This window comes from Kitasatospora sp. NPDC090091 (genome assembly GCF_044747365.1).
Classification (GTDB): domain Bacteria; phylum Actinomycetota; class Actinomycetes; order Streptomycetales; family Streptomycetaceae; genus Kitasatospora.
Window position 1 is genome coordinate 1 of record NZ_JBIVDY010000008.1, and the last position, 352,760, is coordinate 352,760.

302 protein-coding genes, 4 tRNA genes, 2 pseudogenes and 2 riboswitches are annotated in these 352,760 nt (G+C 73.7%); of the genes and pseudogenes, 207 read left to right on the forward strand and 101 right to left on the reverse strand.

The features are described 5' to 3' along the window. Nucleotides 1-139: 139 nt before the first annotated feature. From mshD to pstB, 8 genes are all read left to right on the forward strand, one after another. Nucleotides 140-1,144, forward strand: a complete 1,005-nt coding sequence (gene mshD / locus ACIPSC_RS15520) for a mycothiol synthase (RefSeq protein WP_400826118.1) — start codon at nucleotides 140-142, stop codon at nucleotides 1,142-1,144. A gap of 390 nt (nucleotides 1,145-1,534) precedes the next feature. After that, nucleotides 1,535-3,712, forward strand: coding sequence for an RNA degradosome polyphosphate kinase (locus tag ACIPSC_RS15525; RefSeq protein ID WP_400826119.1), 2,178 nt, complete (start codon nucleotides 1,535-1,537; stop codon nucleotides 3,710-3,712). A 160-nt stretch (nucleotides 3,713-3,872) separates the two neighbouring features. Beyond that, nucleotides 3,873-4,961: a CHAD domain-containing protein gene (locus ACIPSC_RS15530; RefSeq protein WP_400826121.1), complete on the forward strand. Its 1,089-nt coding sequence runs from the start codon at nucleotides 3,873-3,875 to the stop codon at nucleotides 4,959-4,961. A 97-nt stretch (nucleotides 4,962-5,058) separates the two neighbouring features. Then, nucleotides 5,059-5,484 (forward strand): NUDIX hydrolase, encoded by a 426-nt coding sequence (locus tag ACIPSC_RS15535; protein ID WP_400826433.1) that lies wholly within the window; start codon nucleotides 5,059-5,061, stop codon nucleotides 5,482-5,484. A gap of 389 nt (nucleotides 5,485-5,873) precedes the next feature. Next, on the forward strand, nucleotides 5,874-7,013 hold the full coding sequence (pstS, locus tag ACIPSC_RS15540; RefSeq protein ID WP_400826122.1) for a phosphate ABC transporter substrate-binding protein PstS: 1,140 nt from the start codon (nucleotides 5,874-5,876) through the stop codon (nucleotides 7,011-7,013). A 147-nt stretch (nucleotides 7,014-7,160) separates the two neighbouring features. Beyond that, complete coding sequence (gene pstC / locus ACIPSC_RS15545; RefSeq protein WP_400826123.1) at nucleotides 7,161-8,141, forward strand: phosphate ABC transporter permease subunit PstC; 981 nt, start codon at nucleotides 7,161-7,163, stop codon at nucleotides 8,139-8,141. After that, entirely contained in the window at nucleotides 8,138-9,214 is a 1,077-nt protein-coding gene (gene pstA, locus ACIPSC_RS15550; protein ID WP_400826124.1) for a phosphate ABC transporter permease PstA, read from the forward strand. The genes pstC and pstA overlap by 4 nt, the downstream gene beginning before the upstream one ends. 42 nt (nucleotides 9,215-9,256) lie before the next feature. Next, on the forward strand, nucleotides 9,257-10,033 hold the full coding sequence (gene pstB / locus ACIPSC_RS15555; RefSeq protein WP_400826125.1) for a phosphate ABC transporter ATP-binding protein PstB: 777 nt from the start codon (nucleotides 9,257-9,259) through the stop codon (nucleotides 10,031-10,033). Between the two features lie 331 nt (nucleotides 10,034-10,364). Here the strand turns inward: pstB and ACIPSC_RS15560 are convergent, their stop codons facing one another. Beyond that, complete coding sequence (locus ACIPSC_RS15560) at nucleotides 10,365-11,360, reverse strand: anion permease (RefSeq protein WP_400826127.1); 996 nt, start codon at nucleotides 11,358-11,360, stop codon at nucleotides 10,365-10,367. A 5-nt stretch (nucleotides 11,361-11,365) separates the two neighbouring features. After that, nucleotides 11,366-11,986, reverse strand: coding sequence for a DUF47 family protein (locus tag ACIPSC_RS15565; protein WP_313765029.1), 621 nt, complete (start codon nucleotides 11,984-11,986; stop codon nucleotides 11,366-11,368). 305 nt (nucleotides 11,987-12,291) lie between these two features. Between ACIPSC_RS15565 and ACIPSC_RS15570 the strand changes: the two genes are divergently transcribed. Beyond that, complete coding sequence (locus ACIPSC_RS15570) at nucleotides 12,292-12,651, forward strand: metal-sensitive transcriptional regulator (protein ID WP_238861108.1); 360 nt, start codon at nucleotides 12,292-12,294, stop codon at nucleotides 12,649-12,651. 3 nt (nucleotides 12,652-12,654) lie between these two features. Here the strand turns inward: ACIPSC_RS15570 and ACIPSC_RS15575 are convergent, their stop codons facing one another. Both ACIPSC_RS15575 and ACIPSC_RS15580 read right to left on the reverse strand, forming a co-directional pair. Then, nucleotides 12,655-12,852: a hypothetical protein gene (locus tag ACIPSC_RS15575; protein ID WP_313765031.1), complete on the reverse strand. Its 198-nt coding sequence runs from the start codon at nucleotides 12,850-12,852 to the stop codon at nucleotides 12,655-12,657. 172 nt (nucleotides 12,853-13,024) lie between these two features. Beyond that, nucleotides 13,025-13,927: a hypothetical protein gene (locus ACIPSC_RS15580; protein WP_400826128.1), complete on the reverse strand. Its 903-nt coding sequence runs from the start codon at nucleotides 13,925-13,927 to the stop codon at nucleotides 13,025-13,027. Nucleotides 13,928-14,090: 163 nt separating this feature from the next. Here ACIPSC_RS15580 and ACIPSC_RS15585 point away from each other — a divergent pair, with 163 nt between their 5' ends. Beyond that, the gene (locus ACIPSC_RS15585) at nucleotides 14,091-14,279 is read left to right on the forward strand and encodes a hypothetical protein (protein WP_400826129.1); all 189 of its coding nucleotides are present in this window, start codon (nucleotides 14,091-14,093) and stop codon (nucleotides 14,277-14,279) included. Between the two features lie 72 nt (nucleotides 14,280-14,351). Here ACIPSC_RS15585 and ACIPSC_RS15590 read toward each other — a convergent pair whose 3' ends face one another. Both ACIPSC_RS15590 and ACIPSC_RS15595 read right to left on the reverse strand, forming a co-directional pair. After that, nucleotides 14,352-15,065 carry a phosphatase PAP2 family protein gene (locus ACIPSC_RS15590; RefSeq protein WP_400826130.1) on the reverse strand — a complete coding sequence of 238 codons (714 nt, stop codon included), beginning with the start codon at nucleotides 15,063-15,065 and terminating at the stop codon, nucleotides 14,352-14,354. A gap of 193 nt (nucleotides 15,066-15,258) precedes the next feature. Further along, entirely contained in the window at nucleotides 15,259-16,452 is a 1,194-nt protein-coding gene (locus tag ACIPSC_RS15595) for an NlpC/P60 family protein (protein WP_400826435.1), read from the reverse strand. A 248-nt stretch (nucleotides 16,453-16,700) separates the two neighbouring features. On the opposite strand from ACIPSC_RS15595, the gene ACIPSC_RS15600 reads away from it, so the two are divergent. The 6 genes from ACIPSC_RS15600 (at nucleotide 16,701) to ACIPSC_RS15625 (ending at nucleotide 24,253) form a co-directional block, all read left to right on the forward strand. Next, nucleotides 16,701-17,051: a hypothetical protein gene (locus ACIPSC_RS15600; RefSeq protein ID WP_238861116.1), complete on the forward strand. Its 351-nt coding sequence runs from the start codon at nucleotides 16,701-16,703 to the stop codon at nucleotides 17,049-17,051. Nucleotides 17,052-17,187: 136 nt separating this feature from the next. Continuing rightward, complete coding sequence (locus tag ACIPSC_RS15605) at nucleotides 17,188-18,009, forward strand: hypothetical protein (protein ID WP_400826131.1); 822 nt, start codon at nucleotides 17,188-17,190, stop codon at nucleotides 18,007-18,009. Next, a complete protein-coding gene (locus ACIPSC_RS15610) occupies nucleotides 17,999-19,270 on the forward strand; it encodes a hypothetical protein (protein WP_400826132.1) in 1,272 nt (423 codons plus the stop codon). The genes ACIPSC_RS15605 and ACIPSC_RS15610 overlap by 11 nt, the downstream gene beginning before the upstream one ends. A gap of 7 nt (nucleotides 19,271-19,277) precedes the next feature. After that, entirely contained in the window at nucleotides 19,278-20,852 is a 1,575-nt protein-coding gene (locus ACIPSC_RS15615) for an SCO6880 family protein (protein ID WP_400826133.1), read from the forward strand. A gap of 18 nt (nucleotides 20,853-20,870) precedes the next feature. Beyond that, nucleotides 20,871-22,220 carry an ATP-binding protein gene (locus tag ACIPSC_RS15620; protein WP_400826134.1) on the forward strand — a complete coding sequence of 450 codons (1,350 nt, stop codon included), beginning with the start codon at nucleotides 20,871-20,873 and terminating at the stop codon, nucleotides 22,218-22,220. Between the two features lie 239 nt (nucleotides 22,221-22,459). Further along, entirely contained in the window at nucleotides 22,460-24,253 is a 1,794-nt protein-coding gene (locus ACIPSC_RS15625) for a bifunctional metallophosphatase/5'-nucleotidase (RefSeq protein WP_400826135.1), read from the forward strand. 71 nt (nucleotides 24,254-24,324) lie between these two features. Here the strand turns inward: ACIPSC_RS15625 and ACIPSC_RS15630 are convergent, their stop codons facing one another. From ACIPSC_RS15630 to ACIPSC_RS15650, 5 genes are all read right to left on the reverse strand, one after another. Then, nucleotides 24,325-25,821 (reverse strand): sensor histidine kinase, encoded by a 1,497-nt coding sequence (locus ACIPSC_RS15630; RefSeq protein ID WP_400826137.1) that lies wholly within the window; start codon nucleotides 25,819-25,821, stop codon nucleotides 24,325-24,327. Beyond that, nucleotides 25,818-26,591 carry a response regulator transcription factor gene (locus ACIPSC_RS15635; protein WP_400826139.1) on the reverse strand — a complete coding sequence of 258 codons (774 nt, stop codon included), beginning with the start codon at nucleotides 26,589-26,591 and terminating at the stop codon, nucleotides 25,818-25,820. Before ACIPSC_RS15635 ends, ACIPSC_RS15630 begins: the two co-directional genes overlap by 4 nt. Before the next feature lie 110 nt (nucleotides 26,592-26,701). Then, complete coding sequence (locus ACIPSC_RS15640; protein WP_400826140.1) at nucleotides 26,702-27,913, reverse strand: S1C family serine protease; 1,212 nt, start codon at nucleotides 27,911-27,913, stop codon at nucleotides 26,702-26,704. A gap of 89 nt (nucleotides 27,914-28,002) precedes the next feature. Next, complete coding sequence (locus tag ACIPSC_RS15645; RefSeq protein ID WP_238861132.1) at nucleotides 28,003-29,055, reverse strand: LacI family DNA-binding transcriptional regulator; 1,053 nt, start codon at nucleotides 29,053-29,055, stop codon at nucleotides 28,003-28,005. 123 nt (nucleotides 29,056-29,178) lie between these two features. Then, nucleotides 29,179-29,922: a winged-helix domain-containing protein gene (locus ACIPSC_RS15650; RefSeq protein WP_400826141.1), complete on the reverse strand. Its 744-nt coding sequence runs from the start codon at nucleotides 29,920-29,922 to the stop codon at nucleotides 29,179-29,181. Between the two features lie 678 nt (nucleotides 29,923-30,600). On the opposite strand from ACIPSC_RS15650, the gene ACIPSC_RS15655 reads away from it, so the two are divergent. The 7 genes from ACIPSC_RS15655 (at nucleotide 30,601) to ACIPSC_RS15685 (ending at nucleotide 35,353) form a co-directional block, all read left to right on the forward strand. Continuing rightward, the gene (locus tag ACIPSC_RS15655; protein ID WP_238861137.1) at nucleotides 30,601-30,894 is read left to right on the forward strand and encodes a MoaD/ThiS family protein; all 294 of its coding nucleotides are present in this window, start codon (nucleotides 30,601-30,603) and stop codon (nucleotides 30,892-30,894) included. Between the two features lie 5 nt (nucleotides 30,895-30,899). Further along, the gene (locus ACIPSC_RS15660; protein WP_400826143.1) at nucleotides 30,900-32,297 is read left to right on the forward strand and encodes a hypothetical protein; all 1,398 of its coding nucleotides are present in this window, start codon (nucleotides 30,900-30,902) and stop codon (nucleotides 32,295-32,297) included. Between the two features lie 217 nt (nucleotides 32,298-32,514). Beyond that, the gene (locus ACIPSC_RS15665) at nucleotides 32,515-33,231 is read left to right on the forward strand and encodes a DUF2993 domain-containing protein (RefSeq protein WP_400826145.1); all 717 of its coding nucleotides are present in this window, start codon (nucleotides 32,515-32,517) and stop codon (nucleotides 33,229-33,231) included. 269 nt (nucleotides 33,232-33,500) lie between these two features. Then, nucleotides 33,501-33,581 (forward strand): Ms5788A family Cys-rich leader peptide, encoded by an 81-nt coding sequence (locus tag ACIPSC_RS15670; RefSeq protein ID WP_350517234.1) that lies wholly within the window; start codon nucleotides 33,501-33,503, stop codon nucleotides 33,579-33,581. Nucleotides 33,582-33,838: 257 nt separating this feature from the next. After that, complete coding sequence (locus ACIPSC_RS15675) at nucleotides 33,839-34,672, forward strand: sulfurtransferase (protein ID WP_400826146.1); 834 nt, start codon at nucleotides 33,839-33,841, stop codon at nucleotides 34,670-34,672. A gap of 40 nt (nucleotides 34,673-34,712) precedes the next feature. Then, nucleotides 34,713-35,003, forward strand: coding sequence for a DUF1416 domain-containing protein (locus tag ACIPSC_RS15680; RefSeq protein WP_093861460.1), 291 nt, complete (start codon nucleotides 34,713-34,715; stop codon nucleotides 35,001-35,003). Between the two features lie 74 nt (nucleotides 35,004-35,077). Next, nucleotides 35,078-35,353: a DUF3099 domain-containing protein gene (locus tag ACIPSC_RS15685; RefSeq protein WP_400826147.1), complete on the forward strand. Its 276-nt coding sequence runs from the start codon at nucleotides 35,078-35,080 to the stop codon at nucleotides 35,351-35,353. A 60-nt stretch (nucleotides 35,354-35,413) separates the two neighbouring features. Here the strand turns inward: ACIPSC_RS15685 and ACIPSC_RS15690 are convergent, their stop codons facing one another. After that, on the reverse strand, nucleotides 35,414-35,782 hold the full coding sequence (locus ACIPSC_RS15690; RefSeq protein WP_313765048.1) for a DsrE family protein: 369 nt from the start codon (nucleotides 35,780-35,782) through the stop codon (nucleotides 35,414-35,416). 289 nt (nucleotides 35,783-36,071) lie between these two features. On the opposite strand from ACIPSC_RS15690, the gene ACIPSC_RS15695 reads away from it, so the two are divergent. From ACIPSC_RS15695 to ACIPSC_RS15705, 3 genes are all read left to right on the forward strand, one after another. Continuing rightward, nucleotides 36,072-36,674 (forward strand): FABP family protein, encoded by a 603-nt coding sequence (locus ACIPSC_RS15695; RefSeq protein ID WP_313765049.1) that lies wholly within the window; start codon nucleotides 36,072-36,074, stop codon nucleotides 36,672-36,674. Nucleotides 36,675-36,778: 104 nt separating this feature from the next. Continuing rightward, nucleotides 36,779-37,243: a Fur family transcriptional regulator gene (locus ACIPSC_RS15700; RefSeq protein WP_400826148.1), complete on the forward strand. Its 465-nt coding sequence runs from the start codon at nucleotides 36,779-36,781 to the stop codon at nucleotides 37,241-37,243. A 10-nt stretch (nucleotides 37,244-37,253) separates the two neighbouring features. Continuing rightward, on the forward strand, nucleotides 37,254-38,216 hold the full coding sequence (locus ACIPSC_RS15705; protein ID WP_400826149.1) for a YgfZ/GcvT domain-containing protein: 963 nt from the start codon (nucleotides 37,254-37,256) through the stop codon (nucleotides 38,214-38,216). Between the two features lie 47 nt (nucleotides 38,217-38,263). Here the strand turns inward: ACIPSC_RS15705 and dtd are convergent, their stop codons facing one another. Continuing rightward, the gene (dtd, locus tag ACIPSC_RS15710) at nucleotides 38,264-38,704 is read right to left on the reverse strand and encodes a D-aminoacyl-tRNA deacylase (protein WP_400826150.1); all 441 of its coding nucleotides are present in this window, start codon (nucleotides 38,702-38,704) and stop codon (nucleotides 38,264-38,266) included. 570 nt (nucleotides 38,705-39,274) lie between these two features. Here dtd and ACIPSC_RS15715 point away from each other — a divergent pair. The 3 genes from ACIPSC_RS15715 to ACIPSC_RS15725 all read left to right on the forward strand — a co-directional run bounded on the left by ACIPSC_RS15715 (nucleotide 39,275) and on the right by ACIPSC_RS15725 (nucleotide 41,316). Further along, nucleotides 39,275-39,976 carry an ABC transporter substrate-binding protein gene (locus tag ACIPSC_RS15715; RefSeq protein ID WP_400826151.1) on the forward strand — a complete coding sequence of 234 codons (702 nt, stop codon included), beginning with the start codon at nucleotides 39,275-39,277 and terminating at the stop codon, nucleotides 39,974-39,976. Between the two features lie 75 nt (nucleotides 39,977-40,051). After that, nucleotides 40,052-41,011, forward strand: a complete 960-nt coding sequence (locus tag ACIPSC_RS15720) for an asparaginase (RefSeq protein ID WP_400826152.1) — start codon at nucleotides 40,052-40,054, stop codon at nucleotides 41,009-41,011. Nucleotides 41,012-41,100: 89 nt separating this feature from the next. Then, a complete protein-coding gene (locus ACIPSC_RS15725; RefSeq protein ID WP_400826153.1) occupies nucleotides 41,101-41,316 on the forward strand; it encodes a dodecin in 216 nt (71 codons plus the stop codon). A gap of 40 nt (nucleotides 41,317-41,356) precedes the next feature. Here ACIPSC_RS15725 and ACIPSC_RS15730 read toward each other — a convergent pair whose 3' ends face one another. The 3 genes from ACIPSC_RS15730 to ACIPSC_RS15740 are packed head-to-tail and all read right to left on the reverse strand — an operon-like array spanning nucleotide 41,357 to nucleotide 44,255. Next, nucleotides 41,357-42,175: a heme ABC transporter ATP-binding protein gene (locus ACIPSC_RS15730; protein ID WP_400826155.1), complete on the reverse strand. Its 819-nt coding sequence runs from the start codon at nucleotides 42,173-42,175 to the stop codon at nucleotides 41,357-41,359. After that, nucleotides 42,172-43,242, reverse strand: a complete 1,071-nt coding sequence (locus ACIPSC_RS15735) for a FecCD family ABC transporter permease (RefSeq protein WP_400826157.1) — start codon at nucleotides 43,240-43,242, stop codon at nucleotides 42,172-42,174. The genes ACIPSC_RS15730 and ACIPSC_RS15735 overlap by 4 nt, the downstream gene beginning before the upstream one ends. Continuing rightward, nucleotides 43,239-44,255, reverse strand: a complete 1,017-nt coding sequence (locus tag ACIPSC_RS15740; protein ID WP_400826159.1) for a hemin ABC transporter substrate-binding protein — start codon at nucleotides 44,253-44,255, stop codon at nucleotides 43,239-43,241. Before ACIPSC_RS15740 ends, ACIPSC_RS15735 begins: the two co-directional genes overlap by 4 nt. A 173-nt stretch (nucleotides 44,256-44,428) precedes the next feature. On the opposite strand from ACIPSC_RS15740, the gene ACIPSC_RS15745 reads away from it, so the two are divergent. Then, nucleotides 44,429-45,994: an HtaA domain-containing protein gene (locus ACIPSC_RS15745; RefSeq protein WP_400826160.1), complete on the forward strand. Its 1,566-nt coding sequence runs from the start codon at nucleotides 44,429-44,431 to the stop codon at nucleotides 45,992-45,994. 40 nt (nucleotides 45,995-46,034) lie between these two features. Next, the gene (locus tag ACIPSC_RS15750; RefSeq protein ID WP_400826162.1) at nucleotides 46,035-47,732 is read left to right on the forward strand and encodes an HtaA domain-containing protein; all 1,698 of its coding nucleotides are present in this window, start codon (nucleotides 46,035-46,037) and stop codon (nucleotides 47,730-47,732) included. A gap of 101 nt (nucleotides 47,733-47,833) precedes the next feature. On the opposite strand, the gene ACIPSC_RS15755 is transcribed toward ACIPSC_RS15750, so the two are convergent. Further along, the gene (locus tag ACIPSC_RS15755) at nucleotides 47,834-48,505 is read right to left on the reverse strand and encodes a heme oxygenase (biliverdin-producing) (RefSeq protein ID WP_400826163.1); all 672 of its coding nucleotides are present in this window, start codon (nucleotides 48,503-48,505) and stop codon (nucleotides 47,834-47,836) included. Nucleotides 48,506-48,703: 198 nt separating this feature from the next. Next, nucleotides 48,704-49,195, reverse strand: coding sequence for an inorganic diphosphatase (locus ACIPSC_RS15760; RefSeq protein ID WP_030244505.1), 492 nt, complete (start codon nucleotides 49,193-49,195; stop codon nucleotides 48,704-48,706). 76 nt (nucleotides 49,196-49,271) lie between these two features. Here ACIPSC_RS15760 and dacB point away from each other — a divergent pair, with 76 nt between their 5' ends. From dacB to folE, 6 genes are all read left to right on the forward strand, one after another. Continuing rightward, nucleotides 49,272-50,900: a D-alanyl-D-alanine carboxypeptidase/D-alanyl-D-alanine-endopeptidase gene (dacB, locus tag ACIPSC_RS15765; RefSeq protein ID WP_400826164.1), complete on the forward strand. Its 1,629-nt coding sequence runs from the start codon at nucleotides 49,272-49,274 to the stop codon at nucleotides 50,898-50,900. A 138-nt stretch (nucleotides 50,901-51,038) separates the two neighbouring features. Next, a complete protein-coding gene (locus ACIPSC_RS15770; RefSeq protein WP_400826165.1) occupies nucleotides 51,039-52,220 on the forward strand; it encodes a zinc-dependent metalloprotease in 1,182 nt (393 codons plus the stop codon). A 335-nt stretch (nucleotides 52,221-52,555) separates the two neighbouring features. Continuing rightward, the gene (gene tilS, locus ACIPSC_RS15775; RefSeq protein ID WP_400826167.1) at nucleotides 52,556-53,683 is read left to right on the forward strand and encodes a tRNA lysidine(34) synthetase TilS; all 1,128 of its coding nucleotides are present in this window, start codon (nucleotides 52,556-52,558) and stop codon (nucleotides 53,681-53,683) included. Between the two features lie 69 nt (nucleotides 53,684-53,752). Beyond that, on the forward strand, nucleotides 53,753-54,307 hold the full coding sequence (hpt, locus tag ACIPSC_RS15780) for a hypoxanthine phosphoribosyltransferase (RefSeq protein WP_030059589.1): 555 nt from the start codon (nucleotides 53,753-53,755) through the stop codon (nucleotides 54,305-54,307). A gap of 237 nt (nucleotides 54,308-54,544) precedes the next feature. Further along, complete coding sequence (gene ftsH / locus ACIPSC_RS15785; protein WP_400826168.1) at nucleotides 54,545-56,602, forward strand: ATP-dependent zinc metalloprotease FtsH; 2,058 nt, start codon at nucleotides 54,545-54,547, stop codon at nucleotides 56,600-56,602. 111 nt (nucleotides 56,603-56,713) lie between these two features. After that, nucleotides 56,714-57,319 (forward strand): GTP cyclohydrolase I FolE, encoded by a 606-nt coding sequence (gene folE, locus ACIPSC_RS15790; RefSeq protein WP_218204572.1) that lies wholly within the window; start codon nucleotides 56,714-56,716, stop codon nucleotides 57,317-57,319. A 116-nt stretch (nucleotides 57,320-57,435) separates the two neighbouring features. Here folE and ACIPSC_RS15795 read toward each other — a convergent pair whose 3' ends face one another. Both ACIPSC_RS15795 and ACIPSC_RS15800 read right to left on the reverse strand, forming a co-directional pair. Beyond that, nucleotides 57,436-58,224 (reverse strand): ferritin-like domain-containing protein, encoded by a 789-nt coding sequence (locus ACIPSC_RS15795; protein ID WP_400826170.1) that lies wholly within the window; start codon nucleotides 58,222-58,224, stop codon nucleotides 57,436-57,438. A 134-nt stretch (nucleotides 58,225-58,358) separates the two neighbouring features. Beyond that, complete coding sequence (locus ACIPSC_RS15800; protein WP_400826172.1) at nucleotides 58,359-59,519, reverse strand: alpha/beta hydrolase; 1,161 nt, start codon at nucleotides 59,517-59,519, stop codon at nucleotides 58,359-58,361. Between the two features lie 374 nt (nucleotides 59,520-59,893). Between ACIPSC_RS15800 and ACIPSC_RS15805 the strand changes: the two genes are divergently transcribed. From ACIPSC_RS15805 to ACIPSC_RS15835, 7 genes are all read left to right on the forward strand, one after another. Next, nucleotides 59,894-61,729: a phosphatidylglycerol lysyltransferase domain-containing protein gene (locus ACIPSC_RS15805; protein ID WP_400826173.1), complete on the forward strand. Its 1,836-nt coding sequence runs from the start codon at nucleotides 59,894-59,896 to the stop codon at nucleotides 61,727-61,729. Between the two features lie 92 nt (nucleotides 61,730-61,821). Continuing rightward, nucleotides 61,822-62,688 (forward strand): dihydropteroate synthase, encoded by an 867-nt coding sequence (gene folP, locus ACIPSC_RS15810; protein ID WP_400826174.1) that lies wholly within the window; start codon nucleotides 61,822-61,824, stop codon nucleotides 62,686-62,688. A 66-nt stretch (nucleotides 62,689-62,754) separates the two neighbouring features. Further along, the gene (locus tag ACIPSC_RS15815; protein WP_400826176.1) at nucleotides 62,755-63,237 is read left to right on the forward strand and encodes a nuclear transport factor 2 family protein; all 483 of its coding nucleotides are present in this window, start codon (nucleotides 62,755-62,757) and stop codon (nucleotides 63,235-63,237) included. Between the two features lie 245 nt (nucleotides 63,238-63,482). After that, on the forward strand, nucleotides 63,483-63,842 hold the full coding sequence (folB, locus tag ACIPSC_RS15820; RefSeq protein WP_313767910.1) for a dihydroneopterin aldolase: 360 nt from the start codon (nucleotides 63,483-63,485) through the stop codon (nucleotides 63,840-63,842). Between the two features lie 60 nt (nucleotides 63,843-63,902). After that, nucleotides 63,903-64,502, forward strand: a complete 600-nt coding sequence (gene folK / locus ACIPSC_RS15825; protein WP_400826177.1) for a 2-amino-4-hydroxy-6-hydroxymethyldihydropteridine diphosphokinase — start codon at nucleotides 63,903-63,905, stop codon at nucleotides 64,500-64,502. Between the two features lie 255 nt (nucleotides 64,503-64,757). Beyond that, on the forward strand, nucleotides 64,758-65,246 hold the full coding sequence (locus ACIPSC_RS15830; RefSeq protein WP_400826179.1) for a DUF3180 domain-containing protein: 489 nt from the start codon (nucleotides 64,758-64,760) through the stop codon (nucleotides 65,244-65,246). Nucleotides 65,247-65,417: 171 nt separating this feature from the next. Further along, nucleotides 65,418-66,611 carry a hypothetical protein gene (locus tag ACIPSC_RS15835; protein WP_400826180.1) on the forward strand — a complete coding sequence of 398 codons (1,194 nt, stop codon included), beginning with the start codon at nucleotides 65,418-65,420 and terminating at the stop codon, nucleotides 66,609-66,611. A gap of 157 nt (nucleotides 66,612-66,768) precedes the next feature. Here ACIPSC_RS15835 and ACIPSC_RS15840 read toward each other — a convergent pair whose 3' ends face one another. Further along, nucleotides 66,769-67,344, reverse strand: a complete 576-nt coding sequence (locus ACIPSC_RS15840; protein WP_313765070.1) for a TerD family protein — start codon at nucleotides 67,342-67,344, stop codon at nucleotides 66,769-66,771. A 124-nt stretch (nucleotides 67,345-67,468) separates the two neighbouring features. After that, nucleotides 67,469-67,957, reverse strand: coding sequence for a hypothetical protein (locus tag ACIPSC_RS15845; RefSeq protein WP_400826182.1), 489 nt, complete (start codon nucleotides 67,955-67,957; stop codon nucleotides 67,469-67,471). A 90-nt stretch (nucleotides 67,958-68,047) separates the two neighbouring features. Here ACIPSC_RS15845 and arfB point away from each other — a divergent pair, with 90 nt between their 5' ends. Continuing rightward, a complete protein-coding gene (arfB, locus tag ACIPSC_RS15850) occupies nucleotides 68,048-68,479 on the forward strand; it encodes an alternative ribosome rescue aminoacyl-tRNA hydrolase ArfB (RefSeq protein WP_400826184.1) in 432 nt (143 codons plus the stop codon). Between the two features lie 59 nt (nucleotides 68,480-68,538). Here the strand turns inward: arfB and ACIPSC_RS15855 are convergent, their stop codons facing one another. Then, nucleotides 68,539-69,075, reverse strand: coding sequence for a flavin reductase family protein (locus ACIPSC_RS15855; RefSeq protein ID WP_313765072.1), 537 nt, complete (start codon nucleotides 69,073-69,075; stop codon nucleotides 68,539-68,541). A 359-nt stretch (nucleotides 69,076-69,434) separates the two neighbouring features. Between ACIPSC_RS15855 and ACIPSC_RS15860 the strand changes: the two genes are divergently transcribed. Together ACIPSC_RS15860 and ACIPSC_RS15865 are read left to right on the forward strand one after the other, a co-directional pair. Beyond that, a complete protein-coding gene (locus tag ACIPSC_RS15860; protein WP_400826185.1) occupies nucleotides 69,435-71,225 on the forward strand; it encodes a diguanylate cyclase domain-containing protein in 1,791 nt (596 codons plus the stop codon). A 142-nt stretch (nucleotides 71,226-71,367) separates the two neighbouring features. After that, nucleotides 71,368-72,345: a hypothetical protein gene (locus ACIPSC_RS15865; RefSeq protein ID WP_400826186.1), complete on the forward strand. Its 978-nt coding sequence runs from the start codon at nucleotides 71,368-71,370 to the stop codon at nucleotides 72,343-72,345. A gap of 71 nt (nucleotides 72,346-72,416) precedes the next feature. On the opposite strand, the gene nagA is transcribed toward ACIPSC_RS15865, so the two are convergent. Then, a complete protein-coding gene (nagA, locus tag ACIPSC_RS15870) occupies nucleotides 72,417-73,589 on the reverse strand; it encodes an N-acetylglucosamine-6-phosphate deacetylase (protein ID WP_400826188.1) in 1,173 nt (390 codons plus the stop codon). Beyond that, entirely contained in the window at nucleotides 73,586-74,533 is a 948-nt protein-coding gene (locus tag ACIPSC_RS15875; protein WP_400826189.1) for an ROK family protein, read from the reverse strand. Before ACIPSC_RS15875 ends, nagA begins: the two co-directional genes overlap by 4 nt. A 313-nt stretch (nucleotides 74,534-74,846) precedes the next feature. Between ACIPSC_RS15875 and ACIPSC_RS15880 the strand changes: the two genes are divergently transcribed. Further along, on the forward strand, nucleotides 74,847-76,121 hold the full coding sequence (locus tag ACIPSC_RS15880) for an extracellular solute-binding protein (protein WP_400826191.1): 1,275 nt from the start codon (nucleotides 74,847-74,849) through the stop codon (nucleotides 76,119-76,121). Between the two features lie 149 nt (nucleotides 76,122-76,270). Here the strand turns inward: ACIPSC_RS15880 and ACIPSC_RS15885 are convergent, their stop codons facing one another. After that, nucleotides 76,271-76,624: a cupin domain-containing protein gene (locus tag ACIPSC_RS15885; RefSeq protein ID WP_313765076.1), complete on the reverse strand. Its 354-nt coding sequence runs from the start codon at nucleotides 76,622-76,624 to the stop codon at nucleotides 76,271-76,273. A 93-nt stretch (nucleotides 76,625-76,717) separates the two neighbouring features. Between ACIPSC_RS15885 and ACIPSC_RS15890 the strand changes: the two genes are divergently transcribed. Together ACIPSC_RS15890 and otsB are read left to right on the forward strand one after the other, a co-directional pair. Next, nucleotides 76,718-76,963, forward strand: a complete 246-nt coding sequence (locus ACIPSC_RS15890; RefSeq protein WP_380235766.1) for a DUF3263 domain-containing protein — start codon at nucleotides 76,718-76,720, stop codon at nucleotides 76,961-76,963. Between the two features lie 38 nt (nucleotides 76,964-77,001). Continuing rightward, nucleotides 77,002-77,844: a trehalose-phosphatase gene (otsB, locus tag ACIPSC_RS15895; RefSeq protein ID WP_400826193.1), complete on the forward strand. Its 843-nt coding sequence runs from the start codon at nucleotides 77,002-77,004 to the stop codon at nucleotides 77,842-77,844. 73 nt (nucleotides 77,845-77,917) lie between these two features. Here the strand turns inward: otsB and ACIPSC_RS15900 are convergent, their stop codons facing one another. After that, nucleotides 77,918-79,387 carry a trehalose-6-phosphate synthase gene (locus tag ACIPSC_RS15900; protein WP_400826194.1) on the reverse strand — a complete coding sequence of 490 codons (1,470 nt, stop codon included), beginning with the start codon at nucleotides 79,385-79,387 and terminating at the stop codon, nucleotides 77,918-77,920. Between the two features lie 38 nt (nucleotides 79,388-79,425). Further along, nucleotides 79,426-80,466 carry a glucosyl-3-phosphoglycerate synthase gene (locus ACIPSC_RS15905; RefSeq protein WP_400826195.1) on the reverse strand — a complete coding sequence of 347 codons (1,041 nt, stop codon included), beginning with the start codon at nucleotides 80,464-80,466 and terminating at the stop codon, nucleotides 79,426-79,428. 218 nt (nucleotides 80,467-80,684) lie between these two features. After that, a riboswitch (SAM riboswitch) is annotated at nucleotides 80,685-80,819 on the forward strand. A gap of 17 nt (nucleotides 80,820-80,836) precedes the next feature. Here ACIPSC_RS15905 and thrC point away from each other — a divergent pair. The 5 genes from thrC (at nucleotide 80,837) to ACIPSC_RS15930 (ending at nucleotide 85,650) form a co-directional block, all read left to right on the forward strand. Further along, complete coding sequence (thrC, locus tag ACIPSC_RS15910) at nucleotides 80,837-82,120, forward strand: threonine synthase (protein ID WP_400826196.1); 1,284 nt, start codon at nucleotides 80,837-80,839, stop codon at nucleotides 82,118-82,120. Between the two features lie 27 nt (nucleotides 82,121-82,147). Beyond that, nucleotides 82,148-82,426: a ubiquitin-like small modifier protein 1 gene (locus tag ACIPSC_RS15915; protein WP_238861216.1), complete on the forward strand. Its 279-nt coding sequence runs from the start codon at nucleotides 82,148-82,150 to the stop codon at nucleotides 82,424-82,426. Between the two features lie 559 nt (nucleotides 82,427-82,985). Then, nucleotides 82,986-83,189, forward strand: coding sequence for a cold-shock protein (locus ACIPSC_RS15920; RefSeq protein WP_030289665.1), 204 nt, complete (start codon nucleotides 82,986-82,988; stop codon nucleotides 83,187-83,189). 390 nt (nucleotides 83,190-83,579) lie between these two features. Beyond that, nucleotides 83,580-85,202 carry a chaperonin GroEL gene (gene groL / locus ACIPSC_RS15925; RefSeq protein ID WP_270144962.1) on the forward strand — a complete coding sequence of 541 codons (1,623 nt, stop codon included), beginning with the start codon at nucleotides 83,580-83,582 and terminating at the stop codon, nucleotides 85,200-85,202. An 88-nt stretch (nucleotides 85,203-85,290) separates the two neighbouring features. Further along, nucleotides 85,291-85,650 carry a hypothetical protein gene (locus ACIPSC_RS15930; protein WP_400826197.1) on the forward strand — a complete coding sequence of 120 codons (360 nt, stop codon included), beginning with the start codon at nucleotides 85,291-85,293 and terminating at the stop codon, nucleotides 85,648-85,650. Between the two features lie 119 nt (nucleotides 85,651-85,769). Here the strand turns inward: ACIPSC_RS15930 and ACIPSC_RS15935 are convergent, their stop codons facing one another. Then, nucleotides 85,770-86,402 (reverse strand): hypothetical protein, encoded by a 633-nt coding sequence (locus ACIPSC_RS15935; RefSeq protein WP_400826198.1) that lies wholly within the window; start codon nucleotides 86,400-86,402, stop codon nucleotides 85,770-85,772. Nucleotides 86,403-86,484: 82 nt separating this feature from the next. Here ACIPSC_RS15935 and ACIPSC_RS15940 point away from each other — a divergent pair, with 82 nt between their 5' ends. The 3 genes from ACIPSC_RS15940 (at nucleotide 86,485) to ACIPSC_RS15950 (ending at nucleotide 88,533) form a co-directional block, all read left to right on the forward strand. Then, the gene (locus ACIPSC_RS15940; protein ID WP_400826199.1) at nucleotides 86,485-86,844 is read left to right on the forward strand and encodes a PadR family transcriptional regulator; all 360 of its coding nucleotides are present in this window, start codon (nucleotides 86,485-86,487) and stop codon (nucleotides 86,842-86,844) included. After that, nucleotides 86,841-87,785, forward strand: coding sequence for a hypothetical protein (locus tag ACIPSC_RS15945; protein WP_400826201.1), 945 nt, complete (start codon nucleotides 86,841-86,843; stop codon nucleotides 87,783-87,785). Before ACIPSC_RS15940 ends, ACIPSC_RS15945 begins: the two co-directional genes overlap by 4 nt. A gap of 61 nt (nucleotides 87,786-87,846) precedes the next feature. After that, nucleotides 87,847-88,533, forward strand: a complete 687-nt coding sequence (locus ACIPSC_RS15950) for a copper homeostasis protein CutC (RefSeq protein WP_400826202.1) — start codon at nucleotides 87,847-87,849, stop codon at nucleotides 88,531-88,533. A gap of 110 nt (nucleotides 88,534-88,643) precedes the next feature. Here ACIPSC_RS15950 and ACIPSC_RS15955 read toward each other — a convergent pair whose 3' ends face one another. Continuing rightward, nucleotides 88,644-90,617: a HelD family protein gene (locus tag ACIPSC_RS15955; RefSeq protein ID WP_400826437.1), complete on the reverse strand. Its 1,974-nt coding sequence runs from the start codon at nucleotides 90,615-90,617 to the stop codon at nucleotides 88,644-88,646. Nucleotides 90,618-90,993: 376 nt separating this feature from the next. On the opposite strand from ACIPSC_RS15955, the gene ACIPSC_RS15960 reads away from it, so the two are divergent. From ACIPSC_RS15960 to ACIPSC_RS15970, 3 genes are all read left to right on the forward strand, one after another. Next, the gene (locus tag ACIPSC_RS15960; RefSeq protein ID WP_400826203.1) at nucleotides 90,994-91,188 is read left to right on the forward strand and encodes a hypothetical protein; all 195 of its coding nucleotides are present in this window, start codon (nucleotides 90,994-90,996) and stop codon (nucleotides 91,186-91,188) included. A gap of 96 nt (nucleotides 91,189-91,284) precedes the next feature. Beyond that, on the forward strand, nucleotides 91,285-92,649 hold the full coding sequence (locus ACIPSC_RS15965) for an ATP/GTP-binding protein (RefSeq protein ID WP_400826204.1): 1,365 nt from the start codon (nucleotides 91,285-91,287) through the stop codon (nucleotides 92,647-92,649). Beyond that, nucleotides 92,597-93,223, forward strand: a complete 627-nt coding sequence (locus tag ACIPSC_RS15970; protein WP_400826205.1) for an RloB family protein — start codon at nucleotides 92,597-92,599, stop codon at nucleotides 93,221-93,223. The genes ACIPSC_RS15965 and ACIPSC_RS15970 overlap by 53 nt, the downstream gene beginning before the upstream one ends. 3 nt (nucleotides 93,224-93,226) lie before the next feature. Here ACIPSC_RS15970 and ACIPSC_RS15975 read toward each other — a convergent pair whose 3' ends face one another. Further along, on the reverse strand, nucleotides 93,227-94,864 hold the full coding sequence (locus ACIPSC_RS15975) for a DNA repair helicase XPB (RefSeq protein ID WP_400826206.1): 1,638 nt from the start codon (nucleotides 94,862-94,864) through the stop codon (nucleotides 93,227-93,229). Between the two features lie 82 nt (nucleotides 94,865-94,946). Continuing rightward, nucleotides 94,947-95,351: a hypothetical protein gene (locus tag ACIPSC_RS15980; protein WP_400826207.1), complete on the reverse strand. Its 405-nt coding sequence runs from the start codon at nucleotides 95,349-95,351 to the stop codon at nucleotides 94,947-94,949. A gap of 203 nt (nucleotides 95,352-95,554) precedes the next feature. Between ACIPSC_RS15980 and ACIPSC_RS15985 the strand changes: the two genes are divergently transcribed. Next, nucleotides 95,555-95,806 carry a hypothetical protein gene (locus ACIPSC_RS15985; protein WP_400826209.1) on the forward strand — a complete coding sequence of 84 codons (252 nt, stop codon included), beginning with the start codon at nucleotides 95,555-95,557 and terminating at the stop codon, nucleotides 95,804-95,806. Between the two features lie 55 nt (nucleotides 95,807-95,861). On the opposite strand, the gene ACIPSC_RS15990 is transcribed toward ACIPSC_RS15985, so the two are convergent. Continuing rightward, on the reverse strand, nucleotides 95,862-98,486 hold the full coding sequence (locus tag ACIPSC_RS15990) for a helicase-associated domain-containing protein (RefSeq protein ID WP_400826211.1): 2,625 nt from the start codon (nucleotides 98,484-98,486) through the stop codon (nucleotides 95,862-95,864). A 114-nt stretch (nucleotides 98,487-98,600) separates the two neighbouring features. On the opposite strand from ACIPSC_RS15990, the gene ACIPSC_RS15995 reads away from it, so the two are divergent. Continuing rightward, nucleotides 98,601-99,617 carry a hypothetical protein gene (locus tag ACIPSC_RS15995; RefSeq protein ID WP_400826212.1) on the forward strand — a complete coding sequence of 339 codons (1,017 nt, stop codon included), beginning with the start codon at nucleotides 98,601-98,603 and terminating at the stop codon, nucleotides 99,615-99,617. Between the two features lie 97 nt (nucleotides 99,618-99,714). Here the strand turns inward: ACIPSC_RS15995 and ACIPSC_RS16000 are convergent, their stop codons facing one another. Continuing rightward, nucleotides 99,715-100,386, reverse strand: a complete 672-nt coding sequence (locus ACIPSC_RS16000; protein WP_400826213.1) for an NAD(P)-dependent oxidoreductase — start codon at nucleotides 100,384-100,386, stop codon at nucleotides 99,715-99,717. Between the two features lie 63 nt (nucleotides 100,387-100,449). Between ACIPSC_RS16000 and ACIPSC_RS16005 the strand changes: the two genes are divergently transcribed. Both ACIPSC_RS16005 and ACIPSC_RS16010 read left to right on the forward strand, forming a co-directional pair. Next, on the forward strand, nucleotides 100,450-101,214 hold the full coding sequence (locus ACIPSC_RS16005) for an SDR family NAD(P)-dependent oxidoreductase (RefSeq protein WP_400826215.1): 765 nt from the start codon (nucleotides 100,450-100,452) through the stop codon (nucleotides 101,212-101,214). A 124-nt stretch (nucleotides 101,215-101,338) separates the two neighbouring features. After that, complete coding sequence (locus ACIPSC_RS16010) at nucleotides 101,339-101,938, forward strand: TetR/AcrR family transcriptional regulator (RefSeq protein ID WP_400826216.1); 600 nt, start codon at nucleotides 101,339-101,341, stop codon at nucleotides 101,936-101,938. Between the two features lie 99 nt (nucleotides 101,939-102,037). Here ACIPSC_RS16010 and ACIPSC_RS16015 read toward each other — a convergent pair whose 3' ends face one another. Further along, nucleotides 102,038-103,021 (reverse strand): ABC transporter substrate-binding protein, encoded by a 984-nt coding sequence (locus ACIPSC_RS16015; protein ID WP_400826218.1) that lies wholly within the window; start codon nucleotides 103,019-103,021, stop codon nucleotides 102,038-102,040. A gap of 228 nt (nucleotides 103,022-103,249) precedes the next feature. Between ACIPSC_RS16015 and ACIPSC_RS16020 the strand changes: the two genes are divergently transcribed. Next, nucleotides 103,250-103,888 (forward strand): HAD family hydrolase, encoded by a 639-nt coding sequence (locus tag ACIPSC_RS16020; RefSeq protein ID WP_400826219.1) that lies wholly within the window; start codon nucleotides 103,250-103,252, stop codon nucleotides 103,886-103,888. An 82-nt stretch (nucleotides 103,889-103,970) separates the two neighbouring features. Here ACIPSC_RS16020 and ACIPSC_RS16025 read toward each other — a convergent pair whose 3' ends face one another. After that, complete coding sequence (locus ACIPSC_RS16025) at nucleotides 103,971-104,207, reverse strand: hypothetical protein (RefSeq protein ID WP_400826221.1); 237 nt, start codon at nucleotides 104,205-104,207, stop codon at nucleotides 103,971-103,973. Between the two features lie 456 nt (nucleotides 104,208-104,663). On the opposite strand from ACIPSC_RS16025, the gene ACIPSC_RS16030 reads away from it, so the two are divergent. Next, nucleotides 104,664-105,047: a cold-shock protein gene (locus tag ACIPSC_RS16030; RefSeq protein ID WP_305067969.1), complete on the forward strand. Its 384-nt coding sequence runs from the start codon at nucleotides 104,664-104,666 to the stop codon at nucleotides 105,045-105,047. 138 nt (nucleotides 105,048-105,185) lie between these two features. Here ACIPSC_RS16030 and ACIPSC_RS16035 read toward each other — a convergent pair whose 3' ends face one another. The 4 genes from ACIPSC_RS16035 to ACIPSC_RS16050 all read right to left on the reverse strand — a co-directional run bounded on the left by ACIPSC_RS16035 (nucleotide 105,186) and on the right by ACIPSC_RS16050 (nucleotide 108,784). Beyond that, nucleotides 105,186-106,046 carry a 1,4-dihydroxy-6-naphthoate synthase gene (locus ACIPSC_RS16035; protein ID WP_400826223.1) on the reverse strand — a complete coding sequence of 287 codons (861 nt, stop codon included), beginning with the start codon at nucleotides 106,044-106,046 and terminating at the stop codon, nucleotides 105,186-105,188. Further along, a complete protein-coding gene (locus ACIPSC_RS16040) occupies nucleotides 106,039-106,803 on the reverse strand; it encodes a futalosine hydrolase (protein ID WP_400826225.1) in 765 nt (254 codons plus the stop codon). Before ACIPSC_RS16040 ends, ACIPSC_RS16035 begins: the two co-directional genes overlap by 8 nt. Nucleotides 106,804-106,814: 11 nt before the next feature. Further along, the gene (locus tag ACIPSC_RS16045) at nucleotides 106,815-107,345 is read right to left on the reverse strand and encodes a hypothetical protein (RefSeq protein WP_400826227.1); all 531 of its coding nucleotides are present in this window, start codon (nucleotides 107,343-107,345) and stop codon (nucleotides 106,815-106,817) included. Between the two features lie 71 nt (nucleotides 107,346-107,416). Beyond that, nucleotides 107,417-108,784 carry an MFS transporter gene (locus tag ACIPSC_RS16050; RefSeq protein ID WP_400826438.1) on the reverse strand — a complete coding sequence of 456 codons (1,368 nt, stop codon included), beginning with the start codon at nucleotides 108,782-108,784 and terminating at the stop codon, nucleotides 107,417-107,419. Between the two features lie 652 nt (nucleotides 108,785-109,436). On the opposite strand from ACIPSC_RS16050, the gene ACIPSC_RS16055 reads away from it, so the two are divergent. After that, on the forward strand, nucleotides 109,437-110,318 hold the full coding sequence (locus ACIPSC_RS16055) for a DUF3027 domain-containing protein (RefSeq protein ID WP_400826440.1): 882 nt from the start codon (nucleotides 109,437-109,439) through the stop codon (nucleotides 110,316-110,318). Between the two features lie 226 nt (nucleotides 110,319-110,544). Next, the gene (locus tag ACIPSC_RS16060) at nucleotides 110,545-113,856 is read left to right on the forward strand and encodes a sacsin N-terminal ATP-binding-like domain-containing protein (RefSeq protein ID WP_400826228.1); all 3,312 of its coding nucleotides are present in this window, start codon (nucleotides 110,545-110,547) and stop codon (nucleotides 113,854-113,856) included. Nucleotides 113,857-113,937: 81 nt separating this feature from the next. Here ACIPSC_RS16060 and ACIPSC_RS16065 read toward each other — a convergent pair whose 3' ends face one another. After that, complete coding sequence (locus ACIPSC_RS16065) at nucleotides 113,938-116,421, reverse strand: HAD-IC family P-type ATPase (RefSeq protein WP_400826230.1); 2,484 nt, start codon at nucleotides 116,419-116,421, stop codon at nucleotides 113,938-113,940. A 52-nt stretch (nucleotides 116,422-116,473) separates the two neighbouring features. Then, a complete protein-coding gene (locus ACIPSC_RS16070) occupies nucleotides 116,474-116,797 on the reverse strand; it encodes a DUF2530 domain-containing protein (protein WP_400826232.1) in 324 nt (107 codons plus the stop codon). A 246-nt stretch (nucleotides 116,798-117,043) separates the two neighbouring features. Between ACIPSC_RS16070 and ACIPSC_RS16075 the strand changes: the two genes are divergently transcribed. Further along, nucleotides 117,044-118,504: an NCS2 family permease gene (locus ACIPSC_RS16075; protein ID WP_400826233.1), complete on the forward strand. Its 1,461-nt coding sequence runs from the start codon at nucleotides 117,044-117,046 to the stop codon at nucleotides 118,502-118,504. Between the two features lie 76 nt (nucleotides 118,505-118,580). Here ACIPSC_RS16075 and ACIPSC_RS16080 read toward each other — a convergent pair whose 3' ends face one another. Continuing rightward, on the reverse strand, nucleotides 118,581-119,048 hold the full coding sequence (locus tag ACIPSC_RS16080; protein WP_400826234.1) for a VOC family protein: 468 nt from the start codon (nucleotides 119,046-119,048) through the stop codon (nucleotides 118,581-118,583). 131 nt (nucleotides 119,049-119,179) lie between these two features. Here ACIPSC_RS16080 and ACIPSC_RS16085 point away from each other — a divergent pair, with 131 nt between their 5' ends. Further along, complete coding sequence (locus ACIPSC_RS16085; protein WP_400826236.1) at nucleotides 119,180-120,103, forward strand: DUF4231 domain-containing protein; 924 nt, start codon at nucleotides 119,180-119,182, stop codon at nucleotides 120,101-120,103. Between the two features lie 256 nt (nucleotides 120,104-120,359). Then, nucleotides 120,360-122,072, forward strand: coding sequence for a hydrogenase maturation protein (locus ACIPSC_RS16090; RefSeq protein ID WP_400826237.1), 1,713 nt, complete (start codon nucleotides 120,360-120,362; stop codon nucleotides 122,070-122,072). Nucleotides 122,073-122,163: 91 nt separating this feature from the next. On the opposite strand, the gene ACIPSC_RS16095 is transcribed toward ACIPSC_RS16090, so the two are convergent. After that, nucleotides 122,164-122,946: an MHYT domain-containing protein gene (locus ACIPSC_RS16095; RefSeq protein WP_400826238.1), complete on the reverse strand. Its 783-nt coding sequence runs from the start codon at nucleotides 122,944-122,946 to the stop codon at nucleotides 122,164-122,166. Nucleotides 122,947-123,257: 311 nt separating this feature from the next. After that, nucleotides 123,258-123,662, reverse strand: a complete 405-nt coding sequence (locus tag ACIPSC_RS16100; protein ID WP_400826240.1) for a VOC family protein — start codon at nucleotides 123,660-123,662, stop codon at nucleotides 123,258-123,260. A 292-nt stretch (nucleotides 123,663-123,954) separates the two neighbouring features. Between ACIPSC_RS16100 and ACIPSC_RS16105 the strand changes: the two genes are divergently transcribed. The 7 genes from ACIPSC_RS16105 (at nucleotide 123,955) to ACIPSC_RS16135 (ending at nucleotide 131,257) form a co-directional block, all read left to right on the forward strand. Further along, complete coding sequence (locus ACIPSC_RS16105; protein ID WP_400826241.1) at nucleotides 123,955-124,677, forward strand: WXG100 family type VII secretion target; 723 nt, start codon at nucleotides 123,955-123,957, stop codon at nucleotides 124,675-124,677. Continuing rightward, nucleotides 124,674-125,666 carry a nucleic acid/nucleotide deaminase domain-containing protein gene (locus ACIPSC_RS16110; RefSeq protein WP_400826242.1) on the forward strand — a complete coding sequence of 331 codons (993 nt, stop codon included), beginning with the start codon at nucleotides 124,674-124,676 and terminating at the stop codon, nucleotides 125,664-125,666. The genes ACIPSC_RS16105 and ACIPSC_RS16110 overlap by 4 nt, the downstream gene beginning before the upstream one ends. Nucleotides 125,667-125,717: 51 nt before the next feature. Then, nucleotides 125,718-126,248, forward strand: coding sequence for an SUKH-4 family immunity protein (locus ACIPSC_RS16115; RefSeq protein ID WP_400826244.1), 531 nt, complete (start codon nucleotides 125,718-125,720; stop codon nucleotides 126,246-126,248). Between the two features lie 28 nt (nucleotides 126,249-126,276). Then, on the forward strand, nucleotides 126,277-127,125 hold the full coding sequence (locus ACIPSC_RS16120; protein ID WP_400826245.1) for a nucleic acid/nucleotide deaminase domain-containing protein: 849 nt from the start codon (nucleotides 126,277-126,279) through the stop codon (nucleotides 127,123-127,125). A gap of 96 nt (nucleotides 127,126-127,221) precedes the next feature. Beyond that, nucleotides 127,222-129,015, forward strand: coding sequence for a hypothetical protein (locus tag ACIPSC_RS16125; protein ID WP_400826247.1), 1,794 nt, complete (start codon nucleotides 127,222-127,224; stop codon nucleotides 129,013-129,015). A 119-nt stretch (nucleotides 129,016-129,134) separates the two neighbouring features. After that, nucleotides 129,135-129,569, forward strand: coding sequence for a MarR family transcriptional regulator (locus ACIPSC_RS16130; protein WP_313765121.1), 435 nt, complete (start codon nucleotides 129,135-129,137; stop codon nucleotides 129,567-129,569). Nucleotides 129,570-129,691: 122 nt separating this feature from the next. Continuing rightward, on the forward strand, nucleotides 129,692-131,257 hold the full coding sequence (locus ACIPSC_RS16135; RefSeq protein WP_400826249.1) for an MFS transporter: 1,566 nt from the start codon (nucleotides 129,692-129,694) through the stop codon (nucleotides 131,255-131,257). Nucleotides 131,258-131,305: 48 nt separating this feature from the next. On the opposite strand, the gene ACIPSC_RS16140 is transcribed toward ACIPSC_RS16135, so the two are convergent. Beyond that, entirely contained in the window at nucleotides 131,306-131,824 is a 519-nt protein-coding gene (locus tag ACIPSC_RS16140) for a GNAT family N-acetyltransferase (protein WP_400826250.1), read from the reverse strand. 74 nt (nucleotides 131,825-131,898) lie between these two features. Here ACIPSC_RS16140 and thpR point away from each other — a divergent pair, with 74 nt between their 5' ends. Next, a complete protein-coding gene (gene thpR / locus ACIPSC_RS16145; protein WP_400826251.1) occupies nucleotides 131,899-132,486 on the forward strand; it encodes an RNA 2',3'-cyclic phosphodiesterase in 588 nt (195 codons plus the stop codon). A gap of 41 nt (nucleotides 132,487-132,527) precedes the next feature. On the opposite strand, the gene ACIPSC_RS16150 is transcribed toward thpR, so the two are convergent. After that, nucleotides 132,528-133,208, reverse strand: coding sequence for a TetR/AcrR family transcriptional regulator (locus tag ACIPSC_RS16150; RefSeq protein WP_400826253.1), 681 nt, complete (start codon nucleotides 133,206-133,208; stop codon nucleotides 132,528-132,530). Between the two features lie 82 nt (nucleotides 133,209-133,290). Between ACIPSC_RS16150 and ACIPSC_RS16155 the strand changes: the two genes are divergently transcribed. Then, nucleotides 133,291-134,058, forward strand: a complete 768-nt coding sequence (locus tag ACIPSC_RS16155; RefSeq protein WP_400826254.1) for an SDR family oxidoreductase — start codon at nucleotides 133,291-133,293, stop codon at nucleotides 134,056-134,058. Between the two features lie 258 nt (nucleotides 134,059-134,316). Here ACIPSC_RS16155 and serC read toward each other — a convergent pair whose 3' ends face one another. Both serC and ACIPSC_RS16165 read right to left on the reverse strand, forming a co-directional pair. Then, nucleotides 134,317-135,435, reverse strand: a complete 1,119-nt coding sequence (gene serC / locus ACIPSC_RS16160; RefSeq protein ID WP_400826255.1) for a phosphoserine transaminase — start codon at nucleotides 135,433-135,435, stop codon at nucleotides 134,317-134,319. 135 nt (nucleotides 135,436-135,570) lie between these two features. After that, nucleotides 135,571-136,671 (reverse strand): citrate synthase 2, encoded by a 1,101-nt coding sequence (locus ACIPSC_RS16165; RefSeq protein ID WP_238861305.1) that lies wholly within the window; start codon nucleotides 136,669-136,671, stop codon nucleotides 135,571-135,573. 414 nt (nucleotides 136,672-137,085) lie between these two features. Between ACIPSC_RS16165 and pdxH the strand changes: the two genes are divergently transcribed. The 10 genes from pdxH (at nucleotide 137,086) to ACIPSC_RS16215 (ending at nucleotide 154,016) form a co-directional block, all read left to right on the forward strand. Beyond that, nucleotides 137,086-137,718 carry a pyridoxamine 5'-phosphate oxidase gene (gene pdxH / locus ACIPSC_RS16170; RefSeq protein WP_400826441.1) on the forward strand — a complete coding sequence of 211 codons (633 nt, stop codon included), beginning with the start codon at nucleotides 137,086-137,088 and terminating at the stop codon, nucleotides 137,716-137,718. 248 nt (nucleotides 137,719-137,966) lie between these two features. Beyond that, entirely contained in the window at nucleotides 137,967-138,149 is a 183-nt protein-coding gene (locus ACIPSC_RS16175) for a hypothetical protein (protein ID WP_400826257.1), read from the forward strand. Nucleotides 138,150-138,249: 100 nt separating this feature from the next. Then, a complete protein-coding gene (locus tag ACIPSC_RS16180) occupies nucleotides 138,250-139,626 on the forward strand; it encodes a TIR-like protein FxsC (protein WP_400826258.1) in 1,377 nt (458 codons plus the stop codon). Continuing rightward, nucleotides 139,623-143,663: an FxSxx-COOH system tetratricopeptide repeat protein gene (fxsT, locus tag ACIPSC_RS16185; RefSeq protein ID WP_400826259.1), complete on the forward strand. Its 4,041-nt coding sequence runs from the start codon at nucleotides 139,623-139,625 to the stop codon at nucleotides 143,661-143,663. Before ACIPSC_RS16180 ends, fxsT (ACIPSC_RS16185) begins: the two co-directional genes overlap by 4 nt. 237 nt (nucleotides 143,664-143,900) lie before the next feature. Then, entirely contained in the window at nucleotides 143,901-144,083 is a 183-nt protein-coding gene (locus ACIPSC_RS16190; RefSeq protein ID WP_400826260.1) for a hypothetical protein, read from the forward strand. Between the two features lie 41 nt (nucleotides 144,084-144,124). After that, nucleotides 144,125-146,572 carry an FxsB family cyclophane-forming radical SAM/SPASM peptide maturase gene (locus ACIPSC_RS16195; RefSeq protein WP_400826261.1) on the forward strand — a complete coding sequence of 816 codons (2,448 nt, stop codon included), beginning with the start codon at nucleotides 144,125-144,127 and terminating at the stop codon, nucleotides 146,570-146,572. Between the two features lie 88 nt (nucleotides 146,573-146,660). Next, nucleotides 146,661-147,506 (forward strand): aminoglycoside N(3)-acetyltransferase, encoded by an 846-nt coding sequence (locus tag ACIPSC_RS16200; protein ID WP_400826263.1) that lies wholly within the window; start codon nucleotides 146,661-146,663, stop codon nucleotides 147,504-147,506. 147 nt (nucleotides 147,507-147,653) lie between these two features. Then, nucleotides 147,654-149,015, forward strand: a complete 1,362-nt coding sequence (locus tag ACIPSC_RS16205; RefSeq protein ID WP_400826264.1) for a TIR-like protein FxsC — start codon at nucleotides 147,654-147,656, stop codon at nucleotides 149,013-149,015. Next, nucleotides 149,012-153,004 carry an FxSxx-COOH system tetratricopeptide repeat protein gene (fxsT, locus tag ACIPSC_RS16210; protein ID WP_400826266.1) on the forward strand — a complete coding sequence of 1,331 codons (3,993 nt, stop codon included), beginning with the start codon at nucleotides 149,012-149,014 and terminating at the stop codon, nucleotides 153,002-153,004. Before ACIPSC_RS16205 ends, fxsT (ACIPSC_RS16210) begins: the two co-directional genes overlap by 4 nt. 46 nt (nucleotides 153,005-153,050) lie before the next feature. Beyond that, entirely contained in the window at nucleotides 153,051-154,016 is a 966-nt protein-coding gene (locus ACIPSC_RS16215) for a 2-hydroxyacid dehydrogenase (RefSeq protein WP_400826267.1), read from the forward strand. A gap of 28 nt (nucleotides 154,017-154,044) precedes the next feature. Here the strand turns inward: ACIPSC_RS16215 and ACIPSC_RS16220 are convergent, their stop codons facing one another. The 3 genes from ACIPSC_RS16220 to ACIPSC_RS16230 all read right to left on the reverse strand — a co-directional run bounded on the left by ACIPSC_RS16220 (nucleotide 154,045) and on the right by ACIPSC_RS16230 (nucleotide 157,006). Further along, nucleotides 154,045-154,899: an alpha/beta fold hydrolase gene (locus ACIPSC_RS16220; protein WP_400826443.1), complete on the reverse strand. Its 855-nt coding sequence runs from the start codon at nucleotides 154,897-154,899 to the stop codon at nucleotides 154,045-154,047. 73 nt (nucleotides 154,900-154,972) lie between these two features. Further along, nucleotides 154,973-155,890, reverse strand: a complete 918-nt coding sequence (locus ACIPSC_RS16225) for a DUF4231 domain-containing protein (protein ID WP_400826269.1) — start codon at nucleotides 155,888-155,890, stop codon at nucleotides 154,973-154,975. A 351-nt stretch (nucleotides 155,891-156,241) separates the two neighbouring features. Then, entirely contained in the window at nucleotides 156,242-157,006 is a 765-nt protein-coding gene (locus ACIPSC_RS16230; RefSeq protein WP_400826270.1) for a sugar isomerase domain-containing protein, read from the reverse strand. A 221-nt stretch (nucleotides 157,007-157,227) separates the two neighbouring features. Between ACIPSC_RS16230 and ACIPSC_RS16235 the strand changes: the two genes are divergently transcribed. Then, complete coding sequence (locus ACIPSC_RS16235) at nucleotides 157,228-157,920, forward strand: metal-dependent transcriptional regulator (RefSeq protein ID WP_238951247.1); 693 nt, start codon at nucleotides 157,228-157,230, stop codon at nucleotides 157,918-157,920. Between the two features lie 595 nt (nucleotides 157,921-158,515). Here the strand turns inward: ACIPSC_RS16235 and ACIPSC_RS16240 are convergent. Further along, a complete protein-coding gene (locus ACIPSC_RS16240; RefSeq protein WP_400826444.1) occupies nucleotides 158,516-159,211 on the reverse strand; it encodes a bifunctional DNA primase/polymerase in 696 nt (231 codons plus the stop codon). A gap of 324 nt (nucleotides 159,212-159,535) precedes the next feature. On the opposite strand from ACIPSC_RS16240, the gene ACIPSC_RS16245 reads away from it, so the two are divergent. Next, nucleotides 159,536-160,912 carry a transcriptional regulator gene (locus ACIPSC_RS16245; RefSeq protein ID WP_395294760.1) on the forward strand — a complete coding sequence of 459 codons (1,377 nt, stop codon included), beginning with the start codon at nucleotides 159,536-159,538 and terminating at the stop codon, nucleotides 160,910-160,912. A gap of 199 nt (nucleotides 160,913-161,111) precedes the next feature. Beyond that, nucleotides 161,112-162,287, forward strand: a complete 1,176-nt coding sequence (locus ACIPSC_RS16250; RefSeq protein WP_400826272.1) for a hypothetical protein — start codon at nucleotides 161,112-161,114, stop codon at nucleotides 162,285-162,287. A 101-nt stretch (nucleotides 162,288-162,388) separates the two neighbouring features. Here ACIPSC_RS16250 and ACIPSC_RS16255 read toward each other — a convergent pair whose 3' ends face one another. Then, a complete protein-coding gene (locus ACIPSC_RS16255) occupies nucleotides 162,389-163,690 on the reverse strand; it encodes an ABC transporter substrate-binding protein (protein ID WP_400826274.1) in 1,302 nt (433 codons plus the stop codon). Between the two features lie 172 nt (nucleotides 163,691-163,862). On the opposite strand from ACIPSC_RS16255, the gene ACIPSC_RS16260 reads away from it, so the two are divergent. Further along, entirely contained in the window at nucleotides 163,863-164,378 is a 516-nt protein-coding gene (locus tag ACIPSC_RS16260) for a hypothetical protein (RefSeq protein ID WP_400826275.1), read from the forward strand. A 154-nt stretch (nucleotides 164,379-164,532) separates the two neighbouring features. Beyond that, nucleotides 164,533-165,399 carry a formyltetrahydrofolate deformylase gene (purU, locus tag ACIPSC_RS16265; RefSeq protein WP_400826276.1) on the forward strand — a complete coding sequence of 289 codons (867 nt, stop codon included), beginning with the start codon at nucleotides 164,533-164,535 and terminating at the stop codon, nucleotides 165,397-165,399. A gap of 73 nt (nucleotides 165,400-165,472) precedes the next feature. On the opposite strand, the gene ACIPSC_RS16270 is transcribed toward purU, so the two are convergent. Beyond that, on the reverse strand, nucleotides 165,473-166,669 hold the full coding sequence (locus tag ACIPSC_RS16270) for a zf-HC2 domain-containing protein (RefSeq protein WP_400826277.1): 1,197 nt from the start codon (nucleotides 166,667-166,669) through the stop codon (nucleotides 165,473-165,475). Further along, nucleotides 166,666-167,421: a sigma-70 family RNA polymerase sigma factor gene (locus tag ACIPSC_RS16275; protein WP_400826445.1), complete on the reverse strand. Its 756-nt coding sequence runs from the start codon at nucleotides 167,419-167,421 to the stop codon at nucleotides 166,666-166,668. Before ACIPSC_RS16275 ends, ACIPSC_RS16270 begins: the two co-directional genes overlap by 4 nt. Nucleotides 167,422-167,974: 553 nt before the next feature. Here ACIPSC_RS16275 and ACIPSC_RS16280 point away from each other — a divergent pair. Next, the gene (locus ACIPSC_RS16280) at nucleotides 167,975-168,490 is read left to right on the forward strand and encodes an ATP-binding protein (RefSeq protein WP_400826278.1); all 516 of its coding nucleotides are present in this window, start codon (nucleotides 167,975-167,977) and stop codon (nucleotides 168,488-168,490) included. A 500-nt stretch (nucleotides 168,491-168,990) separates the two neighbouring features. Here ACIPSC_RS16280 and ACIPSC_RS16285 read toward each other — a convergent pair whose 3' ends face one another. After that, on the reverse strand, nucleotides 168,991-169,968 hold the full coding sequence (locus ACIPSC_RS16285) for a GlxA family transcriptional regulator (protein WP_400826279.1): 978 nt from the start codon (nucleotides 169,966-169,968) through the stop codon (nucleotides 168,991-168,993). A gap of 127 nt (nucleotides 169,969-170,095) precedes the next feature. Between ACIPSC_RS16285 and ACIPSC_RS16290 the strand changes: the two genes are divergently transcribed. From ACIPSC_RS16290 to ACIPSC_RS16305, 4 genes are all read left to right on the forward strand, one after another. After that, complete coding sequence (locus tag ACIPSC_RS16290; RefSeq protein ID WP_400826280.1) at nucleotides 170,096-171,442, forward strand: MFS transporter; 1,347 nt, start codon at nucleotides 170,096-170,098, stop codon at nucleotides 171,440-171,442. 85 nt (nucleotides 171,443-171,527) lie between these two features. Continuing rightward, entirely contained in the window at nucleotides 171,528-172,055 is a 528-nt protein-coding gene (locus ACIPSC_RS16295) for a GNAT family N-acetyltransferase (protein WP_400826281.1), read from the forward strand. 173 nt (nucleotides 172,056-172,228) lie between these two features. Next, the gene (locus ACIPSC_RS16300) at nucleotides 172,229-172,570 is read left to right on the forward strand and encodes a DUF4229 domain-containing protein (RefSeq protein WP_400826282.1); all 342 of its coding nucleotides are present in this window, start codon (nucleotides 172,229-172,231) and stop codon (nucleotides 172,568-172,570) included. A gap of 14 nt (nucleotides 172,571-172,584) precedes the next feature. After that, complete coding sequence (locus ACIPSC_RS16305; protein ID WP_400826283.1) at nucleotides 172,585-173,802, forward strand: substrate-binding domain-containing protein; 1,218 nt, start codon at nucleotides 172,585-172,587, stop codon at nucleotides 173,800-173,802. Between the two features lie 160 nt (nucleotides 173,803-173,962). Here ACIPSC_RS16305 and ACIPSC_RS16310 read toward each other — a convergent pair whose 3' ends face one another. Further along, entirely contained in the window at nucleotides 173,963-175,231 is a 1,269-nt protein-coding gene (locus tag ACIPSC_RS16310) for an MFS transporter (protein WP_400826284.1), read from the reverse strand. A 430-nt stretch (nucleotides 175,232-175,661) separates the two neighbouring features. Here ACIPSC_RS16310 and ACIPSC_RS16315 point away from each other — a divergent pair, with 430 nt between their 5' ends. Both ACIPSC_RS16315 and ACIPSC_RS16320 read left to right on the forward strand, forming a co-directional pair. After that, a complete protein-coding gene (locus tag ACIPSC_RS16315) occupies nucleotides 175,662-177,008 on the forward strand; it encodes a dicarboxylate/amino acid:cation symporter (RefSeq protein ID WP_400826285.1) in 1,347 nt (448 codons plus the stop codon). A 372-nt stretch (nucleotides 177,009-177,380) separates the two neighbouring features. Continuing rightward, nucleotides 177,381-180,383: a glycoside hydrolase family 3 C-terminal domain-containing protein gene (locus ACIPSC_RS16320; protein WP_400826286.1), complete on the forward strand. Its 3,003-nt coding sequence runs from the start codon at nucleotides 177,381-177,383 to the stop codon at nucleotides 180,381-180,383. 220 nt (nucleotides 180,384-180,603) lie between these two features. On the opposite strand, the gene ACIPSC_RS16325 is transcribed toward ACIPSC_RS16320, so the two are convergent. Further along, nucleotides 180,604-180,807 (reverse strand): cold-shock protein, encoded by a 204-nt coding sequence (locus ACIPSC_RS16325; protein WP_238951231.1) that lies wholly within the window; start codon nucleotides 180,805-180,807, stop codon nucleotides 180,604-180,606. A 346-nt stretch (nucleotides 180,808-181,153) separates the two neighbouring features. Between ACIPSC_RS16325 and ACIPSC_RS16330 the strand changes: the two genes are divergently transcribed. The 7 genes from ACIPSC_RS16330 (at nucleotide 181,154) to ACIPSC_RS16360 (ending at nucleotide 189,608) form a co-directional block, all read left to right on the forward strand. After that, entirely contained in the window at nucleotides 181,154-182,101 is a 948-nt protein-coding gene (locus ACIPSC_RS16330) for a menaquinone biosynthetic enzyme MqnA/MqnD family protein (RefSeq protein ID WP_400826287.1), read from the forward strand. A gap of 226 nt (nucleotides 182,102-182,327) precedes the next feature. Further along, complete coding sequence (locus ACIPSC_RS16335; RefSeq protein WP_400826288.1) at nucleotides 182,328-184,172, forward strand: serine/threonine-protein kinase; 1,845 nt, start codon at nucleotides 182,328-182,330, stop codon at nucleotides 184,170-184,172. Between the two features lie 107 nt (nucleotides 184,173-184,279). Then, a complete protein-coding gene (gene mqnC, locus ACIPSC_RS16340) occupies nucleotides 184,280-185,503 on the forward strand; it encodes a cyclic dehypoxanthinyl futalosine synthase (protein ID WP_400826289.1) in 1,224 nt (407 codons plus the stop codon). Between the two features lie 14 nt (nucleotides 185,504-185,517). Further along, nucleotides 185,518-186,264: an imidazolonepropionase-like domain-containing protein gene (locus ACIPSC_RS16345; RefSeq protein WP_400826290.1), complete on the forward strand. Its 747-nt coding sequence runs from the start codon at nucleotides 185,518-185,520 to the stop codon at nucleotides 186,262-186,264. A 255-nt stretch (nucleotides 186,265-186,519) separates the two neighbouring features. Next, entirely contained in the window at nucleotides 186,520-187,107 is a 588-nt protein-coding gene (locus tag ACIPSC_RS16350) for a hypothetical protein (protein ID WP_400826291.1), read from the forward strand. Nucleotides 187,108-187,357: 250 nt separating this feature from the next. After that, nucleotides 187,358-188,053: a demethylmenaquinone methyltransferase gene (locus ACIPSC_RS16355; protein WP_400826292.1), complete on the forward strand. Its 696-nt coding sequence runs from the start codon at nucleotides 187,358-187,360 to the stop codon at nucleotides 188,051-188,053. 265 nt (nucleotides 188,054-188,318) lie between these two features. Further along, the gene (locus ACIPSC_RS16360) at nucleotides 188,319-189,608 is read left to right on the forward strand and encodes a geranylgeranyl reductase family protein (protein WP_400826446.1); all 1,290 of its coding nucleotides are present in this window, start codon (nucleotides 188,319-188,321) and stop codon (nucleotides 189,606-189,608) included. Nucleotides 189,609-189,649: 41 nt separating this feature from the next. On the opposite strand, the gene ACIPSC_RS16365 is transcribed toward ACIPSC_RS16360, so the two are convergent. From ACIPSC_RS16365 to ACIPSC_RS16375, 3 genes are all read right to left on the reverse strand, one after another. Further along, on the reverse strand, nucleotides 189,650-190,111 hold the full coding sequence (locus tag ACIPSC_RS16365; protein ID WP_400826294.1) for a MazG-like family protein: 462 nt from the start codon (nucleotides 190,109-190,111) through the stop codon (nucleotides 189,650-189,652). A 61-nt stretch (nucleotides 190,112-190,172) separates the two neighbouring features. After that, the gene (locus ACIPSC_RS16370) at nucleotides 190,173-190,892 is read right to left on the reverse strand and encodes a peptidylprolyl isomerase (protein WP_400826295.1); all 720 of its coding nucleotides are present in this window, start codon (nucleotides 190,890-190,892) and stop codon (nucleotides 190,173-190,175) included. Nucleotides 190,893-191,103: 211 nt separating this feature from the next. After that, nucleotides 191,104-191,721: a TetR/AcrR family transcriptional regulator gene (locus ACIPSC_RS16375; RefSeq protein ID WP_400826296.1), complete on the reverse strand. Its 618-nt coding sequence runs from the start codon at nucleotides 191,719-191,721 to the stop codon at nucleotides 191,104-191,106. A 111-nt stretch (nucleotides 191,722-191,832) separates the two neighbouring features. On the opposite strand from ACIPSC_RS16375, the gene ACIPSC_RS16380 reads away from it, so the two are divergent. Both ACIPSC_RS16380 and ACIPSC_RS16385 read left to right on the forward strand, forming a co-directional pair. Continuing rightward, the gene (locus ACIPSC_RS16380) at nucleotides 191,833-192,498 is read left to right on the forward strand and encodes a CatB-related O-acetyltransferase (protein WP_400826297.1); all 666 of its coding nucleotides are present in this window, start codon (nucleotides 191,833-191,835) and stop codon (nucleotides 192,496-192,498) included. Between the two features lie 210 nt (nucleotides 192,499-192,708). Beyond that, nucleotides 192,709-193,659, forward strand: a complete 951-nt coding sequence (locus ACIPSC_RS16385; RefSeq protein ID WP_400826298.1) for a DMT family transporter — start codon at nucleotides 192,709-192,711, stop codon at nucleotides 193,657-193,659. A 25-nt stretch (nucleotides 193,660-193,684) separates the two neighbouring features. On the opposite strand, the gene ACIPSC_RS16390 is transcribed toward ACIPSC_RS16385, so the two are convergent. After that, the gene (locus ACIPSC_RS16390) at nucleotides 193,685-194,290 is read right to left on the reverse strand and encodes a hypothetical protein (RefSeq protein ID WP_400826299.1); all 606 of its coding nucleotides are present in this window, start codon (nucleotides 194,288-194,290) and stop codon (nucleotides 193,685-193,687) included. Between the two features lie 190 nt (nucleotides 194,291-194,480). Here ACIPSC_RS16390 and ACIPSC_RS16395 point away from each other — a divergent pair, with 190 nt between their 5' ends. The 20 genes and pseudogenes from ACIPSC_RS16395 (at nucleotide 194,481) to ACIPSC_RS16490 (ending at nucleotide 218,920) form a co-directional block, all read left to right on the forward strand. Beyond that, complete coding sequence (locus tag ACIPSC_RS16395; protein WP_400826301.1) at nucleotides 194,481-195,557, forward strand: sensor histidine kinase; 1,077 nt, start codon at nucleotides 194,481-194,483, stop codon at nucleotides 195,555-195,557. Between the two features lie 17 nt (nucleotides 195,558-195,574). After that, nucleotides 195,575-196,318 carry a response regulator gene (locus tag ACIPSC_RS16400; protein ID WP_400826448.1) on the forward strand — a complete coding sequence of 248 codons (744 nt, stop codon included), beginning with the start codon at nucleotides 195,575-195,577 and terminating at the stop codon, nucleotides 196,316-196,318. A gap of 434 nt (nucleotides 196,319-196,752) precedes the next feature. Next, the gene (locus tag ACIPSC_RS16405) at nucleotides 196,753-197,112 is read left to right on the forward strand and encodes an NADH-quinone oxidoreductase subunit A (protein ID WP_014137597.1); all 360 of its coding nucleotides are present in this window, start codon (nucleotides 196,753-196,755) and stop codon (nucleotides 197,110-197,112) included. A 111-nt stretch (nucleotides 197,113-197,223) separates the two neighbouring features. Beyond that, entirely contained in the window at nucleotides 197,224-197,778 is a 555-nt protein-coding gene (locus tag ACIPSC_RS16410; protein ID WP_238951215.1) for an NADH-quinone oxidoreductase subunit B family protein, read from the forward strand. Continuing rightward, nucleotides 197,775-198,488 (forward strand): NADH-quinone oxidoreductase subunit C, encoded by a 714-nt coding sequence (locus tag ACIPSC_RS16415; protein ID WP_400826304.1) that lies wholly within the window; start codon nucleotides 197,775-197,777, stop codon nucleotides 198,486-198,488. Before ACIPSC_RS16410 ends, ACIPSC_RS16415 begins: the two co-directional genes overlap by 4 nt. Then, nucleotides 198,488-199,834 carry an NADH-quinone oxidoreductase subunit D gene (locus tag ACIPSC_RS16420; RefSeq protein ID WP_400826305.1) on the forward strand — a complete coding sequence of 449 codons (1,347 nt, stop codon included), beginning with the start codon at nucleotides 198,488-198,490 and terminating at the stop codon, nucleotides 199,832-199,834. The genes ACIPSC_RS16415 and ACIPSC_RS16420 overlap by 1 nt, the downstream gene beginning before the upstream one ends. A gap of 17 nt (nucleotides 199,835-199,851) precedes the next feature. After that, the gene (gene nuoE / locus ACIPSC_RS16425; RefSeq protein WP_400826449.1) at nucleotides 199,852-200,607 is read left to right on the forward strand and encodes an NADH-quinone oxidoreductase subunit NuoE; all 756 of its coding nucleotides are present in this window, start codon (nucleotides 199,852-199,854) and stop codon (nucleotides 200,605-200,607) included. Further along, nucleotides 200,607-201,968, forward strand: a complete 1,362-nt coding sequence (nuoF, locus tag ACIPSC_RS16430; RefSeq protein WP_400826306.1) for an NADH-quinone oxidoreductase subunit NuoF — start codon at nucleotides 200,607-200,609, stop codon at nucleotides 201,966-201,968. Before nuoE ends, nuoF begins: the two co-directional genes overlap by 1 nt. Further along, nucleotides 201,965-204,415 (forward strand): annotated as a pseudogene (locus tag ACIPSC_RS16435) (NADH-quinone oxidoreductase subunit G); the annotation flags it as partial. The gene nuoF and the pseudogene ACIPSC_RS16435, both read left to right, overlap by 4 nt. 266 nt (nucleotides 204,416-204,681) lie before the next feature. Then, nucleotides 204,682-206,010: an NADH-quinone oxidoreductase subunit NuoH gene (nuoH, locus tag ACIPSC_RS16440; protein WP_400826307.1), complete on the forward strand. Its 1,329-nt coding sequence runs from the start codon at nucleotides 204,682-204,684 to the stop codon at nucleotides 206,008-206,010. 5 nt (nucleotides 206,011-206,015) lie between these two features. After that, nucleotides 206,016-206,627, forward strand: coding sequence for an NADH-quinone oxidoreductase subunit NuoI (gene nuoI, locus ACIPSC_RS16445; RefSeq protein ID WP_380235576.1), 612 nt, complete (start codon nucleotides 206,016-206,018; stop codon nucleotides 206,625-206,627). After that, nucleotides 206,624-207,577 (forward strand): NADH-quinone oxidoreductase subunit J, encoded by a 954-nt coding sequence (locus ACIPSC_RS16450; protein ID WP_400826309.1) that lies wholly within the window; start codon nucleotides 206,624-206,626, stop codon nucleotides 207,575-207,577. Before nuoI ends, ACIPSC_RS16450 begins: the two co-directional genes overlap by 4 nt. Further along, nucleotides 207,574-207,873 (forward strand): NADH-quinone oxidoreductase subunit NuoK, encoded by a 300-nt coding sequence (gene nuoK / locus ACIPSC_RS16455; protein ID WP_209412994.1) that lies wholly within the window; start codon nucleotides 207,574-207,576, stop codon nucleotides 207,871-207,873. Before ACIPSC_RS16450 ends, nuoK begins: the two co-directional genes overlap by 4 nt. Before the next feature lie 14 nt (nucleotides 207,874-207,887). Then, complete coding sequence (gene nuoL, locus ACIPSC_RS16460) at nucleotides 207,888-209,801, forward strand: NADH-quinone oxidoreductase subunit L (RefSeq protein ID WP_400826312.1); 1,914 nt, start codon at nucleotides 207,888-207,890, stop codon at nucleotides 209,799-209,801. A gap of 34 nt (nucleotides 209,802-209,835) precedes the next feature. Next, nucleotides 209,836-211,473, forward strand: coding sequence for an NADH-quinone oxidoreductase subunit M (locus ACIPSC_RS16465; protein WP_400826313.1), 1,638 nt, complete (start codon nucleotides 209,836-209,838; stop codon nucleotides 211,471-211,473). Beyond that, complete coding sequence (nuoN, locus tag ACIPSC_RS16470) at nucleotides 211,470-213,107, forward strand: NADH-quinone oxidoreductase subunit NuoN (protein WP_400826314.1); 1,638 nt, start codon at nucleotides 211,470-211,472, stop codon at nucleotides 213,105-213,107. Before ACIPSC_RS16465 ends, nuoN begins: the two co-directional genes overlap by 4 nt. 323 nt (nucleotides 213,108-213,430) lie before the next feature. Then, on the forward strand, nucleotides 213,431-214,441 hold the full coding sequence (locus ACIPSC_RS16475) for a polyprenyl synthetase family protein (RefSeq protein ID WP_313765172.1): 1,011 nt from the start codon (nucleotides 213,431-213,433) through the stop codon (nucleotides 214,439-214,441). Between the two features lie 266 nt (nucleotides 214,442-214,707). Further along, nucleotides 214,708-215,370 (forward strand): response regulator transcription factor, encoded by a 663-nt coding sequence (locus tag ACIPSC_RS16480; protein WP_313765173.1) that lies wholly within the window; start codon nucleotides 214,708-214,710, stop codon nucleotides 215,368-215,370. 410 nt (nucleotides 215,371-215,780) lie between these two features. Beyond that, nucleotides 215,781-217,868 carry a 2-oxoacid:acceptor oxidoreductase subunit alpha gene (locus tag ACIPSC_RS16485; protein WP_400826316.1) on the forward strand — a complete coding sequence of 696 codons (2,088 nt, stop codon included), beginning with the start codon at nucleotides 215,781-215,783 and terminating at the stop codon, nucleotides 217,866-217,868. Continuing rightward, entirely contained in the window at nucleotides 217,865-218,920 is a 1,056-nt protein-coding gene (locus tag ACIPSC_RS16490; protein WP_400826317.1) for a 2-oxoacid:ferredoxin oxidoreductase subunit beta, read from the forward strand. The genes ACIPSC_RS16485 and ACIPSC_RS16490 overlap by 4 nt, the downstream gene beginning before the upstream one ends. Before the next feature lie 127 nt (nucleotides 218,921-219,047). Here ACIPSC_RS16490 and ACIPSC_RS16495 read toward each other — a convergent pair whose 3' ends face one another. From ACIPSC_RS16495 to ACIPSC_RS16505, 3 genes are all read right to left on the reverse strand, one after another. Next, on the reverse strand, nucleotides 219,048-219,434 hold the full coding sequence (locus ACIPSC_RS16495; RefSeq protein ID WP_400826318.1) for a VOC family protein: 387 nt from the start codon (nucleotides 219,432-219,434) through the stop codon (nucleotides 219,048-219,050). Nucleotides 219,435-219,617: 183 nt separating this feature from the next. Further along, on the reverse strand, nucleotides 219,618-220,343 hold the full coding sequence (locus ACIPSC_RS16500; RefSeq protein WP_400826319.1) for a hypothetical protein: 726 nt from the start codon (nucleotides 220,341-220,343) through the stop codon (nucleotides 219,618-219,620). 284 nt (nucleotides 220,344-220,627) lie between these two features. Beyond that, nucleotides 220,628-220,852, reverse strand: coding sequence for a DUF6011 domain-containing protein (locus ACIPSC_RS16505; RefSeq protein ID WP_238949833.1), 225 nt, complete (start codon nucleotides 220,850-220,852; stop codon nucleotides 220,628-220,630). A gap of 51 nt (nucleotides 220,853-220,903) precedes the next feature. Between ACIPSC_RS16505 and ACIPSC_RS16510 the strand changes: the two genes are divergently transcribed. Beyond that, entirely contained in the window at nucleotides 220,904-221,680 is a 777-nt protein-coding gene (locus ACIPSC_RS16510) for a TetR/AcrR family transcriptional regulator (protein WP_400826321.1), read from the forward strand. A 436-nt stretch (nucleotides 221,681-222,116) separates the two neighbouring features. On the opposite strand, the gene ACIPSC_RS16515 is transcribed toward ACIPSC_RS16510, so the two are convergent. Further along, a complete protein-coding gene (locus ACIPSC_RS16515; RefSeq protein WP_400826450.1) occupies nucleotides 222,117-222,506 on the reverse strand; it encodes a winged helix-turn-helix transcriptional regulator in 390 nt (129 codons plus the stop codon). 121 nt (nucleotides 222,507-222,627) lie between these two features. On the opposite strand from ACIPSC_RS16515, the gene ACIPSC_RS16520 reads away from it, so the two are divergent. Together ACIPSC_RS16520 and rarD are read left to right on the forward strand one after the other, a co-directional pair. Next, entirely contained in the window at nucleotides 222,628-223,491 is an 864-nt protein-coding gene (locus ACIPSC_RS16520) for an SDR family oxidoreductase (protein WP_400826452.1), read from the forward strand. Nucleotides 223,492-223,606: 115 nt separating this feature from the next. After that, nucleotides 223,607-224,641 carry an EamA family transporter RarD gene (gene rarD / locus ACIPSC_RS16525; RefSeq protein ID WP_400826322.1) on the forward strand — a complete coding sequence of 345 codons (1,035 nt, stop codon included), beginning with the start codon at nucleotides 223,607-223,609 and terminating at the stop codon, nucleotides 224,639-224,641. A 109-nt stretch (nucleotides 224,642-224,750) separates the two neighbouring features. Here rarD and ACIPSC_RS16530 read toward each other — a convergent pair whose 3' ends face one another. From ACIPSC_RS16530 to ACIPSC_RS16540, 3 genes are all read right to left on the reverse strand, one after another. Next, nucleotides 224,751-225,701, reverse strand: a complete 951-nt coding sequence (locus tag ACIPSC_RS16530; RefSeq protein WP_400826324.1) for an ABC transporter permease — start codon at nucleotides 225,699-225,701, stop codon at nucleotides 224,751-224,753. Beyond that, complete coding sequence (locus ACIPSC_RS16535; RefSeq protein ID WP_400826325.1) at nucleotides 225,688-226,620, reverse strand: ABC transporter ATP-binding protein; 933 nt, start codon at nucleotides 226,618-226,620, stop codon at nucleotides 225,688-225,690. The genes ACIPSC_RS16530 and ACIPSC_RS16535 overlap by 14 nt, the downstream gene beginning before the upstream one ends. Before the next feature lie 123 nt (nucleotides 226,621-226,743). Then, nucleotides 226,744-227,994: an outer membrane lipoprotein carrier protein LolA gene (locus ACIPSC_RS16540; RefSeq protein WP_400826326.1), complete on the reverse strand. Its 1,251-nt coding sequence runs from the start codon at nucleotides 227,992-227,994 to the stop codon at nucleotides 226,744-226,746. 183 nt (nucleotides 227,995-228,177) lie between these two features. Between ACIPSC_RS16540 and ACIPSC_RS16545 the strand changes: the two genes are divergently transcribed. After that, nucleotides 228,178-230,751: a bifunctional FO biosynthesis protein CofGH gene (locus tag ACIPSC_RS16545; protein ID WP_400826327.1), complete on the forward strand. Its 2,574-nt coding sequence runs from the start codon at nucleotides 228,178-228,180 to the stop codon at nucleotides 230,749-230,751. 118 nt (nucleotides 230,752-230,869) lie between these two features. On the opposite strand, the gene ACIPSC_RS16550 is transcribed toward ACIPSC_RS16545, so the two are convergent. Next, nucleotides 230,870-231,982, reverse strand: a complete 1,113-nt coding sequence (locus ACIPSC_RS16550; RefSeq protein ID WP_400826329.1) for a tyrosine-protein phosphatase — start codon at nucleotides 231,980-231,982, stop codon at nucleotides 230,870-230,872. 188 nt (nucleotides 231,983-232,170) lie between these two features. Here ACIPSC_RS16550 and ACIPSC_RS16555 point away from each other — a divergent pair, with 188 nt between their 5' ends. After that, nucleotides 232,171-233,286: an ADP-ribosylglycohydrolase family protein gene (locus tag ACIPSC_RS16555; protein ID WP_400826331.1), complete on the forward strand. Its 1,116-nt coding sequence runs from the start codon at nucleotides 232,171-232,173 to the stop codon at nucleotides 233,284-233,286. Nucleotides 233,287-233,466: 180 nt separating this feature from the next. Here ACIPSC_RS16555 and ACIPSC_RS16560 read toward each other — a convergent pair whose 3' ends face one another. The 3 genes from ACIPSC_RS16560 to ACIPSC_RS16570 form a co-directional block, all read right to left on the reverse strand. After that, nucleotides 233,467-233,676, reverse strand: coding sequence for a DUF397 domain-containing protein (locus ACIPSC_RS16560; RefSeq protein WP_395294693.1), 210 nt, complete (start codon nucleotides 233,674-233,676; stop codon nucleotides 233,467-233,469). Continuing rightward, nucleotides 233,673-234,536, reverse strand: a complete 864-nt coding sequence (locus ACIPSC_RS16565; protein ID WP_313765188.1) for a helix-turn-helix transcriptional regulator — start codon at nucleotides 234,534-234,536, stop codon at nucleotides 233,673-233,675. The genes ACIPSC_RS16560 and ACIPSC_RS16565 overlap by 4 nt, the downstream gene beginning before the upstream one ends. 799 nt (nucleotides 234,537-235,335) lie before the next feature. Beyond that, on the reverse strand, nucleotides 235,336-236,085 hold the full coding sequence (locus ACIPSC_RS16570) for a GPP34 family phosphoprotein (protein WP_400826332.1): 750 nt from the start codon (nucleotides 236,083-236,085) through the stop codon (nucleotides 235,336-235,338). A 297-nt stretch (nucleotides 236,086-236,382) separates the two neighbouring features. Here ACIPSC_RS16570 and ACIPSC_RS16575 point away from each other — a divergent pair, with 297 nt between their 5' ends. Next, nucleotides 236,383-238,731: a D-alanyl-D-alanine carboxypeptidase gene (locus tag ACIPSC_RS16575; protein WP_400826333.1), complete on the forward strand. Its 2,349-nt coding sequence runs from the start codon at nucleotides 236,383-236,385 to the stop codon at nucleotides 238,729-238,731. 141 nt (nucleotides 238,732-238,872) lie between these two features. Here ACIPSC_RS16575 and ACIPSC_RS16580 read toward each other — a convergent pair whose 3' ends face one another. Together ACIPSC_RS16580 and ACIPSC_RS16585 are read right to left on the reverse strand one after the other, a co-directional pair. After that, nucleotides 238,873-239,769 carry a YhjD/YihY/BrkB family envelope integrity protein gene (locus ACIPSC_RS16580; protein WP_400826334.1) on the reverse strand — a complete coding sequence of 299 codons (897 nt, stop codon included), beginning with the start codon at nucleotides 239,767-239,769 and terminating at the stop codon, nucleotides 238,873-238,875. A gap of 278 nt (nucleotides 239,770-240,047) precedes the next feature. Next, nucleotides 240,048-241,583 carry a glycosyltransferase family 39 protein gene (locus tag ACIPSC_RS16585; protein ID WP_400826335.1) on the reverse strand — a complete coding sequence of 512 codons (1,536 nt, stop codon included), beginning with the start codon at nucleotides 241,581-241,583 and terminating at the stop codon, nucleotides 240,048-240,050. Nucleotides 241,584-241,925: 342 nt separating this feature from the next. Here ACIPSC_RS16585 and ACIPSC_RS16590 point away from each other — a divergent pair. Next, nucleotides 241,926-241,998 (forward strand) — tRNA-Arg (locus tag ACIPSC_RS16590). Between the two features lie 101 nt (nucleotides 241,999-242,099). Here the strand turns inward: ACIPSC_RS16590 and ACIPSC_RS16595 are convergent. After that, nucleotides 242,100-242,921, reverse strand: a complete 822-nt coding sequence (locus tag ACIPSC_RS16595; protein WP_400826336.1) for a phosphatase PAP2 family protein — start codon at nucleotides 242,919-242,921, stop codon at nucleotides 242,100-242,102. Nucleotides 242,922-243,347: 426 nt separating this feature from the next. Between ACIPSC_RS16595 and ACIPSC_RS16600 the strand changes: the two genes are divergently transcribed. Together ACIPSC_RS16600 and ACIPSC_RS16605 are read left to right on the forward strand one after the other, a co-directional pair. Continuing rightward, on the forward strand, nucleotides 243,348-244,319 hold the full coding sequence (locus tag ACIPSC_RS16600) for a sigma-70 family RNA polymerase sigma factor (protein WP_400826337.1): 972 nt from the start codon (nucleotides 243,348-243,350) through the stop codon (nucleotides 244,317-244,319). Between the two features lie 246 nt (nucleotides 244,320-244,565). Further along, nucleotides 244,566-244,796: a hypothetical protein gene (locus ACIPSC_RS16605; protein WP_400826338.1), complete on the forward strand. Its 231-nt coding sequence runs from the start codon at nucleotides 244,566-244,568 to the stop codon at nucleotides 244,794-244,796. Nucleotides 244,797-244,866: 70 nt separating this feature from the next. Here the strand turns inward: ACIPSC_RS16605 and mscL are convergent, their stop codons facing one another. From mscL to ACIPSC_RS16625, 4 genes are all read right to left on the reverse strand, one after another. After that, entirely contained in the window at nucleotides 244,867-245,286 is a 420-nt protein-coding gene (mscL, locus tag ACIPSC_RS16610) for a large conductance mechanosensitive channel protein MscL (RefSeq protein ID WP_400826339.1), read from the reverse strand. Nucleotides 245,287-245,959: 673 nt separating this feature from the next. After that, entirely contained in the window at nucleotides 245,960-246,265 is a 306-nt protein-coding gene (locus ACIPSC_RS16615; protein ID WP_400826340.1) for an FmdB family zinc ribbon protein, read from the reverse strand. Between the two features lie 170 nt (nucleotides 246,266-246,435). Next, nucleotides 246,436-247,695: an MFS transporter gene (locus ACIPSC_RS16620; RefSeq protein WP_400826453.1), complete on the reverse strand. Its 1,260-nt coding sequence runs from the start codon at nucleotides 247,693-247,695 to the stop codon at nucleotides 246,436-246,438. 430 nt (nucleotides 247,696-248,125) lie between these two features. Next, a complete protein-coding gene (locus ACIPSC_RS16625) occupies nucleotides 248,126-249,616 on the reverse strand; it encodes a potassium/proton antiporter (protein WP_400826341.1) in 1,491 nt (496 codons plus the stop codon). A 320-nt stretch (nucleotides 249,617-249,936) separates the two neighbouring features. Between ACIPSC_RS16625 and ACIPSC_RS16630 the strand changes: the two genes are divergently transcribed. Next, complete coding sequence (locus tag ACIPSC_RS16630; RefSeq protein ID WP_400826342.1) at nucleotides 249,937-252,654, forward strand: penicillin acylase family protein; 2,718 nt, start codon at nucleotides 249,937-249,939, stop codon at nucleotides 252,652-252,654. 74 nt (nucleotides 252,655-252,728) lie between these two features. Here ACIPSC_RS16630 and ACIPSC_RS16635 read toward each other — a convergent pair whose 3' ends face one another. Then, nucleotides 252,729-253,304 carry a 5-formyltetrahydrofolate cyclo-ligase gene (locus ACIPSC_RS16635; RefSeq protein ID WP_400826343.1) on the reverse strand — a complete coding sequence of 192 codons (576 nt, stop codon included), beginning with the start codon at nucleotides 253,302-253,304 and terminating at the stop codon, nucleotides 252,729-252,731. 60 nt (nucleotides 253,305-253,364) lie between these two features. Here ACIPSC_RS16635 and ACIPSC_RS16640 point away from each other — a divergent pair, with 60 nt between their 5' ends. The 8 genes from ACIPSC_RS16640 (at nucleotide 253,365) to ACIPSC_RS16675 (ending at nucleotide 259,797) form a co-directional block, all read left to right on the forward strand. Further along, on the forward strand, nucleotides 253,365-254,273 hold the full coding sequence (locus ACIPSC_RS16640; protein WP_400826344.1) for a GGDEF domain-containing protein: 909 nt from the start codon (nucleotides 253,365-253,367) through the stop codon (nucleotides 254,271-254,273). Between the two features lie 13 nt (nucleotides 254,274-254,286). After that, nucleotides 254,287-255,207 (forward strand): UTP--glucose-1-phosphate uridylyltransferase GalU, encoded by a 921-nt coding sequence (gene galU, locus ACIPSC_RS16645; protein ID WP_238949767.1) that lies wholly within the window; start codon nucleotides 254,287-254,289, stop codon nucleotides 255,205-255,207. Between the two features lie 116 nt (nucleotides 255,208-255,323). Then, entirely contained in the window at nucleotides 255,324-256,589 is a 1,266-nt protein-coding gene (gene glp / locus ACIPSC_RS16650; RefSeq protein WP_400826454.1) for a gephyrin-like molybdotransferase Glp, read from the forward strand. A gap of 170 nt (nucleotides 256,590-256,759) precedes the next feature. Continuing rightward, the gene (gene moaC / locus ACIPSC_RS16655) at nucleotides 256,760-257,200 is read left to right on the forward strand and encodes a cyclic pyranopterin monophosphate synthase MoaC (protein WP_400826455.1); all 441 of its coding nucleotides are present in this window, start codon (nucleotides 256,760-256,762) and stop codon (nucleotides 257,198-257,200) included. Nucleotides 257,201-257,246: 46 nt separating this feature from the next. After that, nucleotides 257,247-257,750, forward strand: coding sequence for a molybdenum cofactor biosynthesis protein B (locus ACIPSC_RS16660; RefSeq protein WP_400826346.1), 504 nt, complete (start codon nucleotides 257,247-257,249; stop codon nucleotides 257,748-257,750). Continuing rightward, nucleotides 257,747-258,373, forward strand: a complete 627-nt coding sequence (locus ACIPSC_RS16665) for a GNAT family N-acetyltransferase (RefSeq protein ID WP_400826456.1) — start codon at nucleotides 257,747-257,749, stop codon at nucleotides 258,371-258,373. The genes ACIPSC_RS16660 and ACIPSC_RS16665 overlap by 4 nt, the downstream gene beginning before the upstream one ends. Before the next feature lie 150 nt (nucleotides 258,374-258,523). After that, nucleotides 258,524-259,630 carry a gephyrin-like molybdotransferase receptor GlpR gene (gene glpR / locus ACIPSC_RS16670; protein WP_400826347.1) on the forward strand — a complete coding sequence of 369 codons (1,107 nt, stop codon included), beginning with the start codon at nucleotides 258,524-258,526 and terminating at the stop codon, nucleotides 259,628-259,630. A gap of 93 nt (nucleotides 259,631-259,723) precedes the next feature. Next, nucleotides 259,724-259,797 (forward strand) — tRNA-Ala (locus tag ACIPSC_RS16675). A gap of 121 nt (nucleotides 259,798-259,918) precedes the next feature. On the opposite strand, the gene ACIPSC_RS16680 is transcribed toward ACIPSC_RS16675, so the two are convergent. From ACIPSC_RS16680 to ACIPSC_RS16690, 3 genes are all read right to left on the reverse strand, one after another. Beyond that, on the reverse strand, nucleotides 259,919-260,374 hold the full coding sequence (locus ACIPSC_RS16680; RefSeq protein ID WP_400826348.1) for a universal stress protein: 456 nt from the start codon (nucleotides 260,372-260,374) through the stop codon (nucleotides 259,919-259,921). A gap of 107 nt (nucleotides 260,375-260,481) precedes the next feature. Beyond that, a complete protein-coding gene (locus tag ACIPSC_RS16685; RefSeq protein ID WP_400826349.1) occupies nucleotides 260,482-261,354 on the reverse strand; it encodes a peptidase in 873 nt (290 codons plus the stop codon). Between the two features lie 2 nt (nucleotides 261,355-261,356). After that, nucleotides 261,357-262,679 carry a VWA domain-containing protein gene (locus ACIPSC_RS16690; RefSeq protein ID WP_400826350.1) on the reverse strand — a complete coding sequence of 441 codons (1,323 nt, stop codon included), beginning with the start codon at nucleotides 262,677-262,679 and terminating at the stop codon, nucleotides 261,357-261,359. A gap of 414 nt (nucleotides 262,680-263,093) precedes the next feature. On the opposite strand from ACIPSC_RS16690, the gene ACIPSC_RS16695 reads away from it, so the two are divergent. The 4 genes from ACIPSC_RS16695 to ACIPSC_RS16710 all read left to right on the forward strand — a co-directional run bounded on the left by ACIPSC_RS16695 (nucleotide 263,094) and on the right by ACIPSC_RS16710 (nucleotide 269,310). Continuing rightward, the gene (locus ACIPSC_RS16695) at nucleotides 263,094-264,422 is read left to right on the forward strand and encodes an FtsW/RodA/SpoVE family cell cycle protein (RefSeq protein ID WP_400826351.1); all 1,329 of its coding nucleotides are present in this window, start codon (nucleotides 263,094-263,096) and stop codon (nucleotides 264,420-264,422) included. Next, complete coding sequence (locus tag ACIPSC_RS16700) at nucleotides 264,422-266,020, forward strand: penicillin-binding transpeptidase domain-containing protein (RefSeq protein WP_400826353.1); 1,599 nt, start codon at nucleotides 264,422-264,424, stop codon at nucleotides 266,018-266,020. The genes ACIPSC_RS16695 and ACIPSC_RS16700 overlap by 1 nt, the downstream gene beginning before the upstream one ends. Nucleotides 266,021-266,266: 246 nt before the next feature. Then, nucleotides 266,267-267,766: an amino acid permease gene (locus tag ACIPSC_RS16705; protein ID WP_400826354.1), complete on the forward strand. Its 1,500-nt coding sequence runs from the start codon at nucleotides 266,267-266,269 to the stop codon at nucleotides 267,764-267,766. Between the two features lie 320 nt (nucleotides 267,767-268,086). Further along, nucleotides 268,087-269,310, forward strand: coding sequence for a glycosyltransferase 87 family protein (locus tag ACIPSC_RS16710; RefSeq protein WP_400826356.1), 1,224 nt, complete (start codon nucleotides 268,087-268,089; stop codon nucleotides 269,308-269,310). Nucleotides 269,311-269,332: 22 nt separating this feature from the next. On the opposite strand, the gene ACIPSC_RS16715 is transcribed toward ACIPSC_RS16710, so the two are convergent. Together ACIPSC_RS16715 and ACIPSC_RS16720 are read right to left on the reverse strand one after the other, a co-directional pair. Then, nucleotides 269,333-271,102, reverse strand: coding sequence for a penicillin-binding transpeptidase domain-containing protein (locus ACIPSC_RS16715; protein ID WP_400826357.1), 1,770 nt, complete (start codon nucleotides 271,100-271,102; stop codon nucleotides 269,333-269,335). A 171-nt stretch (nucleotides 271,103-271,273) separates the two neighbouring features. Further along, the gene (locus ACIPSC_RS16720) at nucleotides 271,274-273,097 is read right to left on the reverse strand and encodes a phospholipid carrier-dependent glycosyltransferase (RefSeq protein WP_400826359.1); all 1,824 of its coding nucleotides are present in this window, start codon (nucleotides 273,095-273,097) and stop codon (nucleotides 271,274-271,276) included. Nucleotides 273,098-273,224: 127 nt separating this feature from the next. Between ACIPSC_RS16720 and rsmI the strand changes: the two genes are divergently transcribed. The 11 genes from rsmI (at nucleotide 273,225) to ACIPSC_RS16775 (ending at nucleotide 287,035) form a co-directional block, all read left to right on the forward strand. Beyond that, the gene (rsmI, locus tag ACIPSC_RS16725; protein ID WP_400826360.1) at nucleotides 273,225-274,094 is read left to right on the forward strand and encodes a 16S rRNA (cytidine(1402)-2'-O)-methyltransferase; all 870 of its coding nucleotides are present in this window, start codon (nucleotides 273,225-273,227) and stop codon (nucleotides 274,092-274,094) included. A 235-nt stretch (nucleotides 274,095-274,329) separates the two neighbouring features. After that, on the forward strand, nucleotides 274,330-274,767 hold the full coding sequence (locus tag ACIPSC_RS16730) for a hypothetical protein (RefSeq protein ID WP_400826362.1): 438 nt from the start codon (nucleotides 274,330-274,332) through the stop codon (nucleotides 274,765-274,767). Nucleotides 274,768-274,882: 115 nt separating this feature from the next. Further along, nucleotides 274,883-276,505: a methionine--tRNA ligase gene (gene metG / locus ACIPSC_RS16735; protein ID WP_400826363.1), complete on the forward strand. Its 1,623-nt coding sequence runs from the start codon at nucleotides 274,883-274,885 to the stop codon at nucleotides 276,503-276,505. Continuing rightward, entirely contained in the window at nucleotides 276,505-277,386 is an 882-nt protein-coding gene (locus ACIPSC_RS16740; protein ID WP_400826364.1) for a TatD family hydrolase, read from the forward strand. Before metG ends, ACIPSC_RS16740 begins: the two co-directional genes overlap by 1 nt. Before the next feature lie 103 nt (nucleotides 277,387-277,489). After that, on the forward strand, nucleotides 277,490-278,398 hold the full coding sequence (gene rsmA / locus ACIPSC_RS16745; protein WP_400826365.1) for a 16S rRNA (adenine(1518)-N(6)/adenine(1519)-N(6))-dimethyltransferase RsmA: 909 nt from the start codon (nucleotides 277,490-277,492) through the stop codon (nucleotides 278,396-278,398). Further along, complete coding sequence (locus ACIPSC_RS16750; RefSeq protein WP_400826367.1) at nucleotides 278,395-279,318, forward strand: 4-(cytidine 5'-diphospho)-2-C-methyl-D-erythritol kinase; 924 nt, start codon at nucleotides 278,395-278,397, stop codon at nucleotides 279,316-279,318. Before rsmA ends, ACIPSC_RS16750 begins: the two co-directional genes overlap by 4 nt. Nucleotides 279,319-279,464: 146 nt before the next feature. After that, the gene (locus ACIPSC_RS16755) at nucleotides 279,465-281,285 is read left to right on the forward strand and encodes an ABC-F family ATP-binding cassette domain-containing protein (RefSeq protein ID WP_400826368.1); all 1,821 of its coding nucleotides are present in this window, start codon (nucleotides 279,465-279,467) and stop codon (nucleotides 281,283-281,285) included. A 356-nt stretch (nucleotides 281,286-281,641) separates the two neighbouring features. Next, the gene (locus ACIPSC_RS16760) at nucleotides 281,642-282,217 is read left to right on the forward strand and encodes a hypothetical protein (RefSeq protein WP_400826369.1); all 576 of its coding nucleotides are present in this window, start codon (nucleotides 281,642-281,644) and stop codon (nucleotides 282,215-282,217) included. Nucleotides 282,218-282,260: 43 nt separating this feature from the next. Further along, nucleotides 282,261-283,889 (forward strand): WXG100 family type VII secretion target, encoded by a 1,629-nt coding sequence (locus tag ACIPSC_RS16765; RefSeq protein WP_400826370.1) that lies wholly within the window; start codon nucleotides 282,261-282,263, stop codon nucleotides 283,887-283,889. 239 nt (nucleotides 283,890-284,128) lie between these two features. Further along, a complete protein-coding gene (locus tag ACIPSC_RS16770) occupies nucleotides 284,129-285,466 on the forward strand; it encodes a S8 family serine peptidase (protein WP_400826371.1) in 1,338 nt (445 codons plus the stop codon). A gap of 183 nt (nucleotides 285,467-285,649) precedes the next feature. Then, nucleotides 285,650-287,035, forward strand: coding sequence for an MFS transporter (locus ACIPSC_RS16775; RefSeq protein WP_400826372.1), 1,386 nt, complete (start codon nucleotides 285,650-285,652; stop codon nucleotides 287,033-287,035). A gap of 13 nt (nucleotides 287,036-287,048) precedes the next feature. On the opposite strand, the gene ACIPSC_RS16780 is transcribed toward ACIPSC_RS16775, so the two are convergent. After that, nucleotides 287,049-287,645, reverse strand: coding sequence for a flavodoxin family protein (locus ACIPSC_RS16780; protein WP_400826373.1), 597 nt, complete (start codon nucleotides 287,643-287,645; stop codon nucleotides 287,049-287,051). 184 nt (nucleotides 287,646-287,829) lie between these two features. On the opposite strand from ACIPSC_RS16780, the gene ACIPSC_RS16785 reads away from it, so the two are divergent. The 4 genes from ACIPSC_RS16785 (at nucleotide 287,830) to galE (ending at nucleotide 290,414) form a co-directional block, all read left to right on the forward strand. After that, nucleotides 287,830-288,240 carry a winged helix-turn-helix transcriptional regulator gene (locus ACIPSC_RS16785; protein WP_400826374.1) on the forward strand — a complete coding sequence of 137 codons (411 nt, stop codon included), beginning with the start codon at nucleotides 287,830-287,832 and terminating at the stop codon, nucleotides 288,238-288,240. A gap of 119 nt (nucleotides 288,241-288,359) precedes the next feature. After that, nucleotides 288,360-288,432: transfer RNA gene (locus ACIPSC_RS16790), tRNA-Thr, on the forward strand. A gap of 157 nt (nucleotides 288,433-288,589) precedes the next feature. Further along, on the forward strand, nucleotides 288,590-289,258 hold the full coding sequence (locus ACIPSC_RS16795) for a LuxR C-terminal-related transcriptional regulator (RefSeq protein ID WP_400826375.1): 669 nt from the start codon (nucleotides 288,590-288,592) through the stop codon (nucleotides 289,256-289,258). A gap of 193 nt (nucleotides 289,259-289,451) precedes the next feature. Next, entirely contained in the window at nucleotides 289,452-290,414 is a 963-nt protein-coding gene (gene galE, locus ACIPSC_RS16800) for a UDP-glucose 4-epimerase GalE (protein WP_400826376.1), read from the forward strand. 122 nt (nucleotides 290,415-290,536) lie between these two features. Here galE and ACIPSC_RS16805 read toward each other — a convergent pair whose 3' ends face one another. Continuing rightward, entirely contained in the window at nucleotides 290,537-291,196 is a 660-nt protein-coding gene (locus tag ACIPSC_RS16805; RefSeq protein WP_400826378.1) for a TetR/AcrR family transcriptional regulator, read from the reverse strand. Nucleotides 291,197-291,261: 65 nt separating this feature from the next. On the opposite strand from ACIPSC_RS16805, the gene ACIPSC_RS16810 reads away from it, so the two are divergent. The 4 genes from ACIPSC_RS16810 (at nucleotide 291,262) to ACIPSC_RS16825 (ending at nucleotide 296,289) form a co-directional block, all read left to right on the forward strand. Beyond that, nucleotides 291,262-291,894 carry an NADPH-dependent FMN reductase gene (locus ACIPSC_RS16810; RefSeq protein ID WP_400826457.1) on the forward strand — a complete coding sequence of 211 codons (633 nt, stop codon included), beginning with the start codon at nucleotides 291,262-291,264 and terminating at the stop codon, nucleotides 291,892-291,894. Between the two features lie 80 nt (nucleotides 291,895-291,974). Further along, complete coding sequence (locus tag ACIPSC_RS16815; RefSeq protein ID WP_400826379.1) at nucleotides 291,975-293,495, forward strand: DHA2 family efflux MFS transporter permease subunit; 1,521 nt, start codon at nucleotides 291,975-291,977, stop codon at nucleotides 293,493-293,495. Nucleotides 293,496-293,682: 187 nt separating this feature from the next. After that, a complete protein-coding gene (locus ACIPSC_RS16820) occupies nucleotides 293,683-294,642 on the forward strand; it encodes a LuxR C-terminal-related transcriptional regulator (RefSeq protein WP_400826380.1) in 960 nt (319 codons plus the stop codon). 60 nt (nucleotides 294,643-294,702) lie between these two features. Further along, complete coding sequence (locus ACIPSC_RS16825) at nucleotides 294,703-296,289, forward strand: polysaccharide biosynthesis protein (RefSeq protein ID WP_400826381.1); 1,587 nt, start codon at nucleotides 294,703-294,705, stop codon at nucleotides 296,287-296,289. A gap of 96 nt (nucleotides 296,290-296,385) precedes the next feature. Here the strand turns inward: ACIPSC_RS16825 and ACIPSC_RS16830 are convergent, their stop codons facing one another. After that, a complete protein-coding gene (locus ACIPSC_RS16830) occupies nucleotides 296,386-296,883 on the reverse strand; it encodes a MarR family transcriptional regulator (protein ID WP_313765262.1) in 498 nt (165 codons plus the stop codon). Nucleotides 296,884-296,994: 111 nt separating this feature from the next. Here ACIPSC_RS16830 and ACIPSC_RS16835 point away from each other — a divergent pair, with 111 nt between their 5' ends. Beyond that, entirely contained in the window at nucleotides 296,995-297,786 is a 792-nt protein-coding gene (locus ACIPSC_RS16835; RefSeq protein ID WP_400826382.1) for a methyltransferase domain-containing protein, read from the forward strand. Between the two features lie 18 nt (nucleotides 297,787-297,804). Here ACIPSC_RS16835 and ACIPSC_RS16840 read toward each other — a convergent pair whose 3' ends face one another. Together ACIPSC_RS16840 and ACIPSC_RS16845 are read right to left on the reverse strand one after the other, a co-directional pair. Then, the gene (locus ACIPSC_RS16840) at nucleotides 297,805-298,407 is read right to left on the reverse strand and encodes a TetR/AcrR family transcriptional regulator (protein WP_313765264.1); all 603 of its coding nucleotides are present in this window, start codon (nucleotides 298,405-298,407) and stop codon (nucleotides 297,805-297,807) included. Between the two features lie 173 nt (nucleotides 298,408-298,580). Further along, complete coding sequence (locus ACIPSC_RS16845; RefSeq protein ID WP_400826383.1) at nucleotides 298,581-299,552, reverse strand: acyl-CoA desaturase; 972 nt, start codon at nucleotides 299,550-299,552, stop codon at nucleotides 298,581-298,583. 176 nt (nucleotides 299,553-299,728) lie between these two features. Between ACIPSC_RS16845 and ACIPSC_RS16850 the strand changes: the two genes are divergently transcribed. The 10 genes and pseudogenes from ACIPSC_RS16850 to ACIPSC_RS16895 all read left to right on the forward strand — a co-directional run bounded on the left by ACIPSC_RS16850 (nucleotide 299,729) and on the right by ACIPSC_RS16895 (nucleotide 307,645). Next, nucleotides 299,729-300,400, forward strand: coding sequence for a hypothetical protein (locus ACIPSC_RS16850; protein WP_400826384.1), 672 nt, complete (start codon nucleotides 299,729-299,731; stop codon nucleotides 300,398-300,400). 23 nt (nucleotides 300,401-300,423) lie between these two features. After that, nucleotides 300,424-300,498: transfer RNA gene (locus tag ACIPSC_RS16855), tRNA-Gln, on the forward strand. Between the two features lie 130 nt (nucleotides 300,499-300,628). Next, nucleotides 300,629-302,086: a bifunctional UDP-N-acetylglucosamine diphosphorylase/glucosamine-1-phosphate N-acetyltransferase GlmU gene (gene glmU / locus ACIPSC_RS16860; protein ID WP_400826385.1), complete on the forward strand. Its 1,458-nt coding sequence runs from the start codon at nucleotides 300,629-300,631 to the stop codon at nucleotides 302,084-302,086. A 202-nt stretch (nucleotides 302,087-302,288) separates the two neighbouring features. Continuing rightward, the gene (locus ACIPSC_RS16865) at nucleotides 302,289-303,266 is read left to right on the forward strand and encodes a ribose-phosphate diphosphokinase (RefSeq protein ID WP_400826387.1); all 978 of its coding nucleotides are present in this window, start codon (nucleotides 302,289-302,291) and stop codon (nucleotides 303,264-303,266) included. A 279-nt stretch (nucleotides 303,267-303,545) separates the two neighbouring features. Beyond that, complete coding sequence (locus ACIPSC_RS16870) at nucleotides 303,546-304,136, forward strand: 50S ribosomal protein L25/general stress protein Ctc (RefSeq protein WP_395294632.1); 591 nt, start codon at nucleotides 303,546-303,548, stop codon at nucleotides 304,134-304,136. Between the two features lie 106 nt (nucleotides 304,137-304,242). After that, nucleotides 304,243-304,824 carry an aminoacyl-tRNA hydrolase gene (gene pth, locus ACIPSC_RS16875; RefSeq protein WP_400826389.1) on the forward strand — a complete coding sequence of 194 codons (582 nt, stop codon included), beginning with the start codon at nucleotides 304,243-304,245 and terminating at the stop codon, nucleotides 304,822-304,824. 49 nt (nucleotides 304,825-304,873) lie between these two features. Further along, a pseudogene (locus ACIPSC_RS16880) lies at nucleotides 304,874-305,383 on the forward strand (ABC transporter ATP-binding protein); the annotation flags it as partial. A gap of 120 nt (nucleotides 305,384-305,503) precedes the next feature. Next, the gene (locus ACIPSC_RS16885; protein ID WP_400826391.1) at nucleotides 305,504-305,848 is read left to right on the forward strand and encodes a hypothetical protein; all 345 of its coding nucleotides are present in this window, start codon (nucleotides 305,504-305,506) and stop codon (nucleotides 305,846-305,848) included. Nucleotides 305,849-305,949: 101 nt separating this feature from the next. Further along, complete coding sequence (locus ACIPSC_RS16890; protein WP_400826392.1) at nucleotides 305,950-306,477, forward strand: SigE family RNA polymerase sigma factor; 528 nt, start codon at nucleotides 305,950-305,952, stop codon at nucleotides 306,475-306,477. Beyond that, the gene (locus ACIPSC_RS16895) at nucleotides 306,464-307,645 is read left to right on the forward strand and encodes a hypothetical protein (protein ID WP_400826393.1); all 1,182 of its coding nucleotides are present in this window, start codon (nucleotides 306,464-306,466) and stop codon (nucleotides 307,643-307,645) included. Before ACIPSC_RS16890 ends, ACIPSC_RS16895 begins: the two co-directional genes overlap by 14 nt. Before the next feature lie 67 nt (nucleotides 307,646-307,712). Here ACIPSC_RS16895 and ppc read toward each other — a convergent pair whose 3' ends face one another. Next, a complete protein-coding gene (gene ppc, locus ACIPSC_RS16900) occupies nucleotides 307,713-310,532 on the reverse strand; it encodes a phosphoenolpyruvate carboxylase (RefSeq protein WP_400826395.1) in 2,820 nt (939 codons plus the stop codon). 262 nt (nucleotides 310,533-310,794) lie between these two features. Between ppc and ACIPSC_RS16905 the strand changes: the two genes are divergently transcribed. Further along, nucleotides 310,795-312,063: a sensor histidine kinase gene (locus ACIPSC_RS16905; RefSeq protein WP_400826396.1), complete on the forward strand. Its 1,269-nt coding sequence runs from the start codon at nucleotides 310,795-310,797 to the stop codon at nucleotides 312,061-312,063. A gap of 40 nt (nucleotides 312,064-312,103) precedes the next feature. On the opposite strand, the gene ACIPSC_RS16910 is transcribed toward ACIPSC_RS16905, so the two are convergent. Both ACIPSC_RS16910 and ACIPSC_RS16915 read right to left on the reverse strand, forming a co-directional pair. Continuing rightward, nucleotides 312,104-312,652, reverse strand: coding sequence for an SUKH-3 domain-containing protein (locus tag ACIPSC_RS16910; RefSeq protein ID WP_400826459.1), 549 nt, complete (start codon nucleotides 312,650-312,652; stop codon nucleotides 312,104-312,106). Nucleotides 312,653-312,726: 74 nt separating this feature from the next. Then, nucleotides 312,727-313,188, reverse strand: coding sequence for a YwqJ-related putative deaminase (locus ACIPSC_RS16915; protein WP_400826397.1), 462 nt, complete (start codon nucleotides 313,186-313,188; stop codon nucleotides 312,727-312,729). Between the two features lie 371 nt (nucleotides 313,189-313,559). Between ACIPSC_RS16915 and ACIPSC_RS16920 the strand changes: the two genes are divergently transcribed. The 7 genes from ACIPSC_RS16920 to ACIPSC_RS16950 all read left to right on the forward strand — a co-directional run bounded on the left by ACIPSC_RS16920 (nucleotide 313,560) and on the right by ACIPSC_RS16950 (nucleotide 323,658). Continuing rightward, nucleotides 313,560-314,723 carry a Gfo/Idh/MocA family protein gene (locus tag ACIPSC_RS16920; RefSeq protein ID WP_400826398.1) on the forward strand — a complete coding sequence of 388 codons (1,164 nt, stop codon included), beginning with the start codon at nucleotides 313,560-313,562 and terminating at the stop codon, nucleotides 314,721-314,723. Further along, nucleotides 314,720-315,700: an NAD-dependent epimerase/dehydratase family protein gene (locus ACIPSC_RS16925; protein WP_400826399.1), complete on the forward strand. Its 981-nt coding sequence runs from the start codon at nucleotides 314,720-314,722 to the stop codon at nucleotides 315,698-315,700. Before ACIPSC_RS16920 ends, ACIPSC_RS16925 begins: the two co-directional genes overlap by 4 nt. A 35-nt stretch (nucleotides 315,701-315,735) precedes the next feature. Next, nucleotides 315,736-316,896, forward strand: coding sequence for a DegT/DnrJ/EryC1/StrS family aminotransferase (locus tag ACIPSC_RS16930; RefSeq protein ID WP_400826400.1), 1,161 nt, complete (start codon nucleotides 315,736-315,738; stop codon nucleotides 316,894-316,896). A gap of 12 nt (nucleotides 316,897-316,908) precedes the next feature. Continuing rightward, nucleotides 316,909-318,021: a DegT/DnrJ/EryC1/StrS family aminotransferase gene (locus tag ACIPSC_RS16935; protein ID WP_400826401.1), complete on the forward strand. Its 1,113-nt coding sequence runs from the start codon at nucleotides 316,909-316,911 to the stop codon at nucleotides 318,019-318,021. A gap of 110 nt (nucleotides 318,022-318,131) precedes the next feature. After that, nucleotides 318,132-319,133 (forward strand): SMI1/KNR4 family protein, encoded by a 1,002-nt coding sequence (locus ACIPSC_RS16940; RefSeq protein WP_400826402.1) that lies wholly within the window; start codon nucleotides 318,132-318,134, stop codon nucleotides 319,131-319,133. 99 nt (nucleotides 319,134-319,232) lie between these two features. After that, the gene (locus ACIPSC_RS16945) at nucleotides 319,233-322,016 is read left to right on the forward strand and encodes an SUKH-4 family immunity protein (RefSeq protein WP_400826404.1); all 2,784 of its coding nucleotides are present in this window, start codon (nucleotides 319,233-319,235) and stop codon (nucleotides 322,014-322,016) included. A gap of 268 nt (nucleotides 322,017-322,284) precedes the next feature. Continuing rightward, entirely contained in the window at nucleotides 322,285-323,658 is a 1,374-nt protein-coding gene (locus ACIPSC_RS16950) for a hypothetical protein (protein ID WP_400826405.1), read from the forward strand. Between the two features lie 30 nt (nucleotides 323,659-323,688). Here the strand turns inward: ACIPSC_RS16950 and ACIPSC_RS16955 are convergent, their stop codons facing one another. Further along, complete coding sequence (locus tag ACIPSC_RS16955; protein WP_400826406.1) at nucleotides 323,689-324,315, reverse strand: hypothetical protein; 627 nt, start codon at nucleotides 324,313-324,315, stop codon at nucleotides 323,689-323,691. 488 nt (nucleotides 324,316-324,803) lie between these two features. Here ACIPSC_RS16955 and ACIPSC_RS16960 point away from each other — a divergent pair, with 488 nt between their 5' ends. After that, nucleotides 324,804-325,148, forward strand: coding sequence for a beta/gamma crystallin domain-containing protein (locus ACIPSC_RS16960; RefSeq protein WP_400826407.1), 345 nt, complete (start codon nucleotides 324,804-324,806; stop codon nucleotides 325,146-325,148). A 63-nt stretch (nucleotides 325,149-325,211) separates the two neighbouring features. Here the strand turns inward: ACIPSC_RS16960 and ACIPSC_RS16965 are convergent, their stop codons facing one another. Continuing rightward, entirely contained in the window at nucleotides 325,212-326,525 is a 1,314-nt protein-coding gene (locus ACIPSC_RS16965) for a nucleotide sugar dehydrogenase (RefSeq protein ID WP_400826409.1), read from the reverse strand. 760 nt (nucleotides 326,526-327,285) lie between these two features. On the opposite strand from ACIPSC_RS16965, the gene mfd reads away from it, so the two are divergent. Beyond that, nucleotides 327,286-330,918, forward strand: coding sequence for a transcription-repair coupling factor (gene mfd, locus ACIPSC_RS16970; RefSeq protein ID WP_400826410.1), 3,633 nt, complete (start codon nucleotides 327,286-327,288; stop codon nucleotides 330,916-330,918). Nucleotides 330,919-331,095: 177 nt separating this feature from the next. On the opposite strand, the gene ACIPSC_RS16975 is transcribed toward mfd, so the two are convergent. Beyond that, nucleotides 331,096-331,731 carry a DUF4352 domain-containing protein gene (locus ACIPSC_RS16975; protein WP_400826412.1) on the reverse strand — a complete coding sequence of 212 codons (636 nt, stop codon included), beginning with the start codon at nucleotides 331,729-331,731 and terminating at the stop codon, nucleotides 331,096-331,098. Between the two features lie 249 nt (nucleotides 331,732-331,980). Here ACIPSC_RS16975 and ACIPSC_RS16980 point away from each other — a divergent pair, with 249 nt between their 5' ends. The 3 genes from ACIPSC_RS16980 to ACIPSC_RS16990 all read left to right on the forward strand — a co-directional run bounded on the left by ACIPSC_RS16980 (nucleotide 331,981) and on the right by ACIPSC_RS16990 (nucleotide 337,036). Then, entirely contained in the window at nucleotides 331,981-334,263 is a 2,283-nt protein-coding gene (locus ACIPSC_RS16980; protein WP_400826413.1) for an N-6 DNA methylase, read from the forward strand. 287 nt (nucleotides 334,264-334,550) lie between these two features. Continuing rightward, nucleotides 334,551-335,321 (forward strand): hypothetical protein, encoded by a 771-nt coding sequence (locus ACIPSC_RS16985; protein ID WP_400826415.1) that lies wholly within the window; start codon nucleotides 334,551-334,553, stop codon nucleotides 335,319-335,321. Then, nucleotides 335,318-337,036 carry a protein kinase gene (locus ACIPSC_RS16990; protein ID WP_400826416.1) on the forward strand — a complete coding sequence of 573 codons (1,719 nt, stop codon included), beginning with the start codon at nucleotides 335,318-335,320 and terminating at the stop codon, nucleotides 337,034-337,036. Before ACIPSC_RS16985 ends, ACIPSC_RS16990 begins: the two co-directional genes overlap by 4 nt. A 6-nt stretch (nucleotides 337,037-337,042) precedes the next feature. Here the strand turns inward: ACIPSC_RS16990 and ACIPSC_RS16995 are convergent, their stop codons facing one another. Beyond that, complete coding sequence (locus ACIPSC_RS16995) at nucleotides 337,043-338,125, reverse strand: alpha/beta fold hydrolase (RefSeq protein WP_400826418.1); 1,083 nt, start codon at nucleotides 338,123-338,125, stop codon at nucleotides 337,043-337,045. Nucleotides 338,126-338,246: 121 nt separating this feature from the next. Here ACIPSC_RS16995 and ACIPSC_RS17000 point away from each other — a divergent pair, with 121 nt between their 5' ends. The 3 genes from ACIPSC_RS17000 (at nucleotide 338,247) to ACIPSC_RS17010 (ending at nucleotide 340,883) form a co-directional block, all read left to right on the forward strand. Next, nucleotides 338,247-338,981 (forward strand): TetR/AcrR family transcriptional regulator, encoded by a 735-nt coding sequence (locus ACIPSC_RS17000; protein WP_400826420.1) that lies wholly within the window; start codon nucleotides 338,247-338,249, stop codon nucleotides 338,979-338,981. A 151-nt stretch (nucleotides 338,982-339,132) separates the two neighbouring features. Next, nucleotides 339,133-339,744 (forward strand): hypothetical protein, encoded by a 612-nt coding sequence (locus ACIPSC_RS17005; RefSeq protein ID WP_400826422.1) that lies wholly within the window; start codon nucleotides 339,133-339,135, stop codon nucleotides 339,742-339,744. A 119-nt stretch (nucleotides 339,745-339,863) separates the two neighbouring features. Then, nucleotides 339,864-340,883, forward strand: a complete 1,020-nt coding sequence (locus ACIPSC_RS17010; RefSeq protein ID WP_400826424.1) for a MazG family protein — start codon at nucleotides 339,864-339,866, stop codon at nucleotides 340,881-340,883. Nucleotides 340,884-340,938: 55 nt separating this feature from the next. Here ACIPSC_RS17010 and ACIPSC_RS17015 read toward each other — a convergent pair whose 3' ends face one another. Beyond that, a complete protein-coding gene (locus ACIPSC_RS17015) occupies nucleotides 340,939-341,364 on the reverse strand; it encodes an SDR family NAD(P)-dependent oxidoreductase (protein WP_313765297.1) in 426 nt (141 codons plus the stop codon). Nucleotides 341,365-341,523: 159 nt separating this feature from the next. On the opposite strand from ACIPSC_RS17015, the gene ACIPSC_RS17020 reads away from it, so the two are divergent. The 7 genes from ACIPSC_RS17020 (at nucleotide 341,524) to ACIPSC_RS17050 (ending at nucleotide 349,844) form a co-directional block, all read left to right on the forward strand. Then, complete coding sequence (locus tag ACIPSC_RS17020) at nucleotides 341,524-342,789, forward strand: cytochrome P450 (RefSeq protein WP_400826425.1); 1,266 nt, start codon at nucleotides 341,524-341,526, stop codon at nucleotides 342,787-342,789. Between the two features lie 272 nt (nucleotides 342,790-343,061). Continuing rightward, a riboswitch (cyclic di-AMP (ydaO/yuaA leader) is annotated at nucleotides 343,062-343,231 on the forward strand. Nucleotides 343,232-343,236: 5 nt separating this feature from the next. Further along, on the forward strand, nucleotides 343,237-344,181 hold the full coding sequence (locus ACIPSC_RS17025; protein WP_400826426.1) for a transglycosylase family protein: 945 nt from the start codon (nucleotides 343,237-343,239) through the stop codon (nucleotides 344,179-344,181). Between the two features lie 260 nt (nucleotides 344,182-344,441). Then, entirely contained in the window at nucleotides 344,442-345,731 is a 1,290-nt protein-coding gene (gene eno / locus ACIPSC_RS17030) for a phosphopyruvate hydratase (protein WP_238949651.1), read from the forward strand. Between the two features lie 154 nt (nucleotides 345,732-345,885). Then, a complete protein-coding gene (locus tag ACIPSC_RS17035; RefSeq protein ID WP_400826427.1) occupies nucleotides 345,886-346,350 on the forward strand; it encodes a septum formation initiator family protein in 465 nt (154 codons plus the stop codon). Continuing rightward, complete coding sequence (locus ACIPSC_RS17040) at nucleotides 346,340-346,993, forward strand: DUF501 domain-containing protein (RefSeq protein WP_400826429.1); 654 nt, start codon at nucleotides 346,340-346,342, stop codon at nucleotides 346,991-346,993. Before ACIPSC_RS17035 ends, ACIPSC_RS17040 begins: the two co-directional genes overlap by 11 nt. A 2-nt stretch (nucleotides 346,994-346,995) precedes the next feature. Next, nucleotides 346,996-347,931, forward strand: coding sequence for an exopolyphosphatase (locus tag ACIPSC_RS17045; RefSeq protein ID WP_400826460.1), 936 nt, complete (start codon nucleotides 346,996-346,998; stop codon nucleotides 347,929-347,931). A gap of 539 nt (nucleotides 347,932-348,470) precedes the next feature. Next, nucleotides 348,471-349,844, forward strand: coding sequence for an NAD(P)/FAD-dependent oxidoreductase (locus tag ACIPSC_RS17050; RefSeq protein ID WP_400826430.1), 1,374 nt, complete (start codon nucleotides 348,471-348,473; stop codon nucleotides 349,842-349,844). A 319-nt stretch (nucleotides 349,845-350,163) separates the two neighbouring features. Here ACIPSC_RS17050 and ACIPSC_RS17055 read toward each other — a convergent pair whose 3' ends face one another. Continuing rightward, nucleotides 350,164-352,722 carry an ABC transporter permease gene (locus ACIPSC_RS17055; protein ID WP_400826431.1) on the reverse strand — a complete coding sequence of 853 codons (2,559 nt, stop codon included), beginning with the start codon at nucleotides 352,720-352,722 and terminating at the stop codon, nucleotides 350,164-350,166. Nucleotides 352,723-352,760: the final 38 nt, after the last annotated feature.

Genomic DNA, 352,760 nt, shown 5'->3' on the forward strand with positions numbered 1-352,760 from the left:
GCTAAGCCTCACAGCGCCGATGGTACTGCAGGGGGGACCCTGTGGGAGAGTAGGACGCCGCCGAACAATCATTCCGAAGAACCCCCGATCCATTCCGGATCGGGGGTTCTTTGCGTTTCCGTTGACGTATCGTCAGGACATGGACGAACAGCAGGAGCAGCGGTTCTACAACGGCACGCCGGCGACCGACGAGGGGGCCGTGATCGCGCACGAGGTGCTGCGGCCCGAGCAGCGTGACGGTGCGCTGCTCGTGCTGGCCGACGCCCAGGAGGCGGACGGCCGGGCGGCGGTCTCCGAGCAGGGGCGGCTCAGGCTGCGTTCGGCCGAGGACGGCCGGCCCGGGGTGGTCCACTTCGTGCAGGGCCGTCGGGCCGACGTCGGATACGGCCAGCTGGAGGTGCCGCAGGGCGCCACGGCGGGGAACCCCGCCGCCGAGCTGGTGGTGGCCCCGGGGGCACGCGGCCGCGGCCACGGCCGGGCCCTGGTCGATGCGGTGCTGGCCGAGGCGCACCGGGCCGGCCGCGACCACGTCGACTTCTGGGTGCACGGCGGTCACCCGGCGGCCCGGCACCTGGCCGAGCAGTACGGCGCCGAGCTGGTCCGCGAACTGCGGCAGATGCGGCGGACCGGACCGCAGACCGACGAGGTCTCCCTGCCGGACGGCGTCGAGCTGCGGACCTTCCGGCCCGGTGAGGACGACGCCGAGTGGCTGCGGCTGAACGCGCTGGCCTTTGCCCACCACCCCGAGCAGGGCGCCTGGACCGAGCGGGACCTCGCCGAGCGGCTGGCCGAGCCGTGGTTCGACCCGGCGGGCTTCTTCCTCGCCATCCGCAGCGACAAGGTGGTCGGCTTCCACTGGACGAAGGTGCATCCGGCGACCAGCACCGAGCCGGCCCTCGGCGAGGTGTACGTCGTCGGTGTGGACCCGGCGGAGCAGGGCAGCGGCCTCGGCCGTTCGCTCACCGCGGCGGGCCTGCGTCACCTGACCGGCGGCGGCCCGGGCGAGCGCGGCCTGGCGACCGTACTTCTGTACGTCGACGCCGACAATGCGGCCGCCGTGCGGGTATATGAACGACTGGGGTTCGCCATCCACGAGGTGGACCTCATGTACCGCGCCGCCTACCGAGGCGGTCGGGAGGTCTGACCGGGCCACGAGCCGGGCCACGGCGGAGGCCGAGTCGGAGCCTCTGCCACGGTCCGGGCCGAAGCCCGGGAGACACCGGGCGGAAGCGCGTGGCCATACGCGTGGCCATAGCGGAGGAACGGGTCCGGGGCAATTGGTGGGTCGTACCGCCCCCGACCCCGACCGACTCAGCTTTCCTCCTGGCCATGCGGTGTTTACCGTGGATTCAATTGCTGCCGCGAAGATCACAGGATGAAGTCCGTAGTGTCTCGCTCGTGCAGCGTCGGCCGACACTCACCGGCCGGTGCTGTAGCGACCGCGCCGGGTGGGTGGGCGCTGGTACCGGGCGAGGGCGACGGCCCGTTGAGTCTTTCGCGACCGGACGCCGTCCTGCTGGAGGAGCTGGAGCCCATGAGCATCCCCCGCCCCGTCCCTGCCCCGCTGTCCCCGCCGGCCCGGATGTCGAGTGCGCTGGGGATACCGCCGGAGCTGCCGGCCGCCGACGACAAGGACTTCGAGGAGCTGCCCCAGGGCCGCTTCCTGGACCGCGAGCGCAGCTGGCTCGCCTTCAACGAGCGCGTCCTGGAGCTGGCCGAGGACTCGTCCATCCCGCTGCTGGAGCGGGCCAAGTTCCTGGCGATCTTCGCCAGCAACCTGGACGAGTTCTTCATGGTCCGGGTGGCCGGCCTGAAGCGCCGGATCGCCACCGGCGTGGCCCAGCGCAGTGCCTCCGGCCTGCAGCCGCGCGAGGTGCTCGACCTGATCTGGACCAGGTCCCGTGAGCTGATGGCGCGGCACGCCGCCGCCTTCCAGCAGGAGGTCCTGCCGGACCTCGCCGCCGAGGGCATCGAGGTGGCCCGCTGGGCCGAGCTGGCGGAGAAGGAGCAGGCCCGCCTGCACACGCTCTTCCGGCAGAAGATCTTCCCGGTGCTCACCCCGCTCGCGGTGGACCCGGCCCACCCGTTCCCCTACATATCAGGACTCTCCCTCAACCTCGCCGTCGTCGTGCGCAACCCGGTGTCCGGGCACAAGCACTTCGCCCGCGTGAAGGTCCCGCAGTCCCTCGCGCGCTTCCTGGAGGCCTCCCCGCAGCGGTACGTGCCGCTGGAGGACGTCATGGGTGCGCACCTGGAGGAGCTGTTCCCGGGGATGGAGGTGCTCGCCCACCACGCCTTCCGGGTCACCCGCAACGAGGACCTGGAGGTCGAGGAGGACGACACCGAGAACATCCTCAAGGCGCTGGAGAAGGAGCTGATGCGGCGGCGCTTCGGCCCGCCGGTCCGGCTGGAGGTCGAGGAGTCGATCGACCCCTACATCCTGGACCTGCTGGTGCGGGAGCTGAACATCACCGAGGCGGAGGTCTTCCCGCTGCCCGGTCCGCTCGACCTGACCGGTCTGTTCGGCATCGCCGACCTGGACCGGCCGGAGCTGAAGTACCCGAAGTTCGTCGCGGGTACGGCCCGCGGCCTGACCGACGTCGAGTCGGCCTCGCAGCCGGACATCTTCGCCGCGATGCGCGAGCGGGACGTGCTGCTGCACCACCCGTACGACAGCTTCTCCACCTCGGTGCAGGCCTTCCTGGAGCAGGCCGCGGCCGACCCGGACGTGCTGGCGATCAAGCAGACGCTGTACCGGACCTCCGGTGACTCGCCGATCGTGGACGCGCTGATCGACGCGGCGGAGTCCGGCAAGCAGGTGCTCGTCCTGGTCGAGATCAAGGCGCGCTTCGACGAGCAGGCGAACATCAAGTGGGCCCGCAAGCTGGAGGAGGCCGGCTGCCACGTCGTCTACGGCCTGGTGGGCCTGAAGACGCACTGCAAGCTGTCGCTGGTGGTGCGCCAGGAGGGCGACACGCTGCGCCGCTACTCGCACGTGGGCACCGGCAACTACCACCCGAAGACGGCCCGGCTCTACGAGGACCTCGGCCTGCTGACCTCGGACCCGCAGGTCGGGGCGGACCTCTCGGACCTCTTCAACCGGCTCTCCGGCTACTCGCGCCGCGAGTCCTACCGCCGCCTGCTGACCGCCCCGCGCGGCCTGCGGGACGGGCTGATCTCGCGGATCCACAACGAGATCGCCCACCACAAGGACGGCCGCCCGGCCTTCGTGAAGCTCAAGGTCAACTCCATCGTCGACGAGGCGGTCATCGACGCGCTCTACCGGGCCTCCCAGGCCGGGGTGCCGGTGGACGTCTGGGTGCGCGGGATCTGCGCGATCCGGCCGGGCGTGCCGGGGCTGAGCGAGAACGTCCGGGTCCGCAGCATCCTCGGGCGGTTCCTGGAGCACTCTCGGATCTTCGTGTTCGGCAACAACGGTGATCCGGAGGTCTGGATCGGCAGCGCCGACATGATGCACCGGAACCTGGACCGCCGGATCGAGGCGCTGCTGCGGATCACCGACCCGGCGCACCGGGCGGAGCTGTCCGGGCTGATCGACCTCGGGGTGTCGGACGAGACCGAGTCCTGGCACCTGGGCCCGGACGGCACCTGGACCCGCCACGCCCAGGACACCGAGGGCAAGCCGCTGCGGCACGTTCAGGACCTGCTCATCGACTCGCGCCAGCGCCGCCGGGCCGCCGCCGCCCGGTGACCGTGCGTCGCCGCCACGACGCACGGACGCGACCCACCGACGTGAGCCACTGATGCCGACGCGAGCCACCGATGCGAGCCGCTGAGCGGTCGGGACCCGCCACAGCGGTCGGCCACCAGCCCCGGGGGACGGCCCCGGGGGAACGGGGATCTACCTAGCCATGACCGATGCGCCGATGACGGCCCAGGCGGCCTCCACCGCGACCGCCGGGGACATCCTCTCCAGCCATCTCACCGCCCAGGCCGGCGCGTTCCTCCGCGCCCTGCCGACGGCGGTGGGCGAGGTCGGCGCGAGACCGGGCACGGCGGCCGCGCCGTCCGGCGGGACGGCCGACCTGCTGCGGGCGGTGCGGCGGATCGGCGGGCTGCTGCACACCTTCGGTGCGACCTTCGAGCAGTCCTGGGCGCAGGAGTCGCGAACCGAGCTGCGCTGGCTGCTGAACCTGCTGGCGCTGGAGCCGGGCTACGTCCGCCGGTCGGCCCGGCTGCTGGGGGCGCTGGACGCGCTCACGGGCACGGAGGCGGACGGGCCGGGGATGCTGGCCGGGCACGCCGGGGCGCCGAAGGCGCGGGCGCTGCTCGACCGCCAGCTGACCCTGGCCCGGACCAGGGCGCACTCGACCGTCCTCCAGGAGCTCCGCTCCGCCCGGCTGCACGCGCTGGCGGACCGGATGACGCTGCTGGTGGCGGAGGCGCCGCTGCTGGACGCGGCGGCCGGCCGGGCCGGGGCGGTGCTGGTGCCGCAGGCCGCGGCGGCGTTCACCGCGCTGACCGCCAGCACCCAGCAGCTGCCGCTGCAGCGCGCCGCCACCCCGTACGGAGGGGAGGGGCTGCGCCGGCTCGGCTCGGTGCCGGCGGCCCGGGGCGCGGTGGACGCGGACACGGCGCTGGCGGCGGACGACGCCCCGTGGCACCGGGTGCGGATCCTGGTGAAGCGGGCCCGGTACGCGCTGGAGGTGTGCAGCCGGCCGGCCGTCGAGCTGGACGAGCTGGACGAGGTGCTGGCGCGGCACCAGGACGCCTCGGACGCGGCGGTCACCGCGGCCACCGCGGCGCGGACGCCCAGGATCACACCCGCGACCGCGTACGTGCTCGGGGTGGTGCATGCTGATCAACGACTGGAGGTGGAGGCGGCCCGGTACGCCTTCGGCCGCCAGTGGCCCGAGCTCCCGCCAGGCCTGGACGGCTGGCTGGAGATCCCCCCTGCCGAGGGCGGCTGGGGGTACACCCCCGCACCCCGGATGGCATGAGTTGCGCAACCGCCTGAGCACCGAGCAGGCCGAGGGTCCCGCCCGGACCCGTTCCACCGCGCCGGGGGCGACCCCGGGCCCCGCCGGTCGGGCGCCGGTGATCCTGGCGGCGGGTGCGGTGCTCTGGCTGCCGGGGCGGCCGAAGAAGAGCGGTCGGCTGGGGCGGCCGCGGATCGCGGTGATCCACCGCCCCAAGTACGACGACTGGAGCCTGCCGAAGGGCAAGCTCGACCCGGGGGAGGGCGTGGTCGAGGCGGCGCTTCGCGAGGTGTGGGAGGAGACCGGCTTCTCCTGCGTGCTGGGGGCGGAGCTGCCGACCCAGCACTACCTGGCGCAGGGGCGGCCGAAGGAGGTCCGGTACTGGGCGGCGGTGCCGGGGGCGGGGGCGTTCCGGCCGAGCCGGGAGGTGGACCGGCTGGAGTGGCTGCCGGCCGGCAAGGCCCGGGCCCGGCTGACGCACGAGCGGGACCGGGTACTGGTGGACGCGCTGCTGGAGCTGCTGGGCGCCCGCCCGCTGCGGTAGCGCCGTCCGCCGGAGCGCTACGGGCCGTGTGCGCCCGCCCGGCGCGACGGGTGCCGCGTCCCGGTGCGTCGCGTGCGGTCGGACCCGGGCGGCCGCTGCCGCGGGACCGGAGTGGCCGGTGGGTCGGGCGAGGTCAGGCCTGTGGAGGAACCATGGAAGTGATCTCCCCGCGCTCTTGCCGTGACGCAACCGTTACTACCTGACGTAGTTTCCTGCCATCCGTTCGAGGTTCACTCTCCGTTCACTTCGGACCGGCTGACGTGTCACTTGCCCGGCCTAACTTCGGCTACACCGGAGGGCCGAACGGGCCCCGGACCACAGCAAAACCCGCGCTCCGCCGTGCTCGCACGGCCCGCGTGCCGGGCAATGCCACAGAAAGGGACACCCCTGTGAAGCTCCAGCGGAACGGCCGCTCCAAGGCCCTCGCCATCGGTGCCATGGCGCTCGTCAGCTCGCTGTCGCTCGCCGCCTGCGGTTCGGACGAGAACAACAACAACACCGCCTCCGGCAGTGGCAGCGGCTCGGCCGCCCCGGCCGCCGCGATCAACTGTGGCAGCAAGCCCAGCGCGCTGGTCGCCGCGGGTTCCACCGCCCAGGGCAACGCGATCGACGTCTGGAAGACCAACTTCGGCGCGGCCTGCTCCGGCGCGACCATCAACTACGGTGGTGGCGGCTCCGGCGCCGGTGTCCAGCAGTTCACCCAGGGCAAGGTCCAGTTCGCCGGCTCCGACTCGGCGCTGAAGCCGGCCGAGGTCGACGCCACCAAGGCGGTCTGCACCGGCGGCCAGGGCGTCAACCTGCCGCTCGTCGCGGGTCTGATCTCGATCGTCTTCAACGTCGAGGGCGTCGACAACCTGGTCCTGGACGGCCCGACCACCGCCAAGATCTTCGACTCGCAGATCACCAAGTGGAACGACCCGGCGATCGTCGCCCTGAACCCGGGCGCCAAGCTGCCGGACGCCGACATCCAGGCCTTCCACCGCTCGGACGACTCCGGCACCACCGACAACCTGACCAAGTACTTCGCCAAGACCTCCGGTGGCGCCTGGTCCTACCCGGCCAGCAAGACCTGGGCGGGCAAGGGCGGCCAGTCGGCCAACGGCTCCGCCGGCGTCTCGGCCCAGGTGAAGCAGGTCAAGAACTCGATCAGCTACGCCGAGCTGTCGTTCGCCCAGACCAACAACCTGAAGAGCGCCGCGATCGCCACCGGTGCCGCCAAGCCGGTCGAGGCCACCGCCGCGAACGCCGCCAACACCTTCGCCAAGGCCAAGATCGCCGGCACCGGCAGCGACCTGGCGCTGACCCTCGACTACGCGACCAAGGACGAGGGCTCGTACCCGATCGTCCTGGTCACCTACGAGGTCGTCTGCGACAAGGGCAACAAGGCCGACACCCTCGACACCCTGAAGGCGTTCCTGACCTACGGCGCGAGCGACGCCGGTCAGAAGGCCATCGGTGAGAAGGGCTACGTCCCGCTGCCGAAGGAGCTGACGGACAAGGTCAACGCCGTCATCCCGACGCTGGCCTGATCCACGTAGTACCTCCGGTGGAGCGGCCCCGTGAACGAGGGGGGCCGGGGCCGCCCCACCGGACAGCACACACCATGCAACACGTCCGGGGCACCGCCGCCAGGGTGCCGCCCCCTCGGGGCAGCACCACCAGACCGGAGTAGACCAATGACTTCATCCACCCCTGCCCCCCCGCGAGGCAGGGAACGCCGCAAGCGCGACAGCCGCGTCGGCGACAAGATCTTCATGAACCTGTCCCGCGGGTCGGGCATCCTGCTGCTGGTCGTCATGGCCGCCATCGCAGGCTTCCTGACCTGGCGCTCGGGCATCGCCCTGAGCAAGAACGAGGGCAACTTCCTCACCACCTTCGAGTGGACGCCGGACGCCCCGAAGCCGGTCTTCGGCATCGCCGTCCTCGCCTTCGGCACCATCGTCAGCGCGCTGATCGCGATGGCGATCGCCGTTCCGGTGGCCATCGGCATCGCGCTGTTCATCTCGCACTACGCGCCGCGCCGGATCGCCCAGCCGTTCGCCTACCTGGTGGACCTGCTCGCGGCCGTCCCCAGCATCATCTACGGCCTCTGGGGCGCGCTCTTCCTGGTCCCGCACCTGGACGGGCTGACCAGCTGGATGGACGAGTACCTCGGCTGGACGTACATCTTCGACCAGTCCCGGGCCGGCACCACCCCGCGCACCCTGTTCACCGTCGGCATCCTGCTGGCGATCATGATCCTGCCGATCATCACCGCGGTCTCCCGTGAGGTCTTCCGGCAGGTGCCACGGATGCACGAGGAGGCGGCGCTCGCGCTCGGCGCGACCCGCTGGGAGATGATCCGCACCGCGGTGCTGCCGTTCGGCCGCCCCGGCATCATCTCCGCCTCGATGCTCGGCCTCGGCCGTGCGCTCGGCGAGACCATCGCGGTCGCGGTGGTGCTCTCGTCCAACAATGTCTTCTCGCTGCACCTGCTCGACCCGGGCGGCGGCACCTTCGCGCAGAACATCGCGCTGAAGTTCAGCGAGGCCCAGCCCTTCGGCCGGGACGCGCTGATGGCCTCCGGCCTCGTCCTGTTCGTGATCACCCTGCTGGTGAACGGTGCTGCGCGGCTGATCGTCGCCCGCCGCAAGGAGTACTCGGGGGCCAACGCATGAGCGCGGCGACCACTACCGTTCCCGCGGACGCGCGCCCCGCGGGGCGCCCGCTGACCGCGAACCGACTGCCCAAGTGGGCTCCGGCGGCGGTGACCGTCGGCTCGATCGCCCTCGGCTGCGCCATCGGCGCGGCCGGCGGCCTGGAGAGCCACATCCAGTGGGGCCTGATCTCCGCCGTCCTCTTCCTGGCGATCAGCTACCTGCTCGCGGCCCGGGTCGAGGGCCGCCGCCAGGCCAAGGACCGCCTCGCCACCTCGATGGTCTGGGTCGCCTTCATCCTGGCGGTCATCCCGCTGCTCGCGCTGACGGTCTACACGGTCCAGCAGGGCGCCGAGGTGGTGAACGGGAACTTCCTGAGCCACTCCATGAAGGGCGTTCTCCAGTCAGGCCCCGGCGGCGGCATCTACCACGCGCTGATCGGCACCCTGGAGCAGGTGCTGCTGGCCTCCGCGATCGCCGCCCCGATCGGTCTGCTGACCGCCGTCTACCTGGTCGAGTACGGCCGCGGCCGGCTCGCCAAGGCCGTCACCTTCTTCGTCGACGTCATGACGGGTGTCCCGTCGATCGTCGCCGGTCTGTTCATCCTCTCCCTCTGGAACCTCGCGCTCGGCTTCAACTACTCCGGCTTCTCGGGCGCCCTCGCGCTGGCGATCCTGATGCTGCCGGTGGTGGTCCGCTCCACCGAGGAGATGCTGAAGCTCGTCCCGAACGAGCTGCGCGAGGCGTCGTACGCGCTCGGCGTGCCGAAGTGGAAGACCATCCTGCGGATCGTCCTCCCCACCGCCATCGGCGGCATCACCACCGGTGTGATGCTCGCGGTCGCCCGCATCACGGGTGAGACGGCTCCGGTGATGATGCTGGTCTTCGGTGCCGACTACATCAACAACAACCCGTTCGACGGACCGCAGCAGTCGCTGCCGATGTACATCTGGCAGCAGTACGCAATGGTCAACAACGACTACGGCTACGCCCGTGCCTGGGGTGCCGCGCTGGTGCTGATCGCCTTCGTGATGGGGCTGAACCTCATCGCCCGGGGCATCGCACGCTGGCGCTCGCCCAAGGCCGGACACTGACCGGCCGACTGACGTACGAGTACTGAGAGAAGACGAAGGATCATGGCCAAGCGCATCGACGTCAGCGGACTGTCGGCCTTCTACGGCAACACCAAGGCCATCGAGGACATCTCGATGAGCATCGAACCCCGCTCCGTGACGGCCTTCATCGGCCCCTCCGGCTGCGGCAAGTCCACCTTCCTGCGGACCCTCAACCGCATGCACGAGGTGATCCCCGGCGCCCGCGTCGAGGGCAAGGTCCTTCTGGACGACGAGAACCTGTATGCCTCGAACGTCGACCCGGTGGCCGTCCGCCGCTCGGTCGGCATGGTCTTCCAGCGCCCGAACCCGTTCCCGACCATGTCGATCTACGACAACGTGGTCGCCGGGCTGAAGCTCGCGGGTGTGCGCAAGAAGTCCGTCCTGGACGGCGTGGTGGAGAAGTCCCTCAAGGGCGCCAACCTCTGGAACGAGGTCAAGGACCGGCTGAGCAAGCCGGGCGCCGGCCTCTCCGGCGGTCAGCAGCAGCGCCTCTGCATCGCCCGCGCCATCGCGGTCGAGCCGCAGGTCCTGCTGATGGACGAGCCCTGCTCCGCCCTCGACCCGATCTCCACCCTCGCCATCGAGGACCTGATCGGCGAGCTGAAGGAGCAGTTCACGATCGTCATCGTGACGCACAACATGCAGCAGGCGGCCCGCGTCAGCGACCGCACCGCCTTCTTCAACCTGGCCGGCGTCGGCCAGCCGGGCAAGCTGATCGAGCTGGACGACACCCAGCGGATCTTCTCCAACCCGTCGGTCCAGGCCACCGAGGACTACATCTCCGGCCGCTTCGGCTGAGCCATCCCGGCTGAGGAGCACTCCTCGCGCCACAGACTGCTTCGCGGTGCTGCATGGCGGTGCCGCCGCGAAGTATGAAGAAGGGCCCGCCCCCGAGATGTGGGGGCGGGCCCTGTTCTTTCCCCGGCGTCCGTCGGCCCTTCGGCCGTCCGCCCGCGGGGGCGTTCCGTTCCCGGGACGTCGTTCCAGCTCCGGGACGTCGTTCCAGCTCCGGGACGTCGTTCCGCCTCCGGGACGTCGTTCCATCTCCGGGAGGCCGTTCCGTCTCCGGGGCGCCGGGCACTCCGGGCCGTGCTCCAGGGCGTGGCCCCGGCGCACGGCGCCCGGGGGCTCAGCCCCAGAAGAGGTGGACGAACCAGTAGATCAGCGCTGCGACGAGGGCGGCCGCCGGCATCGTGATGAACCAGCCGAGCACGATGTTCTTGGCGACGCCCCAGCGGACCGCGCGGATCCGCTTGGTGGCCCCGACACCCATGATCGCCGAGGTGATCACGTGGGTGGTGGAGATGGGCGCCTTGTAGACGAACGAGGTGATGTACATGACGATCGACGCGGTGGTCTCGGCGGCGAAGCCCTGCGGCGGGTCCAGCTCGATGATCTTCCGGCCGAGCGTCCGCATGATCCGCCAGCCGCCCGCGTAGGTGCCCAGCGAGAGCATCGTCGCGCAGGAGATCTTCACCCAGACCGGGATGTCGTAGGTGGCCTGGTTGCCGGAGATCACCAGGGCCATCACCACGATGCCCATGGTCTTCTGGGCGTCCTGCAGGCCGTGCGCGAGCGCCATGGCGGCGGCCGAGGCGGTCTGGGCGACGCGGAAGTTGCGCTTGGCGCGGTGCGGGTTGGCCCGCCGGAATATCCAGAGGATCGCCAGCATCACCAGGTAGCCGCCGACCAGGCCGACCACCGGGGAGACGATCATCGGGATGATGATCTTGTCGATGACCCCGCTCCAGATCACCTCGGTGCCGCCGGCCAGCGCCGCACCCACCATGCCGCCGAAGAGGGCGTGCGAGGAGGAGGACGGCAGGCCGAAGTACCAGGTGACCAGGTTCCAGGCGATCGCGCCGATCAGCGCGGCGAAGAGGATCGCCATGCCCTGGTTGCCGCTGGGGGTCTCGATGATGCCGCTGGAGACGGTGTGCGCCACGCCGCTGCCGAGGAAGGCGCCGGCCAGGTTCATCACCGCGGCCATCGCGAGCGCGGCCTTCGGGGTCAGTGCCCGGGTGGAGACCGAGGTGGCGATGGCGTTCGCGGAGTCGTGGAAGCCGTTGGTATAGGTGAAGAAGAACGCAACGCCGATGACGACGATGAGTGCTGCCGTGTCCACGGGGGTCAGGACTCCTTGACGGCGATGGTCTCCACCGTGTTGGCGACGTGCTCGAACGCGTCCGCCGCCTCCTCAAGGACGTCCACGACCTGCTTGAGCTTGAGCACCTCGATGGCGTCGTACTGGCCGGAGAACAGGTGGGCGAGCAGCTTGCGGTGGATCTGGTCCGCCTGGTTCTCCAGTCGGTTGACCTCGATCCAGTACTCGGTGAGGTTCGACATGCTGCGCAGGTTGGGCATCGCCTCGGCGGTGAGCTCGGCGGCGCGCGCCAGCACCTCGATCTGCTGCTCGATGCCCTTCGGCAGGGTCTGGATGTCGTAGAGGACGACCAGGTCGACGGCCTCCTCCATGAAGTCCATGATGTCGTCCAGCGACGAGGCGAGGCTGTAGATGTCCTCGCGGTCGAAGGGCGTGATGAAGGAGGAGTTCAGCTGGTGGAAGACGGCATGGGTGGTGTCGTCCCCGGCGTGCTCGGCGGCGCGCATGCGCTCGACGATCTCCGCGCGGGTCGACACGTCTGATCCCAGCAGTTCCAGCAGGAGCTTCGATCCGACGACGAGGTTCTCCGCGGCTGCGGCGAACATGTCGTAGAAGCTCGTCTCCTTCGGGGTCAGGCTAAAACGCACGGAAATCTCCGATGTGCGGGGTTCGGACTGAACGATGCTAGGTGCAACCGAGCACGATCACGCAAACGGGGTGGTGGGGGAGGAGCCGGAACCTCCCCTTCCGGTTGGCCGCCGCAGCGGTGGATCCGGCCCGCACTTCCCTGTGCAGACGCGAGCCCCCAGTCTGACGGAACCTCGTCCCGATTGCCCCCGTCCTGCGAACGGAAGCCCGGGTGTCAGCCCTTACGGGGGAACACCACGAGGGGTCCGCGTGTTGGACACTGGAGGTCGACGCAGCCACCAGGCACTGATACGAAGGCGGGCCGATGACCACGACGGAAGCGCGCACCGAGCCGGACCACACGCCCGGGGCCGAGCCGCACGCCCACCACGGCGGGCACGGCCAGCACGGCTACAGCGCCCAGAAGGACGCCCACCTGAAGCGGCTGCGCCGGATCGAGGGCCAGATCCGCGGCCTCCAGCGGATGGTCGACGAGGACGTCTACTGCATCGACGTGCTGACCCAGGTCTCGGCCGGCACCAAGGCGCTGCAGTCCTTCGCGCTCTCGCTGTTGGAGGAGCACCTGCGGCACTGCGTCGCCGCGGCCGCCGAGGAGGGCGGCGCCGAGCTGGACGCCAAGGTGGCGGAGGCCACCGCCGCGATCGGCCGGCTGCTGCGCAGCTGACCCTCAGCTCCCCGGTTCCGACGGCCCGTCGGCGGACGCCCCGCCGTCGGGCCGGTCCAGCAGCACCTCGTCGATCCGCTCGGTCGGCAGCCGGTCGCCGGTGCTGGCCGTGGCGGCGATCATCAGCTCGCCGGCCAGGTCGATCTCGTCGAGGGCCGCGTCGTCGTGGCCGCCGCTGCGGCCGCCCGTGGACGACACCACCTGCACCACCCCTTCAGTGCCTCGCCAGCCCGGGCGGCAGCCACCCGCCCTCCAGCCTAGGCACTTCGGAGCCCGCCCACATGGCACGGACGGGCCATCTCGGGGCCGCCGAAACGGGTGGGCCGGGCGATCCCGGGTGACCCACCGGCGCCGGCGGCGCCCCTGCGTCCGGTTACTTCGGGCTCTCCGTGGGCTTCATCGCGTAGATGTCGGCAGCGGCGGGCTCGGCCGCCTCCACCGGCTTGCCGAAGTCGGCCAGCGAGGTCGTCGACACCACCTTCACCTGGTCCTTCGCCTCCTTCGAGCCGGGCGCGCCGGCGAAGGTGTAGACCTCGACCACCTTGTGCAGCCGCCCCTGCTCGTCCAGCCAGACGTCGTACGGGACGTCCCGGACGGTGAAGGTCTGCGCCCCCATCCGCAGGCCGTCCCCGCCGCGGCCGCCGGTCGCCTCGGCGGCCTTGGCGAGGTCCAGGGTGCCCCGGTAGTGCTTCAGCGGCACACCGCCGACCGTCTCGATGCCGACCAGCTCGGCCTTCTGAGCCCCGCGCAGCGCGCCCGCGGCGGAGGCCGGGTCGGTGGCGCCGCTGCTCACCAGGTTGCCGTCCGGCAGCTGGCGCACGTCCAGCTTGACCCACTTGCCCTCGGGCACCTTGGCGCCGCTGTTCTGCAGGTAGACGGTGCCGGGCAGGACCACTTCGACGATCTTCCCGGTGGTCGCCGCACCGGGCGGCACGGCCACCTCCAGCCGCCCGATCCGCTTCACGTAGTCGTACCCGCCGGTGCCGGTGAAGACGGCCTTCTTCTCGGCGGACTCGGTGACCAGCTCGGTGGCCGCGTGTGCGGAGCCGGTCCGGCCGGTGATGTCGGCGGCGCTGCGAACGGCCGTCAGCGGGTCCGCCGAGAGCTGGTCGGGGGCGGCCGGCTTCCGGTCGGCCGAGCCGGCGGAACCCGTGGCGCCGCCCGAGCAGCCGGCCAGCCCGGCCAGGGCGGCGGCGAGTACGACGGCTCCGGCCGCCGAGCGCAGCTGGGGCAGCGGGCGGCCCGGCCGCCGGCCGCCGCGCTGCTCGTCGGTCACATTCATCCTCGCCACAACCCCCTCGGGCCCGACTGCTCCGCCGACCACCACCGGGTGGGCAGAGCTCTTTCCGGGCAAACGAGTTGGGGTGCCGGGAGTTACGCGGTACCCGGCGCGCACCGGGCGTCGCGCGCCGGGTCCGGAGCGCGTTACGGTGAGGTACGTGCACAGTGAGCTGCCGGCGGGGCCCGGCACCACCCCGATGCCCGAGCACCGTGTCGCGATCAGCGAACGCGGTTCCTTCTGCTACGCGAGCTGCGTCTGCGGTTGGTTCTCACCGGCCCGCCGCTCCCGGGACCTGACCAGACGCGAGGCCGCCGACCACCTGGCCGAGAGCGGCGGCCCGGCGTAGCGGCCGCTCCCCGAACCCCTTGGTACCGGGCCCCCTGCGAAGCTGCCGGGGGCCCGGGCCGGCCACGGCGGTTCAGGCCGCGAGGTCGGACTCCGGCGGCTGCTCGTCGGCCCGGACGGCGCCGCGGGCGCCGCCGCGCTTGCGTCCGCCGCGCGGTCGCGGTCCGCCCTGGGGGGCCCGGATCAGCGGGGCGACGGCGGTGCGGCTCAGCGCGTGACAGAGCGGCACCAGCACGGCCATCGCGATCGGCGCCAGCAGCAGCACGACCGCGGTGGCGAGCGCGAAGCCGCCGATCACGTCGGTGGGGTAGTGGACGCCCATGTACATCCGGCAGAAGCCCTGCAGCAGGGCGAGGCCGCCGGCGATCCAGCCGAGCTTCCGGTTGACCAGGAACAGCCCCACCGCGATGCCCATCGACATGGTCGAGTGGTCGCTGACGAAGGAGTGCGTGCCCGCCTTGCCCTCGACCAGGACGTCCAGCCCGGTGTGGTCGACGAAGGGGCGCGGGCGGTCGACGATGGCGGCGATCGGCAGGTTGGCCAGCTCGGCGATGGCGGTCGCCAGCGGGGCCCAGAGCAGCCCGGCGACGGCCACCGGGGCGTCCGGCCGGCGTCTCGCCTGCAGCCAGCCGACCAGGCCCAGCAGGGCAAGGCCGATCAGGATGCCGTACTCGCCGATCCAGGAGACCAGGTGGTCCAGCCACTCCGGGGAGCGCTTGGCCAGGCCGTTGACGGCGTAGAGCAGGCCGAGGTCGGGGTTGGTCGTGTCGGCAAGCGGCGTCGACACGCCGCACCTCCTTCTGGTCCGCTGCACTGGTCGTTCCGGCCGTGGTCCGCTCTGCCCCGCCCGGATCAGGGGGGTGACGGCGGACCACCGGACACAACGTCATAACCGGGGCACAGCGTTCCACGGAAACTGGGGGTTATGGAAACTTGACTCAGCGTCCACAGTGCACTCACACCCGGGGGTCCGGGACGGGTCAGCTCTTTGCGCTGTTTTGACCTGGACCTGTCGGGGTGGGGCGGGCCGCCGCGGAGCCGGCGGGCCGGGACGCCGTGGATGAGGGGTCGGGGGCGGTCAGGGCGGCCGGGGCCGGTGTGGCCGGGGCGGGCGCGGCGGGGGCCGCGGGTGCGGGATCGCCGGGGCGGCTCGGCGCGGTGATGCTGCCGTCCGCGTTGCGGCCCGGCAGCGCCTGCGCGCCGTCCGTGGTGACCCGGGTGGCGCCGATGTACTCCTTGGTGTCGATCTTGTCGTAGCGGATCACCGCGCCGGTGTGCGGGGCGTCGATCATGTAGCCGCCGCCGACGTAGATGCCGACGTGGTGGATGCTGCGCGGGTCGCTCAGGTCGGTCGCCCAGAACACCAGGTCCCCCGGGCGCAGCTGGTCCCGCGACGGGTGCGGACCGGCGTACCACTGGTCGTTGGCCACCCGGGGGAGCGTGATGCCCACGCTGGCGTACGCGGCCTGGGTGAGCCCCGAGCAGTCGAACCGCCCGTTCTGCGAGGGCAGCCCCTCGCCGCCCCACAGGTACGGCGTGCCGAGCTTGGTCTGCGCGAAGTAGATGGCGCCGGCGGACTGCTGGGAGACCTCCACCGGCGCGGTCGGCGCGGTGAAACTGCGGGCCATGGCCTGGATGTTGCGCACGTAGCCCTGCGTCTCCCGGTACGGCGGGATCCCGTTGTACTTCGTCACCGCGTACGGGCCGGCGTTGTACGCGGCCAGGACGTTGGCCTGCCGGTCGCCCGGCACACCGGCGACGTCCTTGGCGAGCGCGCAGTCGAACGTCGCCGCCGAGGCGATGGCGTCGAACGGGTCCCAGACGTCCTTCCGGCCGTCATTGTTGCCGTCGGTGCCGTATGTCGCCCAGGTCGCCGGCATGAACTGCGCCATTCCCTGTGCGCCCACGCCGGATCGGGCGCCCGGGTCGAAACCGCTTTCCTGGTACAGCTGCGCCGCGAGCATCGGCGGGGAGATCTCCGGACAGAGCGAGCCCCACTGCTCGATCGGCCCCTGGTAGGCCGCCGGAACGGTTCCACGGGAGAGTCCGGCGCGATTGGCCGACTGCTGCGGCGTACCGCTGGCCGCATACGTCCCGACCGTCACCAGGCCGACGAAGCCGATCGCGACAACTCCCGCAGCGGCGGCGGCCGTACCGGCCTTCCGGAGTACCATCAGCACCATCCCGACGAATCGTCAGTCGAAGTGTCCCGGAAGGCGTTGCTCACCGCAATCATCAGAGATACAAAGAGTGAGCGCTATCCTTCGTACGGTGGACATCCTCGCGTACGTGTCCGATGCCTCACGACCAATCCGCGAGAAGTAGCCAAGTCGACATCAGATCTGGCCAAGAATAGGTTCGGACCCTTCGCGCGGACGGGGTCTGGGCCCTTGAATTTGCCTGATCGGGCGGTGAGATGGAAATGAACCTGAGCAGCGTGGACAGCATCGCGATCGGCCACCTGGCCGAGGAGCCTCCTAAGAAGCCGAATATCGACACCATCATCGGCGGGATCGCCCCGGACTGGGGCCCGTTCGCGAGCCTCGGCTCCGAGGCCCGGGTGATGGTCGAGGTCGTCATGGCCGTGGCCATCCTGGCCTGCCTCGGCATCGCCGTCTGGGGCGCGGCCAAGCAGCGCATCGGCGCCACCGCGATGCGCGACAGCTTCGGCGCCGAGCAGGGCAAGGGGCTGATCATCGCCGGACTGACCGGCGTGTTCATCATTGGATCACTCGGCACTCTGTTCACCATTGTCTACGGCATGGCGATCTGACGATCGGACAGCCCTGACGTCCCCGTGAGGACGCGGCCGACCCCGTCGGGAATCCATCCACCACCCGCCCTCCGCCCCCGTCCACGGGCGGAGGGGCCCCGGAGCCGCCCCGGCTCCCCGCACCAGGAGGGCCGCCGTGCCGTTGTCCGACGACCAGCCGCACACCCGTACGCGGCTGCCGGTCGGTGAACAGCCCTCCTCCCAGCCGAACGGCCGTCAGTCGCGCCCGCTGCGCACCCTGGTGACCGTCCTCGTGGTCGTCACGCTGCTGGTCGTCGCGATCTCCATCGCCAACCGCGGCAAGCCCGACCCGGCCCCCGCCGGCCGCTCCGCCGACGGCGCGGCCGCCACCCCCACCGCCCCCTCCGGCGCCGGCCCCGCCCCCAGCGGCGACCAGCCCGTCGCCACCACCGCCAACGGCATCGCCGCCGGCTTCCCGCACACCGAGCAGGGCGCGCAGTCGGCCGCTGCCAACTACGCGGTGGCCATCGGCTCCGCCGAGATGTTCCGCACCGACAGCCGCCACACCATCATCGCCACCATCGCCGACCCGTCCGCCGCCCAGTCCCTCCAGACCCGCCTGGACCAGGGTTTCGGCGGCGACACCGCCACCCGCTACGGCCTCGACGCCCAGGGCCGCGCGCCCAAGGGCCTCACCTTCGTCAGCCGGACCGTCCCGGTGGGCGCCAAAGCGGTCGGCTACGGCGACAGCGAGACCAAGGTCGAGGTCTGGTGCACCGGCCTCACCGGCCTCGCGGGCGAGCGCTCCGTCCAGCCAGTCACGGCGAACTGGTACACGCTCACCCTGACCCTCCGCTGGACGGGCAGCGACTGGAAGCTCACCGACTACGCAAGCCGGCAGGGCCCAGCCCCGATGCCGGGCGACCAACAGGCCGCCACCGCCGACGAGATCACCGGCGCCGTCCAGCAGTTCGGAGGATTCCGCTATGCGCGGTGAGGGTCCAGCCATCTGGAAGACGGCCCGCGTCGGTGGTGTTGCCGGGGCATTGCTCGTGTTCCAGGCCGTCGTTCTGGTGTCGGCCTCCGATGCGGCGGCCGAGCCCAGCCCCAGCCCCAGTGCGTCGCCCACCGGCAACGACTGTGATGTCCTGCCCCTGCCCGGGAGCGGCGTCTACTGCGCCTCGAAGCCCGGAGGCGGATCCGTTCCCGGCGGTGGCACCGTCGGGAGTGTCACCGATCCGTTGGGGTCGTTGGCGAAGGGGTGTGCGCAGGCGGCGTCGTGGGTGGTGCGGAACCTGTCGGGGGCGATCGACGGGACGACGCAGGTGGACTTCACCAATGCGTCGTTCCTGCAGCAGTACGCGGTGGTGTTCGCCGCGTCGACGATCATCACGTTGGTGCTCTGGCTGCTGGCGGTGACGAAGCGGGCCGTGCGCGGGGCGCCGCTGACGACGGCGATCTCGGAGGCGATCGGCTTCCTCTGGCTGACCGTGGTGGCCTCGGCGTTCACGCCGCTGATCCTGTACACCGTGGTGAGCGCGACGGACGGGCTGACCAAGGCGGTCGCGGTGGGGACGAAGTCGGACACCGGGACGTACCTGGGAGGGTTCGCGGACACGTTGGAGAAGGGCAGCATGGGCGGTGGCCCGCTGATCCTGATCATCGTGTCGCTGGTGGCCGTGCTGGCCGCGGCGGTGCTCTGGATCGAGCTGCTGATCCGGGCGGCGATGCTGTACGTGGGGGCGCTGCTGGGGACCGCGGTGTACGCGGGGCTGGTGGACAAGCAGCTGTGGAAGCACGTGCGCCGCTGGGCGGGGGTGATGCTGGCGGTGGACCTGGCGAAGCCGATCATCGTGATCATCCTCGGGCTGGCCGGCGCGGTGGCGACCGGCGCCGGGGCGAGCGACGACTTCGCCCGGGTGCTGTCGGGCCTGGCGATCCTGTTCCTGTCGATCTTCGCGAGCGCCGCCGTCTACCGCTTCGTGCCGGGCTTCGGCGACGAGATCATGAGCATGCGGCACGCCCGGGCGAGCGCGGTCTCCGCCGGATCGGCGATGATCAACGGCACCGCGAACCTCGTGAAGCAGGGCATCAGCACGCACGGCGACCGCGGCCCGCAGGGCGTCGGCGGCGGGAGCCCGGGCGCCGGCGGCGGCTCGGTCGCGCCGGGCATCGCGGCCCACGCCACGCGTGCCCCCGCCCCGCCGCCGCAGGCTTCGGTTCCGATCCGCGACAGCAATCCAGCGAAGGGAGGGTGACGGGTAAGTGAGCAGCGAACCGCTCGGCCAGTACGGTGCCCAGTACGCCCAGCCGTACGTGCACCAGCGCCGCACCTACCTGATCGGCAAGGCCCGCCCGAACGCGCCGATCGGGCGCAACCGGGAGTCCGGCGAGATCGTCCTGATCATCTTCGGGGCCTTCCTCGGCATGGTCTGGGGCCTGATGATGCCGATCCTGCCGCTGCGCATCGCCGGCCTGGTCGGCCTGCCCGCGCTGGCCATCGCGGCGGTCTACGTGCCGTACCGGCGGCGGACGTTCTACAAGTGGGTGGAGATCAACCGCACCTACCGCCGGACGGTCCGCAGCGGCCGGGCGGTGTGGCGGTCGGACGCGATGGACGCCGGCACCCGGCTGGACGGGCGCGAGGTCGAGGTCGGGCCGCCGCCCGGGGTCGGGCGGCTGCGCTGGCTGGCGGCGCCGTTCGGGCCGGACGAGGTTGGGGTGCTGATGCACCTGGAGCGGCGGACGGTCACGGCAGCGATCGAGATCGAGGGCCCGGGCGTCGGGCTGCGTGACTCGGAGGACCAGGAGGCGCTGGTCGACCGGTTCGGCACGCTGCTGAAGCACGTCGCCAACGGGGACGGCTTCGTGACCCGGCTGCAGATCCTGGCCCGGACGCTGCCCGCAGACCCGGACGCGCACGCCAAGGACGTGGAGCGGCGCGGCGACGTGGACTCGCCGCGCTGGCTGCAGGACTCGTACGACCAGCTGCAGTCGATGGTGTCGACCTCGTCCGAGCAGCACCGGGCGTACCTGGTGGCCTGCATGCACTACACCCGCGACCTGGCGGCCGAGGCGCACGCGATGGGGCGGACGGCCACCGGCCGGCGGGCCCGGGACGACGAGGGCCTGGCCGCGGTGATGGCGCGCGAGCTGACGGACATCTGCGCGCGGCTGGCGGAGGCGGACATCCGGGTGCGCCAGCCGCTCGGCCAGGCGCGGCTCTCCTCGCTGCTGCACTCGATGTACGACCCGGACCACCCGATCGACCACATCCAGGCGATGTCCCGGCGCAACGCCTGGCCGGCCGAGCTGGACGCGACCCACCCGCAGTTCCTGCAGGCGAAGACCCGTGAGTCGGTGACCCGCGAACCCTGGTGCCACGCCACCGCCTGGATCAAGGAGTGGCCGCTGACCCCGGTCGGCGTCAACTTCCTGGCGCCGCTGCTGGTGCACACCCCGGACGTGATCCGCACGGTCGCGGTGACGATGGACCTGGAGCCGACCGACGTCGCGATCGAGCGGATGCTGACCGAGAAGACCAACGACGAGGCGGAGGCCAGCCGCGCGGCCAAGATGAACCGCACGGTCGACCCGCGCGACCTGGCCCACACCGGCCGGGTCGACCAGCGCGGCGACGACCTCGCCTCCGGCGCGGCCGGGGTCAACCTGGTCGGCTACATCACGGTCTCCTCGCGCAACCCCGACGCGCTGGCCCGCGACAAGCGGACCATCCGCGCCTCGGCGGGCAAGAGCTACCTCAAGCTCGAATGGTGCGACCGCGAGCACCATCGCGCGTTCGTCAACACCCTGCCGTTCGCCACCGGCATCCGCCGCTGATCCTCCTGGAGGCCCCGCATGGCGCTCGGCAACCTCACCGACGCGTTCACCAGCCTGATGTTCGGCAAGGTGGAGACCACCCGGCTGCCGGTGCGCACCTCCACCGGCCAGGCGCAGGCGGTCTACCTGCCCACCGCCGCACCGGGGCTGGGCGACTCGGGTGTGATCATCGGGCGTGAGGTGTACAGCGGCAAGGGGTACGTGTACGACCCGTTCCAGCTGTACGGGCAGCAGCTCCCGGCCCCGCACTGGCTGGTGCTGGGCGAGTCCGGCAACGGCAAGTCGGCGCTGGAGAAGACCTACGTCCTGCGCCAACTGCGCTTCCGCGACCGGCAGGTGGTGGTGCTGGACGCCCAGGGCGAGGACGGCGTCGGCGAGTGGAACCTGATCGCCGACGCACTGGGCATAAAGTCGATCCGGCTCGACCCGATGGCGGCCCGGGACGGCGGGGTGAAGCTCAACCCGCTGGACCCGGCGATCACCCAGACCGGCCAGCTGTCGCTGCTGCGCACCATCATCGAGGTGGCGATGGGGCGTGGCCTGGAGGAGCGGGCCGGCTTCGCGCTCAAGGCGGCGCACGCCCACGTGGTGGCGACGGTGACGGACCGCCAGCCGGTGTTGGACGACATCATCGACACGCTGCGCAACCCCGAGCTGTCCTCGGTGGAGTCGCTCGGCGTCGCGGTGGACGAGGTGCAGTCCTGGGGCCTTGACGTGGCGCTTGTGCTGGACCGGCTGGTCGACGGCGACCTGCGCGGCATGTTCGACGGGCCGACCACGGACGGCATCGACCTGGACGCGCCGCTGATCGTCTTCGACCTCTCGCACATCGACCGCAACTCCATCGCGATGCCGATCCTGATGGCGATCGTCGGCGTCTGGCTGGAGCACACCTGGATCAGGCCGGACCGGAGGAAGCGGATCTTCCTGGTCGAGGAGGCCTGGCACATCATCAACAGCCCTTTCGTGGCCCAGCTCTTCCAGCGGCTGCTGAAGTTCGGCCGCCGGCTCGGGCTCTCCTTCGTCGCCGTGGTGCACCACCTGTCGGACGTGGTGGACGGTGCGGCGGCCAAGGAGGCGTCGGCGATCCTGAAGATGGCCTCCACCCGGACCATCTACATGCAGAAGGCCGAGGAGGCGAGAGCCACCGGCCGGGTGCTCGGTCTGCCGCGCTGGGCGGTGGAGATCATTCCCACACTTTCGCCGGGCATCGCGGTCTGGGACGTGAACGGCAACGTCCAGGTGGTGAAGCACATCATCACCGAGACCGAGCGGCCATTGGTCTACACCGACCGGGCGATGACGGAGGACGCGGTGGCCGAGCGGGCCCGCGCAGAACGGCAGTTGGCGGCCGAGCCGGGCGTCTGACGCCGTCACGTCCCGCTCGCCGGGCTGGTCCGGCCCGGTCCTCCGGCGGTCGGCGGGGGCCGGTCCCCGGGCGGTCCCGGTGGTGTCGGACGACGACGATTCGTCAGTAGGTAACCCGGTCGTTACGTTCGGGGTCCTGACAGCTACGCGCGTTGACTCTAGGCTGCACTCGCGCAATTCATGGCCGACGCCCGGACCTTCCCACAACTGGGCGCTCTTCGAGGTGCAGGGGACCCTTCATGCTCACCGCCAGATCCCGACGTACGGCGCTCGCCGTCGTCGCCTCCGCCGGTCTGCTCGGCGCGGTGGTCGTACCGACCGCCGCCCAGGCCGCGGACGCCAAGCGAAACAAGACCGTCAACCTCCAGCTGCTGGCGATCAACGATTTCCACGGCAACCTGGAGCCCCCGGCCGGCTCGTCCGGCACCATCAAGGAGATCGACCCGGCGACCGGTCAGGTCGTCTCGACCCCGGCCGGCGGCATCGAGTACCTGGCCACCGCGCTGCGCCAGGCCCGGATCCCGGCCGACGACTCGATCACCGTCGCGGCCGGCGACATCGTCGGTGCCTCGCCGCTGACCTCGGCCCTCTTCCACGACGAGCCCACCATCGAGGCGATGGACAAGCTCGGCCTGGACGTCACCGCGGTCGGCAACCACGAGTTCGACGAGGGCGCCAAGGAGCTGATCCGGCTCCAGGAGGGCGGCTGCCACCCGGTCGACGGCTGCTACGAGGAGGGGCGCAAGTTCAAGGGCGCCAACTTCAACTACCTGGCCGCCAACGTCACCAACGAGAAGACCGGCAAGCCGATCCTGGCCCCGTACTGGGTGACCAAGTCGCAGGGCGTGAAGGTCGGCTTCATCGGCGCCACCCTGGAGGGCACGCCGAACATCGTGACCGCCGAGGGCGTCAAGGGCCTGAAGTTCGGCAACGAGGTCGCCACGATCAACAAGTACGCCGCGGAGCTGAAGAAGCAGGGCGTCAACTCGATCGTCGCGCTGATCCACGAGGGCGGCTACCCGGCCGGCAGCACGTACAACTACGACTGCGGCACGGCCGGCCAGGGCATCTCCGGCCCGATCGTCGACATCGCCAAGAACCTGGACCCGGCGATCGGCGCCATCGTCACCGGCCACACCCACAACGCGTACGCCTGCACCATCCCGGACCCGCAGGGCGTGCCGCGCTCGGTGACCAGTGCCGCCTCCTTCGGCCGGCTCTTCACCGAGATCAACCTGAAGCTCGACAAGACCACCGGCGCCATCGTCCGCCCGTCGGTCAAGGCCGAGAACCACGTCGTGCGCCGCACGGTCGAGAAGGCCCCGGACATGACGGAGCTGATCGCGCACTACTCCAAGCTGGCCGCCCCGATCGCCAACCGCCCGATCGGCTACATCGGTTCGGACCTCAACGGCCGCGGCAGCAGCGACCTGGAGAAGCCGCTCGGTGACGTGATCGCCGACGCTCAGCTGGAGGGCCTCGCCCCGGCCGACAAGGGCGGCGCGCAGATCGCCTTCATGAACCCGGGCGGCATCCGCTCGGACCTGGTGTACAAGGCGAGCGGCGCCGAGGGCGACGGCGTGGTGACCTACGGCGAGGCGTTCACCGTCCAGCCGTTCACCAACATGATGCAGGTCAAGACGCTGACCGGTGCCCAGCTGGTCCAGGTGCTGCAGCAGCAGGTCAGCGGTGGCAACGACGCCGCGCCGAAGATCCTCCAGGTGTCCAAGAGCCTGAGCTACACCCTGGACATGCGCAAGACCGGTGCCGACCGCGTGCTGGTGGACTCCGTCCGCCTCAACGGCGCTCCGATCGACCCGGCCGGCAAGTACCGGGTCGCGGCCAACGAGTTCCTGGCCGGCGGCGGCGACGGCTTCCCGGCCTTCGCGGCCGGCACCGACAAGCTGGTCGGCGCCTCGGACCTGGACGTCTTCACGGCCTACCTCGGTGCCCACAGCTCGGCGGCCTCGCCGCTGCAGGCCCCGGCGCAGGACCGGATCAAGGTCATCGGCCCGGGCAGCGACATCGACTGACCGTGTGCCGGACATGAGGCGGGCGGGGCGCTGTCGGGGCGCCCCGCCCGTCCGCCTTTTCCGGCCCCCGCTCAGTCGGGGGCCGGGCCGCCGGGCAGCCGGACGGTGGCGAGCGCACCCGGGCCGCCGTCCGCGGCCGGGCCGAGCGAGACCTCGCCGCCGGCCTCCCGGACGCTCTGCGCGACGATCGACAGGCCGAGGCCGGAGCCCGGGAGCTGACGCGACGACGGGGAGCGCCAGAACCGGTCGAAGACGTACTGCAGCTCGTCCGGCGGGATGCCGGGGCCGTGGTCCCGCACCGTCAGCACCCCCTGGTCGAGCCGGACGTCGATGGTGCCGCCGGGCGGGCTGTACTTCACCGCGTTGTCCAGCAGGTTGATCACCGCCCGTTCCAGCGCGGCGGCGTCCCCGTGCACGTACCAGGGCCCGACGGCGGTCTCGAAGACCAGCCCCGGACCGCGCAGCTTCGCCCGGGCGACCGCGCGGTCGGCGATCTCGTGCAGGGCGACGACGGCCAGGGTGCGGGCCGGCCTGGGGGAGTCCGGCCGGGAGAGCTGCAGCAGGTCGCCGATCAGGCCGGTGAGCTCCTGCATCTGCGCCTTCATGTTGCCGAGCAGCTTGGTCCGGGTGGCCGGGGGCAGCGGGCGGCCGGTGTCGTCGCTGCGGATCAGCAGGTCGACGTTGGTGCGCAGGGAGGTGAGCGGGGTGCGCAGCTCGTGCCCGGCGTCGGCGATCAGCCGGGTCTGCCGGTCGCGGGAGTTGGCCAGCGCGGTGGACATGGAGTTGAACGAGGTGGCGAGCCGGGCGATCTCGTCGCTGCCCTGCACCGGGATGGTGGCGCCGACCTCCTCGGTGCGGGCGATGTGCTCGACCACGTCGGTGAGCTGGTCGACGGGCTTGAGTGCCGAGCGGGCCACGAACCGTCCCGCTATCCCCGCGAGGACGATGCCGCCGAGCGCCACACCGCCGAGGATGAGGGCGAGCTTCTGGAGGGCGTTCTCCACCGGCTCGGTGGGCGTGGCCACCATCACCAGGACGGGCGGCCCGGTGGGCGAGTTGGCGTGCGTCCAGAAGACCCGGACCATGGCGGACGCGCCGTTGGTGTAGTGGCCGCTGCGGAACACCGAGTGGTTCGGCGGGAGCTGGAAGACCTTGGCGTCGTCGGCCTCGATCACGACCGCCCTGGTGGTGCCGGGCGGCAGGCAGACCCCGGGCGGGTCGGTCACCACGAACTGGGTGTCCCGGACGGCGGAGCCGGACTGCTCCGGCCCCAGGGTTTCGCGCTGGGCCTGCTTCAGGGCGTCGTCCAGGGTGGCCGGACAGACCGGGGGGAGCCGCACCCGCTGCAACTGGGTGTTGGCCAGGTCGTTGCGCACCTGGCCGTAGAGCTGCTTCTCCACGAGGAACCAGCAGGCCAGCGCCGACAGCGCGATCGCCACCGCGACCGCCGCCGCCGTGAGGAAGGTGAGCCGGCTGCGCAGCGAGCGGGCGCGGTACCAGGAGAGGAGGCGCCGGCGGCGGGGCACGGTGGGCGGGACCAGCGGGGGCGGGGGGACGGCGTCGCTCACGCGGGGGTGCCGGGAGCCGGGCGGAGGGCGTAGCCGACGCCGCGTACGGTCTGGATGAGCCGGGGCATGCCGCCCTGCTCGGTCTTGCGGCGCAGGTACATCACGTACACGTCCAGGGAGTTGGAGGAGGGCTCGAAGTCGAAGCCCCAGACCGCCTTGAGGATCTGTTCGCGGGTGAGGACCTGGCGCGGGTGAGAGAGGAACATCTCCAGCAGCATGAACTCGGTGCGGGTCAGCTCGACCGGCCGCCCGGCGCGGGTGACCTCGCGGGTGGCGGTGTTCATCCGCAGGTCGCCGAAGGCCAGCACCTCGGTGTCGTCCTCGGCGGCCGCGGCGCGGGCGGCGGCCTCGGTGGCGAGGGCGTTGCGCCGCAGCAGGGCGCGGACCCGGGCGAGCAGTTCGTCCAGCTCGAAGGGCTTGGCGAGGTAGTCGTCCGCGCCGACGTCCAGGCCGGTGACCCGGTCGCCGACGGCGTCGCGCGCGGTGAGCATCAGCACCGGGACGGTGTCGCCGCGCGAACGCATCCGGCGGACGGCGGTGAGGCCGTCCATCCGGGGCATCATGATGTCCAGCAGGACGAGGTCGGGCTTGTCGCGTTCGACGGCCTCCAGGGCCTCGTAGCCGTCGGTGGCGGTGGCGACCTCGTAGCCCTCGAAGGCGAGGCTGCTCTCCAGGGCGTCCCGGAGGGCGGGTTCGTCGTCGACCACGAGGAGCCGGGCAGTGGGCTGCCCGGACTCGGAGGGGGTGCGGTCGTCGGCGGACGGGGTCATGGGCGGGTGCCCTTTCTCGTCGTCGGTGGGCCTGCTGGGGGTGTGCCGGGCCGCTGGAGGCGCCCGGCGCTGGGACCTGCTCGGAGCAATTGTCCCGTCCGAGACAGGATCTAGAGGTTCTGGCCGGACTGCAGCTGCGGGAGCACCTGCTTGATGTCGTTGATCGGGATGGCGAAGCCGAGGCCGACGCTGCCGGCGCCGCTGCCGCCGGCCGTGGCACCCACGCCGCTCGGCGAGTACATGGCCGAGTTGATGCCGATGACCTGCCCGTTCGCGTTGATCAGCGGGCCGCCGGAGTTGCCGGGGTTGAGTGCGGCGTCGGTCTGGAAGGCCTTGTAGGTGGTGGTCTCGCCGCCGCTCTGCGGGGTGCTGCCGCGCAGGCCGGGCAGGTTGGGGAAGCCGAAGCCGCCGTTGCCGCTGGTGGTGCCCTCGTCGACCTGGACGGTGACGTCGCGGTTCTCGGCGCTGATGATGCCCGAGGTGACGGTGCCGGTCAGGCCCTCCGGGTTGCCGATGGCGACGACCGGGTCGCCGACCGAGACGGCGCTGGAGTCGCCGAGGGTGGCGGGGGTGAGGTTCTTGGCGCCGCTCGCGGTGATCACGGCGACGTCGAGGCCCTTGTCGGCGCCGGTGACGGTGGCCCGGGCGGTGGAGCCGTCCTTGAAGGTGACGGTGGTCTGGCCGCCGTCGGCCGCGCCGGCGACGACGTGGTAGTTGGTGAGGATCCGGCCGTCCTTGTCGAGCACGACCCCGGTGCCGGTGGCCGTGCCGTTCGCGGTCTTCACGGTGATCTGGACGACGCTGGGCGAGACGGCGGAGGCGATGGCCGCCACGTCGGCGCTGCCGTCCGAGCGGGCCGCGACCGGGCTGGCGATGGTGCCGGTGCGGCTGCCGGAATTGTGCTGCTCGGCGGCGACCACGCCGCCGGTGACCCCGCCGAGGACGGCGGCGACCGCGGCGACGGCGGTGACCAGCGCGACCCGGCCGCGCAGGAAGCCCCGCCGGGCCCGGCCGCCGTGGCCGCTCTCGCCGCCGTGGGCGGCCGGGCCGCCCGCCTCGGGCGGTGTCGGCGGCGCGGGCGGCATGGCGGGCGGCGGGGGCGGCGGACCGGCCGGCGTGCTGCCGGCGGCCGGGTACCCGGCGGTGGTGCTGCCGAGGACCGTCCCGGGGACGACCCGGTCCCCCGCACCGCCGTGGCCCTGGCCGTCCTGGACGCCGTGGCCGGCGTAGCCGCCCTCGTACCCATGGCTGTACCCGTACGGGTGGCCCCCGTCGTACTGCTCGCCGTGCGTGCTGCGGTGCTGGTGCTGGTGATCGCTCATGCCGACCAACGTCCGCCCGCCGGATGAGAATCCGGTGAGAGTCCGCTCAGAAGGGCCCGAGAAGCCCGTTGACTTCTCATAAAGCCTGGTCAGGCCGGGGTCGGGACCCCGTCCGGGTGGCAGCCGCAGGAACGGCGCACGACCAGGCGGGACGGGAACTTCCGCACCCGCTCGGTGTCCGAACCGGGCACCATCAGCGAGTCGTCCAGCACCAGGTCCACCGCGGCCCGCGCCATCGCGTCGCGGTCGGAGGCGACGGTGGTCAGCGGCGGGTCGGCGAGGGCGGCCTCGGGCACGTCGTCGAAGCCGGCCACCGCGAGGTCCTCCGGTACCCGCAGACCGACCTCGCGGGCCGCCCGCAGGACGCCGATCGCCTGGTCGTCGGTGGAGCAGAAGATCGCCGACGGGCGGTCCGCCGAGCGCAGCACGCCGAGCGCGACCTCGTAGGCGCCGTAGCGGTGGAACGGCGCGTCGATCAGGTGCGGCTCGGTGGGCAGGCCGTGCGCGTCCATGGCGCGCTGCCAGCCCTCGACGTGGTCGATGACGGGGTCGCCGGGGGCGGGGGAGTCGACCGGGCCGCCGAAGCAGGCCACGTACGGGTGCCCGTGCTCCTCCAGCAGGTGGCGGACGACGGCCTCGGCGCCGCCCACGTCGTCGGTGACCACCGCGACGTCGTCGATCGCCTCGGGCCGGCGGTGCAGCAGCACCACCTTGGCCCCCTCCATGGCGGCGAACTCCTCGGCGGCCCGCTGCGAGGGGCCCTGGCTGACCAGGATCAGGCCGGAGACCCGCATGCCGAGGAAGGCACGGACGTAGTGCACCTCGCGGTCGTCCACGTAGTCGGAGTTGCCGATCAGCACGAGCTTGCCGCGCTCGGAGGCGGCCCGTTCGACGGCGTGCGCCATCTCGGCGAAGAACGGCTGACGGGCGTCGGGGACGACCATGCCGATGAGGTTGGTGCGACGGGAGGCCATCGCCTGGGCGACGCTGTTCGGCCGGTAGCCGAGCTGCTCGATCGCCGCGAGCACCTTCTCCTTGGTGGCGGGCGCGACCGGGCGCGGCCCGTTGTTGATGACGTAGCTGACGACCGCGGTCGAGGTACCAGCCAGTCGGGCTACATCGTCGCGCGTCACTTTGGCCACGGGGGGAGTCTACGCGTGTGGCGTCCGCCGGGGCAGTGGGAGCTCGGCCCGCCGCCGGAATCCCCCTGGACAGCCCGGGGCGAATCCGGACAGGCCGGGCGGGCACGCCCGCCCGGCCTGCGGTCAGGCCTCCGCCGGGGCGGAGGCGCGCTGGGCGAGCTCGGCGCGCTCGCCCTTCTCGCCCTTCTCGCCCTTGTCCGGGACGACGAAGCGGTAGCCGACGTTGCGCACCGTGCCGATCAGCCCCTCGTGCTCGACGCCGAGCTTGGCGCGCAGCCGCCGGACGTGGACGTCGACCGTCCGGGTGCCGCCGAAGTAGTCGTAGCCCCAGACCTCCTGCAGCAGCTGCGCCCGGGTGAAGACCCGGCCGGGGTGCTGGGCGAGGTACTTGAGGAGCTCGAACTCCTTGAAGGTGAGGTCGAGCACCCGGCCCTTGAGCTTGGCGGAGTAGGTGGCCTCGTCGACCGAGAGGTCGCCGTTGCGGATCTCCATCGGGCTGTCGTCGACGGACTCCTGCAGCCGCCGTCCGAGGGCGAGCCGGAGCCGGGCCTCGACCTCGGCGGGGCCGGCGGTGTCCAGCAGGACGTCGTCGATGCCCCATTCGGCGGTGACGGCCGCCAGGCCGCCCTCGGTGACCACCAGGATCAGCGGGCAGCCGATCCCGGTCGAGCGCAGCAGCTGGCAGAGGCTGCGGATCTGCGGCAGGTCGCGCCGGCCGTCGACCAGGATGACGTCGGCGCTGGGGGTGTCGACCAGGGCCGATCCCTCGGCCGGGGCCACCCGGACGTTGTGCAGCAGCAGGCCAAGGGCCGGCAGGACCTCCGCGGAGGGCTGCAGTGCGTTGGTGAGGAGGAGCAGAGAACTCATACCCGGTAGTCCCCTTTCCGGGTCGTCGCGGTCGCGTTGCGGCTGCCGCCACAGCCGAATGGCGCTCGTGCTGAGGTGAGGGGGAGAGAGGACGCCTGGTCTCCTCCGGAGGATTCGCCGGCGTGCACGGCGGGACGGCTCGCACACCGGGGGTCCCGCAACCCCCGTGGCACCGTTCCTGCCCTGCTCATCCCGCGAACCTTCCGGTCTGTCCGGTACCGGGCGGCGGCCCGGCGCCCGGGTGTCCGAACACCCCGGCCGGGCCCGGGCACGTCGTTGTGCCGCGAATGGCGGGGCGGTTCCTGCGGTGCGCCGGGGGTGGGCCGACGAATCGCAAGAACGTCCGTACTGGCGTCCTGAAAGCACAAAAGGATCCGGGGGCGACTCTGCCCGGATCCCTCAGAGCACGAGAATAGCCGACCGGCTCCCGCGCCGGGAGGGTCCTTGAGCGGCGCATCGGGCGAACCGGGCGCATCCGGGGTGAGCCTGGCCACAGCCTCGGCCGGTCCGCGGGCGGCCTGCGGGCCGGGGCGATTGCCGGTCGCGGTGACGGACACGCCATCATGGGACGCACATCGGCGGCACCGCGCGCATACCCCTTTCGGGTGGTGTCCGGCCGCTCCGATGGCGGCCCGACCGGGCACCGGTCGCGGGCGAGGACGACGAGAAGGGGTTGCCATGGGCGCGACCACGGAGCCGGCGGAGGCCGCCCGGGTGAGCGGGACGATCCGCTACTGGGCGGCGGCGAAGTCGGAGGCCGGGCTGGCCGAGGAGCCGTACGAGGCGGCGACCCTGGCGGAGGCGCTGGCCGGGGCCAAGGAGCGGCACGCGGACCGGCCGAAGCTCGTCCGGCTGCTCGGACACTGCTCGTACCTGGTGGACGGCTCGCCGGTCGGCGGCCGTGACCACGCGACCGTGGCCCTCACCGAGGGCGGGACGGTCGAGGTCCTCCCGCCGTTCGCGGGAGGGTGAGCGGCGTGACGGATCCGAACCAGGTGCACGGCGCCCAGGGCGGCTGGCCGCAGCCGCAGTACCCGCAGGCCCGGCCCCCGTACCCGCAGGCGCCTGGGCAGCCCGGGCAGCCGCAGTTCCCGCAGGCCCCGGCGCCGCAGGCCCCGCCGCAGCAGCCGTACGACGCCCAGCAGCCGTATCCGGCGCAGGAGGCGTACGGCCCGTACGACCCGCAGCAGGCGTACGTGCCGGAGCCGGAGGCACTGCAGGGGCACGCGGCGCAGCCGTACGCCCCCGGGCAGGGCTACGCGCCGGACCCGTACGGGGCGCCGGCCGACGCTCCGGGCCACGGGCTCCCGGGCCACGGTGCGCAGCCGTACGGCGGTCCGGCGTACGGACAGCCGCCCCTTCCGCCGGTCGACGACGCCGCGGCGACCACGCTGCTGCCGCCGGTCCCCGCGATGAACGACGCCGCGGCGACCACGCTGCTGCCGCCGGTCGCGGCGTCGGGCCCGCTGCCCGGCGCCGCCCCGGTGCCCACCCCCGGCCAGGCCCCGGCCCAGGTCTTCGACCCGCCGACCATGACGCTCAAGCGCCCGGCGCCCCCGGCCGGCCACCGGCCGCAGGCCCCCGCCGGGCCGTACCCGGCCGTGCCGCCGCCCGGCGCCGTCCCGGTGCAGCCCGGCCCGCCGGCCGCGCCCGCACCGGCGGCCCGGACCGGCTCGCCGATCATCGACCCGGGCCTGCAGCCGGCCCTGATCACCGCGGGCGCCGCCGCACTGCTCGCCGGCGGTGCCGCGCTCGGGCAGGTCGGGCTCGCGCTGGCCCTGGCGCCGCTCCAGGCACTGACGGCGGCCGGCTGGTTCCGCCTGAACGGCATGTGGCCGGCCCGTCAGGGCATCGCGCTCGCCGCGCTGGCCGGCCTGACCGCCGACGCGGCGGTGCTGCTGGCTGACGCGAACGGCGGCGCGGCGGCCGTGGTCGGCACCCTCGGCGGGTTCTTCCTGCTGGTGATGGTGCTGCAGACGTTCCGGCCGGCGGACCCGAAGGAGCGGTTCTACGCGCTGACCGTGCTCGGCTCGGCCACGGTGGTGACGGTGCTCTGCACCGCGCTGCTGCTGGCCGACTGGGTGCCGGCGGCGGTCGGCGCGGTCGCGCTGGCCACCGTGCTGGCCGCGGCGCCGCTGCCCGGCCCGAAGCTGCTGGGGCCGGTGCTCGGCCTGGTCGCGGCGGTGGTGTTCGGTCTGGCCGTGGGCGCGCCGCCGGCGCTCGGCGCCCTCGCGGGCCTCGGTGCGCTGGTCGGCCGCCGGGTGGCCGGGTACGACTTCCCGTCCCGCTTCGTGCACATGACGGCGGGCGTGGCGCTGCCGCTGGCGGTGGCCGCGCCGCTGGTCTGGATCGCGACCCGCCTGCTGGCCGGCTGACCCCGGCGCCGCACCGGGCTCCGGCCCGGCCGGCCCCGCCCACGGCGCCGCACCCTTACGACGTCCCGCCCCGGAACCATGCTCCGGGGCGGGACGTCGTACGGTCGTGCGGAAGCGGCCGTACCGGATGGCCGCGACCGGGCGGGGACGACGACCGCAGGACAGCACGGCAGGAAGACACCGGCAGGACGACGACAGGCGACGACGGGGGAGAGCGATGCGCGGTTGGCTGAAAGCGACGATCGTCGTGGGGGTGCTCTGCGGTCTGCTGACGGGCGCCGACCGGATCGCCGTCGGCGTGGCCGAGGACGAGGCCGCCGACCAGCTGCTGAAGAGCGGCCGGATGAGCAAGCGCCCCGACGTGTCGATCGAGGGTTTCCCGTTCCTCACCCAGGCCCTGTCGATGAAGCTGGACGACGTCCGGATCTCGGCGGACGGGCTGACCGTGGGCGACGGCAGCCGCCAGGTGGCCCTGCACTCCTTCAAAGCCGAGCTGTCCGGGGTCGAGGTGAGCGGCAGCATGACGAGCGCCACCGTGGACCACGGCAGCGGCACCGGCCTGGTCACGTACGCGGACCTGTCCCAGCTGATGCCGCCGGCGTCCCAGCTGGTGCCGAGCGCGGGCAAGCTCCCGATCGGCGGCAACACCCGGTTGAGCCTCTCCTACGGCGGCCCGGGCAAGATCAAGGCCTCGATGGGCCCGCTCCCGGTGGGAGAGGGCGTGCTGCACAGCCAGGGCAACACCGTCACGGTGGACGGCTTCAAGCTCAGCGGGGTGGCCGGGATGCTGGCGGGCCTGTCCAACCAGCAGATCGATCCGGTCAGCTTCACGCTCTCCGCGCTGCCGGCCGGACTCAACCTGGCCGGAGTGTCGCCGCAGGAGGACGGCCTCCGGCTGAGCTTCGAGGGCAAGGACGTCAAGCTCATCGGCTGACCATGGCCCCGACCACGCCGCCGCCCGGCCCCCGGGCCCCCTGACCCCGTCCCCGGCCCCCGTCCCTCCCTACCGTTCCGCTCCGCGAGACGCGCTGTCCAGCGCCGGCCGCGGAGCGGTGTCGTTCCCGCCCCCGCACGGGCCTCCGGGCGGCCCCCGGCCGGTGCCCGCCGCCCCGCGAATGGCCAAATCCCATCATGCGAATGTTTTGGTCTCGCTATTCGATACGCTGATGACAGCGGGCGCCCGGTGTCCCTAGCATCGTCGGCATGAAGCGACAGACGGACCTCACGAAGCGGCGGGCGGTAGACCTGTGCCGCGTGGCCGCCTGTCTGTGTCGAATGCGCTAACTCGGCGTAGTGGCAGGGCAGTTGCCGCCCGCCGCCGATTTCCCCGGTGACCAGGGCCGGCGCTCCGCCCGCCCGTCCCCGCCGTACCCCGCAGAGCACCGCCCGGCCGTACCGCGCACCCTCCGTCGTCCCAGTATTCGGACAGGGATTCGGACCGGCCGCCACCGGGCGATCCGCACGACCTCCTCGGCCCCGGCCGGGGGACCCCCCGTAGCAGCACCACCTTCCGCCAACCGCCCCCGGATGGAGACACCACCATGAGCCGCAGCGACGTCCTGGTCGACGCCGACTGGGTCCAGGCCCACCTGGACGACCCGAAGGTCGTCATCGTCGAGGTCGACGAGGACACCTCCGCCTACGAGAAGAACCACATCCGCAACGCCGTCCGGATCGACTGGAAGAAGGACCTCCAGGACCCGGTGCGCCGCGACTTCATCGACCAGGCCGGCTTCGAGGCGCTGCTCAGCGCCAAGGGCATCGCCAACGACGACACCGTCGTGCTCTACGGCGGCAACAACAACTGGTTCGCCTCGTACGCCTACTGGTACTTCAAGCTGTACGGCCACGGCGACGTCCGCCTGCTGGACGGCGGCCGCAAGAAGTGGGAGCTCGACTCCCGCGACCTGGTCTCCGAGGTGCCGCAGCGCGCCGCGACCGAGTACAAGGCGCAGGCCGCCGACTCCTCGATCCGCGCCTTCCGCGACGACGTGGTCGCCGCCATCGGCACCCTGAACCTGGTCGACGTCCGCTCGCCCGACGAGTTCTCCGGCAAGCTGCTCGCCCCGGCCCACCTCCCGCAGGAGCAGTCGCAGCGCCCCGGCCACGTGCCGAGCGCCCGGAACATCCCGTGGGCCAAGAACGCCAACGACGACGGCACCTTCAAGAGCGACGACGAGCTCAAGGCGCTGTACGAGGCCGAGGGCATCGACCTGGCGAAGGACACCATCGCCTACTGCCGCATCGGCGAGCGCTCCGCGCTCACCTGGTTCGTGCTGCACGAGCTGCTCGGCCAGGAGAACGTGAAGAACTACGACGGCTCGTGGACCGAGTACGGCAGCCTCGTCGGCGTGCCGATCGAGCTCGGCAACTGAGCCACCGGCTCCACGCGTAAGTCAGAAGGGAAGACAAGACATGTGCGGTGCGAAGGCCGGCGGCCCGGACCTGGCAGGAGTTGACGTGGCGAACGAGACGATCATCCAGGGTTCCGTGACCCGAGACGGCGAGCCGGTCAACGGCTACGTCCGGCTGCTCGACGAGGGCGGCGAGTTCACGGCCGAGGTGCCCACCTCGGCGACCGGACAGTTCCGGTTCTTCGCCCGCCCGGGCAAGTGGACCCTGCGCGCGCTGGTCCCGGGCCAGACCGTGGACCGCCAGGTGGTCGCCTCCCAGGGCAACCTGACCGAGGTCGCGATCGCGGTCTGACGACCGCCGGTCCGACCGCGGACACGCACTGAGGGCCCCTGCCGAGCAGGGGCCCTCAGGCATACCGTGGAGGGGTGCAGGCACGCCGGCGACACCGCTACTACTTCGCCATGATGGGCGTCTGCCTCGGGCTGTTCGTCCTGGCCTGGGGCGTGGTGCGGTTCTGGTCCGTGCCGGCCGCGATCGGCATGTGCCTGGTCGCGATGGTCATCCCGCCTGCCGCCGCGGTCTTCGCCAACCGGCGCGACCCGGAGGACGACTGGTGGAACGACCCGCGCTGGGAGGACCCGAAGTGGGACGACCCCGGCCACGACCGGAACCGCCCCGACCACGAACCGCCCGACCGGTGACGCCCGCCCGGGCGGACCTGCACCGGCGCAGCACCCGCAGTACCGGCAGCGCCCGCAGTGCTAGTAGACGAGCGCCTGTACGCCGTCGGCCATGATCTCGCTGACGAAGACCTGCGCGCCCGCGATCCGGACGCCCTCGACGGTGTCCTTCTCCTCGATCCCGCGCCGGGCGGCGCACTGGGTGCAGAGCGTGATGCCGCCGCCGCCCGCCAGGATCGACTCGATCAGGTCCGGCAGCGGCGCCGCGTGCGGCAGCTCGAACTCCGCCGCGCGGCCCGGGAGGGCGAACCAGGAGGACTCCCCGGTCAGCCAGAGCGAGACCTCGACCCCGCTGGCCGCGGCGACCGCCGCCACCGTGAAGGCCTGGGAGCACCGCTCCGGCGCGTCGGCCCCGGCCGTGACCTTGACTACGAGCTTCTTCGACGACATGACGTCACCTTAGCCACGAATGCCCGCCGGAACCGCGACGTGGTGGGGCTCACCGCGACCCGCCGACACCCGGCGGATAGAGTGAGCGCCAGCAAAATCCACCACACTGTCGCCGCCTGGGAGCCCCCCGTGTCCGGTCTGGAAATGTTCTTCGACGGTCTGCTGGCCCTCATGGCCGTGCTGATCACCTGGTTCGCCATCTTCTCCGTGATGAAGCTGTACCAGGGCCAGCGCTGACCCGCTGCCGTACGGTTGAAGCAGTCCCACACCGACGACAGCGACCAGGAACATGATCGAGATCCCCTCTGACCTCCACAAGGACGTCGTCCCGCTCGCCTTCCTCCTCGGCACCTGGGAGGGCGCGGGCGTCTACGCCCCGCTGCCCGGCGAGGAGGGCCTTGGCGCGGAGAAGTGCAACTTCGGCCAGGAGGTCGTCTTCCGGCACGACGGTCGCCCCTTCCTCGAGTTCCGCTCCCGCACCTGGGTGCTGAACGAGGAGGGCGAGAAGGTCCGCCCGCTGGAGAACGAGCACGCCTTCTGGCGCATCACCAGCAACGCCCACGGCACCAGCGGCGCCCGGGGGATCGAGATTTCCTCCGTCCGCGACGACGGCACCGTCGAGGTCTGGTACGGCGAGCTGGCCGACGGCAAGCCGCAGGTCGAGGTCGCCACCGACGCCGTGGCCCGGATCGAGGGCTCGGCGCCGTACTCCGGCGGCAAGCGCCTGTACGGCTTCGTCAACGAGGAGCTGCTCTGGGTCGGCGAGAAGTCGGCGCCCGAGGTGGAGCTGCGCCCGTACATGTCCGCGCAGCTGAAGAAGGTGCTCAGCCCGGCGCAGCTGATCAAGGACATCAACGACCTGCCGGACGACGGCATCGCGTTCTTCCGCTGAGCCGGCTCCGCACGGAGCCCGCGAAGCGTGCAGGAGGTAGGGACCGGCCGTCGGCCGGTCCCTACACTTGCCTCAGGACCCCCGACCTTGGCAGGGACAGCACCGTGGCGGACACCGGCACCACCGACTGGCAGCTCTCCAGCGACTGGAAGGCGGACCTGCGCGAGCGCGGCTACCGCCTCACGCCCCAGCGCCAGCTCGTCCTGGAGGCGGTCGACGTGCTCGACCACGCGACCCCGGACGACATCCTCGGCCACGTCCGCAAGACCGCCAGCGGCATCAACATCTCCACCGTGTACCGGACGCTGGAGCTGCTGGAGGAGCTCGGCCTGGTCTCGCACGCCCACCTCGGCCACGGCGCCCCGACGTACCACCTGGCCGGCCGCCACCACCACCTGCACCTGGTCTGCCGGGACTGCGAGAAGGTCACCGAGACCGGCACCGAGATCGCCCGCCCGCTGATCGACAGCCTGCGCGAACAGCACGGCTTCGACACCGACCTGAAGCATTTCGCCATCTTCGGCCGCTGTGCCGACTGCACCGCCAAGCGCGCGGAGGGCGGGTCGTAAGCTGGCCGGTATGAAGAGCCCGCTGCTTGCGCTGCCCGGTGCCGTCCCCGCCGAGGGAACCGACGAGGGCGTGGCCGCCCACTACGGCGACATCTTCCGTGAGCAGCGCAACCTCGCGCAGGGCGCGGGCTTCGTGGACCTCTCGCACCGCGGCGTCGTCACCGTCACCGGTGCGGACCGGCTGAGCTGGCTGCACCTGCTGCTCACCCAGCACGTCAGCGCACTGCCGCCGCAGCAGGCCACCGAGGCGCTGGTGCTCTCCCCGAACGGGCACGTCGAGCACGCGCTCTACCTCGTCGACGACGGCACCACCACCTGGGCGCACGTCGAGCCGGGCACCGAGCAGGCGCTGGTCGGCTACCTGGAGAGCATGAAGTTCTTCTACCGGGTCGAGGTCGCGGACGCGACCGCCGACTACGCGGTGGTGCACCTGCCGGCCGGCTCCACCGCCCCGGCGGACGGTGCGGCGGCGGTGCGCGAGCTGCCGTACGGGCGGGACTTCTTCCTGCCGCGCGCCGGGCTGGAGGAGCTGACCGCGGGCTACGGCCCGGCGGCGGGGATCTGGGCGTACGAGGCGCTGCGGATCGAGGGCCACCGGCCGCGGCTGGGCTTCGAGACCGACCACCGGACCATTCCGCACGAGGTGGACTGGCTGGCGACCGCCGTCCACCTGCAGAAGGGCTGCTACCGGGGCCAGGAGACGGTCGCCCGGGTGCACAACCTGGGCCGCCCGCCGCGCCGGCTGGTCTTCCTGCACCTGGACGGCACCGAGGAGGTGCTGCCTCCGCACGGGACGGAGGTGCGGCTCGCCTCGGACCCGGACGGCCGGTCGCTGGGCTTCGTGACGTCCTCGGCGCGCCACCACGAGCTGGGGCCGATCGCGCTGGCGATCGTCAAGCGGAACGTGCCGGTGGACGCGGTGCTGCTGGCCGGGACGGTGCCGGGGACGCAGGACGTGATCGTCCCGCAGTGAGCCCGGCCCCGGAGCCGCGGCGCCCCGACGCCGCGGCCCGCGAGGCCTCAGACCTCGACGAGCACGGTGAACGGCCCGTCGTTCACCAGGGCGACCTGCATGTCCGCGCCGAACCGGCCGGTCTCCACCTTGGCCCCGAGCGCGCGCAGCTGGGCGACGACCTCGTCGACCAGCGGCTCGGCGACCGGGCCGGGGGCGGCGGCGTTCCAGGTGGGGCGGCGGCCCTTGCGGGCATCGCCGTAGAGCGTGAACTGGCTGATCACCAGCAGCGGCGCGGCCAGGTCGGAGCAGGACTGCTCGACGCCGTTCTCGTCGGCCTCCAGCAGCCGCAGGGTCCAGAGCTTGCGGGCCAGCTGGGCCGCCTTGGCGGGGGTGTCGTCGTGTGTGACGCCGACCAGGACGCAGAGCCCGGGCCCCTCGATCGCGCCGACGGTCTCGCCGGCCACCGTCACCCGGGCCTCGGCCACTCGCTGCACCACTGCTCGCATGCGGCCATTGTGCCGGAGCCGGACGACCCGCCGTACGGCCCCCCGGCCTGCTGCCGCCCGGCCCTGCGGCGGTTCCGCGCGGGCTTCACGCGGCCGCCTGCCCCCGCTCCCGAGTGCCTCCGGTGGGGGCGCGTGACGGTGTGGCGCGCGCCGGACGGTGTGCGCCCGCGCTCGGTCTGGTGCTGGTTCCGCCGCGGAATGCCCCGGTCATATCAGCCACCCCCGTTCGCCAGGGGGCCGTTCGGGTGCACGGGCGGTGCACGGGCGACGGGCGGGGTGGCACCCTGGGGCCGTACCAGGGGTCCGGGGCGTCAAGGTCCGCCGCGCCGGGCCCGGTTCGGCCGGGCGGCCGAACCGGTGGATCGGGTGTTCGGGCGGTGTCGCCCCGGCGGGTGGCACCGGCCGGGGGCGGGAACCACCGGGGGCGCCCGGGGCGTGCCATCGGACGACCCGTCCATCGACGGGCGGCCGCGCCGGGCGTGCGACGGCCGCCCGGGAACGGGCCGGACCGGCGGCAGGCGACGGGGTGCCGCGAGCGGGCGGGATCGGACGACGGCAGGTGGTTGGTTGATGGACGCGAGCAGCGCGGCACAGGACCGGTACGGTCGGGCGCCCGGGGGCGCGGAGCCGGCGGGCCCCGCCGGCCCGGTCCGGCCGGGAGGCGTCCCCGGCCCGCCCGCCGCCCGGGCACCGGCCGACCGGACGCCGGAGGGCTCGGCGGACCGGACGGCGGACGGCCCGGCGGCGGAGCCCGACCTGGAGGGGCTCGGCCTGGACCAGCTGCGGACCCTGCGCCGGGAGACCCTGGAGCAGGAGGCCGACCTCTCCTACCTGCGGCGCCTGCTGCACGGGCGGATGGACATCCTCAGGGCCGAGCTGGACCGCCGTCCCGGCGCCTCGGTCCCGGTGCCGGCGGGGGCCGAGGGCGCCCCGGCCGGGGCCCTGCTGGACCGGCTGCCGGCCATCCTCACCGACGCCCCCTCCACCGTGCGGCGCTCCGCCCGGCACGTCACCCTGGGGCCGCCGCGCGGCCTGCAGTCGCAGGTGGAGGCGGACACGCTGATGGGCGACGTCCAGCTGGCCGACCTGGCCGCGCACCCGGCGGAGGAGCTGCTGGCGGCGCTGGACCGGCTCCGGGCGCACGAGCGCGAGGTGTCCGGCCGGCGGCAGCTGCTGCTGCGGACGGCGGACGGCTGCAGTGCGGAGATCACCCGCAGGTACCGTGATGGGGAAGCACGGGTCGACGACCTGCTCGCAGGCGGCCCGCTCTGACCGGGTGAGGCACCCTGGGGGCGGGGGCGGGCCCGGCTCGCCCCCGGTTCACCCTCACCCCGGAAGGCCTCCGCCATGACCGACTCCGCAGCCCTGTCCGTCCTCGCCGAGGTCATACGGTCGGGCTTCACCGAGGGCCGGCACCACGGTTCGCTGGTGCTGCTTGCCGCCGACGGCTCGGTGGAGTTCGCGCTCGGCTCGCCGGACGCGCCGGTCTTCCCGCGGTCGTGCGCGAAGCCGTTCCAGGCGGTGGCCACGCTGCGGGCGGGGCTGGAGATCGAGGGCGAGCTGTTGGCGCTGGCGGCCTCCAGCCACTCTGCGGAAACGTTCCACCAGGACGGCGTCCGGCGGATCCTGGCCGCCGCCGGGCTGGACGAGTCCGCCTTGCAGACCCCGGCGGACCTCCCGCTGGACGAGACCGAGGCCGAGCGGCACCTGCGCTCCGGCGGCGAGCGCGCGCCGATCCTGATGGACTGCTCCGGCAAGCACGCCGGCTGGCTGGCCGCCTGCGTCGCCAACGGCTGGCCCACCGACAGCTACCTGGACCCTGCCCACCCGGTCCAGCAGCTGGCGGGCGAGGCGCTGCAGGAGGCCACCGGCGAGCCGGTCGCGCACGCCGGGGTGGACGGCTGCGGCGCGCCGCTGCTGGCCGTCACGCTGACCGGCCTGGCCCGCGGCTACCGCGCCCTGCTGTTGGCCGAGGAGGGCACCCCGCAGCGCCGGGTCGCGGACGCGATGCGGGCGCACCCCGAGTACGTGGCCGGCACCCGCCGGGCCGACACCTGGCTGATGCGGGCGGTGCCGGGCGCGCTCTCCAAGATGGGCGCCGAGGCGGTGCAGGTGGTGGCGCTGCCGGACGGCCGGGCGCTCGCCTTCAAGATCGACGACGGCGCCGAGCGGGCCCGCGGGCCGGTCCTGGCGGCCGCGCTGCGCCGGCTGGGAGTGACGGCGGCGGACGGCACGCTGGAGCGGATCGGCGCCGCGCCGCTGCTCGGCGGCGGGGTGCCGGTGGGCGAGGTCCGCGCCGCCTTCTGAGCCGCCCTGGCCGGCTGCCCCCGGCGTGCGGACCGCCCGGACGCGGTGCACGGTGGACCGGGGGCCGTCGCACAGCTGAGGGAGTGGTCATGAGCGAGCACGTCTACCGGGTGACCGAGATCGTCGGGTCCTCGACCGAGTCCATCGACGCGGCCATCCGCAACGGGGTCGAGCGGGCGTCCCGGACGCTGCGCAACCTCGACTGGTTCGAGGTGACGCAGGTCCGGGGCCACCTCGCGGACGGCCGGATCCAGCACTACCAGGTCGGCCTGAAGATCGGCTTCCGGCTGGACGACGAGGCCTGACCCGCCGCCGCCCGCATCGCCGCGACGGCGGACGACAGCGCTACCCGCGCTCCGGCAGCACCAGCGGGACGCCGGTGCGCGGGTGCGGCAGCACCTCCACCGGGTGGCCGTACACCTCGCTCAGCAGCGGCGCCCGCAACACCTCGGCCACCGGCCCGTCCGCGACGGTGGCGCCGGCCGCCATGAGCACCACCCGGTCCGCGTAGGCGGCCGCCAGCGAGAGGTCGTGCAGCACCACCACCACGGCGTCGCCGGCGGCGGCGCGCGCCCGGGCGACCCGCAGCACCAGCTCCTGGTGGCGCAGGTCGAGGGCGGCGGTGGGCTCGTCCAGGAGCAGCAGCGGGGCCCGCTGGGCCAGCACCCGGGCGAGCGCGACCCGGGCCCGTTCGCCGCCGGAGAGCGCGGTGAACGGGCGGCCGGCGAAGGCGGCGGACTCGGTGGCGGCCATCGCCTCGGCGACCACCGCGCCGTCCTCGGCGGCGGCCGGGGTGCCGGCCCAGGGGGCGCGGCCCATCCGGACCACCTCGCCCGCCAGGAACGGGAAGGACAGCTCCGCGGACTGCGGCAGCAGCGCCCGGTGCAGGGCGAGCTCGGCGGCCCCGTAGCCGGCCGGCGGGCGGCCGTGCAGCCGGACCTCGCCGGCGGTCGGCGGGACGTCGCCGGCCAGGACGGAGAGCAGGGTGGACTTCCCGGCGCCGTTCGGCCCGAGCAGCGCCAGAACCTCGCCGGCCCGGACCCGCACCGAGGCGCCGGCCAGCGGCTCGCGTCCGCCGACGGCCAGCCGGACCGCCTCGGCGGTGAGCAGTTCGGCCCCCGGCAGCGGCCGTTCGGGCACCTCGCGGCGGGTGCGCATCCTCATGCCCAGCCTCCCTGCTTGGTCCTGGTGCGGCGCAGCAGCCAGAAGAAGAACGGGCTGCCGATCAGGGCGGTGAGCACCCCGAGCGGGAGTTCGGCGGGTTGGGCGAGGGTCCGGGCGGCGAGGTCGCCGGCGACCAGGACGAGCGCCCCGCCGAGGGTCGAGGCGGGCAGCAGGAAGCGGTGGCCGGGGCCGGCGGCCATCCGCAGCAGGTGCGGGACGACCAGCCCGACGAAGCCGATGATGCCGCTGACCGCGACGGCTGCGGCGGTGAGCAGCGCGACGACGGTGATCAGCACCAGCCGCATCCGCTCGACGTCCACGCCGAGGTGGCGGGCCGGGCGCTCGCCGAGGGCCAGCAGGTCCAGCCGACGGGCGTAGAGCGGGGCGGCCGCGAGCCCGGCGGCGGCGAACGGCAGGACGGCGAGCACCTTGCCCCAGGTGGCCTGGGCGAGCGAGCCGAGCTGCCAGAAGGTGACCTGGCTGATCGCGGCGGAGTCGGCGGTGAACAGGAAGATGCCGATCAGCGCGCCGCAGAAGGCGTTGACGGCGACCCCGGTGAGGATCAGCGTCACCACCTCGGTGCGGCCGCCGGCGCGGGACATCGCGTAGACCGCGAAGACCGTCAGCAGGCCGGTGGCGAAGGCGGAGACGGTCACCGTCCAGCTGCCGAGGGCGTCCAGGCCGAGCACGATGCAGCCGACGGCGCCGACCGCGCCGCCGGAGGAGACGCCGATCACGGCGGGTTCGGCCAGCGGGTTGCCGAACACGCCCTGCATCAGCGCGCCCGCACAGCCGAGCGAGCCGCCGACCAGCAGGGCCAGCACCACCCGGGGCAGCCGGACGTTCCAGAGCACGGATTCGGGGACGCGGTCCAGGGCGTGCCCGCCGAGGCCGAGCCGGTGGGCGCCGGAGGCGAGGATGTCGCCGAGCGGGATGCGGTAGGCGCCGAGGCCGGCCGCGAGTAGGGCGCAGAGCAGCAGGGCGGCCGCCAGCCCGGCGGTGAGCAGCGCGGTGCGGCTGCGGACGGCGGGCAGCGGGCGGCCCTTCTGCCGGACGGCGGTGCTCACCGGGCGGCCGCCGGGTGGAGCTGCCCGGCGATCTCGCGTAGGACCTGCGGGGTGCGCGGGCCGTAGCTGAGCAGTCGGCCGTCCGGCACGGAGACGATCCGCCGGTCGAGACCGGCCGGGGTCTGTGCGACGCCGGGCAGCTTGAGCAGGCCGTCGACGCCGCCGACCGACTCCAGGCCCTTGCTCATCACCAGGATCGCGTCGGGGGCGGCCTTGACCAGGGCCTCGCTGGTGAGCGGGGTGAAGTCGCCGGTGAGCCCGGCGGCGGTGCCGGCATCCTCGCCGCCGACCGCCTCGATCAGTGAGCCGGCGCCGGACTCCGGGCCGCCGAGCAGGTAGACGGAGGCGCTGCCGCGCAGGTAGAGGAAGGCGACCTTGGGGCGGTCTCCGGGAGCGGTGACGGCGGCCTTCGCCTCGGCGATCCGCTGCTCGGTGCGCTCCTTCAACCGCCGGCCGGCGTCCGGGACTCCGAGCGCCGCGGCGACGGTGTCGATCCGGGGGCCGACGTCGGCGAGCCGCTTGGCGTCGTCCAGGACGAGCAGCGGGACGCCGGCCGCGCGGATCTGGGCGACGGCCTCGGCCGGGCCGGTGGAGCGGTCGGCGAGGACGACGGTGGGGCGCAGCGAGAGCACGCCCTCGGCGGAGACGTCGTGGGCCTGGGTGATCACGGGCAGGGCGGCGGCCTGCTGGAAGGTGGTGGAGACGTCCCGGGCGACCACCTTGGGGCCGAGGCCGAGGCTGAACACGATCTCGGCGAGGCTGCCGTTGAGCGGGACGATCCGCTCGGCGCTGGCCACGGTGACCTGGCGGCCGTCGGCGGAGGCCGTGGTGGCCGGCAGGTGCGGGGCCGGCTCGCCGGGCAGCGGCTCGACGGTGTCGGGGGCCTTCGCGGTGCCGGCTCCCGCGGCCACGCCGGCGGGGCCGGCGGCCGGTCCGCAGGCGGTCGGTGTGAGCAGCAGGCCGAGGGCGAGCAGGAGGAGCGCGGGCCCGCGGGCCACCCGGTCTCGGATCATTCGGCTGCTCAACACTCTTCCCTTCGGCGGGAGTTGTCGCCGCCCGGCGGGCCGGTGGCGCGTACGGGCGACGGGACTCTTGACTCATATATTAGGTTAGCCTTACCTGAGTTTCGCAAGGGGGTCGGCGTCGCACCGGCCCCTTCCCCTGTCGCGCCGAGGAGTGATCCGCCGTGCCTCTGCCCAGACGGTTCCGTCGCCTGGCCGCCACCCTGGTGGCCGCCCTCGCCGCCCTGCTGACGGCGGCGCTGCCGCCGGCCGGGGCGGTGGCGGCGGAGGGCCGGGTCGCCGGCGGGCGGCTGGACTGGGGGATCCGGCAGTCCTTCCTCGCGTACGTCACCGGCCCCGTCGCCAAGGGCGGTTGGAGCCTGAGCGGCGGCGCCGCGACGGTCGGCGGGAACACCTTCCGGTTCCACTCGGCCGACGGCGCCTACGACCCGGCGACCGGCGCGCTGACCGCCGGGTTCTCCGGCGGGGTCCGGTTCACCGGGCACCGGGAGAACGGGGCCGACGCCCTCGACCTGAGCATCGCCCGGCTCACCTTCCGGGCCGCCCCGGGCGGGGCGGCCGGGCTGTATGCGGACGTCAGCAGCAAGTCGCGGGAGACCGGCCTGGTCGCCCGCACGAGCCAGGCCAAGCTGGCCGACCTCTCGCTGGCCGGTGTCGACCTGCGGGGCGCCACGGGGGCGCTGACGCTCACCGGGGTGCCCGCCACCCTGACCGACGCCGGGGCCCGGGCCTTCGGCGGCTTCTACCCGGCCGGCACGGCCCTGGACCCGGTCGGCCTCTCCGTCAACCTCCCGGCCGCGCCGCCGAGTCCGCGCCCGGCCGGCACCGCCTCGGGGCCGGCCGCCGAGCCGGCCGCCACCGCTCCTCCCGCCACCTCCTCCGCCTCCCCCTCCGCTGCGCCGGTGCCCGATCCGACCGCCGCCCCCGGCGCCCCCGAACGGACGGCCTTCTCGGCCGGCGCGCTCGACTGGGGCGTGCGCAGGACCTTCCGCGACTACGTCACCGGCGCCGTAGCCCAAGGCCGTTGGGAGCTCGGCGGCGGTGCGGCGGACGGCGGCGCGTTCTTCCGCTGGACCCCGGCCGAGGGCCGCTACGAGCCCGCCACCGGCGCGCTCACCGCCGCCTTCACCGGTACCGTCCGCTTCACCGGCATGCGCACGGGCGACGCCTACGGACTCGACCTCACCCTGGCCCGTCCGGCGGTGGAGGTCGCCGACGGCCGGGGCCGGCTGCTCGCCGACGTCTCCGGCCGTACGCCGGACGGCAGCACCCAGCAGCTGACCCGTGTCGAGCTGGCCGTCTTCGACGCGGCCGGCCTGAAGCCCGAGGGCGCTCTGCTCAAGGCCGCCGAGCTGCCGCTGAGGCTCACCGAGGCGGGCTCCAGGGCCTTTTGCGGGCTCTACCCGCCGGGCACCGAGATGGACCCGCTGAGCTTCGCCGTCGCCCTCGGACCGGGCGCCGCGCTCCCCCCGCTGCCCGACCTCGGCAGCGCCCCGCCCGCCGCGCCGAGCCCGACCGCCACGGCGGTGCCCACGGCGACGCCCGCAGCCGCTGCCTCCTCCCCGGACGGCCTCCCCGCCGCGGCGGTGGCCGGCGCCGTGCTGGCGGCCGCCCTGGCCGCGGCCGGCGGCGGCGTGCTCGCCCGCCGCCGGCGGCTCCGGGCCGCCCCGGCCGACCGGGGCGCCGCCGCGGCCGACCCCTCCGACGCCACCCCCGCCGATCCGGCCTGACGTCGGCCCTTCCCCCCGCTCACCGAAACGGAGTACTGCCATGTCCCGCAGCACCGCCCTGCCCGCAGGCCGCCGCAGCCGCACCCGGCCGGCCGTCCTCGCGGCCGCCACCGCGGCCGTCACCGCCGGCCTCGGTCTGACCGCCTTCGGCGCCCCCGCACTGGCGTTCGGCGCGGGCGGGCCCGGCAGTGTCGACTACGCCACCGGTGCGCTGGACTGGGGGGTCAAGGCCAGCTTCCGCAGCTACGTCACCGGGCCGGTCGGCCAGGGCGCGGTGGAGCTCAGCGGCGGCGCGACCGCCAACGCCGACGGCAGCTACCACTTCGCGCTGGCGAACGCGCGCTACGACCTGACCACCCACGCCCTCACCGCCGCGTTCACCGGGGGCGTCCGGTTCACCGCCCACCACGGCGCGCTGGACGTGGCGCTGAGCGACCTGAAGCTCACCACCTCGGGCACGACCGGCACGCTCACCGCCGACACCGCCTCCAAGGAGTCGGTCGGCGCCGCCGAGACCACCCGGCGGGACGACGTACCGCTGGTGACGTTCGCCGTCGGGCGGGACACCACGACGGGCGTGCCGACCGCGGCCAAGCTCACCGAGCAGGGGGTGAAGGCCTTCGCGGGCTTCTACCCGGCGGGTACGGAGATGGATCCGCTGGCGCTGCTGCTGCAGCAGCGCCCGGCCGAACCGTCGCCGACCGCCCCGGCCACGGGCTCGCCGTCGGCGAGCGCGTCCGCGAGCACGTCCGCCGGCGCGTCGACGTCCGCGACCGCGAGCCCGACTGCGTCGCAGTCCCCGAGCGCCACCGCCTCGCCGACGGCGACCGCCACGTCCACCGCCACGGGTTCGCCGTCCGCGAGCCCGACCGCGTCCCCGACCGGGACGCAGTCCCCGGGCGCCACCGGCTCGCCGTCCGCGTCCACGCCCCCGCCGGCCGCCGGCACGCCCGCCCCGACCGGGACCGGACGGCTCGCCGTCGTGAACGGCACCCTCGACTGGTCGGTGAAGGAGAGCTTCCGCAGCTACCTGGCGAAGCCGATGACCGGCGGCAAGGTGGAGTTCGGCGGCGGCGCGGCCGACTACCGCTTCGGCGGCGCCGCCGGCAGCTACGACACCGTCAACCACGCGGTGGCGGCCGGCTTCGGCGGCTCGGTCCGCTTCCTCGGCCACCCCGAGGCCGGCGGCGGGTACCAGCTGGACACCACGCTCTCCAAGCTCGGCCTGACCGTCGACCGGGACGGCGCCTACCTGACCGCCGACGTCCGCGCCAAGTCGCGCGACGGCAAGCCCGACGTCGCGCTGACTACGGCCAGGATCGCGAAGCTGGACCTCTCCCGGGCGAACCCGGCCCCGGTCGGCGGCGTGGTGACGCTCTCCGGCGTCCCGGCCACCCTGACGGCCGAGGGGGTGCCCGTGTTCGGCAGCTACCCGGCGGGTGAGGCGCTCGACCCGGTCACCGTCTCGCTGGCCTTCGACCGCGGCGCCGAGCTGCCGGCCGCCCCCGCGGGCGGCTCCGCGGCCGGCGGCGCCGTCAGGACCGGAACCGGTACGGGCACCGGTGTGGTCGCCGGCGCCTCGCTGACCACCGGCGGCAGCGCCGGCCTCGGCGGCGGCGTGCTGGCCTCGACCGGCTCGTCCACCCCGGTGGTGCCGCTGGCCGCGACGGCGGCCGGGCTGCTGCTGGCCGGCGGCGGCGCCACGGTGCTGGTCCGCCGCCGGAGCCCGCAGTCCTGACCCGGCAGCGGAACGGGCCGGGCCCCGGCGAGCAACCGCTCGCCGGGGCCCGGCCCTTGGAGGAATCGTTTCTGCACTCGGCAAGATCGGCCGGACAGGGCCTATGCGCTCAGCGGGTAGCGCGCTTCCAGGGCGCGGAAGACCGCGCCGTTGAGGGCGAAGGCGCGCTTGCACTCCTCGACCACCCGGCGGCGTCCGACCTCGTCGAGGGCGACGCCGGCCGCGTCCAGCTTGGCCCGGTACTCGCGCTTGAGGGCGGCCGGGTTGGCGACCTCCTCGAAGACGTAGAACCGGACGCCGTCGCCCTTGCGCTCGAAGCCCCAGGTCCGCTCCGCGATCCCGCGGACGATCTGGCCGCCCGAGAGGTCGCCCAGGTAGCGGGTGTAGTGGTGCGCCACGTATCCGGCGGGCCACTCGGCCGCCAGCTCCGCCACCCGGTCCGCGTAGGCGGAGGTGGCCGGCAGCGGCGACAGCCCGGTGCGCCAGTCGGGCCCGCGCAGGTGCGCCAGGTCGCGCTCGATGGCGGCCGTGCGCAGCAGTGCCCGGTCGATGAACGGCCCGGCCACCGGGTGCCCGGCGAGCGCGTCGGCCTGCTCCTCCAGGGCGCGGTAGACGTACCAGAGCTGGCCCGTGAGGTCGGCGTAGGCGTCGATCCCGAGCTGCCCGCCGAGCAGGCGGCTCATGAACGGCGACTGCTCCGCGGCCGCGTGCTCCTCGCTGCTGGCGGTGCGGAGCACGGTCGAGAACGGGACGGCTTGCTCGGGCGCGGGCATGCGGCCTCCAGGGATCGAATCGGCCTCGAATTATGGTTAGCCTAACCTAAGTCGGCTGGATGCCGACAGGGTGTCGGCAAACCGGCCCGGCCCCGGGAACGGCGAAGGCCGGGGCCGCGGACTGCTCCGCGAACCCCGGCCTCCGACTGCCTCGACCTACCTCGAACGGCCCTGGGCGAACGAGATCGGCACGACGGCTCAGTGACCGCCCTGCTCCGCCAGGCGCTTGATCGACGCGGTGACCTCGGCCTCGGCCTCGGCGCGGCCGACCCAGTTGGCACCCTCGACGGACTTGCCGGGCTCCAGGTCCTTGTAGACCTCGAAGAAGTGCTGGATCTCCAGGCGGTCGAACTCCGACACGTGGTGGATGTCCCGCAGGTGCTCCCAGCGCGGGTCGGTCGCCGGGACGCAGAGCAGCTTGTCGTCGCCGCCAGCCTCGTCCGTCATCTGGAACATGCCGATCGCGCGGCACTTGATCAGGCAGCCGGGGAAGGTCGGCTCGTCCAGGATGACCAGCGCGTCCAGCGGGTCGCCGTCCTCGCCGAGCGTGCCCTCGACGTAGCCGTAGTCGGCCGGGTAGCGAGTCGAGGTGAAGAGCATCCGGTCGAGCCGCAGACGGCCGGTCTCGTGGTCGACCTCGTACTTGTTACGAGAGCCCTTCGGGATTTCGATAAGGACGTCGAACTCCAACGGTTCCTCCAAGGTAGGGACTGACAGAATCCAAGTGTCTCCTACGGGAGTGAGTGCTCAGGAAAGGGGCCGGTCGGTGGGTGCAGGGGTCGGGGCGGGTCGCCGCCGCAGGGGGACGGCCGCGGGGCTGTTCGGGGTGGCGTTGCTGGTCGCCGGTACGGTCCTGACCTCGGGTGGTGGCGCGTACGCGCAGCCCTCGCCGTCGCCCGGCGGGCACAGCGCCGGCCACGACGAGGACGACGACCGGGACGGCAAGCCCGGCGACAACAACGACAACAAGGGGGGCAACGGCAAGGGCAAGGGGCGCACGGGCGCGACCGAGACGCCCCGCCCGACCGGGACGCCCTCCGCCACCCGGGCCCCCTCGGCCGGTTCCTCCGCCCCGGCCTCCTCCGCGGCCTCCCCGGGCGCCGCGCGCCCGGCGCCCGGCGCCGGGGCCGTCCTGGCGCTGGCCGAGGCCGGCCCGGGCGCGGGCCTGCCGACCGCCAAGGGGCTCCAGCAGGCGCTCGCCGCCGCGCTGGGCGACAAGAACCTCGGCACCGTCAGCTTCGCCGTCGCCGACGCCGCCGGCGGCCAACCTCTCTACGGCTCGGGCGAGAACACCCCGGCGACGCCCGCCTCCACCACCAAGCTGGCGACCTCGATCGCCGCGCTCTCGCTGATCCCGGCCGACACCCGGCTGACCACCCGGGTCGTCAAGGGCGCGGGTCCCGGCGAGATCACCCTGGTGGGTGGCGGTGACCCGACCCTCACCACGCTGCCCGCCGACCAGGTGCAGATCGGCGGCCTGCCCGCCGACGCCGACACCGCCCCCGCCTCGCTGGACGCGCTCGCCCGGCAGACCGCGGCGGCGCTCAAGGCCGCCGGCACCACCGCGGTGAAGCTCGACTACGACCTCTCGCTCTACTCCGGGAACCCCCAGCACAAGAACCACGACGCGGAGAACATCGCGCTGGTCACCCCGCTGATGGTGGACGAGGGCAGGGTCGACCCGAAGAGCCGGGAGGACGCCCCGCCCCGCGTCGCCGACCCGGCCGGGCAGGCCGCCGAGGCCTTCGCCGCGCTGCTGAAGGCCCAGGGCATCACCGTCGAGGGCAAGGCCAAGCCCGCCGCCGCCCCGGCGGCGGCCACCGCGCCCGTCCTCGGCCGGGTGGACTCGCCGACCGTCGCCCGGCTGGTCGAGCGGCTGCTGACCACCTCGGACAACACCCTCGCCGAGGCGATCGCCCGTCAGGCCGCGCTCGCCGCCCACCAGCCGGCCAGCTTCGAGGGCGCGGCCACCGCCGTCACCCAGGAGCTCGCCAAGCTCGGCGTGCCGATGACCGGCGTGCTGCTCAACGACGGCAGCGGGCTGCACCCGGGCAACGCGATCCCGCCGGCCGTCCTGGTCCGCCTGCTGGCGCTGGCCGCCTCCGAGCAGCACCCGGCGCTGCGCCCGGTGCTCACCGGCCTGCCGATCGCCGGGTTCACCGGCACCCTCGGCAAGCGGTACGGCTCGGGCTCGGGCGCGGTCGACGCGGCCGGCCTGGTCCGGGCCAAGACCGGCAGCCTCAACGGCGTCAACACCCTGGCCGGCACGGTGGTGGACAGCGAGGGCCGGCTGCTGGTGTTCGCCGTGATGACGAAGACCACCGCCCCCGCCGACACCGCCCGCGCCGCCATGGACCGCGTGGTGGCCCGGATCGCCGCCTGCGGCTGCCACTGACGGCACTGACGGCTTGTCGCGCCGTCAGTGCCCCGCCGGCCCGCGCAGCGGCCTTCGGAGGCCCCGGGCCCGGCCCGGTTCGCGGGCCGTTGTCACGGGTGGCTCCCCTCGATGGGTCCGAGCACGTACGGTGAGGGCATGACGAGCGCGAGCGGTGGTGCCGACATGGTCGACTGGAATCTCGCAGTCGCGACCGCGACCAGGCTGGTGCGGCCGGGGCCGGAGGTGAGCCGCGCCGAAGCGGCGGCGGTGGTCGCGGAGCTGCGCCGGCACGCCCTGGAGGCCGAGGAGCACGTCCGGGAGTTCACCGGCATGCGCTCCAGCAGCCTCGCCGAGGCCGCGGCGACCCCGGTCCTGATCGTGGACCGCCCCGGCTGGGTGCGGGCCAACGTGGCGGGGTTCCGCACCGTAGTCCAGCCGCTGGTGGAGAAGCTGCAGGCCCGCCGGGCCAACAGCGCCACCGCCGGCGTCCTGGGCGCGGTGGGGGAGAAGGCCACCGGCATCGAGGTGGGTGCGCTGCTGGCCTTCCTGTCCACCAAGGTGCTCGGCCAGTACGAGACCTTCGCCCCGGCCGAGCCCTCGCTGGAGGCGCCGGACAGCCCGGCCGCGCTCTTCGACAAGCCCCGGCTCGGCCCCGAGGGGCCCGGCCCCGGCCGGCTGCTGCTGGTGGCGCCGAACATCGTGCACGTCGAGCGCGAGCTGGACGTCGACCCGGCCGACTTCCGGCTCTGGGTCTGCCTGCACGAGGAGACCCACCGCACCCAGTTCACCGCGGTGCCCTGGCTGCGCGACCACATCCAGTCCGAGGTGCAGTCCTTCCTCGCCGAGACGGACGTCGACCCGGGCGCCCTGCTGGACCGGCTGCGGGACGCGGCCGGCTCGCTCGGCGGCGGCCTGCCCGGCGTCGGCGGCCGCGGTGAGTCCGGGCAGGCCTCGACCGGCCTGCTGGAGATCGTCCAGTCGCCCGCCCAGCGCGAGATCCTGGGCCGGCTGACGGCCGTGATGTCGCTGCTGGAGGGCCATGCGGACGTGGTGATGGACGGCGTCGGCCCGGCGGTGGTGCCGAGCGTGGCGGAGATCCGGGAGAAGTTCCAGCAGCGCCGGGACCGCGGCGCCAACCGGCTCGACCTGGTGCTGCGCCGGCTGCTCGGCATGGACGCCAAGCTCCGCCAGTACCAGGACGGCGCGGTCTTCGTCCGCGGGGTGGTGGAGCGGGTCGGCATGGAGGGCTTCAACCGGGTCTGGACGTCGCCGAACACGCTGCCGACCAAGGAGGAGATCCACGACCCCGCCGCCTGGGTCGCCCGCGTGGGCAGGTGACCCGCTCGGGCGGGGAGCTCCGCCCGCCCGGGGCGGGGTGATCCGCCCGCTCGGATCCGGGTGACCCGCCCGGCCGGGTCGGGTCCTGCCCGTCCACCGGTCGGCAGCGGTCAATCCCGTTCGTACGAGTGGTCCAGTCGTGCAGATGGCGGGTGAAGATACGTTTCTCCATTCACCCGAACGTGGGACGGTGGTCGTACCGGTGGCGCGGGTGGCGTAGCGGGTGCCTCCTTTCTGCCACCATCTGTGAGCGCCCGGTAACACGGTGCTCACAGATGCGCGGTCCCCGCCGCGCCCACCGCCGTCCCGTCCCCTCCGCCAAGGAGCCGTCCGCCGTGGGCCCACACCCCGCAGTCGCCGCGATACGCCTGGCCGTACGCCGCACGCTCACCGACCTCGCCGCCGAGGCCGGCACCACCTTCACCGCGCCCGTGCGCGAGCCCCGCGAGCGCCCGAGCGGGGCACCGCTGGTCGGCGCCGCCGCCGGCACCACCCTGATCGGCAACGCCCACCGCCACCCCTCCGGGCTCCCGCGCACCCCGGCCGCACCCGGCTCGCCGCTGGTCCTGGTCGCCGTCAGCGGCGGTGCGGACTCCATGGCGCTGGCCATCGCGGCCGCCTTCGAGGCCCCCAAGATCGGCCTGCGGATCGGCGCCGTCACCGTCGACCACGGGCTCCAGGACGGCTCCGCGGACCGCGCCGCCCAGGTGGCCGAGCGGCTCCGCTCGCTCGGGCTCGACCCGGTCGAGGCGATCCCGGTCCGGGTCGGCCGGGCGGGCGGTCCCGAGGCCGCCGCGCGGGACGCCCGCTACGCGGCGCTTGACGAGGCCGCCGAGCGCCACGGTGCGCTCGCCGTGCTGCTCGGCCACACCCGGGACGACCAGGCCGAGACGGTGCTGCTGGGCCTGGCCCGCGGCTCCGGTGCCCGCTCGCTGGCCGGCATGCCGGCCCAGAAGGGCCGCTACCGGCGTCCTCTGCTGGAGCTGGACCGGGCCGCCACCCGGCAGGCCTGCTCCGCCCAGGCGATCCCGGTCTGGGACGACCCGCACAACTGCGACCCGGCCTACACCCGCTCCCGGGTGCGCCACGAGGTGCTGCCGGTGCTGGAGAAGCACCTCGGCGGCGGCGTCGTGGAGGCGCTGGCCCGCACCGCCCGGCTGTTCCGCGACGACGCCGACGCGCTGGACCAGTGGGCCTCGCTCGCCGAGCGCGACCTCCGGACGGGCGAAGGCACCCTGGACGCCGTGAAACTCGCCGAACTGCCCCCCGCGGTGCGCCGCCGGGTGCTGCGCCGGGCCGCGCTGCGGGCGGGCTGTCCGGCCGGGGACCTCTTCGCGCGCCACCTCGAAACGATCGACCTGCTGGTCACCGGATGGCGCGGCCAGGGGCCGCTGCACCTACCCGGGGGCGTCGAAGCCACCCGCAGGTGTGGCACGCTGGTCTTTCGGCGGCAGGGCGACTGACGGGCAGGCATGCCCGGGGGCGTCGGCCGCCGGCCATCCAGACCCCGAACGTTTGAGGACGTATCCCCGGTGGACCAGAACGACATGGGCGCTGACCTCGCGAAGGTGCTCATCAGCAAGGACGAGATCGACGCCAAGCTCCTGGAGCTGGCCGAGCGCATCGACCGGGACTACGCAGGCAAGGACCTGCTGATCGTCGGCGTCCTCAAGGGGGCCGTGATGGTCATGGCCGACCTCGCCCGTGCCCTGCACTCGCAGGTGACCATGGACTGGATGGCCGTCTCGTCGTACGGGATGGGCACCAAGTCCTCCGGTGTCGTCCGGATCCTCAAGGACCTGGACACCGACATCGCCGGCCGTGACGTCCTGATCGTCGAGGACATCATCGACTCCGGCCTGACGCTCTCCTGGCTGCTCGGCAACCTGGGCTCGCGCGGACCGGCCTCGCTGGAGGTCTGCACCCTGCTGCGCAAGCCGGACGCGGCCAAGGTCGAGATCGACGTCAAGTACGTCGGGTTCGACATCCCCAACGAGTTCGTGGTCGGCTACGGCCTCGACTACGCGGAGAAGCTTCGCAACCTCCCCTTCATCGGGACCCTCGCGCCGCACGTCTACGGCGGCTGAGGCACGGTCCGCGAGCCCCGTTCGGGCTACGGGCGGGAACAGTACGCCGTTCCCGCCCGTTGCATCGGGGGGAAATGGAAACACGTCGTGCCGCTGTGCTCCCGCCACTGGCGGGCTGGACTGCGGTACGGTCCAATAAACCGCTCTTCACATGAGCACAGACCGGATGCGCCGGTGGCCAAAGCCCCGCGGCGCCGTTGAGTGGCAGGAGGGACGGGGCGGCAACGCCCCGCATGGATGGACGTCAAGCGATACTTCCGTGCGCCGATCATGTGGATCGTGCTGGCCGTCCTCGCCGTCATCGTGCTGATGCAGGTCGTTTCGGACTCGAACGGCTACAAGACGGTGGACACCGGGCAGGTCGTCGCGGCGATCGACGCCAAGCAGGTCAAGTCGGCGCAGATCACCACTGGTGACTCGAACACGATCAAGATCCAGCTGAAGGACGGCGCCAAGCTGTCCGACGCCGGTACGGGCAAGACCCCGTCCGGCAGTAAGTTCCAGGCCTCGTACATCGGCGACCAGGGTGTCGGGATCGCCGACAAGCTGCAGGCGCAGATCAACGACAACGACCAGAACACGCTTCCCGAGGGCTACACCATCAGCCCCGAGAAGCAGAGCACCTTCGTCAGCCTGCTGCTGTCGATGCTGCCCATCGTGATCATCGTCCTGGTCTTCCTGTTCCTGATGAACCAGATGCAGGGCGGCGGCTCGCGCGTCATGCAGTTCGGCAAGTCCAAGGCCAAGCTGCTCACCAAGGACACCCCGAAGACCACCTTCGCGGACGTCGCCGGTGCGGACGAGGCGGTCGAGGAGCTCCACGAGATCAAGGAGTTCCTCCAGGAGCCGGCGAAGTTCCAGGCCGTCGGCGCCAAGATCCCCAAGGGCGTGCTGCTCTACGGCCCGCCCGGTACCGGCAAGACCCTGCTGGCGCGCGCCGTCGCGGGCGAGGCCGGGGTGCCGTTCTACTCGATCTCCGGCTCGGACTTCGTCGAGATGTTCGTCGGTGTCGGCGCCAGCCGCGTCCGCGACCTCTTCGAGCAGGCCAAGGCGAACGCCCCGGCGATCGTCTTCGTCGACGAGATCGACGCCGTCGGCCGGCACCGCGGTGCGGGCCTCGGCGGTGGCCACGACGAGCGTGAGCAGACCCTCAACCAGCTGCTGGTCGAGATGGACGGCTTCGACGTCAAGGGCGGCGTGATCCTGATCGCCGCGACCAACCGCCCCGACATCCTGGACCCGGCGCTGCTGCGCCCGGGCCGCTTCGACCGTCAGATCGCGGTCGAGCGCCCCGACCTCCAGGGCCGGCTGGACATCCTCAAGGTGCACCAGAAGGGCAAGCCGATCGCGCCGGACGTCGACCTCTCGGCCGTCGCCAAGCGCACCCCGGGCTTCACCGGTGCGGACCTGTCGAACGTCCTCAACGAGGCCGCTCTGCTGACCGCCCGCTCGGACAAGAAGCTGATCGACAACGGCATCCTGGACGAGGCGATCGACCGCGTCGTGGCCGGTCCGCAGAAGCGCACGCGGATCATGTCCGACAAGGAGAAGAAGATCACCGCGTACCACGAGGGCGGCCACGCCCTGGTGGCGGCGGCGTGCCCGAACAGCGACCCGGTGCACAAGATCACCATCCTGTCCCGCGGCCGGGCCCTCGGCTACACCATGGTGCTGCCGGACGAGGACAAGTACTCCACCACCCGCAACGAGATGCTCGACCAGCTGGCCTACATGCTGGGCGGCCGCGCTGCGGAGGAGCTGGTCTTCCACGACCCGACCACGGGCGCCTCGAACGACATCGAGAAGGCCACCGCCACCGCGCGGGCCATGGTCACCCAGTACGGCATGACCGAGCGCCTGGGTGCGATCAAGTTCGGCAGCGACAACTCGGAGCCCTTCCTGGGCCGCGAGATGGGCCACCAGCGCGACTACTCGGAAGAGGTCGCCGGGCTGGTCGACGAAGAGGTCAAGAAGCTCATCGAGAACGCGCACAACGAGGCCTGGGAGATCCTGGTCGAGAACCGTGACGTGCTCGACAACCTGGTCCTGGAGCTCCTGGAGAAGGAGACCCTCAACAAGGAGCAGATCGCCGAGATCTTCGCCCCGATCGTCAAGCGCCCGGCCCGGCCGGCCTGGACGGGTTCCGCCCGCCGGACGCCGTCCACCCGCCCGCCGGTCCAGTCGCCGAAGGAGCTGGCGCTGACCAACGGCGCCTCGACCGCCGCCACCGACGCCGCCCAGGTCGACGTGGTGAAGCTCCCGCCGCTCCCGACGGAGCCGCCCACGGAGGGCTGACCGGCCCGCCGTACGGAACGGAATGGATGCCGCGTCACCGGGGTTTGTACCCTGGAGGCGCGGCATCCGTGCTGTTCAGCCCACGTAGTCCCACGAGTAAGCGAGGCCCGCATGATCGACCCGGTGACGCTCGACGGTCCGCCCGCCGTCGGGATCTTCGACCAGAAGCGGGCCGAGAACGCCATCCGCGAGCTGCTGCTCGCCGTGGGGGAGGACCCGGACCGCGAGGGCCTGCTGGAGACGCCCGCCCGGGTCGCGCGGGCGTACAAGGAGATATTCGCGGGCCTCTGGCAGGAGCCGGAGGACGTCCTCACCACCACCTTCGACCTCGGTCACGACGAGATGGTGCTGGTCAAGGACATCGAGCTGACGTCCGTCTGCGAGCACCACCTGGTGCCCTTCCGCGGTGTCGCGCACGTCGGCTACATCCCGTCCACCAGCGGGAAGATCACCGGCCTGTCCAAGCTGGCCCGGCTGGTCGACGTCTACGCCCGGCGCCCGCAGGTCCAGGAGCGGCTGACCAGCCAGGTCGCGGACGCGCTGATGCGGATCCTGGAGCCGCGCGGGGCGATCGTCGTGGTCGAGTGCGAGCACATGTGCATGTCGATGCGGGGCATCCGCAAGCCGGGCGCCAAGACCATCACGTCCTGCGTGCGCGGCCAGCTGCGCGACCCGGCCACCCGGGCCGAGGCGATGAGCCTCATCATCGGGCGCTGAGGCGCTGAGGCGCTGAGGCGCTGAGGCGCTGGGGCGCTGGGGCGCCCGGGCTTCGGGGCCGCCGGGGCCCTGCCGGACGGGGCGCCGGGCGGCTGCGCTGCTCGGCGCCCGGCCGCTCAGAGCAGCTCGCGCTCGGCGTGCGGCGGGGCCGGGGTGCCCAGGGCGTTGCGGCGTTCGGGCATCCGCAGCTTCACCATCCGCCGCCAGCCGAAGGCCCGGTCGTACAGGTAGAGCGCGTGGACGCCGACCGTGACCACCGTCAGCTGCCAGCGCGGCCACCGGAGGATCCGGGCCATCCGGGAGGTCACCGCGAGGCCGACGTCCCGGTGGGTGCGGATCTCGCCGCGGGCGCTGGTCTCCAGGATGTGCCGGATGTACGGGCCGTGGCCCTCGGCGGTGAAGCGGAGCAGCTCCTCGTGGCAGTAGGCGAGGTGGTTGTCCTCGTCGGCGGAGATCATCCGCATCGCCCGGCCGAGGTCCGGGTTGTCGCCGTAGACCTTGACCAGCTGGCGCATCTGCTCGGCCGCGCGCTGCTCGGTGACCCGGCTGTGCGCCAGATAGGTGATGATCTCGCGCTCGGTCAGCGGCACCTCGCTGTTGAGCCGTTCGTGGGAGAGGCCGACGCCCTGGCGCTCCAGCAGCATGCAGTAGTCGGCCTCGGCGGGGACCGCCACCTTGGGCAGGGCGCGCTTGTGGAGCAGCTGGGTGAAGATCCGGCCGTGCTTGCGCTCGTCGGCGCCGTGCCGGGCGATCTTGGGGGCGAGCACCGGGTCCCGGGTGAGCGCGGTGATCCGCTCGTTCTCCCAGCCGCCCTGGTCCTCGCCGCCGGCCGCGATGCTGCAGAACAGCTGGTAGGCCTCGTCGTTCCGGTAGATCTCGTCGAAGAGCGATCGAGTGCTGAGCATGGGGCCTCCTGCTCGGTCCGGGGCGGTGCGGCCGTTCGGCCGCGGCCGCGATACGTTCCCCCCGGTGTGCCGGCGGCCCGCCGACCGGCCGGTAATCACCCGCCCGGCGGCCCGGCCGGCCGTCGCGCCGCCGCTCAGTTCCAGGTGAGCCGGGCGCTCATCCACTCCAGGGCGGCGGGCAGCTCTCGCACCCAGCTGTCGAAATTGTGGCCCCCGTCGTCCAGGTACAGCGACTCGACCTTGAACTGCGGGTTGGTCGCGGCCACCTTCTCGGCGAGGTCGACGAACTTCACCGTGTCGGGGTAGTCGGTCTCCTTGCGGGTGCTGATCACCATCAGCGAGAGGTTCGGCGCCGGGAGGTTCTGCAGCCGCCAGGAGAGGTCGCTCTGGTCGGCCAGCGCCCGGTCGCCGCCGAAGAGGCTGTCGCCGGTGAACTGGTCCTCGACCACCTTGAAGTCGCCGTGCATGCCCGTCCCGTTGCCGAAGACGTCGGGGAAGCGCATCGCCAGCCGCAGGGCGCAGCTGCCGCCGGTGGAGTAGCCGAGCACGCCCCAGGAGGAGGCGGAGCGGCTGGTCCGGTAGGTCGCGCGCAGCGCGTCGGGGACGTCCTTGGCGAACCAGGTCTCGGTGCGCGGCCCGCCTGGGACGTCCACGCACTCGGTGTTGCGCGGCGAGACGACGGCCGGGCGGGCCATCACGATGATCGAGGGCGTCAGCTTCCCGGCCTTGCGAAGCTCCCAGGCGGTCTGCGGCAGGGCCAGCTCCTTCACCAGGTGCTGGGTGGTGCCGGGGTAGCCGGAGAGGGCCAGCAACACGGGGAAGCGGACCATGGAGAGCTTCGGGTCGAAGTACTCCGGGGGCAGGTAGACGAACATCTGGTCGGAGAGGCCGGTCTCCTTCCCGGTGACCCGGACCGATTCGATCTTGCCGACCTCCTCCGGGGGGCCCTTCGGCAGGTCGGTGATGGTCTCCAGGCCGCCCTCGTCGGTCGGCTGGATCGGCGCGTCGGAGACCGGGGTGCCGCCGTGGTGGTTCTCGTTGCTGGTGAGGGCCAGCTTGGCGCCGCCGGGGCTGAACAGGTCGTCCCAAGAGGTGTAGAAGCCGAAGGAGTTGTTGACCGACAGCGCGAGCACGGCCAGCACCGAGACCTGGGTCACCGTCAGGAGTCCGATCCGGCCGAGCACCGGTAGGGGGCGTTGGCGGGCCAGCCGCGGCCAGAGCCAGAGCGTCGCGAGCAGGGCCGCCGCCCCGAGTGCGAGCAGCGAGTTCACCAGCGCGTCGCTGGTCAGTTCCATGCCGTCGGCCTTCCGGTGGGACACTGTCGGTGCAGGCTTCATCGTCTGGCGGTCCGTCAGCCGCGGCCATCGCGGCTAGGCTGTCCGGGCGCCGGGGCGGGGCGGGAGGGCGGGGAGGAGTCGGCGCAACCGGCGCCCTAGAATGCGGCGTCCACCGTACGTACCGCGTACGCAGGGGCTCGTCGCGCCACGCGGCACGGGGCTTCGGCTCCCACCCACGGCTCAATCGCAGCGCCCACCCGGGGCCGGTTTACCGACCGTTTCCCGTTCCTTGGTGTGCGCATTGCTCGATGAAGGAAAAGGCATGAAGGTCCCTCACAACTCCTCCCCCGGAGTGGCAGGACTGCGCACCGCAGCCTCTACGCTGAGCTTCCATGAGCGTTCCCGTGTCCGTTGAGCCGAGCCCCGAGCAGCCGCCGCGCCGCCGGGGCCTGCAGACGCTTCGTACCCAAGCGGCCGCCGTACCGAGGGCCTGGCTCCCCGGCGCGGTCGGTTACGCCTGCCTGCTGATCGGTCTGGTGGACATCGCCAGCGCGGTGTTCCCCAAGCTCCGGCACACCAAGGTGCACGACTTCGCCGGGCAGCTGCCCGGCGGCACCACCACCCTGGCCGCGGCCGGGACGCTGATGGTCGGCCTGCTGCTGGTGCTGCTCGCCCACGCCCTGCGCCGCCGCAAGCGGCGCGCATGGCGGGCGGTCTGCGTGCTGCTGCCGGTCGGCGTGGCACTGCACGTCCTGCGCTGGCACCAGATCGGCCCGGCGGTCGTCTCGCTGGTGCTCTTCGTCGTGATGCTCGTGCACCGGCGCGAGTTCTACGCCAAGGCCGACCCGCGCACCCGCTGGCGGGCGCTCGTCAACCTGGTCGTGATGGGCACCGTCAGCCTGCTGCTCGGCCTGCTGGTCGTCTCCACCCGGACCAAGTACGAGCTCGGCGACCCAGGCCTGCTGCACCGGCTGGAGCATGTCGGGTACGGGTTGTTCGGCTTCGAAGGACCGCTCGGCTACACCTCGGACCGGGTCTCCGACCTGGTCGCCTACCTGCTCGGCGGGATGGGCCTGATCACCGCGCTCACCACCGCCTACCTGGCGCTGCGCCCGGAGAAGCCCAAGCCGGAGCTGACCGCCGAGGACGAGGAGAAGGTCCGCGGCCTGCTCGACCGCCACGGCGAGCGGGACTCGCTCGGCTACTTCGCGCTGCGCCGCGACAAGAGCGTGCTGTTCTCCCCCTCCGGCAAGGCGGCGATCTCCTACCGCGTGGTCTCCGGCGTGATGCTGGCCTCCGGCGACCCGGTCGGGGACGTCGAGGCCTGGCCCGGTGCGATCAAGACCTTCATGGCCGAGGCCCGTGAGCACGCCTGGGTGCCGGCCGTGATGGGCTGCAGCGAGGTCGGCGGCGAGGTCTGGACCCGCGAGGCGGGCCTGGACGCGCTGGAGCTGGGCGACGAGGCGATCGTCGACACGGAGAGCTTCTCGCTCTCCGGCCGGGCGATGCGCAACGTCCGCCAGATGGTCAAGCGGATCGAGCGCAACGGCTACTCCTGCCAGGTGCGCCGGGTCTCCGATCTGACCCTGGAGGAGAAGTACCGGATCGCCGACGCGGCCGCCCGCTGGCGCGGCACCGACACCGAGCGCGGCTTCTCGATGGCGCTGGGCCGCTTCGGCGACCCGCTGGACGACGCCTGCGTCGTGGTCACCGCCCACAAGGCGCCGGAGGAGGGCGAGGAGGGCGACGACCTGAAGGCCGTGCTGCACTTCGTCCCCTGGGGGCCGGACGGCATCTCGCTGGAGCTGATGCGCCGCGACCGCGCCGCCGACCCGGGCCTGAACGAGCTGCTGATCGTGGCCGCGCTGCAGGCGGTGCCGGAGATGGGCATCCGCCGGGTGTCGCTCAACTTCGCGATGTTCCGCTCCGCGCTGGCGCGCGGCGAGCGGATCGGCGCGGGCCCGGTGCTGCGCGCCTGGCGCGGGCTCCTGGTCTTCCTCTCGCGCTGGTTCCAGATCGAGTCGCTCTACAAGTTCAACGCCAAGTTCCAGCCGCAGTGGGAGCCGCGCTTCCTGGTCTTCCCGAACACCCGGGACCTGCCCCGGATCGGCTTCGCCGCGATGCAGGCCGAGGCCTTCATCACGCTCGGCATGCCGCGCTTCGGCCGCAAGCCGCAGCGCGAGGGCCTGATGCCGGCCCCGCGCCCGGAGGTCACCGAGGCCGCCTGACCGGCGCGCCGCCACGGCCGCGCGCCGCTCGACCACGCACCGGACCCCGGTCGGAACTCCTCCGACCGGGGTCCGGTTCGATAATGGGGTTTATGAGCGATTCGCTGTCCTTCTCCCTGCCGGCCGGGCTGCCGCGGCTCGACCGCTGCGCCGTGATGGGCGTCGTCAACGTGACCCCCGACTCCTTCTCGGACGGCGGGATGTGGCACGACCCCGCCCGCGCCATCGCGCACGGCCTGGCGCTGCGGGCCCGCGGCGCGGACCTGGTGGACGTCGGCGGCGAGTCCACCCGCCCCGGCTCGGCGCGGGTGCCCGAGGAGGAGGAGCTGGGCCGGGTGCTCCCGGTGGTCCGCGAGCTCGCCGACGCCGGGGTGGTGGTCTCCGTCGACACCATGCGCGCCTCGGTCGCCGAACAGGCGGTGGCGGCAGGCGCCCGGATCGTCAACGACGTCTCGGGCGGGCTGGCCGACCCGGCGATGGCCCGGGTGGTGGCCGAGACCGGCGTCCCCTTCGTGGTGATGCACTGGCGCGGGCAGTCCGCCGACATGGACCGGCTGGCCGTCTACGACGACGTGGTCGCCGACGTGGTCGCCGAGCTCACCGCCCGGACGGACGCCCTGCTGGCGGCCGGCGTCAAGGAGGAGCAGCTGATCCTGGACCCGGGCCTGGGCTTCGCCAAGACCCCCGCGCACAACTGGGCCCTGCTCGGCCGGCTGGACGCGATCACCGGGCTCGGCCGTCCCGTCCTCGTCGCCGCATCGCGCAAGCGGTTCCTGGGTACGCTGCTCGCCGACCCGGAAACCGGGGAGCTGCGTCCGGCGCGGGAGCGCGACGACGCGACCGCCGCGGTGTCGGTGCTGTCGGCACAGGCGGGGGCCTGGGCGGTGCGGGTGCACGACGTGTCGGGCACGGCGGACGCCGTGCGGGTGGTCGCGGCCTGGCAGCGCGCGGCCCGGTAGGGACCCTCCGGCCCGACGGCGGGCACGGAGGGCGAGACGGGAGGGTCTGTGGCAGGTGACGGCAGGTTGAGCGGAGAGACCGCGGGACAGCGGGCCCGGGAGGCGGACGTGGAGGCCGTCCTGGAGGCCAACCGGGCGCTCTACGAGGCGCTCGAAAACGGCGATCTGGAGGCGGTCGAGGACGCCTGGCTGGGGGCCGCCGAGGCCGACGACAAGGGCGGCGTGGTGTGCGTGCACCCCGGCTGGCCGGTGCTGCGCGGACGGGCACAGGTGACCCGCTCGTACATGCTGATCATGGCGAACACCGAGTACATCCAGTTCATCCTGACCGACGTCGAGGCCGAGGTTCACGGTGATGTGGCTCTTGTCACGTGCACCGAGAACATCCTTTCGGGTGGTGAGGCGGAGGAGGAGGGCGAGCTCGGTCCGCTGGTCGGCGGAAAGGTCGTCTCGACCAATCTCTTCCGCCGGACGCCGGCCGGCTGGAAGCTCTGGTCCCACCACGGGTCACCGGTGCTGACCAGCGGCGACGAGGACGACGAGGACTGATCCGGGAGCCGTCGGGAAATGGGCTCCCGACGGTCGCCCGGGAATTTCCGGACGGTCACCGAACGTTCACGTCAATCGCCATTTCGGTGCGCGTGGCGACGGTTCGTGCCGGGTAGGACGGTCAGGCGTTGTCCGCGCTCGCAGGTAGATTCGAAACGGAGTGGCGGGCGCGACGCCCGCCTTCGACCTGCCTGCCCGCCTCGACCGGGGCAGGGCCCGTCCGACTGGGAGCAGTGATTCGTTTGCTGGACCGCGTCACCCTGCGGGGTCTGCGTGCCCGGGGCCACCACGGCGTCTTCGAGCGTGAGCGCGTCGAGGGCCAGACCTTCGTGGTGGACCTCGTGCTGTACCTGGACACCCGCCCCGCCGCGTCCGGCGACGACCTCACCCGCACGGCGCACTACGGCATCGTGGCCGAGGAGGTCACCGCGATCATCGCCGGCGAGCCGGTGGACCTGATCGAGACCCTGGCGCAGCGCATCGCCGACCAGTGCCTGAAGCACGCGGCGGTGGAGGAGGTCGAGGTGACCGTGCACAAGCCGGACGCCCCGATCACCGTGCCGTTCGACGACGTGACCGTGACCATCCACCGGGGCCGCGCATGACCGCTGCCGTGCGCCCCGTTCCCGCCGTCAAGCCCGCCTTTCTGCTGTAGAGGACGCCCGATGAGCACCAGCGACCCGACCGCCTCGCCGAGCACGTTCGACCTGGAGCGCCGGGTGGACTCGGCCGACACCACGCTGCACGGCCAGCGCTGCGCGGTGATCGCCCTCGGCTCCAACCTCGGCAACCGCCTGGACACCCTCCAGGGCGCCGTGGACGCCCTGGCCGACACCCCCGGGCTCCGGATCAAGGCCGTCTCCGCCGTGTACGAGACCGAGGCCGTAGGCGGCCCGGACGAGCAGCCCAACTACTACAACGCGGTGGTGGTGCTGCGCACCTCGCTGCCGCCGCACGACCTGCTGGAGCGCGGCAACGCGATCGAGGACGCCTTCGGCCGCGTCCGCACCGTCCGCTGGGGCCCGCGCACCCTGGACGTCGACATCCTCGCCTACGAGGGCGTCACCAGCGACGACCCGCAGCTGCTGCTGCCGCACCCGCGCTCGCACGAGCGGGCGTTCGTGCTCGCCCCCTGGCTGGACGCCCAGCCGGAGGCCGAGCTGCCCGGCCACGGCGGGGTCGGCGCGCTGCTGGACGCGCTCGGCGGCGCGGACGCCCAGGGCGTCCGCCGGCGCGACGACATCCGGCTGACGCTGCCGGAGTAGGACCGCACGGCCGGGGCCCGCCCGGGGTGACCGGAGCCCGGGAGCGGTGCGGGCCCGGGAACTCGGGCGGGGGCCCGGCCGTACGAGTAGGTGTCCGGCCCGCACGAGGGTGCCCGTCGGGGCCGGCCCGGTACGGTGGCCTGGCGCCGTCGTACCCAGCCCCCGCCCGCCGCCGGACCGGGGCGCCTCCCGCCCGCCGGGCCGGGGAGCGGGCCCCGGCCGCCCGACTCTGGTACCCGGAAGGACCACGTCCGAGTGAAGCTGCTTCGCCTCCGCCTGCTGGTCGGCATCACCGCCGCGACGACGGCGCTGTCCTGGGCCGGCGCCAAGTTGTGGGCCTCCCTGGACACGCTGCCCGCCGTTCCCGGCGCGGCGCCGGTGGTGCTGGCGGCGGTGGCGGTGATCCTGCTCGCCACGGCGATCTCGCTGCGCTCCCGGCTGAAGGCGGCGCGCGAGCGGCAGCCCGGCGCCAAGCGGGTCGACCCGATCGGTGCGGCCCGCGCGGTGGTGCTGGGGCAGGCGAGCGCGCTGGTCGCGGCGGTGGTCACCGGCATCTACGCCGGGGCGGGGATCTACCTGCTCGGCGAGCTCGACGTGCCGGCCCGCAAGGACCAGGCCGTCACGGCCGGCTTCGCGGTGCTGGCCGGTGCCGCGGTGATCGCGGCGGCGCTCTGGCTGCAGCACGTCTGCAAGCTGCCGGAGGACCACGACGACCCGAGCGGGCCGGCGGCCACGCACCGGTAGGTCCTGTCCCGTCGCTCCGTGCGCCCGGCAGGATCGGCCGGACAGGGCCCGGCGGGGCCGGCCGTGATCACGGGTAAGGGCCCGGACACGTGCGGTACGGCTTCTGCGGTGTCAAGGGCCAAAGCCGACCCTGGGCTGACACGGCCCCAATTCGCACGCTAGTTTCTTGGCATGTCTCGCGGACGCCACCGTCATTCCTCCTTCCTCGGCCGGGTCCTTCCCCCCACTGCGGCCGGCGTGCTCATCGTCGCCGCGGTGGCCGCGCTGCTGTTCAGTCAGGACACCATCCTGGTCCGCTCGATGGGCGTCGCGGCGGTGCTCGCCGCGCTCGGGATCGCGGTGCTGCTGCGCCAGCGCGACCGGGCCGCCCGGGCGGCCGCCGAGGTCTCCGTCGCCCAGCGGCTGCGGGCCGAGGAGCGCTTCGAGGAGCAGCTCGCCGAGGCCGAGTACGCGGCGGAGGTGGCCGAGGAGCGGGCCACCCGTTTCGGGCGCCGGCTGACGGCGGAGAAGTCGCGGCTGGCGAAGGCCGAGACGGAGATCGCCCGGCTGCTGCGCGAGCGTGCCGTGATGGTCGCCGAGCAGGCGCTCAAGGAGGCCGAGGCGGCCCAGCGGGCGCTCGCGGCGAGCCGCCCCAAGTACCCGGCGAGCCCGGCCGCGTTCGTGCGTGCCGCGTCCGTGCTGCGGCAGTTGGAGCGGCGTGCGGCGGCGGCGCAGGAGCGGCGCGAGCGCGCGGCCGGGGCGGAGCTCGCCCTGCGGGCCCGCACGGCGCCCGTTCCGGCGGCCGCGCCGGCTTCCGTGGCAGTGCCCGCGCCGGTGCCCGCGCCCGTCGTTCCTGCCGCCCCGGTGGCCCTCGCCCCCGCGGCCCCGGCCCCGGCCGCCGCTCCGGCCCCGATGGCTCCGGCCCCTGCGGCCCCCGCGGTGCCCGTGCCGGCGGCGGCCAAGCCCGCGGTGGCGGCCCCCGCGGCCCCGGTCCGGCCGGCGCTGACGGCGACGGTCGGTCAGCTGGGCGGCCCGCCGGCCGTGCCCGTGGCGTCCGTCGAGCGGCAGCGGCCGCGTCCGGCCCAGCCCGGGGCCGGCCGCAACTTCAGCTTCTTCGGGCGCACCTCCGGCGCGGCGGCCCGGCCCGCGGCCCCGGCGCCGGCCGTCGGCAGCGTCGCCGAGCTCGGCGAGCGCGCCGACCTGGCGGACGTGGTCGGGGACGAGGCGGTCGCGGCGCAGCACCGGGCGAAGGGCGGGGACCGGGACGGGGCACCGGCCGGGGCCCCGGACCGGGCGGCGGAGGAGACCGCCCCGGAGGTGGTCGACCTGACGCCGGACGACGAGACCGAGCTGATCCAGCTCCCGGAGCTGCGCGCCTCGCGCTGACCCCTCACCGCTGATCCGTCACCGCAGCCCTCGGCGCGGGGAGCCGCCCGGCTCCCCGCGCCGAGGTGCGTTCCGGGCGGCCGGGAACGACGAAGCGCCCGGCCCCTGACGGAGTGGGGCCGGGCGCTTCACGCGGCGCAGCCGCGTCAGAGCCGTGTCAGAGCTGGACGCCGAAGTCCTGGGCGATGCCCGCGAGGCCGGAGGCGTAGCCCTGGCCGACGGCGCGGAACTTCCACTCGGCGCCGTTGCGGTAGAGCTCGCCGAAGATCATGGCGGTCTCGGTGGCGGCGTCCTCGGAGAGGTCGTAGCGGGCGATCTCGGCGCCGCCGGCCGCGTTGATCACGCGGATGTAGGCGTTGCGGACCTGGCCGAAGTTCTGCGACCGGGCCACGGCGTCGTAGATCGAGACCGGGAAGGTGATCTTGACGGCCTCGGCCGGCAGGCCGGCCAGGTTGACGTTGATCGCCTCGTCGTCGCCGGCACCCTCGCCGGTGCGGTTGTCACCGGTGTGGACGACCGTGTTGTCCGGGGTGCTGGTGTTGTTGAAGAAGACGAAGTGGCCGTTGGACAGCACCTTGCCGTCCGCGTTCAGCACGATCGCGCTGGCGTCGAGGTCGAACTCGGCACCGGTCGTGGTGCGGACGTCCCAGCCGAGGCCGACGGTGACCGAGGACAGGCCGGGGGCCTCCTTGGTCAGCGAGACGTTGCCACCCTTGGAGAGGCTCACTGGCATGGTGTGTGCTGTCCCTTCGTTGCTTGTGCCCGGGATAACGCGGGAGAGCGTGGGCTTGGTTCCACGCTCCCCGCCAGATTCTCGGGGTCGCGGCCGGATCGGGCAACGACCGGTCGACGGCGGGTCAGATTCTCCGGAATCGGCCCTGCAGCGACCAGACGTTGGGATTGTCGGCCAGATCGGGGTGCATGTCGAAGAGGTCGGCCAGGGTGTCCTGCAGGAAGTCGCGGGCCTCGCGCCGCAGGTCGCTGTGGCGGACCACGACCGGCTCCTCGTCCGGCAGCCAGGTGGCGCTGACCTCGACCCAGTTGAACCGGCGGGCGAACCGCAGCAGCTCGGTGTTCTGGGTGAAGTCGAGGTCGGCGGTCTGCACCCGGGCGGAGCGGTTGCCGTCCGGATCCCGGTCGAGCTGCTCGGCGATGTCGCACAGCGCCCAGGCGAAGTCGAGGACCGGCACCCATCCCCAGGCCGTGGACACCTCGGCGCCGTCGGATTCCAGGTAGACGTCGCCGCAGAAGAGGTCGTACCGCAGCGACTGGACCGAGGCGGTCCGGTAGTCCGTCTGCGGGGGGTCCGGGAAGCGGTTGGAGAGGGAGTAGCCGAGGTCGATCACACAGGCCATTGTCGGGGCTGCGGGCGCCGGGGATGAACGCCGGGGATAAACCGGGTGACCGGCGCCACCGGGGCACGGGATGATGGACGCATGCCCGAGCCCATCCGCGTACGGGGGTCGGTGGTCGTCCCCGACGCCGAGCTCGTCTGGCGCTTCTCCCGATCCTCCGGCCCCGGTGGCCAGCACGTCAACACCTCCGACACCCAGGTCGAGCTGCGCTACGACCTGGCGGCCTCCGAGGCGCTGCCCGAGGTGTGGAAGCAGCGCGCCCTGGAGCGGCTGGCCGGGCGCCTGGTCGACGGCCGGGTGCTGGTGGTGCGCGCCTCCGAGCACCGCTCGCAGTGGCGCAACCGCGAGGTCGCCGCGGCCCGGCTGGCGTCGCTGCTGGGCGAGGCCACCGCGCCGCCGCCGAAGGCCCGCCGGGCGACGAAGCCCAGCCGCGGCATGGTCGAGCGGCGGCTGTCCAACAAGCGGCACCGCTCCGAGCTCAAGCAGGGGCGGCGGTCGCCGCGCGGCGACTAGGTCCTGTCCGGCAAGATCGGCCGGACAGGACCTAGCCGCCGTCCGCACCGGCCGGCTGCTCAGCCGAGCTGCCGGTAGCCGCCGCGGAAGTAGAGGAGCGGGCGGCCGCCCGGGTCGGGCACCACGGCCTCCAGGACGCGGCCCAGCAGCAGGGTGTGGTCACCGGCGGGTATCCGCTGCTCGGTGCGGCACTCGACGGTGGCGAGCGCGCCGTCGATCAGCGGCGCCCCGCTGAACGGGCCGCGGTGGTGCGGCGCGTCGGCGAACAGCAGCCGGTCGCTGAGCCGGCCCTTCATGGCGAACCGCGAGCCGAGCGCCTTCTGCTCCTCGGAGAGCAGCGAGACCGCCCAGGTCTCGGCGCGGGAGAGCACCTCGTCCATCCGGGAGTCCTCGCGGACCGAGATCAGCACCAGCGGCGGCTCCAGCGACACCGACAGGAACGACGTCGCGGTCATGCCGACGTCCTCGCCGTCGTCCGGGTCGTGGACGGTCACCAGGCTCACGCCCGAAGCGAGCTGGGAGAGTGCCGCCCGGAACTCATCGGGCGTGGCTTGGGTGGCAGCTTCCGGCTGCGGGGACGAGTACACGTACCGCACGGTAGTCGGCGCCGGCCGTGAACGGCATCGGGCCGTGGTCGTAGGACCAGCGGCGCAGAAGTTACGGTTCCCGGCCGCGCTCACCCCCAGGAGTGAAGGCAGGGGGCCTGCCGGCCGTCCGGCGGCTTCAGTGCGTGACCAATGCGGCCGACCACCGGAAATGTTCCGATAAAGCCTAATGTCCCGCTCTGGGGCAGATGAGCTGAATAAAGGCGCATAAGTCTCGTGTGATTTAAGTCACAAGTGGCGGCCTATTGCTGACCGAGCGTGCCGAACGCTGTGCTCCCTGTGATTCAGTTCTTCTGGCAATCGGACGATAACCATTCAAGAACTATCCGAAGCAGCCGGGGAGCCCCCGCATGGAAGCCGAGTCGGAGCCCTACGTCCGTCTCGCGACCCTCCGCACCTTGCACCGGGTCGTGGCGGACCTCAACGCTGCCCGCAGCCTGGCGGGCACGCTGCAGGCCGTCGTCGAGGGTGCGGTGCACGGGCTCGGTTTCGACGCCGCCGCGGTGAGCCTGGTCCGGCCGGACGGCGACCTGGTGGTGGCGGCCGTCTGGGAGCTGGAGGAGAGCGCCATGGGCGGCCCCTCCGTACTGCTCGGGCAGGTCGGCTCGCGCGAGTCCTGGGACCGGCTGCTCGGTGTCAGCGACCACTGGGGCACGCTCCGCTTCCTCCCCTACGACCGCGGCTGGGCCGTGGCCAGCGACATCCCGCGCTGGATCGGCGACGGTCCGATGCCGGTCTACGCCAACGACTGGCACCCCGCCGACGGCCTGCTCGCCCCGATGTACAGCGCCGGCGGCGACCTGCTCGGCGTCCTCTCGGTGGACCGCCCGCGCAGTGGCAAACGGCCCGGGGCGTGGACCCGCGAGGCGCTGGAGATGTTCTCGCTGCAGGCCTCGATCGCGATCGGCAACGCCCGGCTGCGGGCCGAGATGCAGCGCGCGCTGGCCCGCCTGGAGAAGGAGCAGCAGGCGCTGCGGGCCAGCGAGGAGAGCTTCCGCCAGGCCTTCGAGTACGCGCCCAGCGGGATGGCCATCACCGAACTGCACGGCGCCGGGCGCGGCCAGCTGACCAGGGTGAACGACGCGCTCTGCCGGCTGCTCGGCCGCCCGCGGGCGGTGCTGCGCCAGCAGAGCTTCGCCGACCTCGTCCACCCCGACGACCGGGCCCTGCTGGAGCGCACCAGCGCCGAGAGCGGCCGGGCCGAACTGCGCCTGTCCCGGCGCGACGGCGGCTACCAGTGGGTCTGTCTGCGCAACTCGATCGTCGCCGACGCGGCGGAGGGGCCGAGCTTCCTGCTCACCCACGTCGAGGACATCGAGGACCGCAAGCGGCACGAGCTCCAGCTCGCCCACCGGGCCAGCCACGACGCGCTGACCGGCCTCCCGAACAGCGCCGAGCTGAAGGCCCGGCTGGCCCGGCGGCTCTGCCCCGAGCCGCAGACCGCGGGCGCCGTCGCCGGGCCCGGCGACGGGGCGTACCCGCAGCCGTACGGCGGTTACCCGGCCGACCTCTACGGCGGGTTCGACGGCCCGGACGGCGCGGAGCTTCGCGCCGAGCCGGTGCACCACTACGGCGCCGAGGGCTACCCGCTGCCGGCCGCGCCCGACGCCCCGCTCGGCTACGGCGAGCACGTGCACGCGGTGGTCCCGGCCGACCACGCCGCCGGCGGCGACGTCTGGTCCGGTCCCTTCCGCTCGGGCGGGGCCGCGCCGGCGGACAAGGGCCTCGCCGTCATTTTTTGTGACCTGGACGGGTTCAAGTCGATCAACGACCGGTTCGGCCACAACGCCGGCGACGCCGTCCTGGTCGAGGTGGCCCGCCGGCTCAGCCAGGCCGTCCGGGACGGCGACACGGTGGCCCGGCTCGGCGGCGACGAGTTCGTGGTGCTGGCCGACGGCATCGGGCGGGAGGAGGCCAAGGACCTCGCCCACCGGCTGCGCAACGCGATCATCCCGCCGATGCGGATCGACGGCCGGGCGATGCGGGTCGGCGTCAGCCTCGGCATCGGCTGGGCGGGCTGCGGGATGAGCATCGAAGAGGTGCTGCACACGGCCGACGAGCGGATGTACGACGAGAAGCGGGCGCGGGGCGGCGCGGTGCGCGGAGCGCGCGGCGAACGCTCGCACCGGCGGGCCGGATAGCGGCGCGCCCGGACAAAGCTACCGGCGAGTTGTCAAGGGTTCTTTTCGGAGGACCCGAGGTGGCAGGTAGGGTGCCCGGGTACGAGCGACACCAGGAGCGCCGCCGGCACGGCTGCCAGGCGGCGCGACCGCGATGGGGGAGTTGACCACCGTGACGACCGCCGGCAGCAACGGAGTGCCCGAGGGCCCGGAGGGCGGTGCCCCGCAGGACGACGACCCCTTCGGCTACCTCTACCGTCCGGCCGACGGCAGCGCCGCGCAGTCGGCCGAGCCGCAGCAGGGCGTGCCGCGCACGCCGTACAGCCGCCCGATGGAGGTCGGTCGGGCGCAGTACGGGCAGCACCCCTACCCGCAGCAACGCCAGCAGCCGTACCCGCCGCAGCAGCCGGGCCACCCGCAGGGCCGCCCGTACCCGCCGCAGGCCGAGTTCGGCGGTGCGCCCGCCCAGCAGGCCCGGTACGCCGAGCACTCCCGGCCGCAGCCGGGGGAGGAGCGCCCGAGCAGCGGCCGGAGCAAGGGTGCGGTGATCGGCGCGGTGGCGGTGGTCGCGGCCATCGCGATCGGCGCCGGCATCGCGCTGTCCACCGGGGACCCGGACGGCGGCGAGAAGAGCGCCAAGAGCGCCACCCAGACCGCCGCGCCGCCGGCCCCGAGCAGCACGACCGGCGGCACCCCGGCGGCCTCCGGCTCCGCCTCGCCGTCGTCGGGCGCCTCCGGGGCGTCCGCCCTGGGCGCGGTCGACGCGGCGCAGCTGCAGGGCCAGAACGCGCCCACCGGGAACACCGTCAAGGGCGCCAAGTCGGCGGACGGCGGCTACCTGACGCTCCAGCCGGGCGGCTCGGTCAGCTGGACCGGCGAGGTGGCCGCGGCCGGCACCTACAAGTTCACCGTGCACTTCAACAACCCGGGCGGCGACGTCAAGGCCGCGGCGAGCGTGAACGGCAAGGACTGGCCGAGCGGGCTGTCCTTCCGGAACTACTCGCCGGGCAAGGAGCCCGCCTCGTCCTGGTACACGACGTACATAACGCCGGCGCTGCAGGCGGGGGCGAACACCATCACGATCTCCGGCCCGGCGGGCGGGACGATCCTGATCGACCAGGTGGTGCTGGAGGCGGCCTGATCCGCCCCGCACCGGGCGACGGCCGCCCGGTCCCCACACGAGGGGACCGGGCGGCCGTCGCCGTCGGTGCGTCAGGCCGCGACCGGGGCGAACGCGTCGCCGCCGACGACCCACTCGCCGCGGCGCATCACGGCCACCAGGTCGTAGCCCGCGGAGTCGAGCACGACCAGGTCGGCCTGCTTGCCGGGCTCCAGCGCGCCGACCCGGTCGGCGAGGCCGAGCAGCCGCGCCGGGGTGGCGGAGAGCGATTCGACGGCCTGCCCGAGGGTGAGCCCGTTGACGGTGACGGACCGCTTGAAGGCCACGTCCAGGGTGAGCGTGGAGCCGGCGATCGCGCCGCCCTCGACCAGCCGGGCGACGCCGTCCTTGACCTCGACCTGGAGCGGGCCGAGCGGGTAGAGCCCGTCGCCCATCCCCGCCGCCCCCATCGCGTCCGTGATCAGCGCGACCCGCGCCGCCCCCGCCGTCCCGTACGCCAGATCCAGCACCGACGGATGCAGGTGCACCCCGTCGTTGATCAGCTCCACCGTGACCCGCTCGTCCTCCAGCAGCGCCACGATCGGACCCGGCGCCCGGTGCGCGATCCCCGGCATCGCGTTGAACAGGTGCGTCGCCACCGTCGCCCCCGCCTCCACCGCCTCCAGCGTCCGCCCGTAGTCCGCGTCGGTGTGCCCCACCGCCGCCACCACCCCCAGCTCCGCCAGCATCCGCACCGACTCCAGCCCACCCGGCAGCTCCGGCGCCAGCGTCACCATCCGCGCCTGCCCCCGCGCCGCGTCCACCAGCTTGCGCACCAGCGCCGGATCCGGATCCCGCAACAGGTCCGGACGGTGCGCACCGCACCGGTTGTGCGAGATGAACGGCCCCTCGAAGTGGATCCCGGCCAGCACGCCGTCCTCCACCAGCTCCGACAGCACCGCCGCCTGCCGCGCCACCTCGTCGATCTCCCCGGTCACCGTCGAGGCCATCGTCGTCGTCGTGCCGTGCTCCAGGTGCGTGCGCGCCACCCGCAACGCCTCCTCCGCGACCCCCGACGCGTACGACGCACCACCACCGCCGTGCACGTGCAGGTCCACGAACCCCGGCACCACCGTGAACCCCGACAGATCGAGGTCCCCCGGCGCCACCGGGCCGCCGACACCGGCCACCACCGCGCCCTCCACCACCAGACGGCCGTCCTCGACCACCCCGGACGGCAGGACCAACCGGGCGCCGGACAGTGCAGTACGGTCCGCGACAGTCACGCGGCCACCTCCATCGAGAGCAGGTCCCAGGCGAGCAGTCCGGCGCCCAGGGATGCGGCGGTGTCTTTGAGCATGGCGGGTACGACCTCGGGGGGCATCTGGAAGGTCAGCCGCTCGGCGACGGCCGCGCGCAGGGGGGTGAAGAGGGTGTCGCCGGCCTCGGCGAGGCCGCCGCCGACGATCACGGTGGACGGGTCGAGCAGGCTCTGGGCGAGCACGATCCCGTCCGCGAGGGCGTCCACCGCGTGCTGCCAGACCGCGACCGCGCGGGCGTCCCCGGCGTCCACCGCGACGGCGCAGGATGCCGCGTCGGCGTCGGGGTCCCCGCTGGCACCGGCCCAGGCGCGGGAGACGGCGGAGGCGGAGGCGAGGGTCTCCAGGCAGCCGCGGGCGCCGCAGCCGCAGGGCGGCCCGCCCGGGCGGACCACGACGTGGCCGATCTCGCCGCCGTACCCGTGGGCGCCGGCCTCGATCCGGCCGTCGATGCCGATGGCGCCGGCGATGCCGGTGCCGAGGGCGATGAACAGGAAGCGGCCGACACCGTGCCCGGCCCCGAGCCGGCCCTCGGCCAGGCCGCCCGAGCGCACGTCGTGGCCGAGGGCGACCGGCATCGCGGCGCCGCCCGGCCCGGCCAGGCGCGTGCCCAGCAGCTCGCGCAGCGGGAGGTCCCGCCAGCCGAGATTGGCCGAGAAGACCGCGATGCCGTTCTTCTCGTCGATCGTCCCCGGGACGGCGACCCCCGCCGCCAGCGGCGCGACGCCGAAGCGGCTGCGGCCCTCGTCCGCCAGGTCGGCGGCGAAGTCGAGGATGGCGGCGACGACGGCTTCCGTGCCGTGCTCCCGCCCGGTCGGTCGGCGTGCTTCGAACAGCACGGAGCCGTCCTGGGCGAGCAGCGCGGCCTTCATGCCGGTGCCGCCTACATCGAGTGCGATGACGTGCTTCACGGAGGACAGTTTCCCTTGGCCAGGTCGGAGAGGTCTAGTCCAGTTGTCGGATTGGTCTGGTCCAACTGGGGTGAGCTTTGTCGCAGATCCATGTGGTGTGCGGCACTTTGCGTGCGCCCCGCACGGTCGGGTTCGCCCCGGTTCGGAGCCGGGTCGTTGCGCATCGCGCAACGACCCCCGCACTTCGATAACTACCCGTCGGGTAACGCCCGGAGGTCTGGACCACTGTGCCGGAGGTTTGGCAGGGTGGCGGCCTCCCCGCCGGATTTCCCCCCGTCCGGCCGGTTTCCTCCCCCCGAAGGCGGTACCCGCGTTGAACAGGCGTGCCCAGGCTCCCACCCGGCTGCTCGGCACCGCGCTGGCCGGAGCGCTGCTGCTCACCGGCTGCGGCGGCCAGGGCGACCGGACGGTCACCCTCAAGCTGGTGGCGGCCGACTACGGCGAGGACGCGGCCACCGGCTCCAAGCTCTACTGGCAGGACGTGGCCCGCCGCTTCGAGACCGCCAACCCGGGCATCAAGGTCGACGTAGAGGTGGTCGGCTGGACGGACATCGGCAAGCGGGTCGCCGACCTGGTGGGCAGCGGCAGGTCGCCCGACCTGGTGCAGACCGGCGGCTTCGCCGACCAGGCCGCGGCGGACCGGCTCTACCCCGTCGCCGACGTGCTCTCGCTGGACACCCAGGCCAACATGCTGGAGTCGTTCAGCCACGCCGGGCAGGTGCTCGGCACGCAGTACGGCATCCCGTTCGTCTCCTCCTCACGGGTGCTCTTCTACAACAAGGCGATCTTCCAGAAGGCCGGCATCACCCAGCCGCCGGCCACCTGGAACGAGCTGCGGCAGGCCGCCGAGAAGATCCGGGCCAAGGTGCCCGGGGTCGTGCCGTACGGGCTGCCGCTGGGGCCCGAGGAGGCGCCGGCCGAGTCGATGCTGTGGACGCTGAGCGGCGGCGGGAGCCTCTCCGACGACGTCGGCAACTACACCATCGACAGTGCCCAGAACCAGGCCACCTTCGGATGGCTGCGGACCAACCTGGTCGAGACGAAGCTGACGTACCCCGAGCCGGGCACGATGAACCGCACCCCGGTTTTCACCGACTTCGCGGCCGGCAAGGTGGCGATGCTGAACGGGCACCCGACGCTGCTGCGGATGGCCGCCAAGGCCAAGGTCGACTACGGCACGGCGCCGATCCCGCGGAAGGACGGCCTGGCGAAGACCGCCGGCCTCGGCGTGGCGGACTGGATGATGGCGTTCAAGGCCAACGGGCACAAGAACGAGATCCGCAGGTTCCTCTCCTTCGTCTACGCCAAGGAGAACCAGCTCAAGTTCGACGAGGCCTACAACCTTCTCCCGGTCACCCAGGACGCCTTCGCCGAGATGACCGCGGGCGGCGGCCGGCACGAGGACCTGAAGCAGTTCGCGGCCGGGCTGGCCAACGCCAGCTTCTACCCGTTCGGGGACCCGGCGTGGGCCGAGGTCAGCAACCGCATCAAGACGGGGATCGGCGCGGCCGTGACCGGCGACCCCAAGCAGGTGCTGGAGGGACTGCAGGAGGCCGCGGTGAAGGAAGCGGCCCGGGTCCGCAAGTGAGAACCCGGGCTGCTACTCGCCCGCTCGCCTCCCGGGCCGCTCCGGACCCGGTGCCGACGCTCCTCGCTCCAGCGCTCCAGCGCTCCTGCGTCGCTCGTCGCTCGTCGCTTTCGACACCGGCGCGGCCCTTCGGCTCGGGGCGGGGGGAGTCAGAGGCTGATCGCGTAGGCCTTGCGGAGCGTCTCGTGGACCGTCCAGGTGGTGCGGTCCCCGGCGCGCAGGACGCCGCAGTCGCCCGGGCCGACGTGGAGCGTCGGGCCGTCCTCGATCTCGATGGTGGCCCGGCCGCTCAGCACCACGAACATCTCGTCGGCCTCCACGTCGGTGACCACGCCCGGGGTGATCTGCCAGATCCCGCGGAGCTGGCGGCCGTCGGCGGACTCGGAGAGCACGCGGCCGGAGACCTCGGGGGTGCCGGAGACGATCTGGGCCGGGTCGAGCGGGTCGGGTTCGAGCTCGGCGGCGGGGATGTGCAGGGCGAAGCTGGGCGTCGTGGCGGTCATGGGGTCGACGCTATCCGGGGACGCCCCCGGCCGCGGGGCGCAGAGTGTGTCGGGTCCGCGGGGCAGAATGACACTCCGTAGTGGTGGGCGGAGGTGTGGCTCGTGGCCGGCACGGGTGGACTCGGTGAGCGTGACTTGGCGGTACTGGAGCTCGAAGGCCGCCAGTGGCGGACGGCCGGAGCGAAGGAGCGGGCCATCCGGGAGGAGCTGGGTCTCTCCAGCACCCGGTACTACCAGCTGCTGAACGCACTGCTGGACCGGCCGGAGGCGCTGGCGCACGCTCCGGTCCTGGTGAACCGGCTGCGCCGGATCCGGGACGCCCGCCGGGCCGCCCGGTAGCGGGAGTCCGGCCGGGGCCGCGTGGGTAGGGTCCGGGCATGGGCCTTGAGCAGAGTGTGCCGCCGACCACGGATGCCGGGCGCGCGGGCCTGGCGGAGATCCTCCGGGCGCCGCGGGACGCGGTGGTCGCACTGGACTTCGACGGGACGCTGGCGCCGATCGTGGCCGACCCCGCGTCCGCACGGGCGCATCCGGACGCGGCCGGGGCGCTGGCCGCCCTGGCACCGCGGGTCGGGTCGATCGTGGTGGTGACCGGCCGGCCGGCCGCGCTGGCGGTGGAGTACGGCGGCCTGGACGCCCTCACCGGCGTGGTGGTGCTCGGCCACTACGGCGCCGAGCGCTGGGAGGCGGGGGAGCTGACCTCGCCGCCGGCGCACCCGGGGGTGGAGCGGGCACGGGCCGAGCTGGCCGGGGTGCTGGCGGAGTCAGGGGCGCCGGCCGGGACGTGGGTCGAGGACAAGGGGCGGTCGCTGGCGGTGCACACCCGGCGCACAGAGGCACCCGAGGAGACGCTGGCGCTGCTGCGTGCGCCGGTCGGGGCGCTGGCCGAGGCCCACGGGCTGGTGGTGGAGCCGGGACGGCTGGTGCTGGAGCTGCGTCCGCCGGGGGTCGACAAGGGGGCCGCGCTGACCGGCTACCTGCGCGAGCGCGGGGCGCGCTCGGTGCTGTACGCGGGGGACGACCTGGGCGACCTGGCGGCCTTCGACGCGGTGGAGCGGCTGCGCGGCGAGGGCGTCGCGGGGCTGCTGGTCTGCAGCGGCACGGTGGGCGACGCGCCGGTGAAGGAGCTCGCCGACCGGGCCGACCTGGTGGTGGCGGGCCCGGCCGGCGTGGTCGAGCTGCTGACGGCGCTCGGGGCGGTCCTCGGGGCCCAGGCCTGACTTGTGAATCAGGCCGGGGCCGCGCCACAGGTCAGGCCCTGATGCTGAGCGCCGCTCCGCCCCGGGCGGGCGGTCAGCGCAGCGCGTCCAGCTGGTCGAGGAACCACTGCTGCGGCGGCAGCGCGGTGGCCGCGGCGGCGAGCCGCTTGGTGCGGTCGGCGCGCTCGTCGGCGGCCATGGTGAGCCCGGCGTGCAGCGCGTCCGCGGTGGCGATCACGTCGTAGGGGTTGACGCTCAGCGCGTCCTCGCCGAGCTCGGCGTGGGCGCCGGCCTCGCGCGAGAGGACGAGCGCGCAGCCCCGATCGGAGACCACCGGCACCTCCTTGGCGACCAGGTTCATGCCGTCGCGGATCGGGTTGACCAGGGCGACGTCGGCCAGCCGGTAGGCGGCGAGCGACCGCGGGAAGTCGTCGTTGACGTGCAGGATCAGTGGCTGCCAGGAGTCCGTGCCGAACTCGGCGTTGATCTCCGCGGCCAGCTCCCGGACCCGCGCGGTGTAGTCGCGGTACTCGGCGAGGTCGGTCCGCGAGGGGTAGGCGAAGGCGATGTGGACGACGCGGTCGTGCCACTCCGGGCGGGTGCGGAGCAGGTGCCGGTAGGCCTGGAAGCCGCGGACGATGTTCTTGCTCAGCTCGGTGCGGTCGACCCGGACGACGGTGCGGCGGTCGCCGACGGCCTCGCGCAGCGCGGCGAGCCGCTCCTCGACGTCCGGGCGGTGGGCGCGCTCGCGCAGGAAGTCGGCGTCGGCCCCGAGGCCGTGGACGCCGAGGCGGGTGGTGCGGCCCGCGTGGGTGACGGTGAGGGCCTCCCGGTCGACCTCGGCGCCGAGCACGGCGGCGCAGCACTCGGCGAAGGCGAGTGCCCAGCGGCGGGTCAGGAAGCCGGCCCGGTCGGCGCCGAGGATGCCGGTGAGCACGGCCTCGGCGACGTCGTCGGGCAGCAGCCGGAAGTACTCGGGCGGGGCCCACGGGGTGTGCGAGAAGTGGCCGATCCGCAGGTCCGGCCGGGCGGCGCGGAGCAGCGCGGGGGCCAGCGAGAGGTGGTAGTCCTGCACCAGGACGGCCGCTCCGGGGGCGGCCTCGGCCGCCAGCGCCTCGGCGAAGGCGGCGTTGTAGGCGGTGTACGCCTGCCACTCGGTGCGGAAGCCGGCGTCGAAGGCGGGGGCCGTGGGGGTGGCGTACAGCAGGTGGTGGACGAACCAGAGGGTCGAGTTGGCCACGCCGTTGTAGGCGCGGGCGAAGGTCTCCGGGTCTATGTCCAGCATCCGGACGGCCTGCCCGCCGACATCGTGGCCGGCCCGGTCGAGGCGGCCGTCCGGGGCCTCCCGGGCGGCCCGGCGGTCCGCGTCGCCGAGGGCCGCGCAGACCCAGACGGCGTCGGGGTCGCCGATCGCGGAGAGCCCGGAGACCAGGCCCCCGCCGCCCCGGCGGAGGGCCAGCGTGCCGTCCTCCGCCGTGCTGAACGACACCGGTCCCCGGTTGGATGCCACCAGGACCGGGGCGGTGCCGGTCGAATTCGAACGCTCGGTCGTGAGATCGCCCATGATGGGTAGGTTGCCGGGGGCCCGGGGCCGCAAACCCCTCAGCGGGCCGGGTGGCGGCCCGCGTACTCGGGGACGGTGTGCATCGGGGGCCGCTCCAGGGCCGTCACCGGGTGGGTGTGCGCGGTGAACTCCCTGGTCTCCGGATCGCGGGTGAACTGGGTGAGCAGCGGGTGCACCAGATCGGCGGAGGCCTTGAGCCGGTGCGTCCGGTCCAGCCGTTCGAGTGCCGTGCGGTAGATGGTGGCGGCCATCCGGCCGAGGGCCTGGCCGTCCTGGTGGCGGTGGTGGCGCACCCCGACGTCCACCTGGGCCAGCGCGTCCAGGCCGACGGTCTCCAGTGCGTCGACCAGCAGGCCCAGCTCGACGCCGTAGCCGGTGGGGAAGGGCAGGCGTTCGAGCAGCGAGCGGCGGGCCGCGTACTCGCCGCCGAGCGGCTGGACGAAACCGGCGAGTTCCGGCCAGTGCAGGTTCAGCAGGGGGCGGGCGACCAGTTCGGTGACCCGGCCGCCGCCGGACGGGACCACCGCGGCGTCCCCCGCGGCGGAGTCGCTCGGCGTCACTTCGAGCGGCCGGTCGTACATGGCCTTGACCAGCTGGATGCCGGGGTCGGTGAGCAGCGGTCCGACGATGCCGGAGACGAAGGCCGGGTCGAACTCGCGCAGGTCCGCGTCGATGAAGCAGACGATCTCGCCGCGGGTGACCAGCAGCGAGCGCCAGAGCACCTCGCCCTTGCCGGGGGCGGCGGGCAGCCGGGGGAGGATCTCGTCCCGGTGGACCACCCGGGCGCCCGCGGCGGCGGCCACGGCGGCGGTGCCGTCGGCGGAGCCGGAGTCGACCACGACGAGCTCGTCGACCAGCGGCAGGCGCTCCATCAGCTCCCGGCGGACCGTGCGGACGATGTCGCCGACCGTGGCCTCCTCGTCCAGCGCGGGCAGGACGACGCTGACGCTGCCCGCACGGCCGGCGGCCCGCTTGGCCTCCAGCAGGGTGCGCACCGGACGGTCGGCCGCGCTCCACGAGCGCCGGCGCAGCCAGGACGCCGCCTGCGGGACGAGCTCGGGTGTCGGGTCGGCGGGCACGGGTCTCTCCTCGGCGGGGTTCGGGTGGAGCGGGTCGGTTGGAGCGGTCGGGTGGGGCGGATCAGGTGGAACAGCTGGGTGGAACGGTCGGGTGGAACGGGCCATCTCGCGTGGCGGACGGTCCCGTTCAAGCTTCACGCCTTCGGATACAGTCTTCGTACAGCGGTCGGACCTTCGCACGCCGGGGTCGCCGCTGAGCAGGACCAACAACTTCACAGAGCTCATCCAGAGGGACTGAGGGAACGGCCCGTTGACGTCCCGGCAACCTTCTCGCGCGGCTGTCGTTACAGGCCCCGGCGGGACAGGTGCCAATTCCGGCCTGTGGCGCAACCGCGCCGCGGGGAAGATGAGGAGAGAGGCCTCCGCCACCATGGCTATCGACACTGCCGCACCCGTCAGCACCGTTGACCTCGGCCCCGCCGCCGCGCTGTCCTGTCGCGAGTGCGGCACCCGGTTCCCGCTCGGCCCCAGCTTCGCCTGCCTGGAGTGCTTCGGGCCGCTGGAGATCGCGTACGACTTCGGGAGCGAGGGCGCCGAGGCGCTGCGGAAGCGGATCGAGTCCGGCCCGGCCTCGATCTGGCGCTACGCCCCGCTGCTGCCGGTGCCGGCCGACGTCGCCGGCAAGCCGAACCTGAACCCTGGCTGGACCCCGCTGGTCAAGGCGGACAACCTGGGCCGCGAGCTCGGCTTCACGGCGCAGCTGCACATCAAGGACGACTCCGGCAACCCGACCCACTCGTTCAAGGACCGCGTGGTCGCCTGCGCGATCGAGGCGGCGCGGGCGTTCGGCTTCACCACGCTCTCCTGCTCCTCGACCGGCAACCTGGCCGGCGCGGTGGGCGCCGCGGCCGCCCGGGCGGGCTTCAAGTCCTGCGTGTTCATCCCGCACGACCTGGAGCAGGGCAAGGTCGTCATGGCCGGTGTGTACGGCGGCGAACTGGTCGGCATCGAGGGCAACTACGACGACGTGAACCGCTTCTGCTCGGAGCTGATCGGCGACCCGGCCGGCGAGGGCTGGGGCTTCGTCAACGTCAACCTGCGCCCGTACTACGGCGAGGGCTCCAAGACGCTGGCGTACGAGATCTGCGAGCAGCTGGGCTGGCGCCTGCCGGAGCAGATCGTCATCCCGATCGCCTCGGGCTCCCAGCTGACGAAGATCGACAAGGGGCTGCGCGAGCTGGTGAAGCTCGGCCTGGTCGAGGACCGGCCGTACAAGATCTTCGGCGCCCAGGCCGAGGGCTGCTCGCCGGTGTCGGCGGCGTTCAAGGCCGGCCACGACGTGATCCGCCCGGTCAAGCCGGACACCATCGCCAAGTCGCTGGCGATCGGCAACCCGGCCGACGGCCCGTACGTGCTGGACATCGCCCGGCGCACCGGCGGTGCGGTCGAGGACGTGACGGACGCCGAGGTGGTGGCCGCGATCAAGCTGCTGGCCCGCACCGAGGGCATCTTCGCCGAGACGGCCGGCGGCGTCACCGTCGGCGTGCTGAAGAAGCTGGTCGAGACCGGACAGCTGGACCCGGCCAAGGAGACCGTCGCGATCAACACCGGCGACGGCCTGAAGACGCTGGACGCCGTCTCCGACGCCGGGATGACCGCCGTCATCCGCCCGACGCTGGCCTCGTTCCGCGACGCCGGCCTCGCCTCCGCCTGACCCACCCCCAGCTAGGAGAAGCCCCCCATGAGCGCCAACGTCCGCATCCCGACCATCCTGCGCACCTACACCGGCGGCGCCGCCGAGGTGAGCGCCGAGGGCGCCACCCTGGGCGACGTCATCGCCGACCTGGACCGGAACCACGCCGGGATCGCCGCGCGCATTCTGGACGACACCGGCAAGCTGCGCCGTTTCGTCAACGTCTACGTCAACGACGACGACGTTCGGTTCGCGGAGGGTCTGGCCACCGAGATCAAGGACGGCGCGAGCGTCTCGATCATTCCGGCGGTGGCCGGCGGCTGCTGAGCCGTCCGACTGCCGAGTCGGCCGCCCCGGGACGGAATTCCGACCCGGGGTGGCCGGTCGTATTTTGGCGGGAATATTTGCACTCCCAGTCGGAGTAGAGTGTGGCTCGACCGGGAACGGGGCTCCCCTCCCCCTCGTACCGGTGGTCGAATCCGTCCGCGCCCGCACCGCCGTTCCCCGTCCGGCCGCCGAGACCGCCGGCCGCTCCACGGCCGTGAAACATGTCAGGCCGATGTCAGAATTCTTGAGGGGATTTGGGTAATCCGTCCGCTATGTCCGGCGTGAATTGCGGCGTTCCTTCCGATTCCGTCGGATCTGCCCCTTGGCGGGCCCGGTGAATTCCCGGCGATTGGGCCTGTTGCAGAGGGCGTCGATCCGGATACATTCAGCCGCGGTCGACGCAATCGCCCGTACACCGGACGCCGTCCGGTGGTCTCGGCGGGGATTGCGGCGTGCACGGCTGTGCCCAGGGGGGGTTCCCCGGGCCGGCCTCAACCAGACCCGCACCCGCAGACCCGCGGGCGCGTGAAGGGCCAGCACAGCACTAGGGGAGTTCGGAATGGCTCAGGGCACCGTCAAGTGGTTCAACGCGGAGAAGGGTTACGGCTTCATCGCGGTCGACGGTGGTGCGGACGTCTTCGTCCACTACAGCGCGATCCAGATGGACGGCTACCGCACCCTTGAGGAGGGCCAGCGGGTCGAGTTCGAGATCTCTCAGGGGCAGAAGGGCCCGCAGGCGGACATGGTCCGCGCGGCGGTCTGACCTTTCCGACACCCAGGAGTTCGGCTCGGCCCATCGGCTGGTGCACCTCTTGCTTCGCGGCGGGCCCGCACGACACGCGTCGTGCGGGCCCGCCGCCGTGTGCGGGGCGCGGCGCGGGCCCGGCCGCGGGGCCCGGTGAGGCCCGGCCACGGGGCCCGGTGAGGCCCGGCGCGGGGGTGCGGCGCGGCTCGCGGGTTGGCGATTGGGCTTGCACTCGCCTACCCGGAGTGCTAATCATTGGCGTTAGCACTCACAGCGTGAGAGTGACAGCGGACCGGGTCGGTGAGGCCCCCGGGAGCGGTAGGGGAAAGGACCCCCGCACACCAGGGCCGTCCGTCGCGGGCACCCCTTGGTCCGAGCAGTCGACCGTGTCCCGGAGGACCACTTCTGATGGCCAAGATCATCGCCTTTGATGAGGAAGCTCGCCGCGGCCTTGAGCGTGGCATGAACCAGCTCGCCGACGCAGTGAAGGTCACGCTCGGCCCCAAGGGCCGCAACGTCGTGCTGGAGAAGAAGTGGGGCGCCCCCACGATCACCAACGACGGTGTCTCCATCGCCAAGGAGATCGAGCTCGAGGACCCCTACGAGAAGATCGGCGCGGAGCTCGTCAAGGAGGTCGCCAAGAAGACCGACGACGTCGCGGGTGACGGCACCACCACCGCCACCGTGCTGGCCCAGGCGCTCGTCCGCGAGGGTCTGCGCAACGTCGCCGCCGGCGCCAACCCGATGGCCCTGAAGCGCGGTATCGAGAAGGCCGTCGCCGCCGTCTCCGACCAGCTGCTGGCCCAGGCCAAGGACGTGGAGACCAAGGAGCAGATCGCCTCCACCGCCTCCATCTCGGCCGCCGACACCCAGATCGGCGAGCTCATCGCCGAGGCCATGGACAAGGTCGGCAAGGAAGGCGTCATCACCGTCGAGGAGAGCAACACCTTCGGTCTGGAGCTGGAGCTCACCGAGGGCATGCGCTTCGACAAGGGCTACATCTCGGCCTACTTCGCCACCGACCTGGAGCGGATGGAGGCGACGTTCGAGGACCCGTACATCCTCATCGCCAACTCCAAGATCGGCTCGGTCAAGGACCTGCTCCCGCTGCTGGAGAAGGTCATGCAGAGCGGCAAGCCGCTCGTCATCATCGCCGAGGACGTCGAGGGCGAGGCCCTGTCGACCCTGGTCGTGAACAAGATCCGCGGCACCTTCAAGTCCGTCGCCGTCAAGGCCCCGGGCTTCGGCGACCGCCGCAAGGCCATGCTCGGCGACATCGCCATCCTCACCGGTGGCACCGTGATCTCCGAGGAGGTCGGCCTCAAGCTGGAGAACGCCGGCATCGACCTGCTGGGCACCGCCCGCAAGGTGGTCATCACCAAGGACGAGACCACCATCGTCGACGGTGGCGGCGACAGCGAGCAGGTCGCGGGCCGCGTGAACCAGATCCGCGCCGAGATCGAGAACAGCGACTCGGACTACGACCGCGAGAAGCTCCAGGAGCGCCTCGCCAAGCTGGCCGGCGGCGTGGCCGTCATCAAGGCCGGCGCGGCCACCGAGGTGGAGCTCAAGGAGCGCAAGCACCGCATCGAGGACGCCGTCCGCAACGCCAAGGCCGCCGTCGAGGAGGGCATCGTCGCCGGTGGCGGCGTCGCCCTGCTGCAGGCCGGTGTCGCCTTCGACAAGCTGGAGCTGGACGGCGACGAGGCCACCGGTGCCAACATCGTCAAGGTCGCGCTGGAGGCCCCGATCAAGCAGATCGCGACCAACGCCGGCCTTGAGGGCGGCGTCGTGGTGGAGAAGGTGCGTAACCTCCCCGCCGGTCACGGCCTGAACGCGGCCACCAACGAGTACGTCGACCTGGTCGCCGAGGGCATCATCGACCCGGCCAAGGTCACCCGCTCCGCGCTGCAGAACGCCGCCTCCATCGCGGCGCTGTTCCTCACCACCGAGGCCGTCATCGCCGACAAGCCGGAGAAGGCCGCTGCGGCCGCCGGCGGCGGCATGCCGGGCGGTGACATGGACTTCTGATCCCTCGCCGGATCGGTCAAGTCTTCGATCGCACGGGCGGTTCCCCTCGGGGAGCCGCCCGTGCGGCGTTCTCTGGGAGAATGGACGGATGGCTTCCGCAGATGACATCGAGACCGCGCTGCACAGCGCGCGGGCACTGATCCTGGCCGACCTGACCGCCCGGGACGTGGCGGACGCCGCCGTGGTGTCGCTGGTCGAGAAGGCGGTGACGCACCGGCGCTGGTGGCTGGAGCAGTGGCCGGACGGCACCGAGTACGTGCTCGGGCTGGTCGCCCAGGACGTCCAGGACGCGCTGCTGGAGGCGTACGGCCGCTGGCCGCTCTGCACCGCGTGCGCGGCGGACGGGGATCCGCACGCGCTCAGCGTGGAGCCCGAGCTGGGGCCGGACCCGCACTGGGTCTGCGGCAAGGAGGGCGCGGTGGTGGCGCCCGTCGGGCAGCTCGCCTGAGGGCGCGCCTGCCCGGGCCCGAAGGCGTGAGGCCGGTACGCCCGGGCCCGTCCGCGTGAGGTCACCCGCGGGGCCCGTCCGCATGAGGCCGGTACGCCCGGGGCCGTCCGCGTGAGGCGCTAACCCTCCAGCGTGGCGAGCTCGGTGGCGAGATTGGCCCGGGCCCGGGCGTCGAACCGCTCGTGCGCCGCAGGGGTGCGGTAGAGCTCAGGGAGCGCCAGCAGCTGCCGCAGGACCGCGGCCCGGCCGGCCCGGAAGTCCGGCTCCGGGACGAAGGCGTACTCCTCCCGCACGGCCGCCGCGTAGCCGGCGTACGCCTCCGGGGCGCCGCCGAGGACGGCGAGGTCCGCGTCGCAGAGCACCTCCCCGTCACGGTCGCCCGGCTCGGGCCGGTGGGTGACGGTGAGCCGGACCAGCCGGACCACCTCGGCCACCCGCTCCGGCGACAGGCCCGCCTCGGTGAGGGCCCGGGCGGCGAGGGCGGCGCTGCGCTCCTCGTTCTCGGAGCGGTCCGGCCGGTAGACGGCGTCGTGGAACCAGGCGGCCAGCCGGACGGTGTCCGGCTCCGCGGCGTGCGCGGCCAGCGCGTCCACGTGATCGAGCACCGCCCGCAGGTGGCCGGTGGTGTGGTAGCGCCGCTGCGGCTCGGCCCAGCGGCGCAGCAGCTCGCGGCCGTAGGGCTCCGGGTCGGCGCTCGCGCCGCAACGGCGGAGCAGGGCGGTCCAGTCGGCGAGCAGGTCTCGGTCGGGCATGGGGGCCATTCTGCTGGGTGCGGAAGGATGATCTGACGTTTCCTCTGGACTGTATATGTCGGCGACCGGTATATGTAGTCCCATGACAGAACGAGCCATGCAGGAGCCGACGCTGCTCCTGCTCACCGCGCTGGCCGATGCGCCCAGACACGGCTACGCGCTCATCCAGGAGGTCGCCGCGATCTCCGACGGCCGGGTGAAGATGCGCACCGGTACGCTCTACGGCGCCCTGGACCGGCTGCTCCAGCAGGGCCTGATCGAGGTCGCCGCCGAGGAGGTCGTCGACGGCCGTGCCCGCCGCACCTACGCGCTCACCGATGGTGGGCGGGAGGTGCTGGCCGCCGAGGCCGAGCGGCTGCGCGCCGTCGCCGAGGAGGCGCAGCGCCGACTCTCCGTCTCCGTTTCCGTTGTCCGTCCGAGGGTCAGGGGGGCCTTCGCATGACCGATTTCACCCTGAAGGCCGCCCTGCGGCTCTATCCGGCCCGCTACCGCCGGGAACGGGCCGACGAGATCGCCGCCGTCTTCGCCGACACCACGGCGGGTGCCGGCCGGCTGGCCACCGCGCGGGAGGCCTTCGACCTCGCGGCGTACGGCCTGCGCCTGCGCACCCGGCTGACCTCCAGCTCGCCGGGTGGGCGGCTGGCGGCGCTGACGGCGCCGCTCGCCGCCGGCGCCTCGGCCGGGATGGCGGCCACCTTCCAGCTCGCGGAGCACTCCTGGTTCGACCTCGAACTCCCGCGCGAGGCCAGGGACGTGCCGTTCTTCCTGGCCCTGGCGGCGATCACCGTGCTGCCGCTGCTCGGGGCGGTCGCGGCCCTGTTCGGGCGGTGGTCCGCCGCGCGGCTGCTGGCCGGAGGGACGGCGCTCGCGGTGCTGGCGCACCTGGCCATGGAAGCGGCGTCCGTGCCGTGGGGGTCCAGGGTGTGGGTGGTCTTCTACGTCTTCGCCTTCGACGGCGCCTTCCTGCTCTGGAGCCTGGTGCAACTCGCCGCGCCCCGGGATGCCCTGCCGTCGCCCACCTGGCGGGAGCGGGGCCTGGTGCTGGTGTCGGTGGCGGCGTCCCCGGTCGCGATCCACGCGTTCGACGCCTACTCGTCCTGGAGCAGCATCGATCGGTTCTGGCGGGTCATGATGGTCGGCGTGCCGCTGTTCATGGCGCTGGCCGTCCTGCGCCGCTGGTACGTGGTCGCGGTGCCCGGGCTCGCCATGCTGTCCTGGACGTTCAGCGTCAACGTCTACCCGATCTGGCAGCAGTCGGGCGGGATGACCAGGCTGGTGCCGGAGACCGTGCTGGCGGTGGCCGCGATGGTCGGGCTGCTCATGCTGCGCCGGCCGACCGGTGGGGCGGCTCCGGGCGACGGGGACCGGAAGCTCGTGGCGTGAACCCGGCGGACCGGTGGGGCCGGGTGTCGCCGCCGGGTGCGGGGTGTGACAGTCTACCGATATGTCTAGACCAATTTTCGAAGTCATCGCGCTGACGCCCCAGGACGCCCAGGCCGCCGAGTCGGGCGGCGCCGACCGGCTCGAACTGGTCACGGACATGGCCGCCGACGGGCTCACCCCGTCCGTCGAGGACTTCGCCGGGATCCGCGCCGCGGTGGAGCTCCCGCTCCGCGTCATGCTCCGCCTGCGGGACGGCTTCACCCCGGGCGACCTGGACGGGCTCTGTGCCCGCGCCGACGCCCTGCGGGCCGAGGGCGCCGACGAGTTCGTCTTCGGCTTCCTCGACGCCGACGGCAGCGTCGACCTGGCCGCCACCGCGGCCGTCGCCGAGGCGGTGGCCGGCTGCCGGTGGACCTTCCACCGGGCGCTCGACCACAGCGCCGACCGGGCCGCCGTCCGCGCCGCGGTCGGCGCGCTGCCCGGCCTCGACACCTTCCTCACCTCCGGCGCGGCCGGCGGGGTGGACGCCGGCCGGGACGTCCTGCGGGCCGAGCTGGCGCGGGCCGGCGAGCCCGGGTACGGCCAGCGCATCCTGATCGGCGGCGGGTTGCGGGCCGGGCACGTGCCGGGCCTGCGGGCGGCGGGGTTCGACGCCTTCCACGTCGGTGGCGCGGTGCGCCCCGACGGGTGGCGGTCGCCGGTGGACGCCGGCAGGGTCGCCGAGTGGCGGTCGCTGATCGATGGCTGAGCGTGGCAGCGCCGACGGCTGAGCGATCGGCGGCCGGCAGCTCGGCGGGAAGGGGACCGGCGGATGCCGGTCCCCTTCGCGCGTCCGGCGCCGAAGCCGCGCGTCCGGTGTCAGGCCAGCTGCGCGGGCAGCGGCTCGGCGTGCAGCACCGCGAGCCCGGAGACCGCCCGGGTGAGCGCCACGTACAGCCGGCGCAGCCCGGTCCGCTCGTCCGGCTCGCCGGCGACCACCGCGGCCGGCTCGTCCAGCACCACGTAGTCGTACTCCAGACCCTTGGCCAGCGAGGCCGGGACGAGGGTCAGCCGGGCCTCGGTGCTGGTCTCGGTGCCGGGGGCGAGGTACGGCAGGCCGGCCGCGGCCAGCGCCTCGGCCAGCACCGGGATGCGGGCGTCGGCGGCGATCAGACCGGTCGAGCCCTCGCGCTCCAGCGCCCGGTGGCAGGCCTCGACCACCGCCTTCTCCAGCCCGTCCGCCGGGACCGGGGTGACGCTCAGCGAGCCGGGCGCCTCGCGGACCGAGCTCGCCGGGGCGAGGCCGGGGGCGATCGCCGGCAGCAGCCGGGACGCGTAGGCGATGACCTCCTCCGGGACGCGGAAGCCCTTGGTCAGCTCCTCGACGTGGGCGGCCGGCTTGCCGAGGTGGAGCAGGGCGTCCGGCCAACTCGCGGTCGCCCACGGGGTGGTGCCCTGGGCGAGGTCGCCGAGGACGGTCGCCGAGCCGGTGGTGCAGCGGCGGCCGACCGCGCGGTACTGCATGGGGGAGAGGTCCTGCGCCTCGTCCAGCACCACGTGGCCGAGCGAGGGCGTGCGCTGCACCAGGTCGGTCGCCTCGTCGACGAGGACGGCGTCGGCCTGGGTCCAGCGGGCGGTCTTCACCGAGCGGCCGGGCTTCGGCCAGAGCACCAGGGCCTGCTCCTCGGGGGTGAGGACGCCCTCCGCGCACGCGGCCAGGAACTCCGGGTCGGAGAGCAGCCGCAGCACCAGCTTGGCCGGCTCGACCAGCGGCCAGCACTCCTTGACCACCGCCTTGACCGCGGCGTTGCGGGCCACCGCGTCCTGCACCCGGTCGTCCGGGGCCTCGCCGCCCTGCTCCATCTTCAGCAGCACGGCGTGCGCGATCCGCTGCGGCAGGGCGTCCCGGGCCGCCCCGTAGCGGATCTCGCGCCCCTTCAACTCCTCGATGATCTCGACCAGTTCGTAGGCCGGTACGCGCCAGCGCCGGGAGCCGCGGATCACCACGCAGGGCTCGGTGGGCAGCCGGATGCCGGACCGGACCGCCCGGCGCAGCACCGCGGCCATCCGGGCGTCGCCCTTCAGCCGGGCCGCCTCGGCGGTGTCCTCGCCCCTCACCTCGACGTGCGCGACCAGCTGCTGCACGGTGGCCTGGGCCACGTCCAGCTCGCCGAGGGCGGGCAGCACCTGCTCGATGTAGGAGAGGAAGGCGTTGTTCGGGCCGATCACCAGCGTGCCGGTGCGGGCCAGACGCTCGCGGTGCGCGTACAGCAGGTACGCCACACGGTGCAGGCCGACGGCGGTCTTCCCGGTGCCCGGGGCGCCCTGGACGCAGACCGTGCCGCCGATGTCGGCGCGGACGATCTCGTCCTGTTCGGGCTGGATGGTGGCGACGATGTCGCGCATCGGGCCGACGCGGGGCTTCTCGATCTCGGCGGCGAGCAGTGCGGAGGCGGTGTCCGACTCCGCGGGGTCGGTGAGGTGCTCGTCCTCGTACGCGGTGAGCTCGCCGCCGGTGTAGCCGAAGCGGCGGCGGCGCTCGACGTCCATCGGCTCGGTCCGGCTGGCGCGGTAGAACGGCTGGGAGACCGGCGCGCGCCAGTCGATCACCATCGGGTCGCCGTCGGCGTCGTGGACGTGCCGGCGCCCGATGTAGAAGCTCTCGCCGCCGGAGCCCTCGGAGATCTCCTCGCTGATCGCGTGCAGGTAGTCGAGGCGGCCGAAGAACAGTGGGGTGTGCGAGAGGTCGGCCAGGGCAGCGATCCGGGCCTCGATCTGGTTCTGCAGGACGAGGGCGGTGACCCAGGTGCCGGTCACGTCGCGGATGTCGAGCGACTGCACGTCCTCGCGCATGGCGCGCAGCGCGGCCCGGGAGGCGGCGAGGTGGTCGCGCTCGCGCTGGAGGGGGTCGGTGGTGGGGGTGGCGGGCACAGCGAACCTTCCCGGCTGCGCCGGAAGCGGGCGCAGCGGATCGTAGGAGCTCACGGTGGATACAGCCGACCGGTTGCCGAGCGGTCGGCGCCTCCCCCGGCTGCCTGCGCGACTCAGCAGGTACCACGGTTCGGGAGGGGGCAGGCGAACGATCTTAGACCCGCGCGCCTCGGGGTTCCAGCCGGTTCCGGCCCCGTGGGGCCTCAGGGGTGCCGTACACCCGCAGGACGACCTTCGTCCTGCCGGATACGGCCTTTTGGGCGATGTGCCCGGCGCGTCCGGAACCTACCGTTGAAGTATGAGCACCGTACACGTCACGGCGCCGAGAGTGCCGAACCAGAAGTCCACCCCCGACAGCCCCGCCGGCGCCACGGCGGCGGCCGGCCACGGCCGCCGCCACAGCCCGCTGAAGACCGCCGTCCGCAACCTCGGCATCGCCCTCGACACCGCCGCGCGCGTGGTGCTCCTCGGACGCGACGGCGTCAGGTACTGAGAAGCATGCAATCAAAAGCTGGATCTCGCGAAACTTTGCGGATTTCAGCGGTTTGATTTGGGTAGTCTTCCCATCGGTAGATGAGGAGGACCGGCCATGCTGATGCGATTCCGGGTCGCCAACCACGCGTCCCTCCTGGCAGAGCAGGAGCTGAGTCTCGTCGCGACCGACGAGCACGAGGACATCGCGGTGACCGAGGTTGCCTCGGCCGGCGTCCAGGTGTTGCCGGCCCTGGCGATCCTGGGAGCCAACGCCTCGGGCAAGTCCAACGTGTTGAAGGCGCTCGCGTACATGCGCCACGCCGTGCTCGAGTCGCACGCCCGCTGGCTGCCGGACGGCGGAACATCACGGACACCCTTCTTGCTGGCCGCTGCCGGGCGGGCCGCACCGTCCGCGTTCGCGGTGGACATCGCGCTGGACGGTGTGCACTACGAGTACGGATTCGAGGTGGACGACCGGCAGGTGCGCGAGGAGTGGCTCAGGAGCTTCCCCGAAGGGCGGCCCCGGCGCCTCTTCGAACGATCGGTGGCGGAGGACGGGAGCTCGCACTACGAGTACGGGCCCAGTTTCCGCGGGCGCAAGCGGCTGATCGAGGACGTGGTGCGACCCAACAGCCTCTACCTGTCGGCCGGTGCGGGGAACAACCATGAGGTCCTGCGCCGTATCCACCGGTGGTTCCACCGGGGGCTCAGGGTTGCCCTGGACGCGAATTTCGCGGCCAGGATCCAGGAGACCCGCCGGCTGTGGGACGAGTCCGACCTGCACCGGGACAGGCTCCGAGGGCTCTTGCAGTTCGCGGACCTGGGCATCACCGACCTGTCGATCACCGAGGAGGAATGGGACGACGAACGCGCGCGCCAGGTGAGGTCGGCGATGCGGGTCCTGGTCCCGGAGATCCCGGAGGACGAGGCGATCGAGGTCAAGCCGGCGCCCCGGATCGGATTCGTCCACATGGCGGAGGGCAGCCCGGTGACGCTGGACCTCGCCGATGAATCGAACGGCACCCGTACGTGGGCAGGTCTCCTCGGCCCGGTGATCGGGGCGTTGCAGGACGGGTCGCTGCTGGTGGTGGACGAACTCGACGCACGCCTGCACCCGCATCTCGCGGCGAGGCTCGTGGCGCTGTTCCAGGACCCGGAGCGGAACACCAGCGGTGCGCAGCTGCTCTTCAACACCCACGATGCCACGCTCCTGGCCCCGCAGAGCGAGGCGAACCTGCACCGGGACCAGGTGTATCTGGCGGCGAAGAACCCCCGGACGGGAGCCACCGAGCTCACGGCCCTGGTCGACTTCAAGGTCAGGGACGGCGTCGAGAATCTGGAGAAGCGATACCTCGCAGGCCGCTACGGTGCGCTACCGTTCTTCGACGAAGAGCTTCTGGTGGGGATCGGGGCGAAGCGTGGGGTCGATGAGGCGGGGCAAGCCGCTCGGCACGAAGAAGCAGAACGCGAATACGCGTGAGCAGGAGCGGCGCTTCCTCGTCTACTGCGAGGGCGAGGTCACCGAGAAGATCTACCTCCGGGGCTTGGTCAGGGACCTTCGGGACAAGCCGATCTCGCTGAAGATCGGGAACAGTCACGGTGAACCGTGGTCGCTGGTGAGTTCCGCGGTAGCGCACGCGGCACGCGCGGACGAGCTGTTCGACGAAGTGTGGTGCGTGCTTGACGTCGAGGCCCCTCAGCAGGCGCCGTCCCTCGACCGCGCGTTGAGGCTGGCCCGGGCGAACGACGTCAAGTGCGCGCTCTCCTCGCCGTGCTTCGAGGTCTGGCTCCTCCTGCACTTCGATCGGGGCCGGTCGTACGTGGCGAGCCACCAGGCGGCCAAGGAGCTCGAGAAGGTCCTCAAGGGGTACGACCCGAAGGGCAAGGCATTCGACTTCGACGATGTCCGGGGTCACACCGAGAAGGCGCGCAGGGCAGCACTCGATCTGCACGACCGGCATGAGCAGCCGGGAAGGCAGATCGAGTGCTGGTGCGTCAGTAACCCGTGCACCTCGATGGGCAGTCTGCTGGACGCCCTCGACTACAGGCCCTGATCGCTACAGGACGTCGTCCGCGTCGATGATGCGGTAGGCGTAGCCCTGCTCGGCCAGGAAGCGCTGCCGGTGGGCGGCGAAGTCCTGGTCGACGGTGTCGCGGGCCACCACCGAGTAGAAGTGGGCGGCGTGGCCGTCCGCCTTGGGGCGCAGGACACGCCCGAGGCGCTGGGCCTCCTCCTGGCGGGAGCCGAAGGTCCCGGAGACCTGGATGGCGACGGTGGCCTCCGGCAGGTCGATCGAGAAGTTGGCCACCTTGGAGACCACCAGGACGCTGATCTCCTTGTTGCGGAAGGCGTCGAACAGCTTTTCGCGCTGGGTGTTGCTGGTCTCGCCCTTGATCACCGGGGCGTTCAGGGCCTCGCCGAGCTCGTCCAGCTGGTCGATGTACTGGCCGATGATCAGCGTCTGGTCGTTCTCGTGCTTCTTGACCAGCGCCTCGACCACCCGCCGCTTGGTGGCGGTGGTCGCGCAGAAGCGGTAGCGCTCCTCGGGCTCGGCGGTCGCGTAGGCGAGCCGCTCGGAGTCGGTCAGGGTGACCCGGACCTCGCAGCAGTCGGCCGGCGCGATGTAGCCCTGGGCCTCGATCTCCTTCCACGGGGCGTCGAAGCGCTTGGGGCCGATGAGCGAGAAGACGTCGCCCTCGCGGCCGTCCTCGCGGACCAGGGTGGCGGTCAGCCCGAGCCGGCGGCGGGCCTGCAGGTCTGCGGTGAACTTGAAGACCGGCGCGGGCAGCAGGTGCACCTCGTCGTAGACCACCAGGCCCCAGTTCCGGGCGTCGAACAGCTCCAGGTGGGCGTAGACGCCCTTCCGCTTGGTCGTCATCACCTGGTAGGTGGCGATGGTGACCGGGCGGATCTCCTTCCGGGTGCCGCTGTACTCGCCGATCTCGTCCTCGGTGAGCGAGGTGCGCTTGACCAGCTCGTGCTTCCACTGCCGGGCCGAGACGGTGTTGGTGACCAGGATCAGCGTGGTCGACTTGGCCTCGGCCATCGCGGCGGCGCCGACCAGCGTCTTGCCGGCGCCGCAGGGCAGCACCACGACGCCGGAGCCGCCGTGCCAGAAGCCCTCGACGGCCTGGGCCTGGTACGGGCGGAGCTGCCAGCCGTCCTGCTCCAGGTGGATGGGGTGCGCCTCGCCGTCCACGTAGCCGGCGAAGTCCTCGGCGGGCCAGCCGAGTTTGAGCAGCACCTGCTTGATCTGGCCGCGCTCGGACGGGTGGACCACCACGGTGTCCGGATCCACCCGCGCGCCGACCAGCGGGGCGATCTTCTTGGAACGCAGCACCTCCTCCAGCACCGGGCGGTCGGTGGTGCTCAGCACCAGGCCGTGGGTGGGGTGCTTGGCGAGCTGCAGGCGTCCGTAGCGGCCCATGGTGTCGGCCACGTCGACCAGCAGCGCGTGCGGGACGGGGTAGCGGGAGTAGGTGACCAGGGCGTCGACCACCTGCTCGGCGTCGTGGCCCGCGGCGCGCGCGTTCCAGAGCCCCAGCGGGGTGACCCGGTAGGTGTGCACGTGCTCCGGCGCGCGCTCCAGCTCGGCGAACGGCGCGATGGCGCGGCGGCAGTCGGCGGCCTTGGGGTGGTCGATCTCCAGGAGGAGAGTTTTGTCGCTCTGGACGATGAGCGGTCCGTCGTTCACGCGGGGAAGCCCTCCACTGGCTGACAGGTCTGTCGGGACTCAGACCCTCCAGTGTCTCGCATCCGCCGCTCGGGCGGGCGGGCTACTTCCACTCGTAGAACTTGCCGGTGGACTTCCCGTCCGGGCTGACCTCGTACTCGAACAGCCCGACGACGTCGTTGAGCCGCTCGAACTGCGGTGAGGCGCTGGAGAAGAACAGCGAGCCGCGCCAGCTGGTGCCGCCGCCCTCGGTGAAGTGGCCGATGCCGACGCCCTGCCAGCTGAGGGTGCCGCCGTCGGCGGACATGTCGACGCCCTGGCCCTCGCCGCGGAGCGTGCCGTCGGGGCGCAGTTCGGACTCGTAGGTGCCGAAGCCGTTGACCGCGGTGCCGTAGTAGCTGCCGGTGCCCGCGAAGGAGACCTCGACCAGCACGTGGCCGTCGCCGGCGGCGATGACGCGCCGGCCGGTGTCCTGGCCCTGGAATTCGCCGATGAGATCGCCGAGCATGATGACTCCTTTCGGGGATCCCCCCTTCCGGACTACGCCGGGTGCGACCCGTCGTCAAGGGCGGCCCTCCCTCGTGGAGAAGGGCCGGCGCGGCGGTCACCGCACGTGGTGGCGGCCGGGCGGCCACGGCCGGTGACGCGGCGGTTGGCGTGGCCGGTGACCGCAGCCGGTGACCGCCGGGCCGGTCGGTCGTTGAGCCGGGCATGAACAAGCCGAAGCGCGCCCTCACCGCCCTCGCCCTCGTCGGTACGGCCTTCGCCGCGACCGCCGCCTCCGCCGGCTCCGCCCACGCCCTCGCGGGCATCGGCGAGGGCCCGGGCGGGCTGATGGCGGCCCCCGCCTTCCTGCTCGCCGACCTGGCCGGCGCTCCCGAGCTGCCGGTCGGCCAGGGCCAGATCGGCACCCTGGCGGACCAGGCGGTCAAGGAGAAGATGAAGGAGGCCCGGGGCCAGTGAGCCGGACGCCGGCGGCATCGGGAGGGCGGCCGCCGGCCGGCACCACCCGCGGTGGTCACTCCTCCAGTTCGGCCACGCCGGTGATCCGGTGCAGGGCGAAGGTCCGGATCTCGTCGGCGTGGTGGTCGAACGCGGTGACGAAGCCGCCCTCCACCTTGACCGGGTCGATGATCCGCTGGCTGGCCAGCCCCTCGGCGTTGAGGTAGCCGATCCACATCCGCTCGCCGAGCAGCACCGCCGTCTGCAGGGCCGCCAGCGTCTCGGCGGCCGGGGTGCGCGGGAGCCGCTGGGCGTCCGGGGCCGGCTCGCGGCGCACGGCGGTGGCGGCGCGGTCGCCGGCCCGGATCGCCCTGATGGCGGCCGCGAGCAGGGTGTCGTCCGGCGTGGGCGGGCCGTCCGGGACCGGGACCGGGGCCGCCCGCGGCGGGGTCCGGTGGCTGTCCGGCCGGGTGATCAGGACGTCGCCCTCGGCGGACTCGGCCGCGGGCGCGTAGCCCATGGTGCGCAGCGTGGCGAGCAGGACGTCGGGCGCGGCCTGTGCGGCCAGCACGGTCGGGGCGAGCAGCCGCAGCCGCAGATCGGCGGCGCGGCGGTCGGCCAGCACCTCGCCGAGCAGCGCCGGGTCGTCGCAGCGCAGGTACGAGGAGGCGGCGCCGACCCGCAGGATGCCGTGCCGGCGCGCGACGTCGTCGACCAGGTAGGCGAGCGGCTGCGGGACGGGCGTCCGCGAGTGCTGCTCCAGGAAGGCCTGGAGGTCGGCGGCGGTGCGCCCGGCGTCGAGGGCGCGGCGGACCGATTCCGCGGTGAAGCGGTAGACGGTGGCGCCGCCCTTGGACTCGATGTCGGCGCAGAGCGCGAGCGCCTGGGCGAGCGGGGTGAGCAGCGGGCCGGGGGCGATCGCGGTGAGGTCCGGCTGCAGGATGACGTGGTCCAGCGGCTGCGGGAGCAGCGGGGCGAGCACCTCGGCGGGGTCGGCCTCGGCGGTGAGCAGCGCCCGGGCGGGGGCGGCGAGGGCGCCGCGGCCGGTGATGCCGAGCAGCTCGGCCTCGGCGAGCGTCCAGGTGGTGAGGTCGTCGCGGAGCTCGCGGCCCTGGCCGTTGGCGGGCGCCTGCTGGGCCGGGACGTGACCGGCCGGGACGTGACCGGTCGAGGCGGGCCCGGCCTGGGTGGGTCCGGCGGCGGGGCCGGGGCCGGTGGCCGGGCCGCCGCGCAGCGGGCGCTGCCAGCGCAGGGTCGGCAGCAGCTCGTCGGCGGTGGCCGGGGTCCCGGGCGGCAGCTCGGCGAGCAGCGCGAGGGCGGCCCGGCGGACGGACGGGGCCAGCGTGCGGTCCAGCTCGGGGCCCAGGGCGGCGCGCTGCTTGCCCTTGCCGTCCGGGGTGCCGGCCAGCGCTGGCACCCGGGTGGCGGCGAGCCAGCTCTCGGCCAGCAGCGTCCAGCGGTCGGCGGTGTCCTGCTGCAGCCAGCCGTCGTACGCCGGGGTCGGCGCCCAGCGTTCGTCGGCCTCCGTGTCGGGGGCCAGCAGACCCGCGGTGTAGGCGAGTTCGAGCCAGAAGGCGGCCTGCTGCTCGGTGGTCTCCAGTGCCTGTGCGGTCCGCTTGAGGTCGCGGACGCCGAGCCCGCCGGCCCGCAGGGTGGGCGGCGGGTTGAGGCCCCAGAGGTCGAGCAGCTCCTCGACGACGCGCACGGCGGTGTGGGCCTGCCCGGCGGCGGCGCGGTCCACGGTCTGCGGGTCGCGCGGGGCACCGGCCGGGGCGGGCTCGGGCTGGACCGGCTCGACCGTGCGGTGGCTGCGGCCGCCGCGCAGGTGCAGGGCGAGCTCGCGGGGCAGCACGACGCTGCCGGGGCCGCTGGGCAGCAGCAGGCCGCGGGCGAGCAGCCACTCCACCGGGCTCTGTGCGTCCTCGGCGGTGACCGGGCGGGTGGCGTCCGGGACGGTGCCGGTGGGCGGGCCCCAGACCAGCCGGTCCAGCAGCCGCCGGGCCGGCTCCGGGGCGGTGGCGAGCAGGGCGTCGCAGCGCGCCCGGTCGGTGAGCAGCGCGGTGAGCGCGGCCACGGCGGTGACCGGGTCCGGGGTGGCGGGCTGCCCGGCGGAGGCGAGGAGCTGCTGGAGCCGGGCCGGGGACATGCCGAGGGTGGCGTCGGCGAGCGTCGGGCCGAGGCCGGTGCGGCCGGGGTTGGCGGCGGTCGGCGCGAGTGCCTCGCGGGCCGCGATGACCAGGCGCAGCCCGTTCTCCGGGCCCCAGAGCAGGGCGCGGTCGCGCAGGGTTTCGAGCGCCCGGGGGAGGGCCGCGGCGACGGCGGCGCGGTCGGCGGCGGTCAGCGGCGTGGCGTCCGGGTGCGGCTTGACCTTGGCCGGGCCGGTGAGCAGCGTGCGGACGGTGGCCGGCGAGGCGCCGTCCGGGGCCGCCGCCAGCGCCTCGGCGACCTGCAGGGTGAAGCGGTCGAGGCGCTCCAGCGCGCGCAGTGCGGAGGCGCGGGAGGAGAGGCGGGCGGCGAGCTGGGTGAGGTCGCCGGGAACGGGGTTGAGCAGGTCGGGGCGGGACCGGAGCAGGGTGGCGAGGTCGTCGTCCGCGCGGCCGCGGAGCTCCTCCGCGAGGGTGCGGGGGGCGGCGGCCCTGCCAGGGCGTTGCGGGGCGGGGCGTCGGGCCGCGGGGCGTTGCGGGCCCTGCTGTGTGGTCATTCGACCTAGGTTAGTCGGGTGGGGCGACGGTGGGGACCGGTCGGCGTGGGCGCGGTTCCGGTGGGTACCGTCTGACCGGCGGGGACGGGCACGGGCGAGGCGGGGTGTGGGGCGATGGCGGACGGCGGGACGGCCGACGGCGAGTGGTGGCGCAAGCGGGGGCCGTGGAGTGCTCCGACGGGTGACGGCGCGGGCGCGGGGACGGGCGCGGGCGACAGCGCGGGCGCGGGCGGTGGTGCGGGCGCGGGTGCGGCCTCGGCGGACGAGGACAGCGTGTACGCCGTGGAGCCGTCGGCCGGCTCGCCGGGCATCCCGCCGCGGCCGTCCGAGCCGCCGCGGTCCGGGCCGTCGGGTTCCGGGTCGTCCGGGCCGTCCGGGCCGTCCGGGCCGGGCGGACAGGCCGGGCCGGTGCGGCGCCCGGCGGCGCGCACGGCCGACGGGGGCCCGCGGTGGGAGGCGCAGCTGTCCCCGGACACGGGGGCCGACGAGGACGTCCTGCCGCCGTCGTTCATGGCCGCGCACGCCGACGGCTGGGACTTCGTGGAGATCGACTTCTCGGACGGGTCGGGCCGGCCGGTGACCCCCGTCCCCGAGCAGCGCAGCTCGCCCGAGGACGCTCCGGCGCAGCAGCCGGCCGCCGCGGAGGCCCCGACCAAGCTCCGGGGCCGGAAGGCGCGGGCGCGGGCGAAGGAACAGGCCGGGGCGGCTCCGCCGGCCCCCGGCACCGCGCCGCCCGCCCAGGCGGCCAAGCCGGGCAGGCCCTCCGCCCTGGCCGGGCGCCGGCCGTCCCCGCTCCTGCTGCTGGCCGCGGTGGTGCTGGTCGGTGGTGCCGTGACCAGCCAGCTCCTGGTGATGCTGGTGGGCTGGGCCCTCGGCTGGATGTCCCGCCAACTCTCGGACCTCACACGCAAGTTCGCCATCCTCGGCATCCCGCTGGCGACGATGAGCGGGACCACGCTCTGGTACTGGGGCCGGGCGCAGGGCCGGTGGGGCGCGGCGCTCCAGCCGGGCCAGCAGGCCGGGCAGGCCGTCTGGACGGCGGCTCCGGGCGTGCTGCGCCTGGCGGCGGTGCTGTCGGCGCTGTTCCTGCTGGCCGTGGCGCTGAAACGGCGGGCGCAGCCGGAGGGGTGAGCCGGCGGTCGCACCCGTCGGGGACGGCCCGGCGTGCCGGAGCCCCCCGCGCGCCGGGCCGCACGCGCGCCCCACGCTCCGCACACGCCTCCCGGGCTCACCCGTCGGCGATGGTGACCCGGCGGTGGAAGGTCTCCGGGGCGCCGAGGTGGTCGACGATCCACGCGGCGATCGTCGCGCGGCTCGCGGTGCCCGCCCGGGCGAGCGGCAGTCCGTACGACACCCGGGGGCTCGCGGAGGCCGGCCCGTCCTTGAGCATCGGTGCCCGGACCACCGTCCAGACCGTGTCGGACTCGGTCAGCACCTCCTCCATCCGGGCCAGGTCCCGGTGGATCTCCCGGTAGAGCCGGTCGACCACCAGCCTGGTGACCATCCGCTGGGCGAACGGCAGGTGGTCGGTCTCCAGGCCGGCCGAGGACATCACCACCACGTGCCGGGCCCCGCCCGCCCGCGCGGCGGCCACCAGCTCCCGCGCGCCGTCCGAGAAGACGGTGGTGGCGGCCCGGCCGGCCGTACCGAGCGCCGAGACCACCGCGTCCTGACCTGCCAGCGGCTCCCGCAGCGAGCCGGGCCGGTGGACGTCCGCCTGTGCGGTGAGCGGGGTGCCGTGCGCGAACTCCGGCAGCCGGGCCGGGGTGCGGGCCACCGCGGTGACGGTGTGCCCGGCGGCCAGGGCGAGGTCGACGACCAGGCGGCCGGTGCGTCCGGCGGCGCCGACGACGGCGATCTTCATCAGGTCCTCCCAGGGGGGTCGGTCCTTGCGATTCATTCAGACAGGCTGTATGACTGAAATCAAGTGAACCACAGATCCGACCCAAAGGGGCGATGGCACATGGGAGTTCGTTACTCCGACCTGGCCGGGAAGGTCGCCGTGATCACCGGAGGCAGCCGCGGCATCGGCGCGGAGACCGCCCGCGCGTTCGCCCGGCAGGGGGCCGCGGTCGCCGTCCTCGGCCGCGACGAGGCCGCCCTCACGGCCGTCGCGGAGCAGCTGCGCGATCTCGGCGCCAAGGCGCTCGGCGTGGCCGCCGACTGCACCGACGCCGCCGCGCTCGGGCGGGCCTCCACCCGGATCGAGGCGGAGCTCGGCCCGGTGGACGTCCTCGCGGCGTTCGCCGGCGGCGACGGCTACCCCGTACCGACCGTCCGGGAGACCGAGGAGCACTGGCGGGCGGTCCTGGACGGCAACCTCACGGCCACCTTCCTCACCGTCCAGGCCTTCCTGCCGGGCCTGCTGGAGCGCCGCAGCGGCTCGGTGGTCACCATGGCGTCCACCGCCGGGCGGCTGCCGAGCGGCTCGTCCGCCGCGTACGCCGCCGCGAAGGCGGGTGTCCTGATGTACTCCCGCCACCTCGCCCTGGAGCTCGCGGGCGAGGGCGTGCGGGTCAACGCGATCGCGCCCGGCGCGGTCCGGACCGAGCGGACCGACGTCGTCATGCCGGCCCCGATCCAGGCGGCGGTCGCGGCGGCCCATCCGCTCGGGCGGCTCGGCGAGCCGGAGGACATCGCGGCGGCCACGCTCTTCCTGGCCTCCTCGGCGTCCTCGTGGATCACCGGCCAGACGCTGGACGTCAGCGGCGGGCGGGTCATCGTCTGAGGCGGGGGCGGAGCCGGAGGCCGCCTGCGCCCGCGCTCCGCCCGGGCACCGGGCGATCGGGGATACTGCCTGTTCACGGCAGCCGTGGCAGCGGCGGCGGGACGAGCGAGTGGAGGCGAGCGCGATGAGCCCCCGGTCCTACCGGATGGGACAGCGGCAGGCGGACGTCGACGGTACGCGCGCGCGGATCGTCGAGGCCGCGCGGGCCCAGCTGACCGCGACGGGCGCGCTCTCGCTCGATGCGGTGGCCAAGCGGGCCGACGTCGCCCGGGCCACCGTCTACTACCAGTTCGGCTCCAAGACCGGCCTGCTGGAGGCGGTCTGCGACGCCCTGGCCGAGCAGGCCGGGATGGCGCGGCTGGCCGAGGCGTTCACCCGGCCGGACCCGTGGGCGGCGGTGGACGGCTTCGTCGAGGTGATGGGCGGCTTCTGGGCGGTGGACCGCGTCTGCACCCGGCGGCTGCGCGCGCTGGCGGCCCTCGACGAGGAGGTGGGCCGGGTCATCGCCGAGCGCGACGCCCGGCGGCGCGAGGGCACCCGGGTGCTCGCCGCCCGGATCGACGGCGGGCCGCAGGACGCGGCGGCGGTGCTCTTCGTCCTCACCGGCTTCGAGACCTTCGACGCCCTGGCCGGGGAGGAGTTCGGCCCCGACGGCGACCTCCGGGCGGCGGTCCCGGCCGTCACCCGGCTGGCCAGGGCGGCCCTGGGCGGCCCGCCGGCCTGAACCGGCGGGCCGGCGGCCGGCCCCCTCGCTCGGGGGAGGAGGGGGCCGGCCGTCCCGGGCTCCCGGCTCGGTACGGGCCGGCCCGGACGGCCGCGGCCGTCACGCGCCCAGGAGGCGCTGCAGCTCGTCCAGGACGAAGTTGGCCCCGGTGTACCCGATGCCCTGGAACCAGAGCTGGTCGTCCACCTCGAAGGCCCGGTGGGCCTTGACGGCGCCCAGCGCCTGCCAGGCCGGGCCCGCCGGCACCGCCGTCGCGCCGGACCGGGCCGGGTCGCCGTAGGAGGCGTACAGCAGCAGGTCGCCGTCGGCCCTGGCGAGCTGGTCCTCCGGGATCTCCACGTCGAACTGGTCGACGTTCTGCGCGTCCGGCCGGCCCAGCTGGACGTCGGCCAGCACCGTGCCCAGGAAGTTCTGCTTCCCGTACATCCGGATCCCGCCGCCCTCGACGAACCGCACCAGGCTGACCCGCCGCCCCGAGGCCCTGGCGTTCGACAGGGCCTGCACCACCTGCGCGACGTGCCGCTGGTAGGAGGAGACGAACGCGGCCGCCGCGGCCTGCCGGCTCAGCGCCTGGGCGTGCACCTGGAAGTCCGCCTTCCACGGCGCGCCGGTGGTCTGGGTCATCACCGTGGGGGCGATCTCGCGCAGCTGGTCGTACCGGGAGCCGTCGCGGGCCTGGTTGGTGAGGATGAGGTCCGGCCGCAGGGCCCGGATCACGGAGAGGTCCGGCGCGCCGATCGACCCGGCCCGGGTGATCCCGCTCAGCCGGGACGTCGGCCAGTAGTCGGGGAAGCCCGCGTCGGCCGCCGCGAGGGCCGCGCCGACCGGGGTGATGCCCAGGGTGAGCGCCGAGTCGAGCTCGGCGGTGTCCAGCGTGACGACGCGCATCGGGGCGCCCGGCACCGTCACCGGCCCGTTGGCGGTGTTGACGGTGACCGGCGGCAGCGGGCTCGGGCTCGGCGGGGAGGCGGCGGCCGAGGCGGCGGCGCCGTCCAGCGGCGGGGTGCTGTGCCGTGCGCTGCACCCGGCGATGGCGGCGGCGCCGAGTGCCGCGAGCAGCGTGCGGCGGGTGGTCGGGGGCATCGGCGGTCCTCGGGCGGGTCGAACGCGGTGGCGGCGCGTCGATTATGTCCGAATTGCCCGCTGGGCGTCCGCCTTCACCACCCACGGCGCGCCCGGGACGACCGGCGTGCCGGTCACCGGGGTCCGGTACGACCACCGACTCCGGGACCACCACGGCGTCGGCGGAGCCCCCGCCGTGCAGCAGGGCGTCCACGGTGTCGCCGGGCGGCCGTTGGATAGCCTGGCGGCATGCCAGCGAACCCGGACGCCCTGCCCCCGCTCACCGTCGGCTTCGACCTCGACATGACCCTGCTGGACACCCGGCCCGGCATCAAGGCGACCTACCTGGCGCTCTCCGCCGAGACCGGCACGTTCATCGACGCGGACCTGGCGGTCTCCCGGCTCGGGCCGCCGCTCCTGGACGAGCTGCGCAACTGGTTCCCGGCCGAGCACCTGCCGGAGATCGCCGACCGCTACCGCACGCTCTACCGCGAGTACGCCTTCGGGCCCACCGTCGCCCTGCCCGGCGCGCACGCCGCCGTCGAGGCGGTCCGTGCGCACGGCGGCCGGGTCGCGGTGATCACCGGCAAGTACGAGCCGAACGCGAAGCTGCACCTGGACCACGCCGGCCTGCGCGCGGACGCGCTGGTCGGCGACCTCTGGGCGGAGACCAAGGGCGCCGCGCTGCGCGAGCACGGCGCGAGCGTCTACGTCGGCGACCACCTCGGCGACATCCGGGGCGCCCGGCACGCGGACGCCGTCGCGGTCGGCGTGGCCACCGGCCCGTACCCGGCCGAGGAACTGCTGGCGGCCGGCGCGGACGTGGTGCTGGCCGATCTCACGGAGTTCCCGGTCTGGCTGGCCGGCCACCTCGCCACGGCGTCCTGAGGGTCGCGGCGTCCTGAGGGCCGCGGCGTCCTGAGGGCCGCCTCGCCCGGGGCGGCCGCGTGCCGGGGACTGCGGCGGCCGCTCAGCCCTCGGCGCGGACCCGGCGGCGCTGGGCGCGGGCGGAGAGCACCATGCCGGTCAGGGCCAGCAGGAACCCCAGGGGCATCAGCATGCTGAGCCAGTACGCGGCCGTCGGCAACGGCGTCAGGTGCAGGAACAGCGGCACGAAGGTGGCGACCGTGGCGAGCGCGCCGAGTCCGAAGACGATCGCTCCGGACTTGACGTAAAGGTCGCCGCGATCGGCGCTCTTGCTGCTCACTGGGGTGCTCCTCTGCGGGTCGGACGGCCGGACCAGTCTGGCAGAGGCCCGGTGCGGCCTCCGGGCCGGACCGCTCCGCGGGCGGTCCGGCCGGTCACGTTGTGCAGTTTCCCGGGAGCTGGGAGTTTTGATCCCTGCTGAGCGGGGGTATGCAGGCTGTGCCGAGGGGTGCGACAGGTGCGCCCCGTCTCCTCAGACCCGGGGGTGTGAGCCAGTGGAAAGCGCCGAGTCGCGCCCCGGCCGTGCCAGTACCGGGTCGCCCGTGGCCGCGAGAGCCCCGCACGGAACCTTCGCGGAACGCGGATGAGGCAGTAACGGACGGTTAGTCTGCTCCCTGCGCGTACCGACCATGAGCGTCTTGCCGGGCGTCCGCCCGAGGTCGGCCCGCCACCCCATCACCCAGTGATCCCCGGCCAGGTCCGGGATCCCTCACACCCACAACGAGGACTGTTCGAGATGCCCACCGGCCAGGTCAAGTGGTTCAACGAGACGAAGGGCTTCGGCTTCCTGTCGCGCGACGACGGCGGCGACGTCTTCGTCCACACCAAGGCGCTGCCCGCCGGTGTCACCGCGCTGAAGCCGGGCCAGCGGGTCGAGTTCGGCGTGGTGGCGGGCCACCGCGGCGACCAGGCGATGGGCGTCCAGCTGCTGGACGCGCTGCCGTCGGTGGCCGCGGCCCAGCGCAAGAGCCCGGACGACATGGCGGCACTGGTGCAGGACCTCATCACGATGATGGACGCGGTGCTGCCGGGCCTGCAGCACGGCCGCTACCCGGCCAAGCCGACCGGCCAGAAGCTGGCCGGGGTGCTGCGCGCGGTGGCGGACCAGTTCGACATCTGACCGGAGCGTGCCGACGCGCCCCGGGCGCGCGCACCCGCCCTCGGGCGGTGCGCGCCGTCCGGGGGCGCGTCCTGCCGTCTGCGGGGGCCGCCCGGAGGCGAGGCCCGGTCCGGAGTGGGCCAGGTCCGGAGGCGGGGCTCAGAGGTCCAGCGCGCCCGGGGCGAGCGGGGGCACCAGCCCCTCCTCGGCGGCCCGGGTGAGCAGCGCCCGGACGGCGCCGTAGCCCTCCTCGCCGAGGTCCGCGGTGAACTCGTTCACGTACAGCCCGATGTGCTGGTCGGCGACGGCCGGGTCCATCTCCTGGGCATGCGCCAGCACGTACGCGCGGCTGGCCGACGGGTCCGCCCAGGCCTGCCGGACCGAGTCGCGGATCGTCCCGGCGAGGGCCTGCAGCCGCTCGGCGCCGAGCGAGCGCCGGGCGATGATCGCCCCGAGCGGGATCGGCAGGCCGGTCTCCTGCTCCCAGGCCTCGCCCATGTCGGCGAGGCGGTGCAGCCCGTACTGCCGGTAGGTGAAGCGGGCCTCGTGGATCACCAGGCCGGCGTCGACCCGGCCGTCCCGGACGGCGGGCATGATCTCGTGGAACGGCAGGACGACGATCTCGCCGAAGCCGCCGGGCACCGCCTTGGCCGCCCAGAGCCGGAACAGCAGGTAGGCGGTGGAGCGCTCGGAGGGCACCGCGACGGTCCGGCCGGTCAGATCGGCGCCGTCCGGGCCTGCGGCGAGCTCCGGGCGGGTCAGCACCAGCGGGCCGCAGCCGCGGCCGAGCGCGCCGCCGCAGGGCAGCAGCGCGTACTCGTCCAGCACCCAGGGCAGCGCGGCGTAGCTGACCTTGAGGACGTCCAGCTCGCCGCGCTCGGCCAGCCCGTTGGTGACGTCGATGTCCGCGAAGGTGACCTCGGGGGCGTCCGCGCCGGGGACCATGCCGTGCGCCCAGGCGTGGAAGACGAAGGTGTCGTTCGGGCAGGGCGAGTAGGCGATGCTCAGCGGTTCAGCCACGGCGGGCCTCCTTCAGGAACTCCGGACAGGGCAGCGCGGCGAACGCCCGCTCCAGCGCGGCCAGCGCCTCGCCGATCCGCCAGGCGGCCCGGTCGCGCGGGCCCACCGGGTTGGACACGGTGCGCAGCTCGAAGGCCGGTACGCCGTGCCGGGCGGCGGCCTCGGCGACCCCGAAACCCTCCATGGCCTCCGCCGCCGCGCCGGGGTGGCGGGCGGTCAGGGCGGCGGCGCGCCCGGCGCTGCCGGTGACCGTGGAGACGGTGAGCACGGTGCCGGTGACCACCGGCCCGGCGGTCCCGGCGGCCAGCGCCTCGGCGGCCAGCGCCACGGCGGTCGGCGGCGGGGTGTGCCGGACGGTGCCGAAGCCCAGCTCGGTGACGTCGGCGAAGCCCTCCGGGGTCTCGGCGCCGAGGTCGGCGGCGACGATCGCCGTGGCGAGCACGGTCGCGCCGATCGGCGCCCGCGGGGCGAAGCCGCCGGCGATCCCGGCCGAGACGACCGCGTCGTACCGGTGGGCGGCGAGCGCGGCGGACGCGCCCGCGGCGGCGGCGGCCGGGCCGACCCCGGCGGCCAGCACGTCCACCTCCGGACCGTCCGCGTGGCGGGTGCGGTGCAGTCCGCCGCCGGGCAGCGGCAGCGGTTCGGCGGAGCCGGGCAGGCCGCGCAGGACCGCCTCCGCCTCGGCGGGCACCGCGACGACGACGAGCAGCCGGCCCCGCTCGGGGGCCGACTGCTCGCCGGGAAGTCGTACGGTCACCGGGACGGCCGTCAGGCGTCCTGGGTGTTCAGCTGGAAGTACCAGACGCCGTAGATCGCGTCCGGCTGCTTCGGGTCGGACTCGACCACGGTGATCAGGGTCTTGCCGGAGGCGTTGAGCGCCTTGGAGGCCGACACCGAGCCGGAGTAGGTGGAGCCCTTGGCCGCGGAGGCCAGCACGAAGCGGCCGCCCTGGCCCTGGCCGCCGTTGGAGTTGGCCCACCAGCCGCGGTCGGCCACGTCCGGGGTCACGCCGATGCCGATCTGGTCGCTGGCGACCACGTCGGACTTGGGCAGCTTGCCCTCGTCCAGGGCCTTGCCGGCCTTCTCCTGGCACTCCTCCTGCTGCTGGTCGGTCAGCGGCTTGCCGTCGTTGAAGCAGAACGGGTCCTCCTCCATCGAGGAGGTGCCGACCGTGAGGGTGACGCGGTGGTCGCTCGGCTCGGTCTGGTCGCTCGCGTAGGCGATCGACCCGACGACCGTGCCGACGCCGATCACGACGACGGCGCCGAGGGCGGCGATGACACGGGTGTTGAGGCTCATGCGTCAGAGGCTACCGGGCTTTGCCGATCACGCTACGCGGGGGTCGGCAGCCGCGTGTTGCGCCCGGCCGGTCAGGCGACCCGGGGCGCGGTGGTGCGGTGGCGCAGGCCGATCCGGAAGAGCGAGCGGACCGTCAGGAGCAGCACCACGCCGACCACCGCGGCCGCCACCGAGAGGCCCAGCACGCCGTTCAGCGGCAGCAGGATGCCGACCGTGCCGCCGGCCACCCAGGAGAGCTGGAGCAGGGTCTCCGAGCGGGCGAAGGCCGAGGTCCGGACCGCCTCGGGGACGTCGCGCTGGATCAGCGCGTCCAGCGCCAGCTTGCCCAGCGAGGCCGCCACCCCGGCCGCCCCCGCGACCGCGATCACCGTCACCACGCCGTACCAGAGCGCGGCGGCGGCCGTGGCGCAGGTGGCCAGCAGCAGCATCGCGGTGACCGTCGCCTCCGAGCCGCGGGTGCGCAGCCAGGAGCCGAGCACCGAGCCGAGCGCGTTCCCGGTGCCGGCGGCCAGCGCCACCAGGCCGAGCGCCAGGGTCGGCTGCAGCCCGCCGATCGGATCGGTGCGCAGCAGGAAGGCCAGGAACATCACCAGGAAGCCGACCAGCCAGCGCAGCGCCGACATCGCCCGCAGCGCCAGGATCACCGAGGGGCCGACGGTGCGCAGCGACGCCTTCGGGACGGGGGTCCGGGCGGCCTGCCCGGAGGGGCCGACGGCGCCCGCGGCCTCGCCGTGCACCTCCGCGTGCAGCACGGCGCGCTGCTCGCCCTTGGCCGAGTCCACCTTGTGCGGCAGGTGGAAGGCCATCAGGGTGCCGACCACGAAGACCAGGAAGGCGCCGCGCAGCGGCCAGCCGGGCCCGATCAGGTGCAGCAGTCCGCCGACCCCGGCCGCCACCATGGTGGCCAGCAGTCCGGCCAGGGTGACCCGGGAGTTCGCCTTCACGAGGGAGAGCCGGCTGGGCAGCAGCCGGGGCACCACCACGCTGCGCACCACGCCATAGGCCTTGGACGCCACCAGGACGCCGAGTGCCTCCGGATAGAGCGCCAGCCCGCCGCCGGCCACGGTGCTCGCCATCGTCCAGGCCAGCACCGCGCGGGCCAGCATGGACATCGCCATCGCGGCCCGGCGGCCGTGCGGCAGGCGGTCCAGCAGCGGGCCGATCACCGGGGCGAGGACGGCGAACGGCGCCATGGTGATCAGCAGGTAGAGCGCCACCCGGCCGCGGGCCTCGCCGGTGGGGACGGAGAAGAAGATGGTCGAGGCGAGCGCGACGGTGATCAGCATGTCGCCGAAGGAGTTCAGCGCGTGCAGCTCGATCAGCTTGGCGAGGCCGGACTCGCCGGCGCCCTCGGCGGAGGTGGCCCGGCGGATCCGCCGCCCGGTGCCGTGCACGACCTTGCCGGTGCGCGAGCCGGCGGCGGAGGCGGTGCGGATCAGGAAGTGCCGGCGCGGCTCCTCCTGCTCCTCGTCGTCGAGGTCGGCGGGACCGTCGGAGTCCGCCGGGCCGTCCGGGGCGGGCTCCGGGCCGGGGTGCCCGCCCTTGCCGGCGTGCCCGCCGGACACCGCGGTGGCGCCGGCCGGGCCGGCGGCGTGGGAGCCGGCCGCCCCGTCCGCGTGCGTCGGGTGTGCCGGATGCCCGGCGGAATCGGGGGGCGTCGACGAGGCGTCCACCGGCTGCGGTTCGCCCGCAGCGAGGACCGGAGGCTGCTGCCGCGGCACGGCGCCCGCCTCGTCGTCGGGACTGCCGGCCTGCGAAGCGTGCAGTGCGTGCTGCGACGGGTTCTCGTCCGCCACATGCCCATCCTGCCCCAGAATCGGTACCGCGACGCGGGATTCCGGTCCGCGCGGCGCGGCCGCGGCGGCGGTGGCGTCCGCCCCGGACTGTGCCGGGTGGCCGACCGGCGGGTAGCCTGCCCAGGTCCGACCCACCAGCGGCCGCGGCCGGCCGGACCGGAAGAGCGGCGCGGCCGGTACCCCTGGCGGCCCGTGGTCGCGCAGAATGGACGAGGGAAACCGAGCCGCGACGGAACGGGCAACACGCCGCAGGCAACAGAAGAACTGGGAGAGAATCGACGCCGTGAGTGCTGCGATGCGAAGCCGTACCCCCGATCGGCTCTGTGCCGAGGCCGTCGAACTCGCCCGACAGGCAGCGAACGAGGCCGTCGGAGCCGAAGCCGTCGGGGCCCACCTCGGTGCCCAGGCGGACGCCGACCGCGTCGTCACCCACACCTTCGAGTGCCTGGATGCCGCCTACCGCGGCTGGCACTGGGCCGTGACCGTCGCGCGCGCCCCGCGCGCCAAGAACGTCACCCTGGACGAGGTCGTGCTGCTGCCCGGCCCCGACGCCGTCCTCGCCCCGCAGTGGGTGCCGTGGAGCGAGCGGCTCCGGCCCGGCGACATGGGCCCGGGCGACCTGCTGCCCACCGACGCGGACGACCTGCGCCTGGAGCCCGGCTGGACCGGCGAGGACGAGCCGGCGCCGAACTCCCCGATGGCGCTGGCCGCCCCGGAGGACGTGGTCGTCAGCGACCCGGACATCCAGCCGGCCCCGGCCCGCGCCGAGATCGGCGCCGTCGCCGCGGAGCTCGGCATGGGCCGCAGCCGGGTGCTCTCCCGCCTCGGCCTGCACCTCGCCGCCGACCGCTGGGAGAAGGCCCACGGCCCGCAGACCCCGATGGCGCAGTCCGCCCCGGCCTCCTGCGTCAGCTGCGGCTTCCTGATCCCGATCGGCGGCTCGCTCGGCCAGGCCTTCGGCGTCTGCGGCAACGAGTTCGGCCCGGCCGACGGCCAGATCGTCTCCTTCGCCTACGGCTGCGGCGGCCACTCCGAGGCGGCCGTGATCCCGGCCCCGCCGGCACCGTCCGAGCTGATCCTGGACGAGCTGGTGGTCGAGCCGATGCAGCTGCACCCCGACCGCACCACGGGCTCGGTCGAGCCCGACGCCCCCGCCGAGGAGCTCGGCCACTCCTGATCCCGTGCTCCCGGCCGACCGCCCCGGTCGGCCGACCACGGCGGATCGGTCCCGGCGGACCGATTCCGGCCGGTCCGGACGCACTCGCGGCCCGCCCACCTGCACAGGTGGGCGGGCCGCGGCCGTTCCCGGGGGCGGCGCGGCCCACCCCGGTCCGCCGGGGGTGCCCGGCCGGGGGAGAATGCCCCCCGTACGAAGTACAGGGCGGCGGAAGGCGGCAGGTCCAGTGGAACCTCGGATCATCGGCAGCGGAACGGACGAGCACCGCGCGGACCCCTTCGGCAGCGCCGCGCTGCGCCGCCGGGTGCTGGACGCCTGGGCCGCCTCCCCGGCCCGGTTCCGGGAGGACGCCAACGCCGAGGAGGAGCTCGCCCTCGGCGGCTACCGGGACCGCCTGGTGGTCGAGTTGGCGCAGAACGCGGCCGACGCGGCGGTCCGCGCGGGCGGCGCCCCCGGCCGGCTCCGGCTCACCCTGGCGGACGGCGTCCTGGCCGCCGCCAACACCGGCGCACCGCTGGACGCGGCCGCCGTCGAATCGCTCTCCACGCTGCGCGCCTCCTCCAAGCGGGACGCGGCCGACGGCCGGCCCACCGTGGGCCGGTTCGGCGTCGGCTTCGCCGCCGTCCTCGCGGTCACCGACGAGCCCGCCGTGCTCGGCGCGGCCGGCGGCGTGCGCTGGTCGCTCGGCGAGGCCCGCTCGCTGGCCGAGGCGCAGCCCGCGCTCGCCGACGAGCTGCGCCGCCGGGACGGCCACGTGCCGCTGCTGCGGCTGCCGTTCGCCGCCGAGGGTCCCGCCCCCGACGGCTACGACACCGTGGTCGTGCTGCCGCTGCGGGACGCCGCCGCCGAGGACCTCACCCGTCGGCTGCTGGCCGGTGTCGACGACGCACTGCTGCTGACCCTGCCCGGCCTGGCGGAGGTCGTGGTGGAGACCCCGGAGGGCACCCGCACGCTCACCCGGTCGGCCGCCGCGCCGCGGCCGGACGGTGTCACTGCGATCACCGTCACCGACGACGCGGGCGGGCGGCTGCGCCGGACGGTCTGGCAGACCGCCGGTGCCTCCGGCACCCTGGACGCCGCGCTGCTCACCGACCGGCCCACCGAGGAGCGCGCCCGCCCGTACTGGACGGTGACCTGGGCCGTCCCGGTCGGCCCGGACGGCGCCCCACAGGCGCCCGGCATCGCGCCGGTGCTGCACGCCCCCACGCCCAGCGACGAGCCGCTCGGCCTGCCCGCGCTGCTGATCGCCTCCTACCCGCTGGACTCCACCCGCCGGCACGTCGCACCGGGCCCGCTGGCCGACTTCCTCACCGAGCGCGCCGCCGAGGCCTACGCCGACCTGCTGCGCTCCCGCGGCGGCGACCTCGGCTCGCTCGGCCTGGTCCCCGGTCCGCTCGGCGAGGGCGCGCTGGACAACGCGCTGCGCGCCGCGATCCTCTCCCGGCTGCCGGGCACGCCGTTCCTGCCGCACCCGGCGCCGGTCGAGGAGGGCACGCCGGCGCTGCGGCCCCGGGACGCCACGCTGCTGGAGGGCGCGGACGAGTCGGTGGTCGAGGCGCTGGCGCCGATCTTCCCCGGGCTGCTGCCGGCCGGCCTGGAGCGCCGGACCGAGCTACGGGTGCTGAAGGTGCGCCGGGTGCCGCTGGCCGAGGTGGTCGACCAGCTCGGCGGGCTGGACCGCGAGCCGGCCTGGTGGCGCAACCTCTACGCGGCGCTCGGCGCGGCCGACCCGGAGGCGCTCGGCGCGCTGCCCGTCCCGCTGGCCGACGGCCGTACCGTCACCGGCCCGCGCCGGGTCCTGCTGCCCTCCGACGCCGCCGACTGGGCGGCCTACCCCGGCTACCCCGAGGCGCTGGCCGGCGCACTCGCCCTGCTCGACCTGCGCCTCGCCCACCCGGAGGCCGCGCACCCGCTGCTGGCCAAGCTCGGCGCCGGCACCGCCACCCCGGCCGGGGTGCTGGACACGCCCGAGGTGCGGGCCGCCGTCGCCCGTTCCTACGAGCTGGCCGAGGAGGACCTGGACGCCGCCGCGGACCTCGCCGACTCGGTGCTCGCCCTGGTCAGGGCGGCCGCCCCGGCGGTCGGCGAGCACCCCTGGCTGGCCCGGCTGGCGCTGCTGGACGACGAGGGCGAGCCGGCCCGCGCGGGCGAGCTGATCCTGCCCGGCAGCCCGCTCGCCGCCGTCGCCCGGGAGGACGACGCGGGCTGGGTGGACGACGAGCTGATGGAGCGCTGGGGCCCCGAGGTGCTGGCCGCCGCGGGCGTGCCGGCCGAGTTCGTGCTGGTCCGCGCCGAGGACGTGGTGCTCGACCCGGACGACCTGGAGCGGCTCGACCCGACCGCCCCCGCCGACCGTGCGGCCGGCGGCCACCCGACCGGGCTGCTGGACGAGGCACCGGACGGCCTCGCCGAGTGGGCCGAGGACGCCCTGGAGGCCCTGCACGCCGACGACGGCGATCCGATGAGCGTGCCGCCCGTCGCCGCCGAGCTGCTGGCCGTGCGCGACCTCGACCTGGTGGACGACGACGCCTGGCCCGAGGCGCTGGCCGCGCTGGCCCGCCCGCCGTACCGGGACGCCGTGGTCAACCCCGTCCGCACCCTGTTGCCGGACGGCTCCTACGCCGACCTGCCGCCGTACACCGCCTGGTGGCTGCGTGACCACCCTGTGCTGGACGGCCGCGAGCCGGCCGGCCTGCGCGCGGCCGGTGCCGACCCGCTGCTGCGCGGCCTCTACGACGAGGCCCGGACCACGCTGGACGAGCAGTTCCTGCACGCGCTCGGGGTGCGCACCACGCTGACCGCGCTGCTCGCCGAGCCGCACGGCCCGGACGAGGTGCTGGACCGGCTCACCGACCCGGCCTCCGAGATCGGCCACCGCCAACTGCACGGCATCCACAGCGCACTGGCCCGGGTCGAGGCCGAGCGGATCGAGCCGCTGGACGTGGTGCGGGCGCTGCCGCCGCTGGACCCGGAGGCCGGCCGCCGCCCGGCGCACACGGTGATCGTGGACGCCACCGAGGCGGTCGTCGCCGACGCGCCGGACCTCGTCCAGCTGCTGCACCCGTACCCGCTGCTGCCGGTCGCCCCGGCGCTGGCGGCCGACCTCGCCGAGCGGCTGCACGTCTCGCTGGCCAGCGAGGTGGCCGGTGGCCGGGTGCTCTCCGAGGGCCGGCTGCACCGGGTCCCCGCCGTGGTGCGGGAGCTGCTGCCCGGCTGCCCGGTGGCCTACGAGGAGCACGAGGAGCTGCTGGTGGTCGGCCCGGACGGCAACGAGGCCGCGGTGGACTGGCGTTGGGACGCCGCGGCGGACACCCCGGAGGCGCCGTACGACCCGGACGCGGCCGAGGAGGCCGACGAGGACGACGAGTTCGAGCTGTCGCCGGTGCCCGGGCTGCTGCACGCCGCCACGCCGGAGGGGCTGGCGGCCGGGCTGGCCTGGTCGGTCGGCCAGTGGCACCGCCGGTTCGAGGTGCTGGCCGCGCTCACCGAGCCGGACCGCGCCTACGAGCTCTCCGCCGCCCGCGACTTCGAGGGCTGACCTCCGGCGGCCGGTCCGCCGCCCCGGCCGGCCGGGTGCGCCCGCTCCATCACGGGAGCGGGTGCACCCTGCCGTACGGGCTCAGTCCGAGGCGCGGCGCATGACCCGCCAGACCACCTCCAGCAGCACCCCGGCGACCAGCGCGATGGCGACGCCCATCCACGGGTCGCGGATGCCGGCGAGCGAGAGCTCGAAGAAGTCCGACAGCCAGGGCACCGTCAGCACCAGTGCGAACGCCCCGCACATCGTCCCGATCAGCAGCAGCCGCCACCAGTTGTAGGGCCGGGCCACGATCGCCAGCACCCAGATCGCCACGATGAACAGCGTCAGGGTGGCCACGCTGGTGTCGGCCTCCAGGTCGGTCGTGTGGTTGGCCCGGGCCAGCGCGTACGCGGTGAAGGTGGCCGTCCCGGCGATGATGCCGCCGGGGACGGCCAGCCGCAGCACCCGGCGGACGAAGCCGGTGCGGGCCCGCTCGTTGTTGGGCGCCAGGGCGAGGAAGAAGGCCGGCACGCCGATGGTGAGGGTGGAGAGCACCGTGGAGTGCCGGGGCAGGAACGGGTACGGCGAGTGCGTGAAGATCACCAGCAGTGCGAGCAGCACCGAGTAGACCGTCTTCACCAGGAAGAGCCCGGCCACCCGCTCGATGTTGCCGATCACCCGGCGGCCCTCGGCGACCACCGAGGGGAGGGTGGCGAAGGAGTCGTTCAGCAGCACGATCTGCGCGACGGCCTTGGTGGCGTCGCTGCCGGTGCCCATCGCCACGCCGATGTCGGCGTCCTTGAGCGCCAGCACGTCGTTGACGCCGTCACCGGTCATCGCCACGGTGTGCCCGCGCGACTGCAGCGCGCCGACCAGCTCCCGCTTCTGCTGCGGGGTGACCCGGCCGAAGACGGCGGTCCGCTCGGCGGCGTCGGCGAACTCCGCCGGCTCGGCGGACAGGCTGCGGGCGTCCAGCGGCCGGTCGGCGCCGGGCAGGCCGAGGTGCGCGGCGACGGCGCCGACCGAGACGGCCGCGTCGCCGGAGATCACCTTGGCCTGGACGCGCTGCCCCTCGAAGTAGCGCAGGGTGTCGGCGGCGTCCTCGCGCAGCCGCTGCTGGAGCACGACCAGGGCGAGCGGCTGCAGGTCGGTGGCCGGGTCCGGGGCGTCGAGCGGCACCGGGGTGCGGCCCAGCAGCAGCACCCGCAGGCCCTTGGTGCCGAGCTCGTCCACGTCGGCGAGCGCCGGGTGCCCGGCGGGCAGCAGCACGTCCGGCGCGCCGAGCAGCCAGCTGGCCTCGCCGCCCTGCGGCTCCAGCAGCTGCACCCCGCTCCACTTGCGGGCGGAGGAGAACGGCATCGCCTCGATCACCCGCCAGCCGCCGCTCGCGCCGTCGCCGTTGCCGTCGTTGCGCCCGTAGGCCTCGATCACCGCCTGCATCGAGGGGTTGGGCCGGGCGTCCGCGCCGGCCATCACGCCGAGCGCCTGCTTGATGACCTCCGGGTCGGCGAGCACGGGCCGGGCCGGCGGGGCGTCCGGACGCGGGTGGCCGTCGGCCCCGGCCAGGGTGCGCAGCTCGACCACGTCCATGCCGCCCTCGGTGAGGGTGCCGGTCTTGTCCAGGCAGACGGTGTCCACCCGGGCCAGCCCCTCGATCGCGGGCAGCTCCTGCACCAGGCACTGCTTGCGGCCGAGCCGGATCACGCCGATCGCGAAGGCGACGGAGGTCAGCAGCACCAGGCCCTCGGGGACCATCGGCACGATGCCGGCCACCATCCGGCGGACGGCCTCCTTCCAGTCCCGCCCCTCCACCGCGAGCTGGCTGATCACCAGTCCGACGGCGGTGGGCACCAGCAGCCAGGTGATGAACCGCAGGATGCTGTCGATGCCGCTGCGCAGCTCGGACCTGACCAGGGTGAACCTGCTGGCCTCCTCGGCGAGCTGGGCCGCGTAGGCCTCGCGGCCGACCTTGGTGGCGGTGAACGCGCCCGCGCCGGCCACCACGAAGCTGCCGGACATCACCTGGGCGCCGGGCTGCTTGAGGACGGGGTCGGGCTCGCCGGTGAGCAGCGACTCGTCGATCTCCAGCCCGTCGGCCTCGGTCACCTCGCCGTCGACGATCACCTTGTCGCCGATGCCGAGCAGCACGGTGTCGTCGAGGACGATCTCGCCGGTGGCGATCTGCTGGACGGTGCCGTCCCGGCGGACCTGGGGTTTGGCCTCGCCGATCAGCGCCAGGCTGTCCAGGGTCTTCTTGGCGCGCAGCTCCTGGACGATGCCGATCGCCGTGTTGGCGACGATGACCAGGCCGAACAGGCCGTCCTGGATCGGTCCGACGACCAGGATGATCCCGAACATCACGCCGATGATCGCGTTGAAGCGGGTGAAGACGTTGGCCCGGACGATCTCCCGGGTGGAGCGGCTGGACCGCACCGGGACGTCGTTGACGTCTCCCCGGGCGACCCGCTCGGCGACCTCCGCGGCGGTGAGGCCGCCGCGCCGCCCGGGCAGCAGGCCGAGCGGGTGGGCGCCGTCGTGACCGTCGCCGGGCGCCTGGTCCGGTTGCTGGGCAGGCTGCGTCATGGCACCGACTCTACGGGTGCCTTATGTCCGATGCGTGCTACTAAAGGACTATTCAGTCCGACCGGGTGGCCGGGTCCGCGCCGTTGTCGCCGGTCGAGCGCTCGCCGGCCGTCCGCTCGGCCGCCGCGGCCTCGGCGGCGCGGCTGCGGGCGATCGCGTCCCGGCGGCTGCGGCAGTACCAGAGGCCGATCAGGCCGAGGCCGGCCCCGGCCAGGCAGATCCACGGCCAGTTCCCGTGGCCGTGGTCGGCGAGCGTCCCCCGGAAGGGGAGCAGGGCCAGGAAGGCGACGAACCACAGCACCGTGCCGCCGCCGACGATGGCGACGTCGTTGGCCTCCAGCGGCGGGGGCGAGGGGTGCAGTGGGGTCTTCGGCATGGGCTCTAGAGTACGGGGAGACGGCCGCTCGTCCGACTTGCGGCCGCTCCTGACCGGGCCGCTCGTCGCGTCGATCGTTCTACGCGCGAAGATAGCGCGTGTGCGATCGGGGAACCCATACTGGGGCCTTCCGGTTGGCTGCGCCATGCCCAGGACGCCTGGGCCGACGCCGCGCCGCCCGGCCCGCCCGGCCATCGTCGCCCCGGGCGTGGACCCTCTCCTCAGCCCCCACCAGAGGACGCACGCATGCCTGTGGCCCAGCCGACCACCGAGTCGCCCGAGCCCGTCGCCACGGCGCCGAAGCCCCCCGCCGGCGCCCTGGACCGCTACTTCCGGATCTCCGAGCGCGGCTCCACCCTCCCGCGCGAGGTCCGCGGCGGCATCGCCACCTTCTTCACCATGGCGTACATCCTGGTGCTCAATCCGATCATCCTGGCCAACGCCACGGACATGACCGGGGCCCACCTGGACAACGCCCAGCTGGTCACCGCGACCGCCCTCACCGCCGGGCTCACCACCCTGCTGATGGGCGTGATCGGCAACGTCCCGATCGGCCTGGCCGCCGGCCTCGGCGTCAACACCATCGTCGCCCTCCAGCTCGCCCCCAAGATGACCTGGCCGGACGCCATGGGCATGGTGGTGCTGGCGGGCTTCGCGATCATGCTCCTGGTCGCCACCGGCCTGCGCGAGCGGGTCATGAACGCCGTCCCGCTCGGCCTGCGCAAGGCGATCGCGATCGGCATCGGCCTCTTCATCGGCCTGGTCGGCCTGGTCGACGCCGGCTTCGTCAGCCGCATCCCGGACGTCGCCCACACCACCGTCCCGCTCCAGCTCGGCGGCAACGGCCACCTGCTCGGCTGGCCGGTGCTGGTCTTCGTGCTCGGCCTGCTGCTCACCCTGGTGCTGATCATCCGCAAGGTGCCCGGCGCGATCCTGGTCTCCATCGCCGTGACGACCGTCGTCGCCGTGGTGATCGACAAGCTCGCCGGCGTCCCCGACGCCGGCTGGGGCCTGACCGTCCCGGCCTGGCCCGGCAACCCGGTCGCCGCCCCGGACTTCGGCCTGGTCGGCCACGTCAGCCTGTTCGGCGGCTTCGAGAAGGTCGGCGCGCTCACCGGCGCCCTCTTCGTCTTCACCGTCCTGATGTCCTGCTTCTTCGACGCGATGGGCACCATCCTCGGCGTCGCCGACGAGGCCCACCTGCTGGACGGGAAGGGCGACCTGCCCGGCATCAACCGGATCCTGATGGTCGACGGCATCGCCACCGCGGCCGGCGGCGCCACCTCCTGCTCCGCCAACACCTGCTACGTCGAGTCCACCGCGGGCGTCGGCGAGGGCGCCCGGACCGGCTTCGCCTCGATCGTCACCGGCCTGCTCTTCGTGGTGGCTCTCTTCTTCGCCCCGCTCGCGGGCATGGTCCCCGCCCAGGCAGCCACCCCCGCCCTGGTGGCCGTCGGCTTCCTGATCCTGGCCAACTCGGTCAAGGAGATCGACTGGGCCGACCACACGATCGCGATCCCGGCCTTCCTGACCATGGTGATGATGCCGTTCACCTACTCCATCACCAACGGCATCGGCTTCGGCTTCATCACCTTCTGCGTCCTGCGCCTCGCCGCCGGCCGCGGCCGCGAGGTGCCGGCCGCGATGTACGCGGTGTCCGCGGTCTTCGCCTTCTACTACCTGATGCCCGCCCTCGGCCTGCTCTGACGCCGACCGCCAGGCACGTCCGCGGCCCCGCACTCCCCGGAGTGCGGGGCCGCCGCCGTACCCGGGCGGCGCGTTCTCACTGCACGCAGAACTCGTTGCCCTCGGGGTCGGCCATGACGACGTGGTCGGTGCCCGGCTCCTGGACGTGGCGCAGGACGGTGGCGCCGAGCCCGCCGAGGCGGGCCACGGTGGCGTCGCGGGCGTCGGGACCGGGGTGGAGGTCGAGGTGAAGGCGGTTCTTGACCGTCTTCGGCTCGGGGACCTGCTGGAAGAGCAGGCGGCGGCCGAGCCCGGTGCCGGAGGTGGGGTCGTGCGGGTCCTCGGGGTGGCGGACGGCGGCCAGGGTGCGCCAGGCCCGGCGGCCGTCGACCTCGGTGAGGAGGCCGGGGGTGATCCGGCCGGCGGTGAGCAGCTGCCCGATGAGGACGCTGTGGTCCTCGACGGTGTAGCCGAGCGCCGCGGCCCAGAAGGCGGCCTGGCGGTGCGGGTCGGCGCAGTCGACGACGACTTTCCAGTGCACGGGGGTGGTCGCGGGGATGGTCATGTAACCGTTTATAGCGGTTACTTGGCTGACGGGCAATCATCTGCCGTCGGCGGGTGGCAGGAAGGGGACTGTGTAGCCCAGTCGGTGGTGGGCATACTGCCTGGGCCGGACACGGGGAGGGGGCTCTACCGATGGTGCAACAGGATCCGCCCGGAGGGGTCGAGGCGAAGCTGCTGCCGGAGCTGTTCTGGACGGCGGACAAGGCCTCGCTGGACGGGCAGCGCGAGACGCTGCGCTGGTACCGGGGCCTGATCTCGATGCTGGTGATCGCGGCGGTGGTGGGCTCGCTGCCCGGGCCCGAGCACCGCGGCGACAGCGACATCACGCCGCTCTTCTCGGTGGTGGCGTTCCTGGTCGCCGGCTACTTCTGGTCCCGGCTGCGGCGCAGCAACCCGCAGGGGCGCTGGTACGAGGCCCGGGCGGCGGCCGAGTCGGTCAAGACGCTGGCCTGGAAGTACGCCGTGCGCGCCCGCCCGTTCGACGGCGGGGCGGAGTCGGCCGAGGTGGACCGCGGCTACCTGCTCCAGCTGGAGGACGTGCTGCGCGCCTTCGAGGACCCGGAGATCGTGCCGCCCGGCACCGTCCCGGAGATCACCGCGGAGATGCGCCGGGCCCGGGCCGGCAGCCTGACCGAGCGCCGCACGCTCTACCTGCGCACTCGGGTGGAGGGGCAGCGGACGTGGTACCGCGCGCGGGCCGAGGCCTGCGAGACGCAGGCGGTGTCCTGGGGGCTGGGCGTCGCGGCGCTGATCATCATCGGTGCGGCGGCAGCGATCGCGCAGGCGGTCGGGGCGCTGCCGGTGCACATCTTCGGCGCGAGCTCGGCGGCGGCCGCCGCGGTGATCGCCTGGACCCAGCTCAAGCAGCTGCGCCCGCTCGCCGCCGCGTACCAACTGGCCGCGCGCGAGCTGGAGAACGTCGGCAACCAGCTCTCCGACCTGGACCTCAAGGCTCCGGACGCCGAGCAGCGGTGGGGCCGGCTGGCCGCCGAGGCGGAGGACGCGGTCTCGCGCGAGCACACCACCTGGCGGGCCCGGCGCGCGTTCCCGCGCTGAGCCGCGCCGGTACTACGGCGCCGGCACTACGGCTCCGCCCGGACGCTGCGGCACCGCAGCGTCCGGGCGGCGCTGCGCGTCACCGGGCGGGTCGGGAGGTTCTGGGGAGATCGGGCGAAGCGTGCGCGGTGCCGGGTGCACAGGTGTGCGAGGTGGGTGAGGGTCGCGCGGGGGAGCGCCGCCCGTAATCGTTACGTGTCCATGCCCTGGTTTCATCGCCTCCGCGCACGACGCCCGTCATCGCCCGGAGGCCCCCTTGCGCGTACTTCTGATCGCCAGCGCGTTCAACAGCCTGACCCAGCGCGTCCACACCGAACTGCGTGAACGCGGCCACGAGGTGGCCGTGCAACTCGCGCTCGGCGACGAGCAGGTGCGGGCCGCGGTGGCCCGCACCGACCCCGAGCTGATCATCTGCCCGATGCTCACCACGGCGATCCCGGAGGACGTCTGGTCCACCCGGACCGTCCTGATCGTCCACCCGGGGCCGAAGGGCGACCGCGGCCCCTCCTCGCTCGACTGGGCGATCACCGAGGGGGCCGAGCGCTGGAGCGTGACCGTCCTCCAGGCGGTCGCCGAGATGGACGCCGGGGACATCTGGGCCTCGGCCGAGTTCCCGGTGCCGGCCTGCGGCAAGAGCGAGCTGTACCGGAACGAGCTCGCCGACGCCGCCGTCAAGGCCGTGCTGCAGGCGGTCGAGCGGTTCCGCGGCGGCCTCTTCACGCCCGAACCGCTGGACTACGACCGGCCGGACGTCCGCGGCCGGCTGCGCCCGCCGCTGCGCCAGGAGGACCGCCGGATCGACTGGGCGGCCGACGACACCGCGACCGTGCTGCGCAGGCTCCGCGCGGCCGACTCGCAGCCGGGCGTGCTGGACGAGCTGTTCGGGCGCGAGTACTTCCTGCACGGTGGCCACCCGGAGGACGAGCTGCGCGGCCCGGTGCCGGGCGCGGTGATCGCCACCCGGGACGGCGCGATCTGCCGGGCCACCGTGGACGGCGCGGTCTGGATCCCGCAGCTGCGCCCGCGGCGGACGCCCGGTGGTCCGGCCACCTTCAAGCAGCCGGCCGCGACGGTGCTCGCCGACCACCTCTACCGGGTCCGCGAGGTGCCGGTGAGCCCGGCTTCGGCGGCGGACCGGGAGACCTGGTCGGAGCTGCGCTACCGCGAGCGGGACGGTGTCGGCTTCCTCGAATTCGCCTTCGCAGGCGGGGCGATGAGCACCGATCAGTGCCGCCGCCTGCTGGCGGCCTATCAGGAGGCGGCCGGCCGGCCGACCTCGGTGCTGGTGCTCGGCGCGGCCCGTGACTTCTTCTCCAACGGCATCCACCTCAACGTCATCGAGGGCGCGTCCTTCCCGGCGCTGGAGTCCTGGGAGAACATCAACGCGATGGACGACCTGGTCGAGGCGGTCCTCACCACCACCGACAAGGTCACCGTCGCGGCGCTGGCCGGGAACGCCGCCGCGGGCGGGCTGATGCTCGCCCTCGCCGCCGACGAGGTCTGGTGCCGGGAGTCCGCCGTGCTCAACCCGCACTACCGGCTGATGGGCCTTTACGGCTCGGAGTACTGGACGTACACCCTGCCCCGCCGGGTCGGCGCCGAGCAGGCCGAGCGGCTGACCTCGGAGGCCCTGCCGGTGGGTGCGGCCCGGGCGGAGCGGCTGGGCCTGGTGGACCGCACCCGGGTCGGCGACGCGGCGGAGTTCCGCCGCTGGGTGACCCGGGAGGCGGCCCGGCTGGCCGGATCGCCGGAGCTGACCGGGCGGTTGGTGGAGAAGAAGCGCCGGCTGGCCGCGGACGAGGACGTCCGGCCGCTGGCCGACCACCGGGCCGAGGAGCTGCGGCGGATGCACCGCAACTTCTACCGGGACGGCGAGCCGTACCACCGGCTGCGGCGCGCCTTCGTCCACAAGGTGTGCCCGGAGGCCACGCCGGAGCACCTGACCGGACTGCTCGGCCGCCCCGAATAGCCCGGAACGGCCCGGGACGGCCCGGACCTGCCCGGAGCACGGCCGGAGGGCCCCGCCACGAACCGTCGGCGGGGCCCTCCGGCCGTGCTCCTCAGCGTCCGGACCGGGCCAGCGGGGCCGCCCGGCCCACCAGGACCGGCTGCGCGTTGAGCGTGCTGCGGCTCGGCGAGACCGCGAAGGCCAGCGAGCCGAAGAAGATGTAGCAGCCCAGCCCGACCACCAGCGGGAAGATGAACTGCAGGGCCATCACCCCGCCCTGGGTGTTCTGCGCGTAGTCCAGCCGGACGGAGACGGCGGCCATCCCGGTGTAGTGCATCGCGCACACCGCGACGCCCATGACCGGGGCCGCGGCCATGACCGCGAGCGTGCCCCGGATGTTCAGCGCGGCCCAGAGCGCGGCCGTCGCGGCGAACACCGCGATGCCGACCGAGACCCCCACCGTGACGTGGTCGTAGCCGACGTGGCCGGGCAGGACCATCGCGGCCATACCGAGGTAGTGCATCGCAGCCACCCCGAGCCCGGTGGTCAGCCCGGCCGCGAGCAGTGCGGGGACGCGGTGCCGGCTGTAACCGACGGCGAACATGCCGAGGCCGACGAAGAGGATCGCCACCAGCAGGCTGACCATCGTCAGCGCCGGGCGGTAGCCGATTTCGAGGCCGGTGACGGAGAAGCCGAGCATGGCGATGAAGTGCATCGACCAGATGCCCGCGCCGAGCGAGGTCGACGCGAAGAGCAGCCAGTAGACCCGGGTGCGCCCCCGGGAGACCAGCGCCCAGCGGGTGGCGCGCAGGGCGACGAAGGCACCCAGACAGGCGACGAAGTACGAGACAGCGGGTGTCACCCAGCCGTGGTCCGCATGATGGATCTCACCCACGAGGAAGCTCCTGACGGGTTCGGGGAAGGAGTGGCGCCAGGGGTTCGGGCGGGAGCGGCGGCCGGAGGTGGCCGGGCGTGCGGGAGCGCGCGCGGAAGGGGCGCGCAGGGGGGGGGCCGCCCAGGGGAGCCCCTGATGTGTGGTGCCCCTGACAACCGGGACAGTAACCACTGGCGGCGGCGCGCTCAAGGTTCGCGCGTTTGGTGAAACCGCAGGTCAGGGTAGGTCTTCACGTGATCGGCAAGATCTTGGCACCAACCCCTGACGCCGCCTGCGCACGGCGTGCCCGCTGCGGTGCGGGCGTTTGTGGATCACTCCAAGGGAGCTAGACCGAACGGGTGGCCGGCCGGGTCGATCAGCACCTTGAGTGTGCGGCCGTGCTGGTACTGCGGCTCGGTGGCGCCGAGCGCGAGCGCCTTGGCGGTGGCCTCCTCCAGGTCGTCGACGTAGAAGTCCAGGTGGAAGTGCTTGCCGCCGTCCGGCTCGGTCCACGGCTCGGGCCGGTAGCCGTTGACCCGCCCGAAGCCGAGCGGGCTGCCGCCCTCCGGGTTGTCGAGGATGGCGAAGTGCTCGTCCACGTGCCTGGTCTCCCACCCGAGCAGCTCGCCGTAGAACGCGGCCAGCGCGACCGGGTCGGCGCAGTCGATGGTGACCATGGCGAGGCGGGCGAAGCCGGTGTCGGCCTGCTCGGCCTGTTCGGCGGCGACGTCGGTCATTTCTGGTCGGCCCTTCTACTGAGGGGTGGCGCGGCGCCGGGGCCCGCGTGGATCGGGTCCCACGACCAGCATCGCACCGGGAGTCATGGAGGGCACGGCCGGTGGCGCCGGGGGCTTCCGTCCGGCGCGGATCGGTGCGGATTCGGCACGGATCGGCGCGGACGGGCGCGGATCCGGCCGGATCGCGCCGGATCGCCACAGAATCGGCACGGCTCCCGTGCCGGTGGCCGCCGAGGAGATGTATAGACTTTTGATCATTTCGGGGGATTGTTGTGCACGGGGGGGTTTGTCCATGGCCATCGAGCTGCCGGGCGAAGTGGTGACGCTCCTTGAGTTCATCGGCATTCGCTGGCCGTCGATCAACGAGGACAAGGTCCGCGAATTCGGCGAGCACGTGAAGGAGTTCGCGCAGGGCCTCGAAGAGCTGCACGCGGACTCGACCGCGACGGTCCATCAGCTCGGCGGGGCCTACGAGGGCGCGTCCTACGAGGCGTTGGTCGCCAAGTGGGCGCTGATGTCCGACAAGCACTTCAACGAGGTTGTCCAGGCGGCCCACGTGGTGTCGAAGGCCCTGGACACCGCCGCCGACGTGATCGTCGGGATGAAGCTGGAGGCGCTCGGCGAGCTCATCGTGCTGGCCGCCACCTTCGTCGCCGCCCAGGCCGCCGCCGTGGCGACCGCGGGAATCGCGGAGGTCGGGGCGGTCGCCGCCCAGCAGGCCGCGCGCAAGCTGATGTCCTATCTGGCGCACCAGTTGGAGGACTACGTCGTCGGCCAGGTGGTCGAGGCCGCCATCACCCCGCTGGTGGAGGTCGTCTCGGAGGCGGTCGCCGGCCTGGTGTTCGAGGCCGCGGAGGCGGCGCTGAACGGCGGCGGCGGTTCGGCCGGCACCGGATTCAAGATCAACCCCGCGGCCGTGGAGACGCACGCCCGGGCGCTGCACGAGCAGGCGGAGAAGGTGGCCCAACACGCGCAGGTCTTCCGCGCCCGCGTCGCAGGGATGAGCTTCGAATGAGCGACCCGATCGTCAAGGCCCTCCAGCACGGGGCCCAGAAGCTCGGCAAGGCCCTCGCCGACGACATGGGCAAGGCCGCCAAGAAGATGTACAAGCAGGCGGGCGACAACCTCAACAAGGCCGCCAAGCACCACAGCAGCAACGACGCGCACCACGCCAAGGACCTCACCGGCAAGGGCAAGGACGGCGGCGCCCCGCCGCCGCACGCGGGTACCGGCGGCGGTGGCGACGGTTCGAAGCCCGCGCCGCGGAAGTACTTCATCCACGACGACGGCCGGGTCCAGGAGATCAAGGACGGCAAGCTGGTCGACCTGGACGGGAGCGACAAGTCCCTCAAGACCCTGCTGGACGGCGACTCCGACAAGGTCAAGGACGCGGACCCGAAGGACCTGAAGGACAAGTACCACGCGCGGCAGTACAAGAAGACGGACAAGGACGAGGACGGCAAGCAGAAGAAGAACGAGAAGGTCGGCAGCAGCAAGATCAAGGAGCCGTCCCCGCTGTCCCGGGCGGTGGAGGAGGCCCGGCGCGCCCAGGGCGACTACGGCGGCAAGAACTACGCCTCGCTCAGGTACCGGGACGAGAACGGCGAGTTCATCCTCGTCGGCCGGAGCGACTACGTCCGGAGCCACTCGGAGCGCTCGATCGGCAAGCCGTTGCTGGGGGGCAAGGAAGGCAACGTCAGCGACCTCTACACCGAGCGGGCGCCCTGCCAGGCGGGCCCGAACTGCGAGCGCTGGCTCGGCCGGCACTTCGAGCCGGCCAATCCCGACCTGAACGTCACCTACGGCGTCGACTACGACAGCAAGGTCAAGACGGCGGACCGCGACTGGGGCCACCGGGCCTATCTGGACCAGCTGGAGAAGGACCACGCCGCCGGCCAGCATGGTGGCACGATGGGGCCGACGGACTTCGACGCACAGGGCCAGCAGGACAAGGCGGCCCACGAGGCCAAGCAGGCCGCGAAGAAGAAGCACAAGGGTATGTGACGGGCGAGCTCGAAGGATGGATGACAGGTGCTGGTAGGGATTGACTGGCCCGTGCTCGTTGAACGGGCCGAACCCGGCGACCTGCTGAGGTTCCGCCCCGACGCCGCGGCCCGGATCTGGCCGGACGGCGACGGCGCGCGCTTCGTGACGGAGGTCGGGATCCCGTGCTCCAACGGGCTCTTCCGGATCCTGGAGGAGTTCGCGGACCGGGATCCGGCGAGCCCGGCGAAGGCCTTCGCGACCTGGCCGGACCCCGAGCCCGTCGACACCCCGCACGGCAGGCTGCAGCCGCTGGGGATGCTCTACCAGGCGGTCGTCCTCGTGCACCTCGGCGACGGCACGATCTGGGTCTCCGACCCGGACGCCGAGGCCGAGTACGAGCTGGTCCACGGGGATGTCTCCTCGCTCGGCTACCTGGTCTACAAGTTCGAGGTGGAGCGGCCGGGGCCGGACGAGCGCCCGAACCCGTACGACTGGGCCGAGGTGGAGGAGATCGTCCGCGAGGGCATGGAGCGCTGGGACCCGCTGCCCTTCCGGAGCGAGTTCTGGACGGCGTTCCTCGACTCCTACCCCATGCTGTGAGAGGGCGGGTTCGGAGGTGAACGCGGACGTGAACGCGGACAAGGACGACGAGCTGACGGCGGCACTGCTGGCGCACTTCGGCCCGCGGGGGCTGCGCGCGCTGCCGGTCGCGCCCGCGGGGCCGCTGCGGCACCCGGGGCTGCCGCTGCAGGTGGGGCCGTACTTCCGCTCCGCGGAGGAGGCCGATCCGCTGTCGCTGGGCGAGTACGCGGCCGGCTCCGGGCTGGACGCGGGACCGCTCGCGGCCCAGCTGCGGATCGGCACGGACGGCGGGGCGGAGCTCTACTTCGCGCCGGACCGGTCGGTCCGGGCGGTGCTGCCGGGCGCCGAGCCGGTCGACCTGCCGGTGAGCTCCGACACGGCGGCCTTCGCGGCCGGATTGCTGCTGCTCGACCGGCTGCTGCCCGCGGTCACCGCGGTGGACCGGCCGGAGGAGGCCTTCACGGCCTACCGGGAGCTGCGCCAGGGCCTGCTGGCCGCCGACCCACGCGCACTCGACGACCGCGAGGGCTGGTGGCCGCGGGTCCTGGACGATCTGCGGCGCCCGCTGAACGTCGACTCGTCGGCGGCCTTCGAGGTGGCCGACGGGCAGGGCGGGACGCGGATCGTCACCCAGGTGGGCGGCCCCGGGCCGCTGCACCCCGAGGAGGCGCTGTGGCACCGCCTCCGGGCGGAGGGCGTCGGGGCCGAGCAGGTGGTCCGGGTCCACTGTGAGCTGGAGCCCTGCATGATGCCCGGGCACTACTGCGCGCTCTGGATGGCGCAGGAGTTCCCGCAGGCGGAGTTCACGCACAGCTTCGACTACGGGGAGACGGCCACGTCCCGCGAGAGCGGGATCAAGGCGTTGATGATCAGCCTGGCCGAGCGGCAGGGCTGAGTCCATACAGGGCCGAGTCCCGGCGGGGCTCGGCCGGACAGGTCCGGGCCCGGTCGGGCCCGGACCCGGTGGGATCGCGGAGAGGGAAGCAGGGGAATGGCGCGGGACGGGCGACGGATGCCGCCGCTGGGGGCGGGGCGCAAGCCGGCCGGACTGGCACTGCTCGGCTGGCTGGACGACCCGCGGGCACCGCGGCTGTGCCGGGTGTCGGGGCCGCCCGGGGCCGGCAAGTCGCACCTGCTGGCCTGGCTGGTCCGCGGCTGCACCACGGAGGCGGTGCCCGGCGGGCGGCGGATCCACGCCGTCCTGCCCGCCGCCGGGGCCACCGTCCGGACGGCCGTCTGGTCGCTGGGGCGGCAGCTCGACCTGGTCGCGCACGCTGCGGGCCCGCTGATCGAGGCGATCGCGGCGGACGCCCGGCCGACCCTGGTCTGCGTACCCGGGCTGGACGCGGCCGAGGACCCGGCCGCCCTGGTGACCGGGCTGCTCGACCCGCTGCTCCGGCTGCCCGGGGTGCGTCTGGTGGTCGAGGCGGCGACCGGGGGCGCGGCGGACGGGGCGTTCACCGCGGTGCCCGCACCGGCGGTGCTGGAGCTCGGCGACCCGCAGTGGACGGACCGGGCCCGGTTCGAGCAGTGGGCTGCCGCCCGGGGCGCCGACGCGGCCGCCTACCCGCTGCCCGGCCCGGCCCTCGGCACACCGGCCGCCCCGCCGGCGCCGGTGCCGCCGGCCGGTACCGACCTGCGTGCCGCCGGTGAGGAGGCCCTGTCGGCGCTCTGGAGGGCGGCCGCGGCCGCCGGCGACCCCGGCCCGCCGGCCGCCGACCCGCTGCTCTACGCGCTGGCCGACCCCGTGCCGGTGACGGCGGCCGTCGAGCGACGCGACGACGCGCTCGCCCGGGCCTGGCGCGCTGCCGGTCCGGCCGTGATCGAGGAGCCCGACCCGGCCGTCCGGGCCGCCGTGCTGCGGACCCGCCTGCTGGGCGCGGACACCACCGCCGCGGCCGCCGCGGCCGTCCTCGCGCAGCTGCCCGGGCCCTGGTCCGGGCGCTGGGCGCGCTGGGAGGGCGCCGACCCGGACTGGCCGGGACCGGCCGTCGCGGTCACCGGCGGGACGGGGCCCTACCTGTCGCAGGTGCTGGTGGCCGACCCCACGGGCGCGGTGCGGACCTTCGACGCCGCCACCGGCCGCCGCGTCGGCGCCGTGGTGGTGCCGGCCCCGCGCCCGCTGCGGGGGCTGGCGGTGACGGCCGGCGGCTCCGTCGTGCTGCTCGACGCCTGGGGCCGGGCGGAGCTGGTGGTCCCGGCCGAGCCGCGGCCGGGGCTGGAGCCGTACGGGCTGATGACGGCGCTGGACGCGGTCCGCGCGGCGGCCGGCGACGGCCCGGCCGGCGGTCCGGGCGGCGGCCTGAGCGCTGTGGCGGCGATCGGCGGGCTGGCCGACTCCGCGCCGGCGTTCGGCGACGCGGCCGGCGCCGTGCACTGGTACGAGGGCGGCAAGGTGGCCAGCGAGCGGCTGCACCACGGTCCGGTCACCGCGCTGGCCGGCACCGCGCTGGGCGGCGGGCCGCTGACCGGTCCGGAGATCCCGCTGCTGGCGAGCGGCGGCTTCGACGGCGCCGTCCGGCTCTGGGGCCCGCGCTCGGGGCCGATGCCCGAGCCGTCCGACCGGCGCGGCTGCCCGGTGACGGCGGTGGCCGCCGGGGCGATGTCGGCCGGCCCGGTGGTGGCCGCGGCCTGGTCCGACGGGCTGGTCCGGGTGCGCGACCTCGGGACCGGGCGGGTGGTGGACGTGCGGACCGGCTCGGAGGTCTGGTCGCTCGCCCTGGCCGGGACGCTGCTGGTGCTGGGCATGCCGGACGGCCTCGCCGCGGTGGACACCCGGCGCTGAACGGCGCCGGGGGCGCCCGCGCGCCGGAGGCACAGGCGCGCCGGAGGCACGCACCACCGGTCCGGGGGCGGTCGGAAATCGATTTTCTTTAGCGAGAGTAATGACGTAGGCTAAAGAACATGCCCGAGATGTCCGAGCAGGACCTCGCAGCCGTCAATCAGCTGCGGTCGTCCACCATGCGCCTCTCCCGACGCCTGCGTCACCAGCGGGTCGAGGAGTCGCTCAGCCCCACCGAGATGGGGGTGCTGGGCACCCTCGCACGCTGCGGGAAGGCCACGCCGGGTGAGCTCGCCCGGAAGGAGCACGTACAGCCGCCCTCGATGACCAGGATCGTCGCGATGCTGGAGGAGAAGGGCCTGGTGCGGCGGGAGCCGCACCCGGAGGACCGCCGGCAGGTGGTCGTCAGCAGTACCGAGCAGGCGGAGGAGATCCTCACGGAGAGCCGCCGCCGGCGCAACGCCTGGCTCGCCGAACTCGCCGAGGGGCTCGACGAGGAGGAGTGGGCCGTCCTGAGGGAGGCCGCGCCGGTGCTCTACAAGCTCGCACACCTCTAGGCAACGCCGTTCCGGTCAGCCGCCGGAAGACGAAGGAGAACCGCATCACCGCAGGACCGACCACTGACACCAGGAGCGCGACGGCCCCCCGACGGGTCGTCGCGCCGCGAGGGGAGACCACCGTGACACCGCCGGCCGCAGCCAGCGCCGCCGCTTTCCGTACCGACGACCCGACCACCGACCCCGCCGCGGCGAGCGCCGCGGCCGCCGAGAGCCAGGCACCCGCCCCGACGGGGCTGCCCGGCAGCGGCGACGACGACCCCGACGAACGCACCGCGGCGGACGACCCCGCCGCTCCAGGCCGCCCCCGCGCGGCCCGCCCGTCGCCCGTCGACGGCCCTTCGCCGGCACGCCCCCTCCCGACCGCCACGGGGGACCGCTTCACCAGGCCCGGGGGGATGTTCTCCTCGCTGCGCGTGCGCAACTACCGCTACTACTTCGCCGGCCAGGTGGTGTCCAACACCGGTACCTGGATGCAGCGGATCGCCCAGGACTGGCTGGTCCTCAGCCTCACCGGCAGCCCGCTCGCCGTCGGCATCACCACCGCGATGCAGTTCCTGCCGATGCTGCTGCTCGGCCTGTTCGGCGGGGTGCTCGCCGACCGGATGCCCAAGCGCCGGCTGCTGATCTACACCCAGGGTGCGATGGGCCTGCTCGCCGCCGGCCTCGCCGTGCTCACCGTCGGCGGCGTCGTGACGCCGTACTACGTGTACGCGTTCGCGCTGCTGCTGGGCCTGGTCACGGTGGTGGACAACCCGACCCGGCAGGCCTTCGTCTCCGAGATGGTCGGTCCGAAGGACCTCGCCAACGCGGTCAGCCTGAACGCCGCCAACTTCCAGACCGCGCGCCTGATCGGCCCCGCCGTGGCGGGCCTGCTGATCGCGGCGGTCGGCAGCGGCTGGGCGTTCGCCGTGAACGCGCTCTCCTTCGCCGCCGTGATCGGCGGTCTGCTCGCGATGCGGGAGAACGAGCTGCGGCCCACCGCGCCGATCGCCCGCGAGAAGGGGCAGTTGCGCGAGGGCCTGCGGTACGTGAGAGAGCGGCCCGAGCTGCTCTGGCCGATGGTGCTGGCCGGGTTCATCGGCACCTTCGGCTTCAACTTCCCGACCCTGCTCTCCGGTTTCGCTTACGACACCTTCCACGTGGGTGCCGGGCAGTACGGCCTGCTGAACACCGCTATGGCGGTCGGTTCGCTGGCCGGTGCGCTGCTCGCGGCCCGCCGGGGCGCGCCCCGGCTGCGCCGGCTGGTGGGGGCGGCGCTGGCGTTCGGCGCACTGGAGGTCGTGGCCGCGTTCGCGCCCGGCTACTGGACCTTCGCGGTGCTGCTGACGCTGATCGGGGTGTTCGGGCTGAGCTTCAACACCTCGGTCAACTCGGCGCTGCAGCTGGGCACCGACCCCGAGATGCGGGGCCGGGTGATGGGCCTGCTGGTCCTGGTCTTCACCGGCGGCACGCCGATCGGCGCGCCGGTCGTCGGCTGGGTGACCGCCTCGTACGGGCCCCGACTCGGCCTGCTGGCCTGCGGGTTGGTGTCGGCGGCGGCTGCCGCCGTGGTCGGTCTGGTGCTGGCCCGCAGCGCGGACCTGCGGGTGCGGTTCGACCTGCACCCGGGCCGCGGCGGCCGGGTGGTGGCCTTCGTGCCGCGCACCACCGCTCCGGCCAAGTCGGAGCTGGCTCCGGCCTGCTGACGGTTCGCCGGCCCCGGGGGCGGGATCGCCCGCCCCCGGGGCGTCCGGTCAGAGCCGGATCTCCAGTACCTGGCCATGCCAGGCCCCGCCCGGCTGCTCGACCTCGAAGGCCTCGGTCTCGGTGAAGCCGAGCGCGCGGTACTGGCCGACCAGCTTGCGGTCGGCGCCCGCGTAGCAGTCCACCCGGACCAGGCCGATGCCACGCCGCCGGGCTTCGTCGAGCGCGTCGGCGATCAGCGCGGCACCGATGCCCGAACCCTTGCGGGACCGGTCGGTGACCAGGTTGCGGATGTACAGCTCGCGCTCGTCCACCGCCGGGATGTGCAGGCCGCGCTCCTCGGAGAGGACGCAGGAGCCGACCGTGCGGCCCTCGTCGTCGACCGCGAGCCGGATCAGGAACGGCGCGGCGGCGTACTTCGTGATGTGCTCGACACGGGCCGGGTTGCCGCTGAAGGACTGGTCACCCCATTGGCCGGTACGGCCCTGGGAGGCCAGCCAGGTGACGGCGCCGTCGAGCAGGGCGAGGATGTCGGGGACGGAGTCGGGACCCCCGTTGCGGATCTTCATGGAAGACCGTTCTAGCCCAAACGATGCGGTTCGGGAAGCCGCCCGCCGGCCGCGCGGGGAGGGAGGATGGCGGTATGAGGCTCTTCGTGGCGGTGGTCCCGCCGGTCGAGGCGTTGCAGGGGCTCTCCGACGCGGTCGCGCCGGTGCGCGGGCTGCCGGGGGCCGACCGGCTGCGCTGGACGACGGTCGAGGGCTGGCACCTGACGCTGGCCTTCCTCGGCGAGGTGCCGGCCGAGCGGCTGCCCGAGCTGGAGGCCGGCCTGGCCGGCGTGGCCGAGGTGCACGCGGTGCACCGGCTGCGGATCTCCGGTGCCGGCCGGTTCGGCGACCGGGTGCTCTGGGCCGGGGTGGACGGTCAGACCTGGGCGCTGCGGCGGCTCGCCGAGGCGGTCGGCGAGGCCGTCGCGGAGGTGGCCGGCGAGACGGACGCGTACGGCTTCCACCCGCACCTGACCCTGGCCCGGGCCGGCTCCCACCGGGGGCACCGGAGGGCGGTGCAGCGGGTGGCGGCGGCGGAGCTGGACGGCCTGGCGGCGGCGCTGGCCGACTACCGGGGGCCGGAGTGGGAGGCCGCCGAGCTGCGGCTGATGCAGAGCGAGTCGGACGGCGGCGCCCCGCACTACCGGACGGTCCGGGCCTGGCCGCTCGCCGACTGGAGCTGAGGGCCCAGAGCCTGGGTGGCCCCGGGAGCGCCCGCCCGGCGTCACGGCCAGATCCGCATCGCGTCGGCGGCGACGCGCTCCAGCGCGGCCCGCCCGGCGCCGTCCCGGGCCCGCTGGGACATGCCCTGCAGCACCGCGGCGGTGAACTGCGCCAGGGCGGCCGGGTCGGTCCCGGCGGGCTCGTGGCCGGCCGCGACGTCGGCGCGGATCCGGGACTCCAGGGCGCGGACGTTGGCGTTGCGCAGCTCCCGGACGGCCTCGGCGACCTCGGGGGTGGTGCAGTTCACCGTCGAGGTGATCAGCAGGCAGCCCCAGGGGTGGTCCGGGTCGGTGGTCTGGGCGGCGGCCTCGCGCAGCATCCGGGCCACCCCGGCCCGGGCGGTGGGCTCCTCGGCCAGCGCCCGGGTGGCGTACGCGCCGTGGCTCTCCCGGTAGCGGGCCACCACCTCCGCGAACAGTGCCCGCTTGTCGCCGAAGGCCGCGTACAGGGACGGCGGGCGGATGCCCATGGCGGCGGTGAGGTCGGCGACCGAGGTCGCCTCGTAGCCGTGCTCCCAGAAGAGCCGCAGGGCCTGCTCCAGGGCGGCCTCGCGGTCGAAGGAGCGCGGCCGCCCGCGGCGGTGCCCCGTCCCCGCGGCCGCCGGGGCTCCCGGGGCCTCCGTGGCCGCCCCCGCCGTCGTGGTCTCCGTGCCGGCCCCCGTGGTGCCCTTCGTCGTCGCCATGCCGAGATTCTATATCGAGCGCTACAGAAGCCGTGTTACGGTTCCATTCATTAGCGACCGCTACAGAAATGAGGGCGTGGCCATGGGCGCGCTTGCGGGCAGGACGGCACTGGTGACGGGCGGCAGCCGGGGGATCGGGCGGGGCATCGCCGAGCGGCTGGGGCGGGACGGCGCGCTGGTCGCCGTCCACTACGGGGGCAACGCGGCGGCCGCCGACGAGGTGGTGCGGACGATCGAGCAGGCCGGCGGGCGGGCCTTCGCGATCGGTGCCGAGCTGGGCGTGCCCGGCGACGCGCAGGCGCTCTGGGCGGCCTTCGACGAGGGGCTGGCGGCGCACGGCGGCGGCGCGGGCCTGGACATCCTGGTGAACAACGCCGGGATCGGCCAGTTCGGGCGGATCCACGAGGTGGCCGAGGCCGACTTCGACCGGGTGTTCGCGGTGAACGCCAGGGCGCCGTTCTTCGTCGTCCAGCACGGGCTGGGCCGGCTGCGGGACGGCGGCCGCATCGTCAACGTGTCGTCCGGCGTCACCCGGGTGGCCTTCCCGGGCGCCGTTTCGTACGCGATGACGAAGGGTGCCCTGAACACCCTCACGCTGACCCTGGCGGAGGAGCTCGGCCCGCGCGGGATCACGGTCAACTCCGTGCTGCCCGGAGTCGTCGCCACCGACATCAACCCCTGGCTGGCGGATCCGCGGGAGCGGGCCAGGGTGGCCGCCTACTCGGCCTTCGACCGGGTCGGCGAGGCGTCCGACGTGGCGGACGTCGTGGCCTTCCTGGCCTCGGACGACGCCCGCTGGGTCACCGGGCAGAACGTGGACGCCAGCGGGGGATCCAGCCTCGGCGTCTGAGCTCCGACCGGCCGGAGGTACCCTCGTTGACCGTGGATCCCAAGACTCGTATGCGTATCGTCACCGGCGCCCTGGTGCTGCTGCTCGTCGTCGTGCTGATCAGCTCGCTGGTCGACCGCTAGGGCCTGCCCTGTGGATCAGCCCGGGGCTGCGACCTGATCCACAAGACAGGCCCTGGGCCCCGGCGGTCGGGGCCGGCGTGGACGTGAAAGGGCCACCGCCCGCAGGCGGTGGCCCTCACGTGTCGCCCGCGACGCGTCAGAGCTGCTCGACCACGTAGTCGATGCAGGCGGTCAGCGCCTCGACGTCCGCCGGGTCGACGGCCGGGAACATCGCGATGCGCAGCTGGTTGCGGCCGAGCTTGCGGTACGGCTCGGTGTCGACGATGCCGTTGGCACGCAGTGCCTTGGCGACGGCGGCGGCGTCCACCGAGGCGTCGAAGTCGATCGTGCCGACCACCTGCGAGCGCTCGGCCGGGTTCGCCACGAACGGGTTGGCGAACGCGGACTTCTCGGCCCAGCCGTACAGCCGGGACGAGGAATCAGCCGTACGGGCGACGGCCCAGTCCAGCCCGCCGTTGCCGTTCAGCCAGTCGAGCTGGTCGGCGAGGAGGAACACGGTGGAGATCGCCGGGGTGTTGTACGTCTGGTCCTTCGACGAGTTGTCGATGGCCGTCGGCAGGTCGAAGAACGGCGGGATGTAGCGGCCGGAGCCGGCGATCTCGGCGGCGCGCTCCAGGGCGGCCGGGGAGAAGGTCGCCAGCCAGAGGCCGCCCTCGGCGGCGAAGGACTTCTGCGGGGCGAAGTAGTAGACGTCGGTCTCGGTGATGTCCACCGGCAGGCCGCCGGCACCGGAGGTGGCGTCCACCAGGACCAGCGAGCCCTGGTCGGCGCCGGCCGGGCGGGCGATCGGCATCGCGACGCCGGTCGAGGTCTCGTTGTGGGTGAGCGCGTAGGCGTCCACGCCGGCCTCGGCGACCGGCAGCGGGTGGGTGCCCGGCGCGGTCTTGATCACGCTCGGCTCGGCCAGCCACGGGGCGGCCTTGACCGAGGAGGCGAACTTGGAGGAGAACTCGCCGAAGTCGAGGTGCTGGGACTTCTCCCGCACCAGGCCGAAGGCCGCGATGTCCCAGAAGGCGGTGGAGCCGCCGTTGCCGAGCACGACCTCGTATCCCTCGGGGAGGGAGAAGAGGCTGCTCACGCCCTCGCGCACGCGCTTGACCAGGTTCTTCACCGGGGCCTGGCGGTGGGAGGTGCCGAGCAGGGAGGTCTCGGTCGCGGCGAGGGCACTCAGGGCCTCGGGGCGCACCTTGGACGGGCCGCAGCCGAATCGGCCGTCGGCGGGCTTGATGTCAGCGGGGATCTGGATCTGAGCCACGGGGCGCAGCCTACCGGTCACCGGCCGTCCACGGTGACCGCCGTCCGACCGCTGAGATGCCGCCAACCCGGCTGCGAGCTGCGGAAACAGCGGGCCCGGCCGGTGCCGGACCCGCTGGCTCGCAGCTCTTTCGGGTCAGTGCGCGATCGCGTCGTAGCCCTCGATGTCGCGCGGGCTGCGCGGGCCGGGGCCGATGTAGCGGGCGGCCGGGCGGACCAGGCGGCCGGTGCGCTTCTGCTCCAGGATGTGGGCCGACCAGCCGGCGGTGCGGGCGCAGGTGAACATCGAGGTGAACATGTGCGCCGGGACCTCGGCGAAGTCCAGCATGATGGCGGCCCAGAACTCGACGTTGGTGGCCAGCACGCGGTCGGGGCGGCGGTTGTGCAGCTCCTCCAGCGCGGCCTTCTCCAGTGCCTCGGCGACCTCGAAGCGCGGCGCGCCGAGCTCCTTGGCGGTGCGGCGCAGCACGCGGGCGCGCGGGTCCTCGGCGCGGTAGACGCGGTGGCCGAAGCCCATCAGGCGCTCGCCCTTGTCCAGCGCGTTCTTGACCCAGGCGGTGGCGTCGCCGGTGCGCTCGATCTCCTCGATCATGCCGAGCACGCGGGACGGCGCACCGCCGTGCAGCGGGCCGGACATCGCGCCGACGGCGCCGGAGAGCGCGGCCGCGACGTCGGCGCCGGTGGAGGCGATGACGCGGGCGGTGAAGGTGGAGGCGTTCATGCCGTGCTCGGCGGCGGAGGTCCAGTAGGCGTCGATGGCCTTGACGTGCTTCGGGTCCGGCTCGCCGCGCCAGCGGATCATGAAGCGCTCGACGACGGTCTCGGCCTTGTCGATCTCGCTCTGCGGGACCATCGGCAGGCCCTGGCCGCGGGCCGACTGGGCGACGTAGGAGAGGGCCATCACGGCGGCGCGGGCGAGGTCGTCGCGGGCCTGCTCGGCGGAGATGTCCAGCAGCGGCCGCAGGCCCCAGACCGGGGCGAGCATGGCGAGCGCGGACTGCACGTCGACGCGGATGTCACCGGAGTGGACCGGGATCGGGAAGGGCTCGGCGGCCGGCAGGCCGGGGTTGAACTTGCCGTCCACCAGCAGGCCCCAGACGTGGCCGAAGGAGACGTGGCCGACCAGGTCGTCGATGTCGACACCGCGGTACCGCAGGGCGCCGCCTTCACGGTCGGGTTCGGCGATCTCGCTCTCGAACGCGACGACTCCCTCAAGCCCGGGTACGAAGTCGGACATGGACGGCTCCTTCAGTTCTGCGATCGGCGGGCCGCCATGGTGGGGCGGCACACCAGTGACCGATGGTGGTTGGCACTCGGTGCCAGCCTGACAGGCACGGGGTGCATTGCGCCATACACCACCGTGGTGATGTTTCCCCTGGGGCCGCTTGACTTTCGCCCGGTGGCCGGTCGTGCCCGGGAAATCTTCGGAACCAAACGCCAGGTTCCGGACAATTCACCGTAGGTCGGGCGGTCAAGCGGTGGCGAGTCACCTTATCTCCCACCGGGGTTTGTCCACAGGTAGCGGTGCCGGTTGCTTGTCGTACGGGATGATGTTGATGTGCAGACCCCGGAACGCGCCCAGTCGACGCCCTCGCAGCCCGCCACCCGGATCCTGGCCGAGGAGGCCCGGCCCGGGCCGGACCTCACCGTGATGCGCAAGCACTACACCCACGAGGGACTGGTCGAGGAGCAGCTCGCCGCCGAGCCGATCGCCCAGTTCACCCGCTGGTTCCACGAGGCCGACGACGCCGGGGTGGTGGAGCCGAACGCGATGGTGCTCTCGACCGCGGACGCCGAGGGTCGGCCCAGCTCGCGCACCGTGCTGCTGAAGGGCTTCGACACCCGCGGCTTCGTCTTCTTCACCAACTACGGCTCGCGCAAGGGCGCCGAGCTGGCCGCCAACCCGTACGCGGGGCTGCTGTTCCCGTGGATCGCGCTGGCCCGGCAGGTGATCGTGCAGGGCCGGGTGGAGAAGGTCGGCCGGGACGAGACCGCCGCCTACTTCCGCACCCGTCCGCACGGCTCCCAGCTCGGCGCCTGGGCCAGCGAGCAGTCCAGCCCGGTGGACGGCCGGGAGGTGCTGGAGCAGCGGTACGCGGAGCTGGAGCGCCGGTACCCGGAGGGCGAGGGAGTGCCGGTGCCGCCGTTCTGGGGCGGTTACCGGGTGGTCCCGGAGAGCGTGGAGTTCTGGCAGGGGCGGGAGAACCGGCTGCACGACCGGCTGCGCTACCTGGCGGACCCGTCGGTGCCGGGCGGCTGGCTGGTGGAGCGGCTCTGCCCGTGAGCGCGGCGGGGGTGCCCCGGGGCCGGGCCGGCCGACCCGGCCACCGCCGCCCGGGCCCGTGAGCGCGGTGCCCTTGCGGGCGAACTCCCGCCCCGGGGACGGGCCGTGTGCCCCGCGTGCGCTCCCTCGTGAACCGGGCGCCCGGTCGCGGGCCCTGAACAGGTGGCGGCCGGCGCAGTAGTGTGGAGCAAAGGCCCCGGCTGCGGGCCGCGGCCACCACCACTCCTCCCGAGAGGGTGAGGCGATCGATGAGTGACACCGCCACCCACGCCGGCGCGCCGCTCGAACCGCGGGACACCTCCGAGCGGCCGACGCTAGCTCAACTCGCAGAACAGTCCGACGACTTCGTCGGCGGGCTGGTCCGCCGCGCGGGCGTGGACACGGACCGGCCGGGCGCCCTGCCGGTGGCCGTCTTCCAGTCCGCCGTCTGACCCGGAGCGGTCGGTCGGGGTCTTCCCCGATCCTGCCTCATGCCCCGTCAACTCCCCGGTACGGTAGGCCCCGTTGGCGGACCGGCCGGGGGGTGCTGCAGTGCGGCCGTACTTCTTCTTCAGCTACGCGCGGCAGGACCACGTGGCCGGCGGGGCCTTCGTCGACCAGTTCTTCAGCGACCTGCGGGACGAGCTCGCCCGGATCGAGCCGGCGGCCGGCCCAGGCGAACTCGCCTACCGGGACACCGAACGGCTGCGCGTCGGCGACGACTGGGAGCAGCAGCTCTCCCGGATGCTCGCGGTCAGCCGCACCATGGTGGCGCTCTACTCCCCGGCCTACTTCGCCAGTTCGTACTGCGGCAAGGAGTGGACGGCCTTCGACGACAGGGTCCGCCGGCACCGGAAACTGACCGGCGAGTCGGTGCCGGCGCTGATCCCGGTGGTCTGGGAACCGCCGCCGGCCGGGCTGCCGGCCGAGGTCCGGCGGATCCAGTACCTGGAGCACCACCTGGGCCCCGCCTACGCCGCCCTCGGCCTGCGCGACCTGCTGCGGGCCGACCCGCACGGCCCCGACTACCGGCGGGTGGTGCGGGCCATCGCCGAACGGGTGCGGGAGGCCGCCCTGCAGCCGGTGGCCGAGCTGGCCGGCCTCGACCTCGGGCTGGTGGAGGGCTGCTTCCCGGTGCCGGCCGCCGTGGTGCCGCAGACCCGCAGCGGCCTGGTGCGGATCTTCGTCGCCGCCGGCCACGCCGCGGCCCGCCGGCTCGCCGGGGACCGCCCGGCCGGCGCCGCCGCGCTCGCGCAGGCCGTCACCGGCCCGGAGGAGCGGACGCCGGCCGACGGCGGCCACCGGGGCGGCTGGTACGGGGCGCAGCCCTGGGACTGGGCGCCCTACCACCCGCCGCGGCTGCCCTCGCTGGTGGTGCAGGCGCAGCAGGTGATCACCCGCGCCGGGCACAGCACCACGCTGGACGAGATCGGCCCCGGCCTCGCCGCCAGCCTGGACCGGGCCCGGGAGGGCAACCAGGTCAGCGTCCTGCTGGTGGACCCGTGGGCGGCCGGCACGGAGCCCTACCGGGGGGCGCTGCGCGAGTTCGACGACGGGAACCACCCGGTGACCGCCGTGCTGGTGCCGGCCGGGACGGACGACCCGGCGGACGGCCCGGCGCGCGCCCGGCTCTGGGGCGGGGTGCGCGAGGTCTTCCCGCGCAACTGGCTCCACCGCTCCGGTCCGGAACCGCTGTTCCGGGTGCGGGTCGCCCGGGAACGCTTCGAGGCGGAACTCCTCAGCACCGTAACGGTCGCGCAGAACAGGCTGTTAGACGAGGCGGACGACCCCGATCCGGTTTCGGCGCGGGCCCGGTTCGGGCTCGCCCCCGCGGTCGGGACGATGCCCGGTCTCACGATCCCCGCGTGGCCGCCCGCCCCCACGCCCCCGCCGCCCCGGGAGCCCCGCGAAGGAGACACCGAACGATGACCGCCGACCAGGTCGCCCTCGCGGACGGGGCCGCCGCCCTGTCGACGCCCGGGACCGGTTCCGTCGTCACCTTCTACTCCTACAAGGGCGGGACCGGCCGCACCATGGCCCTGGCCAACCTCGGCTGGATCCTGGCCAGCCAGGGCCTGAAGGTCCTGGTGGTGGACTGGGACCTGGAGGCCCCGGGCCTGCACCGGTACTACCACCCGCTGCTGATCGACCCCGAACTCCACGCCACCGACGGTCTGATCGACCTGCTGCGGGCCTACGTCGAACAGGCCCTGCCCGGCCCCGGCGACGCCGCCGCCACCGCCCCCGCGCAGTGGCTGGCCGAGCCCGGCCGGATGGACCGCTACCTGTGCGGCCTCGCCCTCGACCTGCCGGCCGGCGGCCGGCTCGACCTGATGCCGGCAGGCCGGCAGAACGCCGCCTACTCCGCCGCCGTCACCAGCTTCAACTGGCGCAGCTTCTACACCCGCGCCGACGTCCGGGGCGCCGAGTTCCTGCTCGCCCTGCGCGAGCGGTGGACGCGCAGCTACGACTACGTGCTGATCGACAGCCGCACCGGCGTCAGCGACACCTCCGGCATCTGCACCGTGCTGATGCCCGACACCGTGGTGGACTGCTTCACCCTCGGCGCCCAGAGCATCCGCGGCGGCGTCGACGCGGCCCGGGCCATCGTGGACGCCGACGAGCGCGAGATCCGGGTGCTGCCCGTCCCGATGCGGGTCGAGGACGCCGAGCGGGCCGGTCTGGCGGCCGGGCGCGACCTCGCCCACGACGCCTTCGCGCCGTACCTGGGCCGCTGGCTGAGCGCCGACCGCCGGGCCGACTACTGGCGGGACGTCGAGGTGCCCTACAAGCCCTTCTACGCCTACGAGGAGGTGCCGGCCACCATCGTCGACCGGCCGCAGCAGGGCCGCAGCCTGCTCGGCGCGTTCGAACGGCTGGCGGACTGGCTGACCGACGGCCGGGTGCGCACGCTGCACCCGGTCCCGGACCGTGCCCGCCGCCGGCTGTACGCGGCGTACCTGCGCACCGGCCGCACCCGCTCCCGCCAGGTGTACCTCAGCTACGCCCCGGGCGACCGGGTCTGGGCCGAGTGGGCGGCCGCCGCGCTGGCCGGATTCGGCTACCTCACCTCGCTGCACGGCGCCGCCGCGCCGCTGGACCCGGGCCCGCCCGGCGCCAGCGCACTGCCGGAGGCGGCCGGCCCGCTGGACGGCGACGGCCGGGTGCTGGTGCTGCTCTCGCCCGAGTACGCGGCGCTGCCCCGCGGTCGGGAGATCTGGCGCCGGCTCACCTCGGCCGAGCAGGACGGCGGTGCGGCGGGCCTGCTGGCGCTCTCGACCGCGGACCCCGGTGACGCGCCGCTGCCAGAGCCGTTCGCCGGCCACCCGGTGCGCGACCTCGCCCGCGGCTCGGCCGAGCAGGCCGAGACGCAGTTGTTCGAACTGCTCGGCCCGCCGCCCGGCGCCGGGCGGTGGCTGGAGGCCGAGGAGGAGCCGGCGCCGCCGCCCGCCCGCTTCCCGGCCGGCCGGCCCGCCGTGCAGGGCCTCCCGCCCCGGCTGCCCTCGTTCACCGGCCGCGGCCGGCTGCTGGAGACCCTGCGGGACGGCTTCACCCTCGGCCCGGCGGCCGAACCCGTGCAGGTGTTGTACGGCATGGGCGGGGTCGGCAAGTCGCAGGCCGCGGTCGAGTACGCCCACCGCTTCGCGCCCTCCTACGACGTGGTCTGGTGGGTCCCGGCCGAGGAGCCGGCCGGCGTGCCGCAGCGGCTCGCCGAACTCGCGCCCGAACTCGGCCTGGAGACCAGCGGTGACGTGGCCCGGACCGCCCGGGCCGTGCTGGACGCGCTCGGCCGGGGCCGGCCGCACCCGCGCTGGCTCCTGGTCTTCGACAACGCGGAGGACCCGGAGCACCTCGCGCCCTGGCTCCCGGCCGGTTCCGCCGACGGCCACGTCCTGGTCACCTCGCGCGACCGGCGCTGGGCCCGGCACCGCGGCCGGACCGAGGTCGAGGTCTTCGACCGGGCGGAGAGCGTCGAGCTGGTCCGCCGCTTCAACGCCGGCGTACCGGCCGCCGATGCCGACCGGATCGCCGAGCTCCTCGGGGACCTGCCGCTCGCCGTCGGCCAGGCCGCCGCCTGGCTGCACGAGACCCCGATGCCGGCCGCCACCTACGCCGAGCTGCTGGACGAGACGCTGACCGACATCCTCGACCGGTCGGTCCGGGCGGACGCCGAGTACTCCACCGTCGCCGCGGCCACCTGGCGGATCGCCGGCGCCGACCTGCGCCGGATCAACGCCCCGGCCGCCCGGCTGCTGGAGGTCTGCGGCTTCCTCGGCCCGGACGCCGTCCCGATCCGGCTGCTCTACAGCGCGCCGGTGACCGAGGCCGTCGGGCTGTCCCCGGGCACACCGGACGGCCGGCTCGCGATGGGCGAGATCCTGCGCACCGTCAACCAGTTCAACCTCGCCCGGTACGACCAGGCCGGCGGGGCGCTGAGCGTGCACCGGATCACCCAGGCGCTGCTGCGCGACCAGGTCGCCGAGGCCGACCGGGAACGGGTGCGGGCCGTCGTGCACCGTGCGCTCGCGCTGGACTCCCCGGGCGACCCCGACACCCCGGACAACTGGCCCCGGTACGCCGAACTGCTGCCCCACCTCTGGCCGTCCGGTGCCGTCGGGAGCCCCGACCCGGCCGTCCGGCAGTGGATCGTCGAATCGGTCCGCTACCTCTGGCACCGCGGCCTGCTCGACGCCGGCCGCGACCTCGCCGAACGCGCCCTGGCCCGGTGGTCCCCCGGCGGCACCGCCGGCTCCGGGGACGACGACCTGCCGGACCTGCTGATGCGCGTTCAGCTCGCCAACATCCGGCGGTCCCAGGGCGCCGCGCAGGAGGCGTACGAGATCGACCAGGAGGCGTTCGAGGGGCTGCGCGCGGCGCTCGGCCCGGAGCACCCGCACACCATCGCCGCGGCCAACAGCCTCGGCGGCGACCTGCGCCACCTCGGCCGCTACGCCGAGGCCCGGGCGCTGGACGAGCAGACCCTGGAGACCGCTCGGCGGGTGCTCGGCCCCGAGCACCCGCGCACCTTCATGAGCATGAACAACCTGGCCGTCTCGGCCTTCATGGCCGGCGACTACCGGGCCGCGCTGGCCCGCCACCAGGACGTCTACCGCCTCCAGCGCGCGGCGCTGAGCGAGCGCAACCCCTACACGCTGCTGTCGGCCGTCAACTGCGCCTGCGACCTGGTCGGTACCGGACGGTTCCAGGAGGCCCTGGACCTCCTGGAACACGTGGTGCAGAGCTATCGGGAGATCGTCGGGGACGACCACGCCGACACGCTGCGCGCCCGCCAGGCCCTCGGGGTCGCGCTGCGCCGGCTCGGCCGGTACCAGGAGGCACTGGCGAACGACGAGGACGTCCACCGGCGGCTGCACGCCTTCAACGGCGCCGACCACCCCGGCACCGCGGCCGCTGCCGGCAACCTGGCCGGCGCCCTCGGCGTGCTCGGTGACACCGGGCGGGCCGTCCCGCTGGCCGAGGAGGCGTTCGGGTACCACCGCACCCAGCTCGGCGAGGACCACCCGACCACGCTGGTCGCGGCCGCGAACCTGGCGGTGGCGCTGCGCCGGGCCGGCCGCACCGCCGAGGCCGGGCGGCTCTCCGCCCGCGCCCTGGACGGCCTGCGTGCGGCGCTCGGCGACCGCCACCCGTACGTCGGGATCGCGCTGCTGAACCACGCGAACGGCCTGGCGACGACCGGCGACCCCGCGGCGGCGGTGGCCCTGGAGGAGCAGGCCGCACCACTGCTGGCCGACGTGCTCGGCCCGGACCACCCGGACGCCCTGGTGGCGGTCTCCAACCTGTCGCTCAGCCTCGCGGCCACCGGTGACACCGACCGGGCCGGGCGACTGGCGGCGGACGCGCTCGCGCGGGCCCGGGAGGCGATGGGAGAGGCCCATCCGGTGACGGCGGCGATCCGGGACGGCCGCCGGCTGGAGAGCGACATCGAGACGCGACCGGTCTGAACGCGACCGGTCCGTGTCCGCGGTCCGCCGCCGGAGGCTCTGCGCCGTGCAGGTGCCGCTACGCGACCGCCGAGTGGGTGAACTTTGCGCGAGACTTCGCAGGATGGCGGGGTAGAGGACACAGAGGCTCGTGGAACAGCGCGCTCTTGCCCTTCTGCTGCCACTACATTTGGTCGAAGCCCCGGGGTGTACCCGGAGTCTGCTCTCTCTAACCCCCATCGTGGAAGAGAATCGAATATGACACCCGCACTGGACACCAAGCCCATGCAGGATCTGACGGATCATCACCAGGGCGCCCGGTCGACGCTGGCCGAGCTGGCCTCGCTCGGTGCCGACGAGCTGGCCGCGCGACTGCGGCGTGCACTGCCCGGCTCCGATACCGGCCTGGTGCCGGTCGCGGCCTTCAACTCCTCCATCTGACCGGCCGATCGACCACCGGCTCCGGCTGAAACCGACTGGCCATGACGCGACCCCTGCTCCCGTTCACGCAGTTCGTGGTGAAGGTCCACAGCCGGTGCGATCTCGCCTGTGACCACTGCTACGTCTACGAGCACGCCGACACCAGCTGGCGCGCCCGTCCCAAGGTCATCGGCGAGGAGGTCCTGACCAGGGCCGCCCGGCGGATCGGCGACCACGCCGCCGCCCACGGCCTGACCGTCGTCCGGGTCGTCCTGCACGGGGGAGAGCCCCTGCTGGCCGGCCCGGAACGACTGCGCCGCGCCGCCGAGGAGTTCCGGGCCGCACTCCCGCCCGGCTGCGCGCTCGACCTGCGGATCCACACCAACGGGGTGCTGCTCGGCCCCGCCTTCTGCGAGCTCTTCGACGAGCTGGAGATCAAGGTCGGCGTCTCGCTGGACGGCGACCGTGCGGCCAACGACCGGCACCGCCGGTTCGCCGACGGCCGGAGCAGCCACCCGCAGGTGCTGCGGGCGGTCGGACTGCTGCGCCGCCCCGAGTACCGCCACCTCTACGCCGGCCTGCTCTGCACCGTCGACGTCGCGAACGACCCGGTCGCGGTGTACGACGCGCTGGCCGAACTCGACCCGCCGGCCGTCGACTTCCTGCTCCCGCACGCCACCTGGGAGCAGCCGCCCGTCCGTCCGGCCGGCCGGGGTGAGACTCCGTACGCCGACTGGCTGCTCGCCGTCTACGACCGGTGGGAGGCGGCCGGCCGGCCGTTCGCCGTGCGGACCTTCGACTCGGTGCACCGCACCCTGCACGGGCTCTCCAGCCTGACCGAGTCGCTCGGCCTGGAGCCCGCCGCGCTGGTGGTGCTGGAGACCGACGGCACGTTCGAGCAGGCCGACAGCCTGAAGACCGCGTACGACGGCGCGCCCGTCACCGGCCTCGACGTCTTCACGCACAGCCTGGACGAGGTGGCCCGGCACCCCGGCATGGCCGCCCGGCAGACCGGGCTGGCCGGCCTGAGCGCCACCTGCCGTGCCTGCCCCGTCGTCCGCTCCTGCGGGGGCGGTCTGTACGCCCACCGCTACCGGGCCGATGGTGGATTCGACCACCCCTCCGTCTACTGCGGGGATCTCATGACACTCATCAACGGCATCGCCGACCGCGGCGCGCCGGCCGGCGGGCCCGGCACCACCCCGCGGGCGGCGGCCGGCCGGGCCGTTCCCGCACAGGCCGGCGAGCCGGCCCCGCCCGCCGGCCTCACCGACCGGCAGCTCGGCCAGCTGGCCCGCGGCCACGGCGACGCGGACACCGTCCGGGCCCTGATCCGCTCCCAACTCTCCCTCACCCGCGCGATGCTGGCGGCCGTCCGGGGCACCTCCGGGCTGCGCTCCTCGGCCGCCTGGGACCTGCTCGCCGACCTCGACTCCACCGCACCGGCCGTGCTGGACGCGGTGCTCGGCCACCCGTACGCGCGGGCCTGGGCCGCCCGGCGGCTCGGCGGCGACCCGGGTGCCGGGCTCGGGCGGCTGGCCGAGCTGGCCGGCGCCGCGGCCGTCCGGGCCGGGCGGGGCGACGCCGTGGCCGTGCCGGTCCGGGCCGGCGGCCTCCACCTGCCGACCCTCGGCCGGATCGCCGTCGGCGGGGGCGGCGAGGCGGTCGTCACCGGCACCGGCGACGGGTTCACCGTCCGCACCGCCGACGGCGAGGTGCTCACCGTCGCCGCGGACCACCGGGACCCGCGCTTCGAGCCGGTCCGGCTGGTCCGGCCGGCCGGCGGCTGGACGCTCGCCCTGGAGGACGCCGACCCGCAGCGCGACAGCCATCAGTGGCCGGTCGCCGACCGCCTCGGAGAGGCCGAACTGCTGGCCTGGACGGGTGCGCTGCGCGAGGCCGTCGAGCTGCTCGACCGGGACCTGCCGGACTACGCCGAGGGCATGCGGACCGGCCTGACCACCGTCACCCCGCTGCGCCCCGGCCCGCCCGGGCGCGACGTCAGCGCCGCCGCCCGGCAGGCGTTCGGCGCGGTCGGGATCGCCCGCCCGGGCACCGCGCCGACCCTGGCGCTCCTGCTCGCGCACGAGTTCCAGCACGTCAAACTGGGCGCCGTGCTGGATCTGGTGGACCTCTACGACCCCGCCGACACCGCGCTGTACGACGCACCCTGGCGGCCCGACCCGCGCCCGGTCGAGGGCCTGCTGCAGGGCACCTACGCCCACCTCGCGGTGACCGCCTTCTGGCGCACCCGGACCGCCATCTACGACGGCCTGCCGGGCGCCGTCGCCGAGCACGCCCGGGCGCAGTTCGCGCTCTGGCGCCGGTACACCGCCGAGGCGGTCGAGCGCCTGGCCGGCTCGGGCTCGCTCACCCCGGTCGGCCTGCGCTTCGCCGACGGCATGCGGGAGACGGTCGGGCCCTGGCTGGACGTGGCACTGCCGGCGGCGGCCGAGACCGCCGCCGAGCAGGCCCGGCAGGCCCGGCGCCCGGCCGCGCCCATCAGCTGACCGTCCCCCCGCGTCCACCCCCCACCGGTACCGGACCCCCTCCGGCCGATCGTCTTCGGGAACCGTCATCCTCACCGAACCGCGTCCCGTGCCACCCCGGCAGGACACCGCAGAGAACGAACTGACCAGGACGGCGCTCGCCGGGCAGTTCACCGAGCTCGGCGTGCGGCCGGGCGCCGTGCTCCTCGTCCAGGCCTCGCTGCGCAGGCTCGGCCCGGTCGAGGGCGGCGGCACCACCGTCGTCGAGGCGCTGCTGGACGCGCTCGGCGGGCCCGGGCGGGGCACCCTGGTCGCCTACACCGCGACGCCGGAGAACTCGGACACCTCCCGGCTGGTCCGGGAGATGATGAAGGACTGGTCCCCCGGGGAGGTGGACGCGTGGCGGGCGCGCATGCCCGCCTTCGACCCGTACACGACGCCGTGCTCGCCAACCATGGGCCGGCTCTCCGAACTCGTCCGCACCCACCCCGGCGCGGTGCGCAGCGACCACCCGCAGTCCTCCTTCGCGGCGGTCGGGGCCCGCGCCAAGGACGTCACCGAGCTGCACGAGCTCACCTGCCACCTCGGCACGGCGTCGCCGCTCGGGCGGATGTACGAACTCGGTGCGGATGTTCTGGGCATCGGGGTGGGGATGGCCAGGTTCACCCCCTTCCACCTGGCCGACCTGCAGATGCCGGACATCCCCGTCCGGCACTACGGCTGCGTGGTCCGGGAGGGCGGGGGAAGCCGCTGGGTCCACTTCGACGGCCCGCTCCTGGATGACCTGCACTTCGCGGAGCTGGGCGAGGAGGTGCTGCGCACGGCCGTGGGCGTCCACCGCGGCAGGGTCGGCGGCGCCGACGGCCGGCTCGTACCGATGCGCGAGGCGGTCGATCTCGCGGTCGGCATCCTGCGCCGGCGGCGCTGGCTCAGGCCCGACCTGGCCACGGCGTAACGGTCGTGCGGGGGCGGTCGTTTCAGTCATGTCAATTCGTGCGGCCCGATGTGCTATTCCATTGGGGCGTCAGTCGTTCCTACACTGAAGCCCCGCGTGCGGGGACTCGCGGGAAGGCGGTTGCAGGCGGGCCAGGGGGAGGCGCGTGTGAACGACCATGGCGGGGACGAGGAATCCTCCCGGCCGTACTTCTTCCTCAGCTACGCGCACACCCCGCGGGCCGGTGCGCGCGGTGCCGGCGACCCCAACCACTGGGTGCGGCAGCTGTACCGCGACCTCTGCGAGGCCGTGCTGCAGCTCACCACCGTTCCGGCGGGCGTCCCGGTCGGCTTCATGGACGAGTCCATGCACCAGGGGGAGTTGTGGGCCGAGCGGCTCTCGGAGGAGCTGGCCACCTGCCGCGTCTTTGTGCCGCTCTACTCGCCGCGGTACTTCAACAGCGTGCCGTGCGGCCAGGAGTGGTACTCCTTCACCCGGCGGCCGGTCTACCCGGCCAACTTCGACTCGGAGCGGACCAGCGGCATCGTCCCGGTGCTCTGGGCGCCGATGAGCCGCTACCGGCTGCCCGAGGTGGCGAGCGAACTCCAGTTCAACCACGCCAGTTTCGGTCCCGACTACGCGACCGAGGGCCTGTACGCGCTGATGAAGCTGAGCTACTTCCGGGGCGCGTACGAGCTGGCCGTGCACCGGCTGGCCCGGCGGATCGTGGAGGTCGCGGAGGAGACGGTCATCCCGGTCGGGCGCCGGCTGGACTTCAACTCGCAGCCCAGCGCCTTCAACGTCACCGCGCCCACCAAGCGGCTGCGGATCTCCGTCCTCGCCTACCACCGCGGCGACGTGCCGCCGGAGCGCAACCCCGACTACTACGGCGAGAAGCGCACCGACTGGCACCCCTTCCGGCCGGCCGCCCCCCGCCCGCTCGCCGAGCACGCGGTGCGCCTGGCCAGGCAGTTGGGCTTCCAGGCCACCGTGCACGAGTTCGACGGCGAGGCGGAGGAGATCATCGCGGGCGGCGAGCCCACCGCCCCCGGCCTCCTGCTGCTCGACCGCTGGGTGCTCAAGGACGAGCGGTGGCGTGAACTCGTCCGTCGCTTCGACCGTGCGGACTGCGGTTGGGTGAGCGTCCTGGAACCATGGAACATGGACGACCCGGACTGCGCCGAGCAGCACCGCGAGATGGGCGAACTCAGCGACCAGGCCCTGCGGTTCACCCACCGCGCGGCCCGGCCCAGCTTCCTCGGGGCCACCGGGGCGCAGCAGCCCGGACTCGGCAGCCTGGAGGAGTTCGACGACGCGCTGCCCCGGGCCGCCATGAAAGCCAAGTACGCCTTCGAGAGCCGGACCAGGACCGAGCCGGAGGAACCGCCTCCGCCCCGGCCCAACCTCCGGGACGCCTTCCGGCACGGCCGGGGCCGGGACGGGCCCGGCCTCCCCGCCCACGACGACCATCCACGCGAAGCAGGCGATCGTCCGGACGACGGGACGCCGTTCGGAGGAGGAACCACATGAGCGAGAACCGCACCAGGAACCTCCGCATCGGCGGCCTGAGCGTCGCCGAGCTGGCGGCCCAGCGGGAGGCGGAGCAGGACCGTCAGGGCCGGATCATCACCTTCTACTCCTACAAGGGCGGTACCGGGCGCACCATGGCGCTCGCCAACACCGCGTGGATCCTCGCGGCCAACGGCTTCCGGGTGCTCACCGTGGACTGGGACCTGGAGGCGCCCGGCCTGGCCAAGTTCTTCCACCCGTTCCTCGACCCCACCGTGCTGGCCGGCACCACCGGCATGATGGACCTGATCGCCGAGTACCGCGAGGAGGCGCTGCGGCCGGTCGAGCACGCCGAGGGCTGGCACCTCGACTTCGCCCGGGTGCACCCGCACGCGCTGTCGCTCTCCTGGCCGATGTTCCCCGACGGCGGCAGCCTGGACTTCCTCTCCGCCGGCCAGTTCAACCGCGACTACTCCGAGGCCGTCACCCACCTGGACTGGGACATCTTCTACGACCGCTTCGACGGCGGGCAGTTCTTCGACGCACTGCGCGCCGACATGAGCAAGCGCTACGACTACGTGCTGATCGACTCCCGCACCGGTCTCTCCGACATCGCCGAGATCTGCACCGTCCAGATGCCCGACGACCTGGTGGTCTGCTTCACCCTGAGCGACCAGTCGATCGACGGCGCCTCCCGGATCGCCCAGCACATCCACGACCGCTACCGCGAGCGCGGCATCCGCATCCTGCCGGTGCCGATGCGCATCGACGAGGGCGAGAAGGAGAAGGCCGACGCCGGCCGGGCGCTGGCCCGGATCCGCTTCGACGGCCTGCCTGCCGGCCTCTCCGGCGAGGAACTCGCCCACTACTGGGGCTCGGTGGAGATCCCGTACCGGCCGTTCTACGCCTACGAGGAGATCCTGGCCACCTTCGGCGACCAGGGCGGCACCCAGACCTCGATGCTGGCCGCCTGCGAGCGGCTCACCGGCGTGATCACCGAGGGCCGGGCAACCTCGCTGCCGCCGGTCGACGAGGAGCTCCGGCTGCGCTACGTGGACGCCTTCACCCGGCGCCGCCCGTCCGTCCCGGCCGACCTCTACCTCTCCTACGTCCCCGAGGACCGGATGTGGGCGGACTGGATCGAGTCCGTCCTCACCCGGGCCGGGTTCCGGGTGCTGCCCCGCGACCTCAGCGCCGGCTCCGACCCGCGCCAGGAGACCGAGCGCGGCATCGACGCCGCGTACCGGACCGTCGCCGTGCTCTCGCCCGCCTACCAGCGCTCGCCGCAGGCCCGCGCGCTCTGGGAGTCGGTGGTCAGCTCCGACCCGTCCGGCACCCGCCGCCAGCTGGTCCCGGTCCGCGTCGGCGACGTCCGGCTCACCGCGCCGTTCAGCAACCGCAACCCGGTCGACCTGGTCGGCCGCGACGAGGCGCAGTCGGTGCAGACCCTGCTGCGCGCCCTCGGCCGCGGCGACGTGCCGCTCGCCGAGACCACCGGCACCGGCCCGCGCTTCCCCGGCAGCAAGCCGCAGGTGTGGGACGTGCCGCCGCGCAACCCGTCCTTCACCGGCCGCGCCGCGGTGCTGGAGCAGCTGCGCAACCAGCTGCGCGGCGGCATGGCCGCGGTGCTGCCCACCCCGCAGACGCTGTACGGCCTCGGCGGCGTCGGCAAGACCCAGGTGGCGCTGGAGTACGCGCACCGCTTCATGTCCGACTACGACCTGGTCTGGTGGATCGACGCCGAGCAGACCGAGCTGGTGGCGCCCGCGCTGGCCGACCTGGCCCGCCGGCTCGGCCTGCGGGTCGGCGACTCCGTCACCGAGGCCGCCGAGGCGGCCCGGGAGGCGCTGCGCCGCGGTGTGCCCACCTCGCGCTGGCTGCTGATCTTCGACAACGCCGACGAGCCGGCCGAGATCCGCCGGTTCTTCCCCGGAGGCTCCGGCCACATCCTGGTCACCTCCCGCAACCAGGCCTGGTCCGGGCACGCGGAGGCGCTGGAGGTGGACGTCTTCACCCGCGGCGAGAGCGTCGAGCACCTGTGCCGGCGCGCCCGCGGGCTCTCCCGGGCGGACGCCGACCGGGTCGCCGACGCGGTCGGCGACCTGCCGCTGGCCGTCGAGGTGGCCGCCGCCTGGCTGGACACCACCGGCACCCCGGTCGACACCTACGTCGCCCAGCTGCAGGCGGAGGCCGCCCGTGCGCTGGCCGGCGCCCGCCCGGCCGACTACCCCACGCCGGTCGGCGCCACCTGGAACGTCTCGATCGCCCGGCTGCGCACCCAGTCCCCGGCGGCGGTGCGGCTGCTCCAGCTCTGCGCGTTCTTCGCGCCGGAGCCGATCTCGATGAACCTCTTCTACAGCGACCAGATGATCCGCGCCCTGGTCCAGTACGACGCCGACCTCAGCGACAAGTTCATGCTCGGCAAGGTCATCCAGGCGATCGGCCGGTACGCGCTCGCCAAGGTCGACGCCGGCACCAACAGCTTCCAGGTGCACCGGCTGGTCCAGGCGGTGATCCGGGCCGAGATGACCGAGGACGAGCAGGAGGTCGCCGTCCACGAGGTGCACCGCATCCTCACCGGCGCCCGGCCGGTCCTCGGCGACACCGACGACCCGGCCAACTGGCCCGCGTTCGACGAGATCTGGCCGCACCTGTCGCCGTCCAAGGCGCACAACTGCGACGAGGCCGACACCCGGCAGCTGCTCATCGACCGCGTCCGTTACCTGTGGAAGCGCGGCGAGCTGGACCGTGCCCGCGACCTCGGCCACGCGCTGGACGCGGAGTGGACCAGCAAGCTCGGCGAGGACGACCGGCAGACCCTGCTGCTCCGCTTCCAGCTCGCCAACGTGCTGCGCTCGCAGGGCAACTACGCCGAGGCGCTGGCGCTGGACGAGGCCACCCTGGAGCGCCAGCGGGTGCTGCTCGGCGAGCACCACCCGTACACCCTGATGACCGCGGGCTCGCTCGGCGCCGACCGGCGGGCGCTCGGCCGGTTCCAGGCCGCGCTCGACCTCGACCGGGAGATCCTCGACCAGTTCCGCGAGCTGTTCGGCGACGACAACCCGCGCACCCTGTCGATGGCCAACAACCTGGCGATCGACTACCGGCTGGTCGGCGACAGCGAGGCCGCCCGCGAGCTCGACCAGGAGACCCTGGACCGGCGCACCGCGGTGCTCGGCCCCAAGCACCCGTACACCCTCTCCACCAAGTCCAACCTGGCCCGCGACCTGCGTGAACTCGGCGACTACCGGGGCTCGGTCGAGCTGCTCCAGGAGGTCACCGAGGACCTCGGCGACGTGCTCGACCCGGACCTGCCGGAGAACCTGCGCAACGCCAAGTCGCTGGCCGTCTCGCTGCGCCGGACCGGGCAGCTGGCCGAGGCCCGCCGGATCACCAAGGAGACCTACGAGCGCTACCTGGAGCGGTACGGCGCCGACGCGCCGGACGCGCTGGCCTGCGCGCTCAACCTGGCCGCCGACCACAGCGCCTCCGGCGACAAGGAGGCCGCCCGCGACCTCTGCACCACGGTCTACGAGGGCCACAAGCGGCTGTTCGGCGACGAGCACCCGTTCACCCTGGCCTGCGCCAACAACCTCGGCATCTACCTGCGGGGCAGCGGCGACGTCCGGGGCGCGATCGAGCGCGGGCTGGCCACCGTCGAGGGGCTCACCCAGTCGGTGGGGCCGGAGCACCCGTACACCCTCAACGCGCTGATCAACCTGGCCAACGCGTACGGGGACGACGGCCAGATCGACCTCGCCGAGCAGCTCGGCCGCACCGCGCACGCCGGTCTCTGCGAGCGCTACTCGCCGCGGCACCCGGACGCGGTGGCCTGCGAGGCCAACCTGGCCGTCACGTTGCGGGCGGCCGGCCGGCACACCCAGGCGGCCGAGCTGCGGGCCCGGGCGATCGCCGAGCTGATCCGCCAGTTCGGCGAGGAGCACCCCAACACCGTCTCGGCCCGCGGCTGGAAGCGGATCAACCGCGACCTGGAGCCGCAGCCGGTGTGACGGCGGGCCGACCGGGGACCGGGGCCGGCGGGTAGGCTGCGGGGCCATGAGCCCGCAGCTGCCCCCGGTCCTGGTCACCCGCCGCCTCGCGCCCGGGGTGATCGAGCGGCTCACCGCCCACCATGCGGTGACGCAGCACGACTCGGACCTGCCGATGCCGCGGGCCGAGCTGCTGGCGGCCGTGCGCGGCCGGTCCGCGGTGGTCACCACGCTGGACGACACGGTGGACGGCGAGTTCCTGGACGCGGCCGGCCCCGGCCTCGGGCTGGTCGCCAACCACGCGGTCGGCCACCACAACGTCGACCTCGCCGCCTGCGCCGAGCGCGGTGTGGCGGTCAGCAACACCCCCGGGGTGCTGACCGCCGCCACCGCCGACATGGCCTGGGCGCTGCTGCTGGCCGCCACCCGCCGGCTCGGCGAGGGCGAGCGGTGGCTGCGCTCCGGGCGGCCGTGGGCCTGGGCACCGAACTTCCTGCTCGGCATGGAGCTGGCCGGCACCCGGCTGGGCGTGCTCGGCATGGGCCGGATCGGCCGGGCGGTGGCCCGCCGGGCCCGCGGCTTCGACATGCCGGTCGGCTACCACAACCGCCGCGAGCTGCCGGCCGAGCAGGCCGAGGGCGCCGAGTGGCTGCCGCTGGAGGAGCTGCTGGCGAGCTCCGAGGTGCTGGTGGTGACCTGCCCGCTCAGCGACGCCACTCGCCACCTGCTGGACGCCCGCCGGCTGGCCCTGCTGCCGCCCGGGGCGGTGGTGGTCTCGATGACCGCCGGGGTGGTGGACGAGGAGGCGCTGGCCGCCGCGCTGGAGTCGGGCGCACTGTTCGCCGCGGCGGTGGACAACTTCGAGCGGGAGCCGGAGGTGCCGTCGGCGCTGCTGGCCCAGGAGCGTGCGGTGCTGGCCCCGCACCTGGGCAGCGCCACCGTCCGCACCCGGCAGGCGATGGGCGGCCTCGCGGTGGACAACGTCCTGGCGGTGCTGGCCGGCGGCGATCCGGTCACCCCGGTCGGCGTCTGACGCCCCCGGGCCGTCCTGGCGACAGGCCCTACCCCGCGGCCCAGCTGAGCGCGGTGGTCATCACCCGGAACGCGCCGAAGTGGGCCGCGCCGGGCTCCAGGTAGAGGGCGGCGCCGGGGATGTGGTCGGCCAGCCAGCGGGAGTGCTCGACCGGTGAGAACTGGTCGTCGGCGCCGTGCCAGAGCCAGCTCGGCACGGCGATGTCCTGGACCTTGAACCCCCAGTCGGCGGTGAAGGCCAGCACGTCGTCGATCCAGCCGTCGGCGCCGTGCCGGAACGCCTCGCGGTAGTTGCTCTGCAGCATCCGGCGCAGCCCGGTGTCGGCGACCACCTCGCGGTCGGTGGGCGGCAGTTCGGGCCGCAGGCCCTTGAGCAGCCGGACCGGGTCGGCCTTGATCTGCTCGGAGCGGAACCGCATCGAGGCGGCGATCTGGTCGTGCCCGCGCTCGGCCTCCTGGTAGGCCCGGACGTTGGACGGCGTCATCCCGCCGTACCAGTCCAGCCCGGCCGCGTTCCGGGGGGCCAGGCTGACCAGCAGCGCGACCCGGGTGACCCGCTCGGGCAGCAGGGCCGCGCAGGCCAGCGCGTGCGGGCCGCCGCCGGAGCGGCCGAGGACGGCGAAGCGGTCGATGCCGAGCTCGTCGGCGATGGTCCGCACGTCGGCCGCGGCCGCGCTCACCCGGCGGCCGGGCAGGCGGGCCGAGTCGCCGTAGCCGGGCCGGTCGAAGGAGACCAGGCGGATGCCCAGCCGGTAGAGGACGCTGGTGCGCGGGTGCGGTCCGACCCGGCTGCCGGGCGTGCCGTGCAGCAGGAACACCGGCCGGCCGCGCGGGTCGCCCACGGTCTCGACGGCGAGGGCGCGGCCTTCCGCCGCCTTGACCATCCGTAACGTCACGCGCGGCCTCCTCAGTACTCCGGGGTGCTCCGGTCGGCGGCCCCGTTCGGTCGGTCCCCCGTCAGTGGTCCCGGTCCGTGGTCCCGCGGACCTCCCGGCGGGCCTGCCAGGTGGTGTGCTCGCGGGAGACGGCGTCCTCGGCGTCCCGGGCCAGCCGGGCCCAGACCTCCTCGGCGTCCGCCGCGCCCAGGTCCAGCCGGGCCAGCTGGTCGCGGATCAGCTCCAGCTCGTCCGCGGCCAGCCCGTAGGCGGCGGCCAGCGGCCGGTACTGGCGCAGCTGGGCCCAGGCGGTGATCGAGGCGGCCACCGCCGAGACGGTGCCGAGCGCGTCGTAGCCGAACTCGCCCATCGCCCGCAGCACCGCGAGCACCAGGCCGAGCCCGGGCAGCACCACGCCGAGCACGCCGGTCCAGAACCCGGCCCGGGCGCAGTACCGGGCCTTGGAGCGGTACCAGTCGTGCTGCACCAGGATCCGCTCCCGCAGGTACACCTCGCGGCGCACCGCCAGCGGCTGGTCGCGCAGGCCGCGCATCGCGGCGGTGATCGGCGCGTCGGGGCCCTCCGCGGCCGCGCCGACCGCGCGGCTGCCCCGGAAGGCGTTCAGGACCCGGCCGAGCTGGAAGCTGTACAGCCCCTCGGCGTCGGGCAGGGTGCGCGGCGGCGGCTGGAAGGCGTCGGCCCGGACGGCGAACTTCCAGGCGAGCGTCTTCACCGACTCGGCGGCCGCCCGGCCCTCGTACCAGAGGCCCTGCGGGTTCTGCCGGCCGATCACCACCGCCAGGCCGATCGCACCGAGGTAGGCCACCGCGGCCGACCAGGCCCAGGGCTCACCGGCGGCGGAGCCGAAAACGGCCGCGGCGACCAGCAGCACCAGCTCCCAGGCCGAGAGCAGGACGGACCGGCGCTGCCCCTGCAACGAGGCCGAGTCGGCCGTCCAGAACAGCGCGGGCAGCAGCTCGTGCTCCCGCACCCTCCCCATCGGCTCCGCACCCGACGCCATCCTCGGCCCCCACCCGTCGCTCCGGTCGCACCGCTCTCCTGCCCGCCGCGCCGTCGCGGTACGCCTGGTCCGGCCGCGGACCGGCCGCAATGGCCGGGAAGCCGCCGCAGGTTGTCCCATATCGCGGTGCTCCGGCCGTCCGGGCGCGGACCGGTGGGCGCGGACCGGCGGGCCGCGCGCCCCGGGACGGAAGGGCCCGCCGGGCCTGCGGGGCCGTCGGAGGCGGACGCGGCCGGCCCGGGGGCGCGCGGGCGGGCCCCGCACCTCACCCCGGTCGCGGCCGGCTCAGCAGGTCGCGCGGCTCGGCAGGTGCAGCTCGGCAGGTGCAGCTCAGTACGTGTAGAAGATCCGGTCGGCGTTGTCGGCCATCTGCTTGGCGTTCCACTCCGTGCCGCCGGGCACGTTGCCGGAGCGGAACAGCGGCGGGGCGGCGCCGTCGCCGGCCGCCGCCGCGTCGGCCAGCCGGCCGACCGCCGAGGCCACCACGGCCTGCATCAGCGCACTGGTGACGATCGTGGAGACCGGGCCGAAGGAGGTCTCGGCCGCCGGGTGGCTCAGTTCGCCGTCGCCGACCGCGATCTTGCTGTCCAGCACGACGTCGCAGTGGTCCTTCAGGTAGGTGCCCGACGGGTGCGCCGACGGGACCTCGCCCGGGTAGGCCAGCGAGGTCACCCCGACCACCTTCAGGCCGCGGTCGCGGGCGTACCGGGCCAGCTCGACCGGCATCACCTGGCGGCCGGAGAGCGAGATGACGAAGAGCAGGTCGCCGGCGGTGGCGGGGGTGAGGTCCAGGGTGGTGGTGGCCAGGCCGGAGACCCGCTCCAGGGCGCTGGACAGCGGCGCCGGCATCACCGTCACCCCGGCCGTCCCGGGGACGTTCAGCAGATTCACCGGGACCAGGCCGCCAGCCCGGTAGACGACGTCCTGGGCCGGCAGCGCGGAGTGGCCGGAACCGAAGGTGAAGATCCGGCGCCCCTCGGTGACCGCCTCGGCCAGCAGCGCGCCCGCGGCCCCGATGGCGTCGGCCTCCTCGGTGCGGACCCGCTGGAGGTGGGCGATCGCGGCGTCGAAGTACCGGCCGACCAGGTCGCTCATCTGTGCCTTCGCTCTCTGCCGGTGGGGGCGCCGGCCGGGTGGGGCGGGCCGGGGTGGTCCAGACCGCCGATGGAGAAAGCTACGGCGAGCACCGTGCTGCCTCACCGGTGCCGCTGTCAACAGGAACGAAATCCCTTCCCGGAAGCCCCCGGGCGGGCCCGGTTGTCGGTGCGGTAGGTCAGAATTGGCGGTGAGGACACCGAAGAACGGAGCCAGCGGCGATGTCTGGGCTGATCGACACCACTGAGATGTACCTTCGCACCATCCTGGAACTGGAGGAGGAGGGCATCGTTCCGATGCGTGCCCGGATCGCCGAACGCCTGGAACAGAGCGGCCCCACGGTCAGCCAGACGGTCGGCCGGATGGAGCGCGACGGGCTGCTCCAGGTCGCGGGCGACCGCCACCTCGAACTCACCGAGGAGGGCCGCCGGCTCGCGGTGCGGGTGATGCGCAAGCACCGCATCGCCGAGTGCCTGCTGGTCGACGTGATCGGCCTGGAGTGGGAGCAGGTCCACGAGGAGGCCTGCCGCTGGGAGCACGTGATGAGCGAGACGGTGGAGCGCAAGGTGCTCGCCATGCTCGGCCACCCCACCCAGTCCCCGTACGGCAACCCGATCCCGGGCCTGGACGAGCTGGGCGACGCCAAGGCCGAGGGCGAGGGCTTCGACGCCGCGCTCGTCCCGCTCGACTCGGTGAGCCCGGGCGAGGACGGCGCCGACGTGGTGGTCCGCCGGATCGGCGAGCCGATCCAGACCGACGGCGAGCTGATGCGCACGCTGCGCCGGGCCGGCGTCCGGCCGGGCTCGACGGTGCGGGTCGCCCCCGGGGTCGGCGGGGTGCTGGTGGGCACCGGCGACAACGCGGCCGAGCTGGGCAAGGACATCGCCGCGCACGTCTTCGTCGCGCAGGCCTGACCGGCCCGCTCCGTCCAGTCCGACCAGGACCGGCCTCTCCGCAGGCCTCGCGACAGGCTTCGCGGCAGCGGACAGGGCCCGGTGCGTCCCCGCGCACCGGGCCCTGTCCGTTCCCACCCCGTTCCCTCCCGTCCCTCCCACCCTCCCTGCTTCCGCGGCACCGGCCTCCCCGAACCCGGCCGGTGCCACGGCCCCTCCGTTCCCCCGTCCCCTCCGTTCCCTCCCGACCGCCCCGCCCGGCTTCCCCGTCCGAGCGTCCCTTCCGGCGTCCCCTCACGGTGGAATTCCTCCCCTCGGCAGATCATGGCAATCCTTGAGCGCTGTCACTCGTACGAGGGGCTTCCGGCCTTGACCAGCGGGTACACCGAAGCCTTATCCGCACATGCGTCTGACGGGCCCCGCCTCCGGTGGGAGGCAAGGCCCGTCAGTCGCGCGCGGGGTGTCGCGCGTGGCACACCCTCACCCGATCGGCGCAGGGCGGCTGTCCACGGGACGGTGAATCACCGTCGGATCCCCGGGCCGGACGGCCGGGGAGGAGGGGCCCGAAAGGCCCCGGGGCGGCCCCGGAAGGGGCCGATGGGCCGTCAGGGGCGGTTCAGTGCACCGGTGCCGGCTGGGCCGCCTGGGGGCGGGGCGAGGGGGCGTCGCGCCCGCACGCGTAGGCGAGCGGGCTGATCAGCTCGGCGGCGTCGGGCAGCCAGCGGTTCAGCGCCGACGGCGAGCGGGCCCACTGGGCGAAGCCGGACGGCCCGACCCGGGACGGCGGGGCCACCGTCCAGTCGCCCTCGCCGCGGGCCACCAGGTCCAGCCGGCCGGGCGGCCAGCCGAGCTTGCGCAGCATCTCCGGCAGCTTGGCGGCCACGCCCGGCAGCACCAGGAAGTGCAGCCGGCGGCCGGACCGCCCGGGCGCGGCCGGGACGGCCACAACCGGGCCGAGCTGGAGGTCCATCCGCTCCATCCGGGCCAGCGCCAGGCAGCCGGCCACCTCCGGGACGTCCAGGACGTCGAACGAGCGGCCGGTGGGCAGCAGGATCGACGCCTCCGGCCGCTCCGTCCACCAGCGCCGCACCGCGCCGGGGCCGGCGCTCGCCTTGCGCGCCCAGTCCGCGTCGATCGGGTGCGCGCCGGGCAGCGGGCAGCGCAGGTCGCCGCACGAGCAACGGGCCGGCCCGTCGCCGTCGACCAGCCAGGCGCCCGGGGCGACCTCCCAGTGCCGGCTCTCGGCATAGCTGACGGCTTCGATGAGCAGCGGGGGCAGTCCGGCGTTGCCCTGGTCGGGGGAGTCTGGGATGTCTTCCACGCGCTGCTCAACTACCGTGCGTGAGGCTGGTTACGGGCCGGTGCGGGCCGGTCGGCCGCGCGGTGGCAATGTCACCCGAACCGGTGAGGCGGTCGAGCCGGCGCGGGGGGTGGCGCGCGGTGGCGGGCGCAGTGGGGGCGCACGGGAGCATTTCCCAGGGCGCGTGGGGGGTGGGGATGGTCACCGTGGGTATCCCGGGGGCGTCGCTGATCGCTAACCTTGTGTCAGATTCCTTGGACGGTCGGACAGTCGGCAACAGATCAGCAGAATCGTCGCCCGCCGGCCGGACCGGAGGGTGTGGGGAGGCGAAGCCCAATGGCCGCGAGACCACTTGTCGCACGACAGCCCAACGAGCGTCTGCAGCAGCTGATCCAGGAGGCCAGCTGCTCCAACGCCGGTCTGGCGCGGAGAGTCAACCTCTGTGGCGCCGAGCACGGTCTGGACCTGCGTTACGACAAGACCTCCGTCGCGCGCTGGCTCCGCGGCCAGCAGCCGCGGGGGCAGGCGCCGGCGGTGATCGCGGAGGCGCTGGGCCGCAAACTCGGCCGGAGCGTGTCGGTCGAGGAGATCGGCATGGCGGACGGCAAGAACCTCAGCTCCGGCATCGGGCTGCAGTTCGCGCCGACCCTGAGCGCCGCCCTGGAGCAGGTCTGCGAGCTCTGGCGCAGCGACGTCGGCCGGCGGGACTTCCTCACCGGGGCGACGGTCGCGGCCTCCGCGCTGGTCGAGCCCAGCCGGGACTGGCTGATCACCCCGCCCGACCCGGTGGTGGCGCGCACCGGCGGTCCGCGGGTCGGCCCGACCGACGTGGCGGCGATCAAGGCGACCACGGCCATGCTGGTCGACCTCGACCACCGCTTCGGCAGCGGCCACGTCCGCCCGGTGGTGGTGCACTACCTGAACAGCGTGGTCTCGGGTCTGCTCGGCGGCGCCTACCGGGAGGAGACGGGTCGGCAACTCTTCGCGGCGGTGGCCCGGTTGACGGAGCTGGCGGGCTACATGGCGGTGGACACCGGCCAGCCCGGCCTGGCCCAGCGCTACTACATCCAGGCGCTGCGGCTCGCCCAGGCCGCGGACGACCGCGGCTACGGCGGCTACGTGCTGGCCGCCTCGATGAGCCACCTGGCCGCGACCCTGGGCAACCCGCGGGAGATCGCCCAACTCGCCCGGGCCGCCCAGGAGGGTGCCCGCTCGGTCGCCACCCCGACGGCGATGGCGATGTTCTACGCCGCCGAGGCGCGCGGCCACGCACTGCTGGGCGACGCCCGGTCGTGCGAGGCGGTGGCCGCCAAGGCCCTGGAGGCGATGGAGAAGCGGCGCCCGGAGGACGATCCGGACTGGATCGCCCACTTCGACGACGCCTACCTCGCCGACGAGCTGGCCCACTGCCACCGGGACCTGGAGCAGGCCGGCCCGGCCGAGCACTACGCCCGGCGGGCGCTCGACCTGCACCCGCCGACCAGGGTGCGCCGCCGCGCGGTGGACCTCGTGCTGCTCGCGACGGCGCAGCTGCAGCAGCGGGACCTGGAGCGGGCCTGCGAGACGGGCGCCCAGGCGGTCCGGCTGCTCAGCGGGCTGCGGTCGAACCGGGGGGTGGAGTACCTCGACGAGTTCCGGCGCCGGCTGGAGCCCTACCGGGAGCAGCGGGTGGTCCGCGAGTTCCAGGCCCGGGCGGAGGCGGAGGCCGCCTGAGCGGGCGGCCCGAGCGGTCCGCCTGAGCAGGGCGTCGGTGCGCAGGTGAGGGGCCGGTGAGGGATGGACCGCCCACGTGGTCACCCGGTTCGGTGAACCGGTAGCGTGGGCGTGACGTCCAAGGAACTGTGATGCTCCCAAGAACCGACGAGATGTGGTCCGCCGTCAGCGCGCGGTCGTGCACAGGTGAGGAATCGCGTTGAGCCAGCGCCGCTCGTACCCCAACTCGGGTGACTTCAACCTGGACGACCTGTTCCGCCCCGAGCCCGGCCAGCCGCAGGGCCAGCCGGGCCAGCCGCAGGCCGTGCCCGGCCAGCAGCAGCCGGCGGGCGGGCCGTCGGCCGGGCAGTCCTACCTGCCCCCGGCCGGGCCGCCGTCCGGCCGGCCCGAGTACCTCGGCGAGGGCGCGCACGCCCTGCCGACCCAGGCCATGCCGGCCCAGGCTGCGCCGTGGGGCGGTGCCCCGCAGCCCGGCTACCCGCAGGCCGCGCCGGCCGAGCCGGCCCCGGACACCCAGTACCTGCCGCCGTACCCCACCGCGGACCCGGCCGCCGGCGGCTACCCGGCCCAGCCCGGCTACCCGCAGGCCGCGCCCGCCGCACCGGCGGCCCCCGGCTACCCGCAGCAGCCCGGTCCGGGCTACCCGGCCCAGCAGGGCCAGTACGGTCAGCCGGCCGCGCCGGAGTACCCGGGCCAGGACTTCCCGACCCAGGCCGGCTCCGGTGGCGGTGGCCGTTCGTCCACCAAGCTGGTCATCGGCGGTGTGGTGGCGGGCTGCGTGGCGGCCGGCGTCCTGGTCGCCGTCCTGATGAGCGGCGGCGACGACGCGCCCGGCCCGGAGAAGAAGGCCGGCCCGGCGGTTACCGGCAGCGCCACGTCCACCGGCTCGTCGGCCGCGACCGGCTCGGCGGCGCCGTCCGTCAGCCCGGAGGTCAAGGCCCAGGCCCAGGCGCTCTCCGACCTGCTGGGCACCGCCAACGACAGCCGCCAGGCGGTGATCGGCGCGGTGGGCGCGGTGCAGAAGTGCGACAAGCTGCCGGAGTCCCAGCAGGCGCTGACCGACGCCGCGGGCAAGCGCCGGGAGCTGCAGACCAAGCTGGCGGCGCTGAAGACGGACAAGCTGCCGAGCGGCCCGCAGCTGGTCGAGCAGCTCAACGCGGCCTGGCAGGCCTCGGCGACCGCCGACGACGAGTACGCGGCCTGGGCCGGCGACATGCAGGGCGGCTGCGACCCCAAGAAGACCGACAACCAGCACTACAAGAACGCGGTGCAGGCCAGCGGCACGGCCACCACCGCGAAGAAGCAGGCCTCCGGCCTCTGGAACACGATCGCCGGCCAGACCGGCCTGCCGAACCGCGGCGACGGCGACCTCTGAGCCGCCGCCCGGGAGGCCGGGAACGCCGGGGCGGGGAACGCAGGGCGGGGAACGCCGAGGGGCCGGACCGGTGACCCGGGCCGACCCCTCCGGCGACGGCGTCAGGCCGGCGGCCGGGCGCCGGTGAGCACCCAGCGCACGTCGACGAAGCCCGGCTGCTGCAGGGCGAGCCGACCGCCCTTGACCACCTGGTACGTGACCCAGGTGTTCACCAGCCGGGGCGACTCGGTGCTCGGCAGCATGTTGGTGGTTCCCCAGTTCAGCGGCGGGGTCAGGCCCACGTCCACCTGCTCGCCGCCGTCCAGCAGCGCGGTGATCGTCTTGGCGGTGATCGGCCGCCCGGCCGCGCTCAGCCGGTCGGATATCTGCCGGAACACCTCGTACCCGACCCAGGTGGTCTGCACCCCGGGGTCGGCCACGTCGATGGCCCGGCCGCCGGCGGCGTCGCTGCGGACCACCGCGCGGAGGGAGTCCCAGATCTTGGCGGACTCCGGCGGGAACCAGCCGGTCACGTAGGCGCCGGCGAGCGGGCCGCCGTCGCCGCCGGTCGAGTCGACCACCGACTGCTGCACGCTGCCGATCACCGAGGCGATCCTGGTGTTCTTCGGCCCCACCCGGCGGTAGGAGTCCAGCAGGTTGCCGGTCGGCTCGGCGGCCAGGGCGGAGGTCAGGCAGTTGCCCGCCTCGTCCTTGCCGACCGCCTTGCGGATCACCGCCGAGTAGTCGGAGGACTGCTCCGGCGCCTTCACGTCGAGCAGCTTGATCCCGGCCGGCTTGAGCGCGTTGGCCAGGTAGCCGAGCAGGTTGTCCCCGGCCGGGGTGTCCGGCCGGACCAGCGAGACGCTCTTGCAGCCGGCCTCCACCAGCTGGCGGCCGCTGCCCCCGATCAGCGCCGGCATGCCGCCGGCCACCGGGTACGAGAGCGGGCTGCTGAACTCCGGCTGGGAGATCCCGTAGCCGCCGATCAGCGGGATGCCGGCCCGCTCCAGGATCGGCATGAACCGGTCGCCGTACTGGCTGTACGAGCCGATCACGGCGACGACCTTGGAGTCCACCGCCTGCTGGGCGCAGGCCGTGGCGCCGGCCGCGGTGTTGTGCTCGTTGCAGGTGAGCACCCGGATGGTGCGGCCGTTGAGGCCGCCCTTGGTGTTGATGTCCTTGCCGATCGCCTCGGCGAGGGCGGTCATGCCTGGCCGGTCGGCGCTGCCCGTGCCGGACGGTGCCCAGGTCATGACGGTGAGGTCGCCGCTCTTGGTGGCGGCATCGGCCGGTCCGCCGCACGCGGAGGCCGAGAAGAGGGTCGGGAGCAGGGCCGCGGTGGCGGCGACTGCGGCGATCGGGCGGCGACGCTGCCGCTCGGTGATCGTTCTGTGGTCCTGGGACGGGCCCCTTCGGCTGCTCATCGGTCTTCCCTCCTGAGGCGGCTGCGGCGCACCGGCAACAGCCAAGCCCCGGTGCCGCAAGCCGAGAGGACCGCATAGCGAACGGTTCACCAACAGAAGTCGAAATCCAGGCTCGGACGCGTGTAGATGCGGAGTGGAGCACGAACGGTGGGGGAACGTACGATCGTCAGCCATGTCCGCCAGCACAGATTCTTCGTACCGGTCTGCCCGAAACCCTTCTCGTCCGGGCCACCGCTCCAGCACGATGGGCGGCATGCCGCTCAACGACCTGCCCTGGTGGCGCTGGCGAGCCCGTCTCCGCTCGGCGCTCCACATGTTGTCCGACCCCGGGTTCCAGCAGGAGACCTGGCTGTCCGGCCGTGCGGGCTTCGGTGACGTGACCGACGCCGTCTACCGCCTGGTGGAGGACACCTGGCTGGACCGCTGGTCGGCCGAGAAGTACGTCGGGACGATCTTCCGCGACTCGGCCGAGGCCGCGGTGGTGGACGTCGCGGTGCTCCGGGTGGTCCGGATCCTGCACGAGGTCGGCGCCGACGCCCCGGCCTCCGCCTACCTCGGCCACCACGGCTGGCCGGAGGCGGTCCGGGCCGCCCGCGAGGCGCACGTCAAGCTCGCGGCCAACGACGGCGAGGACCCGGACGCCCCGCCGCGCTCGCTGGACGTGCTGCGGATCCTGACCTCGACCTGACCTCGATCCGACCTCGTCCTGACGTCCCCGGGGCTCCGAGACCCCGGGGGAGCCGGGCCGTCCCGCAGTACGGGCAGCGGGGCGGCGGCCGTCCAGGATGTGACACGCTGGACCACTCACCGACGGCACGACCTCAGGACGGGATACCCCCCACGTGGAACAGCAGACGGCCAGCGCCCAGTACGTCCTCACGCTGTCCTGCCCCGACAAGCAGGGCATCGTCCACGCGGTCTCCAGCTACCTCTTCATGACCGGCTGCAACATCATCGACAGCCAGCAGTTCGGTGACCGGGACAGCGGGCTGTTCTTCATGCGGGTGCACTTCTCCGCCGTCGAGGAGATCACCGTCGACAAGCTGCGGGCCAGCTTCGCCGCGATCGGGGCCTCGTTCGGGATGGACTGGCAGATCCACCCGACCGAGGAGCGGATGCGGATCGTCCTGATGGTCAGCAAGTTCGGGCACTGCCTGAACGACCTGCTGTTCCGCACCCGGATCGGCGCGCTGCCGGTCGAGATCGCCGCGGTGGTCTCCAACCACACCGACTTCCGGGACCTCACCGAGGGCTACGGGATCCCGTTCCACCACATCCCGGTCACCCGGGAGAACAAGGCCGAGGCCGAGCAGCAGCTGCTCGACCTGGTCGCCAAGGAGAACGTCGATCTGGTCGTGCTGGCCCGCTACATGCAGGTGCTCTCGGACGAGCTCTGCACGGCGCTGTCCGGCCGGGTGATCAACATCCACCACTCCTTCCTGCCGAGCTTCAAGGGCGCCAAGCCGTACCACCAGGCGCACGCCCGCGGCGTGAAGCTGATCGGCGCCACGGCGCACTACGTCACCGCCGACCTGGACGAGGGCCCGATCATCGAGCAGGAGGTGGCCCGGGTGACCCACGACGTCACCCCGGACCAGCTCGTTGCGCTCGGCCGGGACGTCGAGTGCCAGGCGCTGGCCCGCGCGGTGAAGTGGCACAGCGAGCACCGCGTGCTGCTCAACGGCAGCCGCACGGTCGTCTTCGCCTGACGCCTGACGCCCGATGTTTGACGCCTGACGCTCGGAGGCCCGGGGCCCCCGCCCCGGAGCCGCGGGCGCCGCGCTACGGGCGCGACAGCAGCGGCGTGGCGTGCAGCACCTCGCGGATCGCGGCCCGGTCGCCGTGCTCGCCCACCGGCAGCCGGTCCGGATCGCGGTGTGCGGCGGCCAGCTGGCAGAACTCCAGCCCGTCCAGCACCATCGAGGCCACCGGCTCGCCGCCGGGCGGCCCGGCGTCCGGGCCGTCCAGGGGTATCAGCCACTCGCCGGCCGCCGGTCCGTCGATCACCAGCCGGAGCTGCCGCCCGGTCCGGCGGCCGCCGTCCGGCATGCCCGCGGGCGCCCCGGCGTGCTCGGGGCGGGCGGCACGCAGCCCGGCCAGCGCGAGCGGCAGCATCCGTACCGCCAGGCCGACCATCTGCCGCAGGTGCTGCGGGGCCGGCGGGTCGTACGGGTACGCCACGGCGCGGGCCACGTCCTCGCCGTGGACGAAGGTCTCGAAGGCCCGGTCGACGAAGGCGTCGCGCAGCGGGACGGTCGCGAAGCCGTAGTCGACCGGCGTGCTGCCGTGCGGGGCCAGCGCGGCGGTGCGGACCAGCTCGTGACAGTGCCGGCGCCACCGGGCGCGGACCCGCTGCGGCGGCTGCCCGGCCTGCTCGGCGGCGAGCCGGGCGGTCCGTTGGGCGATGGCGGCCCACGGCCGGCCGTCGTCCGCCGGCCCGCCCTGGGCAGGCACCCGCGGCGGGTTGGGGCCGTGGTCCTGCGGCGGCACCCGGCGCCCGCCGGCCGGTGCGGGGCCGCCCGGGACGGGGTCGGGCATGCCGAGGGCGACGGCCAGGAAGCCGTCCACGGCGGCGAGATGGCAGAGCACCTCGGCCGGGCGCAGGTACTCGGTGCCGCCGTGCCACGGGAGTTCGGCCACCTCCTGCCACTCCTCCGGGCCCAGGTCGCGCAGCAGCGCGTCCAGCTTCGCGGTCTCCGCCGCGTACGGCGCGCCCCAGGCCGGGACGGGCAGTTCGGCGGGGCGCCGGGCCAGGCACCAGTCGAGCACCTGCTGGCGGAGCGGGCCGGGCTGGTCGAGCGGTTCGTCGACGGCGAGCCAGCCGGCCGCCTCGCGCAGCCGCGCGGCCTCGTCGGCGCACTCGGGACAGGCGCGGAGATGGCGTTCCAGCTCGGCGGCCTCGTGCGGCGGGCAGGCGCCGAGGGCCCAGGCGCCGAGCAGCGAGCGCAGGGCCTCGTGCTGCTCCTCGGTGGTCGTCACGTGCCCCCGTCCTCGTTCCCGTGCCGGTGTCCGCAGCCGTCCTGCCGCCGGTCGCCGCCGTCCGGGCGGGCCCGCCGCTGGCGGGCGCGCTCCGCGGCGAGTTCGGTGGCCAGCAGCTCCAGACCGAGCCGCATCCGCTGCTTGGCGGTCTGTTCGCTGATGCCGAGCCGGCGGGCCGTCTCCTGATAGGTGCGGCCGTCGTAGTACGTCACCGTGATGGTCTCACGCAGGGTCTGCGGCAGGGAGTCGACCGCGACCTGGATCCGGGCGGCGGTGGCGACGGTGCGGATCTCCTCCTCGACCCGGTCGCGCGCGCCGGGCCGGGCGCCGCTGCGGGCGTCGTCGCCGTCGCCGTCGGGGCCGTCGTCGGTGCCGTGGCCGTTCCAACCACCGCCGCGGTCAACGCGGTTGCCGCGGTTACCGTAGCCGGAGTGACCGTCGTGGCCGGGCACCGCCTCGGCCGCGCGCCGGACCCGCAGCCGGTCCACGGCGCGGCGGTGGGTCAGGGCGCCGATCCATGAGCGGAGCGAGCCCTCGGCCGGGTCGAAGTCCTCGGGGTGCTCCCAGACATGGGCGAATATCTCGCGGGTGAGCTGGGCGGCGGCGGTCTGGTCGGCCAGTATCCGCCCGGCCAGCCCGTGCACCATCGGCGCGAGCTGGTCGTAGAGCTCGCCCAGGGCCGTCTCCTCGCCGCGGGCGAGGCGGCGCTGGAGCTGCTCGTCCCACCGCGGAGCGCCGCCGGGGGTGGCCACCGTCAACCACCCTCCTGCCATGGGGTTCCGCCGCTGTTCCGCGGCCTCGCCCCACGGTATCCTCCGCCCTTCGGCGGGCGGGCGGGATTCCGCGAAAGAAGGAGGACGCGGGGGTTTCGGATCGTCACATCGTGGGATCTGCCGCCGATCCAGCTGTTCGACGGGGCCTGGACATATGTCGCACGGGTGGTTCGCGAGTGGCGGGCCGGGCCCGTGGGGCGTCCGACGGTAGGTTCGCCCTGCGTGTCCGGCCGGTCGGCCCGGTCGGACGAGCGCCGGTGCGAGGCTCGCGATAGTGAACGGGACAGTATGCCCTGCCCTGTCCCCCGATCGCTGGAATATGCCCGAAGCGCTTGCTGCGGTCCTCCCGCCGACTCATCCTGAGGCGTATTCGTGTCGCGGCCAGTGAGCGACGGACGAGATGGCGCGGGCCGGACGTGCCGGGTGCGACGTGCGGAGGCCCGGAGGCGGTGGCCCGGCGCGCGCCCGGGCCGGTCGGACGGCCGATCCCGATCGAGGCGGCGGCCGAACTGCGAGTGCGGGTGGTGGAGCGGTGCAGGTTCTACAGGTACAGCTGGCGGTGCAGGCGGATCCCGCCGAGGTCGGCCGGGCCCGTCGGTGGGTGCGCTCGCGACTGCTCAACCACGGCCTGGACCCGGACGCTCCGATCGCCGAGACCGTGGTGCTGGTCGTCTCCGAACTGGTGACCAACGCCGTGGTGCACACCGGCAGTCCGGCCGTCCTGCGGCTCTGCTTCCCGATGGACGGTGCCGCGCAGGGGGCCGGCCCCGGCCCGGCCGGCGGCTCCGACGGGGTGCGCGAGTCGGCGACGGTCGGTCCGCTGCGGGTCGAGGTCGCCGACGCCAGCCAGGCGGCCCCCGCCCCCCGGCACGCCGGCCCGGACACCGACGCCACCAGCGGCCGCGGCCTGGAACTCGTCGAGCTGCTCTGCGACCGCTGGGGCTGGTACCCGGACGGCTCGGGCAAGCGGGTCTGGTGCGAGATCGGCGCGGACGCCGCGCCGGTGGACCCGCTGGCCGCCGTGGACTGGGCCGCGCTGGCGCAGTGACGGTCCGACGGGCGCGCCCGGTCCGCCTCGGGCCCGTCCGGCGATCATCGGGCCGAAACCTGACGCAACCATTCCGAATTTCGGACAACCCATTGACGTGATGTATCCGACTGATCACGCTTGGGAGCAGCTCTTCGTTGCGAGGGGACGCCGAGGGAACACCCGAACGCCGCTGCGGTGCTGCTGTCCAGGGGGACCATGTCAGCAGGGGGGGCCGTGCGCTGCCGATCGCGTGGTGGCTCCTTGGCGAGTGCGGAGGGCGGTCGTGCGGGTTCAGGGCCCGTGCGCTGCGGTTGGATGGCGGCCGGCCGTGCCGTGCTCGGGGTGCGTGCGGCCTGCCGCCATCCAATCCGTTCGGCCCGTCCGGTCCGGGAAGCCGGGTCCGGTCGCCGGGGGACTCGATTTCGCGCCATTTCCGGAGGGGGCGCGTCCGCGCCCCGCGGTCGGTCCGCCGGTCGGGCCCGCCCGCCGGGCCGTCAGCCGACCCGCCCGCCGGGCCGTCAGCCGACCCGTTCGGCCGTCCGGAAGGTCCGCCGGTAGGCGCTCGGCGCCACGTCCAGCCGGCCGCGCAGCTGCAGCCGGAGCGAGGCGGCGGTGCCGAAGCCGGACTCCCGGGCCACCTGGTCGATCGTCAGATCGGTGCGCTCCAGAAGCTGCCGGGCCCGCTCGGTGCGCTGCACCGTGAGCCACTGCCCGGGGCTGGCGCCCGTCTCCTCCCGGAACCGCCGGGTGAAGGTGCGCACGCTCATGCCGGCCCGGTCGGCGAGCTGCCGCAGCGACAGCGGCTCCGCTAGGTGCTCCAGCGCCCAGGCGCGGACGGCGGCCGTGCCGCTGCCGGGCTCGGTGCTGGGGCGCGGGAGCTCGACGTACTGCTTCTGGCCGCCCTCGCGCCACGGTGGCACCAGGCAGTGGCGGGCCACCGTGTTGGCCACCGCGCTGCCGTGGTCGCGGCGGACGATGTGCAGGCAGAGGTCGACTCCGGCCGCCACCCCGCCGGAGGTGAGCACGTCGCCGTCGTCGGTGAACAGCACGTCCGGGTCGAGCCGGACGGCCGGGAAGAGCGCCGCGAAGCGCTCGGTGTAGCGCCAGTGGGTGGTGGCCGGACGGCCGTCCAGCAGGCCGGCGGCGGCCAGCACGAAGGAGCCGGTGCAGATCGACACCAGCCGGGTGCCGGGCCGGATCCGGGCCAGCGCGGCGCCGAGCTCGGGGGTGAGCCGGGCGTCCACCTGCATCGGACCCGGGTCCTTGGAGGCCGGGACGACCACGGTGTCGGCCCACTCGAGGAGTTCGGGCCCGTGGTCGACGGCGATCCGGAAGTCGGTGCTGGTGTCGACCGGCCGGCCGTCCAGCGTGCAGGTGGCCACCTGGTAGAGCGGGGCGCCCGCGGCGTCCCTGGCCGACTCGAAGATCCTTGCCGGGATGCCCAGTTCGAAGGCGATCACCCCGTTGAGCGCCAGCACCGCGACCTTGTGGGCCACTCCGCTCTCCCTTCGTCCGCCGCCGTCGTGTCGGCGCCAGCGTACGCCGGGGCGGTGGCCCGATTCTTACGAAAGCTGGCAGTCAGGCCACTCGCCCGGCTTCCGCGCCTTCGGGAGACTCGGCCGGGTGAACGAACGGAACGCCCCCGCCCTCGACGACGCCACCGCTCCCACCCCCGCTCCCGCCACCGCCACCGCAGGTCCGCGCCGGCCCCGGGTGCACTACGCCTGGGTGGTGGCGGCCGTGTCCCTGCTGGTGCTGCTCGGCTCGGCCGGCTTCCGCTCCACGCCCGGCCTGATGATGGACGCGCTGCACAACGAGTTCGGCTGGTCGATGGCGACGATCTCCAGCGCCACCTCGGTCAACCTCGCGCTCTACGGCCTCACCGCCCCCTTCGCCGCCGCCCTGATGGACCGCTTCGGCGTGCGGCTGGTGGTGGTCTGCGCGCTGCTCACCATCTCCATCGGCGCCGGCCTGACCATGCTGATGCGCGAGCCCTGGCAGCTGGTGCTCTGCTGGGGCGTGCTGGTCGGCCTCGGCAGCGGCTCGATGGCCGGCGCCTTCGCCACCACCGTCACCGGCCGCTGGTTCCGGGCCCGCCAGGGCCTGGTCACCGGCGTGCTCACCGCGGCCGGTGCCGCCGGCAACCTGGTCTTCCTGCCGGTCGGCGCCTGGCTGGTGGAGCAGCACGGCTGGCGCTCCGCCGTCGTGGTCGTATCGCTGGCCGCCTCCGCGGTCGCCGTCCCGGTGCTGCTGCTGATGCGCGAGCGCCCCGCGGACCTCGGCCTGCTCCCGTACGGCGCCACCGAGGCTCCGCCAGCCCCGGCGGCCACCGGTGGCGCGCTGGCCCGCTCGCTGCGGGTGCTCCGCGACGCGGCCCGCAGCAGGGCGTTCTGGCTGCTGGCCGGCTCCTTCGCGATCTGCGGCGCGACCACGGCCGGCCTGGTCGGCACCCACTTCATCCCGGCCGCCCACGACCACGGCCTGCCGGTCACCACCGCGGCGAGCCTGCTCGCGCTCATCGGCGTCTTCGACGTGATCGGCACGATCGCCAGCGGCTGGTTCACCGACCGCTTCGACTCCCGGCTGCTGCTGGTCGTCTACTACGCGCTGCGCGGTCTCTCGCTGCTCCTGCTGCCGCAGCTCTTCGCAGGCTCGCTGGAGCCGCCGATCCTGGCCTTCGTGATCTTCTACGGCCTGGACTGGGTGGCCACCGTGCCGCCGACCGTCGCGCTCTGCCGCCGCCACTTCGGCGAGGACGCGCCGATCGTCTTCGGCTGGGTGCTGGCCTGCCACCAGATCGGCGCCGCGGTGGTGGCCGGCCTGGCCGGCCTGGCTCGCGACGCGTTCGGCGACTACGACCTCGCCTGGTACGCGGCCGGCGCCCTCTGCGCGGTGGCCGTCCTGCTCTGCCTGGCCCTGGGGGCGAACCGCGAGGACCGCGCCGACCGCACCGTTCCGGCCCTGTCCTAGCGCGTCGCCGTGGTCCGTGAAGGGCACCACCGGTCGCCGTGGGGTGTCGTGGGGCGCGGCTGGACAGGCCCTAGGCTCGGCGGCCATGGCACTCACCTTCACGCTCGATCCCGACCTCGACGCCGAACTGCGGCAGGGCCTCGTCCGGCTCTGGACCGACGCCACCAACGCGGGCGGCGCCGTCGGATTCGTCGCCCCGGTGACGGAGGACGAGGTTCGGGTCACCGCGGAGAGGCAGTTCGCGGCCGTCGCACCGTCCGGGCCGGACCGGCTCCTGGTCGCGCACGAGGCGGAGACCGGCCGGCCGGCCGGGATGCTCTTCTTCGAATCGATGCGGTTCGGGCCGATGGACCACTGGCGGCTGCTCGGCCGGGTGATGGTCCACCCCGAGCTGCAGGGGCGGGGCTACGGCGCGGCGCTGATGGCCGAGGCCGAGCGGCTCGCCCGGGACTGGGGGCTGGCAGCCCTGCGGCTCTACGTCCGCGGCGGGCTCGGCCTGGAGGAGTTCTACGGGCGCTGCGGCTACGCCGAGGTCGGCCGGGTGCCGGGCGCCATCCGCGTCGCCCCCGGGGACAACCGGGACGAGGTCACCATGTGGCTCGACCTGAGCTGACCGTCCGGCCGGTGCCGGCGCCGCCCCGGCCGGATGCGCCGACCGGGCCCGGGCGCGGCCGGCGGGCGAGCGGGGGACGCGGGGGACGGGCCACCCGTTCCCCGCGCGGGGCGTCGGGCATGCTTCACTGGGAGACCGGCCCAGCCCCCGCGCAGAGAAGGACGTGTCCCCCGGTGAGCAGCAATGTGAGCAACAAGTCGCACGCCACGCTCCGTTACACCTCCCTGCGGGTCAGCATCTTCCTGGGCTGCCTGCTGGTCGCCCTGCTGCTCGGCCACTTCCAGCTGATCCCGGTCCGGGGCGAGCTCGGCGTGGTCTTCCTCTTCCTGCTGGCCGCGGTGGTCTCGGCGCCGCTCAGCTACGTCCTGCTGAGCAAGCAGCGCGACGAGATGTCGGCCCAGATCTCGGGCAAGGTCGACGGCCTGCGCAACCGCACGGCGGACCGGATCGCGGCGCAGAACGCCGAGGAGGACGCCGCCGACGACGCCGCCCGCGCGGCCGCCGCGAAGAGCTGAGCCGCGCCGCCGCCGTGCCCGCACCCGATCCCACCGCCGACACCCCGAGCTCCGGGGCACCGAGCTCCGAGACCCCGAGCTCCGAGACCCCGAGCTCCGGAGCTCCGCGCTCCGGGGTTCCGCGCGAAGACACCTCGAACGCCGGGTCCGCGAGCGCGCAGACTCCCGCCGGTGCCGCCCCGCGTCCGTCCGCCGCGCCCGGGGAACCGGGTGAACCGGCGAGCGGCACCTGGCCGGCGCCCGTCCGCCGCCCCACCGGCCGCGACGTCGCCCGGCTCGCCGGGGTCTCGCAGGCCACCGTCTCCCTGGTGTTCTCCGGCTCCGAGGCCGGCCGCCGGGTCTCCGACGCCACCCGGGAGCGGGTCCGGGAGGCCGCCCGCAGCCTCGGCTACCGCCCGCAGGCGGCCGGCCGGCAGCTCCGCCTCGGCCGCAGCGGCATGATCCTGCTGGCGGTGCCGAACATCCTCGGCCCGTTCTTCGGCCGGGTGCTGGAGGGTGTCCACGAGGAGGCCGGCAAGCACGGCCTCGCGGTCGTGGTCAGTTCGGGCTGGGGGAGCGCCACCCTGGCCGAGGCCGCCACCACCAGCCGGTTCGACGGCCTGCTGATCTGTTCCCCGGACGACAGCCAGCTCGGCGAGCTGCCCGCGGACACCCCCGCGGTCTTCCTGGACGCCGATCCCGGCACCGACCGGGCCCGCCCGACCATCGAGCTGGACGTGGCCGGCGGCATGCGCGCCGCCGTCGAGCACCTGGCCGCGCTCGGCCACCGCCGGATCGGCCGGCTGCGCTCCACCCACTCCGCGTACACCTTCCGGGTCCGGCAGGCGGCGTTCGAGCAGGCGGCCGAGGCGCTCGGCCTGGACGTGGTCGAGTTCGGAGTCAGCCTCAACGAGGGCCAGCCCGCCGCCCACAGCGTCGCCCACCGGCTGCTGGAGCACCCCGACCGCCCGCGTGCGGTGATCTGCGACGACGACGTGGTGGCCTCCGGGGTCTACCAGGCGGCCGTCGAACTCGGGCTGCGCGTCCCCGCCGACCTCTCGGTGGTCGGCATCGACAACGTCCCGGTCGCCGCGCTGCTCGCCCCGCCGCTCACCACCGTCGACCTCCCCGGCGAGGAGCTGGGCCGGGCCGGCGTGGCGGCCCTCGCCGACCTGCTCCGCGGCGAGCCGGTCGCGCCGGTGCCGCCGCTGGCCACCTCGCTGGTCCTGCGCTCCTCGACCGCGGCGGCCTGAGCCCGGAAGCACCGGGGGCACAGGGAACGCCGGGAGCGCCGGGAGGACGACGGCCGGGGCGCGGCTGCACGAATTCGCCTGCGGGAATGCGACTGCGCCCGTCGGCCAGACCACCCGGTCCGACGGGCGCAGTCACGTCTGCGGGGGAGTCGCCCCGGTCTCAGCCGGCCGGCACCGGCTCGGCCGCAGCGGGCGTGCCGTCGGCCATGTCGGCCGCAGCGAGCCAGACGCCGGCCGCAGCAGGCACGACGTCGGCCGGGGCGGGCCGGAACCAGCGGCGCGCGCCGAACAGCAGCAGCCCGCCCAGCCCGATTCCTCCCGCCGCGCAGAGCGCCACCGAGGTCAGGGAGCCCTCGGCGAGGTTGCCGGAGACGGCGTAGCCGAGCGAGTTGCCGGTCGCGAACAGCGTCACCAGCCAGGCGAACGCCTCGGTCACCGTGCCGACCGGCGCCAGCTCGGCGACCAGGACGAACGCGGCCGCCAGCAGCGGTGCCAGCATGATCCCGGAGAGGAAGGCCAGCCCCGCCATCGCGAGCGGACCGGGCAGCAGCACCAGCGGGAGATAGGAGACGGCCATCCCGAGCGCCATGACCCACGTCCGGGTCGCGGTGCTGCTGCGCCACTTCACCGCGCCGTAGGCCAGCGCGCCGAGCAGGCCACCGAGCGCCGCGAGCGCCAGCAGCGTCCCGGCACCGCCGGGCAGGCCGCCCTCGTGCGCCTCGGCGTAGGCGATGAACAGCACGTTCTGCGCGCCGACCGCCCAGCCCGCGCCAGCCAGGCCGATCAGCAGCAGGACCAGGCCGGGGGAGCGGAGCGGTCCGAGCAGGCCGGCGGAGTGTGCGCGCGGCGGCGCCTGCCAGGCGCGGGCCGGTGCGGCGGTGGCCACGATCAGGGCACCGGCCAGCCCCAGGGCCGCGGCCACCCAGAGCGCCGCGACCGGGCTGACCGCGCCGGCGATGCCGGCCACCGCGAGCGGGCCGGCCACGTAGAGGATCTGCTGCGAGGCGGAGTCGAAGGCGTAGGCGGTGTCGAGCTGCTCGTCCTCGACGACGTCCGGCCAGAGCGAGCGCAGGCAGGGTTCGAGCGGCGGCATGGCCAGGCCGGCGACGGCGGCGCCGAGCGGTGCGGCGATCGCCGAGCCGGGCGCGAGCGCCAGCAGTGCGTAGCCGCCGCCGGCGATCACGGCGGAGGCGAGCAGCACCCGCGGCTGCCCGGTGCGGTCCACGATCCGCCCCAGCACCGGGCCGCCGACGGCGGCCGAGATCGCGTAGGCCGCGGTGGCCAGCCCGATCCGGCTGTACGGCGTACCGGCCTCGCGCAGGGCCAGCGCGATCACCAGGGCGGTCATGCCGGCCGGGAGACGGCCGAGCAGGGTGCCGAAGAGGAGGCGGCTGACGTGCGGGGCGCGGAGCAGGGCGAGATAGCCCATGGACGGCTCTCCGTTGCGGGCAGGGGTGGGCGGGGGTGCCCTCCAAGTTATACGTATAACCGGCGGCGGTCAATCGAGGGTCGATGAGGATCTGATGTGGCGTCAGCCTCGTTCGTGTCCGGATTTGATCGATGCGCACCCACATCTCAAACAACAACTTTGAACATCTCAAACCTTTACTGCTAACGTGTCGGCCATGACCACCTCAGGAGCACTCCGGATGCACGGCCTGGGCCCGACGCCCACCGCCGCCCGCCCGTGCTGCCTGCCCGGTGCTGTGGACAGCCCGCGCCGTTGTCGCGCCATGAGCTGTATGCGGGCGGCACGCCCCTGACCGGGGCCAGGCTCCTCCCTGCCCGGCCCACGCGCCGTGCCGCCTTCCCCGCCCCGCCCCACCGTCAGCAACGCCCTCCCCCGGAGCCGCACTGCCATGCCCACAGCGCCCGAGGCGACCCCGTCGCCGTCCGTGCTCGCCCGAATCCGCAAGACCCCGTTCTGGGTCCAGATCGTCGCCGGCCTCGTGCTCGGCGCCGGCCTCGGCTACCTGGCCCGGACCGCCGAGATCTCCTGGCTGGCCACCACCCTGGAGACCATCGGCAAGATCTTCGTCCAGCTGCTGAAGCTGGCCGTCCCGCCGCTGGTGTTCACCGCGATCGTGGTGTCGGTGGCCAACCTGCGGAACGTGACCAACGCGGCCCGCCTGGCCGTCCGCACCCTGCTCTGGTTCGCGATCACCTCGCTGATCGCGGTCGGGATCGGTCTGGGCCTCGGCCTGCTGACCAACCCGGGTGAGGGCACCGACCTCAAGACCGAGGGCCTCAAGGCACCGAAGTCCACCGGCAGCTGGATCGACTTCCTGACCGGCATCTTCCCGACCAACATCGTCACGGCCTTCACCGAGGTCGAGGTGCTCCAGATCGTCTTCCTGGCGATCGTGACCGGCGCGGCGATCCTCAAGCTCGGCAGCAGGGCCGAGCCGGTGCTCAAGCTCAGCGAGTCCGTGCTGGAGCTGGTCCAGGCCGCGCTCTGGTGGGTCATCCGCCTCTCGCCGCTCGGCACCCTCGGCCTGATCGGCAAGTCCGTCGCCAAGTACGGCTGGGACCTGCTGGAGCCCTTCGCGACCCTGACCGTCGACATCTACGTCGGCTGCGCGCTGGTGCTCTTCGGCGTCTACTCCCTGCTGCTGAGGTTCGCCGCGGGCCTCAACCCGCTGAACTTCTTCAAGGGTGCCTGGCCCGCCATCCAGCTGGCCTTCGTCTCCCGCTCCTCGGTCGGCACCCTGCCGGTCACCCGCCGCGTCACCGAGCGCCTCGGCGTTCCGAGCGAGTACGCCTCGTTCGCCGTGCCGTTCGGTGCGACGACCAAGATGGACGGCTGCGCCGCGATCTACCCCTCGCTGGCCGCGATCTTCGTCGCCCAGGTCTACGGCATCGACCTCGGCATCAAGGACTACCTGCTGATCGCCTTCGTCTCGGTCATCGGCTCGGCCGCCACGGCCGGTCTGACCGGCGCGATCGTGATGCTGACGCTCACCCTGTCGACGCTCGGCCTGCCGCTGGAGGGCGTGGGCCTGCTGCTCGCGATCGACCCGATCCTCGACATGATGCGCACCGCGACCAACGTCGCCGGCCAGGCCGTCGTGCCGATCCTGGTCGCCGCCCGCGAGAAGACCCTCGACCTGGCCGCCTACAACAACCCGGCCGGCGAGCTGCTCGACGGCTCGGCCTCGATCCCGGCCCAGGCGTCGGGCAAGGAGGCGGCTCCGAGCGCCGCCTGACCCGGGTTCACGGAAGCCCGCCCCTGCGCCGTCCGGCGCGGGGGCGGGCTTCTGCGTTGCCGCGTTGCCGCGTTGCCGCTCCGCCCGCGGCGCGGGCGCGCAGTGCGGGCGGCGGGGCGGCGGCGCGGTGCGGTGCGGGCCGGCGGAGGCGCGGGTGCGTGGTGCGGGAGTGCAGGGCCGGCACGGGTGGCGCAGGCGGTTCGGATGCGCAGTGCCGGTGGGTGGAATGCGTCGCGGACACGCCGCCGAAGTGGGCGGAGCACGGTTCGGGCAGGTGGCGGGCGGTTATATATGACATACCGTCAGATAGTTGGACCGCGAGGTCGCTATCTCGGCGTTCCCCCACGCGCCCCCCACGCCGATCGGTGCACCATGCGACGCATCTCCTCCTGTACGCGAATCCTCGTCGCCGGACTGGGCGGCTGCCTGCTGGCCGCCTGCGCGACCCCCGCCCCCGCGTCCGCCGACTCCTCCGCCCCCACGGCCACCCCGACGCCCGCCGTGACCTCCGCCGGCGCGTCCCCGTCCCCGTCCGTCCCATCCCCGTCCATCACGTCCCCGACCGCCGATTCCCCGTCCACCGCGTCCCCGTCGTTGTCCGCCCCGTCCTCGTCCGCTGCGGTGCCGGGCCCCGCGTCGGCCTCGGCGGCATCGTTGGAACAGCGGGTCGAGTCGCTGCTCGGGCAGCTGACGACCAACGAGAAGGCGACACTGCTGCAAGGGATCTGGGCCCCGCAGGACGTGCACTCGGTCGGCTACGTCGAGGGCGTGCCCCGGCTGGGCATCCCGCCCCTCCTGCTGACCGACGGGCCGGCAGGCGTCCGGGACGGGCAGCCCGCCACCGCGATGCCGGCCCCGGTCGCGCTGGCCGCCGCCTTCGACCCGGACCTCGCGACCGGCTACGGCTCGGTGCTGGGCCGTGAGGCCAAGGCCCGCGGCTACCACGTCCTGTACGCGCCGATGGTCAACATCGTCCGGGTGCCGCAGGGCGGGCGGAACTTCGAGACGCTGGGCGAGGACCCGTTCCTCGCCGGGCGGATCGCCGCCGCCGAGGTGCGCGGCATCCAGGCGCAGGGCGTCGCGGCGCAGGTCAAGCACTACGCGGCGAACAACCAGGAGAACAACCGCCAGTCGTACAGCTCCGAGGTGGACGAGCGGACGCTGCAGGAGATCGAGCTGCCGGCCTTCCGGGCGGCCGTCCAGGACGGCCGGGCCTGGTCGGCGATGTGCGGCTACAACCCGGTCGACGGGATCTGGGCCTGCGAGCACTTCCCGCTGCTGCGGGACATCCTGAAGGGCCGGTGGGGCTTCGACGGCGCCGTCGGCTCCGACTACCCGGCCACCCACTCCGCCGTGAACGCCGCCGCGGCCGGGCTGGACCAGGAGTTCGGCGGCTCCACCTACTTCTCGGAGTTGGCGGGTGCGGTGGCCGACGGGCGGCTCGCACCGGCGGTCCTCGACGACCAGGTGCGCCGGGTGCTGCGGCTGATGGTCCGCAGCGGCGCCCTGGACGGCGGCCGGACGGCCGAGGCCGACCCCGGCGCCGGCGCCCGGGACGCCCGCGCGGCCGCCGTCGCCGGCACGGTGCTGCTGAAGAACGAACGCGCCGCGCTGCCGCTGGACGCCGCCCGGCTGAAGTCGATCGCCGTCATCGGCCCCTGGGCCGACCGGGCCTACACCGGAGGCTACGGCTCCTCGCACGTCACCTCGTACCCCGAGTACACCGTCTCGCCGCTCGGCGGGATCACCGCGCGGGCCGGGTCGGGCGTCTCCGTCCGCCACCACACCGGTGCCGACGCCGACGCCGCCGCAGCCGTGGCCGCCGCCGCGGACGTCGCGGTGGTCGTGGTCGGCGACGAGGAGCGCGAGGGCGAGGACCGTCCGTCGTTGGACCTCGCGCCGGCCGACGACGCGCTGATCCGCGCCGTCGCCCGGGCCAATCCGCGGACCGTGGTGGTGCTCGACACCGGCGGCCCGGTGGTGATGCCGTGGCTGGACTCCGTCCCGGCCGTGCTGGAGGCCTGGTACCCCGGCGAGCAGAGCGGCACCGCGCTCGCCGACGTGCTCTTCGGCGACGCCGACCCGGGCGGCCGCCTCCCGGTGACCTTCCCGGTCTCGGCGGCGGCGACGCCGATCCGCGGCGCCGACCAGTACCCCGGCACCGACGGCGCCTACCACTACACCGAGCGGCTGGAGGTCGGCTACCGCTGGTACGACCGGGCCGGGGTGGCGCCGCTGTTCCCCTTCGGCCACGGCCTCTCGTACACCTCCTTCGACTACAGCGGCCTCACCGTGACCGGGCCGGACGCCGCCGGGCTGGTCCAGGTCGGCTTCGACGTCGCGAACCGCGGCAGCCGGACCGGCACCGAGGTGCCCCAGCTGTACGTCTCCTTCCCGTCGGCGGCCGGCGAGCCTCCGCAGCAGCTCAAGGCGTTCGGCAAGCTCACCCTCGCCCCCGGCCGCTCCCAGCACGTGACACTTCGGCTCGACCGGTCCTCCTTCGCCACCTGGGACGCGCAGGTGCACGGCTGGCAGGTGCCCGGCGGGCGGTACGGCATCACGGTCGGGTCGTCCTCCCGGGCGCCACGGCTCAGCGGCGCCGTCGAGGTGGCGGGCTCGCCCGCCGTCTCCACCTGGTCGGGCCGGATCACCGGCTCCGACGGCTCCTGCCTGGACGCCGGTGCCGCCGCGGCCAACGCCGAGGAGGCGGTGCGGACGTCCGGCTGCGAGGGCACGGCGGTCCAGGAGGCGACGGTCGGCTCGGACGGCTCGATCGGGATGGCGGGCGGCTGCCTGCAGCCGGCCGGAACCGCCGACGGCGCCGACGTCCGGCTGCGGCCCTGCACCGGCACTGCGGCCCAGGGCTGGACGGTCCGGCCGGACACCACGATCCTGCACCGGGCCTCCGGCCGCTGCCTGCAGCCGTCGGCCGGCCGGCTGCGCCTGCGGGACTGCGGCTCCGCAGTCGAGCAGCGCTGGCACACCCCCAGGCCGAGCGGCCCGGTCACCGGACTGGCCGGGAAGTGCGTGGACGTCAACCGGGCGGCGACGGTCGACGGCACCGTCGTCCAGCTGTACCACTGCAACTCCACCGGGGCCCAGGACTGGACCGTCCAGCAGGACGACACCCTGCGGGCCTTCGGCAAGTGCCTGGACGTGACGAACGGTTGGACGGACGGCGGGACCCCGGTCCAGCTCTACGCCTGCAACGGCACCGGCGCCCAGCGCTGGCAGCCCCGTGCGGACGGCACGTTGGTCAACCCGGTCTCCGGCCGCTGCCTGGACGTCCAGTACGGGAGTACCGCCGACTTCAGCCGTCTGATCATCTGGGACTGCCACGCCGGCGCGAACCAGCGCTGGACGCTCCCGGCCTGACCCGGGCGCCTCCTGACGCGGGCGCGGCCCGACCGGGGCGCAGCCCGACACGGGCGCGGCCTGACCGGGACGCGTTCTGACCCGACCGCGCCGAAGCAAAAGGCAGGGGGCCCACCGAACGGCGGGCCCCCTTGGGTACTGCTCTTGTGCTCATGGTGACGGCCGCAAGGCCGCCGGCGGACCCGAGGGGGTCCCGAGCGATCAGGTCATCAGAGGATGATCAGATAGCGGTGACGTTCTCCGCCTGCGGGCCCTTCGGGCCCTGGGTGACGTCGAAGGTGACCGCCTGGTTCTCCTCCAGCGAGCGGAAACCGTTCGCGTTGATGGCGGAGTAGTGGACGAAGACGTCGGGGCCGCCGCCCTCCTGGGCGATGAAGCCGAAGCCCTTCTCAGCGTTGAACCACTTGACGGTTCCCTGAGCCATGCCGTTCTCCTTGCGAGGGACGTGTTGGGGACCACACCGTGTGGCGCCCGGTCCGCTGCGCTGATCGCCCTGCCTCCGGACGGGTCCGGAGTTTTTCGATATTGCTGAAAAACTACAAAAAGCCTGCGGTTACATGCTCCGCAGGCTTCAAGTACTGCAAGGGGAATCAAACTGCAACTGAGGGCAACGCTAGCATGCGGTCGCTGTGACGACCAGGGGTGACTTGCGGGGCGGACAGTGCGTGTCGTAAGGCCCCTGGGCGTGTCGTACAGGCCGGTGAGGGGTGTCCGGATCAGCAGGCATACGCTGCGGGGGTGGCGCGCACGAACAGCGAGGGAGCGGCGCAGTGTCGGTACCGGATGCGGAAACGCAGGAGCCCGAGGAGAACACCCCGGTCAGGCCGCGGGTAGGGCATATTCAGTTCCTGAACTGCGTCCCTCTCTACTGGGGCCTGGCCAGGACCGGCAATCTGCTCGATCTTGATCTCACCAAGGACACTCCCGAGAAGTTGAGTGACCAACTGGTCGGCGGTTCTCTCGACATCGGTCCGATCACCTGTGTGGAGTACCTGCGGCACGCGGACGAACTGTTGGTCCTGCCGGACATCGCCGTCGGCAGCGACGGCCCGGTGATGTCCTGCGTGATCGTCAGCAAGCTTCCGCTGTCCGAGCTGGACGGCCGCCGGGTCGCCCTCGGCTCGACCAGCCGGACCTCCGTCCGGCTGGCGCGCCTGCTGCTGGAGGAGCGCGAGGGCGTCCGACCGGAGTACTTCAGCTGCCCGCCCGACCTGGACGCGATGCTCGCCGAGGCCGACGCCGCCGTGCTGATCGGCGACCCGGCGCTGCGCGCCTACCTCGGGCAGGCCGCCGCGCAGGGCCTCGCGGTGCACGACCTGGGCGCGATGTGGAAGGAGTGGACGGGGCTGCCGTTCGTCTTCGCCGTCTGGGCCGCCCGCCGCGACTTCGCCGAGCGCCGTCCGGCTCTGACCGCAGCGGTGCACCGGGCCTTCCTGGAGTCCCGTGACCTCTCGCTGGTGGAGGCCCGCGAGGTGGCCGCACAGGCCGCCCGCTGGGAGGCGTTCGACGCCGGGGTGCTGGAACGGTACTTCAGCGAGGCGCTGGACTTCTCGCTCGGCGAGCGGCAGCTGGCGGGCATGACCGAGTTCGCCCGCCGGGTCGCGCACGACAGCGGCTTCGCGCCGGACGTCCGGGTCCGGCTGTTGGAGCCGGTGGCGGAAGCGGTGGTGGAAGAGGTGGCGGAACCGGTGCTGGAGCCGGCGTCCGTCGTGGCCTGAGGCGGCGGGGCGGGACGGGGTTCGGTCAGCGGTCCGGTCCGGGGCGGCCGGGGTTCGGGCTGGGGTCTGAGCCACGGAGGTCCCGGTCCGGGGCTGGGCCGGGTGGCCGACCCTGCCGGGGGAGTGCCGCAGGTTGTGACGCTCCGACGCCTCCCCGCCCGGTACGGTCTGCTCGCGGTCCGCTCGTGGACCGTGCGGGCCGGCAGGTCGAGGGGAGCGTGCGGCAATGCAGGCACTGGGGGCGGACGACCCGCGCCAGGTGGGCGGCTACCGGTTGCTGCGGCGCCTCGGCGCGGGCGGGATGGGCCGGGTCTACCTCGGCCGGACGGCCGGCGGCCGGACGGTGGCCGTCAAGGTGGTCCGCGGCGAACTGGCCGAGGACGCCGAGTTCCGCGCCCGGTTCCGGCAGGAGGTCGCGGCGGCCCGCCGGGTCGGCGGCACCTGGACCGCGCCGGTGCTGGACGCCGACACCGAGGGCGAGCACCCCTGGGTGGCCACCGGCTACGTCGCCGGCCCCGCACTCGGCAACGCCGTCCGCGACTTCGGGCCGCTGCCCGAGCCCGCCGTCCGGACCCTGGGCGTCGGGCTGGCCGAGGCGCTCGGCCACGTGCACGGGCTCGGGCTGGTGCACCGCGACGTCAAGCCGTCCAACGTACTGCTCACCCTCGACGGGCCGCGTCTGATCGACTTCGGCATCGCCCGCGCGCTCGACGCGACCAGCGGGCTCACCCAGTCCGGCTACGTGGTCGGCTCGCCCGGCTTCATGTCGCCGGAGCAGGCGAGCGGCCTGCCCGCCGGGCCGGCGAGCGACGTGTTCTCGCTCGGCGCGGTGCTCGCCTTCGCGGCCACCGGGGTGCACCCCTTCGGGGAGGGGGTGAGCGTCGCGGTGCTGCTCTACCGGGTGCTGCACGAGGAACCCGACCTGTCCGGGCTGTCCGGGCCGCTCCACCCGGTGGTGCTGGCCTGCCTGGCCAAGGACCCTGCGGCCCGCCCCACTCCGCAGCAGCTGCGGGAGCGGTTGGACGCCGACGGCGCGGCCACCCTCCGGCTCGGGCGCGGCGGGTGGCTGCCGCCCGAGCTGGCGGCGGCGGTCGGGCGCAGTGCCGTCGAGCTGCTGGACCTGGAGGGGGAGCAGGGTACCGGGCTCGGTGAGGCCGGTGGCGCCGGTGCTGGCGGTGGCGGTGGTGGCGGCGCGGGGTTCGGACCGGGGCCCGTGCCGGGGTCGGGGTCATGGCCGGGGGCGGCGTCGGGGGCAGGGGTGGCGTCGGGGTCGGGGGCGGGGTCGGGGGCGGCCGGGCTGTCGGGGTCGGCCGGGATGTCGGCGCCGGCGGACGGATGGGCGGTGCGGACGCCCACGTTCGGGGACGGCGTGCCGGTCGGGAACGGAGGCCCTGGGGCCGGGTCGGCCGAGGGCGGGCCGGTACCGACGCCGTCGCAGGACCGACGGAGCGGCCGGGGCACGGCCGCGGTCGCCGGAGCGGCGGCCGCCGTGCTGTTCCTCGGCGGTGGCGGCTACGGCCTCTACCAGTGGCTGGGGAAGTCCGATCCGGCGAGCACGAAAGCTGCCACGACCGCCTCCACGTCGACCTCCCCGGCCGGCACCACGGAGCCGCCGCCGTCGCCCCGCGCGGACGTGCCGACGACGACCACACCCGGCGCCACCGGCGGGGTCGCGACGCCCGCCACCACCACGACGACCGGGGGGCCGAGCGCCGTCCCGGCCGCGTTCCTCGGCACCTGGCGCGGCGAGATGACCACCGCCAGGGGCCTGCCCGCCGGCGCGACCACCCTGACGATCGTCCCGGCCGCGATCGGGCAGGACGCCGTCACGAGTCGGAACGAGATCACCGGCCTGATCTCGGTGAGCTGCGACGGCACCTGGCGGCTCGACTCGGTGTCACCGGACAAGCTGGTCTTCACTTCCCGGCTCGTCCGCTCCTCCTTCCCCGGGGCCTGCAGCGGCGGATCCAGCTCGGAGACGCTCACCCTGCAGAAGGACGGAACCATCCGCTTCACCTCCGTCGACCCCGACGCCGGCAACCCCTCCGGGACCATGCGAAAGGTGTCGTGAGGCCTGGCGCGGGCGCCGCAGGAGGCTGGCGTAGGCTGGTTCGGCCGTACCAGGAACCACCCAAGACCGTCGTGCGAAGGCGGTACCGAGAGAGAGTAGGCCGACAGGTGTCCGAGCTCGCAGCGACCACCCTCGATGCGCCCAGCACCGACCTGCAGGCCGTGCTCGACCGGGCCGCGGCCGGCGGCCGGATCACCCCGGAGGAGGCGCTGGAGCTGTACCGCTCGGCGCCGCTGCACGCGCTCGGCTCGGCCGCCGACGCCGTGCGCCGCCGCCGCTACGCCGGTACCGAGCACATCGCGACGTACATCATCGAGCGCAACATCAACTACACCAACGTGTGTGTGACGGCGTGCAAGTTCTGCGCCTTCTACGTGGCGCCGAAGAGCGACAAGGGCTGGTCCCGCGACCTCGACGAGATCCTGCGCCGCTGCGCGGAGACGGTCGAGCTGGGCGGCACCCAGGTGATGTTCCAGGGCGGCCACCACCCGGATTACGGCGTCGAGTACTACGAGCGCGCCTTCTCGGCCATCAAGGCGGAGTTCCCGCAGCTGGTGATCCACTCGCTGGGCGCCTCCGAGGTCGAGCACATGTCGCGGATCTCGGGCGTGTCGATCGAGGAGGCCATCACCCGGATCCACCGGGCCGGCCTGGACTCCTTCGCGGGCGCCGGAGCCGAGCTGCTGCCGGAGCGTCCGCGCAAGGCCATCGCGCCGCTCAAGGAGTCCGGCGAGCGCTGGCTGGAGATCATGGAGGCGGCGCACGGCCTGGGTGTGGAGTCCACCTCCACCATGCTGATGGGCACCGGGGAGACCAACGCCGAGCGGATCGAGCACCTGCGGATGATCCGCGACGTGCAGGACCGCACCGGCGGCTTCCGCGCCTTCATCCCGTACACCTACCAGCCGCAGAACAACCACCTGAAGGGCTCGACGCAGGCGACCGTCTTCGAGTACCTGCGGATGATCGCGATCGCCCGCCTCTTCCTCGACAACGTCGCCCACATCCAGGGCTCCTGGCTGACCACCGGCAAGGAGGCCGGCCAGCTGTCGCTGCACTACGGCGCGGACGACCTCGGCTCGGTCATGCTGGAGGAGAACGTCGTCTCGGCGGCCGGCGCCAAGCACCGCTCCAACCTCACCGAGCTGATCCACCTGATCCGGGCCGCCGATCGCGTCCCGGCCCAGCGCTCGACCACCTACGAGCACCTGCGGGTGCTGGAGGACCCGGCCAACGACCCGGTCGACCCGCGGATCGCCTCGCACATCGCCTCCACCGCGATCGAGGGCGGCACCGCGCACCCCGAGCTGAAGATCCTCGACAACCGCTGAGCGCCCCCTTGGTCATGACCCTGCACCGGGCGGCCCTCGTGCTGCCCGATCCGGCCGACCCCACCGCCCCGTCCGTCGCCGACGGGGCGGTGCTGGTGCAGGACGGCCGGATCGCGGCCCTGGGCCCCTGTGACGAGCTCGCGGCCGCCCACCCCGGGGCCCGGCTGCGCGACTGGGGCGCGGCGCTGCTCACGCCCGGCCTGCGCAATCCGTACGGGCACCGGCTGCTGGAACACGCGTACCACCCGGACCCGCGCGAGGGGGTGGGGGACGCACCGGTGCCCGGGGCCCTCTCCGGCTCGACCGACGAGACGCGCTGCGGTGCGAGCGCCCGGCGCGGGCTGCAGCGGATGCTCGGGTGCGGGGTGACGGCGGTGGCCGGGCCGTTCGAACGGGCTTCGGTGCGCACGGCGGTGACCCGCTCGGGGCTGACCGCCCTGGCGGCGCATCCCGGTGCCGCGGAGGCCGAGGGCCCGTTGGATCCGCTCGCCGTGCTGCCGCTCGCCGAGGCGGCGTACGGTCGGCTGGCGGTCGGCGGCCGGGCGGACTTCGCGGTGTTCGAGGTGTTCGCGGTGAACGCGGTGGCCGGGGGGACCGCGGTGCTCGGGGGTGGGGCCGGTGCCGTCGGGTCCGTTGCCGGTGAGGCTGGCGCCGTCGGGTCCGCCGCCGGTGAGGCTGGCGCTGCCGAGACCGTGGTTGTGCGTCCCGGGAGTTGTCTGGCCACCGTGCTGGCCGGACGGTTGGTGTACCGGCGGCGCTGACGCACCGGCTACCGGCGGGTATCCGCATTCCCGTGCGGCGCTTGGGACTTCCTTCGTGTGCATCCGGGAACTCCTTCGTGTGCCGCCGAACTCCGGTGCCGGTCGTCCTGTCTGATTACCCCTTCGCCGTGACCTGAGGGCCCGCCAGCGGATACGATCCCGGACAGCTCACTCCGTACCCTCACCACACTCCGCCCGTCACCGCGGGCGGCGGGGCCTCGTCCCAGGCCCCGAAGGCAAGCCAGGACAGGAACCATGCGATCCGCGACCGTCCCCCCGCCGCGCGCTCCGCGGTTGGGCCGTGGCTGGTACCTCACCGCCGTGCTCAGCGCCGTGCTGGCCGTCGGCATGTGCCTGCTCGGTTGGCGTCAGGCCGATCAGGCCGACCGGATCGGCGCCCACCCGGTGAGAGCCGAGGGCATCGTCACCCAGCTGAACACCGGAGGCGGTTCGTACTCCACCGTCAGCTACCGGGTCTCCGGCCAGCCGCACACGGCCGCCGCACTGCCGCTGGCGGACGGCACCAAGGTCGGGGACGCGGTCTGCCTGGAGCACGCCGCGGACGACGCGGGCGCGGTCCGGATCTGCGGTGACACCTACCCGCAGCCGTTCGGCGTCGGGCTGGCCCGGTTCAGCGTGCCGGTGGCGGTGATCCTCTTCTTGGTCTGCGTGCTGCGGATCCGCCGGCACCGCAGGGAGGTCGCCGTGCGTGCGGGCACGGGCAGGATCGCCAGCACCGTCGCGCTCGCGGCGGGTGCGCTGCCCGACGGGATGCCGGCGATAACGCAGGGCAAGCGCTCGCGCCGGAAGCGCCGGGCCGGCGGGCGGCGCGCGCTGCACTGAGCGCGCCTCTGCGGGGGTGCGCTAGGGCTTGTTCGGTGGACGCCTGCTGAGCGCGGGTCTGGTGGGCTCGCTAGTGCTGGGTGCCCTTGCTGGGTCGGTGCCGCGGCTGGGTCGGGGCCCCTGCTGGGTCGGGCCGCGGTCGCGGGCGCCGGGCCGTAGGTGCAGGGGCCGAGGGCGCTGCGCGGCCGATCGGGCCCGGCCGGTGTGCCCCCTTGCCCGGGCGGTGGGGGGCAGGGTGAACAATGGGGTGGTGACCCGAGCCTCTCTGGACAAGCAGCCGCACGAAGTCGCCGCCATGTTCGACGACGTGGCGGCCAAGTACGACCGCACCAACGACGTGATCTCCCTCGGCCAGGCCCGTGCCTGGCGCCGGGCGGTGGCCGATGCGGTGGCCGCCGGGCCGGGCGACCTGGTGCTCGACCTCGGAGCCGGCACCGGCACCTCCTCGCTGCCCTTCGTCGAGGCCGGCGCCCAGGTCGTCCCGTGCGACTTCTCGGTCGGCATGCTGGCCGAGGGCAAGAGCCGCCACCCCGAGCTGGCGCTCACCGCGGGGGACGCCACCAGGCTGCCGTTCGCCGACGGCACCTTCGACTCGGTGACGATCTCCTTCGCGCTGCGCAACGTCCACGAGACCGACACGGCGCTGCGCGAGATGTACCGGGTGACCAAGCCCGGCGGCAAGCTGGTGATCTGCGAGTTCTCGACGCCGACCTGGACGCCGTTCCGGACCGTCTACACCGAGTACCTGATGCGGGCGCTGCCGCCGGTCGCCACCGCGGTCAGCAGCAACCCGGAGGCCTACGTCTACCTCGCCGAGTCGATCCGGTCCTGGCCCGACCAGCCCGCGCTGGCCGCGAAGCTGCAGGAGGCCGGCTGGTCGAAGGTCGCCTGGCGCAACCTCACCGGCGGGATCGTCGCCATGCACCGGGCGTACAAGGTCGGTTAGGGCCCGCCGCTCGGATCCCGTCGGAGCGGGTGGCGCTCGCGGGGACGGGCCCTGGGTTCGTTCCTGCGTCGGGTCCTGCTTCGGGTCTTGCTCCGGACCTCCGCCGGCCTTGCTCCGGGTTGTCGGCGGTCCGGCGGACGGCAAAACGGTGCTGCCGCCCTCGGGTCCGGTTCCGGGGGCGGCAACTAGACTGCCGAGGTCAACGCCTCCGTCCCCCAGCCGCAGCTCCAGGAGAGTGCCCACCGTGTCCGAGACCGCAGCCGATCTGACGAAGCCGGGCAGCCCCGTGGAGAGCACCGCCGATGTCATCGTGGTTGGCGCGGGCCCGGCCGGCTCCACCACCGCGTACTACCTCGCCCAGGCGGGCCTGGACGTCCTGCTGCTGGAGAAGACGTCGTTCCCCCGCGAGAAGGTCTGCGGTGACGGTCTGACGCCGCGCGCCACCAAGCAGCTGGTCGACATGGGCATCGACGTGTCGACCGAGAACGGCTGGCTCCACAACAAGGGCCTGCGGATCATCGGCGGCGGCGTCCGGCTGGAGCTGGACTGGCCGGAGCTGTCCGCCTTCCCCGACTACGGCCTGGTGCGCAAGCGCGCCGACTTCGACGAGCTGCTCGCCCGTCAGGCCGAGAAGGCCGGCGCCCGGCTCTACGAGCGGTGCAACGTCAGCGGCCCGGTGCTGGACGACCGGACCGGCCGGATCGTCGGCGTCACCGCCCGGCTCGGCGAGGAGAAGCGGGAGGTGACGTTCCGCGCCCCGCTGGTGGTCGCCGCGGACGGCAACTCCACCCGGCTCTCGCTCGCCATGGGCCTGCACCGCCGCGAGGACCGCCCGATGGGCGTCGCCTACCGGACCTACTTCACCTCGCCGCGCCACGACGACGACTACCTGGAGTCCTGGCTGGAGCTGTGGGACACCCGTGGCAGCCAGCGCAAGCTGCTGCCCGGCTACGGCTGGGTCTTCGGCATGGGCGACGGCACCTCCAACGTAGGCCTCGGCATCCTCAACTCCTCGCCGGCGTTCGGTGAGCTGGACTGGCGAGAGGTCCTCAAGGCCTGGTGCGCCAGCATGCCGGAGGAGTGGGGCTACACCCCCGAGAACATGACCGACCCGATCCGCGGCGCTGCTCTGCCGATGGCCTTCAACCGGCAGCCGCACTACACCCGCGGTCTGCTGCTGGTCGGCGACGCGGGCGGCATGGTCAACCCGTTCAACGGCGAGGGCATCGCCTATGCGATGGAATCCGGCCAGATCGCGGCCGGGGTCATCGTCCAGGCCAACGCCCGGGTGACGGAGGCCGGTCGGGAGCGCGCCCTCCAGGCCTACCCGCGCATCCTGAAGGACGTCTACGGCGGCTACTACACGCTCGGCCGCGCCTTCGTGAAGCTCATCGGCAACCCCAAGGTCATGCAGCTCGCCACCCAGCGCGGTCTGACCCACCCGATCCTGATGAAGTTCGTCCTCAAGATGCTCGCCAACCTGACGGACCCGCAGGGCGGCGACGCCATGGACCGCGTCATCAACGGCCTCGCGAAGGTCGCGCCGAACGCCTGACGGGAGGCGGAGCGGGCCGGACGGTGTCCGGGCCGGGACCGTCAGGTGCCGGCCGGGCCCGCCTGGTCGGCTTCCGGGTCCGCCGGGGCGTCCGATTGGTCGGTCTGGTCGGTCTGGTCGGTCTGGTCGGTCTGGTCGGCCGGGCCCGTCCGGTCCGTCCGGCCCGCCTGGCCGGGCGGTGTGGTGCGGCTGGCGGCGGAGCGCTGCTCGACGTAGGCGAGGCGGTCGGCGAAGACCCGGGCGGCGTCCGGGGTGAGCGTGCGGAGGGCGACCAGGGCGGAGAAGACCACGTCGCAGAGCTCGTGCTGGACGTCCTCCCAGGTGTGGGTGACGCCCTTGCGGGGGTTCTGGCCCGTGGCGCCGATCACCGCGGCGCCCACCTCGCCGACCTCCTCGGAGAGCTTGAGGATGCGGAGCATGCGCTCCTCCCCGGGCGAGAGCCGACTCTCGTCGTCCAGCCAGGCGACCACGTGGTCGACGCTCTCCCAGATCCTGCTGTCCATGTGTGCGGCTCCCGTACGGCTTCGCTGACGCAGACCACCGTACGGGAGCCGGCGTGCGGGCTCAGCGGGAGCTGATCTTCACGTTGCGGATGTTCACCGGGAGCGTGGGGAATCCGTCGCCGGGATTGTTCTGGTCGTCCTCACCACCGGCGGCGATCTTCTGCAGGACGTCCAGGCCCGCGGTGACCCGCCCGAACGGTGTGTAGGCGGGCGAGAGCTTGGTGTCCTTCCAGACGAAGAAGAACTGGCTGCCGTTGGTGTTCGGCCCCGCGTTGGCCATGGCCACGGTGCCGGCGGGATAGGTGGCGCCGGTCAGGTTCTCGTCCGGGAAGGAGTAGCCGGGGCCGCCGCTGCCGGTCCCGGTGGGGTCGCCGCACTGCAGGACGAAGATCCGCTGGGTGGTGAGGCGGTGGCAGTGGCTGCGGTCGAAGTAGTCGTGTTCGGCCAGGAACCGGAACGAGAACGTGGTGCAGGGTGCCTCGGCGGTCAGCGCCTGGAAGGTGATCGCACCCTGGCTGGTCTTCAGGGTCGCGCTGTACGGCTTGGCCGCCTTCTTCGCGTCGAAGACGGGGATGCCCTTGAAGTTGTCGGCCGGCACCGCGGGCGTGTAGCTGCAGGTGACGGACGTGGCCGCGCCGGAGCCGGTGACCGACGGCGTATCCGCGACGGCCGTGCCGGTGCTCGCGACGAGCGGCAGGGTGGTGGCAGCGGCGAGCAATGCCCAGTGCTTGCGCTTCACTTGACGGGCCTTCCGGGGGGTGGTGGACGGCTTGATTGTCATGGCGACATCATCCACGTCCGGGCGTGGATGCGGTAGACGTCCGGGGCGCGCGTTGCGCGGCGGGTGCCGTGGGGTGGGTGGCGTGGGGCGGGCGGCGCGGGGTGGGGGGAGTGCTGCGTCGCGCCGCTGGGCGGCGGGCGGCTGGTGCGGGCGGTGCGGGCGGCTGGTGCGGGTGGTGCGGTGGGTGGGTGGTGGCGGTGCGGCGGGGCGGTCAGTCGGCCTCGGGGGTGAACAGTCCGGCGCGGGCGGCGAGGGCGGCGGCGTCCGCGGCCCGCTCCGCGGTGCGGGCGTCGAGCGGCTCACCGCTGACGAACAGGCGGTAGTAGAGCGGCGCGGTCGCCGCTCGGACCACCTCGGCGCCGTCGGTGCCCGCGGGCAGCTCGCCGCGCTCGATCGCGCGCTCGGCGACGGCGGCGGCCTGACGGTGGCGGGCGGTGAAGAAGGCGCGAAGGGCGGCCGCTCCGGTGTCGGAGCGCTGGGCGGCGGCGATGAGTGCGGTCGGTGTCGGGCCGAGGTCGGGATCGGTGAAGACGGCGAAGGCCTCGTGGGTGATCAGACGGAGGTCGCCGGCCAGGTCGCCGGTGTCGGGGAGCGGCCACGGCTGGTCGGCGGAGGCGGTCAGCGCCTCCGCGACCAGGCCGTCGACTCCGCCCCAGCGGCGGTACAGGGTGGCCTTGTGCACGCCGGAGCGGGTGGCCACGGCATCGACGGTCAGTCCGTCGTACCCCTTCTCGGTGACTTCGGCGAGCGTGGCGGTGACGACCTCTGCGCGCACGCGGGCGCTGCGCCCACCGGGGCGGGTGGAGGGGATTCGGGATTCCTCGCTCAAAGTCGACTCCAGTCGCATTAAGGCTTGCCGTGCCGGCCCTGCCGTGTCATCCTCATCTTAATGCGACTTGAGTCGCGTTTCTCCTCTCGCTCTGGCCGCTCTAGGAGTTCCATGACCGCAGTCACCGCCCCCGACCCCACCGTCCTGCACCCCCTCGCGGGCCACGACCGCGTCGTCCTGCTGCGTCCGTTGGTCACCGATCCGCGCATCCAGGTCGGTGAGTACACCTACTTCGACGACCCGGACGGTGCCACCCGCTTCGAGGAGCGCAACGTCCTCTACGCCTACGGCCCCGAGCGGTTGGTGATCGGCAAGTACTGCGCCCTCGCCACCGGGACCCGCTTCCTGATGGCCGGCGCCGCCCACCCGGCCGTCGGGGTGTCCACCTTCCCGTTCACCATGTTCGGCGGCACCTGGACCGACCGGACTCTCGACATCGTCACCGGGCTCCCGACCAGGGGCGACACCGTCGTCGGCAATGACGTCTGGTTCGGGTACGGCGCCACCGTGCTGCCCGGGGTGCGGATCGGGGACGGGGCGATCATCGCGGCCGGTGCCGTGGTCACGGCCGACGTCGAGCCGTACACCGTCGTCGGGGGCAATCCGGCCCGCCCGATCCGCCGCCGCTTCGACGACGCCGACATCGACCGGCTGCTGCGCGCGGCCTGGTGGGACTGGCCGGTCGAGCTAATCACCGAACACGTCCGCGCCATCATGGCCGGCACCCCCGCCGACATCGAGGCCATCGCCGCGGCCCACGGCCTGCTGGCCCCGTGACCCCGTCGAACCCCGGTCGGCCGGCGCTCCGGCGGCTTGCCCCGTCGACCGAAAGCCGTTGATCGCGGCCGTGCCGGTGCGCAATGATGACGGGCCCCTTGGAAGCCGTTGTGGTGCTCCGAGCCGGGCGGCCCGTGGTGGCCCGAGATCCGTCCGACGTCGTACGGGAATCTCCTCGTCGGTTCCGTTCGCTCCGGAGGGGTCCTGTTCATGCGCGGTTCGTCGTCCTTCCTTCGTGATCTGCCGGTGTTGTTGGTGGCCGTGGTCTGGGGGTCGAGCTTCCTGGCCGTGCAGCAGGTGGCCGAGCCGGGGACGGTGGTGGCGATGTTGGTGCTGCGCTTCGGGCTGGTGCTTCCGTTGCTGGGCGTCGTCGCCTGGCCGGCGTTGCGCGGGATGGGCCGGGCCGAGTGGCTGGGCGGCGGGCTCCTGGGACTGATCCTCGGCGGGGTCTTCCTGCTGGAGACGTACGGTGCGGTGCACACCTCCGCCACCAATGCGGGCCTGATCATCAGCCTCACCATGGTGTTCACTCCTCTCGCGGAGAGCGCCCTCGCGCGGACGCCGTTGCCGCGGGCGTTCCTCGCCGCGGCGGGGTTGGCGGTGGTCGGTGTGGCCCTGCTCACCGGGGACGGCGGGCTGAAGGCCCCGACGGCAGGGGATCTGCTGGTGCTCGGCGCCGCAGTCGTCCGGACCGTGAACGTGCTGGCGATGTCCCGGATGAGGTCGATCGGGGACACCGATCCGCTGGCCCTCACCTGGGTCCAACTCGCCGCCGCGACCGCTGTGTTCGCCGCGGTCGCGCCGTTCGTCGGGCCGCTGCCGTGGACGGTGGCCGCCTCGTACGGCCCGGCCCAGTGGGCCTGGCTGCTGCATCTCGCCCTGCTCTGCACGCTGTTCGCCTTCTTCGTGCAGATGTGGGCCGTCCGCGCGACCTCGCCCTCCCGGGTCAGCCTGCTGCTCGGTACCGAACCGCTCTGGGCCGCCGTCTTCGGCATCACCCTCGCCGGCAACCGCCTCGGCCCGGTCGGGCTGCTGGGCGGTGCGTTGGTGCTGGTCGCCACCGAGTGGGGCCGCCGCACCACCGCCGCACCGGGCCCGGTCGGGTCGCGAACGGTGGACGGTGAGCGGGCGGTGGACACGGAGCCCGCCGCGACGGCGTGAGGCGCAGTGGGAACCGGAGAGGCCCTCATCGGCGGCCCAGCGTCCGGCGGGCGTAGGAGAACGTCACCGCGGCGACCAGGGGACCCCACGCGACCAGCGGGAGGTAGCAGAGGGTCATGACCACCCCGGCGAAGCCGTGGGGGGCGTCGGGACTGCTCATGTTGGCCGCCCAGCCGCCGAAGAGCGCGGTCGCTCCGAGCCAGGTCAGGACGGCGGAGCCGAGGGCGGCCGGGACGATCGCGGCGAGCGGGCGGACCTTTCGGCCGCCCAGCAGCGGGATCCGGCGCGGCACCACCTCGCCCCAGGGCCGGACCAGGCCGAGGGTGAGGAAGGCCAGGAACTCGGCCAGCCCGCTCAGCACCAGGACGTAGACAGTGCCCCAGCCCGGATTGTGGCGGTCGAAGGCCGCGGCCGTCCCGCCGCTGAAGCCGACCGGGATGCCCAGCCCCAGGACGATCCGCCACAGCCCGGACGGTACGGTCGTCCAGACGGTGGCCTTGGCGGCGAGCTCGGCCCAGCGCGGTGCGGGGGCGACGGCGCGGTTGCGGGATCCGGCTGCCGGGCCGGTGCCGGCGGTGCCGGCGGTGCGGGCCCCGGCCCCGGTCGTGGTGCGGCGCGCGGTCGTGGTCATGGCGGTCTGCTCCTCTCCGGACGGCCCCGGTGGCCGGTCCGACGGGATGAGCGTGCCGCCGGGACGGTGGCGCTCGGCAGTGCCGATCGGCAGGTTCTTCGGGGCTCCGAGCGGGATGCAGGAATGTGCCGATCGGCAGAGGCAGAGCGATGCGGGCCTTCGTATGGTTGCGGCACGAAGGGAGGCGACGATGAGTCAGATGCTCTCGCTGGCGGTCCCGCTGGTGCTGCTGGTCGGGTTGCTGATGCGGGCCCGGTACGGGGTGGTGGCCGTGGCCGGGGCCGCCGGATCGGTGTCGGCGGCGGTCACAGTCGGCGTCTGGGCGGCCGGCCGCTGGCTGGAGGAGGACCGTTGGGCGGGCGCGGTCGGCCTGGCCGAAATCGCCTCCCTGCTCCTGCTGCTGGTGCTCACACTCCGCATCGAGAGCGGCCGGCGCTCGGCCGCCGTGGCCTACACGATCGGCGGTGCGGTGGCGCTCTGGCCGTCCCGGTTCGAGGCGATCTCGGGGCCCGGTTCCTGGCTGACGCTCTTCGGCTTCGGCTCGGCCCTGGCGCTGCCGACGGTGCTGGTCGGGCTCTACCTGCGGGGGATGGACGACGCCCGGCGGCGCTCGGTGGCGGCGGCCCGTCGCGCCCAGCGGCTCGAACTCGCCCACGACCTGCATGACTTCGTGGCGCACGACGTCAGTGGCATGGTGGCTCAGGCACAGGCGGGGATGGTCCTCGCAGCCTCCGACCCGGTCCGGGCGGCGGCTCTCTTCGAGCGGATAGAGCAGGCCGGGCAGCAGGCGCTGACCTCGCTCGACCGGACCGTCCGGCTGCTGCGCAGTGACGAGGCGGACCTGCCCGAGCGCGGCCCGCGGCCGGGCCTGGCCGAGCTCACCCCCCTGACGGACAGGTTCGCGGAGTCCGGCGGAGCCGTCGTACGGCTGGACGCCCCGACGGAGCAGGACATTCCCCGTGAGGTCGCGGCGACGGCGTACCGGATCGTGGTCGAGGCACTGACCAACGTCCGGCGGCATGCGCCGACGGCACGGGTGGTCGATGTCCGGGTGCGACGCGAAGGCCGGCGGCTGGAAGTGCTGGTGCGGGACGACGGAGGCGGGCCGCAGCCGTCCGGCCCACGCATGGGTGAGGCCCTGCGGGGCGGCAGCGGACTGGCCGGGCTGGGGGCCAGGGTCGAGGCGCTGGGTGGGACGCTCTGCTCGGGACGGGCGCAGGCCGGCGGCTGGCAGGTGAAGGCGACGATGCCCTTGGAAGGGCGATGAGCACGGGAGGGGCGGCGATGAGCATCCGGGTCCTGCTCGCCGACGACGACGAGGCGATCCGCAGTGCGTACGGGATCATCCTGGACGCCCAGCCGGACATCGAGGTGGTGGGTGAGGCCGCGGACGGTGCCGCGGCGGTGGAGGCGGCCCGTCGGCTCCGGCCGGACGTGATCCTCGCCGACATCCGCATGCCGAGGATGGACGGACTTGAGCTGACGCGGCAGCTGAGTGGGGAGTTCCGGGTGGTCGTGGTGACCACCTTCGACCTGGACGAGTACGTGCACACGGCGATCCGTTCCGGTGCGGCCGGCTTCCTGCTGAAGCGCTCGGGGCCGACGCTGCTGGCGGAGGCGGTTCGGGCGGCGGTCGCGGGCGATGCGCTGATCAGCCCGCAGATCACCGTCAGGCTGTTGCGGGAGCTCTCCGGGCGGGACCAGAACGAGGAGCGGAGTCGGGAGCAGCAACGGTCGTCGCAACACGGGCGGAGGGAGGACGGCGGCGACGAGGGGCAGGCCGGACGGAGCCGGCGTGCCGAGCAGAGCCGGATCGGGTGGTCGCGACCGTTGTTCGTCGAGGAGCTCACCGCCCGCGAGACGGAGGTCGCCCAACTGGTTGCCGACGGCGCGACCAATGCAGAGATCGGGGCGCAGTTGTTCATCACCGCCGGGACGGTGAAGAACCACCTCGCCGCGATCCAGCGCAAGATCGGCGCCCGGAACCGGGTCGGCATCGCGGCCTGGGTCTGGGAGACCGGCGCTTGATCCTCACAGGGCTTGTGAACGAAGGGTCAAGCGAGCGTTCGCCGGCCCGCCACCCCTGCGAGTGAGCCGCTATAACACGTCAACATGACGCCCGGAAATTTGCACCGGGCAAGGCATAGTTGATATAGGAGTGCGGCTCTGACCAGCCGGTTCGCAGATGAATGCGACTGGTTGTGACCATTTGACTCCTTTGCGTTGACAACTCTGGGCATGTTCACCTTCGTCACCATTCAAGAGGTGGCGTAGATCACAAAGTTCTCCCCGAACTGCGTGTCGCAGATCACAAGCAGACAGGCATAGGATGCGCTCGTTCCAGGCTTTGTGAACTGCCTCACATGAGGTGGATCTCGGGAACTGGAACACGGGTTCACCGCAGCGTGACCCGTCGGTTCCGATCTGCAGTCAAGGACGACTGGACGGAGGGAGCGGGGGCTATGAATGCCTACGCGCCGATCCTCGTACTCGGTGCCATCGCGGCGGCGTTCGCGGTCGGCTCCGTCGTGATGGCCTCACTGACCGGCCCCAAGCGCTACAACCGGGCCAAGTTGGAGGCGTACGAGTGCGGCATCGAGCCGACCCCGCAGCCCGTGGGCGGCGGTCGGTTCCCGATCAAGTACTACCTGACGGCGATGCTCTTCATCGTCTTCGACATCGAGATCGTCTTCCTCTACCCGTGGGCGGTGAGCTTCGACGCCCTGGGGATCTTCGGGCTGGTCGAGATGCTCCTGTTCATCGCCACCGTCTTCGTCGCGTACGCCTACGTCTGGCGCCGCGGCGGCCTGGAGTGGGACTGAGCGCCGCGCGGCAACCGACCCGCCGCCGACCTGACGCCGACCTTGTGAACGGGTGGACAAGCCCGAACGGCCGGAGCAATCACAGGACTTGAGGGCATTGAGAGGGATCTGATGGGAATCGAGGAGAAGCTGCCGAGCGGCTTTCTGCTCACCAGCGTGGAGACGGCCGCCGGCTGGGTGCGCAAGGCGTCCGTCTTTCCGGCCACCTTCGGGCTGGCCTGCTGCGCGATCGAGATGATGACCACCGGGGCCGGCCGCTACGACCTGGCCCGGTTCGGCATGGAGGTCTTCCGGGGATCCCCCCGGCAGGCCGATCTGATGATCGTGGCGGGTCGGGTCAGCCAGAAGATGGCCCCGGTGCTGCGCCAGGTGTACGACCAGATGCCCAATCCGAAGTGGGTCATCTCGATGGGCGTCTGCGCCTCCTCGGGCGGGATGTTCAACAACTACGCGATCGTGCAGGGCGTGGACCACATCGTCCCGGTGGACATCTACCTGCCCGGTTGTCCGCCTCGGCCGGAGATGCTGATGGACGCCATCCTGAAGCTGCACGACAAGATCCAGCACGAGCCCCTCGGCGTGAACCGCCGCCGGGCCGAGGAGTTGGGCGAGGCGCTGGCGCTGAAGGCCACCCCGGTGAGCGAGATGCGGGGGCAGCTGCGATGAACGACCAGGTACCCGAGACCCGCCGCGAGCAGCCGCACCGCGAGATCCCCGTCGAGGTGGTCGGCCGGCGCCAGGGCATGTTCGGAGCCCAGGGCAGTGGCGACACTTCCGGCTTCGGCGGCCTCGCCGCCCCGATCGTCCTGCCGCCGGCCAGCCCGCGCCCCTACGGCGGCTGGTTCGACGAGGTCGCCGACGAGTTGGAGGGCGCTCTGGAGGAGCAGGGGCTCGACCCGGCGGAAGTGATCGAGAAGACCGTCGTCGACCGATCCGAGCTGACCTTCCAGATCGCCCGCGAGCACCTGCTGAAGACCGTCCGCACCCTGCGCGACGACCCGGCGCTCCGCTTCGAGCTCTGCCTCGGCGTGAGCGGCGTGCACTACCCGGGCGACCAGGGGCGCGAGCTGCACGCGGTCTACCACCTGCGCTCGATCACCCACGGCCGGCTGATCCGGCTGGAGGTGACGGCCCCGGACGCCGACCCGCGGATCCCGTCCGTGGTCAGCGTCTATCCGACCAACGACTGGCACGAGCGCGAGACCTACGACTTCTTCGGCCTGGTCTTCGAGGACCACCCGGCGCTCACCCGGATCATGATGCCGGACGACTGGGTGGGTCACCCGCAGCGCAAGGACTACCCGCTCGGCGGCATCCCCGTCGAGTACAAGGGCGCCCAGATCCCGGCGCCCGACCAGCGGAGGTCGTACAGCTGATGAGTACTCAGCACTTCGAAGAGGCGGCGGCAGAACAGGCGCAGGCCCGCGAAACCACCGAAGGCCGGGTCTTCACCGTCACCGGCGGCGACTGGGGCGAGGTGGTCGAAGCCATCGGCCGGGCCGACGACGAGCGCATCATCGTCAACATGGGCCCCCAGCACCCGTCCACCCACGGCGTGCTGCGGCTGATCCTGGAGATCGACGGCGAGACGGTGAAGGGCGCCCGCTGCGGCATCGGCTACCTCCACACCGGCATCGAGAAGAACATGGAGTTCCGCAACTGGGTCCAGGGCACCACCTTCGTGACCCGCATGGACTACGTGGCCCCCCTGTTCAACGAGGCCGCCTACTGCCTGGCGGTCGAGAAGCTGCTCGGCATCACCGACGACATCCCGGAGCGGGCCAACGTCATTCGGGTGCTGATGATGGAGCTCAACCGGATCTCCTCGCACCTGGTCTGCATGGCCACCGGCGGGATGGAGATCGGCTCCACCACGCTGATGGTCTACGGCTTCCGCGACCGCGAGCTCATCCTGGACATCTTCGAGCTGGTCACCGGCCTGCGGATGAACCACGCGTACATCCGCCCCGGCGGTCTCGCCCAGGACCTCCCGCCCGGCGCCGTCGACCGGATCCGCGAGACGGTCAGGACGCTCCGCTCCCGGATGCACGAGTACGACAAGCTCGCCGCGAGCAACCCGCTGTTCAAGGCCCGCCTGGTCGACGTCGGCCACCTCGACCTGTCCGGCTGCGTGGCCCTGGGCGCCACCGGCCCGGTCCTGCGTGCCACCGGTCTGCCGCACGACCTGCGCAAGTCCGACCCGTACTGCGGCTACGAGGACTACGACTTCGAGGTCGCGATCGCGGACAGCGCCGACTCCTACGGCCGCTTCCTGATCCGGCTGGAGGAGATGCGCCAGTCGCTGCGGATCGTCGAGCAGTGCCTGGACCGGCTCCGGCCCGGCCCGGTCATGGTGGCCGACAAGAAGATCGCCTGGCCCGCTCAACTCGCCGTCGGCCCCGACGGCATGGGCAACTCGCTCGACCACATCCGCAAGATCATGGGCACCTCGATGGAGGCCCTGATCCACCACTTCAAGCTGGTCACCGAGGGCTTCCGGGTCCCGGCCGGCCAGGCGTACGCGGCGGTGGAGTCGTCCAAGGGCGAGCTGGGCGTCCACGTGGTCAGCGACGGCGGCACGCGCCCCTACCGGGTCCACTTCCGGGATCCGTCGTTCACCAATCTGCAGACGATGTCGGCGATGTGCGAGGGCGGCCAGGTCGCCGACGTGATCGTCGCGGTGGCCGGGATCGACCCGGTGATGGGAGGCGTGGACCGGTGACAGACGTCCAGTTGGGGATGCCGGCGCTGCCGGCCAAGCCGTACCCCGAGGAGGTGCGCGCCCGGCTCGCCGCCGACGCCTCCGAGCTGATCGGCCGCTACCCGGAGGCCCGGTCCGCGCTGCTTCCGCTGCTGCACCTGGTGCAGGCCGAGGAGGGCTTCGTCAGCCCGTCCGGCATCCGGTTCTGCGCCGAGCAGTTGGACCTCACCACCGCCGAGGTCACCGCGGTCGCGACCTTCTACACCATGTACCGCCGCCGGCCCGCCGGGAAGTACCACGTCGGGGTCTGCACCAACACCCTGTGCGCGGTGCTCGGCGGCGACCAGATCTTCGACGAGCTCCAGCAGCACCTCGGGATCCGCAACAACGAGACCACCGAGGACGGCGAGATCTCGATCGAGCACATCGAGTGCAACGCGGCCTGTGACTACGCCCCCGTGGTGATGGTCAACTGGGAGTTCTTCGACGACCAGACCCCGGAGAGCGCCAGGCGGCTGGTCGACGACCTGCGGGCGGGCCGGGAGGTCCACCCCACCCGGGGCGCCCGGCTCTGCAGCTTCAAGGAGTCCGCCCGCATCCTGGCCGGCTTCCCCGACGAGCGCCCGGGCGCCGTCGACGAGTCCGGTGCCGGCGGCGCGCCCTCGCTGGCCGGCCTGCGCCTGGCCCGGGGCGAGGCACTGCCCGGAACCGGCGGCACCAGGGTCGTCTCCCCCCGCCATGAGGGGCTGGGCCCCGAGGGCACCGGAACCGGCCACGAAGGGACCGAAGCGTGATGACCTCCGCCGAGCCGGCCGAGAAGCTGCTCACCCCCGTGCTCTCCGCCCCCTGGGACGACACCCGGCCCTGGACGCTCGACACCTACCGCCGCCACGCCGGGTACGAGGGCCTCCGAGCGGCCCTCGCCATGCCCCCGGACGACGTGATCGCCCTGGTCAAGGACGCCGGCCTGCGCGGCCGCGGCGGCGCCGGCTTCCCCACCGGCATGAAGTGGCAGTTCATCCCGCAGAACGACGGCAAGCCGCACTACCTGGTGGTCAACGCGGACGAGTCCGAGCCGGGCACCTGCAAGGACATCCCGCTGCTGTTCGCCAACCCGCACGTGCTGATCGAGGGCATGATCATCGCGTCCTACGCGATCCGCTGCGACCACGCCTTCATCTACCTGCGCGGCGAGGTCGTCCCGGTGCTGCGCCGCCTGCACGCGGCCGTCGCCGAGGCCTACCGGGCCGGGCTGCTGGGCCGCGACATCCTCGGCTCCGGCGTCGACCTCGACATCACCGTGCACGCCGGCGCCGGCGCCTACATCTGCGGCGAGGAGACGGCCCTGCTGGACTCGCTGGAGGGGCGCCGCGGCCAACCCAGGCTGCGCCCGCCGTTCCCGGCCATCGCCGGCCTCTACGCCTGCCCGACCGTGGTCAACAACGTCGAGTCGATCGCCTCGGTGCCGGCGATCCTGGCCCGCGGCAAGGAGTGGTTCAAGAGCCTGGGCACCGAGAAGTCCCCCGGATTCACGCTCTACTCGCTCTCCGGCCACGTCACCAACCCCGGCCAGTACGAGGCCCCGCTCGGCATCACGCTGCGCCAACTGCTGGACATCAGCGGCGGCGTCCGGTCCGGCCACCGGCTCAAGTTCTGGACCCCGGGCGGCTCGTCCACCCCGATGTTCACCGACGAGCACCTCGACGTCCCGCTCGACTACGAGGGCGTCGGCGCGGCCGGCTCGATGCTCGGCACCAAGGCCCTGCAGATCTTCGACGAGACCACCTGCGTGGTCCGGGCCGTCACCCGCTGGACCGAGTTCTACGCCCACGAGTCCTGCGGCAAGTGCACTCCGTGCCGCGAGGGCACCTACTGGCTGGTCCAGCTGCTCAAGCGGATCGAGGCCGGCGAAGGCGTCGACGGCGATCTGGAGAAGCTGCTCGACATCGCCGACAACATCAACGGCAAGTCCTTCTGCGCCCTCGGCGACGGCGCGGCCAGCCCGATCGTCTCCTCGCTCCAGCACTTCCGGGCCGAGTACGAGCAGCACATCGCCGAGCGCCGCTGCCCGTTCGACCCGGCAGCCTCCACCGTCTGGGCCGACGGCCCCCGCCCCGGCCACCAGTCCGCCACCGAAAGGGAGGTGCACGCGTGACGATCACAGAGCCATCCACCTCCAAGGCGGCGGTCGAACTGGTCACGCTCACCATCGACGACGTCGAAGTGCAGGTCCCCAAGGGGACGCTGGTGATCCGGGCGGCCGAACAGATCGGCACCCAGATCCCGCGCTTCTGCGACCACCCGCTGCTGGACCCGGCCGGCGCCTGCCGGCAGTGCATCGTCGAGATCGAGGGCCAGCGCAAGCCGGTCGCCTCCTGCACCATCCCGGTCGCCGAGGGCATGGTCGTGCGCACCCAGCTCAGCTCGCCGGTGGCGGAGAAGGCCCAGCGCGGCGTGATGGAGCTGCTGCTGATCAACCACCCGCTGGACTGCCCGGTCTGCGACAAGGGCGGTGAGTGCCCGCTGCAGAACCAGGCGATGTCCACCGGCGACGCCGACTCCCGCTTCGACGGGATGAAGCGAACCTACGAGAAGCCGGTCCCGATCAGCAGCCAGGTGCTGCTGGACCGCGAGCGCTGCGTGCTCTGCGCCCGCTGCACCCGCTTCTCCCAGCAGATCGCCGGGGACCCGTTCATCGACCTGGTCGAGCGCGGCGCCCTCCAGCAGGTCGGCACCGGGCAGGGCGACGACTTCGAGTCCTACTTCTCCGGCAACACCATCCAGATCTGCCCGGTCGGCGCGCTCACCTCTGCGGCTTATCGTTTCCGCTCCCGGCCGTTCGACCTGGTCTCCTCGCCGAGCGTCTGCGAGCACTGCTCCTCCGGCTGCGCCCAGCGCACCGACCACCGCCGCGGCAAGGTGCTGCGCCGGCTGGCGGGGGAGGACCCGGCGGTGAACGAGGAGTGGAACTGCGACAAGGGCCGGTTCGCCTTCCGCTACGCCCAGCAGCGCGACCGGCTCACCACCCCGCTGGTCCGCGACTCCGGCACCGGTGAACTCGTCACCGCCTCCTGGCCGGAGGCGCTCGCCCGGGCGGCCGCGGGCCTGCGCGGCTCCCGCACCGGTGTGCTCACCGGCGGCCGGGTCACCGTCGAGGACGCCTACGCCTACGCCAAGTTCGCCCGGGTGGTGCTCGGCACCAACGACGTGGACTTCCGCTCCCGCCCGCACAGCGGCGAGGAGGCCGACTTCCTGGCCGCCGCCGTCGCCGGCCGCGGGGTCGACCTGGACGGGGCGGGCGTCGCCTACCAGGACCTCGAAGCGGCGCCGGCCGTCCTGCTCGCGGGCCTGGAGCCCGAGGAGGAGTCGCCGATCGTCTTCCTGCGGCTGCGCAAGGCCGCCCGCGCCCGCGGCCTCAAGGTCTACTCGATCGCCGCGTTCGGTTCCCGGGGCCTGGCCAAGCTGCGCGGCGCGCTGCTGCCCGCCGCCCCGGGCACCGAGCCCGAGTGGCTGGCCGCCCTGGCCGCCGACGAGCCGCTGAACGACGACGCCGGCCGCGCCGCCGAGCTGCTGCGCACCCCCGGCGCCGTGATCCTGGCCGGCGAGCGGCTGGCCGTCGTCCCCGGCGCGCTCACTGCGGTGCTGCGCCTGGCGCACGCGACCGGTGCCCGGCTCGCCTGGATCCCGCGCCGGGCCGGCGAGCGCGGCGCCGTCGAGGCCGGCGCGCTCCCGGGGCTGCTGCCGGGCGGCCGTCCGGTCACGGCTCCGGCCGCCCGGGCCGAGGCCGCCGCCTCCTGGGGCGTGGCCGAGCTCCCGGCGCGGCCGGGCCGGGACACCGACCGGATCCTGGCCGCTGCCGCCTCCGGGGACCTCGACGCGCTGCTGGTCGGCGGCGTCGACCCGGACGACCTGCCGGACCCGGCGCTCGCCGAGGAGGCCCTGGCCGGCGCGCCGTTCGTGGTCTCGCTGGAGCTGCGCCCGTCCGCGGTCACCGCGCACGCCGACGTGGTGCTGCCGGTCGCCGCGGTGGCCGAGAAGTCCGGCACCTTCCTGGACTGGGAGGGCCGGGTGCGGATGTTCGAGGCTGCGCTCAAGCCGGACCAGCTGATGAGCCGCCACCTCCACCCCGACGTCCGGGTGCTGAACATGCTGGCGGACGCGATGGGCCACCGGCTCGGCCTGCCCGACGTCCGGGCGGCCCGCCTGGAGCTGGACCGCTTCGCCCCGTGGGCCGGCGACCGGGCCACCGACCCGGCCGCGCACCCCGGGCTGCTGCCCCGGCCGGCCACCGGCCAGGCGGTGCTCGCCGGCTGGCGCCAGCTGCTGGACAACGGCACGCTCCAGCAGGGCGACCCGCACCTGGCGGGTACCCGGCACCGGGCCGTCGCCCGCATCTCGCCGGCCACGGCAGAGGAGATCGGCGCGGCCGAGGGGCCCACGGCGGGGCTCCGGGTGACCGGCCCGGCCGGCTCGCTGACCCTCCCGCTGGAGATCACCAAGGACATCCCGGACCGCACGGTCTGGCTCCCGCTCAACTCCACCCCCGGCGGCGCCTACCGCACCCTCGGCACCACGATCGGCCACCTGGTCACCGTGGCGCCCGAAACCGTGGCGCCCGAACCCGTCGCCGCCGAGCCCGTCACCGCCGGCCCTGCGGCCATCGGGTCCACCGCCGGAGCAGCCGCGCCGGCCGCAGAGCCGGCCGAGACCGCGCCGACCGCACGGCCCGCACCCGACGCGCCACCCGGCCGCCCCGCAAACGCGTCCACCGTCCACGCGTCCACCACCGCCGGCGCAGCCGACACCGGCTCCACCGCCGAGGCGGCCGGCGCCACCGACCCGTCCGCCACCACCCCGGAGGAGGAGCAGTGAACCTCGCCGCGTACGAGACCCTGGGCTTCTTCGGCCGTGACCCCTGGTGGCTGGTGCTGCTCAAGGCCGTCTTCTGCTTCGCCTTCCTGGTCGGCACCGTTCTGGTCGCGATCGTCTGGGAGCGCAAGGTCGTCGCCTGGATGCAGCTGCGCATCGGCCCCAACCGGCACGGCCCCTGGGGTCTGCTGCAGTCCCTCGCGGACGGCGTGAAGCTGGCGCTCAAGGAAGACCTGGTGGTCAAGGGCGCCGACAAGGCGGTCTACATCCTGGCCCCGATCGTCTGCGCGATCCCCGCGTTCATGGCCATCGCGGTGATCCCGTTCGGCCCGGCCGACAACGAGGTGTCGATCTTCGGCACCCGGACGCCGCTCCAGCTGACCGACTTCCCGGTGGCGCTGCTCTACATCCTGGCCACCGCCTCGGTCGGCATCTACGGCATCGTGCTGGCCGGCTGGTCGTCCGGTTCGACCTACCCGCTGCTCGGCGGGCTGCGCTCGTCCGCCCAGATGATCAGCTACGAGATCGCGATGGGCCTGTCCTTCGCGGCGGTGTTCATCTACTCGGGCTCGATGTCCACCTCGGAGATCGTCGCCTCGCAACAGCCGACCTGGTTCGCGGTGCTGCTGCCGGTGTCGTTCATCGTCTACGTCGTCGCGATGGTCGGCGAGACCAACCGGGCCCCGTTCGACCTCCCGGAGGCTGAGGGCGAGCTGGTCGGCGGCTTCAACACCGAGTACTCCTCGCTGAAGTTCGCGATGTTCATGCTGGCCGAGTACGTCAACATGGTCACCGTCTCCGCGGTCGTCTCGACGCTCTTCCTGGGCGGTTGGCGGGCGCCCTGGCCGGTCTCCGCCTTCTGGGAGGGCGCGAACCACGGCTGGTGGCCGATGCTCTGGATCATTCTCAAGATCCAGGTGGTGCTCTTCTTCTTCATCTGGCTGCGCGGCACGCTGCCCAGGCTCCGCTACGACCAGTTCATGAAGCTGGGCTGGAAGGTGCTGATCCCGGTCTCGCTGGTCTGGCTGGTCATGGTGGCCGCCGTCCGGGCGCTGCGCAACGAGGGCTACGACTTCGGCGAGGTGGTGCTGTACGTCGGTGCCCCGGTCGGCGCGATCCTGCTGCTCGCCCTGCTGCGCGACTTCCTCAGGCGCAAGCCCGAGGAACCGACCGAGCCGCCCGCCGCCGAGTTCGACCCGATGGCCGGCGGGTACCCGGTGCCCCCGCTGCCCGGCCAGGAGCTCCCGCCGGTCCCGCGCCGGCGCAGCCGGGCTCCGAAGCAACTCCAGGACGCCCTCAACGGGGCCGACCATTCCGAAGGGAGCTGACCGCGATGTCGTCCGACCAGAACGGCAGCGGCGACCGGCCGGAGCGGCCCGACAGGCCCTCCATCCTCGGGCCCGCCGCGGGTTTCGGCGTGACCTTCAAGGCCATGTTCAAGAAGCGGCTGACCGAGCAGTACCCGGAGGAGAAGAAGCCCACCGCGCCGCGCTTCCACGGCCGCCACCAGCTGAACCGGCACCCCGACGGCCTGGAGAAGTGCGTCGGCTGCGAGCTCTGCGCCTGGGCCTGCCCGGCCGACGCGATCTACGTGGAGGGCGCGGACAACCGGGACGAGGAGCGCTACTCGCCCGGCGAGCGCTACGGCGCGGTGTACCAGATCAACTACGCCCGCTGCATCCTCTGCGGCCTCTGCATCGAGGCCTGCCCGACCCGCGCGCTCACCATGACCAACGAGTACGAGCTGGCCGACTCCTCGCGCCGGGACCTCATCTTCACCAAGGAGCAGCTGCTGGTCGGCCTCTCCGAGGGGATGGTCGACAGCCCGCACGCGATCTTCCCGGGCGCCGACGAGGGCGCGTACTACCGGGGCGAGATCACCGCGGCCGCGCCCGGCACGGTCCAGCAGGAGCGCACCCTGCGGGAGAAGGAGGCGCAGCAGTGACCCCGCTGAACCTGGCCGCCGCCCAGGCGGCCGTCACCGGCGCGACCTCCACCGGCGAGGCCGTCCAGTTCTGGGTGCTCGCGGTGATCGCGGTCGGCGGTGCGCTCGGCATGCTGTTGATGCGCAAGGCCGTGCACAGCGCACTCTGCCTGGCGGCCACCATGCTCGCCCTGGCTGTCTGTTACATGGCCCAGGGCGCGGTCTTCCTGGGCGTGGTGCAGATCGTCGTCTACACCGGCGCGATCATGATGCTCTTCCTCTTCGTGGTGATGCTGGTCGGCGTCACCACCGCCGACTCGTTGAAGGAGCAGCTGAAGGGTCAGCGGTTCGCCGCGGTGCTCTGCGGCCTCGGCTTCGGCGTGCTGCTGATCGCCGGCATCGCCAACGCCAAGCTGGACACCTTCACCGGCCTGGCCGAGGCCAACGCCGAGGGCAACGTGCAGGGCCTGGCCCGGCTGATCTTCACCAAGTACGTCTGGGCCTTCGAGGTCACCGGCGCACTGCTGATCACTGCCGCGATCGGCGCCATGGTGCTGACCCACCGCGAGCACGTGAAGGCCCCGAAGACCCAGCGCGAGCTGGCCGCCCAGCGGGTCAAGGACAACATCCAGCTCTCGCCGCTGCCCGCGCCCGGTGTCTACGCCCGGCACAACGCGGTGGACATCCCCGCCCTGCTGCCGGACGGCACCGTCGCCGACAGCTCGGTGATGGAGACCCTGCGCGAGCGCGGCCAGGTCCGCGACGTCAGCCAGGAGATGCTGCGGCGGATGGCCGAGCTGGAGGAGACCACCGCCGACTGGCTCGGCCGCCCGCAGTCCGAGCGCCCGCCGGTGGCCGGCCCGCGCAAGCAGTTGGAGGGCGGCGCGGCGACCGGGCCCAGGGAGCTGGAGCCGGTGGCCCCGAACAACCACGCCGTGCCGAACGGCCAGGACGAGGAGGACGCGGAGTGAATCCGGTCAACTACCTCTATCTCTCAGCCCTGTTGTTCACCATCGGCGCCTCGGGCGTGCTGATCAGGCGCAACGCGATCGTCCTGTTCATGTGTGTGGAGCTGATGCTCAACGCCTCGAACCTGGCGCTGGTCACCTTCTCCCGGCTGCACGGCAACCTGGACGGGCAGATCATCGCGTTCTTCACCATGGTGGTCGCGGCGGCCGAGGTCGTGGTGGGCCTCGCCATCATCGTCTCCATCTTCAGGACCAGGCACTCCGCTTCGGTCGACGACAGCAACCTGATGAAGCTGTAGGCGGAGGGCCTTCGGTGAACTCTCTCATTCCGCTGCTGGTGGCGGCTCCGCTGGCCGGCGCTGCCCTGCTCCTGCTCGGGGGCCGTGCCTTCGACCGGTTCGGCCACTGGCTGGCCACCGGGCTGGCCGCGCTCTCCTTCGGCCTCGGCCTCGCGCTCTTCTCCGACATGCTGGGCCGGCCGGGCGACGAACGCGCCGTCACCGAGCAGCTGTTCAGCTGGGTTCCGGTGAACGGCTTCCAGGCCGACATCGCGTTCCAGCTCGACCAGCTCTCGATCACCTTCGTCCTGCTGATCACCGGCGTCGGCACGCTGATCCACCTCTACTCGGTGGGCTACATGGCGCACGACGAGCGCCGGCGCCGCTTCTTCGCCTACCTGAACCTCTTCCTGGCGGCCATGCTGCTGCTGGTGCTCGCGGACAACTACCTGCTGCTGTACTTCGGTTGGGAGGGCGTCGGCCTCGCCTCGTACCTGCTGATCGGCTTCTGGCAGCACAAGCCGAGTGCCGCGACGGCCGCCAAGAAGGCGTTCATCGTCAACCGCGTCGGCGACATGGGCCTCTCCATCGCGATCATGCTGATGTTCGCCGAGTTCGGCACCTTCGACTTCGGGCCGCTGCTCGGCTCGGAGGGCTCGGCCGGCGTGGCGGGCGGGGCGAGCGAGGGCAAGCTGACCGCGATCGCGCTGATGCTGCTGCTGGCGGCCTGCGGCAAGTCCGCCCAGGTGCCGCTGCAGTCCTGGCTCGGCGACGCGATGGAGGGCCCGACCCCGGTCTCGGCCCTGATCCACGCGGCCACCATGGTGACCGCCGGCGTCTACCTGATCGTCCGCTCCGGCCCCATCTTCAACCTGGCGCCCGACGCCCAGACCGCCGTGGTGGTGGTCGGCGCGGTCACGCTGCTGTTCGGTGCGATCGTCGGTTGTGCCAAGGACGACATCAAGAAGGCGCTGGCCGGCTCGACGATGTCGCAGATCGGCTACATGATCCTGGCGGCCGGCCTCGGTCCGATCGGCTACGCCTTCGCGATCATGCACCTGGTGACGCACGGTTTCTTCAAGGCCGGGCTGTTCCTCGGCGCCGGGTCGGTCATGCACGGCATGAACGACGAGGTGAACATGCGTCACTACGGCGGCCTGCGCAAGTACATGCCGATCACCTTCATCACCTTCGGGCTCGGCTACCTGGCCATCATCGGCTTCCCCGGCCTGTCCGGCTTCTTCTCCAAGGACAAGATCATCGACGCGGCCTTCGCCAAGGGCGGGACCGAGGGCTGGATCCTCGGGCTCTGCACCCTGCTCGGCGCGGCCATCACCGCGTTCTACATGACCCGGGTGATGATCCTGACCTTCTTCGGCGAGAAGCGCTGGCAGCCGGACGCCGACGGCCACGACCCGCACCCGCACGAGTCGCCGAAGACCATGACCACCCCGATGATCCTGCTCGCCTTCGGTTCGGTCTTCGCGGGCGGCCTGTTCGTCCTGAACAACTCCTTCGTCAACTGGCTGGAGCCGGTCACCGGCCACGAGGAGGGCAACTCGCCGCTGACCCCGTTGACGGTCTCCGTGCTGGCCACGGTCTGCATGCTGATCGGCGTCGCGATCTCGTACCTGATGTACGGGCGCTCGGCCGTCCCCGCGGTGCCGCCGGTCGGCTCCCCGCTCACCCGGGCCGCCCGCCGCGACCTGCTCCAGGACGACTTCAACCACGCTGTCCTGGTCCGCCCCGGCTCGGCGCTGGCCGCGGCGCTGGTCTACTTCGACAGCCGCGGCCTGGACGGCTTCGTCAACGGACTGGCCGCCACCATCGGCGGAATCTCCAGCCGGCTGCGCCGGATCCAGAACGGCTACGTCCGCTCGTACGCGCTCTCCATGTTCGGCGGCACGCTGGTGCTGGTCGCCACGACTCTCCTGATGAGGTCCGTCTGATGAATAGGCCCAGTTCATCTCCGGGGGTGCGGCGATGAGTCACCTGCTGACCGCGACCTGCGCCGTCCCGGCCGCGGGCGCGGTGCTCACCGCGGCGCTGCCCGCCGGGTCCACCGAGGCCCGGCGGCGGACCACCAAGGCCGTCGCGCTCGGGACCTCTGCCGTCACCCTGGCCCTGGCGGCCGCCGTGGCGGGGCAGTTCGACCCGGACGGCGCGCGCTACCAGCTGACCGAGTCCTACACCTGGATCCGCTCCTTCGGCATCAGCTTCTCGCTCGGCGTGGACGGCATCGGCACCGTGCTGGCGCTGCTCACCGCCGTCCTGGTCCCGATCGTGATGCTGGCCTCCTGGCACGACGCCGACCCGCCCGGCCAGGACTCGCCCGACGGGTCCTTCGAGAACCGGCGGCGGACCCAGGGCTTCTTCGCCCTGATCCTGGCGGTGGAGGCGATGGTGATCGTCTCCTTCTACGCCACCGACGTCTTCCTCTTCTACGTGTTCTTCGAAGCCATGCTGATCCCGATGTACTTCCTGATCGGCGGCTTCGGGGACCGGGCCGGCGGTCCGGAGTCGGCGCGCCAGCGCTCCTACGCGGCCGTGAAGTTCCTGCTCTACAACCTGCTCGGCGGCCTGGTCATGCTGGCCGCGGTGATCGGCTTCTACGTGATCGCGCAGGACCAGGGCTTCGGCACCTTCGACCTGCCGACGCTCACCTCGGCGATCGCCGACGGAAAGCTGGTGCTCAGCGGCACCGCGGAGAAGGCGCTGTTCCTCGGCTTCTTCTTCGCCTTCGCGGTGAAGGCCCCGCTCTGGCCGCTGCACACCTGGCTGCCGAACGCGATGGGCGAGGCCACCGCCGGGACGGCCGTCCTGATCACCGCGGTGGTCGACAAGGTCGGCACCTTCGCGATGCTCCGCTTCTGCCTCGGCCTCTTCCCGGACGCCTCGAAGACCTTCGCCCCGGCGATCCTGGTCCTCTCGCTGATCGGGATCATCTACGGCGCGCTGCTGGCGGTCGGCCAGAAGGACATCAAGCGGCTGGTGGCGTACGCCTCCATCTCGCACTTCGGCTTCATCATCATGGGCATCTTCGCGATGACCAGCCAGGGCCAGAGCGGCGCCACCCTCTACATGGTCAACCACGGCATCTCCACCGCCGCGTGGATGCTGGTGGCCGGCTTCCTGATCTCCCGCCGCGGCTCGCGACTGATCGCCGACTACGGCGGCGTGCAGAAGGTCGCCCCGGTGCTCGCCGGAACGTTCCTGATCGGCGGCCTGGCCACCCTCTCGCTGCCCGGTCTCGCACCCTTCGTCAGTGAGTTCCTGGTGCTGGTGGGCACCTTCACCCGGTACCCGGCGATCGGCATCGTCGCCACCTTCGGCATCGTGCTCGCCGCGCTCTACGCGCTGCTGCTCTACCAGCGCACGATGACCGGCCCGGTCAAGGCCGAGGTGAGCGCCATGCCCGACCTCAAGGCGCGCGAACTCGCCGTCGTCGCCCCGCTGGTGGCCCTGACCATCCTGCTCGGCGTCTACCCGAAGCCGCTGACCGACATCGTCAACCCGGCGGTGGACGCGACGCTGACGCAGGTCCACCGGACCGACCCGGCCCCGGCCCACCCGGTCGCCGGCCACCCCGGAGCAGCCCCCTCAGGAGGTGAGCACAAGTGAGCACCACCGGATGGCTCGCCGCCGCGGGCGGCAACAGCCCGAGCATCCCGGCGCCGCATGTCGAGTACGGCCAGCTCTCCCCGATGCTGGTGGTGTTCGGCGCCGCCGTCACCGGCGTCCTGCTGGAGGCCTTCCTGCCCCGCCGGCACCGGCACTGGGCGCAGGTCTGGCTGGCGCTGATCGGCCTGATCGGTGCCTTCACCGCCGTGGTGGTGCTCGCCGCCCAGGGCTACGGGTCGACCAAGGTCGACCTGCTGGCGATGGGCGCGGTCGCGCTGGACGGCCCCGCACTCTTCCTCCAGGGCGTGATCCTGCTGGTCGCCGTGGTCGCCGTGCTGACCTACGCCGAGCGGCGGCTGGAGCCCAAGGCCGGCGGCGAGCCGGCCGACGCCTTTGCCGCGCAGGCCGCCGCCACTCCCGGTGGCGAGCAGGAGCGCGCCGCGGTCCGGGCCGGCCTCACCACCAGCGAGGTCTTCCCGCTCACCATGTTCGCGGTCGGCGGCATGCTGCTCTTCCCCGCCGCCAACGACCTGCTGACCATGTTCGTGGCGCTGGAGGTCCTCTCCCTCCCGCTGTACCTGCTCTGCGCGCTGGCCCGGCGCCGCCGGCTGCTCTCCCAGGAGGCGGCGGTCAAGTACTTCCTGCTCGGCGCCTTCGCCTCGGCGTTCTTCCTGTTCGGCACCGCCCTGCTCTACGGGTACGCGGGGAGCGTGCGGCTCGGGGACATCTCCGACGTGATCTCCGGCAAGGCGCTGGCCACCCCGGCACTGCTCTCCACCACCCAGAACGACGCGTTGCTGCTGGTCGGCCTGGCGATGCTCGCGGTCGGCCTGCTCTTCAAGGTCGGCGCGGTGCCGTTCCACTCCTGGACCCCGGACGTCTACCAGGGAGCGCCGACGCCGGTCACCGGTTTCATGGCGGCCGCGACCAAGGTGGCGGCCTTCGGCGCCCTGCTGCGGCTGTTCTACGTCGCCTTCCCCGGCCTCCGGCTGGACTGGCGGCCGGTGATGTGGGGCGTGGCGATCCTGACCATGGTGGTCGGCGCGATCCTCGCCGTCACCCAGCAGGACGTGAAGCGGCTGCTCGCCTACTCCTCGATCGCGCACGCCGGGTTCATCCTGACCGGCGTGATCGCCACCAACAAGCAGGGCCTCAGCTCGGTGCTGTTCTACCTGCTGGCCTACTCCTTCGTGACGCTCGGCGCCTTCGCCGTGGTCACCCTGGTCCGCGACTCCAAGGGAGAGGCCACCCACCTGTCCAGCTGGGCCGGGCTGGGCCGGCGCTCCCCACTGGTCGCCGGGGTCTTCGCGCTGTTCCTGCTGGCCTTCGCGGGCATCCCGCTCACCTCGGGCTTCACCGGGAAGTTCGCCGTCTTCCAGGCTGCGGCGGCCGGCGGCGCGACCCCGCTGGTGATCGTGGGTGTGCTCAGCTCGGCGGTGGCCGCGTTCTTCTACATCCGGGTCATCGTGCTGATGTTCTTCTCCGACCCGCAGCCGGGCGGGCCGACGGTGGTCATTCCGAGCGCCTTCACGGCCACCGCGATCGGTGTCGGCGTCCTCGTCACCCTCGGGCTCGGGCTGCTGCCGCAGTACTTCCTGGACCTCGCGTCGAAGGCCTCGCTCTTCGTCCGCTGAGGCCCCGTCCGAGTCGGTCGCAGGCCCGTCAGGGGCCTGTCCGGGCCCCGTCCGGAGCCTGTCCGCGGGCCCGTCAGGTGCCCCGGCCGGAAGGCTCGGAGGGGGCCCGCCGGGAGGCCCCTGCCGTCCGGGCCGCGCTTTATCCGCGCGGCCCGGACGAGTCGCCCCGGCACCGTGCCTGACCAGCCGATACAGCCCGACCATGACAGGACCCGCACGCCCGTGCAGTGATCCACTCGCGACCGGATACCCTGCCTGTATGGCCAGCGGCGGCACTCAGGGACCAGGCCGCTAGATCGACCAGGGACAGAGGAGTGGTCTTCGTGACCGTCGTGGGACCCTTTGGGCTCAGCGTGCAGGACCGCGATCTGACCCGCGACGTCCAGTACGGGATGGACGCGGTGGAGAACGCGCTCACCGAGGCCGTGAAGAGCGACGTCCCGTTCATCACCCTCACCGCCAGCCACCTGATGGAGGCCGGCGGCAAGCGCTTCCGCCCGCTGCTGGTGCTGCTCTCCGCCCAGTTCGGCGACGCCAACGCCCCGGGCGTGGTCCCGGCCGCCGTGGTGGTCGAGCTGACCCACCTGGCGACCCTGTACCACGACGACGTCATGGACGAGGCCCCGGTGCGCCGCGGCGCCCCCAGCGCCAACTCGCGCTGGGACAACTCGGTCGCCATCCTCACCGGCGACTTCCTCTTCTCCCGCGCCTCCCAGGTGCTCGCCGACCTCGGCCCCGACGCCGTCCGGCTCCAGGCCGACGCCTTCGAGCGGCTGGTCACCGGCCAGATCCTGGAGACCGCCGGCCCCGGCCCGGACGACGACCCGCTGCGCCACTACCTCGACGTTCTGGCCGGCAAGACCGGCTCCCTGATCGCGGTCTCCTGCCGGATAGGAGCACTCCTGGCCGGCGCCGAGCCGTGGGTGGTCGACATCCTCAGCGCCTACGGAGAGCGGATCGGCATCGCCTTCCAGCTGGCCGACGACGTGCTCGACATCGCCAGCGACGGCCACGAGTCCGGCAAGACCCCCGGCACCGACCTGCGCGAGGGCATCCCGACCCTGCCCACCCTGCTGCTCCAGCAGCTGCCGGTGGACGAGTCGGACCCGGCCGACCTGCGGCTGCGCGAGCTGGTCGCCGGCTCCCTCGACGACGACGAGCTGCACGCGGAGGCGCTGCGGCTGCTGCGCCGCCACCCCGCGCTGGAGCTCGCCCGCCGGGAGACCCTGCGACACGCCGAGGAGGCCCGCGCGCTGCTGGCCCCGCTGCCCGAGGGTCCGGCCAAGGAGGCGCTCCAGGGCCTCTGCGACGCGGTGGCCATCCGCACGATGTGACCGACCCGGGGGAGCGGCCCCGGGGAGCGGCCCGGCGAAGTGGCCCGCCCGGCCCCCGGTCCCGGCCCCCGGCCCCCGGTCTCGGCCCCCGACCCCCCGGTCTCGGCCCCCGTCTCGGCGCCGGCGTCCGGGCCCCGTGCACGCTGCGGTTGCGGACCGTCCGAGCCCCCGGGCTGCCGGTGTGATTTGTCGCCCGGTGTTGTCGCGAGTAGGGAAGACTGGCTCCGTCAGTCCAGCCCGCAGCCGTGCCAACCCGGAAGGCCACCATGCTTCGCGTCGTCATCGCCGAGGACTCCGTACTGCTCCGGGAGGGCCTGACCCGGCTGCTCACCGACCGGGGCCTGGAGGTCGTGGCGGGCGTCGGCGACGGTGAGGCCCTGCTCAAGGCCGTCCACGACCTGGCCGCCGCCGGCACGCTGCCGGACGTCGTGGTCGCCGACGTCCGGATGCCCCCGACCCACACCGACGAGGGCGTGCGCGCCTGCGTCACCCTGCGCGGCCTCTACCCGGAGCTGGGCGTGCTGGTGCTGTCGCAGTACGTGGAGGAGCGGTACGCCTCGGAGCTGCTGGCCGGCTCCACCCGGGGCGTGGGGTACCTGCTGAAGGACCGGGTCGCCGAGGTGCGCGAGTTCGTCGACGCGGTGGTCCGGGTCGCCGAGGGCGGCACCGCGCTGGACCCCGAGGTCGTCCAGCAGTTGCTCAGCCGCAGCCGCAAGAGCGACGTGCTGGCCGGGCTGACCCCGCGCGAACGCGAGGTGCTCGGGCTGATGGCCGAGGGCCGGACCAACACCGCGGTGGCCAAGCAGCTGGTGGTCTCGGACGGCGCGGTGGAGAAGCACGTCAGCAACATCTTCCTCAAGCTGGGCCTGGCCCAGAGCCCGGAGGACCACCGCCGGGTGCTGGCCGTGCTCACCTACCTGAACTCCTGACCGACCCCCGCCGTCACCCGCCCGCCCGCCCGAGCGGTCACCCACCCGCCCCAGCGGTCACCCACCCGCCCGAGCGGCACCCGTCCGCACGCCCGAGCGGCTGCGCGCACACCTGCCCGCACCCCCCGGCGACCCGCCCGAGCGGCCGCCCGCGACCCGCCCGCACAGCCGTCGCCCGGGCGGCCGCCGGTTTCGGTACGCACCCGAACAAGCGTTCGCGGGTCCGGTATGGGACCGCCTGTCGCGGGCGTTGTACCTGGATACAGCGGCAGCGACATCGGCAGCTTCCTGCCGCATCGGGTAGTTCCGTCCCAGGCAATCCTCACCCGCATAGGATGCGAGAGGTGCACCAGGCGGACGGGGCACACGGCTCACGCCCGCGGCTGGTGCCCACGAGGAGGTCCGCGGCAGTGACCAGTCAGGTCGATCAGTCAGAAGCAGTGGACGGCTCGGGCGGCGACGAGGGCCGCCCCGGGCCCGGCGGCGGCCGATCCGGCCCCGCCGTGCCGGGCAGTCCGCAGCCCAGGCGCGCCAAGCCGATCCGCAGACTCGACCGGGTGATCATCCGGTTCGCCGGGGACTCCGGCGACGGCATGCAGCTCACCGGCGATCGCTTCACCTCGGAGACGGCGTCCTTCGGCAACGACCTCTCCACCCTGCCCAACTTCCCGGCCGAGATCCGGGCCCCCGCCGGCACGCTGCCGGGTGTTTCGTCCTTCCAGCTGCACTTCGCGGACCACGACATCCTGACCCCGGGGGACGCGCCCAACGTCCTGGTGGCGATGAACCCGGCCGCCCTCAAGGCCAACCTGCCGGACCTGCCGCGCGGCGCGGAGATCATCGTCAACACCGACGAGTTCACCAAGCGCGCGCTGTCCAAGGTCGGCTACCCGGCGGACCCGCTGGCGGACGGCTCGCTGGAGGCGTACCACCTGCACAAGGTGCCGCTGACCACGCTCACGCTGGAGGCGCTCAAGGACAGCGGGCTGGCGCGCAAGGACGCCGAGCGGGCGAAGAACATGTTCGCGCTGGGCCTGCTCTCGTGGATGTACCACCGGCCCACCCACGGCACGGAGTCCTTCCTGCGCAGCAAGTTCGCCAAGAAGCCGCAGATCGCCGAGGCCAACATCAGCGCCTTCCGGGCGGGCTGGAACTTCGGTGAGACCACCGAGTCCTTCGCGGTCTCCTACGAGGTGCCACCGGCCAAGCTCCCGGCGGGCCGGTACCGCAACATCTCCGGCAACCTGGCCCTCTCCTGCGGCCTGATCGCCGCCGCGCAGCGCGCCGGGCTGCCGCTCTACCTGGGCTCGTACCCGATCACTCCGGCCTCGGACATCCTGCACGAGCTCAGCAAGCACAAGAACTTCGGCGTCCGCACCTTCCAGGCGGAGGACGAGATCGCCGGCATCGGGGCGGCGCTCGGCGCGGCCTTCGGCGGTGCGCTCGGCGTGACCACCACGTCCGGCCCGGGCGTGGCGCTCAAGAGCGAGACCATCGGTCTGGCCGTCTCGCTCGAACTGCCGCTGCTGGTGGTCGACATCCAGCGCGGCGGCCCGTCCACCGGACTGCCGACCAAGACCGAGCAGGCGGACCTGCTGCAGGCGATGTTCGGCCGCAACGGCGAGGCGCCGGTGCCGATCGTCGCCCCGGCCACCCCGGCCGAGTGCTTCGACGCGGCGCTGGAGGCGGCCCGGATCGCGGTCACCTACCGCACCCCGGTCTTCCTGCTCTCGGACGGCTACCTGGCCAACGGCTCCGAGCCCTGGCGGATCCCGGAGGTCGACGAACTGCCCGAGATCACACCGGGCTTCGCGACCGGACCGAACCGCGAGGACGGCTCGTTCTGGCCCTACCTGCGCGATCCGCAGACCCTGGCCCGGCCCTGGGCGGTGCCCGGCACACCGGGCCTGGAGCACCGGATCGGCGGCATCGAGAAGCAGGACGGCACCGGAAACATCTCCTACGACCCGGCCAACCACGACTTCATGGTCCGCACCCGGCAGGCCAAGGTGGACGGCGTCACCGTCCCGCCGCTGGAGGTCGACGACCCGGACGGCGAGGCGCGGGTGCTGGTCCTCGGCTGGGGTTCGACGTACGGCCCGATCACCGCGGCCGTGCGGCGGGTTCGGGCGGACGGCGGCCGCATCGCCCAGGCCCACCTGCGCAACCTCAACCCCTTCCCCGCCAACCTCGGCACGGTGCTGAGGAGTTACGAGAAGGTCGTCGTCCCCGAGATGAACCTCGGGCAGCTGGCGCTGCTGCTGCGGGCCAAGTACCTGGTGGATGCGCAGTCCTACAACCAGGTGCGCGGACTTCCGTTCAAGGCCGCACAGTTGGCCGACGTGCTGTGGGCGGCGATCGGGTCGGAGGGCGGTTCGCCCGCCGGCCGGCCGGCCGGCGCGGGCGTCGACCCGACCACCGGTGCGACCGCCGACCCGACCACCGGTGCGACCGCCGGGGCCGCCGCCGGTCCGGCGAGCGAGGAGGACAACCGATGAGCGAGCAGCAGTTCCCCTCGCTGAAGCTGGTGCCGAAGGCCGAAGCGCCGCAGAGCACCAAGGACTTCAAGACCGACCAGGAGGTGCGCTGGTGCCCGGGCTGCGGTGACTACGCGATCCTGGCGGCGGTGCAGGCGTTCATGCCGGAGCTGGGGATCAGGCGGGAGAACACCGTCTTCGTCTCCGGGATCGGCTGCTCGTCGCGGTTCCCGTACTACATGAACACCTACGGAGTGCACTCGATCCACGGGCGCGCGCCGGCCATCGCCACCGGTCTGGCCTCCTCGCGGCAGGACCTCAGCGTCTGGGTGGTGACGGGCGACGGCGACGCGCTGTCCATCGGCGGCAACCACCTGATCCACGCACTGCGCCGCAATGTGAACCTGAAGATCCTGTTGTTCAACAACCGCATCTACGGACTTACCAAGGGCCAGTACTCGCCGACCAGCGAGCTCGGAAAGATCACCAAGTCCACGCCGATGGGGTCTCTGGACGCCCCGTTCAACCCGCTCTCGCTGGCGATCGGCGCGGAGGCCACCTTCGTCGCCCGGACGATCGACTCCGACCGCCAGCACCTGCAGTCCGTGCTGCGGGCGGCGGCCGAGCACAGGGGCACGGCGCTGGTGGAGATCTACCAGAACTGCAACATCTTCAACGACGGCGCCTTCGAGGTCCTGAAGGAGCCGGGCACCCGGGACGAGGCGCTGATCCGGCTGGAGCACGGGCAGCCGATCCGCTTCGGCGCGGACCACGGACAGGGCGTCTTCCGGGCCGCGGACGGCGAGCTGTTCGTGGCCGCGGTCACGGCGGAGAACGAGTCGTCCGTACTGGTCCACGACGCCCACGCGGCCGGCCCGGCGGCGGCGTTCGCGCTCTCCCGGATCGCGGACGCGGACACCCTGCACCACACGCCGATCGGCGTGCTGCGCAGCGTCGAGCGGCCGGTGTACGACGAGCTGATGGCCGACCAGCTGACCACCGCGGAGGCCCAGCACGGGCCGGGCGACCTCGCGTCGCTGCTGTCGGGGAGCGACACCTGGACGGTCGGCTGACCGTCCGGCGGTACAACGGAGCGGCGCCCCCGGCCTCGGCCGGGGGCGCCGCTCGTTCTGCGCCGTTCCGTTCCTTCCGCGCCGTTCCTTCTGCGCGGCGCTCGTCGCTGCGTGCCGCGCGGTGCCGCTACTGCTGCGGCTGCGCCCACTCGACGAGCTGGACGATCACGCCGTTCGGGTCGGTGACCTGGAACAGCTTCTCGCCCCAGGGCTCCTCACGCAGCGGCATGGTGATCTTCACGCCCTCCGCCCGCAGCCTGGCCTCCTCCCCGACCAGGTCGGTGACGACGAAGGCCAGGATGAGTCCGGCGGCGTGCTGGTCGCGGAACCCCTCGGGCAGGACGTCGGTGCCGCGCTTCAGGTAGACGACGTTCATCCCGGCGTCGTCGCGGCCGAGTGAGGCGAAGCCGTCGGCCGCCATCTGCTCGGCGAACCCGAAGTGCTGCTCCAGGAAGGCGGCGGAGGCGGCGACGTCCTCGACGGTGAGCGATACAGCGGAGCCGGTGATCTGCATGAGTGCGTGCCCTCTCGTCGGCGATTATCCCGTACGCCGTACACTGTACAACGTACGGAGAATCTGGCAAGGAGGAATCCTGCGAAACCCGGGATGCCTCTCGATTCGCCCGCCGACCGGGCGTGCGGCCGCTCCCCGCGGCCGCGCCCCGTGGCCCCTTGCCCCGTGACCCCTTGCGCGCGGCTACTTCCAGTTGACGCCCTTGCCGAGGGTGTAGGGCGAGCCCCAGTACTCGGCGCCGGTCACCTTGGTGGCCGCCGGGGCGACCGCCAGCGAGCAGGACTGTGCGGTCTGGCCGTTGGTGAAGCCCTTCGGCAGTGAGGGGCTCGGGCACTTGGCGAAGTTCCCGATGACCATGACCTCCTGGGCCTCGGTGCCGTCCGGCAGCAGGCCCTTCATGTGGTCCACGCTGGTGTGGGACAGATCGGTGGTGCCGGTGTTCGTGATGCTGTAGCGGATGTAGTACGGCATCAGGCCCTTGACCTTGTCGCCGAGCTTCAGGGGTTCGAGGTCGGCCGGGTCGCCGGCGTCGATCGAGGTCACGGTCAGCGCGACGGTGCCCTTGGTGCTGCCGGAGGTGAACTGGATCTGGGCCGGCTGGCCGATCTTGAAGGTCTGGCCCGGGGTCGCGAACGGCCCGCCGCCCCCGGCCGCGGGCGCACTGCCGGTCGGGGCGGGAGCGGCCGGGCTGGACGCGCCGGCCGAACCGGCCGGCGTGCTCGGGGTGGCCTGGCCGGCCGGGGTGGTGGGTGCGGCGGCCGGGCCGGAGGTCGGCGCGGCGGCGGTGGGCGGAGCGGTCTGGGCCGCGTCGGACGAGCTGTCGTCGTTGCAGGCGGTCAGGGCGAGTGCGCCGACCGCGGCGAGGACGATGAACGCGGGCGCGGTCCTGCCGGTGCGGATCGTGGTCATGTGAAGTCCCCCGGTTGCTCGGGACCGCCAAGTGGCGGTCCTCCTAAGGACGTTGATAGCGCGGCGGGACGGCGGCGGGCTAGCGGCCGGACGCGGACGTGACAAGTCCGCAGCAGGGCTGTCGAGAACTCGGTGTGTTTGCTCGGACCGCACGGGATTCCCGCCTGCGGGAGAGGAGTTGGGGTGTCGGCCCGCAGCCGGGCGGGGCGTTGGAGGCCGCCCGGCCGGCCCCCGGAGCCGTCCCGCTCCGCAGTCGTCCCGCCTCGGAGCCGTCCCGCCGCGGATCAGGCCAGGCCCGGCAGCGGGTCCTGGTCGACCTCGTGCCGCGGGACGCGCTCGGCCGGGTCGCGGCACTCGGGTCCGAGCCGGAGCATGCGCGACTCCGGGTCGTGCAAAGGGCGGTGGCAGCGGCGACAGGTGACGCGCGGGCGCAGCGGTTGCACGGTCGAGGTGCCCGGGAGCGGTTCGGGCCGGGCGTTCGGGGCGGTGTCGGGGGCGGCGTCGGTCATGGGCCGACGGTAGCCCGGCCGGGCGGGGTGCGGGCGTGAAAGGATCGGTCCATGGCAAGCGATCGCAGCAGCGCGGGGGATCCCGCCCGGACGCTGGCCCTGCTCTGGGGGCTCTCGGCGGAGGAGAAGCCGGGCCGTCGCGGCCCGCGGCAGGCGAAGTCCCCGGCGGAGATCGCCGCCGCGGCGATCGCGCTGGCGGACGCCGAGGGCGTGGATGCCGTGACGATGCGCCGGGTCGCCCAGGAGCTCGGGGTTTCGGCTATGGCGCTCTACACCTACGTGCCGGGCAAGGCCGAGCTGCTGGACCTGATGCTGGACACCGTGTACGCGACCATGCGGCGCACCGACCCCGCCGGCGACGGCTGGCGCGCCCGGGTGGCCGCGGTGGCGGACGACAACCGGGCGCTGCACCGGGCCCACCCCTGGGTCGCCGGGATCGCCACCAGCCGCCCGCCGCTCGGGCCGGGGCTGATGGCCAAGTACGAGTACGAGCTGCGTGCCCTGGAGGGCACCGGCCTGCCGGACATGGAGCTGGACGCCGCCCTCACCCACCTGCTCGGCTTCGTGCAGACCTGCGCCCGGATGGCCGCCGACGAGCGCGGCGCCGAGCAGGACAGCCGGATGAGCGACGAGCAGTGGTGGTCCGCGAACGCCGAGTTGCTCGCACGCGTCCTGGACCCGGAGCGCTACCCGGTCGCGGCGCGCGTGGGTGCCGCTGTCGGGGAGACCCACGGCGGCGCGTACAGCCCGGATCACGCGTACGCCTTCGGCCTGGCCCGGGTCCTGGACGGCCTGGCGGCGCTGATCGAGACGCACCGGAAGCCGTAGCCGGGATGCGGTAGCCGGGACACCGCGGGTCGGCCGCCCGGCCGATCGTGGATCCCTCGATCGGCCCGCGTGCCGCCCCCCGGCGCGCCCCCGAGCCGGCGCGGTCCCCGAGGAGCCGGCGCGACCCCCGCGACCCTCCGAGTCGGCGCCGAATCTCGGGGTGGTGCCCGGGACCCCCGTGCCCGGGCACCACCGAGGAGCGCCGCTCCCGGGTGATCCCGCAGGTCAGCCTAGGGGTGGGCGGGACACAGGGGTGTTCGATGCGTGCAGGATTCCTGGGCGATCCGTGCAACCCGAGGTCCGCACCCCGCAACCCGCGGTCCGCACCCCGCCGCGGCCACGGGCAGGAGCGCCCAGCCGCGGGCCGCGGCCCACAACCGCGCGCCGGTCCGCACCGCGGACCCGGTCCCCCGGGCCCCGTCAGTGCGGGCCACCGTCAGCGCGGGCGGGCGTCGTACTCGGCGCGGGCCGAGAGGACGGCCGGGACGCGCTCCTCGGACCAGTGGGCGAGGGCCGCGACCAGCCGGGCGGCCTCCCGGCCCAGCGGGGTCAGGCTGTAGTCGACCCGGGGCGGGATGACCGGGTGGGCCTCGCGCAGGACGAAGCCGTCGCGCTCCAGGGTCTGCAGGGTCTGGGCGAGCATCTTCTCGCTCACCCCCGAGACCTTCCGCCGCAGCTCGCTGAAGCGGTAGCCGCGCTCGTCGAGGGCGCCGAGGACGAGCACGCCCCAGCGGCTGGTGACGTGCTCCAGCACCCCGCGCGAGGGGCACATGCGGTCGAAGACGTCCGGCGGGGGCAGTCGGCGGTCACGGTCGAGCTGGGTCATTACCTCCATGTCAGTACCCTACTTTGAAGTGCGTACTTTCCGGAAGTAAGTGCAGTCCCTAGGGTTAGTTTCGAGGTCAACGAGACAGCGAATCGTCGCATCACCCGAACGAGGGAGCCGCATCATGTACGTCGTCACCGGAGCCACCGGACAGCTCGGCCGTCTGGTCGTCGAGGGCCTGCTGGCCAGGGTGCCCGCGAGCGAGGTGGCCGTGGCCGTCCGCTCCGCCGGGAAGGCCGCCGACCTCGCCGCGCGCGGCGTGACCGTCCGGGAGGTCGACTACGACCGGCCGGAGAGCCTGGTCGGCGCCTTCGGGGCCGGCGACCGGGTGCTGCTGATCTCCGGCAGCGAGGTCGGCCGCCGCATCCCGCAGCACACCGCGGTGGTCGAGGCGGCGCGCGCGGCCGGGGTCGCGCTGCTCGCCTACACCAGTGCGCCGGGCGCGGCCACCTTCCGGCTGGCCGACGAGCACAAGGCGACCGAGGCGGCGATCCGGGAGTCCGGCCTGCCCTACTCCTTCCTCCGCAACGGCTGGTACACCGAGAACTACCTGGGCGACGCCGCCGGGACGGTGGCCCGCGGCATCGTGATCGGCAGCGCCGGCGAGGGCCGGATCGCCAGTGCCCCGCGCAAGGACTACGCCGACGCGGCCGTGGCGGTGCTGGTCGGCGCGGGCGACGGGAAGGGCCACGCGGACACCGTCTACGAGCTGAGCGGCGACGTCGCGTGGAGCCTGCCGGAGCTGGCCGCCGAGCTGGCGAAGGCCTCGGGCCGGCCGGTCGGGCACCGCGAGGTGACCCCGGCCGAGCACCGCGAGGTGCTGGTCGGCGCGGGCCTGCCGGAGGGTTTCGCCGAGGTCCTGGTGGACGTGGACGCCGGCATCGCGCGCGGTGAGCTGGCCGGCACCCCCGGCGACCTGGCCCGCCTGATCGGGCGCCCGACCGTCCCGCTGGCGGACAGCGTGCGCGCCGCGCTGAAGGGCTGAGGCGGCCGTCCAGCCACGCCCTGTCATGACCAAAAACGGAATACGGAGATGACAGCCTGCCCCTGCGCCCGCTACCGTCGGCTCGACACAGGCGCGCGCGGAGGGCAGGCGGTCAATGCCGGAGACAGGGCAGCAGGAGGCCGGAAGAGGACTCTGGTACGGGTTCGCCGCATACGGCATCTGGGGGCTCTTCCCCCTGTTCTGGCCGCTGCTGGAGCCGGGCGCAGCCGACGACATCCTGGCCAACCGGATGGTCTGGTCCCTGGTCGCGGTCGTGCTGCTGCTGGTCGCCCAGCGGCACTGGGGCTGGATACGCCCGCTGCTGCGCCAGCCGCGCCGGCTCGCCATGCTGGGCACCGCCGCCGCCGTGATCTCGGTCAACTGGGGCGTCTACATCTGGGGCGTCAACGCCGGCCACGTGGTGGAGACCAGCCTCGGCTACTTCATCAACCCGCTGGTGACCATCGCCTTCGGCGTCCTGGTGCTCAAGGAGCGGCTGCGGGCGGCGCAGTGGGCCGCCGTCGGGATCGGCGCGCTCGCGGTCGCGGTCCTGACGATCGGGTACGGGCGGCTGCCCTGGATCGCGCTGACCCTGGCGCTCTCCTTCGCCACCTACGGCCTGCTGAAGAAGAAGGTCGGGCTGAGCGGCCTGGAGAGCCTGGCGGCCGAGAGCGCCTTCATGTTCCCGTTCGCCCTCGGGTACCTCGTCCACCTGGAGCTCAGCGGGAAGGGCACCTTCGGGCACACCGTGGCCGGCGAGTACGGCTGGGGGCACTCGGGGCTGCTGATGGTCAGCGGGGTGATCACCGCGATCCCGCTGCTCTGCTTCGGCGCGGCCGCCGTCCGGGTGCCGCTCACCATGCTCGGGCTGCTGCAGTACCTGGCGCCGGTGTTCCAGTTCCTGATCGGCATCGCAGTGTTCCACGAGTCGATGCCGCCCGCCCGCTGGGCCGGGTTCGCCCTGGTCTGGGCCGCGCTCGCGGTGCTCACCTGGGACGCCGTGCGCAGGGTGCGGGCCGACCGGCTGGCGCGCGCGGCCGCCCTGGCCCGGCTGGAGGCCGCCACCGCGGCCCCGACCGACACCGCCCCGACCGACACCGCGCCGACCGACATCGCCCCGACCGACACCGCGCCGGCCCCCGCCCGCTGAGGGCCCGCCCCGACGCCCCGCCGACGTCCGCCGCCGCCCCGCCGGAGCGGGCGGGCGGCCAGGGCGGGCGGCCAGGGCGGCCCGCCCGCCCGCCGATCCCACCGCCCCGCTACGCGGTGATGTCCCGGCTGGTGAACCGCGCCCAGGCGGCCGAGCCGAACACCGCGATGTACGCCGCCTGCAGCCCGAGGTTCTTCAGCACGCCGTCCCAGTACATCGGCTCCCGCAGCAGGTCCCCGAAGCTCAGCCAGTGGTGGGTGAACAGGAACGGCTGGATCGCGTGCAGCTGCGGGAAGCTGTCCAGGATCTGCACGGTGATCATCAGGCCGACGGTGGCGGCCATCGCCGCGATGCCGCTGCCGGTGAGCGTCGAGACGAAGAGCCCGATCGAGACCAGCCCGGCCAGCGAGGCGGCCACCACCAGGGCCACCAGCACGGCCCGCACCAGCGCCGAGCCGAGGCCGATGGTCTCGCCCGAGATCAGCGTGACGTCGCCGAGCGGGAACAGCGCCGCACCGGTGGCCAGGGCCGCCAGGGCGACGGTCAGGGTGGCCGCCAGGCAGAACGCCAGCCCGGCGGCGAACTTGGCGGCGAGCAGCCTGGTCCGCCCGGCCGGGGCGACCAGCAGGTAGCGCAGCGTGCCGCTCGCGGCCTCGCCGGCCACCGCGTCGCCGGCGACCACGCCGACCGTCATCGGCAGGAAGACCGGCAGCGCCACCGCGAGCGCGGTGAAGACCAGGAAGAGGCCGTTCTGCGTCACCTGTGCGATGAAGGCCGGACCGTCGCCGCCGCGCGGCCCGTCCGTCTCGATCCGGACCACCACACCGATCAGGACCGGCAGCACGGCCAGGATGCCCAGCAGCACCATGGTCCGCACCCGGCGGAAGGTCAGCAGCAGCTCGTTGCGGAACAGCGCCAGGAACCCGGCCGCCGTCTGCGGCCGCCGCCCGGCGACGGGGGGCTCCAGCAGGCCGGCCCGCGGCATCCCGGCCCGCGACACCTCGGCCGCTGACACCGTGGCCGGTGACACCTCGGCCCGCGACGATTCAGCCCGCGACATCGAAGCCCTCCCCGGTCAGCGCCACGAAGGCGTCCTCCAACGTGCCCCGCTCCACACCGAAGCCACGCACCCGTACCCCGGCCTCGACCAGCGCCGCGCAGATCGCCGGCAGCACGTCGTCGGCCGGCGCGTCCAGCTCGCCGTCCACCCGGCCCTCGGCGGAGCGCAGGTCGGTGACCTGCCGGGCCGCCAGCACCTCGGCGGCCCGCGCCACGTCCGGGGTGCGGACCACCAGCCGGCCCTGGGCCCGGGCAGCCAGCTCGGCGACCGTCCCCTGCACCAGCAGCCGGCCGCGCGACATCACCGCGGCGTGGGTGCAGACCTGCTCGATCTCGTCCAGCAGGTGGGAGGAGAGGAAGACGGTCGTCCCCTCGGCGGCGACCTCGCGGACCAGCGCCCGGATCTCCCGCATGCCCTGCGGGTCGAGGCCGTTGGTCGGTTCGTCCAGCACCAGCAGCTCGCGCGGCTGGAGCAGCGCCGAGGCAAGCCCGAGCCGCTGCTTCATGCCCAGGGAGTACGCCCGGGCCTTCTTGCCGGCCGCGGCGGTGAGCCCGACCCGGTCCAGTGCCTCGGCGACGCGCCGCTGCCGGGTGCGCGGGTCGGCGGTCGGGTCGGCCGCGTCGAAGCGGGCCAGGTTGTCCCGGCCGGAGAGGAAGCCGTAGAGGGCCGGGCCCTCGATCAGCGCGCCGACCCGGGGCAGCACCGAGCCGACCGACTGCGGCATCGACTCGCCGAGCACGGTGGCCACGCCGGAGCTGGGCGCGATCAGGCCCATCAGCATTCGGATGGTGGTGGTCTTGCCGGAGCCGTTGGGGCCGAGGAAGCCGAAGACCGAGCCGCGCGGCACGGTCAGGTCCAGCCCGTCCACGGCGAGCTGGCCGCCGCGGAAGCGCTTGGTCAGCCCCCGGGTTCTGATCACATCGTCGTCGGACGGAGCCGAGGCCGGGGTACGGGAGGGAACGGCCGCGGGGGCCGGGCGCACATCGGCGCCCCGGCCCCCGGCCGGCTCCGTAACGTCCCCCGTTACAGGAGCCTTGGTCACTTACTTCACCCCGGCCGCACTCTGCAGCACCGGCAGCGTCACCGCGCCCGCGAAGACCCGGCCGTCGTCGGTGACCAGCACGTTCAGCACCTTGGTGCTGATCAGCGAGCCGCCCTCGACCGGCTTGCCGAGCGACTTCGCCAGAGCCAGCGGGCTCTGCGGCGCGGACTTGCCGGACTTGCCGTGCCGGCCCTCGGCCGGAACCGGGACCTCGCCGGTCGGCAGCTTGGCGCTGAGCACCGCCGTCCAGCCCTCGCCGACCACGTTCAGCCCCTCGGCCGCCTCGCGCACCTCCTGCTCGGACGGAGCCTTCGGCTCGTTCCCGGCCTTCTGCTCCGTCACCTTGGCACCCTTGGGCACGGTGAAGTCGAAGGTCTTGGCGGACGGCCGGTCGAACGACACCTCGGTGAAGTGGAGGTCGAACACCTTGCCGCCGTCGGTGTCCTTGACCAGCACCGCGAGCGGCACGCCGTTCTCGGCGGCCACCGCGATCCGGACCTCGCCGATGGTCGAGCCGGGCTGGGTGGGCTTCACGCTGAGCCGGTACGCCTTCTGCCCGGCGACGGTGGTGGTGCCGTCGACGGTGACGGCGGTGGTGCCCGCGCTCGCGGTGAGGAACTGACGGGCCGCCTCCTGCGGGGTGGCCGGCACCCCGGTCAGCGGCGCCTTGCCGTCCGCGCCGCCGAAGCCGCCCGGCAGGCCGCCGTGGGCGCCCCGGCCGGCGCCCTGCGGGGCGGTCAGGTGCACCGCCTCGTTGGTGCTGCTGTCCCAGGCCCAGACCTGGTCGCCGTTGTGGATCAGCTCGTACCCGGCCAGCTTCTCGACCAGGCCGACCCGCTGGCGGTCCGGGCCGTCCACCGCGACCCGCAGGGTGTGCTCGCCGCCGAGCAGCTCGGTCAGCTTGGCCTCCGGCGCGGCCGCCGACGGCCTGGCGCCGCCGGTGCCGCCCGAGCCGACGCCGCCGCCGGCCGCCAGCAGCTGGCTCGGCACGCCGAGGTCGGCGGAGACCGCGACGGTGCCGGAGAGCGTCTGCGTCTGCGAGCCGAGCGCCTTCGCCACCAGCTGCTCCGCCGTCAGCGCCGGCAGGTCCGGCGGCGAGTCGGCCGCGAGGGCCGGGACCAGGCCGACCCCGGCCGCGATCACCGCCGCCACCGCCACCGGGACCGCCACCCGTACCGCGGTGCGCCGTCCGGCGCGGTACGGGGCACCCCCGTCGTCCTGATGCCGCTCAGCCGGCCTTTCGTCCGTCATGGCGTCCAACCCCTCCGTAACCGTGACCGAGTTCGTCTCTCTGGTCTCCATTACAAGCCCGGGAGGCGCCGGAGTCATCGCCCTGCAGGGCCAGATCGGGGTCGACCTCGCGGCGCAGCCGACCCTGATACGTCCTCAGGGTCGGCTACTCCGGACGTACGAGAACTGGCGTAGGGTCGCGCCATGGACGGAACCATCTCCCCGACGTCGAACGCGATGCGGCGGGCCCTGCGCCGCGCCCGGGACGGTGTCGCGCTGGACGCGGCCGAGGCGGCGGTGCTGCTCCAGGCCAGAGGCGACGACCTGGCGGACCTCTGTGCGAGCGCCGCCCGGGTGCGCGACGCGGGCCTCGCCGCGGCCGGCCGCCCCGGCGTCATCACCTACTCCAGGAGCGTGTTCGTCCCGCTCACCCGGCTCTGCCGGGACAAGTGCCACTACTGCACCTTCGCCACCGTCCCCGGCAAGCTGCGCCGGGCCGGGCACGGGATGTACATGTCCCCGGACGAGGTGCTGGAGGTGGCCCGACGGGGTGCCGAACTGGGCTGCAAGGAGGCCCTGATCACGCTCGGGGACAAGCCCGAGGACCGCTGGCCGGAGGCCCGCGAGTGGCTGGACGCCCACGGGTACGACGACACCATCGCCTACGTCCGGGCGATGTCGATCCGCATTCTGGAGGAGACCGGCCTGCTGCCGCACCTCAACCCCGGGGTGCTGAGCTGGACGGACTTCCAGCGGCTCAAGCCGGTGTCGGCCTCGATGGGCATGATGCTGGAGACCACCGCGACGCGGCTGTGGAGCGAGCCCGGCGGCCCGCACCACGGCTCGCCCGACAAGGAGCCGGCCGTCCGGCTGCGGGTGCTGGAGGACGCCGGGCGCAGCTCCGTCCCCTTCACCAGCGGGCTGCTGATCGGCATCGGCGAGACCTACGACGAGCGCGCCGAGTCGCTGTTCGCGCTGCGCCGGGTCGCCCGCGCCTACCACGGCATCCAGGAGCTGATCCTGCAGAACTTCCGCGCCAAGCCGGACACGGCGATGCGCGGCATGCCCGACGCCGAGCTGGACGAGCTGGTCGCCACGGTGGCCGTGGCCCGCCACATCATGGGCCCGTCGGCCTGTCTGCAGGCCCCGCCGAACCTGGTGGACGGCGAGTACGCGCGGCTGATCGGTGCCGGGATCGACGACTGGGGCGGGGTCTCGCCGCTGACGCCCGACCACGTGAACCCCGAGCGTCCCTGGCCGCAGATCGACCGGCTGGCCGAGCACTCGGCGGCGGCCGGCTTCGAGCTGCGTGAGCGCCTGGCCGTCTACCCGGAGTACGTCCGCCGCGGCGAGCCGTGGCTGGACCCGCGGGTGCTGCCGCACGTCCGTGCACTGGCCGACCCGGAGACCGGCCTGGCCCGCCCGGACGCGGTGGTCCAGGGCCACCCGTGGCAGGAGCCGGAGGACCTGCCCGCCTCGTACGGGCGGACGGACCTGCACACCGCCATCGACACCGAGGGCCGCACCGGCGACCGGCGCGCCGATTTCGAGGACGTCTACGGCGACTGGGAGGTGCTGCGCGAGCGGGTCCTCGCCGAGGGCGCCCCCGAGCGGCTGGCCGGGGACCTGCGGACCGCCCTGGCGACGGCGGCCGACGATCCGACCCGGCTGACGGACGACCAGGCGCTGGCGCTGTTCCACGCGGACGGCCCGGCCCTGGACGCGCTCTGCCGGATCGCCGACGACGTCCGCCGCGACGCGGTCGGGGAGGACGTCACCTACTGCGTCACCCGGAACATCAACTTCACCAACGTCTGCTACACCGGCTGCCGGTTCTGCGCCTTCGCGCAGCGCCGCACCGACGCCGACGCCTACACCCTCTCGCTGCAGCAGGTCGCCGACCGGGCCGCGCAGGCCTGGGAGGTCGGCGCCACCGAGGTCTGCATGCAGGGCGGCATCCATCCGGACCTGCCCGGCACCGCCTACTTCGACATCGCGCGGGCGGTGAAGGAGCGGGTGCCGGGCATCCACGTGCACGCCTTCTCGCCGATGGAGGTGGTCAACGGCGCGACCCGGACCGGCCTGTCGATCCGCGAGTGGCTGCAGCGGGCCAAGGAGGCGGGCCTGGACACCATCCCGGGCACGGCCGCCGAGATCCTGGACGACGACGTCCGCTGGGTGCTGACCAAGGGCAAGCTGCCGGCCGCGACCTGGGTGGAGGTCGTCACCACCGCGCACGAGCTGGGCATCCGCTCCTCGTCCACGATGATGTACGGGCACGTGGACACCCCTCGGCACTGGCTGGGCCACCTGCGGCTGCTCGCGGAGATCCAGCAGCGCACCGGCGGTTTCACCGAGTTCGTGACGCTGCCGTTCATCCACACCAACGCGCCGGTCTACCTGGCCGGCATCGCCCGGCCCGGCCCGACCGCCCGGGACAACCGGGCGGTGGTGGCGATGGCGCGGCTGCTGCTCCACCCGCACATCCCCAACATCCAGACCAGCTGGGTGAAGCTGGGCGCCGAGGGCGCGGCCGAGATGCTCCGCTCGGGCGCCAACGACCTGGGCGGCACGCTGATGGAGGAGACCATCTCGCGGATGGCCGGCTCGGCGTACGGGAGCTACAAGTCGGTGCGGGACCTCCAGGCGATCGCGGAGGCGGCGGGCCGCCCGCACCGCCAGCGCACCACCACGTACGGGGACGTGCCGGCCGAGCGCCGGGCCGCGGCGCTGGCCTCGGACGGGCACCTGCCGGAGCTGCTGCCGGTCCTGGACTGACGCCCGGGACCGGGCCGGGCCGGGCCGGGTGCACGGCCCGGCCCGGCGGTCGGTCAGCGGTCCGGTCACCGGTCAGGCCGGGGGCCCGGCCGGCGGTTCGGACCCGGTCGGCCGCGGTTCAGCCGACGAGCAGCTGGCTGCGCAGGTCGCGCAGGTCCCGCTGGTCCAGGCCGAGGCCGGACTTCAGGTAGGCGTCGAACGAGCCGAACTTCTGCTGCACCTCGTCGAAGCCTGCGTTCAGGTACTCCGGCCGGACGTCCAGCAGCGGCTTGTAGATCGCCTGGTAGGCCGGCGGCAGCTTGGCCAGGGTGGCGGCGTTCTCGGCGGCCCGGTAGGTGTTGCTGGCCAGGTAGTCGGCCTCGACGGTCTCGCGCGGCACGCCGAGCGCGGTGAGCAGCGCGGCGGACGCCCAGCCGGTGCGGTCCTTGCCTGCGGTGCAGTGGAAGAGGACGTTCTCGTCGTCGCGCTCCACCAGGGAGTCGAGCACCGAGTGGTAGGCCGTCTTCGCGCTGTCGGCGGAGACCATCGTCCGCTCGGCGTCGATCATGGCCTGGACGGCGGCCTGCGGGCTGGTGACGTTGAACGCGCCGGTGTCGGCGACACCGAGCACGTTGGCGTCCACGGCCGTGGCGCCGGCCGGGATGCGGTCCGGGGCGGCCTTCTGCTCGGCGGGGGTGCGCAGGTCGAAGACGGTGCGGATGCCGAGGCGGCGGAGCTTGGCGAGGTCCTGGTCGGTCAGCTTGGAGAGGTCGCCGGAGCGGTAGACGACGCCCATCCGGACCCACTGGCCGTCGGCGGTGCGGTAGCCGCCCGCGTCGCGGAAGTTGGGCGCGGAGGCGAGGTGCAGCGAGCGGTCGGCGACGACCAGCGACTCGCCGCGGTCGGGGACGAGCTCGAAGTACCAGCGGTCGGCGGCGGCCAGGCCGGTGACCGTGACGGTCGCGGTGCCGGCGCCCTTGGCGACGGGCTTGCGGTGGCGGATGTCCTCCGGGTCGGTGCCGGCGTAGACGGTGACGCCGCGGGTGCCCTGGGCGGCCCAGGCGAGGGTGAAGCTGCCGTCGGCCTGCTGGGTCACGGTGGCGGCGGTGAACGGGACGGCGTGCGCGGTGTGCCGGGCGGCGGCCGGGGCGGGGGAGCCGGCCGGGGCGGCGACGGCGAGCGCCGGGGTGCCGAGGGCCAGCGTGCCGGTCAGGGCGATCGCGGTGGCCAGACGGGTGCGGGAGATGGTCATGGCCCGGCACGGTAGGCAGCCCGGGGTGGCGGGCCGTTGCCGCCGCATGGCGGCGCAGCAACATTTTGTTGAAGTGCTGGTGTTCCGGTCCACCCCTCGACTTGTACGGCCATTCGAATACAGTCGGGGGCGCGCGCGACCGGCACCGTCGCGCGGCCCGCTTCCCGGACGAAAGGCCTCCCGTCGTGATGCCACTCTGGTCACGCGCACAGCAACAGGACTTCCGCAGCCGGGTGCGGGGCTGTCTGCTGGGCGGCGCGATCGGCGACGCGCTCGGCGCCGGCATCGAGTTCGAGTCGTTGGAGAAGATCCGTGCGGTGCACGGCCCGCAGGGCGTCACCGGCTACGTCCCCGCGTACGGGCGGCTCGGTGCGGTCACCGACGACACCCAGATGGTGCTGTTCACCCTGGACGGGCTGATCCGGGCCCACATCCGCCGGGACACCGGCAGCTGGCACCCGCCGACCGACCTCCACCTCGCCTACCTGCGCTGGGCCGCCACCCAGCGCGACTGGGGGCCGGACGAGCGGCGGGCCGACCTCGGCTGGCTCGGCCGTGAGGAGTGGCTGTACGCCCAGCGCGCGCCCGGCCAGGCCTGCCTCTCCGGCCTCTCCGGGCCGGACGCCGAACGCCTCGGCACGCTGGAGGCGCCCAAGAACCCCCACTCCAAGGGCTGCGGAACGGTGATGCGGGCGGCTCCGTTCGGGCTGCTCACCACCTGGGACCCGGGCCTGGTCTTCCAGCTGGCCGTGGAGTGCTCGGTGCTGACGCACGGCCACCCCACCGGCTACCTCTCGGCGGGCGCGCTCGCGGTGATCGTCCAGACCGCGGCCCGCGGCGGCACCCTGGAGGAGGGGGTCCACCTGGCGCTGGCCCTGCTCTCCGAGCGGCCCGCGCACGAGGAGACCACGACGGCGCTGCGGGCGGCACTGGACGCGGTCCGGGCCGGGGAGCCGTCCGCCGAGCGGGTCGAGGCCCTGGGGGAGGGGTGGGTCGCCGAGGAGGCGCTGGCCATCGGGGTGTACTGCGCGCTGGTGGCCCACGACGTCCGCTCGGGCCTGCTGCTGGCGGTGAACCACTCGGGCGACAGCGACTCCACCGGCGCGATCTGCGGCAACCTGCTCGGCGTCCTGCACGGGGACACCGCGCTGCCGCCCGGCCTGGTGGCCGGTGTGGAGGGGCGCGCGGCACTGCTGGAACTGGCGGACGACTTCGTCCTGGAGCTGATGCACGGGCCGGAGCTGCACGGCCCCGACGCCGCGGCGGGCGCGGCCTGGGCGGCCCGCTACCCGGTTCTGGGCTGAGCCGGACCGCCGGCCGCGGGCGGACGGGGCCGGCCGGCGGGGCCTTTGCCCGGGCGGGCCCTCGCGTGGGCGGGCCCTCGCCCGGCAGCCCCGAACACAGAGGTGCCCGTAGCGGTGCCCGCCGCCGGGAGGGCGACGGGCGCCGCTACGGGCACCTGCTCCGAGAACGGTGGACGTGGATCAGAACGCGCCGAACGCCCCTGCTCCGGCGGCCCCGGCGAACGCCTGCCACGCCTCGGCCGAGAAGTGCAGCTGCGGGCCCTGCGGGTCCTTCGAGTCCCGGACCGCCACCGCGCCCTCGACCGGTGTGGCGATCTCCACACACGCGCCGTTGCCGCCGCTGTGGCTGCTCTTCCGCCAGACCGTCCCGCTCTCGAAGGTGGTGCTCATGCGTGGTAGTCCTCCGCAATCGTGGCTATCAGTGACCGACTCTCGGCCACCCCGAGCGCGGCGGCCCGCAGGTGGTCGTAGAGAGAGGTATAGCGGCGCACGTCGGCCTCCTTCTCCAGGTAGAGATCGCTCGTCACCCCTTCGAAGTAGACAACTGTGGAATCGGCTGACTCGGGGAACTCCAGCAGGGAGAATGTCCCGGTCATACCGGGGTGGGCCCCCTGGGAGAACGGGATCACCTGGATGGTGATGTTGGGACGCTGGCTCAGTTCCAGCATGTGCTTCAGCTGATCGGCCATCACGGCCCGCCCGCCGACCTCCCGGCGCAGCACCGACTCGTCTATGACGGTCCAGAGGCTGCCGAGCTGGTTCTCGCCGTTGACGCGGTCCTGGCGCTTCATCCGGACCTGCACCCGGCGCTGGACGGCGAGCGCGTCGGTGTCCGGCTGGGTGCCCTCGACCACGGCCTGGGCGTACTGCTCGGTCTGCAGCAGGCCGGGGACGAACGAGGACTCGTAGGCGCGGATCGAGGAGGCCTCGGCCTCCAGGCCGATGTAGACGCTGTACGGGGTCGGCATGTCGTTGAAGTCGTGCCACCAGCCGCGCTGCCGGGACTCCCGGGCCATCTCCATCAGACTGGCGCGCATCGCCTCGTCGGTGACGTTGTAGACGTCGCAGAGGTCGCGCACGTCGCGCTGGCTGATGCTGCGGCGGCCGTTCTCCAGGCGGCTGATCTTCGACTGGGAGACCATCAGCCGGCCGGCCACCTCTTCGGCCGTCATGGAGAGGCCCTCGCGGAGCTTGCGGAGCTCGGAGCCCAGGCGCCTGCGGCGCACGGTGGGATTGATGTTCGCGGACACGTCGACCTCCGGCCGGACCTCTGGTGATCGTTGGAACGGCAGTCCTCGGAACACTGTGGACACTTGGGACCAACCCCCCTGGCTCTGAGCAGCATGACACCTTGGATCAGGTCGGCGCCGGGGAATCACAGGAGCGCGGTAGAACAGATCATCGGAAAAGCGCTTCGGCGAGACAGTGGATGCTACCGAGTGGTAGGGCGGGTGACGGCCCGATCCGGTGGTGCTGCGGCGGTTCTCTGGCGGTACAGCGGTGGTGCGGTGACGGTGGTGCAGGGCGCGCCCGGCGGGCGCGGATGTGCTGGTGGCACGTGCAGGCGGTACGTGCCGCCAGTCTGTCCGGCGTACGGCTGCGGGGTGTTCCCGGGACGGGGTGCGGCCGGGCCCCCGCGGCGGTCCGGCCGCCCTCGGGGACGGCGGAGGGGCGGTCGCCCGGCGACTTCCGTCGCGGGCGACCGCCCCTCCGTGCTCCTGGTTGCTCACCGCCGGACGACGGCGCCGACTGCGCGGCGCGCGCCCCCTCCCGCCCGCGAGTGCGGTGCGGCGGTGGCGTACGCCCTTGCGGTGCCGGTGCCGGTGCCGGTGCCGGGTGCTGCGGCACCGTCCTGCCGGTCTGCCGCGGCGGGTGTGCCCCCGGTGCCCCCGGTGCGGCTCGTCGCGGTGCGGTTGCCGGCGGTGCGGTGCCTGGTGGTGCTCGGTGCTTGCTGCCTGGTGCTTCGGCTCGGTGCTGCGGTGCTGCGGTGCTGGTGGTGCTGCGGTGCTGCGGTGCTGGGCGGTGCGGTCGGAGCCGAGGCCCGTCGCCTCAGCGGACGCCCACCCGGGGCGCCGCGACCCGGCCGCCGGGGCCGCCGCGACCGGCTCCGCGCTGGACCGGTCGACCCGAGCCCGCCGGGCCGCCTGCGGCCTGGGAGGAACGGTTCTGCTGCGACGGCAGGCCGTTCTGCACGTCCATCACGGCGTGCGCGACCATCCCGCCCAGCGGGTCGTAACGGATCAGGTCGCGCAGCCGCGACCGTGAGGACCGTCCCTCGTTGCCCGGGTACAGGTGCTTGCCCAGACCCACCGAGTGGGCCAGGGCGGCGAGTGCGGCCGTCCGCGGGTCCGGCGGCACGCCGGTGCGGATCGCGGTGTCCAGCCGCTGCTTGATCGCGGCGTTGGTGCAGTCGTCCGACGCCTGATAACGCGTCGTCGGCAGCACCCCGCACACCTGGCCCGGCACGGCGGTGACCATGCCGCACCTCTCCAGGTGCGCCAGGTAGGTCTGCCGCAGCCCCAGCCGGGGCCCGCCGATCCAGTGCGCGGCACGGACCGGACTGCCGCGTCGGCGCAGCAGCTCCAGTGCATGGTCCAGGGTCGGGTCGCCGGTCGGCCGTGGCAGCACCACGGCGATCCGGTCGCCCTCCGGGACGATCCGTCCGGCCAGGGACAGCTCGACGAGCTGTGCCCCGGCGAGTCCGAGGTCGAGGGTCTGCGGCTGCGCCGTGGTACCCGTGGTCGGGTCCAGGGCGAGCAGCAAGAGTTCCTCGGGAACAGTTCTGCGGCTCTTGCCCATCCAAGCCTCCCCGCGTGGATGGGAAACAGCGTGACGCCTCTCACACGGGCTTGTCGAGTACGCCTCCGAATCGTGACCTTGCCGCCGGGGCGCGGAACCGGCGGTCTCGGGGGCGGCGTCTGAGCGGTGAACGGGCCGCGGTGCGGCCGTGCGGCGGCAATCGGTGCCGGTCGGGCGGGGTGTGGGCAGCCGGAGGGCCGCCGGTGGCGGAGACTGTACAGGTACACGGGGCGGGGCGTCGGCTTCCCGAAATCGGGTCGGCCGGTGCCCCGCCGGGCGTTGAGGAGGCTGGGTTACGTGGGCGAGTCCCCCGACAGGGTGCTGCGGGACGGCGAGCGGGCGCAGGGGCGGGACCGGGAACGCCCGGCCGGCGTCCGGGAGGACGGCACGGGCGGTGCGGACACCGCGGACGTGTCGGACGGCGCCGGTGCCGCGGCCGAGGCGGTCGCGGACTCGGGGTCGGGGTCGGCTTCGGGGGCGGACACGGACGACGCGCCCGCCGGGGCGTCCGCGGTCGGCGAGGAGCCGGCGGCCACCGAGGGGGCAGCGTCGTCGGAGGCCTCGTCGGACGCTCCGTCCGGAACGGCCCGGCCGGGCTCCACCGTGCAGCTCCGCGTCCGGGATGTGGACACCCGGACCACCATGCTGCGGCTCCCCGTCGACAACGCGACCACCGCTCTGCGCCTGCCCCCCGAGCTCACCGAGCCCGCGCCCGGTGGCGGGGAAGCGGCAGCTGACGGCGGTGCGGGCGGCGCCGATGACACCCCGTCGACGAAGGGGGCGGCGGCGGCCGCGCCCGCCGGCCGCCCGTCCGGCGTCGACCCGCGTCTTGCCCTCCGGACGTCCGTCGTGGACCGGCCCGAGCGGCCTGGCGCGGAGCCGGCGTCCGCGGCGGCGCCTGACGCGGAGTCGGAGCCCGAGGCGGAAGCCGCGCCCGACGCCGACTCCGCGCGGGACTCCGGGCCGGCGTCCGACCGCGAGACGACGGGGGAGCGCGGCGCCGGGGCCGCCCATGCCCCGGCGCGCTCGGAGCAGGCCGAGAAGCTGGAGAAGCCCAAGGCGTTCCGCGCCCCCGGCTCGGGCACCGTCCCCGAGCCGCCGACCCCGCGGCCGCTGCCCGAACCGGGCCCCGTCCCCGAGCCGGTGCCCGAGCCGCACCCGGAGCCGAAGCCCGTCCCCGAACCGGAGCCGACGCCCGGGCCGGAGCCGCTGCCGAAGCCCGGGCCGGCCCCGAAGCCCGGCCCCCGCCCGGCGCCCTCGCCGCTGCCCACCCCCGATCCGCAGCCCGTGCCGCCGGTCCCGCCGCTGCCGAAGCCGGAGCCGCTGCCCGCTCCCGAGCCGCTGCCCGCTCCCGAGCCGCTGCCGGTTCCGGAGACCACGGCCGAGGCGATGGAGGTGCTGGCCGCGCTCAACGCCCGCCCGGTCTCGCCGCTGCGCCGTGCGCTGAAGCGGATCACCATCTGGACCGTCTTCCTCGGTGTGGTGCTCGGCGCGGTGGTCGTCGCCCAGCTGCTCCGGCCGCTGCCGGACGCCAAGGTCAAGCTGACCGCCCCGGGCAGCTTCAGCTTCGGCGGCGACCCGCTCGACCTGGCCTGGCCGGCCAAGGGACAGTCGGCCGCCGAGGTGGTCGGCGTCGGCAGCCTCGGCAGCTCCGGCACGGAGGCGCCGGCCTCGATCGCCAGCGTCACCAAGGTGATGAACGCCTACCTGATCCTCCAGGCGCACCCGCTCAAGAAGGGTGAGAGCGGCCCGAAGATCACCGTCGACAAGCAGGCCGCCCAGGAGTCCGGCAACCTCGACGAGTCCCGGGTGCCCCTGGTCGAGGGGCAGCAGATCAGCCAGTACCAGGCGCTGGAACTGCTGATGCTGCCCTCGGCCAACAACGTGGCCCGGCTGCTGGCCCGCTGGGACTCCGGCTCGGAGGACGTGTTCGTCAAGAAGATGAACGACACCGCCGCCAAGTTCGGGATGACCAACACCACCTACGCCGACCCGGCCGGCTTCAGCCCGGACACCAAGAGCACCGCCAAGGACCAGCTGAAGCTGGCCGGCCAGGTGATGCAGGACGAGATCTTCCGGCAGATCGTCTCCACCCCGGACACCAACTTCAACAACCAGAAGATCCCCAACACCAACACCCTGATCTCCCCGAAGAACGGCATCATCGGCGTCAAGACCGGCTCCAGCACCCCGGCCGGCGGCTGCCTGATGTGGGCCGCCTACAAGGAGATCGGCGGGGTGCGGCGGCTGATCCTCGGCGTCACCCTGGGCCAGCCGCCGACCACCGCCGAGCCGAGCATCCTCAAGGTGGTCCAGATCGTCAGCGCCAAGCAGATCCAAGCCGCGCAGAACGGGCTGACCGGGCAGACGCTTGCCAAGCAGGGCGACGTGGTCGGGCAGGTCGACAACGGCCTGGGCGGCACCGTCCCGGTGGTCGCGGCCAAGGAGCTGACCACGGCCGGCTTCCCCGGCATCTCCGGCACCCTCACCCTCGACCCGGCGAAGCTCGGCCACACGGCCAAGGCCGGCACCCAGGTGGGTGTGCTGCGGGTGGGCGCGGGCGACGGCAAGGTGGAGGTCCCGGTCGTCCTGCAGTCCGACCTGGCGCCGCCGTCCATCCTGTCGCGGCTGACCCGGCTGCTCTGACGGCGCCCGCCCGCCCGGGCGTTCGCCCGTTGCCAACGACGGAGTGGGAAGTCGGCCGGTCCGACTTCCCACTCCGTCGTTCTGCGAGGCCGCCGCGGGGCCGGCCGGCCCCGACCGGCCCCGAGGTGTCGTCCGAGGAGCTTAGAAGCGGGGGCCTCCCCAGACGCCGGGCTCGGTCTGACCGCCCAGCCAGTGCGCGATCTGCGGCTCCTCGGCGATCACCCGCCCCATCGCGATCGCCAGCGTCAACCCGGTGAACAGCACGATCAGCCAGGAGAGGCTGGTGAAGACGACCCCGTACGAGCCGAACTGCTGCACGCTGCGCGTCATCGCCCGCGGCAGGTAGATCCGGGCCGCGAGACCGAGGCCGATCACCGCCACCCCGCAGAGCAGCGAGCCCGGCAGCAGCGGAAGCCAGCGCACCCGGCCGGCCAGCAGCAGGTGCTGCGTCCACCACCAGAGCAGGCACGCCGCGACGAAGGTCAGCGGGATCCCCAACCACGTGCCCACGCCGAAGCCGTTCCGCAGCGGGGCCTGGAACACCAGGACGATCAGCCAGACCAGCAGCAGGACCAGCCAGCGCCAGGCCGCCAGCCGGGTCCCGGACTTCGGCAGCTCCCAGCACCGCTCGCAGACCCGCTGCACGGCCCGGCTCAGCGCCGTCGCCGACAGCAGCGTGACCAGGGCGCCGACCACGCCGAAGCCGGTCTCCTGGTCCTTTCCGGTCTGCAGCAGCTGCTGCACGGAATCCCCGGCCTGGCCCTGCAGCCCGAGTTCGTGGCGGAGCGAGTGCACCACCCCGTCCCGGATCGAGGACGGGGCGAACACGGCCAGCACGAACAGCGCGGGCAGCGCGCTGAGGAAGGACTGGGCGGCCAACCGGGTGGCGCAGTCCAGCAGTCTCACGTGCAGCAGCTGACGGAGCGCCCGCCCGACCATCGGCACCTGCTCGGGCAGCACCCGCAGGAACTCGGCCACCTCGGCCGACCGCTTCTTCAGCCGGGCCATCCGCCCGGGAGGCGGCTCGCTCACGGGCATCCTCCTGGGGCACGGCGCGGCCGAGGGGCGGCTGGGCGGTGGCCGACCGCAGGCGATCGGCGGGCGGGTGGTCCGCGGGTGACCGGTCGGCGCGGTCGGCCGGAGGCGCCCGGTCGTCGTGCTCCATGGTCACCCCGCCCCGGGGCCGCCGCATCCGCTGCGGGCGCACCCGGTCCGTCGGGGCCGGAGGCCGGGTCCGCCCCGCAGCGGTCGCCGGCTGCTCGTCGGCCCTCGCCGGGCGCTCGTCGGCCGGTGACCAACCGGTGATCGGCCGGTCGTCAGCGGGTCGTACGGTCCAGCAGGGCGAGCGTCACGCCGCCGAGCGGGGTGACCCGGTCCGGCGCGCCGTAGTGGGAGCGGAGGGCGCGGGCCTGGTCGTCCGGCAGTGCCGTGAGCGGTTCGGCGGTGTCCCCCAGCACCAGCAGCCATATCCGCTGCCCCTCGCCCACGCACCGCTCCGCCTGCGGACACTCGGTGGGGAAGAGGTCCTCGGCCTGCTCGGCGCTGCGCTCGACGAAGACCGGGTAGGGGCGGACACCCGCCGGCAGGTAGTACGAGACACCCGGCCCGAGCATGGCCCAGCTCTGGTCGCCGAGCGGGGCCGCCAGACCGTCCCCGGGCCGGTAGCCGGCGGCGATCAGGTCGGCCGCCGCCCGGTACGGCTCCTCGGAGTGCGAGTCGGCGTGCCGCACCGAGGACTGCTTGGGGAGCGCCGCCGCGGTCGGGACGGCCAGGAGCCCGACCGCCAGCAGCAGCCCGGCGGCCCGGAGCTGCCGCGGTGTCCGGCTGCGCCGGGCGGCCGCCGCCACCGTCGTGTAGACCGCGCGCACCCCGCCGCCGGCCAGCGACGCCCAGGCCGGCACCGTGAACAGCAGGTACCGGTCGAGGAAGTACGAGGTGCTGCCGCGCGACGCCAGCCAGACGACCAGCACCGGCAGGACCGCGAGCAGGGCCAGCTGCAGCGCGGACGGCCGCCGCCCGGGCAGGACCAGCGCGAGCAGGGCGAGCAGCAGGAAGACGTGGAAGACGTTGGCCGACCCGAACAGCGACGCGCCCACGCGCCACAGGGACCCGAGACCGGGGGTCGTGATCCAGCCGAGCTGGCGCCCGGACTGCCGGCTGCCCAGCACCAGGACGGGCACCGCCGGCAGCGCCGCCACGGCCACGGCCAGCGGGTACTGCCAGAGCAGCCGCCGCTGCACGGCGTCGCGGGTGCGCCACAGGTGCAGCAGCACCACCGCCAGCTGCCCGGCGACCGTGCTGAACGAGATCACGTGGCCCGCGCCGGCCACCGCCATGGCCGCGCAGTACGGCGCCCAGCGCCGCAGCCCCGGGCGCTCCAGCGCGCGCAGCAGGAACCAGGTCGCCGCGGCGACCGCGCAGGTCACCAGGGCGTACGAGCGGGCCTCCTGGGCGTACCGGGAGGCCATCGGGACCACGGTGAACAGCAGCCCGCCGCTGATCGCCGCCACCCGGCCGCCGAACAGCCGCTCCGCGGTGAGCGCCACGAACGCCGCCGCGCCGGCCATGGCCAGCACCGAGGGCAGCCGCAGCGCGATCATCGACTCGCCGAACAGCGCCGTCCAGGCGTGCATCAGCAGGTAGTACGCGCCGTTGCTGGCGTCGATGTGCTGCAGCAACCGCAGCAGGTCGCCGAGCGAGCGGGAGGCCGCGCTCCAGGTCGCCACCTCGTCCCGCCACAGCTGGGGCGTGCCGAGCCGGTACCCGCCGACGCAGAGCATGGCCAGCGCCGGCCACACCCAGACCTGCCCGAGCAGTCGGATCGCCGGGTGCGGGGCGGCGGCTGGTCGCATGCGGGAGGCCTTAGGGGTTCGTGCGGACGCGGTCTTCCCTGGCAGGCTACTGGACGTCTCCTGACGCCCTGTCGGGCCCCTTCCCTTTGGCCGGAGCCGTCTTGACGGTCCACCGCCAGCGCGGGCCCGGCCCGGCGGAACCCGGCCGGGCCCGCTGCGCCCGCCGCCCGTCGTCCGGCGCCGCCGGCGAGCTCCCACAATCGCAGCGCCCGCCAGACACCCGATCCGGTACTCTGTGGATCGAGCGTCCAGGCGGGCGCCCGGCGCGCCCCCACGGGTGCGGCCCCGCGCCCCGCCAACCCGGCGCTCACAGTCTTGTCGGCACCCGCCCGGCAGACCCCCGCCTCAGTAGCTCAGGGGATAGAGCACGGCTCTCCTAAAGCCGGTGTCGCAGGTTCGAATCCTGCCTGGGGCACAGCACCGCGGACGCGTGAGAGGCCCGGGCCGGAGGAAGAAGTCCCTCCGGCCCGGGCCTCGGTCGTTCCGCGGCCGGGTGCCCGCCGCGGAGCGCCGGGATCAGGCCGGGCCGCGGCCGACCGCGCCGTCCGGGCGGTCGGGGGCCTCGTCGAAGGCCGGGTCGCCGGGGGCCGGGCGGGCCGGGGAGACCACGATGCGCTGGACCCGGGGGCGGGTCCGCCAGTTGACCCGCCGGATGTCCCGGGCCAGCGCGCCGGGCCGCCAGAGCTCGACGGCGACGGTGACCCCGCCCAGCACGACCCCGGCGGCCAGCCAGCCGCCCAGTACGTCGCTGGGCCAGTGCACCCCCAGGGCGGTCCTGGTCCAGCCGATCGAGAGCACCGCCGACGCGGCGGCCGCGCAGGCGGCGATCCGCCCGCCGCGCCGCAGCTGGGACCAGCAGAGCCCGACCAGCGCGGCGAAGGTGATCGCGGAGGCCATCGCGTGCCCGGACGGGTAGGCCGGGCCGCCGGCGTGCGAGACCGGGTCGGGGAAGGCCGGCCGCCGGCGGTCGAAGGAGAGCTTCAGCACCCAGAGCGCCCCCCAGCCGATCAGGGTCTGCGCGACCGCCCAGACCGCCAGCACCCGCGCCCCGATCAGCCAGAGCCAGACGGCGGCGATGCCCAGCACGGTGCGCACGGTGATCGTGCCGCCGATGTCGGAGAGCGTCTGCACCGAGGCGGTCCAGGCCGTGCGGTCGCGGGCGTAGGAGTGCAGGTGGTCGACCCAGCCCCGGTCGAACCGCGCGAGCGGGCCCCAGCCGCTCGTCACCAGGCCGGCCAGGAGGGCGAACAGCGCGGCGCAGCCGACCGCGAGCGCCGTCTGCCGGAGCAGATGGCGGCTACGCGGGGTGATGGAGCCCGAGCTGCTCGTCAGGTGCATGGCTGACACCTTCCCAGGGGCGCGCACCGATCGGCTGCCGCTGCGATAGCGATTTGGCATCTTTTGTGCGGAGGTCCTGCGAGCGCCGGGGTGTGAGCACCGGCGGATTCCGGGCGGATTCCGGGTGGTTCGGGAACGTCGGTGGCCGGCCGGGGGTTTCACCGAGTACCGGGGCCGCGAGTCGGTGGGCGCCTGCTCCGAAGCGGTCGCTGCGCGGGCACCTGGCGCACCTGATTGGTCACCCTCCGTCCAGCTCCGGGGTGAAAACCGGCAGGATACTGCATCGCTGGAAGAATCTGAGCGACTTGGGAATGTTGTCCGGAATCTGTTCGTTGGATCGTTACGTGTGAGCCCCGCGGGGCCCGCACTTCTTGCCCTCTCGGGGCAGGCAGGCAGACCTCGGCAACACCAGCAAAGGGAGCAAGCATGGCCACCCGTGCCGTCGTTCGCGACAGGGCCGACCGGACTCGCGCGGCCCGCCCGACCAACCTTGAGGCCGACCGTGACCTGGTCGGCATGTACCTCGACGAGATCGCCAGGACGCCCCTGCTCGATGCCGCCGAGGAGGTCGAGCTCTCGCTGCGGATCGAGGCCGGCGTGTACGCCCAGCACCTGCTGGACGAAGGCGAGCTGCCCGAGGGCGTCGAGCGCGCGGAGCTGGAGGCGATAGCCGACGACGCCGAACGCGCCAAGGACGTCTTCATCCGCTCCAACCTGCGCCTCGTCGTCGCCGTCGCCCGCCGCTACCCGCGCAGTGGTCTGCCGCTGCTGGACCTCATCCAGGAGGGCAACGCCGGCCTGGTGCGGGCGGTCGAGAAGTTCGACTACGCCAAGGGGTTCAAGTTCTCCACGTACGCGACGTGGTGGATCCGCCAGGCGATCACCCGGTCGATCGCCGACCAGTCGCGCACCATCCGGCTGCCCGTCCACCTGGTCGAGGAGCTGGGCCGGATCCGCCGGGTGCAGCGGGAGAAGTCCAAGGAGCTGGGCCGCGAGGCCGAGCCGGCCGAGATCGCGGCCGAGCTGGACACGACCGAGGAGCGCATCAAGGACGTACTCGACTGGGCGCGCGACCCGGTCAGCCTCAACATGTCGGTCGACGACGAGGGCGAGACCCAGTTCGGCGACCTGGTCGAGGACACCGGGGCGACGTCCCCCGAGGACGCCGTGATGGTCATGCTCCGCCGCGAGGAGCTGGACGGCCTGATCGGGCGCCTGGACGACCGGACGGCCTCGATCATCCGCTCCCGGTACGGCATGGAGGACGGCCGCGAGCGCACCCTCACCGAGGTCGGCAAGCAGCACGGTCTGACCCGTGAGCGGATCCGCCAGATCGAGAAGCACGCGCTGGCCGAGCTGAAGAAGATCGCCGACCACGCGGGCTTCGAGGCGGCCTGACGCCCCTCGGGTCAGGTGAAGGCGGGCCGGTGAACGCGGGCCGGTGAAGGCGGGCCGGTGAACGGGACGGGCCCCGGCGCGGAGCACTTCCGCGCCGGGGTCCGTGTGCGTTCCGCCCGGGGCCGCAGGCGGCCGGTCACGCGGGCGGGCGCGAGCTTCTAGGCTGGTGGGGGACCGCCCGGAGGAACGCCGGCAGGGGCGCCGGGCGCGCAGGCGAGCGGGGCGGGGGTCGAAGGAGTGGACGACGTGCGAGAAGGAGACGGGCCGGTGGACGAGCGGAAGTCCGGTCGGGACGGTACCGAGGAGAAGGCCGCCGGGCCGGCCGCGAAGGCGCGGCTGGTCTTCCGCGACCCGCTGGACCAGCAGTCCCGGGACGACACCGACTCGGGCTGGGGCGACCGCCCGGGCGGCGGGGAGAGCGGTGGGCGCGGGCTGGACTGGTACCTGAGCCAGCGCCCGCCGCACCACGGCGACTGACCGGCACCGGACGGCCGCGCCGCGCCACCGAGCCGCGCCTCGCTGCACGGGCACCCAGGCCGCGGCAGGCTCAGCGCTGCTGCGCGACCAGCGCGTCACGGATCTCGGCGAGCAGGACGACCTCCTTCAGCTCGGTCTCCGTCTGCACCTCGGCGAGGGTCTTGCGCTTCGCGGTGAACCTGGTCATCGGCAGGATCATGCAGAAGTAGACGACGGCCGCGGTGATCAGGAACTGCAGCGCCGCGCTCAGCACGGTGCCCCAGAGGATGAAGATGCCGGACGTGACCTCCCCGGTCGCGCCGACCGCGCAGGGGCCCTTCAGACAGGAGCGGTAGGAGTCCAGGTCCTTGGCCCCGAGCGCCCCGACGATCGGGTTGATCACGCCCTTCACGAAGGCGTTGACGATGTTGGTGAACGCCGCCCCGATGACGACGGCGACGGCGAGTTCGACGACGTTCCCACGCAGCAGGAATTCCTTGAAGCCCTTCATGCCGCGTGAACGACGACCTCCTCATTCGGTCACGGGTGATCCTCCGCTGCGCCCGACGGACAACCCGTTCGGTGGACGGACTGCGGGGAGGGCGCGCCGCCCGGCGGGGACAGGCCCGCCCGCGCGGGGCCGAGCGCCAGCGCCGCGGCCACCGCGAGCAGGACGAGCGCCGGCGCCGCGGGCCGCTGCCACAGGGCCCGGCGGAGCCGGTGGAGCCGGCCGCCCCCGCGCCGGATCGGCGGGAACGTCGGCACCTCCCGGCGAGGTGGGACGCTCGGTGCCGGGAGCGGCAGCGGGGAGCGGCGGGGGAGGCTCGCGGCCGTGGTCGTCATGGGGCACCGCCCGGGTGGGTCGCAGGGCGCCGGGCCCGGGTTCGCCGGGCCGGCCTCTCGCGCACACTCTGGGCCGCCCGTCGGCGCTCGGGAAGCGTTGTCCCCAGACCTGTGGACAACCCGGGCCTGTGGACAACTCCGTACACCCGTGAGGGTGGATGCCGGCCCGCCCGGGTGACGCCGCGGGCCGGCGTAAGGCCCTATCAGGCCCCCGGGAACGCCGTGAGGCCCCGGAGCGCCGTAAGGCCCGCCGGCCGCGCGTCGGCGCGGGCCCGGCGGGCCTTACAGGAAAGCGGGTGTCGGCCGGCCTCGATCGGCGGCTGATGTGCTCGGTGGCGGCGCTACTTGGCGGTCGCCGGAGCGGGGCTCGCCGCGGGGGCCGAGCCGCCCGAGGACGAGGCCGGGGCCGAGGAGGTCGACGACGAGGCCGACGAGGACGAAGAGCCCCCGCTCACCGAGGAGCTGGAGGAGGAGCGGCTGTCGGTCCGGTAGAAACCGGAGCCCTTGAAGACCACGCCCACGGCCGAGAAGACCTTGCGGAGCTTCCCCTGGCAGTCGGGGCACGTGGTCAGCGCCTCGTCGGTGAACTTCTGCACCGCCTCCAGGCCGTTGCCGCACTCGGTGCACTGGTACTGGTACGTGGGCACTTGCTTCCTCCTGGCACTCTCGCCTGATGAGTGCTAACGATGGTCAATGATGCGGCATTCCGCGGGATCAGTCCAGCGACTCCGGTGTGAGATGAGTCGGCGGCCGGGGCGGCGCCGAGCGCTGCCGGCCGCCGCGTGGCACTCCCCGGTGCCCCGGGGTCGCCCCCGGCTCAGCCCTTGGCGGCACCCACCAGCTGCCGGCTGCTGCCGCGCTCGCCGCTGCTCGCGACGACCTGGCTCGCCGGGCTCGCCGGGCCCGGCGCGATCAGCAGGTGCCGCAGCGCGACCAGCGCGACCAGGCCCAGACCGGCGCCGGCCAGCGGCACCAGGAACCCGGCCGACGGGCCGTGGCCGTCGATCAGCCGGCCGGCCACCGTGGAGCCGGCCGCCAGGCCCAGACCGATGGCGCCGGTCAGCCAGGTGAAGGCCTCGGTCTTGGCGCCCTCCGCGACCAGCGTCTCGACGAGCGTGTAGCCGGTGATCAGGGTCGGCGCGATGGCCAGACCGCAGACCAGCCCGGCGACCGAGAGCGCGACCAGGTTGGGCATCGCCCAGAGCGTCGAGCAGCCGAGCACCAGCAGGGCGTAGCTGGCGAGCATCCGGTGCCGCGCGGCCCGCCGCCAGGCGACCATGCCGTACAGCACGCCGGCCAGCATCGAGCCGCCGGCGAAGATCCCGTAGACCGTCCCGTTGGCCCCGGGCTGGCCGACCGACTCGGTGAAGGCGGTCACCGAGACCTGCATCGCGCCGAAGACGGTGCCCACGCCCAGGAAGGCACCGGCCAGCAGCCGGACGCCGGGCGAGGAGAGCGCGGAGACCCGGCGGACGCCCGGCTGGTGCGGGTGCCGGGCCGGCGCGGTGGCGCGCTGGGCGGCGAAGGCGAGGCCGCCGACGACCGTCAGCGCGGCCTCGGCGATCAGACCGGCGGCGGGGGTGACCGAGGTGGCGATGGCGCCGGCCAGCACCGGCCCGACCACGAAGGTGAACTCGTCCGTGACCGACTCGAAGGCGAACGCCGTGTTCAGCTTGGCCGGCGAGGCGCCCTCCGCGGAGAGCTTGGCGACCCAGCGGGCCCGGACCATCGCGCCGACCTGCGGCACGCTGGCGCCGGCCGGGGCGGCGGCGAGGAACAGGCTCCAGACCGGGGCGTGTCCCAGCGCCAGCGCGATCAGGGCGCCGACCGAGAACGCGTGCACCACCACGCTCGGGACCAGGACGGCCGCCTGGCCGTAGCGGTCGGCGAGCCGGCCGGTCTGCGGGCCGACGAAGGCCTGGGCGACGGCCGAGACCGCCGCCACGCTGCCCGCCGTGCCGTACGAGCCGTGGGTGTCCAGGACCAGCAGGACGATGCCCAGGCTGAGCATCGCGTACGGGAGCCGCGCGGCGAACGCGGGGGCGAGGAACGTCCATGCCCCGGGCGTGCGGAGCAGGGCGCCGTAGCCGACGCGCTCCGGGGCGGCGGGGGTGGCCGGGGCGGCCGGGTCGGTGAGGGCGTCCTTGGCGACGCTGCCGTTGTCGACCGTTCGGCGAGCCGTCACGGCCGGTCCTTCCTGCTGCCTGGTAGCGCGGAAGGGGCATGGGGTGGCCCCGACGGCGCCGAGAGTCGTCCTCTCGCGCGTCGACCGGGGTAGATACCGGGCCGGCCGGCATGGGTGCCGAAGTCCGGGCCGCAGCCGCCGAGCGGTCGCGCCAACTCTGCATCAGGCAGATGCTGGGGGTGTAGCAACCAGTATACGTATACGCGCGTAGATGTCGCGCTGGCCTCGACAATACAGGGTACTGGCAAACTTGTCCTGCCAATTGAAGGTGAATCCCGGGTGAAGCCGGTCAGCCCAAGGCCCGGCCCGGGATTCGAGCCCCTCAGGCCCCGCGTCCGTGCAGCCAGCCGGCCAGCTTGCCGCCCTTGTCCACGGCCCGCAGCCGCCGCTCGGCCGCCTCGCTCACCTCGTCCGTGGTGACGACCAGCAGCTCGTCGCCGCCGCGCAGCACGGTCGCCTTGTCCGGTACGAAGCTGTTCCCCTCGCGCACGACCAGGGTCACCGCCGCTCCGGCCGGCAGCCGCAGCTCGCCGATCTCCACGCCTGACATCTTCGAGGCCGGCGACAGCGCCACCGAGAGCAGATGTCCGTGCAGCTTCTCCAGCGGGGCGGACTCGATGCCGAGGTCCTGGCCCATCGAGCCCTCGCCGATCCGCAGCCACTTGGCCACCCAGGGCAGGGTCGGCCCCTGGAGCAGGGTGAAGACGACGACCAGGATGAAGACGATGTTGAAGACGTCCTGGGCCAGCGGCGCACCGGACACCATCGGGATGGTCGCCAGCACGATGGGCACCGCCCCGCGCAGTCCGGCCCAGCTGAGCAGCGCCTGCTCCCGCACGGGCAGCCGGAACGGGGTCATGGTCAGCACCACCGAGAGCGGCCGGGCCAGGAAGACCAGCACGGCGCCGATCACCAGCGCGGGCACCACGGCCGAGCCCATGGTCTCCGGCGTGCAGAGCAGGCCGAGCAGTACGAACATGCCGATCTGCCCGATCCAGGCCAGTCCGTCGGCGAAGCCGCGGACGGCCGGCCCGTGCGGCAGCTTGGCGTTGCCCAGGATGACGGCACTGATGTAGACGGCGAGGAAGCCCGAGCCGTGCAGCAGCGCGCCGCCGGCGTAGGCGAGCACGGTGAGCGCCAGGACGGCGATCGGGTAGAGGCCGGAGGACGGCAGTGCCACGTGCTTGACCCCGAACGCGCCGATCTTGCCGACCGCGAGGCCGACCGCGGCGCCGATCGCCAGCTCGGCGGCGATCGTGCCGACCAGCACGTACCAGCTCTCCGTCTCGCCGGTGGTGGCGAAGGCGACGACCAGGATGACCACGGGCGCGTCGTTGAAGCCGGACTCCGCCTCCAGCAGACCGGTCAGCCGGTGCGGCAGCGGCACCATCCGCAGGACGGAGAAGACGGCGGCGGCGTCGGTCGAGGAGACGATCGCGCCGAGCAGCAGCGAGGTGCGCCAGTCCAGCCCGACCAGCCAGTGCGCCCCGGCCGCCGTCACGAAGACGCTGATCCCGACGCCGACCGTGGCGAGCACGGTGGCGGCCGGCATCACCGGTCTCACCTCGCGCCAGCTGGTCTTCAGCCCGCCCTCGGCGAGGATGACGACCAGGGCGGCGTAGCCGATCACCTGGGTCAGCGCGGCGTCATTGAAGGAGACACCGACGCCGTTCTGTCCGAGCGCGACGCCGAGGCCGAGGTAGATCAGCAGGCTGGGCAGCCCCGACCGGGTCGAGATGCGCACGGCGACCACCGCGACCAGCAGGATCACGGAGAATTCGAGGAGCAGCTGGTTCAGGTGGTCGACATTCACGCAGGGGCACCTCGGGCGAGCTGTGGGCGGGCGGGGTGTCTGCCGGCGGCGGGGCCGGGGAGCCGACCGGAAGGGGTGCGGAGGTCGGCACGGCCGATTGCTCCCCTTGCGGATCGTTACTCAGTCTAACATTTTGCCATATCTTTAGCTTCTCCCGTCCCGCGGGGCCGCCGCCTCCGGCTGCCTGACCTCGTCCGATCCCACCGTGAGCGTCCCCCGTGCACGCCCGCCAGCCGAGTCGGCCTAATGTGGTGCCCTGTCACGGCCGTGTGCCCTGGACATGCCCGCCCGCCCCCCAGTCGAGGACCGCAAGGACCCAGATGCCCCGCTCGAAGAAGTTCCGGCGCGCCCGTCTGATCGTGATCGTGCTGGTCGTGCTGCTGGTGGCCGGCGCCGGCTACGGCGGCTACCGGGGGGTGGCCGCGGTCCGCGCGTCCTTCCCGGAGGTCGACGGCAGCGTCAAGGTGGCGGGCCTGAGCGCGCCGGTGGACGTGAAGCGGGACGCCAACGGCATCCCCCAGCTCTACGCCGACACCTCCGAGGACCTCTTCCGCGCCCAGGGCTACGTCCAGGCGCAGGACCGGTTCTGGGAGATGGACGTCCGGCGGCACATCACCGCCGGCCGGCTCTCCGAGATGTTCGGCGACAGCCAGGTCGAGACCGACTCCTTCATCCGCACCATGGGCTGGCGCCAGGTGGCGCAGAAGGAGTTCGACACCCAGCTGTCCCCCGAGACCAAGAAGTACCTCCAGGCCTACGCCGACGGCGTCAACGCCTGGCTCGGCGAGCACCCCGGCGGGGCGAGCGCCTCGCTGGAGTACGCGCTGCTCGGCGTCGTCAACGGCGACTACAAGCCCGAGCAGTGGACCCCGGTCGACTCGGTGGCCTGGCTGAAGGCGATGGCCTGGAACCTCTCCGGGAACCTCCAGGAGGAGATCGACCGCTCGCTGCTCGCCCAGGACTACAGCCCGGAGAAGATCGCCGAGCTGTACCCGGAGTACCCGTACGCGCGCAACGGCACGATCGTGAAGACCGGCACCGTCAGCGGCGACGCCTACCGCCCGGCCGACGGCCCCGCCGCGGCCGGCGCCGGCACGCAGGGCGCCACCACCCAGGGCGCGGCCGCCACCAAGGCGATGCTCAAGGACGTCACCGACCGGATCGACGCGATGCCGCAGCTGCTCGGCCGCCAGGGCCAGGGCATCGGCTCCAACTCCTGGGTCGTCTCCGGCTCCCACACCACGACCAACAAGCCGCTGCTGGCCAACGACCCGCACCTCGGCCCCGGCCTGCCCTCGGTCTGGTACCAGATGGGCCTGCACTGCCGGACCGTCTCGGCCACCTGCGGCTTCGACGTCTCGGGCTTCACCTTCGCCGGCATGCCGGGCGTCGTGATCGGCCACAACAAGGACGTCGCCTGGGGCTTCACCAACCTCGGCGCCGACGTCACCGACCTCCTCCTGGAGAAGGTGACCGGCCCGGACACCTACCTGCTGGACGGCAAGGAGACCAAGTTCGAGCTGCGCAAGGAGACCATCAAGGTCGCCGGCGGCGAGGACCGCACCATCACCGTCCGCACCACCAAGGCCGGCGCCCCGCTGATCTCCGACCAGAGCACCGAGCAGCAGAACGTCGGCAAGTACGCGCCCAACGGCACCTCCGCTCCGGACCGCGGCACCACCGGCTACGGCGTCGCCCTGCAGTGGACGGCGCTCGTCCCCGGCAAGACCATGGACGCCGTCTTCGAACTGGACCGGGCGAAGGGCTGGGAGGAGTTCCGCGCCGCCGCCAAGGACTTCACCGTCCCCGCGCAGAACCTGATCTACGCCGACGCCAAGAACATCGGCTACCAGGCCCCCGGCCTCGTCCCGGTCCGCGCCAAGGGCGACGGCACCTACCCGGCGGCCGGCTGGGACTCCGCCTCCGAGTGGAAGGCCTTCGTCCCCTTCACGGCGATGCCGTACAGCTTCAACCCGCCGTCCGGCTACATCGTCACCGCCAACCAGGCCGTGGTGGACCCGTCCTACAAGTACCTGCTGACCAAGGACTGGGAGTACGGCACCCGGGCCAAGGAGATCTCCGACCAGATCGACGCCAAGCTCAAGAACAACGGCAGGATCTCGCCGGACGACATGCAGGAGATGCAGCTCGACAACACCAGCATCCTCGCCAGGACGCTGGTCCCGCTGCTGCTCAAGGTCCAGATCGACGACCCGTACGTGCGCGAGGCGCAGGACCTGCTGAAGGACTGGAACTACCACCAGGACGCCGACTCGGCCGCCGCCGCCTTCTACAACGGCGTCTGGCGCCAGCTGCTCAGCCTCTCCTTCGGCCAGAAGTTCCCGGCCGACCTGCGGGCCAAGGACAACTGCCTGCTGGTCCGCCAGCAGGCCGACCCGACCAAGCCGGACAGCAGCACCCAGATCGTCACCGAGTGCGGCACCCGCGACCCGGGCAAGGCTCAGCCGGACGGCGGCGACCGCTGGACCGAGGTGGTGCGCCAGCAGCTGGAGAAGCCCGACAGCAGCTGGTGGACGTACATCGACTCGCAGCACAAGGAGCAGAAGGGCCTCGACAACCTGCTCGCCGAGGCGATGAAGAACGCCCGCCAGGACCTCACCGCGCTGCTCAGCAAGGACGTCTCCTCCTGGAGCTGGGGCCGCCTGCACAAGCTGACCCTGCGCGAGCAGACCATGGGCACGGACGACTCCTCGATCGCCTCCGGCGTGGTCCACAAGCTGCTCAACCGCGGCCCGTACCGCCTCTCCGGCGGCTCGGCGGCGGTGGACGCGGCGGGCTGGAACGCGGCCGCCGGCTACGAGGTGGACTGGATCCCGTCGATGCGGATGGTGGTCGACATGAGCGACCTCGACGCCTCCCGCTGGGTCAACGTCGGCGGAGCCTCCGGGCACGCCTTCCACCCCAACTACAACGACCAGACCGACCTCTGGCTCAAGGGCAAGCTGCTGACCTGGGCCTACTCGCCGGACGCGGTCGAGAAGTCGACCAAGAACAAGCTGATCCTGACCACCGGCTGACGCTCCGCCGGACGGCACCCCGCCGGAACCGGCCCACGGCCCCGCCCCCGCAGCACGGGGGGCGGGGCCGACCGTCACCCCAGCCGGTGCAGCCCCGACGGGGTGAGCGCCACGTCCACCGGCAGGTCGTGCGGCTCGGCCGGCACCTCGGCCAGCAGCTCGTGCTCGTACAGCAGCACCGCCAGCAGCGGGCGCACCCCGGCCCGCGCCAGCCGGGCCAGCACCCGGTCGTAGGAGCCGCCGCCCCGGCCCAGCCGCAGCCCGGCGCGGTCCACCGCCAGGCCCGGCAGCAGGACCAGCCCCGCCCCGGTCACGGCCTCCGGCCCGAGCCGCCCGCCGACCGGCTCCAGCAGCCCCCGCCCGGCCGGGGCCAGCGCCTCCGGGCCGGTGTACTCGGCCCAGTCCAGGTCGTTGTCGGCCAGCAGCACCGGCAGCAGCACCCGCACCCCGCGCGCCCGCAGCGCGTCCAGCAGCGGCCGGGTGCCCGGCTCCCCGCCGACCGACACGTACGCGGCCACCGTGGCCCCCGGCGCGGCCAGCTCGCCGGCGTGCGCGGCCAGTGCGCGGGCCGCCTCCTCCCGGGCGTCGGGCGGCAGGGCACGCCGCTGCGCCAGCAGCCGTGTCCTCAGCTCGCTCTTCTCGTTGTGCACGGGATCCTCCACAGCTCTGTGCCGGTGACGCCCAGAGCCTGTCACGCGGAAGGCACCCCCATGTCTACCCCGCTCCTGGTCCAGGCCCTGGCCGCGCTGAGCGTTCCGGCCCTGGCCGGCGCCACGCTGTTCGGGCTGCGCGTGCGCCGCGGCGACGGCGGGGCCGCCGTGCGCGAGGCCGGGTTGCGCGCCCGGGTCGCCGAACTGGAGACCCGCTGCGCCGAGCTGGAGCGCACCGCCTCCTGCGACCCGCTCACCGGCGTCTGGAACTACCGCCACCTGCAGCTCACGCTGGACCGGGAGATCGAGCGCTCCCGGCGGGCCGAGCAGAACGAGCAGCAGGACGGCCCGCGCCCGCTGGCCGTCCTGCTGCTGGAGATCGCCGGCTTCGAGGCGGTGGTGGCCGAGCACGGCCGGGGCCGTTCCAACGCGGTGCTGCGCGACCTCGCCCAGCGGCTCGGCATGGAGATCCGCCGCTCCGACACCTTCGGCCGGTACAGCGGCGAGGAGTTCCTGGCGGTGCTGCCGGACACCGGCGCCGAGGGCGCCGCGCAGGTCGCCGAGCGGCTGGTCTGGTCGGTCCGGCGCCACCTGCTGCTGGACTGGTCCTCCGGGCCGCGGGCGGACCGCCGCCCGCACGGCAACGGGCTGACCGCCGCCGTCGGTGTCGCGGTGCTGCCCGCGGACGGTACGCACGCCGCCGTTCTGCTCCGGGCCGCCGACCGGGCCCTCGCCGAGGCCCGCGCGGCCGGCGGCGACTGCTGGCGCGCGGCGGGCTCCCCCCGGCCGGACAGCGGCTCCGATGCCGAGGGTGACCGTTCGGAAAAGGCGGGTAGTCTGTCGCCCTGTGTCGGAGAGGACCCCCTCTCCTCACCCGTCACACCACCTCTGCCTGCCATTGTGGCCGGGCTCAGCGACGTGCTGTCACAGCCGGTCAGCCGTGCCCGGTCAGGCGAAAACGTGCCTTAGTAAGGTAAAACGCATGACGACGACCAGCTCCCGAATTCCGGTAACCAAGGCCGTGGTACCCGCGGCCGGACTGGGCACCCGCTTCCTTCCGGCCACCAAGGCCACCCCGAAGGAGATGCTGCCCGTCGTCGACAAGCCGGCGATCCAGTACGTCGTCGAGGAGGCCGCCTCGGCGGGCCTCTCCGACATACTGATGGTCACCGGGCGCAACAAGCGCGCCCTGGAGGACCACTTCGACCGTGCCTACGAGCTGGAGGAGCTGCTCGCCCGCAAGGGCGACCAGGACCGCCTGCGCCGGGTCCGCGAGTCCGTCGAGCTGGCGAACATGCACTACGTCCGCCAGGGCGACCCGAAGGGCCTCGGCCACGCCGTCTCGGTCGCCGAGCAGCACGTCGCCGGCCAGCCCTTCGCCGTCCTGCTCGGCGACGACCTGATCGACCCGCGCGACCCGCTGCTCGCCCGGATGATCGAGGTCCAGCAGGAGCTCGGCGGCTCGGTCGTGGCGCTGATGGAGGTCGACCCCTCCCAGATCCACCTCTACGGCTGCGCGGCCGTCAAGGCCAACGGCTTCGGCGAGGACGTCTTCCAGGTGACCGACCTGGTCGAGAAGCCCGACACCGCCGACGCCCCGTCGAACTACGCCGTCATCGGCCGCTACGTCCTCGACCCCTCGGTCTTCGACGTGCTGCGCGAGACCCCGCCCGGCCGCGGCGGCGAGATCCAGCTCACCGACGCGCTGCGCGAGCTGACCACCCGCGACGTCGAGTCCGGCGGCCAGGTGCACGGTGTCCTCTTCAAGGGCCGCCGCTACGACACCGGCGACCGCGCCGACTACCTGCGCGCCATCGTCCGACTGGCCTCCGAGCGCGAGGACCTGGGCCCGGAGTTCCGCTCCTGGCTCCGTGAGTTCGTCGCCTCCGAGCTGCAGGACTGAGCAACCGACAGAGAGCGAGAGCGCCGATGACCGGGTCCACGGACAGCAGCACCACGCCCGCCGCAGCCTGCTGCGACGGGTCCGCGGACCCGGCACCGGCGCCCCGCCCGCCCCGGATGTGGACCGTCGACGAGCACCTCGCCGACGTCCTCGCCGCGGTCGCCCCGCTGCCCGCGATCGAGCTCCAGCTGCTCGACGCCCGGGGCTGCCGGCTCGACGAGGACGTCCTGGCCGACGTCGACCTGCCGCCCTTCGACAACAGCTCGATGGACGGCTACGCCCTGCGCACCGCCGACACCGTCGGCGCCACCGCCGAGTACCCCTCGGTGCTCTCGGTGGTCGGCGACATCGCCGCCGGTGCCGGGGAGCTGCCGGCGGTCGGCCCCGGCCAGGCCGCCCGGATCATGACCGGTGCGCCCGTGCCGCCCGGCTCCCAGGCCGTCGCCCCGGTCGAGTGGACCGACGGCGGCAGCGGCACCGGCCGGGCCGCCGACGCGATGGGCGCCGCCGTCGAGGGCGAGGAGGTCCGGGTCCTGCGCCCGGTCTCCGAGGGCGCCCACGTCCGCCGCCGCGGCAGCGACGTCGCCGCCGGCACCCGCGTGCTGGAGGCCGGCACCCGGCTCGGCCCGACCCAGCTCGGCCTGCTCGCCGCGATCGGCCGGGCCACCGTCAAGGTCCGCCCCCGCCCGCGCGTGGTGGTGCTCTCCACCGGCAGCGAGCTGGTCCAGCCCGGCGAGCCGGTCGGCCCCGGGCAGATCGCCGACTCCAACAGCTTCACCCTCACCGCCGCGGCCCTGGACGCCGGCGCCATCGCCTACCGGGTCGGCGGGGTGCCGGACGACGCCGCACGGCTGCGCGCCGTCCTGGAGGACCAGCTCGGCCGGGCCGACCTGATCGTCACCAGCGGCGGCGTCAGCGTCGGCGCGTACGACGTGGTCAAGGAGGTCTTCGAGTCCTACGGGGGCGTGGACTTCCGCCGGCTGCGGATGCAGCCCGGCAAGCCGCAGGGCTTCGGCCGGATCGGCGCCGGGGACTCCGGCCCCGGCGTGCCGCTGCTGGCCCTGCCCGGCAACCCGGTCAGCGCCTACATCTCCTTCGAGCTCTTCGTCCGCCCGGTGATCCGCACCATGCTCGGCGCCGAGGACGTCCACCGCCCGGTGGTGCGCGCGGTCTGCCCGGTCGCGCTGCGCTCCCCGGCCGGCCGGCGCCAGTTCCTGCGCGGCAGGTACCGGGCGGCCGACGGCGTGGTCGAGCCGGTCGGCGGCGCCGGGTCCCACCTGGTCGGCGCGCTCGCCCGGGCGGACTGCCTGATCACCGTCCCCGAGGACGTCACGGAGCTGCCCGCCGGCAGCGAGGTGGACGTCGTCCTGCTCGGCGGCTGAGACCCCCGGCGCGACGGGCCGTCTCACCGGCACGGCCCGTCCCACGCCCCGGCCGGGACGGGGGGTACGGTAGCGCGGTATTCGATCTGCGCGCCCCCCTGGAGCCACCCGTGACCACCTCACCCCCCGGCGACCGCCTCACCCACGTCGACGACCAGGGCGCGGCCCGGATGGTCGACGTCTCCGAGAAGGCCGCCACCGCGCGCACCGCCGTCGCGGCCGGCCGGGTCAGGGTCTCCCCGCGCGTGGTGGAGCTGCTGCGCGGCGAGGGCGTGCCCAAGGGCGACGCCCTGGCCGTCGCCCGGATCGCCGGGATCATGGGCGCCAAGAAGACGCCCGACCTGATCCCGCTCTGCCACCCGATCGCCGTCTCCGGGGTCAAGGTCGACCTCGCGGTCGCGGACGACGCGGTCGAGATCACCGCCACCGTGAAGACCGCCGACCGCACCGGCGTCGAGATGGAGGCGCTCACCGCCGTCGCGGTGGCCGGCCTCACCGTGATCGACATGGTCAAGGCCGTCGACAAGGGTGCCGCCATCGAGTCGGTCCGGGTGCTCAGCAAGACCGGCGGCAAGAGCGGCGACTGGTTCGCGCCGGAGGCGGCGCAGTGACCGGCGCGGACGATCCGCGCGGGGTGCAGGCGTGCGGGGTGCCGGCATGAGGGCGCTGGCGGTGACCGTCTCCAACCGGGCCTCGGCCGGGGTGTACGAGGACAAGGGCGGCCCGCTGCTGGTCGCCGGCCTGCGGGCGATGGGCTTCACCGCCGACGGCCCCGAGGTCGTCCCGGACGGCGAACCGGTCGAGGCGGCCCTGCGGAGGGCCGTCGCGGCCGGCTACGACGTGGTGCTGACCACGGGCGGCACCGGCATCTCCCCGATGGACCTCACCCCCGAGATGACCGCCCGGGTCATCGACCGGCAGATCCCCGGCATCGCCGAGGCCGTCCGGGCGTACGGCCGGGAGAAGGTCCCGACCGCCTCGCTCTCCCGCGGGCTTGCCGGCCTCGCCGGACGTACCCTGATCGTCAACCTGCCGGGCTCGACCGGCGGCGTCAAGGACGGCCTGGCCGTCCTCGAACCGCTGCTCGCGCACGCCGTCGACCAGCTCGGCGGCGGGGACCACCCCCGGCCCGACACGCCTGCTTCCGGGAGAGCGCACTGAACGCCGGCTGGCCGGTAGAGCTCCACGAGGGGGACGTCGCGCTGCGCCCGATCCGGGGCCGCGACCAGCGTGAGTGGCAGGAGGTCAGCCAGCGGAACCGGGACTGGCTGCGCCGCTGGGAGGCCACCGTGCCGCCCGGCCCGGCCGGCCACAACGCCGGCCCGCGCCCGACCTACCGGCAGATGGTGCGCTTCCTGCGCGGTGAGGCCTCGGCCGGGCGGATGCTGCCGTTCGTCGTGCTCTACAAGGGCCAATTGGTCGGTCAGCTCACCGTCGGCGGGATCACCTGGGGCTCGATGTGCTCGGCCAACGTGGGGTACTGGATCGACGAGGCGGTGGCCGGCCGGGGCATCATGCCGGCCGCGGTGGCGCTTTCGGTGGACCACTGTTTCGGCGCACTCGGACTGCACCGGATCGAGGTCTGCATCCGCCCCGAGAACGGGCCGAGCCGGCGGGTGGTGGAAAAGCTCGGCTTCCGCTCGGAGGGAATGCGTCCGCGCTATCTGCACATCGACGGCGACTGGCGGGACCACCTGGTGTACGCGCTCACCGCCGAGGAGGTCCCCGAGGGGATGCTGGAGCGCTGGCGGATGCTCAGTTCCGGCCGCGGTCCGGGTAATTGAATATATGTTCGAATCAAATATCGATATGGCATCGGCGTGCCGACGGACGGGCACAAATGCCGGCAAAATAGTCGGAGAATCAGCTTGATCACACGACACGCCGCGCCAAATTGCTACCGGGCCTTCCCCGGCGCCCGTACGGTGTGAAACGTGAGCAGTAGCGGCCTTATCTACGCCGTCATCGTAGGGGCCTGGGCCGCCTATCTCGTGCCGATGTGGCTCCGCAGGCAGGACGAGCTCAACGAGGCGCGTCCGACGGAACGCTTCAGCACCGCCATCCGCCTGCTGGCCGGGCGTTCGGCGCTGGAGCGGCGGGCATCCCGGGCCCTGGGCGACGAACCGCGTGACGACGAGCAGAGCAGCGACGACGGCCCTCCCGAACGGGACGAGGCCGCCTCCGGCGACCCCGCGGGCGCCCCGGCGGACCGCGACGACCGCGAGGACGGGGCGGACCGGGAGGCCGAACCACGGGCCGAGCACCCGGCCGGCCCCGGCCCCGACCCCGAGCCCGGCCCCGAGCCCGCGATCGACCGCCCGGCCGAGCGCCCGGTGGACGGCGCCGACCGGCGGGCCGGGACCGAGCGCCGGGCGCGGCTGCTGGCCCGCCGGCGCCGGATGGTCAGCGCGCTCTTCCTGGCCTTCGCGCTCGGCGCCGTGGTCGCGGCGGTGGCCGGTCTGGCCTTCCTCTGGGTCCCGGCGGTGCCGGCGGTCCTCCTCACCCTCTACATCGGCCACCTGCGCAAGCTGGAGCGCCAGCGGTACGAGGTGAAGCTCGACCGCGCCCGGGCCGCCCAGGCGGCCGAGCGGCTGCGCCAGCGCGAGCGGCAGCGCACCGAGGCCCGCGCGGTCGAGGACGCCCCGGCGGAGGCCGTCGAGGAGCCCGTCCGCGGCCGGGCGCACCTGCGGCTGGCCGCCGACCCGGCGCCGGCGGAGACCGGACCGGCCGGCTCGGCCTCGGCGGTGGCGGAGGCGACCGAGCACGAGGAGTGGGTCGACGGCATGCGCGAGCGCGCCGCGGCCGGCCCGGACTCCTGGGAGCCCGTGCCGGTCCCGCTGCCGACCTACGTGACCGCCCCGGTGGCCCCCAGGGTCAGCCGCGGCCTCGACCTGTCGGCCCCCGGCACCTGGACCGCCGGCCGCCCGGCGGAGGCCCGTGCTGCGGACGCCCGCGCGGCGGAGGCCCGCACCACCCCGCTCTTCGACCAGTACGCCGATCCGTCGGCGGTGGAGAGCCGCCCGCGCGCCGCCAACGAGTGACGGCCCCGGGGGTGCTCCGGCACCCCCGACCAGGGCCGCGCTCCTGGGGTGGTCACGAGCCCCCTCCGAAAGGTGCTAGAGTTTCTTCTCGTTGGGGCTGTGGCGCAGTCCGGTAGCGCACCTCGTTCGCATCGAGGGGGTCAGGGGTTCGAATCCCCTCAGCTCCACCCAACAGGAAGTCCCGCCCGATCATCAGATCGGGCGGGACTTCTGCGTTGTGGGGGCGGCGGCGCCGGACGGGGTGTCAGGCGGCGGCCGGAGGGGTCCGGTTGGCCGCTGTGACGATGATCACTGTGGAGGGTCCTCGCTCTTCACGAGGACCACGGTGCAGCCGGCGTGGTGGACGCAGTACTGGCTGGTGGTGCCGAGCCGGGCGCCGGGCGGGGCGCAGCGGCCGCGGCGGCCGAGCACGAGGACCGCGGCGCCCGCGGCCGCGGAGACCAGGGCGGGGCCGGCCGGTCCGGCCTTGAGCCGGCGGTGGACGGCCGGGCGGCCGTCCGGCAGGCCGGCGGCGGCCAGGGTCTCGTCGAGGATGGCGGCGGCGCGGCGTTCGGGCCCGAAGCCGTCCAGGGCGGGCAGCACCAGGCCGTGCGCGCCGTGCAGGGAGGGGAAGTCCCAGACGGTCACCGCCTCCAGCGGCCCGCCGGTGAGGACGGCCAGCCGGGCCGCCCAGCGGACGGCGGCGTGGGAGTGCGGGGAGCCGTCCACCCCGACCACGATCCTGCCGTCCGGCCGCGGAGCCATGGTTCGAGGGTAGGGCGGTCCCGCGGTTTCCGCCGGGAACGGCCGAGAGCCGGCCGGAGCGGGTGCTCCGGCCGGCCCTCGGGGCGGGTTCGGCGGGTCCGTGCGGGCTACGGCTGGCCGGAGCCCGCGTACGGGCCCGGCTGCGGGGCGCCGGACTGCGGCGGCACCGCGCCGTAGCGGGCCGGACGGCGGCCGCGCGGATGGCGGGTGAGGGTGTATCCCGCGACGCCCGCCAGGGCGGCCAGGGCGCCCCCGCCGAGCGTCCAGAACCAGCGGCTGTTCCAGCCGGAGAACCAGCCCGTGTACCAGTGCTCCTCGGTCTCCTCCGGCGCGGCCGCCTTCGCGGTGGACGCACCGCCGCCGGCCGGCGGGACGAGGGGGGCCTTGAGGTCGCCGCCCTCGGGCTGGGCGTTGTCCGCGTCGCCCTTGGCGCCGACGTGCAGCTGGACGGAGGCGGCGAGGCCGAGGTCCGGCTGCGGGGCGTCGGAGACCGAGAGGCGGACGTAGTAGGTGCCCGGCAGCGGGTCGCCGGACCACGGCTCGGCCCAGGAGCGGACCTCGCGCAGGGTGCAGCTCAGCGTGATCGACGAGGTGCCGGTGTCGGCGGTCGCGTTCTGGGTGCCGCCGGTGCAGGACTGGCGGCGGCGCAGCCCGTCGAACACCTCGACGCTCCAGGTCTGCGGGCCGTGCCGGTCGGTGGCGGCGGCCAGGCCGACGGTCAGGCCGACCGTCGGGGTCTGGCCCTCGGAGGCGCCGAAGGCCCAGTACAGGTAGTCGCCGGTGGAGGCGGCGACCTTGGCGTCCTGGCCGGGGGAGAGGTTGATGGCGGTCAGGAAGGACGTCCCGGCCTTGGTGGCCGGGGCGGGGGTGCCGCTCGCGGTGGGCGAGGGCGAGGCGGCCGAGGCGGCCGGGGCTGCGAGGGCGAGGGCCGGGAGCAGGGCGAGGCCGGCCAGGGCGCCGCGGATCGTCGGGTTGGGCATGGTCAGTTCTCCTGCCAGACAGCGATCCGCCAGCGCGCGATCCAGCCGAACAGCAGGCCGGTGATCAGGCCGGCCAGGGTGAGCACCAGCAGCAGGATCCAGCCGCGGCCGAGGCCCATCGCGGGGCCGTCCGGGGCGGGGGAGGCGGCGGCGAGGTCGACGGTCAGCTCCAGCGGCAGGCCCGGGTCGGCCTGGACGCCGGGCTGCCCGGCCAGCGAGTTGCTGACGACCAGGCAGACGGTGGTCTCCGGCTTGCCGCTCGCGGAGGCGGACGGCGTGGCGGTGGCGTAGCCCTTGGAGTCGTCGGCGGACCAGCGCAGGCCGGCGGAGATCACGTCGGTCCGGCCGCTGCCGGCGTCGGTGCCGCGGACCAGCTCCTGGCCGGTTGCGCTGGTGGCCTGGAGGAGGACGCCGTAGTCGCGGGCCACCGCCCGGTCCAGCGCGACGCTGACCGAGGCGCGCAGCTCCTGCCCGGCCTTGACCGGGACGCGGTAGACACGGTGCTCGGAGAACTTCTCGCGGTCGCTGTAGACGCCGGGGGTGAGGACGGGCGCGCTCTCGCACTTGTCGGTGCCGGCGGTCTTGACCGGCGTCACCGTGTAGGTGTCGTTGGAGCGGTCGACCAGCTGCTTCACCTTGTCGGTGAGCTGCTCCTGGGTCCGGACGTCGGTGTAGGTGCCGCCGGTGGCGTTGGCGATGCAGAGCAGCTGCTGGCGGGTCTTGTCGTCGTGGGCCAGGCCGAGGGTGTCGACCACCAGGTGGATGCCCTGGGCGGCGAGCTCGCGGGCCACGTCGCACGGGTCCGGCGGGGCGCAGGAGTCCTCGCCGTCGGTGATCAGCACCACCCGGCGGGTGGTCTCGCCCTTGCCGAGGTCCTGGGCGGCGCCGCGCAGGGCCAGGCCGATCGGGGTCCAGCCGGTGGGCCGCAGGGTGGCGACGGCGGTCTTGGCCTCGGTCTTGTTGGTCTTCCCGACCGGGAAGAGCTGCTTGGTGTCCTGGCAGCCCTGGACCTTGTCGTCGCCGGGGTAGTTGGCGCCGAGGGTGCGGATGCCGAACTCGGTCTCCGCGGGCAGGGCGTCGATCACCTCGTTCAGCGACTGCTGGGCCACCGCGATGCGGCTCTTGCCCTGGATGTCGGTGGCCCGCATGGAGCCGCTGACGTCCAGCACGAGGTCGACCCGGGGGGCTTCCTTGCCGGCGGCTGCTCCGGGGGCTGATGGTTCGTCGGCATGGGCGGGCAGGCCGCTGAGCAGCGCCCCGCCGGTTATCGCCAGGGCGGCCAGCAGGCTGCCGAGCCTGGCCTTTGGTCGTCGTCCGGTAATCACGCGCCGATCCTAGGCCGTGCCCGAGGGAGCATCAGTTCCCCCCGGCCGTCCGGGCCGGCCGGGCGCAGGACCGGACTCCGGCGTGAACTCCCGGGCGCCGGTGGGCGATCGGGCCGCGGGCGCGGGGGCGTACGCCGGTCGGCCGTGGACGGAGCACCCGGCCGGGCGTGGGCGGGGCGCTGTGCGGCGCCGGCGGTCCGACGGTCAATGCGGGACACACCGGACGGAAGAACACATACATATGGATAGTGCTCGTTAGGGTGACGAAAAGGGGCACCGGTGCCGGGCGGGTCCTCCCGTCGGTCCGGCGCCGGCCGGCCGGCACGCCCGACCGACGGGAGGACCCGTACGGCTCCGCTCCGCGACACCACTGCAGCAGGACACCCAGGACGGTCCGTGGCGACACCCTCCGCCGTGACGAGAACCGCCGGCCGGCCGCGCCGGGCGGTGCCCACCCGGCGCAACACCGAACTCGCGCTGGTCCTGGCCGCCGTGCTGCTCGCCGTGCTCGGCTACGCCGAGGTGGGCGGCAACATCGACGGCACGGTGCCCGCCGACGCGGGCCAGTACGGCGCCGCGCTGGGCGCGCTCGCGCTGCTGGCGCACGCCGTGGTCCGCTGGAAGGCGCCGTACGCGGACCCGCTGCTGCTGCCGATCGGCGTGCTGCTGAACGGGATCGGGCTGGTCGTCATCTACCGGCTGGACCGGGCCGCCCCCCGCGGCGACGCGGCGCCCGCCCAACTGCTCTGGTCGGCCCTCGGGGTCGGGCTGTTCATCGCCGTGGTCCTGCTGGTGCGCGACCACCGGCGGCTGCAGCGCTACGCCTACCTCGGCGCGCTGGTGGCGCTGGTGCTGCTGGTCCTGCCGGTCCTCTTCCCGCCGGTGTACGGCTCGCGGATCTGGATCACGGTCGGCCCGCTCTCGTTCCAGCCGGGGGAGTTCGCCAAGATCCTGCTGGCGGTCTTCTTCGCGGCGTACCTGGCGGTGCACCGGGACGCACTGGCGCTCACCGGCCGCCGGGTCCGGCGGTTCCGGCTGCCGCCCGGGCGGGTGCTGGCGCCCGTCCTGGTGATCTGGGCGGTCTTCGTCGGCGTCCTGGTGCTGGAGACCGACCTCGGCACCTCGCTGCTCCTCTTCGGCCTCTTCGTGGTGATGCTCTACGTGGCCACCGCGCGCAGCGGCTGGATCGCCATCGGCCTGTTCCTGGCCGCGGTGGCGGCGGTCGGGGTCGGCCTGATCTCGCCGCACGTGCACAGCCGGGTCGGCGACTGGCTCGACCCGCTCGGCTCGATCGCGGCCGGCCGCGGTGCCAACCAGATCGCCCAGTCGCTGTTCGCCTTCGCCTGGGGCGGGGAGCTGGGCGCCGGGCTCGGCAACGGGCACTCGATCCTGATCGGCTTCGCCGCCAAGTCGGACTTCATCCTGGCCACCATCGGCGAGGAGCTGGGCCTGGCCGGGCTCTTCGCGGTGTTCCTGCTGTACGCGGTGCTGGTCTCCCGGGGCTTCCGGACCGGCATCGCCCTGCGGGACCCGTTCGGGCGGCTGCTGGCGATCGGGCTCGCGGCCATCGTCGGCCTCCAGGTGTTCGTGGTGGCCGGCGGGGTGCTGGACCTCATCCCGCTGACCGGGATGACGCTGCCCTTCGTGGCGCAGGGAGGTTCCTCGGTGGTGACCAACTGGATCATCGTGGCGCTGCTGGTCCGGATGAGCGACCTCGCCCGCCGGCCCCCGGAGGAGGGCTGATGGCCCGCGACCGCACCGGCAACGGCCCGGGGAACGGCCGCGGGAACGGCGGCGGCTCCCAGCCCCGGCCCCGGCCCCGGTCCGGCCGCAACGGGAACGGGAACGGAAACGGGAACGGGCCGCAGGGCCTGCCAGGGATCTCCGTCACCGGCCGCCGGGCCGGCACCTTCTGCCTGCTGCTGATCGTGGCGCTCTGCGCGCAGGCCACCCGGGTGCAGGTGTTCCGGGCCAAGGAGCTGAACCACAACCCGGCCAACCAGCGGTTGGTCATCGAGCGGTACTCCCAGCCGCGCGGCAACATCCGGGTCGGTGCCGACACCGTCACCGGCTCGGTGCCCACCGGGGGCCGGTACGACTACAAGCGCACGTACACCGCGGGCCCGCTCTACGCCGCTGTCACCGGGTACTCCTCGCAGGCCTACGGCAACAGCCAGCTGGAGGGGACCGAGGACGCGCTGCTGTCCGGCATCGACCCCCGGCTGGCGAGCTGGGCCGTCTGGGACGCCGTCGCCCGCCGGCAGAACCCGGGCGGCGACGTCCACACCACCATCGACCGCGCCGCGCAGGAGGCCGCGATGCGCGCGCTGGGCAACCAGAAGGGCGCGGTCGTCGCGATCGAGCCCGCCACCGGCCGGATCCTGGCGCTCGCCAGCACCCCCACGTACGACCCGGGGAGCTTCGCCGGCGCCGTCTCCGCCGACCAGGCGGCCTGGAACCGGCTGCAGGCCGACACCGAGCAGCCGATGCTCAACCGGGCGCTGCGCCAGACCTACCCGCCCGGTTCGACGTTCAAGGTGGTCACCGCCGCGGCCGCGCTGCAGCACGGGGTGGTCACCGACGTCGACGCGCCGACCGGGGCGCCGTACCCGTACGTGCTGCCGGGCACCACGACCCCGCTGCCCAACGACACCCCGGCGTGCAACCAGCCGGGGCAGTCGCTGGACGCCGCGATGGTCCACAGCTGCAACAGCGTCCTGGGCTACCTCGGGGTGCAGGTCGGGCTGGAGGGCATGGTCGCCATGGCGGAGAACTTCGGGTTCAACGACGCCAGGCTGGACGTGCCGGTCCGGCCGGTCCGCTCGGTCTTCGACACCGAGATGGACCGGGCCCAGCTGGCCCTCTCGTCGATCGGGCAGTACGACACCGCCGCCACCCCGCTGGTGATGGCGATGGTCGCGGCCGGGATCGCCGACAACGGCACCGTGATGCGTCCACAGCTTGTGGATAAGCTGACCCGCAGTGACGGGACCACCGTCCAGCTGATGCAGCCGGCCGCCTACCGGCAGGCGGTGACCCCGGCGGTGGCCGGGCAGGTGCAGCGGCTGATGGTCGACGTGGTGGAGACCGGCACCGGCCGCAACGCCCGGATCCCCGGCGCGGTCGTCGGCGGCAAGACCGGCACCGCCGAGCACGGGGCGGACAACAGCGGGACGCCGTACGCCTGGTTCATCTCCTGGGCCAAGCCGGCCGGCTCGGGTGCGGTGCCGCCGGTGGCGGTCGCCGTGGTGATCGCGGACAGTAACGCCACGGATGTGACGGGTGGCGGGCTGGCGGCGCCGGTCGCCCGCGCGGTGATGCAGGCCGTGCTCAGTGGTTGAACCACTTCAGCACCCCTGACCTGGGGCTTAGCCGCTGTCGGAGGGATCCGCCGTTGGCGAAGTGTCCGGTTTGTGTAGGCGGATCTGACAATTCGTACAATGCGCTCGATCGTACTGTTCGTTTGCGACACTGGTGCATTCGCGCGGTACTGTCCCATCTTTGTTCGGTTGGTCCGCGATGACACCAGATGGCGCGTCGAGTGACCGGCCGCTAGGACACCCTCCCCGCCCAGAAGGATCGTCGTTTTGGCCAGCAACACCGTTGGTGCGCGTCTGCTGCGACGCAAGCCCGTCTCCGCCCTGATCGCCGAGAGCGAGGGCGCCGATGCCCTGCCCGCCGGCGCTCCCGAAGAGGGCGGGCGCTCCGGCATCCACCTGCGCCGCTCGATCGGCCTCTGGCAGCTGTCCTCGATCGGCATCGGCGCCACCATCGGCACCGGCATCTTCTTCGTGCTGAACAGCGCGGTGCCGTCGGCCGGCCCGGCCGTGATCCTCTCCTTCGTGATCGCCGCGGTCACCGCGGGCCTCACCGCGCTCTGCTACGCCGAGATGGCCTCCGCCATCCCGGTCTCCGGCTCCTCGTACTCGTACGCCTACGCCACCCTCGGCGAGGGCGTGGCCTTCGTGGTCGGCATCTGCCTGCTCATGGAGTACGGCGTCTCGGCCTCCGCGATCGCGGTCAGCTGGGCCGAGTACCTGAACAAGTTCCTCGACCTGGCCATCGGCTGGCAGATCCCGGACAAGCTGGCCGGCGCGCCCGGCGACGGTCACTGGTTCAACCTGCCGGCGCTGCTGCTGGTCGCCATGGTCTGCTTCCTGCTGATCCGCGGCGTCAGCGAGTCGGTCAAGGTCAACGCGGCCATGGTCGCCGTGAAGATCGTCATCCTGGTGCTCTTCATCGGCGTCGCACTGACCGCGTTCCACTCCGGCAACCTGACCCCGTTCATGCCGCTCGGCATCGGCGGCGTCCAGGTCGCGGCCTCCAGCATCTTCTTCTCGTTCATCGGCCTGGACGCCGTGTCCACCGCCGGTGAGGAGGTCAAGAACCCGCGCCGCACCCTGCCGCTGGCGATCATCATCTCGCTGGTCGTGGTGACGCTGCTCTACATCCTGGTGGCCCTGGCCGGCATCGGCGCCCAGCCCTGGGAGAAGTTCGACGGCCAGGAGGCCGGCCTCGCCCAGATCCTGCAGGACATCACCGGCCAGAGCTGGCCCGCGATGATCTTCGCGGTCGGCGCGATCATCTCGATCTTCTCCATCACCCTCGTGGTGATCTACGGCCAGACCCGCATCCTGTACTCGATGGGCCGCGACGGCATGCTGCCCAAGCGCTTCGCCCAGCTCTCGCCGCGCACCGGCACCCCGGTCTGGAACACCATCGTGGTCGGCCTCGGCGTCGGCGCGCTGGCCGCCTTCATCCCGCTGGAGAAGTTGGCCGACATCACCAGCCTCGGCACCCTGATCGCCTTCTCGGTGGTCTCGATCGGCGTGATCGTGCTGCGCCGCACCCAGCCCGACCTGCCGCGCGGCTTCAAGGTCCCCGGCTACCCGGTCGTCCCGGTGCTCAGCGTCGGCTTCTGCATCTACCTGATCACCGGTCTGCACGCGGACACCTTCGAGGCCGGCGCCGTCGCGCTGGTCGTCGCGGTGGCCGTCTACTTCGGCTACAGCATCAAGCACTCCAAGCTGGAGCGCGCCGAGGAGACCGCCGCGGTCGAGGAGCCGGCCGACAGCAAGATCGGCTGAGCCCGGGGCCCTGCAGGGCACCCGTGCACGGGGCCGCCGGTGGTGACCACACCCCGGCGGCCCCGTGCGTAACGCCGGACACTCCCTGGGCCGACATGGCGACAGGGCACCGCCCCCACCCATAACCTTCCACCATGGTGAGCACCCGCACGCCCGGCTTCTCCCGCCCGCGCGGCCGCTTCACCGGCCGTACGAGAACGCCGGCCCCGGCCGCATCGGCCGGATCGACGACCCCGCCCGGACCCCCGGTCCGCGGCCTCGGCCCCCGACCGTTCCCCCGTCAGCGTGGCGAGAACACGTTTCCGCCCACGCCCGATCGTGTGAATCCCGCCCGGCTCGCCGCGCGGCGCCGCGTCCAGTTCCTCGGCTGTCTGATCGCCGCCGGCTGGGCGGCGGCCTTCCCGCTCGTCTCCGACCTTCCCAACCAGCGGCTCTGGGGCGCCCTCGCCGCCCCCGCCTACGCCCTCGCCGGGCTCCTCTGCCTGACCCTGCCGCGCCGGATCGCGCCCCGCGCCGCGGCCGCGACCGCACTGATCGGCGCCGTCCTGGTGCCGCTGGCCCTGCTGGCCCTGGAGGGCCGCCACCAGTCCGAGGTGATGGTGGTCGAACGCTCGGCGCACCTGCTGCTCACCACCGGCAGCCCCTACCTGCCGCACCCCGTGGTCGTCACCGACTACAACCCGTACCTGCCGGCCATGTCCCTGTTCGGAATGCCCCGCGCCCTGGTGGGCAGCGGAAACCCGGTGGCCCAGCTGGTGGGCGACGCCCGGATCTGGTTCGCACTGGCCTTCGTCGTCTGCCTGCTGGCGAGCTGGCGGCTGCTGCGGCCGACCCGCGACCGCGCGCCCCTGCTGCCGCTGGCGGTACTCACCGCCTCGCCCCTGATAGCGCTGGCACTGGTGGTGGGCGGGGTGGACCTGCCGCTGATCGGGGTCTGCTGCCTGGCCATGGCCCTCGCCGAGCGGGACCGCACGATCGGCGCCGGACTCGTCCTCGCGATGGCCTGCACGCTGAAGTGGACGGCCTGGCCGGCGCTGCCGGTGGCCGTGCTGCTGCTCTGGCGGCTCTACGGACGCCGCCCCGCCGCCCGGGCCGGGCTCACCGCCCTCGGGGCCGGCCTCGTGGTCATCGTGCCCGCCGCGCTGGCCCGGGCCGACGCGTTGCGCGAGCAGGTGGTGCGGTTCCCGCTGGGCCTGACCGCGATCCAGACGCCGGCCGGCAGCCCGCTGCCGGGCAAGGTGCTGGCCGGCTTCGGGCCGACCGGGCACTCGGTGTCGCTGGCGCTGATGACGATCGGCGGCCTGGGGGTGGCGATCTGGCTGCTGGCCCGGCCGCCGGTCTCCGCGATCGCCGCCGCCGACCTGCTGGCGGCCGGGCTGACGATCGCGTTCATGCTGGCGCCGGCCGGGCGGTTCGGCTACCTGGCGCTGCCGTCGGTGCTGGTGATCTGGCCCCGGCTGGCGGCCCGGCGGTGGAGCGCGCGGCCGCCCGTCCCGGCCGGCTGCCTGCTGGCCCGGCCGGAGGCCGTCCTGCCCCGGAGGTGACCGGGGCAGGACGGGCGCGGGCTCAGCGGTTGCCGGCGGCCTTGATGACGGCGGCGACGGCCGGGCCGGCCGCGTCGGCGCCGTGGCCGCCGCCCTGGACCTCGGCGGCGAGGGCGAGGTTGCCGCGGTAGGCGGTGAACCAGCTGTTGGTGGTGTCGACGCCGGTGGCCTCCGCCGAGCCGGTCTTGGCGCCCGCGTTGTCGGAGATCCCGGCCATCACGGCCTTGGCGGTGCCGTCCTTGGCGGTGGCCGCCATCATCGCGCGCAGCTTGCCGGCGGCGTCGGGCGAGAGGTTGCGGGCGGCCTTCTGCTGCGGCAGGTCGGCGACCATGACCGGCTGCTTGAACTCGCCGCTCTGCACCGTGGCGGTGATCGAGGCGATGGCCAGCGGGTTCATCTGGATCTTGCCCTGGCCGATGGACTGCATGGCCTGCTCGTCCTTGTTGGCGCCGGCGTCCGGCACCCGGCCGTCGGCGTTCGGCAGGCCGGTCTTCCACTCCAGGCCGATGCCGTAGACGTCCTTGGCGGTGGAGGTCAGCGCGCCCGGCTTGAGGCTGGCCAGGCCCTGGTCGATGAAGGCGGTGTTGCAGGAGATCATGAAGTCCTGCTGCAGCGTGTTGTTCGGGTAGGCGTCCGGGAACGAGTTCGGGATCGCCTTCGGGTTGCTGCTCTTCACCGGGCAGGGCACCACGGTGTCCGGGTTGACGCCGGCCTCCAGCAGGGCCGTCGAGGTGACGATCTTCATGGTGGAGCCGGGGGCGAGCAGGCCGAGGAAGGCCCGGTTCTGGCCGTTGGCGGGCGCGTTGGCGAAGGCCAGCACCTGGCCGGTGCTCGGCTCGATCGCGACGATCGAGCCGGACTTGCCGCCGAGGTCGGCCATCGCCTTCTCGGCGGCGGCCTGCAGCGTGTTGTCGATCGTCACCTTGAACGGCTTGGCCGGCTTCGGCTCGACGATGGTGAACAGCTTGTCGGTGGCGCCCTTGCCGTCCGCGGTGGTGATCACCACACCGCTGCCGGCGTCGCTCTGGTCCTTGCCCGGGTCGGCCGCCTGGATCTTGCGGACGTTGTCCTGCAGCGTGGTGAGCAGCGTCGGGGTGATCGAGGCGCCCTGCAGCGGCTTGTTGTTGCGGTCGACCACGTTCCCGGGCGGGGCGAAGACCGGCTGGGTGGCGATCACCTCGCCGGGGCCCAGGTGGGGGTGGATCACCGTCGGCGCCCAGTGCACGGCCGGGGTGTCGTCGCTCATCTTCACGACGCTCAGGAAGCCGTTGTAGTCCCAGACCCGGTTGGTGCCCTCGAACTCGGCCCGGGCCTTGAAGCCCATCAGCACGCCGGCCGGCGCCGCCGAGGCGGACGGCGAGGCGGACCCGGTGCCGGCCGCGGACGGCGTGGCGGAGGCCGAGGCGGGGGCGGACGGCTTGGCGGTGGGCGACGGCGTCCCGGTCGCGGAGGCGAAGGCGGCCGGCGTGGCCGGACCCGACGGCGCGAGGGTCAGCCCGCTCGGCTTGACCTGGTCCTTGAACGCGGTCAGCGCGGCCGTGGCGGCCGCCGGGTCGTCGGTCAGCCCGGCCGCCTTGCCGAGGTCGCCCGCGGCCCAGGCTTCCAGGAAGTCCTTGGCGCCGGCCGCGGCCTGCTCGGCGGTGGGGGGCTCGGCGACCACAGTCCGGGGCTTCTTCGCCTCCGGCGCACCGGAGTCCGAGCCGCCGACGAGGCTGTACGCCCCGTACCCGCCGCCGGCGAGCACAGCGAGGGACACGCCGGTGATGATGCCGATCTTCGCGCCTTTGCGCATGGTGTTGCTCCCCCAAGGGTCTGGCGACTGGACGCAACCGGAGTGGCCGGATACGCGTTCGGTGCTCAGCCTAGGCAGCCGATCTCCGCAGGCCGACGACGCGGCCGGGACTTGTGACGGATCTGGTACGTGCCGAGCACCCCGTCCGCAAGGTTCCCGTGCTCGGAGCCGTCAGATCCAGCTGTCGAACCACATCCGCCTGCGCCAGTCCTCCATCGGAATCGTCTGCCCCGTATACAGGGGGTGGAAGAAGAGAAAGTTCCACACGATCAGCAGGACCAGCAGACCGGCCGTGGTGGAACCGATGATCCGGCGGTCCCGGCCCGCGCCGGCCGGCCCGATCAGGGCGCCGACCAGCATCGTCACGGCGAGGACCACGAACGGGACGAAGGCCACTGCGTAGAAGAGGAAGATGGTCCGCTGCTGGTAGGCGAACCAGGGCAGGTAGCCGGCGGCCAGGCCGCAGAGCACCGCGCCGGCCCGCCAGTCCCGCCGGGCAGCCCAGCGCCAGAGGCAGTACGCCAGCGCCACCACGCCCGCCCACCAGAGCAGCGGGGTGCCGATGCCCAGCACCTCGCGGGCGCACTCGCTCGCGGTGCAGCCCGCCTGGCCCTGCTTGGGGGACTCGTAGAAGAAGGAGACCGGCCGGCCCAGCACCAGCCAGCTCCACGGGTTCGACTGGTAGGTGTGCGGGTCGCTCAGGTGGGTGTGGAAGTCGTACACCGTCGAGTGGTAGTGCCACAGGGCCCGCAGGCCCTCGGGTATCCACGGGTAGTCGGTGGACCGGCCGACCGCCCAGTCGCGGCCGTAGCCGCCCCGGCCGGGCAGGTTGCTGCTGGCGAACCAGCCCCACCACGAGGTGACGTACACGACCGCGGAGACCACGACGATCGAGACGAAGGCCGGTACGGCATCCCGCACCAGCGTCCCCAGGTACGGGCGGCCGGCGCCGGCGAGGCGGCGGGCCCCGGCGTCCCAGAGCACCGTCATGAGGCCGAAGGCAGCCGCCACGTAGAGCCCGCTCCACTTGGTCGCGCAGGTCAGGCCGACGCAGACGCCGGCCGCGATCCGGTACGGGCGCCAGCCCAGGTTGAGCCGCCGGGCCGCCGCGGCGTCCGCGACGCCGCCGAGCCGCTCGGCGATCCGCGCCCGGGTGCGGTCGCGGTCCAGCAGCAGGAAGCCGAAGGCGGCGAGGATCCAGAACATCACCACCAGGTCCAGCAGCGCGGAGCGGCTCAGCACGAAGTGCAGGCCGTCCACCGCCAGCAGCAGCCCCGCCACGCAGCCCAGCAGCGTGCTGCGGAAGAGCCGGCGGGCGATCCGGGCCACCATCAGGACGGAGAGGGTGCCGAGCAGCGCCACCGCGAAGCGCCAGCCGAAGGGGTTCATGCCGAACAGCTGCTCGCCCGCGCCGATGATCCACTTGCCGACCGGCGGATGGACCACGTAGCTGGCCTCCGGCCGGTAGGGCACCGCCCCGCCGGCCATGATCTGCTCGTTGGCGCCCTCCGGCCAGCTGATCTCGTAGCCGCCGTGCCAGAGCGCGTAGGCGTCCTTGGCGTAGTACGTCTCGTCGAAGATGATCGCGTCCGGCTGCCCGAGGCCGCTGAACCGGAGCACCCCGGCGAACAGCGCCACCACCAGCGGGCCGATCCAGCCCGCCCAGCGGCAGAGCCAGGACCAGAGGCCCTGCGGCACGGGTATGCCGAGCCGCAGCAGCAGCGGGGAGGGGGCCACCCGCGCCGGGGTGACCCGGGGGCCGTCCGGCATCGGCGGCGCCAGCCGCTCGGCCAGGGTGGCCGCGGGCGGCGGGGTGTAGCCGTACCGGGCCAGGCGGTGCAGCCAGGCCGGGCGCGAGGCCGGGCCGTCGGCGTCGGGTGCGCGCGGGCCCGGGACCGCGGGGGACGGCTGGTCCGTCAGGACCGGCACGCCGACGCCGCCCTGCGCGGGGTGGTCTGTACCCGTGGGCGTCTGCGCCGCCGTGTCGCCGTTCATCCGCCACATCGTAGGGGCGCTCCCGGAAGGGAGGACGGCTCCCTCCGAAGCTGCCCGAATCGTCACCAAAAGCACCCGGGCCGGCCGCGGACTCCCCCGGGCCGCCGATGCTGGGAGGATGGGGCGCGTGACAGGAGTACTCGTTCTCACAGGCACCCCCATCGGCGACGTCTCGGACGCCCCGCCCCGGCTGCTCACCGAGCTGGCCACCGCGGACGTGATCGCGGCGGAGGACACCCGGCGGCTGCGCCGGCTCACCCAGGCGCTCGGGGTCGCCCCGGCCGGGCGGGTGGTCTCCTACTTCGAGGGCAACGAGGTCGGCCGCACCCCCGAGCTGGTCGAGGCGCTGCTCGGCGGCGCCCGGGTGCTGCTGGTCACGGACGCCGGGATGCCCTCCGTCTCCGACCCCGGCTACCGGCTGGTGGCCGCGGCGGTGGCCGCCGACGTCAAGGTCACCGCGGTGCCCGGCCCGTCCGCCGTGCTCACCGCGCTGGCGCTGTCCGGCCTGCCGGTCGACCGCTTCACCTTCGAGGGCTTCCTGCCGCGCAAGACCGGGGACCGGGCCCGCCAGCTCGCCTCGATCGCCGCCGAACCACGCACGATGGTGTTCTTCGAGGCCCCGCACCGGATCGCCGAGGCGCTGGCCGCGATGGCCGGGGCCTTCGGCGCGGACCGCCCCGCCGCCGTCTGCCGCGAGCTGACCAAGACCTACGAGGAGGTCAGGCGCGGCCCGCTCGGCGAGCTGGCGGCCTGGGCGGCCGAGGGCGTCAAGGGCGAGATCACCGTGGTGGTCGCCGGCGCCCCGCCGGCCGCCCCGCAGGAGCTGACCCCGGCCGAGCTGGCCCGCCTGGTGGCCGTCCGCGAGGAGGCCGGCGAGCGGCGCAAGGAGGCCATCGCAGCCGTCGCGGCCGAGCTGTCGGTGCCCAAGCGGGAAGTCTTCGACGCGGTGGTCGCGGCCAAGAACGCGGACCGCGGGGAGGCCGGCGCGAAGCCGTGAACGCGGGGGTGCCGCTCCCGGTGCGGACGCGTACCTTGGAGGGAAGGCCCCTGGTAAACACCCGTCGAGCTGAAGCTTCGGCCGGGATTTCGGGACAGGACCCACCCTTTCGTATAGGGATTCCCAACCCGCTTCCAAGTCTTCACAAGACGGGCATCGGCCGGGGCGTTCCGGGCATTCCCTGGATGGGAAAGACCCAGCCGGGCGAGGGCCCGGCGGGCGCTGGGAGACGGCTATGAGTGAGACGATCGGTAGCCCCCGCGGTGGCAATGCGCTGAGCGACCCCGGCCTGACCGGCCGGCCGCACACTCCCGTCGAGACCGTCCGGGAGGCGTACTCCTTCGCCTGCCTGAGCTGCGGGTACGGGTGGGAGCAGACGTACGACATCGAGCACAAGGTGGGCCGGGACGGACACGTCGTGTTCGAGTACCACGCCAACGGCGTCCGGGTGCCGTCCCCGCTGCTCAAGCCGACCTGCCCGGGCTGCGGCGGCCACACCGTCCGGATCATGCGCGAGGGCCGGGTCGCGGAAGCGGACCATCTCTGGCACCACGCCCCCGGGTACTCGGGGTACGCCGAGCCCCCCGGGGCCACTCCCGCCGCCCCGAAGGCGGCCGAGCCGGCCAGACCGCGCGGACGCTGGGCCCGGTTCTGGTCGCGGCTGACCGGCTGACCGCCGCTGCGCCGCCCCGCGACCGCGGGGCGGCGGCAGGGCCGCCGGTGCCGGGCCGCCCACCCCCGAGCGATCGGTCGAGGGCGGCCTCCGCACGCGATTAAGCTTGCCGACCATGGCGGCCACTGCAGAGCACAGCACCACCGGGAGCACCACCCCGGCGTACTACGTCTCCACCCCGATCTACTACGTCAACGATCGCCCGCACCTGGGCCACGCCTACACCACGGTGGCCGGCGACGTGCTGACCCGCTGGCACCGCCAGCGCGGTGAGAAGGTCTGGTTCCTGACCGGCACCGACGAGCACGGCCAGAAGATCCTGCGCACCGCCGAGGCCAACGGCGTCAGCCCGCAGGAGTGGTGCGACAAGCTGGTCGAGGAGGAGTGGAAGCCGCTCTGGCAGCACCTGGAGATCGCCAACGACGACTTCATCCGGACCACCCAGGAGCGGCACACCGCCCGGGTCCAGGAGTTCGTCCAGGACCTCCACGACAAGGGCGAGATCTACAAGGGCGGCTACTCCGGCCCGTACTGCGTCGGCTGCGAGGAGTACAAGCTCCCGGCCGAGCTGCTGGACGGCGCCACCGAGGGCGAGAAGCTCTGCGCGGTGCACAAGCGGCCGGTCGAGTGGCTGGAGGAGGAGAACTACTTCTTCCGCCTCTCCGCGTACGGCCCGAAGCTGCTGGAGTTCTACGCCGCCAACCCCGACTTCATCCAGCCCGCCTCGGCCCGCAACGAGGTGCTGCGCTTCGTCGAGCAGGACCTCAAGGACCTCTCGATCTCCCGCTCCACCTTCAACTGGGGCGTGCCGCTGCCCTGGGACGAGAAGCACGTCCTGTACGTGTGGGTGGACGCCCTGCAGAACTACATCACCGCGGCCGGCTACGGCACCGACCCGGAGCGCTTCGCCGAGCTCTGGCCCGCCTCCGTCCACCTGGTCGGCAAGGACATCCTGCGCTTCCACGCGGTGATCTGGCCCGCGATGCTGATGGCCGCCGGGCTGCCGCTGCCCAAGCGGGTCGTGGCCAACGGCTGGCTGATGGTCGGCGGCGAGAAGATGTCCAAGTCCAACCTGACCGGCATCTCCCCCACCGACCTCACCTCGCACTTCGGCGTGGACGCCTACCGCTACTACTTCCTGCGGGCGATCCCGTTCGGCACCGACGGCTCGTTCTCCTGGGAGGACTTCTCCGCCCGGTACACCTCCGAGCTGGCCAACGACTTCGGCAACCTCGCCTCGCGGGTCGCGGCCATGGTCGGCAAGTACTTCGACGGCGTGCTGCCCGCCGCCACCGCCGCGGGCCCGGCCGAGCAGGCGGTGGCCGACGGCCTGACCGCCGCCGTCGCGGCCGCCGACCGGAAGATCGGCGAGGAGCTGGACTTCGCCGGCGGCATCGCCGCGGTCTTCGACTTCGTCAAGCAGGTCAACGGCTACCTCACCGAGCAGGAGCCGTGGAAGGTCGCCAAGGACGACTCCCAGGAGGGCCGGGCGCGCCTGGCCACCATCCTCTACACCGCCGCCGAGGCGCTGCGGGCGACCGCCGTCCTGCTCAACCCGGTGATGCCGGCCACCGCCGAGAAGCTCTGGGCCTCGCTGGGCGCCGACGCGGCCGGCCTCGGCGCGCTGTCCGCGCAGACCGTCGCCACCGCCGCGGACTGGGGCCGGCTGCCCGCCGGCGCCACCGTCACCAAGGGCGAGATCCTGTTCCCCCGCCTGGAAGAGAAGCCGGCCGCCTGATGCCGAAGAAGACGGACGACGACCGGTCGACGCCGCCGCCGCTGCCCGCCCCGCTGGCGGTGGCGGTGGCCGACTCGCACACCCACCTGGACATGCAGTCCGGCACCCCCGACGAGGGCCTGGCCCGCGCCGCCTCCGTCGGCGTGACCACCGTCGTCCAGGTCGGCTGCGACGTGCCCGGCTCCCGCTGGGCCGCCGAGCTGGCGGCCCGGTTCGAGCAGGTGCACGCGGCCGTCGCCCTGCACCCCAACGAGGCGCCGCGGATCTTCCTCGGCGACCCCGACGGCTGGTCCGGGCAGCAGCGCCCGGCCGGCGGGCAGGCCGCGCTCGACGCGGCGCTCGCCGAGATCGACGCGCTCGCCGCACTGCCACAGGTGGTCGCGGTCGGCGAGACCGGCCTGGACTACTTCCGGACCGGCCCGGAGGGCGTGGAGATCCAGAAGGAGTCGTTCCGCCGCCACATCGAGATGGCCAAACGGCACGACAAGGCCCTGGTGATCCACGACCGGGACGCCCACGAGGACGTCATCGCCGTCCTGCTGGAGGAGGGCGCCCCCGAGCGGACCGTCTTCCACTGCTACTCCGGCGACGCCGGGATGGCCAAGGTCTGCGCCGAGCACGGCTGGTACCTCTCGTTCGCCGGCCCGGTCACCTTCAAGGCCAACCAGCCGCTGCGCGACGCCCTCGCCGCCACCCCGCTGGACCGCGTCCTGGTCGAGACCGACGCGCCCTTCCTCACCCCGCACCCGTACCGCGGCCGCCCCAACGCGCCGTACCTGATCCCGGTCACGGTGCGGTCGATGGCCGAGACCCTCGGGCTGCACGAGGACGAGCTGTCGGCGGCCATCGCGGCGAACACGGCCCGGGCGTTCGGATACTGAGCCGGTCGAGGCCGCCCCGCGCCGGGCAGAAACGGTTCGGCGCAGACCGGCCGCGCGGCGGCCGTCGAACGGCGCGGGGCCGCCGCGCCCGTATCCTTGGCGCGTGAGCACCACCGATCCCACCCCTGACAGCCGCCCCCAGTCTCCGGCCGGGGGGACCCCCCTGCTGGGCAGCGCGGACATCCGGGCACTGGCGGACGCGTTCGGCGTGAAGCCGACCAAGCAGCGCGGGCAGAACTTCGTCATCGACGGCAACACCGTGCGGCGGATCGTCCGCGCCGGCGGGGTGACCGGCGAGGACGCCGTGGTGGAGGTCGGGCCGGGGCTCGGCTCGCTCACCCTGGCGCTGCTGGAGGTCGCCGAGCACGTCACGGCCGTCGAGATCGACCCGGTGCTGGCCCGGCACCTGCCGGACACCGTCGCCGCCCGGATGCCGGAGAAGGCGGACGCCTTCGACCTGGTGTTCAGCGACGCCATGGAGGTCACCGAGCTGCCCGGGCCGGCGCCGACCGCACTGGTCGCCAACCTCCCCTACAACGTGGCCGTCCCGGTGCTGCTGCACATGCTGGCGACCTTCCCCAGCATCGAGCGCACCCTGGTGATGGTGCAGAGCGAGGTCGCCGACCGCCTCGCCGCCAAGCCCGGCAACAAGGTCTACGGCGTCCCGTCGGTCAAGGCCAACTGGTACGCGGACGTGAAGCGGGCCGGCGCGATCGGCCGCAACGTCTTCTGGCCCGCCCCGAACGTCGACTCCGGCCTGGTCTCGCTGATCCGCCGGGAGCCGCCGAAGACCACCGCCACCCGCGAGGAGGTGTTCGCGGTCGTCGACGCCGCGTTCGCCCAGCGCCGCAAGACCCTGCGGGCCGCCCTGGCCGGCTGGGCCGGCTCCCCGGCCGGAGCCGAGCAGGCGCTCGCCGCCGCCGGCATCGACCACAAGCTGCGCGGCGAGATGCTGACCGTCGAGCAGTTCGCCGCCATCGCCGAGCACAAGCCAGCGAAGGACTCCGAGTGAGCGTCACCGTCCGCGTCCCCGCCAAGGTCAACGTCCAGCTGGGGGTCGGCGGCCTGCGCGCCGACGGCTTCCACGACCTGGCCAACGTGTTCTTCGCGGTCGCCCTCGGCGACGAGGTCACCGCGACCGCCGGCACCGGCGTCACCCTGACCTGCTCGGGGCCGGACGCCGCCGTCGTCCCGCTCGACGACAGCAACCTCGCCGCCCGCGCCGCCCGGCTGCTCGCCACCCACCACGGCATCGCCGACCCCGGCGTCCACCTGCACATCGCCAAGGCCATCCCGGTGGCCGGCGGCATGGCCGGCGGCAGCGCCGACGGCGCGGCGGCCCTGGTGGCCTGCGACGCACTGTGGGGGCTCGACACCCCGCTCGACACCCTGCTGGAGCTGGCCGCCGAGCTCGGCTCCGACGTACCGTTCGCGCTGCTCGGCGGCGTCGCCCTGGGCCGCGGCCGGGGCGAGATCCTGGAGGCCCTGCCGGTCGGCGGGACCTTCCACTGGGTCTTCGCCGTCGCCGACGGCGGGCTCTCCACCCCGGCCGTCTTCCGCGAGTGCGACCGCCTCCGCGACGAGGCCGGCACCGGCTCCAGCGACACCGACGTCACCACCCCCGACGCCGACCCGGCGCTGCTCGCGGCCCTCGCCGACGGCGACGTCGTCGCCCTGGCCGAAGCGCTCGCCAACGACCTCCAGCCGGCCGCCCTCTCGCTGCGGCCCGCGCTCGCCGACACCCTGCGGGCCGGCACCGAGGCCGGCGCGCTCGGCGCGCTGGTCTCCGGCTCGGGACCGACCTGCGCCTTCCTGGCCAAGGACGCCGACGCGGCCGCGGCGGTCGCCGCGGCGCTGCGGGCGTCCGGCACCTGCCGGGCGGCGCACGCCACGTACGGGCCGGTGCCGGGCGCGTCGGTCCTGGGGAGCTGACCCGCCCCCGGCCAGAGCCGGGGGCGGCCGGGGCGGGGCGCCGCCCGGCCGGGGACGGCCGACCGGCCCCCGGGCGGCCGACTAGGCTGGGGAGGATCGCGGCTCCCTCCGAGCCCCGAGCCCGTCGAACCAGGAGCGCAGCACACGTGGCCGTCAACCTCGCCACCATCGAGTCCGTCACGAAGGTCTACGGCACCCGGGCCCTCCTCGACGGGGTCAGCCTCGGCGTCAGTGAGGGGGACCGGATCGGCGTCGTCGGGCGCAACGGCGACGGCAAGACCACCCTGATCCGGATGCTCGCCAAGCTGGAGGAGGTGGACAGCGGCCGGATCACCTGGTCCGGCGGCCTGCAGCTCGCCGTCCTCACCCAGCACGACTCGCTCGACCCGAAGGCCACCATCCGGCACGAGGTCATCGCCGACCGCGCCGACCACGAGTGGCTCGGCGACGCCCGGATCCGCGACATCATCGAGGGCCTCTTCGGCGGCCTCGACCTGCCCGGCTTCGCTGACGGCCTGGACACCGTCATCGGCCCGCTCTCCGGCGGCGAGCGCCGCCGGATCGCCCTCGCCAAGCTGCTGCTCGACTCGCCCGACCTGATCGTCCTGGACGAGCCCACCAACCACCTCGACGTCGAGGGCATCGCCTGGCTCGCCAAGCACCTGCAGAACCGCCGCTCCGCCCTCGTCTGCGTCACCCACGACCGCTGGTTCCTCGACCAGGTCTGCACCCGGATGTGGGACGTCCAGCACGGCTCCGTGCACGAGTACGAGGGCGGCTACTCCGACTACGTCTTCGCCCGCGCCGAGCGCTCCCGGATCGAGGCCGTCGAGGAGCAGAAGCGCCAGAACCTCGCCCGCAAGGAGCTCGCCTGGCTGCGCCGCGGCGCCCCCGCCCGGACCTCCAAGCCGCGCTACCGGATCGAGGCCGCCAACGCCCTGATCGCCGACGTGCCGGAGCCGCGGGACAAGAGCGAGCTGATGAAGTTCGCCAACGCCCGGCTCGGACGGACCGTTTTCGACCTGGAGAACGTGACCGTCAAGGCCGGCCCCAAGCTGCTGCTGGAGAACCTGACCTGGCAGCTCGGCCCCGGTGACCGGATCGGCCTGCTCGGCGTCAACGGCGCCGGCAAGACCTCGCTGCTGCGCGCCCTGCGCGACGCCTACGCCTCCGAGGGCGACGTGCAGCCCGCCTCGGGCGTCATCAAGGTCGGCAAGACGGTCCGGCTGGCGTACCTCTCGCAGGAGGTCGCCGAGCTGGAGCCGACCATCCGCGTGCTGCAGGCGGTCGAGCAGGTGCGCTCGCGGGTCGACCTCGGCAAGGGCCGGGAGATGAGCGCGGGCCAGCTCTGCGAGCAGTTCGGCTTCGGCAAGGACAAGCAGTGGACCCCGGTCGGCGACCTGTCGGGCGGTGAGCGCCGCCGGCTCCAGCTGCTGCGGCTGCTGATGGACGAGCCCAACGTCCTGTTCCTGGACGAGCCCACCAACGACCTCGACATCGAGACGCTCAACCAGCTGGAGGACCTGCTCGACGGCTGGCCCGGCTCGATGGTCGTGATCAGCCACGACCGGTTCTTCATCGAGCGGACCACCGACGTGGTGCACGCGCTGCTCGGTGACAAGCGGATGCGGATGCTGCCGAACGGCATCGACGAGTACCTGGAGCGGCGCGCCCGGATGGCGGCCACCGCGGCTGCCACCGCGTCCGCCGCCGCTCCGGCACCGGCCGCGGAGGCCGGGGCGCCCGCGCTGTCGGCCGGCGACGTGCGCGCGGCGAAGAAGGAGATGCAGAAGCTGGAGCGTCAGATCGCCAAGCTGGACGAGAAGGAGTCCAAGCTGCACGCTCAACTCGCCGAGCACGCCGCCGACTTCTCCAAGGTCGCGGAGCTGGACACGCAGCTTCGCAGCGTCCGGGACGAGAAGGAGGAGCTGGAGATGAGCTGGCTGGAGCTGGCCGAGCAGGTCTGAGTCGTCCGAGTTCCGTTCGGCGCCGGGCCGTGCGGCGGGTTTCGGACCCGCATGCACGGCCCGGCGGTGTTCAGGGGCGGCGGCGTTCGGGGCGGTGGGGGCCGGTAAGGCCTGGGCGGCGTACGGGTTCTGGGCGCAGGACGCGAGTTGTACGTGTCAAGTTCGTACCGATCGCGCACAGTCGTGCCATGGGCCCTGCCGGTCCGACGGAGGCGGTGGTTACGATGGCGGGGGTGCCTGCCGTCCCCTCGGGTGGGGCCGGTGCACCGGTAGGACTGTAGGACCGAGAAGTTGACGGTGTGTTGCGGGGCGCGGGGGCCTGGGGTCGCCCGCGCACGGGGGAGAGGTGGATCGCGGTGGCAGACGCGCCTGCAGGCGACGGTACGAGCACGACGAACGGCGCGGCGACGCCGCCCCTGGACGACAAGCCGTTCTCGCTCGGACACGACAACCACGGCGGCTGGTTCGGCGCCGTGTTCGGCGTTGCCGACAAGATGGTCCGGGCCGCGGAGACAAGCACCAGCGCGGCCGCGCTGGTGTCCGCGTTCGGTGGCAAGAACGTCCAGGTCGAGCTGAACACGCTGATCACCTTCACGAACAAGGTGAAGGGGCTGCTCGACCAGATGGAGGGTTCGGACGCCGCGCAGGACAAGCTGCAGCAGCAGCGGCTGCACGGAGACAACTTCGGCAAGGACTTCTCCCAGTCCACCGATGTGACGTCGGCCTACCAGCGGACCCACAACGAGCTGGTGAACATGCACCAGGTCTTCGTGAAGCAGATCGAGGCCATGCAGGCGGCGGTCTCGAAGGCGGCGGCCAACTACGCGGGCAACGAGGAGCACACGACCGCCGCCCATCAGGCCGTGGCGAAGAACAGCGGTTTCGGCGGGTCGCCGAGCGGCAGCCCGGGCACGCAGACCGGTGGGCTGTGACGGTGGCACGGCGCGACACTTCGACTGACACGGGGAGCATGTGATGGCAGGCGGAACGAACTTCGAGGCCAAGGGCCACGAACAGCTCAGGGCCATGGTCGCCAGTGCCGACCCGAGCAAGGTGCTGAGCCGGGGCAGCCGGCTGAAGTCGGCCGGCGAGGTCCTGAAGGAGCTCAGCGCGGCCCTCAAGTCCCACGTCGACCAGATCCAGTGGGAAGGGCCGGCGGGCGAGGCCTTCAAGGCGTGGGCCGGGAACTTCCACAAGTCGGGTGCGGCGCTGGCCGAGTACTCGATCGGCGTCGGCGACGCGATCCACCAGGCCGGCGAGGCGCTGAGCACCGCGAAGACCGCGGTGCCCGAGCTGCCCAAGACGGAGATCGCCACCGTCAGCAAGCACAAGAACCAGTCCGTCCCGTACCTGCCCTCCGACTTCGAGGCCAAGTACGGGGTCGGCTCCACCGTCGACTCGGTCATGAAGCAGGCCAACCCCAACTGGGTGACGGGGGCCGAGGCGGCGGCGGCGCAGAAGAAGGTCGAGCAGGAGCACCAGGAAGCCATCAACCAGATGGTGAAGCTGGGGCAGGCCTACGACGCGGTGGCGACGAAGCTGAACGCGCTGGAGACGCCGGCGGAGCTGAAGCCGCCGGGGAGCAACGACAACCGCGGCGGCCTTGAGGAGGTCGGCGGCGGTGGCAGCGGTGGTACGGGCTCCGGCGGTACCGTCCGCACCCCGCACGGCGGTGTGGGCGGCGGTGGCGGCAGCTACAGCCCGCCCGGCAACCACGGTGGTGGTGGCGGCTCGGTGACGCCTCTTCCGCGCACTCCGGGCCCCGACGGCCCCAACCAGCCGGGGCGGATCGACCCGGTCCCGCCGCACAACGGGCCGACCCCGCTGCCGCCCACCCCGTCGCCCGGGCCGGCCCCGGTGCCGGTCATCCCCGACCGGCCCGGCACCGACCTCAACAGCCTGCCGCCCGTCACGACGCTGCCCAACCAGACCGGTCCGATCGGCCCGGGCGTCCCGGGCAGCCTGCCGCCGAGCTACCCCGGCGGGCAGCAGGGCTACCCGAACGGACCCGGCGGCGGTCCCGCCTTCCCGGGCACCGGGCCGCTCCCGTTCGGCCCCAGCGGCGGCTCCGTCCCGCTCAAGGGCACCGGACCGACGTCGGGCCGCACGAGCACCTTCGGCGGTGGCAACGTGCCGTCGAAGAACGGCACGCCGGGAACCCCGGGCGGCGGCCCGGTCTTCGGCCAGCAGCCCCAGACCGGCCAGGGCGGCAGGAGCACGGCGGGCGGCGGCGGCATGGGTGGCGGCATGCACCCGGGCGCCGGCGGCCACGGCGGCGGCGGTGCCTCCGGCGGCAGCGCGCGCGGTCGCGGGCTGACCTCCTTCGGCGGCGGCACGGTCGGCGGGCGCAGCGGTCCCAAGGCGGGTGGCGAGTTCACCCCCGGCGGCACGGGTCTGCGGAACCGCTCCGCCGCGGGCGCGGGCGGCGCGGGTGCCGAGGGCGGGGCGCGCTCCGGCCAGAACGGCATGATGGGCGCCCCCGGCACGTCCGGAGGCCCGGGCAAGAACGAGCGCGACCGCCGCAAGCGGGCGGACTACCTGCACGAGGACGAGGAGACCTGGACCAGCGGTACGCCGCGGAGCAACCCGGACGTGATTGAGTAGGTAGTGACGACTGCCCGGCCACTGGGCCCACCCCGGTGGCCGGGCAGACCTGTCCGGGGGCTGCGGCCCCCGGCCCACGGGGAGACTGACGAGGAGCAGTGATGCGGCGAACTGACACGGGGAGGCGCGGTCGCGGGTTCGCTGCGGCACTCTTGGCCGCCGGTGTGGTCGCGGGGCCGGCCGTGGCGCCGGCGGCTGCGGCGGACTCGATCCGCGCGCAGCAGTGGCACCTTGACGCGATGCACGCGCCGGAGATGTGGAAGACCACCAAGGGCGAGGGCATCACGGTCGCGGTGATCGACAGCGGGTTCAAGCTGGACCACCCGGATCTCGTCGGGCAGTTCCTGGAGGGCAAGGACTTCAGCGAACTGCCGGGCGGTGTGGGGACCTACACGAGCGGCCACGGCACCGCCATGGCGGCCCTGATCGCCGGCTCCGGCAAGGGGATGTCGGGGAACGGAGCCTACGGCCTGGCCCCGGGCGCCAAGCTGCTGCCACTGAAGGTCAACGGCGGTGAGACGGACGGTGGGGTCACGACGAGCGTGGCGCTCCGCCAGATCGCGCAGGCCGTGACCTACGCGGCCGACAACGGCGCCAAGATCATCAGCATCTCCCAGGGCACCGACGCCTCCTGGGCGACGGCGGCCGACCTCGCCACCGCGAACACCGCCATCGCCCATGCGGAGGCGAAGGGCGCGCTGGTCGTGGCGAGCGTCGGCAACTCGGCCCAGCAGGGCAATCCGGTCGAGTACCCGGGCGCGCTCCCCCATGTGGTGGGTGTCGGTGCGGTCGACCGGAACAGCTCGACCACGGACGAGTCGGAGCGGGGGCCGCAGGTCGACCTCGTCGCTCCCGGGATCGACATGTTCGGGGCCTGCACCGCTTCGTCCGGCTACTGCAAGGGCCACGGCACCTCCGACGCCACTGCGATCACCTCGGCGTCGGCGGCGCTGGTCTGGTCGGTGCACAAGGACTGGAGCGCCAACCAGGTGCTGCGGGTGCTGATGAACACGGCCGGGAAGCCGGTCGACGGGTCGGCCCGTACCGATGCCGTCGGCTACGGCACCGTCCGCCCCCGGATCGCCCTGACGACGCCGGGCGACCCCGGGCCGGCGGACGTCTACCCGATCCAGGAGAAGGCGGCCGAGCCACCGGCCGCCTCCTCGCCGGCCACGGCGTCCTCGCCGTCGGCCTCACCGCAGGCGACCGTGCCGTCGACGGCGCCCTCGGCCGCCGGGAGCCCGGCGCCGGGCGGCGACAGCACCCCCGTGGGCACGCCCGCGGCGCAGCCGAAGGCCGACGGGGCGTCCGACTCCGACAGCGTGGTGCCGGTCGTGGCGGCGGTGGTCGGCGCTCTGGTGCTGGTCGCGGTCGTGGTCTTCTTCGTCCTGCGCCGGCGCGGCGCGGCGTCGGCGGCTCCGTCCGCGGCCCCGTCCGCGGCCCCGCCCGGTCCGGCCGCGCCGCCGGTGCCCCCGGCCCCGGTCGGGTACCCGCCGCAGCAGGGCGGGCCGGCGGTGCCGCCGCCGCCCGCGTACGGTCCGCCTTCTCCGCCGAGCGACAACCCCTACGCGCGGTAGCCGGGGGGTACGCGTCATCTGCCCGGCCGTCGGGAGTTTGATCCCGCGGCCGGGCAGTCGCGTTTCCGGGTGCGCGCACCGTGGCGCGCGGAGCGCGCGGCCGGGGCGGGCAGGCGCGGATGTGCGCGGGCTTCACCCGGGTGGCGCTGTCGCGAGGGGTGAGCCGGTCGCCAGGGTGGCGGTATGGATACGCAGGACGCCCGGCGGGCGGCGCAGTTGCGGAGGGCCGCGGCGGCGGCCCTGATCGGCACGGCGATCGAGTTCTACGACTTCTTTCTCTACGGAACGGCAGCAGCGCTCGTCTTCGGGCCGGTGTTCTTCCCCGAACTGGGCACGGTCGGGGCGCTGTTGGCGGCGTTCTCGGTGTACGCGGTGGCGTTCCTGGCACGGCCGGTCGGCGCGGTGGTGTTCGGGCACTTCGGGGACCGGCTGGGGCGGAAGGCGACGCTGGTGGTGTCGCTGCTGCTGATGGGGCTGTCGACGGCGGCGGTCGGGCTGCTGCCGGGGTACGGGGCGTGGGGGTGGTGGTCGCCGGTCCTGCTGGTGGTGCTGAGGGTCTGCCAGGGCGTCGGGCTGGGCGGGGAGTGGGGCGGCGCCGCGCTGCTGATCGCGGAGAACGCACCGGCCGGGCGGCGCGGCCGCTACGGGGCGTACCTGCAGCTCGGGCCGACCAGCGGCTTCGTGCTCGCCAACGGGGTGTTCCTGGTGCTGCGGCTGACCCTGGACGAGGGGGCGTTCCACGCCTGGGGCTGGCGGGTGCCGTTCCTGGCCTCGCTGGGGCTGGTGGCGGTGGGGCTCTTCATCCGCCTGCGGCTGGAGGAGACGCCGCTGTTCCGGGCCGAGGCCGAGGCCGGCGTCGGGGCCGGCGTCGGGGCGGGCGCGCCGTCGCGGGCGGGCGCCGTACCGGTGCTGGAGGTGCTGCGTGACCACTGGCGCACCGTGCTGGTCGGCTGCGGCGCGATCACCGTGGGCTACGCGCTGTTCTACGTGACCACCACCTATGCGCTGGCCTACGCGACGACCGGGCTCGGGGTGTCGAGCACGGTGGTGCTGTCGATGCTGCTGCTGGGCGCGGTGGGGAAGGGCGCGACGGTCTGGGTGAGCGCGCGGCGCAGCGACGCCTGGGGCCGGCGGCGGACGCTGCAGGGGGCCACGGTGCTGGCGGTGCTCTGGTCGCCGGTGCTGTTCCCGCTGTTGGAGACGGTGCGCCGGCCGCTGATGTTCCTGGCCCTGGCGGGTGCCCTGGTGGTGCTCGGCTGCCTGCTCGGGCCGGTGGCGGCCTACCTGCCGGAGCTGTTCCCGACCCGGGTGCGGTACACGGGCGCCGCGCTGACGTACAACCTGGGCGGGGTGGTCGGCGGTGCGACCACCCCGCTGGTGGCGACCCGGCTCACCGAGACGTACGGGACGGCGGTGCCGGTCGGCTGGTACCTGGTGGTGCTGGGCGTGGTGGCGCTGGCCTGCCTGCGGCTGCTGCCGGAGACCAGCGGCGCGGATCTCGCGCAGGCGGGGGCGGCGGACGCCGGACGCCGCCGGACGCCCGTGCTGGGCGCTGATCCGGCGGCGTAGGGAGCGGCCGGCGTCAGGCGGCCAGGGCGGCGCGGCCGGCGAGCAGGACCGCGGTGTGCCGGGTGACCCGCTCGCCGAGGTGCTCGGCGGTGGCGATGTCGGCCTTGTGCACGGTGTCGGTGCCGCCGTCGGCGGGGGTGGAGGCGGCGGCGCCGGAGGAGAAGCCGAGGCGGTTGAGGTCGTCCTCGGTGCCGGCGCTGGAGTTCCAGCCGGGCTTGAGGCCCAGGTTGACCCAGCTCATGGCGTGCTGGGCGGCCAGGGTCTGGAAGAAGCCCAGGGTGCCGGCCTTGTCGCCGCTCTTGGACGCGGAGTTGGTGAAGCCGGCGGCGACCTTGTCGCGCCAGGCGTCGCTGAACCAGCGCTTGCTGCTGGCCTCGGCGAAGACGTGGAAGGCGCCGGAGGCGGTGCCCATGTAGGTGGGCGAGCCGAAGACGATCGCGTCGGCGGCGTCGAGCTGCGCCCACTGCTCGTCGGTGATGGTGTCGACGGAGACGGTGACGACCTCGGCACCGGCGGCCGCGGCGCCGCGGGCGACGGCCTCGGCGATCACGGCGGTGTGGCCGTAGCCGGAGTGGTAGGCGATGGCGACGGTCGGGCGGACAGCGGTCATGACGGGTGCTCCTCGGCGACGGCGGGGGAGGGACAAGGGGGACGGGCGGCAAGCGGGGGCAACGCCGTACGGGCGCGGCCTCCCGGGCCGATGGTCTCGAATATAGACCAGGTCTCCATCAGTTACCAAGGCTGGGATGGTTACCAAGGGGGAAATGGAGACTCGTCCGGCTACCCTGGAGGGCATGACCACACAGGAGCAGCCTCCGGCCCTGGCCGAGGAGACCCGGGAGCTCGACGTCCTCGCCCGGTGCTGTCCCAGCCGGGCCGTGTTCGCCGAGCTGGTGGACAAGTGGTCGATGCTGATCCTGATGAGCCTCACCGAGTTCGGGCAGCAGCGGTTCTCCGAGCTGCAGCGCGGAGTGGACGGCGTCAGCCGCAAGATGCTCACCCAGTCACTGCGCACCCTCGAACGGAACGGGCTGGTGAAACGCACCGTGCACCCCGAGACGCCGCCCCGGGTGGTCTACGACCTGCTGCCGCTCGGCCGGGAACTGGCCGCCCTGGTCGCGTCGGTCGGGCGCTGGACCGAGGAGCGCACCCCGCTGATGCTCGCCGCCCGCGCCGAGTTCGACGAGGCCCACCCGGGCTGCTGACGGGCGGCAGGCCGCCGCCGGCGGGGACCTGGGGCCGATTTCCCTTCCCGGTCGTCGGCCGTGTAATGTCTTCCTTGTTCGAGCGAGCGAGTGAGCAAGCGAGAACGACAAGAGAGCAAGCCCCTATAGCTCAGTCGGTAGAGCGTCTCCATGGTAAGGAGAAGGTCTGCGGTTCGATTCCGCATGGGGGCTCAAGTGAAAGACCCTCGCCCAACGGCGAGGGTCTTTTTCGTGTGCCGGTCCGGAGGCGGCCTAGCGGGTCGGGCCCGGAATGCGCTGTGATGGTGCGTCACCGGCCGCCTGCCCCACCGGGTACGGGTGCGGGCCGGACCCCGACCGGGAGGGTGTCATGGGCGTTCGACTCGTGGTGGTCGACGACCACCGGCTGCTCGCCGAGGCCCTGGCCGCCGCGCTCCAGCTGCGCGGCCACCGGGTGCTCGCGGTCGGCTCGCCGGCCGGCGCCGCCGCCGACCTGGTGGCCGGGCGCCGCCCGGAGGTGTGCCTGCTCGGGGTGGCCGCGCCGGCGGAGCCGGGGGCGTTCGACGGGCTGCGCCGGATCCGGCGGGAGCGGCCCGAGGTGGCCGTCATCGTGCTCGGACCGGTCGGTGAACTGCGCGGTGTGGCGGGCGCGTTCGCGGCGGGGGCGGCGGGCTACGTGCCCAGTGACGAGCGGATCGAGGTGGTCGAGCGGGCCATCGCGCGGGCGAGGGCGGGCGAGGCGGCGGTCGCGGCGGAGGTGCTGCGCGGCGCGTTCGACCAACTGCTGAGCCCGGCGCCCGAGTCGGACGACGAGGCCGTCCGGCTGCTGCGACTGCTGACCCGCCGTGAGGTCGAGGTGCTGGCCCGGATCGCGGAGGGCGAGGACACCGCGGCGATCGCGGCCGGGATGCGGATCGCGGCCAGCACCGCCCGGACGCACGTCCAGCGGGTGCTGATGAAGCTCGGCGCGCGCACCCGGCTGGAGGCGGCGGCGGTGGCCGCCCGGACCGGACTGCTGGACCGGGTGGCCCGCGACTGAGGACTGACGGACGGGCGGGGGCAGGGAAGGCCCGGGGGCGCCGCGGCCCGGCCGGACCGGCCGCAGGCGGGTTCGCCGGGGGGCGCCCCGGGCGGTCCGGAGCACCCCCGACGGCCAGGGACAATAGGCCCAGTCCTACGTACGTCACCGATGGCCGCCGACCCGGCGGACATCGCCCGCTGGAGGTCTCATCATGAGTAAGTACCTGGTCACGGGTGGCGCCGGCTATGTCGGCAGCGTGGTCGCCGCCCACCTGCTGGAGGCGGGGCACCAGGTGACCGTCCTGGACGACCTCTCCACCGGCTTCCGCGAGGGCGTGCCGGCCGGCGCCGAGTTCGTCGAGGGCCGGATCCAGGAGGCCGGCAAGGTCCTGGACGCCTCCTTCGACGGCGTGCTGCACTTCGCCGCCTCCTCGCAGGTCGGCGAGTCGGTGGTGGACCCGGAGAAGTACTGGCGCAACAACGTGGCCGGCTCGCTGGAGCTGATCAGCGCGATGCGCGCGGCCGGCGTGCGCAAGCTGGTCTTCTCCTCCACCGCCGCCACCTACGGCGAGCCGGAGGTCGTGCCGATCGCCGAGACCGCCCGCACCGCGCCGACCAACACCTACGGCGCCACCAAGCTGGCCGTCGACCACCTGATCACCAGCGAGGCCGTCGCCCACGGCCTGGCCGCCGTCTCGCTGCGCTACTTCAACGTGGCGGGCGCGTACGGCGCCTACGGCGAGCGGCACGACCCCGAGTCGCACCTGATCCCGCTGGTCTTCCAGGCCGCCCTCGGGCAGCGCCCGCACATCGCGGTGTACGGCGACGACTACCCGACCCCGGACGGCACCTGCATCCGCGACTACATCCACGTCGCGGACCTGGCCGACGCCCACCTGCTGGCGCTGGACGCGGCCAAGCCGGGCGAGCACCTGATCTGCAACCTGGGCAACGGCAGCGGCTTCTCGGTGCGCGAGGTGATCGAGTCGGTCAAGCGCGTCACCGGCCGGGAGATCCCGGTGCAGGTCGCCGGCCGCCGCGCGGGCGACCCGGCCGTGCTGGTCGCCTCCGCCGACCGCGCCCGCGAGGCCCTGGGCTGGACCCCGCGCCGTCCGAACCTGGACGACATCGTCGCCGACGCGTGGAAGTTCACGTTGGAGAAGAACGGCCTCTAGGAGTCCCGCCCCCGCGGGGGCACCCGAAGCGCCGCCCCGGCCGTCCGGGGCGGCGCTTCGGCGTTTCCGCAGGCCCGGGCGCACGGCCCGGCCGCGGTCCCGGCCGTCCCGCCGCGCCCGCGCTACCGTGCCGCAGGCGCCGCGTAGGCGCGCAGGAAGGCCTGCACCCCGCTGGTGATGATCTCCTCGGCCGTCGCCGGGTCGATCGGGTGCGCGCCCCAGTACGTGCGCTGGGTGATCGCGCTGCCGGTGAGCTGCACGAAGTGCTCGGCGGCCCGCACCGGATCGGGCGCCACCAGCAGCCCGCGGTCGGCCAGCTCGCCGAAGCCGGCGGCCAGCTCCCGCAGCGCCCGGCGGGGCCCGGTCTCCTGCCAGGCCTCCAGCAGCTCCTTCGGCAGGTGCCCGGCGTCGGCGTTGATCTGCCGCACCAGCGCGAAGTGGTCGGCGAACCGGCCGAGCACCTTCACCCAGGCCAGCGCGAGCGCGGTGAGGTCGGCCTCCAGGTCGGTGACCTTGGCCAGGTTGCGCTCCACGACGTCCAGGTGGGCGTCGCTGACCTGGGCCGCGCTCTCCAGGACGACGGTCCGGAAGAGCAGCTCCTTCCCGGCGAAGTGGTTGTAGATGGTGCGGGTGGAGACCCCGGCCTCGGAGGCGATGGCGTCGATGCTGGCGCGGGAGTAGCCGTCCCGGCCGAAGACCGTTCGTGCTGCCCCCGTGATGGCTTCGCGCTTCTCGGCGAGGCCGCGGCGGGGCTTGGCGGGGCTCTCGTTCTCACTGGTCACGGGCCGACCTCCAGAACTTTGCAGTCATCGTTGTACTTATTGCCATGCACGTTGTACTGTACCTGATGTGCCGCCGGACCGGGCGGCAGCAACGAACACCCGATCCGGAGGCTGCTGTGCCCGAGACCCCTTACCGCGTCGCCGTCATCATCGGCAGCAACCGCCGGGGCCGCTTCGCACCGAACGTCTCCGACTGGTTCCTGCGCACCGCCGCCGACCGGAGCGACCTCGACCTCGACGCGGTCGACCTCGCCGAACACCCGCTGCCGGACCTCGGCAACGAGCCCACCCCCGAGCAGGCCGAGGTGCTGGCCGCGCTCTCGCTCCGGCTGGCCGCCGCCGACGCCTTCGTGGTCATCACGCCCGAGTACAACCACAGCTTCCCCGCCGTCCTGAAGAACGCCATCGACTGGCACAAGGCCGAGTGGGAGGCCAAGCCGGTCGGCTTCGTCTCCTACGGCGGCATCGGCGGCGGGCTCCGCGCGGTCGAGCAGCTCCGGCTGGTCTTCGCCGAGCTCCACGCCGTCACCGTCCGGGACACCGTCAGCTTCCACGGCGCCTGGGCCGCTTTCGGCGACGACGGCGAGCCGGTCGCCCCCGCCGTCCCCACCGGCGCGGCCAAGGGCATGCTCGACCAGCTCACCTGGTGGGCGCGGGCCCTGCGGGACGCCCGCACCGCCCACCCGTACGGCGCCTGAGCCGCGCCCGACCGCCGGGGCCGCGCAACCGCCGGACGCCACCGCCGTGCGCCGCCCCGGCCCATCACCAGGGGGGACCGATGAGCACCACCGCCGCACCCGCCACGACCACACCCACACCTGCCGCCGCCCGGGCCGCCGCCGCACCCACCCCGCGCACCGCGGCCGTCGCAGCCGTCGTGGTCCTCGGCTCGCTGATGACCGTCCTCGACACCACCATCGTCAACGTCGCCCTCAACCGCCTCGCCGAGGACTTCACCGCCCCACTGGCCACCGTCCAATGGGTCACCACCGGCTACACCCTCGCCCTCGCCACCGTCACCCCGGTCACCGCCTGGGCGATCGGCCGGTTCGGCACCCGCCGCCTCTACCTCACCGCCCTCGCCCTCTTCGTGCTCGGCTCCGCCCTCGCCGGCGCCGCCTGGGACGCCCCCTCGCTGATCGCCTTCCGGGTCCTCCAGGGCCTCGGCGGCGGCATGGTGATGCCGGTCGGCATGACCGTCCTGATCCGCGCCGCCGACCCGGCCCGCACCGGCCGCACCATGAGCGTGCTCGGCATCCCCGTCCTGATCGGCCCGCTCGCCGGCCCGTTGCTCGGCGGCCGGCTCGTCGACGAGGCCTCCTGGCGCTGGGTGTTCCTGATCAACCTGCCGATCGGCCTGCTCGCCCTGGCCCTCGCCGTCCGGCTGCTGCCCCGCGACACCGGCGACGGCCGCCGCCGCCGCCTCGACCTGCCCGGCCTGCTGATGCTCTCCCCGGGCCTCGCCGCCCTGATCTACGGCCTCGCCGCCGGCGCCGAACACGGCGGCCCCGCCACCCCGGACACCCTGCTGCCCACCCTCACCGGCACCGCCCTGGTGGCCGGATTCGCCGTCCGCGCGCTGACCGCCCGCCACCCCCTGATCGACCTGCGCCTGCTGCGCCGACGCGCCTTCGCCGGCCCCGCCGCCACCCTCGCCCTCTTCGCCTGCGGCTACTTCGGCTCGATGCTGCTGCTCCCGCTCTACTACCAGCTGGTGCGCGGCCAGAGCGCCACCGACGTCGGCCTGCTCGGCATCCCGCAGGCCCTGGCCACCGGGATCACCATGCAGGTCGCCGGCCGGCTGACCGACCGGATCGCCGCGGGCCGGATCGTCCTGACGGGCGCGGCGCTCGCCACCACCGGCTTCCTGGCCTTCACCCTCCGGATCGCCGCCGACACGCCGTACTGGCAGCTGATCGCCGCCCTGGTGCTGATGGGCACCGGCGTCGGGATGACCATCATGCCGACCATCGCCGCGGCCACCCGCGGGGTCGCCCCCGCCGACGTCCCCGCCGCGACCACCCTGGTCACCATCGTCCAGCAGGTCGCCGGCTCGACCGGCACCGCGCTGATGTCCGTGCTGCTCACCGGCGCCCTGGCCGGCCACCTGCCCGGCGGGGGAGGCCCGGCCGCCCTGCACGGCCTGGACACCGCGGCCCGCACCGCCCTCGCCCCCGGCCTCGCCGCCGCATTCCGGGACACCTACGGATGGGCCGTCGCACTGCTCGCCCTCGCCCTCCTGCCGGCCCTGCTGCTCCCCCGCAGGGACCCCAAGTCACGCCAAGTACGCACCTCCTGACGAAACTTCACCAAACCCCCACCGAGCCGCCCCCCACCCCGTACGCTGATTCCGGTACCGGTGGGGGTCGGTGCCGTCGGCCTTCGCGGCACCGGGAGGCGGACGGCGGACGAGTGCCCAGGTCACGGCGGTGCAACCGGGTGGTCGCCCCGGGGCACCGGCCCGGTCCGGGCAGGGGGGAGTGACGATGGGGCGGATCCGCGTCCTGGTGGTCGACGACCACCGGATCTTCGCCGAGGCGCTGGCGGCGGCACTCGCCGCCGAACCCGACGTGGAGGTCGGCGCGGCCGGCAGCGCGGCCGCCGCCGAGCGGGCGCTGGAACGCGCCGCCGTCGAAGGCCGCGGCTACGACGTGGTGCTGATCGACGCCGACCTCGGCGCCGACTCCGCGGCCGCAGGCGCCCGCAAGCCCCGCCGGCCCGGCGCCGACCCGCCCGAACCCGCCCGCCGCCGCCCGTCGGCAGCCGTACCCGCACCCCGGCGCCCGGCCACCCCGCCGGCCCACGTCCCACCCTCGCACCCGCACCTCACGTCCGCGCACACCCCGCAGGCGCACCTGCCACCCGCGACCCACCCCGCGGCCACCCCGCACCAGCCCGCGGCCACCCCGGCACCCGACGGCATCACCCTGCTCGCCCGGGTCCGCCGAAACCACCCCGCCCTGCGCGCGATCGTCCTGGCCACCGCCGACGACCCGCACCGCGCCGCCCGCGCCCTGCACGCCGGAGCCACCGGCTGGGTGGCCAAGGAGAGCTCACTCGCCCGCCTGCTCGCAGTGATCCGCGGCGTGCTGCGCGACGAGACGCACCTGCCGCCCGCCCTGCTCACCGGCGTCATCCGCGAGCTCACCACCGCCCGGCGGGACCGCACCGAGAGCGAGCGCCTGGTCGACACGCTCACCCCGCGGGAGAAGGAGATCCTGCGCTGCATGGTCGCCGGCCTCGGCCGGCAGGCCGTCGCCGAGCGCCTCTACCTCTCCCCGCACACCGTGCGCACCCACATGCAGAACGTCCTCGGCAAGCTCGGGGTGCACTCCACCCTCGCCGCCGTCGCGGTCGCGCGCCGGGCGGGCGTCAGCCCCTCCGAACCGGCCGCGCCCACAGCCCCGCCGTCCGTCGCCTCGACCACAGCTCCCGGCGCCGGCTGATCCGCCCGTAACACCCAGGTACGGCTCAGGTCCGTCACGTCAGGGAAATCCGGAGGACAGATGTCGCCGCACAGCACTTCCGCACGCCCGCACACAGCCCAGGAACACCGAACAACCGAGGCCGGCCCGCGCGCCGGCGGCCCCGGCCCGGCCCGGAGCGCACCGCCGGCCGGCCTGCGCACCCTGGTGGTCGGCGCCGGCGCGGCCGGTACCGCCCTGGTCCGCGACCTCGGCCGGACGCCCGAGTTCGGCCTCGCCCCGATCGGCCTGCTGGACGACGACCCGGCCAAGGCCGGACAGTCGGTCGACACCGTCCCCGTCCTCGGCACCCTCGCCGAACTCACCGGACTCGCCGTCCACCACCGCGCCCAGGTCGTCGCGCTCGCCATCCCCGGCCTCGCCCCGCAGCGGGTCCGCGCACTCGCCACCGCCGCCGCAGCAGCCGGCGCCGCCGTCCGCTACCTGCCCTCCTTCCTCGCCGCACTGCGCCGCGAGGTGGTCGGCTCGGACATGCGCAGCCTGGACGTCAACCGGCTGATCGGCCGGCACGAGGTGCACGTGGTCTCCGCCGACGTCCGAGACGTCATCGAGGGCCGCAGGGTCCTGGTCACCGGCGCCGGGGGCTCCATCGGCAGCGAACTCTGCCGCCAGGTCCACGCGTTCAACCCGAGCGCGCTCTACATGCTCGACCACGACGAGTCCAACCTGCACCGGCTCCAGCTGGAGATCTGGGGCGAGGCGCTGCTCACCGACGAGTCCCTGGTGATCGCCGACATCCGGGACCGCCCCCGGATCCAGCAGATCTTCCGCGACCTCAAGCCGGACGTGGTGTTCCACGCCGCCGCCCACAAGCACCTGCCACTGCTGGAACGCCACCCCAGCGAGGCGGTCAAGTCCAACGTGCTCGGCACCGACCACCTGGTCGAGGCCGCACTGGCCACCGGCGTCGAACGGTTCGTGCTGATCTCCACCGACAAGGCCGCCGACCCGACCTCCGTCCTCGGCGCCAGCAAGCGCCTGGCCGAACTGATCGTGCAGGCCAACGCCCGGGACGCCCGCAACCTCGGCACCGGCGTCTTCTCCGCGGTCCGCTTCGGCAACGTGCTGGGCTCGCGCGGCTCCCTGCTCTCCGTCCTGGCCGAACAGCTGCGCAGCGGCGGCCCGGTGACGATCACCCACCCCGACGTCACCCGGTTCTTCATGACCATCGAGGAGGCCGTCGGCCTGGTCCTGGAGTCCGGCCGGATGGCGCACGGCGGCGAGGTGTTCGTCCTGGACATGGGCGAGCCGGTGCGGATCGTCGACCTGGTGCACAACTTCGCCGAGCAGGTGCAGCTCGGCCGGGACGAGGTGGAGATCCGCTACACCGGCCTGCGGGCCGGCGAGAAGCTGAACGAGGCGCTGTTCTCCGAGGGGGAGGAGCGGCTGCCCACCGCGCACGCCCGGATCTACGCCACGGTGGCGGAGTCCGCCTCCGGCCCGGACGACCTCGCGGGCGGGCTGACCGGCCTGTACGCGGCGGCGGCGGGCAACAGCGACGGGGAGGTGCGCCGGCGGCTGGCCGAGCTGCTGCCCGGCTACCGGACGGCGGAGGCCGAGCCGGCCCCGGTGCCCGCGCTCAGCACCCCGTACCCGGACGGGTTCTGAGCCCCGCCGGGCCCCGCGGTCGGGGCGGGCCCGGCCCGTGCCCGGTCGCCGGCCGGTCCGGGGTGCCGGCGCCCGCGCCGCCCCGGGCGCCGTGGATCAGCCCGGGATGTTGTCGAAAGGGGCGACCAGCAGCCGGAGCAGCCCGGCGAGCTCGCCCTGCTGGACGGCGGTGAGCTGGGCGAGCAGCTCGCGCTCGTGCGCGAGCAGGCCGGCGAGCGCCTGGTCCGCCCGGTCGCGGCCGTCGTCCGTCAGCCGGACCAGCACGCCGCGCCGGTCGTCCGGATCGGGCAGCCGCTTGACCAGGCCCTTGCCGGTGAGGCGGTCGATCCGGTTGGTCATCGTGCCGGAGGTCACCAGGGTCTGGGTGAGCAACTGGCCGGGGGAGAGCTGGTACGGGGTGCCGGCCCGGCGCAGCGCCGTCAGCACGTCGAACTCCCAGGGCTCCAGACCGTGCTCGGCGAAGGCCGTCCGGCGGGCACGGTCGAGGTGCCGGGCGAGTCGGCTGACCCGGCTGAGCACCTCAAGCGGTTCCACGTCGAGGTCGGGGCGCTCTCGGCGCCATGCTGCGACCAGGCGGTCGACCTCGTCCTCCATGGCGATCAGTGTATCGGGGGTTGTGTCGATGTGAAGTCTCTTGACATCGAGAAATGTAACGTGGAAGGTGCGACCAGATATCTTGATGTCGAGATACATGCGAGGTGGACCATGAACACCCCCCACTGGGACCCCGAGCAGTACCTGCGCTTCGCCGACGAACGCACCCGCCCCCTGCACGACCTGCTCGCCCGCGTCCCCACCCTCCCCCACGAACCAGCCCCCACCGTCCTCGACATCGGCTGCGGCCCCGGCAACTCCACCACCGTCCTGCGCCAACGCTGGCCCCGGGCCCACCTCACCGGCATCGACAACTCCGCCGACATGCTCGCCACCGCACGCACCACCGGCGAACCCACCGCCGACTACCGGCTCGCCGACGCCAACACCTACGACCCCGCCGCCGCCCGACCCGACCTGATCGCCTCCAACGCAACCCTGCAATGGATCACCGGCCACCTCGACCTGCTGCCCCGCTGGGCCGCCGCACTCGAACCCGGCGGCGTCATCGCCTTCCAGGTCCCCGGCAACTTCGACTCACCCAGCCACACCACCCTCGCCGAACTCCGCCAAACCCCCCGCTGGCGCGACACCCTCGGCGACACCACCCGCGCCGGCGTCCACGACCCCGCCGACTACCTCCACGCACTCACCGCCGCCGGCTGCACCCCCGACGTCTGGGAAACCACCTACAGCACCCTGCTCACCGGCCCCGACCCGGTACTCGAATGGGTCAAGGGCACCGCACTGCGCCCCGTCCTCACCCGGCTCACCGACCCCACCGACCGGGCCGCCTTCCTCACCGAGTACCGCACCCTGCTCCACCAGGCCTACCCCGCCGGACCCCACGGCACCGTCTTCCCGTTCCGACGCATCTTCGCCGTCGGCGTCAAACAGGCCTGACACCCGGGGCCCCGGGCGCTACGACTTCCGATCCCCCACCAGCTTCGGATGCCGCTCCATCCCCTCCAGACCGTGCCACGCCAGATTCACCAGATGCGCCGCCACCTCCGCCTTCTCCGGCTTGCGCACCTCCAGCCACCACTGACCGGTCAGCGCCACCATCCCCACCAACATCTGCGAATACATCGGCGCCAACCGCGCATCGAACCCCCGGGCCTTGAACTCCAACCCCAGGATGTCCTCCACCTGCGTCGCGATGTCACTGATCAACGACGCAAACGTCCCAGTCGACTGCGCCACCGGCGAATCCCGCACCAGAATCCGGAACCCGTCCGTCGACGTGTCGATGTAATCCATCAACGCGAACGCCGCCTGCTCCAACAGCTCCCGGGAATGCCCCCCGGTCAACGCCCCCGTCACCATGTCCAACAGCAACTGCATCTCGCGGTCCACCACCACCGCGTACAACCCCTCCTTCCCCCCGAAGTGCTCGTACACCACCGGCTTCGACACCCCGGCCCGCTCGGCGATCTCCTCCACCGACGTCCCGTCGTAACCACGCTCCGCGAACACCGTCCGACCGATCTCCAGCAGCTGCTCCCGACGCTGCTTACCGGTCATCCGCACCCGGCTGCCCCGCCGGCGACCCCCCGACGCAGCCTCGCCCGCCGCCGTACCCGCACGCGGACGGTCCGGCGCCCCGTCGGGCGCCGCGTCCGTCCGCGTGCTCTCGTGGCCGCCTGTGCTCTGTGCGCTGCTCCCGTTCACCCCTACATCATGCTGCAGGCGCGCCCTCATGCGGCGCGGCGGGCGGCGATCCGCTGCGCGTCCGGCCAGCGGACGTCCCGGGCCCAGCCGGCCAGCTCGAACCAGCGGATCAGCCGGGCCGAGGAGTCGACCTGCCCGCGCAGCACACCGTGCCGGGCCGAGGTCGGGTCCGCGTGGTGCAGGTTGTGCCAGGACTCGCCGCAGGAGAGCACGGCCAGCCACCAGACGTTGCCCGAGCGGTCCCGCGAACGGAACGGGCGCGCGCCCACCGCGTGGCAGATCGAGTTGATCGACCAGGTGACGTGGTGCAGCAGCGCCACCCGGACCAGCGAGCCCCAGAAGAACGCGGTGAGCGCCCCCTGCCAAGACATCGTGATCAGACCGCCCACCAGCGGCGGCAGCAGCATCGAGAGCATGGTCCAGAGCCAGAACAGCCGGGAGATCACCCTTATGGCCGGGTCGCGCACCAGGTCCGGCGCGTACTTCAGCTGGGGCGTCTGCTCCTCGTCGAAGAGCCAGCCCATGTGCGCCCACCACAGGCCCTTGAGCAGCGCCGGGACGGTCTCGCCGTAGCGCCACGGCGAGTGCGGGTCGCCGTCCTTGTCGCTGAACCGGTGGTGCTTGCGGTGGTCGGCCACCCAGCGGACCAGCGGGCCCTCGATCGCCAGCGAGCCGGCCACCGCGAGCGCCAGCCGCAGCGGGCGGTTGGCCTTGAAGGCGCCGTGGGTGAAGTAGCGGTGGTAGCCGATCGTGATGCCGTGGCAGGTGAGGAAGTACATGACGGTCGCGATCGCGAGGTCCGTCCACCCCAGCCCCCACCCCCAGGCCACCGGCACGGCGGCGACCAGGGCGGCGAAGGGTACGGCGATGAAGAGCCCGAGCGCGATCCGCTCGGCGAGCCCCTGCCGCTCCCCGCCGCGGGTGGCGGAGAGCAGGGTCGGGGCGGGATCGATGGGGAGCGCGGTGTCGGCGCGCGCCTCGCCGGCCTGGATGGTCATGAGAATCCCTTGAGGGAGGGGAGAGAGGTTACGTGAGCGTAACCTACGGCATCGTAGGTTCTGCCCGGTCGCCAGGGGAATACGCCGCTGCCCGGCGCTTGAGTGAATTCACCCGACCGGATGGATGAAGGGCGGATTCGCCCCGTGTCCGGACCACTCGCACACAGAATCGCCGCATGCGAGCCAAGACCGAGCAGCGCGAAGCCGCCCGCCGCCTCCGGGCCCAGGGCCGGACGTACGACGAGATCCAGGCGGAGCTGGGGGTCTCGAAGAGCTCGATATCCCTGTGGGTGCGGGACCTGCCGGCGCCCACTTCGCGTCGAGAGAGGACGCGAAAGGCCGCTGAGGCTCGCTGGGGGCCACTGCGTAAGAAGCGGGAAGAGGAGCGCCAAGCCGTGAAGGCAAAGTCGAAGGCGGAGATCGGTCCGATGAGCGACAGGGATGTCTTCCTCGTGGGTGTCGCGCTCTACTGGGCGGAGGGGGCGAAGGACAAGCAGTATGCGCGGCGTGAGCGGGTCCGATTCATCAACAGCGACCCTCAGGTGATCCGGCTCTATCTTGCGTGGCTGCGGCTGCTCGGTGTCCCGCCCGAGCGGTGGCGGTTGCGGGTGGCGATCCACGAGACGGCGGACGTGGCCGCGGCGGAGTGCTATTGGGCGGAGATCGCGGGCGTGCCGGTGGAGCTCTTTCAGCGCGCCACGCTCAAGCGTCACAACCCGAAGACGGCCCGGAAGAACACAGGATCGGACTACAGAGGCTGCTTGTCTGTCAACGTCCTCGACAGCGCGGACCTCTACCGTCGGATTGAAGGTTGGTGGTCCGGCATAGTGGTGGAGACGCAGCGCTGAAACCCGTAGTGTGTGCTTGGCCATCCCCGGTTGCTCTGCTGGCACGGGCGCCCAGACTTTGAATCTGGTCTTCGCAGGTTCGATTCCTGCCCGGGGAGCTTCACGTCTGAGCGAACCTGATCGGGCCGTTTTCCCAGCGCAGCTATCCTCTAGGCGCCAGGGCGTAGACGTGCGGATCCGCTCCCCGGCTGCTCTGCCCTCCTGTGAACCGACTGAGGAGCCTCCCCCGTGAGTGCCAATTCGCCTGCTGCCGTTGTCGTGCTTGCCGCCGGTGGCGGGACCAGGATGAAGTCGAACAGCCTGCCCAAGGTGCTGCACGAGGTGTGCGGGCGTTCCCTGGTGGGGCATGCGGTGGCGGCGGCCGAGGAACTGACGCCGGAGCAGCTGGTCGTGGTCGTCGGCCACATGCGGGAGAAGGTGGAGGCGCACCTGGCGGCGCTCTACCCGGCTGCCCGCGCGGTGGTGCAGGTGGAGCAGAAGGGCACCGGGCACGCGGTGCGGACGGCGCTGGAGACGCTGGCCGCCGACGGTGTGGAGCTGGACGGGACGGTGATCGTCACCACCGGGGATGCGCCGCTGCTGACGGGGGCGACGCTGGCCGCGCTGGCGGAGGCGCATGCCGGGCAGGGCAACGGTGTGACCGTGCTGACCGCCGTGGTGCCGGACCCGTTCGGTTACGGCCGGATCCTGCGGGACGGTGTGGACGGCGCGGTGTCGGCGATCGTGGAGGAGAAGGACGCCTCGGACGCCCAGCGGGAGATCGCCGAGATCAACTCCGGGGTGTTCGCGTTCGACGCGAAGCTGCTGGCCGAGGCGCTGGCGCGGGTCACCACCGACAACGTGCAGGGTGAGGAGTACCTCACTGACACGCTGGAGATCCTGCGGACGGCCGGTCACCGGGTCGGTGCGGTGGTGGCGGCGGACTACCGGGACATCCTGGGGATCAACGACCGGGTGCAGCTCGCGCAGGCCCGGCGGCTGCTCAACGACCGCCTGCTGGAGCGGGCGATGCGTGCGGGTGTCACGGTGGTGGACCCGGCGACGACCTGGTTCGACGTGCAGGTCTCCTACGAGCCGGACGCCGTCGTGCTGCCGAACACCCAGCTGCAGGGCCGCACCCACCTGGGCGAGGGCTGCGAGGTCGGCCCGAACTCCACGCTCACGGACACCCGGGTGGGTGCCGGCGCGCGTGTGAGCAACACCACGGCGGACCGTGCCGAGGTGGGCGAGCTGGCCACCGCCGGCCCGTACGCGTACCTGCGGCCGGGGGCGAAGCTGGCCCGCAAGGCGAAGGTGGGCACCTACGTGGAGATCAAGAACTCGGAGCTGGGTGAGGGTGCCAAGGTGCCGCACCTCTCCTACATCGGTGACGCCACGATCGGCGAGGGCACCAACATCGGTGCGGCGTCGGTGACGGTGAACTACGACGGTGTGAACAAGCACCGCACGGTGATCGGGGCGCACTGCCGCACGGGTTCGGACAACATGTTCATCGCGCCGGTGACGGTGGGTGACGGCGCTTACACGGCGGCCGGCTCGGTGATCACCTCGGACGTTGCGCCGGGCGCACTGGGCGTGGCCCGGGCGCAGCAGCGCAACATTCCGGGTTGGGTGGAGCGCAAGCGTCCGGGTTCGGCATCGGCGCAGGCTGCGGCTGCTGCCGGGGAGGCGGCGGGGGAGGCCTGATCGGGCTGGGTGGGGGTCCGAGGGGCGGTACCGGGGCGGACGGTTTCTGCGCGGGCGCGTAACCTTGGGGACATACGTGCGCCATTGGGCTTACCGCCCGTGTCCAGGCGTACCGACATTCCCCCGACCCCTATCGCGTGCGGGCTCGTGCCTGTCTGCGGTGCGGACGGGTTCAGCGTCAGCAACGCGAGGAGACGGTGCAGTGAGCGGGATCACGACGTCGGGTGAGAAGAAGCTGAAGCTCTTCTCCGGCCGTGCCCACCCGGAGCTGGCGAGGGAGGTGGCTGCGGCGCTGGAGACCGAGCTGGTTCCGACCAAGGCCCTGGACTTCGCCAACGGGGAGATCTACGTCCGCTTCCTGGAGTCGGCGCGTGGCGCGGACTGCTTCGTGATGCAGAGCCACACGGCTCCCATCAACCAGTGGATCATGGAGCAGTTGATCATGATCGATGCTCTGAAGCGGGCTTCCGCGCGGAGCATCACCGCGATCCTGCCGTTCTACGGCTATGCCCGTCAGGACAAGAAGCACCTGGGTCGCGAGCCGATCTCGGCCCGTCTGGTCGCCGATCTGCTGCGTCAGGCGGGTGCGGACCGGCTGATGGCGGTGGATCTGCACACGGCGCAGATCCAGGGTTTCTTCGACGGTCCGGTGGACCACCTGTTCGCACTGCCGCTGCTGGCGGACTACGTGGGTGAGAAGGTCGACCGGTCGAAGCTGACGATCGTCTCGCCGGATGCCGGCCGGGTGAAGGTGGCCGACCAGTGGTGCGACCGTCTGGATGCGCCGCTGGCGATCATCCACAAGCGTCGTGACATGACGCAGGCCAACACGATCCTGTCGGCCGAGGTCGTCGGTGACGTCCGGGGCCGGGTCTGCGTGCTGGTCGACGACATGATCGACACTGCCGGCACGATCTGCGCCGCGGCGGACGCGCTGTTCGAGAACGGTGCTGCGGACGTTCTGGTGGCGGCCACCCACGGGGTGCTCTCCGGCCCGGCTGCGGACCGTCTGAAGAACTCGCGGGTGAGTGAGTTCGTGTTCACCAACACGCTGCCGACTCCGGCGCAGCTCCAGCTGGACAAGATCACCACGCTCTCCATCGCCCCGTCGATCGCGGCTGCGATCCGCGAGGTGTTCGAGGAGGGCTCGGTGACGAGCCTGTTCGAGGGTGTGCACTGACGAAGCCCCGCGTCGGCGGCCCCGGTCCTCGGTGGACCGGGGCCGCCGTCGATTTCGCGGGAGGCGCCGGGTGCGGTTAGACTCGTGAAACTGCTCGGCGAGGGATGCCGTGTGCCTGTTCGCGGGTGCGCGCTCCGTGATCGACGCGCTGCCGATGCCGGCTTCCGGTCATCTGCAGAGGTCGTACGCCGCCGAGTGACCCCCGAATGTTCTGAGGGTGTGGTCCCGGCGGTTTTTCGTTGTCTGCACCCCCGCGCCAGTCTTCCGAGGAGTGCAGTCGTGTCCGAGATCCGCCTTGCCGCTGAGACCCGTTCCGAGTTCGGCAAGGGTGCCGCCCGTCGCGCCCGCCGTGCCGGTTTCGTCCCCGGTGTCGTCTACGGTCACGGCCACGCGCCGGTTCACCTGAACCTGCCCGGCCACGACCTGATGATGGCCCTGAAGACCCCGAACGCCCTGCTGGTCGTGCCGATCGACGGCAAGGACGAGTACGTGCTGCCGAAGGCCGTCCAGCGTGAGGCCATCAAGCGCACCATCGAGCACGTCGACCTGCTGCTGGTCAAGCGTGGCGAGAAGGTCACCGTCGAGGTTCCGGTCCACACCGAGGGCGAGCTGGCCCCGGGCGGCAACCTGCTGGAGCACGTCCTGCAGGCCCTGCCGATCGAGGCCGAGGCCACCCACCTGCCCGAGGCCGTGACCGTCTCGGTCGAGGGCCTGGAGGCCGGTGCCTCGATCCACGCCAAGGACATCACCCTGCCGTCCGGCGTCACCCTGGCCGTCGAGGCCGACGCCGTCGTGCTGCAGGTCATCGCCGCCCAGGCCGCTCCGGTCGAGGAGGAGGCCGCCGAGGCCGAGGCCGGCGCCGAGGCCTGAGCCTTCCGCACAGCCTGACCGCTGCCCCGGTCGCTCCCGTCGGAGCGCCCGGGGCAGTGGTGTGTCCGGGAAGATGGCGGTGAACGTGACCACGAGGAGCGGCGGGATGAGCGAGAACGCGTACGAGGGCCCCTGGCTGGTGGTGGGCCTGGGCAACCCGGGTGAGCAGTACGCCCGGAACCGGCACAACATCGGGTTCATGGTGGTGGACCTGCTGGCCCAGCGGATGGGCGCGAAGTTCAAGGCGCACAAGAGCCGGGCCCAGGTGGCCGAGGGGCGGCTGTCGGGGCGGCGGGTGGTGCTGGCGAAGCCGATGTCGTTCATGAACCTCTCCGGCGGCCCGGTGACGGCGCTGCGGGACTTCTACAAGGTCCCGGCCTCGGCGGTGGTGGCGGTCCACGACGAGCTGGACATCGACTACGCGGCGCTGCGGCTGAAGCTGGGCGGCGGGGACAACGGTCACAACGGCCTGAAGTCCATCACCAAGTCGCTCGGCCCGGAGTACCACCGGGTGCGCTGCGGGATCGGCCGGCCGCCGGGCCGGATGGAGGTCGCGGACTTCGTCCTGAAGGACTTCTCCGGGACGGAGCGCAAGGAGCTGGACTGGTTCGTGGACCGGTCCGCCGATGCGGTGGAGGCGCTGCTGTCGGAGGGGCTGGAGCGGGCGCAGGGGACGTACAACTCCTGACCGCCCCTGAGCTGATCCGGCGTCAGTTCCTGGGTTCCGCCGGGGGTGCAGCGGTACGTACGAGCTCGACGGCATCGACACCGGGGTGCTCTGCGAGGCGGACCGCAGTGCGCTGCGCGGCAGCCGGATCGGTTTCGTCCTCCAGTCCTTCCATCTGCTGCCGTACCGGTCGGCCGAGGAGAACGTGATGCTCGGCCTGCTCTACCACCGGGCGGCGCGGTCCGGGCGGCGGGAGGCTGCGCGGCGGGTCCTGGAGCGGGTGGGGCTCGGGCACCGGACCGGGGCGTTGCCGGCGCGGATGTCCGGGGGTGAGCGGCAGCGGGTGGCGATCGCCCGGGCGTTGGTGAACGCGCCGTCGCTGCTGCTCTGTGACGAGCCGACCGGCAACCTGGACTCGGTGACGGCCGGGCGGGTGCTGGAGCTCTTCGAGGAGCTGAATGCGGGCGGGTTGAGCCTGTTGGTGATCACGCACGATCGCGAGGTCGCGGCCCGGGCCCGGCGCACGGTCGGCATCCGCGACGGGCGTCTGTTCGACGGGGTGGCGGGCGTCGGCCTTTAGGGCGGTGTGTCGCACAACAGTCGTACAACGCTTGGGCGGTCAAACCTGAATGTGTGTGAGAAACCTGTGCCGATCGGATAGCGTCGACCGGGTACGCGAACGGGTCCTGGGGAGTTCTCGATGCGCAGTTTTCGTCCGGTCCGGCGCCTTCGGCGGATCCGGGTGGTTCGGCTGAAGCAGCTCGGACGGCGGGTCGGCACGGCCGGCGCGCTGGGCACCGCCGGAGCGCTGGGTGCGGCCGGGGTGCTGCTCTCCGGCGGCGGTGTGGCCCATGCGGAGAGCGTCGCGGAGCCCGATCCGGGTGTGGTGTCCCCGGAGCCGGCGGCGGCGCAGTTCGGTCCGGTGCTCGGTGGTTCGGTCGGGGGCGACGCCGGTCTGCTGGCCGTCGGTGGCGGCCTGGTCGTGGCGGCGGGCGGTGCGGCCCTGTGGGTGAAGCGCCGCCGGGCGGGCGATGTAGGCGAATGACGAGGTCCGGAGGGGCCGGGTCCGGGGTTCCGGGCGCCGGCCCCTCCGGCATTTCTCCGTGCGGTGTCATCCGTTTCCGGCGGCCCGTGCGTCCTGGGGGCATGAAGCGCGAATCGATGCGGTCGGAGGGCGCCGGCGGCGACCCGTTCGACGAGTTCGTCGCGGCCCGGTACCCGGCGCTGCTGCGCGGTGCCTTCCTGATCACGGGGGACGTCCACGACGCCCGGGACCTGCTGCACGACGCCCTGGCGCGGGTCTATCCGAAACGGTCGGTGATCCGGGACCCGGCGGCGACCGAGGGTTACGTACGCCGGGCGATGGTGCGTACCCATGTCTCGCGGTGGCGGCGGACCCGGCGGGAGGTGCTGACCGCGGTGCTCCCGGACGGCCCGGCGGCGGGCCCGGAGAACGAGCGGGACGAGCAGCTGGCGGCGGCGCTGCGGGTGCTGCCGCCGCGGCAGCGGGCGGCCGTGGTGCTGCGGTACTACGTCGACCTCCCGGTGGCGCGGGTCGCCGAGGAGCTCGGTTGTTCGCAGGCGACGGCGAAGACCCATCTGGCGCGTGCGTTGAAGACGCTCCGGCAGGAGCTGGCACCGGCGAGGGAGATGGTGGGCCATGGCGGTCGATGACACGGACGGGTTCGAGGAGGAGCTGGTCGTCCGGCTCGGTGAGCAGGCGGAGGCGGTGAGCGGCGCCGCCGCGCCGCTGGCCGAGCTGCGGCGGGCCGGTGAGCGGCGCGCCCGGCGGACGGTGGCGGTGCGGGTCGCGGCCGGTGCGGCGGTCCTGGCGGTGGGCGTCGGCGGGCTGTCCCAGCTCGGCGGTGGTGGCGGCGCGGGGGCGGGTCTGGCTCCGGCCGGTGTGGCGTCGTCCGGCCCGGGGTCGACGGATCCGTTCGGGTCGGAGGACGGGCCGGTGTTGGCCTGTACGCAGGGGCCGACCTCACTGCGGACGCCGGGGTGGGTCGGGCCGTCGAGCGGTCCTTCGGGTGGTCCGTCGGGGGCGCCGTCGTCCGGCTTCCCGTCAACGGGCGTGCCGTCGTCGGGCATCACGTCAACGGGCTTCCCGTCGTCCGGCATCACATCCTCGGGGCCGGGCGGTGCGCCGTCGCCCGGTGGGCCCTTCACGGGGTGGCCGTCCGCGGGCTCGTCCTCGTCCGGCGGGCCCTTCACCGGGGTGCCGTCCAGCACCGGGGTGCCGTCCACCGGGGCGCCGGCGACCTGGACGGGGCTGCCGGTCCCGACCCATTCGTCCGCCTCGACCGGCCCGTCCGGCAGGCCGGCCACCGGGAGCCCGACCGGGAGCCCCACCGGAGGCCCGACCGGCAGTCCGACGGGCGGTGCGCCGTCCTCCGGCCTGCCCTCCCCGTCCGCCTCCGCGGGCGGCGGCGGCCTGCTGGACACCCCGGCGGGCCGGGCGGCCGTGGAGATCAGGACGCTGGCCTCGCAGCGCTACCCGGACCAGTACTTCGGCGTCTGCGTGGACCCCGGGGCCGGCACGGTCCACGTGCTGCGGGTGCCGGGCGGCGGCTTCGACCAGGCGGTGCGGGACGGCGTCCGGACCGCGCCGGTGACGGTGGCCTTCCGGGACGCGGCCGGCTCGCGCCGCCAGGCGCGGGAGGTACTGCAGCGGATCACCGCGGACGCGGAGTACTGGCGGGGGCGCGGGCAGCAGCTGTTCGGGACGCTGGCCGGGGACGGCGCCGGGGTGATGGTCTACGTCACCGACGCGGCGAAGGCCAGGGACGAGGTGGTGGCCCGGTACGGACCGCTGGTCGCCGAGGTGCGCCAGCTCGGCTGACGCGGAACGGAACGGCAGGGCCCCGCGGCACGCGTGCCGCGGGGCCCTGTGGTGTTCCGGGCGCCGGTCAGCCGGTGTTGCGCAGGCCGGCCGCGATGCCGTTGACGGTCAGCAGCAGCGCGCGGGCGCGCAGCGGGTCCTCGTGCCGGCCGGCCTCGACCTCCTCGCGCTGGCGGCGCAGCAGCGCCACCTGGAGGTAGGAGATCGGGTCGAGGTAGGCGTCGCGGACGGTGAAGGTCTGCTTGAGCACCGGGTTGTGCTCCAGCAGTTCGCTCTCGCCGGTGAGCCGGAGCACCTCGCGCAGCGTGAGCTCGTGCTCGGCGGTGATCTGGTCGAAGACGTGGTGCAGGTCGGCGGGCACCAGCTGCTCGACGTAGTGGCGGGCGATCCGCAGGTCGGTCTTGGCCAGCGTCATGGCGACGTTGGACAGGAAGTTGCGGAAGAAGTGCCACTGGCCGTACATCTCGTCCAGCACGTCGCCGAGGCCGGCCGCGCGGGCGGCGGCGAGGCCGGAGCCGACGCCGTACCAGCCGGGCACGATCTGGCGGGACTGGGTCCAGCCGAAGACCCACGGGATGGCCCGCAGGCCGTCGAGGCCGGCGCCGGAGTCCGGGCGGCGGGACGGGCGGGAGCCCAGGTGGAGCGAGGCGAGCTGGTCGACCGGGGTGGCGGCGAAGAAGTACTTCGGCAGGTCGTCCTGCTCGACCAGGGCGCGGTAGGAGTCGTGGGCGGCGGCGGAGACCCGGTCCATCGCGGCGTCCCAGCGGGCCAGCTCCTCGGGTGCCTGGCGCGGGGCGGTGTGCAGCGCGGAGGCGGCCAGGGTGGCCGAGATGGTGAGCTCCAGGTTCTCCCGGGCCAGCGAGGGCAGCAGGTACTTGTCGGAGATGACCTCGCCCTGCTCGGTGACCTTGATCTCGCCCTCCAGGGTGCCCCAGGGCTGGGCCAGGATGGCCTCGTGGGAGGGGCCGCCGCCGCGGCCGACGGTGCCGCCGCGGCCGTGGAAGAGGCGCAGCCGGATGCCGTACCGGTGGGCGACGTCGCGCAGTCGGCGCTGGGCGCGGTGGATCTCCCACTGGGAGGTGGTGATGCCGCCGAACTTGGAGGAGTCGGAGTAGCCGAGCATGACCTCCTGGACGTCGCCGCGCAGCGAGACGAGCAGTCGGTAGGAGGGGTCGGAGAGCATTTCGTCGAGGATGCGGTCGGCCTTCTGGAGTTCCTCGGTGGTCTCCAGCAGTGGCACGATGCCGATCTTGGCGATGCCGGCGTGCAGGTCGATCAGGCCGGCTTCGCGGGCCAGGACGGTGGCGGCGAAGACGTCGTCGGCGCCCTGGCACATGGAGATGATGTAGCTCTCGACGATCTCGTCGCCGAACCGCTCCAGGCCTTCGCGGATGGTGCTGAAGACGCCGAGGGTCTTGGTGCCGGCGGCGTCGAGCGGGGCCGGGGTGGGGGCGAGCGGGCGGCGGGAGCGCAGTTCCTTGGCGAGCAGCCGCTGCCGGTACTCGCGCGGCATGTCGGCGTAGCGCCAGGCCTCTTCGCCGAGGCGGTCGAAGAGCTGGCCGAGGGCGTGGTGGTGGGCTTCGGCGTGTTCGCGGACGTCCATGGTGGCGAGCTGGAGGCCGAACGCCTCGACGGTGCGGATGGCGCGGGCGAGGCGGCCGTCGGCGATCAGTTCGCCGCGGTGGGCGCGCAGCGAGTCCTGGATCAGCCGGAGGTCGGCGATCAGTTCGCGGGTGCCGCGGTAGTCGCGGCCCTCGACGTGCGGGGTGCCGTGGGCGAGGCGTTCGCGGGTGTTCTCCAGCTTGAGCCGGACGCAGGTGGCCTTGAGGCGGTAGGGCTCCTCGGCGTTCATCCGCTTGTAGCGGGGGCTGAGTTCGGGGAGCACGTGCAGGTCGTTGTTGAGCGAGGCGAGCAGTTCGACGGAGGCGCCGGCCAGTCGCTCGGAGGTGGAGAGCGAGTTGCGGAGGTCGTCGACGGCGGCGAGGGCGTCCTTGATGCCGTACTCGTGCTGGAGGTTGAGGACGTCCCAGGTGACCTGCGGGGTGACGTTGGGGTTGCCGTCGCGGTCGCCGCCGATCCAGGTGCCGAAGGTGAGCGGGCGGACGCCGTCGGGCAGGGCGAGGCCGACCCGGGCGAGTTCCTCGTGCAGCTCCTCCAGGACCTCGGGGACGGCCTCGCGGTAGAGCTCGTCGAGGTAGTAGACGGCGTTGCGGGCCTCGTCGGTGGGCTCGGGGCGGGCGATCCGCAGTTCGTCGGTCTGCCAGAGCAGGTCGATCACCTCGGCGAGGCGGCGGTCGGCCTGGCGCTGGAGGGAGGTGCGCCGGGCGGCGGCCCGGTCGGGGGTGCCGGGGGTGCCGGCGGTGGCGAGGCCGGAGGCGATCTGCTCGCGGTGGATGCGGTCGAGGAGTTCGCCGACGCGGCGGAGCTTGTTGAGGACGCTGCGGCGGGCGGCCTCGGTGGGGTGGGCGGTGAAGACGGGGCGGACCGAGAGGTGGGCCAGGGTGTCTTCGAGGTGCTTGGGGTCGGCCTCGGCCAGCTGGTCGGCGGTCTGGGCGAGGAGCGAGCCCTCGCGGGCCCGGCGGGTGGCGAACTCGCGGCCGCGGTGCACCTGCTCGGTGACGTTGGCGAGGTGGAAGTAGGTGGAGAAGGCGCGGACCAGCTTGGCGGCGGTCTCCAGGTCGATGTCGGAGAGCAGTTCGGCGGTGGCCTCGCCGTCGGTGCGGCTGAGGAGCCGGACCTGTTCGACCAGGCCCAGCAGCTGGGGGCCCTCCTGACGGACCAGCGTCTCGCCGAGCAGGTCGCCGAGGCGTCGGATGTCCGCGCGCAGGGCGGCGTTGTCGGCGACGGGCGTGGGGCTGTCCGCCGGGGTGGGGACCGGAGCGGTCACGGCTGGCTCCCTGTGGTGGTGGGGTTCGGCAACGGCTCATCGCCACAGTTCAGTGCGCGTGTGGCGCCTGTGACGCGTGCGGACCGCGCTGTCCGACGCGACCCAGCATAGGTGTCGGGACGGGTCGTGTCCGCGAGGTGGCCGGATGCCGGACAAGATCACTGTCAAGCTTTGTGTGGTCTGGACCACTTGCCCGTCCGCCGGGGTGTACGGGGGGAACCGGGTGGGGAAGGGGGAGGGTTCGCGCTTAGGCTGTGGGGCTATGAGCAAGTCGCCTGGGGAGCGCATGCGGGGTCGGTCGTTCTGGTGGTGGGAGCGTCGGCGCAGCGCTCTCCTGGACATCGGCCTGGCCGCGCTGGCGGCGCTGGAGTGTGCGGCGAGCGGGGTGGCCTTCCTGGCGCCCCGGGTCCACCTCCCCCCGCTCGCGATCGCCGGGGTCGCGCTGTTCGGCGCGCTCGCGGGCGCCAGCCTGGTGCTGCGCAGGCGCTGGCCCGCGGTGCCGGTGCTGGTGGCGCTGGTGGCGATGCCCGGGATGCTCGGGGTGGTGCTGCTGGTGGTCTCGCTCTACACGCTGGCGGAGACCTGGGAGTGGCCGTCGCGGCGGCGCCGGGTGGTGGCGCTCTCGGCGCTGGCCTTCGCCGAGGCGGTCGGCGTGATGATGGTGACGATCCTGTCGCCGGGCGAGTCGTCGGTGGAGCAGCCGCCGCTGTGGGGCCAGATCCTGCTGGCGGTGCTGGTGGCCGTCGGTCTGACCGTGCCGCCGGTGGTGACGGGGCTCTACGTGGGAGCACGGCGCAGGCTGATCGAGTCGCTCAAGGACCGCGCGCACGGTCTGGAGACCGAGCTGGACCTGCTGGCCGAGCAGGCCCGCGAGCGGGCCCGCCGGGCCCGGCTGGAGGAGCGGACCCGGATCGCCCGGGAGATGCACGACGTGGTGGCGCACCGGGTGTCGCTGATGGTGGTGCACGCCGGGGCGTTGGAGCGGATCGTGGTCAAGGATCCGGAGAAGGCGGCACAGAGCGCCAAGCTGATGGGTGAGGTCGGCCGGCAGGCGCTGAACGAGCTGCGCGAGATCCTCGGGGTGCTGCGGATGTCGGACGAGACGGCGCCGGAGCCGGATTCGCTGGCCGGCCTGCCCCGGCTGGTGGACCAGTCCCGGGCGGCGGGGATGGCGGTGACGCTCACCGTCAGTGGCAGCCGTCAGGAGTTCACCACCGAGGCCGAGCAGACCGCGTACCGGGTGGTGCAGGAGGGGCTGACCAACGCGCACAAGCACGCCGGCGGTGCGGAGGTCTCCGTCCTGCTGGCGTACGCGCCCAACGGTGTGCGGGTGAGCGTGGTGAACGCCTGTCCGGGCGGTGAGCGGAGTGCGGCGGCGCTGCCCAGCGGGGGCAACGGGCTGGTGGGCATGCGGGAGCGGGTGGTGGCGCTGGGCGGCACCTTCTCGTCCGGGCCGGAGCGGGACGGCGGGTTCCGGGTGGAGGCCGTGCTGCCGTCCCGGCTGGCGGTCCGCGCCGACCGGCTGGTCTGAGCCCGGGGCGCGCGCCGGCCCCGGCGGGTCGGGGCGGCCGTCAGACCTCGTCGGCGGTGCGCAGCCGCTCGGGGGCGGTACCGAGTACGAGCGCGGTGATCGCCTGGTCGATGCCGTGGCCGAGGAACCACTCGCCGGTGTGGTCCAGGCTGTGGACCCGGCCCTCCTCGTCGATGGCGAGCAGCGCCTGCCCGTACGCCTCCTCGCCGAGCGGGGCGAGCCGGGTGTCCAGGGCGCGGCCGAGGTCGGCCAGGGTGCGCGGCTGGTGCAGCCCGCAGAGCGGGTCGATCAGGAACGGGGTGCGGGCCAGCTGGCGCCCCGGGCCGGCGAGGTCGAAGGAGAGCCCGCCGAACTCGGCCCAGGCCTCCACCGCCGCCGGGAACACCGAGTGCGCCACGCCGGTCGGGCTGCCGTGGCCCACCAGGGTGTCGGCCCATTCCTCGGCCTGCCGGATCTCCCACCGGCCGGGGTGCCAGCCGGCGGCCTTGAGCTCGGCGGCGACGTCGGCGGGGAAGCGCGGGCGGGTGCGGACGGCCGGGCCGCCGAGCGTGGTCGGAGGGGGCGGCGGGGGAGGGCTGGGCGGATTCAGGACGGGCTCCGGTGGTTCGGGAACAGGGGGCGTACGGGGGCGCGTGGTCGGCGCGGGCTGGTCGGGCCGCGCGGTCAGCGCCCGGTCGGACCGACCGCGACGCTCTGCACGGTGAAGTGCTCCAGCATCGGTATGCACGAACGGCAGGGCGGGGCGTGGGTGCCGTGCGCCGGGTCGTGCTCCTCACGGATCCGAATGGTGGTCAACCGGGAGCCCTTGAGGGCCTTGCGGGCCTCGTTCAGGCTCATCGGCTTGCGGGAGGCGCGCTTCGAGCGTCTGCCGTCGACCGTGGCCAGGTACTGGGAGAGCAGCACGGCCTCCGGGCAGCGGCCGGTGAAGCGTTCGCGGTGCTCCAGCGGCAGTGCGTCCAGGAACTCCCCGACCAGCGGGTGCAGTGCGGGCCGGCGGGCGGACTTGTCGCCGGCCAGGGTGTGCACCTCGCCGTGCTTCAGCGACAGGGCGGCGGCGACGGCGGGCAGCAGGCTGTCGCGGTGGTGGCGCAGCAGGGGAGTGCCGGGCTGGTCTTCGGTGGTCATGCGTCGTCCTCCTCCTGTGTCTCTGTGCCGGTGGCGCGGCTGACGGGGGTCAGTCCGGGGCAAGCCTGTCAAATGTCACCGACATTCGCACAACCGGGGTGCGGCGGTCGCCGATCGGCCGGGCGGGCACGGCGTGTTGGCCGGATCCGCACGCCATCGTCACGACTCGTCCCCGGGTTTCCCGAATCCGCCCCCGGTCGGTGGCGGTGGCCGGTAGCGTTCCAGCAGCGGTGCGAGGGGCGGCCGACCGGTCGGGGGGTTTCCGGCGTGGCATGACAACTCCTTTGCCTGCGATGGCCGTTGAGGCTTCCGGGGTGAGGGGTCCGGGGTGCCCGGCGGCCGAGTCGACGACGAGCAAGGGGGGTCTTGCGATGACGGAGACGGAAACCGCCAACGAGGCGCCCGGCGAGCACGTGCCCACGCCGGGAGCACCGCCCCAGCCCACGCCCGCGCACCCGATCGGGATCGCCGTGGTCGGGGCCGGCTACTGGGGCCCGAACCTGGTCCGCAACGCGCAACTGACGCCGGCGCTGCGCCTGCACTGGCTCTGCGACCTGGACGAGAGCCGGTCCCGCCGGGTGCTGGGGGAGTACAGCACCGTGCGGTCCACCACCGCCTTCGAGCAGGTGCTGGCCGACGAACGGGTCGGTGCGGTGGCCGTGGCCACGCCCGCGGCGGCGCACTACCGGCTGGTCCGCGCCGCCCTGGAGGCCGGCAAGCACGTCCTGGTGGAGAAGCCGATCACCACCTCGGCCGAGCAGGCCGCCGACCTGGTGGCGCTCGCCGAGGCGCGCGGGCTGGTGCTGATGTGCGACCACACCTTCTGCTACACGCCGGTGGTGCGCCGGATCCGCGAGCTGGTGCACGGCGGGGAGATCGGCGACGTCCAGTTCTTCGACTCGGTCCGGATCAACCTCGGGCTGGTCCAGCCCGACGTCGACGTGCTCTGGGACCTCGCCCCGCACGACCTGTCGATCCTCGACTTCGTGCTGCCGCCGGGCGTCGAGCCGGTCGGGGTCTCCGCCCAGGGGGCCGACCCGATCGGCGCCGGGCGGGCCTGCGTGGCGTACCTGACGGTCCGGCTGAGCAACGGCGCGCTGGCGCACTGCCACGTCAACTGGCTCTCCCCGACCAAGGTCCGCACCACGCTGATCGGCGGCTCGCGGCGCACGCTGGTCTGGGACGACCTCAACCCGCAGGCCCGGCTGGCGGTGCACGACCGCGGGGTGGACCTCACCCCGCCCGACGAGCTCACCGACGCGATCCGCCACCAGGCGCTGATCTCCTACCGGGTGGGCGAGATGGTGGCGCCCGCGCTGGTGGAGCAGGAGGCGCTGCGCAACGTGATGGCCGAGTTCGCCGCCGCGATCACCGAGGGCCGGGCGCCGCTCACCGACGGCCGGTCCGGGCTGCGGGTGCTGCAGCTGCTGGAGGCGGCCTCGCTCAGCCTCGAACTCGGCGGCGCCACCGTCCCGGTGGGCGCCGCTCCGGTCGACGAACTGTCCGAAGCTCAGGAAAGGGCCGCGACGCGGTGAACGCTGTACAGATCGAGGGCTCCCGCTGCCTGGTCACCGGCGGGGCCGGCACCATCGGCTCCACCGTGGTCGACCAGCTGATCGGGGCGGGCGCCCGCGAAGTGGTCGTCCTCGACAACTTCGTCCGCGGACGGCGGGCCAACCTGGCGCACGCCGAGGAGACCGCCGGGCCCGGCCGGCTGCGCGTGGTCGACGGCGACATCCGCGACCGTGCGCTCCTGCGCGAGCTGCTGGAGCCCGGCACCGACCTGCTCTTCCACCTGGCCGCGATCCGGATCACCCAGTGCGCCACCGAGCCCCGGCTGGCCCTGGAGGTGCTGGTCGACGGCACCTTCGACGTGGTCGAGGCCGCCGCCGAGACCGGCGTCCGCAAGGTGGTCGCCTCCTCCAGCGCCTCCGTCTACGGCCTCGCCGACGTCTTCCCGACGCCGGAGACCCAGCACCCCTACAACAACGACACCCTCTACGGGGCCGCGAAGGCCTTCAACGAGGGCCTCCTGCGCAGCTTCCACGCGATGTCCGGGCTGGACTACGTCGCGCTGCGGTACTTCAACGTGTACGGGCCCCGGATGGACGTGCACGGCAAGTACACCGAGGTGTTCATCCGCTGGATGGAGCGGATCGCCGCCGGGGAGCCGCCGCTGATCTTCGGCGACGGCGCGCAGACCATGGACTTCGTCTACACCGAGGACATCGCCCGGGCCAACCTGCTGGCCGCCGCCGCGCCCGTCACCGACCGGGTCTACAACATCGCCAGCTCCACCGAGGTCTCGCTGCGCGGCCTGGCCGACGCGCTGCTCGGCGCGATGGACCGCCCCGACCTGGACGTCGAGCACGGCCCGGCCCGGGGCACCGCCGGCGGCGTGGTCCGCCGGGTGGCGGACATCTCCGCCGCCGAGCGCGACCTCGGCTGGAAGCCCGAGCTGGGCCTCGACGAGGGCCTGCGCCGGCTGGTCGCCTGGTGGCGCGAGCAGTGAACCCCCCTTCCCGTCCGGCAGTTCGGAGCAGAGCCGTGTCCAGCACCGCCCCCGCGGCGCCCGTGATCCCCGTCATGCTGCCCTGGCTCGGCGAGGAGGAGGCCACAGCGGCCGCCGAGGCCGTCCGCTCCGGCTGGGTGGCCCAGGGCCCCCGGGTGGCCGCGTTCGAGCGGGCCTTCGCCGAGCACCTCGGGGTGCCGCACGCCGTCGCCGTCTCCTCCTGCACCACCGCGCTGCACCTGGCGCTGATCGGGGCCGGGGTCGGGCCGGGCGACGAGGTGGTGGTGCCCTCCCTCTCCTTCGTGGCCACCGCCAACGCCGTCACCTACGTCGGCGCCGTCCCGGTCTTCGCCGACGTCGACCCGGCCACCGGCAACCTCACCGCCGCCACCGTCGAACCGCTGCTCACCGCGCGGACGAAGGCCGTCGTCGCCGTCGACCAGGGAGGCGTGCCGGTCGACCTGGACGGCATCCGGGCGCTGGCCGAACCGCGCGGCGCCACCGTGGTCGAGGACGCCGCGTGCGGCGCCGGCTCGGTGTACCGGGGCCGGCCGGTGGGCGCCACGGCGGCGGTCGCCGCCTACTCCTTCCACCCGCGCAAGGTGCTCACCACCGGCGAGGGCGGCATGGTCACCTGCCGGGACGGCGAACTCGCCGCCCGGCTGCGGCGGCTGCGCGAGCACGGGATGAGCGTCTCGGCCGCCGACCGGCACGCCACCGCCGGCGGCGGGGCCGGCGTGCTGGAGACGTACGACGAGATCGGCTTCAACTACCGGATGACCGACATCCAGGCCGCGGTCGGCCTGGTGCAGCTGGGCAAGCTGCCGGCCATGGTCGCCCGGCGGCGGGAGCTCGCCGCGCGCTACCGCGAGCTGCTCGCCGGCACCGGCGCCCGCCTGGTCGCCGACCCGGAGCACGGCACCACCAACTACCAGTCCTGCTGGCTGCTGCTGCCGGACGGCGCCCCCGACCGCGGGGCGGTGCTCGCCGCGCTGGCCGAAGCCGGCGTCTCCGCCCGGCGCGGCATCATGGCCGCCCACCTGGAGGCCCCGTACAAGGGCACCGCCCGGGTGCCGCTGCCCGCCACCGAGCTGCTCACCCGCCGCTCGCTGATCCTGCCGCTCTACCACGCCCTCACCGAGGAGCAGCAGGACCGCGTGGCCGGCGCCCTCCTCGACGCCCTCCGCCGCAGCTGAAGGGAACCAGGGATGACCACCGACACGACCGTCCCGCTCGTCGACCTCGGGGCCGCGCACGCCGAGGTGGAGGCCGAGGTCCGGGCCGGCTTCGACCGGGTGCTCGCCACCGGCGGCTACATCCGCGGCCCGGAGGCGGCCGGCTTCGAGGAGGAGTACGCGGCCTTCTCCGGCACCCGCCACTGCGTCGGCGCCGCCAACGGGACCGACGCCCTCGAACTGGCCCTGCGCGCCCTGGACCTGCCGCCCGGCGGCGGGGTGGTGCTGCCCGCCAACACCTTCGTCGCCACCGCCGAGGCCGTGGTCCGGGCCGGGCTGCGCCCGGTCCTGGTCGACGCCGACGACGACCACCTGCTGATCGACCCGGCCCGGGTGGCGGACGTGCTGCCGCAGGCCGCGGCGCTGCTCCCGGTCCACCTCAACGGCCAGCTCGCCCCGATGGCGGCGCTGCTGGAGCTGGCCGGCGACCGGCCCGTGGTGGAGGACGCCGCGCAGTCCCAGGGCGCCCGCCAGTACGGCCGGGCCCTGTACGGCCGGATCGCCGCGACCAGCTTCTACCCCGGCAAGAACCTGGGCGCCTACGGCGACGCGGGCGCCGTCACCACCGACGACGACGGGCTGGCCGCGGCGGTCCGGCTGACCGGCGACCACGGCTCGGAGCGCAAGTACGTGCACGAGCGGTTCGGCTTCAACTCCCGGCTGGACGCGCTCCAGGCCGTGGTGCTGCGGGCCAAGCTGCGCCGGCTGCCCGCCTGGAACGGGGCCCGCCGGGCCGCCGCCGAGCGCTACCACCGGCTGCTGGCCGGGTTCGACGGCGTCACCCTGCCGCGGACCGCGCCCGGCAACGAGCACGTCTGGCACCTGTACGCGGTGCGGATCGGCCCCGGCCGGGACCGCGACGCCGTCCTGGCCGCGCTCCAGGAGGCCGGCATCGGCGCCGGCATCCACTACCCCGTGCCGGTCCACCTGCAACCGGCGTTCCGTCACCTCGGCCACGGCGAGGGCGCGTTCCCGGTCGCCGAGCGGGCCGCCCGGGAGCTGCTCACCCTGCCGCTCTTCCCGCAGATCACCGCGGCCCAGCAGGAGCGCGTCGCCGAGGCCCTGGCCAAGGCGCTCGCCTCCTGACCCCCGCCGCGGTCCCGGTCCCCCGGGCGGGGGTCCGGGGCCGGGGCCGACCCCCTACGCTGGTAGCCAGCAGGCACGGAGAATTTGCAGCAGCCAGTGGGGGCTCCCAGATGACGACAGGTCGGCCCGGCGTCTCCGCCGCACCGAACGCGGCGTACGCAGGTCAGGTGGTGCACTTCCCGGATCCGGTCCGCGCGGAGCGGCACCCCGCCGGGGTCCGGATGGACGAGTACGGCTACCCGGACTTCGGCCCCTACACGGCGGCCGTGGCCGAGGTCGCCGACCCGCCGGCGGGCTTCGGGGTCGACGAGCTGCGGCTGACCGACTACGTCTCGGCCAACGCCGCGCAGTTCACCCAGGGCCACCCGCTCTGGGCCGACCTGGAGACCGCCGTCGCCACCCCGCCCGGCTGGACCTGGCACCACGCGGTCGGCCGGGCCGCGCCCGGCTGGCGCCGGATGGAGCTCGTCCCGGTCGAGGTCAAGGCCCTGCTGCGGCACCACGGCGGCCTGGCCACCTCCACCGCCGACCACAGCCGCCGCGGCACCCGCCCGCTCCAGGAGCGCCGGCCCGTGCACTTCTCGCTCGCCAAGGACGGCGGCGACCCGATCGGCGTCCCGGAGGACCTCGTGCAGCGGGCCGAGGAACGCCTCGGCTACCGGCTGCCCGGCGCCTACCGGACCTTCCTCAAGCTCGGCGGCGGCCGCGCCGCGGTCGGCGTCGCGCTCGACCCCGAGCTCGGCATGCTGCTCGACCAGCCGTTCCTGACCCTCAGCGAGGAGTACGGGACCGATGACGTCGTCTACGCCAACAAGTGCCTGCGCGACCACCTCACCAAGGACTACCTCGGCATCGCCTATGCCCAGGGCGGCATCGTGGCGCTCAAGGTGCGCGGCGAGCGGGCCGGCTCGGTCTGGTTCTGCCTGTACGACGACGCCCGCGACAGCGGTGCGCCCGAGGCGCCCGAGGACCGCGTCGCCCGGCTGCTGCTGCCCTGCGGCGAAGACTTCGACGCCTTCCTGCTCCGGCTGGCCGGCAGCCCGCCGGAGCTGGAGACGGTGGCGGAGCTGATGGTGGACGGCGGGTTCGCCCGCGCCGTGCCGGTGGGCTGACGTGGCTGCGTCGGGTGCGGTCGCGCCGGCCGGGCCGCCGGCGGTACTTGCGGTGATGGTGGAACAAGCGGGGACGAAGGGGACAGGGGTGAACCGGGCGTGGTGACGTACGCGCAGGCGCAGGAACTCGCCGAGGAGTGGATCAACGGCGGGGTGCCGCGTTCGCAGCAGCGCGAGGTGCGGGTCCGGGAGTTCGACCTGGGCTTCGTCTGCTGGGCGGTCCGGCCCGCCGACGGCGACCCGGGCGGCGACGACGGCTCGGCCGGCGAGGCCCGGCTGGTGATCGCCCGGGACTCCGGCGCCAGCACGCTGTGGCCCGCGCTGCCGGTCAACGAGGTGGTCCGGCAGTTCGAGGAGGTCTACGGCCGCCCGGTCGCGGCCAACCCGGCCGGGGCGGCGCGGCCCGCGCCCGGACCGGTCGAGGCGACGTCCTTCCTGCTCAGCCCGCCGCAGTGGCTCCAGGAGGCGGGCGAGGCGGCGATCGCCGCCGAGGCCGAGCGCCTGGGGGCGCCGGCTCCGGCCGCCGCCGCGGCAGAACCGGCCGCCCCGGCCCCGGCCCAGGCCCCGCCGGCGCCGCCCGCCGCCCCGGCGCCCGCGGTGCTGACCACGCCGCCGGTCTCCGAGCGGCCGGCGGGCGACGCTCCGACCATGCTGGCCCCGCCGCCCGCCCACGAAGAGCCGGTCGGCCCGCCCGCGGCGCCGCCCGCCGCCCCGGTGCCCCCGGCCGCCCCGGTGCCCCCGGCCGCCCCGCCGGCGCCCGGCGGAGCGGAGGCGGCGACCGTGCTGCTGCCCGACGGCCTGCGGACCAACGGCGCCGGCCTGCCCGGCGCGCCGGGCCCCGGTTCCGAGGCGGCCACCGAGCTGCTCCCGAGCCTGACCGGCCTGCCCGGGGTGTCCGGCCCCGGCACGCCCGTGCCGGGCACGCCGGTTCCCGGTATGCCGCCCGCCGCGCCCGCTGCGGCCGCTGCGCCCGCGCCGACACTGCTGGCGCCGCCGGACGGCCTGCCCGGTCTGGCCGGCCTGCCGGGTGCGCCCGTGCCCGGGACGCCGCCGCACGGCGTGCCCGGCCCCGGCGCGCCCGCGACCCCGCCGCCGGGCGGTCCGGCGGTCGAGTACGCGCCGACCATGCTGGCGCCGCCGGACGGCCTGCCGGGCCTGGCCGGTCTGCCCGGTGCCCCCGGTGCCCCCGGGCCCGCCGTTCCGCCGCAGGGCGGTGCGGCCGTCGACCACGCCCCGACGATGCTGGCGCCGCCGGACGGCCTGCCCGGTCTGGCCGGCCTGCCCGGCGCCCCCGGGCCCGGCACGCCGCCCGGTGGGATCCCGGCCGGCGCCCCGGGCGCCGACGCGCCGCAGGGCGCGCGCGGCCGCAGCCCCGCCTCCGCCCCGCCGCCGCCCCCGCCGGCCGCCCTGCGCGGCGGCCCGTCCGGCCCGTCCGGCTCCCCGGTCTCGCTCGGCCGCAACCCCGGCTCTGCCCCCCCGCCGCCCCCGCCGGGCGAGCTGCGGCAGACCCCGGGCTCCGGCGGCCCCGCGGCCGGCGCCGGCGGTCGCAGCGCCGACAGCGCGCCGCCGCCCCCGCCGCCGGCGGGCCTGCGCGGTGCCGACGCCCCGCCGGCGGCCGCCGAGTCCGGCGCGCCCGGCGCCGGCGTGGCGTACGAGCGCACCCAGCTGGCGAGCGCGATCGACCCGGTGCTGCTCGGCGGCGCCCCGGGCGCGCCCGTCGACCCCGGCACCCCGCCGTCCGGCGGACCGGCCGTCCCGCCGCCGCCCGGTCCGGGCGGCCCCGGCGCGCCCTCGGCCGGCTACGGCTACCCCGGCGCGCCCTCGGCCGGCGCGCCCGCCCCGGCGGCGGCCCCGGCCGTCCCGCCCGCCGCCGTCCCCGGACCGCCGCAGGGCGCCCCGGTGCCGCCCGGCGTGCCCGCCGTCGGCCCCGGCTACTTCGCTGCGCTCAGCTACCGCGGCCCGGACGGCTCCGAGCAGAAGCTGCTGCACCGCAGCGAGCCCGGCACCCCGCATCCGGAGTGGAAGATCCTCCAGGACCTGCGCCGGCTGAACGTCCCGCCGGAGCAGGTGCTGGAGCTCTACACCGAGCTGGAGTCCTGCGACCTGCCGGGCGGCTACTGCAACCGCATGATCGCGGCCTCCTGGCCGAACGTCCGGCTCACCCACACCGCCGACTACGGCCGCGACCACCACTCCCGGCAGGCCGGCATGGCCCAGCTGCTCGACCACCTGGACGAGCTGCACCAGCTGGCCTCCGGCCCGCAGCGGGTCCGGCCGTTCCGGGTGCCGCTGCCGGCGCCGGGCACCGTCCCGCCGCTGCCGCCGATCGCGCCGCAGCAGCTGGCCCAGGAGCTCGGCCAGGCGTTCGGCCAGAACGTGTTCCGCTTCGAGCAGCGGGCGGTCGCCCGCCAGGGCGTCCCCGAGCCGGTGGCACAGACCCTGATGTGGGCCGGCCTGCCGCGCGACTTCGGCCCGTTCTTCTGGGCCCAGGCCCAGGAGGGCCGCCCGATCCCGACGCTCGCCGAGCTGGCCGCCGAGCGCGGCCTGACCGGCGGGCCGGAGTTCGGCGGCTACCTGGTGCTCGGCAACGACTACGGCCGCCAGCTCTGCGTGCAGTACGGCACGGCGCACGTGGTCGCGGTCGACCTGGAGGGAACCGGCGAGCCCCCCCGCTTCGTCAACAGCGGTGTACCGGAGTTCGTCCGCGCCCTGGCCCTGCTGGGCCGGATGTGGCGGCTGCGGTACGGGCTGACGCCTGACCAGGCCGGTCGCTGGACGACCGACTTCCAGGCCCAGCTCGCCGCGATCGACCCGGCGGCCCTGCAGTCCGCGGACACCTGGTGGGCCGTTCTGCTGGAGCAGTTCTGGGACGGCCTGCTGTAGCGGACCGTCGTGGATCCGTGCAGGTGGAAGGGGTCGTTCCGGTGGCCGGGACGACCCCTTCGGCATGCCGGGGCGGCTCTGCCTCGTTGGGGTTTCGCCCCGATCTGCGCAAAATAGGTCAAGAGGATGGGTGTATTCACCCACTCCTCGACATGTTCCGATCCGTGTGACGTGCGAATCCGGACCTGGTTCCGGCATCCGGTTCCGGATCCGTCCGTTCCGTCCGATCATGGGCTCCGCAGCCCGCGACCCGAGGGGAAGAGAGCCCATGAGCGACGCCGTCCCCCAGTACGGCTTCACCGCTGCCCGGCGCGGTTACGCGCCCGAGCAGGTCGACCGAGCCCTGGTGGCTCTCACCGCCCAGCGCGACGAGGCGTGGGAGCGGCTGAGCGTGCTGGGTGCCGGGATCCGGGAGATGGAGCGCCGCCTTGCCGAGATCCGGCAGGCCGCCGCCGATGCTCCGGATCCGGACTACCACGTGCTCAGTGACCAGGCCGCCGGTCTGGCCCGGATGGCCGAGAACGAGGCCCGGGCCGTCCGGGAGGCGGCCGAGCGGGCCGCCGAGGACCTCCGCGACGAGGTCTACGAGACCGGCCAGGACCTCGCCCGAGCCGCCAAGGAGTACGCCGCCACCACCCGGTCCGAGGCGGACCAGGCCGCCCGCCGCACCGACGAGCGGACCAGGGCCGAGGCCGAGACGGTCCGGGCCGACGCCGACCGCGAGTCCCGCACCGTCCGGGACTCCGCCACCGCGCACGCCGCCAAGGTGCGGGTCGCGGCGGCCGAGGCCTCCGAGCGGGCCGAGGCCAAGCTGGCCGAGCTCCGCCGGGCGGCCGACGAGTCCTTCGCCGCCGCCGAGGCCAAGGCCGACGGCGAGGACTCCGCCGTCTCGGCGACCGCCGAGCGCCGGCTGAAGGAGGCCGAGCAGCACCGCGAGGCCGTGCTCGGCCGGATCAAGCAGTCGGACGCCGAGGCGCAGGCCCGGGCGGACGAGCTGATCGAGCAGGCCCGGCGCGAGGCCGAGCGGATCAACACGGCGAGCGAGCGCGAGCAGCGCGAGTTCGCCTCCCGGCAGGAGACGGTGCAGCAGCACCTGGACCACATCAAGGGCACCCTGGCCTCGCTCACCGGCGCGGCCGTGGGTGCGATCGAGCCCGCCGAGGCGGTCGAGGCGGCCGGGGCCGCAGAGCCCGCAGCCGTGGAGCCGGCCGAGGGTGCGCCGGTGGTGGACTCCGAGGCGGACACCGGTGAGATCGCGGTGGCCGGCCTGCGCAAGGACACCGCCCCCGGTACCGGCGCGGCCACCACGGTGCAGGCCGCGGTTACCCCCGGTCGGGTCGCCCCCGCCGCGGTCACGCCGGGGCCGGTCACGCCGGGCCCGGTGGCGCCCGCCGGCTCCGTGCCCGCCGCGGCCTCCGGGACCTCCGTGCCCGCCGCGGCCTCCGGGACCTCCGTGCCCGCCGCGGCCTCCGCGGTGCCGCCCCGCCCGTCCTCGCCGCCGGGCGCCGCGTCCGCCCCGGGCGCGCCTGCGGACGGCGGGAAGCGGACCGAGGAGGAGACCCGGATCATCCCGAAGATCGTGATCGTCGACGACGGCAGCGACTACGCCACCCCGAACACGGTGGGCTACAAGCGGCACTGACGGCCCGCCGGGGCCACGGGCCGATCCGCCTCAGGAACCCTCGGCCGCGAGCAGTTGTGCCAGCTTGGCCTCCTGGGCCCTGACCGCCTCCTGGTGGGCGGTCAGGGCCTGTGCGTTGCGCTCGATCTGCTGCCGCTGGTAGCCGGCCAGGACGGCGAACCAGATCCCGGCCAGGTTGACGCGGGCGGTGCAGTCCGCGTCGGCGCGGGCCGTGGCCAGCTCGGTGGGGGTGGTCTCCGGGGCGCTGCGGAACCGTTCGGCCAGGGCCGCCGGATCGTCGGCCCGGAAGCCGGTGCCCGCCATGCAGACCGACCACTCCTTGGTGGCCGTGACCACCCGGCCGTCCCGGCCGGTCGCCCCGATCGACTCGTCGAAGAGCCGGCCGATCAGCTCCGCCCCCGCCCCGGGCGGCGCCCCGATCCGCTCCGCCGCCTGTCGGTCGCAGTCCACCCGGGTGGCGTCGTACGCCTCGCCGGAGCCGGCGGCCGGCCCGGTCGGCCGGGGCCGGGTGCGCTTCGGCGGGTGGAACCCCTGCGTGGCGGCCGCCTCCTGCCCGAGGTACCCCCAGCCGCCGGCGGGCAGGGCGGTCGCGTCGTCCGGCGCCTGGGCGTCCTGGAGACCGTCGCCGGTGAACCCGGTGTACCCCGCCCTCCGCATGCACGAGACGATCAGCACATTCCGCGCCCGAATCTCTTTCACGGCATCCTGGTCATTGGCCTGATAAGCGGAGAGCGGCAGTCCGGTCATTCCGCCGCGCCCCGATTCCGGCGGTTTCGGGTCGGCGATCGGCGGCGGCTTCGCCGGGGAATCCACGGGGCCTTCTCCGGACGAGTCGGTGCAGCCAGTGGAAAGGATGGCCAAAACGCCCGTAAGGGCTATGGCGGCGAATCGTCCGAAATGTGCTGGCGCTGCCAAACCTTCTGCTCCGATCCTCAAGCGCGGCAAGGTTGTTCGGACCATAGCGCATTCCCATTCGGCCCGATCCCGGGGTATCGCCGGTGGTGGCGGCTTGGCCGGAAATCACCTGTTCGGGGGTAAGTCGCCATGCGAATCTCTGGAGTCGCAACCGCTGCCGATGGAGGGGTTTCATGATTCACCGCACAAATCCCGCAGCTCCGCGCATCGAACGCCGCTCAGGAAAAGCCGTGGCGCGCCGGATCGGCGTGCTGGCCGGGGTCGCCGCCGCCGCGGCCGCGCTGTTCCCGGCGACCACCGCGAACGCGGTGAACCGGGTCGAGTGCGGAAACCGCACCGATTTCGCGAAGGTGTACAACTACGGCTACAGCGGCCGGCTCTGCTTCGCGAACGACGGCTGGACGGCGGTGCGCATCTACAACGTCGACCGGATCGACGCGGGGAACAACAAGGTCATCACCTACCTCGGGGGCGGGATGGGCTCCTGGACCGTCTTCAACTGGGAGCAGTACGACTTCAACGGCAACCAGGGCCACCAGGTGATGATGTACGACATCAACCTCTCCCGCTGGTAGCGGGGACGGGACGGGCGCGGTGCCGGGCGGGTGCGGACGCCCGGCACCGCGCCGTTCCCGCCGTCAGAGCACCTCGACGGCCGCGCCCGAGAGCCGGCGGCGGCAGTCCAGCACGTAGCGGGCGTGCGTGGTCACGGCCTCGTAGTCGAAGTCGTCGTGGTCGGCGAGCAGCACCACCGCGTCCGCGCCGGCCAGCTCCTCCGGCGTCGCCTCGACCCGGCGGACGGCGGCGAACGGATCGCCGTGCGGGTCCTGCTCGGCGGCCCGCTGGCCGGGGATCACCGGCTCGGGCACGTGCACACCGACCACCACGTGCGGGTCGGCGGCCCGGACCTCGGCGCCCATCCTGGTCAGCAGCTCGGCGACCCGGGCGGCCGGCGTCTCGCGGGCGTCACCGGTGTTCTTCTTGTACGCGAGCCCGAGCAGCAGCACCCGGGAGCCCTTCACCGAGCGCCGGCGCTCGTTCAGCGCCTCGCCGAGCCGGCGCACCACGTAGTCCGGCATGTGGCTGTTCACGTCGTTGGCCAGCTCGACGAAGCGGAACGACTGGCCGAGGGCCCGCTCCACCCGCCAGGAGAGGTAGGACGGGTCGATCGGCAGGCAGTGCCCGCCGACGCCGGGCCCCGGGGTGAAGCGCAGGTAGCCGAACGGCTTGGTGGAGGCGGCGTCGATCGCCTCCCAGACGTCGATGCCGAGGTCGTGCGCGAACATCGCCAGTTCGTTGACCAGCGCGATGTTGACGTGCCGGAAGGTGTTCTCCAGCAGCTTGGTCAGCTCGGCCTCCTTGCAGGAGGAGACCGGCACCGTTCGCTCCACCAGCTGCCCGTAGAAGCCCTCGACCGCGGCCAGCGCCGCCGGGTCGATCCCCGACACCACCTTCGGGGTGTTCTCCAGCCGCCAGGTCGGATTGCCCGGGTCGATCCGCTCGGGGCTGTAGCCGAGGTGGAAGTCGCGGCCGGCGGTCAGCCCCGACCCCTCCTCCAGCAGCGGTGCGAGCAGCTCCTCGGTGGTGCCCGGGTAGGTGGTCGACTCCAGGACGACGGTCGCCCCCGGCCGCAGGTGCTGGGCGAGCAGCCGGGCCGAGGCCTCGATGAAGGACAGGTCGGGCACGCCGTCGCGCAGCGGGGTTGGCACGGTGATCACCGCGATGTCGAAGCCCGCCACGTCGGCCGGCTCGGCCGACGGCAGGTACGTCCCGTTCTCCAGCAGCGGCCGCAGCCGCTCGGCGGGGATGTCCTCGACGTACGACTCGCCGATCGCCAGCCGTTTGATCCGGCGCTCGTCCACGTCGTAGCCGATCACCTGGTGTCCCACCTCGGCCGCCCGGACCGCCAGCGGCAGCCCCACGTAGCCCTGGCCTGCGATGACAACGCGCATGACGAAGAACCCCCTCCATCGCGACGCCCCCTGGCCCCTCCGGGGCGTCCCCACACGGTCTTCACAACAGGGTAGGGAGCGGTGGCGGGCCGTGTGCCGGTATGCGCAAAACGGCACGGCGCGGAACGCGGGGCCGCCGGCTGTGGTGCAGGGCGGGTGCCTGCGGTCCGGGGCGGGTGGTGCGAGTGGTGCGGGAGAGGTGAGAGGGGCGGAAGACGAAAGAGGCCGAGACCCGTGGCGCCCTCCAGGAAAGGGCGCCACGGTTCCCGGCGCTTGGGCGGGCGCCCCCACCCAGGGCCGCCCGGCCTCGCACCCCCGACCCCCATCGGGTGTGCGACTGTGCCACCGCAGCCATCCCCCACGGTTGGGTGCGGCGGGCACGTTCACCATGGTGCGCGATCTCCATGGACGGGCAGTGACAGGAGTATGTCCAGTTCGTGGCGGATCGCGGAGGCGGAGCCCCGGCCCCGGGCCGGTGATTCGTCCGCGACCAGGATTCGTCGTGGACACGTCATGGACTTCCCGCGTTCTCCGGCGCTTCTCCGCGCAGCGGTGGCGACCTCGCCGTCCGGGGCCGGCCCCCGGGCCCGCGGCTGGCCGTCGCCGCGGCCGTGCCGGGCCGCGTGTCGCGTACGTGTCGGCGCCGCGGCGTAGGCTGGAGACCCCCGGCCGCTGGGCGCGCCGGGCCGTTCGCGTTGCCCCGGCGGGCCTCTCCCGCGTCGGGGGCAGCACCAGCCACGGGACGAAGAAGAGACTCCAGATGAGCCTGACCGGACTGCTCGATGTCGTCGCGCGGGACGCGGCGCTCGCCGAGGCGATCGAGGCCGCGACCGCCACCGGGCCGGCGGCGGGCGGCCGCCACCATCTCGACCTGGTCGGCCCGCCCGCCGCCAGGCCGTTCGCCATCGCCGCACTGGCCCGCGCGCTGTCCGGGCAGGCGGCGGGCGAGCGCGGCCGGCCGGTCCTGGCCGTCACCGCGACCGGCCGGGAGGCCGAGGACCTCGCCGCCTCGCTCCGCTCGCTGCTGCCGCCCGACGCCGTGGCCGAGTTCCCGGCCTGGGAGACCCTGCCGCACGAGCGGCTCTCGCCGCGCTCGGACACCGTCGGCCGCCGGCTGGCCGTGCTGCGCCGGATCGTTCACCCGAGGGTGGACGACGCGGCCGCCGGGCCGGTGCAGGTGGTCGTGGCGCCGGTTCGCTCGGTGCTCCAGCCGCAGGTGAAGGGGCTGGCCGAGCTGGAGCCGGTGGCGGTGCAGCGGGGCGAGTCGCACGACCTGGAGGAGGTGGCCCGCCGGCTTGCCGCGGCCGCCTACGCCCGGGTCGAACTGGTCGAGAAGCGTGGCGAGTTCGCGGTGCGCGGCGGCATCCTGGACGTCTTCCCGCCGACCGAGGAGCACCCGCTGCGGGTGGAGTTCTGGGGCGACGACGTCGAGGAGATCCGCTACTTCAAGGTGGCCGACCAGCGGTCGCTGGAGATCGCCGAGCACGGCCTCTGGGCGCCGCCCTGCCGCGAGCTGCTGCTGACCGACGAGGTGCGGGCCCGGGCCGCCGAACTGGCCGCCGAGCACCCCGGGCTCGCCGAGATCCTGGACAAGATCGCCGAGGGCATCGCGGTCGAGGGCATGGAGTCGCTGGCGCCGGTGCTGGTGGACGACATGGAGCTGCTGCTGGACGTGCTGCCGCTCGGCTCGGTCGCCGTGGTCTGCGACCCGGAGCGGGTCCGCACCCGGGCGGCCGACCTGGTGGCGACCAGTCAGGAGTTCCTGCACGCCTCCTGGGTGGCGGCCGCGGCCGGCGGCGACCGGCCGATCGACCTGGAGGCGATCGACGTCTCCGCCGCCTCGCTCTGGTCGCTGGCGGACGTCCGCGAGCACGCGGCCGAGATCGGCCTGCCCTGGTGGTCGGTCAGCCCGTTCGCGACCAGCGAGTCCAGCGTCAGCGAGGTGCTGGAGTTCGACGCCAACACGCTGACCCTGGGCATGCACGCCGTCGAGGCCTACCGCGGCGACACCGCGCGGGCGATCGCCGACGCCAAGGAGCGGCTGGCCGCCGACTGGCGGGTCGTCATGGTGACGGAGGGCCACGGCCCGGCCAGCCGGCTCGCCGAGGTGCTCGGCAACGAGGGAATCCCGGCACGGCTGGTGGCCGACCTCGCCGAGGCGCCCACCCGGGACGTCGTCTACGTCTCCTGCGGCTCGATCGAGCACGGCTTCGTCGACGAGGCCCTGAAGCTGACCGTCGTCACCGAGACCGACCTCTCCGGCCAGAAGTCCTCCACCAAGGACATGCGCCGGATGCCGTCCCGCCGCCGCAACGCGATCGACCCGCTGGCCCTGGTGGCCGGCGACTACGTCGTCCACGAGGCGCACGGCGTCGGCCGCTACGTCGAGATGGTGCAGCGCACCGTGCAGGGCGCCACCCGCGAGTACCTGGTGCTGGAGTACGCCCCGGCCAAGCGCGGCCACCCCGGCGACCGGCTCTTCGTGCCGACCGACCAGCTGGACCAGGTCACCAAGTACGTCGGCGGCGAGGCCCCGACGCTGCACCGGCTGGGCGGCGCGGACTGGGCGAAGACCAAGCAGCGCGCCAAGAAGGCGGTCAAGGAGATCGCCGCCGACCTGATCAAGCTGTACTCGGCCCGGATGGCGGCGCCCGGCCACACCTTCGGCCCGGACACCCCGTGGCAGCGCGAGCTGGAGGACGCCTTCCCGTACGCGGAGACGCCGGACCAGCTGACCACCATCGCCGAGGTCAAGTCGGACATGGAGAAGTCCGTCCCGATGGACCGCCTGATCTGCGGCGACGTCGGCTACGGCAAGACCGAGATCGCCGTCCGGGCCGCCTTCAAGGCGGTGCAGGACGGCAAGCAGGTGGCGGTGCTGGTGCCGACCACGCTGCTGGTGCAGCAGCACTTCTCGACCTTCGCCGAGCGGTACGCCAACTTCCCGGTCGCGGTGAAGGCGCTGTCCCGCTTCCAGACCGACTCCGAGGCGAAGGCGGTGCTGGAGGGGCTGTTCGAGGGCTCGGTGGACGTCGTGATCGGCACCCACCGGCTGTTCTCCTCCGAGACCCGGTTCAAGGACCTCGGCCTGGTCATCGTCGACGAGGAGCAGCGCTTCGGCGTCGAGCACAAGGAACAGCTGAAGAAGCTGCGCGCCAACGTCGACGTGCTGACGATGTCGGCGACGCCGATCCCGCGCACCCTGGAGATGGCGGTCACCGGCATCCGCGAGATGTCCACGATCACCACCCCGCCGGAGGAGCGGCACCCGGTGCTGACCTTCGTCGGCCCGTACGACGAGAAGCAGATCTCGGCCGCGATCCGGCGTGAACTCCTGCGCGAGGGCCAGGTGTTCTACATCCACAACCGGGTCGAGTCGATCGACAGGGCGGCGGCCCGGCTGAAGGACCTCGTCCCCGAGGCGCGGATCGCCACCGCGCACGGGCAGATGGGGGAGACCCAGCTGGAGAAGGTGGTCGTCGACTTCTGGGAGAAGGAGTTCGACGTCCTGGTGTCGACCACGATCGTCGAGTCCGGCATCGACATCTCCAACGCCAACACCCTGATCGTGGAGCGCGGCGACACCTTCGGCCTCTCCCAGCTGCACCAGCTGCGCGGCCGGGTCGGCCGTGGCCGCGAGCGCGGCTACGCCTACATGCTCTACCCGCCGGAGAAGCCGCTGACCGAGACCGCCCACGAGCGCCTCGCCACCATCGCCCAGCACACCGAGATGGGTGCCGGTATGTACGTGGCGATGAAGGACCTGGAGATCCGCGGCGCCGGCAACCTGCTCGGCGGCGAGCAGTCCGGGCACATCGCAGGCGTCGGCTTCGACCTCTACATGCGGATGGTCGGCGAGGCGGTGGCCGAGTTCCGGGAGTCGCTGGCCAACGGCGGCGGCGAGCCGGAGGAGGAGCCGCTGGAGGTGAAGATCGAGCTGCCGGTGGACGCCCACGTGCCGCACGACTACGCCCCCGGCGAGCGGCTGCGGCTCCAGGCCTACCGCTCGATCGCGGCGGTCAACTCGGAGGAGGACATCAAGCACGTCCGGGACGAGCTGGTCGACCGCTACGGCAAGCTGCCCGAGCCGGTGGAGAACCTGCTGCTGGTGGCGGCGCTGCGGCTGTACGCCCGCCGGTGCGGGATCGCGGACATCACCCTGCAGGGCACCAGCATCCGGTTCGGCCCGGTGGAGCTGCGGGAGTCGCAGCAGCTGCGGCTGAACCGGCTCTACCCGCGCAGCCAGGTGAAGGCGGCCACCCAGCAGCTGCTGGTGCCCCGGCCGGCCACCGGGCGGATCGGGGGCAAGCCGCTGGTGGGGCGTGAGCTGCTGGCCTGGTGCCGGGAGTTCCTGTCCGCGATGTTCGACGACCTGGCGGGGGCGAAGAAGTAGCGGCGGGAAGGCAGTGGTCCGCCTCGGTGGAGGCGGGGAACGAGCGGCGGTCTCGGGCGACGGTGCCCGGGACCGCCGTTCTCTGTCGGCGGGGTGCCTCGCGGGTCGCCCGGCGGGGCGGTGCGGGGGCGTCGGCGTGACGGCGGCCGCGGCCCCCGTCGGGTGTGAACAGGGGCGTCAGCCGATCTTCCACTGGCCGACCTGGTTGGCGAAGCCGTTGTCCAGGGCGAACTGGATCTTGTCGATCTTGGCGTCGGTCGGCACCTCGAAGGTCACGAAGCCCTTGCCGGTCTCGCCGGAGGCGATGTTGGTGGGGGTCTGGAAGTCCGGTCCGGCCTTGGTCTCGGCGAACGTCGGGCCGTACGACTGGCCCTGCGCGTCGACCACCTTGGCGCTGCTCAGCGGGGACTCGCCGTAGGCCTGGGCGCCGGTGGCCTTGATCTGGAACTGCACCGCGACGTACCGCTTGCCGTCGGCGGGCTTGAGGAACTCGTTCGCGCTCTCGGCCGGGTCGACCAGCTTCACCGCGGTGACGTCGGCGGTGTTGCCCTTCTCCATGCCCTTGAGCGCGATGGTGTCGCCGACCTTGGCCGCGGCCTTGGGGGCGTCGGCCGGCTTGCTCTCGGCGGGCTTGGCGGCGGCGCCGGTGGCCGCGCCGGCGGCGGAGGCCGCAGCGGCGGTCTGCTTGGGCTCGGTGGCGACGGTGGAGCCGCCGGTGGAGTTGCAGGCGGTCGCGGTGAGTGCGACCAGCGCGGCGCCCAGCAGCAGGGCGGCGTTGCGGCGGGTGCGGCGCGGGGTGGTGGCGGCGGACATCGGTCTCTCCCGGTTTCTCGGTCCTGGGCCGCCGGCGCTCGGTTGCGTCGGCGACAGGTAGATCACACCATTCACTGTGAACGATGTCAACGGCCAATCGAGAAACACCTCTGTTCACGTGTGAACGCCGGCGGGGGTGGCGCTGGCTATGCTGTGTGGTCACACTCCGTGCCGCCCTGCCCTGCTTCGCCCCTCCTTGCCCCTCCCCGCCCCTCCCCGCCGTCCGCGCGTTGCCGAAGGAGCCCCCACATGCCGGACCGTCCCGAGGTGACCGCCGTCGAGATCGCCCGGCTGGCCGGGGTCGGGCGGGCCGCCGTGAGCAACTGGCGCCGCCGGCACGCCGACTTCCCCCGCCCGGTCGGCGGCACCGACGCCAGCCCGACGTTCGCGCTGGACCAGGTGGCCGACTGGCTCCGCGCACAGGGCAAGCTCGCCGAACTCCCGCTGCTGGAGCGCGTCTGGCAGTTGCTGGAGACCCTCCGCGACCCCGACGGCCACCCGGCCGCGCCGTTGGCCGAGGCCGGCGCCGTCCTCCTGCTGCTGCACCGCGAGCCCGAACGCTGGGCCGCCCTCGCCGCCGAGCCCGACACCCGACTGGCCACCGCGCTGCCCCGCGCCCTCGCCGAGGCCGCCGCCTCGGCGCTCGGCCCGGACGGCGCCGCCGCCCTCCGCCTCCCCGGCCTGCTCGGCAGCACCCAGCTCGACCTGGCCCGGCTGCTCGCCCGGCTGGCCGCTGCCGCCGCTGCTCCGGCCGGCGGCCCGGCGGCAGGCACCCCGGCGGCCGGTATCCCGGCAGCCGGTGCCCCCGTCGCCGACGCCGCCGGTGCGTACGAGCAGCTGCTCACCCGGTACGCCGAGGCCAACTCCCGTCTGCTCAGCCCCACCCCGCCCGAGGCCGCCGAGCTGCTCGCCGCCGTCGCCGGCGTCCCCGCCACCGTGCTGGACCCGGCCACCGGCCTGGGCCCCCTGCTGCTCGCCCTCCCGCCCACCACCGGCCGCTACGGCCAGGACGCCGACCGCGTCACCGGTGTGCTCGCCCTCCTGCGGCTCGCCCTGCACACCCCCGCCGACGACCCCGGGCCGCTCCCGGTCGAGCTGCGGGCCGGCGACGCCCTGCGCGCCGACGGCTACCCCGGCGACACCTTCGAGGCCGTGCTCTGCCAGCCCCCGTACAACGAACGGGACTGGGGCTACGACGAGTTGCAGTTCGACGCCCGCTGGCCGGGCGGCCTCGTCCCGCCGCGCGGCGAGTCCGAGCTCGCCTGGGTGCTGCACTGCCTCGCCCACACCCGCCCCGGCGGGCTCGCCGCGCTGCTGCTGCCGCCCACCGTCGCCACCCGCCGGGCCGGCCGCCGGGTCCGCGCCGAGCTGCTGCGCTCCGGTGCCCTGCGCGCCGTCATCGCCCTCCCCGCCGGCGCCGCCCCGCCGTACGGGGTGCCGCTCCACTTGTGGGTGCTGCGCGCGCCCCGCCCGGGGGACGACTTCCGGCAGGTGCTGCTGCTCGACGCGTCCTCGGCCTCGTTCGGCGCCGCCTCCGACGGGGCGGAGGGCGGCCGGGACAAGGTCCGCTGGCCCGAGCTGCGCCGGACCGTCCTGGACGCCTGGCGCGCCTTCGACCTGGCCGCCCGCGAGGGCCTGCCGCTGCCGCCGGACCGGCCGGGCGTCCACCGGGCGATGGCCGCGATCGACCTGCTCGACGACGAGACCGACCTCTCGCCGACCCGCCACGTCCCGCCCGCCTCACCGGTCGGCGGCACGGCCGAACTCTCGCACCTGAGCGGCCGGTTGACCGAGCTGCTGGGCGGCCTGGGGGAGCCGTCCGCGCTCCTGCCCGATCCGGCTCCGGGCGCAGTCGCGGCTCCGGGCGCCACCGGGTCGGCCGGCGCCGCCGGACCGGTGGTCACGGTGGGGGAGTTGGTCCGCAGCGGTGTGCTGGAGCTGTACTCCTCCGGGGCCGGTGTGCCCGCCCGCCCGGGCTCGGGCGCCCCGGGCTCGGACACCCCCGTGCTGACCGACCAGGACGTCGTCGCGGGCAACCCGCCCGGCGCCGTCCTCGCCCCGGCCGGCGCCACCGGCGGCACGGGCGCCACCGGCCCGGTGGGCGCGGCGGGCGAGCTCCGGACGCGGCCCGGCGACGTCCTCGTCCCCGCGCTCGGCGGGGGAGTGGCCCGGGTCGTCCGGGCCGGCGGCCCGCTCGCGGGCGCGGCGCTCGGCCGCCAGCTCCACCTGCTGCGGCCCGACCCGGCCGCGCTCGACCCGGAGTTCCTGGCCGGCCAGTTCCGCTCCACCGCCTCCACCCGGCGGGCCGCCAGCCACGCCTCGACCACCGTCCGCCTGGACATCCGAAGGGTCGAGCTGCCCCGTCTGCCGATCACCGAACAGCGGGCCCTCGGCGTCGCGTTCGCCCGGATCGAGGCCTTCGACGCCGGCCTCCAGCAGGCCGCCGCCCTCGCCCGTACGCTCGCCCAGGCCCTCACCGACGGCCTGGCCACCGGCACCCTGCCCCCGCCGGCCGGGCCCGCCGAATCCTGAGGCCGCCGCGGTCCCGAGCCCATCCCGAGCCCATCCCCAGCCGGTCCCGAGCCCATCCCCAGCCGGTCCCGAGCCGGTCCTGGGCCGGTCCCGAGCCGGTCCGGCGGCGGCGCCGACCCGGCGTCACATCCGCGGCCGCTCCCGGCTCCCCGCGCGGCGCTGGCCGCCCGGCCCACCGTCCGGTCCACTGCCCGGGAAGGCCTCCGGCCGGTCGGTCGTGGGCGGTACGGTGTGCGGGGATCGTCCGTGGCACGGCCGACCGCCGTTCTCACCGCTCAGGAGCGCAGATGTCAGGGCAGTACCCCGGGCAGTTCGGACCACCGCCCGGCGGCGTGCCCGCCGGCGGCATACCGGGCGGAGCGTCCTACCCGGCCCCGCCGACCGGGCCCATGCCCCTGCCGGGCCCCGGCGCCGGTCCCGCGGCGGGCCCCGGCCCGTACGGGGCGCTGGGCCGGACGCTGTGCATCCTGGCCCCGCTGCTCACCTTCGGCCTGCTCGGGATGGTCCCCGCGCTGCTGCTGGCGATCCGCCGCCGGCGGGCGTACGACGTCGTCGGCGCGGTGGTCTTCACCGGCCTGTTCCTCGCCTTCCTGGTCAGCGCCGGCATCGCCGGCGGGAACAGTGACGGCACCGTGCTCGACAAGGTGGGCACCGTGGCGCTGGTCCTGCTCTGGTTCGGCGCACCGCTGCACTTCGTGGGGATGGACCTGCGCGCGGTCTGGGACGCCGGCCGACCCGCGCCCGCCCCGGCCGCCTACTACCCCCCGACCGCCCCGCCGCCCGTCTCGCCGTACGCGGCGACCGCGATCAGCCCGTACCCGGGCGGCACTCCGGCCCGGACGGGCACCCCGCACCCGGGCGCCACTCCGTACCCCACCGGGACGCCGCAGCAGCCGCCGGCCACCCGCTTCGACGGCCCCGTCGCGCCGTACGCCACGCCCCCGACCGCCCGGGGCGGCGCCCCCGCCCCGGCCCCCGTCTCCTCGTCCGAGACCGGCGACGAACTGCGCGAGCTGGGCGAACTGCTCCGCCGTCAGGCCCGCGAGGGCCGCCCGTGAGCGTCGACCGGGTGATCGGCGGCCGCTACCGGCTGGCCGAGAAGATCGGCCACGGCGGAATGGGCCAGGTCTGGGGCGGCTACGACGAACGGCTGGACCGCCCGGTCGCGGTCAAGCTGCTCCGCACCGACCGCCTGCTCCCCGCCCACCCGTCCGGTGCCGGTGGCGGCACCGACCACGACCGCGAGGGCGACCGGCTGCGCCGCCGCTTCCTGCGCGAGTGCCGGATCACCGCCGCCCTGGACCACCCGGGCCTGGTCACCGTCTTCGACGCCGGTGAGGACGCCGGCGAGCTCTACCTGGTCATGCAGCGCGTCCCCGGCGTCAGCCTCGCCGACCTGATCGCGGAGGACGCGCCCTTCCCGATCGAGCGCGCGGCCGCCGTCGCCGCCCAGCTCTGTGCGGCGCTGGCCGCCGTCCACGCCGTGCCGGTGGTCCACCGCGATCTGAAGCCCAGCAACGTGATGGTCCGCGACGACGGCCGGATCGTCCTGCTCGACCTCGGCATCGCCACCGCGCTCGACACCGACGCCACCCGGCTCACCCTCACCGGCGCCCCGGTCGGCAGCCCGTCCTACATGGCCCCCGAGCAGGCGCTCGGCGCCGCGACCGACCCGCGCAGCGACCTGTACGCGCTCGGCTGCCTGCTGCACGCGATGATCGCGGGCGAGGAGCCGTTCCGTGCACCGACCGCCCTCGGGGTGCTCCGCCGCCACGTCGACGAGGCGCCCGTCCCGCTGCGCGACCTCCGCCCCGACGTCCCGGAGCCGATCGAACGGCTGGTCCTCGACCTGCTCGCCAAGCAGGCCGGCGGCCGCCCGGCCGACGCCCAGCAGGTCCACGCCCGGCTGCTCCCGTTCCTCCCGCCGGCCGTGTCGGCCCCGCAGCCCCGCTACGGGCCGCTGCCCGACCCGGCCCGTCCGTACCGCCACCCCCACCAGCCGCAGCCGCGGCCGGTGGCGGCCGCCGACCCGCCGCCGGTGCCGCCCGCGCCGCGGCGGGCCGAGCCGCAGCCGTTCCTGATGGCCGCGGTGCCGTCCGCGGCGGTCGCGACCCCGGTCGCCACCCCGCCCGCACCCGCGACCCCGCCCGCACCCGCGACCCCGCCCGCACCCGCCGACCTGACGGCCGCCTGCGCCCAGCTCTCCGACCTGGTCGCCGCCGAGCGGCACGCCGAGGTGCTGGACCTCGCCGCCCGGCTGCTGCCCCGGGCCCAGGCCGAACTCGGCGACGCCGCCCCGATGGTGCGCACCGTCCGGACCATCTACGCCCGCGTCCTGCTCCAGGAGCGCCGCTACCGGCAGGCGCTGCCCGAGTACCGGCTGCTGGTCGCCACCGCCGAGGGCGGCCCGGACGGCCCGCAGGCCCGCGAGCCCCGGTACCGCGCCGCGTTCTGCCTCGAACAGCTCGGCCACGGCTCGGACGCGCTCGACGAGTACCGCGCCCTGCTCTCCTCCGCGCCGGACGCCGACCCGGAGCGGGCCTTCGACCTGCGGGAGCGGATCGGCCTGCTCCTCGCGGCCGGTGGCGGCACCGAGGCCGCCTGGCAGTGGCTGCTCCAGCTGCTCTTCGACCGCGAGCGCCGCGACGGCCCGCACCACCCGGCCGTCCGCCGGCTCCGCCAGGCGCTCGACACCCTCCAGCCCCACCGCACCACCAACCACTCGGTCCCGCCGCAGGACCCCCGCGCGACCCCCTGGCCGCCGGGCCGCTGACCGGCCCTAACGGGCGGCGACGCGCGGCCGGTCGGCCACCACGGGGCGGACCTTGGCCAGCATCAGCTCCAGGAACCGGTCGGGGTGCCGGAACGCGGCGAAGTGGCCGGCGTCCGGGATCACCGCGAAGTCCTTCACCGGAGCCTGGACGTCCGCGACGAACCGCTGGGCGAGCGCCGGCGGGGTGTACGGGTCGTGGTCGCCCTGGAAGACGAAGAACGGCAGGTCGAAGACGGTGCCGTCGGCCCAGTCGTCGTAGCCGACGGTCTCCGGGAGGAGCTGCGCGGAGAGCTTCATCCCCTTGCCGAGCATGCCGATGTCGCGCAGCCGGTGCAGCGGGGAGAACCAGAGCGAGGCCATCACCACGCGCTTCAGGGCGTCGGCGGTGTGCGGCTCGCTCATCGCGGCGATCCGGGCGTAGGTGCTGTACTGCTCGGTGGTCCAGGTGCGCGGGTCGGTGCCGAGCCGCTCCAGGGCGGCGAGCTCCTTCCGCCTGCCGGCGGTGCGCAGCCGTTCCAGCAGGGCGTGGTGGGCGGAGCGGTCGCGGCCGCCGGCGTGGAGGTTCTGGTCGGTGCCGACGTACGCGGAGAAGAGGTCGGGTCGCCGCCGGGCCAGCCGCAGGCCGATCACGCTGCCGAACGAGTACGCCGTCAGGACGACCCGCTCGACCCCGAGCCGGGTCCGGACGTACTCGGTGACCTCGACGGCGTCCTCCTGGAGGCGGGCGACGCTCAGCTCGCCCTGGCCCTCGGGGCCGGAGCGGCCCAGCGTCCTGCCGGCGCCCCGCTGGTCCCAGCGGACGACGGTGAAGTGCTTCTCCCACTCCCGGGTGCGCGGGCCGAAGAACGAGTTGGACGAGCCGGGGCCGCCGTGGATCTCCAGCAGCACCGGGTTGGCCAGGTCCTCGCCGCGGATGGAGATCCACTGCTCGATCCCGCCGATGCGGACGAAGCGCTGCTCGTCGATACCGCCCGGGTGGTCGATCCGCATCAGCTCGGCGTTGCGGAGCTGCTTGAGCCGGCGGTGGCCCAGCAGGCCGGCCACGGGCGCGGCGAGGGCGGCGGAGGCGGCAAGCACGGTCCCGATCACAGTTACTCCCCTAAACTGTATATGTGTTACACGGTTGTGTGTATGTTATACACAGTTCTGAGTGGTCGTCAAAGCCCACCGGCGACCGCCGACCGGTGCGCGACGAGCGAGGAGTGCGGGTATGGCCAGGAGCCCGGAGAAGCAGCGAGACCCGAAGGCGAGCCTCGCGCTGCTGTGGGGAGAACAGGAGCAGCCCCGGCGCGGGCCGAAGCCCTCCCTGACCCCGGACCGGATCACCGCCACCGCCATCGCGATCGCCGACGCCGAGGGGCTGGACGCGGTCTCCATGCAGCGGATCGCCGCAGAGCTCGACGTCACCACGATGGCGCTCTACCGCTACGTCCCCGGCAAGACCGATCTGATCGACCTGATGGTCGACACCGCGCTCGGCACCCCGTCACCCGGCGGGGCGGAGGGCGGCTGGCGCCCCCGGCTCACCGAGTGGGCGCGGCAGTGCTGGGCGCTGTACCGCCGCCACCCGTGGATCCTGTCCGCCACCGCGATGCGCCGGCAGCTGATGGGGCCCAACCAACTGGCCTGGCTCGACGCGGCCCTCGCCGCCCTGGCGGACAGCGGGCTGCCCCCGGCCCGCCGGCACGACACGTTCCTGCTGATCGTCGGGCACATCCGCAGCCTCGCCCAGCAGCGGCTCGACGCGAACCAGGAGGGCGACCGGGAATGGAACCGACTCACCGGTGAGCTGCTGGAGCGCCACGGCGCGCGCTTCCCCGCGCTGACCGCCGCCATCGCGGCCGGTGCCTTCGCGCCGCAGCAGGAGGACCCGCTGGACTACGGCCTGGAGTGCATCCTGGACGGCGTCGCCGCCCTGATCGACCGCACCGCGCCGCAGCCGTAGCCGGGGACGGCCGGCGGCGGCCACCGAACGGGTGACCCGTTCGGCTCGCGGTCCGCGCGACGGCGGCCTCCCGGACCTACGCTCGGTGGACGTGCTGCGTCCGGTGGGAGCGCCCCTCCGGGCCCGCCGCCACCTCGCCCCGGAGGCCGCCATGCACCGTCGGACCGCCGCCGTCGGCGCCCTGCTCGCCGCCGTCGCACCGGCCGCCGCGGGGCTGGCCGCATGCGGGGGCGGCGGGCTGACGGCCGGCACCGCGGCGGTGCTGGACGGGCGGCGGATCCCGGTGCGCGCGGTCGAGGCCCGGGTCGCGGAGCTGCGGCACACGGCCGGCGGCCCGTCGGTGGACGCCCGGCAGCAGCCGGACGGGCCGGCCCGGCGGGCCGTCGCCGACCTGGTGCTCGACGCGGTGGTGGCCCGTGCGCTGGCCGACCGCGGGCTGGCCGTCGGCGCCGCCGAGGTGGCGGCGGCGCGTGCCGACGCCGCGGAGCGGTCCGGGGGCGCCGATCCGCTGGCCCGGGTGCTGGCCGACCGGGGCGTCCCGGGCAGCGGGATCGACGACTGGTTCCGCCGCCGGCTCGGCATCCTCCGGCTCGCCGCCGCGGCCGGGGCGGATGCCGGCACCCCGGAGGGCGAGGACGTCGTCCGCCTTGCCCTGGCCGACGCGGCCACCGCGCTCCGGTTGCGGATCAACCCCCGCTACGGCACGTGGGACGCCGCCCGGGCCGCCCTCGTCCCCGACCTCCCGCCCTGGCTGGCCCGCTGACCGGCGGCGCGCGCAGGAAGTCGGAAGCGCCGACGTCCGGTGTTCCCGCGCCCGGGCAGCGGGCCGAGCGGGCGGGAATGCGGAAGCGGGTGCCGGGGCGGCCCGGGTAGGTTCGGGGTGTGACGAATCTTCCCGGCGCGAAGCTGATCCTGCTCACCACCACCCACCGGGTGGCCCCCGGTCTGCTGTCCTGGCCGGCGTGGGAGGCCCTGCGTTCGGCCGGGCGGGTGCTGGCCGCCGACGCGGGGCACCCGCAGGTGGCCGCGGTGCGCCAGGCCGGGGTCGAGGTGGAGATCGTGGAGCCCGGCTCCGCGCCGGCGCTGGCCCGGACGCTGACCGGGCAGCCGGCCGGTGCGGGCACGACGGTCTGGCTGGGCAGCCCGGACGGCGACCCGGGCCTGACCGACGCGCTCGCCCGCCTCGCGGTCGAGCACGCGGGCGAGGTGCCGGAGATCGAGGTGCTGCCCGGTTCGTACGACCTGCCGGGCGCGCGGCTGCTGGACCTGGTCTCGGTGATGGACCGCCTGCGCTCGCCCGGTGGCTGCCCCTGGGACGCCGAGCAGACCCACGCCAGCCTGGTGAAGTACCTGGTCGAGGAGGCCTACGAGCTGGTCGAGGCGATCGAGGAGGAGGACCGCGAGACGCTCCGCGAGGAGCTCGGCGACGTCCTGCTCCAGGTCTTCTTCCACTCCCGGATCGCCGAGGAGCACCCCACCGACGCCTTCTCCATCGACGACGTCGCGGGCGACATCGTCGAGAAGCTGATGTACCGCCACCCGCACGTGTTCGGCGACGCGCAGGCCGAGGGCGCCGCCGAGGTCGAGGCGAACTGGGAGGCCCTGAAGGCCGCCGAGAAGTCCGGGCGCGAGTCGGTGCTGGACGGCGTGCCGGCCGGGCTGCCGTCGCTGGCGTACGCGGCGAAGCTGGTCTCCCGGGTCCGCCGGGCCGGGTTCACGGGCGTGCCGGACGCGCCGTACGCGCTGCCGGCCGAGCTGACCGCGGAGTCGACGGGCACGCTGCTGCTCGCCCTGGCGCAGCGCGCGCACGACGCGGGCGTGGACGTGGACGCGGCGCTGCGGGCGGCCGCGCGCGGCTACCGGGAGGCCGTCCGCGCGGCCGAGGGGCTCAAGCCCGAGTAGGCCGGAGCGGGCACGGTCGGACGGGCCTCGCCCCGGGAGGTGCCCGGCGGCATGCTCAGACGCGCGCCGCCTCCTCCACCGGCCGGCGCGGCTGCGGCACGACCACCTCGCCGATGGCCTCGCCGACCAACTGCAGCAGCTCCGCGAGCCGCTCCAGGTCGAGGTGGTCGGGCAGGTCGGCCAGCGAGACGATCCGCTCGCCGTCCGGGCCGGCGACGCAGAACAGGTCGATCGGCCCGAGGTGCTTCTCGGCGGTGTCGACGAGGGCGGCGACGTCGCTGGGGCGCCGGACGTCACCGCAGACGCCGACGACCGGACAGCCCGGCCTGTCGAGCTCGGTGGCGAGGTCCTCGGCGATGCCGACCTGCTCGTCCGCGATGAGGACGCCGGCGGCGCCGGCCGCGGTGAAACGGCGCGCGAGGTCGGCCCCCGACCCGCCGTCGAGTACCGCGATCACGACGACTGCCCCGGTGACCCGCATGGTGCGCTCCTCCCTGGTGGGCGGCTCCGCACCGGCGCCCACACACGTGCTTTGCGGAGGATCGTAGGCTCGTCCCGATCCTCCGCAACAGGAATTACCCCTCAGGTGACCAGGCTCACGCCTGCCGTACGGGCGATCTCCACCGGATACGGTCGACCCATGCCAGTTCAGCCCGATCCCGCCCGCCCGTCGCTCTTCACCTGGGAGTTCGCCGCCGATCCGTACCCGGCGTACGCGTGGCTGCGGGAGCACGAGCCGGTGCACCGCACGACCCTGCCGAGCGGGGTGGAGGCCTGGCTGGTGACCAGGTACGCGGACGCCCGGCAGGCGCTCGCCGACAGCCGGCTCTCCAAGAACCCGGTCCACCACAGCACGCACGCGCACCGCACCGGCCGGGTCGGCATCCCGGGCGAGCGGCAGGCCAACCTGATGACGCACCTGCTGAACATCGACCCGCCGGACCACACCCGGCTGCGCCGGCTGGTCTCCAAGGCGTTCACCCCGCGCCGGGTGGCCGCCTTCGAGCCCCGGGTGCAGCAGCTCACCGACCGGCTGATCGACGGCTTCGCGGCCCGCGGCAGCGCCGACCTGATCCACGAGTTCGCCTTCCCGCTCCCCATCTACGCGATCTGCGACCTGCTCGGCGTGCCCGCCGAGGACCAGGACGACTTCCGCGACTGGGCGGGCATGATGATCCGCCACGGCGGCGGCCGGCGCGGCGGCGTGGGGCGGGCGGTGAAGCGGATGCGGTCGTACCTGGCCGAGCTGATCCACCGCAAGCGGGCCGACCTCGGCGACGACCTGATCTCCGGGCTGATCCGGGCCAGCGACCACGGCGAGCACCTGACCGAGAACGAGGCCGCGGCGATGGCCTTCATCCTGCTGTTCGCCGGGTTCGAGACGACCGTCAACCTGATCGGCAACGGCACCTACGCGCTGCTGCGCAACCCCGGGCAGCGGGAGCTGCTGCAGGACTCGATCGCCCGGGGCGAGACCGGCCTGCTGGAGACCGGGATCGAGGAGCTGCTCCGCTACGACGGGCCGGTGGAGCTGGCCACCTGGCGGTTCGCGACCAGCCCGCTGACCATCGGCGGGGTGGAGATCCCGGTGGGCGACCCGGTGCTGGTGGTGCTCGCGGCGGCGGACCGGGACCCGGCGCGGTTCGCCGACGAGAACACCCTCGATCTCGCACGGACGGACAACCCGCACCTCGGCTTCGGGCACGGCATCCACTACTGCATCGGTGCCCCGCTGGCCCGCCTGGAGGGCCGCGCCGCGCTGGCCACGCTGCTCACCCGGCTGCCCGATCTGCAGCTCGCCGAAAGCCCGGAGAATCTGCGGTGGCGAGGTGGTCTGATCATGCGTGGACTTCGTGAACTTCCTGTCGAATTCACTCCGGAGAACGCGGAGAAGAACCCCGTCTGATCACGGGCCGGAACCGATTGCAGCGGCCGGCGCGTCCTCCGGCCGGCGGCTCGACACGCTGACACGGCGTCGCCGAGCCGCCCATTCAGGGGGGTTGAACCGCCATCAATCCGGACATACCGCCTCCGTTGGTAGGCGATCGACCGTGTGCCGTAATTTCTGTGTGATATCGGCGATATGAGCTTGTGATTGGTGTGAGGATCTGTCTACTCTCCCTGCAGTTCGCAGCTGCGGACCTCGTGCGCGGAACGCCGAATCCTGCCCGCCGCGCCACGGGAAACCGACCAGAACCCTGGGCAGGGGCGGGGGACCCAGGTTTGTTGCCGTCCTCCACGGCTTGGGGTGAAGCCGCAGTCGCGGGCAGAACGCCTCGCGACACGCGGCCGGGCCACCTCCCGGTCCGAACCCGACAGCTCACCTCGCAGGCGTGCGGAGAGGGACGTCTTCATGCTGTTCGTTGGAACTGGCCGCCACCGCCGCCGCACCCAGGCCGAGAAGGCCATCGCCGTCGCCGGTGTGGCCGGCGTCGGACTCGCGATGCCGCTCCTCACCGCCACCGGCGCCTCGGCGGCCCCCGTCTCCACCTGGGACGCGGTCGCCCAGTGCGAGAGCGGCGGCAACTGGAGCATCAACACCGGCAACGGCTTCTACGGCGGTCTGCAGTTCACCTCCAGCACCTGGAAGGCGTACGGCGGCACCGCGTACGCGCCGCAGGCCAACCAGGCCAGCAAGGGGCAGCAGATCTCGGTGGCCGAGAAGGTCCTCGCCTCGCAGGGCCCGGGCGCCTGGCCGGTCTGCTCCAAGCGGGCGGGCCTGAGCAAGGGCGGCGCCGCGGCCGAGGTCGACACCGCCGTGGACGCCAAGCCCGCGGCGCAGCAGCCCGCCGCGCCGAAGCCCGCCCAGTCGAAGCCGGCTCAGAAGCCCGCGCAGCCCGCTCAGAAGCCGGTGCAGCAGCAGGCCCCGAAGCCGGCCGCCCAGCAGCCCGCGCAGCACGACGCCAAGGCCCCGGGCTTCTCCGGCCAGGGCGGCTGGGACGCCGACGCGAAGGTGTACTGGTACCAGAACGACGGCGCCTGGTACTGGACCAGCCACCAGAGCGTGTACCAGCAGCACACCGCTGACTACGCCCCCCAGGCCGCCGTCCAGTCCGCCGGCCAGGGCGTCGGGTACATCGGCCAGGGCGACGCTCCGACCCCCGTCCACGCCGACCCGGCCGCCCAGCAGCAGCGCACCGGCCACGGCTACACCGTCCAGGCCGGCGACACGCTGGGCGGCATCGCCGCCGCCCAGGGCGTGTCCGGCGGCTGGCAGTCGCTGTACGACGGCAACCGCGGCACCGTCGGCGGCGACCCGGACCTGATCATCCCCGGCCAGGTGCTCAACCTCGGCTGAACCGCCGTCCGCTGAACCCGGGCCACCGCCCGGCGCGGACGAAGGGGGCCGGATACGTCCCCCTTCGTCCGCATCCGGACCGCTTTCACGGGGCAACCAGGTGAACTACCGGTGGGTAGTGCGGCCACACGCTGAGACGGACCCATGGCCGACGTGGCCCCGAGAGCCCGTGCGGTTAGGCTCTGGTCGTAACGACTCCGCAATCGTCCGGCCGACAGCACCCACCGTCAGCCGGACCTGCTTCCGCTAGGAGATGCCTCGTGCCGTCCATCGATGTCGTCGTAGCCCGTGAGATCCTCGACTCGCGTGGCAACCCCACGGTCGAGGTCGAGGTCGGCCTCGACGACGGCAGCACCGGCCGTGCCGCTGTCCCGTCGGGTGCCTCCACCGGCGCCTTCGAGGCGCTGGAGCTTCGTGACGGCGACAAGAACCGCTACTTCGGCAAGGGCGTGGAGAAGGCCGTCCTGGCCGTCATCGAGCAGATCGGCCCGGAGCTGGTCGGCTACGACGCCACCGAGCAGCGCCTGATCGACCAGGCCATGCTCGACCTGGACGCCACCCCGGACAAGTCCTCGCTCGGCGCCAACGCCATCCTCGGCGTCTCCCTGGCCGTGGCGCACGCCGCCTCCGAGGCCAGCGACCTGCCGCTGTTCCGCTACCTGGGCGGCCCGAACGCGCACGTCCTGCCCGTCCCGATGATGAACATCCTCAACGGCGGCTCGCACGCGGACTCCAACGTCGACATCCAGGAGTTCATGATCGCGCCGATCGGCGCGGAGTCCTTCTCCGAGGCCGTCCGCTGGGGCGTCGAGGTCTACCACACCCTCAAGGGCGTCCTGAAGGAGCGCGGCCTCTCCACCGGCCTCGGCGACGAGGGCGGCTTCGCCCCGAACCTGGACAGCAACCGCGAGGCGCTGGACCTCATCACCGAGGCCATCCAGAAGGCCGGTTACGTGCCCGGCCGCGACATCGCGCTGGCCCTGGACGTCGCCGCCTCCGAGTTCTTCAAGGACGGCGCCTACCAGTTCGAGGGCAAGTCCCTCTCGGCCGCCGAGCTGATCGAGTACTACGCCGAGCTGGTCGCCGCGTACCCGCTGGTCTCCATCGAGGACCCGCTGGACGAGTCGGACTGGGACGGCTGGAAGGCCATGACCGTCAAGCTGGGCGACAAGGTCCAGCTGGTCGGCGACGACCTGTTCGTCACCAACCCGCAGCGCCTGGCCAAGGGCATCGAGACCGGCACCGCCAACGCGCTGCTGGTGAAGGTGAACCAGATCGGCTCGCTCACCGAGACCCTGGACGCCGTCGAGCTGGCCCAGCGCAACGGCTACCGCTGCATGATGTCGCACCGCTCCGGCGAGACCGAGGACGTCACCATCGCCGACCTGGCCGTCGCCACCAACTGCGGCCAGATCAAGACCGGTGCCCCGGCCCGCTCCGAGCGCGTCGCCAAGTACAACCAGCTGCTGCGCATCGAGGAGATCCTCGACGACGCCGCCGAGTACGCCGGCCGCGGCGCCTTCCCGCGGTTCCGCTCCGCGGACCAGTAAGCCCGGTAAGTACGAGCGCTGACACACACTGCTCCCGCCGGTGCCCCGCCTGTTCACCCCGTAGGGTGGACGGCGGGGCACCGTCGCGACCGGGCGGCGCCACCGTCGCGACCAGGAGGGGACACCGGAGATGGCAGGCTGGAGGATCCCGGGCTTGGCGGCCCGGCCCCGCTTCACGAGCCGGGCGACCGTCCTCGTCCTGGTGCTCTGCTCCCTCGTCGCGATCCTCGCCTACCCGACCCGGCAGTTCATCTCCCAGCGCTCCGAGATCTCCGCCCAGCGGGCGAAGGCCGAGCACGCCCGGCAGCAGGTCGAGCAGCTGCGCCGGGAGAAGACGCGCTGGCAGGACCCGGAGTACGTCAGGGCGCAGGCCCGCGCCCGGCTGCACTACGCGATGCCGGGCGAGACCCCGTACATTGCGGTGGACCCGGCCGGCCAGAGCGCCGCCAAGTCCCCCGCGGCTGCGCCCGCGCCGTCCGACGGTGCGGCCGCCGCCCCGGCGAAGGCCGCCAAGCCCTGGTACGCGAGCGTCTGGGACTCCGTGGACGCCGCCGACACCGCCCCGCCCTCTCCACCCGCCACTGCCCCCGCTGGAGCCAGCTCCCCCCATGACCACTGAGAACCACCCCTCCGCCTCCGACGCCGACATCGCGGCCATCGCCGCCCAGCTCGGCCGGGTCCCGCGCGGTCTGCGCGGCGTGGCACACCGCTGCCCCTGCGGCAACCCGGACGTCGTGGAGACGGCCCCCCGGCTCGCGGACGGCACGCCGTTCCCGACCCTCTACTACCTGACCTGCCCCAAGGCCGCCTCGCTGATCGGCACCCTGGAGGCGGACGGCGTGATGAAGGAGCAGACCGCCCGGCTCGCCGAGGACCCGGAGCTGGCCGCGGCCTACCAGAAGGCGCACGAGGACTACATCGCCCGCCGTGACGCGATCGAGGTGCTGGAGGGCTTCCCGAGCGCCGGCGGCATGCCGGACCGGGTGAAGTGCCTGCACGTGCTGGTCGGCCACTCGCTGGCGGCCGGCGAGGGCGTCAACCCGCTCGGCGACGAGGCGCTCGGCATGCTGGAGGACTGGTGGGCCAAGGGCCCGTGCGTCTCCGCGGCCGAGGTCGAGGCCGCCGGCGAGCGGGTCCTGCGCAACCGCGCGAAGGACGAGGACCACGCGGCGGTGATCGCCGCCAAGGAGCGGAAGACCGCCGAGCGCGCCGCCAAGCGTGCCGCGCAGGAGGCCGGGGAGACCGGGGAGGACGGCGCATGACGGTGACCAGGGTGGCCGCGATCGACTGCGGCACCAACTCGATCCGGCTGCTGGTCGCGGACCTCGACCCGGAGACCGGGGCGATCACCGACCTCGACCGCCGGATGATCATCAACCGGCTGGGCCAGGGCGTCGACCGCACCGGCCGGCTCCACCCCGACGCGCTGGCCCGCACCTTCGCGGCCTGCCGCGAGTACGCGGAGATCATCCGCGGCTTCGGCGTCGGCCCGGAGCGGCTGCGCTTCGTGGCCACCAGCGCCTCCCGCGACGCCGAGAACAGCGACGAGTACGTGAAGGGCGTGCGGGACGTCCTGGGTGTCTCGCCCGAGGTGGTCAGCGGCGAGGAGGAGGCCCACCTCTCCTTCGTCGGCGCCACCAAGGAGCTCACCGGCGGTCAGTTCCCGGCGCCGTACCTGGTCTTCGACCTCGGCGGCGGCTCCACCGAGTTCGTGCTGGGCGCGGAGGACGTCCGGGCGGCCCGCTCGGTGGACATCGGCTGCGTCCGGCTCACCGAGCGGCACTTCGGCGGCGCCGAGCTGCCCTCGGCGGAGCAGATCGCCGAGGCGCGGGCGCACGTCCGGGCCGAGCTGGACAAGGCCGAGGAGGTCGTCCCGCTGACCGGCGCAGCGACCCTGGTCGGCCTGGCGGGGACGGTCACCACGGTCTCCGCGATCGTCCAGGACCTGCCCGCCTACGACTCGGCGGCGATCCACCACTCCCGGATCAGTCGCGAGGAGGTGGCCCGGGTCGCCGACGAGCTGCTGGCCGCCACCCACGAGCAGCGGGCGGCCATCCCCTCGATGCACCCCGGCCGGGTGGACGTGATCGCGGCCGGCGCGCTGGAGCTGCTGGAGATCATGGAGCGGACGGGCGCCGCCGAGGTGGTCGTCAGCGAGCACGACATCCTGGACGGCATCGCCTGGAGCATCGCCTCCTGAGCCCTCCCCGGCCTCGGCCAGGCTCCCTCCGGACCCCCTCCGGACCCCCTCCGGACCCCCTCCGGACCCCCTCCGGACCCCCTCCGGACCCCTCGCGGGTACGGCCCGTCGGCCGCCTGCAGGCCTTACCCGACCGGCCCCGGACCCCTCTCGGGGGCTCCGGGGCCGGGGCGCGCGCGGGGTCGCGCGACAAAGTTCGTGAATTTCTTCACATGGCGATCCCGTCATTCGTCGTGGTCCCGCGTCCGCAACGTCCGAAATGTGGGACTGAAGGCCTGCCCCGTCCGCTGCCCGCTGGATCGCAGGCTGTGCCCCGCCGAAGGTTTGATATTCGAAATGATGCGCGGGAACCCAGGCCCCATCTGGATCGTTGCTGCTCAGCGGGCCCGTTGGCGCGTGGGCGCTCACAGGGGGGTCGAACCGGCCGTGAGCCGGCCCCTGGGGCCGAAAACGGGGGCGCGCAGTGTAGCACGGGGTGTCCAGCACCTTGTGAGCGGGCTCACGAAGAGTGCTCCGGGGCGTGCTGGATACTTTCGGATATGAGCACCACGGAGCGTCCTCGCATCCTCATTGTCGGCGGTGGTTACGTCGGCCTGTATGCCGCGATGCGCATCCTCAAGAAGATGCGCTACGGCGAAGCGACCGTCACGGTCGTGGACCCGCGGTCGTACATGACGTACCTGCCCTTCCTTCCCGAGGCGGCCGGCGGCAACGTCGCGCCTCGCAACCTCGTCGCGCCGCTGCGCAGCGCCCTGAAGAAGGCGGAGGTGCTCACCGGTGCGGTCACCGGTGTGGACCACGCCCGCAAGGTCGCCACCATCCAGCCCGCGGCCGGCGACTCGTACGAGCTGCCCTTCGACTACCTGGTCGTCGCGACCGGCTCGGTCTCCCGCACCTTCCCGATCCCGGGTCTGGCGGAGCACGGCATCGGCATGAAGACGGTCGAGGAGGCCATCAGCCTCCGGAACCACGTCATGGCCCAGCTGGACAAGGCCGAGTCCACCACGGACGAGGCGATCCGCCGCAAGGCCCTGACCTTCGTCGTCGTCGGCGGTGGCTTCGCCGGCGTCGAGACGATCGCCGAGATCGAGGACATGGCGCGCGACGCCGCCAAGATCTACAAGACCGTCAGCCGCGACGACATGCGCTTCATCATGGTGGAGGCGGCCAACCGCATCCTCCCCGAGGTGGGCCCGGACCTCGGTCTGTGGACCAAGGAGAAGCTCGAAGAGCGCAACATCGAGGTCTTCATCGAGACCTCGATGGACTCCTGCGTCGACCAGCACGTCGTGCTGAAGAACGGCGTCGAGGTCGACGCCTCCACCATCGTGTGGACGGCCGGCGTGAAGCCGAACCCGGTGCTGGCCAACTTCGGCCTCCCGCTCGGTCCGCGCGGCCACGTCGACACCGCGGCGACCCTCCAGGTCCAGGGCTTCGACTACGTCTGGTCCGCCGGCGACAACGCCCAGGTGCCGGACCTCGCCTCCGGCGAGGGTGCCTGGTGCCCGCCGAACGCGCAGCACGCCTGCCGTCAGGCCGTCGTCCTCGGCGACAACGTGATCTCCGGCATGCGGGGCTTCCCGCAGAAGGAGTACAAGCACAAGAACCTCGGTGCGGTCGCCGGTCTCGGTCTGCACAAGGGCGTCGCGATCCTCTTCGGCAAGGTGAAGCTCAAGGGCCGCCTGGCCTGGTGGTTCCACCGTGGCTACCACGGCGCCATGGTCCCGACCGTGAACCGCAAGATCCGCGTCTTCACCGACTGGACGCTGGCGATCTTCCTGAAGCGCGAGACCGTGGGTCTGGCGCAGATGGAGAAGCCGTTCGAGGCGTTCCAGGAGGCTGCGGGCCCCGCGCCCAAGCCCGTCGAGGCCGCCAAGCCGGCCGCCGACAAGGAACTCGCCAGCAGCAAGTAAGCGACTGAGATCCCGGTGTGGGAGCACCGGGGTATGAGTCGGAGGCCCTCCGCCCGGCAGTGTCGCCGGACCACGACCTCCGTGGTGCTCAGCCGGCCGTGCGACCGGGCGGAGTACATCAGCACGAGAAGGCCCCCAGCCGGACCTCCGGCGGGGGCCTTCCGTCGTTCGCGCCACCGTGTCCGGGGCCGGGTGCGCGAGGGGCGACCCCTCCGCGCCCGGCCCCTGACGTCCCGCCGGCGCCCCGCCCCGTACGCGCGGAGGCCCCGTACGCGCGAAGGCCCCGGGCGGGCTGCCCGGGGCCTTCGGTGACCTCGCGTCAGTCGGTCTTGATGCTCGCCAGGATGTCGAGCTTGGAGGCCCGGCGGGCGGGCCAGAAGGCGGCCACCAGGCCGACCACGCCGGCCAGCGCCAGGAAGAGCAGCAGCTGCCCGTACGGGAGGACCGTGGTCAGCCCCTGCAGGCTGGACTTCAGCGTGCCGTTGATCGCCCAGGCCATGAAGCAGCCGAGCAGGACGCCGATCCCGGCGCCGAAGACCGAGATCACCACCGACTCCAGACGGACCATCCGCTTGATGCCGCTGCGGTCCAGGCCGATCGCCCGCAGCATCCCGATCTCGCGCTTGCGCTCGAAGACCGACATGGCCAGCGTGTTGACCACCCCGAGGATCGCGACGATCACGGACATCGCCAGCAGGCCGTACATCATGTTCAGCGCGAAGCTGATGGTCTGGCTGAACTCGTCCCGGACGTCCTGCAGCGACTTGACCTCGATCACCGGGTTGGCGCCGGTGGCGTTCTTCAGCGACTGCTTCAGCGTGTCGCTCGCGCCGCCGGTGCCCTTGACCAGGACGTCGCTGATGTACGGCTCGGGCTCGTGCTTGACGATCTCGGTGTTGGCCAGGACGACCGGGCCGAGCATCCCGCCGGCCTCGTAGACACCGCCGACGGTGATCTGGCCGGTGGACTTGTCCGGGTAGGTGAGCGTGACGGTCGAGCCGGTGTCGATGCCGTTCTTCTTGGCCACGTCGGCGTCGACGAGGATCTTGCCCTGGCCGAGCGCGGCGGCCGAGCCGCTGGTCATCTTCATCGCGACGAGCTTGTCGAAGCCGTCCGGGTTCAGGCCGGTGATCGACCGGGTGCTGCCGTTGAGCTTCCAGTAGACGGTGGTGAGCGGCGAGGAGGCCGCCACGCCGGGGGCCTTCGCGAGCTCCGCCGGGACCTTCTCCGACAGGCCCATGCCGTTCGCCGCGCCGACCACGTAGTCGGCCTTCATCGTGCTGGTGACGGCCTTGTCGATCGCGCCGCCGATCGAGGAGCCGAGCACCGTCAGACCGCTGACCAGGGTCAGGCCGATGGTGAGCGCGGCCGCGGTGGCGGCGGTGCGGCGCGGGTTGCGGACGGCGTTCTGCCGGGCGAGCTTGCCGGGCGTCCCGAACAGCCGGCCGAGGACCGGGCCGACCAGGGCGATCACCGGGCGGGACAGCAGCGGCAGCAGGATGAAGACGCCGACCAGGGCGAGCAGGGCGCCGAACGCGACCGGCATCCGGCCGTCGCTGTTGCCGGTGGAGGCGCCGAAGGCGATCAGCGCGACACCGCCGGCGGCCAGCACCGAACCGATGGTGTTGCGCACCACCAGGCTCTTCTGGGTGCCGGGCTGGTCGCCGCTGCTCATCGCGGCGACCGGGGCGATCCGGGAGGCGCGCATCGCGGGCAGCAGGGCGGAGAGCACCGTGACCAGGACGCCGACCACCAGGGTGACCGCCACCGTCATCGGCTTGACGACCAGTGAGCCGCTGGGCATGCCGCTGTCCAGCGCGCCGACCAGGGACTGCAGGCCGGCGCCGATCCCGATGCCGGCCACCAGGCCGGCGGCGGCGGAGACGGTGCCGATCGCCAGGGCCTCGACCAGCACCGAGCGGGTGACCTGCTTGCGGCTGGCGCCGATCGCCCGCAGCAGTGCGAGCTCCTTGGTGCGCTGGGCGACCAGCATGGTGAAGGTGTTGGCGATGATGAAGATGCCGACGAAGAGGGAGATGCCGGCGAAGGCGAGCAGCATGGTCCGCATGCTCTCGGTGCCGGACTCGATCATCTTCTGCTCGTCGTCCTTGAGCTGCTGGCCCGTCTCGGCGTCGATCTGGTCGCCGTCCGGGAGCTTCTGCTCGGCCTGGGCGAGCAGGGTGCTCTCGGCGGTGCCGGGCTTGGCGCTGAGCACGATGCTGCTGTAGCGGCCGGGCTCCAGCAGCAGCTGCTGGGCGGTGGCGCGGTCGAACAGGGTGAGCGTGCCGCCGGAGTTCACCACCGGGTCGTCGGTGCTGAAGACACCGGTGAGCTTCGCCTCGACGACAGGGCCGTTGGAGGCGACCCGGACGGTGTCGCCGACCTTGTAGCCGCCCTTCTCGGCGGTCCTGCGGTCGAGCGCCACCTCCTTGGCCGTCTTCGGGCCCTGGCCCTCGACCAGCGGGTAGCGGGCGTCCCGGCCGTCCGCGCCGGGGGAGTAGTTGGCGCCCTTGGCGGCCCACGCCTTGCCGATCAGGTTGCCGCTCTTGTCGGCGACGCCGGTGAACCCGCTCACCACACCGCGGGCGCTCGCCGTCCCGGGCAGGGCGGCCAGCTGCTGGACGGTGGCGTCGGTCAGGGTGGCGGGGCTCTTCTCGCTCTTCTCCCGGGCGGTCGCGTAGGTTCCCGCGGCCTGGTCGACGATCTGGACCGACACGTCCGAGTAGCTCTTGGAGTTGCTGTCCCGCATGGCCTTGCCGAACGTGTCGGAGAAGACCATGGTGCCGGCGACGAAGGCGGTGCCGAGCATGACGGCCAGAGCCGTCATCAGCAGTCGGCCCTTGTGGGCGAGCACGTTGCGCAGTGCGGTGCGATACATGGGGTGTCCTGTGGTCTGCGGAGGGGCGGGCTGCTGCC

What these genes read in the sequence shown, in the direction of transcription:
- mshD (WP_400826118.1), top strand. Translation starts at nt 140, where the DNA reads ATGGACGAACAGCAGGAGCAGCGGTTCTACAACGGCACGCCGGCGACC.
- ACIPSC_RS15525 (WP_400826119.1), top strand. Translation starts at nt 1,535, where the DNA reads ATGAGCATCCCCCGCCCCGTCCCTGCCCCGCTGTCCCCGCCGGCCCGG.
- ACIPSC_RS15530 (WP_400826121.1), top strand. Translation starts at nt 3,873, where the DNA reads ATGACCGATGCGCCGATGACGGCCCAGGCGGCCTCCACCGCGACCGCC.
- pstC (WP_400826123.1), top strand. Translation starts at nt 7,161, where the DNA reads ATGACTTCATCCACCCCTGCCCCCCCGCGAGGCAGGGAACGCCGCAAG.
- pstA (WP_400826124.1), top strand. Translation starts at nt 8,138, where the DNA reads ATGAGCGCGGCGACCACTACCGTTCCCGCGGACGCGCGCCCCGCGGGG.
- pstB (WP_400826125.1), top strand. Translation starts at nt 9,257, where the DNA reads ATGGCCAAGCGCATCGACGTCAGCGGACTGTCGGCCTTCTACGGCAAC.
- ACIPSC_RS15570 (WP_238861108.1), top strand. Translation starts at nt 12,292, where the DNA reads ATGACCACGACGGAAGCGCGCACCGAGCCGGACCACACGCCCGGGGCC.
- ACIPSC_RS15595 (WP_400826435.1), bottom strand. Translation starts at nt 16,452, where the DNA reads ATGGTACTCCGGAAGGCCGGTACGGCCGCCGCCGCTGCGGGAGTTGTC.
- ACIPSC_RS15600 (WP_238861116.1), top strand. Translation starts at nt 16,701, where the DNA reads ATGAACCTGAGCAGCGTGGACAGCATCGCGATCGGCCACCTGGCCGAG.
- ACIPSC_RS15610 (WP_400826132.1), top strand. Translation starts at nt 17,999, where the DNA reads ATGCGCGGTGAGGGTCCAGCCATCTGGAAGACGGCCCGCGTCGGTGGT.
- ACIPSC_RS15620 (WP_400826134.1), top strand. Translation starts at nt 20,871, where the DNA reads ATGGCGCTCGGCAACCTCACCGACGCGTTCACCAGCCTGATGTTCGGC.
- ACIPSC_RS15625 (WP_400826135.1), top strand. Translation starts at nt 22,460, where the DNA reads ATGCTCACCGCCAGATCCCGACGTACGGCGCTCGCCGTCGTCGCCTCC.
- ACIPSC_RS15635 (WP_400826139.1), bottom strand. Translation starts at nt 26,591, where the DNA reads ATGACCCCGTCCGCCGACGACCGCACCCCCTCCGAGTCCGGGCAGCCC.
- ACIPSC_RS15640 (WP_400826140.1), bottom strand. Translation starts at nt 27,913, where the DNA reads ATGAGCGATCACCAGCACCAGCACCGCAGCACGCACGGCGAGCAGTAC.
- ACIPSC_RS15650 (WP_400826141.1), bottom strand. Translation starts at nt 29,922, where the DNA reads ATGAGTTCTCTGCTCCTCCTCACCAACGCACTGCAGCCCTCCGCGGAG.
- ACIPSC_RS15655 (WP_238861137.1), top strand. Translation starts at nt 30,601, where the DNA reads ATGGGCGCGACCACGGAGCCGGCGGAGGCCGCCCGGGTGAGCGGGACG.
- ACIPSC_RS15665 (WP_400826145.1), top strand. Translation starts at nt 32,515, where the DNA reads ATGCGCGGTTGGCTGAAAGCGACGATCGTCGTGGGGGTGCTCTGCGGT.
- ACIPSC_RS15670 (WP_350517234.1), top strand. Translation starts at nt 33,501, where the DNA reads ATGAAGCGACAGACGGACCTCACGAAGCGGCGGGCGGTAGACCTGTGC.
- ACIPSC_RS15675 (WP_400826146.1), top strand. Translation starts at nt 33,839, where the DNA reads ATGAGCCGCAGCGACGTCCTGGTCGACGCCGACTGGGTCCAGGCCCAC.
- ACIPSC_RS15680 (WP_093861460.1), top strand. Translation starts at nt 34,713, where the DNA reads ATGTGCGGTGCGAAGGCCGGCGGCCCGGACCTGGCAGGAGTTGACGTG.
- ACIPSC_RS15690 (WP_313765048.1), bottom strand. Translation starts at nt 35,782, where the DNA reads ATGTCGTCGAAGAAGCTCGTAGTCAAGGTCACGGCCGGGGCCGACGCG.
- ACIPSC_RS15695 (WP_313765049.1), top strand. Translation starts at nt 36,072, where the DNA reads ATGATCGAGATCCCCTCTGACCTCCACAAGGACGTCGTCCCGCTCGCC.
- ACIPSC_RS15705 (WP_400826149.1), top strand. Translation starts at nt 37,254, where the DNA reads ATGAAGAGCCCGCTGCTTGCGCTGCCCGGTGCCGTCCCCGCCGAGGGA.
- dtd (WP_400826150.1), bottom strand. Translation starts at nt 38,704, where the DNA reads ATGCGAGCAGTGGTGCAGCGAGTGGCCGAGGCCCGGGTGACGGTGGCC.
- ACIPSC_RS15715 (WP_400826151.1), top strand. Translation starts at nt 39,275, where the DNA reads ATGGACGCGAGCAGCGCGGCACAGGACCGGTACGGTCGGGCGCCCGGG.
- ACIPSC_RS15720 (WP_400826152.1), top strand. Translation starts at nt 40,052, where the DNA reads ATGACCGACTCCGCAGCCCTGTCCGTCCTCGCCGAGGTCATACGGTCG.
- ACIPSC_RS15725 (WP_400826153.1), top strand. Translation starts at nt 41,101, where the DNA reads ATGAGCGAGCACGTCTACCGGGTGACCGAGATCGTCGGGTCCTCGACC.
- ACIPSC_RS15730 (WP_400826155.1), bottom strand. Translation starts at nt 42,175, where the DNA reads ATGAGGATGCGCACCCGCCGCGAGGTGCCCGAACGGCCGCTGCCGGGG.
- ACIPSC_RS15740 (WP_400826159.1), bottom strand. Translation starts at nt 44,255, where the DNA reads ATGATCCGAGACCGGGTGGCCCGCGGGCCCGCGCTCCTCCTGCTCGCC.
- ACIPSC_RS15750 (WP_400826162.1), top strand. Translation starts at nt 46,035, where the DNA reads ATGTCCCGCAGCACCGCCCTGCCCGCAGGCCGCCGCAGCCGCACCCGG.
- ACIPSC_RS15755 (WP_400826163.1), bottom strand. Translation starts at nt 48,505, where the DNA reads ATGCCCGCGCCCGAGCAAGCCGTCCCGTTCTCGACCGTGCTCCGCACC.
- ACIPSC_RS15770 (WP_400826165.1), top strand. Translation starts at nt 51,039, where the DNA reads ATGACGAGCGCGAGCGGTGGTGCCGACATGGTCGACTGGAATCTCGCA.
- ftsH (WP_400826168.1), top strand. Translation starts at nt 54,545, where the DNA reads ATGGACGTCAAGCGATACTTCCGTGCGCCGATCATGTGGATCGTGCTG.
- folE (WP_218204572.1), top strand. Translation starts at nt 56,714, where the DNA reads ATGATCGACCCGGTGACGCTCGACGGTCCGCCCGCCGTCGGGATCTTC.
- ACIPSC_RS15795 (WP_400826170.1), bottom strand. Translation starts at nt 58,224, where the DNA reads ATGCTCAGCACTCGATCGCTCTTCGACGAGATCTACCGGAACGACGAG.
- ACIPSC_RS15800 (WP_400826172.1), bottom strand. Translation starts at nt 59,519, where the DNA reads ATGGAACTGACCAGCGACGCGCTGGTGAACTCGCTGCTCGCACTCGGG.
- ACIPSC_RS15805 (WP_400826173.1), top strand. Translation starts at nt 59,894, where the DNA reads ATGAGCGTTCCCGTGTCCGTTGAGCCGAGCCCCGAGCAGCCGCCGCGC.
- folP (WP_400826174.1), top strand. Translation starts at nt 61,822, where the DNA reads ATGAGCGATTCGCTGTCCTTCTCCCTGCCGGCCGGGCTGCCGCGGCTC.
- folK (WP_400826177.1), top strand. Translation starts at nt 63,903, where the DNA reads ATGAGCACCAGCGACCCGACCGCCTCGCCGAGCACGTTCGACCTGGAG.
- ACIPSC_RS15835 (WP_400826180.1), top strand. Translation starts at nt 65,418, where the DNA reads ATGTCTCGCGGACGCCACCGTCATTCCTCCTTCCTCGGCCGGGTCCTT.
- ACIPSC_RS15840 (WP_313765070.1), bottom strand. Translation starts at nt 67,344, where the DNA reads ATGCCAGTGAGCCTCTCCAAGGGTGGCAACGTCTCGCTGACCAAGGAG.
- arfB (WP_400826184.1), top strand. Translation starts at nt 68,048, where the DNA reads ATGCCCGAGCCCATCCGCGTACGGGGGTCGGTGGTCGTCCCCGACGCC.
- ACIPSC_RS15860 (WP_400826185.1), top strand. Translation starts at nt 69,435, where the DNA reads ATGGAAGCCGAGTCGGAGCCCTACGTCCGTCTCGCGACCCTCCGCACC.
- ACIPSC_RS15885 (WP_313765076.1), bottom strand. Translation starts at nt 76,624, where the DNA reads ATGACCGCCACGACGCCCAGCTTCGCCCTGCACATCCCCGCCGCCGAG.
- otsB (WP_400826193.1), top strand. Translation starts at nt 77,002, where the DNA reads ATGGGCCTTGAGCAGAGTGTGCCGCCGACCACGGATGCCGGGCGCGCG.
- ACIPSC_RS15900 (WP_400826194.1), bottom strand. Translation starts at nt 79,387, where the DNA reads ATGGGCGATCTCACGACCGAGCGTTCGAATTCGACCGGCACCGCCCCG.
- thrC (WP_400826196.1), top strand. Translation starts at nt 80,837, where the DNA reads ATGGCTATCGACACTGCCGCACCCGTCAGCACCGTTGACCTCGGCCCC.
- ACIPSC_RS15915 (WP_238861216.1), top strand. Translation starts at nt 82,148, where the DNA reads ATGAGCGCCAACGTCCGCATCCCGACCATCCTGCGCACCTACACCGGC.
- ACIPSC_RS15920 (WP_030289665.1), top strand. Translation starts at nt 82,986, where the DNA reads ATGGCTCAGGGCACCGTCAAGTGGTTCAACGCGGAGAAGGGTTACGGC.
- groL (WP_270144962.1), top strand. Translation starts at nt 83,580, where the DNA reads ATGGCCAAGATCATCGCCTTTGATGAGGAAGCTCGCCGCGGCCTTGAG.
- ACIPSC_RS15930 (WP_400826197.1), top strand. Translation starts at nt 85,291, where the DNA reads ATGGCTTCCGCAGATGACATCGAGACCGCGCTGCACAGCGCGCGGGCA.
- ACIPSC_RS15935 (WP_400826198.1), bottom strand. Translation starts at nt 86,402, where the DNA reads ATGCCCGACCGAGACCTGCTCGCCGACTGGACCGCCCTGCTCCGCCGT.
- ACIPSC_RS15940 (WP_400826199.1), top strand. Translation starts at nt 86,485, where the DNA reads ATGACAGAACGAGCCATGCAGGAGCCGACGCTGCTCCTGCTCACCGCG.
- ACIPSC_RS15945 (WP_400826201.1), top strand. Translation starts at nt 86,841, where the DNA reads ATGACCGATTTCACCCTGAAGGCCGCCCTGCGGCTCTATCCGGCCCGC.
- ACIPSC_RS15950 (WP_400826202.1), top strand. Translation starts at nt 87,847, where the DNA reads ATGTCTAGACCAATTTTCGAAGTCATCGCGCTGACGCCCCAGGACGCC.
- ACIPSC_RS15955 (WP_400826437.1), bottom strand. Translation starts at nt 90,617, where the DNA reads ATGCGCGAGGACGTGCAGTCGCTCGACATCCGCGACGTGACCGGCACC.
- ACIPSC_RS15960 (WP_400826203.1), top strand. Translation starts at nt 90,994, where the DNA reads ATGAGCACCGTACACGTCACGGCGCCGAGAGTGCCGAACCAGAAGTCC.
- ACIPSC_RS15965 (WP_400826204.1), top strand. Translation starts at nt 91,285, where the DNA reads ATGCTGATGCGATTCCGGGTCGCCAACCACGCGTCCCTCCTGGCAGAG.
- ACIPSC_RS15970 (WP_400826205.1), top strand. Translation starts at nt 92,597, where the DNA reads ATGAGGCGGGGCAAGCCGCTCGGCACGAAGAAGCAGAACGCGAATACG.
- ACIPSC_RS15980 (WP_400826207.1), bottom strand. Translation starts at nt 95,351, where the DNA reads ATGCTCGGCGATCTCATCGGCGAATTCCAGGGCCAGGACACCGGCCGG.
- ACIPSC_RS15985 (WP_400826209.1), top strand. Translation starts at nt 95,555, where the DNA reads ATGAACAAGCCGAAGCGCGCCCTCACCGCCCTCGCCCTCGTCGGTACG.
- ACIPSC_RS15990 (WP_400826211.1), bottom strand. Translation starts at nt 98,486, where the DNA reads ATGACCACACAGCAGGGCCCGCAACGCCCCGCGGCCCGACGCCCCGCC.
- ACIPSC_RS15995 (WP_400826212.1), top strand. Translation starts at nt 98,601, where the DNA reads ATGGCGGACGGCGGGACGGCCGACGGCGAGTGGTGGCGCAAGCGGGGG.
- ACIPSC_RS16000 (WP_400826213.1), bottom strand. Translation starts at nt 100,386, where the DNA reads ATGAATCGCAAGGACCGACCCCCCTGGGAGGACCTGATGAAGATCGCC.
- ACIPSC_RS16005 (WP_400826215.1), top strand. Translation starts at nt 100,450, where the DNA reads ATGGGAGTTCGTTACTCCGACCTGGCCGGGAAGGTCGCCGTGATCACC.
- ACIPSC_RS16010 (WP_400826216.1), top strand. Translation starts at nt 101,339, where the DNA reads ATGAGCCCCCGGTCCTACCGGATGGGACAGCGGCAGGCGGACGTCGAC.
- ACIPSC_RS16015 (WP_400826218.1), bottom strand. Translation starts at nt 103,021, where the DNA reads ATGCCCCCGACCACCCGCCGCACGCTGCTCGCGGCACTCGGCGCCGCC.
- ACIPSC_RS16020 (WP_400826219.1), top strand. Translation starts at nt 103,250, where the DNA reads ATGCCAGCGAACCCGGACGCCCTGCCCCCGCTCACCGTCGGCTTCGAC.
- ACIPSC_RS16030 (WP_305067969.1), top strand. Translation starts at nt 104,664, where the DNA reads ATGCCCACCGGCCAGGTCAAGTGGTTCAACGAGACGAAGGGCTTCGGC.
- ACIPSC_RS16045 (WP_400826227.1), bottom strand. Translation starts at nt 107,345, where the DNA reads ATGAGCCTCAACACCCGTGTCATCGCCGCCCTCGGCGCCGTCGTCGTG.
- ACIPSC_RS16055 (WP_400826440.1), top strand. Translation starts at nt 109,437, where the DNA reads ATGCGAAGCCGTACCCCCGATCGGCTCTGTGCCGAGGCCGTCGAACTC.
- ACIPSC_RS16065 (WP_400826230.1), bottom strand. Translation starts at nt 116,421, where the DNA reads ATGACGCAGCCTGCCCAGCAACCGGACCAGGCGCCCGGCGACGGTCAC.
- ACIPSC_RS16070 (WP_400826232.1), bottom strand. Translation starts at nt 116,797, where the DNA reads ATGCCGAAGACCCCACTGCACCCCTCGCCCCCGCCGCTGGAGGCCAAC.
- ACIPSC_RS16075 (WP_400826233.1), top strand. Translation starts at nt 117,044, where the DNA reads ATGCCTGTGGCCCAGCCGACCACCGAGTCGCCCGAGCCCGTCGCCACG.
- ACIPSC_RS16080 (WP_400826234.1), bottom strand. Translation starts at nt 119,048, where the DNA reads ATGACCATCCCCGCGACCACCCCCGTGCACTGGAAAGTCGTCGTCGAC.
- ACIPSC_RS16085 (WP_400826236.1), top strand. Translation starts at nt 119,180, where the DNA reads ATGGTGCAACAGGATCCGCCCGGAGGGGTCGAGGCGAAGCTGCTGCCG.
- ACIPSC_RS16100 (WP_400826240.1), bottom strand. Translation starts at nt 123,662, where the DNA reads ATGACCGACGTCGCCGCCGAACAGGCCGAGCAGGCCGACACCGGCTTC.
- ACIPSC_RS16105 (WP_400826241.1), top strand. Translation starts at nt 123,955, where the DNA reads ATGGCCATCGAGCTGCCGGGCGAAGTGGTGACGCTCCTTGAGTTCATC.
- ACIPSC_RS16110 (WP_400826242.1), top strand. Translation starts at nt 124,674, where the DNA reads ATGAGCGACCCGATCGTCAAGGCCCTCCAGCACGGGGCCCAGAAGCTC.
- ACIPSC_RS16125 (WP_400826247.1), top strand. Translation starts at nt 127,222, where the DNA reads ATGGCGCGGGACGGGCGACGGATGCCGCCGCTGGGGGCGGGGCGCAAG.
- ACIPSC_RS16130 (WP_313765121.1), top strand. Translation starts at nt 129,135, where the DNA reads ATGCCCGAGATGTCCGAGCAGGACCTCGCAGCCGTCAATCAGCTGCGG.
- ACIPSC_RS16140 (WP_400826250.1), bottom strand. Translation starts at nt 131,824, where the DNA reads ATGAAGATCCGCAACGGGGGTCCCGACTCCGTCCCCGACATCCTCGCC.
- thpR (WP_400826251.1), top strand. Translation starts at nt 131,899, where the DNA reads ATGAGGCTCTTCGTGGCGGTGGTCCCGCCGGTCGAGGCGTTGCAGGGG.
- ACIPSC_RS16150 (WP_400826253.1), bottom strand. Translation starts at nt 133,208, where the DNA reads ATGGCGACGACGAAGGGCACCACGGGGGCCGGCACGGAGACCACGACG.
- ACIPSC_RS16155 (WP_400826254.1), top strand. Translation starts at nt 133,291, where the DNA reads ATGGGCGCGCTTGCGGGCAGGACGGCACTGGTGACGGGCGGCAGCCGG.
- ACIPSC_RS16165 (WP_238861305.1), bottom strand. Translation starts at nt 136,671, where the DNA reads ATGTCCGACTTCGTACCCGGGCTTGAGGGAGTCGTCGCGTTCGAGAGC.
- pdxH (WP_400826441.1), top strand. Translation starts at nt 137,086, where the DNA reads ATGCGCAAGCACTACACCCACGAGGGACTGGTCGAGGAGCAGCTCGCC.
- ACIPSC_RS16175 (WP_400826257.1), top strand. Translation starts at nt 137,967, where the DNA reads ATGAGTGACACCGCCACCCACGCCGGCGCGCCGCTCGAACCGCGGGAC.
- fxsT (WP_400826259.1), top strand. Translation starts at nt 139,623, where the DNA reads ATGACCGCCGACCAGGTCGCCCTCGCGGACGGGGCCGCCGCCCTGTCG.
- ACIPSC_RS16190 (WP_400826260.1), top strand. Translation starts at nt 143,901, where the DNA reads ATGACACCCGCACTGGACACCAAGCCCATGCAGGATCTGACGGATCAT.
- ACIPSC_RS16195 (WP_400826261.1), top strand. Translation starts at nt 144,125, where the DNA reads ATGACGCGACCCCTGCTCCCGTTCACGCAGTTCGTGGTGAAGGTCCAC.
- fxsT (WP_400826266.1), top strand. Translation starts at nt 149,012, where the DNA reads ATGAGCGAGAACCGCACCAGGAACCTCCGCATCGGCGGCCTGAGCGTC.
- ACIPSC_RS16215 (WP_400826267.1), top strand. Translation starts at nt 153,051, where the DNA reads ATGAGCCCGCAGCTGCCCCCGGTCCTGGTCACCCGCCGCCTCGCGCCC.
- ACIPSC_RS16220 (WP_400826443.1), bottom strand. Translation starts at nt 154,899, where the DNA reads ATGGTCAAGGCGGCGGAAGGCCGCGCCCTCGCCGTCGAGACCGTGGGC.
- ACIPSC_RS16225 (WP_400826269.1), bottom strand. Translation starts at nt 155,890, where the DNA reads ATGGGGAGGGTGCGGGAGCACGAGCTGCTGCCCGCGCTGTTCTGGACG.
- ACIPSC_RS16230 (WP_400826270.1), bottom strand. Translation starts at nt 157,006, where the DNA reads ATGAGCGACCTGGTCGGCCGGTACTTCGACGCCGCGATCGCCCACCTC.
- ACIPSC_RS16235 (WP_238951247.1), top strand. Translation starts at nt 157,228, where the DNA reads ATGTCTGGGCTGATCGACACCACTGAGATGTACCTTCGCACCATCCTG.
- ACIPSC_RS16245 (WP_395294760.1), top strand. Translation starts at nt 159,536, where the DNA reads ATGGCCGCGAGACCACTTGTCGCACGACAGCCCAACGAGCGTCTGCAG.
- ACIPSC_RS16255 (WP_400826274.1), bottom strand. Translation starts at nt 163,690, where the DNA reads ATGAGCAGCCGAAGGGGCCCGTCCCAGGACCACAGAACGATCACCGAG.
- ACIPSC_RS16260 (WP_400826275.1), top strand. Translation starts at nt 163,863, where the DNA reads ATGTCCGCCAGCACAGATTCTTCGTACCGGTCTGCCCGAAACCCTTCT.
- ACIPSC_RS16295 (WP_400826281.1), top strand. Translation starts at nt 171,528, where the DNA reads ATGGCACTCACCTTCACGCTCGATCCCGACCTCGACGCCGAACTGCGG.
- ACIPSC_RS16310 (WP_400826284.1), bottom strand. Translation starts at nt 175,231, where the DNA reads ATGGGCTATCTCGCCCTGCTCCGCGCCCCGCACGTCAGCCGCCTCCTC.
- ACIPSC_RS16315 (WP_400826285.1), top strand. Translation starts at nt 175,662, where the DNA reads ATGCCCACAGCGCCCGAGGCGACCCCGTCGCCGTCCGTGCTCGCCCGA.
- ACIPSC_RS16320 (WP_400826286.1), top strand. Translation starts at nt 177,381, where the DNA reads ATGCGACGCATCTCCTCCTGTACGCGAATCCTCGTCGCCGGACTGGGC.
- ACIPSC_RS16325 (WP_238951231.1), bottom strand. Translation starts at nt 180,807, where the DNA reads ATGGCTCAGGGAACCGTCAAGTGGTTCAACGCTGAGAAGGGCTTCGGC.
- ACIPSC_RS16335 (WP_400826288.1), top strand. Translation starts at nt 182,328, where the DNA reads ATGCAGGCACTGGGGGCGGACGACCCGCGCCAGGTGGGCGGCTACCGG.
- ACIPSC_RS16345 (WP_400826290.1), top strand. Translation starts at nt 185,518, where the DNA reads ATGACCCTGCACCGGGCGGCCCTCGTGCTGCCCGATCCGGCCGACCCC.
- ACIPSC_RS16350 (WP_400826291.1), top strand. Translation starts at nt 186,520, where the DNA reads ATGCGATCCGCGACCGTCCCCCCGCCGCGCGCTCCGCGGTTGGGCCGT.
- ACIPSC_RS16365 (WP_400826294.1), bottom strand. Translation starts at nt 190,111, where the DNA reads ATGGACAGCAGGATCTGGGAGAGCGTCGACCACGTGGTCGCCTGGCTG.
- ACIPSC_RS16370 (WP_400826295.1), bottom strand. Translation starts at nt 190,892, where the DNA reads ATGACAATCAAGCCGTCCACCACCCCCCGGAAGGCCCGTCAAGTGAAG.
- ACIPSC_RS16380 (WP_400826297.1), top strand. Translation starts at nt 191,833, where the DNA reads ATGACCGCAGTCACCGCCCCCGACCCCACCGTCCTGCACCCCCTCGCG.
- ACIPSC_RS16385 (WP_400826298.1), top strand. Translation starts at nt 192,709, where the DNA reads ATGCGCGGTTCGTCGTCCTTCCTTCGTGATCTGCCGGTGTTGTTGGTG.
- ACIPSC_RS16390 (WP_400826299.1), bottom strand. Translation starts at nt 194,290, where the DNA reads ATGACCACGACCGCGCGCCGCACCACGACCGGGGCCGGGGCCCGCACC.
- ACIPSC_RS16395 (WP_400826301.1), top strand. Translation starts at nt 194,481, where the DNA reads ATGAGTCAGATGCTCTCGCTGGCGGTCCCGCTGGTGCTGCTGGTCGGG.
- ACIPSC_RS16400 (WP_400826448.1), top strand. Translation starts at nt 195,575, where the DNA reads ATGAGCATCCGGGTCCTGCTCGCCGACGACGACGAGGCGATCCGCAGT.
- ACIPSC_RS16405 (WP_014137597.1), top strand. Translation starts at nt 196,753, where the DNA reads ATGAATGCCTACGCGCCGATCCTCGTACTCGGTGCCATCGCGGCGGCG.
- ACIPSC_RS16410 (WP_238951215.1), top strand. Translation starts at nt 197,224, where the DNA reads ATGGGAATCGAGGAGAAGCTGCCGAGCGGCTTTCTGCTCACCAGCGTG.
- ACIPSC_RS16415 (WP_400826304.1), top strand. Translation starts at nt 197,775, where the DNA reads ATGAACGACCAGGTACCCGAGACCCGCCGCGAGCAGCCGCACCGCGAG.
- ACIPSC_RS16420 (WP_400826305.1), top strand. Translation starts at nt 198,488, where the DNA reads ATGAGTACTCAGCACTTCGAAGAGGCGGCGGCAGAACAGGCGCAGGCC.
- nuoE (WP_400826449.1), top strand. Translation starts at nt 199,852, where the DNA reads ATGCCGGCGCTGCCGGCCAAGCCGTACCCCGAGGAGGTGCGCGCCCGG.
- nuoF (WP_400826306.1), top strand. Translation starts at nt 200,607, where the DNA reads ATGACCTCCGCCGAGCCGGCCGAGAAGCTGCTCACCCCCGTGCTCTCC.
- nuoI (WP_380235576.1), top strand. Translation starts at nt 206,016, where the DNA reads ATGTCGTCCGACCAGAACGGCAGCGGCGACCGGCCGGAGCGGCCCGAC.
- ACIPSC_RS16465 (WP_400826313.1), top strand. Translation starts at nt 209,836, where the DNA reads ATGAGTCACCTGCTGACCGCGACCTGCGCCGTCCCGGCCGCGGGCGCG.
- ACIPSC_RS16480 (WP_313765173.1), top strand. Translation starts at nt 214,708, where the DNA reads ATGCTTCGCGTCGTCATCGCCGAGGACTCCGTACTGCTCCGGGAGGGC.
- ACIPSC_RS16490 (WP_400826317.1), top strand. Translation starts at nt 217,865, where the DNA reads ATGAGCGAGCAGCAGTTCCCCTCGCTGAAGCTGGTGCCGAAGGCCGAA.
- ACIPSC_RS16495 (WP_400826318.1), bottom strand. Translation starts at nt 219,434, where the DNA reads ATGCAGATCACCGGCTCCGCTGTATCGCTCACCGTCGAGGACGTCGCC.
- ACIPSC_RS16500 (WP_400826319.1), bottom strand. Translation starts at nt 220,343, where the DNA reads ATGACCACGATCCGCACCGGCAGGACCGCGCCCGCGTTCATCGTCCTC.
- ACIPSC_RS16505 (WP_238949833.1), bottom strand. Translation starts at nt 220,852, where the DNA reads ATGACCGACGCCGCCCCCGACACCGCCCCGAACGCCCGGCCCGAACCG.
- ACIPSC_RS16510 (WP_400826321.1), top strand. Translation starts at nt 220,904, where the DNA reads ATGGCAAGCGATCGCAGCAGCGCGGGGGATCCCGCCCGGACGCTGGCC.
- ACIPSC_RS16515 (WP_400826450.1), bottom strand. Translation starts at nt 222,506, where the DNA reads ATGACCCAGCTCGACCGTGACCGCCGACTGCCCCCGCCGGACGTCTTC.
- rarD (WP_400826322.1), top strand. Translation starts at nt 223,607, where the DNA reads ATGCCGGAGACAGGGCAGCAGGAGGCCGGAAGAGGACTCTGGTACGGG.
- ACIPSC_RS16530 (WP_400826324.1), bottom strand. Translation starts at nt 225,701, where the DNA reads ATGTCGCGGGCTGAATCGTCGCGGGCCGAGGTGTCACCGGCCACGGTG.
- ACIPSC_RS16540 (WP_400826326.1), bottom strand. Translation starts at nt 227,994, where the DNA reads ATGACGGACGAAAGGCCGGCTGAGCGGCATCAGGACGACGGGGGTGCC.
- ACIPSC_RS16545 (WP_400826327.1), top strand. Translation starts at nt 228,178, where the DNA reads ATGGACGGAACCATCTCCCCGACGTCGAACGCGATGCGGCGGGCCCTG.
- ACIPSC_RS16550 (WP_400826329.1), bottom strand. Translation starts at nt 231,982, where the DNA reads ATGACCATCTCCCGCACCCGTCTGGCCACCGCGATCGCCCTGACCGGC.
- ACIPSC_RS16555 (WP_400826331.1), top strand. Translation starts at nt 232,171, where the DNA reads ATGCCACTCTGGTCACGCGCACAGCAACAGGACTTCCGCAGCCGGGTG.
- ACIPSC_RS16560 (WP_395294693.1), bottom strand. Translation starts at nt 233,676, where the DNA reads ATGAGCACCACCTTCGAGAGCGGGACGGTCTGGCGGAAGAGCAGCCAC.
- ACIPSC_RS16570 (WP_400826332.1), bottom strand. Translation starts at nt 236,085, where the DNA reads ATGGGCAAGAGCCGCAGAACTGTTCCCGAGGAACTCTTGCTGCTCGCC.
- ACIPSC_RS16580 (WP_400826334.1), bottom strand. Translation starts at nt 239,769, where the DNA reads ATGCCCGTGAGCGAGCCGCCTCCCGGGCGGATGGCCCGGCTGAAGAAG.
- ACIPSC_RS16585 (WP_400826335.1), bottom strand. Translation starts at nt 241,583, where the DNA reads ATGCGACCAGCCGCCGCCCCGCACCCGGCGATCCGACTGCTCGGGCAG.
- ACIPSC_RS16595 (WP_400826336.1), bottom strand. Translation starts at nt 242,921, where the DNA reads ATGCACCTGACGAGCAGCTCGGGCTCCATCACCCCGCGTAGCCGCCAT.
- ACIPSC_RS16600 (WP_400826337.1), top strand. Translation starts at nt 243,348, where the DNA reads ATGGCCACCCGTGCCGTCGTTCGCGACAGGGCCGACCGGACTCGCGCG.
- mscL (WP_400826339.1), bottom strand. Translation starts at nt 245,286, where the DNA reads ATGAAGGGCTTCAAGGAATTCCTGCTGCGTGGGAACGTCGTCGAACTC.
- ACIPSC_RS16630 (WP_400826342.1), top strand. Translation starts at nt 249,937, where the DNA reads ATGCCCCGCTCGAAGAAGTTCCGGCGCGCCCGTCTGATCGTGATCGTG.
- ACIPSC_RS16640 (WP_400826344.1), top strand. Translation starts at nt 253,365, where the DNA reads ATGTCTACCCCGCTCCTGGTCCAGGCCCTGGCCGCGCTGAGCGTTCCG.
- galU (WP_238949767.1), top strand. Translation starts at nt 254,287, where the DNA reads ATGACGACGACCAGCTCCCGAATTCCGGTAACCAAGGCCGTGGTACCC.
- glp (WP_400826454.1), top strand. Translation starts at nt 255,324, where the DNA reads ATGTGGACCGTCGACGAGCACCTCGCCGACGTCCTCGCCGCGGTCGCC.
- moaC (WP_400826455.1), top strand. Translation starts at nt 256,760, where the DNA reads ATGGTCGACGTCTCCGAGAAGGCCGCCACCGCGCGCACCGCCGTCGCG.
- ACIPSC_RS16660 (WP_400826346.1), top strand. Translation starts at nt 257,247, where the DNA reads ATGAGGGCGCTGGCGGTGACCGTCTCCAACCGGGCCTCGGCCGGGGTG.
- ACIPSC_RS16680 (WP_400826348.1), bottom strand. Translation starts at nt 260,374, where the DNA reads ATGGCTCCGCGGCCGGACGGCAGGATCGTGGTCGGGGTGGACGGCTCC.
- ACIPSC_RS16685 (WP_400826349.1), bottom strand. Translation starts at nt 261,354, where the DNA reads ATGCCCAACCCGACGATCCGCGGCGCCCTGGCCGGCCTCGCCCTGCTC.
- ACIPSC_RS16700 (WP_400826353.1), top strand. Translation starts at nt 264,422, where the DNA reads ATGGCCCGCGACCGCACCGGCAACGGCCCGGGGAACGGCCGCGGGAAC.
- ACIPSC_RS16715 (WP_400826357.1), bottom strand. Translation starts at nt 271,102, where the DNA reads ATGCGCAAAGGCGCGAAGATCGGCATCATCACCGGCGTGTCCCTCGCT.
- ACIPSC_RS16720 (WP_400826359.1), bottom strand. Translation starts at nt 273,097, where the DNA reads ATGAACGGCGACACGGCGGCGCAGACGCCCACGGGTACAGACCACCCC.
- ACIPSC_RS16730 (WP_400826362.1), top strand. Translation starts at nt 274,330, where the DNA reads ATGAGTGAGACGATCGGTAGCCCCCGCGGTGGCAATGCGCTGAGCGAC.
- metG (WP_400826363.1), top strand. Translation starts at nt 274,883, where the DNA reads ATGGCGGCCACTGCAGAGCACAGCACCACCGGGAGCACCACCCCGGCG.
- ACIPSC_RS16740 (WP_400826364.1), top strand. Translation starts at nt 276,505, where the DNA reads ATGCCGAAGAAGACGGACGACGACCGGTCGACGCCGCCGCCGCTGCCC.
- ACIPSC_RS16765 (WP_400826370.1), top strand. Translation starts at nt 282,261, where the DNA reads ATGGCAGGCGGAACGAACTTCGAGGCCAAGGGCCACGAACAGCTCAGG.
- ACIPSC_RS16770 (WP_400826371.1), top strand. Translation starts at nt 284,129, where the DNA reads ATGCACGCGCCGGAGATGTGGAAGACCACCAAGGGCGAGGGCATCACG.
- ACIPSC_RS16775 (WP_400826372.1), top strand. Translation starts at nt 285,650, where the DNA reads ATGGATACGCAGGACGCCCGGCGGGCGGCGCAGTTGCGGAGGGCCGCG.
- ACIPSC_RS16780 (WP_400826373.1), bottom strand. Translation starts at nt 287,645, where the DNA reads ATGACCGCTGTCCGCCCGACCGTCGCCATCGCCTACCACTCCGGCTAC.
- ACIPSC_RS16785 (WP_400826374.1), top strand. Translation starts at nt 287,830, where the DNA reads ATGACCACACAGGAGCAGCCTCCGGCCCTGGCCGAGGAGACCCGGGAG.
- ACIPSC_RS16795 (WP_400826375.1), top strand. Translation starts at nt 288,590, where the DNA reads ATGGGCGTTCGACTCGTGGTGGTCGACGACCACCGGCTGCTCGCCGAG.
- galE (WP_400826376.1), top strand. Translation starts at nt 289,452, where the DNA reads ATGAGTAAGTACCTGGTCACGGGTGGCGCCGGCTATGTCGGCAGCGTG.
- ACIPSC_RS16810 (WP_400826457.1), top strand. Translation starts at nt 291,262, where the DNA reads ATGTGCCGCCGGACCGGGCGGCAGCAACGAACACCCGATCCGGAGGCT.
- ACIPSC_RS16815 (WP_400826379.1), top strand. Translation starts at nt 291,975, where the DNA reads ATGAGCACCACCGCCGCACCCGCCACGACCACACCCACACCTGCCGCC.
- ACIPSC_RS16820 (WP_400826380.1), top strand. Translation starts at nt 293,683, where the DNA reads ATGGGGCGGATCCGCGTCCTGGTGGTCGACGACCACCGGATCTTCGCC.
- ACIPSC_RS16825 (WP_400826381.1), top strand. Translation starts at nt 294,703, where the DNA reads ATGTCGCCGCACAGCACTTCCGCACGCCCGCACACAGCCCAGGAACAC.
- ACIPSC_RS16830 (WP_313765262.1), bottom strand. Translation starts at nt 296,883, where the DNA reads ATGGAGGACGAGGTCGACCGCCTGGTCGCAGCATGGCGCCGAGAGCGC.
- ACIPSC_RS16835 (WP_400826382.1), top strand. Translation starts at nt 296,995, where the DNA reads ATGAACACCCCCCACTGGGACCCCGAGCAGTACCTGCGCTTCGCCGAC.
- ACIPSC_RS16840 (WP_313765264.1), bottom strand. Translation starts at nt 298,407, where the DNA reads ATGACCGGTAAGCAGCGTCGGGAGCAGCTGCTGGAGATCGGTCGGACG.
- ACIPSC_RS16845 (WP_400826383.1), bottom strand. Translation starts at nt 299,552, where the DNA reads ATGACCATCCAGGCCGGCGAGGCGCGCGCCGACACCGCGCTCCCCATC.
- ACIPSC_RS16850 (WP_400826384.1), top strand. Translation starts at nt 299,729, where the DNA reads ATGCGAGCCAAGACCGAGCAGCGCGAAGCCGCCCGCCGCCTCCGGGCC.
- pth (WP_400826389.1), top strand. Translation starts at nt 304,243, where the DNA reads ATGAGCGAGAACGCGTACGAGGGCCCCTGGCTGGTGGTGGGCCTGGGC.
- ACIPSC_RS16885 (WP_400826391.1), top strand. Translation starts at nt 305,504, where the DNA reads ATGCGCAGTTTTCGTCCGGTCCGGCGCCTTCGGCGGATCCGGGTGGTT.
- ACIPSC_RS16890 (WP_400826392.1), top strand. Translation starts at nt 305,950, where the DNA reads ATGAAGCGCGAATCGATGCGGTCGGAGGGCGCCGGCGGCGACCCGTTC.
- ACIPSC_RS16895 (WP_400826393.1), top strand. Translation starts at nt 306,464, where the DNA reads ATGGCGGTCGATGACACGGACGGGTTCGAGGAGGAGCTGGTCGTCCGG.
- ACIPSC_RS16905 (WP_400826396.1), top strand. Translation starts at nt 310,795, where the DNA reads ATGAGCAAGTCGCCTGGGGAGCGCATGCGGGGTCGGTCGTTCTGGTGG.
- ACIPSC_RS16915 (WP_400826397.1), bottom strand. Translation starts at nt 313,188, where the DNA reads ATGACCACCGAAGACCAGCCCGGCACTCCCCTGCTGCGCCACCACCGC.
- ACIPSC_RS16920 (WP_400826398.1), top strand. Translation starts at nt 313,560, where the DNA reads ATGACGGAGACGGAAACCGCCAACGAGGCGCCCGGCGAGCACGTGCCC.
- ACIPSC_RS16935 (WP_400826401.1), top strand. Translation starts at nt 316,909, where the DNA reads ATGACCACCGACACGACCGTCCCGCTCGTCGACCTCGGGGCCGCGCAC.
- ACIPSC_RS16940 (WP_400826402.1), top strand. Translation starts at nt 318,132, where the DNA reads ATGACGACAGGTCGGCCCGGCGTCTCCGCCGCACCGAACGCGGCGTAC.
- ACIPSC_RS16950 (WP_400826405.1), top strand. Translation starts at nt 322,285, where the DNA reads ATGAGCGACGCCGTCCCCCAGTACGGCTTCACCGCTGCCCGGCGCGGT.
- ACIPSC_RS16955 (WP_400826406.1), bottom strand. Translation starts at nt 324,315, where the DNA reads ATGCGGAGGGCGGGGTACACCGGGTTCACCGGCGACGGTCTCCAGGAC.
- ACIPSC_RS16965 (WP_400826409.1), bottom strand. Translation starts at nt 326,525, where the DNA reads ATGCGCGTTGTCATCGCAGGCCAGGGCTACGTGGGGCTGCCGCTGGCG.
- mfd (WP_400826410.1), top strand. Translation starts at nt 327,286, where the DNA reads ATGAGCCTGACCGGACTGCTCGATGTCGTCGCGCGGGACGCGGCGCTC.
- ACIPSC_RS16975 (WP_400826412.1), bottom strand. Translation starts at nt 331,731, where the DNA reads ATGTCCGCCGCCACCACCCCGCGCCGCACCCGCCGCAACGCCGCCCTG.
- ACIPSC_RS16980 (WP_400826413.1), top strand. Translation starts at nt 331,981, where the DNA reads ATGCCGGACCGTCCCGAGGTGACCGCCGTCGAGATCGCCCGGCTGGCC.
- ACIPSC_RS16985 (WP_400826415.1), top strand. Translation starts at nt 334,551, where the DNA reads ATGTCAGGGCAGTACCCCGGGCAGTTCGGACCACCGCCCGGCGGCGTG.
- ACIPSC_RS17000 (WP_400826420.1), top strand. Translation starts at nt 338,247, where the DNA reads ATGGCCAGGAGCCCGGAGAAGCAGCGAGACCCGAAGGCGAGCCTCGCG.
- ACIPSC_RS17005 (WP_400826422.1), top strand. Translation starts at nt 339,133, where the DNA reads ATGCACCGTCGGACCGCCGCCGTCGGCGCCCTGCTCGCCGCCGTCGCA.
- ACIPSC_RS17015 (WP_313765297.1), bottom strand. Translation starts at nt 341,364, where the DNA reads ATGCGGGTCACCGGGGCAGTCGTCGTGATCGCGGTACTCGACGGCGGG.
- ACIPSC_RS17020 (WP_400826425.1), top strand. Translation starts at nt 341,524, where the DNA reads ATGCCAGTTCAGCCCGATCCCGCCCGCCCGTCGCTCTTCACCTGGGAG.
- ACIPSC_RS17025 (WP_400826426.1), top strand. Translation starts at nt 343,237, where the DNA reads ATGCTGTTCGTTGGAACTGGCCGCCACCGCCGCCGCACCCAGGCCGAG.
- ACIPSC_RS17040 (WP_400826429.1), top strand. Translation starts at nt 346,340, where the DNA reads ATGACCACTGAGAACCACCCCTCCGCCTCCGACGCCGACATCGCGGCC.
- ACIPSC_RS17050 (WP_400826430.1), top strand. Translation starts at nt 348,471, where the DNA reads ATGAGCACCACGGAGCGTCCTCGCATCCTCATTGTCGGCGGTGGTTAC.
- ACIPSC_RS17055 (WP_400826431.1), bottom strand. Translation starts at nt 352,722, where the DNA reads ATGTATCGCACCGCACTGCGCAACGTGCTCGCCCACAAGGGCCGACTG.